The organism is Pseudomonas sp. EZ-C24 (assembly GCF_014525325.1).
Classification (GTDB): Bacteria; Pseudomonadota; Gammaproteobacteria; order Pseudomonadales; family Pseudomonadaceae; genus Aquipseudomonas; species Aquipseudomonas shirazensis.
On sequence record NZ_JACDIU010000014.1, the window covers coordinates 739,830 to 1,106,615 of the forward strand.

Here is a 366,786-nt window from a genome sequence, read left to right on the forward strand (position 1 = left end):
ACGGGCTGAAATCCTCAGGCCATTCAACCGAAGCGTCCTCGATGGGCATTTTATCCAGATCGGTCGCCAGTTGGACACGGATCTCCCAGACCCCGCCGTGTGTATTGAAGTGCTCGGCAACAGCCGCACGCAGGCCGTCAGGGTTGTCGTCCAGATCTACCTTCAGATCGGTCAATGCCGTCAACTCGGGCGAAACAGGCACTATGGCAAGCTTGGCATAATAAGGACCGTACAGCACCGGCACCACAGTGGTGAAGGTCTCACCGAGGACATGAGTCTGCGGATGGCCGCCGAGGCTCTTTAGTGTGCCGCTCTCCCCGCCCATGGCCTCGACCACCGACTCGACGCCGCGCAAAACCGCTGAAAGCGCTTTCTTCATGCCTGGCGCTCGGTCAGTAGTCTTGGCCAGAAGTTTCAGCGTCTTGAGAAACGCCTTTGGGTCAGCCGCAGTGAAAGCCTTGGCGTTCTGCATCACGAAATCCTGAGTCACCTCGCCCTCACTACCAGGCAAACGAGGTCCATCAACGCCGACAATCTTCAGCGCCAACCCCCTGGGAGTGGACACCTTGTCGTCGAGGATATCGCCGGGGTTGGTCGAGAACCGCAGATAGGCAGAATAACTGCCAGCGCGAGCGAATGCGCCTTGAGCCAAGGCAGGCGGTAAGTCGCCAATTACGACCACACGCCCGCGCAGCAAGCCATGGGCCTTGGCGTGGACACTGCGGTTGGCGTGGCCCTCATCGGCGAAGGTTTTTTCCATGATGTCGTGAAGCGTCTGCGCCAGTTCCTTGCTGGTCTGCGCCTCGTCATCGGGGATCTGCTCGAACGAGGGCTGGAACATGAGCGGCGCAGTGGCGACAGTTACTTTGGATTGATCACTCATCACAATTCTCCGGCCAAGCTCACGGCTGAAACTTGGCATCTTCATAGAGCCAAAAGTTTACTTGCCCAGATCAGCCTTCAACCGCTGCCCAGCATAGGCCTGCGCCTCGGCGGCTTTTTTCACCACTGCAGCGGTGCCGAAAAACTCGTGTGTCACGCCATCGGCGTATCTCTGGTAGGAAGGCGTATTCGTACTGGACTGAGCTGCAGCCAGCAAAAGCTTGTTCTGCATGGTGACCTCCAAGGTTGAGGCGAAAATGTTCGCCTCTACTAACCTCAGGGCCATAAGCGGGAATGACGTTCAATTATCCGACGTTGACTCAGACGAATGGATGCTGCTCGATCTACTGCCCAAGCGACTGATTTGCAGACCACTGCGGCTCCGCACTTTGGCGAGTCAGCTGGCCGTAGCGCTGCGGTTGATGCCAAGCCAGCTGCGCATGCACCTTGGCAGTGGCCTCCAGGACCTTCTGCGTCCAGTTGTCATCCTGCGGAGAGACGACCACGACGCGGAAACCGTGATCGATACCCTCAGCCCGAACTCCGTCAGAATCATCCACATGCAGATCGATGTCGAACAGGCCCGGATGCTTGGACGGTGGCCGTGACAGCCCATGCTCGGCCATCATATGCAAATGCCGGTCATTGTTGACCACGCCGTCGACGCGGATGCCATACAGCAACAGCCAGCGCTTGATATAGGCCGGGGTGCGGCCAGACGAGGTATAGATCCACACGCTGCAATTCTGCCGGCGCAGATCGCGAATCAGCTCACGAGTACCAGCGCGCAGCGGTTCACCCAGCCAGTCATGCATGAACCCTGGCAGCTTGCTGCTCTCGGCTGGGCAATTGTGGTGGTGGCAGGCCAAGGTGTCGTCGATATCAAACGAAATACGAACCTGTGGGCGGCCGAGCAGGCGCGTTGCCGCTTGCCAGCCACGAGCGATGCCGGCCTGGCACTGTTGCAGCACTGGCGAGCGGCTCATCGGTGAGTCCCCTGATAACGGCGCGCAGGCGGCGTGTTGAGGAAGAACACCGTAGCGGCCGGTGCTTTGGCCTCGAGGAAGGCGGCGTACTTCTTTTTGATCTTGGGCAATTCGTACAAGGCTTTGACACCGTGTTTGGCGGAGTTGCGGATGACCGAGGACGGGTTGAAATAACCCTCGGCGTTGTCCAGCGTCAGCACAAACGGCGGCAGCCCTTCGCGCATCAACAGGTAACTGACCAGGAGCGAGCCCGTACGGTTGTTACCTTCGATAAACAGTTGCGGCTTGCTGAGGATGCGCACATACACACCGGCTGCGCGCTTCCACACCGAATCGCTGTGGTACGAGCAGTACCAGTTGTACAAATCCTTGATGCCGCCTTCGACGTTGTTGAAGAAGTGTTCTTCAGTTGCGGCCAGGTGCTGAGCGAACTCCACCCGCCGTGCCGGGTCACTGCCACAAAGCACGGTGGCGTTGATCTCGAGCATCAGGTTCAGCTGCTGCAGGTCGAACAGGTCGATGCCGCGGGCAACATAATCGTCTACCAGGGCATAGCCTTCCAGCACATTCTGCAGCACCTCGTCGGTGAACGGATCGCGCTGCTCGGTGAAGTGCTGGCTGAGCTCGCCGAAGCGGCTCTGCACCTCCCGCAGTGCGCGCTCTATAGCGCGTAGATCAAGACGACGTGTTGCAGACATTGGCAATCCCGAGAAACAATTTAACAAAGGCGACAGCGCTGAGACTGGCTCGAATCAACTGAACTTGCCGCTGATGTAGTCATTGGTCAACTGCTCACGCGGGCTTTCGAAGATCTGCGTGGTCGGCCCCATCTCGACCAGATAACCAGTGCGTGTGCCTTGGGAAATGTCCACCGAGAAGAACGCCGTGGTATCAGCCACACGGATCGCCTGCTGCATGTTATGGGTCACCAGGGCAATGGTGTAGTCCTTCTTCAGCTCGACCATCAACTCTTCCACCCGGCGGGTTGCAATCGGGTCCAGCGCCGAGCACGGTTCATCCAGCAGCAGCACTTCGGGCTCGGTGGCAATGGCACGGGCAATGCACAGCCGTTGTTGCTGGCCACCGGACAGCGACAGGCCGCTGGCCTTTAGCTTGTCCTTGACCTCGTCCCACAGCGCAGCGCCCTGCAGCGCGTGCTTGACGCGATCGCCGAGGTCACCCTTGTAACGATTCAAACGCAGACCGAAGGCAACGTTGTCGAAGATGCTCATCGAGAACGGGTTGGGCTGCTGGAACACCATGCCGATGTAACGGCGCACTACCACCGGGTCGACGCCTTTGCCATAGACGTCCTGGCCAAGGAAGTGCACGTGGCCTTCGAAGCGGAAGCCTTTGACCAGGTCATTCATGCGGTTGAGGCTACGCAGCACAGTACTCTTGCCGCAGCCGGACGGGCCGATGAAGCCTGTGATCTTGTTCTTCTCGATCGGCACGTGGCTGTCGCGCACAGCGAGGAAGTTGCCGTAGAAAATCTTGTCCAGTTTGCAGTCCATTACCACGGGTGCCTGGCTGACAAACGGAGCGGCTTTTCGCGCAGTGGATACGTTCAATTCAGTTGCTCCTGAGTTCAGTACTTGGGCTTGCCGAAGATACGGCTGACGACATTGACTACCAGCACGATCATCACCAATACCAACGAGGCGGCCCATGCCAGTTCGAGCTGATTGTCGAAGGGCATGCCGGAGAAGTTGTAGATAAGTACGGCAAGCGATGCCGTCGGGTTCATCACGGCCAGGCTGCCGTCATGGTAGATCCAGTAGTTGCTGAACAGCGCCGTGAACAGCAGCGGTGCGGTCTCGCCGGCAGCGCGGGCAACCGCCAGCATGACGCCGGTGAGGATCGCCGGCAGGCCGGTGGGCAGGACGATCTTCCAGACCACCTGGGCGCGGGTGCAGCCCATGCCGTAGGCGGCGTCTTTCATGATCTTGGGCACCATCTTCATGGCTTCTTCAGCGGTCAGCACCACGATCGGCAGCATCAGTACCGCCAGTGCCACGCCACCGGCAGGCGCCGAGTAGGTGCCAGTGGTCATGACCACCAGCGCATAGGCAAATACCCCAGCCAGGATCGACGGCAGGCCGGTGAGCATCCGCGCAGCAAAGCGCGAGGCGTTGGCCAACTTGCTCTCAGGGCCAAGCTCGGCGAGAAACACAGCGGCGATGATGCCCACTGGCACTGCGATGGCTGCGGCGATGCCGACCATGACAAAGGTACCGGCCATGGCGTTACCGAAACCACCGCCCATTTCAAAACCGGTGGGTGGCAGCTCGGTGAACACTTCAAGATTCAGGCGAGCACCGCCACGCATGATCAGCATGTACAGCACGGAAATCAGCGGCACGCTGGCCAGAAACGCTGTGCACCAGACCAGCGTGGTCAGGCTCAAGCTGCGCAGGGCGCGCCCTTCGAACCGGCGTTGCAGACTTGGCACTGCAGCTGTTGGCGACGAGAGGTCAGTCATTATTTGTTACCCCGTTGCGCGTAGAGCATGATCATCGAGCCGAGCACGTTCACCAGCAGGGTGATGAACATCAGCACCAGTGCGGCGTACATCAGCACCTCGACCTCGTTCGGCCCGGCTTCCGGGAAGTTCAGCGCGAGCAAGGCGGCCAGGGTGTTGGCCGGGGCGAACAGCGACAGGGTGATGGTGTTGGCGTTGCCCACCAACATCGCCAAAGCCATGGTTTCACCCAGGGCGCGGCCCAGACCAAGCACCAGCGAGCCAAAGATGCCGGTTGCAGCGGCTGGCACCATCACCTTGAGGATGGCCTCCCAGTGGGTGGTACCCATGCCGTAGGCGGCCTGCTTGGTTTTCATCGGCACGCTGGTCAGGGCGTCCTGGGACACAGCGGCAATGGTCGGCAGAATCATGATGGCCAGTACCAGCGCCGCGGGCAGCAAGCCTGGGCCGCTCAGGGACGAGCCGAAAAAGGGGATCCAGCCCAGTTCGCTGTTCAGCCACGCGGTCAACGGACGGATCGCCGGGATCACCACGTAGATGCCCCACAGGCCGTAAACGACGCTGGGGATCGCGGCGAGCAGCTCGACGATGGTACGAAACACCGCTGCAAGCTTTGCAGGGAGGAAGTCCTGGGTCAGGAAAATGGCCATGCTGACGCCGAAAAAGCCTGCGATCAGCAAGGCGATCAGGGCGCTGTAAAGCGTGCCCCAAATAGCGGGAAGAATGCCGTACTTGCCTTGGTTGACATCCCAGACGGTGCCGAACAGCACGTCGAAACCGTGCTTCTCCATGCCGGGCAGTGCCTTGCGGCCGACTTCGAAAACCAGCGCAACCACCAGCGCCAGGATCAGCACCACGCCGATGCGGGCGAGCGCACGGAAGGCGCGGTCAACCAGAAAGTCCTTGGTGGACGGTGGCCGGCACGCTGAGTCGGGGTTATCCGGTATGGCAAAAGGTGTGTTCATTGGCGAGTTCCGGGACAGGGAGCAAACGCTGCGGGCTGAACGCTCAGTCCGCAGCGACCTGGCAGTGTTACTGGATGTTTGCGGAAGCTTTGCGTACTTGCTCTACAACCGACGGCGGCAGCGGGATGTAGCCCATCGAGTCAGCAATCTCCTGACCCTTGGTCAGGCTGTACTCGACCATTTCACGCATCGCCTTGGCCTTGGCCGGGTTGCCGTTGTCCTTGCGGAACAGCATCCAGGTGTAGGAAGTGATCGGGTACGACTTGGCACCGTCCGGATCCGGCAGCCAAGCGACCAGGCTTTCCGGCATTTTCACCGCAGCCAACGCTTCGGCACCGCTCTCGGCGTTTGGCACGACGTATTTGCCGGCTTTGTTTTCCAGCTGGGCGAAGTCGACCTTGGCCAGTTTGGCGAAGCCGTATTCGATGTAGCCAATGGCGCCTGGGGTCTGGCGAACAGTAGCGGTTACACCGTCGTTTTTCGGCGACTTGATGAACTTGTCAGTGGCTGGCCAGTTGACGGTGTTGCCTTCACCCAGTGCTTCTTTGAACGCAGGGTTGATTGCCGACAGGTGTTTGGTGAACACCGCGGTGGTACCGCTGGAGTCAGCACGAACAACTACGGTGATCGGCGTGGCAGGCAGCTTCAGATCCGGGTTGGCGGCAACGATCTGTGGGTCGTTCCACTGGGTGACCTTGCCGAGGAAGATGTTCGAATACACTTCACGCGACAGTTTCAGCCCCTTGGGATTGCCTGGCAGGTTGTAGGCCAGAACGATTTCGCCGGCGGTCATTGGCAGCATTTGTACGCCTTCGCCGACCTTGGCGATGTCTTCGTCTTTCATCGCCGAGTCACTGGCGGCGAAGTCGACGGTCTTGTTCAGGAAGTCCTGAACCCCTGCCCCGCTCCCCTTGGATTGGTAGTCAACGGTGACGCCAGCAGTGTTCTTGCTGAAATCCTTGAACCAGGTCAGGTAGATCGGTGCTGGGAAACTGGCGCCGGAACCGGTCAGGCGCACGTTTTCTGCGGCGAAGGTTGCCGAAGTGGCGCTAAGAGATACCGCAACGGCAAGTGCAGCAGACTTCATCAGGCGTATCATGGAAAAGCGCTCCGTGTGATGGCCCGCACACATTGCAGCACTCTTGTTACAGCTTTGTGACGGTTGAGTGGCATACGAAGTGTTTATCGCTGAAACAGGCGTTTCAGAGGTGCTGGGGTAGGCCGAGACTCGCGCCATCACGCAGACCTGTGTAGGAGCGGCCTTGTGTGGCGAAAGGCCCGCAGAGCGGGCCCGGAGATTTCGGCGGCGAAGCTGAGATCTGGGGCCGCTGCGCAGCCCTTTCGCGACACAAGGCCGCTCCTACAGGCGCTGTGGGTCTGGAACCTATTGCTCATTACACCAGTCATTCTGCTCAAGTGAGGTGTGATCTGACGGGTGTCGATAACGCTTCATCCCCACACCCCCCCTGCGAGACTCAAACCTTGGACAACCTCCGGCAAACCGACTCTCATGATCGTGCGCTCGACTGGCTGAACTTCTTTCTGGCTGATGTTCGCGATGGCCTGGGGCCGTATCTGGCGATCTATCTGCTCGCGGTGCATCAATGGCAGCCGGCAAGCATCGGCCTGGTCATGACCATCGCCGGGGTCACCGCGCTGCTGGCGCAGACACCGGCGGGTGCATTGATCGACCGCACGCCCGCCAAGCGCGCCGTGGTGGCGATTGCGGCACTGCTGGTTACCGGGAGCTGTTTGCTGCTGCCGCTGATCTCATCGTTCGGGCTGGTGGCCTTGACCCAGACCATCAGCGCGATCGCAGGCTCCGTGTTCGCCCCGGCAATTGCCGCCATTACCCTGGGTATCACCGGCCCGAAGGCTTTCACCCGACGCGTGGGGCGCAACGAAACCTTCAACCATGCCGGCAACGCCTGCTCGGCGTTGCTCGCCGGCGCCCTGGCCTACCTCTATGGACCAGTCGTGGTGTTCTACCTGATGGCCGCGCTGACGATCGCCAGCATTATCGCCGTCAAACGGGTGCCAGCAGCGGCCATCGACCACCAACTGGCCCGTGGCCTGTCCCACACGCCAACCGGCGACACTCAGCCAGCCGGACTGAGCCTGCTGCTGCACAACCGCACACTGCTGCTGTTCGCCGTGTGCTGCGCGCTTTTCCACCTGGCCAACGCAGCAATGCTGCCGCTGGTAAGCCAGAAGCTGGCCCAGGTGGACCTGCGCCTGGCCACACCGCTGACCTCGGCCTGCATTGTCGCGGCGCAACTGGTGATGGTGCCGATGGCACTGCTGGTTGGCGCCAAGGCCGAGCAGTGGGGGCGCAAGCCGTTTCTGCTGGTGGGATTCTTGATCCTGCCTCTACGAGGCGCGCTGTACGTGCTCTCGGACAATCCCTTCTGGCTGGTCGGCGTGCAGCTGCTCGACGGCATCGGCGCAGGGATCTTCGGCGCGCTGTTCCCGATCGTGGTCAAGGACCTGACCGAGGGTACCGGGCGCTTCAATGTAAGCCTCGGCGCATTGACCGCGGTGTTCAGCCTCGGCGCTGCACTAAGCCCGGGCATCGCTGGTTTGGTGGTACAGTCGGCCGGTTATGACGCAGCCTTCCTGACCCTGGCTGGCATCGCCGCTGCGGCGTTCGTGCTGGTACTGGTCGCGCTGCCGGAAACCTCCTCCCGCTCGGCCGAAGCGCCGACGGTCGTCCCTACTGTGGCAGGAAGCTGAATCCACCATGCCTGTTGTTGATACTGCGCTGATCATCTGGTTGGTGGCGGCCCTCGCCACCTGTGGCGTCATCCTGCGTCCCTGGCGTATCCCCGAATACGTCTGGGCCATGGGCGGCGCGCTGCTGCTCACCGTGCTCGGCCTGATTGCGCCACAAAAAGCCTTGGCTGCGATGGCCGAAGGGGGTGATGTATACCTGTTTCTGATCGGCATGATGGTGCTGGCCGAACTGGCGCGTCAGGAAGGCTTGTTCGATTGGCTGGCGCGCTATGCCGTAAGCCACGCCCGCGGCTCCGGGCAGCGCTTGTTCGACCTGGTGTTTCTGGTCGGCACCCTAGTCACCGTATTCCTCTCCAACGATGCCACCGCCGTGGTGTTGACCCCGGCGGTGTATGCGGCGTGCAAGGCGGCCAAGGCCGAGCCCCTGCCCTACCTGTTCATCTGCGCATTCATCGCCAACGCCGCGAGCTTCGTTCTGCCGATTTCCAACCCGGCCAACCTGGTGGTCTTCGGCAGCCAGATGCCGCCGTTGCTGGAGTGGCTGAGGCAGTTCAGCCTGCCGTCGCTGGCAGCGATCAGCCTGACCTACATAGTGCTGCGCCTGACCCAGCGTAAACAGATCATGCAGCCACTGGCCCTGACCGTTGACTCGCAGCCGCTGACTCCCGGGGCCAAGCTGTGCGCGCTGGGCATTGTCCTGACCGGGGCACTGCTGCTGACCGCCTCGGCGCTGGACACTGCGCTGGGCCTGCCAACCTTCTGCGCTGGCCTGACCACCACCGCCTTGATTCACCTGAGCCAGCGCCGCAGCCCGATGCCGGTGCTGCGCCATGTCGCGTGGGGCGTACTACCTTTGGTGGCCGGGTTGTTCGTGCTGGTCGAAGCCGTGGCCCAGACCGGCGTCATCGATCATCTGGCGCATGCCCTGGCGGCACTCGCCGAACAGTCGCCAGCGCAAGCCAGCTGGGCTGCCGGGGTCGCTGTGGCGATTGCCAGTAACCTGATGAACAACCTGCCCAGCGGGCTGATCGCAGGCTCGATGGGGCACATGGTGCAGTTGCCTGGGCAAACCACGGCGGCGCTGCTGATTGGCGTCGACCTGGGCCCCAACCTGTCGATCACCGGTTCGCTGGCGACCCTGCTGTGGCTGGTAGCCATCCGCCGTGAGGGGGAGAATGTCAGCGCCTGGCGCTTCCTGCGGCTGGGCTTGCTGGTCATGCCGCCGGCATTGGCGGCTGCGCTGTGGGCAGTGACGTTTTGAGCGGGCGCTGGCGAAAGCCGCAGCGCCCAGCACGAGGATAATTCATGCTTTACGTTGTCATGCTCGGCGGGCGCCATCCGCGCGCCAGCATCGAAGTTCACGATGTAGTCTTTGCCCAGGGCGACTCGCTCGAGCAGCTCTACCCTGAGCTACGCAATGCCTGGTTCGGCAGCCTGAAAGGGCTGCACATCGACTCCTGGCTGGAAGTGCACGGCATCGACAATTACCGCGTCGAGTTCAGCCAGGCAGCGCCGCAACCCGGCGCACTGCGCTTGTTCTTCCTCAATCTGGGCGGTTACGAGCGGCAGGTATTCGGCGAAGCGCACCGTTATCTGCTGGTGGCTGCCAGGGACAAAGCCGAGGCCAAGCAGTTGGGTAAACGGCGCATGGCCGCTGGCTGGTTGAAGCCGCATACCGACGCAATACTCGACGTTGATGATTGCCTGCCGATCGACCTGTTGGCTGGGCGCTATGTGCATCTGGTCGAGGGCGAGCATCAGGGCATTCGCCAGCGCAGCGACTACATCCTTATCTAAGCCACCCGCTCAGGGCCGGCGGCGCAGATAGCTTTCCAGCGGGTCTTTGCTCAACCCTTCCTGCGCCTGCGCGACCGAGGCGATAAACAGCGAGAACAGCTCGGACTGCTTGCCGATGTCGAGCTTGGCGTACAAGTGTTTGCGATGGGTCTTGACCGTGTCCTCGCTGATACCCAGTCGCTTTGCCAATGAGCGTATCGAGTGCCCACGCAGCATGTACTGCGCGACCAGGCATTCGCGCTCGGTCAGCAACGACGAGCCAAACTTCACCAACGCTGCATTGATCTGCCGCCCCAGCGCACTCTCGAAACGCCCGCCAAGCATGTGCGCATCCAGGTCGCCCCAATGCCGACGCACCACCGCCAACACCCACGGTGCGATGCGCTTGAGTTCGGCAACTTGCTGCCTGCTCAATCGCGAGGTGCTGGCCAGCGCAACGGCGATGGTCAGCTTCGGCCCGAGTGGCACCAGGTAATTGATCTCTTCCTCCAGCCGCGCATGCTGATAGAACGACAGGAAGTACTCACTGCGTTTGAAGTGGTCCGGCGCGACATCGCTGAGGCGATAGCAGCCGGGCGCAATGCCCTCCAGGCTCGCGCGGTAGAACGGGCACAGCAGATAGAAGCCTTCCAGATACTTGCGCACGTTGCCCTCAGGCATCCACGGCCCCTCATCGTCGCGCTCGAACAGCGTCGACGGCAGGCCTTCATGGGGAAACAGAAACACCGTGATGGCATTGGCCGGCGCCAGCAGGTTCAACGCCGAATACAGCGACTCGACAAAGGCCGAGGTGCCGATGCAATCGGTCACCTGTGCCATGTGCTGAAACCACTGTTCGGATCCAAGCCGGTCTGTACTCATCACGGGCGTCTCGTGTGCGCCTTGGGCCAGCGCTTAACGCAGCTGGAACCAGGTGGTTTTCAGGTGGGTGTACTTGTCGAATGAATGCAGCGACAGGTCACGGCCAAAGCCGGACTGCTTGCCGCCACCGAACGGCACGCTGACATCCAGCGCGTCCATGGTGTTGACCGACACCGTACCAGCCTTCAGCGCCTTGGCAACCCGGTGCGCGCGGTTGAGGTCGTCGCTCCACACCGAGGCCGCCAGGCCGTAGACACTGTCATTGGCCAGCGCTACCGCCTGCGCCTCATCGTCAAAGGCGGTGACGGCCAGCACCGGGCCGAAAATCTCTTCACGGACCAGCTTGCTGCCCGGTTTTACCTCGGTAAATACAGTGGGCTGGATAAAGTTGGATGAGCCATTGAACGTCAGTTGCTCGCCTCCGCAACGCAACTGCGCGCCCTCCTCCTGCGCTTGCCCGATAGCACGCATGATCCGCGCGGTTTGCTCGCTGTCGACAATGGCCCCGGCGGCACTCGCCGGGTTGAGCGGATCACCCGGCAGCCACGCCTGCGCCTTGGCCATCACCCGCTCGACGAACTCGTCGTGGATAGCTCGCTGCACGTACAACCGTGAATTGGCCGAGCACACTTCGCCTTGATTGAAGAAGATCCCGAACGCAGCTTTTTCAGCTGCCAGATCGAGATTCTGGCAGTCGGCAAACACCAGATTCGGGCTTTTGCCACCGCACTCCAGCCAAACCTGCTTGAGGTTGGACTGGGCCGAGTACTGCATGAAGTACTTGCCCACCTGAGTCGAGCCGGTGAACACCAGGCAATCGACATCCGGGTGCAGCCCCAAGGCTTTGCCGGCTCTCTCGCCGAGGCCCGGGACAACGTTGAGTACCCCTTCTGGAATGCCCGCTTCCAAAGCCAACTGGCCCAGGCGCAAGGCGGAAAACGGCGACTGCTCGGCAGGCTTCAACACCACGCTGTTCCCGGCAGCCAGTGCCGGCGCGAGCTTCCAGGCCGCCATGTCCAGGGGGAAGTTCCACGGCACCACCGCAGCGATCACGCCCAGTGGCTCGCGGGTGATGGTGGCCAGCGTGTTGGCAGCCGTCGGCGCGACCTGATCGTAGAGTTTGTCCAGCGCCTCGCCATACCAGGCAAACACCCCGGCTGCGCCCGGCACATCAATGTTGTAGGCGTCCATCACCGGCTTGCCCATGTTCAGCGAGTCGAGCAAGGCCAACTCCTCACGGTGCACCAGCAGCAGCTCGGCCAGTTTCAGCAGGATCTTCTTGCGCTCACCTGGCGCCATGCGTGCCCACGGCCCCTGGTCGAAGGCCTGGCGCGCAGAACGCACTGCCAGGTCCACTTCACGCTCACCGCAGGCTGCAACCTGCGCCAACACCTGATTGGTTGCGGGGTTGATAGCGGTAAAAGTCGCACCTGTAGACGACTGCACCGCCCGGCCGCCGATGAGCGCGGTGTCGATGAAGGTTTGGCGCTGGGCCTGCTGTTGCCAGTGGTTGAGGTCGAACACGCTGCACTCCTCTTGCGACCGTTTGCCGGTCCGTTGTTATTGACTGGAGACAATCGTGCGCCACTCGCGGCGGCAGGCAAATTCGCAAAAATGTGGTCCGGACCCATGAAAAAGCTCTGCAGCCACACCTGTTCGCAGCTCACCCCAAAGGGTGATTTCGGTGGTTTTCGAGGTGTGGGAGCATTTCCGGGACTTCAGTTGCATCCGCCCTGCGCGACTCCCAAAAAAGAGAACAAACGTCATGAACGCACCCTTCATCCCGCAACGAAACACCCAGGACTATCAAAAGGCCGACGCGGCCCACCACATCCATGCGTTTCTCGATCAAAAGGCCCTCAACGCCGAAGGGCCGCGGGTGATGGTCCGCGGCGAGCGTTTGAATTTGTGGGACAACGACGGCAACCGTTATCTGGATGGCATGTCCGGCTTGTGGTGCACGCAACTGGGCTACGGCCGCAAGGACCTGACCAGCGCCGCTGCCGCGCAGATGGATCAGTTGGCGTACTACAACATGTTCTTCCACACCACTCACCCGGCGGTAATCGAGCTGTCCGAACTGCTCTTCAGCCTGCTGCCGGGCCATTACAGCCACGCGATCTACACCAACTCCGGCTCCGAGGCCAACGAGGTGCTGATCCGCACCGTGCGCCGTTACTGGCAGGTGCTGGGCAAGCCGCAGAAGAAGGTCATGATCGGCCGCTGGAACGGTTACCACGGCTCGACCCTGGCCGCCACCGCACTGGGCGGGATGAAGTTCATGCATGAGATGGGCGGGATGATCCCCGACATCGCCCACATCGACGAGCCGTACTGGTTCGCCAACGGCGGCGAGCTGACCCCCGCCGAATTCGGCCGACGCTGCGCGCTGCAGCTTGAAGAAAAGATCCTCGAACTGGGTGCGGACAACGTCGCTGGTTTCATCGCCGAGCCGTTCCAGGGCGCCGGCGGCATGATCTTTCCGCCTGAAAGCTACTGGCCCGAGATCCAGCGCATCTGCCGCCAGTACGACGTGCTGCTGTGCGCCGATGAGGTGATCGGCGGCTTTGGCCGTACCGGCGAATGGTTCGCCCACCAGCACTTCGGCTTCGAGCCCGACACCATGTCCATCGCCAAGGGCCTGACCAGCGGCTATATCCCCATGGGCGGGCTGGTGTTGAGCAAGCGCATCGCCGAGGCGCTGGTCGAGCGCGGCGGTGTATTTGCCCACGGCCTGACTTACTCCGGCCACCCCGTTGCGGCGGCAGTGGCGGTGGCCAACCTCAAGGCCTTGCGTGACGAAGGCATCGTGCGCCAGGTCAAGGACGACACCGGTCCTTATCTGCAGCAACTCCTGCACGAGGCGTTTGCTGATCACCCGCTTATTGGCGAGATTCAGGGCACCGGTCTGCTGGCGGCGTTGCAGTTCGCCGAGGACAAACCAACCCGCAAACGCTTCGCCAATGAAAACGACCTGGCCTGGCAGTGCCGCACCTATGGCTTTGAGGAAGGCGTGATCATCCGCTCGACGCTGGGCCGCATGATCATGGCCCCGGCGCTGATCGCCAGCCGCAGCGAGCTTGATGAGCTGGTCGAAAAAACCCGCCTGGCCGTCGACCGCACCGCGCGCAGCATCGGCCGCCTCTGACCCGAGCGCAACGCCCAGCCCGATCAGGCTGGGCGCCTGGCGTGCAGCGCGCCCGCATCAGCGCTGCGCCCCCTTCTCGACACGGCTTCATTAACGGTAGCGAGTACACCTCGGCTACTGCAGCGTCCTGTATTCGCCTTCCAGGAGTTCGCAATGACTATAACAACAAGCTCAGCCGACACTCACTGTGCGCAAGCCCCGGCGTCTCGCCGCTTTCGCCAATCCATGGGCCTGCCCGCGCTGGTGCTGTTCGGCCTGGCCTACATGGTCCCGCTGGCCGTGTTCACCACCTATGGCCTGGTCACCCAGATGACCAAAGGGCACTTGCCCACGGCCTATCTGCTGACCCTCGGCGCGATGCTGCTGACCGCCTACAGCTACGGCCGCATGGTCCAGGCCCATCCCTATTCTGGCTCGGTGTACAGCTACACCCGTAAAGCCTTCGGCAGCTACTTCGGCTTCATCGCCGGCTGGACCTTGCTGCTCGACTACATCTTCCTGCCGCTGCTCAGCTACCTGCTGATCGGCATCTACATGTCCGAGTACTTCCCGGCGGTGCCGGCCTGGGTCTGGGTGCTCGGCTCGATCAGCCTGGTGACCTTTCTCAACCTGATCGGCATCGAGTCGATCACTCGGGTCAACTGGATTCTGGTGGTGATGCAGTTGGTGTTCATCGTGGTCTTCGTGGCGCTGTCGGTCAGCAGCCTGAGTGGCCAGGGCGAGCCAGTGTCGCTGCTCAAGCCGTTCTACCACGACGGTTTCAGTGTGCCGCTGGTGATGACCGGCGCGGCCGTGCTGTGCCTGTCATTCCTCGGCTTCGATGCGGTTTCAACCATGGCTGAGGAAACCAGCAACCCGCAGTACCGCATCCCGCTGGCGATCATGGTGGTGTCGCTGGTCGGCGGCCTGCTGTTCTTGCTGGTGTCGTATTTTGCCCAGCAAGTGTTCCCCGACTGGGCCAGCTTTGCCGACCCCGACTCTGCCTCGGTGGATGTCATGCGCCGGGTCGGCGGCGAGCTGCTGGTCAGCGCCTTCACTGCCACCTATGTCGCCGGCTGCTTTGCCTCGGCGATGGTGTCCCAGGCCAGCGTGTCGCGGGTGCTGTTTGCCATGGGCCGCGATGGCGCGCTGCCGCGGGTGTTCGGCCGGTTGCGGACGAAAAAGCGGGTGCCGGCCAGCGCTATCATGCTGGTCAGTGTGATGTCTCTGCTGGCACTGGTGCTGACCTTGGACACGGTGGCCAACATGATCAGCTTCGGCGCGCTGTTTGCCTTCTCGGCGGTGAACCTGGCGGTGGTCAAGCACTACCTGGTCGACCAGCAACAGCGCGGACCGCGCAATTACCTGCTGTTCGGGGTCATTCCGGCATTGGGTTTTCTCAGTACCTTGTGGCTGTGGAGCAGCCTGTCGAGCATGTCATTCGCGATCGGCTTGAGCTGGATGGGGTTGGGCTTGCTGTGCCTGCTTGGGCTGACTCGGGCGTTCCAGGTCAAGCTGCCGGAGTTGCAGCTGGCTGAGTGACCAACGAACAGCGCGGCAGCGCTGTCCAGGTCGGCCTACGGCAAAGCCGTCAGCGAGTGACCGCAGCCTTGCTCCCCACGGCGCGCCCCCCGGTGGTGTTGAACCCATTGAGCAGCGCATGCGCAGCAAGACCAATCAGCAAGCCCCAGAACGCACCGCCAATACCCAGCAAGGTAATGTTGGCGGCAGCGGCCAGAAAGGTGATCAACGCCGCTTCGCGGGTTTTCGCATCGGCGGTAGCGCTGGCCAGGCTGGCGCCGATGGTGCCCAGCAAGGCCAGCCCGGCCAGGGTGGCGATGAAGCTTGCCGGCAAGGCCATGAACAGCGCCGCCAGGGTCGCCCCGAACACCCCTACCAACACATACAGCAAGCCAGCGGCGATGCCGGCGATCCAGCGCTTGGACGGCTGTTCGTGGGCTTCCTTGCCGGTGCAGATGGCCGCGGTGATCGCTGCCAGGTTGAACGCATGCGAGCCGAACGGCGCCATCAACAGCGAACCCAGCCCGGTCACCGTCACGATGGGACTGGCGCTGGTGTCGTAGCCATCGTTGCGCAACACCAGCATGCCCGGCATGTACTGCCCGGTCAGGGTGATCAAAAACAGCGGCAAAGCCACACTCAGCAGCGCATTGAGCGAGAACTGCGGCACGGTGAACACCGGCTCGGTCAGTTGCCAGTGCAGGCCGGACAGGTCAAGCCGGCCCTGCACCAGCAAAAAGCTCAACCCCAGCAGCAGAATGCCGGCCACCGCATAGCGCGCAGTGAAGCGCTTGAGCAGCAGGTAGCAGGCAATCAGCAGCCCGGCCAGCAGCGGATCGATGCTGACGCTGCTGAACGCACCAATGCCAAACTGCAGCAGAATCCCGGCCAGCAGCCCTGCTGCTACCCCGGGTGGAATCAGTGCAATGACCTTGTCGAACCAGCCGGAACAGCCCAGCAGCACGAAGGCCGTGGCACAGACCATGTAGGCGCCTACCGCTTCGGCATAAGGCGTAGTTGCCAGCGCGACGACCAGAAACGCCGCAGCCGGCGTCGACCAGGCGGTGATGATCGGTGCGCGATAGCGCCAGCTCAGGTACATCCCGGTAACGCCCACGCCAATGGACACCGACCAGACCCACGAGGCCGTCAGCTCAGGGCTCAGGCCGGCCACCTTGGCCGCCTGGAACACTAGGATGAAGGTGCCGCCATAGTTGACGATGACCGATACCAGACCGGCAATGATCGGGTGCAGCAGGTCGCTCGGGCGCAGTGACGAGCGAGAGGCATTGAGTGACATGGTGAACAGCTCCAGGCAGTGGCGAGGCGCAGAGTCTACGGATAGACTGGCCTGCCGCTTCAGGCCAATTCATGCAGTCAGGGCAGACCACATGGCAAAAACGTTCGAACTTGAAACCCTGCAGATGCGCTTGGCCGACAGCGAATTTGCCAGCCTCGATCTGCACCAGCGAATCCAGCGTTCACTGCGTGCACTGATTCTCGAAGGCTCGCTGAGTGCCGGCCTGAAGCTGCCCGCCACGCGAGTGCTGGCGCGCTCGCTCGGCGTGGCCCGCGACACCGTCGAGAACGCCTATGTGCAGTTGCAGCGCGATGGCTACATCAACCGCCGCGGCGGCGCCGGCAGCTACGTCGCGCAAACCCTGGGCAGCGAGTTGCATGGCGCCGCTCGCCGGCGCATGCAACAACGCGACGCACGCCGTGCTCAAGCCGCCACGCAAGCGGCCGGGCTGAGCCAGCGCGGCCAGCAGATCCTCGCCAGCGGCGGCATCCATGACCAGCAGGCGATCAAGGCCTTCGCTACAGGCCTGCCGGAAACCCGCAGCTTCCCCACTGAGACCTGGGAGCGCCTGCAACGCCAGGTCATGAAGGACTACCGCGGCAACGTCTTGCTGCATGGTGACCCGCAGGGTGCCGAGCCGCTGCGCAAGGCCATCGCCACGTACCTCAACCTCGAGCGCGGCGCCAACTGCAAGCCCGAGCAAATTCTGGTGCTGAGCAGTACCCGCCAAGCGTTGTTCCTGTGCGCGCAGTTGCTGGTAGACGCGGGCAAACCCATCCTGCTGGAAAACCCCGGCTATTTTGGCGCGAAAAAAGCTTTCGAAGCGGCCGAGGCCAAGGTCGTGCCGATCGACGTCGATGAACAAGGCGTGCGCATCGACCTGCTGCGTGCCGATCGCAGCGCTGCCAATTGCCTGTACGTGACGCCGTCGCATCAATACCCCACCGGCGCCACCCTGCCGCTGGCGCGCCGGCTGGAGCTGCTCGGCTGGGCGGCCGAGCACGGCAAATGGATCATCGAGGACGACTACGACAGCGAGTTTCACTACGACGGGCTGCCCACCGCCTGCATGCAGGGGCTGGACCGCTACCAGCGCACGATCTACCTCGGCACCTTCAGCAAGACCCTGTTCCCCGGCCTGCGCATGGGCTACATGATCCTGCCCGAACAACTGGTGCAGCCGTTTGCCTGCGCCCGCAGCATCATCGACGGGCATACCCCGCAGATCCTGCAACTGACCCTGGCGCGCTTCATGGAAGACGGCCATTACAACGCCCACGTGCGCGCCATGCGCAAACTCTACAGCCGGCGCCGCCTGTACATGCTGGATGCCATTGCCAGGCACCTGCCAGGCATTGCCACCGCCCTGCACCCGCAAGGCGGACTGCAGATTCCCTGCCTGCTCGATGCGGGCTGGAGCGAGCAGGACACCATCCGCGTAGCCGCCAGCGCCGGCGTGCAGTTGCCTGGCCTGAGCCGGCTCTACGCGGGCGAGCACAAGCAGCAAGGCTGGCTGCTGGGCTACTCGTCCCTGACCGAGCATGAAATCGAGACGGCCATGTCGCGTTTGGCCATGGCGTTGAAGTCAGGTGGCTGACCCAGTGCGCTGTCGCCACCTGGGCGCAAGTCCGATACGGGGTGATGAACCTGCTGCAAGAGGCCTCGATCAGACGAGCACGCCATGCAGTAGCAGTGCAGTAAGCCGTGCCCTGATGAGTCACATGAATGAATATTCATGCAAGGCTGCGGCTCAGTGCTGCCGGGGCTGACGGGCCATCCGGGCAGGCTCGCCGGGGGCGGCTTGCTTGAGCAGCAGCGGGTGCTTGCGTAGCATCGCCGACCCGGTGACCTCTCCACCCCGAAGAACGCGCATGCCCCAACCCATCCCCCTCAAGGATCACGAACAGGAAAAGCAGCTGGTCAACCGCCGCCTGTTGGTCTGCGCCGTGCTGACCTGCAGCCTCGTTGCGGTGCTGATCGCTCGCCTGTACGTGCTGCAGGTGCTGCAGCACGACCAGCAGAGCGCCGTTTCCGAAAACAACCGCGTGCACGTGCTGCCGATCGCGCCTGAGCGCGGCCTGATCTACGACCGCAACGGCGTCGTGCTGGCCGACAACAAGCCCAGCTTCAACCTGACCATGACCCGCGAGCGCGCTGGCGATTCAGCCAAGGTGCTCGACAGCCTGACGCAGATCCTCGGCCTGGCCGACGACGACCGTCAGCAGTTCAACAAGGATCTGCGCCGTGGGCGTAAACCGTTCGAACCGGTGACCTTGATGGTGGGCCTGAGCGAAGAACAGATCGCCCTGATCGCCGTCAATCAGTTCCGCCTGCCGGGGCTTGATGTAGAGCCGCAGTTTATCCGTGAGTACCCGCTCAATGAGCACTTTGCGCACTCGGTGGGCTATGTCGGCCGGATCAACGAGAAGGAAGCCAAGACCCTCGACAGCACCGAGTACCGCGGTACCCAGTCGATCGGCAAGACTGGCGTCGAGCGCTTCTACGAGGATCAGTTGCACGGTCATGTCGGCTACGAAGAGGTCGAGACCAACGCCCAGGGCCGGGTCATGCGCGTGCTCCGCCATCAGGACCCGATCCCGGGCAAGGACATCATCCTCAGCCTTGACGTGCAGCTGCAGCAGGCCGCCGAAAAAGCCCTGGGCGATCGCCGTGGCTCGGTGGTGGCGCTCGACCCCGCCACCGGCGATGTGCTGGCGATGGTCAGCAACCCAAGCTTTGATCCCAACCTGTTCGTCAAAGGCATCAGCTTCAAGCAATACGCCGCGCTGCGCGATTCGATCGACCGGCCGCTGTTCAACCGGGTGCTGCGCGGTTTGTATGCGCCGGGTTCGACGATCAAGCCGGAGGTGGCCATCGCCGGCCTCGACAGCGGCGTAATGACGCCCGCCAACCGGGTGTTCGACCCCGGCTACTACGAGCTGCCCAACTACGACCACAAGTACCGCAACTGGAACCGCAGCGGCGATGGCTGGGTAGACATGTACACCGCGATCATGCGCTCCAACGACACCTACTTCTATGACCTCGCGCACAAGCTGGGCATCGACCGCCTGCATGACTACATGGCCGAGTTCGGCCTCGGCCAGAAGGTCTCGTTGGACATGTTCGAGGAAGCCGCCGGGCTGATGCCGTCGCAGCAATGGAAGCGCGCTACTCGCCGTCAGGCGTGGTTCCCCGGTGAAACGCTGATCCTGGGGATTGGCCAGGGCTACATGCAGGTCACCCCGTTGCAGCTGGCCCAAGCCACCAGCCTGCTCGCCAGCAAAGGCGTGTGGCACCGCCCGCACCTGGCCCGGAGCATTGGTGGCGAGCCGCCGCGGGATCCGCACCCGATGCCGGATATCGTCCTGCACGACAAGCGCGCGTGGGACCAGGTCAGCCAGGGCATGCAGATGGTCATGCACGATCCGCGCGGCATCGCCCGCGCCTCGGCGGCTGGCGCCCAGTACCGAATTGCCGGCAAGAGCGGTACCGCGCAGGTAGTGGCGATTCGTCAGGGCGAGCGCTACGACCGCAACAAGACCCTGGAGCGGCACCGCGACAATGCCTTGTTCGTCGGTTTCGCCCCTGCCGAGCATCCCTCGATTGTGGTGGCGGTGATGATCGAAAACGGCGAAGCCGGCGGCCGCGTCGCCGGTCCGGTGGTGCGCGAGGTGATGGATGCCTGGCTGCTGGACAGCCAGGGCCATCTGAAGCCCGAATATGCCGGTGGCGAGCACGCTTCGCCGCATTCCTGACTCGCTGCGCAGACGGCCACGCACTCAGAAGACCTGTAAAGGAATAAGAGTATTCTTTCTTATTCCTTTTTAAATAAACCCAGTTCTTCTATAACTGTCTGCACTGTACAGCCGCCAACAGCTGGCCAACTGTCTGCAGCGCAGCACCCCATCAACAGCAAGCCCCAACAGCCTCGACGATTGCTCAAGCAAAGTCCCCCGCTCAATTGACCTGGAGACTCGCCCATGAGCAACCCGCTCGACAACGCTGCCCTGGCCGGCGGTATTGCCCACCCCGCTCGCTCCTCGGCCCTTGGCATTGCCCGCGAGCTGGCTGAGCAGTTTGCTCAAACCGCAGTCGAGCGCGACGAACGCGGCGGCACGCCCAAGCGCGAGCGTGACGCCCTGCGCAGCAGTGGCCTGCTCGCGCTGACCATTCCCACCGCCTATGGCGGCCAAGGCGCCAACTGGCGCGAAACGCTCGAAGTGGTGCGCGAATTCGCCCGGGTCGATAGCTCGATTGCCCATGTTTTCGGTTTTCATCACTTGATGCTGGCCACCGTGCGCCTGTTCTCGCGGCCCGAGCAATGGCAACCATGGTTCGAGCAGACGGCGCGCAAGCATTGGTTCTGGGGCAACGCTCTCAACCCTCTGGACACCCGCACCGTGGTCAAGCACTTCGACGGCTGGTGCGAGTTCTCCGGGCAAAAGAGCTTCTGCTCCGGCGCCAGCGATTCCGAGATGCTGATCGCCTCGGCCGTGGACGAACGTGCCGGCGGCAAGCTATTGATCGCGGCCATCCCCAGCGCCCGCACCGGCATCAGCCTGCACAACGACTGGAACAACATTGGCCAACGCCAGACCGACAGCGGCAGCGCCACCTTCGAACGGGTGCGGGTCGAGCAGGACGAACTGCTGCTCGATCCAGGCCCGCTGAGCACGCCATTCGCCGCCTTGCGCCCGCTGATCGCTCAGTTGCACTTCGCCAACCTGTTCCTCGGCATCGCCGAAGGCGCCTTTGCCGAAGCCCGCCAGTACAGCCTCAAGGAAAGCCGCCCCTGGTTTCGCTCCAGCGCGGCACAGGTCAGCGAAGACCCTTATGTGCTGCGCCATTACGGCGAGTTCTGGGTGGGCCTGGAAAGCGTGCGTTTGCTGATCGAACGCGCCGCCGACCAGCTCGATGCTGCCTGGCAGCAGGAGCATGCGTTGACTGCAGAGCAACGCGGCGACCTCGCCCTGGCCATCGGCACGGCCAAGGTCGCGGCAACCCGCCACGGCCTGGATATCTGCAACCGCCTGTTCGAAGTCACCGGTGCCCGCGCCACCCATGCCTCACTGCGCTTCGACCGGCATTGGCGCAACCTGCGCACGCAAACCCTGCACGACCCCGTGGACTACCGCATCCACGAGCTCGGCGAGTGGGCCCTCAACGGCAAGCGCCCTGTCCCGTCCTTCTATTCCTAAAGGCACGCCCATGCAATTGCTCACCCTCCCCCCGTCACCGTCACTGGCCACCTCGATCCGGGCGACCGCGCAGGTCTTCGAAGACCCCCGTTCGCAGGCGCTGCTGGCCCACTTGCAACAGGTTGCGCCAAGTGAGGCCAGCGTGCTGATCATCGGCGAGACCGGCACGGGCAAGGAGCTGGTGGCGCGCCATATCCACGACCTCAGCGGGCGCCGCAACGGGCCGTTCATCGCGGTCAACTGCGGGGCGTTTTCCGAGTCGCTGGTCGAGGCCGAGTTGTTCGGCCACGAGAAAGGCGCCTTTACCGGCGCGCTCGCCGCCAAGGCCGGCTGGTTCGAGGAAGCCAACGGCGGCACGCTGTTTCTCGACGAGATAGGCGACCTGCCCTTGCCGATTCAGGTCAAGCTGCTGCGCGTGTTGCAGGAGCGCGAGGTGGTCAGGCTAGGCTCGCGCAAGAGCATCCCGATCAATGTGCGGGTGCTGGCAGCGACCAACGTGCAGCTGGAAAAAGCCATCAATGCCGGGCATTTTCGCGAAGACCTGTACTACCGCCTGAGCGTAGTGACGCTGTCGCTGCACCCGCTACGTGATCGCCCCGGCGATATCATGCCGCTGGTGCGCCATTTCATCCGCCGCTACAGCGAGCGCTTGGGTTATGGCCCGGTCGAGCTCAGCCCACGCGCGCAGGCCAAGCTGGTCGAATACAGCTGGCCGGGCAATATTCGCGAGCTGGAAAACGTCATCCATCACAGCCTGCTGACCTGCGGCAACGGTGAAATCCAGGCGCAGGATCTGCGCATGTCCAACCTGCGCCTGGAGCGCCAGGAGGATGCCGCCGCCAGCCATGGTGGTTCGGCAGAAGAGCTGCTGGAGCAGGCGTTCAGCCGGCTGTTTGAGGAGCACTCCGGTGAGTTGTTCGAGAAAGTCGAGAACGCCCTGCTGCGTTCGGCGTATCACTTCTGTCACTACAACCAGGTGCATACCGCGCAGTTGCTGGGGCTGTCGCGCAATGTCACGCGCACCCGCTTGATCGCGATTGGCGAACTGGTGGTGAACAAGCGCCGCAATCAGGAGGAAAGCGTGCATAGCCGTGTGGTGGGTTTGTCCATCTGACCTGCAGCCCGGCTCGCCAGGCTGCAGCCAGGGTCAGTCTGGGCTGACCCGCCCGAGTGAACGACAGACCTTGGCCAGCAGCTCGCCAATCTGGAACGGCTTGATCAGCATATCCATGCCCGAGCCGAGAAACGCCTGCCGATCCAGCGCGGTTTCGGCGTAGCCGGTCATGAACAGCACTGGTAAGCCTGGCCGATAAACCCGGGCCATATCAGCCAGCTCGCGACCGCTGATGCCTGGCAGACCGACATCGGTGAGCAGCAGTTCGATACTGCTGTCGTTGCGCAGATGGTCCAGCGCCTGCTCGATGGTTTCCGCCAAGGTATAGCGGTAGCCGGCGTCAGCCATCACCTCAGCTACCGACAGGCGCACCGAAGCCATGTCCTCGACGATCAGCACATGCTCACCTGCGCCTCTTTGATCAACGTGCGCAACCAGTGCTTCACTGACCGCCTCGCGATTGCTCGCAGGCAGCAGCAAGGTCACTTCTGTGCCCTGTCCCTGCACGCTGCGCAACGCGACATGCCCACCAGACTGACGAGCGAAGCCGTAGATGGTCGACAGACCAAGGCCGGTGCCCTGCCCCAAAGGTTTGGTGGTGAAGAATGGGTCGAAGACCTTCTCCAGCAGGTCCGGGGCGATACCACTGCCGTCATCGCGCACCGTCACGGCGATGTAAGCGCCATCCTGAAGATTGGGGTCGGCGCGGGCCACGACTGCTGAAGTAGTGACCCAGATATGCCCGCCTTTGATCAACGCATCGCGGGCGTTGATCACCAGGTTGAGCACGGCGCTTTCCAGTTGCACCGGGTCGACCAGCGCGGTCGCCGGGCACTCGCTCAGTTGCAACTGCAGATCGATGCGTTCACCGATGGTGCGGGTCAGCAGCTCTTGCAGCGAACGTATGCGCTCGTTGACGTCGACCGGGTGGGTATCCAGCGGCTGCTGCCGAGCGAAGGCCAGCAGACGATGAGTCAGCGAGGCCGCGCTCATCGCCGAGCTCAGTGCGGCATCGGCATAATGGGGGACTTTCTCGAGGCGGTTCTCGCCGACGCGTTTACGGATCAACTCCAGGCTGGTGATGATCCCGGTGAGCAGGTTGTTGAAGTCGTGGGCGATACCGCCAGTCAGGCTGCCCAAGGCGTCCATTTTCTGCAACTGCAGCAGCTGCGCCTCGGTGCGCGCGCGCTGGGCCATCTCGCGGGCCAGCTGAATGTTGGCATCGTCGAGCTTGGCCAGGTGCGAGCGCTCGCGATGGCGATGCTCGGTAACGTCTTCGACAAATACCAGGCACAGGCCCGGCGTGCGGTACGGCGACAACTGCCAGTCGGTGTCGCGCAACTGGCCTTTCACCGTCATGCCCAAGGTACCGCGCCAGCGCTCGCCGTCTGCCAGGTGCTGACGCAAGGCAGCCAGGGCCAGCTCCTGGCCCGGGGTGAAGCATTCCAGCAGCACTTCAGGCTGCTGATTATCCTGAATCAGCTGAGCGAATGCATGGTTGCACTCATGCACTTTGAACTGGGCATCCAGCACCGCGATCGGCGCCGACACGTTGCTGAAGATCTCGCGAAAACGCGCCTCGCTGTCACGCAGTGCACGCTCGGTGTCACGCACCCGCAGCAAGGTGCGCAGAGTCGCCTGCAGCACATCCGGGTCGACCGGGTGCACCAGGTAGGCATCGGCTCCGGCCTCAAGACCGGTAATGATGTCGCCGGTCAGGATCGACGCAGCCGAGACATGGATCACCGGCAGCAGCGCTGTCTCGGGATCGGCGCGCAACAGGCGTACGACATCGAAACCGCTCATGTCCGGCAGGTTCACATCCAGGATCAGCGCATCGATCTGTTCATTGCGGATCATCTCCAGGCCGTCGCCGCCAGTGCCTGCCTCGAGTACCTGATAGCCGTGCAGGGCCAGCCGCCGACGCAGCGCGTAGCGCGTGGTGGCGTTGTCGTCGACGATCAGCAGGCGGATCTCAGAGCTCATCGGCGCTCTCCTGGGCGATGGCAAGCGGGATGATTACAAAGAACGTCGAGCCGACCCCGGGTTCACTTTCTACGCCCACTTCTCCGCCCAACAGCGCAGCGAAGCGTTTACACAAGGACAGGCCCAAGCCAGTCCCGCGCAGGCGTTTCTGCAAAGGCGAGTCGACCTGGGCGAAATCTTCGAACAGGGCGCCGAGCAGTTCCGGGGCAATACCGATACCCGAATCACTGACGGCAAAGCGGACGCGGTCATTACCGTGCAGACGGGCCGACACGCGGATCTCGCCACGCAAGGTGAATTTCAGGGCGTTGGCAATGAAGTTGCGCAGGATCTGCGCCAGCTTCTTGTCATCGGTATACAGCTGCGGCAAGCCTTGCGGCTCCTCGAAGATCAGGTCGACCGCGCCCATGTCGACGATCGGCCGGAACATCCCGCGCAAGGCGGCGAACAGGTCGAGCATATCGAACCAGGCTGGCGAGATATTGATCCGCCCGGCCTCGATCTTGGCCAGGTCGAGCAAGTCGTCGACCATGTCGCTGAGCTCGCGGGTTGCCGAGCTGATAAATCCCACCTGCAACTGCTGTTCCTTGCTCAGCGGCCCGTCGATTTCGTCAGCGAGCAGGCTGGTGATGCTCAGGATCGAGCCCAGCGGCGTGCGGAATTCGTGGCTCATGTAGGCCAGGAAGCGGCTCTTGAGGTCGGATGCCTGGCGCAATTGCTCAGCCTGCACGTCCAGCTCGGCATACAGTGCGAGCACGCCCTGATTGGTCTCTTCAAGCTCATCGCGCAACGCTTCGTTGTCGGCTTGCAAGCGGCTGATGAGGGCGGCCTGCTCGGCCGAACCGGGAATCTGTTCAGGCATAAGCAGCCTCCAGGTCAATGACCAATACGGTGACATCATCACGACCGCGGCAAAAATCCCGGTGCAGAACCCCAGCGATGATCGCCGGGTGGCGCGGGGCCAGGCCCGGATAGGCTTGCAGGTTCCAACGCGATTGCAGCCCGTCGCTGTACATGATCAACAGATTTCCCTGTACCTGAGCGTAGTTAAACACCTGACCCTTGCGGTATTGACCGCCGACGATGCCGGGATACGAGGTCAGCCCGCGCGGACGTTCGCCGCCTACCAGCGTCGCACCGATGTTGCCGATACCGATAAAGGCCAGGTTGTCCGCTGCAGCGTCATACTGGGCAATCGCCGCCGCGCCGCCGCGGGTGCCGCCCATGGCGTTGTGCATTTCGGCGAGTAACTGTTCGGGCTCGCTGAATGGGGTTCGAGCAAATTCCGTAGCGCCCGCCATGGCGGCAGAGGCAGCCTCGCTGCCATGACCGAGGCCATCGACCACCAGGGCACTCAGGCGCTGCTGATCGCGGGCGACATACCAGGTGTCGCCACAGGCTGGATCGTTATGCAATGAATGCTGACTGACGCCGATGCGTACGTCGGCGCCTTTGACATCGCGACGATGCAAACGCGCCAGCACTGCCGCGCCGCGCTCGTCCGCATACACGTCGAACACCTGCGCCTGGCGGCTGACCGCGCCAAGGCCGATGCCTTGGGTACCGGCTGTGGAATACCTGTCCGTCAGGCAGGCATGCACGTCAAAGCCAGGGCCTCGGTCGATGGCCAAGATCTCGAGTGCATGTGCCGCGCCATGCGGCAAAACCCGCAGGTGCAGTTCGCCGCGTTCGGCATGCTTGAGCACATTGCTGGCAAGCTCAGTGGCAACCAGCGCCGCACGGCCTGCGTCGGCCTGATCAAAACCGTGGTCTTCGGCAAGCTTTTGCACGGTACGCCGGGCATGACCCACCTGGCTGCTGTCATCGAGCGTCAACACCTGGGTCAGGCTGGCGGCAAAAGTCATGTCCATCGAGTTATGGTCACCCGAGTGCCTTGCCCTGGGGCAGTATCCAACTCGAACTCGTCGACCAATCGGCGCGCCCCCGTCAGGCCCAGGCCCATGCCGTTGCCAGAGGTCCAGCCATCGGTCAGGGCCAGCTTGGTATCGGGGATACCCGGACCTTCGTCACGAAACACCAGACGCAGACCCACCCGGCCAAGGCCGTCGATGATCTCCCAGTCCATGTCGCCGCCACCGCCATACACCACGGTGTTACGCGCCAGCTCGCTGACGGCGGTGACCATCTTGGTCAGGTCGACCAGGCGCATGCCGCATTCGCTGGCCAGCTTGCGCGCCAGTTGACGCGCAAGCACCACATCCTGCTCGATGCGTACCGGATGACTGCCGCTATCGCGGACGTTCATGACTGGCCTACCCGCTGGCGCAGCAGGTGCATGCCGCGATCAACGTTCAGTGCCGTACTGACACCGGGCAAAGTCAGCCCCAGTTCAACCAGGGTGATGGCCACCGCAGGCTGCATGCCCACCAGCACCGTCTCGGCATCAAGAATGCGCGACAGGCCGGAAATGGTGGCGATCATGCGGCCGATGAACGAATCGACCATGTCCAGCGCCGAGATGTCGATCAGCACGCCGCGGGCGTTGGTCTGGTCGATGCGGCTGGTCAGGTCATCCTGCAGGCGCAGCGCCAGTTCGTCATGCATGTCTACCTGGATGGTCACCAGTAAAAACTGGCCCATCTGCAGGATCGGGATACGCTCCATCGTTTACGCCCGCTCGCCGATGTCGGTGCCCAGGCGCTTGAGCGCGAGTTTCAGTGCATCGGCCAGGTTTGACTTGGTGGTCAGGGTGCCCAGGTCCAGGCCCAGGTGCACGATGGTCTGGGCGATCTGCGGGCGCACGCCACTGATGATGCAATCAGCGCCCATCAGGCGGATTGCGGTGACGGTCTTGAGCAGGTGCTGAGCAACCAGGGTGTCCACGGTCGGCACGCCGGTGATGTCGATGATGGCGATTTCCGAACCGGTATCGACAATGCGCTGCAGCAGCGACTCCATGACGGTCTGGCTGCGGTGCGAGTCGAGTGTGCCGATCAATGGCAGCGCGAGCACGCCTTCCCATAGTTTGACTACTGGAGTGGACAGCTCGAGCAGCTCTTCCTGCTGGCGCTTGATCACTCCTTCACGGGTCTTTTGATAGGTGCGGATGGTGTGCAGGCCAAACGCATCGAACAGCTCGGAAATTTGCCACAGCTGTTCGGCGAGCTCGGCTGGCTGATCGCGGTACTGGGTTTGCAGCAGCGCAAACAGCGGGCCTTTCAGCGAAAAGATGAACGAGGCAGTCTGATGCGACTCCTGGCCGAGCTGGGCACGGCTGGCGGAGAGTTTGTCGAGGAAGCGGCGGGTTTCTTCCCAGCCCGCAGCCGCTGGGTTGTCACTGCCCTCATGGCGCAAGCCATCTACGATCAGTTGCAGAAACTCACGGGTTTGCTGACGCAGGTCGTGCTCTTTGACGTTACGCGAAGCGCCGCTGGCTTCAAGCGCTGTCTGCCAATCATTGAGCAACTTTGGCTGATTGCCGACGATCGCTTCCAGGGTGCTGCCTTGCAGTGCTGCCATATGCGGTTAACTCCGAAAACTTGCTGAGATGCCATCGATCATTCACTTCGCATTGAATGACATCCGCGGATATGAATAGTTGAGAAAAACTGCAATAAATCGCTCGCATGCCCGCTGCGCTGCAGCTAACTCTAGGCCATGTTTGCCATTCATGGGCCAGCACGCCATGCCGACAAGGCACTTGCCCTGAACGACACCGCCGTGGCATAGATCTATAGGTGAGCTTTTTAACAGAAACCGCGCATTCTAGGAGAGTTCTTTGTGAGCGACTCACAGTACGTACCGCCCAAGGTCTGGCGCAACGAGCCCGCCAAGGCCGGCAAGTTCTCCAGCACCAACCGTCCGGTGGCAGGCGCCACCCACGAGCAGGCCTTGCCACAGGGCAAACAGCCGCTGCAGTTGTACTCGCTGGCGACGCCCAACGGCGTCAAGGTGACCATTCTCCTTGAAGAATTATTGGCACTCGGCCATAGCGGCGCCGAGTACGACGCCTGGCTGATCCGTATTGGCGAGGGCGAGCAATTTTCCAGCGGTTTTGTGGCGGTCAACCCCAACTCGAAGATCCCGGCACTGCTTGACTGCAGCCAACAGCCACCGGTGCGGGTGTTTGAATCGGGCTCGATCCTGCTGTATCTGGCAGAGAAGTTCGGTGCGCTGCTGCCGAGCGCCCCAGCCGCACGAACCGAGACACTCAACTGGCTGTTCTGGCAGATGGGCGCAGCACCCTACTTGGGCGGCGGCTTCGGCCACTTCTATGTGTATGCGCCGGAGAAGATCGAGTACGCCATCAACCGCTTCACCATGGAAGCCAAGCGCCAGCTGGATGTCCTTGAGCGGCGCCTGGCCGAAAGCCCTTATCTGGGCGGTGACGAGTACAGTATCGCCGACATCGCCGTATGGCCCTGGTACGGCCAGTTGGTGCGCGGCAACCTGTATGACGCGGCGCAGTTCCTCGCCGTCGAGGAATACCCCAACGTGCAACGCTGGGCCGAAGCAATTGCCCAGCGCCCGGCAGTACAACGCGGCACGCGGGTCAACCGCACCTGGGGCGATGAGGCCACGCAGGTTGCACAGCGTCACTCTGCGCAAGACCTGGATTAACCAGTAACCCGTGCCGGGGCTGCGCCCCGGCCAGTTACGTTGAGGACGAAGCTGCTTCGCCCTCGACCTCTTCCTTGCGGCTGGCATAACGCTGGGCCAGCACTGCACAGACCATCAATTGAATTTGATGGAACAGCATCAACGGCAGGATCATCGCGCCGATCCCGCTACCGACGAACAGCACCTGCGCCATGGGCACACCGGTAGCCAGGCTTTTCTTCGAGCCAGCAAACAAAATGGTGATACGGTCATCGACACTGAAGCCGAGCGCTCGGCCGAGCACCCGCACGCCCAACAGCACTACCGCCAGCAGTATCCCGCACACGGCGAACAGGCCGGCCAGATGTTGCGGCGACACGGTGTGCCAGAGCCCGGTGACAACCGCTTCACTGAACGCGGTGTAGACCACCAGCAGAATCGAGCCCTGATCGACGATCTTCAGCCAGCGCGCGTTGCGCTTGACCCAGTCGCCGATCCAGCGCCGGGCGATCTGGCCGGCCACGAATGGCACCAACAACTGCAGGGTGATTTTCAGCACCGCGTCCAGGCCCGAGCCGGTATTGCCGTCGGCACCCAGCAGCAGCATCACCAGCAGCGGGGTGAGGAAGATCCCCAACAGGCTCGAAGCCGCTGCGCTGCAGATCGCTGCCGGGACGTTGCCGCGCGCTAGCGAGGTAAAGGCGATTGCCGATTGCACCGTGGCCGGCAAGGCACACAAATAGAGCACGCCCAGGTACAGCTCGTTGCCTACCAACGGCACGAACAGCGGCTTGAACGCCAGCCCCAGCAGCGGAAACAGGACGAAGGTGCAGGAGAACACCAGCAGGTGCAGACGCCAGTGGCCAGCACCCTTGATGATTGCCTCGCGCGACAGCTTGGCCCCATGCAGGAAGAACAGCAGGCCGATAGCCAGGTTGGTCAACCAGCCGAACACCACTGCACCCTGGCCCGAGCACGGCAGCAGCGTAGCGATCAGCACCACGCCGAGCAGGGCCAGGGTGAAGTTGTCGAACAGCATGCGGAGGTACTTCATTACTCATTCCTTGTTGTCATCGTGCAGCGCACGACGATAAGGTCTGCGGCTTATCTGCGCTAACGCTGGAACGCCCGCCAATGTCGCGCAACGGACACCGCATACGCTGAAGACAGGAATCCCATGCTCACTTCCCGCACACTTCTCACCCTGCTTGGCCTCACCTGCTCGCTGGCCAGTACGCACAGCCTTGCTGATGATCTGCAATCTCGGGTCGATGCCGTGGTCAAGCCGTTGATGGAAAAATACGCGATCCCAGGCATGGCAGTTGCTGTGTTCGCCGATGGCCGAGAACATATCTTTACCTATGGCGAAGCTAACAAGGTCGACCACCAGCCGGTAAGCCGCGAGACCCTGTTTGAAGTCGGGTCGTTGAGCAAGACTTACACAGCGACACTGGTGGCGCTGGCCAGTGCCGAGGGTAAAGTCGATCTGACCGCGCCAGCCAGCCGCTATCAACCTGCGCTGAGCAACACGGCCTTGGGCCAGGCCACCCTGCTGGAGCTGGGCGCGTATAGCGCCGACTGCCTGCCATTACAGTTCCCGGATGACGTCGAGAGCGACGCCCAGGCGTTGGTGTTCCTCCAGCAATGGCAACGCAAGGCTGCGCCAGGCACGCAGCGCTGCTATTCCAACCCCAGCCTCGGCTTGTTTGGCGACCTGGCAGCGCGCGCGCAGAAGCTGCCCTTCGCGAAGTTGATGGAAGAGTCGCTGCTGCCAAAGCTTGGCCTCAACCACACCTACCTGCAGGTGCCTGCCAGCGCACAAAGCCAGTACGCCCAGGGTTATGACGCGCAGCAGCGGCCAGTACGGGTCACGCCCGGCGCCTTCGCTGATGAGGCCTACGGCATCAAGACGACGATCGTCGACGCGCTGCGCTATGTGCGCGTGCAGGTACAGCCCGAGCAATTGACTGCACCACTCAAGCAAGCCATCGCCCTCACCCACCAAGGTTACTTTCAGGTGGGCCGCATGACTCAGGGCCTTGGTTGGGAGCGCTACCCTCATCCCGTGACTCTGCCCACACTACTCGCGGGCAACGGTGCCGGTATGGTCCGCGAGCCGCAGGCTGTAACCCGCTTGAGCCCGGCCAGCCCCGCCGACGCTAGCGCTTGGTACAACAAGACAGGGTCAACCAGTGGCTTCGGTGCCTACGTTGCATTTATCCCCAGCAAAGGCCTGGGTATCGCCCTGCTGGCCAACCGCAATTACCCCAATGAAGCCCGTGTCGAAGCGGCCTACCAGATCCTTTCCGGGCAGTGACTGATGGATTGTCGGACATTATGTAGTGAGGAAAGATATTCACTACAAAACTGTTGACGCCGTTGATCGGCGTTGGGCATGATTAAGCCGTCTCCCTGATCGGGAGCGGTGGCAAGGGTATTCCAGACGGCTTGCGCGGTAACGCAAGTCGTTCGTGGAGAGGGAACTGTCCAAAAGGCAGCATGTGAAAAGCCCCTGTTGCAATGCTGCGGTAGCAGCCTTGGTAGCGCGCTACATCTGTAGAGCGCCAAGTGTGAAATCACTAAACGACGGGTAATAGGGGCTTTATGATGAACATGAATTTGAACGACAAACCGACTGTTGACCAATTGGCCGAGCTGTTCGCTGCACGCAAGGACAGCCTTGATGATCACCTGCTGTGGATCAGCCAGACTGGCGAGGTTCGCCTTGATCGTCTGCCGCCGAACAGCCTTGAAGACGAGTTTGCAGCGCACCTGCCCAGCACCTGCGCCAGCTTCAGGGTCTACCGCCGCGGCCAGGGCTTTGTTGGCAAGAAGGCTGCAGCCGACACCGAGTTCGTTGGCCGCGTGCTGGAAACGCTGCAACAGGAATGGCCTGCCGCCCGTGAGCGGCAAGCAGCCAAGGTGATCGAGCCACTGAACTGAGCGGCCTCACTATGGTGTTGAGCCCGGCCTGCAAAGGCCGGGCTTTTTCATGCGCGTAGCCGCTGCGGCTGCGGCGCAGCGTCAAGGCTCATGGCCCGCGCCCGATTGACACCCCACACCAGCGCCCGCGTAGTCGTCTCGCCGGGCCGTGTCGGATAGTACTCTTCCAGCAATGCTGTGCCGTTGTCGCTGTACATGCCGATGAACATCTGCGTGGCGCCAAGCCGTGACAGGCGGACCTGCACGTCAATGGTAATACCGTCGCTGAGTTGTTCTTCATGGCTGCGGCTGGGCAGCGGTGACTGGGCCCAATGCCGGTAGGCTTCTTCCCTGATGCGCATTGCAGTCAATCCTCCTTTTGTGAAAGTGCAGCGCAAGCAGACCACAGCATTGTTACATCTGCGAGTGCAACTCACTGTTAACTTGCGCAGAATCAACAAAGCTCATCATAAGCGTGCCGTTGGGCGTAAATCCTGTAGGCCTTCCTGGCTTGGGACCGCTGCACGGTGCCAATGACACTGTTTTACTTGCGCGCCGGAATCCGCGGGGTGAAACGCCCTTTCTTGCAGCGCTGCAACGCCACCGGCTGCATCTGCTCGGAGTCATCCAGGGTCATATGGGCAAAACCCAGGCGAAACGCCGCTTGCCCGCAGCGCACCTGATTGTTGATCGGAAACACGTCATTAAGGTCTTCGACAAAAGCTTCGCTCATCGCCCAACTCCCTGCACAGTTAACCGCGCCGGCAAGCCCCTCGCTTGCCCGATAAAGCCCGGCTGTTGAACTGAGACTAGCCGGTCATTCTCGGACTGCTCGGGCGAAAAGCCCATAACTGACCAGTGGCACTTGGCCTTATCTGAGCCTGACTGCAGTGCCCGTGGCGAACACCACCACCATGCCACCCTGCACCGAGGGCATGCTGATTTCGAAGTCCACGCCGACCACTGCATCGGCATTCATCTGCCGCGCGCGGGCGATCAACTCAGCGGTAGCCTGCTCGCGGGCTTGCTTCAATGCACTTTCAAGGGTCTGCGAACGCCCCCCGAAGAAATCCCGAAAGCGGGCAAAGAAATCGCGGACGAAGTTGATCCCCTGCACCGATTCGGCGCTGACCAAGCCCAGGTATTCACCAATCGGACGGCCATCGAGTTGGCTGGTGGTAGAGATGATCATGCACATACTCCTGCTGCTGCCCGGCCTGCATGGCCGGGGCAAAAGAAGCGATCTTAGCAAAGCGCCGCGCGCAGGCGCTGGCTCAGCCGACTGCCAAACACATTGATCAACAAGCCGACCATTACCAGCAGCGCGCCCCAGCCCTGAATAGCGCTGAGCCGCTCACCCAGCAACCACGCCGATGAGCTCAGGCCAATTACCGGCACTAACAATGAAAACGGCGCAACCTTGCCGGCTGGATGGCGCGACAGCAGCGTGCTCCACAGGGTGTAGCCAAGCATGGTTGCCGCATACGCCAGAAACAGCAGCGCGCCCACTGAACTCCAGCTGATATGGGTCAACGCCTGACTGATTCGCTCGGGACCCTCAAGCATCCACGACAAGGCCAGAAACGGCAGCGGCGGAATCAGCCCGCCCCACACCACCAGCGCCACCAGATTCACCGAGCCAAAGCGCCGCGTGATGATATTGCCCATGCCCCACATCGCACCGCCACATAGCGTCAGCAACAGCGCAATCAGCGGCACATGGCTGCTGTGCTCACTGCCGATCAATACAAGCCCGCCTGCCGCTACCAGCAAGCCAAGGACACTGGCCGGGCGCAAGCGCTCGCCGAGAAACAGCGCGGCAAAGCCCAGGGTGAAGAACGCCTGCGATTGCAGGATCAGCGACGCCAGCCCAGGCGGCATGCCGCTGTGCATGGCCTGGAACAAGAAGGCGAACTGGCCCAGGGAGATCGTCGCGCCATAGGCGATCAACCAGCGCCACGGCAGGTTCGGTCGCTTCACCAGCAGTACGGCCGGGAACGCCACCAGCAAGAAGCGCAAGGCGCCCAACAGCATCGGCGGCAAGCCATCGAGGCCTACCTTGATCACCACGAAATTGACTCCCCAGATGATGATCACCACCAGAGCGATCAACAGGTCCTTGAGCGGCATCATCAGGTCCTTATCCAAACTGTTATAGACATATTTCGTAACAGCATAAGGGTTTTTCGTCGCTCGTGACCCGCACAGTTGCAGGCCAGGGTTGCGCTACAGTCTGGCGGAGCACGGCTGAGCCAGCACCGTCATCTGCCAGTCATGCAACTGTCGTAATCTGCGGCGCATCACTGTGCCCCAGGTCTCCGGCATGCCGCGTCTGCTCTCACTCCTGCTGTTGTCGCTGCCACTGCTCTGCCTGGCTGAGCCGGTGCAACTGCGCATTCAGGGCTCCAACACGATCGGCACTGCGCTTGGGCCTGCGCTGGTTCAGGGGATGCTGCGCAGCAAGGGCGCGACGGCGATCGAGCATTGCGCAGGGGCTGTGCCCAACGAGATCGCCATTACGGCGCAGGGTCGCGATGGCGAACTCCTCAGCGTGCTGATCGCAGCTCACGGCAGCAGTACCGGTTTCGCTGCACTGGGCAGTGGCGCGGCAGACCTGGTTGCCTCCTCGCGACCGATCAGTGACGTCGAGGTAGATCAGTTGCAGGCGTTCGGCGACTTGCGCAGCGGCCGTTCCGAGCAGGTCATCGGCCTCGACGGTGTCGCCGTGATCGTCCATCCAGACAATCCACTGACCAGCCTCACCACAGCGCAGCTGGCCCAGGTGTTTGCCGGCCAGGTAACCCGCTGGGAGCAACTGGGCGTAGCGGGCGGTGCTATCCGACTGTATGCGCGTGATGACCGCTCCGGCACCTTCGAGACCTTCAAGGCATTGGTCCTCGACCCTGTACGTAGCGCACTGAGTGGCGGGGCCCGGCGCTTCGAGTCCAGCGACGCGCTGGTCGAGCAAGTCCAGAGCGACCGCCAAGCGATTGGCTTCAGCAGCCTTGCGGCCGTGCATGATGCCAAGGTCCTGGCCATTGCTGCCGGCGATGCGCCGGCCCTGCCGCCCAGCCGCGCGCTGGTTGCCAGTGAAGATTATCCGCTGTCGCGGCGCTTGTACTTCTACCTGCCGGCCAGTCCGCAGCCGCTGGCCCAGGCGCTGGCTGATTTTGCCCAAAGCCCGGCCGGCCAGGTCATCGTTGCTGAACAAGGCTTCGTCAATCAGCAAGTCAAAGCTTTGCCGATCCCTACCCAGACAGACATGCCGGCGCGCTACCGCAGCCTTGCTCTGGAAGGGCGTCGGCTGACGGTGAACTTTCGCTTCCAGGAAGGCAGTGCGAGCCTGGACAGCAAAGCGCTGCGCGACGTACACCGCGTCGCAGACTTCCTGCAGCAGGCCGGCCACGAGCAAACCAGGACGCTATTGGTCGGCTTCGGCGATCCCAAGGAAACACCGGGCAGGGCCGCCTTGCTCTCGCGCCTGCGGGCCATGGCAGTGCGCCGCGAACTGGCCCATGAAGGCGTGCAGAACATCGACGTGCTGGGTATGGGCGCCGAGCTGCCGGTAGCGGGCAACGAGCAAGAGCAAGGCCGCCACCGCAATCGCCGGGTCGAGGTGTGGGTGTATTGAGGAATGCAGATGGCCACGCAAAGAAATGTAACAGGCTGCCACTCGGCAGCTCCGGCATCTGGGTCTAGGCTCTAACCCATGTGATACCGGGCCCCTCTGACGGCTGCCACGCCGCCATGTCGGATCACTGTTGCCATGCAACGTCGACAATCAAGGAGGGGCTCATGACAGCTCTACAGACCTACCTCACTACTCCCGTACTCGGTACCAGCGCCTGGCTGTGGCTGGTTTTCGTCGTCATCGTGGTTGGGCTGCTGGTGCTTGACCTTGGCGTCCTGCACCGCAAAGAACGCGAAATCGAAATGCGTGAAAGCCTGCTGCTGTATTCAGGCTATTTCAGCGTGGGCGTACTGTTCGGCGCCTGGGTCTGGTTCGAATTGGGGGCGCAGTCGGCGCTGGAGTTCTACACCGGCTTCCTGGTCGAGCAATCGCTGTCGATGGACAACGTGTTCGTCATGGCGATGATCTTCAGCTATTTCGCCATCCCACGCCGCAACCAGCACCGCGTGTTGTTCTGGGGCATCCTCGGGGTGGTGGTGCTGCGCGCGATCATGATCGGCGTTGGCGCTGCGCTGGTGCAGAACTTTGCCTGGGTGCTCTACCTGTTCGGCGCGTTCCTGCTGTTTACCGGGGTGAAAATGGCTTTGTCCAAGGAGGATAGCCAACCGGACCTGGCCAACAACCCGGTGCTGAGGTTTGTACGCCGGCATATGCGCGTCACTGACGACGTGCACGGGGCAAAATTCTTTGTCCGGCTGACGCCGCCCGGTGAAAGCAAAGCGCTGCGTTACGCCACACCGCTGTTTCTGGCGCTGGTGTTGATCGAACTGGCCGACCTGGTGTTTGCCGTCGACAGCGTGCCGGCGATCTTTGCCATTACTCAAGACCCGTTCATTGTCTACACCTCGAACATCTTCGCCATCCTTGGCTTGCGCTCACTGTACTTCGCGCTGTCCGCCCTGATGCATCGGTTCGTCTATCTGAAGTACGCGCTGGCACTGGTGTTGATCTTCATCGGCTGCAAGATTTTCTATCACGGCCTGATCGGCAAGGTGCCGGCGCTGCTCTCGCTGGGGGTGACCTTTGCACTCTTGCTGGGCGGGGTCGTGCTGTCGTTGCTCAAGACCCGCAATGACGCGACAGCGGTTGGCCAGTCTGGTCATGGACCAGACCCCGTGGCTCATCACCGGCCAACACCACGCCCAACTCAGGAGGGAGCGATCACTGAAGATCCTGACTCGCTGAGGAACCGCTAGCCAAGTGCAGGTTCGGCACGCTGCCCAGGCGCGTCACCCTCAGCGGCCCATGCGCAGTAACTCCGCCGGCACGTACTTGCCGATTTCATATTTGCCGATGGCAGCCCGGTGCACCTCGTCCGGCCCGTCCGCCAGGCGCAGGGTGCGCTGCATGGCGTACATATAGGCCAGCGGGAAATCACCGCTAACCCCTGCCCCGCCATGGATCTGGATTGCCCGGTCGATCACTTTTAGCGCGACATTGGGCGCGACCACCTTGATCTGCGCGATCTCGCTGCGGGCGACCTTGTTGCCAACGGTGTCCATCATGTAGGCCGCCTTCAGCGTCAGCAGGCGGGCCATGTCGATCTCCATACGCGAGTCGGCGATCTTGTCGATGTTGCCACCAAGCCGCGCCAGGGGCCGGCCAAAAGCCGTGCGCTCGACCGAGCGCCGGCACATCAATTCCAGCGCGCGCTCGGCCATGCCCACCGAACGCATGCAGTGGTGAATCCGCCCCGGCCCCAGCCGCCCCTGGGCAATCTCGAAGCCGCGGCCTTCGCCCAGCAGGACGTTTTCATAGGGCACGCGTACATTGTCGAACAGCACTTCGGCGTGGCCATGGGGGGCGTCGTCGTAGCCGAACACCGGCAATGGCCGGACGATCTTCAGCCCGGGCGTGTCGGTGGGTACCAGAATCATCGAGTGCTGTTCATGGCGCTGGCCATCCGGGTTGGACAGGCCCATGAAGATCATGACCTTGCAGCGCGGGTCGCAGGCGCCGGAGGTCCACCACTTGCGCCCATTGATCAGCCACTGATCACCATCACGCACGGCCGTGGCCGCCATGTTGGTGGCGTCTGATGAGGCAACATCCGGCTCAGTCATGGCGAACGCCGAGCGAATCTCGCCGCGCAGCAGCGGCTCCAGCCACTGACGTTTCTGCGCCTCGCTGGCGTAGCGCACCAGCACTTCCATATTGCCGGTATCGGGCGCCGAGCAGTTGAACGGCTCCGGCCCCAGCAGCGAGCGGCCCATTATTTCCGCCAAAGGTGCGTATTCAAGGTTGCTCAGGCCGGCGCCGTATTCCGAGTCGGGCAGAAACAGGTTCCACAGGCCTTCGGCGCGAGCCTTGGCCTTGAGCTCTTCCATCACCGCCGTCGGCTGCCAGCGGTCACCCTCGGCAACCTGGCGGTCGAATACTGCTTCGGCAGGATAAACATGCTGGTCCATGAACGCAGTGACGCGCTCTCGCAGGGCCTGAACCTTGGGCGAATAGGCGAAATCCATCGGGCTTACCTTCACAGGATGAAGAACATGGGCCTGAGCCTAGAACAAGCGCGCCAATCCACCTAGCCTATTTTCAGCGTGTATAAACATTCATAACCGATATATGATCCAGCGATAACATCACGTCGAGCGGCGCCCAATGAATCTCAGCAAGGTTGACCTCAATCTGTTCATCGTCTTCGATGCGATCTACACCGAAGCTAACCTGACCCGCGCCGGGCAGATCGTCGGCATTACCCAGCCGGCGGTGTCCAACGCATTGTCGCGGCTGCGCGAGACCTTTAACGATCCGCTGTTCGTGCGCACCGCCCAAGGGATGGTGCCGACGCCGATGGCGCAGAACATCATCGGCCCGGTACGCAACGCGCTGGCGCTGCTGCGGGTTTCGGTGCAGGAAAGCCGCATATTCAATCCGCAGCAGGCCAATAAGACCTTCCGCATCAGCATGACCGACCTGACCGAAGCGGTAGTGCTGCCGCCGCTGTTCCAGCGTCTGCGCCGGCTGGCACCGGCGGTGATGATCGAAAGCTTCCTGTGCAAACGCCGCGAAACCACCAAGGAACTGGCCGCTGGCCGCCTCGATTTCGCCGTCGATGCGCCGCTCAACACTGACCCACAGGTGCGCCACGTCAAACTGATGCAGGACCGCTTCGTCTGCGCAATGCGTCAGGGCCACCCACTGGCCGAGGCCAAGCTGACGCTGGAGCAGTACCTGGGCATGAGCCACATCCATATCTCCAGCCGGCGTAATGGCCTGGGTTATGTCGACCTGGCGCTGGGCAAGATGGGCCTGCAACGCAAGGTTGCGCTGCGCTCGCAACACTACCTGATGGCCTCGCAGGTGTTGCAGCAGACTGACATGGTAATGACCGTGCCAGAGCGTTTCGCCCGCCGTCATCAACTACGCCACTTGCCACTGCCGGTTGACGTACCGCCGTTGGAAACTCACCTGTACTGGCATGAAAGCACCGATCAGGACCCAGCCAATCGCTGGATGCGCGAACAGATCATCGAGCTGTGTGAGCGGGTTGTGGTGGAAGAGGAAAAAATGTTTGATCCTGTTTGAGAGGCTTTAGGAGAATTTTCTCCTACCAGACCGGGATTAGCGGGAAAACAAGGGAAAAAGTTTTTGGCTGTAGACCGATAGCATGTCGCTAACGTTCGCCACCATCAGGCGACATGCCCGGATCAGTCCATCATGCCCAGCGCCCCACTGTACTTTGACTACGCCGCCACAACCCCCGTCGATGAGCGGGTTATTGAAACCATGCTCGCCTGCCTCGGCCACCACGCCAACTTCGGCAACCCTGCCTCCAGCGGTCACGCCTATGGTCAGGCGGCACGTGCCGTGGTCGAGCAGGCCCGCCGGCAGGTCGCCGAGCGGGTTGGCGCGCAGCCAGAGGAGCTGGTCTGGACCTCAGGCGCCACCGAGTCCAACAACCTCGCCCTGAAAGGAATCGCCGATGGCGTCGACAAGCCTGGGCACCTGCTTACCAGCGCGCTGGAACACAAGGCAGTGCTCGACACGGTGGCCGAGCTTGAGCGTCAAGGCTGGGCAGTGACCCGCCTGATGCCCGATCAGGCCGGGTTGATCAAGCCCGATGCGGTTCGCCAGGCGCTGCACGACGACACGCGGCTGGTGTCGCTGATGGCGGTCAACAACGAACTGGGCACCGTCACCGACTATGCCGCGATTGGCGAGATCGTTCGTGCCCATGGCGCGATACTGCACGTAGACGCTGCCCAGGCAGTCGGCAAGGTCGCGCTCGATCTGCGCGAGCAGGCCGTCGATCTGATGTCCTTCTCAGCGCACAAGGTCTACGGCCCCAAGGGCATCGGTGCACTGTATGTCGGCCCGCGAGCGCGGCCACTGATGCGTGCCCAGATGCATGGTGGCGGCCATGAAGGCGGCCTGCGCTCGGGCACCCTCGCGACCCACCAGATCGCCGGCATGGGCAGCGCCTTCGCCTTGGCAGGCGAACCTGCCGAGGCCGAGCAACAGCGCATCCATCAACTCAGCGAACGCCTGCTCAACGGCCTGCTGGCGCTGCCGGGTGTCGCACTCAATGGCTGCCCGCGGCAACGCATCGCCAACACCCTTAACCTGCGCATCGCCACCCCAGGCTTCAACAGCGCAGCGCTGGCCAGCGAGTTGGCGTTGTCGACGACTTCAGCCTGTAACTCCGCCAGCAATGCTGCGTCACATGTGCTGCTGGCGCTGGGCCTTACCGATCAACAAGCTCGCAGCAGTGTGCGCATCAGCCTAGGCCGTTACACCACAGAGACTGATGTGGATGCTGCAATCAAGGTGTTTACCCGCGTGCTGGCGACCGCTGCGCCGACCTTCTGGTAACCACACGCGCCATGTTCAGGCGCGCGGCCTCGCGCCTGCCATCAACAGCAGCGTGGCCAATACGGCCAAGCCAGCCACCGCGCTGGCAACGTAGCCCAGCGCTGCAGTGCCGTACCATTGAATCACCAGCCCGCCCAGCGCAGCGCCGACCGCGATGCCACCGTTTGCAGCAGACACGTTCAATGTGCCGGCCAGGGCCTGAGCCTTGGCGCCGGCTTGCATGACGCGCACCTGACACACCGGGAACAACGCCGTGTAGGCAACGCCCCACAGCGCCAGGGCGATCAGCAGCAGCGCTGGATTGCCGACCACGGGAGCAACCGCGCCCATGCCAGTCGCGAGAATGACAAGCAACAGTACCGTCGCCCCGAGCGGGCTACGGTCAACGATGCGCCCGGCCAGGCTGTTGCCAAGCATGCCGACCACACCAAAGCCCATCAGCCACCAACCGACCTGAGCCGCAGGCACGCCCGCCACCTGTTCGAGGATTTCTGCCAGGTAGGTGTAGGCGGTGAACATCGCGGTAAACACCAGCACCGACAACAGCACATGGGCAATAAAGCGCCGGTCACGCAAGATCACTGTCTGCCGTTCGCCTTGCGCCCGCTGCGGCGCGGGCGGCAACTTCGGCAACCAGGCCCACATCAGCAGCGCGACCAGCAGGCACAACCCGGCCAGCAGCCAGAAGCTGCCACGCCAGCCGACCAGCCCGGCGGCGACGGTGCCCAGCGGAATGCCGAAGACAAACGCCGCAGTGATGCCCAGATAGACCTTGGCCACTGCCCAGCCCTCACGGCCGGGCCCTGCCAACTGCCCTGCACTCTCGCTGGCGGTACCCCAATACACCGGCAACGCCAGTGCGCCGACGACCCGTGCCAGCGCCAGTACCCAGACGTTTGGCGCCACTGCGGCGAGTGCGTTGGAGGCGGCAAACACCAGCACGATGGCAATGAACAGGGTCTTGCGCGGATAGGCTGACAACCAGGCGGTGAGAAACGGCCCGAACAGCATGACAGTCACCGCAAACAGGGTCACCAACTGGCCCGCTGCTGCAATCGACAGGCCCAAGTCGCGGGCCAGCCCCGGCAGCAAACCAAGGATGATGAATTCAGTGGTCAGCAGGGCAAAGCCGCCGACCGCGAACAACAGAATGGACAGCCCGGTGCGCTGCCCGGAGTCGGCGACTGCAGGAGCAGTCAGGGAAGAATTTTGCATCGTCTATCGCTCGGAAACTTTCAGCCGCGAAGCTTAATATGGAATTACACGCCTATTACGGGTAGATTTTCCGTAATTTACTGAACCATTTTCACCAATCAAGGCCCTCCTTCATGCCTGTCGCCGAGCATCTCAAGGACATCGACTTCTTCGTCAATGTCGCCAACGCAGGTAGCTTCATTGCCGCCGCCGAGCGCATGAATCTGACCAGTTCAGCCGTCAGCAAGGGTGTGGCGCGCCTGGAGAAACGCTTGCAGGTCAGGCTGTTCGAGCGCACTACCCGGCGCCTGCTGCTCAGCGACAGCGGCGCTGCATACTTGCGAACCTGCAGCCGAGTGCTGGCCGAGATCGCCGAAGCCGAGATGGCCCTGCATGATGAACTGAACGAGCCATGCGGGCCGCTGCGGGTCGATCTGCCCGCAAGCTTCGGCCGTCTGCATGCGCTGCCCGCCGTGCTCGACTTCGCCCGGCGCCATCCGCGCCTGCAGCCGCACATCACTTTGTCCGATCGCTTTGTCGACATGCTCGAGGACGCCATCGACGTCATCGTTCGCATTGGCGGGCCGCAGGTGTGGCCGGCTGGTGTCGAGCATCGCTATCTGGGCAGCCAGCGCACGGTGTTCTGCGCCGCCCCCAGCTACCTCGCCGAGCACGGTACGCCGCATGATGAGCGCGACTTGCAGGCACTTGGTTGCGTGCTGTACGCCTGCGCCGATGGCAGCACGCCGCCCCTGCATTTCGCCAGTGGCCGGCAAGGCGCGACGCAACTGAAAAGCATCAGCGGCCGCCTGGCCATCGGTGACGCCGAAGGCCAGGCGATAGCGATCATGGCCGGCCACGGCATCGCCCAGTTACCGACCTGGCTGGTTCAGCGCCAATTGGATGAGGGCAGCCTGGTCGAAGTGCTGCCAGAGTTCGCCAGCGAGGGCCTGCCGATTCACCTGGCCTGGCGCCGTAATCGGCGCCATTTGCCCAAGGTCAGCGCATTGGTCGAAGCGCTCAGCGCACAGCTGATAACGGTGCTGGACCCGCAGGTCAAAGGAAGGTGAATACACTCGATGCCGGCAAGCGCGACTTGCCCAGCCCAGCGTTGAAGTCGTCGGCACTGCGGTAGCCCAGACTGAGCAGCACCACACTGGTGAAGCCGCGCTCGCGCAGGCCAAGCTCGGCGTCCAATAGTTTGCTGTCGAAACCTTCGATCGGCGTGGCATCCAGTTCCAGCGCAGCAGCGCCCAACAGCGCAGTGCCGAGGGCAAGGTAGGTTTGTTTTTCCATCCAGTGCTGCAGGTCTTTCTGATCGAAGCGGTGCAGGTCGACATAGCTGCGCCGGGTCAGGTCCTGGCCAGCCTTGGCCTGCTCGGTGTGAAAACGGCCGTCACGGGCTTCCTGCTCCAGCAGGGCCTGCAGATGCGCTTCAGGCATTTCGGTGCGCGCGGCAAATACCAGCACATGCGAGGCATCGCGAATCTTTGCGGTGTTGTAGGCAAACGCTTCGGTGCTCTTGGCTATCCGCGCCTTGCCTTCAGCGCTGTCGGCAACGATGAAGTGCCAAGGCTGGGTATTGACCGAAGACGGGCTGTGCCGTAATTGCTCGAGCAAGGTATCGATGGTCGCTTGCGGGATTCTGCGGCTGGCGTCGTAGGCTTTGGTCGTGTAACGGCGCTTGGCCAGGGTAACGGTGTCCATCGAAAAGCTCCTGAGGTGTGCGGATTCGACGCGCATCTTAGCGCTGTTGCAGCCAATAGAAACCGCTGAAAATACAGCAACACTTTCATGCCAATGACGAAAATGCTGCGCAACCTGCTGCACATCCGTTCTAAACCTGACCAGCCCTTGTGGGTTAAGGTAGTGGGCCCACTCACCAGCAGCTGCCGCCCATGACCAACTGGATTGATCTGAGCCAGGACGCCGATACCGGCATCGAGTCGGTGCGCGCGCATTTCACCGGGCACGCCTACGACCCGCACTGGCATGACAGCTACCTGGTCGGCGCCACCGAGCAAGGCGTGCAGCAGTTCAACTGCCGCCGCGCCCGCCATGTGAGTACGCCCGGCCAGGTATTTCTGCTCGAACCTGGCGAGATCCACGATGGCCTGGCGCCGACTGCCGACGGCTTCACCTACTTCACCTTGTACCTGGAGCCAGACTGGCTGCAGGCCGAGCTGCCGAGCTTGTTCGAACAAGCGCCGGCCAATAGCCTGCCCAGTTTTGCCGACACCCAATGCAACGATGTGCGCTTGAGCGGGGCGATCATGCGCGCCTTCGACGCCGTGCACAGTCAGGACCTGCGCATCGTGCGCCAGACGGCCATGGACGACATGCTCGCCTGCCTGACCCAGCACCTGCACTGGCGCAAGCGGCTCAATCCCGACCCACGCCTGCCGTTGACTGCGCAGCGCGCGCGGGACTACCTGCACGCGCATATCGATCAGGATATCGGCCTGGTCGAGCTGGCCCAGGCCTGCGGTGTCGATCGTTTTCGTCTGAGTCGCGCGTTCAAGGCGGCCTTCGGCCTGGCCCCGCACGCCTACCTGATTCAGCTGCGCCTGGCTCGGGCGCGGCGCCTGCTGGCCTTGGGCGAGAGCCCCGCTGCAGTGGCCACGGCGCTTGGCTTTGCCGACCAGAGCCACCTCGGCCGCTGGTTCCGCCGGGCCTATCGCCTGACCCCAGCAGCCTACCAGCGACGCTGCTCAAAGCTTCCAGACTGAGCCGGCGGCGGCAGCGACCATGGTGCTCCATCCCTCTGGAGTTACCGTTGATGCTGCAGTCCCTGTTGCCCTTTACCTTGTTTGCGCTGGTCACCAGCATCAGCCCCGGGCCGACCAACGTGCTGATCCTCGCCCATAGCGCCCGCGCCGGGCTGCGTGCCAGCGTGGCGCCGATTGTGGCGGCCTCCACGGCTGCGGCGGCGATCGTCTGGGCGGTTGGCCTGGGCCTGGGCGAAGTGCTGCTGCGCTATCCGCTGGCGCAGCAAGTGATGAGCTGGCTCGGCGTGATCTGGCTGACGTGGCTGGGCTGGCAGTTGCTGCGCAGTGCCGGCGAGCCGATCCAGAGTGCCGAACAACAGCCCTTCGGCGCGCTCAGTGCCGCGTCGCTGCAACTGATCAACCCCAAGGTCTGGTTGCTGGCCGTGGCGGTAATCGGCGTGTATGCAGCGCCGGGCCAGCCGGTCTGGCAGCTGGCGCTGGTGCTGCTGCTGGTGGCCCTGCCGAGCATGACCAGTTGGGCCCTGCTCGGTGCTGGTAGCGCCCGCTGGTTGCAGTCGCCGCAGCGCCTGCGCCGGTTCAATCAGCTGCTGGCGTGCTTGCTGATTGCCTCGGCGTGGTCGGCCCTGCTGCTGTAGCGGCCGATGTAGAGGCCGACTCAGCCGAGCGCAGGCGCCTCGCGCAAGCGCTTGAGGCTGACCAGCGCCAGGATCAGGCCGAGCACAGCCACCGAACCACCAGCCAGGCCAATGTAAGCCACGCCCAACTGGCCGCTGACGATGCTGCCAAGCAACGCGCCGCCGCCGATCCCGATGTTGTAGATGCCAGAGAACAACGCCATGGCCACATCGGTGGCGTCCGAGGCCAGCTTGAGGGTCTTGGACTGCAACGCCAGACTGAAGCTAAGGATCGCCACCCCCCAGAACATGCTCAATACGGCGAATACAGTGAAGTTGCCCGAGAGTGGCCAGAGCAGCAGCAGGCAAGCGGCCAGGCACCCCATCGAACCGAGCAGGAACAGCTGCGGGAAACGCTCGCTGTAGCGGCTGAACAGCACCGAACCAATCACCCCGGCACCGCCAAACAGCAGCAACAACAAGGTGGTGCGATCGCCGCCGATCTGCGCGACATGCAAGGCAAATGGTTCGATATAGCTGTAGGCGGTGAACTGTGCGGTGATCAGCAAGGTCACCAGCAGGTAGGTAATCACCAAGGCCGGCCGCTTGAACAACACCGGCAAGCTGCGCAGCGAGCCGGAGTTCTGGCTCGGCAGCAACGGCAGCGACTTCATCAGGCAGAGCATGGTCACCAGCGCCACGCCGGCGATGCTCAGGAACGTCACCCTCCAGCCCAGCGCCTCGCCCACCACCCGGCCAAGCGGAATGCCCAGGACCATCGCCAGGGTGGTACCGGTCGCTAGCAGGCCCAATGCCTTGGCCTGCTTGCCCGCTGGCGCCACCCGTACGGCCAGCGAAGCGGTAATTGCCCAGAACACCGCATGCGACAAGGCAATGCCGATACGGCTGAGCACCAGCATGGTGAAACTTTGCGCGAGCCAAGACAGCAAGTGGCTGACGATGAACACCAGAAACACCCACAGCAGCAAGCGGCGCCGCTCGATATTGCGCGTCAGCAACATCATCGGCAGCGACGCCAGCGCGACTATCCAGGCATAGATGGTCAACATCAGGCCGACCTGAGCAGTGCTCATGTCGAAACTGCGGCCGATGTCACTGAGCAGCGCCACCGGTACGAACTCGGTGGTATTGAAGATAAACGCAGCCAGGGCCAACGCAATGACGCTGAGCCAGCTGCCGCCGCCCACCGGTGCGGGCATGGATGTAGGGATCGGACCATTCATGGATGGGAATTACAGCTCCTGAAAAAAGACGACAAGCGCGCAACCCAGCCCGCTGCGAAAGCATGCGGCAGGTGCGGATAGATATGTATCAAGGATGGCGGCCATGGTACGCGCCAAGCCAAGGCCTCACAACCGCAGTGCGGGCGGAGTAACATGTGCACTCTAGAGACAGACCGCGGAACAAGGAGTCCGATCCGTTCATGGACAAGCAGCACGCCCAGCAACAATGGCAGCAGGCCGTAATCGCCTATGCCAAGGCCATCAACCACTACGTCGCGCAAGGCCGCACGCAGGGCTGGGACAACCTCGAGGAGCCGGTCGCGCCTGCCACCGAGCACCTGCTGCCGGCCTGGCAGGCGGCGCTGCAGGCGATCAATCAGCCCTATGTCGATGAGCAGCAACGCCGCGCATTTCGCAGCGACTGGCCGCCCGCCCACCTGCCGCTGGTACCGCTGCTGGAGCAGCACGGCCAAGGCATCGCCAGCGTGCTCATGCTCGATGACGGCAGCCTGCTGGCACGGATTGGCATGCCTCACGAAAAAGGCCAGGTGGTACGCATCGATGGGCGCACGGTGACCCCGGTGATCGGCGTCGAGCACTTTGGCCGCTGCCCGCAGCGGCGTTATTTCGCCCTGGCCAACGCCGAGGGTATCCGCGTCACTGACGGCTGGGGTGGCCCGCAGGTGGCGCGGATGGCCTGGCCCCATGGCCTTGAAGGTTTGCCCAGAGGCTATCCGTTCGAACCGTTCGATTTACCGCCCACACCGAGCGCGCTGATCCCCTTCCCGGATGGGCAGCGGGTATTGCTGGTCAGCAGCGAAGGGATATTTGTGCTCACCGGCGAACGGGCGACTCGCCTGTTGCCGCAGCAGCAGACGATTCTCGATGATCTGGCAGAAGGGATCGACCCCGACGATATCGCCCTGGGCCTGTCGATGGAGCATGGCGCAGTCTCGCCCGATGGCCGCCTGCTCGCCATCGGCGAACAAGGCGTGCGCCATCTGGTGCTGGATGATCAACTGCAGGTGGTCGCCGAAGTCGGCCCCGTCGGTGAATACCCACACTTTGCCTTGTTCAATCAGCGCGGCGACCATTTGATCCTGAATGCCTGCCATTTCTACAACGGCAACACCCTGGGTGTGCGCACGGCTGACCTGCCGGGGCTCGATACCGACTACTACAGCGAAGACCCGCGCACGCCGCTGGTCGAGGATGGCGCGCGGATCTACGCTGGCGTAGCCCGCGCCGGCGAGTACATCGTGGGTGATGCGCACGGCTATCTGCGGGCATTTGGCGAAGACGGTCAGGAGCACTGGCAGCACTACCTGGGCTCGACCTTGTGCGCCATGGACATCAGCGCAGATGGCAAAACCCTGGTCGCCGCCAGCTATGCCGGCATCATCTCGCTGATCGCCCTCGACAGCGGCCGCCCTGACTGGCAGATCGGCACTGGCGAGCACGGCGAGCTACGCCGCTGGCTGTTCTGGAAGGGCCTGGACAAGCCACTGGCCTGGTGAGCCAGTCAGGCTTTCAGCGTGGCCATGTCGATGACGAAGCGGTATTTCACATCGCCAGCGATCACTCGCTCGAAGGCTTCGTTGATGCTGCGGATATCGAGCATCTCGATGTCACAGGTGATGCCATGCTCGGCGCTGAAGTCGAGCATTTCCTGGGTTTCAGCGATGCCACCGATCAACGAACCGGCCAGTACGCGACGCTTGAGCACCAGGTTGGCTGCATGCAGTGGTGGCTCGACCGGCTCGATCAGGCCGACCAGGATGTGCACGCCATCAAAGGTCAGGGTGTCGAGGTAGGGGTTGAGGTCGTGCTGCACTGGGATAGTGTCGAGCAGGAAGTCGAAACGCCCGGCGGCGGCGCGCATCTGCTCGGCATCGCTGGACACGATGACGTGATCGGCACCCTGGCGGCGAGCTTCTTCAGCCTTGGCTGCGGAGCGGGTGAACAAGGTCACTTCAGCGCCCAGTGCCTTGGCGAACTTGATGCCCATGTGGCCCAGGCCACCCATGCCGAGAATGCCGACCTTGTGGCCAGGGCCGACGCCGTGGTGCTTGAGCGGCGAGTAGGTGGTGATGCCGGCGCACAGCAGCGGCGCGGCGCTGGCCAGGTCCAGCCCTTGCGGCATGCGCAGGACGAAATGCTCGCTGACGACGATGCTGTTGGAGTAGCCGCCCATGGTGTTGCTGCCATCGACCCGGTCCGGGGTCGCGTAGGTCATGGTCGGGCCGGCCAGGCAGTACTGCTCGAGGTCCTTGGCGCAGGCCTGGCACTCGCGGCACGAGTCGACCATGCAGCCAACCCCGACCAGGTCGCCGACTTTGTGCTTGCTGACGTTGGCACCGACCGCCGTCACCCGGCCGACGATTTCGTGGCCCGGCATCAGCGGGTACACAGCGATGCCCCACTCGTTGCGCGCCTGGTGAATGTCGGAGTGGCAGACGCCGCAATAAAGGATCTCGATGGCGACGTCATCGGCACGCGGGCTGCGACGCTCGAAGCTCATCGGCAGCAGCGGGCTGGTCGGGGTTTGGGCGGCATAACCGATTGCGGTATACATGGCGAAGACCTCTCAAGTGAAACGATTCAATGCCAGCCATTCTCCTGCCAGATGGCGAGCGAGACCACCGTGAATTCTCCGGCATGCTTGCCTGATTCTCCGAAACCGCCACATCCGATATGGCGCCAGGCTATAAATCTGCGAGAATGCCAGTGTCTGATTCTCTGCCCAGGCCCTTTATGCAGCTTACCCGCCACGTCGACGCCAACGCCCCGCTCTGCGACCTGATTCGCCGCCTGGCAACGCGCCCGGGGTTTGTCCCCACCCATCTGCCGCAGGTGCAGGTGCTCAGCTGGGATCACTACGTCGCCAGCAGCCCGCAGATCTATGAACCGAGCCTGATGATCCTCGCCCAGGGCAGCAAACTGGCAAGGCTGGGGCCGCGTACCCTGGAGTACGGCGCCGGTCATTACCTGGTGCAGGCGCTGTCGGTGCCGTTCATGTGCGAGACCTTCGCGACTGCCGAAGCGCCACTGCTGGGCGTGGCCGTGGACATCGACCGCAGCGTACTCAGCGAACTGGTGCAGAGCATGCAGCTGGCGCCAGATGCCCGTGTGCAGGCGCAAACCCCGCAGTCGATGACCTCGGCGGCACTCGATGCGGCCATGCGCGATAGCGTCGAGCGCCTGCTGCAGTGCCTGCAGGACCCGCTGGATGCCCAGGTGCTGGGCATCCAGCGGGTGCGCGAAGTGCTCTACACCGCTTTGCGTGGGCCGCAAGCCGGTGTGCTGAGGGCCTTGGTCGAGCAGCAAGGGCACTTTGCCCGAGTAGCTGCCTCGCTTGCTTATCTGCGCGAGCATTACGCCGAGCCGCTCAGCGTCGAAGCCTTGGCCAGCTGCGCCAACATGAGCGTGTCGACCTTCCATGAGCACTTCAAGCGCTGCACCGACATGGCGCCAATGCAGTACCTCAAGCGCCTGCGCCTGCTCAAGGCGCAGCAGATGCTGATCGGCGAAGGCCTGGGCGTGGCACAGGCGGCGCACCGGGTCGGTTATCAGAGCACCTCGCAGTTCAGCCGCGAGTACAAGCGCCAGTTCGCCCAGAGCCCGGGAGATGAGCAGCCTTATCAACGCTTTGCTCCGGGCAGCCTGAACGATCTGTCCGCTTCGGTCTGAGCAGCTCAGCCAGGCAGCGCGCTGCAAAGCGTTACTGACGCAGGACCATGTCGACAATCGTCGCCTGCAACTCCTGCCTGGCCTGCTCTGGTTCAAGCGCGCCGGTTGCTGCAGCCTGCGACAAGGCATCCGCCGCTCCCACCAGCACGCGCAACCCTGCCGCAGCAATATCGCCACTCGGCGCGAACGGCGCCAGCGCGAGCCTGCATTTGTCCAGAAACGGCGCTTCGCACTGGTTTTTCAGCGCTTCCATCTCGGGCGAACCGGTCAAGGCTGCACTGACGCCGGGAATCTCCCGCCCCTGGCTGATCACGCAATCGATATACGCCGCGGCAATCACCCGTGCGCGATCCGCCAGCGTCGGTTCACAGCTCGCCAGCAATGCATCCAGCATCGTCGACTGACGCGCGTCGTATTCCTGATAGAGCGCAACCAATAAGCCGTTTCGCGATACGAAATGGTCGTAGACCACTGGCTTGGTCACACCGGACTGCTGTGCCAGCCGGCCGAGGCTGAGCGCATCGGTGCCCTCCAGCCTGACTATTTCCCGAGCCACTTCCAGCAATTGGCTCCGGCGCTGCTCCCGCGACAGGCGCTTGCGCGACTGCGGATTTTGCTCACTTGACATCACAACCTACCAAAAGTAACTTACCTGCGGTAACTTACCGAAAGTATATAGCGACACCTGGCGTCTCGCAGCCCTTTGTGGAGAAACTTCATGCACGCACTGATCGTCATCGGCCACCATGATCCTGAGTCCCTTACCCATGCGCTTGCCGCCCAGATCGCGGAGGGCCTTGCCGACGCAGGCCACAGCAGCAGCCTTGCTGACCTGGCCACTGAGAGATTCGACCCGCGCTTTGGCCTTGCTGACCACGCCGTACATCGGCGCCTGGCGACAGCCCCGGCTGATGTCCTGCGCGAACAGGCGCGGATCGAACGCGCCGATGCTCTGGTGCTGGTCTACCCCGTTTATTGGTGGTCGATGCCAGCTTTGCTCAAGGGCTGGGTCGAGCGGGTATTCAGCAACGGCTGGGCCTTCGACTATTTGCCAGACGGCCGTTTGATCAAAAAGCTCAACGGCCTCCCGGTACAGCTGGTTGGCCTGGCTGGCGCCGACGCGGGCACGTTCGTTCGGCATGGTTACGGCCATGCCATGGCGACTCAGATCGAGCATGGAATCTTTGATTACTGCGGTGCTCGGGTGCTTGGCTCGGCGCTTCTGGATGACAGCGAGAGCGGCCAGAGCCTTGCCCATCTGGCGAGCGCGCGCTCGATCGGGCAGAAGCTGTTCGACAAGGTTGCGATAAGCGCCTGACCTCTCTGCCCGCTGATACGGCAGTGAGACGCCAGCACACTGCCATTGCGGGAATTCTCCCGATCCAGCTACCATTGAGAACGATTCACACTCACGATCGGATATCAACCGTTGGACAGCACCTCGACCCGCAAGCTGGGCTTCTTTTTCAGCGATCACCACCGCTGGCTGCTCCAACACATCCACAAGCGCCTGCGTAACCGCGCCGATGCTGAAGACACGGCTGCCGAAGCGTTTTGCCAGATGCTCGGTGCGCGGGTTGATCCAGACAGTATCCTGCAGCCGCGGGCCTACCTGTCGACGATTGCCCGTCGACTGATTTTCGATCGTCACCGCCGCCGTCAACTTGAGCAGGCTTATCTGGAACGCCTGAGCCATCTGCCGGAGCAGGTGGCGCCGTCAGTTGAAGAACAATTGCTGCTGATCGAGGCGCTGGTGACTATCGACCAGGCGCTCGATGGCCTCCCCGCGATCGTCAAGAGCACATTCCTTTACAGTCAGCTCGACGGCATGAGCTACGTCGACATCGCGGCCAAATTGCAGCTGTCCGAACGCACTGTCAGCCGCTACATGAAGCAGGCGCTGCGCCAGTGCTACCTGAGCGAGCTGCAGCCATGAGTGCGCGCAGCCTGGACAACGTGACCGAGCAAGCCATCGACTGGATGGTCGAGCTCAATGCCGCTAGCCCGGACCCAGCGCTGCTGCGCCGGGTCGACCAGTGGCTGGCGCAAGACCCGCGCCATCAACACGCCTGGGATCTGTTACAGCAACGCCTGGGTCGGCCGTGCGCAGCGCTGAGAGCACTGGATCAGCGCGTGCCCGGGCAAGCCAGTGAGGCCCGCCAACTGCTGCTGCAACCGACGCGCACACGCCGCGAGGTGCTGCGCAGTCTCGCTGGGCTTGGGTTGCTGGGTGGCGGCCTGTGGGCCGGCTGGCGCAGCGACGCGGCGCAGGACTGGATGGCTGATCTGCACACCGCTAGCGGCCAACGCCTCACCTTCACCCTCGAAGACGGCAGCCGTCTCAGCATGAACAGCGCCAGCGCGGTGGACCTGCGCTTTGATCGCGAGCAACGGCTGGTGGTGCTGCGTCACGGCGAGCTGTTGATCGACGTTGCCAAAGACCCACTGCGGCCGCTGCGGGTGCGCGCCGCGCAAGGTCAGATCCAGGCCCTGGGCACGCGTTTTCTGGTCGGCCAGGAACCAGCCACAACACGGGTTACCGTGCTGCAGCACAGCGTGCGCGCCAGCCTGCCGAATGGACAGGAGCAAGTCCTGCAGCAAGGTCAGGCCGCGCTGCTTGGCGCTGACGGCATTCAGCTACTCAGTGGTGAGCAGCTGCAGCGCGCCGCCTGGGTCGACGGCAAGCTGGAGGTCCTGGATGAGCCACTGCACGCCGTGGTCGAGGCGCTGCGCCCTTACCAGCGTGGTTACATTCGCCTGGCCCCGGCAGTGCGCGGCCTGCGCGTGCAGGGTGTGTTCCCGCTGGACCAGCCGCAACAGGCCTTGGCCGCCCTCGCCGAAGCTTTGCCTATAAAGGTCGAGTACTACGCACCGTGGCTGACCCTGATCGGCCCAGTGCCGGCTTAGTGAGAATATTTTTAAAAATCATTCGCAGCCGTGTCCGGTTTTCATTTCTCGTCGCACCTATCTCCTGACAGCCACTTTTCAACGGGAGAACACCGTGCACAACACCTGGCCCCGCGCCCTGCCCCTGGTCCTCGCTCTGAGCAGCTTGAGTGCCCTGGCTCAGGCGCAGACCCTGACCTTCAACCTGCCGGCCGCAAGCCTGGCCGCCACCCTCAACCGCATCGCCAGCCAGAGCGGCAGCATTATCGCGCTGGAGCCAGACCTGGTGCGCGGCAAGCAGGCGCCAGCAGTGGTCGGCCAGATGAGCGCCGAACAGGCCATGCAGACCGCCCTGAGCGGCAGCGGCATGCAACTGCGGGTGACTGGCAGCGGCCATTTCAGCGTGGCCCCGGCCAGTGTCGGCGGCGACGCGCTGGAGCTGGGCGCGACCAGCATCAATGACAACTACCTCGACGCCACCAGCGAAGGCAGCGGCTCCTATGCCGCGCGCGCAGTCACCTTGGGCAAAGGTACCCATACCCTGCGAGAGATTCCTCAGTCGGTCACGGTGATCACCCGTAAGCAGTTGGACGACCAGGGCATCACCGACCTCAAGGACGCGCTCAATCACACCACCGGCATCGTCGGCGCGCAGGGTATCGGCCCGGGCATGGTAGTGACTTCGCGCGGTTTCCAGATCGATGACTGGCAGTACGACGGCGTACCGATCCAGCGCAACAGCTACTCGCTGGGCAACTGGGCGACCCAGGATCTGGTGTTCTTCGATCGCGTTGAAGTGCTGCGCGGCTCCTCTGGGTTGCTGCAAGGCACCGGCAGCCCGGGTGGTGCGATCAACCTAGTGCGCAAGCGCGGCCAGGCGGCGCCGACCGTGGCCATCACCGGCAAGGCCGGCTCCTGGGACCACTATGGCCTGCAACTGGATGCCGGCGGGCCGTTGACCAGCGATGGCAAGGTGCGCGGGCGGATGGTGCTGGATGAAGACCAGAGCGACAGCTTCATCGACTATCAATGGAGCAAAACCCACTCGCTGTATGGCGCGCTGGACATCGACCTGAACGACGCCACCACGGTTGGCGCAGGTATCAGCTACAGCCGTGAACAGTCTCGGCCGATGCTGCGCGGTATCCCGCGTTACGCCAGCGGCAAGCCGGTCGATCTACCCCGCTCGACCTTCACCGGCGCACGCTGGAGCCGCGCCGAAACCGATGTCACCACCTACTACCTGGACCTCGAGCACCGCTTCAACGACGACTGGACATTCAAGACTGCCGCCGTGCGCATGGACGAGACCAACACCTCTACCCATCAGCGCGTGCAGACGTCCGGCGAAGGCCTGGAGGCCAACGGCGATGGCGTCAGCTACGCCGACTGGATCACTGACTTCCACTCCAACAAGCTGGGGCTGGATATGAACGTGGTCGGCCACTTCGATACCGGCTCGGTGGCGCACGAAATCACCGTCGGCGGCAACTACGCCAAGCTGACCTCGGATGACGCCTACTGGCGCAAATTCAACGCCGGCAGCGGCAACATCTTCGACATCGATCATGACCGCCCGGAACCGAGCCGCGACAGCCTGCTGGCCGGTCCTTTTGGTCGCCATAACCAAGCCAGCTACGACGTTCGGCAAAAGGGCCTGTACGGCGTCTGGCGCGTCAAGCCGGTTCAGGACCTGACGCTGATTGCAGGTACCCGCGTCAGCTGGTTCGACTACAGCTGGGACTCGATCGACTTCAACAACCCGACCGACCCGGGCACGCGCTACCCCACCAGCCGTATGACCGAGTCCGGTGAGGTCACCCCGTATGCCGGCTTCATCTATGACCTCACCGAGCAATGGTCGTGGTACGCCAGCTATACCGACGTGTTCGTGCCGCAGACCGAACGTGCCCTGGGCAATGCCCCACTCAAGCCGATCGTTGGCAGCAACTACGAGACCGGCCTCAAAGGCGAGTTGCTCGATGGCCGGGTCAACACCTCGCTGGCGATCTTCCGTTATGACCAGGAAAACCGCGCGGTTACCGATATCGCATCGGGCCAGGAATGTGATGGCTGGTACTGCTCGATGGCCTCCGGCAAGGTCCGCAGTCAGGGGGTCGAAGCCGAGATCAGCGGCGAGCTGGTCAGCGGCCTGCAGCTGTTCGCCGGCTACACCTACAACACCACCACGTTTCTTGATGACCCGGAAAACGAAGGCCGCACTTTCAGCCAGTGGACGCCCAAGCACATGTTGCGCACCTGGGCCGATTACCAGCTGCCAGTCGACGGCCAGCGCTGGAGCACTGGCATGGGCTTCACCAGCCAGAGCCACACCCTGGGTTACGAGCGCAGCTACGAGGTGCCCGGCTACACGGTATGGAGCGCGCGGGTGGCGTATCAGCTGAGCCCAGAAGTGAATCTTGCGCTGAACGCCAACAACCTGTTCGACAAGAAATACTGGGTCGCCGGCTTCAACCAGCTCAACGGCAGCAACAACTATGGCGAGCCGCGCAATCTGATGTTCTCGGTCAAGTACACGCCGCAGTTCTGAAGCGCTTCTCAGACCTGCAGCGGCCACTGCGCCAATGGCCAATAGCGGCCCTTGCGTGACTCGTACAAGGTGAATTGCCGCGCACTGAGGTAAAAATCAGCCGCCACGCTGGCCTCCGGCACCTGCCCCTGAAAGTCACGCGCCAGGGTCAGGTGCGCGCGGTACTCACGGCTGCTGCGGGCGATGCCCAGGCCCAGCGCGGCCTGTTCCAGGGCGTACACCAACTGGCGCAGGGCGGGCGGCGCATCACTTGCCTGCAACACCAGCGCTTGCGCCCGTGGCCACACCTGCAATTGATCGAGCAGCACGCGTAACGGCGCGACCGGCCGTTTGATCTGGTCGACCGCAGCGCACAGAGCGGGTAACTGCGCACTGTCGACATCCCCGAGAAACAGCAGGGTCAGATGGAAGTTGTCGGCGGGCACTGGCTTGCCGCTGCGCAACTCAAGTTCACGGCGCCACTGAGCGACGCTGCGGCGCTGGTCATCACTGACTGGCAGGGCAAAAAACAGTCGCTTGAACGGGCTGCCGCTGGGGCGCGTTTCCTTGGCCATGTTCGCTCCGGATTAATGAACGGATTAGTCGAGTGTAACCGGCCTCGCGGATCGGAGATGAGCCGAAAATCCTAGCGGAAACGTTTGCGCGACACCTAGGCAATGCCACCAAAGTACCGTCGATCAAATGTAACAATAAGTACAAAGTCGTACGCGGTTTGTTTATGCTGGCGCGCTCTAGCCATGGCTCATGGCCATTCTCTACAAGTGTTTGTCGATGAAAATTGCTTTCGTACTAATCTTCGTCCTCTCGATTGCCTATGTGCATCTGCGTGGCCGCGTGCGCCACAAACTGACGCGCCAGCTGGGCGATCATTCGAGTTTCCTCGCGCCGATCAACAGCTTCCTCTACCTGTTTTCCAGGCTGCCGGCCAAACCCTACCTGCCGGTCGATGCCTTCCCTGAGCTGCAACCACTCAAGGACAACTGGCAGGAAATCCGCGCTGAAGCCCAGCAACTGCTGCACGTTGGCGAAATCAAAAAGTCCGACAACCATGACGACGTCGGCTTCAATTCGTTCTTCAAGACCGGCTGGAAGCGCTTCTACCTGAAGTGGTATGGCGAGACCCACCCGTCGGCGATGACCCTGTGCCCGCGCACTACCGAGCTGCTGCAAGGCATCGGTACGGTCAAGGCGGCCATGTTCGCCACCCTGCCCCCAGGCGCCAAGCTGGTTCGCCACCGTGACCCGTATGCCGGCTCCTATCGTTATCACCTGGGCCTGGACACGCCGAACGACGATGGCTGCTATATCGATGTCGACGGCGAAAAATACTCGTGGCGCGACGGCGAGGCGGTGATTTTCGACGAAACCTACATCCACTACGCCGCCAACACCACCGAGCACAACCGCATCATCCTCTTTTGCGATGTCGAGAGGCCGCTCAAGTACCGCTGGGCTAGCGCCTTCAACCGCTGGTTCAGCCGCAAGGTGATGGCCGCGGCTGCAGCGCCCAACAACGCCAATGACAAGACTGGCGCGATCAACCGCCTGTTCACCCGCATCTACAAAATCCGCGAGCGTGGCAAGGCGTTGAAAAAACGCAACCGCATGCGCTATTACCTGGAAAAGTGGCTGGTGGTAGCGGCGCTGGTGCTGGTGTTCATCTACATCTGAGGCAGCCTGGCAAGGCGCCGTCATGCCGGCGGCGCTGAATGCTTGCTACCTAAGTGCAACACGCTTTCGACTATTATCCCGCTCGCCAACGCTCTCCACTCGACTAGCCTGAAAGCTCCTGCCGCAACCCTACAAGGTGAAGACAATGAGCATGATGGACTGGGACGCCTACCGTAAGCAGCTGATGGCTGGCATCGGCGACCTCAAGCAACTCTCACCGGACACCGTCTCGGGCTACATGACCGCCAGCGGCGCCGGGGCCAAGACCAACCACCTGGATGCCAAGACCCGCGAATTGATCTCGCTGGCGGTTGCCGTCACCACCCGCTGCGACGGCTGCATTGCCGTGCACTCCAAGGAAGCCCTCAAGCAGGGCGCGACCCGCGAGCAGATCGCCGAGGCGCTCGGTGTCGCCGTGGCAATGAACGCTGGAGCAGCGCTGGTCTATTCGACCCGAGCTCTGGATGCGCTGGGCAAAGCCGACGAGTAAGCCTGTCGGCGTCGCCGCACTTGCGCGGCGGCGCCTGCACCACCAGACTTGCCGGCTCAGCCCGTGCAGGTACCGCCATGATCCACATTCGCCCCATGACCGCCGCCGACTTCGAGGCTTTCTGGCCCACCTTGCAAAGCATCGTCCAGGCCCGCGAAACCTACGCCTTCGACCCGCAGATCAGCTTCGAGCAGGCGCGCCAGCTGTGGCTGGAGGCACCGCTGCATACGCTGGTGGCGGAGCAGGACGGCGAGCTGCTTGGCTCGTATTACCTCAAAGCCAATGCCGCCGGACCCGGCGCCCATGTGGGTAATTGTGGTTACATGGTATGCCCGGCTGCACGCGGGCGTGGCGTGGCCAGGCTGATGTGCGAGCACTCGCAGAAGCTTGCCCGTCAGGAAGGGTTTCTGGCGTTGCAGTTCAATTCGGTGGTGGCGAGTAACGAGGTTGCCGTAGCGCTGTGGCGCAAGCTTGGCTTCGATGAAGTCGGCCGCCTGCCCAAGGCCTACAGGCATGCCCGGCTGGGGCTGGTGGATTGCCTGGTGATGTACAAATGGCTGGCGGATGAGCCGGTGGTGGAGAAACCTGCGCTGCTGATCGGGCGCAAGAACATTGAAGCGCGGGTGTCGCGGCGGCGTGGCAAGTAGCCGCGGATCTGCGTAGAAAACGGGGACCGCTATGCGGCCCCCTGCTAACGCGCTGAATCAGAACGCCAGACCTACCTTCACGCCGAACTCATCACGCTTGAGCTTGGTATTGTCGGCTGCATCCGACTCTTCATCGAGTTTGTACTCGGTGCGGGTGTAGTAGACGCTGCCGTAAATGGGCATACCGCCCTGCTGGTTCATCAGCAGGCTGACTTCGGCATAAGGGTTGGTGCGGTCTTTCATATCGACGGTGTCGCTGCCGAAATCGTCGACCTTGAGCTTGGCGCGGCCGTCGAGGGTGCGGCGGGCACCGACTTCCACGCGCAGCGTCGAAGCATCGAACTGGTGGTTGTAGCCGACGGCAGCCTTGGCGAACGGCGACTTGTAGGTCAGCTCGGTATCCAGGTCGTTGAGCTCTGGTTCGAAGCGCGACCAGTCATAACCACCGCCCACGGTGAAGTCGAGGAAGTTGCGCGCGTCCATCGCAGCACGCCAGCCCAGGTCCAGATCAACCTTGGCCTCCTTGAGCTTGTTGTCGCTCTTCTTGCCATACTTGGCGTCCGCGCCAATCTGGTAGATGAAACCGGATTCGGCGGTCATCTTGTTGCCATAGTTGGCGAACAGGCCACCTTGACCGAGGTGATCGGTCTCCGATTCAGAACCGCCTTCGAACTTGAATTTGTCGTAGCTGCCGAGCAGGCCGAAAGTGAACAGCGGATCGGTACTTGGCGCAGCGCTGGCAGCAAGCGGGGCAGCGATCAGGGCCAGCAGGCAAGAATGACGCAACAGGTTACGGGTGGACATTGGTAAAGGTCTCCATGACGTGGGTGTTTCTGTGACAATCGAGCGGTTCGATGCACACCAAATGTGAAAAGTTCGAAAAAGAATCAGTAAAAACTCGCAAACCTCTAATGCGTCACAAATTTTTCTTAGCGCCAAGGTTTGACTAAGGCCACTTTCGATGCTCAGATGCGCGCCAGTTTCAGGTGTCCTGCGCCGCCGTGCGCAGGGTGAAACGGGAAGCCGGTGCGTCATCTGCATGACTAGTCCGGCGCTGCCCCCGCAACGGTAAGCGAGTGAAACCTTCGACACACCACTGTGCCCGTGCACGGGAAGGTGAAGGTTTCCAGCCCTCGCAAGCCCGGAGACCGGCCTGCAACTTTCAGTTGGCAAACCCGCGGTGGGCGGGCGCAGGCCGGTTTGCGCGTGCGCCCAGCGTTCGTGCCCGCTTGTCTTTGCGTTGTTTCCACCGGGATCCTTACTTCCTGCACCAGTGGAACGACATGTCCCGTACCAATACCTTTACTCTTCTGGCGGCCTGCATTGCCGCCGCTTCGCCAGCCGTGGCCGCAGAGCCGACGAGCAAGGTCGTCGCCCTGCCCTCTATCGCGATCAGCGAACGCCGCGACGCAAGCGCCGACCTCACCAGCAGCAGCGAGACCGGCTCGCGCCTCGGCCTGACTGCCTTCGAAACACCAGCCAGTGTCAGCAGCCTTAGCGCCGAACAGATCCAGCAGCGCAGCAACCTCACCGTGCAGGATGCGGTCACCCGCACCCCCGGTATCACCTCCATCGGCACCCCAGGCGATGGCGGCACTGGCCTCAGCGCACGCGGCTTCAACGGCCATGGTTCGGTGATGACCCTGTTCGACGGCGCGCGCCTGTACACCGGTGCCGGCACCCAGACTTTCCCGGTCGACCCATGGCTGGTCGAACGTATCGAAGTGCTGCGCGGTCCGGCGTCGGTGTTATACGGCGAAGGCGCCACCGGCGCGGTGGTCAACGTCATCCCGAAAAAGCCCGTGCAAGGCGAGATCCACAACCAGCTGCGCCTGGGCTACGGCTCATGGGACCGCCAGCAACTGGGCCTGGACAGCGGCGGCAGCCTGAGCGAGCGCCTCAGCTACCGTGCCACCATCAACAAGCAGCAAGGCAATGGCCATATCGACCGCGGCGACTCACGCAACCTGGCCCTGAGCCTGGCACTGCGCTTCGATGCCAACGAAGACCTGAGTTTCACCCTCGCCCACGAACGCGGCGACGCCGAGCCGATGAACTACTTCGGCACACCGCTGATTGCCGGGCACTACCGTGACAGCCTGCGCGACAAGAACTACAACGTGCGTGACGCCGAATTGCGCTACCACGATGAATGGACCCGCCTGAGCAGCGAGTGGGCTATCAGCGACAACGTCAGCGCCAGCAACCAGCTCTATTACATCAAGAGCCGTCGCCACTGGCGCAACGCCGAAAACTACAACTGGGACGCAGACGTCGGCCAACTGCTGCGCAATGGCTTTCTCGAGATCAAGCACAACCAGGAGCAGATCGGTGATCGCCAGAGCTTCACCTTCCAGCACAGCCTGTTTGGCCTGGCCAGCACGACCGTGGTGGGCGCCGAATACAACAAGATCCGCTTCCGCCTGACCAACAACTGGCCCTACAACGATATCGGCAACGACTACATTGACCCGTGGCAGCCCGCGCCCGGCCATTTCGTCAGCGCCACGCCGCTGCAACCGCGCTCGTTCAGTACCACCCACAGCGCAGCGCTGTTCGCCGAAAACCGCACGCAGCTGACCGAGCAGCTGTCGCTGGTGACCGGTATTCGCCGTGATCAGAACCACATCGAGCGCGACAACCTGATCGACGCTAGCCGCACCGACCGCAGCCTCAGCGGCGGCAACTGGCGCGCCGGGCTGGTCTATGCGCTGACCCCGGACCTGTCGCTGTACGGCCAGTACTCGACCAGTGAAGACGGTGTGGAAAACCTGGTCAGCCTCAGCCCGGCACAGATGAACTTCGACCTGACCGAAGCGCGCCAGACCGAACTTGGCGTCAAGCAGCGCTTTCTTGATGGCCGTGGCGAGTGGACCTTGGCCGCTTATCACATCGTCAAGAAAAAGCTGCTGGTCGACGACCCTGTCAGCCATCAACCGCAACAGGCCGGCCAGCAGACCTCCGATGGCCTGGAAGCGACCCTCGAATTGGCCTTGGCCAACCAGTGGCAGCTGTCGGCCAACGCCGCGCTGCTACGGGCCAAGTACGACGACTTCAATGAAAGCGTGGCAGGCGTTGCCACCGACCGCAGCGGCAAACGCCCGGCCAATGTGCCGCGACGCAGTGCCAACCTGTGGCTGAGCAAAGGCTTTGGCCAGGACGTCGATGCCGGCGTCGGCCTGCGTTATGTCGACACGCGTTACGCCGACACCGGCAATAGCCAGAGCATCCCCAGCTACACCGTGGTCGATGCCAACCTGGGCTGGCAAGTGCTGCCTGACGTGCGCCTGGGCCTGCAGTTGAACAACCTGCTAAACCGCAACTACGTGACGGCCGCCTACAGCGGCGAGCAGTGGCTGCTGGGCGCACCACGCTCGTATTTCGCCACGCTGGACTACAGCTTCTAAACACGATTCACCCTGGCTGGCCGCGCTGCAACGGGCTAGCCAGGGCCTTCATGGGCACTACGCTCACCGACAAAAGACTTTCAACAGGAAAACCAATCGTTATAAGATAACGTTACACGAAACCTCACCAGCGAATTTTCATGACAACCGCCCTGACTTCTCCCACCCTCGTCAGCCAACGCCTGCAGAGCATCGATGCCCTGCGCGGGCTGGTCATTCTGTTCATGCTGCTCGATCACGTACGCGAGACCTTCTTCATGCATCATCAGGTGGTTGACCCGATGACCATCGAAAGCACCGAAACTTCGCTGTTTTTCAGCCGCACCCTGGCGCATCTGTGCGCCCCGGTGTTCGTCCTGCTGACCGGTCTTTCGGCCTGGCTGTATGGCGAGAAGTATCAAGGCCGCGGCGCCACCTCGGCGTTCCTGTTCAAGCGCGGGCTGTTTCTGGTGGTGCTGGAATTCACCCTGGTCAACTTCGCCTGGACCTTCCAGTTGCCCCCGACGGTGATCTACATGCAGGTGATCTGGGCGATCGGCGTAAGCATGATCGCGCTGTCGCTGCTGGTCTGGCTGCCACGCCCGGCGCTGATCGCGCTCAGTGCGCTGATCATCGCCGGGCATAACCTGCTCGACGGCGTGCACTTTGCGCCCGGCTCGGTCATGCATGTGCCGTGGGCGATCCTGCATGACCGCGGCTGGCTGGAGGTATCCGACAGCCTGCGCATGCGCACTTCCTACCCAGTGCTGCCGTGGATTGGCGTGATTGCCCTTGGCTACGCCCTCGGCCCCTGGTTCGCCCGCAGCAGCGTCGCCAGCGTGCGCCAACGGCGCTTGCTGCTGGCGGGTGTAGCGGCCCTGCTCGGCTTCGTCGGCCTGCGCCTGCTCAATGGCTACGGCGAAGCGCCGTGGAGCAGCTACCCGAGCCTGATGCAGACCGTGATGAGCTTTTGCAACATCACCAAATACCCACCGTCGCTGCTGTTCCTGGCGCTGACGCTGGGCGCCGGGCTGCTGTTGCTGCGCGGTTTCGAACGCGCCGGCCAGGCGCGCTGGATCAGTGTGTTGGCGGTGTTCGGCGCGGCGCCGATGTTTTTCTACCTGCTGCACCTGTATGTGCTCAAGCTGCTATACCTGGCCTGTGTCGCGCTGTTCGGGCTCAATCAGGGTGGTTATTTCGGCTTCGACAGCATCGGCTTCATCTGGCTGACTGCAGGCTTGCTGGCGGCGGCGTTATACCTGCCGGTGCGCCAGTTTTCCCAACTCAAGGCGCGCCGCCGCGACATCAGCTGGCTCAAGTATCTCTGAAAAGCGTTTTCCCCCGGCGGCGTGATGGTCTACCATGCCGCCCGCCGGTTTCCATCACGGAACTAACAGGGAATCCCAGGCCTGCCCTTGAATGCAGGCGAAACGGAACTGCCCCCGCAACTGTAAGTGCCGAGCCTGCTCCATCGATGCCACTGGGTTGCTGACCCGGGAAGGCTGGAGCCAGGCCATGACGCACCAGTCAGGAGACCTGCCGGCAAACATTTACCAACCGGCGGGGTGTCCGGGCTGGCCATCTCCACCCTTCCGAGGGTGCTGCCTATTGCCGTGCGCAATGGGCAAGGCGATGCCTGTCCGTGGGTTCATTCCCCGCATTGTTCGATAGGAGATCGCCCACCCATGCTGCCCCGTTTCGTGACCCTGCTGGCAGGCCTGAGCCTGTCTGGCCTGGCCCAGGCCGCCGCCACCCACTATCCGCTGACCATCGACAACTGCGGCGCGGTGCAGACCTTTGCCCAGGCGCCGCAGCGCGCAGTGACCATCGGCCAGGCCGGTACCGAAATGCTCTATGCACTGGGCCTGGGCGACAAGCTGGTGGGCACCTCGCTGTGGTTCAACAACGTGCTGCCCGAGTTCAAGGCGCAGAACGACCAGGTCGAGCGCCTCGCTGACAACGACCCAAGCTTTGAAGCAGTGGTCGGCAAGCGCCCGCAACTGGTAGCTGCGCAGTTCGAATGGATGATCGGCGCACAGGGTGTGGTCGGCACCCGTGAGCAGTTCAACGAGCTGAACGTGCCGACCTATGTGCTGCCGTCCGATTGCGAAGGCAAGGACAACCTGGTCGGTGCCGACGGCACCCGGCTGCAGCCGTTCCAGATCGCCAGCATCTACAAAAGCGTCAGCCAACTGGCCGAGATCTTCGACGTGCAGGCGCGTGGCGAAGCGCTCAACAATGAGCTCAAGCAGAGCCTGGACACTGCCCGCAAACAACTGGCCGGCCACGACCTGTCGCAGACCTCCGCCCTGTTCTGGTTCTCCAGTGCCGACCTCGACATCGACCCCTATGTCGCCGGTCGCCAGGGCGTGGCCGACTTCATGCTGCAGACCCTGGGCGTGCGCAACGTGGTCGAGTCCAGCGAAGAGTGGCCAACGGTTGGCTGGGAAACCCTGGCCAAGGCCAACCCGACCTGGCTGATCATCGCCCGCATGGACCGCCGCCGCTTCCCTGCCGATGACTACCAGAAGAAGCTCGAATTCCTCCGTAGTGACCCCGTCACCAAACACATGGACGCCGTTCACGAGGGCCGCATCATCGTCCTCGATGCCGACGCGATGCAGGCCGGTATTCGCTTGTTCCGTGGCCTGGAGACGCTGTCCAACGCGTTTGCTTCGGGGAAAGCCGAGCAACCATGATGCGTCTGCTGCCCTACTGCGCCGCTGCCCTGCTCGCCTTGCTGGGGGCGATGCTTGCCGGTATCGCCATTGGTGAAACGCCAGTGGCGCCCAGCGTGGTCTTGCAGGTCCTGGCCAACCACCTGTGGGACGCCGGTTACCCAGTCGACCCGATCGACGCGGGCATCGTCTGGAACTATCGCCTGACCCGCACTCTGGTGGCTGCCGCATGCGGCGCCGGGCTGGCGACCTGCGGGGTGATCCTGCAGGCGCTGCTGCGCAATCCGCTGGCCGAGCCGTATCTGCTTGGGTTGTCGGCGGGTGCTTCGACGGGTGCGGTCGCGGTAGCCCTGCTCGGGCTTGGTGGCGCTGCGCTGTCGATGTCGGGCGGCGCGTTCATTGGTGCACTGGCAGCGTTCGGCCTGGTCCTGTTGCTGTCGCGGGCCAGCGGTGCTGGCGGCGGCAATGCCCAGGTGATTCTGGCTGGGATCGCTGGCTCGCAGTTGTTCAGCGCGCTTACGGCATTCTTGATCACCAAGTCGGCGACTGCCGAACAGGCGCGCGGGATTCTGTTCTGGCTGCTGGGTAACCTCAGCGGCGTGCGTTGGCCGTCGGTGTGGCTGGCGGTGCCGGTGGCGCTGCTGGGTTTGGCGGTATGCCTGTGGCATCGGCGCACCCTCGACGCCTTTACCTTCGGCGCCGACTCGGCGGCCTCGCTGGGTATTCCGGTGCGCCGCAGCCAACTGCTGCTGATCAGCTGCGCGGCGCTGGTTACGGCAGTGATGGTATCGATTGTCGGCGCCATCGGTTTTGTCGGCCTGGTCATTCCACACGCACTGCGCCTGCTGCTCGGCACCGGGCACAGCCGCCTGCTGCCGGCCAGTGCCCTGGGAGGTGCGCTGTTCCTGATCAGCGCCGATATCCTCTCGCGGACCTTGATTCCTGGGCAGGTGATTCCGGTCGGCGTGGTCACTGCGCTGATTGGCGCGCCGCTGTTCGCCTTGATTCTGGTAAGCCGCCGGGGGCGCGCATGACCAACCTCAACAGCGTGAATCTCGCGCCGCTCAGTTGCCGAGGCCTTGGCCTGCGTCTGGGTGGCAACGATGTGCTCGAAGCGGTCGAGCTTGAGGTGATCGCCGGGGAAACCCTCGGCGTGGTTGGCCCAAATGGCTCCGGCAAATCGACCCTGCTCAAACTGCTTGCCGGCCTGCTCAAACCGAGCAGTGGTGAAGTGCAACTGCTCGGCCAGCCACTGGCGCGCATGCCCCGGCGGCAGATCGCCCAGGCTTTGGCTCTGGTCGAGCAGCAAGCCGACACCAGCGATGCCATCAGCGTGTATGACGCCGTGGCCCTGGGCCGCACACCATGGCTGTCGGCGCTGGCGCCGTACTCCCCCGAGGATCGGCGCATCGTCGAGCAGGCCCTTACCGATCTTGACGCCCTGCACTTGCGCCAGCGCCTCTGGCACAGCCTGTCCGGCGGCGAGCGGCAGCGCGTGCACATCGCCCGCGCCCTGGCCCAGCGGCCAGGCGTATTGCTGCTCGATGAGCCAACCAACCACCTCGATATCCAGCACCAACTGAGCCTGCTGCAACAGGTCCAGGCACTGCCGGTGACGACCTTGGTGGCTTTACATGATTTGAACCAGGCGCTGACCTGCGACCGCCTCGCGGTGCTCGATCAAGGCCGCTTGGTAGCCCTCGGCAAGCCGCATGACGTGCTGACCCCAGAGCGCCTGCTGCGCACCTTCGGCGTGCACGCTCACTACCTCACCGATCCTTATGACGGCGCCCGCATACTGCGTTTCCGCGCCCCTTGAACACGGATGTTCCCACTATGTTTTCGCGCCCTCTCGCCTTGCTGCTGTGCAGCGCCCTGCTCGCCCCGCCGGCTCACGCCGAAATCCATGAAGTAAAGATGCTCAACCGCGGCAGCGACGGCGCCATGGTCTATGAACCGGACCACCTGCACATCGCTCCCGGCGACAGCGTGCGCTTTGTGCCGAGCATGAGCGGGCACAATGCCGCGACCCTGGCCGAGCTGCTGCCAGCCGGCGCCGAAGCCTTCAAGAGCAAGCTCAATCAGCCCCACGAGCAGCAGTTCAGCGTACCGGGGTTGTATGCAATTCAGTGCATTCCGCACTTGGCGATGGGCATGGTCATGTTGATCCAGGTTGGCGAACCGGCGGTCGATATGCCGGCCCTGCCGGCGACCTTGCCAGCCCGGGCCAAGGCCCGTCTGCAAGTACAGCTGGAGAAACTGGGAACAGGTCAGTGAGCCATTTCAAGCGCGCTGCTGCTCTGCTCCCGCTGATCACTGTCTCCCCTCTGGCAGCCGCCGAGTCTGCCCAGGCAAAGGCCAACGGGCTGATTGAAGACAGCAGCTGGAGCCTGCTCAACCGCAGCGTATTCGACCAGCGCGATTATCGTCACGGCGCCAGCAACAGCGGCGCGCGCAACGCCTACAAACCGCGTAGCGAGCGTAGCGGCAAAGCCGAAGAATGGGGCTATGGCCTGATGGGCACCTTGCAGTCAGGTTTCACCCAGGGCCTGATCGGGGTTGGCGTCGATGCCCACGCTTACCTCGGCGTGCAACTCGACAGCGGCGGCGGCCGCGCAGGCAAGGCGCGCTTGCTCAGCGTGGACAATCAAGGCCACCCGAAAACCGAGTACAGCCGCGCTGGCGCCGCACTTAAACTGCGAATGGCCGACACGGTGCTGAGCTACGGTGAACAACGGGTAAAAACGCCGGTATTCAACGCCTCCGACAGCCGCCTGCTGCCAGAGACTGCAACCGGCTGGTTGTTGACCAGCAACGAAGTTGACATCTTGAAACTGGTTGCCGGGCACTTCACCGAGAGCGCCGACCGTAACGCCAGCAGCCACAACCAAGGCCTGGTGGTGAACTACTCGAATGCCCTCAAGGGCGACAGCTTCGACCTCGCCGGCATGGTCTGGAACCCGAGCGACTCCGTCAGCGCCAGCCTGTACACCTCGCGCTATGAAGACACCTGGAACCAGCACTACTTGGGCAGCACCCTCAGCCACGCGCTGAGCGACCAACGCAGCGTCAGCCTCGACCTCAACCTGTACCGCACCCGCGACACCGGCAAGGCCTTGTCCGGGCAGATCGACAACACCACCTGGAGCCTGGTCTCGCGCTACAACCACGGGCCACACGGTTTCAGTCTCGGCTGGCAGCAAGTGCACGGCGACACCCCGTTCGACTACGTCAGCCGCGGCGCCATTTTCATCAGCAACGCGGTGCAGCTGTCCGACTTCAACGCCCCCAATGAGAAGTCCTGGCAGGCGCGCTACGACCTGAACATGGGCGCCTACGGCGTGCCTGGGTTGAACCTGACGGCGCTGTATGTACGCGGTTTCGACATCGACGGCAGTCGTGTCGATCCACGCGGCGGTTATGCCTATCTCGGTTATGGCCGCGGCGGCAAACATTGGGAACGCGACCTGGAAGCGCGCTATGTAGTACAGAGCGGCAAGGCCAAAGGCACGGTGTTCTCTCTGCGGCATGACGTGCATCGTGGGAACACGGCGCAAGCTGAGCTGGATGCGGATCAGATTCGGGTAGCGGTGGAGTATCCGCTTACGGGTGGGTTTTGAGGCAGGCAGAGCGAAGCTGATCAGAACGAGAAACTCTGACTGCGTCTGCGCTTATCTACCTCAGTCGGTTCGCCAAACGGTCCCGGCAACCTGCCGGCGGCGACGCCTTAGCTCAACCCCCACAGTGCCTTCTCACCCACTACACCAGCAGCAACTGCATATGCGTCGTTTGCCATACAGGGTCCTGTTCAATATCGGTGACGACAAACCCTTGCCGCTCCCAGAAGCGAATCGCTCCTGGCAGAAACGGATGCGTATGCAGATACAAACATTCGATTCCAGCAGCCTTGGCCCGCAACCGTAGCTCTGCAAACAGCGCTGCGGCCAGACCACAGCGGCGGTACTCGGGCAAAACGAACAGCCGCACCACTTCCACCACAGTGAAGTCGTGATAATTCAGCTGGCTGAAGCGGTGGTCGTAAGGCAGGTAGCCGATGGCTGCGACCAGCCGGCCGTTGTCGCGCGCGGTCAAGAAACAGCCGCCACCTTGCAGGTAGGTATCGCTGAACCGGGCAAGGTCAGCCGGCAGCGGTGCGTCAGCCAGCAGCGGAAACAGCTCCCGCCGCGAGTCGTTGACGAACGCGACCACCTCGTCGATGGCATCGGCGGCTACCGAAGTGATGATCCAGTCTGTCATTGCGCTCAGGCCTTGAAGCGAGGTGAAAGCCAACTTCTACCCGATCGCCAGCCCGTGCGCAATTGCACGGGCGCGCTCAAGCTGACTGGCGAAACGGCAGGCGCTGCGGATCAGTCCGCAACGTCGCGGCAAAACTGTTCTTGAGGGGGTATTCAGCTGCAGCTGGGCAGCCGCTGTCAAAAACGATGTGTTTACCTTCCGGACATCTGTGCAGGCCGTTTCCCACGCAGCGCAACTGCCACGCAGGCCCTGGAAAAACGGTAAACTTGCCACCCCACTGTGCCCAAGGGCTGCTCGATGAATCGCTTGCTCAACCTGCTGCTGCCCGTGCTCTTGCTCGGTGCCCTCGCTGCCTGCGACCAGCAGCCCAGCCGCGAACAACAGATCCTCGCCAAGCTGCCCTTGCAAGCCGCCTACGAGCACAACATCGGCAGGATGGCCTCACTGCTGGCCATGACCCACCCGCAGGTCCCCGAAGAGCAGATCAAGCAGGTACTGCGCAAGCACCTCACCGTCGAGGACCAGCGCAACGACCTGTTCAAGCTGTACAGCACAGCCAACTTCAGCGATGCCGAATTCGAGACCATCGTCGAGGCAACGCAGAATCCCGAGAAAGCCAAGGCACTCGGCGACACCGAGCAGGGCAAACGCCTCAGCGAGAAGCTCACCGGTCTGATGCGCGCCAGCGCCCAGGACAAAGCGGTACAGGCCCTCGCCGCGCAACGTATGCAGCAGGTCGAGGACGATCTGCAAGCGCTGCCTTGAACAGCCCGGTTTAGCTGTAGCTGTAATCACGCGAAACGCATAAGGTATTTCGCAGTAACCCGTCAGTGAGGTCAGGATTGCCACACGCCAAGAAAGGACTGCGCCTGGATCTGCGCACACTCATCCTCGTACTCTCGGCGCTGACTGCAGTGACCATGCTGCTGACCAGCTATTTCGCCAGTTACCGGGTACAACGCCAACTGCTGATCGACCATTCACTGGAAGCCAACCGGGTCTACGCGGCAAAACTTGCAGCAATCACCGATACGTTTCTGGGCAACGCGCTGCAGCAACTGGGCTTCAGTGCCGGGGTGCAGGCGCACAACCTGAACGATGCGCCCTCGCTGCTGGCCGAGACCGAGCGGGTGCTGCAGCAGAGCATCGCCTTCAACTCGACCTTTCTGGTCGACGCCCAGGGGTTTCTGCGCGCCGTTTCGCCCGCGCCACTGCGCCACCTGATCGGCACCCATGTGCAGACGCCAGGCTCGCAAGAGGCCCTGCGCGAACGCCGCCCGCTGGTATCAACACCCTTTCTGTCGGCAGCCAATAACCTGGTGGTGGTGCTGTCACAGCCGATCTTCGATGGGCAAGGCAAATACCTGGGCTATGTCGGCGGCAGCGTGTACCTGCGTGAACGCAACTTCCTCAACAGCATGCTCGGCGAGCACTACTACAAGGATGGCTCGTACCTGTACGTGGTCGACCGTAACCGGCGTCTGCTCTATCACCCAGACCCGGAGCGGGTCGGGACAGTGGTCGAGGGTAATTCCCTGATCGATCAGCTCCCCGCCCTGTCTGAGGGCACTCGGCAGATCCACAACAGTGCCGGCGTGGAGATGCTCGCCGGTTTTGCCACAGTGCCAAGCACGGGCTGGGGCGTTATCGCGCAGCAGCCGCTGAGCCAGACAGTAGCGCCAATGCGTCAGCTGATTCTGAATGTGGTGCTACTGTCGGCGCCGTTGGCATTGCTTGGTTTTCTCGCCCTGTGGTGGTTTGCCCTGGCCATCACCCGGCCGCTGTGGCAACTGGCGGCGGGCGCGCTGGCGCTGGACCGCCCTGGCACGGCCGAACATCTGCACAAGGTGCGTGCTTGGTACTTCGAAGCGGCCGAGTTGAAGCGCGCTTTGCTGTTTGGCCTCAATCTGCTGCAGGAGCGCATCGGCCGGCTCAACCGGGACGCGCAAACCGACCCCTTGACCGGGCTCGGTAACCGCCGCAGCCTCGAATACAACCTGTCGCTGCTCAAGGCCGAGGAGCGTAACTTCGCCGCTGTCGTGCTCGACATCGATCACTTCAAACGGATCAACGACACTTACGGCCATGCAGTGGGTGATCAGGCCCTGCGCCAGTTGGCCGAGCTGATGCGCAGCTGTTGCCGTGAAGTCGACGTGCTCTGCCGCACCGGTGGCGAGGAGTTCATCATGATCCTGCCTGGCGCCAGCCTGGAGATCGCCATCGTGGTTGCCCAGCGGTTGCGCATTTGCGTGCAGGACACACCGCTCGCTGCGGTCGGTGCGATCACCGTGTCGCTGGGCGTAGCCCATTGGCAGGCCAACTCTGGCAGCCTGCCGGCCGAGGTGCTCAGCGAGGCCGACGCTGCGTTGTATGTGGCCAAGCAGAACGGGCGCAATCAGGTCCAAGTCGCGCGCAGTGGCGAGGCGGCGCACAGCTGAACTGAGCGTTTGCCGCGGCGCTGATGTCCAAGCTGCAGCCCCATCGACCCGGAGATGACCATGCCCCGTCTGGGCTTTGCCTGTATGTACCGCCACCCGCATCGCAGCCTGGCGATCAAGGAACTGGAGGCCATCGAAAAGGCCTTCAATCCGCGCACCACGACCTTGCGCTGGCTCAACAGCGCCAGCGTCGAAGCCGCTGCGGCAAAGCTGCTGGAGCTGGTCGAACACAATCTCGATGCCCAGTTGCGCCTGCTGGCGTACGTGGCGGAGCTGCCGCCAACCCTGCGCATGGTGCGCTTGAGCAGCGACCTGCTGCCGCTCTACAGCCACCCGCAAGTGGCGGAGTTCTACCGTAACCCGAACGTTCAGGCTGACCTGCAGACACGCCTCGGCGCGATTGGCGCGTTTGCCCGCAGCGCGGATATTCGCCTGTCGTTTCATCCCGGCCAGTACTGCGTACTCGGCTCGGACCGCCCCGACGTAGTCGAAAACAGCCTGGCCGAGTTCGAGTACCACGCCGACATGATCCGCATGATGGGCTACGGCCAGCGCTTTCAGGACTTCAAGTGCAACGTGCACATTGCCGGGCGTCTGGGTGCCGCTGGCGTGCGTGCCGTCTGGCCGCGCCTGTCGCAGGAAGCGCGCAATGTCATCACCTTCGAGAACGATGAAAAGACCTACGGCGTCGACGATTGCCTGGGCCTGGCCGACCTTGCGCCGGTGGTGCTGGATATCCATCACTGCTGGATTCACGAGAACGACTACATCGCCCATGACGACCCACGGCTTGCGCCGATCATCGCCAGCTGGCGCGGCGTGCGCCCGGTGATGCACTACTCGCAGCCGCCCGAGCGCCTGCAGGAACTGGGCTTTACCGCGCAGCAGAAGCTGGAGATTCCAGCCTTGCTGGAGCAGGTCAACAAGCGTGATCTGTACCAGCACAGCGAGCGCATGTGGAACGACTGGACCAACTGTTACGCGCTGGGCTTCACGGGCGACTTCGACATCATGTTCGAGGCCAAGCACAAGAACCTCGCCACCCTCGACTTCTATCAGCGCTACGTTGATGGCGCTGCCGCCGCCATTTGATAGGAACACCGTCCGTCAGTCCCGGGGCACCCTCATCGACGAGGCAAGGCCCAATGCATGTACTCACATGAACGGGAGATACACCATGAAGCGGATGCATGCACTTTGTCTCGCAGTCTGCCTGGGCGCCACCGCGCCACTGGCCATGGCCGCGACCAACATGAATGACAACGACGCGCCAAGCACCCAGACCGGCGGCGCTACCGGCGTTGGCCCGGGCACCATGAACAGCGACGGCACGGGCACCGGCACCATGCAGCGTGACGGCACTGGCAGTGGCACCATGAACGGCAGCGGTACCGGGGGCAGCGGCATGGGCGGCAGCACCACTGACAGCGATGACAACCAAGGCGGCACCGGCGGCAGTGGCATGGGCGGCTCAGGCAGCGGCACTGGCTCGGGCAGTTCCGGTAGCGGCGGCGCAGGCGGCGGTGGCGGCGGTGGCGGCGGCTAATCCACTGGCCGTTGCACGTTAAACGCCGGCATGTTCGAGTTGCGATTCGAGCGTGCCGGCTTCGCTCAGGATGCGGGTTTCAAGCACCGGGCAAAATGTAACAACCCTTGTCTTAATACTGTCATGTTTACTTCATAGGATTGTCTCTGAACTGCCATCTATGGCCCCACGGCTTATTTCAGGGATGAACCGCAGCATGCGTCGAGTCGTATTCAATCAAAAAGGTGGCGTGGGCAAATCGAGCATCGCCTGCAATCTCGCCGCCGCCAGTGCTGCAGAGGGTTACCGCACGCTGCTGGTCGATCTTGATCCCCAGGCCAATGCCACCTACTACCTGACCGGTTTGAGCAACGATCAGATCCCCCCCGGCATTGCCGACTTCTTCAGGCAGACCCTCAGTACCAGCCCTGAAGGCAAGAAGAATCGTGTGGCCATCAGCGAGACACGCTACGCCAACCTGCATCTGGTCACTGCCAGCCCAGAGCTGGCCGATTTGCAGACCCGTCTGGAAAGCAAATTCAAGATCAACAAGCTGCGCAAGCTGCTGGTCGCGCTGTCGGAAGATTACGAGCGGATCTATATCGACACCCCGCCTGCGCTGAACTTCTATACCTTCAGCGCCCTGCTTGCCGCCGAGCGCCTGCTGATTCCGTTCGACTGCGACAGCTTCTCGCGCCAGGCACTGCTCAACGTCATGGCCGAAGTTGCAGAGCTGCGCCACGACCACAATGCAGAACTTACCGTCGAGGGCGTGGTGGTCAATCAGTACGCCGGGCGCACCGCACTGCACCAGACCCTGGTCGAGCAACTGCGCGGTGAAGGCTTGCCGATTCTGCCGGTGTACCTGAGCGCCTCGATCAAGATGCGCGAGTCGCACCAGGCGGCCGTGCCGCTGGTCCATCTGGCACCCACGCACAAATTGGCCCGCGAGTTCGTCGACCTGCTCGATGTATTGGAACGCGCCGCCTGACACCCAGGTGCGACAATCCACCACAGGCAGTCAGCACTCAGGCGATGCTGAGCTGATGGTAGATTCACCGCCATGAAAATCCCCCGCCAGAGCCGCGCGCTGACTGCCTGGGCGCTGTATGCCAGCGTCCTCTTCAGCCTATTGATCTGCGGTTTGCACCACGGCCAGATGAGCGGCCTGCAACTGTCCGGGCTCAACGGTGGCTTCTGTTCGCTGTCCAGCGAGCACGGGCCGGCGGTCGACCTTGGCGACTCCAGCGGTGATCAGCACATGGCGCAGCTGGACTGCCCGGTGTGCTCATCGTTTGTTCAAGCGGTGGCACCGAGCAGCACCGGCTGGTGGTTCGAGCGCCAACGCGGCAGCGCGCCGTCGCCGATGGTCCAGCGCAGCTGGGCCCAACCGCCGCCACGCTATGTGCGCCCTGCCCTCAACCCACGCGCCTCCCCTGCCATCCACGCAGCGCCAGCAACCTTCGTCTGAGCCGCCCGGGCCACTTGCCCGCAGGTGTGTGCTCAGCCATGACTTTTGCGTGGAAACCACAACAACATGATCCGCCAGACTTCCCTGGTGCTCCTGGCGAGCACCTGCAGTATCGCCTGGGCCGACCACTCGGCCATCGAACTCACCGCCACCAGCATCGACGCCAGCCGCGCAGCACCCTCGGGCGTGCAACTGGACGAGCCGATCCGTACCGGCTCCAAGCTCGGCCTGACCGCGCGGCAAACGCCCGCCTCGGTCAGTGTTTCCGACCGCAGCGTGATCGAACAACGCGGGGCCAAGGACACCCAGGACGTGATCAACGCCATGACCGGTGTCAACGCCTCGGCCAACCCCGGCTACGGCGGCTTTGTCAGCTACCGCGGCTTCACCCAGAACCAGGTCACCCAGCTCTTCAACGGCATCAACCTCGGCTATAGCAGCGCTACTCGCCCGGTGGACGCCTGGGTCATTGATCGCGTCGAACTGATCGGTGGGCCGTCGTCGTTCCTGCATGGTGCCGGTGCAGTTGGCGGCTCGATCAACTACATCAGCAAGCTGGCAAGCCGCGATCAGCAGACCATCGATGGCCGCCTGCGCTATGGCAGCTTCGACGATTCGGAAATCGCCTTCGGTATCAATCAGGCGCTGGCCAGCAACCCGGCCGAGGCCCACCACTTCGTGCGCCTGGATTTCAGCCGCGGCCACAGTAACGGATACATCGACCGCAATGAGCGCGATACCGACAGCCTGGCGTTGTCCTTGCTCAGTGAGCTGACCCCCGACCTCACCCACACGCTGGCCATCGAGTACCAGCAGGACAAGGAAGTCAGCCCCTACTGGGGCGCGCCGATCCTGCCGGGGCGCAGCACCATGAAGATCGACAACAGCCGCCGCTTCGAGAACTACAACGTCGCCGACGGCCGCTATGAACAGCGCGTGCGCTGGTTGCGCTCGATGCTCGACTACCAGATCAGCGACGCCACCAGCGTGCACAACACCCTGTACCACTACGACGCCCAACGCGATTACCGCAACCTTGAGCGGTACAGCTACAACGCCGCGGGCAATGTCCAGCGCGGCAGCCCATACCTGCAGCGCCATGAGCAAACGGTACTGGGCGACCGTATCGAACTGCGCCACGCCAACAGCCTGCTTGGCCTGTCGAGCCAGTGGGCGATGGGCGTGGATTACTCGCGCATGCGCCAGGACCTCTACCCCACTGCGGGCAGCTGGAGCGACGTGGTCGACCCAGACCATTTCGACCCTGGCAGTTTCGGTGACATCCCGGGGGTCAATACCGGCCTGACACGCCAGCGCCATCACCAGATCGACAATCGCGCAGTGTTCGCTGAAAACCGCCTGCAGTTGACCGATCGCCTGGCCTTGCTCACAGGCCTGCGCTACGACTACCTGGAAATGCAGGTGGACAACTACGGCACGGTTTCGCCCACCAGCCCAGCCTACTTTGAACGCCGTTGGGAACCGCTCAGCGGGCGGGTCGGCTTGACCTATGAACTGACACCTAGCGCCAACGTGTACCTGCAGTACAGCACCGCTGCCGACCTGCCGGCCGGGTCGTTGGCCGCCGCCACCTATTCCAACGTCGGCCTGTTCGATCTGTCCAAGGGCGAGCAGTGGGAAGCCGGCAGCAAGTTCGACTTTCTCGAAGGTCGCGGCGCGGCAACCGTTGCGCTGTATCAGATCGTGCGCAAGGACTTTGCCGTGCGCGATTCGAGCAACCCCAACCTGACGGTGCAAGCCGGTCAGCAGACCTCACGCGGGATCGAACTGGCTGGGCGTTTTCAAGTCACGCCAACGCTGCTGGCCGAAGCCAACTATGCCTATGTCGATGCGCAGTACGATGAGTTCAACGAGGCCGCCAATGGCGTCTCGGTATCGCGTAAAGGCAACGCGCCGGTCAACGTGCCGGCCAATGTCGGCAACCTGTGGCTGACCTACAGCTTCGATACGGTTTGGTCGATGGGCGTTGACGGACGTTATGTCGGCTCGGTCTACGCCGACAACGCCAACACGTTGAAGGCGCCGGCCTATACCCTGTTCGGTGCATTCGCGCGCTATCAGGTCGACCGCAACACCGCACTGACCGCACGGGTGCGCAACCTCACCGACGAGGTCTACGCCAAGCAGGCATACGGCCTGCAGTACTACATGGGCGCGCCGCGTACGCTCGAGTTGGCCATGGACGTGCGTTTCTGATGGCGCCTCAACGTCGTGCCGAGACCAGCAACATCATTGGCCGTTCAAGCTCTTCAGCCAGCGCCGGCCAGGCCTCGATCTGCTCTGGGCTCGGTGCAAACTCCTCAATCCGGGCAACCTGGAAACCCGCCTCGATCAAGCTGTTGAGCGTGCTGGCCAGGGTGCGGTGATACTTCAACACATCTTTGGCAAACCAGTCACTGCGCCGCTCGCCTTCAACTGCGTAGCGGCTCACCGGCCAACTCAGGCTGCCGTTCTCGGCGTGCTGCCAGTGCGCGCCGGCAGCGGCCATGTAGATCGGGTGTTCACAACTGAACACCAACTGGCCGCCCGGTACCAGTGCCTGGTACAGCGTTGCGATCAGGCGCGGCAAGTCTTCGATGTAGTGGAAGGTGAGCGCACTGTAGGCCAGATCGAACGTTGCTGCTGGCAGCGTGAGGCTCTCCAGATCAGCGATGCGGTACTCGATCGCCGGATCATGGGTATCGTGCCGGGCACGCGCGAGCATGTTCTGCGACAGGTCCAGCCCTAGCACCGAGGCCGCGCCTTGCTCGCGCATCCAGCGCGACGCCCAACCAAAGCCGCAACCCAGATCGACCACCCGTTTGCCGGCGAGTACAGGCAACATGGCGCGCAAGCTGGGCCACTCGGGAGCGCCAGCGAGCCCCTGAGTCTGACGTGGCAACTGGCTGTAACCGGCGAAAAATGCAGGGGTGTCGTAGATATTCTGGGCCATGACAGGGTCAGTGAGTGGCACAAGCACGAACTCTAACCTGAGATCGCAGAGCACGGCCACTAGCTGCTCAGTTGGTCGAGCAGCTCAGGACGCTTGCGCCACCGCACCAATGAAGTTCGCCAGCTCAGCGGTTTGCGGCGCGGCGAACACCTCCTGCGGATTGCCCACTTCATGCACCTTGCCCTGGTGCATGAACACCAGCTTGTCGCCCACTTCCCGGGCAAAGCGCATCTCGTGAGTGACCATGATCAGGGTCATGCCCTCCTTGGCCAGCTGGCGTACCACCCCCAGCACCTCGGTCACCAGTTCCGGGTCCAATGCCGAAGTGATCTCGTCACACAGCAGCACTTTCGGCGACATCGCCAGCGCACGGGCGATGGCCACCCGCTGTTGCTGGCCGCCGGAGAGTTGATCCGGGTAGGCATTGAATTTCTCGCCCAGGCCGACCCGCGCCAGCATCTGCTCAGCCAGTTGCCGCGCTTCGCCCTTGCTGGTCTTCTTCACCACCTGCGGCGCCAGCATCACGTTCTCGCCGACGCTCAGGTGCGGGAACAGGTTGAACTGCTGAAACACCATGCCCACCTTCTGGCGCAGGCTGCGCAGGTCGGCGCGGGCAGCGTCGAGGTACTCGCCGTCGACTTCGATGACGCCGTCACTGATCGACTCCAGGCCGTTGAGGGTGCGCAACAAGGTGCTCTTGCCCGAACCGCTGCGGCCAATGATCGCGACCACTTCGCCCTCTTCGATGCTCAGGTCAACGCCCTTGAGCACGTGGTTGTCGCCGTAATACTTGTGCAGCGCAGACACTCTAAGCAGGGGCATGCAGCCTCCTTTCCAGATAACGGGCGCTCAATGAGAGCGGGTAGCAGAGGATGAAGTAGCCCACGGCGACCAGGCCGTAGGTCAGGAACGGCTCGAAGGTGGCGTTGGCGAGCATGCCGCCGGTCTTGGTCAGTTCGGTGAAGCCGATGATCGACGTGACCGCCGTACCCTTGACCACCTGCACCGAGAAGCCCACCGTCGGCGCGATGGCGATGCGCATGGCCTGCGGCAGGATCACATAGCGCAGTTGTTCGAGCCGGCTCAGCGCCAGGCTGCCGGACGCTTCCCACTGGCCACGGCCGATCGACTCGACACAACCGCGCCAGATCTCGGCAAGGAACGCGCTGGTAAACAGCGTCAGGGCAATTGCTGCTGCCATCCACGCCGAAACGTCGATGCCGAACAGCGCGATGCCGAAGAACACCATGAACAGCTGCATCAGCAATGGCGTGCCCTGGAACAACTCGATATAGCCCCGGGCCAGGCCGCGCAGATAAGGGTTTTCCGAGATCCGTGCGAGCAGCAACAGCAAGCCGGCAACGCCGCCGCAGACAAACGCCACCAGCGACAGCAACAAGGTCCATTGCAAGCCGGTCAGCAGGTTGCGGACGATATCCCACAAGGTGAAGTCCATCAGCGTCTCCCCATCAGCCAGCGCTGGCCGAGCCAGGCCAGCAACTGCCGCACGCCGATAGCCATGAGCAGGTACAGCACGGTGGTCAGCAGATAAGTCTCGAACGCGCGGAAATTACGCGATTGAATGAAGTTGGCCGCGAACGACAACTCCTCGGTGGCGATCTGCGAACACACCGCCGAACCGAGCATGACGATCACGATCTGGCTGCTCAGCGCCGGCCAGACCTTGGCCAGTGCCGGCTGCAGAATCACATGTCGAAACGCCTCGAAGCGGCTCATGGCCAACGCTGCAGCCGCTTCCAGCTGGCCCTTGGGGATGGCCATGATGCCGGCGCGGATGATCTCGGTGGAGTACGCGCCGAGGTTGATTACCATCGCCAGCACTGCCGCTTCCCATTCACTCAGGCGCACGCCAAGCGCCGGCAAGCCAAAGAAGATGAAAAACAGCTGGACCAGGAACGGCGTGTTGCGGATCAGCTCCACATACACCCCGAACACCGCGGAAAACGGCTGCAGACGCCAGGCCCGGACCACCGCGCCGAGCACGCCGATGGCCAGCCCCAGCACGGTGCCGACCACCGTCAGTTGCAGGGTGAACAGCGCGCCCTTGAGGAGCAGGTCAGCCTGGGCCAGCACCGGGGCGAAATCAAATTGATAGGCCATCGAACAGCAACTCCAGGCGCGGCTTAAAGGTCAGCCGGAAGCGGCTGCTTCAGCCATTTTTCCGCATTGCGATTGAGGCTGCCGTCAGCCTTGGCTGCATCCAGCGTGGCGTTGACCTTGTCCAGCAGTGCCGGCTCCTGCTTGGCCAGGCCGACATACACCGGCGAGTCCTTGAGCTTGACCTTGAGTACCGGCACCTTGGCCGGGTTCTTCTCGGCGATCACCGCCATGACCACGCTGCCACTGGCGATCAGCTCGACCTGCCCAGCCAGGTAGGCGGCGATGGTCGAGTTGTTGTCTTCAAAGCGCTTGATGGTTGCGCCCTTGGGGGCCACTGCCGACAGCTCCATGTCTTCGATCGAGCCGCGGGTGACGCTGATGGTCTTGCCAGCAATGGCATCGATGCTGTCGATCTTGGTCTCGGCCGGGCCGAACACAGCCAGGTAGAACGGTGCGTAGGGTTTCGAGAAGTCGATCACCGCCGCCCGCTCCGGATTTTTGCCCAGGCTTGAGATCACCAGGTCAACCTTGCCGGTGGTGAGGAACGGGATACGGTTGGTGCTGTTGACCGGCGTCAGCGCCAGCTTGACCCCAAGCTTGTCGGCCAGCAGCTGCGCGGTGTCGATGTCCAGGCCGCGCGGTTTGAGGTCAGGGCCGACCGAACCGAATGGCGGGAAGTCTTGCGGCACAGCGACTTTCAATACACCACGGGCGGTGATGTCGGCCAGCGCATCGGCTTGGGCCTGAACTGCGCCAAGGGCACCGCCGCAGAACAGGGTAGCCAGAAACAGGGTACGGAACTTGGTCATGCACGAGCCTCGCAGGGTCAGAGTGGGCAACTGGACAGGCAGTTACACAGGACAAGTGCACGGGCCATGCCAGAAAGCTCGCGAAACCCCGCAAAAGCAGGCCAGCCCGTCTGCGCCACGGTCTTACTGGTCTGAACAGTTGCCTGCAGACTGAGGTAAGCACGCCGCGCTGCGCCCTGCATTTGTGCAAAGCCCGTTCACCCTGCGCCAGCACGGAGCAAGGCTTGCCAGCGCCGCGCATTGCCCGTAAAAGGGTCGAACCCTGCCCTCTGACCGGTCTGAACTGCATGCTCGATACCCTCCCCCGCGCCGTCCCGGAAATCGCCTTGCAGGCAATCCGCAAACTGATCGATGACGGTGGTTATCTGCCCGGTGATGCCCTGCCCTCGCAGCGCGACCTGGCCGAGCAACTGGGGGTCAGCCGGGCCTCGTTGCGCGAAGCATTATCGACCCTCAGCGCGTTGGGCCTGGTCAGCGTGCAGCCCGGCAAGGGCGTGTTCGTGCTGGCACCGGTGCCGGCCACCCCGGTGGGCTTCAGTTGGCCGTACGCCGAGCAGGTGTCTGCCGCCGACACCTTCCAACTGCGCTATGCACTGGAAGGCTTTGCCGCCGGGCAGGCGGCGCTGAACCTGACGGCCGACGATCTCGACCGGCTTGCCGCCAATGTCGAGGCCATGCGCCAGGAGTTACGTGCGGGTAACTTCGAAGCGGCAGCGCGGCTGGACTTTGCCTTCCACCAGGCGCTGCTGCAGGCCGCCGGCAACCGCGCCATGCTGCATGTGATCACCGCCAGCCAAGACATCTTTCTGGAAAGCCAGAAGCTGCCGTTCATACGCCCGGAGCGGGCCATGGAAACCTGGCAGGAGCACAGCAAGATCCTCCGCGCCCTGGCCCGACGCTCGCAACTGGGCGCGCAGCGGGCCATGCAGGAGCATATCCGCAACGCGGCTTCGCGTACCGGCGTGGTGTTCCCGGTCTAGCCCTGCGCAACCGCTTGCCTGCTGGTTGAAACAGATAGCTCAGTGTCGCCCCCGAATATGCGCGCGGCGCAACCTGCCGATCTACTGATAGCCATAACAACGATGCTGCGGCCCGACTGCGGCACTTTCAATCAGGCTGCCATGGCAAATCGGAGCGTCTCCGCATGTCCACTTCCCATGAGGTATCACCGGCCACCTTGCGCCGGGTCATCGCGGCCTCGGCCGTTGGCAATTTCGTCGAGTGGTTCGACTTCGCCGTCTACGGCTTCCTTGCCACACTGATCGCCAGCCAGTTCTTCGCCAGCTCCGATCCCGGCGCCGGCCTGCTGAAAACCTTTGCCGTATTCGCCGTGGCCTTTGCCTTGCGGCCATTGGGCGGCATCGTGTTTGGTGCTTTGGGAGATCGGCTCGGGCGCAAACGCGTGTTGTCGATGACCATTCTGCTGATGGCGGGCTCGACCACCCTCATCGGCCTGCTGCCCACCTACGCCAGCATCGGTATCGCCGCGCCGCTGTTGCTGACCCTGGCGCGCTGCCTGCAAGGCTTTTCCGCTGGTGGCGAGTACGCCGGTGCATGCGCTTATCTGATGGAACACGCACCGCAAAACAGACGCGCGTTCTATGGCAGCTTCGTGCCGGTGTCGACCTTCTCGGCGTTTGCCTGCGCGGCAGTGATCGCCTACGCCCTCGAGGCAAACCTGAGCAGTGACGCGATGAACACCTGGGGCTGGCGGGTGCCGTTTCTGATCGCGGCGCCATTGGGCCTGGTCGGTCTGTACCTGCGCTGGCGCATGGAGGAAACCCCGGCGTTCCGCGCGGCCATCGCCGAAGGCAAGGTGCACAGCCATTCGCCGCTCAAGCAGACCCTGCGCAATCACGGCCGGGCGATCCGCAACCTCGGCGCGTTCATTTCGCTGACGGCGCTGTCGTTCTATATGTTCACCACCTACTTTGCCACCTACCTGCAACTGGTCGGCAACCTGACCCGCGCGCAGTCGTTGCTGGTGACCACTGTGGCACTGCTGTTCGCCGCTGCCGGCTGCCCACTGGCCGGGTTGCTTTCGGACCGCATTGGCCGACGCAAGACCATTGGTTTTACCTGCCTGTGGGTGATGGTTGCGGTGTTCCCGGCCTACTGGCTGGCGAGCTCGGGGTCGATGTCCGGCGCCTTGCTCGGCGTGATCCTGCTGGCGGTCGGTGCGCTGATGAGTGGCGTAGTCACTGCCGCGCTGCTGTCGGAAAGCTTCCCTACCCGCACCCGCTACACCGCTTCGGCGATCACCTACAACGTTGCCTACACGCTGTTCGGCGGCACCGCGCCGCTGGTTGCGACCTGGCTGATTGGCCAGACCGGCAGCAGCCTGGCACCTGCGTTTTATCTGGTGGTGATCGCCTTGCTGGCGTTGATCGGTGGCCTGGCGCTGCCGGAGACTGCGCGGGTTTCACTGCATGACGAGGTGCCGACAGGGCAGCCTAATCCCGCCGTTTAAGCTATGTGTGCGGGGTCGTTGAGGCCCCGTGGCACAGTTAGTTGCGGTAGTCGCCACCGTGCACGGCCCAAAGGTAGGCTTTGTCTGCCTCAAGCCTCAGGTCACGCCACTCTTGCCACGTCACCAAGCCCAGCCGGTCCATTTCGTCAGCCTGATAGAGCAGCCGCTCGTGGTAGGTGTTGGGGCAGTCCATGCGCTGCTGGCGGTCCTCAAGCAGGTGATACCACCCCGACAGTGCCGAGATCCGCTGTTCATCCTGTGGCTGCAAGGAGGCATCGAAGACATTCATTGGCAGTTACCCGGCGCTGGTTTCCCGGTTGAGTCAGCCCAGCGCCGAGGGGTTCCTGCGAACTTGCCCATGGCCTGCTCAGCGGTTAGAGGCTGCGGGTAATGCCGCCATCGACGCGGATGTTCTGCCCAGTAATGTAGGCGGCGCCTTCACTGGCCAGAAATGCCACGGTGGCGGCGATTTCTTCGCTGGTGCCATAACGCTTGAGCGGTACGCTGTCGCGGCGTTGCTCGGTGCTGGGCAAGCTGTCGATCCAGCCGGGCAAGACGTTGTTGATGCGCACGTTATCGCCGGCATATTCGTCGGCAAAAATCTTGGTGAACGCGGCCAGCCCTGCCCGGAACACCGCTGAAGTCGGGAACAGGGAGCTAGGTTCAAAAGCCCAGGCGGTAGAAATATTGATGATCACGCCACCTTGCTGGCGCTGCATGATCGGGGTAACCAGGCGACTGGGACGGATGACATTGAGCAGGTACGTGTCCATGCCAAGCTGCCAGTCCTGATCGCTCAGCTCCAGAATCGGCGCCCGTGGGCCGTGGCCTGCGCTGTTGACCAGCACATCGACGCGGCCCCATTTGGTCATGACCGCATCGACCAGTGCTTGCAGATCGGCAGGGGACTGATTGCTGCCGGTCAGGCCGATACCGCCTAGTTCAGCGGCAAGGGCCTCGCCTTTGCCGGAAGAGGACAGGATCGCGACGTGAAAGCCGTCGGCGGCTAGTCGGCGGGCGGCGGCGGCGCCCATGCCGCTGCCGCCGGCGGTGATAATGGCTACTTTGTCTGCTGACATGATTGCTCCTGAGTACACATTGATGACGCTTAAAGGCTACACCCGAGAGCAGGCTCGTCAGCAGTCATGAATAATCACGAGAGCCAGTAGAAAAACTTCTGGGTAGATCCGGATTTGAAACTCACCCGCACGGCCATTGGCCGATGCGGTCCTACTCATCAAGGTGTTATTTCCAGCAGATCAGGGCCGTCTTCCATGCCACCACGCAGCACATCCCCAGAGCACGCCTTCACCGGCTTCGTCAGCGTGCGCGGCGCCCGCGAACACAACTTGCAGAACGTCGACGTCGACATCCCTCGCGACGCGCTGGTGGTGTTTACCGGTGTGTCCGGCTCAGGCAAATCCTCGCTGGCGTTTTCCACCGTGTATGCCGAAGCGCAGCGGCGTTATTTCGAATCAGTGGCGCCTTACGCACGGCGCCTGATCGATCAGGTCGGCGTACCCGATGTCGACGCCATTGAAGGCTTGCCGCCAGCGGTAGCCCTGCAGCAGCAACGCGGCAGCCCCAGTGCGCGCTCCTCGGTGGGCAGCGTGACCACCTTGTCGAGTTCGATCCGCATGCTCTACTCGCGCGCCGGCAGTTACCCCGACGGGCAACCAATGCTGTACGCCGAGGACTTCTCGCCGAATACGCCGCAGGGCGCTTGCCCGGAGTGCCATGGCCTGGGCCGCGTCTATGAAGTCACCGAGGCGAGCATGGTGCCCGATCCTTCTCTGACTATCCGCGAGCGTGCGGTGGCGGCCTGGCCGTTGGCCTGGGGCGGGCAGAATCAGCGCGATATCCTCGTCACCCTCGGCTACGACATCGACAAGCCATGGCGCGATCTACCGCAAGAACAGCGTGACTGGATCCTGTTCACCGAGGAAACCCCGACTGTGCCGGTGTACGCCGGGCTGACTCCCGAGCAGACCCGCACAGCGCTCAAACGCAAGCTGGAGCCGAGTTATCAAGGCACATTCAGTGGCGCCAAGCGCTATGTGCTGCACACCTTCATGCACTCGCAAAGCGCGCAGATGCGCAAGCGCGTCAGCCAGTACATGCGCCCGAGTGCATGCCCGCTGTGCGCCGGCAAACGCCTCAAGCGCGAAGCCCTGACCGTCACCTTCGCCGGCCTGGACATTGCCGAGCTCTCGCAGCTGCCGTTGCAGGACCTGGCCGTGGTATTGCGCACGGTGGCCAATCCCGACTACCTGACCAACGCAGAGCAAAGCGGCGCTACCCTCTCCCATCAGCAAACCCGCGAGGCCCGCCAGCAACGCGCAGCCAAGGGCGAGCCGGCGCACAGCGGCGGCCCGGACGTGCGCCACACGCCCAATCTGTCGCTGGAGAAACGCCTGGCCGCGCAACGCATTGCCGCCGAACTGCTGGAACGGATCAACACCTTGATCGACCTTGGCCTGGGTTATCTGGCACTCGAGCGCAGCACGCCCACGCTGTCGTCCGGCGAGCTGCAGCGGCTGCGCCTGGCCACTCAGCTCAACTCGCAACTGTTCGGCGTGATCTATGTGCTCGACGAACCCTCGGCCGGCTTGCACCCGGCCGATAGCGAGGCGCTGTACGCGGCCCTGCAACGGCTGAAAAGCAGCGGCAATTCAGTGTTTGTGGTCGAGCACGACCTGGACACCATGCGCCGCGCCGACTGGCTGATCGATGTGGGCCCAGCCGCCGGCGAGCACGGCGGGCAGATTCTCTACAGCGGCCCGCCAGTGGGCCTGGCCGAGATCGAGCAGTCGTGTACCCGCGCGTATCTGTTCGCCGAGGCCGGGCCGCAACATCAGCAACCAAGGGCCCCCCAGGGTTGGCTGACACTGGAGGGCGTAACCCGCAACAACCTGCAGGACCTCAGTGCGCAGTTCCCGCTGGGCTGCTTCACGGCGGTTACCGGGATCTCCGGCTCGGGCAAGTCCAGCCTGGTCAGCCAGGCGCTGCTGGAACTGGTCAGCGCTCACCTGGGCCAGCCGGAGCAAGCCGCAGAGCCTGACGAACAGAGCCTGGAAGACGAGCCTGAGCAGGCCAGCAGCGGCCGCATAGTCGCCGGCCTGGAGGCGATCAAGCGGCTGGTCAAGGTCGACCAGAAGCCGATCGGGCGTACCCCGCGCTCCAACCTGGCCACCTACACCGGGCTGTTCGATCACGTCCGCAAGCTGTTTGCCGCCACCGAACAGGCCAAGGCGCAGGGCTTCGACGCCGGACGTTTCTCGTTCAACGTTGCCAAGGGCCGTTGTGAAACCTGCGAAGGCGAAGGTTTTGTCAGCGTCGAGTTGCTGTTCATGCCCAGCGTCTACGCGCCCTGCCCGACCTGCCACGGCGCCCGCTACAACCCGGCAACGCTGGCAGTGACCTGGCAGGACATGAGCATTGCCGATGTGCTCGGCATGACCGTCGAACAAGCGCTGCAGGTGTTTGCCGAACAGCCGCCCGTGCGGCGCAGCTTGCAGGTGCTGGCCGATATTGGCCTCGGTTATCTGCGCCTTGGCCAACCGGCCACCGAGCTGTCCGGTGGCGAAGCGCAACGGATCAAGCTGGCCACCGAGCTGCAACGCAGCGCGCGCGGCGCCACCCTGTATGTGCTGGATGAGCCCACCAACGGCCTGCACCCGCAGGACGTCGACCGCCTGCTGCTGCAACTGAACCGGCTGGTCGACGGCGGGCACACGGTGGTGGTGGTCGAGCATGACATGCGTGTGGTGGCGCAAAGCGACTGGGTCATCGACATCGGCCCTGGCGCCGGCACTGCGGGTGGCCAGGTCGTCGCCAGCGGCGCGCCCGCCGATGTCGCCCGCTGCAAGCAAAGCCGGACGGCGCCATTTCTGCAAAGTGTACTGCGCTCAACTACCCAGTAGCGTTTGCAGTTCAAGGGCATCGCCCAAGGCTGCATCGCCTGCCGTGTTGTCAAAAATGCACCAGGTCGCCGAGCCGGACTCGGCGCGGGCCAGCAACTGCGGCCCCAGCGCCTGCAGCCAGGTGCTGGGGTAATCGCTGAAATAGGCACGCGGTGAGCCATGCAGGCGCCAGTACGCAAGGCCTGGCCAGCCACGCGGCTGCGCGTCCAGGGCAAAGCGCGCCGGGTCTGCGCCCACCAGTGCCACCTGCAACTGCTCCATCAGCGCTCCGGCCTCGGCCCAGCTGGGGTGGCGCGCTTCCAATGCCACAGGCCCTGGATACACCTCGCGCACATCAGCCATGAAACGCTCCACTAGCAGCGGCTCGAAAGCCAACGACGGCGGCAGTTGCACCAGCACGCAACCCAGCGCTGACCCGAGCGCCGTGCACTGCGCAAAGAACTCAGCCAAAGCTTGCGCGCAATCGACCAGACGCCGTTCATGGCTGATGGCACGCGGCAGCTTGACCGAGAAGCGAAACCCCGGCGGCACCGCACCTGCCCAGCGCGCATACGTGGCTGGGCGATGCGGTCGATAGAACGAACTGTTGATCTCTACCGCCGTGAGCTGGCGGGCGTAGCGCTGCAGATGGCTGCCCTCGCCTGCCAGCTGTGCAGCGTAAGTACGTGAGATGCTCCAGCCGGCACAACCCAGATAAATCATCAGCCTCTCCCTGCTTGACTTGCCCGTCAGCCAGTGGAGTTGCAGAACGGGGTCGAGGTTCAGCCGGCATCACCCGTTGTCAGCGGATTACCTCCAGGAAAAAGTTGCCGAATAAGCCAGCACTTCTATATTCACTTAACCCTGCCTCATGCGATGGCGACCATGGCCAGCACCGCCCAGCTGATCATTTGCGAGCACTGCGACTGCGTTTATCAGCAGGTTGTGCTCGGCAAACATCAAAAGTCCTTGTGCGTGCGCTGCGCCGGCGTGCTGGAGCGCTACAACGGCCTGACGGTGGAACAACGCCTGGCGCTGACCATCACCGCAGCCATGCTGTGGCTGTTCGCCAACTTCTACCCGATCATGACCATCAGCCTGCAGGGCCTGAAAAACAGCGCCACCTTGTGGGATTCAGTACTGGCGCTGAGCCAGGGACCCATCACCTTCATTGCCATGGTCGCAGCCATCGCCATCATCATCGCGCCGGCGTTTCAGTTGATGCTGCTGATCTGGGTACTGGCCTTTGCCCTCAGCCAGCGCCGCGCGCCGGCGTTCAAACTGTGCATGCGCTGGCTGGAAACCCTGCGCCCGTGGAGCATGCTCGAAGTCTGCCTGCTCGGCGCCATGGTCGCGGTTTTCAAGCTGGCCGGGATGCTGGCGGTGCTGCCCGGTATCGGCCTGTTCGCCCTCGCCGCGCTGAGCCTGCTGCTGATCCGCATCGCTGGTCGCGATATCCGCGAACTGTGGGCGCTGCCATGAACCGCACTGCCAGCAATCGCCCACCGACGGCCGCCGAGCTCAACCTGTGCCTGTGTCACAGCTGCGGCCTGGCCTGCGACATGCGCGACGAGCCACTTAGTTGCCCGCGCTGCGACGCACCACTGCACCGGCGCAAGGTCAACTCGCTGGCCCGCACCTGGGCGTTCATGCTGGCCGCGCTGGTGTTCTACATCCCGGCCAACCTGCTGCCGGTGATGAACACGACCATGCTCGGCGACGGTGCCGACAGCACCATCATGAGCGGCGTGCTGGAGTTCTGGGCGCACGGCGCGTGGGACATCGCGCTGATCATCTTCATCGCCAGCATCGCGGTGCCGGGGGTCAAGTTCGTCGCGCTGTCGCTGCTGCTGATCACCGTCCAACGGCGCAGCCGGTGGGCGTGCCGCGAGCGTTCGCAGTTGTACCGGTTTGTCGAGTTGATCGGCTACTGGTCGATGCTCGACGTGCTGGTAGTGGCGCTGGTTGCAGCGCTGGTCAAGTTCCAGGCGCTGGGCGATATCGAGCCGCGCGTCGGGATTCTGTTCTTTGGCCTGGTGGTGGTGTTCACCATGCTCGCGGCGATGAGCTTTGACCCGCGTCTGATCTGGCAAGCAGGACCTGAGGAGGCCACGGATGAAGTCGCCCGCCACTGAAGCACCCGCAGAACCGGGACCGCCACCGATCAAGACGCGCCGTTTCAGCGTGTCACTGGTGTGGCTGGTCCCGCTGGTGGCGGTACTGGTCGGCCTGTCGTTGGTGATTCACAGCAAACTGCAGGAAGGCCCGACCATCACCCTCAACTTCAAGACCGGCAGTGGCCTGGTGGCGAACAAGACCGAGGTCAAATACCGCAGCGTGGTCATCGGTCACGTTTCGGCGGTGGCCCTGAGCGATGATCAACGCAGCGTCAACGCCACCGTCCAGCTGGACAAGCAAGCCGAGGGCTTCACCCGCGAAGACTCGCAGTTCTGGGTGGTACGCCCGCGCATTGGCGCCGGCGGCGTGTCCGGTATCGATACGCTGCTGTCGGGTGACTATATCGGCGCCGACATCGGCCAGGCCGAGGGCCGCGCCAAGCGCTTCAAGGGCCTGGAAAACCCGCCGCCGATCACCTACGGCGAACCCGGCAAGCGCTTCACCCTGCACACCCAGGACCTCGGCTCGCTGGATATTGGCTCGCCGGTGTACTACCGCAAGATCCCGGTCGGCCAGGTAGTCGCCTACGCGCTGGATGCCGACGGCAAAGGCGTCAATATCGAAGTGTTCATCCACGCCCCCAACGACGCCTATGTCACCGACAACACGCGCTTCTGGAACGCCAGCGGCATCGACGTCAACGTCGGCGCCAACGGCGTGGCGATCAAGACTGAATCGCTGTCGACCCTGCTGGTTGGCGGCATCGCCTTCCGCGCACCAGAGTACAGCCCCAACGATAGCGCCGCCGCCGAAGACCGCACCTATGAGCTGTTCGATGATCAGCAAACCGCGCTGGCCCCGCCGAGCGGCAAAGCCCAGTACCTGACATTGCGTTTCGACCAGGCCATGCGCGGCCTCAAAGTGGGCGCGCCGGTGGAGTTTCTCGGTATCGAGATCGGCCGAGTGGTCTCGGTCAATCTGGACTTTGATGAAGTGCAACGCAGCTTCCCGATCAACGTCGGGATCGTGGTGTATGCGCAGCGATTGGGCCAGGCGCACAAGAAAATGCTCAAAGCGCTCAAGCATGATCCGGATGACATGACCGCCACCGCCCAGGTGTTCAGTTCGTTCGTTGCCAACGGCCTGCGCGCGCAGGCACGCAATGGCAACCTGCTGACCGGTCAGCTATACATCGCCCTGGACTTCTTCCCCAAGGCGCCCAAGGTCGCCTTCGACCTGAACGCCAGGCCAATTGCGATCCCGACCCTGCCCGGCAGCCTGGAAATCCTCCAGGAGCAACTCCAGGCGATGCTGGAAAAAATCAACAAGTTGCCGGTCGAGCGCATCGCCGGCAACCTTGATGGCAACCTGGTCGAGCTGCGCAAAGGCCTGATGCAGTTCAACAGCCGCACCCTGCCGGGGGTGCAGAGCACCCTGGCGGATGTCAGCAAGACCTTGCAGTCGGCCAGCGCCACGCTCGCCGAAGACTCACCGCAGCGTGAGAAGCTCAGCGAGACCCTCGACGAACTCGGCCGAATGTCGCGCTCGTTGCGCGATCTGTCCGATTACCTGGGGCGTAACCCAGAGGCGTTGATCCGTGGTCGACCAAGCAATGCGCCACCAATCGACCTGCAAGGCCCGCCGCGCAACTGACCCGGAGCGATAGCCATGACTTCACCCTGCACGCTCATGCTGCTCGTCACGCTGGCGCTGATGGCAGCGTGTCGCAGCGAGCCGATCCAGTTTCACACGCTGATGCCAACCCAGGTCAGCCGCTCCCCGGCCGGCAGCGAGATCGCCATCGAAAGCGTCAGTGTGCCCGCGCAGGTCGACCGCGCCCAGATCGTGATTCGCCAAGGCGCCAGCGGGCTGGCCATTCTGGAAACGCAATGGTGGGGCGCCAGCCTGGCCGATGAGCTGCGCAGCGCCTTGGCCGAGCAACTAAGCAGTGGCGTGCCTGGCCAGCAACGCTCGGTAAGAATCATTGTGCAGCGCTTTGATTCCGTGCCCGGCCAATACGCGCTGCTGGATACCAAGTGGCGCCTGCGGGTCGCCGCAGGCGCCAGCCTGGATTGTCGCAGTGTGGTGCAAAGCCCGGCCGGCGCATCAATCGATGCAGTAGTTACGGCCCATCAACGTAACCTGATGCGGCTGGCCTCGCTGATCAACCAGACCGCGCGCAATCCGCAAGCAGGCTGCGCAGCCAGCCCAAGCCTAGGCCCGGGCGTCTGACTACTCGGTAGGCGATTCGGTATTCACATAGGTCGGCACTTCGGCGAGGGCCAACGCGCGACGCTGCTCACGCTGCGGCAGGCGCCTGGCCGGCAGCGGCTCGAGCATCTGCGCCTGCCCGGTGATCAACGCCCGCTCGATCGCCATGATCACGCGGACATCGCGCCATCCCTCCTCCGCGTCTGGCTCCGGCGCCTGATCGTTGAGGATGCAATCAGAAAAGTACGCCGTCTCGCCAGCAAACTGATCCACCACTGGATGCACATGCACGCGGGTGGTGTCGTCGAGGGTTGCGCGGTAGCTGATCGCGACATCTTCACCATAGCCATAGCAAGGCGAGGCTTCGATTTCGCCCCCGCTACCAAGCAACTGGAAACGCTCCGAGTCGGGTAGGCAGTAGCTGACGGTAAATTGCGCCAGGCGCTCGTCAGGAAAACGCAGCGACACGCTGACAGTGTCCCAGGTGTCGATCCGACTGCCTGGAGAATGGCTGCCCTGCGCACTGACCTCGATCGGCTCGGCATTGAACAGCTGGCGCACCATGTTCAGCGGGTATGGGCCCATGTCAGCTACCGGGCCTGCGGCAAAGCCGCTGTGGGCACGGTGATTGCTCGGCTTGACGGTCTGGGTGAAGATCGAGGTGAACAACCGTGGTTGGCCAAACTCGCCGCTATTCACACGCTCGATCATCTCCAGCGTGCCTGGCTCACAATGCAAACGGTAGGCGACCATCAATTTAGTGCCTGTGCGTTGCGCCACATCGCGGATGGCCACGCAGTCGTCATCGCTGGCCGCCATGGGCTTTTCCAACAGCACATGAATGCCGGCTTCCAGCGCCGGGATGACGAACTCGCGATGGCGGTAGTTGGGCGTGGCAATGTAAACCGCATCTATTTCACCTGAGGCGAGCAGTGCTGCGTAATCGGTGTAGGCCCACGCCTTGAGCTGATAGCGGCTGGCCAGCTGACGGGCCTTCTCAGGGTCGCCAGTCACCAGTGCAGCGAGCGCCGAATTGTCGGTCTGGCCGACCCCAGGCATGAATGCACCCTGTGAGATCGAACCGCCGCCAACCACTGCGTAGCGGATTTTGCCATCTGAACTGGGCATTGCTGTCTCCTTGCGGGAATTATTCACTAGCTAGGAAGTGGGCAAGCAAGCCGGGGCGCGAGTTCGATTTTTTTCTTTGTGGTTCTCACCAGGCGCGTACAAGTGATGCAACGCAATCAGCTTGTGCTGTAGTCGTATTTTGTTACCTGCAGGCCAGTGATTTTGTCTGGACTCCCCCCGGCGACCTCTCTAGGCTACGGCCTCCGTCAAGATAGGGTCCCACCTGTGAAGCAGTCCTCCGGCACATTAAAGTCCGCCCTCTGGGGCTTGCTGCTGGCTACCAGCCTGTGCGCGCACGCCGACCGCGAGGCACCAACGCTGGTTTATTCGTGGCCGGTCAATGCGGGCCCGCTCGACCCGCGCGGCTACGCACCCGACCAGATGTACGCACAGGCCATGGTCTACGAGCCGCTGGTGCGCTACACCGCAGCCGGCACGGTCGAACCCTGGCTGGCCAGTAGCTGGCACGTCAGCGACGACGGCAAGACTTACACCTTCACCCTGCGCGACGGCGTGCGCTTCAGTGACGGCACGCCGTTCGATGCGGCTGCCGCCAAGGCCAATCTGGATGCGGTGCTGGCCAACAGCAAACGCCATCGCTGGCTGGAGTTGGTCACTACGCTGGAGCGGGTCGAAGCGCCGGACCGGCGGACCCTGCAACTGTTCCTCAAACACCCCTACTACCCGACCCTGATGGAACTGGCCCAGGTACGCCCACTGCGCTTCGGTGCGCCGCTGGCCAAACCTGGCGAGCCAGTCGGCACCGGTCCTTGGCAGCGGGTCGAGAGCCGCCTGGGCGAATTTGATCGGTTCACCCGCAACCCGTATTACTGGGGCGCGCAACCCGCCTACGGCGAGGTGCTGGTCAAAGTCATCCCCGACCCCAACAGCCGCGCGCTGGCTCTGCAGACGGGGCAGATCGACCTGATCCAGGGCGCTGCCGGCGAGATCACCGCCAGTACTTTTGTGCGTCTGCGCGATCAGGGCTTTGCCAGTGCACTGTCAGCACCGTTGGCGACTCGCAGCCTGGCGATCAATACTGGCAGAGGCGCAACCCGCGACCTGGCGGTGCGCAGGGCGATCAACCATGGTCTGAACAAACAGGCGATCATCGACAATATTCTGTATGGCCTGGAGCCCCGCGCCGACACACTGTTCGCGCCCAACCTGCCTTATGCCGACCTCGGCCTTGCGCCGTACGCCTACGACCCTGCCCTCGCCGCCCGCGAACTGGATGCTGCAGGCTGGCAACTGGTGCCCGGGGCAAGCGTGCGCAGCAAGGGTGGCGAGCCACTGGCAGTCGAACTGGTGTTCCTCGGCACCAGCGCCCTGCAAAAGAGTCTCGCCGAAGTGTTCCAGGGCGAGTTGGCCAAGCTTGGCATGCAGATTACCCTGCGCGCTGTTGAGGAAGGTGCGCTGGTGAGCCGCCAGCGCGAAGGCGACTTCGGCATGATCTTCGCTGACACCTGGGGCGCGCCCTACGATCCACACTCGTTCGTCAGCTCGATGCGCTACCCCGGCCATGCCGACTACATGGCCCAACGTGGCTTGGCGATCAAGGACCAACTCGACCAGCGCATCACCAAGGTACTCGCCAGCACCGACCCACAGCAACGCGCCGAGCAGTACCGTTTCATCCTCACCACCCTGCACGAGCAGGCGGTGTATGTGCCGATCTCCTACCTGACTGCGATCAGCCTGCGCCGCGACGTGGTCGACCACGTGCAGTTCGGCAGCACCCTGTTCGATGTGCCGTTCGAAGCCATGACTCCCAGCCAGGAACATTGACCGATGCTGCGCTATATCCTGTTGCGCCTACTGTTGCTGTTACCGGTCATGCTGGCCGTGTCGTTGCTGGTATTTGTCTTGCTGCATCTGGGCAGTACCGACCCTGCGCTGGACTACCTGCGCCTGTCGCATATCCCGCCCACCGACGCGGCAGTCGCTGAAGTGCGCCAGGCGCTGGGGCTGGATCTGCCCCTGTACCAGCAATACTGGATCTGGCTGTGCAAGGCGCTGCAGCTGGATTTCGGTATCTCTTACCTGACCGGTCGGCCGGTGCTTGACGATCTGCTCTATTACCTGCCGGCGACTTTGCAATTGGGCGGCCTGGCCCTGGCCTGCACCCTGCTCTTCGCAGTGCCGCTGGGCCTGCTGGCGGCACGTTGGCAGGGGCGCTGGCCAGATCACGCAGTGCGCGCGGTGACCTTCATCGGCGTGTCGATGCCCAACTTCTGGCTGGCGTTTTTGCTGATTGCGCTGTTCTCGCTGTGGCTGGGCTGGCTGCCGGCGCTGGGCCGCGGCAGCCCCGGCCAGCTGGTGATGCCAGTACTGGCGATCGCGCTGATGTCGATGTCGATCAACGCCCGCCTGCTGCGTGCAAGCCTGCTTGAAGCCAGCGGCCAACGGCATGTCACCTACGCCCGTGCCCGGGGTTTGCCCGAGCGGCGGGTGTGGCGCGGGCACATCCTGCGCAATGCCTGGCTGCCACTGGTGACCGCGACCGGCATGCACGTTGGCGAACTGATCGGCGGTGCGCTGGTGATCGAAACCATTTTTGCCTGGCCCGGGGTCGGCCGCTTTGCCGTATCGGCGGTGCTCAACCGTGATTTCCCGGTGATGCAGTGCTTCACCCTGCTGCTGACCGGCCTGCTGATGCTGTGCAACCTGCTGGTGGATATCTGCTATGCCTGGCTTGATCCGCGCAGCCGCCTGCAGGGGGTCGACGCATGAGCGCCTTTGCCGCGGTGCCGCACAAACCGTTGCGACTTCGCTGGAGCCTTGCGGCAGGCGCGCTGCTGGTCAGCTTGCTGGTGCTGCTGGCAGTGTTCGGCCAGTGGCTGGCACCACATGATCCGGACTTGATCGACGTCGGCCAACGCCTGCAACCGGCCAGCATGAGTCACTGGCTGGGCACCGACCACCTCGGCCGCGACCTGCTCTCGCGGCTGATTGTCGGCACCCGCTTGTCGCTGGGCAGCGTGCTGTTGACGCTGTCCCTGGTGTTGGCACTAGGTCTGCTGGTCGGCGGCGTCGCGGGGTTTGTCGGCGGCAAGCTGGACCTGCTGCTGATGCGTCTTTGCGACATGTTCATGACCTTCCCCACGCTGGTGCTGGCGTTTTTTTTCGTCACCCTGCTCGGCACCGGCTTGACCAATGTCATCGTCGCCATCGCCCTCTCCCACTGGGCCTGGTACGCGCGGATGGTGCGCGGCCTGGTCATCGCCCAGCGTGGCCGCGAGTACCTACTGGCAGCACGGCTGGCCGGCGCTTCGCGCTGGAGCCGGCTGCGCCAGCATGTAGTGCCCAACATCGCCGGGCCGCTGCTGGTGCTCGCCACTATGGATATCGGCCATATGATGCTACACGTCTCCGGGCTGTCGTTTCTCGGCCTTGGGGTGACGCCGCCAACTGCCGAGTGGGGGGTGATGATCAACGACGCCAAGGAGTTCATCTGGACCCATCCACAACTGCTGTTGTGGCCGGGGCTTATGATCTTTTTCTCGGTGATGGCCTTCAACCTGCTCGGCGACGCCCTGCGCGACCGCCTCGACCCTGCTCAGGAGCGCCACTAGATGCCCACCCCCACCCTCGAGTTGCGCACCCTCAGCGTTGCCAGCCGGAACACGCTGCTGGTCGATCAACTCAGTCTGCAGCTGCACCGGGGCAAGGTCTGCGCGCTGGTTGGCAGCAGCGGTTCGGGCAAGTCGCTGAGCTGTCTGGGCATGCTTGATCTGCTGCCGCAGGGCCTGCTGCGTAGCGGTGGCGAGCTGTTGCTAGACGGCGTTTCGCTGGCACCTGCGCAGGTGCGCGGGCACGTTGCGAGCCTGGTTCTGCAAAACCCGCGCAGCGCATTCAACCCAGTGCGGAGCATGGCCAGTCATGCTCAGGAAACGCTCAAGCTGCGTGGCGTGCATGGCGCCGATGCCCGTCAGCAAATGATCGAATGCCTTGCCGCAGTTGGCTTGGGCGATCACCAGCGGGTGCTCGAATCGTTCGCCTTCCAGCTCAGTGGCGGCATGCTTCAGCGCATGATGATCGCCTTGGCCTTGATGGCGCAGACCCCTTATCTGCTGGCCGATGAGCCGACCAGCGACCTCGATGCACTGAGCCAGGCACGCTTCCTCGAACTGTTGATGGAGCTGGTTGAAGGACACGGGCTAGGCGTGCTGCTGGTGACTCACGACATGGGCGTGGTCGCACGCTGCGCCGACCACGTGCTGGTGATGGACGCCGGGCGCATCGTCGAACGGCAAGACACCCAAGGTCTGTTCGACGCACCCGCGAGCGCCAGCGCCCGTACACTGCTAGACGCGCACCATCTGCTGACCGGGGGTCATCCATGAGCCTGCTGCGAGTACAGCAAGTTGAACACGGTTATCGCAGTGGCGGGCTGCTCGGCAGAGGTAAGTGGCTGCAGGTGCTGGAAGGCATCGATGTACAGTTCGAGGCCGGCCAGACCACCGGCCTGCTCGGTAGCAGCGGCAGCGGCAAAAGCACTCTCGCCCGCCTGCTGCTCGGCCTTGAGCGGCCCAGCCAGGGCCAGGTCAGCTTCGCCGGGCGGGACGTCAGCCGCTTGCGTGGCGAGGCGGCGCGCGATTTTCAGCGCGCCGTCCAATTGGTGTTTCAGGACGCGCCGAGCGCGTTCAATCCACAGCGCTCGATTGGCTGGAGCATCGCTGAGCCCCTGCGTCATCTGAGCACGATCAGCCAAGCAGCCCAACGCCAGCGCGTGTTGCAGTTGCTGGAGCAACTGGGCCTGTCGGCCGAACACGCCGAGCGTTTGCCGCAACAACTCAGTGGCGGTCAATTGCAGCGGGCCAATATCGCTCGAGCTCTGGCGATTTCACCCCAGCTGGTGGTGCTCGATGAAGCCCTGTCCAATCTCGACCGGGTGTTGCAGGTGCAACTGTTGCAGCGGCTTGAGCAACTGCGCCGCGACACCGGCACCGCGTTCGTGCTGATCAGCCACGACCTGAGCCTGGTGCGCTACTTCTGCCAGCGTGTAATGGTGCTTGCGGATGGCCGCATCGTCGAGGATCGATCCGTCGATCAGGAGCTCAGTTTTCAGCACTCAGCAGGCCAGCAGTTGCAGGCAGCGATGCTGCCAAGCCGTCCTGAGCGTGCGCGTAGCGAGTTTGATCTCGCGTGAAAAAATATTTTCAACAGCCTGCATCCAAACCCGTTCCTGGCGGGTAGTACTGTCAGCAGCCCATCGCTGCCACTCGGTTACTCACCAGGAGATACACCATGAATGGCAAACGTCCTCTCAGCCTGATCAGCGCTTCCCTGGCCATCGGCGGCCTGTCCCTGTTCATGCAGACCGCCCAGGCGCAAATGGGCCTGCCGGATGCAGTCAAGGTGCCGGACGGCAACAAAGTGATGATGGAAACCGTCGGCGTAGGCGAGATCACCTACGAGTGCCGCGACAAGGTAGATGCCGCCGGCCAGACCGAGTGGTTCTTCGTCGGCCCCAAAGCCGTGCTCAATGACCGCAAGGGCAAAGCAGTCGGCGACTACTTTGGCCCACCTGCAACCTGGCAGGCCAAGGATGGTTCGAAAGTCACCGGCACCCAGGTCGCCGTCTCCCCAGCCAGCAAAGGCGACATCCCCTACCAACTGGTCAAGGCCAACCCCGCCGACGGCAAAGGCGCGATGCAGGGCGTGAGTTACATTCAGCGCACCGCGACCAAAGGCGGCGTAGCTCCCGCCAGCGCATGCACTGCCGCCAACAAGGGTGAGAAACAGGTTGTCAAATATCAGGCCGACTACATCTTCTGGTCTGCCAAGTGATCGACGTGCACGGCAAGTGCTGACTACAAAAGTCGTCTAAGCTCTGCGACAAACCCCGGCCAGCCGGCTGGGGTCCGCACCCCTTGCCAATGGCTGAACAGAATTTGTCCTTGCCTGAAACCGCGTTTGATTATCAACGTTGCCTGCTGGCCTGCGCTGCAGGCGATCGTAGAGCCCTGCGCGAGCTGTATCAGCAGGAAAGCGCGCGTTTGCTCGGGGTCGCCCTGCGCATCGCACGCGAACCGGCGGTCGCTGAAGACATCGTCCATGACGCCTTCGTGCGCATCTGGACGCATGCCGCAAGCTTCGACCCAGACAGAGGTTCGGCACGTGGCTGGATCTACAGCGTCACCCGGCATCTGGCATTAAACTTCGTGCGTGATGGCGCCCGCCAGGTGCCTCTGGATGAGCAACACGACGAGGCGCTGCAAGCCTCTGCGCAGTGGCAGCCAGTGGACTTTACCGCGCAGGCGCATTCGGCGCGGATTTACCACTGCCTGGAGCAGTTGGAGCCGGCGCGGCGCGACTGCATCCTGCACGCCTACGTCGACGGCTGCACCCATGCAGAAATCGCCCAGCGCATGAGCACGCCGCTGGGCACGGTCAAGGCCTGGATCAAACGCAGCCTGGCAGCATTGCGGGAGTGCATGGGATGAACAACGACCAGAGCAACGCCGATGAGCTGGAGCAACTGGCCGGTGAATACGTACTGGGCACGCTCGACGCCGAGCAACGTGACGCCGTGCAACAACGCCTGGCCTATGACGGTGCCTTGCGCGCCGCTATCGATGCTTGGGAGCAACGCCTGCTGGAGTTGACTGCCCTCGCCCCGGCGCAACAACCCTCGAGGCAACTGTGGCAGCGCATTGGCCGCAGCCTGGACAACCTCGCTCCACGTGAAGCAGCCCCCGAACGCAGCGTGAACACCTCCTGGTGGAACCTGCTGCCGCTGTGGCGTGGCCTGGCAGGTGCTGGCCTGGCGGCATGTCTGGTGATGGCCGTGGCGCTGTCGAGCCAGACTGTCACGCCGCCGCAGACCTCCTATCTGGTCGTGCTGGTCGCCCCGCAAGACCGCGCCCCGGGCTGGGTGATTCAGGCCAGCAGTCCGCGTGAGGTCGAGCTGATTCCACTCGGCCAAGTCACTGTGCCGGCCGACAAAACCCTGCAGTTCTGGACCAAGGGTGATGACTGGCAAGGGCCGGTCTCGCTAGGTCTGGTCCAGCCAGGGGAGAAGATTTCGGTGCCGCTGGACAAACTGCCGCCGCTTGAAGCGAACCAGTTGTTCGAACTGACACTGGAGAATGCCGGCGGATCGAAGACTGGCAAGCCGACTGGGCCGATTCAGTTTATTGGCCGGGCGGTAAAAGTCATCTGATTGTCGGCATGGAGCCTGTGGCTTCGAGGTTGAGCACGCATGAGCTATGTGGACAAAGCTGTCCAAAAGCCCTCATGCTCACGGCTTCAAGTTCACGACCGAGCAAGGAAGCCATCATGACTGTTCGCGGTAACGACCGGCAGATCGACAACATCGAATTCAATGTCAGCGACATTGCCCGCAGCAAAGCGTTTTACGCCAAGGCATTCGACTGGACCTTCGTCGATTACGGCCCGACCTACACCGAATTCAGTGACGGTCGCCTGAGCGGCGGTTTCACTACCGGCGAACCGGTACGCCCCGGCGGCCCGCTGGTGATTCTGTACGCCGACGATCTGGATGCGACTCAGCAGCGGCTGCTGGCTGCTGGCGCGCAGATCAGCCGGCAGACCTTCTCATTCCCCGGCGGCAGCCGCTTCCACTTCATCGACCCGGACGGCTACGAGCTGGCGGTGTGGACTGCAACAAGCACTGCTTGATCGGCCCGTTCAGTTGTCACCGAAAAAACTGCGCCCGCGTTCCTTGAGCAATTCGACCATCGCGGCCACGGCCGGTGGCAGATAGCCCTCGGCGCGAATCGACACCGCCACAGTGCGGTGCATGGTGGTTTCATCCAGGGTCACCGCACGCAAGCGCGACATACCGTGGCCGTGCTCAAGGGTTTCCCTCGCTACAAAGCTCAGCAGCCGGGTGCGCTCGATCAGGCGGGGCAGCATCGAGATGCTGTTGGCTTCGATCTGCACCTGTGGCATCGGCAAATGGCGAGTGGCAAACACGTTGTCGATCCAGCGCCTGGAACTGACCGTGATCGCCGGCAGCACCCAGCGGTATTGGCAAAGGCTGTGCAAGGTGATCGGCGCGGCAAACAGTGGATGGTCGGCACTGGCTACCACCACGGCCTCATCCTGCAGGATCGGGTAACTGCTGACGTGCGGATCATCGACGATCAGCGGGCAGATGATGGCATCCAACCGCCCCGAGCGCAGCGACTCCTTGAGCAGATCGTCCTGGCCGATGGACAGCTGCAAGGTCAGCTCGGGCGCGCGCTGCAACAGCGACTCGGTCAGCCGCGGCAACAAGTACTCAGCCATGCTCGCCGCGCAACCGAGGCGGATGTTGCCAATCAGACCACCGGCAAAATCGCGGACCTCGCGCTCGGTTTCGGCGATGTTCAGCTGCAATTGCCGACCTCGTTCAAGCAGCAACTCGCCTACGTCGGTCAGCTTGATACGCCGGCCATCGCGCTTGAACAGCCGCGTGCCAAGTGATTCTTCCAGCCGCTGGATACTTTTGCTCAAGGCGGGCTGGCTGCGGTTGAGCCGTTCGGCAGCCCGGCCAAGATGACCAAGCTCAGCGATGGTGGCGAAGTAAGTCAGGTCGCGAAGGTCCATGATTCATGAATTTCAGTTATAGGTTCATCGAAATTAGAAAATAGACTTGATCGATTGCGCCGTCGATAATTTTCTCCAGTAAGCGCCGTTACCGGGTCGAGGAGAATCACCACGTGCAGTTGTTCCTATCAAATCCCCTGCTGATCCTGCGTTGGCTGGCCCTGATCGGTTGTGCTGCCGCCAGCGGCCAACTACTGCATGCGTTGGCAGTGCCTGCAGGATTGTTTCTCGGGCCGATGCTGACCGCGATCGCCTTTGGCGTCAGTGGCACCGGGCTGCGCCTGCACAAACAGGTGTTTCGCTTTGGCCAGGGCTGCGTCGGCCTGATGGTTGCCCACTCGATGAGCTGGACGGTACTGGCGGCCTTGGCGCAGTCGTGGCCGGTGATGCTGATAACCACGCTGCTCACTGTGCTGTTGAGCGCCATGGTAGGCCTGGCCACTGTACGTTACGGCGGTATCTCGGCCGCGACTGCAGCCTGGGGCACAGCCCCTGGCGCAGCTTCGGCGATGGTCTCGATGGCGGAAGCACACGGTGCCGATCCTCGGGTAGTGGCAACCATGCAATACGTGCGGGTCGTCTGCGTAGTAATGATCGGCGCGCTGGTCAGCCACTTGCTTGGCGCCGGCGATATCGCCAGCAAGGCGTTGGTACCAGCCGCCAGCACCCCTGCGGTACAGCTGAACCAACTGCTGCCATGCCTGGCAGTGATTGTGATCGGGATAACCCTGGCCGCCAAACTGCCTGCGGGCGCGCTGCTGGCACCGTTGTTGATCGGTAGTGCGCTGCAACTGAGTGGCCTGATGCAGATCACCCTGCCCGGCTGGTTGCTGGCCTTTGCCTATGGCGCCATCGGATGCTACGTAGGCCTGCGTTTCGATCGTGCCACGGTGCGTTATGTGGGGAGCCGCTTGCCGACCATGATCGCCGGAGCGACCGGCTTGATCGCGCTGTGCGCCGGCTGCGCCTGGTTGCTGGCATGGGTCACTGGACATGATTTTCTTTCGATGTACCTGGCAACCAGCCCAGGCGGGCTGGATGCCATGGCCATCATTGCGGTGGAAACCCACTCAGATGTCGGGCTGGTGCTGGCAATGCAGACCTTGCGCCTGTTTGCCGTGATCATTACCGGTGCCTTTTGCGCCAGACAGATCATCCGCCTGGCCAAGGCCTGAAACCCGCTTACCCCTGCTGCGCGTTTACCAGAGCGCAATGTCGTAGGTCAGGTACAGCCGATTGCTGTCACGACCGCGGGCGAAGTCAGCGCGATAGACGTAGTTACGTGCCTTGATGCCAAGCCCCTTGAAGGTGCCCGACTGGACCACGTAGGCCAGCTCGATGTCACGTTCCCACTCGCTCAGGCCAGCATCGCCGGAACGGCCATTGTCACCGCTCAGGTAGCGGGTCATGAAGGTCAGGCCTGGCACACCGGCTGCAGCAAAGTTGTAGGCGTAGCTGGCCATCCAGGTCTTTTCTTCTTCCTCGATGAACTTGCCGATGCCGACGTTGCTGAACGAGTACACGGTCGCACCGCTGATGTACGGCAGCCCGGCGTCGCCGTTGAGCACCTGGTAACCGGCACCTACGGTATGGCCGCTGCGGGCGTAGGCCAACTGGCCGCTGAGCATGTCGTTGTCGATCCGGCCGGCGTAGGCCGAACCGCTGTCATGGCTGCTGAAGTAGCGCAGGTCGCTGGTCAGCACGCCGCCACCGAGCTTGAGGTCGTGCTGGATACCGGCGAAGTCCTGGCGGTAGAAGTTTTCCAGTTCGCCATGGAAGTAGCTCAGGCGCAGTGTTTTGCTGGCGGCATAGTCAGCACCGGCGTAGCGGAAATCGCCGGTCTCGTCGCCGCGATAGCCGTCGACATAGAGCCCGGTGCTGTCGGACGAATCGCGCTGCTTGAAGCGGTCCAGCTGGCCGGCAGTCAGGGTCAGTCCATCGATATCGGTGCTGACCAGTTGAGTGCCCTGGTAGGTCTGCGGCAACAAGCGTGCATCGTTATGCACCAGCACCGGGGTCTTGGGCAGCAAGGTGCCGTGCTTGACCACGGTATTGGCCAGCTTGGCTTTGGCGGTTACACCCGCGCTGGCGAACTCGTCGGCCGCGCGGCCATCGTCATGCACGGGCAACAGGCCGGTGCCACTGCGGCCGCGACCGGAGTCGAGCTTGACCCCGACCAGCGCCATGGCATCGAGGCCAACACCGATGGTGCCCTGGGTGAAGCCTGACTGGTAATCCAGCAAAAAGCCCTGCGCCCATTCGGTGCGCTCGCTCTTGGCAGTGGCGGCAGCACGGGCAGTCATGCCCTGCTCGTCACGGAAGTTCTCGTTGAAGTAGACATTGCGCAGTTGCAGCTTGAGTTTGCTGTCTTCGATAAAACCGCCGGCGACGGCCGCAGGCAGGCAGCCGCAGAACAGGCCGCAGGCGGCCCCACGCAGAAGGAGTGATTGCATGTCAGAGGACTCTTTTATTGTTTTTTGAAGGGCTGCGCGGGCACCGAGCGGTGCCCGTCCAACAAGGTCAGGCGAAGAACGAAATGGCGCCGGTCAGGACTGCCAGGGCGGTGATTACCAGGGAGGTATACACCGCCCATTTAACCGTGGCTTTCTGGAAGTCGCCGATATCGCGGTCAACCATCCCCACCAGCAGCAGGGTCGAAGCCACCAGCGGGCTCATCAGGTGTACCGGCTGGCCAAGTACCGAGGCGCGAGCGATTTCCACCGGGTCGATGCCGTATGCAGCAGCGGCGTTGGCCAGGATCGGCACCACGCCGAAGTAGTAGGCATCGTTGGACAGGACGAAGGTCAGCGGCATGCTGGTGATCGCCACCACCAGCGGGAACCAGTGCCCCCAGGCATCCGGGATCCAGTCAACCAAAGTCTGCGCCAGCGCGTCGACCATCTTCGTGCCCGAGAAGATGCCCGCGAAGATACCGGCGGCAAACACCAGCAGGACCACGGTCATGGCATTGCCCGAGTGGGCGAGGATGCGCTCTTTCTGGATGTCCAGCTGCGGGTAGTTGATCATCAGCGCAGCAACGAAACCGATCATGAACAGGATCGCCGCGTGCATCACACCCAGCACCAGCGCAGTCATCACCGCGATAACCAGCACCAGGTTGACGTAGGCCAGGCGCGGACGCTTGTGCGGGGTGTCTTCCAGGATCGCCTTAATGTAGCAGTCGCCACCACCGGACTCGAGCTTGATGTTACCAATGCGCTTGCGCTCGCTACGGCCCAGCAGGAACGCGGTGAACACAACCCAGGCGGCGCCGCCGATCATGGTTGGCAGCATCGGGATGAAATAGTGGGTGGCGTCCAGGCCCAAGGCAGCGATGGCGCGAGTAGCCGGCCCGCCCCATGGGCTCATGCCGCTCATGATGCTCAGCGACAGCATCGAGATGGTCGCCAGAATCATCGGGTTCATGCCGATGCGCTTGTACAGCGGCAGCATTGCGGCGCAGGTGATCATGTAGGTGGTGGTGCCGTCACCATCCAGTGCGACCAGCAGCGACAGCAGCGCGGTGCCGATGGCAATTTTCAGCGGGTCGCCATTGACCCTTTTGAGGATCTTGCGGATCAGCGGATCGAACAAGCCCGCATCGATCATCAGGCCGAAGAAGAGAATGGCAAACAGCAACAAGGCTGCCGACGGCGCAACCATTTTCAGGCCGTCGAGCATCATCTTGCCGGTTTCCGGGGCGAAGCCGCCGATCACCGCAAATACGATAGGCACGACCGTCAAGGCCACGATTGGGGATAAGCGTTTGCTCATGATCAGGTAGGTGAACGTCACTACCATGACCAAACCGAGGAGTGCGAGCATGTCTGTATCTCTTGTTTTTATTGTAAATGTGCACGTCTGCCGGGCAGACGGCGCCTGACTCGCTCGATGCCCGGCAAGGCAGCGAGCGATTGTATGTCAATCGTTAAACAAAGCGTTTAAAGCGATCAGCCGGCGAGCCTGCGCACGGACGGCGCGTAGACGTAGCCGGAGAAGAGCCGCCGGGCAGTGCGTACCACCGAGGCTTGAATCGGCTTGCCTTCGGTGCGTTCCAGGGCAATATCGATGCTGCCGCTCGGGTGTTCCAGGCGCACCTGAGTAAGGCCATTGGCGCGCTCGCCGAGCATCTGCATGACCACCGTGCCTGGGCTGACGCAGGCCGTCGCCAGGCCTATGGCGCCGGTGATGGCCAATGCCCGATGGCAGTCGTGCGGCATGAAGTAACGCACCTGCAGGGTGCCGTCGAATTTAGCTGGCGAGATCAGCACGGGTTTGGGAATGACCATACCGCTGACATCGCCCAGGCCCATCGCCGCGCCGGCCTTGATCCGTAGCGCTTCGATCTTTTGCATCAACGCGCTGTTGCCCTCGAGCTCGGCCGGGCTTTCGCCGCCGGTAACGCCAAGCTTGCTGGCTTCGATGATCATCATCGGCATGGCCATGTCGATGCAGGTCAGCTCGACACCATCGATCACATCGCTGGCCTGACCGGTGGGGAACAGCTTGCCAGTCTTGCTACCAACGGCATCGAGGAAGGTCAACTGCACCGGCGCTGCGGTACCCGGCACGCCGTCGATCGCAGTGCGGCCCTCGTAGCGGACGATGCCGCCGGGGGTTTCCACCAGCGAGTTGACGAAGGTTCCGGTGTTCAAGTTGCGGATGCGCACCAGGGTCTTGCCTTCGGTGGCCTTGACCAGGCCCTCTTCGATGGCGAATGGGCCGACTGCGCAGAGCATGTTGCCGCAATTAGGTGCAGTATCGACGCGGCGCTGAGCGACCATGACCTGAACGAACAGGTAGTCGACATCGGCATCGGCATGTAGCGAGGGGCTGAGGATCGCCACTTTGCTGGTCTGCGGGCTGCCGCCGCCGATGCCGTCGATTTCCAGCTCATGGCCAGAGCCCATCAGGTTGATCAGCATTTCGTCACGCTCGACCACATTGGTCGGCAAGTCCCAGGCATGGAAAAACGGACCCTTGGAGGTACCGCCGCGCATCAGAACACAAGGAATTCGTTGCATGACTACTGACTCTTGTTGATCAATAGGGGGTATTGATGTGTTGGAAACAAGAGTGACAGGGACCGATAAATCAATCCAATGCAAAGATCGTAGCTATTATTGCGTGCAGCAAATGAATAAAGTCGTGGACTGCTGAAGAGAATCGTCATGGAATATGAGCTCCAGGATATAAGATCTTTCGTGAAAATCGCCGAACTGGGCAGCTTCCACGAAGCTGCTGATGTGCTCCATCTGTCTCAACCGGCACTGAGCCGGCGGATCAAGAAGCTAGAAGAAGGCCTGGGTACGCCGTTGCTCGAACGGACTACGCGCCGGGTCAGCCTGACCAGTGTCGGCCGCGACTTCCTGCCCAAGGCCAGACGCCTGCTGGATGACTTCGAGGACTCGATCCTGAGCATCCGCGAACTGGCCGAACGCCAGACCGGCCAGGTGACCCTGGCCTGCATCCCGACCGCAGCGTTCTACTTTTTGCCGTCGGTGATTCGCCTGTACAACGAGCAATATCCGAAGATCCGTATTCGCCTGCTCGATCTCAGCGCCAACGACGGGCTTGAGGCCGTACTGCGCGGTGAAGCCGACTTCGGCATCAACATGATGAGTGGCCAGCACCCGGACATTGAGTTCGTGCCGCTGGTCGAGGAGAAGTTCGTCCTCGCCTGCCGCCGTGACCATGAGCTGGCCAGCCGCGCTTCGGTGACCTGGACGCAGCTGGCCGACTATCGCCTGATCGGCGTAGGCCGCCTGAGCGGCAACCGGATGCTGCTCGACCATGCCTTGTCCGGCCTGAGCTGGCGTCCCAAGTGGTTCTATGAGGTGCAGCACTTGTCGACGTCGCTGGGCATGGTCGAGGCTGGCCTTGGCGTCTCCGCCATGCCCAGCCTGGCCATGCCGGCCGCCGACCACCCTACCCTGGTCAGCGTGCCGCTGAGCGAGCCAGAGGTGACCCGCACCCTCGGCCTGGTCTACCGGCGCGGCGCCTCGCTGTCGCCGGCTGCCGAGAAGTTCGTGGCCATTCTGCTGGAGAAATGGCCGAACAGCTGAGCCGTGCACGGCGACTGGCTTGCGCTGGTACTGAGCGGACGTCATTCGCCCCCCAGGCCGTGCGGATCGGGCTGGCGTTTTTCGATGGCAAACTTGAGCAACGCCGCGCTGCGGAAAATGCCGTGGGCGAACTTGCCGTAGGGCAAGGTCAGGAACAGCGCCATCACGCAGCCCAGGTGCACCGCGAGCAAGATTGCCATCGCTCCGGTGTCGCGCCAGCCGAGCAAGGCCAGGCCAGTCAGACTGACCAGCAGCAACAGCAGGATGAACGCGCGGTCCATCGGCCGCTGGCTGACATCGCCATGCGCTGGGTCGCGGCGCAGGTTGAGCACCAGCAGGCCGACAGGGCCGATGACCAGGCCCACACCGCCGACAGTACCCAGCACTACCGGCCAGCTGAGCAACGGATAAGGCGCCATTTCACCCAGCAGGTAGTGGTAACCGGTGGCGACCACCGTCGCCGCGAAACAGAGCATGAAACCGTAGAAGGTCAGGTGATGAAAACGCCGGCGCCACAAGGTGTAGCGGTCGCTCTCGTTGGTGCAGCCCTGGCCATGACCACCGTCCAGATACTTCAGTGTCAGCGCCGCAGTCGAGGCTTCCACCACCGCAGCATGCTTGCTTGCGGGCGGGCTGTCTGCCGGTGCGACCTCGCGCCAGAAGCGTCTGACGGCGATGCTCAACGCCAGCATGGCCGCGGCGAAGACCACGCCAAACATCAACGCCAGGGTGTTATGCGGGAACACCGCATAGAAATCCCCCGCCAGCCGCCCTGGTAGCAGCGTGCCATTGACCAGCAGCGCCAGCAGCAGGAACAGCGACAACCCGGCTGCCAGTGCACTGGCGAGCAGCGTGCCGTTATGCCGGTAGAGCCGGCCGAACGCGCTTGGCCAGGCGTAGTCCGAGTAAGTCTGGCCGCGCACGGTGGCCAGCGCCTTCGGCACATTTACGGCAAACTCATGCGGTGCGGCGTACTGGCAGGCATGCAAGCAGGCACCGCAGTTGTGACACAGGTTGGCCAGGTAGTGGATGTCGGCCTTGTTGAAGTCCAGCCGCCGGGTCATTGCCGGGAACACCGCGCAAAAGCCCTCGCAATAACGGCAGGCATTACAGATGCGCATCTGCCGGTCGACTTCGCTTTCGTCCACATTCAGCACGGCGATCAGTTCGCCGTGGCCCTTGCTGGGCTCGACCAGCCGCGGTTCAAGCAGTTGCGCAGTCATGGGTAATCTCGCTGGAAGGATGGTGATAGCCGAGCGCTGCCGCCGCCTGGGTGCCGGCAATCCGGCCGAAAGCGGTGCCGATGGACATGCCGACGCCGGCGGTGTAGCCCTTGCCCAAGACGTTGCCGGCCATCATTTCACCGGCAACGAACAGGTTCGGGCTGGGCTTGCCGGCAAAGTGCACGGCGGCGGTGTGATCGGTGCGCAGGCCCAGGTAGGTAAAGGTCACGCCGGGGCGCAACGGGTAGCCGTAGAAAGGTGGGGTATCCAGCGGGCGCGCCCAATGGCTCTTGACCGGTTGCACGCCTTGGGTATGGCAGTCATCAAGCCGAGTGTGGTCAAACGTGCCGACCTGGCAGGCTGCGTTGTAGGCCTGCACGGTGGCGACGAATTCGCCCTCGGGCAGGCCGAGCTGCTGCGCCAGCTCACCGAGGGTATTGGCCTTGGTGCCGGCAAACACCGGCGGCATGAAACGCCCGAGCGCCTTTTGGTCAATGATCGAAAAGCCCACCTGCCCTGGCTGCTGTGCGACCAGGCGGCCCCAGATGGCATAGCGCTTGGGCCAGAAGTCTTCACCCTCGTCGTAGAAGCGCTGGCCGTCACGGTTGACCACCACGCCAAGCGACACGCAGTCGATACGGGTGCAGATGCCGCCGTCATACAGCGGAGCACGCGCGTCGATGGCAACCATGTGCGCCTGGGTCGGATCGCCGATGGTGTCGGCGCCCTGCTCCATCAAGCCACGCAATAGCACGCCGGTGTTGAAGCGTGTGCCACGGATCAGGAAATTGTCTGCAGTCCACTCGCCACGTTCGTTCTGGCCCCAGGCCTCGCGTAGCCATTCACGATTGGACTCAAAGCCACCGGCGGCGAGCACACAGGCCCGCGCCTCGATACGTTCGGCGGGCAGGTCGCGACCATCGACGTGACGAGGGCCAATATGGGCGGCCACAAAACGATCACCGTCAAGTTCGATGTGGCTGACCGGTGCGTTGTAGCGAACACCTACGCCGAGCTGCTCGGCGCTGCGGAAATAGGCATTGACCAGCGCCTTGCCGCCACCCATGAAAAAGGCGTTGGTGCGCGCGGTATGCAGGGCACCGGACAACGACGGCTGAAAGTGCACGCCATGGCTGCGCATCCAGTCCCGGCAGGTCGCCGAAGCTCTGATAACCAGGCGCGCCAGCTTTTCATCGGTCATGCCGCCGGTGACCTTGAGCAGGTCCTGCCAGAACTCTTCTTCCGGGTAGCTCTCGACCAGCACATCCTGCGGCGCATCGTGCATGCACCTGAGGTTGCGCGTGTGCTGCGAGTTGCCACCGCGCCATTCGCGCGGTGCGGCTTCCAGCAACAGCACGCTGGCACCGGCCTCGCGCGCCATCAGCGCAGCGCACAGGGCTGCGTTGCCGCCCCCTATGACGAGCACATCAATCATATCGCCTCCTGTTCAGCGAGGAGACGGGCGTTCGGTTGCTCCTCGCGATGGCGGCGACTTTAGAGCGCTGCCCAGGACGGCGAAACGGGCTGTCGGCACAGGGGCCTGCAGTTTTGCTAAAGGGTCAGGTCGAGAGCATCCGTGCACCGGGCCACCGGCCTTGCTCGACCAGCTCACGCGCCACGTCGAACAGCACGATGCGCGTGGCCAGTGCCGCCGGTGACAGTTCGTCTTCGGCCAGGCTGACCATCACATTGCGTCGCTCGGCGTCGGCATCGCTGATCTCGAACACCTTCAGCCCCGCCTGCAGCGATCGCGCTACCGTGGCCCCTGGCTGGATGGTTGCGGCGTGGCCGGCACACACCGCGTCCATCAACAACGACAGGCCGTCGATCTCCATGACGATGTCAGGCTCATGCCCCACCCGCTCGAAGGCTGAACGCAGTGTAGTGCGCAAACCGTGCTGGGCGCTGGGCAACACCAGCGGCAGATCCTTGAGCTGTGCCAGGCTAAGGCTATCGCCCCACTCCGCCCGCACCAGCGCCGCTGGCACCAACGCAAACAAGCGCTCTTGCAGCAGCGGTCGCAGGCTCAAACGCGGCCCCACATCGGCCTGGAACAGTACTGCCAGGTCCAGATGGCGCGCGTTGAGCTGGTTGACCAGATAACCCGAAAGCATCTCGACCAGATGCAGGCGCACGTCTGGATAACGCTCGCGCATGCGCGCAATCAGCGGCAGGCCGAGGATCGACGCTGTTGTGGGCGCCAGGCCTACGCTGGCATAGCCGCTCATGCGCCCGCTCTGCGCGGCCAGCACAGCGTGCTCGGCCTGACGCAGTGTCAGCCGGGCATGGTGCTGGAACGCCAAACCGGCCGCAGTCGGCGTCACGCCGGTGCTGGTGCGGGTCAACAGCCGCGTGCACAGCTCACCTTCGAGCTTGGACAGCTGCTGGCTCAACGCCGAAGCGCCAACACCCAGCTCAAGGGCGGCGCGGCCGAGGCTGCCGTGTTCGAGTACACCCAGGTAGTAGCGTAATTGGCGCAGTTCCATGGAGACCTCGGGCGATGGTGGGCGGCTACCCTATACTCAAAGCTTTGCACAACTCAATGGCTGGCTCGACGGTGATGTTGCAACCTGCTGGGCCGCACATCGGCACTTTCCCAGCGCGCTGGGATCGAACGTTGCAGACAAACCATTCGACTGTTTCCAGGAGGTGCCTGATGATCCTACGCAACACTTTGCTGCTGTCATGCCTGGCCTTGGCGCTGGCCGGCTGCGCAAGCTCCAGCGACAACCAGAAACCGCCGGCAACCATGCAGGTCGACCTGCAGCGTTACCAAGGCACCTGGTATGAAGTCGCCCGCCTGCCGATGTTCTTCCAGCGCAACTGCGTGCAGTCAGAAGCGCGATATGGCCTGCGCGCCGACGGCCTGATCGACGTCACCAATCGATGCCGTGAAGAAGACGGCAAGTGGAACGAAGTCCACGGCACCGCCGAACCACAGGTGCCGGGCAAGACCGACAAGCTCTGGGTCAAGTTCGACAACTGGTTCAGCAAGCTTCTGCCCGGCTTGACCAAGGGCGAGTACTGGGTGCTGTACCACGATCAGGATTACCAGGTTGCACTGGTCGGCCACCCGAACCGCGAGTATCTGTGGCTGCTGTCGCGCACGCCGACCATCAGCAGTGAAACGCGTGAGAAATTGCTGACTACGGCGCGTGAGCAAGGGTATGACGTGAGTGAGTTGGTGTGGCGTAAGGCGGATTAGATGATATAGGTCGGAAGGGGCTAACGTGTCACGACACCTTCCGACCTATATACTTACAGTTCCAGCTTCTTTTCGACAACAATCATTCCGATTTAATTCACTCACTGATACCCTCAAGCTATAACATTGAAAAATGTGATTCCCCAGTTTCTTTCAGACTAAAAGACTTTCCACAGGGACACCCGACCTCAACTCACAGCAAATCACCGATAGAGGTACGCAGACCAGCCGCGACGGGTTCACCACAACGTTATAACTAAATGAAGTAGCGGCATCCACGCGAACCCTACACACATCAGCAGCCCTCCGACATTAAGACGAATACGCAAGCCCCTAGGGATAAGCCTCAAATCTTCATCAGTGATTTGACCGCGCCGTATATATAGACGACGACAGTGAAGCAACCAAGAAAAATTTATAACGAACCACCACCTATCATTAAACGCTCGAAATTTGCTCGGCATCACAATAATTAATCTCGGATTGGTAGAGACGATCTGTTGCAGACATTTGAAATCCCGACTCAGAATCACAAACACATACAAACCCATCCCTGCCCACATCAATACAAATGGGGTCACGAAGAGCCACAGCTTTAGGTCTAGCGACCATGATTCAGGGATATTCATCACTGCGTTGTTTCCTCATAGATAACCTCACCTCCCACCTCTCCAAGCGACCCACCATACTTACCACCGATTATTGCACCGGCGCCCACCATCACTAGGCTACAAAGAGGTGCATAAGGACCAGCGAAGCCACATACCGCTACAGCGGCTCCCTTGCCACCGGCTGCACCGAGAGATCCGCCAGAGAGTCCGCCTATAAAACTACCCGCCTCTGTAAACCGAATCCGCTTGCACTCCTCCGTCTCGCCCGCTCGACATACTTCCTCCACCTTCAAATAAGACGATGTACCTCCCAAGGCTGTGCCGATGTGTCCGCCATACTTGACGTACTTGGCCGCCTTCGCCACCTCATCCAAATGCGTGGCATACCCCGGAATCTGCCCCGGCCCGCCGGCCTTTGACCAGTGATGAACCAGACTCTTGGTAGAAATCTTCAAATCACGACGAAGACGCTCGTAAGGGCCAAGGTTCAATCGCTTGTTCAAAAACGCCGCCTTCAACTGTCCATCCAGTTGCCTGAGCAACTTCTGTCGACTAGCAAAAAACTCCGGGCTGTTCAGGTGGCCGAACTTGGCGAACTGCTGTTTGTGTAACTGGTCGACTTCGAGCAAGGTCGCCCGGACCTGCCTCAGGCCTTGCTCCAGTACATCCTTACCGACACCCATGGACTGGCTGGCGCCTGTCAGCAGCCCTGCAATTTCAGCCTGGTGCTCCATCATGAATTCGGCTTCGTCGTAGTCGAGCAGCGCCAGCGAGTCGCGGGCCTGCTGTGCGGCGGCCATCAGTTGAGCTTCTTCGCGGGTGCAGGCGTCGCCGTTGTCGGGGTCACCAATGACGAAAATCTCTCCGGCCTTGAAGCCTTGCTGGAACGTCGGGTTGAGCAGCTGCAGGCGCGAGATCGGCAAGGTGCTGTCCTGCCCGGCTAACTGCATCAGCACCTGCGGGAAGGACATGTTGCGCTGGACAATATGGAAGCCTGGCTCATTGATGTACGGCCGGCTATCAACGAAGTGCACAGGCTGACCAAAGCTCTGCGCGCTTGGGCCGACCACGCGCGAAGACCTTGTCTCCCGCCAGGGTGGAACAAAGTCAGGTGGCGCTACAACTCGGTTGGTACCGGGCGGGCAAGCGCACAGCACCAGCGAACCATCGACCGCCACTTCGCTGCCATCGGAGATAAAGCACGGCGCGCCTTCGGCAACAGTGCCTGGTTCGGCGCACAACGGGCAGGCCGTGGTCTTGTCGCCGACACGCAGGACCATGCGCCCATCACAGATGTAGCCATCACCCGTGGCGATGCACACCGCACCCGTTGTCGTATCATCGCCATCGACAGCTTGACCTTTACCGTCAATTATCACGCGCATCTGCAAACGCCCAGTGCTTGTTGAGCGAGGGAAACTAGCAGCTTCTGACCGGTATTTTTCCCCGCCAAAAGCGAACAGGATGCGCCCTACTACATTGAGCGAAAAGTCTTACGGCCGGAGACTTTTCCTAACAGCCAAAACGCTCAAACCTGCTTTGAGAGTCTTCATCAGTCAGCCAACGCAAGGCTAAAATAGCCCTCCGAACCCAAGAGGATCCTGCAATGGACCTGCAGTTTCTGGGCACCTCGTCTGGGGTACCCACCAAGGCCCGCAACGTCAGCGCGACAGCAGTCATCGAAGCGTCCGGCAAAAGCTGGTATCTGGTTGATTGCGGCGAAGGCACCCAGCATCAGTTACTGCACACATCACTGTCGATGCGTGATCTGCGCGGGATATTCATCACCCATGTCCACGGTGACCACTGCTACGGGCTGCCGGGATTGCTCGCCAGCGCGGGAATGTCCGGGCGCAGCGAACCGCTCGAACTGATCATGCCGCTGGCACTGCATGAGTGGCTGCGCCTGAGCCTGGCGGTGAGCCAGACCTATCTGCCCTTCGAGCTGCATCTGCTGGCGGTAGAAACGCTGCAGGACTGGCGCAGCGCGCAGGTTGCGGTGACTACAGTAGAGCTGTCGCACCGGGTGCCGAGCTATGGCTTTGTGTTCACCGAAATCAACCCGGAGCCGCGCCTGGACACCGAGCGCCTGCAAGCCGACGGCATCCCGCGCGGGCCGCTGTGGGGTGATCTGGCCCATGGCCGGCAGGTCGAACATGAAGGTCGTGTGCTCGACACGCTGACTTACCTGAAGGCATCCCGAGCGGCCCGGCGCATCGTCGTCTGCGGCGACAACGACTCACCCGCTCTGCTGGCCGAGGTTGCCAAAGGTGCCGATGTGCTAGTGCATGAAGCCACCTTCACCGAACCTGTGCTGCAACGCTCGCAATCGAACTTCGGCCACAGCACTGCGGCGGCTGTCGCGCAATTTGCCGAGGCTGCAGGTGTACCGAACCTGGTATTGACTCACTTCAGCGCCCGTTATCAGGACAACCCGCAGCGCAGCCCGTCCATCGATGATGTGCGCCAGGAGGCGCAGGCCCATTACAGCGGGCAACTGACGCTGGCTCGGGACCTGCAGCGTTATCACCTGGGCAAGGATGGCCTGCTCGCAGCGCTGTGAGTTGGCCGACAGTGCGCTTCTCCACAAAGATCAGTAACCGGTCATTTCCAGGTAACCCCTGCCCTGCCCGCTGCCGCCCTCGACCCGCACCGGCCCTTCCCAATACGGGAACCGGGTGTTCATCCAGGCCTGCTTGTACAGCGCTTCGACCTGGACATCGACGCCCTGCTCCGGCAGCCGCACGCGCCAGCGGGTCGGTACGGTTTTACCGTTTGCCTGCTTGCTCGAGGCCAGCACTTGCAGCTCGATCTGCGCTCCCTGGAGTGCCTGGATCTTGCCGTCGGCGCTGACCCAGGTGCCGGCTTTGTAGGCATCGCCGTGAGCTTCGCGCACCTGAAACAGCATTACCTTGGCGCCGCTGTCCAGGTGCAGGGAAAACCAGTCCCAGCCTGACTGCCCGGCCGCCAGCGGTTGGCTGCTCCATTCGCGATCGAGCCAGGCCTGACCGGTAACGGCCACGTGCTGGCCGTCACGCTCGACTTCGCCACTGACCTGATAGAACGGTTGGCTGTAGTAATAGGAAGCCTGGCCTTTGCCGGATTTTTCGCTGTAGCCCTTGGCCCCGTGCAGCACCAATGGCCGCTCACTGACCAAGTGCAGATCAAAGCGGAAATCCTCACCTGCGGCTTTCATCTGCAACTGGCCAATCCCATTGCCGCCCAGCAGCGACCAATCATCTATCCAGGCGCGAAATGGCTGCGCCTCAACCCCAGCCTGGCCGATACCACCGCGGGCGAGCACCTCACTGGACTGATGACCGCCCGGCCCCGTCAGCGCCGCGTGGCCCATCCACAGATTGGGGCTGTTCCAGTCGGCGGTTTCTGCGCCAGGGCGCAATGCCGAACGAAACAAGGTCCACTGCGCGCCCCACTGCCGCCCCTGGGCATCCTGCAAGTTGGCGGTGACGTACCACCACTCGATGCGGAAGCCGTCGTGGGCGCCATGATCACGCGGGAACTGCAGCTCATGGCCCGGCGTGACCTGCTGGAAGGCGCTGGCCTCCTGCCCCAAGCCGGCAAAACTGTTGGGCTCGGGTGCAGGCGCATCGCAGCCTGCAAGCAGCAGGCACAGCGCGGTCAGCCAGGGTTTAACGTTCATTGGCAAACTGCCTCAAGAGATCGCTGGGTTGCCTGCGCGCCAGTTGCCAGAGCGGCCAGACGCTGGCCAGAAAGCTGGTCAGCACGCCGAGCACTGTCAGTTGCAGCAGCTGACCGGGGAACACATAGAGCGGCAGACGCCAACCAAACGCCTGCACGTTGACCACGGCCACCAGGCACCAGGCCAGCAGCAAGCCAAGCGGAATCGCCAGCAACACGGTGCAACTGCTCAGCATCAGGGTCTGGCCGAGTGTCAGCCAGATCAACCGACGGCGTTCGACCCCCAGCGCCCACAACGGCGCCAACTGGCCCAGGCGGCTCTGGCCGAGGCTCAGCAGGCTGATGAACAACGCCACGCCAGCGATACCGAGGGTCAGGCTGTTGAGTGCGGCGGTAGCGGCAAAGGTGCGCTCGAACACCGCAGCAGACCATCGCTTGAGCGTGGTCTGCTCGACCATGCGGCTGTCATCGAGACTGAACTGTTGGCCCAGCGCCCGCTTTAGCGCCGGCAAATGCTCGCCAGCCAAGGTCAGGCCCAGATTGCTCAACGTCGCCTGCGGCCAGTGCTGGCGTAACCAGTCGGCGCTGATCAGCAGGTGCCCTTTGGGATTGCCATAATCGGCATAGATGCCCACTACCGGCATCGTTTGGGCTGATGGCTCGGGCAGTTGCAAGGCGTCGCCAAGACCCAGCTGCAGGCGCCTGGCCAACTGTTCGCTGAGCATGATCCCGCGCCCCTGCGCAAGCTGCTCCCAGGCACCGGCGGATTTTTCCAGCAGCGGCCAGTGATTGTTGTAGTACGGGTGATCGACGATGCCCTGGACCTGCGTCGGCCATTGCTGCAGCCGCCACTCGACGCGCCAGTTGGGCAGCACCGCGGTGACTTCGGGCTGGCGTGCCAGCCAGTCGCTGATCTGCACTGCCTGCGCAGTGTCGCGCGGGGTCAGGTACAGGTCTGCCGACAGGCGCTGATCGAGCCAGCCGGTAAAGGTGCGGCGAAAGCCCTCGGTCATGCTGCCCACACCGACGCTGGCGGCCAACGCCAGCAGCAAGGCCATCAGCGCCAGGCTCAGCGCCGGCAATTGCTGGCGGCTGTCGGCCACGAACCATTGCGGCAATGGCCGCCGGCACAAGCGCGCCAAACCGGCCAGGGCAAGCTCGAGCAAGGCCGGCAGCAATAGCGCCGCTGCCAGCAGCAATGCCGCGAGCAGGACAAAGGCGCTGCTCAGGTTATTGCCCCACTGCCAGCACCCCAGCGCTACCAAACCAAGCAACAAGGCGACCAGCGCCTGACGACGCAGCCACGGCCCTTGGGCCAGGCGCCAGGCCTGTGGCTGGGCAAGCGCCAGCAGCGGCAGGCGCGCAGCGCGCAGCACGCTGCTGACACCGGCCAACAACGCACCGAGCAGACTCACGCCGACGCCGGCCAACCACCACTGCGGCGACAGGCTCAGCTGCCCGGCGATCTGCGCTCCATACAAGCCGCGCACGCTGGCCGCGAAGTCAGGCAACAACAGGCTGGCCAGCAGATAACCACTGACCACCCCGGCGAGGCCGCCGAGCAACGCGAACGCACCCAGCTCCAGCGCCAGCCCGGTCAACAGCACCCGCAAGCTGACACCGCAGGCACGCAAGGTTCTGATCAAGCCGCGCCGTTGCTCGAGCGCCAGGCCAATGGCCGCATGGGCAATGAACAGGCCGACCACGAATGCCAGCAAGCCCAGCGCAGTCAGGTTGAGGTGAAAGCTGTCGGTCAGGCGCTGCAGATCACCGTCGTCGCCACCGGTTTGCAGCATAAGCTTGGCGGCGATGTCGGCAGGCAGCGCGGTGGGTTGTTTTTCGAGCAGCAGACGCGACAGTTGTCCTGGCGCGCCGAGCAGCGCCTGCGCGTGGCCGATATCGACCACGATCACCCCAGGCGCCAGGTCCGCTTGCAGGACCAACGGCGGCATCAGCTGACCATCGCGGGTGCGCGCGCGCTCACCCGGTTGCAGGTTCAACTGGCGTAGCGTGTCTGGACTGATCCAGGCTTGCCCAGGGCTGTCGATGAAGGCCGCAAGCTCGAACGCTTGCGCCTGTACCCCGGCCACGGCCATCTTCGCTGGCAGGCTCAGCGGTTCAATACCGATCAAGCGCACTGCCTGAGTCGCGCTTCCTGAAAGTTGCAGGCGGCCTTCCAGAACCGGCGTCACCTGCACGCCTCTAGTGCGCAGTTGCACATACAGCGCTTGCGCCAGATGCTCGCCCTGACGCGGCACCAGTTGCGTCTGGCTGGCGCCCGAAAGCACACCACTGGCACGGGCATAGTCGCTGCGGGCCTGGCTGTTGAGCGCCTGCACGCCGGTCCACAATGCCGTTGCCAGCCATAGCCCGGTAAAGATACTGAAGCACTGCAAGCGGTGCCGGCGCCAATGGCTGAGCAGCGCCTGCAAGGTGATCAGCAGGCTGGCCATCAATCCGGCTCCGGCTGAACACGTCCAGCCTTGAGGAAGCACCGATGTTCGAGCCGCGCCGCCAACTGCCGGCTGTGGGTCACCATCAACAGGCTGCTGCCCGCCTGGGCAACCAGCTCGAGCATCAGTTGCAGGACTTCTTCACTGCTTGCCTCATCGAGGCTGCCGGTGGGCTCGTCGGCCAGCACCAGCGCCGGCCGTCCCGCCAACGCACGACCAATCGCCACACGTTGCTGCTGGCCGCCCGACAGCTGCTCGGGGTAGCGCTGCAACAACTCGGTCAACCCAAGCCGCTCCGCCAGCTGCGCGGTCCAGGCAGGATCGTGGCGCCCGGCCAAGCGGGCTTGAAACGCCAGATTGGCGGCAACGTCGAGGCTGCTGATCAAGTTGTACTGCTGGAACACCAGGCCAATGCTGTCGCGCCGCCAGCGTGCCAGCGCCGTTTCGTCCCGCGTATCGAGGGGTACATCCTCGATCAGTATCCTGCCACTGTCAGCCCGATCAAGTCCGGCGAGCAGGTGCAGCAACGTGCTTTTGCCACTACCGGATTCGCCCATCAGCGCCAGGCTGCTGCCCCGCGCCAGTTGCAGGTCGACGCCCTGCAGTACAGGCAGAACGCCCTGGGCGGTATTGAATGACTTGCGCAGCTGCTCGACGACCAACATCGGTGGGGGCTTCCTCTCAGGGCACAACGGGCGTTAATCACTAACTCTTGGGCACAGCGTTGCAGCATTAGGTTGCATCGTTCTGCCCTTCAAGGGTAGGCGCAATCGGGGCTAAACTGAGGTACGAACATCATCAGGCTTACAGGAACCTCCATGGCCCGCACTGCGATACCTGGCTACCACCCATCGTGGTTGCTGCTGATCCTGCTCATCGGCAGCCTTGCATCGCTGACGGGATGCTCGAACAAATCCAGCGCTACGCGCTATGCCCAAGCAGGCGCGAACTGCTTCGCCAAGGCAGTGCCGACCGCTGGCGAGGGTGGCCTGGCATGGGGCAACACGTTGAGCGCGGCGCGCAAGAAATCCATGGACAGCTGCATGCGCTATGCGAGCCGTTCAGGCGGTACGCCGAAGACCTGTCAGGTGGTGATGGCCAAGTGCAAGTGATGGGTGGCGGCTACGAGCGGGCCCGCTAGTTCGAGCTATAAGGTTGGTTCACTCGGTTGGTCGTAAGACCGCCCGCCCGCAGCCACCATTGCGATTGTTCAGGCATTGCACCTGAACAATCGCGCAATCATGGTCGGCCAGTGGGCAGGCAGCAATCAGGCGAATCTTATTGCCAGGGGTTACTGCAGCCACGGCGGCGGTGGCGGCTCCTCGCTCTTGACCGGGCCACGCTCGGCTTCTTCACGACCGGCACGGCGACGTTCGTCATCCATCCGCGCCGCTTCGATCTCGCGCAGCACGCCGCCGACATCGGCGTCGTGGTCGTCATCCTCGAACTCGCCGGTCAGCGGGCTATCGGGCAACAATTCCCCGGCCTCGAACAGCGACCACATCTCGCGGGCGTAGCGGGTGTCCTTGAGCTCGGGAGCAAAGCGCCCGAAGTAACCGCTCATGTTCGCCACGTCACGATCGAGCATGCTGAAAGCATGGTTGTTGGCGGCAGCATCGACGGCCTGCGGCAAGTCGATGATCACCGGGCCATCCGGGCCGAGCAGGACGTTGAATTCGGACAAGTCACCGTGCACCAGCCCTGCACAAAGCATCAAGACGATCTGGCGGATCACGAACGCGTGGTATTCACGCGCCTGATCCGGCTCCAGGTGAACGTCGTTGAGGCGTGGCGCGGCGTTTCCGTCGGCATCGACCACCAGCTCCATCAACAGCACGCCGTCCTGGAAGTCGTAGGGCTTGGGCACTCGCACGCCGGCATGCGCGAGGCGGAACAAGGCGGCCACCTCGGCGTTCTGCCAGGCATCTTCGGCTTCCTTGCGACCGTACTTGGAACCCTTGGCCATGGCCCGCGCCTGGCGGCTGTTGCGCACCGTGCGCCCTTCCTGGTACTCGGCCGCCTGGCGGAAGCTACGTTTGTTGGCCTCCTTGTAGACCTTGGCACAACGCACCTGGTTACCGCAGCGCACCACATACACCGCTGCTTCCTTGCCACTCATCAAGGGCCGCAACACCTCGTCGACCAGACCGTCTTCGATCAGCGGCTCAATACGTTTTGGAGTCTTCATCAGGTTTAATTCAGGGTCCTGTTCTGCCAGACACATGGTTTGCCGGCCATCCTCTCACAGCCTGATCCGACTTGCTCGTTTCGAGCTAATCAATACGCGGATGTTGTTGTACCAAATGCGTGCGTTTGGCCTCAAGTTCAGCAATCTGCTCGTCGATATCCTCGATTTTTTGCTCAATGTTGTCGTGGTGTTCCTGCAGCAGTTCACGCGCTTCCTCGATGTCCGAGGCGGCGGGCGCAGCGCCGCGCAATGGCTGATTGGCAGTTTCTTTCATGGTGATACCGGTGATCAGACCGATCAGGGCAATGACCATCAGGTAGTAAGCCGGCATGTACAGGTTGTTGGTGCTTTCTACCAGCCAGGCGGCGATGGTCGGGGTCAGGCCGGCAATCAGCACAGAAATATTGAAGGCACTGGCCAGCGCGCTGTAGCGAATGTGCGTAGGAAACATCGCCGGCAGCGTCGAAGCCATCACCCCGATGAAGAAGTTGAGCAGCACCGCCAACATCAGCAAACCGGCGAAGATCAGCCCGAGCACACCGCTGGTGATCAGCATGAAGGCCGGGATGGCCAGTGCGAACAAGCCGATGCTGCCGCACAGGATGAACGGGCGGCGGCCGTATTTATCGCTGAGGAAGCCGATCAGAGGCTGCACGAAGAGCATGCCCACCATGATCGCGATGATGATCAGCACCCCGCGGTTCTCGCTGTAATGCAGGTTGTGCGACAAGTAGCTGGGCATGTAAGTCAGCAGCATGTAATAGGTGACGTTGGTGGCGATGACTACGCCTACGCAGGTCAGCAGGCTGCGCCAGTGCTTGGTAGCCACCTCCTTGAACGACACCTTCGGACCGCCAGCCAGGCCTTCGCGATCGCCCTGCTCGAGCTTGTCGACATGCTGCTGGAAGGCGGGGGTCTCTTCCAGCGCATGGCGCAGGTACAGGCCGATCATGCCCAGCGGCAGCGCCAGCAGAAACGGCACCCGCCAGCCCCACTCCTGGAACCTCTCTTCACCGATCATGGCCGAGATGAACACCACCAGGCCGGCGCCGGCAACAAAGCCTGCGATCGAGCCGAAGTCGAGCCAACTGCCGAGGAAGCCGCGCTTGCGGTCCGGGGCGTACTCAGCGACGAAGATCGAGGCACCGGTGTATTCACCCCCTACCGAGAAGCCCTGGGCCATCTTGCACAGCAGTAGCAGGATGGGCGCCCAGATACCAATCGCGGCATAGGACGGAATCAAGCCAATGGCGAAGGTGCTCAGGGACATGATCACAATGGTGGCGGCGAGAACCTTCTGCCTGCCGTATTTGTCGCCGAGGGCGCCGAAGAACAGCCCGCCCAGGGGCCGAATCAGGAACGGCACCGAGAACGTACCCAAGGCTGCGATCATCTGTACGCTGGGGTCAGCGCCGGGGAAAAAGACCTTGCCGAGCACATAGGCGACAAAGCCGTAGACGCCGAAGTCGAACCACTCCATGGCGTTGCCAAGCGCTGCGGCGGTGATCGCCTTGCGCATCTTGGCGTCGTCAACAATGGTGATGTCTTTCAAGCCGATCGGCTTGACGCTTTTTTTGCGTGATTTCATATCTGCCACTCTGTTACTGACGTGTCCATTACCGGTTGCCATTGTTTTAATGGCCAGGCTCTAAGGCATCAGATACAAAGGGTTACGAAAAAATTCACTGAGCGCCGACATTTTTCGCGCCAGCAAACAGGCCATCTGCGCTGAGGCTCCACGCAGATGGCCTGGTATTGGTGCTCAGCGCAGCGTTACTGACTGCGCGTTACCCGCCAAATGGTGTTGGCGAGGTCGTCGGCGATGATCAGCGCACCACGCGGATCCACCGTCACACCCACCGGGCGACCGCGGGTCTTGCCATCTTCACCACGGAAGCCGGTGGCAAAGTCGATCGGATCGCCGGCCGGCTTGCCATTGCTGAACGGCACGAAGATCACCTTGTAGCCCACCGGATTCGGTCGGTTCCAGCTACCGTGCTCGCCGACGAACGCGCCCTCGGCAAACTGCGCGCCCATGGCCGCCACCGAAAAATCAACGCCCAGAGCCGCAACGTGGGAGCCGAGGCTGTAATCCGGCTTGATCGCCGCAGCGACTTTCTCGGGGTTCTGCGGCTGCGCACGTGGGTCGACGTTCTGCCCCCAGTAGCTATAGGGCCAGCCGTAGAAGCCCCCCGCTTTGACTGAGGTCAGGTAGTCAGGCACCAGGTCAGGGCCAAGCTCATCGCGCTCGTTGACCACAGCCCACAGTTCACCGCTGGTGGGTTCGATGCTCAGCGCAGTCGGGTTACGCAGGCCAGTCGCATACGGCTTGTGCGCGCCGGTCTGGGCGTCGATCTGCCAGACCATGGCCCGATCTATTTCGACCTCCATGCCGCGCTCGGTGATATTGCTGTTGGAGCCGATGCCGACGTACAGGTAGCGCCCGTCGGGGCTGATCGTCAGCGCCTTGGTCCAGTGGTGGTTGATCTCGGCCGGCAGGTCGCTGACCTTACTGGGCGGGCCACTGGCCTTGGTCTGGCCATCCGCGTAGTCAAAGCGCACCAGCGCATCCTGATTGGCCACGTACACGCTGCCCTCGAAGTAGGCCAGGCCATAGGGTGCGTTGAGGCCTTCGGCGAACACCGTTTTCACTTCGTACTTGCCGTCACCATCAGCGTCACGCAGCAAGGTCAAGCGGTTACCGCCCTTGACCTGGGTATTGCCCTTGGCCTTGATAGAGCTGGCGATGACATCCTTGGGCTTGAGTTTGGCCGCACTGCCGCCGCGCCCTTCCGCTACCAGAATATCGCCGTTCGGCAGCACCAGCGTCTGCCGCGGGATCTTCAGGTCAGTGGCAATCGCAGTGACGTTGAAGCCCTGCGGTACGGTTGGCTTGAGATCGCCCCAGGCGGTCGGCTCGGCGATTTTCATGCTCGGCAACAGGCCGCGCTGCTGATCAGGCAATTTCGGGTTGGCGCCGTAGGTTTGCGTGGCGTCGCCCTCGCCACCGCAGGCGCTGAGCAGCAGCGCCATGCTCAAGGCTGTCAGTGCATGTACGCGGTTCATCGCACACCTCCGGAGCGCAGATTGGTCAGGCCGAGGCCGGTTGCGATGCACGCCAACGCACTGACGATGACCGACAACACCAGCCCCGACGGCATAACGGCCCAGGCATCCTTGGCATGCTCAAAGGCGTTCATCAGGCCCAGCAGCCAGGTAGCCAGCAGCAGCGCGAAGTACACCACTGGGCGCCCACCCTTGTGCTCGGCGCGGATCAGATTGACCAGGGCAAACAGCAATGCCAATCCGCAGAACAGCAAGCCACCGGCAATCAGCCAGGCAGCAAAGTTGGCCCATTGAATCTGGTAGCTTTGGTAATAGGCTATGTCACTGAGCAAGGCGCCGAGAAACAGCGGCACGGTACCGGCCAACAGAGTCGCGTGCAGCGCTCCTGGCCGGCAGCGATAGAGGGTTGAGTCGTTCACGGTGGCTCCTTTCATCGATCCAGAGGTCCCTCCCTGCACAGACTGCGCCTGGAGGCCTAATGGAAGATCGCTCGGCCAAAGCGATAGTTCAGCGCAATTGAAGACAGGGCTGTAATCTGGCGGCTACCCGTTTGCTGAGCGGCACCGGCTGAGGACTAGAGTTTTGGGCAAAGACGCTGACAACCCGTGCATATCCAAATGCCAGATCCGCGACGAAGTTTGCCTGGGCTGCGGGCGCAGCAAAGACGATATTCGCAAGTGGAAGAAGATGAAGAAGAGCGAGCGCATCGAGGCTGTGCAAAAGGCCAAGGCGCGCTTGAAGGCTATCAAGAAAGGCAAAAAATAAGGGGGCCGCAGAGCAGCCCCACGTGGTAACCGCTTAGCCCGCGAACTTGGCCCGCGCTGCGTGCAGCTTCTTGTAGCTGTCGACCAAGCGCAGGTGCCGATCGAGCCCCTCCAGCTTCATACTGGTCGGCGTCAAGCCATGGAAGCGCACGTTGCCCTCGACCGAGCCCACGACCGCATCCATCCGCGCATTGCCGAACATGCGGCGCAAGTTGACCTCGTAGTCGGCCAGTTCCAGTTCATCATCGAGCACCACTTCCAGCACCACGTTGAGCGCCTGATAGAACAGGCCGCGCTCCACGGTGTTGTCGTTGAACTGCAGGAACGCTTCTACCAGTTCCTTGGCTTCGTCGAAGCGCTTCAAGGCGAGCTTGATCAGCAGCTTCAATTCCAGAATGGTCAACTGGCCCCACACCGTGTTGTCGTCGAACTCGACACCGATCAAGGTGGTGATGTCGGTGTATTCGTCCACTTCGCAGTTATCCAGACGCTTGACCAGCGCCTTCAGGCTGCGGTCGTCCAGGCGGTGCAGGTTGAGGATGTCTTCGCGGAACAGCAGCGCCTTGTTGGTGTTATCCCAGATCAAGTCTTCAACCGGATAGATCTCGGAATAGTCCGGCACCAGGATACGGCAGGCCTTGGCGCCAAGGTGCTCGTACACGGCCATGTACACTTCCTTGCCCAGCGATTCGAGGATGCCGAACAGGGTTGCAGCCTCTTCCTCGTTGGAGTTTTCCCCTTCACCAGAGAAGTCCCACTCAACGAATTCGAAGTCGGCCTTGGCACTGAAGAAGCGCCATGAGACGACACCGCTGGAGTCGATGAAGTGCTCGACGAAGTTGTTCGGCTCGGTCACTGCGTGGCTCTCGAACGTCGGCTGCGGCAGGTCATTGAGACCTTCGAAGCTGCGTCCCTGAAGCAACTCGGTGAGGCTGCGCTCAAGCGCGACTTCCAGGCTTGGGTGCGCGCCGAACGAGGCGAACACGCCGCCAGTGCGCGGATTCATCAAGGTCACACACATGACCGGGAATTCGCCGCCCAGCGAGGCATCCTTGACCAGCACCGGAAAGCCCTGCTCTTCCAGCCCCTTGATCCCGGCGAGGATGCCCGGGTATTTGGCCAGCACGTCCTCAGGAACATCTGGCAGGGCCAGTTCACCCTCAAGAATTTCCCGTTTTACCGCACGTTCGAAAATCTCTGACAGGCACTGCACCTGCGCCTCGGCCAGAGTGTTGCCGGCGCTCATGCCGTTGCTCAGGTACAGGTTTTCGATCAGGTTGGAGGGGAAGTACACCACTTCACCGTCGGACTGACGAACGAACGGCAGCGAACAAATGCCGCGCTTCACATTGCCCGAGTTGGTGTCGTACAGGTGCGAGCCGCGCAGTTCGCCGTCGGGGTTGTAGATCTCGAGGCAGTACTCATCGAGGATCTCGGCAGGCAAGGCGTCCTTGCTGCCGGGTTTGAACCAGCGCTCGTCCGGGTAATGCACAAACTCGGCGTTGGCGATGTCTTCGCCCCAGAACTGATCGTTGTAGAAGAAGTTGCAGTTGAGGCGTTCGATGAACTCGCCCAGCGCCGAAGCCAGGGCTCCTTCCTTGGTGGCGCCCTTGCCGTTGGTAAAGCACATGGGCGAATGCGCATCGCGCACGTGCAATGACCAGACGTTGGGCACGATATTGCGCCACGAGGCGATTTCGATCTTCATCCCAAGGCCCGCGAGAATGCCCGACATGTTGGCAATGGTCTGCTCCAGTGGCAGGTCCTTGCCAGCGATGTACGTGCTTGCCTGCGGATCGCTGTCGAGCATCAACAAGGCTTGCGCATCAGCATCCAGGTTAGCCACCTGTTCGATGACGAACTCTGGGCCGGCCTGTACCACCTTCTTCACCGTGCAACGGTCGATCGAACGCAGGATGCCCTGGCGGTCCTTGTCGGAGATATCCGCCGGCAGTTCGACCTGGATCTTGAAGATCTGGTTGTAGCGGTTTTCCGGGTCGACGATATTGTTTTGCGACAGGCGAATGTTGTCGGTGGGAATGTTGCGCGTTTCGCAATACAACTTCACGAAGTAAGCCGCACACAATGCCGACGAAGCCAGGAAGTAGTCGAACGGACCCGGCGCCGAGCCATCGCCCTTGTAGCGAATGGGCTGATCGGCGACCACCGTGAAATCATCGAACTTGGCTTCAAGTCGGAGGTTGTCGAGAAAGTTAACCTTGATTTCCATGCGGGATTACCATGATAAAGCGAAACGAAATGGCCGCCATTATCCGGATTTTTGCCGCGCAAGTCTTTGCCGATCAGCGCGGCGTACAGGTTGCAGCCGCTGGCGTGCTTGCTTAGCGTCAAGGCCGCTCATAAAATGATAATGACTCCCAATTGCGCTTCGAGCCTTTTATGACCTCCAGCCATCGCCCGCTGAACCGTCAGGTGCAGTGCCTTTACCAGGAACATCAGCGTTGGCTGTTGAGCTGGCTGCGCCCCCGCGTCGACTGCCGTGAGCTTGCCGCAGACCTGGTGCAGGATGTGTTCATTCGGGTGCTCAGTGCCAAGGATGCACAGAATCAGCTTGAGGCAGTGCGCGAACCCAAGAGTTACCTGGCCACCATCGCCCGCCGCCTGATGATCGACCATTTTCGCCGGGCTCGACTCGAACGCGCCTGGCTGCAGGCCCTGGCCGAGCAACCCGAGGCGGTCAGCATCAGCGAAGAAACCCGCGCGATTTTGCTCGAAAGCCTGTGCGAACTGGATGCGATGCTCGCCGGTCTGGGCCCAAACGTGCGCCAGGCGTTTTTGCTGTCGCAACTCGACGGCATGAGCTACAAGCTGATTGCAGAGCAATTGCAGGTTTCGGTGGTGACGGTTACCCGCTATGTAGCCAAGGCCACCCAGCATTGCGTGCTGTTCAGCCTGGGCGCCGGACGCTGATGACCGTCCTCCACGCTCGACAACGCGCAGCCCTGGAACAAGCCGCAGGATGGTTTGGGCTTTTGCAATGCGAGGAAGCCTCGGTTGCAGACCAGGCTGGCTGGCAAGCATGGCTCGACCGCGATGAATACAATCGCTGGGCCTGGGCTCAGATCGAACAACTGCAACAACGTCTGCATGGCATGCCCACGAACGTTACCGGGCGAGCGCTGCGCCTAGCCGATCAGCCCGCGCTGGATAGCAGACGCGCCGTGCTCAAAGGTTTCGCCTTGATGATGGGTACCGGCGCGCTTGGCTACGCAGGTTATCGCCAAGGCCAACGCGCAGGCTGGATGGCTGACTACCACACACGCACCGGCGAGCGGCTCAATACGATGCTCGCCGACGGATCGCGCCTGCAACTGAACACCGCCAGTACCGTCGACGTGCTCTACAGCGCAACTCAACGCCGAATACAACTGCACAGAGGCGAGCTGCTGCTTACCAGCGCCGCCGACCCTGCTCGTCGGCCGCTGCAGGTGCAGACCGCACAGGGCAGCATTCAGGCGCTGGGCACGCGCTTCGCCGTCAGGGCCGACGGCGCGAGCACGCTGGTCAGCGTTTTTCAACATCAGGTGCGTGTCACCCCAAACGGCGCTGCGCCAGTGGTGCTCGATGCAGGCACCCAGTGCCGCTTCAACGCCAGCCAGCTTGGCGCGGTGCAACCGATCAATGCCGGTCAGGACGCCTGGAGCGAGGGCATGCTGGTGGCCAATGATCAGCGTCTGGATGCGTTTCTCGCTGAACTGAGCCGCTATCGCCCCGGCTGGTTACGCTGCGACCCCGTGGTCGCAGGTCTGCGCATCAGCGGCGCCTTCGCCATCGACGACAGCGACCAGACCTTGCGCGCACTGAGCACGACCCTGCCCGTGCGCGTAGTACAAACCACACGCTATTGGGTCACAGTGGTAGCGCTATAAAGCATCCTGGTTCGGTAATCGCCCATTTTCAACCAGCAAACGTGCTAGCCGATTGACGAATTAACCAGATAGTACAAATATCGGGGCAATCAAAAACAACAAAGTGATCTGCCATGACGCCCCGAATTCTCGTGCTCAACGGCCCCAATCTCAATCTGCTCGGCACCCGCGAACCTGAACAGTATGGCCGCGAGACGCTCGCCGACCTCGCCAACAGCTGCGCCGACAGCGCCCGCGATCTGGGCCTGGATATCGAATTCCGCCAGACCAACCACGAAGGCGAACTGATCGACTGGATCCACGCCGCCCGCGGTCGTTGCGCCGGCATCGTGATCAACCCTGGTGCGTGGACCCACACCTCGGTGGCCATCCGTGATGCGCTGGTCGCCAGCGAGCTGCCAGTGATCGAAGTACACCTGTCCAATGTGCACAAGCGTGAGCCGTTCCGGCATATCTCGTTCGTCTCGTCGATTGCCGTTGGGGTGATCTGCGGCCTGGGTAGCCATGGCTATCGCATGGCGCTGGCGCACTTTGGGCAGATGTTCGCGGAGCAAGCAGCATGAGCCAACCAAGCATTCTGGCCGGCCTGATTGGCCGCGGCATCCAGGCATCCCGCACCCCTGCCCTGCATGAGCACGAGGGCGACGCGCAATCGCTGCGTTACCTGTATCGGCTGATCGATGCCGACCAGCTGGGGTTGGAAGACAGCGCCCTGCCCGATCTGCTTGAGGCCGCGCAACGCACCGGCTTTACCGGCCTCAACATCACCTTCCCGTTCAAGCAGGCGATCCTGCCGTTGCTCGATGAGCTGTCTGATGAAGCGCGTGGCATTGGCGCGGTGAACACAGTGGTGTTCAAGGACGGCAAGCGCATTGGTCATAACACTGATTGCCTGGGCTTCGCCGAGGGTTTCCGACGCGGGCTGGGCGACGTCAGCAAGCGCTTGGTGGTGCAGATGGGCGCCGGTGGCGCCGGTGCTGCAGTGGCCCATGCCCTGCTCGCTGAAGGAGTCGAACAACTGGTGCTGTTCGAAGTCGATGTTGCGCGCGGGCAAGCCCTGGTCGACAACCTGAACCAGCGCTTCGGCGCAGGCCGAGCTGCCCTGGGCGGTGATCTCGCTGCCACCCTGGCCGATGCCGATGGCCTGGTCAACACCACACCGGTGGGCATGGCCAAGCTGCCAGGCACACCCTTGCCAGTGGAACTGCTGCACGCGCGGCTATGGGTTGCCGAGATCATCTACTTCCCGCTTGAGACAGCACTGCTGCGCCACGCCCGTGCGCTCGGCTGCCGCACCCTCGACGGTGGCAACATGGCGGTGTTTCAAGCGGTCAAGGCATTCGAGCTGATCAGCGGCAGAGTCGCAGACGCCAGCAGGATGCAGGCGCATTTCGCCAGCATGGATTGAAATGCCGGGCGACGGGCTGCCGAGGTTGCAGCCCGCTTGCCTCAGCTTTCATGGCAGCCACTGGTGGCATAGCTGCGGTATTCAACGCTCTGGCGCTGGCCGTGCGAATCGAGATACTCGATGCGCGAGTTGACTACCCCGCACGCATTGCTGCGGTCATCTTCTACCGACAGTACTTTCTTCACGTCCAGCCGATCGCCATAGCGATAGTGCATAGCGCTGCTGCTTTCCATCGATACGCTGTTGGCTTGCGCAGCGATGGTGGCGCTGCTGGCAACGGCGAACAAGGCTGCACTGGTAATAGTCTTGAAGTTCATGGCAACGCTCCGGGCTAGGTGGGGAAGACCACGCTTCCCGTTGAGTGCCATTTCACCCCCGACAGGTATCTGCCCTGTGTCGCCGAAGCGGCGTTATTGCGAGCCCGTGTATCTGCAGCACTGCGAGATACACTGCAATACAAAGCCGCGCAGGCAAGCGCCTTGGCGCTCGGTACACTGCGTCCATTCTCGCTGAGACGGACTTGACTGATGGATCACATCAACCACATCCTAATCGTCGACGACGATCGCGAAATCCGCGAGCTGGTCGGCAATTACCTTAAGAAGAACGGCCTGCGCACCAGCATTGTCGCCGACGGCCGGCAGATGCGCAGCTTTCTGGAGTCGAACACGGTAGATCTGATCGTCCTCGACATCATGATGCCCGGCGACGACGGCCTGCTGCTGTGCCGTGAGTTGCGCGCCGGTCGCCAGCGTACTACGCCGGTTCTGATGCTTACCGCGCGCAATGACGAGACCGATCGCATTGTCGGTCTGGAGATGGGCGCCGATGATTACCTGACCAAACCGTTTTCCGCCCGTGAGCTACTGGCGCGGATCAACGCAGTGCTGCGCCGCACCCGGATGCTGCCGCCGAATCTGACCATCAGTGAAAGCAGCCGATTATTGGCGTTCGGCCAGTGGCGGCTGGACACCAGCGCACGCCACCTGCTTGACCAGCAAGGCACGCTGGTGGCCCTGAGCGGCGCCGAGTACCGGCTGCTGCGGGTGTTCCTCGACCACCCGCAGCGGGTGCTCAGCCGCGAGCAGTTGCTCAACCTTACCCAGGGCCGTGAGGCGGATATCTTCGATCGCTCGATCGACCTGCTGGTCAGCCGCCTGCGTCAGCGTCTGGGCGACGATGCTCGTGAGCCGACCTGCATCAAAACCGTACGCAGCGAAGGTTACGTGTTCTCGCTGGCGGTTCAACTGCTCGAGCCAACACTATGAAATGGCCGCACACGCTGGCTTCGCGGCTGGCCTTGATCTTCTTCAGCGGGCTGGTGCTGGCCTACGGGCTGTCGTTCAGCCTGCAGGCCTATGAGCGCTTTGTCAGCAGCCGCTCGATGATGCTCACCAATCTCGAACAGGATGTAGCCACCTCGGTGGCAATTCTCGACCGCCTGCCCGCAGCAGAGCGCGCCGCCTGGCTGCCGCGGCTGGAGCGCAGCACCTACCGCTACCGGCTCGACAACGGCCAGAGCGGCCAGGCCATGCCCAGCGAGAACCCGCCGATGGCGGCCGAGTCGGTGGTCAAGGCAATTGGCAAGGACCATCACCTGACGTTCCTGGAGATCCCCGGTCAGGACGCGCACTTCCAGGTCCATCTGCGCCTGGCCGACGGCGCCCCGCTGACCATCGATGTAACGCCAGCCCTGGCACCGGTAGCCAGCTGGCTGCCGGTTGTGCTGCTGATACAACTGGTGCTGCTGCTGATCTGTACCTGGCTCGCCGTGCACTTGGCGATCGGCCCATTGACGAGGCTATCGCAGGCGGTGGACAACCTCGACCCCAACGCCCCCGGGCAGCAACTGGATGAAAGCGGCCCACGTGAGGTCAGGTATGCGGCAGTGGCCTTCAACGCCCTGCAAGCACGTATCGCTGCCTACCTGAAAGAGCGCATGCAAATCCTCGCGGCGATTTCCCATGATTTGCAGACGCCCATTACCCGCATGAAACTGCGCGTGGAAGTGATGGATGATGGGCAGGAAAAGGACAAATTATCGAGCGACCTGAGCGCCATGGAGCATCTGGTTCGCGAGGGCGTGGCCTATGCCCGCAGCATGGACGGCGGCACCGAAGCGCCGTGCCGCGTTGATGTTGACGCCTTCATCGACAGTATCGTCTTCGATTACCAGGACAGCGGAGCCCAGGTCGAGCGGCTGGGCCATACCGGCGGTACCGTGCAGACCCGGCCGCATGCCTTGCGCCGGGTGCTGGTCAACCTGCTCGATAATGCGCTGAAGTTTGCCGGGGCTGCGCAGCTGGATGTATCCCGGCATAACGACCTGACGATCATCCGCGTGCTCGATGACGGCCCGGGCATACCTCAGGAAGAGCTCGACGAAGTACTCAAGCCGTTTTACCGGGTTGAAGGTTCACGCAATCGTCAGACCGGTGGCACCGGCCTGGGATTGGCGATTGCCCAGCAACTGACGCTTGCGATGGGCGCCAGGCTGACGTTGAGCAACCGCTCGGGCGGCGGACTCTGCGCCCAAATCGAGGTGCCTTGAAGGCATAGCCGGGGCTTGCAATACACAGCGATACACAACGCTGTTTGGTCGACACATTGCCGATACCTCAGCGTCGCAGACTCTGCTCTCCCCTCTTCATGCAGCGGAGTCTGACCATGAACGCTATGAACCGCGCCTTCAGCAGTTTCGACAATTTCGCAGGCTGGACTGCCGACATACCGCTGCGCTTGTTCCTGGCCTGGGAGTTTTTTGAATCAGGCTGGGAAAAATTCAACGGCGGCAACTGGTTTGCCGACCTGCAAGCGAGTTTCCCGTTCCCTTTCAACCTGGTGCCTGCACAATTCAATTGGCAGCTGTCGATGTGGGTCGAGCTGGTCGCCCCACTGCTGCTGTTGCTGGGTCTGGGCACCCGGCTGGCCTCGGCGACACTGATTATCCTGACCGTGGTAGCCATTGCCGCAGTTCACTGGCCTGCCGACTGGTCGAGCCTGGCCGAGCTGGCCAAAGGTTATGCGATTACCGACCAAGGCTATGGCAACTTCAAACTACCGCTGATTTACCTGGTGGTCTTGCTGGCCCTGCTGCTGAGGGGCGCCGGCCGATTGAGCCTGGATCATTGGCTCTGGCAGCGACGCCCGATTACCACCAATACCGCGTGATAAATTTCCGCCCACGGCCCTCGTCATTTGTACAAATGAGCCAACCAAGCGAGTAAGCCATGGACCTGCAGAGCATTCTGGGCAATTTGTTCGCCAACGCCGCCAGCGTTGGCCTCAAGGGCGTGTTTCAGTTCGTCTTCGATGGCCATACTGCGTACTGGTACGAGGCCGGCGACCATGCCGAAAGCGGCAGCGGCCAGCACGGCTCGGCAGATGTCAGCATTGCCGTTGCCAGCGCAGATTTCATGGCGATCATGGCCGGGCAGGCCAATGTCGAAGAACTGTTCGCCAGCGGCCGCCTGATCATCGACGGCAACCTGGGCCTGGCTACTCTGCTGCCGCAGGCGATCGACATGGCGCTGCGCGGTAACCAGGCGCCTGCGGTCGAAGCCAATCGCCGCTATCCGCCAAGCGCCCGACCCAGCGATGCGCTGTCTGCAGCGCAGCCGCCGTTAACTCGAATCGAACGGCGGCCACGCTACGGCTTGGCCGTGGACGAGTTCCGCCAACACTACATGCTGCACGGCATTCCGCTGGTGATCAGCGACGCGCTGCACGACTGGCCGTTGTTCAGCAATGGTCATGAGGCCTCGCTCGAGCTGTTCGCCAACCTGCAAGGCATTACCCGCCACGGCGACTATGTCGAGAAAACCTTCTCCACCGAGCGCGACTTCCGCTCGACGTCCATGGCTGATTTTGTCTCCAGCCTGGACAACCCCATAGCGGTAAGCACTGACGGCAAGCCGCCCGCATACATGGGTAATAACATCCTGCCGGCACAACTGCTCGAACACATCCGCTACCCCGGCTATTTCGAAGCCGAGCAATTCATCCCGCCGCGCATCTGGATCGGCCCCAAAGGCACGCTGACGCCCCTGCATCGCGACGACAGCGACAACCTGTTCGCTCAGGTCTGGGGAGAAAAGTCGTTCATACTTGCCGCGCCCCATCACCGCGAGGCCCTGGGCTGCTGGGCGACATCGCCAGACGGGGGCCTGGAAGGCTGTGACGTTGATCCCAAAGCGCCCGATTACGCGCAATTCCCGCGTTGCCGCGAGGTGCGGTTCCTGGAAGTTGTGCTGCAGGCTGGCGACTTGCTGTTCCTCCCCGAAGGCTGGTTTCATCAAGTCGAGTCTCTGTCGACATCGTTGTCGGTGAATTTCTGGGTGGATTCAGGCCGCGGCTGGCCACGCTCGCCACTGCCTGAGGTGGTCGAAGCAGCGCCCTGCCCTACAGTACCCGCTTGATCAGCGGCTCCAGCCGACTGAAACGCAAGCGTTTGAGGAATTTGCGCACCTGCTGCGGATGCTCGCCCGGCTCGCCCAGCTCACTGGCCGAGCGCAGCGCCGGCGCATGGCGCCTGAGCGCTTGCAACTCTTTCTCGCGCGGCGCCAACCACTGGCCCAGCGGGTCATCGATGAGCAACCCGTTTTCAAGGTCGAGGTTGAAGCCGCGCGGGTTGAGATTGTTGCCGGTGAGCAGGCTGTAGCGCTGATCGATCCATACGCCTTTGGCGTGGAAGGTGTGGCCGGGGTCATTCCAGATGCGCAGGGTCAACTGACCCACGTCGATCGCCGCCTGGCGGCGTTTGGCAAAGGCGCGCAGGGTGTCTTCGTACAGGTACGGCAATACACCACTGGCGCTGAATGGCTCACCAGGCGCGACGTAAAAATCGTTGGCAGTACGGTCGCCGACAATGATTTCCAGCGCCACACCACGCGCCAGTGCCCGATCGATCTCGGCCATGACCAGGCGCGGCGGATTGAAATAGGGCGTACTGATGATGATCTGCTCGTCCGCTGCCGCGAGTAACGCGCAGATCGCACGGTTGAGCGGGTTGCCGCGGCCAATGCCGAGCAGCGGGATGACCCGCAGGCCGTGACTGGCCGGTTCAGCCGGCAATGGATAGGTCATGCGCCGCAAGCGTGCGCGCAAGCGACGGATAGCAGCGCGCATGGTGCGCGTGGCCGGCGGCGCGGGCTGGTCCAGGCGCGGCGTGGCAGCGCTGGCCAGCACCTCGTGGACCAGGCTGACCATGGCATCGGCAAGGCTTGGGCACTCGAACAGATGATAACGGTCGAGGCGATACCGATCGAAGCGATGCAGGTAAACGTTGTTGAGGCTGGCACCGGTGTAGATCACGCAATCATCGATGACGCTGCCTTTGAGGTGCAGCACGCCAAACAGCTCACGGGTTTGTACCGGTACGCCGTGGATGACGACGTCCAGACCGCGCTGTTCGCGCTGGGCCTGATACCAGGCGGCGTTGCCGGGCTGGCGGCCAGCGCCAAGCAAGCCACGACGCGCGCGGAACCAGTCAACCACGATGACAATCTGCAGTTCAGGCCGCGCCGCCTTGGCCTGGTAAAGCGCGTCCAGCACCTCTTGACCGGCTTCGTCTTCCTGCAGGTACAGCGCCACGATGACGATGCGCCGCTGCGCGCTGGCAATGCGTTCGAGCAACACCGTGCGATAAGCTGCAGCATCAGGCAGAGCGCTGATGGCTTGCGGGTCGATGGCAAAACCAAGCTGGGGAACAGGCATGGACGTGCGGATCAAGCGGATCACCTCCGGTCTCGAGTGAAATGCAAGGTTCACCCGTGCATTGCGTGGCGCCCATCATAGCAATAACGCCAGCACGCCCGACCATCGCGATCATTACAAAAAAAAGAAGGGATCAGATGTCGCCGCCGCCAGAGCAGCCCAGATTGCCTGGGGCTGCCCGGGGCGCCAACGGCTACTTCAGATCGAAACGGTCCAACTCCATCACCTTCACCCAGGCCGCGATGAAGTCCTTGGCAAACTTCTCACTGGCATCACTGCTGGCGTAAACCTCGCTCAATGCGCGTAACTGCGCATGGGAGCCGAACACCAGATCTACCCGGGTACCCGTCCACTTCGGCTGGCCAGTTTTGCGGTCACGGCCTTCGAACGCATTGTTGTCCGCACCGGTCGCCTTCCATTCAACGCTCATATCCAGCAAGTTGCGGAAGAAGTCATTGCTCAACTGCCCAGGTTTGTCGGTGAACACGCCATGCTTGCTCGCATCGTTGTTCGCGCCCAGCACACGCAGACCACCGATCAGCACGGTCAGCTCTGGCGCGGTCAAGGTCAGCAGTTGCGCCTTGTCCAGCAACAGCCGCTCTGCCTTGACGTTGTAACTGCCCTTGGCGAAGTTTCGGAAACCGTCAGCCAACGGTTCCAGCGCACCGAACGATTCGACATCGGTCTGCTCCTGCGAAGCGTCGACACGACCCGGGCGGAACGGCACAGTCAGGGCATGGCCGGCATCACGCGCCGCTTTTTCAACGGCAGCACTGCCAGCCAGCACAATCAAGTCGGCCATCGACATCTGCTGGCCGCCAGTGGCGAAACCGCTGCGAATGCCTTCCAGCACACCCAGCACTTTATCCAGCTGCTGCGGCTGATTGGCGGCCCAGAACTTCTGCGGCGCCAGGCGTATGCGCGCGCCGTTGGCACCGCCACGTTTGTCCGAGCCACGGAAGGTCGAGGCCGAAGCCCAGGCGGTATTGACCAGCTCGCCTACGCTCAGGCCCGAGGCGAGCACTTTGCTCTTGAGCGAGGCGATGTCTTGCTCGCTCAGTGCCGAGGGGGTGGCTTTGGGCAGAGGGTCTTGCCAGAGCAGCTCTTCCTGCGGCAGCTCCGGCCCCAAATAGCGCGCCAGCGGGCCCATGTCGCGATGGATCAGCTTGTACCAGGCGCGCGCAAAGGCATCCGCCAATTGCTCGGGGTGATCCTTGAAGCGACGCGCTATCGGCTCATAGATGGGGTCAAAGCGCAACGCCAGGTCGGAGGTCAGCATTGACGGCGCATGGCGCTTGCTTGGGTCGTGCGCGTCGGGGATCTGCCCTGCCCCATCACCGTTCTTTGGCTGCCACTGATGGGCGCCAGCAGGGCTTTTGCTCAGTTCCCAGTCGAAGCGGAACAGATTTTCCAGATACTCGTTGCTCCAGCGCGTCGGCGTCGAGGTCCAGGTCACTTCGAGGCCACTGGTGATGGTGTCGGGGCCTTTGCCGGTGCCAAACTTGTTGTGCCAACCCAGACCTTGCTGTTCCAGGCCGGCAGCCTCGGGCTCGGCGCCAACGTTGTCGGCCGGACCGGCGCCGTGGGTCTTGCCAAAGGCGTGCCCGCCAGCGATCAGGGCCACGGTTTCTTCATCATTCATGGCCATGCGGCCGAAAGTCTCGCGGATATCCTTGGCCGATGCGACTGGGTCCGGATTGCCTTCGGGGCCTTCCGGGTTGACGTAGATCAGGCCCATCTGCACCGCCGCGAGAGGATTCTCCAGGTTGCGCCCGGCATCGGTGCGGCTTTGTTCCTCACCATGCTTGGCGGGCTCGGCAACCAGGTCACCCTGGCCCGGCGCCTGGGCCTTGCCGTAGCGGGTGTCACCGCCCAGCCAGACCTTTTCCGAACCCCAGTAGACGTCTTGGTCAGGTTCCCACACATCGGCTCGGCCGCCGGAATAGCCAAAGGTCTTGAAGCCCATCGATTCGAGGGCGACGTTGCCGGTCAGTACGATCAAGTCAGCCCAGGAGATAGCCTTGCCGTATTTCTGCTTGATCGGCCACAGCAGACGCCTCGCCTTGTCCAGGCTGACGTTGTCTGGCCAGCTGTTGAGCGGCGCGAAGCGTTGTTGTCCGGAGCCTGCACCACCGCGCCCGTCGCCAATGCGATAGGTGCCGGCGCTATGCCAGGCCATGCGTACGAACAACGGCCCGTAATGGCCAAAGTCGGCTGGCCACCACTCCTGCGAATCGGTCATCAGCGCGGTCAGGTCCTGTTTGAGCGCTTGAAAATCAAGGCTGGCATAGGCTTTGGCGTAGTCAAAATCGGGGTCCATTGGATCGGACTTGTCTGAATGCTGGTGCAGAATGTTCAGGTTGAGTTGGTCAGGCCACCAGTCACGATTGCTGGTGCCACCACCTGCGGTTTGATGGAACGGGCATTTCGATTCGTTCGACATCTGCGGGTACCTTCGGGTCGGGTTCTGTCAGAGTTCCGGTCTAGGCCAGCTTGATCAGCCGAGCACATAGGCTCGGCCGTCTGCTCATCAGTTGGAGCGGTCAGGCCGCCACAAGCGTGCAAAGGGGTTGCCTGGATACGGCGTGTTGTGCAGCAGGCGCTGCGCAGCCGCAGGCTTGTCCCTTGACCAAGACTAGCTGAGCGCGGGCAGAGGTCTAATAGAGCAAGTATTACCCACCGATAGCGTGAATATGTCAGCACTCCGAAGCCAACGTGCGCGCCAGCAGATTACTTGCGCCGTTGCATCCACGCAGCGCCCAGACCACTGAGGCAGATGATCGCGATGCCCACCATGCTCAGGTGGTCTGGCACCTGGCCGAAGACCACAAAGCCCAACAGCCCGGCAAACACGATCTGGCAGTAGCTGAACGGCGCCAGCATGGCTGGTGCGGCAAAGCGGAAGGCCTGGGTCAGCAGCAGGTGCGCAGACATCCCGAAACCACCCAGCGCCAGCATCAGCAGCAGGTGGTCCCACTCGGGCATCTTCCAGAAAAACGGCACCAATGCCGTCATCACCAGGGTATTGCACAGCCCGGCAAAGAAGTTGCTGGTGGTCGGGCTGTCGTAGGCAGCTACTTTGCGGGTGAGTAGCTGATAAAAGCAGAAACCCAATGCAGAGCCGAACGGGAAAAGAATCGCCGGGGTGAACATTGAGCCGCCTGGGTGTACCACTACCAACACGCCAATGAAGCCCATTACTACCGCGACCCACTGGCCAGTGGTGACATGCTCTTTGAGCAGCGGTACCGACAATGCCGTCACCAACACCGGTGCGAGAAAGTTGACCGAAGTGGCCTCGGCCAATGGCAGATACTGCAAGCCCGCGGTAAACAGCAGGCTGGTACTCAGCAGGCTCAGTGCACGCAGCGTCTGCAACACAGGCTGGCGGGTACGCAGCACCGCCATGCCCGACTTGGGCAGAAAGATCCCAGCCATCAGCAATGTATGCACCAGATAGCGGACCCACACCACCATGATGATCGGGTACAGACCACCGAGGAACTTGGACAGCGCATCGTGGCTGGCAAACAGGAAAGTGGCGACCACTACCAGGGCGATGCCTCGCAGCGGCTGATTGACTCCGGACAGCGGTGTACTCGAACTCATGGCGTACTCAAATAGGGACTTGGCAGCTACTCCGCCAAGATCCGGCTGCCATCAAAGGCGGCCTGGATATGGGCGAATTCTAGAAGAGATGCGCGCAATTGCGATAGCCGGTAATGGATTGCCGTGTCTACCGGCCGGTTTAGCGTTCGCTGATCGAACACTTTTTCACAGCAGGTACGACAGCACCGATGCGCTAAAGCTCCCGGCGCAACAGGTATGTGTCCATGATCCAGCCCTTGCGTTGCCGCGCTTGTTCACGTGCGGCCACAATCTGCGCCTTCATCTGCAACAAAGGCCCGGCAAGCAGCAGCTCGTCCGCCGTGCCGAGATAGGCGCCCCAGTAAATATGCAGTTGTGGGTCGTCGATATCGGCGAACGCGCACTGGCCATCAAGCATGACCAGCACATTGTCGATCTGCTTCACTGCGCCGAGCTGCCGCCCGGGAAGTACGGTCAGCGGCTCGCCAATGCGGTTCAGCGGGATCTGATGACGAGCTGCCAGGGCCTGAATGCTGCTGATGCCGGGGATGACTTCGAGTTGCAGTTGTGTACCGTGCTGGCGTACCAACTGGAGAATCCGCAGCGTGCTGTCATACAGGCTTGGTTCGCCCCACAGCAAGAAAGCACCCACGTCGTCCGGGCCGAGTTCTTCATCGATCAATCTTGCGTAGAGCGCTGCGCGTTGCTGGTGCCAGTCCTGTACTGCCTCAATGTAATCGCTGGCCAATGCATCACGCTGCGGATCATCAACTTGCAGCACCCGGTAGTCGCCAGTGGGCAGGTAGCGCTCGAGAATTGCCCGGCGCATGCGCACCAGCTCATCAGAGCGGGCGCCCTTGTCGAGGACGAAGAATACCGTGGCCCGTTTGAGCGCATCGACTGCCTCGAACGTCACCTGCCGCGGATCACCAGGGCCGATGCCGATTAATAACAACTGCTTCATTAGCCACTCCCGCTCGGGTTTGCTGTGATTGCCAGACCCTGAGTGTCGGCTTGAGCCGACACTATGTCGAGCAGTTAAGGCTGTGGGTGAACAGCAAATAAATTAACGCACATAAAACTAGTAAAGTTCCCTGACTACTTGCAAAGTTTATGGTTTACCGTGACGCCGTCGGCAACTACACTCGAGACTAGTGAACAGCACTATCCCTGCGTGACCGACGTTAAATCTTCTTACAATGTTCGTCACGTTTTGACGCAGTCGTATTTAAGGAGTGATGAAAGTGTCCAGACTCGCAGAGTTTCGCGCTGCCGAAAAAGCGCTTCAGGAACAGATCGCCCAACTCGAGGCGCTCAAGCAGGATGCCGGTCTCAAACGCGAAATCGAGTTCGAGCAGAAACTGCTGGGCCTTATGAAAACTTACGAAAAGGGCCTGCGCGATATCGTCGACATCCTTGATCCAAAAGGCAGCAGCAAACCTGCCACCAAGGCGTCCGGGGCGACCCCAAAACAGCAGCGCCGCGCCCGCGTGGTGAAGGTTTACGAGAACCCGCACACCGGCGAGCTGATCGAAACCAAGGGCGGTAACCACCGCGGTTTGAAAGCCTGGAAAGAAGAACACGGCGCCAGCACTGTCGACGGCTGGTTGCGTCCATGAAACATGGACATACACTTCACACTTTTTTCACAGCTTGTGGGCCATGATCAATTCCAGCTAACGGATTAGCGACCCCATCTGCGCCCGCACACGCGGGCCTCTAATTTCAGCGCCCTGCCCTCGTGCAGGGCGCTTTCATTTTGCCTCCCCGCTCACGTCCCGTATCATGGACGGCCTGTCTTATCGCTGGTGCCTGCGGGCCCGGCCTCGTCTCTGGAGCCTTCATGAGCCTGAACGATCTCAACACCCTGCCTGGCGTTACCGCTCAAACCGACGCTGCCACTGCGCAATTCGTTTTCAACCACACCATGCTGCGCGTCAAGGACATCGAGAAGTCGCTGGACTTCTACACCCGCGTGCTCGGTTTCAAACTGGTGGACAAGCGCGACTTCGTCGAAGCCAAGTTCAGCCTGTACTTCCTGGCACTGGTTGACCCCGCGCAAATTCCGGCTGATGACGATGCTCGTCACCAGTGGATGAAGTCGATCCCGGGCGTGCTGGAGCTGACTCATAACCACGGCACTGAAAGTGATGCAGCGTTTGCCTATCACGATGGCAACACTGACCCACGCGGTTTTGGTCATATCTGCATTTCGGTGCCTGATGTAGTTGCAGCGTGCGAACGCTTTGAAGCTTTGCAGGTGCCGTTCCAGAAGCGCCTGAGCGACGGCCGCATGAATCATCTGGCCTTCATCAAAGACCCCGACGGTTACTGGGTCGAAGTGATTCAGCCGACGCCCTTGTAAGTACAGCTGACTAGGCGCTCCGCGCATAGGCGATTGCAGCATCGATCTGCGTTGCCGTGGGGCGCACGCCGGTATACAGCACAAACTGCTCCAGCGCTTGCAGGGCAATCACCTCAAGCCCTGTGATGACCGGTTTGCCGAGCGCTTCGGCGCGGCAGATCAGTGGCGTGCGCGCCGGCATCGCCACCACGTCGAATACCCGTTCTGCCACTGCAATCGCGGTTTCGGGGAACGCCAGTTGCTCCGCCTCAGGGCCGCCGGCCATACCAATCGGCGTGACGTTGATCAGCATCGGCGGCGCCAAGTCGCCCAGTTCTGCCTGCCAGCGATAACCCAGCATGTCGGCCAGTTGCCGCCCAGCTTGTTCATTGCGGGCAATAATCAGCCCTTCACGAAAGCCGGCGTCACTCAACGCACAGGCTACTGCCTTGGCCATCCCGCCGCTGCCACGCAGCGCGAACGCTGTAGCCGGGTCTACCTCATGTTTGGCCAGCAACTGCTGCACGGCCAGATAATCGGTGTTGTAAGCCTTCAAGTAGCCGTCGCTGTTGACCAGCGTATTAACCGACTCGATGGCAGCCGCAGACGCATCAACCTCGTCGACCAACGCCAGGCAAGCTTCCTTGAACGGCATCGATACACCGCAACCGCGAATCCCCAATGCTCGAATACCAGCCACCGCGGCGGGCAGATCATCTGTGGTCATGGCCTTGTAGTAGTAATCCAGGCCCAGCTGTTCATAGAGATGATTGTGAAAGCGCACGCCAAAGGTACCGGGACGGCCGGCCAGAGAGATGCACAACTGCGTGTTTCTGCTGGGAATGTGGCTCATCTACTGCTCCGTTTGCCTGAGCTGAATCGTTGCTCCAGCGTACCAGAGGGCATTGCTTACACAACCTTTACCCTTTCCCGGCGCTCAGTTGACAGTAACAACGGCCATAGTAGGAGCCATCGCGCAGCGTGGTCTCGACACTACTGTTGATAGAGCTGATGACCACTATTGAGGAAGTTGATTTCAAACGCCGTCAGCAGCTGGGTAAGGTTGGCGCACGTCTTACAGGAGGTCAGCATGGCCACTATCCAGATCATGTCGGTTGTTGGTAGCGCAGTTCCCACTCGCTTGCGTGAGCAGGGGCTGCTGGCCTGCTGGTATCTGATGCGCAATGGCGAGCCGGTGAGCGGCCCGCTGGCGTCCAAAGCCTGTGCAGTAGCGATGGCCGATCAGCTGCAGAGCGGCAGCTTGATGGCTTGAACGAATGTGTTGTGTGTTGCTCCTTGTGCCCTTGTTGCCCGCCATTTTTGGCGGGCTTTTTTTTGCGCGCTGGGGCACGCCTCAGGCTGGATCTGGATGCTCGCTGGAGACTGTGTTGTTGGTCTCTACGTCAGACATTTCTTCGTCCAGGCCGGCATCTTCATCTTCAGGCAGCGGAGGCATTGGGTCATGAGCCGTCTCGTTGTCGGTCGTACCGCCCACGCCCTGCTGAGAGATGTTGCCAGGTGCTTTTTCGTCGATATCCATAGCGCTACCCTCGTCAATGCACGGATGATCCGTGCCTTAGCGTGAGAGCCGCGGGATTGACGCAAGTGCCCGCGACGAGACCAACGGCGCTAACTCTCGAGAAGCAACTCTTGACAGTGGGTATTGGCTAAGCCGATCGTTTTTTCCCGGTGCTGATCAATTCGACGCTCCATCGTCATTAAAACGACGTTTGCGCCGAACCGCCTGCAGCAACAATACAGCGCTGGGAATCAACAGGCCGACCGCGGTCCAGCCAAACGCAGGCTGACCAGAAGCGCCTACGGCGGCGAAAACAACACCGATAACCAGCATGGACCCGCCTGCGGCGTAAAAAGGGGTAGTGCTGTGCTTGCTCATGATGATCCTCCTTGAAGTGCGGTATTTAATCATGAATCGACAAAGTGCCCATCGTCTTCAGCAACCATGAGCTACGAGGTAGCCCGTTCGCGCTACGCCCCACTCCCACAGCTTCACCGCAGATGGCCTTAAAACATGGATACAGGATTAAAATTCCTTCACCTTGCGCCCTTTAGTCATAAGGCATTCGACACGCTTTCGGCCATACTCCACAGATGTTTTTCGCGTTTCGGCACGTTTTGGGAAGTGAGGAAAGCCCGTATTTCCGGGCCTTCCAGCCCTCCTCGATACCCTACAACACACTCCAAAACGAGGCCAGTGGTACAAAAAGTGGTACGAGGCAGCTGTACGTCCATCCAGCGAAAACTGGTCATTCCCCTCCCCCGGCGTTCTGCCAACCTCCGCCACCTTTACATAGCTACACCGTCCGACACCACCACGACTGCGCATAAAGCACGCCGTCGACTTCCTCCACTCCGTTGATGTTGATGCCGAGCTGGGCCATGCCATTCACCTTGGCATCGTGCAGACGCGGGATGATGTCGGCGCCTGGCGAATGCGTGAACACCCACGCCTGCGTCGACATCCTGCCCAGCGGCGCGCTGTGGTGATCGCCGATGTGAATGTCTGCCTTCAGGGCCTGGATCTTCCCCAGCTGATCAGTCGGGATGGCCACGCCCAGCTTGCGCCGCCGGACGATCAGGAAATACATGACATACGCCCATGGCTGCGCAGGCTGTAGGTGACCACTCCCCAGACCGAGAACTCGTCTCCCTCCATGATGAACCGCGGCGCATACCGGGGATTCTCCGAGCGCAGCACGATCTGCTGGCCAACGTAGTCAAGCCGCTTGCAGACCGGCTCGCCGTTGACGGCCGCGATGACGATGTGTCCGGCCCGCGCATCGATCGCCTTGTCGACGATCACCACGTCCTTGTCGAAGATCCCGGCGCCCTCCATGCTGTCGCCGTCGATCCTCACCAGGTACACGCTGGGTCCACGGATCTGGAGAAGATCGTCGAGCGAGATGGCCTGCAGGTCGTCGGCTGCCGCGAAAGCACTCACGGAATGCATGGCTGGCCAGCCTCAAGGCCATAGAGACGGGCCGCCTCTGCCAGCTCGAGCATGTCCGCTAGCTGGTCGGCGTCAACCTCATTTCTGCGGTGAGCGGCCAATGCCATGACCTCGAGCACAGCCGCCCTTCCCTCGGGATCGTCAGTCAAGGCCGAGACATCATCGAGCTCAGCGACCCAAAGCGCAGGTAAGTGTTGTGACATGGCGGCACCCGATACTGTATATAAAAACAGTATCGTAAGGCCGGGGACCGCCACCGGCAATCACCGCCTGGCGGGCAAGGCTCAGTGCGCGGGCGACCCTCTGCCGCTCAAGGCGTTGAGCTGGTACTCGGTAACGAGCTGGACGTGAGCGTCGTAAATCTGCCGCAGGCGCTCAACCTCAAGGACTGGAGCGCCCAGGTCCTTCGCTTCGTGATAGAGTTTTAGCGCAGCCATGACCTGCAGGTACATCTCATGGTCAGGCATCAGGACTAGGTCTGTATCAGGGCTCAATGACTTATCCTTCGGTGAATGCCCAGTGACTTTAAGCCCCAGCTCAGAGTGCTGCCCTATGAAAGCGGCATGATCAGTATGTCCGCTCCGAAGTCCCGAGTGGTCTTTATACAAGGGTTCTTCAATGCGATAAGAATGTTATGGCTTCCAGCTTTGAACACCCATGGAGAAGAATACGCCCCTTTTTTAACAATTTCGTCCACTCTGTCAGAGCCTAGGTGCTTACGCACAAGGCCGCCTGCAACCGGCGAGCAAATTACCGAATTTCCAGCCTCCTCGATTGCCGCGCCACCTGCATAGGTGTGCACGGCGACTGGCAGAAGTGAGATGCTTTGCAACTGCACCCCAGAATCAACATCGACCGTTACAAGCCTGCTCAGCGCGCTTTTTCCATCAGTAGAAACTTGGCTGTAGGAAATTGCCACGACGCTGTCAGACATCCACCGCGCTTCATAAGGGACCGTATCGGCTTCGGCCGCGTCGCCGAGGTCGACGGGAATTTCAATTTTGGTCTGGAATGCATCATGACTGACAACCACTGTCAGCCCCTGATGACGCTTTTCGGCTGATGAGTAAATGGCGTAGGCCATGGCACATCTACCATCCTCAGATACGGTCAGCGCTGTTGAATAGGGAAACGTACCTGCGCCTTGTCCGGCGATTAGGGTCGGCTCACTCCAGCTGTCACCGCCATCCTTGGTCGTCCGCGCAACCACCCGGCGCCATTCGCCGGAAGAGAGCCTTCCGATCCGCTCCTGCTGCGTGTGCATCAGCACGATGCTTCCGTCCGGAAGGGTCGCTAGGGAGGCATATGTCGAACGTCCTGAGTCGATAATACGAGGCTCGGTCCACTCGGGGAATGATCCTGGGCTTGGGAGACGGGAGCACATCAACGGTGATGCATGATTGCTGAAGCAGGCGAGGACGCTCCCCTCATACTTTCCGCTTGGCACCCTAATTAAGGAAGGCGATCCATGATCGCTAGCGTCACCGAATTTGTGGATACGGGAGGTGCTGATGAGTAGCAACTGATCGTTGACCGTTGCAGCGCTCACCTCACCGTTCGAGGTCACATATCCGAATACAAAGCCGCCCGAAACTGTGGCAACTGCGGGCCGGTTATACCACAAGCTGTATGCTCCGCTGAGTAGAAGCGGACGGGGTGGCGTGAGTCTTCTTGCAAATGGAATCGAAGCGAATGCACCAACTATCCCTGCCGATACCAAAAAACTCCTGCGATTCATCACGATAACTCAAAGCCCTAAAAGAACGATTATGCCATTTTTGGACTTTGATATCGCACGGCCGCTCTCATGCTCCTCAGCAAGCTCAAATCAGCGCCTTTACAGCATTGTGGCTACTGGCACGAGGCCATGGCAGCCACGAGCATCCGCTCGTAGCCGGTTCTCTGCCGGCGCTCAGCCAGCAGAGCCCGCACCTTTACTTCTAAGCTGTCATCCTTGCGCAGGCCGGAGGCAGCCCACGGCGGCACGGCCACATCCGGCGCGCGGCACGGCACCTGCACCGGCACCTCGACGCGGACGTACTGGGTTTCTGCTTCATTCCGCCCCGCGCAGCCGGCCAGCACCAGCGCGCAAACAATCAGCAGCGCCCTCATAGGCCAAGCTCCTTGTCGATTATCGAAGTTGCGGCGGCACACTGGTCGCCGCCGGTCCGCTCCTGCTGCAGGCGGTTCGCCGCGGCGTAGTCGGTGTCGGCGCTGGCCTTGGCCACGCCCACGGCTTGCTCGGCGGCAGCCTGGCGGTCGGCGGCGGCAAGCATCAGGTCGCCAATTGCTTTCCCCTGCTCTGTAGCCAGCCCGGCCAGGTTGTCGCGCGCGGCGGTGCACTGTGCGGTCTTGTCCTGCTGATCATCCAGCAGCGGGCGGAAGTGGTGAGTAGTCGCCCAGGCGCCCACGGCCATGCCCAGCAGGATAAGCAGGCCGGCCCCGGCTAGGCGCAGCGCCCAGGAATTCATACCAGCACCCTCACGGCGATGTCATACAGCGCCTTTCGCTCAGCAGCGCCATGCGGCACTCGCCCAGGCTTTCCGGTATTGATGATGCTGCCGATGTCCTGGATGCGGCCGGCATCGGCCAGCTCGTTCAGCCCGTGCTTCGCCCACCACCACGCAGCGGACTGTGCTGCGTGATCGGCCTGCTCGAGCAACTCCGGCTGATCCTCCAGCGGCAGCCCCAGCGCAGCGCCGGCCGCCCGGTAGTTGTCGCGCCCGGTAAGCTGAATCAGGCCGCGCCCGCGGTATCGCCACCCATCGCCAGACGCCTCTGGACCATTCCCCATGCGGCCGCTGTAGACGCGGTTGGCGATCTTCTCCGGCTGCCGGGCGTATGCCGCCGCAGTCTGGGTGGTGAACCTGCTGGGCCAGGTGCGCACCAGCGCCTCGGCGCTGTAGTTCAGGTTCTCGACCAGCACGCGCAACTGGCCTGACTCGTGGCCGATCTGCGCGATGAAGGCGGCGGCACGCAGGCGGCTATCGATCTTCCAGCGAACCATGGCGCGGTTCAGCGCAGGCAAAAAAATGCCCGCTACGGTGCGGGCCTTTGGCAGAACCTGCAGCAGCTGCTGCTCGGTGATGGGCATGCGAGTTTCTCCAGGCAAAAAAAGCCCGCACTAGGCGGGCAACATATTCTTTACGGATGGCTTATATTCTTGATCTACATGCTTTCTCCGAAAACCCATTTGAACGATGGTGTTTCTGCCTTATAGATACGCTCTAGCCCTGAGTCACCGATATGATTTGTATCGACATATAAAACCCCCTCTTCACCGTAACTCCTACAAACCACGGCATCACAGAAGTTTTCTATTGGGTCGATCAGGCGGACATTCTGTTCACCAACAATCGACTCATTCAACCATTTCACCACGTCAGACCTATCCTTTTCAGCAGATAGCCTTGGAATTGAGCAGTGCTTATCTCGGTCTAACCGGTATCGATCAGATCGCATCACACACGTTGGAGCTAGAGATTTAAAAATAGGGACAGGTGCAATGACTAAAATCCTCTCCACACCCTTAGACTTTAGATAATCGTAGGTATCCTTTAACTTCCCTACGAATCCAGCCTGAGTGTCCGGAAAAGGTTCCGTAGATCCAGGCTCACTCAAAGAATACCGACCGCGGCCAGCGTAAATAGTCCAGCTGGAAAAAAGAATGGCATACTTTGGTTTTACCGTAACCCCAACCATCTTTAGTGCATTATCCCTGCCATTCTCACATCTACCCTGCATTGCTAAATCTGGATTGTTTACGTGGACGCCTAACATAGCTGCGCACCCACCAGATGACATGGTGGCAAGTACTGACTCATTCTCGTTAGCGTGTTTGGAAAGACCTCTGTATGCCGCATCAGCATGAGAATCTCCTATCAGGAGTCCCATTGTTTTGGCTTGAGCAGATTTTACGCATGCCGTTGGGTCTGCGATAAAATGCAGGTCGCAGATACCTGCACGTGTCGCAACCTTAGGTGTTTGAGCCTCAGTGAATCCCTTGGATACTGATGCAGCATAACCATTGGCCATGTACCATCCCGATATTCCCAAAGGGATACACAGAGAAACAGCCATCGCTGTTTGCGCCCAGCCTGCCCCCCTAGGCAGGCTCTTCCGCCAAGCCAAAACCCTCTTGTCCACCAGTTCATAGGTTGCCCATGCGAGAAGCAACGATACACCCACCATGGCCAGATCAAATGGGAGAATGCGCTCTCCGAAATTATACATCCTACCAAATGTAAGCAGCGGCCAATGCCACAAGTACCATGCGTATGAAATAAGCCCAATAGCCACAAGCGGCCTGAGTGCAAGCGCTCGCGCGACCATTATTCTTGGATTGGATACGCCGCACAGAATTATCAGGGCCGCACCAGCTACTGGGTAAATTGCCTTCCATGATGGGTACGGACTGGAGCCTGAGTATGTGAGTATAGAAAAACCAATAAGCCACAAGCCTAGAATAGCCGCAAGTTCACCTATGAGCCTAGGCGACCTCTGCATTAGCGGAATAAAGAATGCTATTACGCCTCCGGCAATAAACTCCCAAGCACGAAGAGGCATCAGGAAGAAAGCGTAATTTTTACCTGCACCACCGCCGCTAAGTGTAATGCTACCAAAAAGAGACATAGCAAATATGGCGACCAGCACAACTGAGCAAATCACCGCAGCGCTACGATCCGTTATCTTCCTCGAGGTTGAGAATAAGATACATATCAAGATCGGGGCGACAAGGTAGAACTGCTCTTCTACGGCTAGAGACCAGAGATGAAGCAGCGGCTTCGTATCGGCAAGACCATCAAAGTACCCCTGCTGGCCTAGAAAGTAATGATTGACTATCATTCCAGCAGAATAGATAGCTTGATTCCCATACTCTGTCAGCTCTTTCGGGAGCACCAGTATGAATGGCGCCGCGACTGAGCAAGCCAGCAAGACCAGTAGATATGGGGGCAGAATCCGCAAAGCGCGCCTTGCCCAGAACTCTCCAAAGGTGAATGTTCCAGCCTGGAGCGAGCTCAGAATGTGGGTAACGATCAAGAACCCCGAGATAACGAAGAAGATGTCCACGCCCACAAAGCCGCCGGAAACTCCTGGCACCCCAGCGTGGTAAGCCACAACAGCTAGAATCGATAGCGCCCTCAACCCATCGATGAAGGGCTTGTAGCCCAGTGCGCTGCTTAGCGCCGTCCCTGCCCGCATTTTTCTATCCCCTGGTCAAAAATTGGCGGAGTATACTGGCATTCCAGCCCTAGCTGAACCCACCAGAGCAGCATCCACAAAGAAGCAGGCCACGGTCGCTAAGCCCAGCAAGCAAAAAAAACAGAAGCGTGTAAAATGTGGCGACTGAACGGAAAAACAATCTCAAGGATAGATGGACAAATGCAAGCAAGTAGATTTAAACAGGCTATTGAAAAGTTTTACTCCTGCTCAATGCTGCTTATCATAATACTTCTCTCGCTGATAGCAGCGTTTTACAGAGAAATATAAATGGCACATTAAAGAAATATGCAGAATCTAATTTTATTTAAGTGCAACCATTATATGAAGAGACCTCTAGACTATAGCCAAGGTGACGGATCATGAGAGGCAATACCCGCACGGATGATTTTGGGACTTGCCAGAGGTCAACTCTTTACAGCAAATTCTCCACAATTTCTGTCGTAATGCTGCTACCGGCTTTTTTCCTGTATCAAGTATTAATTTCTTACGGCGTTATGCCTCCATTTGCCGGCGGGTACTTCACCGCAGCCTGCTTTGCTTTGCTTCCACTACTAACAATAACCTACTTTCTGTGCCACGGTAAGCGGGCGGTTATTCAAACACACGACTTTGTCTACTTTGCATTTTTAATATACTTCGCGACAATAGCTCTATCCCACAGAGCGCTTGGCGCAGAGAAATACTTGCTTGAGTGGCATCTAATATCTTCAATACAAATGGCATCAATGTATTTGGCATTTAAGGGGGCTTTCTCAACCCTCCATAAAAACAGAAATCTTCTAATTTTCTTATCAGCGACGTTGGCGGCAATTGTTATATGTCTTTCTAGCGACGGCGCATTTAACCCGCGCAGTGGCTCTGCCGAAAACGAGAGCATAGTATCTTACCAAGGGTTTGCTCTCTCGCTATTCTTAATGTCGTGCCTTTCCATATTTCTATCAGGCACAACATTGCTTCGACTATCTTTGTACGCCCTCTCCCTAGCTGCCCTATACCTGAATGGCGCCCGTAGCGAGTTCGCTGGCTTCTTGATATTTTCCACATGCTTTGAATTCTTCAGATCCAAAAGCAAACCTATTGGCATATTTATACTTGCGATTATTATCGTAGCCACTACATCGGTCTTCTTGTTTGGCGTCGTCGAGATCCCAAGCAATAGGGTCACAAATCTACTAAACCTAGAATCCGATAACTCATCCAACATCAGGAACGAGATCGCCATATCTGGAATCGAAAAGATACTGCAAAGCCCGCTAACAGGCAGCTACGGCGATTATGAGCAAGGGCTCTACATTCACAATATATTTTCTTCTTGGCAGGATCTAGGTCTGATTGGCTTTGTTTTCTTCTGTCTGCTGATAACAGTTCCAATAGCATCGCTTTTGAAAAGAGTGCTCTTGAGCAGAAATAGCAGTACAGCTGATTGCATGGTACTTTCTCTACTTATCTCTGCGTTCATCCTTCTTATTTTCGGAAAGTACTTTACATACCTTGTTGTTCCGGCGGTGCTGGGTCTCTACTCAGGGTTAGTCAGATCTCGTTCGCGAGTTGAATCTACAGCGCTAAGCGATGGGTCTGACAACCCCGAATTGAGAAGGCATTAGAAAGCGACCGGAGCAGGGATCCGCACCTTGGTCGTTGTGTTGGTGACACTGGGCGTCGCGTTGCCGGTGGTCGTTACTACGCCCAGTGTCAGGTTGTTCCAAGGCGCTGCGGGGAGACCGAGAAGGCGCAGGAACTGCAAACTTGATGCCGCTTGAACATCGAGCCCTTCAATTCTGACATTACGGTCTGTTGCCAGGCTGCCGGTATCCTCGATCTTAATCGGGAACTGTGCGAAGTTGGCCCCGGAGATCTTAAAGTTGTTGAAGTCCAAGGTCCCGCCCCTGATGCAGTTGGCCGTGGTCACCAGGTTAACAACTCCGAAGTTTGCAGCCGGAGACGCTTTCACGTAACAGCGGTTGCCAGCAAACGCATGGTCAGTACCCCTCAGTTCACTACCGAAGAAAAGATAACCATCGCGGCTGCTGATGATGTCGTTGTCTCGATAAGCGTTTTTGTCGCCGCCTACAGAGCCGCCGCCGTCAATATGGCAACTTTGGTACAGGCAGTACTCACTATTGCCGTGGAAGTCAGCCGCTAGGGCATTAGCACCGCGACTAGCAATCCTTGCTCCGATGATAGTGTTGTACCGGTTCACCACGGAGCCCGGGCCGGTTAGCCCACCCATCGCTACGCCGTGCCTGCTGCTGATGAACTCGCCACCATGGATACGCATTCCCTGGCTATTGATTAGCGCAAGGCCGTACTCGTTACCCATTGTTGTGTTCTCAAGCTCATAGGCCCGAAGCCCGAAGCTGTCAATGTCGATGCTACGGGTGTATTGAATCTGCGTAAGGTTGGCATTTCTCGCGGTAAGCCCGTATACGTTTGAACCTGCGACGTTCACGAACTCTACCCCGATGCCGCTCAGCAAAGATATCGGAGGGCCGATTACCTGAGTGCCGTTGAAGTCAAAGTCACCCCTCAGAGATTGGACTTTGTAAATCTTTACCGCCGATGCCGCGTAACCATCCGCCAGCGGCGCTGCCAGGTTTACGCTGGAGCCCGAAACTTGGCTAACCATGCAATATTCGCCGGCCTGGTAGAACGACCTGATTGCGTTCCAGCTACCCGCCGAATCGTTGTGAATGCACAGAATGTCACCTGGTCCTACACCGGCGGGCGCGGAAGAAAGAGGCAGCACCACGGCATGCTTAGCAACGTCAGAAGCAAGCGCTGGCAGAAGACTGAGACCCTGCCCGGCGATCCTCAAGGCTGTATTTCCGGTTGCAGAGAAGTCTGTGCCGCCGGAGAAATCCAGAGTACCGCCATCCATTGTGAGCGGGGTTTCAATCAATACCCCCTTAGATAAGGTGTAATTGTCCCGTGGGACGAAGAGCCTTTTGTTCTCGGCCTTCGCAGCACCGGCAGCAGCCTGCAGTGCATTGGCCTGCTCTAGAGGCGTGCGGCCGGACTTGAAGCCATACCAGGAAGCGTCGATGTGGTTCTTGATCATCAACTGCAGGCTTACGGCCGCTGCGGTAGTCTGCGAACCTGTACCGTCGACCATCTTCGCCGATGAATCAAGATCGGTAGCGACGGTCTCGATAGCGTCCTCAACGGTGCCGTAGCTGCCCGCGCCGACCATTGACCAGCCGGAAGTCGAAGCAAGCGCTTGGCGTAGTGCGGCGTCACCAACAGCCTGCAACTTCGGCGCATCGGTCGACCAGGTGCCAGTGAGAGTCAGCGGAAGATCAGCGATATTGGCTACCCGGTAGAGCTCCCCGTTGCGCTGAACAAGCTGCTTCTGCCGCTCTACGACTACACCAGCTGCATAGGCGAGGTAGATAGACTCGTAGCCTTGCGCGTCGAGGAAGTCGATCACCTGCTGCATCATGCCCCGCCAGGAGGTGAGCGGAACGCCAAGGCGATTTAAGTACTCGCCAAGAGGCCCCGTCACAAGTAGATCGATGATGCCGGCATTGTCATACAAGTCGCGAGGATCGCTGGATCCATCCGGTTCAACAGGGTTGCCAGTTTGGTATCGCATGTTTTCTCCGGGCATAAAAAAACCCGCTCAGTGGCGGGCATGCTCGTTAAGGGTCCGGTCAAGCCGGCGGGAAGTTGTCGTCGTCCAGGTACACGCGCTCGTCGTAGTTCACGGCGGTGACGTTGCAGCTCACGGTACCGCTCGGGTTAACCTCCTTGATCAGGGCCGGATAGCAGAACTTGGCTTTAGGCCCAAACTGGATAACAGGCGCGTCCATTGCGCTATCCAGCACCGGCACGAAGTCCAGCGCTGGGATGGTCAGGCGGTAGTCATCGATGCGAGTGGCCACGTAGGGCCCTGAGGCGCTGCCATCCCGCCGCCGCAGAGCAATCCAGTGCTCGCCGCCGGCGGACCAGTTGAGCGGCTCGGTCGAAACCAACATGTGCAGGCTGCCCAGCTTCGCGTAGCCCTTGAGCATCGCGCTCTGGCCATAGCCGGGCGTCGTGTCACCGAGTAGTGCGTAGTCGAGATAGCCACTGTTCAGCGCGTCCAGCTCCGTGGAGAAGCTGTAGCGCTTGCGTTGGTACACCTGCTGCCGGCGACGGCGCATGCCGATACGCCATGCGCGGGCACGACTGGTAACACCGTTCACGCTGATCTTCTCAGTACGTGTGCCTAGATCCCCGGGCAGTCGACATTCCACCGTCTCAATCTGCCACGTGTTTCCGTCCAGGTACTCCACATCGATACCATCGAAGTCGTCTGCCGTTGCATGCTCTGCGTCACGCTTCAGTGGTTTCGTTAGCACCTGCGGGTTGTCAGCGGGCAATACTCGTGGTCGAAGTCAGGCCCGCGCGGCTCATCCCTTACGGGACGAATCAGGCCGCGGTCAATGGTCAGCTCCGCAAACCCCGCCTGGAGCGCCTCAATCATGCAGGCCTTCACCGTGCTGGCGTCCTCGATCGTGCGGTCGAAGAAGTCGCCACGTGCAGTCCAGATCGCGTGCAGGCGGTCAAGCTCATCAAGATCAATGTCGGAGTTACCATCCTCGACCGAATAACCGACGCTGCGCGCGATATAGGCCAGCCACGCCGAGATATCACGGGTTGGCTCCTCAGGCGCCCAGGCGCCGTTTCGGCGTACGGGCAGGATGCGCGTGCACACCACAGACACCTGACTCTCCGATTGGGAAGCAATTCGGTTGCCGCCTTTCACCCTCAGCGCTATGACAGTGACGCCTTCATAGCGCGTGGGCGCTGTGAGGTTCGCTCGCAGGCCATACCACTGAACAGTGTTGGCGTCATTGGTGCTGGTAGATTTGGCACCGATGCGGCGCATCCTCACCTCTGGGCGCATCTGCGGGATATTCAGATACTCAGTGAAACCGAGCTGGTCCAGAGTGGCTTGTGTGTAGGTCTTCCTGAAGGAAGTCCAGGCGCCTGCAGTGCTGATGTCGCGGTACTGCATCTCGACGGTAACCGAGAAGTTACGAGGCAACCCGGAGTTCTCGCCGATGTGCGTCAAGCCCTGCGGAAAGAAGATATCCCAGGCAAGCCGGGTTGTCGTAGCACCATCGGGGCAGGCGGCGTACGGGCCAGACCAGTCCCCTTCTTGTGTTGATCCGTCCAGCTGCAGAAGCGCGACTGATGTGGTCAGAGCGTCGAAGCCTGGCCAGGTAGAGTCAGGCTCCCCAGCGGCGTTGATCCGCCCGACAGTGATGGACGAAGTGCTCGCCGCAACGATGCGATATCGAAGCCCGCGAACCCCAATGCTCATCTGCAGGCCGGTACCAGTTGTGAGGCCGGCAGCAGGCCCGCCAGCCTCCCAGTCCAGAGTCATCTCGTCCGGCGCTGAACCAACACCCGGCGTGTAACTCGCTACGGTGTAGTTGCCCTCGTTGGCTCCGACGATCTCAATGGGCATCCCCACATATGGGGCGATCTGATCAAGATTCCCGCGAATGATGTCGCGCGCAGCACCACCATCAATCACGTCGTAGCTGTAGCCAACTACGATTCGAACGATCATGCCTGCGGCCCAGCCGGCAGGGAACTGCCCTGCCCCTGTAGGGATTGTCACGGTGAATCCTGCGAACTGGTAGGACTGCGCAGTCGGCACGGGCGATACGGCGTAGGTGGCCTTCAGTTCAATGCCCGCAGTGCCTGTAGAGGTCGCCCCTACCTCAGGCGATGAATGCCACCATCGCGCGGCGTTTTCGGCGCTCAGGTCTGCTCCAGGCTGGTAGATCTGCAGTTGAGCATCCGCGCCAAGCGAGATCACTGGCGTATCTCCGATCAGCACGTTGCTCAGCGGGATGTCGTACTTGCCACGCCCAACCACCAAAAGCATTTCAATCCACTGGGAGCGAGGGTCGTCAAAATAGCGGTTCGGCGGCAGCGCGTAGTCAGGATAGGGCCTCTGCCGCCCAGCGATCTCGCGAATGATCGAATTGAGCTTTACCTGGTTGCCTTTGACGGTGGCCAGGCCGAGGTCGTTGCCGCGCTTGGTATTGCTCCGACTGTTGAGCGAAGGCATTTTCGGCATGAGTGCGCCGAGCACTGCCTTGGCGCCGAAGACAAGCGCAAAGGTGATCGAGAACGGGTCGGTGCCCTTCGGCTCTCGGTAGATCTGAACACTGTCTTCCGGACCGAATTCGATGGACCCCCACTGCGTCGGCAGGGCCCGCTCGCCGTTGACGAACACGCTCATCGGCAGAGCTGCCGGCTCGACCTCTGGCGGTAGGCCATCGGCATGTAACCAACCCAGCACTGTTTGCCGCGTGGTGACTGCGCGCACCTCGGCGGCCCCGTCTGCGAGCTTGTTCGGGTAGATTTCGATCATTGCCGGTCTCTGTAGTAAATGACGGTGTTGTGATCGCGCTGCCATTGAGAGAGCGACAGGCAGCGGGCGCCACGGGCGGGGTTGATCTCCAGCACCTTCAGCCTTCCGACCACGTCAACAACCAGCGCGACGTGAACACAGATATGCCCACGCATCACCGCGGCAATCGCGCCCTGCTCCGGCCGGCAAACTTCCATGTGCTCGGCCTCTGCCCGGTAAGCCCTGGTGAACTCCTTCGGTTCGGTGTTGCGCACTTGGCCCCAGCTCGGCAGTAGACGCTTACCCAGGTGCACATGCCGCGCATCCCTGACCAGCCCCCAGCAATCGAACATTTCAGGACCGCGAGCGCCGTCCTCATACCTGCATGACAGGTACTTGTTGATCCATTCCATAGGGCTGCCTTTACAGGTATTTGAGGGCTGGCACGAAGTTGGTGGTGTAGAAAACTCGCGGGAATCCGGTGCCTATGAGGTTGAAGAAACCGCACTGCAGGGTGGCTTGGTTTTGCTCGAAGGAATCGCTGTCCACCGACATGCGATAGGGCCTTTCGCAAGGCGCTGAGAGATCGCTGGCTAAGTACACGCGGTAGACGGCTGTCACCCTGGCATTGGCGTCGAGCGCATCGTCAGCAAGGTGGCGAACCCGGCCGGTAGTGTTGTCCACTCCAAAGGCCAAGGCCTGATTGCCCTTGTTGTTCTTGGCGGCCAGTGCGATGCCAATGTTGGCCGCTTCGAATGTCACCAGCCGGCCATCCTCGGTGCCGCAGATTCGATCCTTGAATCCGTTGCAGATGAGCACGGGCGCCGACCAGGCCGGGCAGGTGATCTCAAGCGTCCGCAAAAAGGCTTCCTTGCCTCCCGACGCAACCGCCTCCCGATAGATCTGCTCAAGAATGGCTGAGTCGGTCATGCTTCGGGCCACTCCCTGTTAACCGCCATGTCGATGATGTTCATCATGAACCAGAACTGCGGGAAGTCTTCCCAGCCAGGCTGGATCAGCGAAGGCTCGCGCAGCTCAAGGGTCGCCGAATACTCCCACCGACTCACCTGAACAAGCGCGGGGCCGGTTGGTTTGCCGATGAAGCGGCACTCAACGTCGATGAACCCCTCTGGCAGCAGTAGCCGAGTGGTAAACCACTCAACGCCCTGGTTGAGCGTCCTTGCGTACCAGCCCCGGAAAAACGCCATCTGGTTTCGGTCGCAGTTCCACTTCGCGCTCACATGATCAGGAACATCATCGAACAAGACGCGCTGCCGCGCCCTGCCCGACTCCATTGGCGTGCGAAGCATTGGGTCGACTGGGGTGTTGAGGGTGTATCCATCCTGCAGGGGCAAAGGCAGTTCTGCCGGGTACTGAATCATGAGCCAACCCCTTGCATTCCGAATTTAGAACCGATCGCCTGATACAGCTCACCGTCGCCCATAATGCTCGCGACGCAGATTTCTAGGATGTTCTGGCCGTCCTCGCTTTGCGTCTGCGTCACCTTCCCTGCATTCGCCTTATCTTCGATCAGGTTGACCGTGAGGCTCATGCCGCCTCCCTGAGCCTGCTGCTGTCCGGTGCTGGTAACGGCGTTCACGGCCAGCCCCTCGCCAGACATCGACACGCGCTCGCCAGAGTTGATTGCCTCCAGCAACTGGCGGTTGCGCTTGGTAGCCTGAGCATTGATGACGAATTCACCGTTGCTGAGCCGTGCCGGGATGCTGTCGGACGTCCCCGTACCGGATCCTGAAACATAGCCGCCGGTGCTGAAGCCCTTAATCAAAGCGAATGCCGCCAGAAGCGCGGTACCGCCGACAATGGCCGCGGCACCGAATGTGCCAACCGATGCCACCAGGGCAGCAGGAAGCCATGCCGCCATGGTCGTGCCGGCAGCAGCGACCTGCGCGGTGGTTGTGGTCGCGGTTGCCGCGAGACTGGAAGCCGTGGAGAACCCGTCCGCCGCAACCTTGGCCGTAGCCACAGCTGCCGCGCCAGTAGTCTCAGCTGCCGTCACCGCGCCAACCTGGGCGATCTGCTGAGCTGCCAGCGCTGCGGAGGTCTGGCCAAACGCAAGCTGCACTCCCTGATTGATCACCCACTGAGCAGCCATCTGCCCAAGGCTGTTGATCACGCCGCCGACAAGGCTCCTCGTCACTTGGGTCACCGACTCGCCGAAGGTCTGACCATCGAGCGTCATCTTCTCGAAGGCGCTCCCTACCCCCGACGTGATGGTACTGAATGCTCCCGTCAGCGCGGCCTGTGTCTGGCCTGCTACGTTCGTTGCTGTGACCTGGAAGTTCTGCAGCGCCGCCGTCCACCCGTTGATAGGGTTAAGCATGGCCTGATCCATCTGCGCCCAGCCAGCCGTCAGCGCGGCCTGCTGTTTCGGCAGGAACTCTTGAGTCAGCGAGATTTGCGCCTGCAGGTCCTGCCGCTGCTTCTCCGTCGTGGCGTTGGCCAGTTCGGTACGCAGCTGCAGGATACGGTCGTTGGTCTGCTGCTCGAGCTGCACGCGCTCCTGCATGCGTGCAGTCTGCTGGTCGCCCATGCCCACGCCTGCCGCTGCAACGCTGTACTCATTGCGCTGACCGGCCAGCTGCCGCTCAAGTTGCGCCCGGTACTGCTCGGCCTGGGTCAGGCCTTGGGCGCCCTTGATTGCTGCGGCGTAGTTTATTGAGGCCTGCGCCAGCGCCTTTCCGTACTCCTCCTGGCTGATTTTGCCTTTGCTCAAGGCCAGGTCCAGTTGCCCCTGCTCTTTGGTGAGCGTGCGCGCAGCCTGAGCTGCCGGGTCGTACTGGTTGTACAGGCGGGCGAAGGTGTTTTGAGCTTCAGCCACGCCGCGCTCATCTTGGCGAGGCGTCTTCGGCTTGGTTTTATCTGCATACTTGCTTTCGATAGCCGCCACGCGCTTGGCGATCTCTTCTTCGCTCCTGCCAGCCTTCAGCCCAAGCTCGCGCGCCTCGGCTATTTCATTCCGCTTCTTGGACTCCTTGTCCAAGTACTCCAACTGAGAGCTGGCCCATCGGGCAGCTGCTGCGATTCGCCCCTGATTGGCATTCGTCTCGTCCGCCTCAGCCTTGGCTGCAGATGCAGCGGCATCGCGGCGCTCACCCAGAGTTTTTATCTGGGAGCGAAGAGCCTGGTTCGAGTTGTCGCCAAAGCTGAACAGGTTAGACAGCGCACCTGTGAAGCCGCCCTCCTTCCTCGTGTCCAAGATGCGCTGCGCGATCTCGATCTGCTTGTTGTCATCAGGGAAAAGCTCTGCCTTGACCTTGGCGTAGGCGTTACTGATGGCCGTGCCGACATCGTCCCAGTCGCGCTCAAGCTCGGATAGAGAGTCCCTGTAGCGCTGAAGCCTGGTTTGCGCATTGGTGTTCAGTGACTCGCTCAGCGCATCCAGCGCTTCCTGTTTCCTACCCTGGCTTTCCAGCCCTGCAATGACTTCGTACTGGGCCGCAGTCACCAGTCCGTACTGCTCGCTGATTTTCTGCGCCGCCTTGGTGGCGCTGTCTCCGAGCCCGCCGAACGACTTCGCCACATCATCTGCAGCTTGCCCGGTAAACTTGGCAACAGCTGACGATGCCTGAGCCAAATTTCTGAACTGGGTTTCACTGGAGCGACCGGATGCAGCAAGGGCAATTACGGCAGCCTTTGCCTCGGACAGATCACCAGTCACTTGGGCGGCTGATTTGGCGACTTGCGCCAGTCCTTCTGTCGTCTGCCCAGAGTTAGCAGCGCCTGCGAACAGCGATTTGTTGAAGGCGCTGACCTCTTTCTCTGCGTCGTAGAAGACCAGAGCGAGAACTCCAGCCGCTGCTGCTGCAACCGTGAACGGGTTGACGAGCCCGATTATGTAGCCACCCAGAGCACGCGCGGCAGGACCAATGCCGCCGAACATGTCCTTGAGTTGACCACCCTGCTGAAGAAGCACCGTAAGCGGTGCCTGGCCAGCCTGAAGGCTTACAGCGATATCAGTAAACTGCGCCGGCACATTTCGCAGTGCAGCGCTGTAGGCCTTAGCTGACATACCGGCTTTGTTCATCGTGCCAGTTGTTTCGCCAAGAGCTTCGCGCATGGTATTGATGCGCCCGGTGTACTCGACGAACGTGTCGCTCTCGACGATGCCGGCCTTCTTCAGCTTGGCCAGCTTCTCCTGCATGTCATCCAGTCGGCCGAGCGCGGCTACCGTGGGGTTAATCTGACCGAGAAGCTGAGTCAGCTCTTTGCGCTGATCATCCAGGCTACTGCTCACGCCATCGGCTGATGCAGCGGCGGCGTCGCCCGCGCGCGTCATATCCTGCAGCGATCCGGTCAGGTCGTCCGCATTGCGCTTGGCGCCCCGCGAGTCGATCGTTACCGCCAGGCGGGATTCCTGCGCCATGTCATCCTCCGGCGTCAACGCCTCTTGGGTTTGTTTTTGGATTCAGCGGCGGCCTGGGCCTTCTCGTGCTGCTCATCCCAGTGCTTGCGGAACTGATCGTCGAGGGCGAAGACAGCAGCGTCGAACTCTTCGCGGCATATCGCTGAGGGGTAGCGGTCGAGGTATTCCGTGATCGCCAGCGGCGCTATGGGCGCGGGCGCGCCGACCATGCCGACGTACTGCCGGGACCTGCTGATGTAGCCGTAGGCTTCAAGGATCTCAGCGGTTACGCCGTCAATCTCGGGCTGCGGCGGCACTGGCGACACATCTTTTAGGCGGTCGCGCTTCCAGCGAGCCTTTTCGTTCGCCTCGCCGGCCCAGTCCCTACCCCACAGGTATGCCGCGACTACTTTTCGGCGGTGGCTTGGGCATTCGCTTCAACGCGGCGCGCGATATCTGTCGCAGTGCGCAGCGCCAGGAAGTAGACGCTGTTCATCTGCTTGATGAGCTGGATGCACAGCTCTGGCGTGTAGGGCGCCGGCTCGCCCGGGCTCTCTTCAATGTCTACGCCTTTCCAGTCCTTGATCAGGTGCTTGGCGGCCAGCTCGATGAACAGGTCGTCATCAGTTTCCAGCTCGACGTCAGGGATGGCGCCCAGGCTGAATTCGGCAGTGCCCACGCCTGCCTGCTGGTTGATCAGCGCCAGGTGGCGGTTGATCAGTGCTTGATGAGATTTGTAGAGCGGGCTTGCGATGGAACCGACCAGAATCTCGGCGCCAGGTGCGAACTCAACCCAGCGTTGACCGTTGATGTCCAGCTCTGGCTTCTTTGCGATGGTGAAGGCCATGGTATTCCTCTGCGGTAAAAGGCCCGGCGCACACCGCAGGGCGCGCCGGGCAAAGGGTTAAGCGGTGACGGTGACTGCGCAGGTGTCGGTCTTGGTGCCGTCTGCTGCGCTGGTCGCCGTGATGTTGGCCGTACCAACTGCCAGGGCGGTGACAAAGCCGGTAGCGCTCACGCTGGCAATGGACGGAGCCGAAGAGGCCCAGATGACCAACTGACTGGCACCTACCGGAGTTACCGCGGCCTCGAGGTCGGCAGTCTCGTCGACTTCCAAGCTGAGGGTGTCAGGGGTGACGGCAACGGCGGTGATAGCCACGGGGCCTGGAATGCGGGTGATGGTCGGTGGGATGCGCCGGCCGGTGTAGCTCAGTTCAACCTGGATGATGTCCGTGGCCCCGCCGTCCGGCCAGTCGCCGCTCACTTCCATCTCAGGCAGGAAGAAGGTGTACCCGCCATCGGCATTGTTCAGGGTGAACTCAAAGCTCAGTGCATCGCCGGTCTGCTGCGCCTTCCAGTACTCGTATGCGGTCTTCGACCAGCTCATGGTGATCGAGCCGGACGGGGTGAAGGTGGTCGGGATGATGTTGCCCGGGAACGGGTTGCCGTTGCCGATGCAGCGCTGGGTCTGGACGGCGTTGTCGAACTGCAGGTTGAAGCTGTCAACGCAGGCGTTGTCTTCGCCCAGCTGCACACCGTTGATCTTCAGGCCGGTGACGTCCTTGAACCCGTAGCGGCGCTGGTGCGCCTCGGCAATCGGGTTGAGGATGAACGAGGTGTTGTCGGCCTTGTCGGACCAGTCGATGGCCGCGAAGGTGGTGGTTACCGTGATTTCGTTGTCGTTTGGGACTTCGAAGTTCATGGTCGCGACCTGGGCGCCGCGGGCAATGGCCGCGATACCGACATCGCTGGCGTACGATCCGATGGAGAACGAAATGCGGTCGTTACCCATGGTCAGCACGTTGCCGGCCCAGTCCTTGCCGAAGCAGGAGGCCATGAATTCGTCCAGCGCTCCGTAGCGCAGCTTGGTTTCGATATCGCCACCAACATCCACGGTGGTCTGGGCTGTGCCCTGGGCCATTCGGTCGGCGCCGATCTCGTTGTTCTCTTCCGTGTTGTAGGTCGGCACCAGGCCGAAGCTGACACGGGTCAGCACGTTCCAATCGCCTGGCGGGGTGATGCCCGGCGTGACCTCGCGTTTCCAGGCGGTTGATACCTTGGCACCACTGGACATGGGGTGTTTCTCCTATCGATAGGCGTAAGAAAACCGCCATGTGGCGGTGCAGGTTTTGTGTTTGGTCAGGCTGGGATGGTGCGGACCACAATGATCGGCAGCGGGTCGTCGTCGGGCCTGAAGACCACTTCGTCTGGCTCGAGCAACGGCTCGGCGTACTCAACGATCGATCCGTCTTCCTGAATGGCCCTGGTGGTATGAGCAACGGCGCGGTCGACCACCTCGCCATTGAAGCGAACCTTCATGGTCTGACTCATCAGTAGGCCCTGTAGGGGATAGAAACGTTGACCTGGTACCAGCCGTGCCCGTCGTCGCCGATCGTGCTGGCTGATGCCGCGTAGCAGTCGAATGGCCCCGTCGGATCGCTGTAGAACTCGAAGTGCTGCACCAGCGTGTCGGCGGCCTTGGTAATAGCCAGGGTGCCTTTGTTGCTTGGCACGAACAGCTGAACGATGACAATGCCCGTGCGTCGAACGCTTGGGCCGTTGCCGACCTCTGGCGTACTGGATAGGCCAGGAACATCCGCAAGCCTGGCCCAGATTGACTTTCCTGCTGGACTGGATGGCCCCTGCGGGTTGTTCGGGTAGTCGATGGCATCGGCTGGAATCCCCGCCCACTGCTGCATGCGGCCGATGATGACGGCGCGGATCTGTTCGAAGGTCATGAATAGGCCTGCGTGACGCCATGGAAGCTGGCTTCGTAGATACCCTTCGGCGGCGCTTGCTTGGAATGGCCATCTTCAAGGGCCTGGGCATATGGAAGGTTGTTCTGGATAAACACCTGCGTGTACGGCTCAAGCCCGCTCATGGCAGACAGGCCGCGCTGGATCGTCTCGCCGCCGCTCTTGTCCAGGTTCTCGGTGGTCGTGTAGACCGGGGCGCCAACGCTCACGATGTTATTGCCTCGGAATCGCCCGGTATCGACCGGCGACCGGAGCACGATCTCGTTGAGCATGGCCAAGGCGATCACCCTGACGCGCTGAGTCAGCGCCTCTTCTACCACGCCAGCGAACAGGCTTGGCGGTGTGCTCCATCCCTGCTTGGCCATGGGTCACTTCCTCAGATGAATCTCGTAATGGGCCCCAGCTGGGTCAATTCCGGGGCTGACGATGCGGTACGTGACCGGCTCGCCGGTGATCAGATCTGGAGCGGTAATCTGGTGCCCCACGGCTGGCTTATCGGTGACTTCGCTGGCCAGGCAGATCAGCAGCACATCGCCCACCAAGATGTTCAGCCCGTCGATGCGTCGGCTGTCGTAGCTGTCGAGCACGCCGCGCCCTGTGTAGTTCACCGGCTGGGCCGTGGTGGTCTCGCTGACCGGATCCCAGACGCCGGGCCCCATGTAGGTGCCGGTGAACTCGGACACGGCATCAGCCAGGTCATCGTCGAAGGCCTCGGCCAGATCGGCCTGAATGTCGTCGCGTAGGCCCATGCCCTACCCCCTCGACACGCGGAAGGCGAATGGATTGCTGCGCCATGGCGTGAGCAGGGCCAGAGCCAGCTGCACGCACGCCGGCTGTGCGGCCGTGCTGGTCTTGTCGATCGAGCCGAAGGTCTTGCTGGTGGATACCGAGCCAGCCTTGACCGTTTTGGCCTCAAGCGATCCCTCGGTCTGCTGTTGGTACAGCTTGCCCTGGGATGCGCACTTGGCCAGCCTGGCGCCAGCCTCCTTCACGTCGTCGGGGATGTCATCCATGTCGATGCCAACCAGGTTGAGCGCGGTCAGGTAGGCGTTCGCCTCGAATACCGCTTCTTCCTTGTCGGCGTCGGGAGCCCAGGCAGCCCCGAGGATGCTATCCACGTCGGCCACGGTGATGTAGGTAGCCATCCGGCCTCCGCTGAAATGAGAGGGGCCAAGGCCCCGGGATTACTGCTGGCCGAGTTCGGCAACCTGCTTCTGCAGCGACTCTTTCGAGGCGTTGGCGCGGTAGGTAACGTTCGCAGCGTCCAGCTTGGCTTTAAGCTCGGCGACCTCATTGGCCTCTCGGGCTTCTTCGGTCTCGAGCTCACGCTTGGCTGCCTGGGCCAGCAGGTCATCCACTTGCTTCTGCAGCAATCTGGCTTTCTCGGCTTCGCCGTCGCGCTCGCGCTGCAAGCTGGCGATGCCGGCATTGACCGCTTCCAGCACCTGGAACAGACGGCCGGCTGTTTCGCCAAGCTCACCCTCTGGGCGCTCCAGGCTCTGCACTGCGAACGACTCGACGATCAAGCCAATAGCGGCCTGCTCAGCTGTCAGTTGATCGACCACGTCCTGGCTCAGTCCGCCAGGCTCGACAACCACGGCCACGGCTTTCAGCTCGGGCCGAATGGTCACCTCCGGGACGTCCTTGGCCTCGCCCTTGCGGCTGGTAGCAGCGTTGGCATCAACGATTACCAAGCCGGCTTCCTTAGCCAGTGCCTTCACGTTCTCCTGATACTGGTGGAACGGTCCCGCCAAGTACCAGATGTTGTTCTTGCTCATGCTCACGTCCTCAGCGGGCCAAGCCATCGGCCCAGCCCGCCATCAGGGTTACTTGGAGGCGTCACCGATCAGAGCAACACCAGCGGTGTGCTTGATGCTGGTGGCGGTCTTGTCCCAGTTCGTCCCAGTGCCCAGTTCGGCATCGGTCGGAGACTTACCGCCGGCGGTCACATCCCAGGTGTACCCCTTGAGGCCCAGGCCGAAGGTGTAGTCGGTCTGCAGAGTGGTCTCGATCCGCTCCTTGCCGTTGGTGGTCTGGACGTTGCTGATGATGTCGCGACCGTCGTGCACCAGAGCCGCACCCTGGACCAGAGACAGGATGATCTCCTTGTCCGGGGTCCCATCCTGCATCAGCGCCGGGGCATCGGTCACAACCGAGACCTTGCCCAGGATGTCGATCACACGGACGTTACCGGCCTGGAACAGTTGCTGCTGGTTGGCCAAGTTCTGACCCACCAGCTTGTGGTAGGTGGTGCCCTGCATCACCTGGGTGACCAGGTTCTGGCTCGCATCACCGAACTTCGCGTGAGCGTTGTTCAGGCCGGCGTAGGTGATGCCGGCGGTGGCCGACACGTCGTTGACGGCAGCGGCCTGGGCAGTGATCGCGGCGACCAGGGCGGCGATGGCGGTGTTCAGCTGGTCCTTCAGCAGGATCTCGGCGAACGCGCGGGACGCGACCTCGATGCCTTGAGCGGTCGGGCGCTCCAGCCAGGTCATCTGCGAAGGTTCGTAGCGGATCGGACCGAAGCCGCCAGCTACCTTCACCGAAGTGTTTTTCAGCTCGGTCAGGTCGGTGATCGGCGCGGCGCCGTTGGCGGCGTAGCGATCAACGCGGCGCTGGGCAGCGGCCAGGGTCTGGAAGAACGACTCCTGCAGGAAGTCGCCGGTGAAGCCGTCCGGGGACAGCACGATGGCGCCGCGGCTGGCGGCGTTGAACGCAACGAGCATCTGATCCAGCGTCTCGATGGTCGCCGGCATGATGTATTCGTTGAAAACCTGCATTTGCGACAGGGACATGGGTGTATTTCCTTATTTCAATGGAAGGTCTGGGAACCGGCTGGCCAGTGCCGCCGTGCGTTCCTCTTTGGTGCCGCCGATGTTGCCTCTTGCGGCCCCGCCGCCTTTTCCAGCACCCCCGGCCCCGCCGCCAGATGCCTTGCTGCCAGCGATCAGCGGACCAAAGGCCGGATCGTTGGTGAATTCTGCTTTCAGCTCGTCAAGCGTTGCCGCCGAGAGCTTGCCGGCGGCATCCAGCACGACAACGGTGGGTTTACCGTCGCGCTGCTCGACGCTCAGCCGGCGTTCGATGTGGGGAAGCAATGCCTTGGCGCTGCCTGGAACAGCCAGGGTGGTGGCGATCTCGGTAGCGGTGCGCCCTACGGTCAGATCCCGGATCTGGCCCAGCAGGGTGCTGTTGGTGCTTTCGAGCTGGCCGGTCAGTTCTGCCTCGCGGCGCGCGTACTTCTCGGACCAGGACTTTTCGAGCTCCTCGACGTTGCCCGACTTGCGGGCCGCCTCTTCGCGCTCGAGGCGAGCGGTTTCCTCGGCCTCCTTGCGCGCCTTCTCGGCCGCCTTCTTCTCCCCGAGCAGTTCGTCGACCTTGGCCTTCAGGCCGGTGACGTCTTCCTGCTGCGGAAGCCCATCGATGCCAAGGACAAACTTGCCGTCCTTCTCGACGTACAGGGATGCTACCGATTCATCGACGCCATCAAGGCTGTCCAGTTGGAATTTCAAGGTCATTGCTGTCTCCCAGAGACGTTGGGCAGGCCCTGCCTGCGGATACAAAAAGCCCCGGCTCAGCCAGGGCTTGGAAATTGCGCGCCACGAAATTGCGGTGTTGCGTTTTGTGGCGCGGGCTACTTCAGCTTTTCAAGCTGGAGCGCGCAGAGCTCTTTCAGGTGCGCCTCAAGGATCAGGCGACCCAGCCCTTCCACGCTTTCGAGCGATGAGGCGGCATTGGCAATGGCCGACTCCAATGGATCAACGGTGAAGGCCGGCAGCGGTTGAAGGCGTGCCGATTCAGGTTTCTCGTCCATGCTGGTCCTCTCAGGCCAAAGCAGTGATAGCGGTAGGATTAACATTGGAGGCGTCATAGTCCGGCCCTCTCAAAAGCCATCGGCTCACGCTCGCGCAGTTGCTTGAGGGTCAGGGTCCGGCCGTCGTCGTCGACGAACCGGTCGATGGTCAACTCGCCCTTGCTGAACAGCTTGTAGCGAGCCGGGCCGAGCACATCCTGCTGGAACGCTGCAGGCTGGCGTGCGAGCCATTCCCCGTAGGTGGTCTTGCTGCTGACCTGCTCGGCGCCATCGGGGCCTACCGCCGGGCGAGTCGAGCCAGGAATATCCCGGGCAAACTCATCCTTTAGGACTGGTATCTCGGCGGTCCGACAGTTCCAGTGGAATGGCGGTGACGGCGCGGTCATGGGCACCACTGTGCCGTCCAGGGCCCGGCAGAGCGGCGTGGTCCTGCCGTCCAGTGTGGCAACCCGGCGCTTTCCCTTGAGGATGTCGTCGTTGTCGGCCATTACCTGGGCCCGCGCCGAACTGGCGATGTGGTTGGTCATGGTCCTGACCAGCGATGCGGCCTGGTCCCGCTGCTGAACGCCGAGCGAGGTGAGCCGCCGGGTGATCTGGCCGTTCGTCTCACCCAGTGCCGACCCCATGCGAATCTCGCTGATGATCTCAGCGCTCTTCTTAGTGCTGTACTGGTCGAGCGCGCCGGCGATGCTGATGCGCTGGCGACCCTTGCCGACCTCCAGATCTAGCGGATCGGCCAGTGCAGCCGCGGCTACCTGCTCAATGCTCGACCTGTTCAGCTGGACGACCGTCTTCACGACCTTGCCCAGCAGCGTCATGTTGAACTCAGCCTCATAGCCGCCGAATTCGGCCAGGTCGAGAACGGCCTGCTGCTTCATCGCGCCGTAGACGCCCGCCAGTTCGCTCTGTAGCTCTTTGATCTGCTTCTCGTACCGTTGGGTGCCGTACCGGCTCAATCCTTCTGATACGCGCGATTTGGCGGTGCCAATGGCCTTGGTGATGAACTTGGCCAGGCGCTTGAGGCTTCCCCCGGCGTAGCGCTGCACGTGCACCTGGTGGCGAGTCGCTGCGTCGGACAGGTAGCCGTCACTGCTCATCGCCGCCATCTCCGGTGTCGTTGCCGGTCACCGGCGGCTGCTGAGCGATCTCTTCGTCGATCTTCTCGTCGCTGCGGTCTGCCTCGAGCACACCGCCCTGGCGCAGGTTGGTGCGCAGGTCCGACTTGGCGATCAGGCCCTGCTGCCAGAGCTGCACCTGGGCCAGGATGTCCTGAGCGGTCATCGTTTCGTCGAAGAACGATTGGTTGAGCCAGAAGACGGTACCGGCTTCGTCCGGGTCGCCCATCATGAATCGCTCAGCGTCCAGAATCGCCCGTTTCAGGGCCTCGGACACGTTGCCGGCGATGGTGCCCAGCACGCTGTTGTCCGAGCTGTAGCGGATACGAACCGCCTCAGCCGTCTCGGCGCCGCCCGCTTTCTGCACGATGCGTGCGCCGATCATCAGCATCTGCTCTTCCTTGTCCTTCAGCAGCGTGCGAGCCAGTTGGCTTTCGGTTGCCTGGACCAGGGTCGCAGTGCCGCTCTTGCCGAGGTTGTAGCCGCGGGTAGAGCCGATGTGCATGCCGTTCGGGTTCACCTTGGCGAACTCGTCGGCGCTGATATCAGTGGTGATGAACAGCGTGGGCTGGCTGCTGATGAAGCCGCTCTCCTCCACCGTGGCGCTGTTGCCGTAGTGGAGGATGTTCACGTCGGCCAGGTCTTCCAGCGGCGACTTGTCGATGCTGGCGTCGTTGTTCTGGGCGCCGTAGAAGCTGAACAGGATGTGGTCGAAGGGGCGGCCATTCTTGTCGAGCGGCGCGGCCTCGCTGTAGCTGTTGCCGTCTTCGGCGTAGACGCGCTGCACATAGCGACCATCAACCAGCAGTAAAACGCGGTATTGGGTGCTAGTTGTGCGCTCCAGGCTGTCCGGGCTGAACACCGACACGCACTCCAGCAGGCAGACATAGACCAGGCGCTTCACGCCATCGACCACCTGCTCGTCCCAGTCGATGATCGACTCGGCGCCGTAGTGGTGAATCAGCGCGCTGCGGCCCTGCATGTCAGCCATCGAGGACACGCCCTCAACCGCAGGGAAGTCCACGAGGAACCCGCCGCGACCGGCGTCCAGGCATTCGCCCACGGCGTCCTTGGACAGCTGCTCCAGGCTCGCGCCATCGCCGCTGGCGTTTTCTTTGAGGTACTCGACCCCGGCGGGAAGCTCCAGCTCGGCTGTCTTGCGGAAGACGGCTCCCAGCAGGCCGGTACGCGTGCGCCCGGTGATATTCAGGAACATCGCCCGCTTCTTGTACTGCTTGTACCGCGCCTGGTTCTCGGGAGACTTGTTCTCCGGGTCCGGCATCGGCAAATAGATATCGTGCTTGCGCACCTCGCGGGCGCCCGCCACGCAGCGCTTGACCAGCTGCCAGCCGGGCAAGGCCTCCGAGTACTCTGCCCGGGGAGTGAAGTTCGGCATGGGTGGCCTCAGAAAGTGAACGAGATCGGCACATGAGTGACCGGCCTGCTGATCGGGTAGTCGTGGTGGATGAAGTAGCCGCCAGCGTCGTTCGCGTGGTCGACGCCGGACTTCTTGTCAGGCTCGCCACTGGGGGCCCACACCTGCTGCTCCAGGCCGTCCGCATAGGTCGGGCAGCGCAGCGGGTTGACCAGGTAGCGGCGTTCGCCATTCGCGTTGCAGAACATGGCGTTCATGGCGTTGATGCGGTCTTTCACAGGCGGGTTGGCGTCGGGCGCGATCACGCTGAAGCCGGCCTGGCGCAAGATGGCGATGTCTGTCTCGCTGGCGTTCACCGACTTTCGCGACCCGCCAGAGGCGTCGGGATAGATCCTGATCTCGCAGGTCTTCTCGTAGTCGCGGCCGTTGTGCCGCCAGTACCGCTCCTTGATGCGCCGGATCATGTCCGGGGTGTCGAAGCCGTCGATCAGCTCGTCCACCGCTCTGGGCTTGCCGTCGGGCCGCTTGACGTGTGTGATGGCCGCCATCTTGCCGACGTTGAAGTCCATGCCGATGAACAGCGGCTCACCCGCCTCGACCGTGTCGAAGCAAGAGTTCAGCTTGCGGTCATATGCGTGGTAGATCGAGCCGGCATTCAGGTTGACGAACTGGCCATTCAGGTAGGCCAGGATCAGCTGGGCCGGATACGACTCCATCAGCGATGGGATGTAGTCCGGGGGCAGGTTCAGCTCGTTGTCGAACGTGCTCGCCTGAACCAGGCCGTACATGCCCTGCAATGCGGGCTTCTCGCGCAGCTGTTTCACGAACTGCTGATAGACGAACTTGAACCCCTCAGGGGTGGTGGTCACGTCTACGCCGTTCTTCAGCCCGGGCACGTTGTAGCGCATCCGGGCAATGATCTTGCGCCAGGCGTGCTCGGCCTTCAGCGCGGGCAGAACATCGAGCTCGTCGACCAGGGCGTGCCCGATCTTGAAGCCCACGATGGTCTGCGGCTTCTCCATCGAGCGGCAGATGGTCGTGCTGCGGTACTGGCCCCCGCTGTAGAACTCGACCTCCTTGTCGCTCTCCTTCGTCTTGACCTTCAGGCCCCAGTCGAATGCGACCTCCTCGATCGTCGGGAAGAAGATGTCGCGAATCTGCGGGTACGTCGGCGCGAAGTAGCCGGAATCGATCCGGGGCCACTCCCACACGTGCTTGCACAGCGCAGCGCAGCCTACCCAGGTCTTGCCCGAGCCGAAGCCGGCCACGAAGCCACGGAACTTGTTCTCCATCCGGAGGAAGTTGGCCTGCGGCACGTTAAGAGACGGCATCAGGCTTCCTCGCGTCCACCACGTCGACCTGCACCCGGGTCGGCGGCACGTTGTCGTGGGGGTTCTCGTTCTTGGTCTGGCGATTCACGTAGACGTCGCCGACTTCCTTGGCGGCCTGCTCAAGGATTTGGAGGGTCAGCCCGTAGTTGCGCATGCCTTCGACCTTTTCGGCCAGCCTGCCCAGCGTGCGGAGCCGGTAGGCCCGGTTCGCGATGGGGATCTCGGCTGTCTCTTCGCGGAATCGCGCTCGAGTGTCTTCGAATAGCGTCACCCAGCGCCTGGCCAGGGTCTTGCTGCAGCGCTTTGTAGGATCGTGCGTCTCCACCTGCTGGCGGGTCACATCGATGTTGAATTCACGCTTGACGGCCTCTGCCACCTGGGTGGGGGTATCGAAGCAGGCTAACGCCTGAACGATAAAGGCCTTCACCTCGTTGCTCAGGGCTGCCATAGGTTGGGATTCCGTCTAATGCCTGTCTAGCGTCAGGCCGACTTGAGCAGACAGGTTCCGCAGGCCCTCGAAATGTTGATCTTGGCCACCTCAGGCGGCCGGCTTGCAGCGTCAATCAGTTGCTGTACGTCAGGGCTTGCACCGTAGCGCCTCACCACGCCGACGAACTCCTCGACATCGTGACCCCGCATCTCAAGCTTGGGCAGACCGTCTTGGGTGAATGCCGGGGCACCGTACTTATCGAGCTTGTGCGCGATGTGGTAGAGCTCGTGTTCGACCAGGGCGCAGAACTCGGCCTCGGTGCACTGGGCGCAGTAGTCAGCGGCAAGGGTGATCAGGAACTCAGGCTCTTCGCCGAACCAGTCGCGCATCTGCTGCTCTTGGCGTGCCTTCTGCCAACCGCCCGCCCGGATCATCAGCTGCTCGGCTTGGCCTAGCACCGTCCTACCCTTCTTCGCGAATGCAGACGACGCCCACAGCACGCCTACATTCGCGTCGATGAGGTGAGCGTGCTCTTCGTTGTGGATACCACCGGTGGTGGCGAGGATCTCTGCCTGTATCCACTCCCATACATCAGGGGCAGGTTGCAGGGTGAGCCATAGCGACTCGAGCAGGTCGGCCGGTGGCATCGGTCTGCTCATAGCTACTCCCGCGCCACAAAACGGCGCATGTCGATTTCGTGGCGCGGTGGAATTATCCTATCCGCGAATGAATTACCCCACAGGGATCGGGATGACCAGACTTACCAAGATTCGTATTGCCCTCACGCTTGGTGCGCTCGCCGGAATCGCTCCAGTGACATTGATCTTCCTCTGGGGACTAATCTATTTGGTCATAGCCATCGTCTATATGGATAAGCTTGCCTTGCCAGTGACGATAATCGCCATCTCTGTACCGAGCCTATGGGGGTGCTGGAAAGCCTATGCAGCCGCAATGGCGAGCAAGCCCAGGCACCCACGTGACTGGCGAGTTATCGCGTCAGTCATTGTCGCCACTTTCTGGGCCTTCCCATGCAGCGCGGCAATGAGCTGGGATCTCACGATCCTATTCACATTTCTCATGCCGGGATTGACTGCAGCGATCATGCTCGCCGTGACCGAGTGCCGCGCTCGCAGGAATGGTCAGAACGGCGAGGTTACGGCGATACCCGATTGAGGGCCTCATCAGCCTTGTCGGCCGCCTTGGTAGCCGTGGTCGCTGCCTTGGTCGCCTTGTCGGCTGCCGTCCTGGTCTTTCGGGTCAGCTCATCCAGGCGTTGGTCACGCTGCAGCGTGGCCTCGTCGTAGGCGGCGCGGATCTCGGCCACCTGCTGGCGGTAGGAATCTGCCAGCGCCCACTGTCCGAGCTGGAAGCCGAAGAACACCCCGCCAGTGACCAGCAGCATCGCGATGAACCACACCTCTACCCGGCGCCACCAATGGCGAGCCATGAATTGGATTGCGCACTTGTCCATCAGGTAGTACCTCCCAGCTTGATGCGCAGACGGGCGATCTCGTCGCTTTGCAGCGTCACCCGCTCTGTGAGGTTGGCGACCTGACTGGTCAGGGCTTCGATCTTCCCTTCCATGCGGCCGACGGTTGCGGCCAGGTCATTGCGCTCTTTGGCGAACTGATCGGCACGGGCCTCGGCAAGCTTGCGGGCCTCACGTTCAGAGTCGAGCAGTTCGTTCAGGCGGCGCACGGTGCCAATGTCGGCGTTATCCATTGCGCGGTCAGCTGCATCCTTGGAGAGGAACTTGCGCAGCCAGAGGAATCCACCCAGCAATACGGTGCCCGTTCCGCCCAGCCAGGTAGCTGTGCCTGGGCCAAGATCGGTTGGGTCCATATTTGCTCCGCCCCGTACGGGACTCTTGAGGCCCTATTGCGGGCAATAAAAAACCCGGCACTGAGGCCGGGTTTCTGTGAGCCGCTAGGCTCGAATGGAAAGAGGAAGCGCACCAGCAGCAACGCAGCTACACCAGACGGCGGACAAACTGACAGAACTTGCCGAAACAACCATGTCCAAAATGCCTTTCATCATAAAGCTAACCTCCTTCGCAGACATTGCTGCTGCGATCAGCGAATCCATTTGAGGAACTGTAAGTACGCCTACAGCCAGAGCAAACAAAAACGCCATCCGGATAGCCGGCATAGCCACTGGAATCGAACCAGTCTTCCCCCGAAGGCTTTGGTCACTCCTAAACGCGCAGGAATGACAGGATGGGTGGATATTGGCTCATTGGCTCACTCGTCGTCAAGCGACATTTGCCACCAAAAGGCCTTCATGGTCGAGAATGTGCTGAGCTTCGGTCAAAGCCTCGTTCACGGCGCCCTCCAGCACCTTGCGGATGTCACGCCGCCAGCGCTCTTGAGTCTTGATCGGGTGAGGCTCGTTGCTCCAATTGTCCATGTCATACCACGCCTCAGGGAGCACTCTGGTGCTGCGCTTCCCATCTACACCAGGCAGTTTGGGCATGGCCCATGTCAGGATGGCGCAGTGGCGGAACCGCTCCGGTGCCGGCGAGCGATGTGTGCGGGTGATCTCCTCGATCGCCGCGTGCTTGCGGTCGACGTGTGTCGAGTACTTGGCCACCAGGTGCCGCCAGTGCTCCGGTGTGAGGTTTTTGTGCAGCCGGCTGAACACCATGCAGTCGACCAGGAATGCCGCCTCCTTGCCCACAATGGCGCCCTTCTGCTTCGCGGCCTGCACCTTCGGCTCGAAATCGCATCCCCCGGCGCTGTTGATCGTCTCAGCCGCCAGGGCGCGAACTACCGCTGATACCACGTTCTGATAATTCACAGGCCCTTCTCCTTTTTCAGGCGGTTCGAGATCAGCATCCCGCGAACGAGGCAGTAGGCCCCAATCAGGGCCATGACCAGCAGCAGGAGCTGGCCGGTGTCGGTTGGTGTCCAGTTCATGCTGCCCCCCATCGTGGCTCTATGCGGACGCGCACGGCGCCGCCCTTGGTCGTTTCCTTGCTCACCCTGATCTGGGTGGCGAACACGTTGTCGTCGATGCCCAGGGCATCAGCCAGGCCGTCACGGCCCGCTTTGAACATCGTCAGCAGGTTGTCGTCGTCACGCCGGCGCCGATCGGGCGGCACGAACTCGAGCATGAGCAGCGCCTCACCTTCTGGCGCGGTGATGCCCGCCTGCCTCGCCAGCAGGTGGCAGGCTGCCCGGTAGGACTTGGCCGCCCTGCTCTTCTTGGTCCAATGCACGCGGGCATTTGGGCTGCATGCGGCCGGCGGCCATGGCAGTGTCAACTCCATCATGCGAACACCTCGCGGAACCGCTGGAGTACCGTTTTCGGCTGAAGGTATGAGGTCCCCTCCAGCCAGCCCTTGCGGTAATCCTCCATGAATGGGTGACGCAGGTACTTGAAGCCATTGCAGTTTCGACCATCGCGTAAGCCTTCCTCGTAGGCTTGGCGCTTACGTTGTGCTGTCTTGCTCATGCGGCCCCCTTCACAGTCAGAATGCCAGCCCGAATCAGGGCCTCATGCGTCTCGGCGATCGCCCGGGGCATATCGGACCAGTCCACCTCGCCCTTGCCGCGCCCGTCGAGCACGTCGTGGCAGGCGCTGCAGGCGTATACCGCCACCGTGTCGAAGCCCTTCATGCCCATGCCCTTTTGCCCGCATGGCAGGTGGGCCAGCACAGTGGTATCCGGGTTGAAGTTGCAGGTGCCAGGGATGCGGACTGTGCAGTCCTGGCCGCGGGCACTGTCGCGGACCTTCTTCGATACGACCCTCATGCGGCCTTCTCCCTAAGCAGATCCCCAAACACCACCCCGCGAGCAGAGAAGTCCGCCACCACCCGCTCGGTGTACGCGATGCCCTGCGCGCGGTTGAACAGGCTGGTCACCGGCATACCGTCCGGCCCGAACAGCTTGCAGTCGCCCATCATGTCCAGCTTCTCCTCGTACGACAGGTGACGCATGACCCGGTACCAGGCCGACTGGAAGTCCTGATCCTCGTTCAGCAGGATCTGCACGCCGTGGTGCAGCTTGCAGTACTTGCGGGCGTCCGATGGGTCGCCGATCTGGGTCATCTCGGAGATGCGCTTGTAGAACGCGAACCACAATGCGTTCTGGTCCAGGGTGCGGTCCTTGCCCGGGCGCATGCTGACCACGACGAACTTCTTGTCGCGGTACAGGGTGGTGAGCATGGTCACGGCCTCGGAGAGCTTGGCCTGGCAGTCGACGCTGATCTTCTCAGCCATGGACTGCCCCCTTGGCCATGGCCGCATAGTCAGCGTCCTTTTCTGGCGAGTAAAACCCAGTGCCGACCACCTCCTCGTGCAGCTTGCGCATTTCACCCAGCGCGCACTCAAGCATCCGGGCATGACTGACGCCGCTATTCGCCCTGCCAAGAACCTTCTTGTCGTAATAGCCTGGGCAACCCAGCGCATGGTCGCTACGGATCGCCATGCTCATGAGCAGGCCATCAGACGGCTCAACGGGTACCAGGGCTTTCCCTTCGAGCTCTTTGTGCAGCGCCCCGTTCTCAGCCTTGAGCTGGTCGCGCTGTTGATTGCCGCTGATAAGCTGAGCAGTCAGGCAATCGCACTCACCGCGCCACTCGCCGGTGATGTCGTGCACGTCGCCAGTGTCGCCGCAAGTCCAGCAGGACGGTCCGTTCCGCCAGACTTCGAGCTCTTGCTCAAGCTCTCGCTCTTTTTTGCTCCGGCTGGAGGCCAGTCGCTCTACCTCGGCGAGCAGGGCCAGGACAGCCTGGGGCATGGCCATCTGGAGATAGTCCTGAACGGCTTTGACCTCAACAGGGTCAGCGCCAACGGCCATGGTAATGTTCACGTCGGTCGTCACTGCGTTCGCAGCCTCGGCCAGCGCCTTCAGCTTCGCTTTGTCGATGGTCATGGCTGCACCTCACACGCCGGCCAGATCAACTGCGCCTCACGCAGCGCCCCTGCTTGGTCCTGCGGCCCATCCATCAGCACCATCGAGAATGGGCTGAAGCCTGGCACTTGGATTGTCCATACGCGCTTCATGGGGCCACCTTCCAGTAGGTGCCATCAGCCACCATCAGGCCGCGGCGCTTGAGTCGCTGCAGAGATTTGCTAATCTCCGCCCTTTCCAGCTTCAGGGCAGTGGCGCAGTAATGCGCGCAAGCGCCTACTCGATTCCGGTAGTAATTCAGAACGGCCTTGTCGACTTGCTCACGGCCCGAGTCGCGCATCTTGTTGGTGTCCATCAGTGATTCTCCTGCATGGCTTTGCCGATCTCGGATAGGTAATCGGAGCAAAGCTGGCCGGTGTCTTTGTGCGCCAGGTTTCCTTGAGCGTTTGTCACGAATTCGCCTTTCGGCAGAAACTCACGCTTAAACTCTCCATGCCACTGCCGACTGCGCGGATCGCAAGCAGAGCACAGCATCCATGGTTTAGCGGGTACACCCCTCCACTTCGGATCGTCGGTTTCGCACATGCGTGACCAGAAATTGCACAAGGCCGTGTTCTCTCGGCAGCCACATTCGTAGCACTGGAATAGGCTCACACCCCCTCCCCAGCCGGCTGCCCGGCGCGCTTGATGTTCAACTTGGCCATCAGCTGCGCACGGCAGACTGCGGCGGTGGTTGGGATCTGCTGAATCTCCAGCAGGCGGGCCTGCTTCTGCTTGGCGTGCTCGTCTGCGAGCTCCAGCAGGCTTTTCTGGCTGTCGTGGCCGATGCCCGTGGCGATCTTGCCGTCGAGCGGTTCGCCTTCCTGAGCGCGGCGCAGGACGATCTGGTAGGCACGATCAAAGCGAGCCAGTAGTCCCTTGTCGTTCTGCTGGGCGGAGCGCAGGTCGAACAGACCCGTGGCCACGGCGGCGATCTTCACGCCCTCGTGGCTGTACACGCCCATCAGCGCCTCGATCCAAGCGTCGGCCGGCGCCGGCATGCCGAAGTCCTCAGGCGTCGGCTGGCACATGGCGATGAACTCGCCCACGCTCGGCGCAAAGGGCTTCTTGAGCTTGCGGCACTTCTCGATGCCGAACTCGATCTGCTCAAGCGTGCGAATACCCTCGGAGGCGAACTCCTTGATCCACTCCTCCTTGGCTGCGGCCAGGGCCTCGGTGGATGGCCACGCTTGGCGCCAGGCCGGGAAGATCCCGCGCAGGCGGCGGAACAGGTCGTTCACCACCTCGGCAGTCTCCAGCGACACGACCACGGGACCGCCGTGCAGCTCGGGCGGACGGTTGGCCATAGCGGCCATCAGTTGATTGGCTGATTTCATGGGCGCACCACCAGGTTCTCGGCCCATGCAGTGCTGTCGAAGTCAGGCTCACTGCTCTGGCGCGCTGGGAACTGCTTCACGTTCGAAGCGGCAGCGCGGTTGCGGTCGCTCAGCACCCACTTGACCAGCATCTGCACCCATTCGGCCTGGGTGTTCACCTGGCCGCGCGGTTCGTAGTGGGCCGTGAATGCTCGGCGCACTTCTTCGGTGAACAGGTCAAGCGCAACGCCGGAGTGCACCGCATAGGTTTTCAGGAGCTTCGTGGCCGGCTGCCAGTCGAGGGTCATCTCGCTGGGCATGCGAGGGTCGACAGCCTCCTGCGCAGAGAGAGGGTTTTGATCTTCTCTTCTCTTCTCTTCTCTGGTCCGCGTTTTGTCCGCACCGCTTGCGGACGGATTGCGGACAGGATCGGACTTTCGAGAGACCCTTTTGCGCTCGCTATCGTTGGCGCGGCGCTTTGCACTGGCCCCGTTGTGCTCGTCAAAGCGAGGCATTACAAGGCTTCCGTCGTCATCGATGGCAGCCCATTCAACATCAATCATGGCCTGGGTGAAGCCGGGCCAGCCGATCACCGCATCCATAGCATCTGCCGTGTACCCATGCAGTACGCCATCAGCAGAATGGGTGTCAAAGATGCTCCAAGCGACATGCAGTCCGCCGATCACCCGCAGTCTGTCCGCACGCAATGCGGACACAATGCGGAAAACTTTCGGATGCGTCTGAAGATCTACGCGCATCTTGATCCAGTCTCCGGCCATTACTTGGCTCCCACGCCGACCAGGTCGACGAGTTCTTCGAAACGATCGATGTACCAGTGCGGCTGCGTTTCTCGCGGGCACTGGGGGCTGGTGATGTTCTTGCCATAGCGCAGGCCCTTATCAGTCACGGACCAGAAGCACACGGGCTCGCGCTTGCTGTTCTGGCGGGTTCGGGCTTGCAAGAAGCCGAGCCCGGCCAGGGCGCGATTGAACGAGGGGGCGGACTTGTTTACGCCATGGCGCTTCAGCAGTGCAGTCACCGCCATGGTCGGCATTGAGCTGCCGCCCGTAGCATCGGGTGGCGAGTCGATCGCGTAGCTCGGCAGGAACTGCGGGTCGAGGCCGTTGTTCTCTGCAATTTTGGTGAGCATCGCCAGCTGGCTGGAGGGAGCAGGCTTGAGCAGGCGGGTGAAGCACTCCATGATCGCGATCTCTCCAATCACCTTCGTGCCGCTGGCTGTCACGGCCTGGCGCACTTCTGACTGACCTTCCAGCTCCCGCCAGCGGCGAATAACCTTCATGCGCAGTGCCGGGCTGTATCCGGTCAGGAGGCAATCGGTGTGTTCACGGTCGAGCAGATACTGCGACTGCTCACGGTTTCTGCCGTCGAGATAGATGTCCTCAAAACTGAGGGGATCAACCTTGAGGTCTTTGAGCATCGCAACGATGTCACGCTTGACGTTGTCATGGCGCTTACCCGTCAAGCTGGCAATCTCCTTGGAGGACATCGTGCGCGCCACGAAACCGTTGGCTGCATTTTGTGGCGCGGGCCTCTGGAGGCCCTGTACATCTGGTGGCTGTATATGCATAATCGACTCCAGTCATATGCAGTTGAAAAGGCCGGGCCGCGAACCCGGCTTTTTTGTGCCCGCAATTAGGGCTCATCAGGGCCTTATCAGGACCTGACGTGGAACGGCTTCACATTGCCTCTTGGGTTGCGAGGCTTCGTTCGGCTTGCCAGCTCTTTCCGGATCAGCTCTGCCGCGAGTTCTTCAGGGCTGACGCCCCTTCTCCTGGCTTCCTGCTCAAGCTGATTCGTCAATTCCTGGTCCAAGCCGATCTGTTCGATAGGCATCGGGCCTCCTGCGGGCCTTCAGGCCACGTTCTGATCGCCGGTATTCTCCGAGGACAGGGCGGCCAGCTGAGCCTCGAGCAGTTCCCGGCAAAGCACGGCTCGCTGAGTGCGGTGGAACTTGGCCAGCGCTTGAATCAGTTCAAACGTGTCCTCATCGACCCTGACCTTGATCTCGCGGTCATGCAGGTGATTGCGGTTGGCGTACATGCGGGGATTGCTCCTTGCTATTGGAAGTTGTTAGGCGGCTGCTCGAGCCGGGGGAAACGCGTCGTCCAGCGCGCAGGTGGCGCCAAGCTTGTTCAGCGCTTCAACGATCTGGCGCGCCTCCTGAAGCCCTGGATTTCTTAGGCCGGATTCGTAGTTGGCCAGCCTGGACTGGTTCCAGCCGAGCTGACGTCGAAGCGCTGCCTGGGTGACGCCAGCCCTTTCGCGAATCGTTCGGACTTGGTTCATACGGTTTTCCTCCATTGATGACCGAAGGATAAAACACGTATCGTGTTAATTGCAATCACAATAAGTGAAAGCCGGGTATTTCGTTTCGTGATGAAATCCGGCGCATGAATGAATCATTGAGCCAGCGCATTAAGCGCCTGAGAAAATCGACGGGTATGTCCCAAGCTCAACTGGCGGAGGCCTGTGGCTGGAAGTCGCAATCGCGTGTAGGCAACTACGAGGCGGGCACGCGTGAGCCGACCTTGGCTGATATCGCCTCCATAGCAGTAGCGCTAGGTGTCGACCAGTCCGAGCTTCTTCTGAATGCCCCCGCTGCTGATGCTGAGCCCGCGCCTGGGCGATCTACTGCTGACTTGGTCAAGCAGATGCTTGCTAAAAGCGGAAAAGGGATTCCAGAAGAAGCGAGGCAACGGCTTCTCGCAGCCGCTGAAGAGCCTGGACTTCACGTGGATTCGGGGGCTACCAGAGTATTGGCAGGCGACTTTCCTCGGCCCGGCCTAGTAGGTGATGAGGTGTGGATCGCTCACTACGACGTGCGTGGCGCGATGGGCGGCGGTGAGGTGACACACGACTTTCCGGAGATGCTGCAAGACGTGCGCGTCAGTCCCAAGCACCTTCGCGAGCTGGGCGTCGAATTCAAAGAGCACTACCACCTGAAGCTAGTCACCGGCTGGGGCCAGTCGATGGCGCCCACGATCAAGAGTCGCGACCCGCTCATCGTTGACGTGAGCATTCGCGAATTCGTAGGTGACGGGATCTACTACTTCTCTTGGGGCGGGCACGAGTACATCAAACGCTTGCAAATCGCTGACGAGGACTATTTCGAAATGATTTCAGACAACCCTCAGCACAAGGATCGGATGATCCGGCGGGATGAAACCTACATCCAAGCAAGGGTGTTACTGGTATGGAATGCGCATCTGGTTTAGGTTTTCTCTTAAAAAAGCGCAACCAGCAGCCATGCCGAGGCTGTGAGACGTCTAATTCTTATAGGTACTGATCAATGTCTGCTCTTAAAAGCGATCGGGAGCGTTTCTCAGTTCAGATGGATGATTTCATCCGATTTCTTGAAGAGAAAACAGCAAGCACAACATGTGCGGCGTGCGGCAAAAATGAATGGACGCTGTTTGGCCGGGCCGATACCGATGTCGCATTCCGAGCGATTACTCCCCTCCTCGACGGACCTGAGGAAGAAAGCACCAGCAGTTTCGTACTTTTTTGCAACAATTGCGGCTTTATTAGACATCACATGGCAAAAATTGTTCGAGATTGGGTGGATAGTAATCCCGCGCCAGAACAGCTAGATCTAGACGGTCTCAACGGTGATGTCAGTGAGTAGGTTTCATGCCCCCGATCAAGTGAGAGCAGGCTTTGAGCAGGCTAGGCCCATGTACGCAAGGCCGGCGAGTTCAAAGTTGATCGCTGCTGACAACAGTCCATCTGAGGTGCATACTCCCAGCATGAACGACATCACTCGCGAAGAACTGAACGCTAGGCTTGAAAACCAGCAGCTTAAGGTTGATGCTCGCCTTAAGGAATTCGAGGGCAAGGTTTCAGACGGGTTGACCCAGATGAACCATAGCCTGCAGCTGCTGGATAAGGATCTTGCCGGTGTGCGTGGGCTCAAGGGTACGATAATCCTCAACTCTATCCTTTCTGTCATTGCCATTGTCGGCATCGTGATTGCGGTAATGGGTTATGGCGTAGCCAATTTTGACTCCGGTCGAGACACATCAGCATCTATTCAAGAGATGAAACAGCAATCCATCGAAACCCGGCAGCTACTTGAGCAAATGAAGGCTCAACAATCTCAGAAATGATCAATCCTTAATGATTACAGCCCGCCTCGGCGGGCTTTTTCATGCCAGCGTGATAGCGCAGGGCCAGAGTGGTAGGATTGGTGGCTCAATCATCTGGGAGGGATGCCCATGCGGGGCTTTGGGATATTCGCGGCGGTAATCGGCATGATCGCCGTAATCGGCGCAATGGCGATGGATGTGTCTGTGTCCACGGGGATGGGCGGAAGGGTAAACAACATCGGGCTGATGGCACAGCAGCAGAACTATCTGATCGTAGGCGGCCTGATGGCCATGGCTGGCCTGATGATGATCATCTTCGGTGGTCGCAAGCAAATCACGCCACAGCAAATCAGCAGCCTTATGGAGTCCCGAGATTCTCGCCCCTGCCCTTACTGTGCAGAGCCAATCAAGCACGCCGCCATCAAGTGCAAGCACTGCCAGGCTGATGTCGCAGCAGTTGAACGCCATATGCCGGCTGAGGGCTGGACTGTGCGCGTGCCATGCCGACCTGGCGATGATTACGAATCAACGCGAGCTAGATTGAAGGCAGACGACCTGCCGGTCGACAAGTCGACAGACTCCATCATCATTATCGGCCCCTACGAACTGAAAGACGCTGCGGTTGACGTGCTGAGAATTCTCCACGAACGGCACTCGATCTTCGGCGAACTCTCTTACGACGACGGACGCTAGGCGTATTTCCAAAAACCTTAAGCCCGCCCATCGCGGGCTTTTTACTGCCTATCAAAAAGGCGTAGTCTCCTCCACTTCCTCCACGCTGTCCTGCTCAATGATGAAGTCGTCCCGCGCCTCAACGCTGCGTCGCTCCCAGCGAACGGTCACGCTGTCGTCATCATTGAAGGTCAGGTCCAGCTCGGGCGTTTCGACCAGCAGCCCCATCACCTCCTCCCACTCAGCCTCTCCGTCTGTGTGCAGCCGTTGGATTGTCACCCAGCGCTGTGTCTGCGCAATCGGATGATTGATCATCGACGATACCCGCAGGCTCAGCCGCTCTAGGCCGGTCATTTCCTCACGCTCTTGTCTTGCCGCCTTCTTTTGCTTGGACATAAGCATCTCTCCTTTACTGTATATCCATCCAGCAATTCCATCGAGCATACATCACGCCTTGTGAAACTTGAACCCGCTTCGTAGGGAAAAGACTCATCACGGCCTCAATAAAACAAATCACAAAACGTGTTGACTTTAAAAACACGATGCGTGATATTCACATCAACACGCAGCGCCTCACCCGGCCCTGCAGAGGCCCTCACGGCTCACCCGCTCTTTAGCGACACACCTTGCCGGATCACCACCGGCCCAGATTCAAAGGCAGCGATGAACCGGCCTCAACGGTTCAGAGGGGTGGCAACTGCCCCGGGCGTGCAGCGTAAAGCGCCAAGACCAGTTATCCAGCGGGAGGACAAGCCGAAAGGCCCGCGGCTGGAATGACAACGAGATTTGAGCCAGAGACCGACGCCAGTAGCGGGTCGCGGCGCCACAGATTTACTGATGCCGGTTCACTGAGCCGGCATTGGAAATCGAGGGTAAAATGCGAACTTGAAACCGAGGAGTTCCAGCAGTGAATAACAGCGATAAGCCGAGCAAGAAGGAAATACTGGACGCCCTGGAGAACTTCTACCGTGCCTATGAGCGAGACGCACAATTCGAATATGGCTCCCAGACCCCTTGGAAGCCAGAGGACTCGGGTGAAGCTGCTGTCATCGCAGCTCACGACATACTGAAGCGCGCAGGCCGGCTGTAGGCCTACGAATGCTTTCTCTAGCCCGCAAATCGCGGGCTTTTTTGTGCCTGACGATTCACTGAAGCACCTGGGCGACCGGGTGCTTTGGGAATCCACCGGAGGAATTAGGTATGGCTCAGTTCTACATCGAAAATCACCTCAGCAACGGAAAGCGCTTGGAATGGCTTGCCCTTCCCGACCAGGGCGAGCCTGTTGAGTCGGTCGTGCAGCAGGTCAAGCAGGCCGCGATAAACAAGTTTGGCGGCATCGTTTACTTCAATCGCTGGGAGCACGTCGTGGCCAGCAACGGCTATGTGACGGTGCAGATGTATGCGTGACCAGATTTCACTGGCTGGCCTTGGCGACGGGGCCAGACGGGAAATCAACCGCCTTGGAGGGCAAAAAGATGACTGGAGTATCCAAGCAAGGCTGCGTGCGTCACGCCCGCTATCAAAGCCGGGAGCTGGTTCGGGCTCGAAAGAGCGGCCAGTGGAGCCTGGCCCTTCATTGCCGAATCAGCCGGGACGACTGGATGAGTGAGGCTCGCGCCAAATGAACAACCGCAACCCGTCAGCCTGACGTTAACCGGCCCGATGCCCTGCTCCCCATCGCAGGCTGCATCGGAGGTGGCAATCCCGCTGAGCGGTTCGATTCCGCAAGCCGAGAGGCGATCAATGGCGCGGCCTGGATTGCCACCCCCGATACACCCCGCATCCCCTTCCCTTCAATTCGACCGCATCGGCAGGCGCCAGGCCACCTTTCACGGTGGGTTTGGTCGCCCGCGCCTGGCACCTGGCCAATGCGGTTGTCCACCGAGGCTCACAAATGACGACTCATACCCCTGGACCTTGGGAGGTCCTGAACGAAACCGAGGTTTTCACCGGCCTCGGGGCCGACAGTGGCGATGGCGTGAAAGCGCTCCCGTCTGACGGCTGGATGATCGCTGACTGCGGTGACTGCGTGACGTTCACTGAAATCGGACCCGCAGAACTGGGCCGAGATCTGCGGAAGGCCAATGCACGCCTGATCGCCGCTGCGCCCGATCTGCTGGAGGCCTTGGAAGGCGTCGAACGACTTTGCAGTCAATCTGGCTATATCGGTGTGAACGGACAGTATCTCAAGGTTGTACGGGCTGCTATCGCCAAGGCCCGGGTGAAGCCATGAGCGGCTGGATCAAGTGCAGCGACAGGCTACCTCAGCTGCTCAAGGGTGGCGGAAAGGCCTGGGTAATCGCCTACACGCCAGCACGAAAAGCACAGAGCGCCTTCAACGGCGCCCGCTTCCTCTACTGGAATGGCATCGACTGGCGTTACGGCGATGGCTCGCGCTTCGAGCACCGCGTAACGCACTGGCAGCCACACCTCAACCCACCCACCGAGTAACCCACCACCTGGAGGCGACCATGGGCGCACTTCGAGCAGCACAGTTTGAGTACGACAACCGCCTCCCGCCGGCGGTGAGTGATGAAAGCGAGGCTGAGCGTCTGTGGATCGACGACGGCATCGCTGAGCTGATGGCGCGGCGTGACGTGCTGTTCCAGCGCCGCCTCCGCCAGCAGCAGGGCGTGACGTTCGAGCGCTTCGCTCAGGCGGTTGATGGGTTCGCGATGGGCCAGCTTGGATTGTCGGGGATCAGCAGCTCGGTGCTTGGTCGTTTGGTGCTGGCGGCGCGCGGCAAGATCACCACCGACGCCGCTGCGGCCGCCGACGAACTCTTGGCAGTGCCCAACCCGGACACTGCCTTGCAGGAGATCGCCCGCCAGCTGCTGGCTCCATTCGCGAAAGAAGGAGTTCTGGCTCAGGCCGAGGAGGCGCAGTGAGAAGCCCTCATGTCCTGATCGACCAGCAACTGGATGCTATGACCCACCCCAGCACGCCTACCAGCTACTCGATGATCATCTCTCATCAGCTGACGGCAATGCTGAGCGACGGGCGCATCACCATCGAAGAGTTCAACCACTACTGCGGGCGCCTCAACAAGATTGTTGATGGGCGCAAGGAGGTCGCGTGACTACACCAATCGTGATGACGCTCATCGACGAGCAGATCGCCGAGTTGCCCGAGGCCCAGGCATTGCCCGACGGTCGTGTGCTGATGCTGTTCACCGGGCCGACCATGTTCGAAGCCAAGCGCGCTGCTGCTGAGGCATTCATCGAGAACCCCGAGGCCTGGAGCTGCCGCGCCTGCCTCTGCGGTGAATGGACTGTCGGGTATGAGGTTCGGGCATGAGCCACACCCACGATCCAGCTCCTAGCGATAGAGCACGGCAGTTCATCCGATGGTGCGCTGAGTATGTTCAGGATTGGCCGGAGCCCTACATCAGCTGCGCACGCTGGATTGGCACAAAGAACAAATGGTGGCGAAAAAATGTCACTTGGCGCGAACATCACAAATCACTCTCGCCGAACCTGTGGGTGGTATGCACAAAGCGCCAGTGGCTCGAAGCGAGGGCGAAGTTGTGACCCGCTACCAGCGAGCCCGACGCCTGGTGATATGGCGTGGCTCCTTCTCTGCCCTCTTCGCCTGCACCTTCTTCATGCTCGCCAGCGCACTGGCTGGCTCTATCACTTCCTGATCACACATCCGGCGCACGGCGGACCCCATTGGGGATAACCGTACCCCTTCGGGAGCGTAAGCGGCGAGAGCGCGCAACCATCCACCGCAGCCAGGGCCTGGAGCGTACCTCCGTGCCCGGGTGACCTGGCATTCCCCTATTCCAACTGACGGCGCCGGCCTGGCGCGAGGTGTATCCCAATGTCCGAATTAACCATCAACGTCGACGACTACCTGAGCGAGTCGGATAAGCGTCGGATCGTGACCGATGCCTTCAGCGCTGCCGCAGCCGCCCATGCTCAGAAGGACTTCGAGCGCATCATCAGCAACTCCGCCTACTACCTGGTTGGCGAGATCGTCGACCAGCACTTCGACGGCAACATGGTGGCCACCCTGAAAGGCAAGGCCATCAGCGTCATCAACAACCTGTCATCGACGACGGTGTTCAGCCCGCCGAACGCCTGGGATCGCGAGGCCAGCAAAGGCTGGCAGCAGATGCAGCAGGCGATTGAAGACCTCAAGCCAATGATCCACCAGCGCGTCAGCGACATCATCGCCGACTACGACCATAGCGCCCTGCGCGACCTGATCGAAACTCAGGTCGGCGAGGCCATTATCAAGAAGCTGACGGCATAAGCTGCTGGAGCCTGAAATGAACAACAACATGAGCATCTGGGAGAAGGTCCAAACGACCGACACCCGATTCACCAAGGACGCCAAGGTCGGCGGCCAGCAGATTACCAGCCTCAACGGCACCGCCATGATCATGAAGGCCACCGAGGTGTTCGGGCCGGCCGGCATCGGATTTGGCTGGAATGTCGTCGAGGAACGCTTCGACAAGGGCGCCGAGATGTTCAGCGGCGAGGGCGACAAGCGCGTCAGCCTGGGCCATGAGCTGAACCACACCGTCAAGATCACCTTCTGGTTCGCGCTGGACGGCAAGCGCGGAGAGATCGAGCAGTACGGATGTACTCAGTACCTCTACAAGTCGAAGTACGGAACAACGACCGACGGCGAGGCGCCGAAGAAGTCGCTGACCGACGCTATCAAGAAGGCCCTGTCGATGCTTGGCTTCAGCGCCGACGTGTTCCTGGGTATGTTCGACGACCAGAACTACGTCCAGCAGCTGCAGGCCGAGCAGGCGATCGAGCAAGCCGAGGACAAAGAAGCCGAGATCGAGCGCCAGAAGCAAGAGCGGCTCGACTACATCAGGAGCACGATCGAGACCATGCAAGGCGCTCAATCGGCTCAAGAGCTGAAGAAGATTCACGACCACGCAGTCCGCCGGCTGACCGCTCGCAAGGACGAAAGCGGGGTCCGCCGCATCGCTAAAGAGCTCGTCGACCTCTCGCCTAAATTCACGCAGGAGAACGCAGCATGACTCAGCTATACGCGCTCACTGGCCAAATGGCTGAACTCGCCGCCATGTGCGACACCGACGACGAGAGCCTGGTGCAGGCCATCCAAGACACGATGGCAGGAATCCAAGGCGAGTTCGAAGTGAAGGCCGACAACATCGTCATGCTTCGCCGGAACATCGAGGGTGATATCGGCGCCATCGAATCCGAGATTGACCGGCTATCTGAGCTCAAGCGCGTCAAGGCGAACAGCGTCGCGCAGATTACAGACTACCTTCGCCGCAACATGGATGCAGCGAATATCAAGACGATCAAGCGACCTCTGTTCACCATCACGCTTGCCGCCGGCAAGGAAAGAGTGGTCGTCGACAACGAAGAGGCGGTCCCCGATGACCTGACTTCGGTCAGCACCAAGATTGCGCCGGACAAAAACGCGATCGCCGCCAAGCTCAAGGCCGACCGCGAGCACAACGAGTCAGTCCGCAAGCGCATGGCCGCCGGCGAAGACTGCGAACATGAACTGATCCCTGACGCGCCCTGGGCCCACCTTGAGCGCGGCGAAAGCTCGATTCGAATCAAGTGAGGCAGCATGAACCCATCAATCGACTTGGAGGCAGCGAAAGCTGCCTTCTTCTCCTCTGGCGGCCAGCTTGTCGTGCTGGAGGGATTCACCTACCAACCTTTTCGGCAGCGCAAGCACCCTGAGCCGAAGCCAAAGCGATCCAGCCCACGGCATGAGAAAGCGCTGAGCAAGCAGAAGGCCGTGGCCAGGGAGCGCGCCGCCAAGGTCGCAGAGCTTGCGAAGACCATGAGCTGCGGCGAGGTGGCTGCGCTACTGGGTACGACCAAAGGCGCCATGTGGGGCATCGCCGCGAGGGAGGGCTTCAAGTTCTTCTCGCCACCGAAGAAGGTCAAGCCAGAGAAGGTAGTGGTTGACCAGGCCGCGGCCGACCGGCGAATCGCCGATCAGATAATCGCCCTTCGTGATACCGGCGCCTCCCGCTGCCGGGTCACTGCCCAGCTCGGGATCGGCGACCGCAAGCTGCAGCGGATCATCGCTGCGTTCGACATCGACTTCCCGCTCAAGCGGTAACGGGGGTAGCAGATGAGTGATAAAGGCGAGTACCCCAGCGTTTACTACGATGGCCGCCAGTGCCGCCGCAACGGCGCAAGCAAGCTGGCAAGCCCCTTCAACCCCACCACATTCCACGGCGCCTGGTTTCTTGCAGGCTGGAATGACATGGACCTCGAGATTGAGCAGAAAAATCCGAAGCGCGCTGCAAAGAACAAGGCGGCGTGAGCACCTGAGTATTCCCCCAAGTGGCCTGCAGGAGGTCGAGCATGGCAATCCCATTCGATGCATCGGCTCGAAAGCCGGTGCGCAAGCTGTACATCACCCGCAGCGGCGGCCAGTACCGGCCTGATGATGTGGCCGTGGCCTTTGCGCTGAGCCTGCGCTTCGACGACAGCGCGGACGCGATACGCAGCCTGGCACGGCGCCTGGTCGACAAGGTCTGCCTGGAGCACCAGCCGAACCTGAAACGCCTATCACGCGAGCCGGACGACGCCAAGGTGTTCGACGCCGCGCTAAAGATCATCAACCGGGTGTGCGACCTGCTCGACATCGGGCCGGGCACCCGCTTTGTGCGTAATGGAGGCGATGATGGCTCTGACGCCGAAGCAGCGTAACGAGAACGCTGAGAAGAAGCGCCTCAAGTTCGATGAGAAGGCGCTGAGACACCGAGTGCGGCCCGGCATTCACCAAGCCATGGAACGAATCAGCGAGCGCGCCAAGGGCATGCCGATCAATGAGGTGCTGCAAACGGCGATCCTCAAGATGGATGCCATGAGCGATGACGAACTCCTGAAGTTCTTGAAGATGCGCCACGAAATCCTACTCAGCGATGACGTGGTGCAGGCTTTCTACGACGCCAGCGTACGCAGCATCGCATCAGATCCGGATCAAGACGCTGACGACCAGATTCAACGCCCGGCCGCCTGACCCCACCTATTCCACCATGCCGCATCCGGCCACGGAGGGCGGCGCATGCATGGAGAAAGCCATGAACGTCGAGACATCGACCGTCACCAAGCTGCTTATCACCGAGGCGCCGAACCTCGACCCGATCAGCGTGTACCTCGAAGACCTCGCGCCCTGCAAAGGCAAGATCACCGTCAGCTGCTACGACAAGACATGGCACGCCTACTGGGGCAGCATGTGGGATGGCCTGAACATCGGCCAATTCTTCTGCAAGCTGCACGACGCCTACATCATCGGCTACTTCGACCGGGGGCTGAGCTCTCGCCGATTCAGCGCCGAGGCCCTAGCCGAAAAAGCGCGGAAGGTGATAGTGCAAATGCGGCGCGACCGGGATCTGGACGCAGAGGATGCCCGGAGTCTGATCGACGAAGCAGAGGACGTTCGACACACCAGCTCGCTCGACGAGTGCGGCGGCGCCCACCGCGAGTTCATGCACCGCGTATTCGGTGACGACTGGTGGAACCTGCCAGCTGACGCCATGGAGTGCAACCCTGACTGGGACTACCTCTGCCGCATCGTCGCAACAGTGCAGCAGGCTCTGGCCAAGCAGTTCTCGATCGCCGCCTAATCTTCCTGCGCTGCCCGCAAGCGCCTCAGGAGCCTTCGCTTTTCACCTGGCAAATGCCATTCGCCCGGTTCTTCCCGGTATACGAGACATCAGGCGAGCCGTCAGGGTTGATCGACAGTGAGATTGTCACCCCACTACCCTTGGCCTCGAAGTAGTTATCGTTGAACTTCTTCAGCTTTCCTTCTTTGCCATTGATGTAGATGGGGCCGCCCTTGTCGGCGTGCACCTCAATGTTCCCTGGGCACGTGGCGTTCACCAGCGGAATGCCAGCCTGAGCAGCGCCCGAGGCAGCCAGCACAGCACAAATCATTAGTCGCTTCATCTCACGATCCTTGAGTGGATTGGCCGAGAGGGAAGCAATAGTCCAATTCGGCGCTGCCCGCCAGCGCCTTCCCCTATTCAACGATAACGCCTCCCCGGCGAGGGCGGCGCCTGCACGCAAGGATAACGACGTGACCACAGCAATCGACCTGTTCGCCGGCCTCGGCGGATGGAGCACCGGCGCGCGCGCCGCAGGCGTCCAGGTCCTCTGGGCTGCAAACCACTGGCCAGAGGCCGTTCAATGGCACAGCGCCAATCACCCACATACCCAGCACGTCTGCCAGGACTTGCACCAGGCCCGATGGGAGCAGGTGCCAGCACACGATATTTTGCTGGCCTCGCCCTGCTGCCAGGGCCATGCCAAAGCGCGTGGCAAGAAGTCGGGCAACCCTGAGCACGACGCATCGCGATCGACGGCGTGGGCGCCGGTATCGGCCCTTGAATTCCATCGGCCACAAGCTGCGGTGATCGAGAACGTGCCGGAGTTCACCGACTGGGTTCTTTACCCGGCCTGGCTGCAAGCAGTGCAGGCCCTGGGGTATCAGGCCGCGCCACACATCGTGGACTGCGCAGACCTCGGCGTGCCACAGCACCGGGTGCGTCTGTTTATGGTTCTGACTCGCAGCAAGGCGCCGCTGATGCTGCAACTGCCGCAGGAGCGACACGTTGCGGCGACCAGCTTCCTCGACTTCGAGGCCGGGCGCTGGTCGCAGATCGAGAAGCCAGGCCGTGCCCAAGCCACGCTCGAACGGGTGCGCAACGGACGCCAGCGCTTCGGCGAACGGTTCATCATGCCCTACTACGGCAAGGGATCAAGCACCACCGGCCGCGATATCAACCGCCCGATAGGAACCATCACCACCCTGGACCGCTGGGCACTGGTCGACGGCGATCGCATGCGGATGCTGAGCGCCAGCGAGGCCCTGGCCGCGATGTCCTTCCCAGCTGACACCCTGCGGCCGGACAACCATCGGCTGACCATGCACATGGCCGGGAACGCGGTGCCGCCTCTGGCTGGCCAGCGAGTGATTGAAGCTCTGTTAGCAGCAGCTTGAGAGGCCCTAGCGGTACTGACTGTTGGAAGACATGCGCCAGTAAAGCTCCCAGAGCTGCTGGAAACACCGCTCGATTTCTGGATGGCTAACTGCGGTTGGCCTTTGAGGATCGTAGCACCCTGAGTACTCCAGAACACTTATGAACAGCTCTCGCGCCTCTTCATCTGGGAACTCATCAGGATTAAGTGGCATGAGCTCCTGATGAATGGCTTTCAAGCGCATGTGCTTTTCAACGCCGGTGGCCGCTATCTCCAATGCATCAGTCAGACGCTTAACCGTTTCGTGCGGATCCTTGGACATTCCGTACTCCTTTTCCTGAGTTGGCTGCAGCTGAAAAATAACTGCGCAGCGACTATAGCCGCGAGGTATCCCCATGCCCACAGAAAACGCGGAGGCCGCATGAAGCCCATCCCCCGCTCCTACTCCCGGCCCCGAGTCGGCATGCCCCAGTTCACGCTTTCAAACGTATGCGACGAGTGCGGCGGTAGTCGCGCCCACGGCAACCACAAGGCCTGCTCGAAGAAGCGACAGGCAAGGTATCAATCGGAGAATCGAGCATGAGCAATAACCAGATGGTCCTTGCGCCGCGTGAGCTGCTGGAGCGGCTAGACCTCGGAAAGAACACGGCGGTGGACATGGCTGCGCTGCCGGAGTTGCGCGAGCTACTCGCCAAGCCAGCCGAGCAGCACCAGGGAGTGCCGGTGGCGGTCGTGGATGAAGCCGACGATGGCCTGTTCGTCGAGTTGATCTATGGCGACAACGGCAACCCGCTGCGCCGTGGTGACAAGCTCTACACACGCCCGGCGCAGGGCGAGGTTGTTGGGTGGCAGTTCTATCAGCAAAGCAAGTGGTGGAACGGCGACGACAGGATAAAAGATCACCGCAAGAACACCGAAGCCGCTGGCATCCCTACTCGAGACGTTTACACCCACGCCGATCCTGCCGAGGTTGAGCGGCTGCGCACCGTCATTGAGCAGCAGAAGAACCTCATCGAGTCGCTGCGCGCAGAGCTGGTTGAGTCGCACAGCATCGACGCCAGCGCAGAGCCGTGCGCGACGAAGTGCAAGCACCCGGTCAAATGTGCACGCTTCGACAACGGCGAAATCGTCGACCACATCTGCCAAGACTGCCTTCAGGTGTTCAAGCCGAGCGCGCCGGTTGAGATCAATGAGCGGGCGGCGTTTGAGCGACGGTTCCCTGACTTCGACCATACCTTGTGCTCGCATGAAGACTGGAAGGATCAGTACGACGACCCCCAGCTCGGTGACATGTGGAACGGCTGGCAAGCCCGCGCCGCCCTGGAGCGCAAGCCGTGAAGATCCATTGGGCTGCCCACATCGATTACGACCAAGACGGCAACGATGACGAGCACTTCTCGGCGTGCGGCGTTGGCCGTGGCAGCCGCGATGGCGAAGAGTGGGAGTCGGCCAGGTTCAAGTCCGAGGTCACCTGCAAGACCTGCCTAAAGGTCATCGCCAAGCAAGAGAACATCCGTACTCCTCAGCTGTAACCCCTCTCCCCTCTATTCACTGCCGCGATATGGCGGCCAAGGAATCGTCATGCCTGAAGAAATCAAGCTGATCCAGCCGGCGCCGGTTGTGCGCGACGAATACGGAATGTTCCAACACCCTGACCTACCTGACTTCGAGGAGGGTGACAGCGACAATTGCAAGGCCTGGATTGCTGAGCAGGGTCTGGAGGTCGGGCGGGTTAGCCTGGAGTATGCCGACGAGGCCATTGCTGACCGGTATTTCGAAAGCCACGATCCGGACTGCAGCTACTGGGAGCCTGATCGCCCGGACGGCGAAGGTTGGTTCTGCCTGGCCATCCACGACACCGACGACGGCCCTGTCTGCTGGTGGGCTCGCCGGGTCGTGACACCATGAGCCAGGCAGAGGAGCGTGATCGAAACGCCCCCACCGAACCGCCTGCGATCCAGACCACTATCGCGCTGCAGCGCTGACCCTGGCAGTCGGTGCACCGTCCAAGGCTATCTGACGGGCTCGGCCTACTCCCCAGACAAGGGCCCTAGTCATCGACTCGTGGGGCCTTGAGTCGTATGCCTCTTCGTAGATGGGCATGCCAGAAGCCGCGTACACGCCAACAAACAACTGCGTATTACCGGTACGCGACAAGCGCACCTGGACGTCAATGACCGTCCCGTCATCGAGTATTTCATCGTGCATTCGATGGTGAAGGGTCGGATCAGCCCAAGTCCAAAATACATTCCCTCGAATCCTCATGTCGCCCTCCTTCGACTCGCTTTAATGGTTGTTCCCTCAGCAACTTTATCTAACAAACGACGACAGACAACCTTTAATGGCCGATATGCGGACTGCGTCTGACAACCGGCAACTTTTCTTATACCGAATAAATAACCTGTACAACTTATTGCCGCGATATGGCGGCCAAGGAATGCCTGTGTCCGAAGTAGACGAACGCGATCTCGAACTTCTCAAACTGGCCGCTAAGGCCGCACGCCTTGAGATTGAACCATGCACCTGCCGCGATCGAAAGTGGCCTTTCCGCCTGAGGGGTCAGTCGGGTGTGCGTGCTCACTGGAACCCGTTGATCAACGATGGCGACGCACTGCGGGTGGCCGTATTGATGGGCCGCGGTGATCGCCTGGGCATCCAGATCCACATCATCGAGCCATTCGACGGCGACACGGACGCGTACACCGTTGTGGATGCTGAGCGCTTTGGTGAGTTCGACATCTACCATGGCGATGATCCATTCCGGGCCACTCGCCGGGCAATCGTTGAGGCTGCCGCAGCGATCGGGAGCAGATCATGACCCGCCTCGCCCTCTGCCTCCTGCTGCTGGCCACCCTCGCCGGCTGCGAACCTATGACCCCCGAGCAAATCACACAGCGCCAACTGGACTACCCGTTCTCCGGCGCCCATATCGAGCACGACGACGCTCGCGGAGTTACGTGCTGGGTCTCCGATGACTCCCGCGCCGGGCTCTCCTGCTTGCCGGATTGGATGCTGCGCGGTCCAGACCAGGCCGGCAACGAGCGCCAGCTCTCCCCGCACGAAAAAGATTCAGGACCTACACCCGCACTGGCGCCTGGGCGCTGGATTGATGAGAGGTATGAGCTGTGAGTAAAGCCGACCGCAAAGACGTGCTCGACGAAATGACCAAGGAAGACTTGGTGGACTGGATCAGGTCGCAGCACTTTTTCTTCAAGCCCAAGAAGAGTGATGTTCTCTACCTGCGCTGGAATCGGCAATCGGCCGCCGTTATCGATGAGATGGAAAAGGAAAACCGCGCACTTGATCACCTCGACTTCAGCGAGCGTGATCGCCTGGCCAAGCAGTTCAACGCCTCGAAAGACCCGAATGAGCGCCTCCGGCTGATCGAGAAGATCGAGCCATATGACAAGGCCTTGAGAGACCATCTCAGCCGATCCGAGGCGATTAACCGCAAGCAGAAGCGAGTGGATGCTCTTTACGAGCAGATCGATGTGGAGCGTCGGAAGGAGCAGCGTGCATGACCGACCTGATCGAAGTGAAGACCGCCAGGCTGATAGGCGCGCCGCTGGACTGGGCGGTGGCCATGGCTGAGGACTTCAGCTCAGCCCCAGGCCGGCGCACGACAATCTGGCGCGCCGAAGAAGACCCAACCAGCGTCAGCATCCGTGGTGCCGCAGAAGGCTTCGGCTATCGCCCATCCGCCAACTGGGAGCAAGGCGGCCCGCTGATCGACAAGCACCGCGGCAGCACTCAGCACTCTCCGGGCCTGGCCGATGAGGCCTGCTACAGCGGCGGGCCGGCCGCTGCCGGGATCTGGCTCTACGGCCCCACCGCCCTGGTCGCGTTCTGCCGCGGCTTCGTCCACCACATGCTCGGCGATACCGTCCAGGTGCCGAAGGAACTAATTTCACAGCATTGAGAGGGTGGGGAATCAACGCGGGTAGCGCACATCCCAGTAAAAAGAGGCCACCCAATACAACAGCCCCCAAGCAGCCGCAGTAAATAAAAAGGCTACTGCCAACCCAAAAGTCCACATGTAGGGACGCTCCTCGCCCTCCATGCCAGCCAAAGTTTTAGAAAACTTTTGAACGACGAAGTACAGCACCCCAATTGCAACGAGTACACAAAAAATCGCAGACACGCTCTTGAATCCGACTTCAGCTACGCCGGCACCTTTAAATCCACCGAGATTGGACATCCCGGCCAACGACACACCAGTAAGCGTTGCAATCGAACTAGCGATGCTCAATGCCTCAGACCACTTCACACCCGCCTCCTATCAATATCAAAAAGCCAGTATCCCACATCTAGCGCCCCCTCTTACAACTCGAGCCCGCCTACATACGCGGGCGAGGATTCCCTATGTCCGCAATCAACCGATTCCATGAAGTGCCCAACGATGCGCTGGTGATGATCAGCGACAACTTGGTGCCTGGAGCCAAGCTGATCGGCGCAAAGGAAGAGCACCTGGCCGCCCTTGAACATGCCCGCGCGATTATCCAGCTGCACCGCGCCTGACCACCAACCTGCCGCCACCGGCGGCGTGGAGACCATCCCATGGAAACCGAACAAAGAGAGCCGATTGCCTGGGCGTCGGACAAGGTGCCCGAAGACCGAATGGCGGAGCTGGTAGGCACCACCAAGCGGGCATTGGAGGGCAAACGATGCCGCGGCGTTATCCCCGAAGGGGTCTGGAAAAAGGTCGACGGCAGGATTTTCTACAGCATCAGGAGATATGAAGCGTGGCTGGAAGGAGAATGGGGTTACCCACTGGAGTCGAGTTCATCGGCAACGCCGTCCGCATCCGTTTTATGGTCAACGGCGAACGGCGATCAGAAACGCTCGCATATCCCCAAACTGCCAAGGGGATCAAAGCGGCAGCCGATCTACGCGCTCAAGTAGTCAGCCTGGCCAAGCATGGCGTGCTGGACGAAAAGCGCTATGCCGAGCTGTTCCCGGGTTCAAGCTACAACGCGACAGTCAGCGAGATTTCATTCGGGGAGTACGCGCAAAGCTGGCTCAACAGCCTGGAGGTCGTGCACGACACGCGGGTGAATTACAAAGGGATTATGAACAACTACTGGATGCCGCATCTGGCGAGACTGCCTATCAAGGCAGTTACGCCGATGGTGCTGAGGGAGGTGGTCGCTAGGACCGAGTGGAAGAGTTCGACCGTCAAGCGCGCCGCGATCGCCCGGGTCAAGGCAATGTTTCGAGCGGCGGTTTACGACGAAGTGGTGGACAGGAACCCAGCTGCCGCGATCCAGCTGCCGCAGAAGACGCGCAAGCAAGTGGACCCGTTCACAGTCGAAGAAGCGGACGCACTCATCGAGTGGATGTACGCCAATTTCTCCAGGTGCAATCAAGTCTTCGCTGCTTTCTATGAGTTTGCGTTCTACACCGGGATGCGCACGGGCGAGATCATGGCCCTGAGGTGGGACGAGGTCGACATGGATAAAAAGACCGCCCACGTTTGCCGGATCGTGGTCGAGAACCAGGTGATGGAGCGGACCAAAACCAAATACACCCGCACGGTGATGCTCAACAGCAGGGCTCTGGCCGCGCTCACGAAGGCAAGGCAGATCGCCGATGACAGAGAAACGCAGACTCGCCGTGTGGCCACGGTTTCGCCCTTCGTCTTCCAGCCATCCGGTAGATCACCCTTCATGAAGGGGCCCGACACGCCCGGTGTCCACTTCAATGATGCGATCGCCGGGCGGCAGGTAAGGCCTCGGCCACAGTACAATTGCAGGCACACCTACGCCACCATGTGCCTCATGTCGGGCATGAACCCAGCATTTATTGCAGGGCAGCTTGGGCACTCTGTTCAGGTGCTGCTAACCACCTATGCGAAGTGGCTGAATTCGGCCAATGATTGGTCGGAACTCGCGAAGCTGGAAATGTGCGTAATTGGTACAGAATTGGTACAGGATTAAAATTCGTTCACGTTGCGCCCTTTAGTCATAAGGCATTCGACACGCTTTCGGCCATACTCCACAATGCAGCGGTTTTTTGGGGAAAACCCTGCAAAGCCAACGACATACCTCCTTTTAGTGAGCCTCAACGTGAAAACTTCTCTGTCCATCCTCAGCCTGCTGCTGTTGCTCACTGGAACTTCGACCCTCGCAACTACCGCTGCCGCTGCGCCGCCGCCGAGCCAGACTCAGCGCGATCCGGCCAAACTGCACCTGGCCTCGGGCAGCGCGCTTTTGATCGACCTCAACAGCAACAAGGAGCTGTACGCAAGCCATGCCGACCGGGTGGTGCCGATTGCCTCGGTGACCAAACTGATGACGGCCATGGTAGTGCTTGACGCGAAACTGCCTATGGACGAGCAGTTGACCATGACCATCGCCAACAACCCGGAAATGAAGGGTGTGTACTCGCGGGTCCGCCTGGGCAGCCAGCTCGATCGCCGCGAGACCTTGCTGATCACTTTGATGTCGTCGGAAAACCGCGCAGCCAACAGCCTCGCCAACCACTACCCAGGCGGCTATGGTGCCTTTATCAAGGCCATGAACGCCAAGGCGCGCAGCCTCGGCATGAGCCATACCCGCTATGTCGAGCCTACAGGCCTGTCGACGCTGAACGTGTCGACCGCACGCGACCTTGGCAAGCTGCTGTTGGCATCGCGCAAGTACCCGTTGTTGAGCGACTTGTCGACCACTCGCGAAAAGACCGTGGCGTTTCGCAAGCCTAACTACACGCTGGGCTTTCGCAACACCGACCATCTGGTCAACAAGAGCAACTGGGACATCAAGCTGACCAAGACCGGCTTTACCAATGAAGCAGGGCACTGCCTGGTGCTGCTGACCCGGATGGACAACCGCCCCGTGGCGATGGTGATTCTGGATGCCTTCGGCAAGTACACCCACTTCGCCGACGCCAGCCGCATGCGCCAGTGGCTGGAAACCGGTGCGGCCAAACCTGCACCGGCCGTGGCCATGCAGTACAAAGCGGAGCGACGCAAGGTCGTTGCCGACTGAGCCTGACGCTCCAGGGCGACGCCAGGCCAACCGCCGGGCGTCGTCTCAGGCCTGGGTATTGACCGTACCGCCGGCGCTGCTGTCACCGGTCTTGGTCAGGGCTTCGAGCAACTGCGCGGTCGCCGCCATGACCTGGCCAGTCAGCGTGCTGACGCTGGCTTGCTTGGCGGTAATCAAAGCGATCATGGCACCATCATCTGTGTCTTTAGCCATCATCTCGGCCAATTGCTTCTGCTCTTCGGCGAGCTGCTTTTGCAGTTGCTTGATCAGTTCGCGCAGTTGCTTGATGTGCGGCGGCTCGCTGCTGTCCGAGCCGCTATCTGCTTGTGCCGCCTTGGCGCCGCCAGCGACTTTTGAAAGGTCGACAGGCATGGCGCCGCCCTTCTCGACCTGCTCGACGTCATCACGCTGATTGGTTTTGCCGGCGACTTGCGCCGAAGCAGCGCCAGCGATCGAGATGCCTGTAACTGTAACCATGTTCCGTACCTGCCCTGAAGTGGTCCTTGCGTTGACCAGGCTATCGGCCGCGCGCAGCAGATCTTGAAGTGGGCAGCACCTGCGCTGCAGGCTGGCTAAATTCCCTCAAAGCTGGCTCGTTCCAAAATGTGTAGAAGGCGCAGGGGCCAAACTCCGGCGCGCCTGTTCATTCGAACTTCAGGGAACGCAGCCATGAGCCAGACCCCAGAAACAGTCAAAGATTTGATCGGCGTGGGTTTCGGCCCTTCCAACCTGGCCTTGGCCATCGCCCTCGAAGAACTCGCCCAGAGCCAGGGCCATGCCCTGGACGCCCTGTTCATCGACAAGCAGCAAGACTACCGCTGGCACGGCGATACGCTGGCCACTCAGAGCGAGTTGCAGATTTCCTTCCTCAAGGACCTGGTGTCGCTGCGCACCCCTACCAGCCCGTACAGCTTCGTCAACTACCTGCACCAGAAGCAGCGCCTGGCCGACTTCATCAACCTCGGCACCTTTTACCCGTGCCGGTTGGAGTACAACGACTACCTGCGCTGGGCCGCCGAGCATTTTGCCGACCAGGCCGTGTACGGCGAAGAAGTACTGCGCATCGAACCAGAACTGCACGCTGGCCGGGTCGAGCACCTGCGGCTGGTCTCGCGCGACGGTCAGGGCCGTGAGTACAGCCGGCGCACGCGTTCGGTAGTAATTGGTAGCGGCGGCACGCCGAAAATCCCGGAGAAATTCGCCGGGTTCAAGGACGACAAGCGCGTCTTCCACCACTCCCGCTACATCAGCGGCCTGGCCAAGCTACCCTGCGCCGAAGGCAAGCCGATGCGTATCGCGGTGATCGGTTCCGGGCAAAGTGCGGCCGAGGCCTTTATCGACCTCAACGACAGCTACCCGTCGGTCAAGGTCGACATGATCCTGCGTGCCACTGCGCTCAAGCCTGCCGATGACAGTCCCTTCGTCAACGAGATCTTTGCCCCCGACTACACCGACCTCGTCTACAACGAGCCTGCCGAACTGCGCAGCAAGCTGATCGGCGAGTACCACAACACCAACTATTCTGTGGTCGACCTCGACCTGATCGACCGCATCTACGGCATCCTCTACCGGCAGAAGGTCTCCCACCAGTATCGCCACAACGTACTGTGCCGGCGCAACGTGGATGCGGTCGTAGCCACTGCCGATGGCATCGAACTGACCCTGCGCGACCTCGCCACCGGCCAGCAACAGACTCACCGCTATGACGCGGTGATCCTCGCCACCGGCTACGAACGCCGCTCGCACCGAGAACTGCTGGCGCCGCTGCAGGGCTACCTGGACGACTTCAGTGCCGATCGCAACTATCGAGTCCTGGCCAGCCCGGACATGCACGCCTCGGTGTACCTGCAAGGCTTCTGCGAAACCACTCATGGCCTGAGCGATACGTTGCTGTCGGTGCTGCCCGCCCGTGCCGCGGAAATCGGCCAGGCGCTCTATCAGGACCTCGCCCAGCGCTGCGCCCGCCCGGCGGTAATGGCCGCCGCGAGCAACGCCTGAGGGTACAGGACGCCTTCTGAAATATCTGGTTGCATTTAAAAAGGCAGGATTTTCATTCTCATTCGTCTTTATTAATGCAGCCTTACACGGTTGAGCATGCGCTCGACCCTTATTTTCAGAAGATGACCGATGGCCCAACCTACGAAAAAGTCCAAGTCCAAGCTGTGGTTCCTCGTCCACAGCTGGCTCGCCCTGCCGATCTGGTTCTTTGTCCTGATCGTCTGCTTCACCGGCATGCTGGCCGTAGTCAGCCAGGAGATCGTCTGGCTGGCCAACTCTGACGTGCGCGCGAGCAAACCCAGCGACGGCGCCGAGCGGCTGAGCTTTCAGCAGATCATCGACGCCCTGCACAAGGCCGAGCCGGACATGGCCGTGCGCATGCTGGTGCAGCCTGAGGGTTCGCACTTTGCCCTCGCCGCCAGCGTCACCAACCCGGATGGCACCACGCCAACCCTGTACGTCAACCCGTACACCGGGGTGATCCAGGGCAAGGCGCCGGACTTCAACTTCGAAGCCTTCACCCGTGCCCTGCACGGCTGGTGGCTGGTGCCGTTCACCAATGGCTACAGCTGGGGCTGGTACCTGGTGTCGCTGCTCGGCCTGCCAATGCTGGCCTCGCTGGTGACCGGCCTGGTGGTGTACAAAAAATTCTGGCGCGGCTTTTTCAAGCCGGTGCGCAGCGGCCACGGCTCGCGGATCTTCTGGGGTGACGTACACCGGCTGGCGGGGGTCTGGTCGATCTGGTTCATCACGGTCATTTCGATTACCGGCATCTGGTTCCTGATCCAGGCCATTCTCGGTGACAACCATATAACCATCTCCAGCGAGCCGATCGTGCCGGTGATTGCCCGCGAAGACGTGCCGCTGACTGCCGACGGCAGCCCGGCACCGCGGATCGACCTGGATGCAGCGGCGCGCATCGCCACCGAGGCCATTCCCGGCCTTGAGATCACCTTCATCAGCCTGCCCAGCACGGCCTACAGCCATGTCGAAATGGGTGGCCGCGGCTGGTACCCGCTGATGTTCCAGACCGCATCGGTCAACCCCTACACCAGCAATGTCGACAGCAAGTTCCTGCTCGAAGACCGCTCCGCGCTGGAGTTCGTCACCGAGTCGATGCGTCCACTGCACACCGGCGACTTCGGCGGCCTGGCGATCAAGCTGATCTGGTTCTTCTTCGGCCTGGTATTGACCCTGATGGTACTCAGCGGGCTGTTGATCTGGACCAAGCGCACCGCCCAGGCCACCGCCGCAGCGCTCAAGCGCACCGATCGAGTCGCGCGCGCACAACCGGAACGCAGTGAAACTTCAGTGGAGGCGCAGCCATGAGCAAGGCGCAAGCAGTACCGGTGAGCCCGCTCAAGCAGTTCTGGCTGAAGTGGCGATTCCACATCAACATCCTGCTGATCCTGATCCCGCTGGGGTTCATGCCCAAGTACTTCGCCGACGCGGCCATGTTCCGCGGCGACAGTGGTTTGGGCGCCAATCAGGTCAGCGATATTCAGGTAGGCCCGTACACGCTCGACCTGGCCGAACTGCGCGACGAAGCGCCCAGGGCGGATGGCCCGGCGGGTCATTTCAAACTGTTCAACGCAGCCCTGTGCAAAGCCTGCACCACGGAGGTTAAAGCGGTCTACCTGCGTATCGGCAAGCCGCGCAGCCTGCGCGCTGCGGGGACGATTTTCTTCGGGGCACCCTACCGCATGATCACTTCGCTGCCGGTACCGCCGCGCACACGGTCTGACGCACAGGTCTGGATCACTATCGAAGGCTGGGACGGCAGCATGCACCAGGCATCCGTCCCCCTGGCCCAGGCCTCACCGGCAACCGTGGCCTGGCTCGAGAAACAAGGAGGCACCAAATGAAACACCTGACTCGCAGGCTGGCCCTGCCAATTCTGCTGCTCTGCGCGGGCCCTGCCCTGGCGCACAATCCGATGTGCGAGTGCGCACCGGTTGATGCCGAGCAGATCAAATGCACCGGTGGCTTCTCCGATGGCAGCGGCGCACCCGGCGTGACCCTGGACGTGATCGGCTACGACGAGCAGGTGCTGGTTGGCAGCAAGCTGGGAGACGACTCGACGCTGACCTTCAAGCGCCCCGACGGTGAATTCTACGTGCTGTTCGACGCCGGCCCCGGGCACATCGTTGAAATCGACCATGCCGATATAGGCGAGCCATGAGCCGCGCCCAGGTGATCCGCCCGGCCGGTGCCGGGCATGAGACGCTATATGTACTGCTGACAGCCCTGCTGATCCTGGCGCTGGCCGCCACAGTGGTAACGCTGCGCGGCGAGCGTGAGGATGAAGTCAGCATCGAGAGCCACCAGATCGACGCCCGGCGCGACCTGACGGCGGCCGAACAAGGGGTATTCACAGACCTGTTGGTGGCGTTCGACGAGATCCGCCAGTTGCGCGAAGAGACCGGTTCTATGCCTGAAGTGGCCAGCCTCGCCGAAGAAGGCCTGCCGCCGTTTGTCAGCGATGCCAGCAGCGTCAGCCGCGGTGGCCATCAATGGCAGTGGCTGGCTGCCGGCGCCTATCTGGGACGCAGCCAGGACAGCGCGGTCGCCGGCAGCTTCCTGCTGATCGTGCCCGCGCAGGCGGATGAACGGGCCGATGTCTGGCTGCGCCGCGACACCGCAGCCGTGGTTCCGGACGACCTGCAGCCGGTGGCCCTGATCGCCGCTGGCTGGCAGCAAGTGGTCAGCCATTACGACGCCGGGGTTACCCGTCAACACCGTCACTGAATCCAAGGACTCCTCCATGCTTCGCTCCGCCCTCGCCCGCCGCGCCCTCGCCCTGCTCATGGCCTGCGCCCTCCCGGCCCTGGCCCATGCCGAGGCCGGCAAGCCACTGCGCATCGGCATCACCCTGCATCCTTATTACAGCTACGTGAGCAACATCGTCGGCGACAAGGCCGAAGTGGTGCCGTTGATTCCTGCCGGTTTCAACCCGCACGCCTACGAGCCGCGCGCCGAAGACATCAAACGCATTGGCGGCCTGGATGTGATCGTGCTCAACGGCGTCGGCCATGATGACTTCGCCGAGCGCATGATCGCCGCCAGCGAAACCCCTGATGTCAAAACCATCGAGGCCAATGCCAACGTGCCGCTGCTGGCCGCGACCGGGATTGCCGCCCGTGGTGCAGGCAAGGTGGTCAACCCGCACACCTTCCTGTCGATCAGCACCACCATCGCCCAGGTCAACAATATCGCCCGCGAGCTGGGCAAGCTCGACCCGGACAACGCCAAGTTCTATACCCAAAACGCCCGTGCCTATGCCAAGCGCCTGCGCAAGCTGCGCGCCGACGCCCTGGCCAAGGTCACCGAAGCGCCCCACGCGGATTTTCGCGTAGCGACCATTCATGCCGCCTACGACTATCTGGTGCGCGACTTCGGCCTGGAGGTCACCGCCGTGGTCGAGCCAGCTCACGGCATCGAGCCAAGCCCAGCGCAGCTGAAAAAGACCATCGACCAGCTAAAGGCGCTCGACGTCAAAGTGATCTTCTCGGAGATGGACTTCCCTTCGGCCTACGTCGAAACCATCCAGCGTGAGTCTGGCGTGCGCATCTACCCGCTGACGCACATCTCCTACGGCGAATACACCAAGGAGAAGTACGAAGTCGAGATGCAGCGCAACCTCGATACCGTGGTCCGAGCGATTCAGGAGAACAACGCATGACTGCGCCGGCCAACCTCAGCGTGGTTATGGGCCCGCGGATCGAGTTCGCCGGCATCGACCTGACTCTCGGGCGGACTTCGATTCTGGAACAGGTCAGTTTCAGCGTGGTCGCCGGCAGCGTGCATGCCATCGTCGGCCCCAACGGCGGCGGCAAGAGCTCGCTGATCAAGACCCTGCTCGGGCAGATGCCGCATCAGGGCCAGCTTACCTTGCACTGGCCGGGCGAGCGCGAAGTGATCGGCTATGTGCCACAAGCGCTGGAGTTCGATCGTGGCCTACCTATGACTGTCGACGACTTCATGGCTGCCATGTGCCAGCGTCGACCGGCCTTTCTCGGCCTGTCGCGCCGGGTCCAACCTGCCATCGATGCAGCACTGGCCCGGGTGGGCATGCTCGACAAGCGCAAGCGGCGCATGGGCGCGCTGTCTGGTGGCGAGCGCCAGCGCGTGCTGCTGGCCCAAGGGCTGATCCCCGAGCCGCAACTGCTGGTGCTTGACGAACCCATGTCGGCCCTCGATGAAGCCGGTATCCAGGTGTTCGAGCAACTGCTGCACAGCTGGCGCCAGAGCGGCACCACCGTGCTGTGGATCGAGCATGACCTGGAAGCGGTGCTGCGCTTGGCCGACCGAGTGACCGGCCTCAGCCGCAAAGTACTGTTCGATGCGCCACCGGCCCAAGCCCTGACCCCCGAGCGGCTGCTTGGTCTGTTCTCCGTCCACCCTCGCAGCGAGAGCCTCGCCCGATGAGCTTTGAAGCCTTCCGCCAACTGATCCAGGAATGGGCCAGCGCTGGCTATCTGCCGGAGGCGCTGGCCTACGGCTTCGTCATCAACGCGCTGATTGCCGGGGTGATGATCGGGCCGGTGCTGGGTGGCCTCGGCACCCTGGTCGTGGTCAAACGCTTCGCCTTCTTCTCCGAAGCGGTCGGCCATGCCGCGCTGACCGGGGTTGCCATCGGCATCCTGCTCGGCGAGCCCTACACCGGGCCGTACGGCAGCCTGTTCGGCTACTGCCTGCTGTTCGGCATCCTGCTCAATTTCCTGCGCAACCGCACCGGGCTGTCGCCGGACACCTTGATCGGGGTGTTCCTGTCGGTGTCGCTGGCACTGGGCGCAAGCCTGCTGCTGATGCTCGCGGGCAAGATCAACGTGCACATCCTCGAAAACGTCTTGTTCGGCTCGGTGCTGACGGTCAGTGCTCAGGACCTGCTGGTGCTGGGCATCGTCGCAGTGCTGGTGCTGGCCCTGGCGTTGCCGCTGTACAACCGGATCATGCTGGCCAGTTTCAACCCGCAGCTGGCGGCGGTCCGCGGTGTAGCGGTGAAGACCCTGGACTATCTGTTCGTCGTGCTGGTGACGTTGGTAACCGTGGCTTCGGTCAAGGTCATCGGCGCGATTCTGGTCGGCGCCCTGCTGGTGATCCCGGCAGCGGCAGCACGCCTGGTCAGCCAGTCGCTGAAAGGCTTTTTCTTCATCTCGGTGCTGATCGCTACGGTGAGCACGCTGTGCGGCATTCTGCTGCCGATCGTCTTCGACCTGCCGGTGCCGTCTGGTGCGGCGATCATTCTGGTGGCCGGCGTCTGCTTCGCCCTTGCCGCCCTCGCCCGCGCTCTGGTACCACGCCTGCAAGGAAACCCGGCATGACTTCTACCCTCAAGCAACTGACTCTGGCCTTGGCCCTGGCGGGCCTGCCCGCGCTGACGCTGGCGGCCAAACCGGCAACGGTTACCGTGCTGACCAGCCTGCCGGTCACCCACAGCCTGGCCACCGCGCTGCTCGAAGGCACGTCGGTACAGCTCAACAGCGCGGCGCCGGCAAACCTGCCAGCGACCCGCCAGCCGTCGTACTTCAGTGGCCGCGGTGGCGCCAGCCTGGACAAGGCCGCGCAGACGGCCGACGCCGCCATTGGCCTGCGTTCGATCTGGCGCGATGACCCGCTCTACCCAATGGCCCGACGCAGCAACATCCGCATCGTCGAGATCGATGCCGCACGCCCGGTAGACGGCGCGCTGCCAGGCATTGCGGTACAGGGAGACAACGCGTTTGCCGGCTATCCATGGCTCAACCCCACCAACATGGGGCGCATGGCCGACGTCGTGGCCAACGATCTCGAGCGTTTGTCGCCGAACGACAAGGCCAGGATCCAGGCCAATCTGGCAGGCCTGAAACGGCAGATGCTGGAACTCAACGCCAGCAGCCAGACACGCCTGGCCGAGGCCGACAACCTCAGTGTGGTGAACCTGTCCGAGCGCCTCGGTTATCTGGTCAGCGGGCTCAATCTGGACGTGGTCGATCAGCCGCTACCGGCGGATGACAAGTGGGATGCCGCGGCGCTCAAGGCCTTGGCCGACACGCTCAAAGGGCAGGACGTGGCCTTGGTGGTTCACCATCGCCAACCCGCTGCCGAAGTCGCCGAGGTTATCAAGGCGGCCGGAGCAAAACTGGTCATAGTTGAAAGTGATCCACAAGACAGCGTTGCCGGGCTCAAAGCCAGTGTCGAACAGGTCATCGCCGCTCTGCTCGGCTAGACCTGGTTTCAGGGGCTGTCAACAGCCCCTGAAATGCTCATCCATCAGCGCTTCATACAGCGCTGATAACGCTCATCTACTCGACCAGCGAACCACGCCGTGGTCAGCTTGCGGGTGATCTTCGGGCTCTTCAGCTCGATCCCTGGCAACACCGCGCGCGGCAGCGACTTGCCGGCTTTGGCATCTGCCAGAGCAAATACCTCGCGATACAACTCGCTCTCCTCGAACGCAAGGCTGTCGCCCTCCTCCAGCTGGCTGCGTATTTGCGTGTTGCGCAAGCCCAGCTTCACCCCCAGCTTGCGTGCTGCCTGCTCGGTAGCGCCGGGCATGATCGAGCCCGGTGCAATCAGGTCACCATCGAGCGCCAGGCTGACGCCACTGGCGCGACTCAGCGCCGCCTGAAACGCCGCGTTACGGCTGGCGTACCAACCGGCATTGAAGTCGCCAAAACGGTACAGCTGGCGCGGGTAATGCGCCGGATACCCCAACAGGTGGGCGATGCCGAAGTACATGCCGCCGCGTCGGCTGAACACCTCCTGGCGAATGGTACCCTGATAGCTGTAGGGGTAATTGCTGGCATGACGCTGGGCAAAGTCGATACTGACTTGCATCGGCCCACCGGTGTGCACCGGGTTAAGCCCGCCGAGCAGCGTCTTGCCCAACGGCAAACGTTCGATGACCTCGTCGTACAGCGCGCTGAGCTGCTTCTCGCTGCGCACCGCCGCCAGCCGCTGCTGATACGACTTGCCGTTGCCGGAGGGCGTCAGCAACGCAGCGTCCACCAGCAGCTTGGGGATATGCAGCCGGCCGGCCCGGCGGTCGATCTCGGCGCGGGCGATGCGGCCCAGGTTGGGCACCTGCGGGTCGGCGGTAAAGGTTGATTCCTGCTCGGTCACGGCCAATACCGCGCACAGGTTGCTCTTGCTCGGATCAAGTTGCTGAGCTGTAAACGCCGTCTGGATGTCTTCGGCCCAGCCCTGACGGTCGTTGAGTTGGGCGGGCAGCAGCCGCAGCAGTTGCGCGCGAACCTTGGCCGGGTCTGCTTCGGGAGCACTCTCGCGCTGACCGGCACACCCTTGCAGCAGGGCCAGAATCACCACGCCGGCCCCGGCCAGACGGCGGTTCAGGGTTGGTCTCCGACCATGTAGGTTTTGCTGATATGGCGGAACTGCGGATGGGCAGCGCTGCCCATTAGCTCGAACACGACCATCTCGCGGGTGACGATCTGCGCACCGGCGGCACGCATGCGCGCCAGCGCTGCTGCTTTATTCGCCACGGTACGGCTGTCGCAGGCATCCTCGACGACAAAGACCTGCTTGCCCAAACCGAGCAGGCCAAGCACGGTTTGCAGTACGCACACGTGGGTCTCCATGCCGCACACGATCACCTGCTCGCGCTCGAGCAAGCTGGCCGGCAGACACTGCGCGGCCACGCAGGAAAAGTGCTGCTTGCTGACCACCTGCGCGGCCGGAGCCGCCGCCGTGAGCTCGGTCAGGGTTGACCCGAGGCCTTGCGGGTATTGTTCGGAGATTACCGTTGGCAGCTGCAGCTCGGCAGTTGCCGCGAGCAACCAGCGCGCTCGCGCCCGGGTACCGGCCGGGTCGCTCATGGCGCCAATCAGTTTTTCCTGGATATCAACGACCAGCAGCGTGGCCTTGAGCGGATCAATCAACATTGCCCATCCCTTGCGGAGGAAAACTCAAGCCTCTCGCAAGCAAGGGAGGACGTCAATCAGGCAGTCAGGCGCAGCGGCTCAAGGACCTCGCTCAGCACGCTCAGCACGCGGTCTTCGTGCTCATGAATGAAGAAGTGCCCACCCGGGAAGTGCTGCAGAGAAAACTCCCCAAGCGTTTCTCGGCTCCAGGCCTGCAACTGATCGGGACTGGCGCGATCCGTCTCGCCACCGAGCACCCGCAACGGGCAGCGCAGTAATGGCCGCTGACGATAGGCATAGCGGCCACACAGGAGAAAGTCAGCGCGCAGGATCGGCAAGGTCAGGCTCATCAGCTCCTGATTGTTCAACACCTCCTCAGGCGTACCTTGCAGACTGCGCAGCTCGGCGATCAACTCGGCGTCGCTGCGTGGCTCGCGCCAGCGGTTGCCGTCGTAGTCCTCGCGCCGAGTGGGCGCGGCGGTACCGCAGGCAAACAACGCCAACGGCGGCGGGCAACCCAGCGCCTGCAGCTCGTGGGCCAACTCAAACGCCAGCAGTGCGCCAAGGCTATGTCCAAGCAGCGCGTAAGGCGCGTTGGCTGCCAACCGTTGCTCAGCGGCCAGTTGCCTGGCCAGGCCCAGCAGGTCGGTGTGCAACGCCTCGCCCATGCGCGCACCGCGACCTGGCAACTCCACTGGACGCACCTGCAGCCAGGCAGGCAGCTTGCGCCGCCAGCGGCTATAGACCATTGCACTGGCGCCTGAGTAGGGAAGGCACAACAGGTTGACTACGCTCACCGGCAGACGCTCACTGCGCCGCCGCTGCTGCCATCTTCTGGCGCAGGCTCAGCGGTCGCATGTCGGTCCAGACCTCATCGATGTAGGCCAGGCATTCCTGCTTCAGGCCGCTTTTGCCCGCTGCGCGCCAGCCCGCCGGGATCGCTTTGTATTCAGGCCAGATCGAGTACTGCTCCTCATGGTTGAGCACCACCTGAAAAACGATATCGTCACGGTCGAAAACGGAAGTCATTGCCTGTCTCCTTGGAAGTTGCCCGCCCCAGCACGGTCGGCGCGGGGCGATGGTTGCGGCCGTCTCAACGGCACTGACTTCAAGAGAACGTAAAAGCCCCGGGCAAAATTAGTCACCCGTGGTCTTTGCAAGCGCCGCCAATGCTGTCATACATCCAGTTACATCTGCCCAGCGCTTCAAGGAGAACAACAATGCTCGGTGTGACCGACTACGGCGCCTTCGTCATCGCCTTTCTGATCCTGCTGGCCATCCCCGGTCCTGGCAACTTCGCGCTGATCACCGCTACCGGCAAGGCGGGCATCAAAGGTGGCCTGGCTGCCACGTGCGGGGTGATTCTCGGCGATCAGGTATTGATGTGGCTGGCGGTGGCTGGGGTTGCCACGCTGCTGGCGGCCTACCCCGCGGCGTTCCATGTGGTGCAGTGGGCCGGCGCGGCCTACCTCGCCTATCTGGGACTGCGCATGCTGCTCAGCAAGGCCGGCGGCGCACCGCGCGTCAGCCGCATGGACAGCGGCCATTACCTGCGCCAGACGATGATGATCACCCTGCTCAACCCCAAGGCGATCATGTTCTACATGGCGTTCTTTCCGCTGTTCATCGACCCGGTTCGGCACCAGGGCATGGTCACTTTCGCCTTCATGGCGGTAACCATCGCCGCGCTGACATTGCTTTACGGGCTGGTGGCCGTGCTGCTGACCCATCACCTGGCCGAACGCATGCGCGCCAGCCCCAAACTGTCGAATGTGCTCGAGCGCCTGGCGGGTGCTTGCCTGATTGGCTTCGGGATCAAACTGGCGGCGATGCGCTGACTCAGGCGTCGCGCAACAGGTCGTGCGCATCGAGCAGGCGGAAAGCAACTTCCGGGTTGCGCTCCAGCCCCCGGCGGATGGCTGCTGGGATGGCCTGGCGGGTCTTGCGGCACAGACCGGGCTGCTCGGCCAGTTCGATGAGGATACCGCGCATGGTGCGCACTTCGTTGAAACTGGGAGCAATGTGCACGCGGATGCCAAGCTGATCATGCATCAGCTGCTGCAAGCGGTGCAGATCTTCAAGGCCCTTGAGGTTTTCCAGGCGTTCGAGCAGACGTTTTTCTTCGTGGCGGGTCAGGCGCAGGATACGCTGCGCTGCAGGCGATGCGGCTTGCAAGTCATCGCGCCCGCAGTCGCAGGCACCGGGCGGGCAAGGTTGACGTATCGGCTGGCTGGCTGTCATGTACCTAGCATAGCCGTTGTCACCGAGCCGCAACCACCGCCGTTGCTCATCCGAGAGCGGGCAAATCGATACCCGTGCTCAGATCAGCCAGCAACCTGTCATTGCAACAGATCCTGGATCTTGTCACGCAGCGTATCCAGGTCGAACGGCTTGGCCAGGATCGGCGCCTTGCGCGCAATCGGGCTGCCGGATTCGAGGATCTCGGCTGGATAGCCGCTGATGAAAATCACCTTCAGATCAGGCCGCAGCTTGACCGCTGGCTCGGCGATCTGTACCCCGGAGATCCCACCCGGCAACCGGTAATCGGTGACGATCAGGTCCAGATGAGGCTTGCGCGCGAGAATCTCGAACGCCTGCTGGCCGTCTTCGGCAACCAGCACGTGGTAGCCCTCACCTGAAAGATAGTCGCGCAAGATCATCCGAATGGCCGGTTCATCCTCGACTACCAGTACAACATCTTGTGCATCTTCGCTCATGACAACGCCTTGGAATTCAGCAAGTTGGCCATCTGACCCCGGGCTTAAGCAGAGGTTGCCTGCGCCTGGTCGGTTTGTTGTGACAGCGCCGTCAGTGGCAGCAGCACGCTGAATGTCGCGCCTTGGCCTACCTCGCTGTCGATCTGGATCTGCCCACCATGGGCCCTGACAATCTGCTCGGAGATATACAGACCCAAGCCCAGGCCTCCGATGGCCTGCTCTGCTGCAACACGCTCGAACTGCTGGAAGATCCGCTGCTGGTTGGCGGCGCTGACGCCGATACCGTGGTCCTGCACCTGCACCCAGGCCATCCCGGCCTGCTCGAACACCCGTACCTGCACCGGTTGCCGTTGACCGTAACGCAATGCATTGGACAACAGGTTGGCTACCACTTGTTCAATCCGAAACTCATCCCACTCACCTTCAACTGTATCGCAGCATTGCAGCTCAATGTGGGTGTTGGAGGCCAGCGCCTGCGCTTCGAAGTTCTCCACCAGGCCGCTGACCAGCTGCGCCAGGTCGAACTGGCGCGGCCGCAGCGACAATTTACCGGTGCGGATGCGCGATACGTCGAGCATGTCCTCAATCAGCCTGATCAGGCTGTTGATCTGCCGCTCGTCGCGCTCGACCATGGCCTGTAGCTTGTCTTCGCTGAATGCAGCCAGGTTGCCTCGCGACAGGTGCATCTTGCGCAGCTGGGTTTCCAGAATCAGCCCGTTCAGCGGCGTGCGCACTTCATGGGACACGATCGACATGAAGTCGTCGCGCATGCGCACCGCGCGCTCCAGCTCGCCCCGCGCCACCTGTAACTGACCGAGCAACACTTCCTGCTCCTGACGGCTGCGCTCCAGGTCCTGCAGCTGGCGGTCGAGCACCTTGCGCTGGCGGTACAGATCGACAAACACCGACACTTTGCTCTTCACCGCCATGGTGTCGAGGGGTTTGTGCAAAAAGTCGACTGCGCCACTTTCGTAGCCCTTGAACGCGTAGTTCATCTCGCGCCCGGCGGCGCTGACGAAGACGATCGGGATGTGCTTGGTTTTTTCCGTGCCGCGCATCAACTCCGCCAGCTCGAAGCCGTTCATGCCGGGCATCTGCACGTCCAGAATGGCCAAGGCAAATTCGTGTTCAAGCAACAGCCCCAACGCGTCTTCGGCAGACTGCGCCTGGTGCACTTCGCGGTCTTCGCCATGGATCAGCGCGGCGAGGGCCAGCAGGTTCTCTGGCAGATCGTCGACGATCAGCAGTTTGGCGGTAATCTGGCTTAACATGCGCTGGTTTCCAGGCTGCCGAGCAATTGCCCGATGCCGCTCAAAGTAAGGATGTAGTCAGGGCTGTGCAGGGCCAATGCGGCCTCCGGCATCAGCGCGACTTGTGCGTCCTGGGGGTCCTGGACCACTGTCCGGCCTCCGCATTGTTTGATGTAGGCGAGCCCGCGCGCGCCGTCTTCATTGGCACCGGTCAGGAGCACACCAAGCAGCCGCTGGCGATAGGCATCGGCTGCCGAGGTAAACAGAAAATCAATCGCCGGGCGAGAGAAATGCACCGGCTCTTCCTGGCTCAGCGACAGGCTGAAATCCTGCTCGACCGACAAATGATAGGCCGGCCCGGCCACGTAGATAAGCCCAGGCTCGATCAACGCCTTGTCACGCGCCTCCCGCACGGGTCGCTGCACCTTGCGCTGCAACACTTCGGCAAGCTGGCTATGGCGGTCATCCGGCAGGTGCAGCACGCACAGCACCGGCACGGCGAAGCCCTGCGGCAGGCTGCCGAGTACGGTGAACAGGGCTGCGACGCCACCCGCCGAAGCGCCGATCACTACCGCATCGACGCCCGTCATGATTTACGGAAGATCCGTTCAGGTTTGACCAAGGGCTCGAACTGCTCGCTGTAAGCAGAAAAATCCACCGACTCCTTGCTGCCCAGCACCAGAAAGCCGCGGTGGCACAGCGACTCGTGGAACAGCCCAAAGGCGCGGTCCTGCAAACTCTTGTTGAAGTAGATCAGCACGTTGCGGCACGACACCAACTGGGTTTCCGAGAACACACTGTCGGTGGCCAGGCTGTGGTCGGCAAAGGTCACGTTGTCGCGCAGGCTGCTGTCCATGATCGCGTTGCCGTAGGCGCTGGTGTAGTACTCGCTGAAGTCCCGGCGGCCACCGGCCTTGCGGTAGTTTTCTTCATAGCCCTGCATGTTCTGCATCGAATAGATGCCCTGCTTGGCTTTCTCCAGCGAATTCGGGTTGATATCGGTGGCGTAGATGATGGTGCGCTCGAGCAGGCCTTCCTCGCGCAGGAGGATGGCCATCGAGTACACCTCTTCACCGGTGCTGCAACCAGCGATCCAGATCTTCAGCGACGGCCAGGTGCGCAACAACGGCACGACTTCTTCGCGCAGTGCAAGAAAATGCCCAGGGTCGCGAAACATCTCGCTGACCGGGATCGTCAGGTACTGCAGCAACTGCATGAACATGCCCGGGTCATGCAGCACCCGCTCCTGCAGCGCCGACACCGTACGGCAGTCGAACTGACGCAGCGCATGCAGGATGCGGCGCTTGATCGACGCCCCGGAGTAATCGCGGAAGTCGTAGCTGTACTTGAGATAGATCGCCTCGATCAGCAATCGGATCTCGATGTCGGTGTTGCGCTCGCTAGTCAAATTCGCTCCAGTTGCGGCAGCCAGACGCGGATCAGTGAGAACAGCCGGTCCAGATCAATCGGTTTGGCCAGATAATCATTGGCCCCAGCCTGCAGACAGCGCTGCTGGTCGTCTTTCATCGCCTTGGCGGTCACGGCAATGATCGGTAGTTTGCGCCAGCGCGCTTGCTGGCGAATCAAGCGAGTAGCCTCGTAGCCGTCCATTTCCGGCATCATCACGTCCATCAGCACCAGGTCGATGTCGTCGTGAAGCTCCAGCTGCTCCAGCGCTTCGCGTCCGTTGCGGCCGATCTCGACGATGGCGCCCTTGTGTTCCAGGGCGCTGGTCAGGGCGAAGATGTTGCGCACGTCGTCATCGACCAGAAGGATCTTGCGGCCCTCGAACACTTTGTCACGGCTGCGCGCCGTCTTCAGCATGCGCTGACGCTCGTTGGACAACTGCGCCTCGACCTTGTGCAGGAACAACGTCACTTCATCGAGCAGACGCTCCGGCGAGCGCGCGCCCTTGATGATGATCGAGCGCGAGTACTTGAGCAGCTCGGTTTCTTCTTCGCGGGTGAGGTTGCGCCCGGTATAGACGATGACCGGCGGGAACGCGCGAATATCTTCAGCCGTCATTCGCTTGAGCAGCTCGTTGCCGAGCATGTCGGGCAGCTTGAGGTCGATGATCATACAGTCATAGATGTTCTCGCGCAGCAGCTCGAGTGCATCCTGAGCCAACGCCACCGCCGTGATTTCGATGTCGTCGTCCCCGATCAGGCGGGCAATGCTCTCGCGCTGCAGGTCGTCGTCTTCAACCAGCAGGATGCGTTTGAGCTTCTGGGTCAGCTTGGCTTCGAGCAGGCCGAACACCTCTTTGAGCTCTTCGCGACTGGTCGGCTTGACCGCGTAACCGACCGCGCCCATGTGCATGGCCGCTTCGACACGGTCTTCGACCGAGATGATATGCACAGGAATATGGCGCGTGCTGGCCTGCTCCTTGAGCCTCTGCAGCACGGTCAGGCCGGAATGGTCAGGCAGGCGCATATCGAGCAGGACCGCATCTGGCAGGTACTGCGCCGCCAGCCGGAAGCCCTCGTCGGCGCTCTGCGCGGCCAGGCAGTTGTAACCCAGCTCATGGGCCAGGTCGAAGAGAATACGGGCGAAGTTCGGCTCGTCCTCGATCACCAGAATGCAGCGTTTGCTGAACGGCGCCAGCTCGCGGTCATCGGCAAACGCGTGGCGCGGCAGCGGTACTGCTGCTGGCACCTGCGGCGCAGCCGGCAACTGATCGACAGCTGGGCGCAGGGTCTGCACCTCGACCGGCTCATCCGACTCATAGCGCTCGGGCATGATCAGGCTGAACACGCTGCCTTGGCCGGGGCTGCTGTCGAGGCTGATCTGGCCACCGAGCAGATGGGCCAGGTCGCGCGAAATCGACAGGCCCAGCCCGGTGCCACCGTAACGGCGATTGCTGGTGCCGTCGACCTGATGGAAGGCGCCGAAAATCGCCTGCTGTTGATCCGGCGCAATGCCGATACCACTGTCGCGCACGGCAAACACCAGGCCGACGCCGGCCTGCTTGCTGATGGTCATGCTGACCTGACCACGCTCGGTGAACTTGATCGCATTCGAAAGCAGGTTCTTGAGGATCTGCTCCAGGCGCTGGCGGTCGGTGAACAGCGTCGCCGGCAGCGGGTGCTCGAGCACGACCTGGAAGTCCAGGCCTTTGTCTTTGGCCAGCGGCACGAACATGCTGCGCAGGCCTTCGACCAGGCGCTCGACCTGGGTCGTCTCGGGGCGCACTTCAAGCTTGCCCGCCTCGACCTTGGCGATGTCCAGAATGTCATTGATCAGGTTGAGCAGATCGTTGCCAGCCGAATAGATCGAATCGGCGAACTTGACCTGTTCGGCGGTGAGGTTACCCTCGTCGTTTTCGGCGAGCAGCTTGGCCAGGATCAGCGAGCTGTTCAGCGGCGTGCGCAGCTCGTGGGACATGTTGGCGAGGAATTCTGATTTGTACTTGCTCGAGCGCTGCAAGTCTTCGGCGCGGGCCTGCAGCTCTTGCTGGGCTTCATTGAGCTCGCTGTTCTTGCGATCGAGTGCCTCGGTGCGCTCGGACAAGCTCTCGTTGGTCTGCTCAAGCTCGGCCTGCTGCGTCTCAAGGTGCGCTTGCGATTCCTTCAGCACGCGGGACTGTTCTTCCAGCTCCTCATTGGCAGTCTTGAGCTCTTCCTGTTGCACCTGCAGTTCTTCGTTGAGCTGCTGGGTTTCGGCCAGCACCTCTTGCAGACGCTGACGGTAGCGGGCGCTCTCGATCGACATGCCGAGGTTTTCGGCAACGCGCTCGACGATCTCCTGGTCACGCTCGCTCAGCGGGCGCAGGAAGCCAAGTTCGACGACGCCATTGATCTGGCCATTGTCGCGAGTCGGCATCAACAGTGCGCTGCGCGGCAAGCCGCTGCCCAGACCCGAGCTGAGGCGGAAGTAATCTTCCGGCAGCTGATCGAGGCGCACCACGCGCGACTGGCGCACCGCTTCCGACACCAAGCCCTCGTCGACGCCCAGCGCCTGCGTACGCAGTTGCTCCTCGGCGCTCAGGCCGTAACTGGCGACACGGACCAGGCTGCCGTGCTCGTTACGCACATACAACGCGCCAACCACACTGCCCAGGTACGTCGCAAAAAACTGCAGGATGTTGTCGCCCAGCATCGGCAGGGTCAACTGCCCCAGCACTTGCTCGGCCAGCTGGGTCTGGCCATTACGCAGCCAGGCATTGTGTTCAAGGCGTTCATTGGCGCGCTGCTGCGCCTGCATGTTACCTACGTAGCTGTCCGACAACGCCAGCAAATCGCGGCGTCCCAGATACGCCAGCAGGCCGCTGAGCGCGACGATAAACAGTACGAAGGTGGTAATCGCGGTGACGGTAACCGTGTTGACGGTCTGGTTACGGACCTGGCGCAGTTGCTGTTCGTTGCCGATGAAGTCGTCAAACTCTTTGCGCACCTCGTCGGTGATACGCTTGCCGCGGCCGTTGGTGATCGCCTGCTGGAATCCGCCCTGAGTCCGGCGCAGGGTGATCATCTCCTGGCCAAAATCGTTCCAGGCATGTTGCAGCGCGCTCAGCCGATCAATCCGGTCGACCTGCGCCGGGTTGTCTGCCACCAGCTCGCGCAAGCTGTCCAGGCTTGCGAATATACGCGGCTTGGCCACCTCGTAAGGGTCCAGGAACCGCTCGTCACCGGTGATCAGAAACCCGCGCATGCCGGTTTCCATGTCGATCGAAAGTTTCAGCGTTTCGTTGGCATTGCCAATCACGCGGTCGGTGTGTTCGACCCATTGCATGGCCGAGAGCAGGTAGCTGATTACCGCGACAAACGCCACGGCGCCAAGCAGGCCCACGCCAAGTGGCAAGCCGACGTTGCGGCTTAACAGCTTGCGAAAGCTCTGCTGGTCCATAGAAGCTGCTTGAATCATCTGATAACGCCCGAGCGAATTAACCGTTGAATACCGAGGGTGCCGGCACCTGCAAGATGTTGCTGCAGTGTCCCACTGGCGGGTCTGACAGCGAAGTCTAACCAGCTTTGCCATTTATGGCAGGGGCATTTAGCCAGTATTTGAGAACGGAGTGCGCCAATCGTTCCATCTGATTGCAGTGAACGTTATATTGGGAACTTCTGGGCCTGATACGGGCACAGAGTAGAGACACTTATCTGGTACAGGACCGCGACATGCACCCCCTTCTAGTAGTCGAAGACGACGACATCGTACGTATGCTGATGGTCGAAGTGCTCGAGGATCTTGGCTATAAGGTGATCGAAGCAGCAGACGCCACCAGTGCCCTGGTTATCCTCAATGACTCTGCAACGCCGTTGGACCTGCTGATGACCGACGTCGGCTTGCCCGATATGAGCGGTCAGGATCTGGCGGGTAAAGCACGGGAAATTCGCCCGCTGCTACCCGTGCTGTTTGCCAGTGGTTATGCCGACAGCTTGAGCGTGCCGGAAGGCATGCACTCGATCGGCAAGCCGTTCAGTATCGACCAGTTGCGCGACAAGGTCGTGCAGATGATCGGGCCTGCAGACTCAACGCAGGCCTGACTCACAGCTAAAAGACAGCTGTCACAACTTGGTTGCAGCGGGCCGGGCGCCGTCGATTTGGCTCACTGTAATCAAGCGCTCGCTGGCCGGCACCGGCCGTCCATACAAGAATCCCTGGAAGTGCGAGCAACCCTCGGCGCGCAGCAGTTCCATCTGTTCGGGCGTCTCGACCCCTTCTGCAGTGGTCTTGATCATCAGGCTGCTGGACAGTTCAGTGATGGCGCGGATGATCGACATCGCTTCGCGACTGTCACACATGTCATTGACGAACGACTTGTCGATCTTGATTCGATCGAACGGGAACGAGCGCAGATACCCCAGCGATGAATAGCCGGTGCCGAAATCGTCCAGCGAGATCGACGCACCGAGCTCCTTCAGCGCCCGCAGGGTATTGACGTTCTCTTCGCTGTTACCCAATAGAACCGATTCAGTGATCTCCAGCTCCAGACGGTGAGCAGGTAAGCCCGAGTCCGCCAATGCCAAAGTCACGACGTGTAACAGGTTGCCGCTTTTGAACTGCACGGGCGAGAGGTTGACCGACACCACCTGATCGGTGCCCCAGGTGGCCGCCTCCTGGCAGGCAAGATTCAGCGCGCGGGCGCCTATCTCGTGAATCAGCCCGGTTTCTTCGGCGATCGGAATAAAGTCCATCGGCATGATCATGCCGCGAATGGGATGCTCCCAGCGCAGCAATGCTTCGTAACCCGTGACCGCATGGGTCTGCTGGTCGACCACCGGCTGGTAATGCAGTTGCAACTGGCCCAGATGCAAGGCAGTGCGCAGGTCGGTTTCAACCAGACGGCGCTGACGGGCGGCATTGTCGAGTTCGAGATGGAAGCACTCATAACGATTGCGGCCGTTGCGCTTGGCCTCGTACAAAGCCATGTCGGCGTAGCCCAGCAGTTGCTCGGCGTGTTCATGGTCATTCGGCGCAATGGCGATGCCGATACTGACGCCAACGCTGAACTGATGGCCTTCGATACGAAATACCGGGGCCATCGCCTCGATCAGGCGACGGGCGGTGACACAGGCGGCTTGCGGGCTGTCCATGCCGTTGAGGACGACAGCGAACTCATCCCCGCCAAGCCGCGCCAAGGTGTCCTGATCGCGCAGTTCACCGCGCAGGCGAGTGCCCAGCGCACGCAGCAGCTTGTCACCGAAGGCGTGGCCGAGGGAGTCGTTGATGTTCTTGAAGTTGTCCAGGTCCAGGCACAACGCGGCGGTGAGCTTGCCACTCTCCTCTGCGCGCAGCAGCGCCTGCTTCAGGCGTTCATGGAACAACGTGCGGTTAGGCAACCCGGTCAAGGCATCGTGGTGCGCCATATGATGGATCTGCGCATGCGCGGCCAGCTCTTCGGTCGCATCCTCAGCCACGAACAGCACATAATCCGGCTGGCCGTCGCGGTTTTCGCTGAGCGATGCTCGGCTGCGCAAGATTCGCGGGCCACAGGCCGTATTCACCCGAGTTTCCGAGGCGTAGCCCTTGCTACTGCGCGAACCACGCGTCAACTGCTGCTGGAGGTAATCGGCCGCCTCTGGCTGCAGGCAGTCCTCTGGCAACTGGCCGATCATGCTCGCACCCTGGCCGCCAAACAGACGTTCGGCCTGCTGATTGGCCAACAGGATGCGATGGCTGTCGAGATCCTGGACGATCAGGCTGGCCGGGATGTTGGCGATCACCGAGTCGAGAAAACGCGACAGGTCGGCCATTTCCTGACTATGCTGCTCGGCTAGCTCCTTGGCCTTGAGCAACTCCTGCTCGTAGCGATGGCGCTCGGACACGTCGCGGGTGATCTTGGCAAAACCGAGCAGTTGCCCGTCAGTATCGAGCACCGCATCGATGACCACATGCGCACGGAACGCGCTGCCGTCCTTGCGTAGTCGCCACCCCTGCTCTTCAAACCGTCCGGTGCTGCGGGCCAGTTCCAGATTGCGCTGCGGGATCCCGGCAGCGCGATCCTCATGGTCATAGAACAGCGAGTAGTGCTGCCCGACTATTTCCTCGGCGCTGTAGCCCTTGGCGCGTTGCGCCCCCGGATTCCAGTTGGCGACCACGCCTTCGGGCGTGAGCATGTAGATGGCGTAATCCACCACACTCTGAATCAACAGGCGATACATGACGTCGGGATTACTGACTAGCGACATGAGCTTCTCTGATGGGCAACACGCACAAGAAAAGGCCCGGCGGGAAGGCCGGGCCGGAGCAGACAATGGCATTATGCCGCGCAGGAGAGTTCTTTGTGAACTTGATAAGAGCCTAGCGGCCGCTTGTGCCCTGCCCTGCGATAGCAGCGACTGCGTCAACCTCTATCAGCATCCCATCAAGCGCCAGACGTGGCACCGGAATTAGCGTGCAGGTGGGCTTCATGTGCTCGCCCCAGGCCTGATCTGCCGCCTGCACCCATTGGCGCAGACGCTCTTCGCTGTGATCAACGATAAGCAAGGTGAGTTTGAATACATCGCCCAGACCGGCACCTTTTGAAGCCAGCGCCAGCTGCAGGTTGAGCAACGCCTGGGCCACCTGCTCAGCAAACAGTGCTGAAAGGTTACCCTGAGCGTTTTCGCCGCCCTGCCCGGCTACATACAGCAGGCAGCTGTCGGAGCGGACCTGAGCAACATGCGAATAAGCATTGGCGCTGGGGTCATAAAGGCTGTCGGGATTGGACAATTGGAAAACGGGGGACATGCGGTCGCTCCATCGAGTGAAAGAACGACCGAGTATCAAACCTCAGGTTAACCCGAGGTCAAGAGGATTATTTTTCTTCCAGCACATGACGGCCTTTGACCGCCCGCGGGCCGCGCCACATCCAGAACAACAGCCCAGGCACTGGCGCGTAGACGACAAAGACGATCCAGAGCATTTTTCGCTCCGCTCGCCGTTCACTGCCGATGATGTTCCAGATCGCCCAGATTTCCAGGGCGATGACCACAGCGGCGACGATGATCCAGATCGTTCCGATTTCCATAAGCGTCCTCCCGTGAGCATGTAATGCTTTGGTCCCGCAGAGGGCGCAAGGGTTCATTCCGATTCGGCCCGTCTCAGGGCTTCGTCACCTGATCCAGCGCACTTTGCAGCGCCTTGGCATCGCTGAACTGCTGTTGTGCTACCACGCGACTGTGGTCCAGTTGCAACCAGAGCACCTGGCCTTCCTGCCCAGGGTAACGGCTGGCGACTTCACCTTGACGATCAAGCATGACCCGGTAGCTGTAGTCACGCATGGCTGGAATGGCGAACAGCTTGCTGATTATAGACGGCATACGCTGGATATCCGCGACGAACACCGCATGCCGCGCCTCCAGATACCCCTTGGGCTGCTCAGCGATGGCCGCCTTGACCAGCTTGGCGCCGTCCATGTCACGGGCCACAAGCAGAATGCGCGTGTCGCCATCCAGAGTGTAGCTCTGGTCGTGCTGATCCTGCAGGGTCCAGGGCGCGAGTTGATCGCCAACTGCAACGGCATTGGCCACGAGCGGCAGGCAGGTAAGTAACAGGGCGGCGGCGAATTTCATCTGGATTACTCGGATTGACGGCCTGCCAGCATAGAGCATGTCGCCAATAACGACCTCAACTACCACCCCAGCGCCGCCTCTGTTGTCTTTGCCCGGTGCCCGCAGCACACTCACCGCGTCAGCCAGGAAGCGGAGCCGGCAGTGGCCACACCTCGTCAATTCAGCAAGAAGACCAGCACCAGCAACATGTTCCGGACCAAGTCCGCAGATGCCAGTGTGCACAAGCCCTACCAGGTCGATTTCGTCTTGCTCGAACACTTCTCGATGGCCAGTTTCACCGTGGCCATGGACGTACTGGTCACGGCCAACCTGCTGCGCGCCGACAGCTTCGGCTTCACCCCGTTGTCGCTGGATGGCGAACGCGTGCAAAGCGACCTGGGCCTTGAGCTGATCGCCACCGATCTGGATCCGGCAACCCTCAAGCAGGCTGATCTGTTGATCATCTGCGGCGGTTTGCGTACTCCACTCAAGTACCCGGCGCTGGATCGGCTACTGCAGGATTGCAACCATCATGGCCTGGCCTTGGGCGGGCTGTGGAACGGTGCGTGGTTTCTCGGGCGGGCCGGAGTTTTGAGTGACTATGGCTGCAGCGTTCACCCCGAACAGCGTGCCAGCTTGGCCGAGCGCAGCCCGCAAACGCGGATCACCCCGGCAAGCTTTACCCTTGACCGTGATCGGCTGACAGCAGCCAGCCCCAATGGCGCGATGGAATTGATGCTTGGGCTGGTACGGCGCTTGTACGGTGACGCCCTGGCCGAAGGCGTCGAGGAGATTCTATCGTTCTCCGGGGCGCGCTACCGCCAGGTCGGACCTGGCGCGAAAAAATCCATGAGCCTGCACCTGCGCACCATTGTCGAACTGATGGAAAACAACCTCGAAGAGACCCTCAGCCTGGACCAACTGGCCGCTTACAGTGACCGCTCGCGGCGCCAGATCGACCGCCTGTTCCAGGCGCAACTGGGCACCTCGCCGCGGCGCTACTACATGGAGCTGCGCATCACCAAGAGCCGCCGCCTGCTGCAGTACTCGGACCTGTCGGTGATGGAAGTCGCCGTCGCCTGCGGGTTTGTCTCGGTGTCGCACTTCAGCAAGTGCTATGCAGCCTACTTTGGCTATCCGCCGTCGCGCGAGCAACGCCTGGGCGAATAGCCCGTTCAGGCACGGATATAGCGCAGCACGACGTCGCCGATCATCTGTTTGTGGCGCTGCTTGACCTGGTCATCGGTCATGTCGATCTGGAAGATCTCGCTGAAGGTGTGCCGGTTGGAGACCCGGTAGAAGCAGAACGAGCTCATCAGCATATGCAGGTCGATGACTTCTATACCCTCGCGGAACACGCCCTCGGCAACGCCGCGCTCGAGCGTGTGACCCAGTGTCTCCAGCACCACGCTGCTCATCTCGCGAATGACCGGTGATTGCTTGACGTATTCGCCATAGTGGATGTTTTCAGTCGAGACGATACGTACGAAGTCGACGTTGTGGTCGTGGTGGTCGAAGGTGAACTCCACCAGCCGGCGGATGGCCTGCTCTGGCGGCAAGGTCTCCAGATCGAGGCCGCGCTCGGTCTTGCGAATGTCGCCATAGAGCTTGACCAGGCACTCGACGTAGAGCTGCTCCTTGCTGCCGAAGTAGTAATAGATCATGCGCTTGGAGGTGGCAGTGCGCTCGGCGATGGCATCGACACGGGCGCCGGCCAGGCCTTGCTGAACGAACTCGCCAATGGCGGCCTGGAGGATGTCCTCGCGGGTCTTCTCCGGGTTGTTCTTGCGCGATTTGCGCGCCCCTTCCAGGGCGGGCTCGCCGAGGCTGACTACGGAATCACTCATACCCACTCACAGGCTAATTATTGGAATTGGAGGGATTATCCGTGACTGCTGCGACGCAGGGAAGCACGCAGATGGTCGCATTGGTCAGGTTTTGTGCCAGGTGCGCCGGCCACTGGGCCGGCGCTTGCCTTACAACACAGGTTTGCGTGCTGCCCCGCTGCGGGCCTTGGCCATGGCCGCCAGGCGGACCGCGACGTTGGCTGCGCCGTAACCGGCATAACCACCCTTGCGCTGGATGATTTCGAAGAAGAAACGCTCTTCGAACGGCTCGGTATACACGTGGAACAGCTCGCCGCCTTGGGCGTCACGGTCGTACAGCACGTTGTAGTAGGCCAGCTCACTGAGGAACTCGTCGTCGAAATCAAACCGCGCAGCGAGGTCGTCGTAGTAGTTCAGGGGGATTTCCAGCAGCGGCACACCGGCGTTTTTTGCCCGCGCCACTTCACTGAAGATGTCGGCACAGTCAAAGGCGATGTGGTGGACGCCCGAGCCACGATAGCTGGACAACGCGTGGGCAATCGCAGTGTTGCGGTTCTCCGAGATATTCAGCGGCAAGCGCAGGGTGCCACACTGGCTGCGCAAGGCACGGCTCTTGACCAGGCCGTAGGGGTCGGGCAAGACCACCTCGTCGTCGGCCTCGAAGTCGAACAGGCTCTTGTAGAACAGCACCCAACTGTCCAGCGATTCGGCCGGCAGGGCCAGGGCCATGTGGTCGATACGTTGCAGGCCACCACTGGCGCCGCTGGCGGCATCCAGACGGAAATCGCTGTCGTAGATGGTATGCCCGGCACCGGCCTGCTCGACCAGGTAGATCAGGCTGCCATCCGGCGCACGCACGGCCGGGATCTCGCGCTCGTTGGGCCCGACCAGGCCACGGAATGGCTGGCCACGGTAGGCGGTGGCACGCTGCAAGGCAGCCTGGCCGTCCTTGACCCGCAGTGCGGTGGCGCACAACGAAGGGCCATGGGCTTCGAAGAAGTTATGCGCGAATGAATAGGGCTCAGCGTTGAGCACGATGTTGATATCGCCTTGGCGCAGCAGCCGGACACCCTTGCTGCGGTGTGCACCCGCCTCGACAAAGCCCAGGCGCTTGAGCCAACCACTCAGACGTGCCCCTACCGCTTCATCGACGGCAAACTCAAGGAACTCGACACCGTCGTAGGTACTGGCTGGCGCCGGGTCAAACAGTACCTCAGGCTCGATCGGCTGGGCCTCACGCTGCAATTGCAGGCGGGTTTTTTCTTCCAGGTACAACAGCGAACGCAGGCCATCGGCAGCGTTCTGCCGGGTAGGTGCAGCGCGGAAGCCATCGTTGAAGATTTCCAGCGACAACGGCCCACGGTAACCGGTCTGCAGAATCGGTGCGAGGAAACCGGCCAGGTCCATTTCGCCTTGCCCCGGGAAGCAGCGGAAGTGGCGGCTCCACTCCAGCACGTCCATGGCCAGGATCGGCGCATCGGCCATTTGCACGAAGAAAATCTTGTCGCCCGGAATCTGCCGGATTGCACTCGGGTCGCCCTTGAGCGACAGGGTGTGGAAGCTGTCGAGGATCACCCCCAGCGCCGGGTGATCGGCTTGGCGTACCAGGTTCCAGACCTGCTGGTAGGTATTGACGTGACGGCCCCAGGCCAAGGCTTCGTAGCCAATACGCAGGCCGCGGGCTCCAGCATGTTCGGCCAGCAGGCGCAGGTCGTCGACCAGGATCTGCTCATCGCTCAGCGCGTCCGCCTGTACGTTGCTGCACACCAGCACCAAATCCGTGCCCAGCTCCTGCATCAGGTCGAACTTGCGCTCGGCGCGGTCGAGGTTTTTCTGCAGACGGTCGCGGCGGCAGCCTTCGAAGTCACGAAATGGCTGGAACAGGGTGATGGCGATGCCCAGATCGGCGCACATCTGGCGGATCTCGCGCGGGCTGCCGGCGTAATAGAGCAGGTCATTTTCGAAAATCTCGACGCCGTCAAAGCCGGCTGCGGCGATGGCTTCGAGTTTTTCTGGCAGAGTGCCGCTCAAGGACACGGTGGCAATCGAACGCTGCATGCTGGAGTTCCTTGTTATTTGAGAAGCGTCAGCCAAAAAACCCTTGCAGGTGCTTGGCAGAATCGATTATTCGCGGGTAAAGTCCCGCCATCAATGACTTTTGTACGAAACAGTTAGTTTTTGTTCGATTACCGAACAAAAGCGAATTTGGCGAATTGATTCGGTGCTCGAGCCTGGGCAACCATGAATCCAGTTACAGACCATTCGAACTCCTCACTGCCCTGCGAACGTTCAGCGGACCCTGTACCGACAAGCCCAGCGTCACGACATAATAAGTTCAATAACAAGAACAACGGAGACAACAATGGCTCACTCCAGCTCTCAAGCCAAGAAAGCGACCGCCAGTGGGTGGATCGGCTCGGCCCTCGAGTACTACGATTTTTTCATCTACGCCCAAGCCGCAGCACTGATCTTCCCGCAGATCTTCTTCCCGTCGATGGACCCGAAAATGGCCATCATCGCCTCGCTGGCGACTTACGGTGTCGGTTACCTGGCCCGTCCGGTGGGTGCCGTTGTGCTCGGTCACTGGGGTGATACCCGCGGCCGCAAAAACGTTCTGCTGCTGTGCATGTTCCTCATGGGTATCTCGACCATGGCCGTTGGCCTGCTGCCGACCTACCATGACATTGGCATCATTGCCCCGATCATTCTTGTGCTGCTGCGCCTGGTTCAGGGCTTTGCGGTCGCCGGTGAGATCTCCGGTGCCAGCTCGATGATCATGGAGCATGCGCCGTTCGGACGCCGAGGTTACTTCGCCAGCTTCACCCTGCAAGGGGTTCAGGCAGGTCAGGTACTGGCTGCGGCGGTGTTCCTGCCACTGGCCTACTTCATGCCAAGCGAAGCCTTCAACGAGTGGGGCTGGCGCATTCCGTTCCTGCTCAGCGCATTCGTCCTGGTAGCCGGCTTCATCATCCGTAAGGAAGTCCACGAGACCCCGGCCTTCGTCAAGGAAGAGAAGCAGGACAAGATCGCCCGCTCGCCAGTCAAGGAAGCGTTCAAGTACAGCTGGAAACACATGGTCCTGGTTATGTTCATGGCCCTGATGAACGTCATTCCAGTCGTTGCCACCGTGTTCGGTGCAGCCTATGCGGTGCAGCCGGCTTACGGCATCGGCTTCGACAAGAGCGTGTACCTGTGGATCCCGGTAGTCGGCAACATCGTCGCAGTGCTGGTGATCCCGTTCGTTGGCAACCTGTCTGACAAGATCGGCCGTCGTCCAACCATGATTGCCGGCTGCATGGGCTCGGGCCTGCTGGCCTTCGCTTACCTGTATGCGATCAGCATTCAGAACGTGCCGCTGGCCTTCTGCGCATCGATCCTGATGTGGGGCATGGTCTACCAAGGTTACAACGCGGTATTCCCAAGCTTCTTCCCGGAGCTGTTCAATACTCGCTACCGCGTCTCGGCCATGGCTATCGCGCAGAACATCGGCACCATGTTCACTGCCATGCTGCCAGCGGTATTCGCCGCCATCGCGCCGCCAGGCTCGGAAAACATCTGGCTGGTGGTAGGTGGCTCGGCGTTCTTCATCACCTGCATCTGCGCCCTGGCTGCCTACGTGGCTCCCGAGACGCACCGTCTGGCGATGGAAGACCTCGGCAACCCGAATGCCAAACCGATGGACAAAGATACCTACGAAGCCACCCGCAAAGGCAGCCTCAACACTGCTGCAACTCAGTAAAAACTGCCTGGGGCTGCATGCAGCCCCAGCCGTTTCAAGCGCTGACCACCGCCTGCAAGTTGGCCCACAAGCGTTCGACATGCTCACGCTCGGTGGGCAGCGCCCCTACCGATACCCGCACCATCCACTGCCCTTCCAGCGTTGCCGGCGTGACGTACGCCAACCCCGAACCATTGAGTCGATCAGCCCAGGCCCGGGTATGCGCATCCAGCGCCGCACCTTCCAGCCCGTCCGGGCAGTGACGAATACACAACGTCTGCAACTGCACCGGCGCCAACACCTGCCAATCTTCTGCGGCCTCGACCTGAGCGGCCAGCCAGCGAGCGTTGTCCAGATCGCGGCGCAAGCGCTGCTGCAAGGCCTCCACCCCTTCGCTGCGCAGCATCAACCATAGCTTCAACGCACGGAAGCGCCGCCCCAGCGGAATGCCCCAGTCACGCAGGTTCTTCACCTCGCCGTCGACCGCCGACTGCAAGTAACTCGGGTTGGTGCTCATCACCCGAATCAGGTGCTGCGGGTCGCGCACGTAGTAAATCGAGCAATCGAAGGCCACCCCAAGCCACTTGTGCGCGTTGACCACGACCGAGTCGGCCAGCTCGATACCGTCCCACATCCAGCGACACTCAGGCAGGATCATCGCCGAGCCAGCCATGGCCGAGTCGACATGCAGCCATAGTTGGTGCGCCTGGCTGATAGCGCCGATCGCTGCCAGCGGGTCCAGCGCAGTGGTGGTCGTGGTACCGGTGGTGGCGACTACCGCGCACGGTTGATTACCCGCCGCCAGGTCTGCCTCGATGGCCGCCTGCAACGCCGCTGGCTGCATGGCGAATTGCTCGTCGGTGGCGATCAGGCGGATGTTCTCGCGACCGAACCCTGCCAGTAAAGCCGCTTTGTCCACCGAGCTGTGGGCGTGGGCGCTGGCATATACGATCAGCGGCTTGGGCTGGCCCTGCAAACCACCACGGGTCAGGGCAAAGTCACTGGCGCGCTCGCGGGCGCAGATCAACGCCACCAGGGTGCTGGTCGATGCAGTGTCCTGGATCACCCCGCTCCACTGCGTAGACAAACCCAGCAATTGTCGCAGCCAGTCGAGGGTGGTTTCTTCCAGCTCGCTCAGGGCCGGGCTGGATTGCCAGGACAAGCCGAGCACGCCCAGGCCGGTACTGAGAAAGTCGCCCAAAACTGACGACAGGGTGCCGTTGGAGGGGAAGTAGCCATAAAAGTCTGGGTGCTGCCAGTGCGACAGGCCGGGCATGACCAGCTTGTTGAAATCGTCGAGGATGGCTTCGAAGGGCTCGCCTTGATCCGGCGCAGCCACAGGCAAGGCGGCTTTCAAATAGCCGGGCTCGACCTGCGCCATGACCGGGCGCTCGGCGATGGTCTGGCGATAGTCGGCAATCAGGTCGATCAGTTGGTGGCCATGTTGGCGAAATTGTTCGGGGGTCACGCGCGGGCTCCTCGCGGGCTGAGAATGGGCTGCTGTTGCTGCAGCCCAGTCTAGGCGCACGGCCATCGCGCAATAACCCCGCCTGGTGCATAGGTGCTATGGCGAAGGCGCATGCCCGCCGTGCACACCGAACTGCGACTGACGCCACACTTCGTAGACTCGGTTGCGCAGCCAGCGGTGCTCGGCCGACGCCTGCAAGCGCTGATGCCAGACCACCCAGTAGCGCTGGCTGTGCTCGACAAAGGCTAACGGCCGCCAGGCCAGGCCGTGCAACCGGGCCAGCTGCCGAGCAATGTGCTCGGGCACCGTCACCAGCGCCTGGCTGTTGCCAACCACCTGTACGGTGGACGAAAAGAACGGCACCTCCAGGCTGATCCGGCGCTGCAGCCCCTGCGCCCGCAGGTGGCGATCAATGAAGCTGTCCTTGTCACCGCCGCCACTGATGCGCACATGCTTGAAGGCCAGATAATCATCCTGGCTCAAAAGCTCACGGGCGGTCAGTGGGTGATCAGCGCGCATCAGGCATACGGCGCGGTCTTCGCCGAGCAGGCGGCCATGAAGGTTGGCCGGCGACTCGTCGAACAGCGTCGTGGCCAGGTCAATCTCACCGCTGGCGAGCTGCGCGTACTGCCCTGCTTGCCAGGTACGAAAATCCAGCGACACCCCTGGTGCCTCAACTTCAAGCGCCGCCACCAGCAACGGCAACATATGCTCGGCAACGTAATCCGACGCGGCCAGACAAAAGCGCCGCTCGCACCTCGCTGGGTCGAACACAGCCGGCTCGCGCAGCGCCTGCAAGGCTTCGAGCACCTGGCGCAGCGGCTCGACCAGCGCCTCGGCATGCTCGCTGAGCACGTAACCACGGCCCTGACGGACCAGCAATGGATCATCGAACGCCTCGCGCAAGCTGGCCAACTGCCGGCTCAAAGCCGACTGGCTGACGCCCAGGCGCGCACCGGCATGGCTGAGGTTTTTCAGCTCAAGCAGGCAATCGAGGGTCCGAAGATGGGAGAGACTGAGCGAGGCGAAGACAGGATGCATGACGTACCACACAAAAGCAGCGTTGCGCCGCGAAAGGGCCGCAGTGCGGCCCCCGTGCACTGATCAGTCAGTCAGGCCGACGTAGACGTTCTGCACGTCGTCGTTGTCGTTGATCGCTTCGAGGAACGCTTCAACTTCGGCCAGAGCCTCGGCACTCAGGCTGGCAGCACTTACCGGGTTTTTCGGGGTGTAGCCGATTTTTGCCGAAATCACGGTAAAGCCCTGCGCTGGCAACGCCTTCTGTACAGCGTCGACGTCGGTCGTGTCGGTGATGAACAGGGTCGCGCCCTCCTCTTCACCTTCTTCGAAGTCCTGCGCGCCGGCTTCGATGGCAGCCATTTCCGGATCGGCGTCAGCGTTGTCCGGGGTGGCTTCGATCAGGCCAACATGGTTGAAGTCCCAGGCTACCGAACCGCTGGCGCCCAACTGGCCCTTGCGGAACAGCACGCGGATCTGGGCGACGGTGCGGTTGACGTTGTCGGTCAGGCACTCGACGATCAGCGGCACCTGATGCGGCGCGAAGCCTTCGTAGCTGACGGCGGTGTACTGCACCGCGTCGCCATCCAGGCCTGCGCCTTTGCGGATCGCCCGCTCGAGGGTCTCGCGGGTCATCGAGGCCTTTTTGGCCTGTTCTATCGCCAGACGCAGACGCGAGTTGGAGTCAGGGTCGGCGCCGGATTTGGCAGCGATCTGAATTTCCTTGGCCAGCTTGCCCATGATCTTGCCTTTGGCATTGGCTGCGGTTTCTCTGTGCTTGGCTTTCCACTGTGCGCCCATGTCGACTCTCTACGTTTCAGCGGGCCGGTTCAGGAAGCGACCGGCCAAAGTGGCAGCAGTTTATACGGCCCTCGGCAAAAAATCTCGCGCCTGCAGCGCCAGCCGGCACTGAGGCTTGATCAATATCAGCCTTTGTCGGCTTTGCCGGCGGCTGCGGCATACCTGGCCAGGCGCACGTCCAGCCGCCGTGGCCGCATGCCGCGGTCTTCTGCCCGCTCCTTGCGGCGGATCGCATCGCGCACCAGCAGCGAGCCCAGATAACGGATCGGCTCCGGCGGAAACTGCCCCAGTGGGCCTTTGACCAGCCCTGATCGGGTCCAGGGGTTGTCCAGCCCCAAGGCCAGTGACGAGAGAATCTGCCCGCCCATATGACACGGGCCGACGCCACTGCCTGAATAGCCGAAGCCGTAGAAGACATTGCCCTGCCCGTCCAACCGCCCGAAGAAGGGCAAGCCGGTTACCGAACGGTCCGACGGCCCGTTCCAGCTCGCCGCAATCGGCACCTCGGCCAGCGCCGGGAAGAAGTCGTCGAGCGTCTGACGCAGCAGCGGCTGGTACGGCGAAGGCTGGTCAAACACCGGCAGCATGCGCCCGCCGTAGGCAAAGGTATTGCCGCCCTTGCCGAGCATCAGCCGGCCGTCGCTGGTGTTGTGGTAGTAATGCACGAAGATGCGCGAGTCGAGCACGCTGATGCCGCTGTCCAGGCCGATTTCATCGAGCAGCTCAGGGCACGGCTCGGTGATCACCATATCGCTGGAGACGATTGCCACGCTGCGCTCGAACTGCGGAAACGCCCGCGCCATCCAGGCATTGAGGCCCAGCACCACTCGATCAGCACGGACCGTTGCATGAGCAGTGCGCACCTGTACCGGTGCGCCATGCTCAAGGCTGGTCATGGCCGTGCCTTCGTATATGCGCACCCCGCGCTGCAACGCAACGCGGCGCAAACCACGCACCAGCCGGCCCGGCTGCACTGTCGCGGCGGCCGGCGAGAACCAGCCTTCAAGATGGCGCGCAGAGCCCGCCCGCTGCTGCACCTGCTCAAGCGCCAGTCGCTCGAAAGAATTGATGCCCTGACGCGCCAAGGCGGCAATCACCGCATCGGTGCCGCCCAGTTGCGCGGCGTTGCTGGCGGTGTACAGGGTGCCATCCATGCGGTAGTCGCAATAGATGTCATTGGCTGCGCAATAGTCGCCGATGGCCGCAATACTGCGCTCCGATTCGCGCACCAGGCGCACCGCTTCGGCCGCGCCGAACAAGCGCTCGAGGGTGAAGTACTTGGCCGACCAGGACAACGCACAACCGCCGTTGCGGCCACTGGCCCCGGCGCCGCAGATATCGGCTTCGATCAGCACCACCTCCAGCTGCGGCGCCTGCTCCTTGATCATCAATGCCGTCCACAAGCCGGTGTAACCACCACCGACGATGCACACATCACAACGGATGTCGGCGCTCAGCGGCGGGCACAGTGCGTCCTGCTCCTGATCCAGGGCTTGTTGCAGCCAGAAGGGTCTCATCGCTTGGGCTTTCCTTTAACTGCGCAGTGGCTTGATTGCCATGCTGGTATTGGGGGCAACGTCGACCACCTGTTCGGCGGCGACCGGGCGGCTGTTCCAGTGCGGCAGCAGCACCAGTGCGGAGAACAGCGCGCAGCCAGCAAATACGATGAATACCGTGACGCTGTCGAAGTAGCCCGGCAGCAAGCCGCCCAGCACCGCGCCCACCGAGCCGCAACCGTTGACGAAGCCTGCGGCGGTGGCACCGGCCTTGGCGCTGCCAAAGTCAATTGCAGCGGCGCCGCTGATCATTGAATCGGGGCCGTACAAGGTCAGGCCCATGACAAACAGCAGGCCCACCACCAGGGCAATGCTGCCGCTGTTCATCGCTGCCATGAACAACGCCAGGGTCACCGTCAATAGCAGCAGGCTGATCACGCAGGCGGGCATGCGCCGGGCGCCGAACAGCTTGTCCGACGCCAGCCCGATGATGATCGGCCCGAGCAGCCCGGCCAGCTCGAATGCGGTGGGAATGATTGCAGCACCCACCTTGCCCACCGACGGCATCTGTTCAAACACGATCACCGGGCCCCAGAGCAAGATGGCGTAGCGCGCTGGCTTCAACAGAAAGTAAGCCAGGCCCAGTGTCAGCACCGTGCGATTACGCAGGATCTCGCGCAGCGGTTGCCATACGCTGCACAGGTTTGGCCCTGGGGCCATGCTCTGCGGCTCTGGCTCGACCGCCGGCAGGCCAACATCTTCAGGCTTGTTGCGTTGCAGAAAGAAGAACAACACCGCCACCAGCGCCACCACCACCGCACTGGAGAAAAACGCCGCGTGCCAGGTGCCGATCAAGGTATACGCCCACCAACCGGCAAACGGTGACGCCACCAGCCCGCCAAAGGCGTAGCACGAGCTCCACAGCCCCAGCACCCGGCCGCGCTGCGACGAAGGGAAGAAGCTGCCAAGGTTCTTGCACAACCCCGCCCAACCGGTCGACTGCGCCAGGCCCTGAATCAACATGCAGGTGGCAAAGATCGGGAAGGTTGCGTAGCTGCCCATCACCACCGCCGCCGCCGCTGAAATCAGCAACCCGCCGAGCACTACCACGCGCGGCCCGAAACGGTCGGCAAGCATGCCCCAGGTGAACTGGCCGACTGCGTAGGCAGCCAGATAGATGGCATCGAGGTTGGCCATCGCCGCCTTGTCGAGCATGAAGCTTGGGTCTTCGCCGATGCCCAGCTTGGCCACCGAGAAGGCCTTGCGGGTGAAATAGAAGCCAGCGTAGGCCAGCCAGGTAATGGCGAAAATCTGAATACGCCACCGTTTGATGGCAGCAAGGGTTTGGTTCATGGGAGTCTGACCTCTCGCTCAAGTGTGCCGGCAGAATGTGAAAAAACGCCTGTCTTGTTGTTGTGAGTCGCACTACATGACGGTGGCCATCGTCGGGTCAGATAACAGGGCCGGCTGACATGACCGCGCCGCTGCTATGGCCACCAGCGCGCTGCGTCTTGCTGCGCACTGGAGCTGTCGATCATAGAAACAGTTACTGACTGATAACAAAAATCGATTTATCGTATTTCACACATAAGCTCAGCTTGTAAGTGGAGGCGGTATGTCGGTGTCTCAGGCGCAACTCAAGGCGTTTCATGCGGTCGCTCAACACGGTAGCTTCACGCGCGCGGCGCAAAAGCTGTTTCTCACTCAGCCAGCCGTGTCCGACCAGGTGCGCAAGCTCGAAGAGCGCTTTGGCGTGCTGCTGTTTCATCGCAATAAACGCTCGGTGCAACTGACCGACCTCGGCGAGCGGCTGCTGGGCGTGACCCAGCGCCTGTTCGCCTGCGAAGCCGAAGCCGTCGAGTTGCTACAGGATTCGCGTGCATTGCATACCGGCAGCCTGGTGTTGGCGGTGGATGCGCCGGTGCATGTGTTGCCGCAGATTGCCCGCTTCTGCCAGCGTTACCCCGGCATTCAGGTCAAGATCGAGACTGGCAACACCGATGAATCACTGGCGCGCCTGTTCAGCTATCAGGCCGACCTCGCCCTGCTCGGCCGCGATGTCGATGACGAGCGCCTGTACTGCGTGCCAATGCGCCGCGACCCGATGGTGGCATTCGTGTCGCACAACCACCCCTGGGCCAGTCGCGCCTCGATCAGCCTGGCTGATCTGGACGACACGCCGCTGGTGCTGCGTGAACCAGGCTCGGTGACGCGGCAGACGCTGGAAGAGGAAATGCACCGGGCAGGGCTGCGCATCCGTGCGGCAATTCAGGTCGAAGGCCGCGAAGCTGCGCGCGAGGCGGTGGTAGTAGGGATTGGCGTTGGCGTGGTGTCGGCTGCCGAGTTTGGCGCCGACGCTCGGGTATGTGCGCTGCCGATCGTCGACTGCCAGCGGCATTTGACTGAAACACTGGTGTGCCTCAGCGAGCAACGTACCCGCCGGGTGGTGGCGACCTTTTTGCAGCTGGTCCAGGAAGGGCTTTGAGCCCTCCCTGCCCTACCTGAGCTGGCGCTCGTTTCGCAGTTAGCGAGTAGCAAGCACAAACAAGCGCGGGAACGGCAGCAGCAGCTTGCCATCGCTGGACGCTGGGTAGTCATGCTCCATCGCCTGCAGATACAACTGCAGGAAGTCCGCCTGTTCTGCTTCGTTCAGACGATCCAGGTAAGGTCGCAGTGCCGAGCCTTTGAACCATTCAACCACCGCCTGCGCACCGCCGGCCAAGGGGTGATGGTAAGTCGTGCGCCAGACGTCGACGCGGCTGCACAGCGGGCTGAGCAAGTCGTAGTAGAACCCTGCGGTATGCCGCGGCGGCAGCGAGAAGTCAGCGAACTTGTCGGCCCATGGCCCGCGCTTGGCGATCTCGCGAATCTGTCGGTGGGCCGGTTCGTCGATGTTGTCCGGAGTCTGCACCGCAAGGCTGGCGCCTTCGCTGAGCTGGCGGACCAGGTGCGGATACAGCGTGGCGTGCTCGGGGAGCCATTGCAGCGAAGCGTTGGCGAGGATCAAGTCCTGTGGTTCGGCTGCTTGCCAGGTCGCGATGTCGGCAATCTTGCAGCTCACCCTCGGCACACTCAAACGCGGTCGTTTATTGGCCTTGTCGATCATGTCCGGATCACTGTCGAGCGCTGTCACCTGAGCGTCCGGGCAGCGTTGCAACAACACTTCGGTGGAGTTGCCCGGCCCACAGCCAAGGTCGGTAGCGTGACGCACTGGACGCGGCGGCACCGCCGCCAGCAGATCACGCACGGGGCGGCTGCGTTCGTCTTCAAACAGCGAATATTGGTTGGCAGACCAGGCCATGGGCGGCTCCTGTAGGCGGCTGAGCGCCTAGCATAAGCCATGTCGAGGGGTTCGCGGTGAGACCCGCACAAACAAACGCGGCCGGCCCCTTGCGGGAACCGGCCGACATCATACAGCGCGTTGCTTAGTGCAGTTTTTTCGCCGAACGGATCTGATGCACAATACCCATCGCCACCACCACACAGGCAGCAATACCGGTCGAAACCACCAGAATCTGGTAGTCAGGCATGAACGCCATGGTCACCAGCGCAGCAACGATAAACGCAATCACCAGGTAGGTCAGCCAAGGGAACAGCCACATCTGCAGGCGGATCTCCTTGCCTTCGGCAATCAATTTGCGGCGCATACGCAGTTGGGAGAAGGCGATCACCAGGTACACCAGCAAAGCGATCATGCCCGTGGTGTTCATCAAGGTGTCGAGCACGTCCTTGGGCCGCAGCGTCTCGCTGAAGTTGATCAGCGCGCACACCACTGCCACCGCGCACGAACCGACGATCGCGAACACCGGTACGCCAGTGCCAGCGCGGGTGATCTTGAAGAACGACGGCGCGTCGCCACGCTGAGCCAGCGAGAACAGCATGCGCGAGGCAGTGTAATGGCCCGAGATCAGGCAGCTGCTCACCGAGGTCAACACGACGAAGTTCATCAGCAGCTCGGCATATGGCACGCCCAGCAGTTCCAGCGTACGGCGATAAGCGCCATAGCCCGACTCACCCAGGTGCGGGTCATTCCACGGCACCAGGCAGACGATCAGGAAGATCGAGCCGACATAGAACAGGCACACCCGCCAGACCACCGAGTTGGTCGCCTTGACGATCTGCCCGGCCGGGTCTTTCGACTCGGAGGCAGCGATGGTCACGATCTCCGCACCGAGGAAGGCGAACATCACCCCAAGCAACGCACCAATCACCGTGGTAAAGCCGTTCGGCATGAAGCCTTCGGCGGTCAGGTGAGTGATCCCGCGGACCTCACCGAACTGCCAGATATTCAACACCGCCGAGCCACACACGATCAGGAAGCAGACGATCGCAATCACCTTGATCAAGGCAAACCAGAACTCGAACTCGCCGTAGTGCTTGACGTTGAAGAAGTTGACCGTGATCAGCACCAGGGTCGTCGCCAGGACGAACACATTGGTGCTCACCCCCGGGAAGAAGCCGTGCAGGATCTTGCCCGCCACATACGCTTCCCAGGCCATCAGGATGACCCAGTACCACCAGTACAACCAACCGATGGTGAAGCCTGCCCAACGGCCAATGGCACGGTCGGCGTAGGTCGAGAACGAGCCGGTGTCTGGCGAAGACGTCGCCATTTCACCGAGCATGCGCATGATCAGCACCACCAGGATGCCGCCAGCCAGATAAGCCAGCACCGCAGCAGGGCCGGCGCTGTGAATGACACTGCCGGAGCCGACGAACAGTGCGCCGCCGATGACCCCGGCGATCGACATCATCGTCAGGTGGCGCGACTTGAGCGAAGCATTCAGCTTGCTCTCCGGCGCCCCTTTTTCGGATGCGGTAGTTGTAGATGTTGCGTCCATCAGTTGTGTCCCCGTGCTTCTTTTTATCTAAGGAATTGCGTGAAACCCCGATGGCAAGCGGTTTCACCTGTACATCGATACTGATGCGCGCAGGCGCTGTGCGAGGGCACGAGCAGGCCTTCCCTGGCGGCCTGTGGGTCGTGCGAGGCGGGCCTCGAACGAACTGAAACAAAAGGTGTCTGGCGATCTCAGACACCTAATGTAAAAATGTCGCGCTGATAGAGCCATGCACAGTGGCATGAAAGTCGCACTGCACTGTACAGGCCGCCCATGCAATACACCGCGCGACACCCGGCCGACGCCCCGCGTCTGCACACCTGAAGGCACACCCATGCTCGTACTACATCCAGACTCCGCCACCCCGCTGGTCAACCAGATCATCGACGGCTTGCGCGAGTTGATCGACAGCCAGGCGCTCAAACCCGGTGCCAAGGTCCCGTCGATCCGCGCCTTTGCCGCCACCTACTCGGTGAGCACCTTCACCGTGGTCGAAGCGTACGACCGTCTGGTTGCGCAAGGGCTGCTGGTCAGCCGCGGCAACACCGGCTTTTTCGTCAATCGCGCGGCCAGCGAGCAACTCGACAGACCGGCCCACGGCGCCGACAACAACCGGCCGTCGTTCAACGCCGAGTGGTACCTGCAGCAGATTTTCGAAACCCGTCAGTTGCCGTTCAAACCCGGCTGCGGCTGGCTGCCCAACGACTGGATGTACGAAGATGGCCTGCGCCGGGGCATGCGTCAGGTCGCCGGTAGCCCGTTGGAGCTGTCCGGCTATGGCGAGCCGATGGGCCTGCCGGAGCTGCGCACGCTGACCGCGCAGAACCTGCAGCAAGAGCTGTCGATCGTGGTCAACCCGGCGCAGCTGATGCTCACCCACGGCGCCAGCCAGGCGCTGGACCTGGCGGTACGCACGTTGGTGCGCCCCGGTGATGTGGTGCTGGTCGACGACCCAGGCTACCCCAACCTGATGAGCATCCTGCGTTTTCAGGGGGCTACCCTGATCGGCGTGCCGCGCACCCCGGCCGGCTACGACCTCGATCGCCTGGAGCAACTGCTCAGCGAACACCGCCCAAGTGTCTTCTTCACCCAGCCGCACCTGCACAGCCCGACCTGCTCGCGTACGCCGTTGCCGCAACTGCACCGCTTGCTGCAACTGGCCAGCCAGCACGGCTTCCGGCTGGTGGAAAACAACCTGTACGCCGATATGATCGCGGAGCCGCAGCCGTGCCTGGCCAGCCTCGATCACCTGCAGCAAGTCGTATACGTCGGCAGCTATTCAAAAAGCATTTCACCGAACGTGCGGGTTGGTTACCTGTTCGCCAACCCGGAACTGATGCAGCAGTTGCTGCGCCTGAAAATGCGCTCTGGGCTGACCACCTCCCAAGTGATGGAGCGGGTGGTCTACGCGGCGATCATCGATGGCCGCTGGCGCAAGCACCTCAAACGCCTGCGCCAGCGCCTGGCCGAAGCACACCAGGAAGTGGGCCGGCATTTGCACCGGCTGGGCTTCGAGCTGTTCACCGAATCGGACGAAGGCATGTACGTGTGGGCGCGCCACCGGGCCATCCCGGACAGCGCGGCCCTGCTGGATGACGCGCTGGAGCAAGGCATCATGCTCGGCCCCGGACAGTTGTTCATGGTCGACGCCCAGGCGACTGGGTGGATGCGCTTCAACGTCGCGTTCAGCACCGACCCGGCGATGTGGGAGCTGTTGGAGAAGATCCTGGTCAAGCAGGTGCGCCGCTCGGCTATCTAGTGCCAGCGACTGCAGGTGACGATACCCGCTGTGACAATCTGCCCACAGCGGGCAGTCACAAATGATAATGACTCGTAGTAATATTGCGCCCTGCCTCCCACATCACGCGCGATAGCCAATGCCAGCTGAACAACCCACGCCCGCGCCGCGAGTGCTGGTGGTCGATGACCACCGCAAGATCCGCGACCCGCTGGCGACCTACCTGCGCCGCCATGGTTTCGAGGTGCGCACCGCCGCCGACGCGGCCGGACTCTGGCAATTGCTCAAGCAGCAGGCGTTCGACGTGGCCGTACTCGATGTCATGCTGCCCGACGGCGATGGCTTCGAGCTGTGCCAGCAACTGCACCGGCGCTGCAACCTGCCGGTGATCCTGCTGACCGCCCGCGACACCACTGCAGATCGCATTCGCGGCCTCGACCTGGGCGCCGATGACTATCTGACCAAGCCGTTCGAGCCGCGTGAGCTGGTCGCGCGCCTGAACAGCGTGCTGCGCCGGCATCAGGCAACCCAGGCGCGACTCCACGCGGCGCCTGCAGCTACGCCCGCAGCACGCCGCTATCGCTTCGCCGGCTGGCACTTCTGCGCCAGCAGCGCCTCGCTCAGCCGCGAAGGTGCCGAGTCAGTTCAGTTGAGCACCGCCGAGGGCAAACTGCTGCAGGTGTTTCTGGCCCACCCGCATCGCAGCCTGACCCGGCAACGGCTGGTCGACCTGACGGCAGCGCACGACAGCGACATCAGCGAACGCGCCATCGACCGCCAGGTCAGTCGCCTGCGGCGCAAGCTCAGCCATGACGGGCAAACCGCCGAGCTGCTGCGCACCCTGTGGGGCAGCGGCTACTTGCTGGCCGCCGATGTCGAGCTTGAATAGCCTGCGCCGGCTGTGGCCGCAGCGCTTGCTGCACCAGTTACTGCTGCTGCTGTGCCTGGCACTGCTGGCCTCGCACTTGATCGGCATCGTTCTGCTGCACCGCCACGGCAGCCTGCTTCATCCGCTGTCCCGGGCAGCCAGCCTGGAGCGCCTGGCAACTGCGTTCAACCTGGCGCGCGACCTGCCCGCAGCGCAGGCCAACAGGATGCTGGCCAAGATGGCCAACCCGGAAACCAGCTTCTGGATCGCGGCAACCCCCGAGGTCAGTGCTTTCGCCGCTCGCTCTGAAGAACAGCGGCTTAGCCGCGACCTGCGCCAGCGCCTGCAGCTATCGCCGGAACACTCGCTGATCGTGCAACTGGAGCGGGTCAACGGCACCGACGCCCGCGCTTATCCGTTCAGTCCTGGCGGTTGGGCGCCACTACGCTTGCGCAGCAGCCTGGCGCTGGGCAACGGCCAGTATCTGAATGCCGAGCAGCACCCCAGCGGTGCTTATCAGTGGGGCACTGTACTGGCTTACAGTTTGCCAATGACCACCCTGCCGGTCTTGCTGGTGATGATGTTCGGCTTTGCCCGCGTGCTGCGCCCGATCAAGGCCCTGGCCAAAGCCACCGAGCGGGTCAGCCGTGGTGAGTGGATTGCGCCGCTGCCGTTAACCGGCCCGCACGAAGCACGCGAGCTGACCCATGCATTCAACACGATGCAGGCCAACCTGGCCCGGCATGTCGAAGGCCGCACCCGCTTGTTGGCAGCGATCAGCCATGACCTCAACACGCCGCTGACCGAATTGCGTTTGCAGGTTGAACTGCTTGACCCCGGCGCCACCCGCAACGACTTGCTGGAAAGCCTGGGCGAGCTGACGGCGATGGTCGGCGAAACCCTGGAGTTCGTGCGCGGCGATGCAGTGCAGGAGGCGACCTGTCAGTTGCGCCTGAACGACTTGCTTGACGAACTGGACCGACGTTATCGCCTGCTTGGGCAACCGTTGACCTGGGATGTGCAGCAACAGGCCTGGCTAAGCTGCCGACCTTTGGCGCTAAAACGTGCCCTGACCAACCTGATCGACAACGCCTTGAAGCATGGCGGTGCGACCCACGTGACGCTCAGCCAGGCTGACGGCCAGGTGCGCCTGGAGATCACCGATCAAGGTCCGGGGCTGCCTGAGCAGTGGTTGGAAAAAGTCTTTGAACCCTTTGTCCAGCTCGGCCGCGGTGGTGCCGACGCCCGCAGCGGTGGCGGACTCGGTCTGGGCTTGGCGATCGCCCGTGCCTGCATTCAGGCCCATGGCGGTGAACTGCTGTTGGAAAACCGCAAACCACGCGGGCTGTGCGCGCTGGTGCGGCTGCCGGTCGGCCAAGGCTGACACGCGCAAACGCAAACCGGGCCGATGTACGGCCCCGTTTGCTACTGCTCTGATCAGAAGTTGTAGGTCGCGCCCATCCACAGCGTGCGGCCATAGTTCACCGTGCCGTAGGTCTCGTCGTCCAGACGCTTGTCGGTGATGTTGTTCAGCGAGGCATTCACAGTCAGCGCATGGGTCAGGTCATACGAGCCGCCGATGTCGGCAGTGGTGTAGCCCGGCGCCGATTCGGCAGTGATGGTGTTGCCTGTTTCTTCGCCGTAGTAGCTGAGCGCGGCCCAGGCTTGGGCGCGGTCATTGACCCGCCATTCGCCGCGCAGGTTGGCTTTCTGTTTCGGCGTCAGGGCAAGCGGCGCACCTGCGTTGGCACCGGTCTTCTGCTCGGAGTCGGTGTAGGTGTAGTTGCCTTTGATCAGCAGGTCGGAGCGGATGTCCCATTGACCGGTCAGCTCGACGCCACGGATCACCGCCTTGTCGACATTGACCCGGTCCATGACGATGTAGCCGTTCCAGCGCCGGTCAGTGGTTACGGTCGAGAGCTTGTCCTGAAAGTCGTTGTAGAACAACGTCACGCCTGCCGACAGATCATTGCGGTTGGACCACAGCGCCGACACTTCGTAGTTGGTGCTGGTCTCGGGCTTGAGGTCAGGGTTGCCGAGCATGACGAACCGGTTGCGGCGCAGGTAGGCGTAGCCTTCAACCACGGCGCGCAGCTCAGGGGTCTTGAAGCCGCGGGCAACACCGCCTTTGAGCGTCCACTGATCCGTCGCGCGCCAGACCCCATACAGGCGTGGGCTGAAGTGGTTGCCGTATTCTTCGTGGTTGTCCATGCGCAGGCCGCCGGTCAAGGCGAAGGTGTCGGTGACCGACCATTCGTTTTCGGCAAACAGCGCTTTTTGCTGGACCGAGAACTCGTAATCAACCTTGTCACCCAAGCCCTGGTTCCAGTCGGTGACCTGGTTTTCCTGCCATTGCAGGCCAACCGTGCTGACGTTGTAGGTGGTCGGCACGACCAACTTGGCGTCGAGCACGCGGTTGCGGATTTCAGGCTTGCGCCCGTAGATGTCGGTCTGGTCTGGCGTGGCCTTGCCTTCGCGGCTGGTGGTTTCCTGATAGAGGGCGACGTCAGAGGTGGCCCAGCCCCAGCGACCCTGGTGCGACAGCGACCAGTGATCACGGTTGTTCTCTTGCTCGCGGGTGGCCCAGTTGGCACTGACGCCATCACCGTTTTTCAGGCGCGTAACGCCGGCTTCGAGAAGGATGTCGTGGTCGATCGTGGGCGTGAAGGCCAGGCGCGTGGTCAGGTCGCGGTGATCAGCCTTGCTGTGGCCGTTGGTCTGTTCCAGGTCAGCATCGGCCTGGCGGTCCAGGTAGCGGCCCCACACTTGCAGGCCAAGCAGGTCTTCCTTGAGCGGACCGCTCAAGTAGAAAGTGGTTTGCCCGGCGTCGCCCTCTGCGCTGTGCTGACGCGCCGAATAGTCATAACCGATCGAGCCGCCCCACTCGGGCGAGACCTTGCGGGTAATGACGTTGATCACCCCCCCGATAGCGTCCGAGCCATACAGCGACGACATCGGCCCGCGCACCACCTCAATCCGCTCGATGGCGGCTGCCGGCGGGACAAAGCTCTGCTCGTAACCGGCGTTGCCGTTGACCCGTGATTCACGGGCGCTCTGGCGTTTGCCATCGACCAGAATCAAGGTGTAGTCGCCCGGCATGCCGCGCATCGAGATGTCGCTTTCGTTGGCGCCGCCGTTGACGGTGACACCCTCGACATCACGCACTGCGTCACCGAGGTCGCGGTACGACTTGCGACGCAGGTCTTCGCCGTCGATCACGGTGATCGACGCGGGCGCGTCCTCAACCCGCTGCTCGAAGCCCGAGGCAGTCACAACCACATCTTCAAGGGTCAATGGGACGGGTTCTGGAGGGTTTGTCTGCGCGTGCGCGGCACCCGCCAGAAATACGGCCAACGTGGAGGAACGGCTGAAAATACGACGTGGTGCGCGCATGCAAGTGACCTTGTGAATTCCGCTGTAAAAGAGAATCCTAATCAGATGCATTGGCGCAAATGGGACAAAGTGTGACAGCCGCTGTCGACGACCGCGACGCCAAAGGCAGCGTCGAGGTACCACAGCTATGCCTGCAGGCACCTCAAGCACGCTGACCAGCCGATTATTCGGCAGCCTGCAATCCCATCTGCCAGAAGTCCGCCTCAAGCCGTGACGCCTGGGCGAAGATCGCCGCCAGCTCGGTGAAACGTGACTCGGTCATGCTCCGCGCGGCCAGCTCGTCCAGGTGCTTGCGGGCAGACGCCGCCACGTCTTGATAGGCCTCACCGGCATACTCGCCGATCCATTCGCGGTACGGATGCTGGTTCAGATCACCGATTGCGCCGGCCAGGCGCTGACCGATTTCGGCGTAGCCGATCACGCACGGTGCCAGCGCAACGTGCAGTTCAAGCAGGTCGCCGGCGGCGCCGCAGTCAAGCACATAGCGGGTATAGGCCACGGTCGCCTGATGCTCGGGGGCAGCTTGAATGTCGGCTTGCGACAAGCCCCAGCGGGCGCACAGGCGCAGGTGCAGTTCAGTCTCGTCAAGAATCGCCGCAAGCCCGGCCTGCGCGGCGCGGATGTCACTTGGCAGGCGACTCTTGTAGGCGGCCAGCGCCCAGGCGCGGGCGAACTGGATCAGGAACAGGTAGTCCTGCACCAGATACTCGCGAAACGCCGCCTGACTGAGGGTGCCCGTCTGCATCTGCTGCAGGAAGTCATGCTCGACGTAGCTCGCCCATTGCGGCGCAGCGGCGGCCTTGAGCCGATCAAAAATATCCATGTCAGGCCTCGCCATCGTATACGGCATCGAAGAAGGCCAGTTCCAGCGCGACTGTGCGCAGGTAGAAGTCGCGGCTGAGCTCGGCCTCCTTTGGCCCGACGCGGTCAAGTTCAGCTTGCAGGAACGCGACAAAATCCTCGAAGAACGGGTTGTCATGCAAGGTGATCCACTCAGCGTGGACGAAATGCTCGGGCAGTGGCTGCGGCGCCTTCTGCGCCCAGTCCAGGTACAACCCCTCGGCCACATTCAGCACCGCCAGCGCTGCCGCATAGGAGCGGCTTGCCGCCGCCTCGGCCATGATCGCCTTGAAGCCTGCGGTGGGCGCACTGTCGGCAGGCTCGTCGCGCTGCGCCGGGCTTACATTGAGGGCCTCGAATGCACGCAGGAAATAGGTGTTTTCGTCACTCGAGATCATCCCGGCAAAACGGCCCAGACGCAGGCGCGCTTCAAAGGTATCGGCTGTGGCGATCGCCGCACCGAGCAAGGTCAGAAAGCTGTCGAGGAAGCGATGGTCCTGAACCAGGTAGCGGACCATAACCGGATCCGCCAGGGAACCATCACATAGCTGTCGCACGAAGCGGTGGCCAACGGCAGCCGACCAGGTCGGTTCGCTCTGCTCGCGCAAATAATGGGTAAAACGTTCGCTCATGCTGCTGTCCTCTGGGAGGTGGCAGCGAGGCCAGGCGGGTGGTGCATGGTGCGGCCTCGCAGTGAGGCCGGCGCAAAGGCAGGTCGGCTGTCCCATCCCTTCGCCGGCATGATCCGGATCAGGTGCTAAGGGTCACCGCGCTGCATCTTGCCAGCGGTTTCTCAGCCCGTCTCCGGGCTCCCCTTGGTAGCGCTCAGGTATACCGCAGACGCAGGCCAGTTGTCACGGCACGTTGGCTGCACGCCCAGCAAAAGGTATGCTAGGCGAACATAGCCAATTGCCACCACCAGAGCCGTGCAGTAATCGCGCGCCAAGGAACCCGCTTTGCCCAGCAACCCCACGCGCCAGACCATCGCCCGCCAGTGGCAGTTGCTCAAACTGCTGCCTGACCGCCACCCGGGCATGAGTTCCAATCAGTTGCAGCAGGCCCTGCACCAGGTCGGCCATGGCACCAGCAAGCGCACGGTCGAGCGTGATTTGAACGAGCTGACCGAGCTGTTTCCGGTGCGCTGCAACAGCAAGGGCACCCCATATGGCTGGTACTGGCAGGCCGAGCTCAGCACCGAGCTGCTGCAGCCGCAGCCCAGCGATCGTTGCATGGCGCAACCGATCACCTTGCGGGCCTGGGTGACGCCGGGGCTGGCGCGGCAGTTGGCGGCGCAGCCGCTGTCGGACGACATGTTGCTGGAGCCGCTTGCCGAAGGCGACGCCAGGTTGGTGGCCACGGTTGCCTATGACCAGGCCCTTTTGAGCTGGCTGCTGGCGCATGCCGGCTCGATCAAGGTGAGTGCCCCGGACAGCGTGCGTGAGGCTCTGCTCGAAAGGCTGCATCAGGCACTGCTGTTGCACGAAAGCGGCTAAGTCAGCGCTGCGAGTCCGCGCGCAAGCATCCTGGATCTGCGATTAACGCCACACAAATCATTGGCGTCAGCACTAAACGTCACCGGAAACGGCGGCGAGTTAAGTCAACTTGATAGACTGACTTGTCATCGGGGTTGGGTTTCCAGCGCTGAGCAACACGGCGCATCGTTTTAGGGCTGCTCAGCAGCCCTAAAACTCACAGCCACAGCGTTACCACCTGCCCAAACCTCCTTGCCATAGGCTACTGTTCCCCCTTGCGCGTCGTTCAAGCCAAGGAATCCCTATGCCGCATCGCCTGTTACTGCCGCTATTGCTGCTGTGCCCGCTCGCCTCTGCCGCCGATGCACCGCAAAAAGACGCCACCAGCTTCACCCGCCAAAGCAATCAACAATGGTTGCAGCGCCTCCCCTTCAACGACCGCGCCGATTTCGACGCCGCTCAGCGCGGCTTGATCGAGCGCTTCGATGGCCGCATCGACAATGCCGACAGCCAACCGGTGTGGGACCTGCAGCGCTACGCCTTCATCAACGGTGAAGCCCCTGCCACCGTCAACCCAAGCCTGTGGCGCCAAGCCCAACTGAACGCCATCGCTGGCTTGTTCCAGGTCACCGAGGGCATCTATCAGGTACGTGGCCTGGACCTCGCCAACATGACCCTGGTCGAAGGCGACAGCGGCCTGATCGTGATCGACCCGCTGCATTCAGTAGAAACCGCCGGCGCTGCCATGGAGCTGTACTTCAAGCATCGCCCGCGCAAGCCTGTGCTGGCGGTGATCTACAGCAACCCGCAGGTGAGCAGCTATGGTGGCGTGCGCGGCGTCGTCGACCCCGCCGAGGTCAAGGCCGGCAGGGTTCAGGTGCTGGCACCGCGCGGTTTCTATGCGCAGGCCATCAGCGAGAACGTGCTGGCGGGCCCGGCGATGCAGCGCCGCGCCGAATACCTGTATGGCAACGCCCTGCCCCGCGGGCCTCGCGGCCAGGTCGATGCAGGCCTGGGCAAAGACATATCCAGCAACGCCACGATCAGCCTGATCGCCCCCACGCGGGAGATAAGCAAAGCGCTCGAGACCGTGCGCATCGATGGCATCGACATCGAATTCCAGCTCACCGCAGGCCAGGACGCGCCGGCACAGATGAACCTCTGGCTGCCGCGCTTCAAGGCGCTGGCCATGGGCGAGAACGTCGCCCACAGTCAACTGAGCCTGCTCGACCTGCGTGGCGCGCCGGTGCGCGATGCCAGAAGCTGGTCGCGCTACCTCGACCAGACCTTGGTGCGTTACGGTGAGCGGGCCGAGATCGTCCTCGGCCAGCATCACTGGCCAAGCTGGAGCGGCGCGGCAGTGCGCGAGTACCTTGCCGACCAGCGTGACCTGTACGCCTATATCGATGGCCAGACGCTACGCCTGATCAATCAGGGCCTGAGCCCAGACGCAATTGCCGCGCAACTCGCCACGCTGCCCCCGCGCCTGGCCAAGCGCTGGTACAGCCGCGATTATTACGGCTCGCTCAGCCTCAACGTGCGTGCGGTCTATCAACGCTACATGGGAAGCTACGACGGCAACCCCGCTACCCTCGACCCACTGCCACCGAGCGACACCGGCCGGCGCTATGTCGAAGCCATGGGCGGCGCCAACCAGGTGCTGAGCCTGGCGCGCAAGGCATTTGCTTCAGGTGATTACCGCTGGGTCGCCGAGCTGACTCGGCAATTGATCTACGCCCAGCCCGGTAACAGCGCAGCACGTCAGCTGCAGGCCGATGCGTTCGAGCAACTCGGCTACCAGAGCGAGAACGCTACCTGGCGCAATGCCTACCTGAGCGGCGCACAGGAGCTGCGCGACGGTGTTGCCGCAAGCCCAGCCCCCGGCAACGTCGATGACATGGTACGGGCCCTGGCAGCGCCACTGTTCTTCGATCTGCTCAGCGTGCGCCTCGATGCGCAAAAGGCAGCCGAGCAGGACCTGACCATCAACTGGCGCTTCACTGACCTGGGTGAAGATTATGCGCTGACCGTGCGCAACGGCGTGCTGACCCACCGCGACCGCACGCGCCACCGCCGTGCGGATGTCGAGGTGAGCATGAAAAAAGCCACACTCGATCGTATCGCCTTGAAGCAGACCGGCTTCGTCAAAGAGGTCACAGTGGGTGATATCAGCATCAGCGGCGAGCGGATCAAGTTCCTGCGCCTGATGTCCGGGCTGGAAGATCCGCAGGGGCGCTTCGAGCTGGTCGCGCCTTAAGCGCGGCGCTGGGCCGTAGCCTGCTGGCTGCGGCTCAGGCATGCGTAGCCAAGGCCCAATACACCGATCGCCAGTGCACCGAGCAAGGCCAGCAGCAGCTGGCTGTAGCTGGCAATGGTGGCTGGCAGGCCGACGAACTCGCGGTAAGCGAGAATCTGCGCCTCGCCGTCAGCGTGGCGAATGCTCAGGCCGCCCTGTCGGATCTGCGAGTAGTCCGAATCGAAGTACACCCATACCTTGCAGTCTTCGCGCCCGCCGATGGTGGCGATGTCGATCAGGTTGGTGGCCGCCTGTGGGATGATGTCGTTGCCGTCATCGTCGCGCACCTGCACCAGGCCCTTGGCCGGCAAGCGGATCTGAATGTTCTTCAGCGGGGCTTCGCGGGTGTTCTTCAGCTCTATCACCAAGCCGGTACGATGGTCGACCAGGCCTGCCTCGAACGGCTTGGCAAACAACGCCAGATACGGCGCCTGGGCCGCGTCCACCAGCTTGTCGACCTGCTGATTGCTCAACTGGCCCTGGCTGATATCGCTCATCTGCCCGTGCAAGCGCTCGTAGCGCAGCATGTCATTGGCCGTGCTGATGCGCTCGCTGAACTGGCTTGGGTAGGTCAGGTAGGAGTAGGTAAGCCGCGCTTCCAGGGCTGGGTCCTGCTTGAATGCCAGATACAGGCCGCCTGCACAGGCACCAGCGACCAGCAGGCCAACGAGGGCTTTACCGACTTTTTCCCAACTCACCTGGGCGTTTCCTTATTTCGCTGTAGGGGCGATGCAAAATCGCCGGCCAAGCGTGCCACTGATCGCGCTCAGGGGCAAATGCGAATTAGACCGATCGCCAGCCATCGCCCACGCAGATAAGCCTGCGCGGGCGATGGTCAGGATCAAGCCAGGCGCTGCACCTGGGCCGGGGTGCGGCGCATCAGCACCTTGCCATTGCGCACTGAAACCAGTGCGTAACCCTGGCTGCGGACCATCTCGTAATCATCCGGCGCCGACAGCACCAGCAGATTCGCTGGCCGTCCGACCTCCAGCCCATAGCGCTCGCCAAGATTGAGGGTGCGCGCGCTGTTGTCGGTGATCAGGTCGAGCGAGCGCTGCAGGTCTTCGTAGCCGAGCATGTGGCAGATGTGCAAACCGGCCTCGAGAATGCGCAGAATGTTGCCATTGCCCAGTGGGTACCACGGGTCGACGATCGAGTCCTGGCCAAAGCACACGTTCATCCCGGCGCGGTCGATTTCGGCGACGCGGGTCAGGCCACGGCGTTTGGGGTAGGTGTCGAACCGGCCCTGCAGGTGGATGCTCTCGGTCGGGCAGGAAACAAAGTTTATGCCCGACATTTTCAGCAAGCGGAACAGCTTCGAGCAGTAGGCGTTGTCATACGAACCCATTGCCGTAGTGTGGCTGGCGGTAACCCGCGCACCCATGCCGCGCATGCGTGCTTCCTCGGCCAGCACTTCGAGGAAGCGCGACTGCGGGTCGTCGGTCTCGTCACAATGTACATCGACCAGGCAACCGTTGCGCTCGGCCAGGTCCATCAGGAACTTGATCGACGACACGCCCTGATCACGGGTGTTCTCGAAGTGCGGGATACCGCCCACCACATCCGCGCCCATCGCCACCGCCTCGGTCATCAAGGCGCGACCATTGGCGTACGACTCGATGCCCTCCTGCGGAAACGCGACAATCTGCAGGTCGATCAGGTGGCGCACTTCTTCGCGGACTTCAATCATCGCCTTGAGTGCGGTCAGCTTGGGATCGGTGACGTCGACATGGGTACGCACATGCTGGATGCCGTGATCGACCAGCATGCCGATGGTCTTGCTGGCGCGGGTCTTGGTGTCTTCATGGGTATTGAGCTCTTTGCGCTCGGCCCAGCGCTCGATGCCCTCGAACAAGGTACCGCTCATGTTCCAGTTGGGCTCGCCAGCGGTGAGGGTGGCATCGAGGTGAATATGCGGCTCGATAAAGGGCGGCACCACCAGGTTGTGCTCGGCGTCGATATCACTGGCGTTATTCAGCGCCAGCGGCCCGCTCTGCGCCTGGATCGCAGCGATGCGCTCGCCTTCGAGTTCGATGCGAAACAGCCCGTCCTTGCCACGCAGGCGTGCATTGATGATGTTCATGTTTCTACTCCTTGCCCTGGGCTGCGGTCATGCGCCATATGAGCATAGCGACCGCAGCATTCATACGAAAAAGCGGATCATCGAGTGATTGTCCGCTCAGTTGTTCGATTCTGCCGATGCGTTGATTGATAGTGTTGCGGTGCAGGCCCAAACGCGCGGCGGCCTGCAAGGCGTTGCCGTTGGCGCCCAGCAGGGCATCGAGGGTGTGCAACAACGCATGGGGATGCTTGCGCCCGGTTTCGATCAGGCGACCGAGGGTTTGGCTGACGAAGCTGTCGATCAGGCCGCGGTCGCTGATCCCCTGCAACAGGCGCAGCACGCCCAACTCGCTGAAGTCGCACAGGCCGCTGGCCGGGCGCAGGTGCTGGGCGACGTCGAGCGCCTGACGGGCTTCGTTGAGTGCCTGGCGATAGTGCGCGCAGTCCTCGGCCAGGCAGGACATGCCCAGATATACCCCGGTGTCACCGGCAATAACCCGCAATTGCTGATGCAACTGCCCCAACCCACCGCGCAGGTTCGGCACGTCAGGCAGCAATAGCACGAACAGATCGCCCGGCAACTGTGCCGTGACAGCGCCCGGCTGGGTGCGACACCATGCTTGCAGGCAGTCTTCCAGCGCTTGCTGGCTGGCCTGCCAAAGGCGCTCGGCTTGCTCCGGAGCATGCTGTTCGAATACCTCATCGCCTGCCAGCCGCAGCGCCACCAGCCGCCGCGGCTCGTCCAGCGCCAGCTGCAAGTGCGCGGCGCGTTGCCGGGCGATGGCCAGGCTTGGATAATCGCCGGTCAGCAATTGCCCGATGATGTCATCCCGCGAGCGGCGCGCTTGTGCCATCTGCACCAGCGCCGTACCGATCAAATGGGTCACCACCACCATCTTCAGCGCGTAGGGCTGCTCGATCAAGCTCAGGCCCAGTTGCTCGGCGCGTTCGATCACCTTCGGTGGAATCTGCTGAATGAAGCTGCCACCAGTGAGGATCACCAGACCGGCGATGCCCACCGCGTCGCCATCCTCGACCAGGCTCAGCAGATTGGCCTCGCCGCGCGGGTGATTGATGCCCGTAACGAACACCAGTTCACCGCCCATCACCCATTCGGCAATACCCTCGTTCTCGGCCACGTAGGGCCAGCGCACCCGCCGCTGCAGGTTGCGTTGGCCAGCGCGCACGGTCATCTGTGCAAGCCCGGGCAGGCGCAGAATTTCTTCCAATGCCAGGCTCACGGCTCGACCTGCGCCAGCGCCCGCCGCCGACCGCTCAGCTCAAGCAGGACGATATAGCACAGCGCCGAAGCGCCAATTCCCACCAGCGGCGCGACCCACGGCGAGCTGTAGGCCAACAGCGCACCGACGGCGTAGGCAGTCAGCCCCTTGAGGTTGTAGCGTGGCAACTGAACCGAGGCCAGCGCCGGGTATTTGCCGCGGTGGCGGTACCAGAAATCAGCCATGATCACCCCGCCGACCGGCGGAATGATCGAACCCAGCAGCACCAGAAACGGGATCAGCAGCTCGTACATGCCGCCAATCGCCAAGAGGATGCCCAGCCCCGCCGCGACCAGAGTTGCCGTGCGCCGGCGTTCGCTGCGCAGGAGATGGCAGGCCGCCGCCGAGACGTTGTAGATGGTCGGCCCCTGGATGGTCCACAGGTTCAGGCAGAGCATGATCACTGCAGCGAACGACAAGCCCTGCAGGATCATCACCTCGACGATATCGGCCTGCTGATAGACCATCGCGCACCATGCTCCCGCCACCACCATCAAGCCATTGCCGAGCAGAAAACTGACCACACTGGCGGTCACCGCGACCCGCCCGCTGCGCGACAGGCGCGTCCAGTTGGTGGCTTGAGTCGCACCGCTGGCGAAGGTGCCAAAGACCATGGTCACCGCCGCTGAAAACGTCATCGCCTCGTGCGGCACCACCGCAGCCAGGCCAGCAAAACCACCGGCGTCGCCGGTAGCGATGTACATCGACACCAGCAACAGCACGAACATCAACGGCACCGACACCCGCGACAGCAGGTCCAGGCCCTTGAAGCCAATGATCGCGGTAATGCTGAAACCAAGACCGAACAGCACCATCAGCGGCACAGTGAAGCCCTCAGCCAGGCCCAGGATTTTCACCAGCACGATCGCCACCGTCGCGGTGCCCCAGGCGTACCAGCCCAGCTCGGCGAAACCCAGCAGGAAGTCCGATAGCCGGCTGCCCGCCTCGCCAAAGCAAAAGCGCCCCATCAATACCGTGTTGAGCCCGCTGCGCGAGGCGATGAACGCCAGGCTCGCGGCGTACAACGCCAGCAGTGAGTTGCCGATGGTGGCGATCCACAGCATGTCGACGAAATTGAACGCCATGCCCAGCTTGCCGCCGGCGAACATGGTGCCGGTGAAGAAGGTGAAACTGAACAAAACCATGGCGATCGGCAGCAGGCCCTTGCGGGCTGACTGCGGGGCTTCGGATAACGGGAATTCGCTGGGCGCGCTCATCGATGCTGCTCCGGGTAGTGGATGGAGCAGCTAGAGCAATATGCGGGCCGCTTCGAAGGGGCCGCTGGTCTCGCAAAAAGCGTGCGTCTGCCACAATGATCACTGTGCAGTCAGCACACTTTCTTCAACATGACGGCTTCAGGCGTGTGCTTTATGACTCATCCCAAGGCAACCCTGCACCATTCAGGCGCATTACTATGGGAAGTTGGGAAACGAGCGTTGTGCTGTCCAGCCATTACGAGATGATCTGGAATCAGCAGATCACCAGTGCCAGCAAGTTGGTGTCCGGGGACTGAGTGTTAGCCACGCTGGCGCCGCCCTGGGTAAATATTGTTTATCTACGATCGTCGATTGTCAGGCGATAGCGGCAACGGCAAGATGCCCGCCGAATTGCTCAAACAAGGAACGTCCCCGTGCAAACCTCAGCATCATCGCTGCCCTCAGCGGTAGCCCCTGCGCCGTCACGCTATAACGTCTTCAAGCGTCTTGGCATGCTGGCCCTGGCGCTCATCATCTACCTCGCCGCAAGCGTGCTGGTTGTCCTGCCCGACCCGTCCGCGCCCCTCACCAGCCAGAAGCTGATCAACTCGGTAGGCTATGCCGCGATCGGCCTGTTGGTGCTGCTGTGTTTGCAGTACCGCAAGCAAGGCATCAGGCAGGTGATCCTCGGCCAGCACTGGCGGCGCCCGTTGCTGTTCGGTCTGATCGCCATGGTCGGGACCTACACGCTGTGCGCGCTGCTGATGCACCTTTTGCAGATACCCCGCGAAAGCTTCATGGTGCACTTCTACGACGGCCTAGGCCCGGCGCAGATCGCCCTGCTCTGCCTGACCTTGGTGCTGTTCCCGCCGGTCACCGAAGAGCTGCTGTTCAGGCACTACGTGATGCGCGTGTTTCCGCTGGACAGTGGCCGCTTCTGGCAGTGGACCGCGATCGTGGTCAGCACGTTGGTGTTTGCTGCGCTGCACAACCAGTACGACAACCTGATCACCTTGGTAACGCTGGTTGCCGTCGGTTTGATCCTCGCCATCGCACGTATAGCCAGCGGCGGTTTGCTGGTGCCGGTGTTACTGCATGCCGCGGCGGAGGTGGTGGCGATTTCGATCAATTATCTGCAGATGGATTGACCGCCGGCTGATCGCGCCAGGAAGTCTGAACGTTGAACATATTCGCCGCCTTGACAGGAAACGGCTCTATGTAAATGGCGGCCAGTCCCACATGCTTGATGGACTGGCCGCCGAGGCGCGCTTTCACTCGGCACCAGGCGGAATGCCATCCTTGTTCTTGTCCTTGAGCCGAGCCTTTTCCTCTTCGGTGGAATGAGCCGGCACCTGGCTGTCTTTCTGGTCGTCTTTTGGATCGGTCATCGCAGTTTCCTCAGTGTGTGGTCGTTGGGCAGTCCACGTGCCGAGCAGTTCAGATTGAGCAGCCCAGCCAACTCAATCCATGGACAACGCCACGCCCTTCAGTGCTAACCTGCCGCTTCAAGTCGCCATCACCGGATCAGCCATGAGCTTAAACTGGCACTCAGGACCAATCACCCGCGCCACCCCATTGGACGCTCAGTACCGTAACACCCAGAAGGTCCGCCAATTCCTGATTGCCGAATGCGGCGAAGCCTTCAAATTCGACCGTACGTTCATGGCCTGGATCAAGAGCGGCGCGCCAGCAACCATGGGCGATGTCGCCGACGAGTGGTTGCGTACCCATGCCTGAAGCCAGCCGGCCATAAGGCTGACTGAGCACAACTGCAACATCTCGCCTTCTTCTATCGTGGCGACCATCGAAGCGCAGGGAAGCAAGACATGATGTTATGGAACGCACTACCGCTGACCATGCTGACATTAATCAGCATTCCTACACATGCAGCCGAGAACAACAACCCGTTCCAGGCTGCACTGATGATCACTTCCCTGGCACCCTGCATCATCGTTTCAGGCGCGCTCGCGGGCACTACAGCGATCCCAGATCTGTTCAAAACCGCGAAAAGCGATGCCCTCACCTTCATCGGTTCTGACGGCATCATCCGCGGCGCGCAATTTGAACAAGCATCACGCTATTATCGCTCGACACACAGCGAGCCGATGATGTCCGACATGCAGCTTGCCCAGGTGATCGCCACCTCACTGTGAGATCAAGCACGGCGCTCATTGCGCCTGCTGTAAGGTTACCGTGCTGCCGCCAAGCCCACCGCCGAGTGGGCTTTTTTACGTCTGAATGAAGCTCCGATCACGCCTTCGGCGAGCAAGAAGCATCAACGTGCTCAGTAAAGTATTTGTCAGTTTTGTGTAAACAAAATTGGGCAATTACTTTTAAATGGTTCTCATTTGCGATACCGTTCGACCCCGATTGCATTCTGCCTCTTGAATCCAACCGATCGACAAGGACTGTTCCACGATGCCACGCCCACCGTTCTGCCGTGCCCTGCTCACCCTGGCGCTGATCGCCGCAAGCCCTGTTCAGGCCGAAGAAACCCTCGAGCTAGAGCCGCTGCCTGCCACTGAACTGCAAGCTTCGTTCGTCACCGCTAGCGGCGGCGGCACTGATGTGCGCGATGCCCCGGCCAGCGTCAGTGTCATCACCCGCGAAGAGATCGAGCGCCAGCCGGTGTACGACCTCAACACCCTGCTGCGGCGTATCCCCGGTGTGACCGGCGGCTTTGGCCCGGTGGGCGAGCAGTCGAAGATCAAGCTGCGCGGCCTGGACGACAAGTACACGCTGATTCTGGTGGACGGCAAACGCATCGGCAGCTCCGCCGACACCAACTACCGCCGCGACCTGGGCCGCCAGGACATCAACTGGATCTCGCCGAACATGATCGAGCGGATAGAGATCGTGCGCGGGCCGATGTCGTCGCTGTACGGCTCGGACGCCATGGGCGGCGTCATCAACATCATCACCCGCAAGGTTTCCCGTGAGTGGAGCGGCTCGCTCAACGCCAACACAACCATCCCGGAAGACTCCGACCGCGGCCAGACCAACCAGACCAGCGTCAACCTGTCCGGCCCGATCACCGAATCGCTAGGCCTGCGCCTGGGCGCCAACCTCACCCGGCGGGCGGCCGACGAAGTCGAACCGCGGGTCGATACCCTCGGCGACTTCGTCTACAACGACGGCGCTGGCGGGGCCAAGGACCACAGCGTCAACGCCCTGCTCAACTGGCAAGTCAACGACAACCACCAGCTGTCATTCGAAGCCACCCAAGGCGTGGAGCGCTCCTGGTCGTCGAAAAAGACCTTCGGCGACTGGGACGAAACCATTGGTGAAGGCTTTGGTGCTGCGCGTCTGACCCGAGACAGCTTCATCATCTCGCACAACGCGGACTGGGGCTTTGGCACCTCGCGGATCGACGCCTACCTGAACAAATTCAAGAACGACATCAGCTGGGGCAAGGCCAGCTCCGAGGAAAAGATCGTCGAAGGCAGCCTCAACATCCCGTTCGATCTGCTGATCAACCAGCGCCTCACCGTTGGCGGGCAATGGAAGCGCGAGCAACTGACCAACACCGACACGCTGGGTACCGTCCCCGTCGATTATCAGGGCAAGCCAGTCAGCGGTGCGGACCTTGAGGGCGACTACTCGGCGCTCTTCATCGAAGACGAACTGTTCCTGCTCGACAACCTCTCGCTGACCTTGGGCAACCGCTTCGACCACAGTGACGAATATGGCAACCACAACAGCCCGCGCGCCTACCTTGTCTACCACCCGCACCCGGACTGGACAGTTCGCGGCGGCGTGTCGCGAGGTTTCCGTGCGCCAAGCCTGAAAGAAGGCAGCGCCGGTGCGGCAACCAACTCCGGCGGTCGCGGCTGCACGTCGCTGCGGCCGCTGGGGTACGTCACCGGCGAATGCTGGATGGCCGGCAATCCAAACCTGCGCCCGGAAATCAGCACCAACAAAGAAATCGGCGTGTCCTTTGACCACGACGGCTGGGAAGCAGGCCTCACCTACTTCCACACCGACTTCAAGGACAAGATCGAATACGCCCCGCTGGGCAACTTCCAGGGCCGTTGGTGGACCATGCTGGAAAACGCCGACAAGGCCCGCACCCGCGGCTGGGAAGGCAGTAGCAGAGTCCCCCTGTGGGAAAATGCCAGCTGGCGCACCAACGCCACCTACATGCTCGAAAGCCGCAACCTGTCGACCGGCCGCGACCTGATCAGCGCGCCTAAACTGTCGCTGTTCAGCGCCATCGACTGGCAGATCAGCGACCGCATCGGCACCGAGCTGTCGGCGCAGCATGTGGGCAAGCAGCGCGGTTTGGGCACTGACTTCGTCAAGTCGTACACCACCTACGACTTGAGCGCCAACTGGGCGGCGACCAACTGGCTGTCACTCAATGCCGGCGTGCAAAACCTGCTCGATGAAGACCCGCGGGATGAGTCGACCAGCTTTTACGTACCGGGTCGGGCGTACTTTGTCGGGATGACGACTTACTTCTGAAGCATGCCTGCTTTCAAACAGGTGGGTGGCAGCTATACGCGGGTTGACAGACCGAGGATGAGGGAACTCGGCGCACACGAGGTGCCCCACGTACAGCCGCCATAAGCGAGCACGTGATTCACTCATCAGTACAGCCTGTCAAAGCCGGTCGCAGCATTTGCGGCGACGGCATGAGGCTAGATGCGCTGAGGTTGGCCTGTAAGAGCTTAAAGGCGCTGGGAATATGTTTGGGAAATGAACTACAGGGAAGCGGAAAAATCTGCCTTTGGACATGATTTGACGCGGTCTGAAACAGGTTTTATTGTCCGATAATACGTTGTTTCCAAAAGCCTCTGAGGCACTGATGCTTCCTGACTCAGCATTCTATACAGCACGCGGAAGACGCATAGCTCGGCTGCGTGGCAAAGTTGGGCTGTGCATGGTCGCAGCACTCTCCTTCCTCGCCGGCATGACTGACGCAGTCGGGTTCACCGCAACAGGTGATTTCGTATCCTTCATGAGCGGCAATACCACTCGCCTTGCGGTTTCAATTGGTGAGCGGGACTACAGCTCCATCCTCACCATCAGCACTCTGATCGGCGCGTTCATCGCTGGCAATGCCATCGGCGTGATCGTCACGCGCCTGATCGACCGCCGCTCCTGGCCGTTGCTGCTTTGCGTAGGCACCCTGCTCTGCCTGGCAGGCTTGACCCCTATACCGCGGTTGTCACTGGTGTGCACTGTCATAGCCATGGGCATGATCAATGCCGTGGTCGAGGAAGTGAATGGTTTGCCGATCGGGCTGACTTACGTCACCGGCGCCCTGTCACGCTTCGGCCGCGGGCTTGGCCGGTGGTTGATGGGTGAGCGCAAGCCGGGCTGGCGGGTGCAGCTTGTGCCTTGGATGGGAATGCTGCTGGGAGCAGTTGCCGGCGCGCTGCTGCAGGGGTATCTCGGGATCACGGCTTTTGTAATCAACGGGCTTCTGGTGTTTGCACTCGCCGCGTCCTCGCTAGCCATCCCACGTCGCTGGCAGCGGAACTACATGCCCAGGTAGCTCCAGAGTTTCAACAAGACGATGTTTAACCCGCGGCCTCTACGCCCTATGGCGGGACACGCATCAGAACAGAATGCAGCCCATCACAATTTAGAATTGCTAGGGACACCTGACTCGTTTAATGCTTCCACTATTGAGGCTATAGGAGGAAGCCACATACAGCGTTACCACCTGAGCTCTCTCAGCGAGGAAGCCTTCGCACCTAAAGCCGCATGAAACGTTTGTCGTGAAACAAATGTTCTCATTCCTTACCTTGTAGAGATCACGCGGCCAAGAGCGGCAGTCGTCCTTGCCTCCGAGCGGACATGACATCTGTTCAATTTCGCCAGCAGCCACGATCTCAGAGCCGGGAAGCTGCCTCATGTCCCCGAAAGCAAAGACTTGAGCGCTTGCGAGGCTGATCAACAGCGAAGCGCAAAACCGGATGAAAGATATGCAGTGTCGTTTTTGACTTTGCTCATCAACTTTTGTCATGAAGCTCAGCCGGCCAAGCGCTCATGAACCACATGATTCCTGGAATCATCACGTAGACCCAATACGTGCTTGGGTAAATGCAGATACCGACAGCCCAGACGGCAAGCAACGTTCCGCCCGCTCGCCGACGTCGCCGCGGCGTCAACCACTCCTGAAACGCTTTATGCCTCTCCCGCCAGCCCATTACCACTCTCCTTGTTTGGTAAGCGGAAGGATATCATCCCCCAAGCGATAAGTGCCTCCCCCGCACAGGCGGCGCCTGCATGCCCGCCAAAAGGTGATGACCATGTACGCTTTGGGCCACATTAACCCAGAGGGCACTGCTGCTGTGCATGGTCGCAGCGCTCTCGCTCCTCGTTGCCGGTGCACTGCTGCAGGGGTATCTCGGTATCACCGCTTTTGTGATCAAAAGGCTGTAGGCCAGTCATCGCGGCATAACCACAGCGATGACTGGCTGCACCCAGCACTTGGCTGGCAGGCTGATTAGCCCACGGGCAACTCTCCCGTCACGATCGCGGTAACGATAAAGATGCCGAACAGCGGCAGCGACCATTTGAAGAACTCTTTCTGATATTGCCCGAAGGTCATCTCGGTCCGGTTCATCAGCAGGAACAACCAGGCTACCGTAGGGCTGGCATAACGCAGCGCCTGCCCCATGAACGAGGCAACACCAATTTCAGTAGGAGTGATGCCGAACTGGTAGGCAATCGGCGCTACTACCGGCAGGATGCCGAAATAATAGGCGTCCACTGGCAATGCGTAGCAGGCGATCGCCCCCAGGAAGGCGAACATCAGGGCGGTATGACTGCCCATTGATTCGGGGATCAGACCCGCGATGCTTTGCGCGACCGCAGCAGCCATGCCACTGCCGTTGAAGATGCCGAGAAAACAGCCTGCCGCCATGATGATCGACGCAACTGCGATGGCATCGCCACCGTTGGCAGTGATACGGTCACGTTGCTCGGTGGCGCTGTAGTTCACCGCCAGAGCGATGGCGGTGCCGAGCATGAATACGATTGCCCCACTCGCCCAGCCTGCCAGCAGGGTGACCAGCATGCCGATGGTCAGGGCCAGGTTGAACAGAAACAGTTTAGGCCGCTTGAACTCACGGTCGTTCTCCTCGATCACCGTGACCATTTCCTCAATCTGCTGCGGCGTGACGATGGCCCGCTCGCCCGGTATGAAACCTAGCCGAACGCGCTCCTTGCGCCCCATCAGATAGGCCATGAAAAACACATAAATGAATGACACGCCAAGGATCGGCAAAATTGCCACGAACAGCGTGTTCACCTCCACGTTGAGCACTGCGGCAGCACGCGCCAACGGCCCGCCCCAGGGCAGGCAGTTGCCAAGTCCGCAAGGGAGAATGATGAGCATGGCCAAGTTCGACAACTTCAAGCCCATTTGTCTGTAAAGCGGCAGGAAGGCGCTGGTGATGATCAATATGGTAGTGGTGCCATCACCATCGAGGGTTACCACGGAAGAAGTGAAAGCCGTGACCAGGATGATCTTCAATGGATCGCCATTGGCCTTGCGGATCAGGTATGTGCATAACGGATCGAACAGACCCACATTCATCATCAGGCTGAAGTAAAGAACTGCGAACAGGATCATCACCGTCGGGTTGACGGTCCCCAGCGACACCTTGCCTTCTGCGTTGACGGTGTAAAACAGGCCTTCCCTTACCCAGGTGACCAGCGTATCGAACGGCACACCGGAGGCCATGCACGCCAGCGCACCGACAATAAGCGAAACGACGATCAGCCCGGTGAAAGGGGAAAGCTTTTGCTTGATAACGAGGATCAGGAACGAAACGATCAACAAATAGCCGAGAGCGGTAAGCATTCGGGCATCTCCCAATTTTATTCTTATAGTGCGGAAACGGTGTATCAGTAGAGCCTCTTGGACTCCCTTGAATGCATCAGCGCCCGATCAGGAGTTCAGTCACCCAGGCCGGCGCGAGCTCTGGCAGCGGCTGACCGTTAGCCCTACGACGGGCGTAATCATCGATGACCTCGCGCCGCTTGGCCTCATAAGCATCCTTTTTCTCCGAAGCCTGCAAGACTTCGAGCAGGCGGCCACGAGGAACGACAGTGACACCGTCGTAATCGCCGAAGACCAAGTCGCCTGGAGTGACCTCTATCCCGGCACAGTGCACTGGTGCGTTGATCTTGCCGGGGCCCTGCTTGGCCGGGCTACGTTGCATGAATCCCTTGGCGTAGACCGGAATGTCCAGCTCAGCCAGCGGCACTTTGTCACGTACGCAGCCGTCGATCACCAGACCGCTGAGGCCAACTGCCTGGGCAGCGCCAGCCATCAGATCACCGATGTAGGCACGACCGCGATAGCCCTTGCCAGCCACCACCAGCACGTACCCTGGCCGGCCTTGGTAAATGGCAACATGGATAGGGAAATTGTCACCGTCTTCGGTATCCACCGTGTAGGCGGTGCCGAGCATGATCTTGCTTTCATCAAGCGGCATCAGATCGCTGTCCATGCAGCCATTACGTGCAATACCAAGGCTTTGCATGCCATCGCAAAGCTGGGCGGGGCTGAGTTTGCGAAAGCGCTCGAGGATGTCCTGCGGGATGGGTTCAGGCAGAGCAAAATACTGTTCAGTGTTCATGATCGACAATCCTCAAGAGTGGCGGGCGAGATGGGCAATGGCGTCGCGATAATTCATGTCGCTGCCACCCGGCCCTAGCAGGCTGGCCCAGTCGCTCAGAGCAAGCTTCTGTAGTTGACCGCGGGTGGCCGTGGACATGGTGGAATCGACGCCGGCCGCTTCGAGCGTCGCCACTACATCGTCGAGTTCAGCACCGCGGCGCTTCGCATGGATCAAGGTCCGAGCGGTGAAGGTATTGGCGAGTTGCTCTACCGTTTTGCCGTTCAGTGAGTCAGCCAAGGATTCGACCAAGGTATCAAGCACGCCGAAACGCTCGGCCGCCAGGAAGGATTCCAGAAACAGTTGCGGCAAGCCTTTCATCACCACGCTTTTGAGCATCTTGATGGCCGAAGCAGAGCCGGGCTCGGCGTCCAGCACAGTCAGCCGCATACCGTGCGGCGTGAAAGCCTGCTCAAACGCCTGGGCGGCGCTCCCGGCCAGCAGCATCGGGACACGGTGGGCGTTACCCGGTACGGTACCCATCACCGCGACGTCGCAGAAGTCAACGCCGGCAGCCCGCGCTAATCGATCGATAGCCTGTTTGACAGTGGGGGCTGCCGAGTTCATATCGATGTAGTGCTGCCCGCTCTGGAGCAGCGGCATGATCCGCTCGGCCAGTGCAAGGGCGCTGCTGGCGCTGGTCAAACATGCGATGAAGCGCGCTTCTCGGCAGGCCTCTTCCAGGGTGTCATACAGCGTCACCTGCGCCTGCTCGGCACGTTGTTGAATCAGCGGGCCAGCCTTTGGGTCGTCTCTATAGGCGTCATATGCGCCTATACGCATTCCCCCTTGCTGCCCCAGGCCGCTGGCCAGGTGGAACGCGGCTTCGCCGAAACCGATAAAGATCAGGTCCATGAACACATTGCCTCTTATTGGATTTATTTCCTTGAGGTAGAGCAAGTCATGTGCCACGCGCGGCGACGTCGGCTTCACATAAAATAAAATCTTTTAGTATCAATTAATTAGCGCATGCTCGATCACCTGACCTTTGCCAGGAGGCAACAGAGGGATAACCTGCTCATTGCAGTTAATTTCATTTCCTGAACAACAATGAAATATAAGGAAACCGCATGAAACACGAGGTCTACTTGGCTGAGCAGCGGATTCCTACAAACGGAATCGCCGTCATCACGCCGTCCACCACCATGACCCGGGTAATGAACAGCATCCTGCGAGCGCGCCAGCTTTCGCTGCCCGTTGTGGAGGCGGCCCAGACCGATGCGATCAAGACTGCTCGGCAGCTGATTGACGAAGGTGCTGAGGTGCTGATCAGTCGAGGCAAGACCGCAAGCATGCTTCGCGAACACTTTCGCGTGCCGGTCGTGGAGGTCAGGCATACCTTTTTCGATTGCATCAATGCTTACGAAAAGGCTTCACGCCTGTCATCGAAAATTGCTTTTTTGGCCACCTCAGAGGGCTACGCAAGAATCCTGGAAAAGTCCCGTCCATTCTTGCCCGATGCTTCAATCTGCTTTATCGACCCTCTGAGCAGCTTGCAAAACACCGACTCGGTACTCGACAACCTGCAGACGCAGGGTATCGAAGTAGCCATAGGTGGACTGTCACTCGAGGAACCGGTGAAATCGCGGGGCATGCACTATGTCATGTCCGATACCGACAGTGACGCAGCAGCAGAAGCGATCGACGAGGCCTTGCACCTTTTGCAGGTGCAGGAGGAAAGAAGACAGCAGCGACAGGAACTGCAACACCGATACGAGATGATCCAGTCAATTCTGGATTGCGTGTCTGAAGGCATCTTCAGCGTCGATGGTTCGGGCGTGGTAACCAGGATGAATAATGTCGCCCGAACCTACTTGAGTGCAGTCAGCTGCGGAGACGCCGTTACCCAACTACCGCTAAGCAATTACTTCACTCAGGCGCTCCGCCATGGCAAACCAGTGCGTGGCGCGTTGATCGACATAGGCCGACTTTCGCTGACACTGAGCATTGCCCCCATCGTGCTTGAGGGAGAGATAATCGGCGCCGTCGCCACCCTGCAAAACCAGACGGATATCAAAGCGATCGAGCAGAAGATGCGTCGCGCGTTGGCAGGCCGCCACCTGGCCGAAAGCAGCTTCGACGACATCATCGGCAACAGCGCCGCCTTGCTGAAAGCCAAGGCCCTGGCTGCGACCTTTGCAGGAGTGGACAGCACCCTGATGATTGAAGGTGAAACCGGCACCGGCAAAGAGTTGTTCGCGCAGAGTATCCACAATGCCTCACCACGCCGCAGCGGTCCCTTCGTGGCCATCAACTGTGCAGCCTTCGCGCCCAGCGTCCTGGAGAGCGAGTTATTCGGCTACGTGAAGGGCGCATTCACTGGAGCGGCGGCGGAGGGCCGGGCAGGAGTGTTCGAGCTCGCCCATACCGGCACTCTGTTTCTAGACGAAATCAGCGAAACCTCTACGGACATCCAGTTAAAGCTACTTCGAACTCTGCAGGAGCGGAAAGTGATCCGTTTGGGGGACGACAAGGTCACGCCGGTGGATATCCGCATTATCACCGCGAGCAACAAACCGCTGCCGGCGTTGATTGCCCAAGGGCTGTTCCGTGAGGACTTCTACTACCGGATCTGCGTGTTGAGGCTCAGGTTGCCTCCTCTGCGCGAGCGTCGAGAGGACATCCCTGCCCTAGCCCGCCACATTCTCAAAGGTAGCGCCAGCGACCTACTGAAAACGACGCCGAAGCTTATCGCCAGGCTTTGCGATCACCACTGGCCAGGTAATGTACGACAGCTAGGCAACATCGTCGAACGCCTTAGCGTGATGAGTAAGTGCAGCACGTTGCTTCCGGACTGGCTGGACGAGGCGCTTGACGATCTTTCGCCGGCAGCCATCAATCCTGCTGGTGAAAGTGTGTCAAAGCTGCCGAACGAGCGAGACATTTTATTCGCCGCACTGACCAATGCTGGCGGCAACCGAAGAATCGCAGCCGAGCACCTGGGCATCAGCACCACCACGCTGTGGCGCAGGATGAAGAAATTCCTCGATCAGGATCCAGGCTGCTTCGATGCAGCCCGATACTCCTGATGCTTCCTGCATTGGGAGCGAATTCGGCGGATCAATCTAAATCACCCGCAGGACGTTAACCTTGAACACACTCCTGTAGCCACTGACAAACGCAAGCCATTCGGCGTCCGTCCAGTTGGACCTGCGCTTGACCTGCCGCAAGTCATGACGGCTTGCGGTCATTGCGGTGAAGCGTTTACCGCTGCGGCTGTGGAGCTGGCCAGCATGGAGTCAGCCCTCCTCCACCAGTATCGCTGACCATCAGTCTTTGAAATGCAAAAAGCCCAGCGCGGTGCTGGGCTCTGTCGACTTAATCCAAAGGATCAGATGATCACTTAAGCCCCAATACGGAGATTATTCCCAGGGATGCTTTTGATATATGTAACGTTTTACAGTGGGTGAACCTGACAAATCCGGCGGCCCTTGCCTATTCACGCTCCGAAAGGGCGGATTCTGTACGTAACGGGCGCGATCCTCTGAACGATTTTTATCGGCTTGATCTTGTTGATCACCTTGATAGTTACCTTTATCAGCCGGCATGCTTACCAGCCTATCACTATCGATCCCATATCTATCTCTGGACATACGCACCTCTCAACGCTCAGAAATTCTGAGCTGAATCGAGTATGCGCCTATTCAAAATATGGAATTTTTCTATTAGACCGCCGGGCCAACTGAAAGCGGAAGGTATAGCCTGTCGCACATCCAGCGTGGATGAAAGGCCAGTATCGCGCCACTACAGCGCGGTCGTAGCGTTGTGCCTCCCAATGAGCCGCCCCGGTCCGTTGCCGGAAAGCCCATGGACTGGGGCAATTTAGGAGATAAGGAACACCTGCAAATCCCGGACAAACAATTTGCCCCTACATCATCGTTCACCACCCGTTACGATGAGCTCAAGGCCATTGGCTCTGGATACGCACTGATCCTGGAACTGGTGACCGGGAAGAAGCTGAGCAGTGCCTGATCCACAAGCTTGAGAAGCTGCGCAGCGAGGCAACATTTGCGCCCAGCTTGCCCTGGTTTCGCTTCAATCAGGATTCACGACCTGAAGCATACCTTCGGCATACGCCTGAAGGCAGCTGGCGTGACAGAGGAAGATCGGAAGTCGCTACTTGGCCACAAGAACGGGAGCGTGACCAGCCACTACTCCGGCGCTGAGCTGGGGCAGTTGATAGAGGCGGCAAACAAGGTTTCAGCAACGGACTCGCGTGGGCCGGTGCTGACAATTTTGAAAAGGAGGCAGGCTTGAAAATGGAGAAGTCACGCAAACGTCACGCAAATGAAAAAGGCCACTCCTTGCGGAAATGGCCTAAGTCATTGGGATTATTTGGTCGGGACGGAGTGATTCGAACACTCGACCCCTTGCACCCCATGCAAGTGCGCTACCGGGCTGCGCTACGCCCCGAACTGCTCTCAATACTGCTGAGAACGGTACAAAATCTACCCTAACCTTTTGATTAATGAAAGCTTTTTTTCGAAAAACTTTCCATTCGTCGGATCAGGTTATTTCTTCAACACCACCAGCACATCTTCCAACTCGACAATCATCTGCCGAATCATCTGCTTATACTGCGTCGTGTCGTCCTTGGCTTCATCACTGGACATGCGCAAGCGCGCACCGCCGATGGTGAAGCCTTGGTCGTACAGTAACGCGCGGATCTGGCGGATCATCAGTACGTCTTGGCGCTGATAATACCGGCGGTTGCCGCGGCGTTTGACGGGGTTGAGCTGGGGAAACTCCTGCTCCCAGTAGCGCAGCACGTGCGGTTTTACCGCACAGAGCTCGCTGACTTCACCAATGGTGAAGTAGCGTTTGCCCGGGATGGGGGGCAGCTCGTCGTTATGACTTGGTTCCAGCATAGGCCTCAACCCGGGCTTTCAATTTCTGCCCTGGACGAAAGGTGACGACGCGGCGTGCGGTGATCGGGATTTCTTCCCCGGTTTTGGGGTTGCGGCCCGGCCGTTGGCGTTTGTCGCGAAGGTCAAAGTTGCCGAATCCGGACAACTTGACCTGCTCGTTATCTTCAAGCGCGTGGCGGATCTCTTCGAAAAACAACTCGACGAGTTCCTTCGCCTCTCGCTTGTTAAGCCCAAGCTCCTCGTACAGCCTCTCGGCCATCTCAGCTTTCGTCAGAGCACCCATGCCGTTATTTCCTTAACGTGGTGTTCAACCTTTGTTCGAGCGAGGTGAGGATCAACTGCAGGGTGGCATTCACCTCATCGTCATTAAGAGTGCGCGATGGATGCTGCCAGGTCAAGCCGACCGCGAGGCTTTTTCTATCAGGATCAATGCCTTTACCCTGGTAGACGTCAAACAGCCTGAGGTCTGTGAGCCATTCGCCTGCATTGTCACGAATTGCTTCAAGGACGTCGCTGGCGGCCACATCACGGCCGGCAATCAGGGCCAGGTCGCGGCGGGTTTCAGGGAACTTGGACAGTTCGCTGAATTTCGGCAGGCAACCTTCGACCACTTCTTCCAGGATCAGCTCGAAGACGAACACCGGGCGATCCAGGTCGAGTGTCTTGGCCAGCTCTGGGTGCAGAGCACCGAGGTAGCCGACTTCCTTGCCGTCGCGTTCGATACGGGCGGTCTGGCCTGGGTGCAGGGCTGGGTGCTTGCCCGCGACGAACTTGAACTCACCGAGCGCGCCGGAGTAACCCAGCACCGCTTCAACGTCGGCTTTGACGTCGAAGAAGTCAATGCCATCGCGTGGGTTGGCCCAGCCTTCTGGCAAGCGGGTACCGGTGACGACGCCGGCGAGCATCGGCTGCTGCTTGAGGTCGCCGAGTTGGCCGACAAAGCGTTGGCCGCTCTCGAACAGGCGCACGCGGTCTTGCTGGCGGTTAAGGTTGTGCTGCAGCGCTTTGACCAGGCCGGGCCACAACGAGGCGCGCATGGCGGCCATGTCGTTGGAGATCGGGTTGGCCAGCAGCAGCGGCTCGACGCCAGGGCTGAACAGCTCGAACAGTTTCGGGTCGATGAAGCTGTAGGTGATTGCTTCCTGATAACCGCGAGCTACCAGCAGGCGGCGCAGGGTTGGCAGCTCACCGCGGGCTTCCGGCGCGCCTTTGGGGGCGAGACGGGCTTGCGGATAGCGCACTGGCAGGTGGTTGTAGCCATACAGACGGGCCAGTTCTTCGATCAGGTCGACTTCAAGACTGATATCGAAGCGGTGGCTTGGCACTTGTACCGTCCACTGCCCTGCCCCATCGGCGCTGGTGGTCAGCTCGAGGGCGTTGAGCAGTTGCTCGACCTGGGCTGGGTCCATGTCCATGCCGAGCATCTGGCTGATGCGTTCGGCGCGCAGAATGATCGGCGCAACTTTCGGCAGGTGCTGCTCGCTGACTGCTTCGACGATCGGGCCGGCTTCGCCGCCGACGATTTCCAGCAGCAGCGCGGTCGCGCGCTCCATGGCTTCGCGAGCCAATTGCGAGTCGACGCCGCGCTCGTAGCGGTGTGAGGCATCGGTGTGCAGACCATAGGAACGGGCCTTGCCAGCGACGGAAATCGGCTCGAAGAAGGCGCTCTCAAGGAACAGATCGCGGGTCTTCTCGGTATTCACGCCGCTGTGCTCGCCACCCATGACGCCGGCAATGGCCAGGGCCCGGGTGTGGTCGGCGATGACCAGGGTGTCGCTACGCAGGGCGACTTCCTGACCGTCGAGCAGGACCAGCTTCTCGCCTTCCTCGGCCATCCGCACGCGGATGCCACCGTTGATTTCGGCGAGGTCGAAGGCGTGCATCGGCTGGCCGAGCTCGAGCATCACGTAGTTGGTGATGTCGACTGCAGCGTCGATGCTGCGCACGTCGCTGCGGCGCAGGCGCTCTACCAGCCACAGCGGGCTTGGCTTGGCCAGGTCGACGTTGCGGATCACGCGGCCGAGGTAACGCGGGCACGCGGCCGGGGCCGAGACTTCAACCGAGCGCACTTCGTCGTGGCTGGCGGCAACGGCCGGCACGTCGATGCGGGTAACCGGCACGTCGTACAGGGCGCTGACATCGCGCGCCATACCGGCCACCGAGAGGCAGTCGCCACGGTTCGGGGTCAGGCCGATTTCGATGCTGGCGTCGTCGAGATTGAGGTATTCACGGATGTCCTGACCAACCGGCGCATCGGCGGCCAGTTCAAGCAGGCCGTCGTTTTCTTCGCTGATCTGCAACTCGGCAGCCGAGCACAGCATGCCGTTGGATTCAACGCCACGCAGTTTGGCCTTTTTGATCTTGAAGTCGCCTGGCAGCTCGGCTCCGATCATGGCGAAGGGGATCTTCAGGCCCGGGCGCACGTTAGGCGCGCCGCAGACGACTTGGAAGGTCTCCTGGCCGTTGCTGACCTGGCACACACGCAGCTTGTCGGCATCCGGGTGCTGCTCGGTGCTGAGCACTTCGCCGACGATGATACCGCTGAACTGGCCAGCCGCCGGCGTGACGCTGTCGACTTCGAGGCCGGCCATGGACAGACGAGCAACCAGCTCGTCGCGGGAGACTTGCGGGTTTACCCAACCGCGCAGCCACTGTTCACTGAATTTCATGCTGTTCTCCTGAATATGGTCGAGGTGTGGCCTAGCGGAATTGCGCCAGGAACCGCAGGTCGTTGTCGAAGAACAGACGCAAATCGTTGACGCCATAACGCAGCATGGCCAGACGCTCGGCGCCCATGCCGAAGGCAAAGCCCTGGAACTCTTCCGGGTCAATGCCAGACATGCGCAGCACGTTCGGATGGACCATGCCGCAGCCCATCACTTCCAGCCAGCCGGTCTGCTTGCACACGCGGCAGCCTTTGCCGGAACACATCACGCACTGAATGTCGACTTCAGCGGACGGTTCGGTGAAGGGGAAGAACGACGGACGGAAACGTACATCCAGCTGCTTCTCGAAGAACACCCGCAGGAATTCTTCGATGGTGCCCTTGAGGTCGGCGAAGTTGATGTCGCGATCGATCAACAAGCCTTCCACCTGGTGGAACATCGGCGAATGGGTGATATCCGAATCGCAGCGATAGACGCGGCCAGGGCAGACAATGCGAATCGGCGGCTGGGTCGATTCCATGGTACGTACCTGCACCGGCGAGGTGTGGGTGCGCAGCAGCATGTTGGCATTGAAGTAGAAGGTGTCGTGCATCGCCCGGGCCGGGTGGTGGCCGGGGATGTTGAGCGCCTCGAAGTTGTGATAGTCGTCTTCGACCTCAGGGCCTTCGGCGATGCCGTAGCCAATGTGGGTGAAGAACTGTTCGATGCGTTCGAGGGTACGGGTGATCGGGTGCAGGCCGCCAGTGGTCTGGCCACGGCCAGGCAGGGTCACGTCAATGCATTCGGCAGCCAGGCGAGCGCTGAGCTCGGCCTCTTCAAAGCCAGCCTTGCGCGCATTGAGCACTTCGGTGACGCGTTCCTTGGCGTCGTTGATCAGCGCTCCAACCTTGGGGCGCTCTTCGGCTGGCAGGTTGCCCAGGGTCTTCATCACCTGGGTCAGCTCGCCTTTCTTGCCGAGAAATTGAACCCGGATCTGTTCCAGGGCATTGATGTCTTCAGCGCGCTCCACAGCTTCCAGGGCTTGGGAGACCAGCGCGTCCAGGTTTTCCATGTACAGACTCCAGATACAAAAATAGGGGAAGAGCTTTGAAGGCTCTTCCCCTATCGATGACGTTCAACACCCGACGGCGCATGCGCCGCCGGATGATTGTCGTGGGTACTTAAGCCAGAACGGCTTTAGCTTTCTCGACAATCGCAGCAAACGCCGCTTTTTCGTTCACTGCCAGGTCAGCCAGAACTTTACGGTCGATTTCGATCGACGCTTTTTTCAGGCCAGCAATCAGGCGGCTGTAAGACAGACCGTTGACGCGAGCACCAGCGTTGATACGAGCGATCCACAGAGCGCGGAACTGACGTTTTTTCTGGCGACGGTCACGGTAGGCGTATTGACCAGCCTTGATGACAGCCTGCTTGGCAACACGGAATACGCGCGAACGTGCACCGTAGTAACCTTTAGCCAGTTTCAGAATTTTTTTGTGACGCTTACGAGCAATTACGCCGCGCTTTACACGAGCCATGAGTAACTTCCTCTATCTAGACCAGAATTAACGAACGCGCAGCATGCGCGCGACTTTTGCCACGTCAGACGGGTGCAGCATGCTGCTACCACGCAGTTGACGCTTACGCTTGGTCGACATTTTGGTCAGGATGTGGCTCTTGAAAGCGTGCTTGTGCTTGAAGCCGGTCGCCGTTTTCAGGAAACGCTTCGCTGCACCGCTCTTGGTTTTCATTTTTGGCATGTTCGTAACTCCGCATTGGGGTGGATAAACATAACCGCAAGGCCTGCCGTGCCCTGGTGGTTATTTCTTTTTCTTGGGGGCGATGACCATCAAAAGTTGGCGTCCTTCCATCTTCGGATGCTGTTCGACGGTCCCGTATTCGGCGAGATCAGCTTCGATCCGCTTCAGCAGTTCCATACCCAGCTCCTGGTGGGCCATCTCACGACCACGGAATCTCAGAGAGATCTTGGTCTTGTCCCCATCACTTAGGAAACGTACCAGGTTGCGTAGTTTTACCTGGTAATCCCCTTCCTCCGTCCCTGGACGAAACTTGATTTCTTTGATCTGGATGATCTTCTGGTTTTTCTTGGCTGCAGCCTGTTGCTTCTTCTTCTCGAACAGGCTTTTGCCGTAGTCCATGACTTTACAGACAGGAGGTACGGCGTCAGCAGAAATCTCTACCAGATCCAGCTTCGCTTCTTCAGCGATACGAAGCGCTTCTTCGATCGAGACGATGCCCAACTGTTCACCATCAGCACCAATTAACCGAACCTCGCGTGCAGAGATATTCTCGTTGATCGGGGCCTTCGGTGCAGCTCGTTTATCGTTTCTCATATCACGCTTAATAATCATTACTCCGATTCTTGGCGACCACGCCGGGAAACCGCATGCGCAAGGAACTCGGCGAATTGGGCGACGGGCATGGAGCCCAGGTCAGCGCCTTCGCGAGTACGCACAGCGACGGTTTGCGTTTCGACTTCACGGTCCCCTATAACCAAAAGGTACGGGACCTTGAGCAAAGTATGCTCGCGGATTTTAAAGCCGATCTTCTCATTTCTCAAGTCAGACTTGGCACGAAAACCGCTATCGGTCAGATTTTTTTCAACCTGAAGGGCAAAATCGGCCTGCTTGTCAGTGATGTTCATGATCACTGCCTGGGTTGGCGCCAGCCAAGCCGGGAATACGCCAGCATAGTGCTCGATCAGCATACCGATGAAGCGTTCGAACGAACCGAGAATGGCGCGGTGCAGCATTACCGGGCGCTTGCGCGCGTTATCTTCGGCAATGTAGCTGGCGTCCAGACGCTCAGGCAGGTTCGGATCGTACTGCAGGGTACCACACTGCCAGTTACGACCGAGGCAGTCACGCAGGGTGAACTCGATTTTCGGGCCGTAGAAGGCGCCCTCGCCTGGCTGATATTCCCACTCCAGGCCGGATTCGTTAAGCGCATCAGCCAGGGCGCCTTCGGCGCGATCCCACAGCTCGTCCGAACCGACACGCTTGGCCGGCCGGGTCGAAAGCTTCATGGCGACGTCGACGAAACCGAAGTCTTTATAGACATCGAGGGTCAGCTTGATAAAGTCGGCCGCTTCTTTCTTGACCTGATCTTCGGTGCAGAAGATGTGCGCATCATCCTGAACGAAACCACGCACACGCATGATGCCGTGCAACGCGCCAGATGGCTCGTTACGGTGGCATGCACCGAACTCGGCCAAACGCAGTGGCAGGTCGCGGTACGACTTCAGACCCTGATTGAACACCTGCACGTGGCACGGGCAGTTCATCGGCTTGACCGCGTAATCACGGCTTTCCGACGATGTGGTGAACATGTTTTCGGCGTAGTTGGACCAGTGACCGGAACGCTCCCAGAGGATTCGATCGACCACTTGCGGGGTCTTGATCTCAAGGTAACCGTTCTGACGCTGCACAGTACGCATGTACTGCTCGAGCACCTGATAAACAGTCCAGCCGTTCGGATGCCAGAAGACCATGCCCGGCGCTTCTTCCTGCAGGTGGAACAGGTCGAGTTGCTTGCCGATCTTGCGGTGATCGCGTTTCTCGGCTTCCTCGATGCGCTGAATGTAGGCAGCCAGCTGCTTCTTGTCAGCCCAGGCAGTGCCGTACACGCGCTGCAGCTGCTCGTTCTTGGCGTCGCCGCGCCAGTAGGCACCGGACAGCTTGGTCAGCTTGAACGATTTGAGGAAGCGGGTATTGGGCACGTGCGGACCGCGGCACATGTCGACGTATTCTTCGTGATGGTACAGACCCATGGTCTGCTCATCCGGCATGTCCTCAACAAGGCGCAGCTTGTAGTCTTCGCCACGGGCCTGGAACACGTCGATGACTTCGGCGCGCGGGGTGACCTTCTTGATGACGTCGTAGTCTTTCTCGATCAGCTGCTGCATGCGCTTTTCGATGGCAGCGAGGTCATCAGGGGTGAAGGGGCGCTCGTAGGCGATATCGTAATAGAAGCCGTCATCGATGACCGGGCCGATTACCATCTTGGCGGTCGGGTACAGCTGCTTGACTGCGTGGCCGACCAGGTGGGCGCACGAGTGACGGATGATTTCCAGCCCCTCTTCATCTTTGGGGGTGATGATCTGCAGGGTGGCGTCGTGTTCGATCAGGTCGCAGGCATCGACCAGCTTGCCGTCGACTTTACCGGCCAGGGTGGCCTTGGCCAGGCCGGCGCCAATCGAGGCGGCGACTTCGGCTACGGATACAGCGTGATCGAACGAACGTTGACTGCCATCGGGAAGAGTAATGGTGGGCATGGCGCCTCCTCTCCTAGTGGTGACCCCTACCAAAGGTCACGTGGGTTGGGATGAGCCAGTACAAGATCCGACCTGCCTTCCTTAATAGAGGAAGCCTGCCTCACAGTGGCAGAAGCCTTTCGGCTTGTCAGGGGCGAACCAGAGTGACTGGAAATAGAAAGATAGTTGCTGGCTGCCTCTGGGCAACTGCAAGCCGAGCATGCTAGCACGCAGGTTAGCGGCCAGGCACGAATATTTGGTAAATGCGTAAATCCGGTGAACTGTGAGTAAAAAAGCCTATCAGATTTGCTGATGCATCCGATTTTCATCAGACCTATATCAAGGGAGTGTCTGGTTATGCGACTTCAGTCTCTTCTGGCCCTGACCGCCGCGGGGGCACTGCTGCTGCCCATGGCGGCCCAAGCCGACTGGCCAGCCGGCAAGAAAGACGCCTACATGCAGCAATGCGTGCAGGTGGCCACCCAGCAAGGCATCAGCGCCAAGGACGCCGACACCCACTGCAAGTGTGGTGCCCAGGCAATCGAGAAGAATTTCAGCATGGCTGAGATCGAAGACCTCGACAGCAAGGACGGTGTTGACGCGAAATTGATGCAAAAGGCTCAAACTGTGGTAAAACAGGCGTGCACGACGAAAGGTTGACCGCCTAACAGCGGGCTTCCGAGCCTTTATTTGCGCTGTATCAGTTTTCTTCGCAGTTAAAAGGCGCGACACGCGCAGAATTAGACTATGATGTACCTGGCGCACGCAGCTTCGGCTACATCTGCACCGATAAAAAATTACGTTTCTGGAGATTCACCCCATGTCCAATCGCCAAACCGGCACCGTCAAGTGGTTCAACGATGAAAAAGGCTTCGGCTTCATCACTCCTCAAGGCGGCGGCGACGACCTGTTCGTACACTTCAAAGCCATCGAATCCGACGGCTTCAAGAGCCTGAAAGAAGGCCAGACTGTTTCCTTCGTTGCCGAAAAAGGCCAGAAGGGTATGCAGGCTGCACAGGTTCGTCCGGAGTAATTCGGATGCTGTAAAAAAACCCGCCCTCGTGGCGGGTTTTTTTATGCCTGAATTTTACAGATTGGTCGCCGCCGCCCATGGCGCCAGCGACCATTAAAGAGCAAATCAGCCGCAGTTGACGCGGACGACGTTACCCTGCTCGTCAACATTGAGGTTGAGTCGCTCGGAGCGGTACTCCAGGGTGACCATATCGTGCGGCTTGAGGATGCGGGCCATTTGCGAGCCGCTGGCTTTGCGCGCCTGCTCAAGCAGCTCGGGTGTGCCCGGTTTGCCTACGGTGAAGTCAGCGCCGCTGGCGTTACAGCGGCCATCGTTGCCAGTCGAGGCTGCCGGTGCGCTGCTGTCACCGCCCGGCGCGCTGCCAGTGCTGCAACCAGCCAGCGCAACAGCTACCAGTACGGTTGCCAGAGAAGCACGGGTACGGAACATGAATCCTCCTAATCATCATGGGAACTGCTGTATGCGACAGTAGTGCGCAATATTCGTTGCAAAACGCCCAAGTGTGCCTGACTCGCGCCCGCGAGGGGAAACAGCAATCGTCACCGGGTTTTGCACCGAATAAATAGTTTGTCGCGCACGGACTGTTATGCCTAAGTCGCAGGGCTCTTGACGCAAAGGCATGATTTACTGCAATAAGTGGAGTGCAGCATGCCTCCCTACGAACGCCAGGGCCCGGTGTTCGATCTATAGTCCGAACCAACGAGAAATTTCCAATGCGCAGCCTCAGCATCGATGCCGACATCCAGGTCCACTTACCCGCGGGCCATCGCTCGTACGCACCAGGCACCGCCGAGGAGCTAATGTTGATTGCCGTGGACCTGCTGGTACACGAACTCGGCAACGAAGGCTCCCGCAGCTTTATAGAGCAAGTGCTGGAGCGCTACGCGCCCCAGGCTGCAGCTATGGCAATCGAGCCAGCCGCTCGCTGAGCAGATCGAACAAGCCCTGGGCATCGCCCTCCTCTACCCACATGACGTTGGCGGGCTGCTTGAGCACGCCATACCAGTCGGCAACGGTCTGACCGAAGGTCGGGCCTTCGCGACTGTCGACACTCATGTGGATCTGCCGCCCGCTGAACATCTCTGGCTTGAGCAGATAAGCAATGACGCTCGCATCATGTACCGGCCCGCCGGGCATGCCGTAGAGCTGCATGTCATGCTGAATGTAGGCGTTGAGGATGTCCACGACCTGATTGCTGGCGCGGTTGTTGACCGCGCTCAGCTGCTTGAGCCGAGCATCGCTGGTCAGCAGCTTGTGGGTGACATCCAGAGGCAGATAGGTGAGCTTGACGCCACTGGCCAACACCACCTCAGCGGCATGCGGGTCCGCGTACAGATTGAATTCAGCGACTGGCGTGATGTTTCCGCCATTGAAGTGGGCGCCGCCCATGACCACGACTTCCTTGATGCCTTGGGCGATCCCTGGCTGCTGGATCAGCGCCAAGGCCAGGTTGGTCTGCGGCCCAAGCATGGCGATGGTGATGCTGTGTGGCTTGGCTGCGCTCAGGGTATCGACCAGATACTGCACCGCATTGCCCGCGGCCAAGCTTTGCTTTGGCTCATGCACCTGCACGCCGGTAATGCCCTCCTCGCCGTGAACCTCAGCGGCGTAGATGGGCGCGCGCACCAAAGGTCGCCCAGCACCGGCGTAGACCGGTATGTCTTCGCGCCCAGCCCACTCACGGGCCAGACGCGCGTTGCGGGCGGTTTTCTCCAGGCGCACGTTGCCGGCAACCGTGGTGATCGCGCGAATGTTCAGCTCTCCGGGTGATGCCATCGCCAAAAACAGCGCCACCAGGTCATCGGCACCAGGGTCGGTGTCGATGATCAACTCGCGCGGGGCGGCGTGCAGCGCCGAGGTTGTTACAGCAGCCATGAGGACGGCTCCTTGCAGCAGTTTCTTCAACATAAGGCACTCCTGCGCCAACAGTTTGCAAATTCAGGCCGCGCCACGGCGGATCGAAGCCAATAGGTCAAAACGTGACGCCAGCGACCAATGCGATATTGCTGAATGGCTTGCACTCCCCGGTGCGCACCATGACCTTGGCCTGACGACTCAGCAGCTTGAACTCACTGTGCGGCATCTGCTCGCGAACGCCGAGCAAGCCCAGCGCGCTGAGCTGCTGGATTTCAGCCAACGCCGGTGGCGCGACCTCGAACAGCTCGGCCGCCAAGACATGCCGTTCGACCTGCATTTCGCTCAGCACCACCCGCAGTACACTGGCAAAGTCCGGCAAGCCCGAGGTAATGGCCAGGTCGATCAATTCCACGCCAACCGGCACCGGCAAGCCGGCATCACCGATCACCACGATGTCGCCATGACCCAGACCGGCAATCGTGCGCGACAGAGCAATATTGAGCAGAGCGGTCTTTTTCATGGCTGCAGCTCCGCCAGATAGGGAATCGAGGGCTGCGCACCCGCACGAGTGACCGATATGGCGGCCGCGCGCTGACCGAGGGTGATCGCCTCAGCCTCACTCAGCCCACGCGCCAAGCCAGCGGCAAAGCCACCGATAAAGGTGTCACCGGCCGCAGTGGTGTCGAGCGCTTTGACCGGCGTTGCCGGATAGTGCTGGCAGCCTTGCGCGCTCACCACCAAAGCACCCTCGCTACCGAGGGTCATGATCACCTTGCCGACCCCGAACGCAAGCAACTGCTCGGCAGCGCGGCGGGCGCTGTCCTGATCGCTCACCGCAATGCCGGTCAAGGCCTGGGCCTCGCTTTCGTTGGGCGCGAGGTAGTCGATGTTGGTAAACCAGTCTGCCGGCAGCGGGCCGGTAGCGGGGGCAGGATTGAGAATCACCGTCTTGCCCAACTCACGGGCTCGGACCAAGGTCCAGGCAACCGTTGCCTGGGGCACTTCCAGTTGGCAGATGACGATATCAGCAGCCTGCAACAAGCTGTCAGCGCGCTGCACCGACTCGGCGCTGAGCAGGCCGTTGGCACCGGGGATCACCACGATTGCGTTCTGGCTGGCAGCGTCCACCACGATCAGCGCCACTCCGCTGGAAACACCCGCGCAGCTAGCCACTGCCTGACAATCAACGCCTTCGACCTGCAGCGCTTGTAGCAGCTGCGGGCCATAGGCGTCATCACCGACATTGCCGATCATGGCCACGCTGGCGCCGAGGCGCGCCACGGCCACCGCCTGGTTGGCGCCCTTGCCGCCGGGCACCGTGAAAAAACCGTCGCCGGTCAGCGTCTCGCCGGCTCGCGGCAAGCGCTCGGCGCGGGCCACCAGGTCCATGTTGAGGCTGCCGACCACTACTACCTTGGCATGCATGGGAAGTCCTTAGCGGTAATCATTGAACAGGTCCGGGCGTGGCCCGGTAGATTCGCGCATGATGATGCGCGGGGCGATGATGCGCTGCTCGGCCGGGGCGTCGTGCCGCGGCCTGGCGATGCGCGACAGCAGCAATTCGGCAGCACTTTCGCCGAGCTCGCGAATCGACTGGCCTACAGTGGTCAGCGGCGGGTATACGTAGCGACTGAGCTCGATGTCATCGAAACCGATCACCGACAGCTCGCCAGGCACGCTGATATTGCGCTCGGCGGCCGCGCGCAGGACGCCAAAGCCGATCATGTCGTTGCCGGCAAAAATCGCCGTGGGCCGCCGGCCGTCAAGCAACTGCGCCGCAGCAGCGTGGCCGCCTGGGCTGGTGAAATCACAGTGCAACACACGTGCTGCGCTGACCTCAGCCTGCGCCTCGGCCATAGCCCGATGAAAACCGGCCACGCGCAACTGGCTGACCCCGGTCTCGGCTGGCCCGCCAATACAGGCGATGTCGCGGTGGCCGAGCTCGAGCAGGTGACGGGTGGCGAGGTAAGCGCCTTGTTCGTGGTCGATCCGCACCAGGTCGGCATCTACGCCCTCCAGCGCGCGGTCGACGATGACCATCGGCGTGCGCACACAGGCCAGGCTCTGCAGCAAGTCACTGTCTTCACCGACTGACGCTACCACCAGGCCATCAATGCGCTTTTCCAGCAATACGCGCAGGTAGCTGCGCTGCTTTTGCGGATTGTCGTCGGAGTTGCACAGGATCACGCAGTAGCCATTACGCTCGCAGCCATCCTCGATGCCCCGGGCCAGCTCGGCAAAGTACGGGTTGACGCTGCTAGGCACCAACAGGCCGATAGTGGCGGTACTGCGCGCCTTGAGCGAGCGGGCTACGGCACTGGGCACGTAGTCGAGTTCGGCGATGGCCGCCTCGACCTTCAGGCGCACCTGTTCGCTGACCGGACGGGTCTTGTTCAGCACATGGGAAACGGTGGTGTAGGAAATCCCCGCCATTGCCGCGACATCTTTGATGGTTGCCATGGTTTCAGTTCCGCCGGCTCGCGCGCCGGCTGCGATAAGTGTCGAGCACCACGGCAATCACAATGACCGCCCCGGTGATAATGCGTTTGGTTGGTTCGGAAGCGCCGATCTGAGCCAGCCCGGCGGCCAGCACCGAAATGATCAGCACTCCGAAAAATGTACTGACCACTGAGCCGCGCCCGCCCATCAGGCTGGTACCGCCGATCACCACAGCGGCAATCACCTGCAGTTCAAGGCCAGCACCGGCGTTCGGGTCGGCGGCCTCCAGACGAGAAATCTGGAACAGCGCGGCGAGGCCGGCGAGCAGGCCCATCAGGGTGAACACCATGATCTTGTAGGGCCGCGGGTCGATCCCGGCCAGGCGTACAGCTTCTTCATTGGTACCAATGCCGATCAGGTAACGGCCGAACACTGTGCGTGTCAGTACAAGGTGGGCAACGACGATGACCAGCAAGGCGATGATGAAGGCTGGCGAGATGCCAAATGCTACTGGATTGGAAAACCAGGCGTAGGCATCGCCGATATAGGCCGTGCGCGAATCAGTGAACTGATAGGCCAGGCCACGGGCCATTTCCAGCACACCGAGCGAGACGATAAAGGATGGAATACGCCAGGCCACGGTAATGCAGCCAGTGACGCTGCCAGCCAGGGCGGCGACTGCCATGCCCAGCAGCGCAGCGGGCAACACGCTCCAGCCCCACCCCAGAATTGCCACGCTGACCGCCGAGGCTGCCAAGGCCAGCACCGAGCCCACCGACAGGTCGATGCCACCGATGATCAACACCAGCGTCATGCCTACTGCCAGCACCATCAGATCGGGGATCTGGTTGGCCAGGGTACTGAAGGTTGCGTACGACCAGAAATGGCTGCTCATAAACGAGAACAGCACAATCATTGCCAGCAATGCGCCGGCCAGTCCCAGGTAAGTACCCAGGCCCAGATAGGTGCCGCTGCGGCGAGCGGGAGTGTCGACGGGAGAGCTGTTCATGGGTCCATCCTGGGAGCTGCTTCATGCAGCAGAGCATCACGTTGTTGATAACCGGCGAAAGCCGCGGCAAGCAGTTGATCCTGGCTCCAGGCATCGCGCTCGAAGGTGTCGATCAGGCGCCCCGCAGAGAGCACACCGATGCGATCGCAGATCAGCATCAGTTCGCGCAGGTCACTTGAAACAACCACCAGCGCCTTACCCTGGCGCGCCAACTCAGCAAGCAGGCCATAGATGTCGAACTTGGCGCCAACGTCGATACCGCGGGTCGGCTCGTCGAACAGCAGTACCTGGCAGTCGCGCTCGAGCCAGCGGCCAATCACCACCTTTTGCTGATTGCCACCGGACAACTCACTGACAGCCTGCGCCGGGCTTGCGCTGCGAATGCGCATGGCGCTGATCTGGCGCTCGGCCAAGGCTGTTTCGGCAGCGCTGTTGATGACCCCAGCACGGGACACGGCGCCCAGGTTACCGAGGGCAATATTGGCGCTGATCGACTGCGTCAGCAGCAGCCCCTCACCTTTGCGATCCTCGGTAATCAATGCAATGCCAGCACGCACAGCGGCCTTGGGCGAGTCGACAGTGATCGGCTGCGGCGGCTGACCAAGGGCAACGCTGCCGCTGTCGGCGCGGTCGGCGCCGTAGATCAGCCGCAGCAGTTCGGTACGGCCGGCGCCGATCAGGCCGGAGATACCAAAGATCTCCCCTGCCCTCACCTCGAATGAAACCTCGCACACCTTGCCGGCACGGCTGAGCTTGTCGACCTTGAGCAGCGGCGCGCCGATCTGGCGCCTGCCCAGGTCGATATGCTCGCCCACGTCACGACCGACCATCAGGTTGACCAGCTCGGCACTGTTGTAACGTTGGATCGGCTCGGCGCACACCAGCTTGCCATCGCGCAGCACCGCGATGCGCTGGGCCACACGCTGCAGCTCTTCAAGGCGATGGGATATGTACACGATAGCCACGCCGCGCTGACGCAGGCGCTCGATCTGGACAAACAGCAGCTCGACCTCGCGGGCAGTGAGCATCGCCGTAGGCTCGTCGAAGATCAGCACCCGGCAATCACCAATCAGGTTGCGGGCGATCTCGACCATCTGTTGATGGCCAATACCCAACTCACCGACCAAGGTACCCGGGTCAATCGCGTCCAGGCCCACCTGCGCCATAGCGGCGACCGCCAACTGGCGCAGGCGCTTGTGATTGATCCAGCCGAGACGGCTGGGCAGGTTGTCGAGAAACAGGTTCTCGGCAACCGTCAGGGTGGGCAGCAGGTTCAGCTCCTGCATCACCATACGCACCCCAAGCCCCTCTGCCGCACTGCGGCTGGCAGGGCTGTAAGGTTGGCCGAGGTAGCTCATGTGCCCAACGGTGGGAATTTCCAGGCCGCTGATCAACTTCGATAGCGTGCTTTTGCCGGCGCCGTTCTCACCGGTCAGCGCCAGCACTTCGCCGGCGTACAGCTCCAGCTCGACGTCAGCCAGCACAGGCTGGGCGTAGCTCTTGCCCAGCCCGCTGACCGCGAGCACCGTTTGCGTGGCCGTTGCAGACATGGCCGGGTCTCCTGCCTGGATCACGGTTTGGTGATCAATTCAACCGGGGTTTGGATGACATTGTCGGCATCGACAGCGGTTTTTTCGCCCTTGATCATCTGCAGCGCAGCCTGGATGCCATATACGGCTTGCTTCTTGGCATCCTGATCGAGCGTGGCGAGCACGCGGCCATCTTTGAGCATCGGCTTGATGGCGTTGATGTTGTCATAGCCGACTACCTGAACCTGATCTTTCTTGCCTGCGGCACGCACAGCCGAGACAGCCCCAAGCGCCATGCTGTCGTTGCCGGCCAACAGCGCTTTGATCTCTGGATACTCATTGAGCATGGCCGCCGCCACCGCGTTGCCCTTGTCGATTTCCCAGTTGCCAGACTGCACCGAAACGACCTTGATCTGTGCCGCCTGCATGGCGTCCTGGAAACCAGCCGTGCGCTGTTGGGCGTTGGTAGTGGTGGAGACGCCTTCGATAATACCCACCTGATCACCTGGCTTGAGCTTTTGCTGGGCCAGATAGTCGCCGACCAGCCTGGCACCCTTGCGGTTGTCAGGGCCAACGAAGGGCACGCTGAGATTTTTGCTCTTGAGCACTTCGGGGTCGAGGCGGTTATCGATGTTGATGACGGTGATGCCGGCATCCATGGCTTTCTTGATCACCGGCACCAGCGCCTTGGAGTCAGCCGGCGCGATCACCAGCGCGTTGGCGCCAGTGGCGATCATCTGTTCGACGATGCGGATCTGGTTGCTGGTGTCGGACTCGTCCTTGATGCCGTTGGCTACCAGGTCGAAGTCGTTAGGGTGCTCTTTTTGGTAGGCCTTGGCGCCGTCTTCCATGGTGCGGAAAAACTCATTGGCCAACGACTTCATGACCAGAGCGACCTTGGGTTTTTCTTCAGCCTGACCTACCAGGGGCAGTGCGAGCGCCAACGAGGAGACGATAGCGAGGGACAGCAGACGACCGGGGAACGGCAGTTTCATGAGATGACTCCGAATCTTGTGTTTTTTATCGGATCGCAAACGTTTGCGTTAAGCCACTATGGAAACAAGCCCTGATTTTGTCAATTGCCTGAGACGCTGTTTTGGCAAACCGGGGCCAGCGGCAGGTTACGCGGATTGGCCACGGAAAACCGAACAACTTTACCTGTATCCGTTCGGTAAGCCGAATACATCCCATCGCTGGATTTGTCTCGGCATATGAGCGAACTCCCGCCGGGAGTGGCTCAACCCAGACTCGACGCTGCGTTGGTATGAAACCTGCCTGCTTAGCTGTGCGACATATAAATCTCACCAGGAAGATCGAGAGAACAATAACGATGAAAACCGCACTGAAGACATTTGCCCCGGGCGCCCTCGCCCTGCTGCTGATCCTGCCGACTGCAGTTTCTGCCAAAGAAGCCGAGCAGCAACAAAAGCTCGCCAATGTGGTGATTCTCGCCACCGGCGGCACCATTGCCGGCGCCGGCGCCAGCGCCGCCAACAGCGCTACCTATCAGGCCGCCAAGGTAGGCATCGACAAATTGATCGCCGGCGTACCCGAGCTGGCTCAACTGGCCAATGTGCGCGGCGAGCAGGTCATGCAGATCGCATCCGAAAGCATCAGCAACGACGACCTGCTCAAGCTGGGCAAACGCGTCGCCGAGCTGGCTGACAGCAACGACGTCGACGGCATCGTTATCACCCACGGCACCGACACCCTGGAAGAAACCGCCTACTTCCTCAACCTGGTAGAAAAGACCGACAAGCCAATCGTAGTGGTCGGTTCGATGCGCCCGGGCACCGCAATGTCGGCTGACGGCATGCTCAACCTTTACAACGCCGTAGCCGTCGCCAGCGACAAGCAATCGCGCGGCAAAGGCGTACTGGTGACCATGAACGACGAAATCCAATCTGGCCGTGATGTCAGCAAGTCGATCAACATCAAGACCGAAGCGTTCAAGAGCGCCTGGGGCCCGATGGGCATGGTCGTGGAAGGCAAATCGTACTGGTTCCGCCTGCCAGCCAAGCGTCACACCTCCAACTCCGAGTTCGACATCAAGCAAATCAGCAGCCTGCCTGCCGTAGACATCGCCTACGGCTACGGCAACGTTACCGACACCGCGTACAAGGCCCTTGCGCAAAACGGCGCCAAGGCGCTGATTCATGCCGGCACCGGCAACGGCTCGGTATCGTCACGTGTGGTACCGGCTCTGCAGGAGCTGCGTAAAAACGGCGTGCAGATCATTCGCTCTTCCCACGTCAACCAGGGCGGTTTCGTACTGCGCAACGCCGAGCAGCCGGATGACAAGAATGACTGGGTCGTCGCCCACGACCTGAACCCGCAAAAAGCACGGATTCTGGCGATGGTCGCAATGACCAAGACCCAAGACAGCAAAGAGCTGCAGCGGATCTTCTGGGAATATTGATCTGTTGATTGCCTGAGCCGAGCAACGCTTTGCTCAACGCTGTCGCGGGCTGTATGGCCCGCGACAGTCACTTGGGCCAAGGCTCACGAGGTTGTTGCGAAATTGCCTACAGTGAAATACTGTACGCACATACAGCACAACAAGGAACACCCCGATGGCCGCTGCCTCTCAAGCCACCCCCAGCCCATACCAACAACTGGGCGAGCGCATTCAGAAAATCATAAACAGCCCTACCGCCCAGCGCAGCAAGTCTGCGTTGATCTTTCGGCTGGAGCACGAGTTGCCGGATGACTGGGCAACGCTACTCGAAGAGATCGCTGAAAACGACAATGTCACCCTTGCCTACCGGGATGATGGCGGCGTGCAGATCTTCTGGACTGTACCCAAGGAAGACTGAGCAGGGACTCAAGCCTTGGCGGTAGCATCGCCCGCTTGCGGCCTGAGCAAGGCATTGACCTGCGAGGTCAGTGCCTCGAGGGCAAATGGCTTGGTCAGTATCGCCATGGTCGACTCCAGCGGCTGACGATCGAGCACTTCAGGCTGCGCATAGCCCGTCATCAGCAACACCGGCAGGTCAGGCCGCGATTGCCTGCCCGCCTCCGCCATCTGCCGCCCGTCAAGCCCGCCGGGTAAACCGATGTCGGTCACCAGCAGATCAATGCGGATGTCCGACCGCAGCAGTTGCAACCCTGCCAGGCTGTCCGCCGCCTCGATCACCACATAGCCGTAACTGCCCAGGGTTTCGCTGACAAACATGCGCACGGAGGACTCGTCATCGACCACCAAAACCGTTTCGCCAGCTGCGGCCGTGGGCTCGGCACACTCGCCAGGTTGCACCTGCGGGGCGTCCACCGCAGTGGTGTGGCCCGGCAACTGCAGCAGCACTCGCGTGCCTTTGCCCGGCTCTGACTCGATCCTCACCTGGCCACCGGATTGCTTGGCAAAGCCATAGATCATCGACAAGCCAAGCCCGGTACCGGCGCCAACCGGCTTGGTCGTGAAGAACGGCTCGAAGGCCTTGCCGAGCACTTCGGCGCTCATGCCGGTACCACTGTCCGCCACGCAAATGCTCAGGTAGTTGCCGGGGCTCAACTCTGGATCAAGCTCGGGCCCAGTCGTCAGCCGCTGGTCGCGAGTGCTTATCAGAATCCTGCCGCCACCCGGCATGGCATCGCGCGAATTGATACACAGATTGAGCAAGGCGTTTTCAACCTGCGCCGGGTCGACCAGACAAGCACTGGCCTGCGCAGCCAACTCCACCTTCAGGCTGATTGCCGGCCCGACCGTACGCCGGATCAGCTCCTCCATGCCGCCAATCAAGGCATGCACATCAGTCTCGACCGGCACCAGCGTCTGCCGACGGGAGAACGCGAGCAGGCGATGGGTAAGGGCAGCGGCGCGTTGGGCGGCACCATGAGCAACGCCCAGGTAACGCTCCAGATCGGCCGTGCGCCCCTGATTCAAACGCAGCCTGATCAAGTCGAGGCTACCGCTGATGCCGGCCAGGAGATTGTTGAAATCGTGAGCGATACCCCCGGTCAGTTGGCCCACAGCTTCCATCTTCTGTGCCTGACGCAGCGCAGCCTGAGCCGCCTCGCGCTCGGCAACGGCGACGCTGATGCGGACTTCCAACGTACGATTTAGCTCGAGCAAGGCGGATTCGGCGTTCTTTCGCGCGGTGACATCCATCGAGGAGCCGATCAAACCGATCACTTCACCGGCGTCGCTCAGCAACGGCGCCTTCACCGACAGCCATACGGCTACAGAACCGTCCGGCATGTCGACCCGCTCTTCAATCTGCTCAGCCTGACCGCTGTCCATGATGCGCTGGTCGTTCGCCATGACCTGGCGCGCCTGCGCTTCGTCTTCAAGAAATTCCAGGTCGGTCTTGCCGAGGTAAACCTCGGGAGGCTTGCCGATCAGCTGCGTAGTGCCGTGGTTGGCGACCAGCATCCGTCCCTGGCGGTCCTTGGCGTACACCACGCCAGGCACTGCCGCCGTGAACGTGCGCAACAAGGCGTTTGCGCGATCGCGCTCAGCTTCGGCAACACGCCGCCCCTCAATGTCCATCAGCACGCCTGGAAAGCGCACAGCCATGCCCTGCTCATCGAGCTCGGCGCGACCATTGGCCTCTACCCAGCGATAGCAGCCGTCGTCTTGGCGAACACGATATTCACAGCGAAAGCGCCCACCGCGAGCCATGGCCTGTTCGATGTCGCGGCCAACCCGTTCGCGGTCTTGCTCGTGGATGGAGGCGAACGCCTCGGAGATCGGAATGCCGCTGGTGCAGCGTTCTGCAGACAGCCCGAATGAGCGGGCGAAGCGCTCGTCAGCCGTCACGCAGTCGTTGCGAATGTCCCACAGCCAGGTACCAATAATCGCGCCAGCGTCGAGAGCCAGTTGCAGACGCTCCGAGGCATCAGTCGGGAAAACCTGGAGACGGTCGGGCCTGACCATCGCTTCGACCCGCACCGCAGGGCCTTCTCGATCCATTGCTACCTCTTGAGTTACCCAGCTTCAAGGTCGGGCATATTACCGACCAAGCGGGTAAATGCGCCAGATAAAGTAGACAGCGCAACCGAGGCCAGCGTTCAAGTCAAGGTTTGCAGATAGGCACTGGCATGTTGATAGCGGCTGAGCCGGGCAAGGTCAGCGGGACCTGGGCAGGCGATGCGACTAAGGTCGCTGTTATCGGCCAGATCAGCCAGCTTGACCTCTCGTGCCAGAGGGTCAGCGCCTGCCCGAATCACAAACGCCTCATAGCTCTCGCCAGGACGTCGACTCAGCGAGAGCAAGGCGGCGAGGATTTTCAGCGGGAAACCCTCAAGAGCGAGGTCTGATACCGTCAGGGACGTGTCTTCGAGTACATCGTGGAGTACAGCGACAATACGCTGCTCAGGTGTGGACACCCGCATCATAACCCGCAGCGGATGAAGAATGTAGGCCGCCCCACCCTTGTCGTACTGCCCCTCGTGGGCTTTGGCGGCTACAGCGATGGCCCGTTCCAATGTAGACATGCGACCCCTCCCTGTTCAGCGCCCGCTTAGCCAAGCATAGCCAACGATCGCGTTCAGGCACAGCCCGCCTGCCTCATCAGTCACTTATCAGCGCTGGGCGCCATGCTGGATCACCACAGAGTCAGTGCCTTGACGCGCCATCACATCGGCCTTGCGCGCCTGCGCCTCTTCTTTGGTCGCGAATGGACCCAGCAGCACCACCGGCTTACCATCACGGTACTCGACCGAAGAGGGAATACCCTTCTCTATGAGGCGCGCAGTCATGTCGCTCAGAGCCCCCATGTTCGGCCCCTGCACCACCTCGACATCCCAGCCCTCTGGCGCCGGCTGATCGGCCAGGGCTTCGGCGCGACGCTGCAGCTCGGCACCACCACAGATCTCGCGGATGCGCAGGTCGTCGCCGGTTTCGTCGACGATGATCTGGTACTGGCCATCCCGCTTGATTGCAACGTAGCTGCGGTAAGCCTCGAATTTGCCGTCAGCGTCCTTGCCACGGAATTGACCGCAGATCGAGCCATCGGTATCGAAGCGCACGTTGGCGAATTTGGCGGTCTTGGGATTACTCAGGTGTTCGGCCACCTGTTTGTGCACGCCATCCACTTCATTGTTGCAGCCCGCCAAGGCCAGCATTGCTGTTACCACCGCAAGTTTACGCACGCGTCTAACTCCAGAATCGAAGGCGCGGATTCTACCATGATGGCTGGCTAGCGCCGATGGGCAGGCTGCCGCAGGGTGTTTCAGGCGCGAAGCAAATGCAAAAAGGGCGACCCTTTCGGATCGCCCTCTTCAAGTTTGGTAGGCACAATTGGACTCGAACCAACGACCCCCACCATGTCAAGGTGGTGCTCTAACCAACTGAGCTATGTGCCTGTCGTGGGGCGCATTCTACGGAATCCAAAAACCCTGTCAACTGTTTTTTCCACGCTAAGCCACTGAATCATAAAAATATTTACTAATAGTCACGCGCCACCGCTGCGTAAAGGATTTTCACCGTACGACTAGCGGGTGTTTATTATTATTGATAGCATCGGTACATTCGTTAAAAATATAAAACACGAGGTCTCTCGAGCATGGCTAATACCCCCTACCCACAGTCCTACTACGCCGCCTCGGCCAACCCGGTGCCGCCACGTCCGGCGCTGCTGGGTGAGGTGGAAACCGACATCTGCGTAATCGGTGCGGGCTATACAGGCCTGTCCAGCGCACTGTTCCTGCTGGAGAACGGCTTCAAGGTTACCGTCGTCGAAGCTGCCAAGGTTGGCTTTGGTGCATCCGGCCGCAACGGTGGCCAGATCGTCAACAGCTACAGCCGTGACATCGACGTGATCGAACGCACTGTTGGCCCGCGCGAAGCAAAATTGCTGGGCGCGATGGCCTTCGAAGGCGGGCGTATCATCCGCGAGCGCGTAGCCAAGTACAACATCCAGTGCGACCTCAAGGACGGCGGCGTATTCGCGGCCATCACGCCCAAGCAGATGGCCCACCTGGAATCGCAAAAACGCCTGTGGGAACGCTATGGCCACACCCAACTGGAGCTGATGGACCAGAAGCGCATCCGTGAAGTGGTCGCGTGCGAAAGCTATATAGGCGGCATGCTCGACATGAGCGGCGGCCATATTCACCCGCTCAACCTGGCCTTGGGCGAAGCGGCTGCGGTCGAGTCGCTGGGCGGCGTGATCTATGAACAAACCCCAGCCATACGCATCGAGCGCGGCGCCAACCCTGTCGTGCACACCCCGCAGGGTAAGATCCGCGCCAAGTACATCATCGTTGCCGGCAACGCTTATCTGGGTAACCTGGTGCCGGAGCTGGCCTCGAAGTCGATGCCATGCGGGACTCAGGTGATCACCACCGAGCCACTCAGCGATGAGTTGGCACGTACCCTGCTACCGCAGGACTACTGCGTCGAGGACTGCAACTACCTACTCGACTACTACCGCCTGACCGGCGACAAGCGCCTGATCTTCGGCGGCGGCGTGGTCTACGGCGCACGCGACCCGGCCAACATCGAAGCGATCATCCGGCCGAAGATGCTCAAGGCATTCCCGCAGCTCAAGGACGTCAAGATCGACTACGCCTGGACCGGCAACTTCCTGCTGACGCTGTCGCGTCTGCCTCAGGTCGGCCGGATAGGCGACAACATCTACTACTCGCAAGGCTGCTCCGGCCACGGCGTGACCTACACCCACCTGGCGGGCAAGGTCCTGGCCGAAGCGCTGCGCGGCCAGGCCGAACGCTTTGACGCATTCGCCGGCCTGCCGCACTACCCGTTCCCGGGTGGCCAACTGCTGCGGGTACCATTCAGCGCTATGGGTGCGTGGTATTACAGCCTGCGCGATCGTCTGGGCTTCTGATCCATAGCGGATGAAGACGGCCGGCCATCAGCGCCGGCCGTTTGCGTTCAGGGCTGGCCGAGGCTGCTGACGGCTTGTCTGGCCGCCATTTCCTGCCCTGCCCGTGCCAGTTCATCGGCGCCTTGCAACCAGCGCTGGCGATCAACCTGTGCAGGCAGTTGCTGCGGTGGCTGTATCAACACTGCCCAACTACCCTGCTCCGCCCACGCCTTGGCAAAAGCGTCGAACGACATCATCTGCCGCCGCTGCATCCCTGCACGCAGCAGCACCCGCTGCTTGTAGCTGTCATAGCCGACCAGTACCGCATAGCGCGGCTCACTCCACCACGCCGAACCCTCTTGATAACGCAGCAGCACCGGGTTGCCCGCCGCCACCTGGGCGAGCAATGCATCCAGACGCTTGTCCAGCGGATACACCAGCATGCCGTAATCACGCGCCACAGGCGGGATCGATGTTTCCAGCGCTTCGGCTGCTTCAGGCAGCTTCAGCGGCTTGTCAAGCAAGCCCGGGGTGATCCGAATGCCTTGCTGCGAGAGCATGACCGCCAGCGCCATGGCGCCGCTGTGATTGGCGTTGCCGCGGAAGAACGGCACGCTGCTGATCTCGACCCGCTGCGGCAAGCCTTTTACATCCGCTGGAGGCGCGCCGGCGCAGCCAACCAGATTGGCCGCCAGCAGGCATGCAGCGAGCAGGCGCTGTGAAGGGTTGAGCAACGACTTGCGGGAAGCTTGCAACATGGACACTCACTTGTCTGAAGCCGGTCTGGCATCCGGCGATGGTCTCTGATCATAGGGCGGACGCGCGCGCAGGAATAGCCCGACGCAGGCTAGTAACAAATCGGACCAAGGGTTCGACCTAAGCTCAATTGAACGTCATGAGGGTAGCGCTAGACTAAGTAAGTATCTGGAAGGTAAGCCTGGGGCAAGCCCGAGAGAAGGAGGCACACATGAGCCTGACTATGGGAATTCTGCTGTTGGTAGGTATGTGGCTGAGTGTGGCCGCTGCCATGTTATGGGGCGTTCTGCGCATTGTCCGCAGGCATTCGCATCATCCACTGCCGGTTCAGGCCAAGGCCAAACCCTTGCCCGTGCAACGCGCCCGTCAGCCCGCTGCAGCGCACTGATATCGCATCAGTGCAAAACAAAAAACCGCGCAGCTTGAAAGCATACGCGGTCGCTTGATGAAACTGCCATTGCGAATGGGGCGCCAAGCGCCCCGCGCACCTTACTCCTGTGCAGCCTCACGCTTGAGGCGAGCGCGGCGAGCAAAGATGTTGAGCATCTCGATCGCAGTCGAGAACGCCATCGCTGCATATACATAACCTTTAGGCACATGGGCACCGAAACCTTCGGCGATCAGGGTCATGCCGATCATGATCAGGAAGCCCAAGGCCAGCATCACGACGGTCGGGTTGTCGTTGATGAAGTTGGCAAGCGGATCGGCGGCCACCATCATCACGATAACAGCTGCCACCACAGCGATGATCATGATCGGCAAGTGCTCGGTCATGCCAACTGCGGTGATGATGCTGTCGACCGAGAACACGATATCCAGCAGCAGAATCTGGAAGATCGCTGCGGCGAAGCCCAGGGTCACGGTGGATGAGACCGTGGCCTCATGCTTGGCACCGTGCGGATCGACACTCTCGTGGATCTCTTTGGTTGCCTTCCACAGCAGGAACAGGCCACCGGCGATCAGGATCATGTCCTTCCAGGAGAAGGCATTGCCGAAGATCTCGATTACCGGATCGGTCAACTGAACGATCCAGGCCACGGTGCTGAGCAGCGCCAGGCGCATGATCAACGCCATGCTGATACCAATCCGGCGCGCCTTGGAGCGGTACTCGACAGGCAGCTTGTTGGTCAGGATCGAGATGAAGATCAGGTTGTCGATACCGAGCACGACTTCCATTGCCACCAATGTGGCCAAAGCTACCCAGGCGGTCGGGCTTGCGGCGAGTTCCAGCAAATATTCCATGAATCAATCCTGTTTCTGGCTATGTTAGGGCTATGTTCGCAGCTGCGGGTCAGATGTCCTGGGTCTTGCCTTCGCCATCGGCGGGGTTGGCCGATTTCTCACCCTCGCCGCCAATGACGTCATTCAACGCTTGCTGAGCGGCTTCATTGGTCTTGTCGATGGCCTGCTTGGCAGACTGCGCCGCCTGATCGAGCACCTGCTGGGCAGATTTCTCAGCCTGATCGCACCCGGCCAGGCTGAACAGCGCCAGCGCAAGCACCAACGGGGTACCGATGGATTTCAGTTGTAGCATGGGATCCTCACTTGTCATGTCCGGGCAGCACGTAGCGCCTGATGAAAGGCATTCTAATGAAGCGGAAACATCCGGAAAATTCGTTTTTTTAGCGGCTATACTTCGTTTTTTACGAATCCGGAAACAACCATGCTCAATTACCGGCAGCTGCATTATTTTTGGGTAGTCGCACGCACCGGCAGTATTGCCCGCGCCAGTGAGCAGCTGAATCTGACGCCGCAAACCATCAGTGGGCAGATCAGCCTGTTCGAGCAGACCCATGGTCTGGAATTGTTCCAGCGCGTCGGGCGTCAGCTTGAGCTGACCGAGAGCGGCAGGCAGACGCTGGTCTACGCCGAACAGATGTTCCAGATCGGCAGCGAGCTCGAGACCATGCTGCGCGCCGGGCCGCAGGAGCAGATCCTGTTCCGCGTCGGCGTTGCCGATGTGGTCCCCAAGTCCATCGTTTATCGCTTGCTGGCGCCGACCATGGAGCTGGACGGCGCCCTGCGCATCAATTGCCGGGAGGACAAGCTCGAGCGGCTGCTGGCCGACCTGGCCATCCAGCGTCTGGACCTGGTGATTTCCGACAGCCCCATGCCCAGCCATCTGGATATCAAAGGCTACAGCCAGAAACTCGGCGAATGCGGCTTGAGCTTTTTTGCCACCCCAGCTCTGGCGGCAGAATACTCGGGTGCATTTCCGGCCTGTCTGAATGATGCTCCGTTGCTGATCCCAGGTCAGGAGACAGTGGTACGCAGCCGCTTACTGCGCTGGCTGTCCGAGCAGCAGGTGCAGCCGCGGATCGTCGGTGAGTTCGATGACAGTGCCTTGATGCAGGCCTTCGGTCAGTCCGGCAGCGGCATTTTCGTTGCGCCCAGCGTGATTGCCGATGAGGTGTGCCGCCAATATGCAGTGGTGCTGATCGGCCATACCGAGGCGGTCAACGAGTCGTTCTATGCGATCTCGGTAGAGCGCAAGGTCAAGCACCCGGGGATCGTCGCGATTACCGAGGGTGCGCGCAAAGAGTTGTTCCACTGGTAGGCAGCGGCCGGGAGCGCTGGTCTATGGTACAGTCGCGCCCGTCCAAATCCCTGAGATTCGCTGCACATGCTGCCTGTTCTTCGCCTGTTCACCCGCACCAGCCTGGTTACCCAGATCGTCATCGGCCTCATCGCCGGCATCGCCCTGGCCTTGCTCGCGCCTGCCGTGGCGCTGGACCTGGCGTTTCTCGGCAAGGTTTTCGTCAGTGCGCTCAAAGCGGTAGCGCCCGTGCTGGTGTTCGTGTTGGTGATGGCCTCGATCGCCAACCACAAGCACGGCCAGCAAACCCATATCCGGCCGATCCTGTGGCTGTACCTGCTGGGCACCTTTGGCGCAGCCGTGGTCGCCGTGATCGCCAGCATGCTGTTCCCCTCGACCCTGCTGCTCAGCGCCAGTGAGGCGTCGCTGAGCGCTCCGGGCGGTATCACCGAAGTGCTGCAGAACCTGCTGCTCAGCGCTGTCGATAATCCGGTAGCGGCGCTGCTCAATGCCAACTTCATCGGCGTACTGACCTGGGCCATCGGCCTGGGGATCGCCCTGCGCCATGCGAGCGAGGCCACCCGCACTGTAGTCGACGACCTGTCCAATGCGGTGACTTATATCGTGCGCGTGGTCATTCGTTTTGCGCCGCTGGGGATCTTCGGCCTGGTCGCAGCGACCCTGGCCCAGTCGGGGCTGAGCGCCCTGCTTGGCTACCTGCACCTGCTGGCGGTATTGATCGGCTGCATGCTGTTTGTCGCGCTGGTGATGAACCCGCTGATCGTGTTCTGGAAGATCCGCCGCAACCCCTACCCGCTGGTGCTGATGTGCCTGCGCGAGAGCGGCATCACGGCGTTCTTCACCCGCAGCTCGGCCGCCAACATCCCGGTCAACCTGGCACTGTCGGAAAAACTCGGCCTGCATGAAGATACTTACTCGGTCTCGATCCCGCTTGGCGCAACCATCAACATGGCCGGCGCGGCGATCACCATCACCGTGCTGACCCTGGCGGCCGTGCATACCTTGGGCATAAGTATCGATCTGCCCACTGCCGTGCTCCTCAGCGTAGTAGCTGCGGTGTGTGCCTGCGGCGCATCGGGCGTAGCCGGTGGTTCTCTGTTGCTGATCCCACTGGCGTGCAGCCTGTTCGGCATTCCCAGTGAAATCGCCATGCAGGTGGTCGCCGTCGGTTTCATCATCGGTGTGCTGCAGGACTCGGCTGAAACGGCGCTGAATTCTTCGACCGATGTGATCTTCACCGCCGCCGCCTGTAAGGCCCAGGAGCGACGCGCAGCCTGAGTGATAAGGCGGCGCCGCTGGCAATTGCTTAACGGCGCCGCTTTACCTAGGCTAGTGGCCTTTCCTCGCAACGAGACAGGGCCATGTCAGAACAACACAACCCCAGTGAAGGCCGCTTCAACAGCACCGAGATCCGCATCCTCGGATCGCTGATCGAAAAGCAGGCCACCAGCCCTGAAACCTACCCCCTGACCCTCAACGCACTGGTGGTTGCCTGTAACCAGAAAACCAGCCGCGAACCGGTGATGAACCTCTCTCAGGGCCAGGTTGGCCAGGCGCTGCGGGCGCTCGAAGGGCGTGGTTTTACCAAACTGCAGATGGGCAGTCGCGCCGACCGCTGGGAGCAACGCGTCGACAAGGCGCTGGAACTGGTGCCCGCGCAGCTGGTGCTGATGGGTTTGATGTTTTTGCGCGGGCCGCAGACGATCAACGAGTTGTTGACCCGCAGCAACCGCTTGCATGAGTTCGAGGATGACCAACAGGTCCAGCATCAGCTCGAGCGCTTGATTTCACGTGAGCTAGCGGTTCACCTGCCGCGTCAGGCTGGCCAGCGGGAAGACCGCTATACCCACGCGCTGGGTGATCCGGCAGAGATCGAGGCTATTCTTGCGGCGCGCCAGCAAGGCGGCGCTGAACGCAATTCGGCCCCTAGCATCGCTGAAGAACGTATCAGCGCGCTGGAGGCACGAATTGCAGCACTGGAAGAACGCCTGGCCCTGCTGGAAGGCTGAACCCAGCCAGCGCAGCAGGCGTCTACGTCAGGCCGGCGCCGAGCTGCGGATCAGGTGATCGAAGGCGGACAGCGAGGCCTTGGCACCCTCGCCCACCGCAATCACGATCTGCTTGTACGGCACGGTGGTGACGTCCCCGGCAGCGAACACACCAGGGATGTTGGTCTGGCCCTTGGCGTCGACGATGATCTCGCCACGCGGCGACAGCTCGACCGTGCCTTTGAGCCAATCGGTGTTGGGCAGCAGGCCGATCTGTACAAAGATCCCTTCCAGCGCGATGTCATGCAGCTCATCGCTGTTGCGGTCCTTGTAACGAAGGCCGTTGACCTTTTCGCCATCCCCCAACACTTCGGTGGTCAGCGCACTGGTGATCACCTTGACGTTGGCCAGGCTGTGCAGTTTGCGCTGCAACACCGCATCTGCACGCAGCTGGCTGTCGAACTCAATCAATGTCACCTGAGCGACGATACCGGCGAGGTCGATGGCCGCTTCCACACCTGAGTTGCCGCCACCGATCACCGCCACGCGCTTGCCCTTGAACAGCGGGCCATCGCAGTGCGGGCAGTAGGCAACACCGCGGGCGCGGTACTGCTGCTCGCCAGGCACGTTCATCTCGCGCCAGCGTGCACCGGTGGCAAGGATCACGGTCTTGGCCTTCAGCGAAGCGCCGCTGGCCAGCCGCACTTCGTGCAGGCCGCCACCAGCAGCCGGGATCAATGCCTCACCGCGCTGCAGGTTCATGATGTCGACGTCGTACTGTTTGACGTGCTCTTCCAGCGCCGAGGCCAGTTTTGGCCCTTCGGTTTCCTGCACTGAGATGAAGTTCTCGATCGCCATGGTGTCGAGCACCTGGCCGCCGAAACGCTCGGCGGCAACGCCGGTACGGATGCCCTTGCGCGCAGCATAGATTGCAGCTGCGGCGCCGGCCGGGCCACCGCCCACCACCAGCACATCGAAAGCGTCTTTGGCGTTGATCTTCTCGGCCTGGCGTGTGCCAGAGCTGGTGTCGATCTTGCCAAGAATCTCTTCCAGGCCCATGCGGCCCTGGCCAAACACTTCGCCATTGAGGTAGATGCTCGGCACGGCCATGACCTTGCGTGCTTCAACCTCGTCCTGGAACAGCGCGCCATCGATGGCCACGTGTTTCACATTCGGGTTGAGCACCGCCATCAGGTTCAACGCCTGGACTACGTCCGGGCAGTTCTGGCACGACAGCGAGAAGTAGGTTTCAAAAGTGAAGTCGCCTTGCAGCGCCTGGATCTGCTCGATCACTTCGGCACTGGCCTTGGACGGATGGCCGCCGACTTGCAGCAGTGCCAGCACCAGTGAGGTAAATTCGTGGCCCATGGGGATGCCGGCAAAGCGCAGGCTGATATCAGCACCCGGGCGGTTCAGCGAGAACGAGGGCCGGCGCGTGTCGCTGCCGTCCTTGTTCAAGGTAATCAGGTCCGACAGGCCGGCAATTTCCACCAGCAGGTCGTGCATTTCGCGGGACTTCGCACCGTCGTCGAGGGAGGCTACGATCTCGATCGGCTGGGTGACCCGCTCCAGGTAGGTTTTCAGTTGCGATTTAAGCGTGGCGTCCAACATACGGGCGATTCCTTGAGCAATCAGGGTAAACAAAAACGCCCAGGCAAAAGTGCCCGGGCGTTTGGCGGGGCGGTGATGACTTCAGCTATGGCGGCTGTTCACCGCCCGCGACTGGCGCACGATCTTAGATCTTGCCAACCAGGTCCAGCGATGGTGCCAGGGTGGCTTCGCCTTCTTTCCACTTGGCCGGGCAGACTTCGCCTGGGTGAGCGGCAACGTACTGGGCAGCTTTGACCTTGCGCAGCAGCTCGCTGGCGTCGCGGCCTACACCACCGTCGTTGATTTCGACGATCTTAATCTGGCCTTCTGGGTTGATCACGAAGGTACCGCGATCAGCCATGCCCGCTTCTTCGATCAGCACGTCGAAGTTGCGCGAGATGACGTGGGTCGGGTCACCGATCAGCGGGTACTTGATCTTGCCGATGGTTTCCGAAGTGTCATGCCAGGCTTTGTGGGTGAAGTGGGTGTCGGTCGACACACCGTAGATTTCCACGCCCAGCTTTTGGAACTCGGCGTAGTTGTCGGCCAGGTCGCCCAGTTCGGTCGGGCAGACGAAGGTGAAGTCAGCTGGGTAGAAGAACACGACAGCCCACTTGCCTTTCAGGTCGGCTTCGCTGACCTGAACGAATTCGCCGTTGTGGAAGGCAGTAGCGTTGAACGGTTTGACCTGGCTGTTGATGATAGGCATGAGAGAAGCTCCGTCATGGGATTAAGAAGTGGTTGACGGGGAGAATACTAACCACCTGAACCGGCGATGGCTCATTGGCAAAGCTCATGCTGCTGATTGGTTTTGGCTATAAGCAGCTCGTTCCGATAGATCCTTTCATTCATAGGAATGCAGCGCAGTGGCACGCGCCCTAGCCACTCCGGGCCGAACGCTCTGCGCAATCTGCACATACGCCGCACGCAGGCCTATCCGCACAAAGTCGTCCCCAGGTCGCACTCTGGCCAAGTTATGCCGAGTGGTGCCCAACTGCAGCAAGCCACCATCACTGCGCATCAGACGCACCACCAGGCCCGTAGCACTTGATTCGCCGGCAAGTTGCAGGTTGTCAGTTGCGCCACCACCGCTGGCATCTTCGAACTGCGCTAGCACCTGCACTGACCGTCGTTTTGTGCTCGGCTGGCAGCGCAACCTCAACTCGAGGTCGACCGCCGCCGACTGGCTGCCAAGGGCCCGGAAACCGCCCCAGGACTGGACGCTGAGGTCCACCTGAGTGTGCCGGCTTGACCCCTCCAGATGGCAGGTCGGCCCCTGACCCCACCAGCAGGATCAGCGCATTGCCGTGCGCATGGTTACAAACTCTTCGGCCGCTGTAGGGTGCACGCCAATAGTGTCGTCGAATTGCGCCTTGGTCGCGCCTGCCTTGAGCGCAATACCCAGGCCTTGAATGATCTCTCCCGCGTCTGGCCCGACCATGTGACAACCCAGCACCTTGTCGGTATCGGCGTCCACCACCAACTTCATCAGGGTCTTCTCCTGAATCTCGGTGAGGGTCAGCTTCATTGCTCGGAAGCGGCTTTCGAAAATTTGCACCTTGTGACCCGCCTCAATGGCCTGTTCCTCGGTCAGGCCAACCGTACCAATCGGCGGTTGACTGAACACCGCGGTGGGGATGTTCCGGTAATCCACCGGTCGGTACTGCTCCGGTTTGAACAGACGCCGCGCAACGGCCATGCCTTCAGCCAGCGCCACAGGGGTGAGCTGGACTCGACCGATGACATCACCAATTGCCAGAATAGAAGGCTCAGTGGTCTGGTACTGATCATCGACATGCACGAAGCCACGCTCGTCGAGTTCCACACCCGTGTGTTCCAGGCCAAGGTTGTCCAGCATCGGCCGGCGGCCTGTCGCGTAGAACACGCAGTCGGTGAGCAGCTCACGGCCATCTTTGAGGGTGGCCTTGAGGCTGCCATCTGCCTGCTGATCGATCCGTTGAATGTCGCTATTGAACTGCAGGTCAACGCCGCGCTTGTCCAATTCGTCCTTGAGATGAGTGCGCACCGAGCCGTCGAAGCCGCGCAGGAACAAGTCGCCGCGATAAAGCAGGCTGGTGGCGCTGCCAAGCCCTTGGAAAATTCCGGCAAACTCGACCGCGATGTAGCCGCCGCCGACAACCAGAATGCGCTTGGGCAGCTGCTTGAGGAAGAACGCCTCGTTGGATGTGATCGCCAGCTCTTTGCCAGGGATGTCCGGCACCTGCGGCCAACCGCCGGTAGCGATGAGGATATGCTTGGCTGAGTAGCGCTGACCGTCTATTTCGACTTCATTGGCGCCCGTCAGTCGCGCATGGCCTTCTAGCAAGGTCACCCCACTGTTGACCAGCAAGTTGCGGTAAATGCCATTGAGCCGCTCGATTTCGCGATTCTTGTTGGCAATCAGCGTGCCCCAGTCGAAGTGCCCCTCTTCCAGCGTCCAGCCGAAGCCGGCAGCCTGCTCCATTTCGTCAGCGACGTGGGCGGCATACACCATCAGCTTTTTCGGCACGCAGCCCACATTGACACAGGTACCGCCCAGGTAGCGGCTCTCGGCCACAGCGACCCTGGCGCCAAAACCCGCCGCGAATCGCGCGGCACGCACACCGCCGGAACCGGCACCAATCACGAACAGATCAAAATCGTAAGTCACAATCCAGACTCCACAAAAAAGCCACCCAAGAGGGTGGCTGTTTTTTATACGGGCTGCAAGCCTGCAGGCTTAGTAAGCCTTGCCAGCCTTGTAGAAGTTCTCGAAGCAGAAGTTGGTCGCCTCGATGTAGCCTTCGGCGCCACCGCAGTCAAAGCGCTTGCCCTTGAACTTGTAGGCGATCACACAGCCTTCCTGCGCCTGCTTCATCAGCGCGTCGGTGATCTGAATCTCGCCGCCTTTGCCTGGCTCGGTTTCACGGATCTTCTGGAAGATGTCCGGGGTCAGGATGTAGCGGCCGATGATGGCCAGGTTCGACGGGGCATCTTCCGGTGCTGGTTTCTCGACCATGCTGTTAACACGGTAGATGTCGTCGCGGATCATCTCGCCAGAGATAACGCCGTACTTGTTGGTTTCCTGCGGATCGACTTCCTGAATGGCAACGATCGAGCAGCGGAACTGGTTGTACAACTTGACCATCTGCTGCAGCACGCCGTCGCCGTCGAGGTTGACACACAGGTCGTCCGCCAGCACGACCGCAAACGGCTCGTCGCCGATCAGCGGTTGGCCGGTCAGGATGGCATGGCCCAGGCCTTTCATTTCGGTCTGACGGGTGTACGAGAACGAGCACTCGTCGAGCAGACGGCGAATACCGACCAGGTATTTTTCCTTGTCGGTACCTTTGATCTGGTTTTCCAGCTCATAGCTGATGTCGAAGTGGTCTTCAAGCGCGCGCTTGCCACGACCGGTCACGATGGAGATCTCGCTCAGGCCGGCATCCAGTGCCTCCTCGACGCCATACTGGATCAGTGGCTTGTTTACCACTGGCAGCATTTCCTTGGGCATGGCCTTGGTAGCTGGCAGGAAGCGGGTGCCATAGCCGGCTGCCGGGAACAAGCATTTCTTGATCATATACGTCCTTAACAAGGGCTTAGCGTACGAAATTCGGCGCAGTCTAATCAGGCGGCGCGCACCTTACAATGCCCAGCCTGAAGCGACCGCTGCCATGATAGAGATACCCCAGTGTAGTTAGTTCCAACGGATCGCAAATATTCAGCCTGTTGCCGGCAGGTTTGCCCCGCTGACAGCGGGCTCTGGTAACCCTGAACCCGCTTCGAAGCGCGTCATTTTCACGCCAGTGCATACGCAAAAAGACGCGCATCAGAAGTGTCTACCGCAAGCGTTACCGGGTTATCCCCTGCCCGATCAGCATGCCTTCGACCTTTTGCCCATACAGGTTGACGCCGTCATTGGCATGAAACTTCAATCGGGTTTTTTCGACTGAACCTTCCACCAGGCGCGGGTCCTGCGGCCGTTCGTGGCGATTGATCCATGCAGCGACATCCCATGCCTGCTGATCACTGAGGCTGCCGGGCTTGCCAAGTGGCATGTTGTACTTGATGAACGACGCCGCCGTATTGATCCGGTGCATGCCAGCGCCCCAGTTGTAGGAGTCCTTGCCCCATAGCGGTGGCATCACGTATTCACCTGCCACCTGCTGGCCTTCGCCTTGATCGCCGTGGCAGATCGCACATTGCTCGCGATACACCTGCTTGCCGCGTTTGAAGTCATACCCACCCTTGGGCTGAGGCACTTCGGGATAACCACGGCCAGGTGTCTCGACCGCGGTCGGCGCATTGGTCGACAGCCAGTATGAGTAAACGCTCAGTGCGGTCATCTGCGGGCTATCCGCCGCAGGCGGCTTGCCGTTCATGCTGAACTGGAAGCAGCCCTGGATGCGTTCGGCGAAGGTGTTGACCTTGTCATTTTTCTTGCGATATGCCGGGTACATCGGATAAGCGCCCCACAGCGGCGCAGAAAACGCCATACGGCCCTGATCAAGGTGGCAGTTGCTGCAGTTCATGCCGTTGCCCACAGCCTCGGGCATCAGCCGGCGGGTATCGACAAACAAGGCATGGCCCTCGCGGACCATCTGGCCAAAGGCGTTGTCCGGGATCTGGGTTTCAGCGGGCGGCGCGAACTGCACTGTGGCCTGCGTGCCGGGCACCTTGAGCTGGGATTGATCTTCCATGGCAATCGGCGTGGCAGCCTGGGCGCTACCCATGGCCAACAACAGGGTGGCAATGATCGGCTTCATGGCTTGACCTCCTGGGCCAGTGGATGGGCGAAGAACTCGGCAACTGCCGTGATCTCGGCATCGGTCATGGCCTTGGCCACGCCGACCATCAACTGATTGGGGTCATTGCTACGGCTGCCGTCGCGCCAGGCATTGAGCTGCGCCACCAGGTACGCCGCAGGCTGCCCCGCCAGTGGCGGGAAGTGCTCACCGACACCGCTGCCGCCTGGCCCGTGGCACTGCACACAACCCGGGATTTGCCGGTCCCAGTCGCCGTACAGGGCCAAGCGCGACACCGGGTCGGTGGCAATCTGCTGGCGACGCAGATCAGGTGCCGGGTCACTCGGCAGGCTGGCCAGGTACTCGCTGACGGCTTTGGCTTCCTGCGCGCTCAAGGCCTTGGCCAGCGGCTCCATCACCGGCTGCTTGCGGCTGCCACTGCGAAAGTCCTGCAGCTGCTTGTTCAGATACCCGGCCGACAAGCCGGCCAGCCGCGGAAACCCTGCAGCGGCGATGCCCTTGGCATCGGGGCCATGACAGCCCAGGCAGGCCATCGCAGCAGGGTTGGCCCCACCCTGGGTGAAGATTTTCTGGCCTTCGGCGGCATGCGCCGCGGGCCAGGCCAGGATCAGCGCAGTGCTGATCGCAAAACGACTCAACGGATTCATCACGGGACGCTCCATTTCCTTGTTATAAGCTTAGGCTTAAAAGGTATAAGCACAAAAATAGTAGGCTTATCCTCCGGCAGGCAACAACGCCTACCGGACAAGAACATGACAATTGGCCCGCTAAATGGCCGTTTAGCTGAGCTGGATCAAGATCCGGAGATGCATTTGGTCGTGGCTGCGCGCACATCACCCAAGCGCAGCGGGAAGTTGTTCAGCCGCTCGCGCAGCTTGATGCTGCTGCCGCTACCACGCTTGTCGATGTCAATCAACGCAGCAGGACCCGCACCCGCGGTCAGCTTCTGCGGCACTATCAGGCGCAGGCCGTCGCCGCGCTTTTCCTGCACCAGCGCGTCGCGGCTGCTCGCCAACTCGGCCTTGATGCAGTCGGCGTACACCTGAGGCGCCTTGCCAGACATCACATCCATGGTTTCTCGCGATTGCTCCAGCTCAGCGACACTTACACAGCCGCCCAGAGTCAAGGTCATCGCCGCCACCGCCCACTTCATTGGAATACCTCTGCCTGCTTTAAAGAATGTGTATGACAACAACCGGGCGGGTTTGCTCCCTGCTTTGGCGGATTTATCCCTACCCCGGCCATCAGGGGCGGGAGTGTACCGCTACATCGTGATATCTTGCGCATTTGCACGAATAAACTTTGCGGAGCATCACATGAAATTCGTACACCAGCGCGAGCACCTCAACGAGGACGACATTGTCGTGATCGAGTGCTCCCAGCGCTGCAACATTCGCCTGATGAACGACGCCAATTTCCGCAGTTTCAAGAATGGCGGGCGTCACACCTACCATGGCGGCGCGTTCGACCAGTTCCCGGCGAAGATCGTCGTGCCGAGCACCGGTTTTTGGAACATCACCCTCGACACGACCACGCCCCGGCCGATCTCGGTCACGCGCAAGCCAACCTTCACGCACAAGATCAAAATCGTGCGTCGCTCGTCGTCGCAACTGAGATAAGCCCGCCATGACCCAGAACATCAAGTACGTGATCAAATACAAGCTCGATGGCGAGCAACGCTTCGACTTCGCCGTGATGCCGGACAACTCCGAAGAGCAGGCGCGCCTGGCGCTGCAACAGATCCATGGCGATGACGTCGCCAAGATCAGCGACATCAAAGTCAGCAAGGCCCTGTAAACCTGGCCCTGGCTGGGCGCCGAGTTGAAACAGAGTTGACAGGAGTGCACATGAGCAACTGGCCAGACCGCCGTATCCTGGATCTGCTCGGCATCGATGTGCCGATCCTGCAAGCACCGATGGCCGGAGCCACCGGCTCACCCATGGCCATCGCTGTGGGCACGGCTGGTGGCCTGGCCGCTCTGCCCTGCGCCATGCTCAGCCTGGATCAGGTGCGCAGTGAAGTGGCAGCGTTCCGCGCCGCCTGCGCAGGGCCTTTGAACCTGAACTTCTTCTGCCATCAACCGCCGCCCGCTGATGCAGCCCGCGCACTGCGCTGGAAGCAGGCCCTACAGCCGTATTATCAGGAGCTGGGCGCTGATTTCGCCGCGCCGACGCCGGTATCCAACCGTGCGCCATTCGATGAGCACAGCTGCCAACTGGTTGAAGAACTGCGCCCGCAGGTGGTCAGCTTTCACTTCGGCCTGCCCACTGCCAGCCTGCTGCAGCGGGTCAAGGCCACCGGCGCCAAAGTGCTGTCGAGTGCGACCACGGTGCAGGAGGCGCTCTGGCTGGAACAGCACGGTTGCGATGCGATCATCGCCATGGGCTATGAAGCCGGCGGCCATCGCGGCATGTTCCTTAGCGATGACATCACCAGCCAGATCGGCACCTTCGCCTTGATCCCGCAAATTGTCGACGCAGTGCGACTGCCGGTGATCGGCGCCGGTGGCATTGCCGATCACCGCGGCCTGGTGGCCGCACTGGCTCTTGGCGCCTCGGCGGTGCAGATCGGCACTGCCTACCTGTTCTGCCCGGAGGCGAAGGTATCTGCAGCCCACCGCCAGGCGCTGGATACCGCCCCCGCCAGTGACACAGCGCTGACCAACCTGTTCACCGGGCGGCCCGCGCGTGGCATCAACAACCGCATCATGCGCGAACTTGGCCCGATGAGCGATCTGGCCCCCGCCTTCCCCCTGGCAGGCGGCGCGTTGATGCCGCTGCGGGCGATCAGCGATAGCGCGGGCAGCAGTGACTTCAGCAATCTGTGGGCCGGCCAGGCTTTGCGCCTTGGCCGACACCTGCCTGCGACAGAGCTGACCAGAGACATTGCCGAGCGCGCGCTGGAGCAATTAGGGCGCTGATTCGATCCCGCGATTATGGCCCTTCCCGTAGAGTCGACTCTCGCTATATAGTCCCGTATATAACGATAACCTGCTCTCGGAGAGTTGCCTCATGCGTATGCGTTTGCCCTACCTGGCTGCAACGGCGGCCACCCTGCTCGCCTGCACCAATGCCTGGGCCGATGAAGTTCAAGTTGCCGTCGCAGCCAATTTCACCGCGCCGATCCAGGCGATTGCCAAAGACTTCGAGAAGGACACCGGACACAAGCTTGTGGCCTCCTTCGGCGCGACGGGCCAGTTCTATGCGCAGATCAACAACGGCGCACCTTTTGAAGTATTCCTGGCGGCCGATGACAGCACTCCGGCCAAGCTTGAGCAAGAAAAGCAGACCGTTGAAGGCTCGCGCTTCACCTACGCCATCGGCACCTTGGCACTCTGGTCTGCCAAGCCAGGCTACGTCGACGCGCAAGGCGAAGTGCTGAAAAAAAATGACTACAAGCACCTGTCAATCGCCAACCCCAAGACCGCTCCCTACGGCCTGGCAGCGACTCAGGTGCTGGCCAAGCTGAACCTGACTGAAGCCACCAAAGGCAAGCTCGTCGAAGGCCAGAACATCACCCAGGCGTTCCAGTTCGTTTCCACCGGCAACGCTGAGCTGGGCTTTGTCGCCCTGTCGCAGATCTACAAAGATGGCAAAGTCGAAAACGGCTCGGCCTGGATCGTCCCGTCCAGCCTGCATGACCCGATCCGCCAGGATGCGGTAATCCTCAACAAGGGCAAGGACAACCCCGCTGCCAAGGCGTTTATCGACTACCTCAAAGGCCCCAAGGCCACAGCCGTGATCAAATCCTATGGTTATCAGATCTGATGCCGCTTGATGCTGCAGACTTCGGAGCGATCTGGCTGACCTTCAAACTGGCCAGCCTGACTACTCTGATTCTGCTCGTCATAGGTACACCGATTGCCTGGTGGCTGGCGCGGACCCGCTCGTGGTTGCGCGGCCCGGTCGGCGCGGTGGTCGCTCTGCCATTGGTGCTGCCGCCGACGGTGATCGGCTTTTACCTGCTGATCGCCCTCGGCCCGCACGGCTGGCTGGGCCAAGCCACTCAGGCACTGGGCCTGGGCAGTGTGGTATTCAGCTTCACCGGCCTGGTAATTGGTTCGGTGGTGTACTCCATGCCGTTTGTGGTGCAACCCCTGCAAAACGCCTTCAGCGCGATTGGATCAAGGCCTTTGGAAGTCGCCGCCACGCTGCGTGCAAGCCCTTGGGACACTTTCATTCATGTCGTGCTGCCGCTGGCTCGGCCTGGGTTCGTCACCGCCAGCATCCTTGGCTTTGCCCACACCGTTGGCGAGTTCGGTGTGGTGTTGATGATCGGCGGCAATATCCCTGACAAGACCCGCGTGGTGTCGGTGCAGATCTTTGACCATGTCGAGTCGATGGCCTACGCACAAGCACACTGGCTGGCCGCAGCCATGCTGGTGTTCTCGTTCCTGGTGTTGCTCCTGCTGTACGCGGGGCGCCGTGGCAAGCCCGGCTGGAGTTGAGATGAGTGCTTCAATACTGGCGCGGCTGACCCTGGCGCGCGACGATTTCACCCTGGATGTCGACCTGCAACTGCCAGGTTCAGGCATCAGCGCCTTGTTCGGCCATTCCGGGTCGGGCAAGACATCGTGCCTGCGTTGCCTGGCGGGTCTGGAGCGTGCGTCGAGCGCCTACATCGAGGTCAACGGTGAAGTGTGGGAAGACAGTGCCAGCGGGTTTTTCCTCCCGCCACATCGGCGCCCGATCGGCTATGTATTCCAGGAAGCCAGCCTGTTTCCCCACCTGTCAGTGCGCGCCAACCTGGAGTTCGGCTGGCGGCGGGTGCCAGCGGCACAGCGCAAGGTCAGCCTTGAACAGGCGTGTGCACTACTGGGCATCGGTCATTTGCTTGAGCGCCGTCCAGCCACCTTGTCTGGCGGCGAAGCGCAGCGGGTCGGCATCGCTCGCGCCCTGCTCAGCAGCCCGCGCTTGCTGCTGCTGGACGAGCCCCTGGCAGCGTTGGATGGACCACGCAAACGCGAGATTCTGCCGTATCTGGAGCACCTGCATGAAGAGCTGCAGATTCCACTGGTCTACGTCAGCCATGCCCAGGATGAAGTGGCGCGACTAGCCGACTACCTGGTGTTGCTGGCGCAGGGCAAGGTGCTTGCAAGCGGCCCCATCAGCGAGACACTGGCGCGGCTGGACCTGCCGTTGGCTCAGGGCGACGATGCCGGCGTGGTGCTGGAAGGGCTGGTGGTCGGCCATGATCCGCACTATCAATTGTTCGACCTGCGCTTGCCCGGCAATGATGCCCAACCGCTGCGTATCGCCCATCCTTCGCTGCAAGTTGGCAGCACGCACCGGCTGAAGATTCAGGCCCGCGATGTCAGCCTGGCCTTGGCGGCAGACAGCCAGTCGAGCATTCTCAACCGCTTGCCCGTGCGCGTGCGTGAGCTGCGCGCCGCCGATAACCCGGCCCATCTACTGGTCAGTCTGGATGCGGCCGGCACCACGCTGTTGGCGCGCGTCACCCGTTACTCCGCCGACCAGCTCGGCGTGCACCCGGGCCAGGCGCTATGGGCGCAAATCAAATCGGTCGCTGTTTTACTCTGAGCATCCACGCCAACGGCGTTGTCCATTGAGCAGACACTTGGTCGCTGGATGCCGCCCCATGCTCGATTGCCCGCTGCCCCGTTCCCTGCACTATGTCGACGACAGCCAGCCTGGCCTGAGCCGACGCCGATGGCGTGATCGCTTTATCTACCTGGACGCGGACGGTGAACGGGTGCGCGATGAGGCGACGCTTGCGCGCATCGCGGCGCTGGTCATCCCACCGGCCTACACCGACGTGTGGATCTGCGCCGACCCGCAGGGCCATCTGCAAGCCACCGGCCGCGACGCTCGCGGACGCAAACAATATCGCTATCACGCGCAATGGCGCGAAGTGCGCGATGAGCATAAATACGGACGCATGCTGGCCTTTGCTCAGGTGCTGCCCAAATTGCGCAAGCAGCTCGACGCCCACCTGCGCAGCCCAGGGCTGGGCCGGGAAAAGGTCATGGCGCTGGTGGTCAGCCTGCTCGACTCGACCCTGATCCGCGTCGGCAATCGCCAGTACATGCGCGACAACAACTCCTATGGATTGACCACCCTCAACTCCGATCATGTCGAGGTCAAGGGCAGTACCATTCGCTTCCAGTTCAGGGGCAAGCGCGGCGTGGAGCACAACGTTACCTTGCGCGACCGGCGGCTGGCCGGCTTGGTCAAACGCTGCATGGAGCTGCCTGGGCAGACGTTATTCCAGTATCTGGATGACAACGGTGAGCGGCACAGCATCGGCTCGAGCGATATCAACCTGTTTCTGCAACAGCTGACCGGCGCTGACTTTACCGCCAAGGACTACCGCACCTGGGCCGGCAGCAGCCTGGCCCTGCATCTGTTACGGCCATTGGCCTGGGAGCCGGAAACCGAAGCCAAGCGCCAGGTCACAGCGATTGTGCGTCAGGTTGCCGCACGCTTGGGCAACACGCCGGCAGTGTGCCGGCGCTGCTACATCCACCCGGCAGTGCTTGAGCACTTCCAGCTGGGGCGCCTCGGTGCTCTGCCGCGAGCCCGCATTCGCCAGGGGCTTGAGCCCGAAGAAGTGACCTTGATGCACTTTTTGCGGGCGCTGCAGGAGTCCGATTGAGCGGGTCTATATGCACTATCAAGCAGAGAAATTTCCAATCTGCGCGTAAGCCCCCTATTCTTGCCCCCGAGCACCTCCGCCGGGGCACTTCAACCCGCAAAACCGGCACCTGCAGCTAGAGACATGAAACAGATTTTATTTACGGGGGAATTACTATCCTCCGAAAGCGTCTTTAATGAGAAGGAAGAGGGACACGCTCCCGCCGCAGCGGTAACTGACCGCACGGTTTTCGTTATTACCCAAGGAGAACTACATGCTGATACTCACCCGCAAGGTCGGCGAAAGCATCGTCATCGACGATAATATCAAAGTGACCATTCTGGGCGTCAAAGGGATGCAAGTGAGGATCGGCATCGATGCGCCAAAAGATGTTCAGGTTCATCGCGAGGAGATTTTCAAACGCATCCAGGCAGGCAGCCCCGCACCGGAAAAGCCCCACGACGAGCAACACTGAAACCTGCATCGCTTGAAGCCGCACGGATGCGCTTGACCGATCGGCCCGCCGATGCGGGATCTTGCCAGGCCCTCAGCCGCCCAGCAGCTCCCGCACTTTGGCTACCATTTCATTGGCATGAAATGGTTTCTGAAATACTGCACCGAACAAATTGCAATCTGCTTGCGCGGCTTGCGCGCCGCTCATCAAGATCAGCGGTAAATGTGCCAGCGCAGGATCCTCTCGAATCGCCTTGGCCAATTCCTGGCCATTCTTCTTCGGCATCATGTAATCGGTAATCACCAGATCAATAGGCTTCTGGCGTAGCAGATCCAACGCCTTTTCGCCATTGTTGGCCTTTTCCACCAGAAAACCCTCGTCCTCCAGGGCATAACCCAGGATCTCGGCAATCAGGTATTCGTCATCGACGATCAAAATGGTCTTCATCGCTGGACTGTCAGCCGCCCTCCGACTGAGTAGGCGTGCCGCTAAGCACTGCGCTGGCACCTTCGAAAGCCTTGCGCACAACCACCCCATTCGGTCCCATGCACAGCTCATGGAGCGCAGGGTCGTAGTCACTGTCGCGCACCTTGAGCAGTGACAGCATGCGCCGCAGCCGGCTATCGAGTTCGACGAAGCGGGTCAGGATCAGGTTATCGACGATGCTCGACAGGTCGGGTGACGGCGCACTGACTTCGGCACCAAACAGATCACGCATTTCCCAGGTCATCAACATCGTCACATCGCGGGCACGCAGCTCGCCGATCAGGGCGCGGAAGAAGCCATTGATGCGTGCCGGATCGAATGCCAGCCGGCTGAATGCACCGAGGCTGTCGATCACCACGCGCTTGGCACCGAGGCTATCAACCTGTTTCAGCAAGCGCGCACCGACCTGATCGAGCAGGCCCTCGGTGGTTGGCTGCCAGCTCAACAGCAAAGCCCCTGAGCGCTCCAGCTCAGCGAAGTCGTAACCAAAGGCACTGGCCTTCTGGCGCAATCGGGTAGGCGATTCGTAGAAGCCAAAATGCACCGCCGGCTGCACAGGTGACGCAGCCGCTACGAATGCCAGGCCCAGAGAGGTTTTGCCGATCCCCGAAGGCCCCATTACCAATGTGGTCGAGCCGATACTGACGCCACCGCCAAGCATGTCGTCCAGCGCTTGCGAGCCGGTGCTGATAGATTCCATTGTCTCCGAGCCAGGGTGGCTGGGATGGCTGTAGAGCGCCTCCAGACGCGGGAACACCGTCAGCCCGGCGCTATCGATCTGGCACTCGTGCAAGCCAGACAACGCAGCGCTGCCGCGGGTCTTGCGCAGCTGAATAGTACGCACGGCACGGCTGCCAACCAACGTCTCGCCAAGGTCGATGACGCCATCGACCATGGTGTGCTCTGGGCTGCCCTCCTGCAGACGCGAACTGGTCAACAGCAGCACAGTGCAGCCCGCGAAGGCGGCATGCCCTTGCAGCTCGGAGATGAATTTTTTGGTGTCGAGCGTGGTTTCGGCACGTATGCGGGCATTGAGCAGGCCATCGACGATCAGCAGGCTGGCCTGCTGCCGGCCAATTTCCTGACGCATCAGCCGCACCACGGCATCCAGGCCCTCCTGTTCGAGGGTGTCGAACGCGCTGACAAACTGGATCTGATCGCCTACCAGCGCCGGGTCGAAGAACTCCAGCGTCGACAGGCACTGGAACAACCGCTCATGGGATTCGCTAAGCAAAGTGGCCACCAGCACCCGCCCGCCATTGCGCACGTGGCCAAACGCCAACTGGTTGGCGAGAATGGTCTTGCCGGCCCCAGGCGGGCCTTGAACGACGTAGGACGCGCCAGCGACCAGGCCGCCACGCAGTAAAGCATCCAGCCCTTCGATACCTGTCTCGACTCGCTTGAGTACTTCAACCATGGCCGCTGCCTGTCGGGTTCGCGTTAAGGGGGGCTCAGCACCGCCGGCAGGTACAGGCACATACTGGTGCCCTCCCCGACCTTGCTGGACACACAGATGGCACCATTGCTCTGCTTGGCAAACCCATACACCTGGCTAAGACCCAGCCCGGTGCCCTTGCCAAACGGCTTGGTGGTGAAAAACGGCTCGAAGATACGCGGCAGCACATGCGCCTCGATACCCACGCCGGAGTCTTGCACATTAAACCGCACGAACGGCCCGTGCAGGCCCTCGACCTCACCTGCCAGTTGCACGCAATCGACCTCGAAGCGAATCCGCCCCGCACCTTCGATCGCATCGCGCGCATTGAACAGCAGATTGAGCAGAACCATCTGCAATTGGCCAGGGTCGGCCTGGATCAACGGCAGCTCTGCCGCCAGCTGCTGCTCGAATTCGATGCTGCCGGGTAGCGCGTGCTCGATCAAACCACGGGTCGAGTCAATCAGCGCGAGCGGAGCAATGCTCGCCGAACTCAACTGGCGATGGCGGGCAAAACTGAGCAGTTGCTGAGTCAGTTGAGTGCCGCGCTGCCCTGCATCGATGATGTGTTCCAGCAGGCGCTGAACCCGCTGCGGATCCTGGCTGTTGCTGGCCATCCGCGCCGAGCTGAGGATAATCGTCAGCAGGTTGTTAAAGTCATGCGCCAGCCCGCCGGTCAACTGCCCCAGGGCTTCGAGCTTTTGCGCCTGGAACAACTGCGCGCGTACCGCGTCGAGCTGCAGCGCAGACTCGCGCCGGTCGGTGATATCGCGCGTAACCTTGGCCAAGCCGATGATCTGGCCCTGCTCATCACGCACCACGTCCAACGCGGCCAAGGCCCAGAATTGCGTGCCGTCCTGACGCACGCGCCAGCCTTCATCCTGGGCGACGCCATTGTCCAAGGCCTTGCGCAGGATCTGCTCAGGGCGATTCTGGGCACAATCTTCCGGCGTAAAAAACACGGAGAAATGCTGGCCGATGATCTCGGCGGCCTTGTAGCCCTTGATACGCTCTGCACCCGCATTCCACGACACTACGTGGCCAGAGGGATCAAGCATATAGATAGCGTAATCAACCACCGACAGAACGAGCTGCTCATAGCGGTTGGCGGTCATTTCGGATTGGTCCGGGTGGTCGGTTGAAACCATGAAAACTCCACAGGCACCACAGGCTGAGGCATAAACATAATGTTGAGTCTACTCGCCCTTTACAGGCTAAGCGAAGCTCTTGACGAGTAGCCAGCTGACGGAGCCGCTTGGGACTGGTGATTTCGCTCGCAGTGAGCAGCATGGTCGCCTGAAAAGTCGCGAACAGTGGCTTAATGACACTATCGTGTCGATTGTCTGGACTGCAGGCTTCATCGATCAACCAGAAATTCCTGCATGGAGGGTGTTTTGTTGACGCATCTATAACGATGGGTTATAAAGCGCGCTTGATTGCAGAGCACCTGTTTAACAACGTGCCGGTCGCACAGACCCTTTCAAGCGTGCGAGTGTGGTGGAATTGGTATACACAGCAGACTTAAAATCTGCCGGCGTGAGCCTTGCGGGTTCGAGTCCCGCCACTCGCACCACTTATTGCGTAAAGGGCGCCCCATGGGGCGCCTTTTGTTTGCGCGCAAGAATTGCTCGCAACTCCTGCTACAGTGAAATCATCCAACTTCACTGGTACCCCGCCATGCGCTATACCCTGTTCGCTGGTCAACGCGATGCCATCATCCTGCTCGCCCGCATCCTGCTGATGATCCTGTTCGTGCTCTCGGGCTGGAGCAAGCTGACCGGCTTTGAAGGCACGGTCAGCTACTTCACCTCGATAGGTGCACCTGTGCCGACACTGGCAGCAGCCATCGCAGTGATCATGGAGTTCTTCGTTGCAATCGTGCTGATTCTCGGGTTCTACACGCGACCATTGGCGATGCTGTTCGCGCTGTTCGTGGTCGGCACCGCGTTGATCGGCCACCCGTTCTGGGACATGGTCGAGCCTGCGCGCAGCGCCAACATGACGCAGTTCTTCAAGAACATGAGCATTGTCGGTGGTCTGCTGCTGCTCGCCGTGACGGGCGCTGGCAGGTTCTCGCTGGATCGGCGCTGAGTGCGTGCCCTCGGCTTGATCTGCGTGCTGGCGTGAGTCAGTCGTCTACGTCATCGTGCCAGGCAGGATGGTCGTATTCGTCGTCGCTGTCATCGAGCGTGCTTTCGTCATCCTCGACCTCATCCAGTAAACCCTGGGCATCGGCCTCGGGCGCAAAGTCTTCATAGAGGAATTCGTGATCAAGCAGGTGATCGTGTTCGGGTTCGTGGAGGTCGTGTTCGTCGCTCATGCCAGGCTCCTTGAATAGCTCGCCTGTATAAAGCGATCATCGGTGCAGGTCAACGGCTGAACTGTTAATCCCGACTTAACCAGGGCATTGCACCCTGCCTGAGCTCCCTTCAAGAATCCTTGCCTGCCTTACGGCGGGCTTTTTTTTGCCTGCAGATTACCTGAATGATCTTGCTACATCGTCTTCACGTTTTACTGACAAGCCCGGTCAGATACTACACAGGCTCCGTACGATCTTTAGACCCGCCCACCGTTGGCGGGTTTTCTTTGCCTGTGATTCGGCAATCGCGCAACTCGGCATCCAGCCAGCGCAGCGCAAACGCGCACGCGCCGAAGGACACCTGTTACAGCAGACTCACGGCGTCTTGGCAGCCTGAGCCTTGGTCCAGTGCACCTTGGGCGCGGCAGGGTTGAAACCGCTGACGCCTCTTGGCACTTCCTTGATCTCGCCGCCCTTGGACAAGAACTGCTCAATTTGCTCATTCAAGCGCAGTTGAGCGTGATGGGTCGCAGACTGGGACATGCTGATACCTCACTGATGAGCCACCCAGAGAGAGGACTCGCCCGCCACTATACACCGCAAAGCACGTAAGCAGGACTTTAAAGCCAGATAAAGAGAGATCCCTGCCAAATTTGCGCAGATATCAGCAAGATTACCAAGCATAAAACCTCGCGCTCTTGCCTCGGTTGTGGTGGCCTCGAATATGAGTGAAGCTTGGCAAAACTCACGGAGAGAGGATGTACCCATGCCGTTTTCAGCGGACGAACGCGCAGCCCTGCTGGCGCTCAAGGGCGTAGGCCCGACGGTTATCAGCAGGCTTGAGCAGATGGGCATCGAGTCACTGCAGATGTTGGGCGATTCGAGCGTCGACGACATTCTGGCGCAGGCTTCGGCAGCGCTGGGGTCAACTTGCTGGAAGAACAGCCCACAGGCGCGAGCGGCGATAACGGCGGCAGTGATGCTTGGCAAGCAGTCGAGCGTTAGCCTGTCACTGCGCTAGCGCGCTCATCTATCAAACCCACAGCATATGGACTGCCAAACCTGCACCGGCGCAAGCGAATAGAACCTGGATCACTGTTAGCTTGAAGCAGAACAGGGCAATAGCGACAGCAACCGAGACTACCGCTGCAGGCCGGTCAAATGCACCGCTAAATCGAAATCTGCCCGGCGGGCCCACCAAAACTGATGAAGCCTAGCTTGAGCCAGAACAGGAACGCCTGGTAAAGGCCGACCGGCCGCACAACCGGCTTGGATGGGGGCTGCTTGTTCACCGCGCTGGCGCTCTCAACCACCTTGAGCTTGCTCGTCAGCCAAGGCGGTCAGTTGCGAAAGTCGAAACTGGCTCAAAAAAGCCGGACAATATCGGAATCAACTTATCAACTGGAATTCAATTCCTTTTTCTATATCATAGCCTCTGACTCAATCGAGTGGCTCGGTCGCAGCAATGGGCTGGTACGTTCGCGAGCCATACCCTGCTGCTTCGCTTAGGTGCGGGATACGCAGCCTGGGACAGCCCCCTAGGAGAGAATAGATGTCACAGTTGTTGATACCCAGCCCAACTGGCAAGACCCGGATTTTTGCGGTTATCGGTGATCCAGTGAAGCAGGTCAAGGCTCCAGAGCTTCTCAACAGAGTGTTCGCTGATGAAGCTGTAGACGCAGTGATGATCGCGGTGCATGCCAGGCCTGAGCAACTCGCGACCGTGATACGTGGCCTCCAGGCGATGGATAATTTTTCCGGCATGCTGATCACCATTCCGCACAAGTTTGCTGCTCGAGATTTCGCGGAGTCGGTGAGCGTTGCCGTGCAGGTTTCTGGCAGCACCAATGCAATGCGCCGCAACGAACAGGGCGGGTGGGAAGCGGATAACTTCGATGGCGCGGGATTTACCTTGAGCCTTCAGCGCAAAGGGTATGACCTGATCGGGAAACGCGTCGTACTGGCCGGTGGTGGGGGTGCGGGTAGTTCGATCGCTGTCGCATTATTGCAAGCAGAGGTGGGCCGATTGTATCTACAGGAACCGGATGCCCTGAAAGCCGATGCACTGCTCGCCAGACTAAGCCAGCACTGGCCTGGCCGATGCGAGCTTGCTCAGCCACACCACCTTGAGGTGGCCGATATCGCTATCAACGCAACGCCGCTAGGCCTCTCGGAGGATGATCCACTTCCGCTAGAGCTTGCCGCCGTGCCTGCCGGGGCCTTGGTTGCAGATATCATCATGCAACCTGCAGAGACTCGTCTGTTACGAACTGCAAAGGCCGCCGGGCACCCCGTGCACGCTGGTAGCCACATGCTCAGTGAGCAATTAGGCTGCTACAGACAGTTCTTCAGGATCTGAGCCAAAAAACCGGATGAATCGGCAATTCAACGTGGATAACATTTGTCCGGAGGTGGCTGCCACTATCCATGGGCCGCTGATCTATCGCAAACCTAAGGAAACAACATGAGCAATGCGCTTGAACGCGGCCTGCATGCCATCGAGTTGCTCGCCGGCAAAAGCTCCGGGCTGGCACTTCAACAAGTAGCGGAAGCCTTGGACATTCCGCCGAGCGCGACCCACCGCATGCTCAATTGCCTTGTCGAACAGGGTTTCGTGCGCCAGGAGCATCAGCACGGCAATTACGTGCTTGCCCTGAAGCTGGTCTCACTGGCGCTCAAGCATCTGTCCAAGAGCGACATGGTCGACCTAGCCCGGCCGATACTCGAGCGCCTGGCGCAAGCGTCCGGCGAGCTTGTGCGCTTGAGCATTGTAGATGGCGATAACCTGATCTGGATCTCCAAGGCCCAGGGCAGCCGCTCCGGTCTGCGCTACGATCCCGATGCGGGTGCCGAGGCCAAGCTCTGCTGCACGGCGTCTGGCCTGGCCTGGTTGAGCTGCCTCAGCAACGAGCGCGCGCTGGAGTTGGTCTACCGGCAAGGCCTGGCTAAACCGGGCGAATATGGCCCCAATGCGGCCACCACCATCGAACACCTGCTCGACAACCTGAAGATCGCCCGTGAGCAGGGCTATGCCAGCGTCGACGAGAGCTTTGAAATTGGCGCCGCCTCGATGGCTGCAGCAATTCGCGATTCGCAGCAGCAGGTCGTCGGCGTGATCAGTATCGCCGGCCCCAGCGTCCGCCTCCCTGCCGAGCGCATGCAAGCGCTGAAGCCAGCGTTGCTGGACGCCGTAGAAGAGATCACCGCGATCAACCTGGACAGCCTCCCAAAGCTGTCGCTGATGACCTCCCACATCAGCGAACACACCGCCTGATCGGCACCTCGCTTGACCGCGGCCTGGCTTACTGACCTGGCCGCCGCTCCCTAGCAATTGCTCGACAGCAGGCCGTTCACAGGCCGTGGATTGCCAGCGCCCAAAAACGAATTGGAATCCAATATGAATATGGAATGGATTTCCAATTATGATAATATCGGCTTACCGACCCTGGTAATGCCTTGGCGCCAACCTGCCAGCCCATCACCGGAAAAGGCATTTTCATAAAAACAAAAAGCAGGAGTTATCCATGGCGAACCCTCCAGATGTAGATGTGAGCACCTTCATGGATGCTCGAAAGATGAGCACCCGACAGTGGCTGGTGCTGTTCCTCGGTTTCATGGTGCTGGTGTTTGACGGCTTCGACACCACCGCGATCGGCTTCATTGCCCCGGCGCTGGTCGACGACTGGGGCGTGCTGCGCCAGGACCTCGGCCCGGTAATGATGAGCGGGCTGCTCGGGCTGGCATTCGGTTCGTTGACTGCCGGGCCATTGGCCGACCGCTTCGGCCGCAGGCCAGTCATCATCGGCTCGGTGCTGTTGTTCGGTTTCTGGAGCCTGGCCTCCGCCTGGTCGACCGGGATCACCAGCCTGACGATACTGCGCTTTCTGACCGGGGTTGGGCTGGGTGCCTCGATGCCCAATACGGCGACCCTGATCTCGGAATACGCCCCCAAGCGCTACCGCTCTCACATGGTCTCGTTCATCTACTGCGGCTTTGCTTTTGGTGCGGCGCTGGGTGGTTTGGGCAGTGAGTGGCTGATCGAAAACTTCGGCTGGCGGTCAGTGTTGGTGGCCGGCGGCGTGCTGCCGATTGCGTTCGCCCTTCTGCTGCTCTTGAGCCTTCCGGAGTCCATCCGCTTCCTGGCGCAGAACAGTGCCTTGAAGGACCGCCTGATCAAGGAAATCAACAAGGTTGCTCCGGGCCTGGCCAACGCCCAGACGCGTTTCCATAGCAGCGAAGCGGCGATCAAGGCGACAGGCAAGGTCAGTGCCCTCTTCGCGCCCGGTTTCACCCTGGGCACCTGCATGATCTGGGTCACTCTGTTCATGGGTCTGCTGACCATGTACCTGCTGTCGAGCTGGCTGCCGCTGCTCAGCCGCGATGCTGGTCTGAGCATGGGTCAGGCGGCGCTGCTGGGCTCGTTGCTGCAGATCGGCGGCATGCTGGGCAACTTCACCGTCGGCATGAAGATGGACCGCTGGGAACACCACAAGGTGGTCGGCGCCACGGTGTTCTGCGGCGGGGCGTGCGCAGTGCTGATCGCCTTGCAGCAGCCGACCATGCAGGTGCTCTGCCCGTTGATACTGCTACTGGGCTACTTTCTGAACGGCGTAAACGTCGGCGGCTACGCGCTGGCCGCCTCCTTCTACCCCACTCAGATCCGCGCCACCGGCGTTTGCTGGGCCACTGGCATTGGCCGGCTGGGCGCGATCAGCGGCGCCGGGATCGGTGCACTGATGCTGGCCTCGCAATGGAATTTCAGCCAGGTCTTCCTGTTCCTAGCCATCCCTTCCCTGATCGGGGTTACAGCGCTGTGGATCAAAAGTCGCAAGCGCGACGCGTCGGCAATCCCCGCTGCCATCAACTGAAGCCAACTGTAGGTAGACATGCCATGCAAGCCAGCTATTCCATTGCACAACTGACCGCGCTCGCGTTAACCCCGCCGGAAATGATCGAACTGGCTGCACGCACCGGCTATGACCAGGCTGGCGTGCGTTTGCTGCCGGTGGCGCCAGGGGCAGTCGCCTATTCCTTGATGGACGACAAACCGATGTTGCGCGAAACCCTCGCGCGCATCGACGACACCGGGGTCAAAGTCTTTGATCTGGAATTGATCCGCCTCGACGGGCAATTCGACGTGCAGCGTTATCTGCCGTTCCTCGAAGTCGGCGCGCAGCTCGGCGCCAAGGCCGTACTGGTGGCAGGCGACGACCCGGAACCCAACCGGCTGATCGAACACTATGCGCGGCTATGCGACGCCATGCAGCCCTTCGGCCTGTCGGCAGACCTGGAGTTCATGCCGTGGACGGCTGTCCGCGACCTGGCCAGTGCACTGCACATCGTTGAACAGGCCGACCGCGCCAACGGCGGCATCCTGGTCGACGCGCTGCATTTCGACCGTTCCGACAGTCGCTTCGAGGACTTGCAACGTATCCCCGCGCAATGGCTGAACTACGCGCAGATATGCGACGGCCCAGCGCTGCGACCGAACACCCGTGACGGCCTGATTCAAGCAGCGCGTGGCGAGCGTCTATTGCCGGGCGAGGGCGATATCGACCTGGCGAGGATCTGGCGCAGCCTCCCGGCTACGGTCCCGGTCAGCGTTGAAATCCCCCATGACCGCAGGGTTGCGCAAGTGGGCGTCGAAGCCTGGGCACGACAGGCGCTGGCCGCTGCCAAGGCAATTATCGAACCGCTCTGATCCGTTTGAGCACACCACAGCAGGCAACTGCTGAATGCTGCCGACACTTCACCTGCACAAGGGCGGGCTGCCAAACCGCCCATGAATTACCACGCCATGAAGGAGCAACCATAATGAGCACCATCGCCCCCCTCCCCTGGGACCAGGAAGTCGACCTGCTGGTATTCGGCGCAGGCGCTGCAGGCATGACCAGCGCATTGATGGCCAGCCACCACGGGCTGGACGTGCTGCTGTGTGAAAAGACCGCCGTGGTGGGCGGCATCAGCGCGACCTCAGGCGGCACCACCTGGGTACCCGGCACCCACCAAAGCCAACGCGCAGGTGTACCGGACAGCGCGGCAGAGGCCGCGACCTTCCTCAAGGCGGTGGTTGGCGAACGCGGCGGTGAAGCGTTGCGCGAAGCTTTCCTTGCCAGCGGGCCACAAGCGATTGATGAACTCGAGCGCATCAGCGAGGTTAAATTCGTTGCAGCCGCCGCTCATCCCGATTACGTCAGCGGCCCCGGTGCAGCGTTCGGTGGCCGCGCCCTGGCGCCCCTCGCGTTCGATGGCAGGCTGCTGGGCAAAGACTTCGCCCGCGTGCGCCCACCTCGGCGCGAGTTCATGGGTCTGGGCGGCATGATGGTGCCACGCGCCGATCTGGATGCGCTGCTTTCGCCCTTCGCTTCGATGCACCACCTGACTCGCACCCTGAGCACAGTCGGCCGCTATTGCATCGACCGCCTGAGCTACCCACGCGGCACCAATCTGGTGATGGGCAACGCCCTGGTCGCCAGGCTGTTCTACAGCTTGCGCCAGCGCAAGGTGGCACTGCGCTTTGAAACCCCTTTGCACGAACTCATTGTGGAAAACGGTCACGTAATGGGCGCCGTGGTGCTGCACAACGGCGAGGCCATGCGCATCCGCGCGCGTCGTGGCGTGGTGCTGGCTACCGGGGGCCTGACGCGCCATCCAACCCTACGCAAACAGCTGTTCCCGAGCGCTGCCCAAGCCCTTTCACTGTCGCCCCTGACCCACACCGGCGACGGCATCGATCGCGCGCTGAAGGCCAATGCCCAGCTCGACGACGGCCACGACAGTCCAGGCCTGTGGATGCCCTGCTCGATCCGCACCGCGAAGGACGGCTACCAGGCCATATGGCCACACATCCTGCTCGACCGCGCCAAGCCTGGATTGATCGCCGTGAATGCCCAAGGCACGCGCTTCGTCAACGAGTCGGACTCCTACCACGACTTCGTCATGGGCATGCTTAACGACGGCAGCGCCACTGCTCACCTGATCTGTGACCAGACCTTCCTGCAACGCTACGGCCTGGGCCTGGTCATGCCGCTGCGCAGCGCCATCAATATTGCCAGGTTCGTCAAAGCCGGCTACTTGATCAAAAGCAGCACCCTGGACGAACTTGCCAGCAAGCTCAAGGTTGATGCCGAGGGGCTGGCAAACACCGTCAGAACCTACAACGCCGCCGCTGCAAACGGTGACGACCCTGCATTCAACCGCGGTAGCAGCCACATGAACCGTCACAATGGCGACCCGCAGCAACTGCCCAACCCCTGCGTGCGCCCCCTAGGCGATGGGCCCTACTATGCCGTCACAGTGCAACCGGCCGATCTCGCCTGCAGCGCAGGCTTGAGTGGTAACGCCGATGGCCAGGTGCTGGACATGCAAGGCCAGGTGATCGAGGGGCTATACGCTTGCGGCAATGACCTTGCTTCAATCTTTCGCGGCACCTACCCAGGCCCAGGCACCACGCTGGGACCTGCGATCGTATTCGGCTGGCGAGTGGCGCGGCATGCTGCGCGAGTTGCTGATCGCCAGTGTTGAAGCTAGCGACCAGTGAGCGCCTGCTTCGGGTTCAGGCTGTGTGAAAAAGTGCCATCCGCCAACACCAGGCTAGCCAAGCCATCCACTCAGCATCGCGGCGCCCAACGCGACTAACGCGGTATTGAGGCAGACCAGCATGAAGCCGAACCTTATCAGTTCGCCTTCCTCCTTGGCCTGGGTTTTGGCAAGCCCCAGAATCAGCATGACAACCGATAGCGAGCCCAGCGCCGCATGCCCTGCCGAGCTGTTCTGGACGGCAGCCAGCAGTAGGCGGGAGGACTCGGGCAACATCGCGATGGCCGGCATGAAGATCGCATTGCCGCCTACATTCGACCCGGTCATGTAGCCAGACAACGCGCCAAACAGGGCAACCAACGACGTCGCGGCGGTGGGCGACAGCCCAGCCAGCAGTTGCATCAACCCCGCAAGGAAGCCGGCCTTAACCATCATCTGCGACATCGCGAGAAAGAAGAAAATAGTCAGCAATGGCCGCTTCGCCCGAGCCAACAGCGCAGCAGGCAAGTTAACGTCGTGTGCGGTCCGGGATTGTATGTTGCGCGCGTGAGCGCCTAGCACGATCAGCACCATGACCAACGCCAGACCTGGTGAGGCGAGTGGCTTCCAGTTGACCTGGGCGCCCTGTACAACCCAGTGCTCCTGCCAGGAGGTGATCGCCCACAGCATCTTCAAGCCGACAATGCAGACAATCAGCACCAGATACGGCCATGCCTGACGCGGCCATTGCACCGGACCGCGCTCGCTGTCGTTGCGGCGCAGGCGCCACAGCCCAACAGAGAGTATCGCTGCTGCCGTCACCAGGCCCGCAGCAACGCCCGCTACTTCCGGCCCCAGCCACCGACTTGCACTGTAAAGAACGCCCACAAACAGCAGCCAGAAAACGCCCAACGCCCCCCATCCCCGCGAGTCACGAACGCCTGCAAGATAGAGCGCGAGTGCACTGAGGGCGAAGAAAACCGGGGCGCTGGTCAATGCCGAGGTCGATGCCAGCATGGATGCGTCCAGGTGAACCAACGAAGCACCAATGACAGATGCCAGGCCCAGCGTTCCCCAAGGCATGATGGCCATGCCGGCCAGTGCGATCCGTAACGCGACCCGACGCTCGAAGAGACTTAGCAGCAGGGGCACTGTTGCGATCAACGACACGCCGAAACCAGTCATCGCTTCGAGCAACGGTGCCAACCCAAGGACAATTAACACGACTTGATCGCCGCGCCCAAGCCCCAGTGACCGCACCCATTGGCTCAGCGCCAGATTGACGCCCATGCGCTCGATAAAAATCACGAAGAGCAGACCTGGGACGATCACGAAAGCGGTACTTGCAAACAGCACGGCGGTATCTTGAGCGGCGGCCACCATACTGCTCAGACGCCATGCGTCTGCCGCGCCGGCGAGCCAGAGCACAATGACTAACAGAGTGCCTGCAACGGCGGCGTGAACGGGCGGCCGGCGCAATACCACGAGCATGGCTGTAACCAACAGGACCGGGGAAAGATGGAACAGTGCGAGCATGCCAACAATATCCTGTGTGTGTTCCCGAATAGGCTGCGTACGCAGACTGCTGGCAAGATAATATTGCTCTTACCTAGATAAAGGGCCGCAGTTTTCTGGTAGTTTTCGAGAAAATTTCTCACGGATTTACAATGGCGAAAAACGACGCTGCACCTGAATCGTTGGACAAATTTGACCGTGCCATCCTGGACCTGGTCCAACGTGACAACACCATGCCACTGCGGCTTATGGCCGAGCAGGTCAATCTTTCCACGGCCGCCGTTCAGCGCCGCATCAAACGAATGGAAGACGGGGGAGTCATCACGGGCAACGTAGCCATCGTCGATCCCACCGCCGTAGGCCGGCCGATCACGATCATCGTGGAAGTGATGGCTGAGCGCACCAGCATCGAGGCGCTGGAGGCGATGAAGGCACACTTCGCGGTGCCCGAAGTTCAGCAGTGTTACTACGTCACCGGCGAAGTGGATTTCGTTCTGGTACTCACCGTTGCCAGCATGAAGGAATACCAGACTCTGGCGCGGCGACTGTTTGCTGAAAACTCCAACGTTACCTGGTTCAAGACAATCGTCGCGCTGGACCGTGTGAAAGTCGGACTTGATGTACCAAGCATGGCCGGGTAGAGGCTCATGCAAAAGCCTCTGGTGGCTCGCGCCATGGCAGCAAACTTGCGGCCCAGGTCGCCAGCTCAACAAAAGCCACGACTGCTGCGCACTAGTCGGCAATAGCCCCTGAACGAATTTGGAGTTAGCATCACACCCTTAGTCGGCTTAACAGCCTGTTTTTCAGATCAGGGTCGCATCGTGGAAAAGCTCAAACGCCTCCAAAGTGGAATAGAAGGACTGGACGCTCTGCTCAAGGGCGGGCTGGTCGCAGGTGCCTCGTACATTATCCAAGGGCGCCCAGGTTCCGGCAAAACGATCCTGGCCAACCAACTTGGATTCCATCATGCGAACAATGGCGGCCGCGTTTTGGTTGCCACGCTGCTGGCCGAGTCACATGACCGTCTTTTTCAGTTTCTTTCCACACTGAGCTTTTTCGACTCATCCAGGATTGGCGAAGAAATTCAGTTCGTCAGCGCATTTGACACGCTGGAAAACGAAGGTCTGGATGAGGTAGTGAAGCTGCTGCGTCGCGAGATCAGCCGTCGCAAAGCCACCGTACTGGTCGTCGATGGCCTGCTCAATGCGCGCTCCAAAGCCGACTCACACATCGACACCAAAAAGTTCATCTCAGAGCTGCAGGGCCACGCTGCTTTTGCCGGTTGCACCGTGCTGTTTCTCACCAGTTCACGGCTGGACGACGGTAGCCCTGAGCACACCATGGTCGATGGCGTCATTGAAATAGGCGAAGAGCTGTTCGGCACCCGCTCGGTACGGCGCATTCAACTGCGTAAAACGCGCGGCAGTGCTGCGCTGGCAGGCCTTCACGAGTGTGAGATTACCGACAACGGGCTGGTGGTTTATCCTCGTCTGGAAAGCCTGTACAGCCACCCGTCCGCACCCGACAGTGCTGACATGACGCGCATTGGCAGTGGGATTGCCTCACTGGACACGATACTGGGAGGCGGCCTTTACAGTTCCAGCGTGTCTTTGGTCATGGGCCCTTCCGGCATCGGAAAAACAACGCTGGGTCTGAAGTTCTTGGCGGAGTCGACGGTGGACAGCCCAGGGCTGCATTTTGGCTTCTACGAAAGCCCGCAACGGCTACGGCTCAAGGGCGACTCACTGGGCATCGACATCAAAGGCATGGAAGACAGCGGCGCCCTGACCATCGCCTGGCAGCCAACAACCGAAGGTCTGCTGGACGGGCTCGGTGCTCGACTGCTGAGCATTGTCGAAGACAAAGGTATCAAGCGCGTGTTCGTCGACAGCCTTAGCGGCATGACCCGAGTCGCGACCAATCCGGCAAGGATTACTGACTTCCTCAGCGCGCTGATGAACGAGCTGCGCGCCCGAGGTGTCACGGTACTGGCAACGTGGGAAATGCGCGATCTGCTGGGCTCCGAGGTCAGCGCGCCCAACTCCGACCTGTCGAGCATCGTCGACAACCTGATGCTGATGCGCTTCGCCGAGAATGACTTTGAACTAAAGCGAACGCTGTCCGTTCTTAAAGTCCGAGACAGCGCTTATGATCCCTCCCGATTCGAGGTCGTCATCCAAGCCCAGGATGTTTTACTCAAAAAGGCTTCAAGACATGAACCATCAGTCCCAACTGAGTGATGTCCTGGTTCTATCTCTTAGGTTTTTGAGTGGATTAAAATAAAGTGACTACCATCTTGGTCGTCGACGACGAATATTTAATTGCTGACATTCTCAGCTTCGCGCTGGAGGATGAGGGGTTTTCCGTGGTAACGGCCAGCAATGGCCGAAAAGGACTCGATGCTCTGGACAGAGTCAAGCCTGCCTTGATCATCACCGACTTCATGATGCCGGCCATGGACGGCCTGGAATTCGCTACCGCCGTGCGAGCCCTGCCATCGCTACATCAAGTACCGATTATTCTGATAAGCGGCGCCCAGGCACATATCGGTATGCAGCGACCGGATTTATTTGACGCGGTATTGCCTAAGCCCTTCAATATCGACGCAATTATCGCCGAGGTCAGAAAACTGCTGCATTCAGCGTAGCCGTGCCCGCGCGGCTCACTGACTGCACCGGCTACAGCCGAGTCATCGCCCGAGCCCGCTCGGTTGCGCAGCTGCCTCATCGGTGATTTCTGCCTGTTCGGCACCCACCAATAAACATTGGACTTCAGCTGCTTCACTCCATACTTTTCCGGCCCACAAAGAAAAACCCCGCAGACGTTAATCTGCGGGGCTTTCAAATATGGAGGCCGAGGTCGGAATCGAACCGGCGTAGACGGATTTGCAATCCGGAGCATAACCACTTTGCTACTCGGCCTCAAAGGTTGGATCTAGCGGCTTGCGCCCTGCTATCTCCTTGAAACTTCAGCGCTTTTTCAAGCTTGCTGCGCTTCAATGGACGCCATTATGTCTGCATTCGCTTGGCCTTGCAACCCCAATCTCAGAAAAAATCTTCAAGGGGTTCAAGGTGTTAGCGTAAGCGGCCGAGTTTGCTCCACAGCCCCACCAAGGTGTTCTCAACCGCGCCGCTGGCGGCCACACCAATGCGCTCCTGCAAGCTTTTGCGTTCGGCAAACCGCAGGTGGTAAAGGTTGGCTTCACGGGCGCGGTCACTGAGGTATTCGTCGCTGGTGCGCAGCTCATCAACCAGCTGCATGTTCAGCGCCGCAACACCCAGCCAGACCTCGCCGGTGGCCACCTCGTCCATATGCAGCTGCGGGCGATAACGACCAACAAAGTCCTTGAACAGCTGATGGGTGACGTCGAGGTCTTCCTGGAACTTCTCGCGGCCCTTCTCGGTGTTCTCGCCGAATACGGTCAGCGTGCGTTTGTACTCACCGGCGGTCAGCACTTCAAAATCGATGTCGTGCTTTTTGAGCAGGCGATTGACGTTTGGCAACTGAGCGACCACGCCGATCGAGCCAAGGATGGCAAACGGTGCGCTGACGATCTTGTCGCCGATGCAGGCCATCATGTAACCGCCGCTGGCAGCTACCTTGTCGATGCACACGGTGAGTGGGATACCGGCCTGACGGATGCGCGCCAGTTGCGACGAGGCCAGGCCATAACTGTGCACCAGCCCACCGCCGCTCTCGAGCCGCAGCACGACTTCATCACGCGGGGTGGCGAGGGTCAGCAGCGCGGTAATTTCATTACGCAGACTTTCGGTGGCAGAGGCTTTGATGTCGCCATCGAAATCAAGAACGAAGACCCGCGCCTTGTCCTCGCCCTTGGCTTTCTTCTGCTGCTTGTCGGCCTTGGCCTGCTGCTTGCGCAGGGCCTTGAGTTGAGCCTTGTCGAACAGGCCCGCCTCGAGCCGCTCACGCAGCGCCTTGTAGAAGTCGTTGAGACGGGTGACCTGCAACTGCCCCCCGGGCTTGCCGCGGCCTTTGCCGCGCAGGCCGGCAATAGCCGAAAGCACCACCAGAAAAGCAATCACCAGGGTGGCGGTTTTGGCGAGAAAGCTTGCGTATTCTGCAAGAAACTCCACGTTGACTCCTTTATAAATCAGCACCTGCACGGTGCGAAACTGCTGCCAGCATACCGGGGCGTACCGGGCACTGCCAGCAGGCGAAAACGCTGGCAACATCTTTCAAACAAGCTTTTCAAACGCTTGTATGTTTTTTCGTTGACAGCCACTCTGGCGCATCCTAACCTCCCAGCAACTTCACTCGGCCGGATATCGATGTGGGCAACCTCTACCTGATCCGACATGGCCAAGCCTCGTTTGGTGCCGCCGACTACGACGTACTGTCGCCGGTCGGCGTGCGTCAGAGCCAGGCTTTGGGCAGCCATCTGGCCAACCTCGGCTTGCGCCTGGATCGTTGCATCGCCGGCGACCTGCGCCGGCAACAGGACACCGCCCTGCTCGCGCTCGAAACCATGAGCACCCTGGGCTGCGCGGTGCCGGCGCTGGAGACCGATGCCGGCTTCAATGAATTCGACGCCGATGGGGTGATCCGCACACTGCTGCCGGCGCTGCTGCCAGAGGAGCCGCAGGCACTGCATGTGCTCAGCAACGCAGCGCAAAACCGCAGCGAGTTTCAGCGCCTGTTTGCCTTGATGGTGCAGCGCTGGCACGACGGCCAGCATCCGGCCGATGGGCTGGAGAGCTGGGAGGCTTTTACCGGCCGCCTGCGCAGTGCCCTGCAGCGGGTGTTGGACGCCGCCGACAGCGGCGACAACGTGGCTGTTTTCACCTCGGGCGGCAGCATCGCCGCCCTGCTCCACCTGATTACCGGCATCACCCCCAGCCAGGCGTTTGCGCTGAACTGGCAGATTATCAACACGTCGTTCAGCCAGCTGAAGTTTCGCGGCCATGACGTGGCACTGGCTTCCTTCAACTGTCAGGCCCATGTGCAGCTGTTGAAGGCGCCGGAGCTCATCACCTATAGGTGAGCCCGGCCTGTTGTGTCCCTGCGGACGCGAATTTCACTTAACAAGGAATACACCATGAGCGATGTAGCTAAAGCCGTCGAAGCGATGAAAGCCAAGTTCAATCCCGCTGCTGCTGAAGGCCTGGACCTGGTGTTCGGCTTCAACATCACCGACGAAGACAAGCAGTACGCGCTGGTCGTCAAAGACGGCACCTGCGACATCCAGGAAGGTGAAAACCCAGACGCCAACTGCACCCTGGTGCTGGACAGCGAGACCCTCAAAGGCATCGTCAGCGGCGAAACCGATGGCATGCAAGCGTTCATGGGCGGCAAGCTGCGCGTTGAAGGCGACATGATGCTGTCGATGAAGCTCAGCGAGCTGTTCCCTGCCTGAGTGGCAACGACGACTGTCTGAAAGAAACCGAAGCCGGCACCGGCTTCGGTTTTTTTTTGCGTGCTACGGCGCTCATCGCCCAATGTAGGTAACGCGCATCAAGCGTACTGATCAAGCGCCAACACGCCTGCCTATATGGCGACTAGCACGCTTGTTCCATTACAGCAGGCCGATTAGATTAGCCAATAATCCTCGATACCGAGAATAAGGATCACGCATGACGCTGACTGACCAGTCCACCCAGGTACGCCCCGGCGAAGAACTCGATGCCAGCGTCATCGATCCCTATCTCAAAGCTCATCTGCCTGGCCTGGAAGGCATGCCGCTGATCAGTCAGTTCCCAGGCGGCGCCTCCAATCTGACCTACCTGGTCAGCTACCCACAGCGTGAGTTCGTGTTGCGGCGTCCGCCCTTTGGCGCCAAAGCCAAGTCAGCGCACGACATGGCTCGTGAGTTTCGTATCCTCAATCAGCTCAACAGCGGTTTTCCTTACTGCCCCAAGGCGTACCTGCACTGCACCGACGAAAGCCTGATCGGCAGCGAGTTCTACCTGATGGACCGGGTCGAAGGGATCATCCTGCGCTCGGACATCCCGCTGGAGCTGGGCCTCGATGCCCAGCGCACCGAAGCCCTGTGCAAAAGCTTCATCGACCGTTTGGTGCAATTGCATCAAGTGGATTACCGCGCCTGCGGCCTGGCTGACCTGGGCAAACCCGAGGGTTACGTGCAGCGCCAGATCGAGGGCTGGATCAGCCGCTATGAGCAGGCCGCCACCCCGGATGCACCGCGCTGGCAGCAGGTCATGGACTGGCTGCGGGCAAAGATGCCAGCCGACCACCCGCGCTCAGCCATCGTGCACAACGACTACCGCTTCGACAACGTCATCCTCGACGCAGCCAACCCGATGCAGATCATCGGCGTTCTGGACTGGGAGATGACCACCCTCGGTGACCCGTTGATGGACCTGGGCAACAGCCTGGCTTACTGGATCGAGGCCGACGACCCCGCCCCCATGCAACTGATGCGGCGCCAGCCAAGCAACGCTCCGGGCATGCTCAGCCGGGCGCAGTTCGTTGCCTACTACGCCGAGCGCGCCGGCATCCGCATCGACAACTTCGACTTCTACTATTGTTATGGACTGTTCCGCCTCGCAGGGATCGTCCAGCAGATCTATTACCGCTTCCACCACGGCCAGACGCAGGACAAACGCTTCGCGCAGTTCATTCACATGAACCGCCTGCTTGAGCAGATGGCGCTGCAAGTGATCGGCAAGTCCGCACTTTGACCACACACAACAAGGAACACAGCATGGCCAAGACGCAACTGTTCGACCTCGACGGCAAGATTGCCTTCGTTTCCGGCGCCAGCCGCGGCATCGGCGAAGCCATCGCACACCTGCTGGCAGAGCAAGGCGCGCATGTGATTGTCTCCAGCCGCAAGCTCGACGGCTGTCAGCAGGTCGCCGACGCAATCATCGCAGCCGGCGGCAAAGCAACTGCAGTGGCCTGCCATATCGGTGAGCTGGAACAGATCCAACAGGTGTTTGCCGGCATTCGCGAGCAGTTCGGCAGGCTCGACATCCTGGTCAACAACGCGGCCACCAACCCGCAGTTCTGCAACGTGCTGGACACCGACCCGGGCGCCTTTCAGAAAACCGTTGACGTCAACATTCGCGGTTACTTCTTCATGTCGGTAGAGGCCGGCAAGCTGATGCGTGAGCACGGTGGTGGCAGCATCATCAACGTGGCCTCGATCAACGGCGTGTCCCCGGGGCTGTTCCAGGGCATCTACTCGGTGACCAAGGCCGCGGTGATCAACATGACCAAGGTGTTCGCCAAGGAGTGCGCGCAGTTCGGCATCCGCTGCAACGCCTTGCTGCCAGGCCTGACCGATACCAAGTTCGCCTCGGCACTGGTCAAGAATGACGCCATCCTCAACGTCGCCCTGCAGCAGATACCGCTCAAGCGTGTGGCGGCGCCCAGCGAGATGGCCGGCGCAGTGTTGTACCTGGCGAGCGACGCCTCGAGCTACACCACCGGCACCCTGCTCAATGTCGACGGTGGTTTCCTGTCCTGAGCCGGCCGGTTACAGGCAGGTCGCCGCAGCAGCCCGGCGGCGCAGTGCGGTGGTGTCGGCTTTTTGCGCGTAATAGTCGACGCGTGTGCCACCGTCTTGCGGGTAGATGTCGGCAAACGACTCTGCCTCACGGGTATATACCGTCAAGCCGCCACTCTTGCGCGCCTGCATGTAACCACTGGCGTCGACCCCAAAGACAGCCTCATCCTGCCAACTGAACTGGATGCATTGGGCAACCAGTTCCGCAGCCTTTTGCGATTTCAGCTGTGCAGTCGGCGCAGTGCCGCGCGCGGCATCCATGGTCGACGAGGCACACCCCAGCAGCATCAATGCTGCGGCCATCGGCACAATTGCACGCATGTTTCATCCTCGTAGGCAAAAAAGAACGCGACTCTAGCATTTGCGTGCCTGCACAAGTGAATTCTCGACGCTCAGCTGTTGTCGCATTAACACACCTATTGCATTTGGAGACTGTGCATGAAAATGCGCCCACTGCTGTCCGCCCTGCTGTTCACCGCCACCCTGCCTTGCCTGCCATTGGCTGCCACTGCAGCCGAAAGCAACGTCGAGAGCGTCAAGGCGCCGGAGTCTCACGACCGCGAACTGAAGGTCGGTGACAAGGCCCCGGATCAATACAAACGCGATGATGCCGCCGTGGTTGACTGGAAAGCCAACGGCCTGCCAGCGCCGGAAAAAGAAAGCCACTGGGTAAAAATGGGCAATCGCTTCGTGCTGGTGCAGATCACCAACGGCGTCGTGCTGGCCATTCACTCGAAGTGATCTAGCAGGGGCCTGGCACTGCTGCCATGTGCACAGTATTGCGCCCATCCGCCTTGGCTTGATACAGCGCCGCATCCGCTCGCCCGAGCAGCGCTGCCGCACTGTCATCAGGCCCGGGCACTGCGCACCACAGGCCGACGCTGAAGCGCAGCTCGATAGTGTCGTCAGCGAACTGCGCCGGGCTTTGTGCGATGGCCTGGCGCAAGCCCTGCAGTGCCGCCATCGCGCCCTCACGCTCGGTATGTGGCAACAGCAGCAGGAATTCCTCCCCGCCATAACGTCCCAGGCTGTCAGCCGCACGCAGGCGCCGTTGTAGCTGGCGAACGCAGTGGCACAGCACCTCATCCCCAGCCAGGTGGCCATACAGATCGTTGATCCGTTTGAAGTGATCGATATCGATCATCGCCACGGCCAGGTGACTGCCCTCATCACGTGCGCGCTCCAGCTCTTGGTCGAAACGCTGGAGGATGGCCCGCCGGTTGTAAGTGCCGGTCAGCACATCGTGCAGCGCCATGTGCTGCAAGCGCGACTCGCTGCGCTCTTTGGCCATCAGCACTAGGCCGAGCGAATACATCATCACCGTTACCGTGCCGATCGCCACCGATACCGTCTGCTTGAGGTTGCTGATGTCGTAGCGCATCTCGGCTGCGTCCCCAGCCAGCACCGCGATAACCCGCATACCCAGGCCTACCAGGCTTATAGAAGCGCCGATCACCAACAGCAGATGCGCCCGACCGGGACGTTCGGCATGACGCCGCGCCCAATGCAGCAACAGCCCGCACTGAACCATGAGCACTACTGTGGCCAGCAGCATGCGCGGCTCGAGCGTCTGCAGCAGAAGCAGCAGCCCGCCTAACATGCATAACGGAATGATGAAAATAACTCGCCACGGTACTTTCAGTTCACGCACCCGAAACAAGCTTGCCGAGTAGAACGCCAACGCCAGCGACAGCAGGCTGTTGCCCAAGGCATAGCTGACCCACAGCGGGGCCTGGGCATACAGCGTGTAGCAGATGTATGCGAGGGCGTGCGCGAGCAGGCCGCAGCCGGTCAGTAGCAGGTTGTCACGGCGATTGTATTGACCCACCAGCAACAGACAGAACGCCATGATGGTGGCGACCAGCGCGACGGCGGCGAACAGTGTAGGGGTATGGGCGATCATGTTGGTTAACCAGGCAGCGGGTGGCCGTCTCACTGCGGCCTGCCAACCAGTCTAGGGCGCCCCACGCAAACCGACCATGACCGAACGGGACAGATCAGCAGCCATCGAGCCCGAGCGTTCCATCGAGTAACAAAAACTCCATTGTCGAAGAAACCAAATCGATCGAACCCGGTCCTAGTGAGTACCCCGTAATCCTTTACGGATCAATGACCTGACTTAGCCACTTGTTTCGAGGTTCACCATTATGCGTCTGACTCTGCCTTCTCTCGCCTTGGGTCTGTTGCTGAGCCAAAGCGCTTTTGCCGGTGACGGCACTGCAGCTATCGGCGGCGGCCTCGGCGGCGTGCTCGGTAATGTGGTCGGTCAGCAGATGGGCGGCCGCACCGGCGCGGCTATCGGTGCGGGCCTGGGCGGCGCAGCCGGCAGCGCCGTCGGCGCGCGCAAAGGCAATCGCACCGAGGCAGCGCTGGGTGGCGGCCTGGGTTCGGCAGGTGGCTCGCTGGTCGGTGGCGCCCTCGGCGGCTCGACCGGCTCGACCGTCGGCGCTGGCCTGGGCGGCGCAGCAGGTGGCGCCGTGGGTAACCACATGGGCGACAACGGCGGCAGCAAGAAGAAGCACAAGCGCCGCCATCGCCACTGATTGCAATCTCAGAACGCCGGGGCTACGTTGTAGCCCCGGCAATCGCAAGCCGCCCCACCCTCACAACGCTTAGGCTGCTCCCGCACTGCACCAATGCAGCGCGTCAAAAACCTGCATCACATCAACACCCCCATCACGCCAAACTGCCACACTGACTGCTAATGTCTTGTGTGCCCCCTGCGTGAAGGATCACTTCCTCGTCATGAACCCTGAGCTACTCATGGTGCTCGGCCTGCTGGCCGTGGTTATCCTGTTATTCATCCTCAACCGCCCACGCATGGACGTGGTTGCGTTGCTGGTCATCGTATTTCTGCCGCTGTCCGGCATCCTCACTGTAGAGCAAGCCCTGGCCGGCTTCAGCGATCCTAACGTGGTCCTTATCGCGGCGCTGTTCGTCATCGGCGAAGGCCTGGTACGCACCGGCATTGCCTACCGCATCGGTGAATGGATGAGCGCCCGCGCAGGCAACAGCGAAGCGCGTCTGCTGGTCTTGCTGATGGTTTCGGTAGCCGGCCTGGGTTCGGTGATGAGCTCGACTGGAGTCGTCGCTATCTTTATCCCGGTGGTGCTAAGCATTGCCGCGCGGCTTGGCCTGGCACCCAGCCGACTGATGATGCCGTTGAGCTTTGCCGGTTTGATCAGCGGCATGCTCAGCCTGGTTGCCACGCCGCCCAACGTGGTTGTACACAGCGAGCTGGTGCGTCATGGCGAGCAGGGCTTCGGCTTTTTCAGTTTCACCCCGTTCGGCCTGGTAGTGCTGGTGCTGGGCATCGGCTACATGCTGCTGACCCGACGCTGGCTCAACGGCGAAGTACGCAAGGATGGCCGCACCGAAAGCCGCCGCACCTTGCTCGACCTGGTGCTCGACTACAAGCTCAATGGCCGCGAACGGCGCTTGCGCATTCGCCCTGACTCACCGCTGGTGGGGCATACCCTGGGTGAACTGGAATTACGCACCCGCCACGGCGCCAACGTGATCGGTATCGAGCGCCAGCACAAGTTCACCACCCGGGTGATCAGCGCCGACTCCAACAGCGTTTTGCAACAGGGCGATGTGCTGCTGCTCGATCTGTTCGCCAACCGCGATGATCTGCGCAGTCTGTGCCAATCGATGCGCCTTGAGCCGCTGCACTTCAAGGCGGCCTACTTCATCGATCAGTCGCAGGAACTGGGCATGGCCGAAGTGTCGCTGCCACCTGGCTCGCAGCTGATCGGCAAAAGCATTCTTGAGCTGACCTTCCGCAGCCGCTACGACCTCAACGTAGTCGGTCTGCGCCGCGAACAGGCCGCCATCGACGAGCAACTGGTGGAAGAAAAACTGCGCCAAGGCGATACCTTGCTGGTGGTCGGTCCCTGGAAAGCCGTGCGTCAGCTGCAAAGCCAGCCCAAGGATTTTCTGGTGCTGAGCCTGCCTGCCGAGATCGATCAGGTGGCGCCGGCACGAAGCCGCGCGCCATACGCCTTGATCAGCCTGGCGGTGATGGTTGGCTTGATGGTCAGCGGGCTGGTCCCCAACGTCATCGCCGCGCTGATCGGCTGCCTGCTGATGGGCGCCGGGCGCTGCATCGACATGAACAGCGCCTACCGCGCGATCCACTGGCAGAGCCTGGTGCTGATCGTCGGCATGTTGCCATTTGCCTTGGCCCTGCAGCAGACCGGCGGCATCGATCTGGCGGTCGGCGGCCTGGTCAGCCTGCTCGGCAATGCCGGGCCCAGCGCCATTCTTGCCTGCCTGTTCGCCGTGACTGCGATTATCGGCCTGTTCATCTCCAACACCGCAACCGCAGTGCTGATGGCGCCAGTGGCGATCAGCACCGCCCATCAACTGGGCATGTCGCCCTACCCGTTCGCCATGACTGTTGCACTGGCAGCCTCGGCGGCGTTCATGACGCCGGTGTCTTCACCGGTCAACACCTTGGTCCTGGGGCCTGGCCAATACCGCTTTGCTGACTTCGTCAAAGTGGGGGTGCCGTTCACCTTGCTGGTGATGCTGGTAACTGTGGTGATGGTGCCGTGGTTCTTTGGGCTCTAGTGAGGCAATTTGACAGCAGGCGGGCTGGCGAAACACACTGACACTAATTACCCAGGTGCCTGCAGTCGTTGTCCTGGATCCGTCTATGCCAGCCGGTAGAACCCATGGTGTTTCCAGTACGCTCGCAGCTCTTGCCTTATTTTGTCCTGTTCAGCCTGACCCTGGTCATTACCCTTGGCGGCGTTCTCGCCCGCCCGATCGAGTCGTTGTCGCTGTTCTGGCCGGTCAACGCAGTGCTGGCAGGCGTCCTGCTGCGCTATCCCCGTCAGGCGACTCCACTTGGCTTCGCCCTGGTGTGGCTGGCCATGGTGGCTGCCGACCTGGCCTGCGGGAGTAATTGGCAACCGGCGCTGTGGTTCAACCTGTGCAATCTGAGCGTGATCGTTACGGTTTGGCTGCTGCTGGTCCGCTTGCCGCGCCAGCATCGGCGTATGCGCAGCCCTCAGGGCGTGCTTTGCGTGTTTGCCGCGTGCGCCGCTGGCGCCATGGTGGCGGCAAGCATGGCCTGCCTGATGTCGGCACCGTGGTTTCAGGAGTCGATGCGCGCGACCTGGCAGGCCTGGTTCAGCGAACAGTTTTCCACCTGCATATTGATCGTGCCGGCCTTGTTGACCGCGCCCTCGCGGGGCGTATTGCTGCACGGCGGCGGCAAGCCGATTCGCCTGGCACCGCTACTCGTGCTGGTGGGTTCGTTGGCACTGAGCATCGTATTTGGCGGCCCTGGCGCGATTGCGTTCCCGATCGCCGCCTTGCTCTGGTGTGCCTGGACCTACTCACCCTTCCTTGTGTCACTACTGGCGCTGATGGCGGGCAGCAGCTTGATCGTCGCCGTGGCGCAAAACCTCATGCACTTCAGCGTGCCGCAGAGCGTGCCGGGAGTGACCACGCTGATGTCGGCACGGCTGGGCATCACCATGCTGGTACTGGGCCCTCTGGTAGTGGCCTGCGTGAGCAATGCCAACCGGAGTCTACTGGCGCGGCTTGAGCATCAGGCGACCATCGATCATCTGACCGGCGCCCTCACCCGCAGCGCTTTCACGCGTTTGGCCAATGCCCTGCTCGACAGCCGCCAGCAGCTTGATCAGGCCATGCCGCTGACCTTGATGATGCTCGATATCGATCACTTCAAAAGCATCAATGACCGCCATGGCCACGGTGTCGGCGACCAAGTGCTGCGCACCTTCGCCCACGCCCTGCAAGAGCAGCTGCGCGATGGCGAGCTGTTTGCCCGGTTGGGTGGCGAAGAGTTTGTCGTGGTCTTGCCCGGGCTTGCGCCCGAGCATGCCCAGTTCACTGCCGAACGCCTGCGCCGGGCAGTGCAGGACCTACACCTGAACCACGCCGACCCGCGCCTGCAGATGACCGTCAGCATCGGTCTGGCAGGTTGTGCCGAGGGCGGCCCATCGCCTGCGCTGGACGCGCTGCTGATATGCGCCGACAAGGCGCTGTATCGCGCCAAGGCACGTGGCCGCAATTGCGTCGAGCTCGCCGAACAGGCGCTACAGCAGACCGTCTGAATCCAGGCCGATAATCGCTGCTCAAATTCTGCTCAATCTAACGCAGGCCGCTAACCACCTTACCTGCAGCGATTTATCCACAGACCTACCCACGTTTTCTGTGGACAGTTTTCCCAAGCCAAAGAACGACTTATCGCACATACGACAACGCCGAGTCGGCTTGTAGGCCACTCGGCTATGGGTAGTTGCACAAGGGTGAACGCCGCAGCTCTGGCCCGCCTGGGGAAGCAGCGGGCCGGCAGCGGGGTATCGCCGGTCAAGGCGGCGGAATGGTGCCCAAAAGGCCGATACAGATTGTCAGCAGCAGAAAACCACCGAGGAACAGCGCAAGCTTGCCCATTGGAACCTCTACAGTGTGAACACGAATTGGTGTAGCTGGCCCGGGGCGGACCATCGCGGCACAAGCAGCTTGGCGTGCAACGGTCAGTCGACTGGGCTTGTGAGGTATTTTCCGCCTTAGGCTGATACGGTTACAGATGCAGGTTCGCGGAAAAAAAGCAGATCAGATGAGACCGGCAGCTGGCCGCGGGTACCTTTTCAAAGCGTCACTCCAGCAGTTGCAGCTTCTCGAGAGGCAGCCAGCCCAACTCACCATTGCCAGCACGGCGGCACCACAACCAGCCGTTCATGGGCAGCAGGGCGAGCACTTGCTGCCCCGGATCAACATCCAGCTCATGCGCCGAGTAGTGCTCCAGCGCCCTGCCCTGGGCGACGCCAACCCGCTCGATGAGCTGCGCCGGGACCCAGCCAGGCTCCTGCCCGGCGCAGGTACAGAGGTACCAGTCCAGCCAGCTCTCGTTACCTTCGTAACGCTGGCCGATCTCGAGCAGATCGCCCTTGGCGACCCGGATAGGTCGCGGGTATCCGGATCGATGAGCTTGGATAACAACGTACTTCACTTGCCTCTCCCTGGCTGAGTGTGCGTCGGGCCAACGTTGGCGCGCCGGAAATCATATAACTGCCTTACAACGCCATGACCATCTCGTGCCAGCTCATGCCACCGTGATCGGAGGGTGATGGCTGCACATAGCGATAGCCGAGTTTTTCGTACAGGGCGACGTGGCGTTGCTTGCACATCAGATGGATCGTCGCCTTGCCCCGCGCGCGCATCTGCTCGACGAAGTGCGCCATCAGCAGCCCGGCAAAGCCGCGCCCCTGCAGCGCCGGGTCTACCACCACCGACATGATCACCACATTGGCAGCGCGCGGATCATGCCCGACCAGCTCCTTGAAGGCCTCATCGGACATCACCACCTGCTCGGCGCAACCGCTGTTGATGAAACCAGCAATCTCGCCATCCAGTTCCAGAATCAGAAAGCCCTCTGGATACTGCTCGATGCGCATGGCTATCTTTTCCCGAGTGGCCGCCTCATCGCCCTCGTAGGCGCTGGTTTCGATCTGGTAGCAGCGCTCCACATCCTGCAAGCTGGCCTGGCGCAAGGTTGGCGTGGTCATCAAACTGTCCCCCATTTCGGTAAAGCCCGCCATGCTAGCGCAACTGCCGGCGAACTTGTTGCTCGCGGGACAGACTGACGCCAGAATCAGCCGATCAGCCCACACGCGCCGCAGGAAGCCGCCCCCATGAGCACCGCCAAGCGACGCACCGCGCCCAGCGTGATCAATCATCTGGTTGCCTTTGAGGCCGCTGCCCGGCTGGGCAGCTTTCGCGCGGCAGGCGAGGCGTTGAGCGTCACCCAAGGCGCAGTCGCCCAGCAGGTACGCACGCTGGAAGAGAAGCTCGGCATGGCCCTGTTCGAACGCCTGCCACGCGGCCTGTGCACGACGCCCCAGGGCCGCGAGTACCTGCTGCGAGTGCAGCAGGCATTGCACATCATCGAAGACGCCACCACCGAGCTCCTCGCTCAAGCTGCCCCGGGCGATCCCCACCAGGTGGTGCTCAGCACCACGCCAGCCTTTGCCAGCCGCTGGTTGATCCCACGACTGGGCCGGCTGGCGGCAGCACATCCGCAGATCGCGCTGATGATCGATGCCTCCGACAGTACCCGGCCACTGACCGGCAAAGGCGCGGTGGACATGGCCGTGCGTTGGGGCACTGCCCCTTTCGCGGGCTGTCACGCGCGTCACCTGCTGGCGGGCCAGGCTCTGCCCGTGTGCGCGCCGTCACTACGTAACGCGGGTGACTGGCAGGTACCTAGCGATCTGGCCAGTGCACCGCTGGTTTCCGACAGCCACAACAACTGGAAGCGCTGGTTCGATCACTACGGCCAGCCAGGCACCCGGTTTACCGGCCCAGTATTCTCGCAAACCATTCTGGCGATAGAGGCTGCCGAGCAAGGCATGGGCATCGCTTTGGTGCCAGCACTGCTGGTAGCCAACGCCCTGCAGGCTGGCACGCTGGTACTGGCCTTGGCGGGCCATGAGTTACCCACCAGTGCGGGCTTCTACATACTTACGGGGGAAGCTGCGGCCGTTGGTTCGGCAGCCGCGCTGGTCACCCAATGGCTAGAGCAGGAGGCCGCCGAGCCGGGTCAATTGCAACAGGTCATTTCACGCGAGCCGCGCAGCTAGGCGGATACAGGTGCAGTAACAAATTATTTCAGAGCGCAGACAAAAACTTTGGAAACACTGCACCGCTTGGCCTGTGAGTGCATTGAATACAAACGCTTCGAAATATCGGCACACACCCATCGTAGGACGGCTCTGATCTGCTTGTAGGATTAAGCCTACAGCAGTGCAATACCTGTACGAAAACGCAGTTCCGGCTCTCAGAATGAGCTGATACGGTCGGCTCATTCCTACAACGGCAGGGACGCCATGAGCCAGAGAATCGAGATGGAAAACTACGACCAGTCCGCCCTAGCACTGCAGAAAAACCTACTCACCCTGCGTCAGCAGCGCGATCGTCAGCGCGCAGTCGGCAACCACACCGAAGCTGATCATCTGGACAAGCTGATTACCGGCATCGAGCAGACCTTCGCCCAGTTGCAGGACACGTTTAAGCCGACGACCCTGCAATGATCTGAGCCGCCTCAGGCGTCGAATTTCTGCCGCACGACCCAGCTCAATGCCCAGCCGGCGAATGCGTAGAACGCGTCCAGATAAACCAGGCCTTTGTAATTGGGCAGCAGCCCACCCTGTGCCAGCAGTTCGGCCATGTCCGGCGTCGGCGGGCTCAGCAGGTAGTAGGCGTTGGGCAACAATGCCAACGCCAGCAGGATCAGATACGTCACGCCTTTGAACAATGACTCTCGCTCGGGCGATTGTGCGGCCAGGCGCATCCCGAAAAAGGCGACCACGCCCGCTACTGGCAAGACCCACAGATGGGATGGCATGCTGAAGAAGATCTCTGCAGCCAGACTGCGTGATTCCACGGTTGAAGCTCCTTGTCAAAATGGGCAGGGCTTTTGCGGCGGCTGCATGACCGCCAAAAGGCCGGGATTGTTACAAGCGCGCAGACCAATTGCAAAGTCCGTACTGACTGAACGCGACCGCTCTCCCCCCTTCGACGAAAATTACTACGACGGCTTGGGCACCTTTGCCTCAGGTTCCTGCGGCGAACCCCGCAATGCGGTGGTCAATGCCAAGTGGCGCTTCTGACAGTGACGCGGGAATCAAGACAGCCAACTGCAGAACGTCGAGGTGTTCTGGTAAAGTGCCGCCGCCCAATATTTGTATTCGGGCTCTAGTCCATGGAGTAGTAACGTGAAGTCATTCAGCAAAGTCATCGCTTCTGCAGTACTGGGTCTCGCTCTGGCAGGTTGCACCGGCACCGCCATGAAAACTCAGCAGTACGACAGCAGCCAGTACACCGTTGTTGGCCACAGCGAAGCCAGTGCCACCGGCCTGATGCTGTTCGGCTTGATCCCGATTCGCCAGAACAGCCGCTTCGTACGCGCGCAAGATTACGCCATCAAGGCCAAGGGCGGCGATGCGATGATCAACACCCAGGTACAAGAGCGCTGGTTCTGGGCATGGGTTCTGAATGGCTACACCACCACCGTTTCCGGTGATGTGATCAAGCTGAAGACTGCTCAGTAAGTAGCGTCTTGCTTGATAAAGCCCGGTTCGCCGGGCTTTTTTATGTGTGCCAGCACGCGATCAGGCTTTACCTCCGTGACGCCTGGCCGTTACAGTCGATGCCTGGGCGTGTGCTGCGCCTGCGGTCCGCGCGAAGGGGTTTCCCAGGCATGCGTTGTACATTGCCCATTCCAGCTCCCGGCTTGTCGGCGGACCGAGCCCTGTAAGGAGTTGGCATGCCCGCCATTAATGCTTCCCGCCATCATGGTCTTGTTGACCTGCCCGCGCTGCGCAAACGCGCAAAGCAGTTGCTCAAAGCCCTCAAGAACAACCAAGCCGAAGATACCCGCGTGCAGTTGCGCGCAATCGGCGTGCCTGGCCCTGAGTACAAGCTCGCCGACACTCAGTGGCTGGTAGCGCGTGAAACGGGTTTCTCCAGTTGGCCAAAGTTGATCGCACATGCCGACAGCGTCGCCTTCGCCGCACGTCATCCGGACTTTGCTGCGACCAACGAGGCCACCGTTCAGCACTGGCGCTGCGGCAACGATATCGAGCACAACCTGCGCGTCGCTGGCTTCACGGGCACATTTCATATGTTCGATGATCCGATGGTCATGGGCCCTGTTCCGGCCCTGCCTGACGACGATTACTGGCAAGTGCGTGCAGCGTTCATTCAGCAGACATTCGGCTTATCGCCACGTGATGCCCAGCAACGCCAAGCCTCACAACGCCAGGCCCTCGCGCAACTCGGCCACGATAGTGAATTGGTGCTGTGGTGCGAGGGCGACGCCTATGATCAGTTGTTTCTGATTCGGCTCCTGGCGAGTTTGGCTACGGTGCCGCGCAGGCTGGAACTGATCGAGATCAACCGCGTGCCGGGCGTTGAGCGTTTCATTGGGCTGGGCCAGCTGGCGCCGGATGTGCTTGCATGGCTCTGGCCACAACGGCGAGTACTGGCTGCAGATGCGTTGGCGCTGGCACGGGAGGCATGGGCGGCCTATACCTCAGCCGACCCTGGCAACTGGGCGCGGATGGCAGGCCAGGTGCATCCGGCATTGCCGCTGCTCGGGCCCGCGTTGGCCAGGCAACTCCAGGAACTCCCGGGCGCCTCGGATGGCTTGAGTCTGACCCAGCGTCTGACCCTACGGATACTGGCAGATCACGGAGCGTTGCCTGCCGGCAAAGTGTTCGCTCATTTGAGCAAGGACTATGAACCTCTGCCCTTTCTGGGGGATTTGATGTTCGCTACGCTGTTGCGCCCGCTCATCGATGCGCCGCAGCCACTGGTGCAGGAACAGCCAGGCAGTGAGTGGCAGCACGGTCTTGTTCGAATCACCGACCTGGGTGAGCGCATATTACGAGGCACCGTGAATTGGCTCGACTGTGCCCCAGCCGAGCGCTGGGTTGGCGGCGTGCAGATCGTTGCTGAGCAAAAGCCATGGGTCGTCAGTGAACACGGGGACGTCTGGCGGCGTTGATTCAGTGATCAACGCGCTCCTTTTACCGTAGCCCTAAAGTGCCACTAGCACACTTGTGCTAATCGACCCCGCACCCACCTGGCGCTATATTCGCCAGCAACCCCAATGCTTCCCGCCAGCACGGCGAATTCGCCGTGCAAGGGATCGTTGCGCAAAAAAAAAACCAAAACATCCCCAAGGAAGAAGCGCCATGAAACTGCACGCTCCAGTCACCCGCCTCGCCCTGCTCGGCGCCCTGATGATCGGCGTTGCCGGTTGCAGCCATATGAAACCCACCGAAGACCATCTCAAAACGCTCTCGGAAACCAATATCGGCGAGACGGTCAAGCGCGTTTCCAATGTGCGCAGTGACTCCATGACCACGTATTACATCGCCAGCACCGCGTCCGGTGACTACAACTGCTCCGTGCCCAGCGGTGCCAGTGGCGGAATGTTCGCCGTGGCCAGCTTCGGCATGATGAAACCCGCCGCCTACTGCCAGCCCAAAGGCGCCCGCGGTAATGGGTTGACCCCGTTCAACCAGTAAGCGGCCCCTGACTGAGCTCGCGCAGAGCGCCCCGTAGTTCAGCGGGGCGCACTGGCTTGGACAGAATGGCGATCTGCCGATCGTGCAGGGCTGCCTGGATCCGCTCGAGATCATGCCCGGTCAGAATCAGCGCTGGCACCGCCACGCCGCGCCGCGCGCGCAGGTGGTCGATGCATTCGATACCGGTGGCGTGGTTGCCCAGGTCATAGTCGGCGACGATGATGTCGCAATCGCTGACCAGATCATGCCCGCTCGACTCCGCCTGCACCTTGCAGCCCCAGCGCTCCAGCAATGCCTGGGTGGCGAGCAGCACGTTGTGGTCATCTTCCACCAGGCACACTTTCAAACCGGTCAACAGCCCCGCCTGACGTGGATCGTCGCGCACAACGAGTTGCTCCGGCGCGGTCGCCAGCGGCAAGCCGCTGAGGCTGACCGAAGTGCCACGGCCCACCCGCGAGCGCAGCATCACGTCCATGCCCATCAACAGCCCCAGGCGCTTGACGATAGACAAGCCCAGACCGACCCCTTCAACGTCTTTATCGCGCAGCTGGCGAACGCGATAGAACTCCTCGAACACCCGCGACAGATGCTCCTCGGCAATCCCCTGCCCTTGGTCGTGGATCTCCACCACCAGCCCGCCGTGGCGCCGGCGCACGCCGACCAGTACAGGGCGCTGGCGGCCGTACTTCAAGCAGTTGGAGAGCACGTTCTGCACCATGGTCGCCAACAGTGCCGGGTCGACCCGCACCCAGTGTTTGCATGGCCGCAGGCGCAATTCGACCCCGGCCCAACGGGCGGCTTCGGCATTCTGGCAGAGTAACTCGGCGAGCAACTCGCCCAGGTGAACGTCCTGGTACTTGGGCAGCAAGCGGCCGTTGTCCAGGGTGTAGAGATCGAGAATGGAGCGGAACAATTGCGAGACGTTCAGCAGCGACCGGTCGATGTTGTCCACCAGCCGCCGCTCCTCTTCGCCCAGGCGCGCCTCACGCAGGCAGGCGGTGAACAGGCCGATGGAGTGAATGGGTTGGCGCAGATCATGGCTGGCCTGGGCCAGAAAGCGCGACTTTTCCAGGTTGGCGGCGATGGCCTCTTCGGAGGCCTTGCGCGTGCGCTCCAGCAGCAGGTGGGCGTAGACCGGAATCACCGTACTGGTGATCATCAGCATCAGCATCATGAACGGCTGCGCCTGCCACAACGGATTCAGCCCGTACACGACCAGCAGCGCCAGCAAGCCAAGGACGGTGGCAATCGCCAGATAGCGCGAACCATAGCGCATGCCGTTGCCCAGGTTGACCCAGACCATCACCGCATACAACGGCAATGCCGCCTCGCCGCCGATCACCAGGCCGAACGAGGTGCCGGTATAGTCGTGAATCATCCCGAAAACCCGCCGCGCCGGGTAATGCCCGGGCCAGCGCGCGATGACCTGACGAAGTACGATCGAGGCCAGCAGGAACACCACGATATAGAGCATCACCGGCACGTAGTGCGCCACCGACTGCCCTGGCAAGAAGCCCAGCACACCGATGTACACCATGGCGCAAAGGGCTACCACAATACGCAGGTTGGCTTGATCGAGTTCAGCATCTTTCATGAACTTCACGGGCAACGTCCTTGTACGGTCATCGTCATGCTGGCACGCCGAGCAAGCAGGCCCTGAGCAGAGTGTTAAAGTACCACGCAGGCGCAACACCTGACCCCCAGGGAGGGGCACTCCATGACATGCCGCATCATCATCGCTGACGACCACCCCATGTTTCGCGAGGGGATGCTGCGCACGGTGCAACGCTTGCTGCCTGAGGCTCAGGTAGAGCAGGCTGGCGATCTGGACACAGTGCTGAACATGCTCGGACGCGACAGCGACGTAGACACGCTGATCCTCGACCTGCGCTTCCCCGGCCTGACCTGCATCAGCCAACTGGGTGAGCTGCGCAAGCAGCTGCGGCGTACCACATTGATCGTGGTATCGATGGTCGATGACCCGCTGTTGATCGAACAGGTGATGGCGATGGGAGCCGATGGCTTCATCGGCAAGAACATCGCGCCCGAAGAGATCGGCCAGGCGCTGCTCGCCATCCGCGATGGCGAGGTGCTGGTCAAGTTCGCACCCTCAGGGCTATTACCTCTGGACACCAACACCCTGACTACGCGCCAGCAGGAAGTGTTGCGGCTGATCGCTCAAGGCAAGACCAACAAGGAAATCGCCAAGGCCCTGGATATTTCGCCGTTTACCGTGCGCATCCATGTATCCGGATTGCTGCGAACCCTCAACGTGCCATCGCGGGCAGCGGCAGCCGTCAAATACAGCGCATCCTTGTAAGTCAGCGCTGCCGGGACACTGTTATACGCCGCCCGGTGAATCCAGCACCATCCTCACCTTACGGCCAAGTTCCTGCGGTAAGTACGGTTTGGATATCACTTCAAATTCAGAACCGCCAATGTCAGTTCGCTCGATCGAGCTCTCTGCATAGCCAGTGGTCAGCAGCACCTTCATCGACGGATGCTGCAACTGCACCTTGCGCGCCAGCGTCACGCCATTGATGCCACCCGGCATGATCAGGTCAGTGAACAGCAGGTCGAAGTGCAGCCCCTTCTCCAGCATCATCAACGCATCCTTGGCATCATTGGCCACCTGGGTCTCATAGCCCTGTTCTTCGAGGATCACCTGGGCCAGCTCGGCAACATCGGCGCGGTCTTCCACGATCAGGATGCGCTCATCACCGGTTTTGGACTTGAGCAGGCTCGCGCGCTCCAAGGGGTGCAGCTCGCTGGCATCGGCGGGGAAGTAAAAGCGCACGGTAGTCCCTACGCCCTCTTCCGAGTAGATCTTGACAGTGCCACCGGACTGCTTGGCAAAGCCATACACCATCGACAGCCCAAGGCCGGTGCCCTTGCCCTCGTCCTTGGTGGTGAAGAACGGGTCCATCGCTCGACCGCGCACGGCCTCGGGCATGCCCTCACCGTTGTCGGTGACCGAGACACAGACGTAATGTCCCGCATGCAGCCCTTCATAAGACGCTCGCGCATCTTCGGTCACGATGACGTTCTTGGTTTCAATATTGAGTGCCTGGCGCTCATCTCCAGCCATGGCATCGCGCGCATTGATGATGACGTTGAGCAAGGCGATCTGCGCCTGAGCCGGATCGATACGGCAGTTGTGCAATTCGCCATCCAGGCTGAGCGATACAGAGACACCATCGCCCAACGTCTGGTTGATCAACACCTGTGCGTCAGTGACGATCTGATTGATATTGATCACCCGCCCCTGCAGCGATTGCTTGCGCGAGAAGGCCAGCAATTGCTTGGTCAACGTATTGGCCCTTTCCACCGCCTGGGTGGCATGGGTCAGGCCCCTGACGATCCTGGCCAGATCGGGCTGCTCCTTCTCGGCAGCCGACTTGGCCAACGAGACATAACCACCGATGACTTGCAGCAGGTTGTTGAAATCGTGGGCTATGCCGCCGGTCAGTTGCCCCAATGCCTCCATCTTCTGCGACTGGCGCAATGCATCTTCCACATCTCGACGCCGGCTGACGTCCAGCTGGGATGCGAAAAAGTATTTGAGCTCACCGCTGTCGTTATAGATCGGCGAGATGAATAGCGCATTCCAGAACGAACTGCCGTCCTTACGGTAGTTCAGCACCTCGGTGGAAAAGTCATAACGCTGAGCGACGGCCTGGCGAATCGCAGCGATCACGTCCTGATCCGTATCCTTGCCCTGCAGGAACCGACAGTTGTGGCCGATCAACTCATCTTCGCCATAACCAGTCATTTCCTGAAAGGCCTGGTTGGCAAAGATGATGGGATTGTCCGGCTGGTTGGGGTCCGTGACGATCATCGGCATGCGAGTGCTTTCGACCGCGGCGAAGAAAATGTCCTTCGGATGGCCCATGACTTCAGCAGTGAATCGATTGTCTACTCTAATCCCACTGGTCGGCACTGCGGAGTCCTCTGCAAAGGTGCGCTGGGGTCTGCAGATAGTCGAGACCCAAAGATGACGGGGGATGCAGAGCAGCGCGCCCAGATCCAAGCCCTTGCGCTTGGATCATTGGGCAGCAGCAAAGGTTCGCAGATTTTTCGATTCAGCTCGCGGTCACCAATCGTAAGTCATTTCCACAGATGCAACCCGCTCCTGCCCGTAGTAGCAGCCAAACGCATAGTTGCAGTCCGAAATGAACTCGCGGTCAAACACGTTCTGCACGTTCAGGCTGGTACGCAAACCGCGCAGGCCGGCATCCAGCCCGCCCAGGTCGTAGCTGATGGTGGCGTCATAAACCACATAGGCGGGCACGTCGAACGAGTTGGCCGAGTCCCCTGGCTTGCGTCCGGTGTAGCGAGCGCCGGCACCGAAGGTCAGGCCAGCGAGCGTTGCCTGAGTGAAGTGATAATCGACCCACAACGAGGCCGACACCGGCGCCGTTGCCTCACTGCGGTTGCCCTCATCGCCGTAGGTGCTTTTGGTATAGAACGCGTCGATGTAGGTGGCGGCGGCCATCACATCAACATTGTCGAGGCTGGACTTGGCTTCCAGTTCGATACCCCGGGCGCGCACTTCACCACTTTGCGTCGAGTATTGCGGGTACTGGGTGTCGCCCGTCAGCACGTTCTTCTGTTTGACCTGAAACACCGACGCGGTAATCAGCGTCTTGTCGAAGGGCTGGTACTTCACCCCCACTTCGTACTGCTCACCCTCGGTTGGCGTAAAGGCTTTGCCACCGCGCTCGGGGGCGGCGGTGCCCAGGGTCGGCAGGAACGACTCGGAGTAGCTGACATAGGGCGCCAGGCCGAACTCGGTGACATACGTCAGACCGACTCGTCCGGTGAACTTGTTGTCCCGCTGCGACGCTACGGTGTGGGCGAGCAGGTCCTTGTTGTCGATTTCCGCCCAGTCCTGGCGACCGCCAATGGTCAGGACCCATTGGTCGAAGCGGATCTGGTCCTGCAGGTACACGCCGGTCTGGCGTAGGGTGTTGTCCCATTGGGTGTCGAGCACCGGGGTTACGCTGGAGCTGTCGTAGTTGTTCTTGCCATACAGATCGACCGGCAACACGTTGTAGGCGTTATAGCCATCGTACTTGCGAGTGAAGTGACGATAATCGACGCCGGTCAGCACGGTGTGCTCAAGCGCACCGGTGTTGAAGGTGTATTCCAGGTTGTTATCGATGGTGTAGGCAATGTTGTGCTGGCGCCAGTCGAGTTTGACTCGATTGGCCCGGGTCTGATCAACCACCCCGGCCGCATCGGTGACGAAGCTGCGCAGATAAAAGCCCTTGTACTGGTCACGCACGTCGGTGTAGCGCGCGGTGGAGCGGTAAGTCAGGTCGTCACTCAGGTTGTGGCTGAAGTCATAGCCAAAAATATACTGGTCACGCTTGTAGTCGTTGTATCGCGAATCACCGGAAAAGAACTCCCGCTTGATCTTCTGCCCGGTCGGGCCACGGTCCAGTGAGCCGACCCGTGGCAACGATTGATAGTCGGCCTGGCCATCGTCGCGCTGGATCTGCGCCAATAGGGTTAACGAGGTGTCTTCAGTGGGTGTCCAGGTCAAGCTCGGCGCCAGCAACATTCGCTCGGAGTGGGTATGCGCGACCTGCTCATTGCCTTTCTTGGCAACGCCGACAAGGCGATAGCTGAATTCCTTTTGCTCGTCGAGCGGGCCGCTGGTATCGATTGCACCGTTGACCCGGTTGTAGCTACCCGCGCCGAGCTTGATCTGGCTGCGCTGTTCGCTGGTGGGGCGTTTGGACACCAGGTTGATCAGGCCGCCCGGCTGGTTCTGCCCGAACAACACCGATGACGGCCCTTTGAGCACTTCGATGCGCTCCAGGGTATAGGGGTCGATCTGCGGCGCACCGCCGAGGCTACCGGCATAAGGTATGTAGGCACCGTCGAAATACAGCGGCGTCGGGGCGAAGCCGCGGCTGGTGATCTCGTCGGCGATCACGTTGCGATCGGTGAAGCCGCCGGTGGTCAAGCCCGGCGTGTAGCGCAGGGCCTGGGTCAGGTTGCGCGCGCCCTGCACGGCGACCTGATCGGCCGTCACCACGTTGATCGCCTGGGGGATTTCCAGAATCGGCGTATCGGTCTTGGTCGCGGTAGCGCTGCGCGTGGCGACATAGCCGTCGACCGGTCCGTAGGCCGACTCGATGGCCTCGCCGGAAATATTGGTAGCGCCCAGTTGCATGGCGGCGCCCTGCTCACGCAGCAACAGCGAGTAGCTGCCGCTGGCCAAACGAACCGCTTGCAAGCGGGTACCGGCCAGCAGCTTCTGCAGCCCGGCATCAGTGCTGTAGCGGCCGCGCAAGCCGCTGGTCTGCTGCCCGGCAGCGTGGGCCGGATCGAACGAGACCGTCACGCCGGCAGCGGCCGCGAACTGAGTGAGCGCCGACCCCAGTGCGCCGGCGGGGATATCAAAGCTGCTTTCAATGTTGGTCTGAGCCGACGCCGGCGGGGCCATCAGCGCGGTGCCGACTGGCAGAGACAGCGCCATTCCCAGCAGCGCGGCGTGCACCGCACGGTTCAGGGGTTTGACTGCAGGTTTGCTGAAGATTTCGCGCGATTGAGGGTTGCGGGGGATCATGCGGTTTCCTTGCGCCCGGTGGCAGTAGATGACGGCGTCTGTGTGCGCCTCTACCTTCCAAGTCGAACGAGAATAAAAATCAACAACCCCTGCGCTGGATTATTTTTACAACGGTTTCAAGCCGGCTCGACGCGCGTCCAATAACGGCTGAACCGACGCAGGCGCACGGGTAAGGTCGACGTCAGATTGTCGAGGATGACGTCGCTGTCACCGAGGTGGAAGGCACCTGAAATCCGCAGCTGAGCCACCGCCGACGCACAGCCCAGATGGCCCCGGCGATAGCGTTGTAATTCGCTAATGAAGTCGCCCAGGGACCAGTCCTCGATAACCAGCATGTTGCGCGTCCAGGCATCCAGCTGCGACGGGGACTGCTGCAGCGTACCGGCCTCGGTGCTGACGAAATCCAGTTGTTGACCGGCATTGACGCGTACCGCCGAACCTATGGCGCTTGCGCAGCGCACTTCAACCGCATGCTCCTGCACACTGACCCGAGTACGTTGCGCGTCGTAGCGCACCACGAAGCGAGTACCCAGGGCGCGGATGCTGCCCGAAGGGGTATGCACGATGAAGGGGCGCGCCTGCGCGTCCGGCGCCGTCTCGATCTGGATTTCACCGCTGAGCAGTTGTATTTCACGCACGCTCGCGCTGTAGTGAATGTCCACCGCAGTGGCGGTATTGAGCATCAGCAAGCTGCCGTCATCCAGGCGCAGCCGACGCCGCTCGCCGGTAACGGTACGCTGGTCGGCCATCAAGGTTGGCAGTGGCGTTGTGCTCCAGGCTAGCGTGCCAGCCCCGCCTGCGGCCAGCAAAAGCGAAAGGACCTTGAGCACCTCGCGACGTTTGGCCCGGGCACTGCTCAGCGTTGGCCGGCCTATGCCTGGTGTGACCTGGGCGAGCTTGTCCTGCAGTCGAGCCAGTCGCTCCCACGCCTGAACATGCCGCGGATCACGCTCCAGCCAACGCAGATGCGCTTCACGCAAGGCAGCATCGGGCGTTTCGGTGCGCAAGTCGACGTACCAGCGCGCGGCGGCCTCGAGTGTTGCGTGGTCAAGGGCTTGCTCACGCACGTTCGTCATCTGCCAGCAGCAGGCAATGAGTCAGGGCGCGCACTGCGTGTTTCTTGACCGTGTTCACCGAGATGTTCAGGCGTCGGCCGATCTCGACATAGCTCAGCCCATCGAGCTGGGCCAGCAGAAAAATCTCGCGCGTGCGCCCACCCAGGCCGTCCAGCATGCGGTCGATTTCCATCAGAGTTTCGATGATCAGCGCGCGGGTTTCAGGCGAAATATCCAGCGGCTCGGGGCTGAGCGCGAGGGTTTCCAGGTAGGCCTGCTCCAGGTAGCGACGGCGGAACATGTCGATCATCAAACTGCGCGCGATGGTGCTCAGATAGGCGCGAGGCTCACGCAATTCGGTTGCCTTGCGCTGGGTGATTACCCGGATGAACGTGTCCTGGGCGAGGTCCGCAGCGTTGTCGACACAGCCGAGGCGCTGGCGCAACCAGCCGCAGAGCCACTGGTGATGGGCCTCGTAGAGTGACTGCACGGCGTTTTGCTGGGAGTAGTCGACAGAAGACATGAGAAGCGGCCTGGCGCAGGATCTGATAATGACTCTCATTTTGGCCAAGGGGTGTGGGGATGGCAATAGCCCGCTGCAGCGAGCGCATGTTTGGACCGCGGCGATCCTCTGCGTATCCGTCGGCACCGCAACTGTGAAACCTGTTCTGTGAACATAACCTCATCACGCGGTCAGTATGTATTCGGCAGCGCGGCTCTTTTCATGCCCTCGCCTCCACCATGACTGAGGATCACCATCATGATCACCCTGCATCACTTGAACGAATCGCGCTCCATTCGAACGCTATGGCTGCTGGAAGAGATGGGCGTGCCCTACCAAACGGAGTTCTATAGCCGTGATCGAGCAACCCATTTCGCCCCTGAGTCGCTGAAGGCCATTCATTCACTCGGCAAGTCGCCGGTGATCGAGCTCAACGGTAAGGTGGTTGCGGAGTCAGGTGCGATTACCGAGATTCTGATCGAACGTTACGCCCCGCACCTGGCGCCGGCGAGAGACAGCGATGAGTACGTCGAGTACCTACAATGGCTGCACTTCTCTGAAAGCTCCGCCATGCTGCCGCCGCTGCTTCAGGTGTTCATGCAGCGCGAGACGGCCGAGCTGGTTTTCCTGCCGAGCTATGCCCAGGCCGAGGGCAAGAAGATCTTCGCTTATGTGGATGACCAGCTGGAGAACAAAGACTACCTGGTGGGCGGCAAACTGAGCGGCGCTGACTTCATGATGTACTTTGTGGCCGAGCTTATTCAGCGCTTTGACCGCAAGGGTGAATACCCGAACATCGGGAAGTATCTGCTCAATCTGAAAACGCTTGAGAGCTGGAAGAAGGCGCAGGCGATCGAGGCTAGCCACTACGGATAAAACGGTCCGTAGTATCAGCTGAGGTCGGTCCGAGGCTGTCGCCTTGAAGCGCATCCCTTTCAAGGTGTTCTGAAATTGCACATGCTTCAAGATCGCTGGGGCCGCTGCGCGCCCCAGCGAGCACAAGCGAGAGAAAAATCCAGAAAAATGCAGAGACCTTGAAAGGGATGGCCTTGAAGCGGGCATGTAGAAGCCTGACAACTTCGAGACCAGCAGCGCTCGTCAGCTTAGCGACTCCTTGGGTAGGCCGCTTTGGCAACAAGAACGACAGAGACGTCGTACATGATGTCGCCCCCTCTTGTTGTCTTGTAAATATTACAGAGCATTCTGCCCTCGCCCTTAGGTGGAATCACTCTGATAGCATCTGGACCTGTGGTTCTTTCCAGGCTCAACGGCGCGGCTGTCAACTCTCCCGCGTAAATCTCGGCAACCACGATATTTTTGGGTGTCGTCTTCTGCGACCGTTGCCTGACTCCCTGCCCCAGCCCCCTGAGCCTTCCGGCAATCAAACGAACGCACATGTCATCCAACTGCGTCTTGAGGGGTCTGGCGTCCCTGCTGGATGGCCATCGGACAAAATCACTCTTGACGCTCGTGACATCCTTTTTCAGCAAATTCTCACCCGCAGACGGTATGCCAGAAGCATCCGCAGCGAAAATATAGCTAACCGTCGAGGGATAAGCAGATGCCAGCCGGCGCGGATCATTCTGGGCAAGGTGCTGTTTGATATAAGCCTGCGTATACCACCGCGCTTCAATCTTTACTCTCTTCTTGTCGGTAGCCGCGTGGGCGCTATTGGCAAAGACCAATGAAAGCACTGCGATGGCAATCAAGCTGAAATTCACGAGAGATCCTTTCTGTTTGTTGTGATGTGACGCGGCCGTTGGTTCAATCCTGCTATAGCAAAAGCTTCAGTGGCCTTGTTCCCGCCAGCAGTACTAGAAATCCACCTTGCCCCGACCTGACTTGATGGTGCTGCGCTTGGCTTTACCTTCGAGGCGGCGGGTCTTCGAGCCTAGGGTCGGTTTGGTCGGGCGGCGTTTCTTCTCGGTCCTGCCGGCAGCAATGATCAGCTCGGCAAGCCGCGCCAAGGCGTCGGTGCGGTTCTGCTCCTGGGTGCGGTACTGCTGGCCCTTGATGATCAACACGCCGTCGCTGGTGATACGGCTGTCACGCAGCGCCAACAGCCGCTCCTTGTAAAAGTCGGGCAGCGACGAGGCGCGGATATCGAAGCGCAGGTGCACAGCGCTGGACACCTTGTTGACGTTCTGGCCACCGGCGCCCTGAGCGCGGATGTAGGTCAGTTCGATATCGGTATCCGGCAGATGCACAGTGTTGGAGATGGTCAGCATGAGATGGCCTTTGTGGTTGCGCGCATTATCACAGGGTTGGCGGCTCGCCCATAGCAGCACAGCAAACTCCCTGAAACACTGCCGAAGTCGCCCTCCCCAACGGAACGCGTTATAGATGATAACCCAAGCTATAGATAACAAAAACATAGGTTATTTGAAGCTTTATAACGCGTGTTTTACCCTTGGCGGTATGACCAAAGCCCCCGAAATGCTCAAAGATCGAATTCACCAACGCCGCACAGCCCTGGGCTTGAGCCAGCAGCAGCTCGCCGAAAGATCAGGGGTGAGCCAGGTCACTATTCAGCACTTGGAGAGCGGCCGAAACGCGACGTCGAAGAAGTTGCTGGAGATCGCGAGGGCGCTCGGCGTAACTGCGGAGTGGCTGGGCTCGGGGCAAGAGGCTCCACCGGCAAGGAGTAACGTGCAGGCGACGCACGTTCTGCCAGAGTCATACCAGTATCCGGTAATCAGCTGGGTTGCTGCAGGCGCCTGGGCCGAAGCGGTAGAACCCTTCCCGCCTGGCTACTCGGACAGGTATGAAATGTCCGATTACGACTCGAAGGGCACTGCCTTCTGGCTTGAGGTCAAAGGTGACTCCATGACCTCCCCAGTAGGCACCAGCATCACTGAAGGCATGCTTATCCTGGTAGACCCGGAGGCTGAAGCGATTTCCGGAAAGCTGGTCATCGCCAAACTTTCCGACAGCAACGAGGCCACCTTCAAGAAGCTGGTAGAGGATGGAGGCCGCCGCTTCTTGAAGCCACTGAATCCTGCATACCCAGTAGAGCAGTGCATGGAGGGCTGTCGCATTGTCGGTGTGGTAGTGCGCGCCATGATCAAGCTTTAAGCGCTTACCCTCCCAAGGCCCAGCCATCGAGCTGGGCTTTTTTTCGCCTAGCGTATTTCGCCGCGCCCAGTTCTCAAGCATTGAGAACCTTCGGCACGCAGGGGTCCCGCACGTAGCGGGATTCCATGACGGAAATTATAACTTGTGTTATTGACATAAGGGAAACCTGAATTATCATCAATCAATAACACAAGTTATTTTTGGCTTCGCTAGCCATGACGCTCCGCCCAACCTGACGTGTCCACCTTGATGCACCCAGGCCATTACATGTCTACAACGCGGCCTGGATTCCTACCATGAACAAGGAGATCACCATGCACGCATTTGGCAACATCACCGCAAACGGCAAGGTCTATCTTTACCCAGCCGAGCTGCCCAGAGACCTGCTCTGGGTCGACCAGAACGGCCACACCAACTACTGGTGCTCGGTCCAGGCTGGCACCAGCGGCAGTTCAAAGAACCCACGCACCGAGGGCCGGCAAACGCTGCCAGGCACCGCTGTGTCTTTCAACTGGCTCCCGGGCAGCGCCAGGCACTCCATGTCCGGCCGGGTGCGGGTCGAGCAGGCGCCTTCCAGCGGCAAGGTCATCATCGGCCAGATCCACGCAGTCAATGCGCTCAACCCTTTTCTGATGGTGATCTGGTGGAATGGGTATGTGCGCATCGAGATTCGCGATGTGCCGCTCGGCGTCACCCGCACGCTGCTCAAGAAACAGATGCCGCTGGGCCAAGTGTTCGATTACTGCATCCAGGTCGACGAACGCAGTCAGCTAACTGCCACGCTCGACGAGCTCAGCGCCAGCGCGCCGGTGAATTCGAAGTGGAGCAAGTACCCGTTCTACTTCAAGGCAGGTGCTTATGTGATCGATAACAAAGGCGATGCAAGCGAGGGCGGATGGGTGGTTTACGAGGCGCTCGACGTGATCGACGGAGTGCTGCCCGCTTGATCACAGGGCTGGGTTTGCATGCCCCAAAAACGTAAAAGGCCCTGACAAGTCAGGGCTCTCAACAATCAGAGGCATCATACCCAACAATCCGCGCCACAGTGGTCGCCTGTCATGGTGGCCATTATTGTGCCACTATCTTCACTTCATTTAACCGTCATTCAATCGTTGTACTAGGATAGCCACCACCTCCCGAATGCAGCCCAGGATGCGGGCCAACAGCCAGACGGGAATCGAACCACCGGACCTCATGGACGACACGATGAATTCGCACCTGCTCTATCCACAAATCGGCAGAGTCATTGCCAGCACCGGCAGCCGTCAGTTCCCGCGCATGCTGCATGACCTGATCCAGGCCCACCTGACCATCGATGCCACGCATATACGCCTGCTGCCCTTGGCCCCGTCCGACCCGGACCCCAACGCGCCCGTGATCAACGAGACTGTGTTTTCCCCGGACGAGCAGCCCGGCAGGGCCTTCAGCGACCCTTCACGCCAGCACCTGATTCGCCGCAAAGGCGACGCACGCTACGAAATCAATGTGCTGCGCGCTGACTCCACCTACGGCTTCTCGGCCTTTGAACGCAACCGCCTGGACGACATCTCGCCACTGCTGCTGCCGATGCTGGAAAAGCACATCGATGCCCTGCAACCCGCACCCGAGCGCGCTACCCAGGAAACCCTCGAACAACGCTTTCTCGACCGCCTGGCGCAAACGGGGCTGAACCTGTCTCAACGGGAACGCCACGTGTGCCTTGGCCTGCTGGCCGGGTATACCGCCCCGGAGCAGGCCGAGCGGCTTGGGTTGAAGGTGAATACGGTCGAAAGCTATTTACGCCGCGCAGCGATCAAACTGGGCATCAGCGGTAGGCATTCTTTGATGCGCTGGATGTACACGGCGGTTTGATTTCGCCCTCGCTGTACCGGCTTCTTCGCGGGCAAGCACGCGAAGAAGCCGGTACAGGACACCTCAATCCCGTGCCAACGCCTCGATCGGGTCAAGCCGGGCCGCATTGCGCGCGGGCACGAACCCGAACACCACCCCAATCAACGTCGAACAGGCAAATGCCATCACGATCGATGCCGGTGAGAACACCATCTCCCACTGTTTGACGAACAATTCGAACAGGTAGCCGATCCCGTACGACAAGCCGATGCCTACCAGCCCGCCAAACAGGCAGACCATCACCGCCTCCACCAGAAACTGCTGGCGTATGTCCGATTGCCGTGCCCCCACCGCCATGCGAATGCCGATCTCGCGGGTGCGCTCGGTCACCGAGACCAGCATGATATTCATCACCCCGATGCCGCCCACCACCAGCGAAATGACCGCGATCAGCGACAGCAGCAGGGTCAGCGAGCGGCTGGTCTTTTGCACGGTCTGCATGATGCTGTCGAGGTTATTGGTGAAAAAGTCCTTGGTGCCATGGCGTTGCAGCATCAGCTTGGTCACCTCCGCCTCGACCCGCTTGCTCGGCACCCCGTCCTTGATACGCACGCTGATACTGTCCAGGTGGCGTTGGCCAAGCACGCGGCCAGCAGCCGTCTCGTAAGGCACCCAGATATTCAGCTGGTTACTGGCGACGAACAGGTTCTTGTTCTCGGCGGTGACGCCGATCACCGTGCACGGCAGATTCCCCACCAGAATCACCTGCCCCAGCGGGTCAACGGTGGGGCCGAACAGGCGCTTGCGGGTGTTGTGATCGATCACCACCACCTGGGCCTGGCGCCGAGCGTCCTCGGCACTGAACACAATACCGGCGGCCAGAGGGATGTTGCGCACCTGGAAATAGTGTTCGCTGACGCCATTGAGCTGCACGTCGACATCCAGGTTGCGGTAGCGCACCAAGGTGCTCTGGCCAATCACCGGTGTGGCGCTGTCGACGTAGTAGAGTGCGTTGAGCGCGGTGGCGTCGGCCGGCACCAGGGTTTGGATGGTATTGGCCCGGCTGTCGCCGAAGTTGCTACCCGAATAGATATCGATGGTATTGCTGCCAATCGCCTGAATGTCCTTGAGCACGTAGCCCTTGGCCCCTTCACCAATGGCCGAGATAGACACCACTGAGGTGATGCCGATGACGATCCCGAGCATGGTCAACAAGGTGCGCATGCGGTGCGAGATCAGTGCGATCCAGGCCATCTTGAAGGCCTCACGAAACATCCCCAGGCTGGCGATCAGACGCCGTGCAGGCGGGGCGGCCGCTGCCGGCTCGGCTACCGCGGCGGGCATGGCTGCGGTGCCCGTGCTACGGTCGCTGACGATCTGCCCATCGCTGACCTCGATGACCCGCTCGGCATGCGCAGCAACCTTGGGGTCGTGAGTCACCAGGATCACCGTGTGCCCCGCTGCGTGCAGTTCCAGCAGGATGTTCATCACCTCTTTGCCACTGGCTGTGTCCAGCGCACCGGTCGGCTCATCAGCAAGGATCACCTGGCCACCGTTCATCAGCGCCCGGCAGATACTCACCCGCTGCTGCTGGCCGCCGGACAACTGGCTGGGGCGGTGCTGCAAATGCCCGGCAAGGCCAAGGCGGGTGAGCAGCTCGCGTGCCCGGTGGTGACGCTGCCCATGTGGGGTGCCGGCATACACCGCAGGAATCTCGACGTTGTGCAGGGCATCCAGGTGCGGCAGCAGGTGGTAGCGTTGAAAGATGAAGCCAAAATGGTCGCGGCGCAGCGCCGCCAGGGCATCGTCATCCAGCGTGCGCGTCTCTTGCCCGCTGACCTCGTAGCTGCCGCTGCTGGCGTTGTCCAGGCAGCCGAGGATATTCATCAGGGTCGACTTGCCGGAACCGGAGGCGCCGATGATCGCCACCAGCTCGCCACTGTGGATCTGCAGGTCGATACCCCTGAGCGCCAGGAACTCGCGGTCGCCGGCGAGAAAACTGCGGCTGACACCCTGTAGACGTAACAACGGCTCGCCGTTGCCGCAGGCAACGGCCCTGTGCGCACTCAGCTCGACATTCATATTCATGCTCACGCCCCTGCTTCGCCAGACACCGGTTCGCCGATCACCACACGGTCACCTTCGGCCAGGCCATCCTTGATCTGCACTTTGACGTTGTTGTTGATCCCTGCCTGCACGTTGCGCACGTGGGCGAAGCCCGTGGCATCGAGCACTCGCACCGGGAAGCTGCCGTCGCCATTGCGCGCGCCCAAGGCTGCCACTGGCACAGTGAGTACGCCTTCGGCCGTGTCGAGCACAATGTGCACTTGGGCGGTCATCGAAATGCGCAGGCGGTGCTCGGGGTTCGCTACCTCGAACAGCGCGTTGTAGAACACCGCGCCATTGGGGTTGGAGGCACTGCCATCGCTGTTGTCGGTGCTTTGCGCATAGTTCTGCGGGGCAGGTTCGGTGCCGCGCAGCTTGGCGTAGTAACGCTTGTCCTCACCGAGGATGGTGAAATACACCGGTTGGCCTGGGCTGATGTGGATCACATCGGCCTCCGACACCTGGGCCTTCACAGTCATGGTGTCGAGGTCGGCCAGCTTGAGCAGCACCGGCGCCAACTGGTTGGCGATCACGGTCTGCCCTTCTTGCGTGACGATGCCCACCACATGGCCGTTGATGGGTGCATTGATACGGGTGTAGCCCAGGTTGACCTTGGCCGTGTCGATTTCGACCCGGGCACTCTGGATCTGCGCATCCAGAGAACGCACGGCGGCCTGCTGCACTTCGTACTCCGACTCGGCGTTCTCGAAGTCCTGGCGCGACACCGACTCGTCGACCTGCAGTTCACGATAGCGCTCATAGACCCGCCTGGCCTGCTTGAGCTGGGCCAGGCTCGAGCGGCGCTCGGCCTGCAACTTATCCTCGTCGACCTCAGCCTGGCGCAAGGTATTGCGCAGCACCAGCGGGTCGATTTCGGCCAGCCACTGGCCCTCGCTGACCTTGTCACCCAGCTTGACCTTCAACGAGCGCAACTGGCCCGACACCTGGGCACCGACATCCACCTGCTTGACGCCCTGCAACGTGCCAGTGGCCAACACGGCGTTCTCGATGTCGCCACGTTCGACCGTGGCGGTAATGTACTGCGGCGGCTTGGCCGGGGCCTGGACGGCATACAAGGTGACGCCTGCGACCAGGGCCGCGGCGATGCCGAGGCTGAATTTGCGCAATCTGGACTTTTCCATGAACACTCACTATTTCTCGGGTTTCGCTTCACCCGGCCCCCGCGGGGCCGGGAAGGCCCATCTTTAAGGGGTAACCTTGCCGTGGTGCAGCGCCTGCCCGTCGTGCCACCAAGCCGCCAGGCTGAACACATCCGGCACCTTGAGGATGCTGAAGTGGTCGCCAGGCCCCTGCCACAGCGCAAGTCTGGGCATCAGCTGCTGCCAACCGGCCTGCATGGCGGCATGCTCGCGGGCGTTGCCCAAGGCATCCAGGCCCGGGTCATCGACCAGAACCAGGCCCGCCGGCCCGTGGTAGGTCAACGTTGGCCGGTAGGCCGTGCGCAACGCCGTAGCAAAAGTGCGGACGGTGCCGTCCAGTGCACCTGGCTGCGACCGTGCCGGCAGCAGTCCGACCCGCACCATGGCCGCGTGCAGCTGGCTCAACTGCTGGTCATCGCTGGCCGCGGCAAAGGCGCCTGGGTCAATACCCAGGGCTTTGCCAGTGGACAGCTGCAACGCCTCGATCAGCCGCTGCAACGCTTCGCCCAGGGTGTAGGGCCGACCACAGGTGCCGCCCTCGCCCGGCGCTTCGCTGTCGATCAGTGTCAATGAACGCACCTGCCGGCCCTTGGCCTCGAACCTGGCAGCCATGGCATGCGCCACCCAGCCGCCAAACGAATGGCCGACCAGGTTCAGCGGCCCTTGCGGATAAAGCGCCTCGATGGCCTGCACATGGCAATCGGCAGCGGCTTCTACCGAGGTGTGCGGCACCGAACAGCCGTCCAGCCCCCGTGCCTGCAGGCCATACAGCGGCCAGTCCGGGCCCAGGGCCTCGGCCAGGCCAATGAAGCTGGTGACGCTGTCGCCAGCCCCCGGCACGCAGAACAACGGTGCATGGCCATGCTGACCGGTCTGGATCGCCACCAATGGTTGATAAGCCGCTGCCTTGGTGCTGTTCGTGCCAGCCACGGCACCCAGTAGCTGGCCAAGCGCCTGACCGAGCGTGGCCACGTGGGGCGCCTGCATCATGCTGCGGTGGTCCCCCGGCACGCTCTGGATGACCAGGGCCTGGGACGGCAGCGTCTCGCCCCAGCCCAGGGTCGACTCGCTGTCACTGCCCTGATCGGCGCGCAGCAGGTGCACCGGCACGCTCAACGGTGAAGGGCGGTAATGCGCCAGCGCATGGCCGTGCGCCAGTTCACGGCTGAAGTAGTGCAGCAGTTGCGCGTCGCTCATGCTCGCCCACAGCCCATAGAGCAACTGGTACTCGCGGCAGCTGGCGAGCAGCGTGGCAAAATCGGCCTGAGTGGCCTCCAGTTGCTGCAAGCGTGCCAGCTTGTCGGCGCCTGCCGGGCCTTGCGTGCGCCAGAACGTGCTGCAGTTCAACAGCAACTGGCGCTCAAGTGCACGAGGCCCCTGCCAGCGCGCCTTGCCCTGATCGGCCAGGCGCGGCACATAGGTGTCGATCAAGCCGAGGAATTCGACCTTCTCGTCCACACCCAGCAATTGGTTAGCCATCTCGAAGGCCAATACGCCACCGAACGACCAGCCTGCAAGGCGATAAGGCCCCTGCGGCTGCACCCTGCGCATCTGCTCGATCTGATAGCGGGCCAGGCACTCGAGGGTCTGTGGCTGCGGTTGATCGGCCGGGATGCCGGGCAGCCCATAGAGGGCGAAATCACCAGGCAGGTGCTGGCCCAGCACCGGGAAGTAGAAATCCAGCCCGGTGAATTCGTGAACCAGGAACAGCGGCGTCTGGCTGCCCCCTGCACGCACCCGGATCACCCCGCGGTGCGCGGCGTCAGGGTTGCCGAGTGTGGCCGCCAGCAACGCCACGCTGGGGTGCTGGAACACATCGTTGATGGCAACCTGCAGGCCCGCCTTGGTCATCTTGTCGACCAGCCGTATTGCCGCCAGAGAATGGCCGCCGAGCTCGAAGAAGTTATCGTGCCGCCCTACCCGCTCCACGCCCAGCAACTCGGACCAGATCGTTGCCAACAGGGTTTCGGTTTCGCCTTGTGGCGCTTGGTACACGCGGTTGTGCAGGGCCTCGGTGTCCGGTAATGGCAAAGCCTTGCGGTCGAGCTTGCCGTTGGGGCTCAGCGGCAGTGCCTGCAGGTGGACGAACAACGCCGGCACCATGAAGGTCGGCAGGCGCCCGAGCAATGCCGAGCGCAGCGCCTCCAGCGGGAACGACTCGCCCGTGTAGTAAGCGAGCAACTGCTGTTCGTGAGCGATCACCACGGCCTCCTTGACGCCCTCTATCCGCGTCATGCAGGCCTGGATTTCCCCCAGTTCGATACGCAAGCCGTGGATTTTGACCTGGTCATCGTTGCGGCCCAGGTATTCGATGTTGCCATCGGCCAGGTGCCGCGCCAGGTCGCCGGTGCGGTACAGCCGTGCATCCGGGCGGGTGCTGAACGGGTCGTCGAGGAAGCGTTCAGCGGTCAGTTCGGCGCGGTTCAGGTAGCCTCGGGCGACTTGCACGCCGCCGATGAACAACTCGCCGGCCACGCCTTGCGGGACCGGCTGGCCCAGCGGATCGAGTACATACAGCGTGGTGTTGGCGATCGGTTTGCCGATGGGGGTGTTGTCCGGTGCCGTCACGCAGTGCCAAGCGCTCACGTCCACAGCAGCTTCGGTCGGGCCGTACAGGTTATGTAGCTCGACCGTCGGCAGTTGCGTGTGGAAGCGTCGCACCAGGCTGCCCGGCAAGGCTTCGCCACTGCACAGAACGCGCTTCAACGAAGCCGCCGAAGCGTCACCGTGCGCCAGGAACACATCCAGCATCGAGGGCACGAAGTGCAACGTCGTGACCTTTTCGCTGCGGATCACCTGACGCAAGTACTCCGGATCGCGATGGCCGCCGGAACGCGCCATGACCAGGCGAGCGCCGGTTTGCAGCGGCCACAGGAACTCCCATACCGAGACGTCGAAGCTGAACGGGGTCTTCTGCAAGACCACGTCGTCAGCACCGAGGTTGTAGGCGTCCTGCATCCACAGCAGGCGGTTGACCACGCCGGCGTGCTCGTTCATCACGCCCTTCGGCAAGCCGGTGGAACCTGAGGTGTAGATCACGTAGGCCAGGTGACGCGGGGTCAAGCCGGTGACAACCGGATTGCTGGACGGCTGGGCGTTCCAGGTCGGCTGATCCAGGTCGATAACCTGGGCCGAATCCGGTACGTGCCGTGTAGCGCTATGCACCAGCACCGCAACAGGCGCGCTGTCGCTGAGCATATGCCGCACGCGCTCAGCTGGGTAATCCGGGTCAACCGGCACATACGCGCCGCCAGCCTTGAGGATGGCCAGCAGGCCAACCACCATCGACAGCCCACGTTCAACGCAGATCGCCACCCGATCATCAGGTTTGACCCCCAGATCGATCAGGTGATGCGCTAATTGGTTGGCCTGCTCATTCAGCGCGCGATAGCTCAACTCCCCTTCTTCGGCCTTGACCGCGACCGCATCCGGCGTACGCAATACCTGCGCCTCGACCATCCCGTGCAGGGTCTGCTCGAGGTCATAATCCACCGCCGTATCGTTGAAGCCCTGCAGCAATCGCTTGCGCTCATCGGCATCCGGCAACCCGACATGGCCCGGAATAGCCTGATCGCTCTCCACGAAGGCCCACAGCAGTTGTTCGAAATACCCCGCATAACGCGCGATGGTCGCCCGCTCGAAAAGGGCGGTGGCAAACACGATACCGCCGGCAAAACCTTCGGCGCGCTCACCCATGCTCAGGCTCAGGTCGAACTTGGCAATACACGCGGCCCCACTCACTGCGCTCAGCGACAGGTCGGCCAATTGCAACGCCTGCCGCTCCGGGCTGGCGTCCCAGTCCAGGGTGGCCTGGTACAGCGGCGTATGCGCAAGGCTACGGCGCGGGCGCAGCAACTCGACCACCTGTTCGAACGGCAAGTCCTGATGCGCCTGCCCGCCCAGCACCACGGCTTTTACCCGGGCCAGCAGCGTGGCCACATCCGGCGCCCCCGAGGTGTCCACGCGCAACGCCATGGCATTGACGAACATGCCAACCAGGCCATCCACTTCGGCCTGTCTGCGGTTGGCTACGGGCGAGCCGATCACCACTTCATCCTGGCCGGCAAGTCGGCTCAACAACGCCGACCAGGCAGCCATGAACAGCATGTACGGGGTGACGCCATGGCGCCGGCACACGGCTTTGAGCTCGGCACTCAGGCGCGGGGCCAGGCTCAGCGCCACGCTATCACCGGCATACTGCTGACGCTCCGGCCGTGGGTAATCCCACGGCAAGCTGAGCAGCGCCGGTGCCCCGTCCAGCTGGCCGAGCCAGTAATCGGCCTGCTGGCGCAGCGCATCGCCGCTAAGCCAGCGCCGCTGCCACAGGGCATAGTCAATGTACTGCACGGGCAAGGCCGGCAAGGGGTCGTCGCCACCGCAGCTGAAGGCTTGGTACAACTCGCCTAGCTCGCGTACCAAGACGCCCAGCGACCAACCGTCAGCCACCAGGTGATGCAAGGTCAGCAGTAGCAGGTGGTGGTCATCGGCCAGTTGCAGCAGGCGCCCACGCACCGGCAGTTCGCGGCCAAGCGCGAAGGATTGGCTCGCCTCCTGGCGGATCAACGCCGCAATAGCGGCTTCATCCAGGCCCTGGCAAAGGTCCCGGCCAAACTGGAAGCCTTCGCTGCCGGTTGCCAGCACCACCTGCGGCTCACCTTCCTGTTCGACAAAATGGCTGCGCAAGCTTTCATGGCGCTCGACCAGGCGTCTTAAAGCACGCTCCAGTGCCGCACTGTCCAAACGGCCCTCCAGGCGCAGGGCCAGGGGAATGTGGTAGGCCGCGCTGGCTTCCTCCATCTGCGCCAGAAACCACAGTCGCTGCTGGGCGAAGGAAAGCGGCAAAGTACCGTCTCGCGGGCCCGGCTGGATGGCCGGCAAGGTATCGCCGTCACGCGTAAGGCATGCGGCCACCGCTGCCAGGCTGTCATCGGCAAACAGGTCGTTCAAGCCCAGCTCCAGCCCCAGGCGTTGGCGAACCTGGGCCAGCATGCGCATTGCCAGCAGTGAATGGCCGCCCAATTCGAAGAAGCGGTCGTGACGCCCGACGCGTTCCAGCTCCAGCAGTTCGCTCCACAACGTGGCCAGCGCCTGCTCACGTTCGCCTTCCGGTGCTTCGTACGCTGTCACCGCCAGGTCCTGGGGCGCCGGCGCCGGCAAGGCTTGGCGATCAACCTTGCCATTGTTGTTCAGCGGCATTCGCACCAATGCGACAAACGCGGTAGGCACCATGTAATCCGGCAAGCGCCCACGCAGGAAGGCACGCAGGTCAGCGGCCTGCAATGAGGCCTCGAGCCGGGTAAACCAGGCCACCAGCCGCAGTGGCCCCTGCTCGTTCGGCACAGCCATCACCACAACTTCACCGACACTCGGTGCCAGTGCCAACTGCTGCTCGATCTCGCCCAGTTCGATCCGATAACCGCGAATCTTGACCTGGTCGTCATTGCGCCCCAGGCACTCTAGCTGGCCGTCGGCCTGCCAGCGTACCAGGTCGCCGCTGCGGTACAGCCGGGCGCCCGGCTGCGGGCTGAACGGGTCATCGATAAACCGCTGCGCCGTCAGTTCTGGTTGGTTCAGGTAACCGAGGGCCACGCCGTCGCCGCCGATGTACAGTTCACCGACCACGCCTTGCGGCACGGGCTGTTGCCAGGCGTCCAGCACATACAGCTGGGTATTGCCGATAGGCCGGCCAATCGGCACTTGGGCTGCATCGGGCGCCAGCTCACGCACGTGGCAGGTGGCCGCGAGCGTGGTGGTTTCGGTAGGCCCGTAGGCATTGATCAGGCGCAGCGCAGGTGCCTTGTGCAGCAGCGTGCGGAAGGCTGCGGGTTCGGCACGCTCACCGCCGCTGATCAGCACGCGAAGCGCCGCCAGGGCCTCGGGGATCAACTGCACGTACTGGTTGAACAACGCCGTGGTCAGGAACAGAACGGTAATGCCCTGCTCCGCCAGCGCCTTCGCGAAAAGCGCCGGGTCGACCAGCGTGCGGTGGTCGATCAGCCGCAACTGCCCGCCATTGAGCAACGCACCCCACACCTCCAGGGTGCTGGCATCGAACGCCGGGTTGGAGGCGAAAGCGATGCGGTCGCTGGCCAGCAACCCGGCATACCGCTCGTTCAGCACCAGACTCGCAACACCCCGGTGCGCCACGCACACGCCCTTGGGTTTGCCTGTGGTGCCAGAGGTGTACATCACATAGGCCGCGCGGCCAGCGTCCTGGGCCAACCCAGGGTTGTGGCCAGGCTGGTCATCGAGGACCAGTTGATCGAGGTCGACCCGCCGCACTGCATACTCAACCGCTGTGCCAGCAAGCGTCAGCAGCGCGGCGGCCTGGCAATCCTCGACCATGAAGGCCTGGCGCTCGGTCGGGGCATGAATGTCGAGCGGCACACAGACCGCGCCACACTTGAGCACGGCCAGTTGCGCCACCAGCAGGTGCAGGGTGCGCGGCAGCAGCATGGCCACATAGGCACCCGGTGCCACACCTGCGCCCATCAGGTAATGGGCCAGACGGTTGGCGCGTTGGTTCAGTTCGCCATAGCACAGTGCCTGGTCGCCCTGCACTGCAGCTACCGCCAAGGGATGGCGCGCCACGCGCTGCTCGAACAACTGCTCCACCGTCAAGTCACGGGGGTAATCGCGCTGCGTGGCATTGAAACGGTGCAGCAGGGTCTGGCGCTCGCTGTCGCCCAGCAACGGCACTTGTGCCAACGGCTGTTGATCATCGCCGACCATGGCCCAGAGCAGGGTCTCGAAGTAGCCCACATAGCGCCGCACAGTCGCCTCGTCGAACAGCGAGGTGGCGTAGTCCAGGCTGCCGGCCAGCGTGTCGCCAAATTCGCCGAGGTTCAGCGTCAGGTCGAACTTGGCGACCTGACCCGCCTGAACCACGGCCTCCAACTGCAGGCCCGGCAGCTGCAACGCGCCACCTTCGATCGCCTGCCAATTGAGCGTGGCCTGGAACAAAGGGGTATGGCCGAGGCTGCGCACTGGGCGGACGATTTCCACCACCTGTTCGAACGGCAGGTCCTGGTGCGCCTGTGCCTCCAGCACGCGCGTACGCACCTGCTCCAGCAGCGCTTGCGCCGTCGGTGCGGCAGCCGTGTCGATGCGCACCGCCAGGGTATTGACGAACAAGCCCAGCAGCGGCTCCAGCTCGGCACAGCCGCGGCCCGCCACAGGGCACCCGATGACGATTTCGCCCTGGCCGGACAGCCGCGTCAACACGGCGGCCCAAGCGCTGAGCACGGCCATGTACAGGGTTACCCCGTGACGCTGGGCCAGGCTGCGCAGACCAGCCGCCAGGCGTGGCTGCAACTGCAGGGGCAGGCTTGCACCGGCAAAGTCCTGGCGTTCGGGGCGTGGGCGATCACTGGGCAGCTTGAGCAGGCTGGGCGCGCCGTCCAGGGCCTGGCGCCAGTAATCGGCCTGGCGCTGCAACTGGGCGCCGGCCAACCAGCGGCGCTGCCATACGGCATAGTCACCGTACTGGATGTCCAGGGCCGGCAGCGGATCGTCCTGGCCCTGGCAGCAGGCCGTATACAGCGCGCTCAGTTCACGGGTCAGCACGCCCAGTGACCAGCCGTCGGCAACGATGTGGTGCACGGTCAGGGCCAGCACATGATGTTCTGCGCCTAGACGCAGCAAACGCGCTCGCAACAGCGGTCCGTGGGCCAGGTCGAAAGGCGCAAGGGCCGCTTCATCCAAACGGGCGGGCAGCGCGTCGACGCTCAGCTCTTCACGCTGGAACCAATCGGCACCCGCCGTGGCGGCCAGCACCACCTCGGCACTGTCATCGCGGGGTACGAAGCGGCTGCGCAAGGTCTCATGGCGCTCGATGATGGCGAGCAAGGCTGCTTCCAGCGCATCGGCATCCAGTGCCCCGCGCAGGCCCAGGGCCAGCGGCACATTATAGGCCTGGTTACCGCCTTCCATCTGCGCCAGGAACCACAGCCGTTGTTGGGCGAACGACATCGGCAGCGGCGCATCGCGCGGCACCGGGCGTATCGCTGGCAACTCACTGCGCCCGGCATGGGCCAATACCTCGGCCACGGCGGCGAGCTCGGGGTTGGCGAACAGGTCGCCCAGGCTCAGTTCGACACCCAGGCGCAGGCGCACCTGGGAGACCATGCGCATCGCCAGCAGGGAATGCCCACCCAGGCTGAAGAAATGGTCGCGTCGGCCGACCCGCTCAACCTGCAGCAGCTCGGCCCATAGCGTGGCCAGCGCATGCTCCAACGCGCCTTCGGGAGCCTCGTAGCCCAGCTCGAACTGCGCAGAGCGTTCTGGCCGTGGTAATGCGCGGCGGTCGAGTTTGCCGTTTGCGGTCAGCGGCAACGCCGGCAGCTGCACATACGCTACCGGCACCATGTATTCCGGCAGGTGCGCCTGTAATTGGCTGCGCAGGCCTTCTGGGGGGAGCGGCTCGACGCCTGCCAGGGCGGTGAAGTAAGCCACCAGACGCGGCTGGCCGGGCTGGTCCTCGCGGGCCAGGACAACAGCTTCATCGATGCCGACCAGGGCGTTCAGCCGGCTTTCGATCTCGCCCAGTTCGATGCGCACGCCGCGGATCTTGACCTGGTCGTCGTTGCGCCCCAGAAAGTCCAGAGTGCCATCCGCCAGCCAGCGCACCAGGTCACCGGTGCGGTACATACGCCCACGGGCGACGAAGGGGTCGTCAAGAAAGCGTTCGGCGGTGAGCGCCGGACGGTTCAGGTAGCCTCGGGCAACCCCGGCGCCACCAATGTACAACTCGCCTGGTACACCCAGCGCGACAGGCTGCAGGTGTGGGTCGAGTACGTACAGGCGGGCGTTATCGACCGGCCGACCGATGTGCAGCGCCGCACCCGCTTCCAGCACGCCGGAACTCGCTACCACCGTGGTTTCGGTCGGGCCGTAGTTGTTGACCACGGCAAAGCGCTGGGTCCGGTTGAACTGGCGCAGGCGGTCACCGCCGATCAACAGGGTGCGCAGGGTCGGGTGTTCGAGTTGATGGTTGAAGGCGTACTCGGCCACCGGCGTCGGCAAGAAGCTCACGTCCAGGGGCTGTGCCTGCCACCAGGCAAGCATGGCATTCAGGTCATCGTTGCCCTCCGACGCTGGCGCCAGGTGCAACGTGGCCCCGGCGCACAACGCCGGCCAGACTTCCCAGGCCATGGCGTCGAAACCAAAACCGGCCAGGCTCGAAGTGTGCCGGCCATGGCACAGGTCGAACGTGCGGCAGTGCCAATCGACCAGGTTGTTGACGGTCTGGTGCTCGACCATCACGCCCTTGGGCTCGCCGGTGGAACCGGAGGTGTAGATCACATAGGCCAGGTGGTTCGCACTCAGCCCCGGCACGAACGGGTCGCTATCGCACACAGGCCAGTCCGGCTGGTCGAGCAGCACCACCGGCACCGCGACAGGCCCCAGGCGCTCACGCAGGGCCTGTTGCGTCAGCACCACTACCGGGCGGCTGTCGTTCAACAGGTACTGCACGCGCTCATCCGGGTGGGCGGGGTCCACCGGTACGTAACCGGCGCCGGCCTTGAGCACCGCCAACAAGCCAACCAGCGTTTGCAGGCTACGCCGCGCCAGCACCGCGACGCGGTCGTCAGGCCGCACCCCCAGGTTGATCAGGTGCTGGGCCAGGGCATTGGCCTGGCGGTTGAGCTCGGCGTAGCTCAAGCTCGCGCCGTCACTGGTGGCGGCGATAGTGTCAGGGTGCAGTTCGGCGCGTTGGGCAATGCGCTGGTGCAGGGTCAGTTGCCGCTCATAGGGGGCCGGATAATCGTTGAACACTTGCAGCAGTTCGTCGCGCTCGCTGTCGGGGAGCATGGCCAGCGCCATGACCGATGACTGCGGCGCCTGCAGCAGGCTTTCGAGAGTCTGTTGCAGGTAGGCGCAAACGCGCTGCGCCGGCACTTCAGCGCTGGCCAGCAGGGTCAGGCGAAACGCTTCGCCCAAGTCGTCGACGCTGAGCGTCAAGGGATAGTTGGTAGCCTCGGCAGACTCGACGATGTCAATGCCGGCCAGGGCTGCGCGGCATGGCTGGGTGCTGTCCACTGCGCTGTGGCGGTAATTGAGCAAGGCATTGAACAGCGGCGCCGGCGCCGACACACCGCTGCAACGCTGGGCCAGGGCCAGTGGCGCGTGTTCATGGCGCATCAATGCGCTCAGCCGTTGGTGGGTGGCGCGGATCGCCGTCGGCAAGTCAACGCTGCTCAAGTCCACGCGGACCGGCAGGGTGTTGATGAAAATCCCCAGCGCCCGGTCGGTGGCTTCGGCGCCCTGCAAGCGCCCCATCAGCACTGTGCCGAACACCACCTGCTCGCGCCCCGTCAGCCCGCCCAGCACGCGGCCCCAGGCCAAGTGGAACAGGCTGGCGACACTCACCCCCAGGCTACGCGCCTGGCTGCGTAGCTGCTGGCACAGCGCTAGTGGCAGGTCGAGCGCGTGCTCGTTGTGCACCTCGCCCACGCCTTGCACATCCTGGATGCCGTAGGCCAGGGTCGACGCGTCGATACCCTCCAGCATGTCGCGGAAAAACGCCTCGTGTTCGGCCTCGCTGATACCCAGCACGGCTTGTGCCACATAATTGCGAAACGGCACCGGGGTGCCCAGCCGATCACCCTCACCGGCCAGAAACGCGATCAGCTCGTGACGCACCACCTCCAGGGCACTGTGGTCCATGGCGATATGGTGGAACTGCAGGGTGGCGGTCAGTGCGCCATCGGCCTGCTCGGCCTCACGCAGCAGGCGGATCAGCGGTGCCTGGGTCAGGTCGAGCCTGCCGCGCGTGGGGTCGTTGTCAGGTAGCGTCGCCACCTGCAGTTCGGCGCGGCGCCAGACTACCTGCACCGGCGTTTCCAGCCCTTCCCAGTGCACCGAGGTGCGCAGGATGTCATGGCGTGCAATCACGCCGCGCAGTGCATCGGCAAACGCCTGCAAGCGGGCCTCGCTGGCAAACACGAAACGCGCCTGCATTACGTAGGGGTCGCTGTCGGTGGCACTGGCATGGTGGAACAGTATGCCCTGCTGCAGCGGCGCCAGTGGGTAGATGTCTTGCACGTTTGTCGCACCGCCGGGGATGCAGGCGACGATGCGGTCAAGGGTGCTCTGGTCGAGGTCGATCAGGTTGAGGTGCTGCGGCGTAATGCGCGTGCAGCCTGGCTCGATGAGGTTGGGCGGCACTTGTACCGCGCCCTGTTTCACGGCCACGTACTCGCCGCGCTCGATCATAGCCACCAGCGTCGGCTTGTGTTCACGCAGTTGCGCCACCAACGCGGGGTCGCTCAGGGCCTGGCGGTTGCCTTGGACGGCCAATTGGCCGTCCTTCAGCGCCAGTTGTACGTTTTTGGCCGTCAGTGTTGCCAGTAATTGGTTGATGCTCACAGGACGATCTCCATTCTGTCTGTGATGGCTGCGTAGCCCGCCAAGGTCGGTTGGTCGAACAGGGCGCGCACGTCGGCTTCCAGGCCTTGCTCACGCAGGCGGGAGGTCAGGGTCACCGCCAGCAGCGAATGGCCGCCCAGCTCGAAGAAGTTGTCATGCCGCCCTACCCGCTCCACGCCCAGCAGCTCGGCCCAGATCGCGGCCAGCAGGGTTTCGGTTTCGCCTTCTGGGGCTTCGTACACGCGGCTTTGCAGGGCTTCGGTATCCGGGAGTGGCAAAGCCTTGCGGTCGAGTTTGCCGTTGGGGCTCAGCGGCAGTGCCTCCAGGTGCAGGAACAGCGCGGGCACCATGAACTCCGGCAGGTGGGCCAGCAATGCCGTGCGCAGAACGTCTGCGCCCTGCTGCTCACCGGTGTAATACGCAACCAAACGCTGATCGCGAGCCACCACCACGGCTTCCTTCACGCCGTCGATGGCCGTCAGGCCGGCCTGGATTTCACCCAGCTCGATGCGCAAGCCACGGAGCTTCACCTGATCATCGTTGCGGCCCAGGTATTCGATGTTGCCATCGGCCAGGTGCCGAGCCAGGTCGCCGGTACGGTACAGGCGTGCATCTGGGCGGATGCTGAACGGGTCGTCGAGGAAGCGTTCAGCAGTGAGTTCGGCGCGGTTCAGGTAGCCACGGGCGACTTGCACGCCGCCGATGAACAGCTCGCCGGTCACGCCTTGCGGGACCGGCTGGCCCAGCGGATCGAGTACATACAGCGTGGTGTTGGCGATCGGTTTGCCGATTGGCGTGTTGTCCGGTGCCGTCACGCAGTGCCAGGCACTGACGTCTACCGCCGCTTCGGTCGGGCCGTACAAGTTATGCAACTCGACCGTCGGCAGTTGCGTGTGGAAGCGTCGCACCAGGCTGCCCGGCAAC

At 61.5% G+C, this 366,786-nt stretch carries 385 protein-coding genes, 4 tRNA genes, 2 pseudogenes and 3 riboswitches (1 of these 394 cut by a window edge); of the genes and pseudogenes, 180 read left to right on the forward strand and 211 right to left on the reverse strand.

Features of this window, described 5'->3' with window-relative positions:
* The 8 genes from IDM28_RS12475 to pstS form a co-directional block, all read right to left on the reverse strand.
* Positions 1–883, reverse strand: partial view of a catalase family protein gene (locus tag IDM28_RS12475; protein ID WP_188036094.1) — the 5' portion only. It extends 215 nt beyond the left edge of the window; the window shows 883 of its 1,098 coding nt (coding positions 1–883); its start codon is at positions 881–883; its stop codon lies off the left edge, out of view.
* A 57-nt stretch (positions 884–940) separates the two neighbouring features.
* On the reverse strand, positions 941–1,114 hold the full coding sequence (locus tag IDM28_RS12480) for a hypothetical protein (protein ID WP_188036387.1): 174 nt from the start codon (positions 1,112–1,114) through the stop codon (positions 941–943).
* Positions 1,115–1,226: 112 nt separating this feature from the next.
* Positions 1,227–1,868 (reverse strand): hypothetical protein, encoded by a 642-nt coding sequence (locus tag IDM28_RS12485; protein WP_188036095.1) that lies wholly within the window; start codon positions 1,866–1,868, stop codon positions 1,227–1,229.
* Positions 1,865–2,566 (reverse strand): hypothetical protein, encoded by a 702-nt coding sequence (locus IDM28_RS12490; RefSeq protein WP_101319849.1) that lies wholly within the window; start codon positions 2,564–2,566, stop codon positions 1,865–1,867. Before IDM28_RS12490 ends, IDM28_RS12485 begins: the two co-directional genes overlap by 4 nt.
* A gap of 54 nt (positions 2,567–2,620) precedes the next feature.
* A complete protein-coding gene (pstB, locus tag IDM28_RS12495) occupies positions 2,621–3,382 on the reverse strand; it encodes a phosphate ABC transporter ATP-binding protein PstB (protein ID WP_217862385.1) in 762 nt (253 codons plus the stop codon).
* 74 nt (positions 3,383–3,456) lie between these two features.
* Entirely contained in the window at positions 3,457–4,350 is an 894-nt protein-coding gene (gene pstA / locus IDM28_RS12500; protein WP_101319853.1) for a phosphate ABC transporter permease PstA, read from the reverse strand.
* Positions 4,350–5,315, reverse strand: coding sequence for a phosphate ABC transporter permease subunit PstC (pstC, locus tag IDM28_RS12505; protein WP_101319855.1), 966 nt, complete (start codon positions 5,313–5,315; stop codon positions 4,350–4,352). The genes pstA and pstC overlap by 1 nt, the downstream gene beginning before the upstream one ends.
* Before the next feature lie 67 nt (positions 5,316–5,382).
* Positions 5,383–6,414, reverse strand: coding sequence for a phosphate ABC transporter substrate-binding protein PstS (gene pstS, locus IDM28_RS12510; RefSeq protein WP_150569102.1), 1,032 nt, complete (start codon positions 6,412–6,414; stop codon positions 5,383–5,385).
* A gap of 383 nt (positions 6,415–6,797) precedes the next feature.
* On the opposite strand from pstS, the gene IDM28_RS12515 reads away from it, so the two are divergent.
* Genes IDM28_RS12515 through IDM28_RS12525 form a run of 3 tightly spaced genes read left to right on the forward strand, consistent with a single transcriptional unit; the run spans position 6,798 to position 9,845 of the window.
* Positions 6,798–8,048 carry an MFS transporter gene (locus tag IDM28_RS12515; protein ID WP_188036096.1) on the forward strand — a complete coding sequence of 417 codons (1,251 nt, stop codon included), beginning with the start codon at positions 6,798–6,800 and terminating at the stop codon, positions 8,046–8,048.
* Positions 8,049–8,055: 7 nt separating this feature from the next.
* On the forward strand, positions 8,056–9,309 hold the full coding sequence (locus IDM28_RS12520; protein ID WP_188036097.1) for an arsenic transporter: 1,254 nt from the start codon (positions 8,056–8,058) through the stop codon (positions 9,307–9,309).
* A gap of 44 nt (positions 9,310–9,353) precedes the next feature.
* Positions 9,354–9,845: a DUF1543 domain-containing protein gene (locus IDM28_RS12525; RefSeq protein WP_101319863.1), complete on the forward strand. Its 492-nt coding sequence runs from the start codon at positions 9,354–9,356 to the stop codon at positions 9,843–9,845.
* A 9-nt stretch (positions 9,846–9,854) separates the two neighbouring features.
* On the opposite strand, the gene IDM28_RS12530 is transcribed toward IDM28_RS12525, so the two are convergent.
* Complete coding sequence (locus IDM28_RS12530; RefSeq protein ID WP_188036098.1) at positions 9,855–10,706, reverse strand: response regulator transcription factor; 852 nt, start codon at positions 10,704–10,706, stop codon at positions 9,855–9,857.
* A 33-nt stretch (positions 10,707–10,739) separates the two neighbouring features.
* Positions 10,740–12,230, reverse strand: a complete 1,491-nt coding sequence (locus tag IDM28_RS12535; RefSeq protein ID WP_188036099.1) for an aldehyde dehydrogenase — start codon at positions 12,228–12,230, stop codon at positions 10,740–10,742.
* Positions 12,231–12,471: 241 nt separating this feature from the next.
* On the opposite strand from IDM28_RS12535, the gene IDM28_RS12540 reads away from it, so the two are divergent.
* Both IDM28_RS12540 and IDM28_RS12545 read left to right on the forward strand, forming a co-directional pair.
* The gene (locus IDM28_RS12540; protein ID WP_188036100.1) at positions 12,472–13,854 is read left to right on the forward strand and encodes an aspartate aminotransferase family protein; all 1,383 of its coding nucleotides are present in this window, start codon (positions 12,472–12,474) and stop codon (positions 13,852–13,854) included.
* Between the two features lie 153 nt (positions 13,855–14,007).
* Positions 14,008–15,375, forward strand: coding sequence for an APC family permease (locus IDM28_RS12545; protein WP_188036101.1), 1,368 nt, complete (start codon positions 14,008–14,010; stop codon positions 15,373–15,375).
* Positions 15,376–15,424: 49 nt separating this feature from the next.
* Here the strand turns inward: IDM28_RS12545 and IDM28_RS12550 are convergent, their stop codons facing one another.
* The gene (locus IDM28_RS12550) at positions 15,425–16,654 is read right to left on the reverse strand and encodes a benzoate/H(+) symporter BenE family transporter (RefSeq protein ID WP_188036102.1); all 1,230 of its coding nucleotides are present in this window, start codon (positions 16,652–16,654) and stop codon (positions 15,425–15,427) included.
* A gap of 91 nt (positions 16,655–16,745) precedes the next feature.
* On the opposite strand from IDM28_RS12550, the gene IDM28_RS12555 reads away from it, so the two are divergent.
* The 4 genes from IDM28_RS12555 (at position 16,746) to IDM28_RS12570 (ending at position 22,969) form a co-directional block, all read left to right on the forward strand.
* Positions 16,746–18,251 (forward strand): PLP-dependent aminotransferase family protein, encoded by a 1,506-nt coding sequence (locus IDM28_RS12555; RefSeq protein WP_188036103.1) that lies wholly within the window; start codon positions 16,746–16,748, stop codon positions 18,249–18,251.
* 274 nt (positions 18,252–18,525) lie between these two features.
* The gene (gene mrdA, locus IDM28_RS12560) at positions 18,526–20,412 is read left to right on the forward strand and encodes a penicillin-binding protein 2 (RefSeq protein ID WP_150572411.1); all 1,887 of its coding nucleotides are present in this window, start codon (positions 18,526–18,528) and stop codon (positions 20,410–20,412) included.
* A gap of 225 nt (positions 20,413–20,637) precedes the next feature.
* Positions 20,638–21,855: an acyl-CoA dehydrogenase family protein gene (locus IDM28_RS12565; protein ID WP_188036104.1), complete on the forward strand. Its 1,218-nt coding sequence runs from the start codon at positions 20,638–20,640 to the stop codon at positions 21,853–21,855.
* Positions 21,856–21,865: 10 nt separating this feature from the next.
* Entirely contained in the window at positions 21,866–22,969 is a 1,104-nt protein-coding gene (locus tag IDM28_RS12570) for a sigma-54 interaction domain-containing protein (protein ID WP_101319906.1), read from the forward strand.
* Positions 22,970–23,002: 33 nt separating this feature from the next.
* Here IDM28_RS12570 and IDM28_RS12575 read toward each other — a convergent pair whose 3' ends face one another.
* The 6 genes from IDM28_RS12575 to IDM28_RS12600 are packed head-to-tail and all read right to left on the reverse strand — an operon-like array spanning position 23,003 to position 28,435.
* Positions 23,003–24,955 (reverse strand): response regulator, encoded by a 1,953-nt coding sequence (locus IDM28_RS12575; protein ID WP_188036105.1) that lies wholly within the window; start codon positions 24,953–24,955, stop codon positions 23,003–23,005.
* Positions 24,945–25,817, reverse strand: a complete 873-nt coding sequence (locus IDM28_RS12580) for a sensor histidine kinase (RefSeq protein WP_101319910.1) — start codon at positions 25,815–25,817, stop codon at positions 24,945–24,947. Before IDM28_RS12580 ends, IDM28_RS12575 begins: the two co-directional genes overlap by 11 nt.
* Positions 25,810–26,826, reverse strand: coding sequence for an ATP-binding protein (locus tag IDM28_RS12585; protein ID WP_409035074.1), 1,017 nt, complete (start codon positions 26,824–26,826; stop codon positions 25,810–25,812). Before IDM28_RS12585 ends, IDM28_RS12580 begins: the two co-directional genes overlap by 8 nt.
* On the reverse strand, positions 26,817–27,221 hold the full coding sequence (locus tag IDM28_RS12590; protein ID WP_188036106.1) for an anti-sigma regulatory factor: 405 nt from the start codon (positions 27,219–27,221) through the stop codon (positions 26,817–26,819). The genes IDM28_RS12585 and IDM28_RS12590 overlap by 10 nt, the downstream gene beginning before the upstream one ends.
* Complete coding sequence (locus IDM28_RS12595) at positions 27,218–27,580, reverse strand: STAS domain-containing protein (protein ID WP_101319914.1); 363 nt, start codon at positions 27,578–27,580, stop codon at positions 27,218–27,220. The genes IDM28_RS12590 and IDM28_RS12595 overlap by 4 nt, the downstream gene beginning before the upstream one ends.
* A 3-nt stretch (positions 27,581–27,583) precedes the next feature.
* Complete coding sequence (locus tag IDM28_RS12600; RefSeq protein ID WP_188036107.1) at positions 27,584–28,435, reverse strand: STAS domain-containing protein; 852 nt, start codon at positions 28,433–28,435, stop codon at positions 27,584–27,586.
* A 261-nt stretch (positions 28,436–28,696) separates the two neighbouring features.
* Between IDM28_RS12600 and yghU the strand changes: the two genes are divergently transcribed.
* Positions 28,697–29,536, forward strand: coding sequence for a glutathione-dependent disulfide-bond oxidoreductase (yghU, locus tag IDM28_RS12605; protein ID WP_101319918.1), 840 nt, complete (start codon positions 28,697–28,699; stop codon positions 29,534–29,536).
* A gap of 34 nt (positions 29,537–29,570) precedes the next feature.
* Here yghU and IDM28_RS12610 read toward each other — a convergent pair whose 3' ends face one another.
* Complete coding sequence (locus tag IDM28_RS12610; RefSeq protein ID WP_188036108.1) at positions 29,571–30,569, reverse strand: bile acid:sodium symporter family protein; 999 nt, start codon at positions 30,567–30,569, stop codon at positions 29,571–29,573.
* 123 nt (positions 30,570–30,692) lie between these two features.
* On the opposite strand from IDM28_RS12610, the gene ampC reads away from it, so the two are divergent.
* Together ampC and IDM28_RS12620 are read left to right on the forward strand one after the other, a co-directional pair.
* On the forward strand, positions 30,693–31,832 hold the full coding sequence (gene ampC / locus IDM28_RS12615) for a class C beta-lactamase (RefSeq protein WP_188036109.1): 1,140 nt from the start codon (positions 30,693–30,695) through the stop codon (positions 31,830–31,832).
* A gap of 296 nt (positions 31,833–32,128) precedes the next feature.
* Positions 32,129–32,458: a hypothetical protein gene (locus IDM28_RS12620; RefSeq protein ID WP_101319924.1), complete on the forward strand. Its 330-nt coding sequence runs from the start codon at positions 32,129–32,131 to the stop codon at positions 32,456–32,458.
* A 47-nt stretch (positions 32,459–32,505) separates the two neighbouring features.
* Here the strand turns inward: IDM28_RS12620 and IDM28_RS12625 are convergent, their stop codons facing one another.
* The 4 genes from IDM28_RS12625 to IDM28_RS12640 form a co-directional block, all read right to left on the reverse strand.
* On the reverse strand, positions 32,506–32,799 hold the full coding sequence (locus IDM28_RS12625) for a hypothetical protein (RefSeq protein WP_150569077.1): 294 nt from the start codon (positions 32,797–32,799) through the stop codon (positions 32,506–32,508).
* A gap of 182 nt (positions 32,800–32,981) precedes the next feature.
* On the reverse strand, positions 32,982–33,170 hold the full coding sequence (locus IDM28_RS12630; RefSeq protein ID WP_101319928.1) for a hypothetical protein: 189 nt from the start codon (positions 33,168–33,170) through the stop codon (positions 32,982–32,984).
* A gap of 138 nt (positions 33,171–33,308) precedes the next feature.
* Positions 33,309–33,629 (reverse strand): YbjQ family protein, encoded by a 321-nt coding sequence (locus tag IDM28_RS12635; protein ID WP_101319930.1) that lies wholly within the window; start codon positions 33,627–33,629, stop codon positions 33,309–33,311.
* Positions 33,630–33,682: 53 nt separating this feature from the next.
* Positions 33,683–34,567, reverse strand: a complete 885-nt coding sequence (locus IDM28_RS12640; protein WP_101319933.1) for an EamA family transporter — start codon at positions 34,565–34,567, stop codon at positions 33,683–33,685.
* A 193-nt stretch (positions 34,568–34,760) separates the two neighbouring features.
* On the opposite strand from IDM28_RS12640, the gene IDM28_RS12645 reads away from it, so the two are divergent.
* Both IDM28_RS12645 and IDM28_RS12650 read left to right on the forward strand, forming a co-directional pair.
* The gene (locus IDM28_RS12645; RefSeq protein WP_188036110.1) at positions 34,761–36,068 is read left to right on the forward strand and encodes a substrate-binding domain-containing protein; all 1,308 of its coding nucleotides are present in this window, start codon (positions 34,761–34,763) and stop codon (positions 36,066–36,068) included.
* A gap of 164 nt (positions 36,069–36,232) precedes the next feature.
* Positions 36,233–37,324: a TerC family protein gene (locus tag IDM28_RS12650; protein WP_262500080.1), complete on the forward strand. Its 1,092-nt coding sequence runs from the start codon at positions 36,233–36,235 to the stop codon at positions 37,322–37,324.
* A gap of 39 nt (positions 37,325–37,363) precedes the next feature.
* On the opposite strand, the gene IDM28_RS12655 is transcribed toward IDM28_RS12650, so the two are convergent.
* Positions 37,364–38,593 (reverse strand): acyl-CoA dehydrogenase, encoded by a 1,230-nt coding sequence (locus tag IDM28_RS12655; protein ID WP_188036111.1) that lies wholly within the window; start codon positions 38,591–38,593, stop codon positions 37,364–37,366.
* Between the two features lie 139 nt (positions 38,594–38,732).
* On the opposite strand from IDM28_RS12655, the gene IDM28_RS12660 reads away from it, so the two are divergent.
* Both IDM28_RS12660 and IDM28_RS12665 read left to right on the forward strand, forming a co-directional pair.
* Positions 38,733–39,659 carry a LysR family transcriptional regulator gene (locus tag IDM28_RS12660; protein ID WP_181107476.1) on the forward strand — a complete coding sequence of 309 codons (927 nt, stop codon included), beginning with the start codon at positions 38,733–38,735 and terminating at the stop codon, positions 39,657–39,659.
* 132 nt (positions 39,660–39,791) lie between these two features.
* A complete protein-coding gene (locus IDM28_RS12665) occupies positions 39,792–40,946 on the forward strand; it encodes a cysteine desulfurase family protein (protein WP_188036112.1) in 1,155 nt (384 codons plus the stop codon).
* A 15-nt stretch (positions 40,947–40,961) separates the two neighbouring features.
* On the opposite strand, the gene IDM28_RS12670 is transcribed toward IDM28_RS12665, so the two are convergent.
* A complete protein-coding gene (locus tag IDM28_RS12670; protein WP_101319945.1) occupies positions 40,962–42,161 on the reverse strand; it encodes an MFS transporter in 1,200 nt (399 codons plus the stop codon).
* A 113-nt stretch (positions 42,162–42,274) separates the two neighbouring features.
* On the opposite strand from IDM28_RS12670, the gene IDM28_RS12675 reads away from it, so the two are divergent.
* The gene (locus tag IDM28_RS12675; RefSeq protein ID WP_188036113.1) at positions 42,275–43,210 is read left to right on the forward strand and encodes a LysR family transcriptional regulator; all 936 of its coding nucleotides are present in this window, start codon (positions 42,275–42,277) and stop codon (positions 43,208–43,210) included.
* Here IDM28_RS12675 and nfsB read toward each other — a convergent pair.
* Positions 43,197–43,847 carry an oxygen-insensitive NAD(P)H nitroreductase gene (nfsB, locus tag IDM28_RS12680; protein ID WP_101319950.1) on the reverse strand — a complete coding sequence of 217 codons (651 nt, stop codon included), beginning with the start codon at positions 43,845–43,847 and terminating at the stop codon, positions 43,197–43,199. The two genes, IDM28_RS12675 and nfsB, sit on opposite strands and share 14 nt — an antisense overlap.
* 191 nt (positions 43,848–44,038) lie before the next feature.
* On the opposite strand from nfsB, the gene IDM28_RS12685 reads away from it, so the two are divergent.
* A complete protein-coding gene (locus IDM28_RS12685) occupies positions 44,039–44,869 on the forward strand; it encodes an AraC family transcriptional regulator (RefSeq protein WP_101319953.1) in 831 nt (276 codons plus the stop codon).
* A 50-nt stretch (positions 44,870–44,919) separates the two neighbouring features.
* Complete coding sequence (locus tag IDM28_RS12690; protein ID WP_150569074.1) at positions 44,920–45,504, forward strand: LysE family translocator; 585 nt, start codon at positions 44,920–44,922, stop codon at positions 45,502–45,504.
* Between the two features lie 20 nt (positions 45,505–45,524).
* Here the strand turns inward: IDM28_RS12690 and IDM28_RS12695 are convergent, their stop codons facing one another.
* On the reverse strand, positions 45,525–46,727 hold the full coding sequence (locus IDM28_RS12695) for a sugar transporter (RefSeq protein ID WP_101319957.1): 1,203 nt from the start codon (positions 46,725–46,727) through the stop codon (positions 45,525–45,527).
* Positions 46,728–46,927: 200 nt separating this feature from the next.
* Here IDM28_RS12695 and IDM28_RS12700 point away from each other — a divergent pair, with 200 nt between their 5' ends.
* Entirely contained in the window at positions 46,928–48,244 is a 1,317-nt protein-coding gene (locus IDM28_RS12700; protein ID WP_188036114.1) for a hypothetical protein, read from the forward strand.
* Positions 48,245–48,249: 5 nt separating this feature from the next.
* On the opposite strand, the gene IDM28_RS12705 is transcribed toward IDM28_RS12700, so the two are convergent.
* Positions 48,250–49,302 (reverse strand): NAD(P)-dependent alcohol dehydrogenase, encoded by a 1,053-nt coding sequence (locus tag IDM28_RS12705; protein WP_101319963.1) that lies wholly within the window; start codon positions 49,300–49,302, stop codon positions 48,250–48,252.
* A 179-nt stretch (positions 49,303–49,481) separates the two neighbouring features.
* Between IDM28_RS12705 and IDM28_RS12710 the strand changes: the two genes are divergently transcribed.
* Positions 49,482–50,417 (forward strand): AraC family transcriptional regulator, encoded by a 936-nt coding sequence (locus IDM28_RS12710; RefSeq protein WP_188036115.1) that lies wholly within the window; start codon positions 49,482–49,484, stop codon positions 50,415–50,417.
* A 31-nt stretch (positions 50,418–50,448) separates the two neighbouring features.
* Here IDM28_RS12710 and IDM28_RS12715 read toward each other — a convergent pair whose 3' ends face one another.
* Positions 50,449–51,045 (reverse strand): TetR/AcrR family transcriptional regulator, encoded by a 597-nt coding sequence (locus tag IDM28_RS12715; RefSeq protein ID WP_101319968.1) that lies wholly within the window; start codon positions 51,043–51,045, stop codon positions 50,449–50,451.
* A 90-nt stretch (positions 51,046–51,135) separates the two neighbouring features.
* Between IDM28_RS12715 and IDM28_RS12720 the strand changes: the two genes are divergently transcribed.
* The 4 genes from IDM28_RS12720 to IDM28_RS12735 all read left to right on the forward strand — a co-directional run bounded on the left by IDM28_RS12720 (position 51,136) and on the right by IDM28_RS12735 (position 55,854).
* Entirely contained in the window at positions 51,136–51,735 is a 600-nt protein-coding gene (locus IDM28_RS12720; protein ID WP_181089231.1) for an NAD(P)H-dependent oxidoreductase, read from the forward strand.
* 111 nt (positions 51,736–51,846) lie between these two features.
* Positions 51,847–52,353: a sigma-70 family RNA polymerase sigma factor gene (locus tag IDM28_RS12725; RefSeq protein ID WP_150569071.1), complete on the forward strand. Its 507-nt coding sequence runs from the start codon at positions 51,847–51,849 to the stop codon at positions 52,351–52,353.
* Complete coding sequence (locus IDM28_RS12730) at positions 52,350–53,324, forward strand: FecR family protein (RefSeq protein WP_150572430.1); 975 nt, start codon at positions 52,350–52,352, stop codon at positions 53,322–53,324. The genes IDM28_RS12725 and IDM28_RS12730 overlap by 4 nt, the downstream gene beginning before the upstream one ends.
* 94 nt (positions 53,325–53,418) lie before the next feature.
* A complete protein-coding gene (locus tag IDM28_RS12735; RefSeq protein WP_188036116.1) occupies positions 53,419–55,854 on the forward strand; it encodes a TonB-dependent siderophore receptor in 2,436 nt (811 codons plus the stop codon).
* An 8-nt stretch (positions 55,855–55,862) separates the two neighbouring features.
* Here IDM28_RS12735 and thpR read toward each other — a convergent pair whose 3' ends face one another.
* Entirely contained in the window at positions 55,863–56,408 is a 546-nt protein-coding gene (gene thpR, locus IDM28_RS12740; RefSeq protein ID WP_188036117.1) for an RNA 2',3'-cyclic phosphodiesterase, read from the reverse strand.
* Positions 56,409–56,625: 217 nt separating this feature from the next.
* Between thpR and lpxO the strand changes: the two genes are divergently transcribed.
* From lpxO to IDM28_RS12755, 3 genes are all read left to right on the forward strand, one after another.
* Positions 56,626–57,525, forward strand: a complete 900-nt coding sequence (gene lpxO, locus IDM28_RS12745) for a lipid A hydroxylase LpxO (protein WP_188036118.1) — start codon at positions 56,626–56,628, stop codon at positions 57,523–57,525.
* 145 nt (positions 57,526–57,670) lie between these two features.
* Positions 57,671–58,015, forward strand: a complete 345-nt coding sequence (locus IDM28_RS12750) for a carboxymuconolactone decarboxylase family protein (RefSeq protein WP_150572434.1) — start codon at positions 57,671–57,673, stop codon at positions 58,013–58,015.
* Positions 58,016–58,092: 77 nt separating this feature from the next.
* On the forward strand, positions 58,093–58,662 hold the full coding sequence (locus IDM28_RS12755; RefSeq protein ID WP_188036119.1) for a GNAT family N-acetyltransferase: 570 nt from the start codon (positions 58,093–58,095) through the stop codon (positions 58,660–58,662).
* Between the two features lie 57 nt (positions 58,663–58,719).
* Here IDM28_RS12755 and IDM28_RS12760 read toward each other — a convergent pair whose 3' ends face one another.
* Positions 58,720–59,466, reverse strand: a complete 747-nt coding sequence (locus IDM28_RS12760) for an outer membrane beta-barrel protein (protein ID WP_101319980.1) — start codon at positions 59,464–59,466, stop codon at positions 58,720–58,722.
* A gap of 163 nt (positions 59,467–59,629) precedes the next feature.
* Positions 59,630–59,834, forward strand: a riboswitch (cobalamin riboswitch).
* 111 nt (positions 59,835–59,945) lie between these two features.
* Between IDM28_RS12760 and IDM28_RS12765 the strand changes: the two genes are divergently transcribed.
* The 7 genes from IDM28_RS12765 to IDM28_RS12795 all read left to right on the forward strand — a co-directional run bounded on the left by IDM28_RS12765 (position 59,946) and on the right by IDM28_RS12795 (position 68,346).
* Positions 59,946–62,069 (forward strand): TonB-dependent receptor, encoded by a 2,124-nt coding sequence (locus tag IDM28_RS12765; protein WP_188036120.1) that lies wholly within the window; start codon positions 59,946–59,948, stop codon positions 62,067–62,069.
* A 140-nt stretch (positions 62,070–62,209) separates the two neighbouring features.
* Complete coding sequence (locus tag IDM28_RS12770; protein WP_188036121.1) at positions 62,210–63,376, forward strand: DUF1624 domain-containing protein; 1,167 nt, start codon at positions 62,210–62,212, stop codon at positions 63,374–63,376.
* Between the two features lie 28 nt (positions 63,377–63,404).
* Positions 63,405–63,607: riboswitch (cobalamin riboswitch) on the forward strand.
* 126 nt (positions 63,608–63,733) lie between these two features.
* A complete protein-coding gene (locus IDM28_RS12775) occupies positions 63,734–64,747 on the forward strand; it encodes an ABC transporter substrate-binding protein (protein ID WP_188036122.1) in 1,014 nt (337 codons plus the stop codon).
* Positions 64,744–65,760 (forward strand): FecCD family ABC transporter permease, encoded by a 1,017-nt coding sequence (locus tag IDM28_RS12780; protein WP_188036123.1) that lies wholly within the window; start codon positions 64,744–64,746, stop codon positions 65,758–65,760. Before IDM28_RS12775 ends, IDM28_RS12780 begins: the two co-directional genes overlap by 4 nt.
* On the forward strand, positions 65,757–66,545 hold the full coding sequence (locus tag IDM28_RS12785) for an ABC transporter ATP-binding protein (protein WP_181089244.1): 789 nt from the start codon (positions 65,757–65,759) through the stop codon (positions 66,543–66,545). Before IDM28_RS12780 ends, IDM28_RS12785 begins: the two co-directional genes overlap by 4 nt.
* Positions 66,546–66,562: 17 nt before the next feature.
* Positions 66,563–67,003: a pseudoazurin gene (locus IDM28_RS12790; RefSeq protein WP_188036124.1), complete on the forward strand. Its 441-nt coding sequence runs from the start codon at positions 66,563–66,565 to the stop codon at positions 67,001–67,003.
* Positions 67,000–68,346: an OprD family porin gene (locus IDM28_RS12795; protein WP_316937004.1), complete on the forward strand. Its 1,347-nt coding sequence runs from the start codon at positions 67,000–67,002 to the stop codon at positions 68,344–68,346. The genes IDM28_RS12790 and IDM28_RS12795 overlap by 4 nt, the downstream gene beginning before the upstream one ends.
* Positions 68,347–68,485: 139 nt before the next feature.
* Here the strand turns inward: IDM28_RS12795 and IDM28_RS12800 are convergent, their stop codons facing one another.
* Complete coding sequence (locus IDM28_RS12800) at positions 68,486–68,983, reverse strand: GNAT family N-acetyltransferase (RefSeq protein ID WP_150569060.1); 498 nt, start codon at positions 68,981–68,983, stop codon at positions 68,486–68,488.
* A gap of 297 nt (positions 68,984–69,280) precedes the next feature.
* Here IDM28_RS12800 and IDM28_RS12805 point away from each other — a divergent pair, with 297 nt between their 5' ends.
* From IDM28_RS12805 to IDM28_RS12835, 7 genes are all read left to right on the forward strand, one after another.
* On the forward strand, positions 69,281–69,748 hold the full coding sequence (locus IDM28_RS12805) for a hypothetical protein (protein ID WP_101323038.1): 468 nt from the start codon (positions 69,281–69,283) through the stop codon (positions 69,746–69,748).
* A 77-nt stretch (positions 69,749–69,825) separates the two neighbouring features.
* Positions 69,826–71,421: a sensor domain-containing diguanylate cyclase gene (locus tag IDM28_RS12810; RefSeq protein WP_150572444.1), complete on the forward strand. Its 1,596-nt coding sequence runs from the start codon at positions 69,826–69,828 to the stop codon at positions 71,419–71,421.
* Positions 71,422–71,481: 60 nt separating this feature from the next.
* Positions 71,482–72,513: a UV damage endonuclease UvsE gene (locus tag IDM28_RS12815; protein WP_188036376.1), complete on the forward strand. Its 1,032-nt coding sequence runs from the start codon at positions 71,482–71,484 to the stop codon at positions 72,511–72,513.
* A gap of 85 nt (positions 72,514–72,598) precedes the next feature.
* Positions 72,599–72,967 carry a hypothetical protein gene (locus IDM28_RS12820; protein WP_188036125.1) on the forward strand — a complete coding sequence of 123 codons (369 nt, stop codon included), beginning with the start codon at positions 72,599–72,601 and terminating at the stop codon, positions 72,965–72,967.
* Between the two features lie 196 nt (positions 72,968–73,163).
* A complete protein-coding gene (locus tag IDM28_RS12825) occupies positions 73,164–73,937 on the forward strand; it encodes a ParA family protein (RefSeq protein ID WP_101323039.1) in 774 nt (257 codons plus the stop codon).
* 72 nt (positions 73,938–74,009) lie between these two features.
* Entirely contained in the window at positions 74,010–74,417 is a 408-nt protein-coding gene (locus tag IDM28_RS12830) for a DUF2946 family protein (RefSeq protein ID WP_101320004.1), read from the forward strand.
* Positions 74,418–74,483: 66 nt separating this feature from the next.
* On the forward strand, positions 74,484–76,634 hold the full coding sequence (locus IDM28_RS12835) for a TonB-dependent receptor (protein WP_101320006.1): 2,151 nt from the start codon (positions 74,484–74,486) through the stop codon (positions 76,632–76,634).
* A gap of 7 nt (positions 76,635–76,641) precedes the next feature.
* Here IDM28_RS12835 and IDM28_RS12840 read toward each other — a convergent pair whose 3' ends face one another.
* From IDM28_RS12840 to IDM28_RS12860, 5 genes are all read right to left on the reverse strand, one after another.
* Positions 76,642–77,370 (reverse strand): class I SAM-dependent methyltransferase, encoded by a 729-nt coding sequence (locus IDM28_RS12840; RefSeq protein ID WP_188036126.1) that lies wholly within the window; start codon positions 77,368–77,370, stop codon positions 76,642–76,644.
* 84 nt (positions 77,371–77,454) lie between these two features.
* Positions 77,455–78,192, reverse strand: coding sequence for an amino acid ABC transporter ATP-binding protein (locus tag IDM28_RS12845; protein WP_181107426.1), 738 nt, complete (start codon positions 78,190–78,192; stop codon positions 77,455–77,457).
* Positions 78,179–78,829 (reverse strand): amino acid ABC transporter permease, encoded by a 651-nt coding sequence (locus IDM28_RS12850; protein WP_181107562.1) that lies wholly within the window; start codon positions 78,827–78,829, stop codon positions 78,179–78,181. The genes IDM28_RS12845 and IDM28_RS12850 overlap by 14 nt, the downstream gene beginning before the upstream one ends.
* Complete coding sequence (locus tag IDM28_RS12855) at positions 78,826–79,491, reverse strand: amino acid ABC transporter permease (protein WP_150569053.1); 666 nt, start codon at positions 79,489–79,491, stop codon at positions 78,826–78,828. Before IDM28_RS12855 ends, IDM28_RS12850 begins: the two co-directional genes overlap by 4 nt.
* Before the next feature lie 23 nt (positions 79,492–79,514).
* On the reverse strand, positions 79,515–80,300 hold the full coding sequence (locus IDM28_RS12860; RefSeq protein ID WP_150569052.1) for a transporter substrate-binding domain-containing protein: 786 nt from the start codon (positions 80,298–80,300) through the stop codon (positions 79,515–79,517).
* A gap of 287 nt (positions 80,301–80,587) precedes the next feature.
* On the opposite strand from IDM28_RS12860, the gene IDM28_RS12865 reads away from it, so the two are divergent.
* Together IDM28_RS12865 and IDM28_RS12870 are read left to right on the forward strand one after the other, a co-directional pair.
* The gene (locus tag IDM28_RS12865; RefSeq protein WP_101323040.1) at positions 80,588–81,280 is read left to right on the forward strand and encodes a FadR/GntR family transcriptional regulator; all 693 of its coding nucleotides are present in this window, start codon (positions 80,588–80,590) and stop codon (positions 81,278–81,280) included.
* 164 nt (positions 81,281–81,444) lie between these two features.
* The gene (locus tag IDM28_RS12870; RefSeq protein ID WP_188036127.1) at positions 81,445–82,770 is read left to right on the forward strand and encodes an MFS transporter; all 1,326 of its coding nucleotides are present in this window, start codon (positions 81,445–81,447) and stop codon (positions 82,768–82,770) included.
* A 37-nt stretch (positions 82,771–82,807) separates the two neighbouring features.
* On the opposite strand, the gene IDM28_RS12875 is transcribed toward IDM28_RS12870, so the two are convergent.
* Together IDM28_RS12875 and IDM28_RS12880 are read right to left on the reverse strand one after the other, a co-directional pair.
* Complete coding sequence (locus IDM28_RS12875; RefSeq protein ID WP_101320022.1) at positions 82,808–83,059, reverse strand: hypothetical protein; 252 nt, start codon at positions 83,057–83,059, stop codon at positions 82,808–82,810.
* Between the two features lie 85 nt (positions 83,060–83,144).
* Entirely contained in the window at positions 83,145–83,849 is a 705-nt protein-coding gene (locus IDM28_RS12880) for an SDR family oxidoreductase (protein WP_188036128.1), read from the reverse strand.
* A 195-nt stretch (positions 83,850–84,044) separates the two neighbouring features.
* On the opposite strand from IDM28_RS12880, the gene IDM28_RS12885 reads away from it, so the two are divergent.
* On the forward strand, positions 84,045–86,693 hold the full coding sequence (locus tag IDM28_RS12885) for an excinuclease ABC subunit UvrA (RefSeq protein ID WP_188036129.1): 2,649 nt from the start codon (positions 84,045–84,047) through the stop codon (positions 86,691–86,693).
* Here IDM28_RS12885 and IDM28_RS12890 read toward each other — a convergent pair.
* Positions 86,679–87,395, reverse strand: a complete 717-nt coding sequence (locus IDM28_RS12890) for a DUF72 domain-containing protein (protein ID WP_188036130.1) — start codon at positions 87,393–87,395, stop codon at positions 86,679–86,681. The genes IDM28_RS12885 and IDM28_RS12890 overlap by 15 nt on opposite strands.
* 162 nt (positions 87,396–87,557) lie before the next feature.
* Between IDM28_RS12890 and IDM28_RS12895 the strand changes: the two genes are divergently transcribed.
* The 4 genes from IDM28_RS12895 to IDM28_RS12910 are packed head-to-tail and all read left to right on the forward strand — an operon-like array spanning position 87,558 to position 91,022.
* Positions 87,558–88,154: a paraquat-inducible protein A gene (locus IDM28_RS12895; RefSeq protein WP_101320028.1), complete on the forward strand. Its 597-nt coding sequence runs from the start codon at positions 87,558–87,560 to the stop codon at positions 88,152–88,154.
* Entirely contained in the window at positions 88,151–88,807 is a 657-nt protein-coding gene (locus IDM28_RS12900) for a paraquat-inducible protein A (RefSeq protein WP_181107412.1), read from the forward strand. The genes IDM28_RS12895 and IDM28_RS12900 overlap by 4 nt, the downstream gene beginning before the upstream one ends.
* Positions 88,788–90,443: an intermembrane transport protein PqiB gene (locus IDM28_RS12905; protein ID WP_188036131.1), complete on the forward strand. Its 1,656-nt coding sequence runs from the start codon at positions 88,788–88,790 to the stop codon at positions 90,441–90,443. The genes IDM28_RS12900 and IDM28_RS12905 overlap by 20 nt, the downstream gene beginning before the upstream one ends.
* Positions 90,444–90,458: 15 nt before the next feature.
* Positions 90,459–91,022 (forward strand): membrane integrity-associated transporter subunit PqiC, encoded by a 564-nt coding sequence (locus tag IDM28_RS12910; RefSeq protein ID WP_188036132.1) that lies wholly within the window; start codon positions 90,459–90,461, stop codon positions 91,020–91,022.
* Here the strand turns inward: IDM28_RS12910 and IDM28_RS12915 are convergent, their stop codons facing one another.
* Positions 91,023–92,129 (reverse strand): Gfo/Idh/MocA family protein, encoded by a 1,107-nt coding sequence (locus IDM28_RS12915; protein WP_188036133.1) that lies wholly within the window; start codon positions 92,127–92,129, stop codon positions 91,023–91,025.
* Positions 92,130–92,354: 225 nt separating this feature from the next.
* On the opposite strand from IDM28_RS12915, the gene nikA reads away from it, so the two are divergent.
* The 9 genes from nikA to IDM28_RS12960 all read left to right on the forward strand — a co-directional run bounded on the left by nikA (position 92,355) and on the right by IDM28_RS12960 (position 99,776).
* Positions 92,355–93,917: a nickel ABC transporter substrate-binding protein gene (gene nikA, locus IDM28_RS12920; RefSeq protein ID WP_150569045.1), complete on the forward strand. Its 1,563-nt coding sequence runs from the start codon at positions 92,355–92,357 to the stop codon at positions 93,915–93,917.
* Between the two features lie 3 nt (positions 93,918–93,920).
* Positions 93,921–94,862: a nickel ABC transporter permease subunit NikB gene (gene nikB / locus IDM28_RS12925; protein ID WP_188036134.1), complete on the forward strand. Its 942-nt coding sequence runs from the start codon at positions 93,921–93,923 to the stop codon at positions 94,860–94,862.
* Positions 94,859–95,704: a nickel ABC transporter permease subunit NikC gene (gene nikC / locus IDM28_RS12930; RefSeq protein ID WP_150569044.1), complete on the forward strand. Its 846-nt coding sequence runs from the start codon at positions 94,859–94,861 to the stop codon at positions 95,702–95,704. The genes nikB and nikC overlap by 4 nt, the downstream gene beginning before the upstream one ends.
* Positions 95,705–96,475: an ATP-binding cassette domain-containing protein gene (locus IDM28_RS12935; protein ID WP_150569043.1), complete on the forward strand. Its 771-nt coding sequence runs from the start codon at positions 95,705–95,707 to the stop codon at positions 96,473–96,475. It abuts the gene before it with no gap.
* The gene (gene nikE / locus IDM28_RS12940; RefSeq protein WP_150569042.1) at positions 96,472–97,281 is read left to right on the forward strand and encodes a nickel import ATP-binding protein NikE; all 810 of its coding nucleotides are present in this window, start codon (positions 96,472–96,474) and stop codon (positions 97,279–97,281) included. The genes IDM28_RS12935 and nikE overlap by 4 nt, the downstream gene beginning before the upstream one ends.
* Positions 97,282–97,379: 98 nt before the next feature.
* Positions 97,380–97,922, forward strand: a complete 543-nt coding sequence (locus IDM28_RS12945; RefSeq protein WP_188036135.1) for a DUF3455 domain-containing protein — start codon at positions 97,380–97,382, stop codon at positions 97,920–97,922.
* 89 nt (positions 97,923–98,011) lie between these two features.
* A complete protein-coding gene (locus tag IDM28_RS12950) occupies positions 98,012–98,578 on the forward strand; it encodes a sigma-70 family RNA polymerase sigma factor (protein WP_101320050.1) in 567 nt (188 codons plus the stop codon).
* Entirely contained in the window at positions 98,575–99,297 is a 723-nt protein-coding gene (locus IDM28_RS12955) for an anti-sigma factor domain-containing protein (protein ID WP_188036136.1), read from the forward strand. The genes IDM28_RS12950 and IDM28_RS12955 overlap by 4 nt, the downstream gene beginning before the upstream one ends.
* Before the next feature lie 116 nt (positions 99,298–99,413).
* A complete protein-coding gene (locus tag IDM28_RS12960) occupies positions 99,414–99,776 on the forward strand; it encodes a VOC family protein (RefSeq protein ID WP_188036137.1) in 363 nt (120 codons plus the stop codon).
* A 9-nt stretch (positions 99,777–99,785) separates the two neighbouring features.
* Here IDM28_RS12960 and IDM28_RS12965 read toward each other — a convergent pair whose 3' ends face one another.
* Positions 99,786–100,688, reverse strand: a complete 903-nt coding sequence (locus tag IDM28_RS12965) for a LysR family transcriptional regulator (RefSeq protein WP_101320056.1) — start codon at positions 100,686–100,688, stop codon at positions 99,786–99,788.
* Positions 100,689–100,801: 113 nt separating this feature from the next.
* Here IDM28_RS12965 and IDM28_RS12970 point away from each other — a divergent pair, with 113 nt between their 5' ends.
* A complete protein-coding gene (locus tag IDM28_RS12970; RefSeq protein ID WP_150569040.1) occupies positions 100,802–101,863 on the forward strand; it encodes an AbrB family transcriptional regulator in 1,062 nt (353 codons plus the stop codon).
* Between the two features lie 24 nt (positions 101,864–101,887).
* Here IDM28_RS12970 and IDM28_RS12975 read toward each other — a convergent pair whose 3' ends face one another.
* The 3 genes from IDM28_RS12975 to IDM28_RS12985 form a co-directional block, all read right to left on the reverse strand.
* Positions 101,888–103,141, reverse strand: coding sequence for an OprD family porin (locus IDM28_RS12975; protein WP_188036138.1), 1,254 nt, complete (start codon positions 103,139–103,141; stop codon positions 101,888–101,890).
* A gap of 67 nt (positions 103,142–103,208) precedes the next feature.
* Complete coding sequence (locus IDM28_RS12980) at positions 103,209–104,513, reverse strand: CitMHS family transporter (protein WP_150572467.1); 1,305 nt, start codon at positions 104,511–104,513, stop codon at positions 103,209–103,211.
* A gap of 125 nt (positions 104,514–104,638) precedes the next feature.
* Entirely contained in the window at positions 104,639–105,712 is a 1,074-nt protein-coding gene (locus tag IDM28_RS12985; RefSeq protein WP_101320064.1) for a 4-oxalomesaconate tautomerase, read from the reverse strand.
* Between the two features lie 147 nt (positions 105,713–105,859).
* Here IDM28_RS12985 and IDM28_RS12990 point away from each other — a divergent pair, with 147 nt between their 5' ends.
* Positions 105,860–106,753, forward strand: coding sequence for a LysR family transcriptional regulator (locus IDM28_RS12990; protein ID WP_101320065.1), 894 nt, complete (start codon positions 105,860–105,862; stop codon positions 106,751–106,753).
* A gap of 41 nt (positions 106,754–106,794) precedes the next feature.
* On the opposite strand, the gene tcuB is transcribed toward IDM28_RS12990, so the two are convergent.
* From tcuB to IDM28_RS13005, 3 genes are all read right to left on the reverse strand, one after another.
* The gene (gene tcuB / locus IDM28_RS12995; RefSeq protein WP_188036139.1) at positions 106,795–107,976 is read right to left on the reverse strand and encodes a tricarballylate utilization 4Fe-4S protein TcuB; all 1,182 of its coding nucleotides are present in this window, start codon (positions 107,974–107,976) and stop codon (positions 106,795–106,797) included.
* Positions 107,957–109,411 carry an FAD-dependent tricarballylate dehydrogenase TcuA gene (tcuA, locus tag IDM28_RS13000; protein WP_188036140.1) on the reverse strand — a complete coding sequence of 485 codons (1,455 nt, stop codon included), beginning with the start codon at positions 109,409–109,411 and terminating at the stop codon, positions 107,957–107,959. Before tcuA ends, tcuB begins: the two co-directional genes overlap by 20 nt.
* A 124-nt stretch (positions 109,412–109,535) precedes the next feature.
* Positions 109,536–110,462, reverse strand: a complete 927-nt coding sequence (locus IDM28_RS13005) for a LysR family transcriptional regulator (RefSeq protein WP_101320071.1) — start codon at positions 110,460–110,462, stop codon at positions 109,536–109,538.
* A gap of 170 nt (positions 110,463–110,632) precedes the next feature.
* Between IDM28_RS13005 and IDM28_RS13010 the strand changes: the two genes are divergently transcribed.
* A complete protein-coding gene (locus tag IDM28_RS13010) occupies positions 110,633–111,181 on the forward strand; it encodes a lipocalin family protein (protein WP_101320073.1) in 549 nt (182 codons plus the stop codon).
* A gap of 628 nt (positions 111,182–111,809) precedes the next feature.
* On the opposite strand, the gene IDM28_RS13015 is transcribed toward IDM28_RS13010, so the two are convergent.
* Entirely contained in the window at positions 111,810–113,177 is a 1,368-nt protein-coding gene (locus IDM28_RS13015) for a PAAR domain-containing protein (protein ID WP_188036141.1), read from the reverse strand.
* 221 nt (positions 113,178–113,398) lie between these two features.
* On the opposite strand from IDM28_RS13015, the gene IDM28_RS13020 reads away from it, so the two are divergent.
* Complete coding sequence (locus IDM28_RS13020; RefSeq protein WP_150569033.1) at positions 113,399–114,355, forward strand: ribonuclease Z; 957 nt, start codon at positions 113,399–113,401, stop codon at positions 114,353–114,355.
* A 30-nt stretch (positions 114,356–114,385) separates the two neighbouring features.
* On the opposite strand, the gene IDM28_RS13025 is transcribed toward IDM28_RS13020, so the two are convergent.
* The 3 genes from IDM28_RS13025 to IDM28_RS13035 are packed head-to-tail and all read right to left on the reverse strand — an operon-like array spanning position 114,386 to position 118,570.
* Entirely contained in the window at positions 114,386–115,453 is a 1,068-nt protein-coding gene (locus IDM28_RS13025; protein WP_188036142.1) for a lipocalin-like domain-containing protein, read from the reverse strand.
* Positions 115,443–117,905 (reverse strand): ABC transporter permease, encoded by a 2,463-nt coding sequence (locus IDM28_RS13030; RefSeq protein WP_188036143.1) that lies wholly within the window; start codon positions 117,903–117,905, stop codon positions 115,443–115,445. The genes IDM28_RS13025 and IDM28_RS13030 overlap by 11 nt, the downstream gene beginning before the upstream one ends.
* Complete coding sequence (locus IDM28_RS13035) at positions 117,905–118,570, reverse strand: ABC transporter ATP-binding protein (protein ID WP_188036144.1); 666 nt, start codon at positions 118,568–118,570, stop codon at positions 117,905–117,907. The genes IDM28_RS13030 and IDM28_RS13035 overlap by 1 nt, the downstream gene beginning before the upstream one ends.
* Positions 118,571–118,723: 153 nt before the next feature.
* On the opposite strand from IDM28_RS13035, the gene IDM28_RS13040 reads away from it, so the two are divergent.
* Positions 118,724–119,017 (forward strand): hypothetical protein, encoded by a 294-nt coding sequence (locus tag IDM28_RS13040; protein WP_101320085.1) that lies wholly within the window; start codon positions 118,724–118,726, stop codon positions 119,015–119,017.
* 179 nt (positions 119,018–119,196) lie between these two features.
* Here the strand turns inward: IDM28_RS13040 and IDM28_RS13045 are convergent, their stop codons facing one another.
* The 4 genes from IDM28_RS13045 to IDM28_RS13060 all read right to left on the reverse strand — a co-directional run bounded on the left by IDM28_RS13045 (position 119,197) and on the right by IDM28_RS13060 (position 123,593).
* On the reverse strand, positions 119,197–120,093 hold the full coding sequence (locus IDM28_RS13045; RefSeq protein WP_150571859.1) for a PA4780 family RIO1-like protein kinase: 897 nt from the start codon (positions 120,091–120,093) through the stop codon (positions 119,197–119,199).
* Between the two features lie 85 nt (positions 120,094–120,178).
* Complete coding sequence (gene proP, locus IDM28_RS13050) at positions 120,179–121,681, reverse strand: glycine betaine/L-proline transporter ProP (protein WP_101320088.1); 1,503 nt, start codon at positions 121,679–121,681, stop codon at positions 120,179–120,181.
* 185 nt (positions 121,682–121,866) lie between these two features.
* Positions 121,867–123,159 carry a PQQ-dependent sugar dehydrogenase gene (locus IDM28_RS13055; RefSeq protein WP_188036145.1) on the reverse strand — a complete coding sequence of 431 codons (1,293 nt, stop codon included), beginning with the start codon at positions 123,157–123,159 and terminating at the stop codon, positions 121,867–121,869.
* Positions 123,156–123,593, reverse strand: a complete 438-nt coding sequence (locus tag IDM28_RS13060) for a DUF2231 domain-containing protein (protein WP_188036146.1) — start codon at positions 123,591–123,593, stop codon at positions 123,156–123,158. Before IDM28_RS13060 ends, IDM28_RS13055 begins: the two co-directional genes overlap by 4 nt.
* A gap of 148 nt (positions 123,594–123,741) precedes the next feature.
* Between IDM28_RS13060 and IDM28_RS13065 the strand changes: the two genes are divergently transcribed.
* The gene (locus IDM28_RS13065; protein ID WP_101320094.1) at positions 123,742–123,924 is read left to right on the forward strand and encodes a DUF1289 domain-containing protein; all 183 of its coding nucleotides are present in this window, start codon (positions 123,742–123,744) and stop codon (positions 123,922–123,924) included.
* A gap of 33 nt (positions 123,925–123,957) precedes the next feature.
* Here IDM28_RS13065 and IDM28_RS13070 read toward each other — a convergent pair whose 3' ends face one another.
* Entirely contained in the window at positions 123,958–126,153 is a 2,196-nt protein-coding gene (locus IDM28_RS13070) for an OsmC domain/YcaO domain-containing protein (protein WP_101320096.1), read from the reverse strand.
* A gap of 170 nt (positions 126,154–126,323) precedes the next feature.
* Here IDM28_RS13070 and IDM28_RS13075 point away from each other — a divergent pair, with 170 nt between their 5' ends.
* The 4 genes from IDM28_RS13075 (at position 126,324) to IDM28_RS13090 (ending at position 129,221) form a co-directional block, all read left to right on the forward strand.
* Entirely contained in the window at positions 126,324–126,854 is a 531-nt protein-coding gene (locus tag IDM28_RS13075; protein ID WP_188036147.1) for a sigma-70 family RNA polymerase sigma factor, read from the forward strand.
* A complete protein-coding gene (locus IDM28_RS13080; RefSeq protein ID WP_188036148.1) occupies positions 126,854–127,813 on the forward strand; it encodes a FecR domain-containing protein in 960 nt (319 codons plus the stop codon). The genes IDM28_RS13075 and IDM28_RS13080 overlap by 1 nt, the downstream gene beginning before the upstream one ends.
* Positions 127,814–127,926: 113 nt before the next feature.
* Positions 127,927–128,376: a type II 3-dehydroquinate dehydratase gene (aroQ, locus tag IDM28_RS13085; protein WP_150569023.1), complete on the forward strand. Its 450-nt coding sequence runs from the start codon at positions 127,927–127,929 to the stop codon at positions 128,374–128,376.
* On the forward strand, positions 128,373–129,221 hold the full coding sequence (locus tag IDM28_RS13090) for a shikimate dehydrogenase (protein ID WP_150571855.1): 849 nt from the start codon (positions 128,373–128,375) through the stop codon (positions 129,219–129,221). The genes aroQ and IDM28_RS13090 overlap by 4 nt, the downstream gene beginning before the upstream one ends.
* A gap of 41 nt (positions 129,222–129,262) precedes the next feature.
* Here the strand turns inward: IDM28_RS13090 and IDM28_RS13095 are convergent, their stop codons facing one another.
* Positions 129,263–129,538 carry a DUF2790 domain-containing protein gene (locus IDM28_RS13095; protein ID WP_188036149.1) on the reverse strand — a complete coding sequence of 92 codons (276 nt, stop codon included), beginning with the start codon at positions 129,536–129,538 and terminating at the stop codon, positions 129,263–129,265.
* A gap of 210 nt (positions 129,539–129,748) precedes the next feature.
* Between IDM28_RS13095 and IDM28_RS13100 the strand changes: the two genes are divergently transcribed.
* From IDM28_RS13100 to IDM28_RS13115, 4 genes are all read left to right on the forward strand, one after another.
* Positions 129,749–130,489 carry a response regulator gene (locus IDM28_RS13100; protein WP_188036150.1) on the forward strand — a complete coding sequence of 247 codons (741 nt, stop codon included), beginning with the start codon at positions 129,749–129,751 and terminating at the stop codon, positions 130,487–130,489.
* Positions 130,486–131,772: a sensor histidine kinase gene (locus IDM28_RS13105; protein WP_188036151.1), complete on the forward strand. Its 1,287-nt coding sequence runs from the start codon at positions 130,486–130,488 to the stop codon at positions 131,770–131,772. The genes IDM28_RS13100 and IDM28_RS13105 overlap by 4 nt, the downstream gene beginning before the upstream one ends.
* Before the next feature lie 116 nt (positions 131,773–131,888).
* Complete coding sequence (locus tag IDM28_RS13110; protein WP_188036152.1) at positions 131,889–132,392, forward strand: DoxX family protein; 504 nt, start codon at positions 131,889–131,891, stop codon at positions 132,390–132,392.
* Positions 132,393–132,451: 59 nt separating this feature from the next.
* Positions 132,452–133,639, forward strand: a complete 1,188-nt coding sequence (locus IDM28_RS13115) for a cupin-like domain-containing protein (protein ID WP_188036153.1) — start codon at positions 132,452–132,454, stop codon at positions 133,637–133,639.
* Here the strand turns inward: IDM28_RS13115 and pssA are convergent.
* The 4 genes from pssA to cobF form a co-directional block, all read right to left on the reverse strand.
* Positions 133,623–134,936: a CDP-diacylglycerol--serine O-phosphatidyltransferase gene (pssA, locus tag IDM28_RS13120; RefSeq protein WP_188036154.1), complete on the reverse strand. Its 1,314-nt coding sequence runs from the start codon at positions 134,934–134,936 to the stop codon at positions 133,623–133,625. The two genes, IDM28_RS13115 and pssA, sit on opposite strands and share 17 nt — an antisense overlap.
* 193 nt (positions 134,937–135,129) lie before the next feature.
* Positions 135,130–137,379, reverse strand: coding sequence for a catalase/peroxidase HPI (katG, locus tag IDM28_RS13125; RefSeq protein WP_188036155.1), 2,250 nt, complete (start codon positions 137,377–137,379; stop codon positions 135,130–135,132).
* A 287-nt stretch (positions 137,380–137,666) separates the two neighbouring features.
* Positions 137,667–138,545: a DMT family transporter gene (locus IDM28_RS13130; RefSeq protein WP_188036156.1), complete on the reverse strand. Its 879-nt coding sequence runs from the start codon at positions 138,543–138,545 to the stop codon at positions 137,667–137,669.
* A gap of 193 nt (positions 138,546–138,738) precedes the next feature.
* Entirely contained in the window at positions 138,739–139,488 is a 750-nt protein-coding gene (cobF, locus tag IDM28_RS13135) for a precorrin-6A synthase (deacetylating) (RefSeq protein WP_101320120.1), read from the reverse strand.
* A gap of 280 nt (positions 139,489–139,768) precedes the next feature.
* Here cobF and IDM28_RS13140 point away from each other — a divergent pair, with 280 nt between their 5' ends.
* Together IDM28_RS13140 and gloA are read left to right on the forward strand one after the other, a co-directional pair.
* On the forward strand, positions 139,769–140,143 hold the full coding sequence (locus IDM28_RS13140) for a histone-like nucleoid-structuring protein, MvaT/MvaU family (RefSeq protein ID WP_188036157.1): 375 nt from the start codon (positions 139,769–139,771) through the stop codon (positions 140,141–140,143).
* Between the two features lie 224 nt (positions 140,144–140,367).
* Positions 140,368–140,889 (forward strand): lactoylglutathione lyase, encoded by a 522-nt coding sequence (gene gloA / locus IDM28_RS13145; protein WP_101320122.1) that lies wholly within the window; start codon positions 140,368–140,370, stop codon positions 140,887–140,889.
* A gap of 10 nt (positions 140,890–140,899) precedes the next feature.
* Here the strand turns inward: gloA and IDM28_RS13150 are convergent, their stop codons facing one another.
* Positions 140,900–141,721 carry a shikimate 5-dehydrogenase gene (locus IDM28_RS13150; protein WP_181087268.1) on the reverse strand — a complete coding sequence of 274 codons (822 nt, stop codon included), beginning with the start codon at positions 141,719–141,721 and terminating at the stop codon, positions 140,900–140,902.
* Between the two features lie 237 nt (positions 141,722–141,958).
* On the opposite strand from IDM28_RS13150, the gene IDM28_RS13155 reads away from it, so the two are divergent.
* Complete coding sequence (locus IDM28_RS13155; RefSeq protein WP_101320126.1) at positions 141,959–142,141, forward strand: hypothetical protein; 183 nt, start codon at positions 141,959–141,961, stop codon at positions 142,139–142,141.
* An 81-nt stretch (positions 142,142–142,222) separates the two neighbouring features.
* Here IDM28_RS13155 and IDM28_RS13160 read toward each other — a convergent pair whose 3' ends face one another.
* The 11 genes from IDM28_RS13160 to IDM28_RS13210 all read right to left on the reverse strand — a co-directional run bounded on the left by IDM28_RS13160 (position 142,223) and on the right by IDM28_RS13210 (position 149,041).
* Positions 142,223–142,408 carry a hypothetical protein gene (locus IDM28_RS13160; protein WP_101320128.1) on the reverse strand — a complete coding sequence of 62 codons (186 nt, stop codon included), beginning with the start codon at positions 142,406–142,408 and terminating at the stop codon, positions 142,223–142,225.
* Between the two features lie 156 nt (positions 142,409–142,564).
* Positions 142,565–142,765, reverse strand: a complete 201-nt coding sequence (locus IDM28_RS13165) for a hypothetical protein (RefSeq protein ID WP_150569012.1) — start codon at positions 142,763–142,765, stop codon at positions 142,565–142,567.
* A gap of 418 nt (positions 142,766–143,183) precedes the next feature.
* Positions 143,184–143,477 carry a hypothetical protein gene (locus IDM28_RS13170; RefSeq protein ID WP_188036158.1) on the reverse strand — a complete coding sequence of 98 codons (294 nt, stop codon included), beginning with the start codon at positions 143,475–143,477 and terminating at the stop codon, positions 143,184–143,186.
* Positions 143,465–143,839 carry a LexA family protein gene (locus IDM28_RS13175; RefSeq protein WP_188036159.1) on the reverse strand — a complete coding sequence of 125 codons (375 nt, stop codon included), beginning with the start codon at positions 143,837–143,839 and terminating at the stop codon, positions 143,465–143,467. Before IDM28_RS13175 ends, IDM28_RS13170 begins: the two co-directional genes overlap by 13 nt.
* Positions 143,827–144,042: a hypothetical protein gene (locus IDM28_RS13180; protein ID WP_188036160.1), complete on the reverse strand. Its 216-nt coding sequence runs from the start codon at positions 144,040–144,042 to the stop codon at positions 143,827–143,829. The genes IDM28_RS13175 and IDM28_RS13180 overlap by 13 nt, the downstream gene beginning before the upstream one ends.
* A gap of 81 nt (positions 144,043–144,123) precedes the next feature.
* Complete coding sequence (locus IDM28_RS13185; protein WP_188036161.1) at positions 144,124–144,306, reverse strand: hypothetical protein; 183 nt, start codon at positions 144,304–144,306, stop codon at positions 144,124–144,126.
* Positions 144,307–144,389: 83 nt separating this feature from the next.
* Positions 144,390–145,109 carry a hypothetical protein gene (locus IDM28_RS13190; protein WP_188036162.1) on the reverse strand — a complete coding sequence of 240 codons (720 nt, stop codon included), beginning with the start codon at positions 145,107–145,109 and terminating at the stop codon, positions 144,390–144,392.
* Between the two features lie 581 nt (positions 145,110–145,690).
* A complete protein-coding gene (locus IDM28_RS13195) occupies positions 145,691–145,951 on the reverse strand; it encodes a hypothetical protein (protein WP_188036163.1) in 261 nt (86 codons plus the stop codon).
* Positions 145,948–146,310, reverse strand: a complete 363-nt coding sequence (locus IDM28_RS13200) for a hypothetical protein (RefSeq protein ID WP_188036164.1) — start codon at positions 146,308–146,310, stop codon at positions 145,948–145,950. Before IDM28_RS13200 ends, IDM28_RS13195 begins: the two co-directional genes overlap by 4 nt.
* On the reverse strand, positions 146,307–146,933 hold the full coding sequence (locus IDM28_RS13205) for a glycoside hydrolase family 19 protein (protein ID WP_188036165.1): 627 nt from the start codon (positions 146,931–146,933) through the stop codon (positions 146,307–146,309). Before IDM28_RS13205 ends, IDM28_RS13200 begins: the two co-directional genes overlap by 4 nt.
* Positions 146,934–147,007: 74 nt before the next feature.
* Complete coding sequence (locus tag IDM28_RS13210; RefSeq protein WP_188036166.1) at positions 147,008–149,041, reverse strand: acyltransferase family protein; 2,034 nt, start codon at positions 149,039–149,041, stop codon at positions 147,008–147,010.
* Between the two features lie 380 nt (positions 149,042–149,421).
* Between IDM28_RS13210 and IDM28_RS13215 the strand changes: the two genes are divergently transcribed.
* Positions 149,422–150,666 (forward strand): O-antigen ligase family protein, encoded by a 1,245-nt coding sequence (locus IDM28_RS13215; protein WP_188036167.1) that lies wholly within the window; start codon positions 149,422–149,424, stop codon positions 150,664–150,666.
* On the opposite strand, the gene IDM28_RS13220 is transcribed toward IDM28_RS13215, so the two are convergent.
* The 24 genes from IDM28_RS13220 to IDM28_RS13335 all read right to left on the reverse strand — a co-directional run bounded on the left by IDM28_RS13220 (position 150,663) and on the right by IDM28_RS13335 (position 171,257).
* Positions 150,663–152,654, reverse strand: coding sequence for a hypothetical protein (locus IDM28_RS13220; protein ID WP_188036168.1), 1,992 nt, complete (start codon positions 152,652–152,654; stop codon positions 150,663–150,665). The genes IDM28_RS13215 and IDM28_RS13220 overlap by 4 nt on opposite strands.
* A 58-nt stretch (positions 152,655–152,712) precedes the next feature.
* Positions 152,713–153,402: a host specificity factor TipJ family phage tail protein gene (locus IDM28_RS13225; protein WP_316937009.1), complete on the reverse strand. Its 690-nt coding sequence runs from the start codon at positions 153,400–153,402 to the stop codon at positions 152,713–152,715.
* On the reverse strand, positions 153,396–155,435 hold the full coding sequence (locus tag IDM28_RS13230; protein ID WP_188036170.1) for a host specificity factor TipJ family phage tail protein: 2,040 nt from the start codon (positions 155,433–155,435) through the stop codon (positions 153,396–153,398). Before IDM28_RS13230 ends, IDM28_RS13225 begins: the two co-directional genes overlap by 7 nt.
* A complete protein-coding gene (locus tag IDM28_RS13235) occupies positions 155,432–155,827 on the reverse strand; it encodes a hypothetical protein (protein ID WP_188036171.1) in 396 nt (131 codons plus the stop codon). The genes IDM28_RS13230 and IDM28_RS13235 overlap by 4 nt, the downstream gene beginning before the upstream one ends.
* Positions 155,828–155,837: 10 nt before the next feature.
* Positions 155,838–156,344: a DUF1833 family protein gene (locus tag IDM28_RS13240; protein WP_188036172.1), complete on the reverse strand. Its 507-nt coding sequence runs from the start codon at positions 156,342–156,344 to the stop codon at positions 155,838–155,840.
* Complete coding sequence (locus IDM28_RS13245; RefSeq protein ID WP_188036173.1) at positions 156,341–156,796, reverse strand: transposase; 456 nt, start codon at positions 156,794–156,796, stop codon at positions 156,341–156,343. The genes IDM28_RS13240 and IDM28_RS13245 overlap by 4 nt, the downstream gene beginning before the upstream one ends.
* Positions 156,793–159,798 carry a phage tail length tape measure family protein gene (locus tag IDM28_RS13250; RefSeq protein WP_262500086.1) on the reverse strand — a complete coding sequence of 1,002 codons (3,006 nt, stop codon included), beginning with the start codon at positions 159,796–159,798 and terminating at the stop codon, positions 156,793–156,795. The genes IDM28_RS13245 and IDM28_RS13250 overlap by 4 nt, the downstream gene beginning before the upstream one ends.
* A 14-nt stretch (positions 159,799–159,812) precedes the next feature.
* On the reverse strand, positions 159,813–160,094 hold the full coding sequence (locus IDM28_RS13255; protein WP_316937005.1) for a hypothetical protein: 282 nt from the start codon (positions 160,092–160,094) through the stop codon (positions 159,813–159,815).
* An 89-nt stretch (positions 160,095–160,183) separates the two neighbouring features.
* Positions 160,184–160,624, reverse strand: a complete 441-nt coding sequence (locus IDM28_RS13260) for a hypothetical protein (RefSeq protein ID WP_188036174.1) — start codon at positions 160,622–160,624, stop codon at positions 160,184–160,186.
* A 57-nt stretch (positions 160,625–160,681) separates the two neighbouring features.
* Positions 160,682–161,851 (reverse strand): phage tail tube protein, encoded by a 1,170-nt coding sequence (locus tag IDM28_RS13265; RefSeq protein ID WP_188036175.1) that lies wholly within the window; start codon positions 161,849–161,851, stop codon positions 160,682–160,684.
* Positions 161,852–161,916: 65 nt separating this feature from the next.
* The gene (locus IDM28_RS13270) at positions 161,917–162,108 is read right to left on the reverse strand and encodes a hypothetical protein (protein WP_188036176.1); all 192 of its coding nucleotides are present in this window, start codon (positions 162,106–162,108) and stop codon (positions 161,917–161,919) included.
* Positions 162,108–162,515, reverse strand: coding sequence for a phage tail terminator-like protein (locus IDM28_RS13275; RefSeq protein ID WP_188036177.1), 408 nt, complete (start codon positions 162,513–162,515; stop codon positions 162,108–162,110). The genes IDM28_RS13270 and IDM28_RS13275 overlap by 1 nt, the downstream gene beginning before the upstream one ends.
* On the reverse strand, positions 162,512–162,898 hold the full coding sequence (locus tag IDM28_RS13280) for an HK97 gp10 family phage protein (RefSeq protein ID WP_188036178.1): 387 nt from the start codon (positions 162,896–162,898) through the stop codon (positions 162,512–162,514). The genes IDM28_RS13275 and IDM28_RS13280 overlap by 4 nt, the downstream gene beginning before the upstream one ends.
* Before the next feature lie 3 nt (positions 162,899–162,901).
* Positions 162,902–163,282, reverse strand: coding sequence for a glutamate 5-kinase (locus IDM28_RS13285; RefSeq protein WP_188036179.1), 381 nt, complete (start codon positions 163,280–163,282; stop codon positions 162,902–162,904).
* Positions 163,283–163,285: 3 nt separating this feature from the next.
* Complete coding sequence (locus tag IDM28_RS13290; RefSeq protein ID WP_188036180.1) at positions 163,286–163,678, reverse strand: protein singed; 393 nt, start codon at positions 163,676–163,678, stop codon at positions 163,286–163,288.
* Between the two features lie 39 nt (positions 163,679–163,717).
* Positions 163,718–164,311 (reverse strand): hypothetical protein, encoded by a 594-nt coding sequence (locus IDM28_RS13295; RefSeq protein ID WP_188036181.1) that lies wholly within the window; start codon positions 164,309–164,311, stop codon positions 163,718–163,720.
* A 48-nt stretch (positions 164,312–164,359) separates the two neighbouring features.
* On the reverse strand, positions 164,360–165,328 hold the full coding sequence (locus IDM28_RS13300; RefSeq protein ID WP_188036182.1) for a major capsid protein: 969 nt from the start codon (positions 165,326–165,328) through the stop codon (positions 164,360–164,362).
* A 12-nt stretch (positions 165,329–165,340) separates the two neighbouring features.
* On the reverse strand, positions 165,341–166,051 hold the full coding sequence (locus IDM28_RS13305) for a hypothetical protein (protein ID WP_188036183.1): 711 nt from the start codon (positions 166,049–166,051) through the stop codon (positions 165,341–165,343).
* Between the two features lie 116 nt (positions 166,052–166,167).
* Positions 166,168–166,347, reverse strand: coding sequence for a hypothetical protein (locus tag IDM28_RS13310; RefSeq protein WP_188036184.1), 180 nt, complete (start codon positions 166,345–166,347; stop codon positions 166,168–166,170).
* A gap of 53 nt (positions 166,348–166,400) precedes the next feature.
* Entirely contained in the window at positions 166,401–167,444 is a 1,044-nt protein-coding gene (locus IDM28_RS13315) for a minor capsid protein (protein ID WP_188036185.1), read from the reverse strand.
* On the reverse strand, positions 167,434–168,858 hold the full coding sequence (locus IDM28_RS13320) for a DUF4055 domain-containing protein (RefSeq protein ID WP_188036186.1): 1,425 nt from the start codon (positions 168,856–168,858) through the stop codon (positions 167,434–167,436). Before IDM28_RS13320 ends, IDM28_RS13315 begins: the two co-directional genes overlap by 11 nt.
* An 8-nt stretch (positions 168,859–168,866) precedes the next feature.
* Positions 168,867–170,168 (reverse strand): terminase large subunit domain-containing protein, encoded by a 1,302-nt coding sequence (locus IDM28_RS13325; RefSeq protein WP_188036187.1) that lies wholly within the window; start codon positions 170,166–170,168, stop codon positions 168,867–168,869.
* Positions 170,155–170,616 (reverse strand): DUF2280 domain-containing protein, encoded by a 462-nt coding sequence (locus tag IDM28_RS13330; RefSeq protein WP_188036188.1) that lies wholly within the window; start codon positions 170,614–170,616, stop codon positions 170,155–170,157. The genes IDM28_RS13325 and IDM28_RS13330 overlap by 14 nt, the downstream gene beginning before the upstream one ends.
* A 32-nt stretch (positions 170,617–170,648) precedes the next feature.
* Complete coding sequence (locus tag IDM28_RS13335) at positions 170,649–171,257, reverse strand: putative metallopeptidase (protein ID WP_188036189.1); 609 nt, start codon at positions 171,255–171,257, stop codon at positions 170,649–170,651.
* A 91-nt stretch (positions 171,258–171,348) separates the two neighbouring features.
* Between IDM28_RS13335 and IDM28_RS13340 the strand changes: the two genes are divergently transcribed.
* The gene (locus IDM28_RS13340) at positions 171,349–171,771 is read left to right on the forward strand and encodes a hypothetical protein (protein ID WP_188036190.1); all 423 of its coding nucleotides are present in this window, start codon (positions 171,349–171,351) and stop codon (positions 171,769–171,771) included.
* Here IDM28_RS13340 and IDM28_RS13345 read toward each other — a convergent pair.
* The 17 genes from IDM28_RS13345 to IDM28_RS13415 all read right to left on the reverse strand — a co-directional run bounded on the left by IDM28_RS13345 (position 171,752) and on the right by IDM28_RS13415 (position 179,113).
* Positions 171,752–172,069: a hypothetical protein gene (locus IDM28_RS13345; RefSeq protein WP_188036191.1), complete on the reverse strand. Its 318-nt coding sequence runs from the start codon at positions 172,067–172,069 to the stop codon at positions 171,752–171,754. The two genes, IDM28_RS13340 and IDM28_RS13345, sit on opposite strands and share 20 nt — an antisense overlap.
* Positions 172,069–172,440, reverse strand: a complete 372-nt coding sequence (locus tag IDM28_RS13350; protein WP_054915223.1) for a hypothetical protein — start codon at positions 172,438–172,440, stop codon at positions 172,069–172,071. Before IDM28_RS13350 ends, IDM28_RS13345 begins: the two co-directional genes overlap by 1 nt.
* Positions 172,441–172,848: 408 nt before the next feature.
* A complete protein-coding gene (locus IDM28_RS13355) occupies positions 172,849–173,394 on the reverse strand; it encodes a hypothetical protein (RefSeq protein WP_188036192.1) in 546 nt (181 codons plus the stop codon).
* Positions 173,391–173,513: a hypothetical protein gene (locus IDM28_RS23885; protein WP_262500089.1), complete on the reverse strand. Its 123-nt coding sequence runs from the start codon at positions 173,511–173,513 to the stop codon at positions 173,391–173,393. Before IDM28_RS23885 ends, IDM28_RS13355 begins: the two co-directional genes overlap by 4 nt.
* Positions 173,510–173,869, reverse strand: coding sequence for an endodeoxyribonuclease RusA (locus IDM28_RS13360; protein ID WP_188036193.1), 360 nt, complete (start codon positions 173,867–173,869; stop codon positions 173,510–173,512). Before IDM28_RS13360 ends, IDM28_RS23885 begins: the two co-directional genes overlap by 4 nt.
* Complete coding sequence (locus IDM28_RS13365) at positions 173,866–174,051, reverse strand: hypothetical protein (protein WP_188036194.1); 186 nt, start codon at positions 174,049–174,051, stop codon at positions 173,866–173,868. The genes IDM28_RS13360 and IDM28_RS13365 overlap by 4 nt, the downstream gene beginning before the upstream one ends.
* Positions 174,048–174,350 carry a nuclease domain-containing protein gene (locus IDM28_RS13370; protein WP_188036195.1) on the reverse strand — a complete coding sequence of 101 codons (303 nt, stop codon included), beginning with the start codon at positions 174,348–174,350 and terminating at the stop codon, positions 174,048–174,050. Before IDM28_RS13370 ends, IDM28_RS13365 begins: the two co-directional genes overlap by 4 nt.
* Positions 174,347–174,817, reverse strand: coding sequence for a hypothetical protein (locus tag IDM28_RS13375; RefSeq protein WP_188036196.1), 471 nt, complete (start codon positions 174,815–174,817; stop codon positions 174,347–174,349). Before IDM28_RS13375 ends, IDM28_RS13370 begins: the two co-directional genes overlap by 4 nt.
* Positions 174,810–175,472, reverse strand: coding sequence for a hypothetical protein (locus IDM28_RS13380; RefSeq protein ID WP_188036197.1), 663 nt, complete (start codon positions 175,470–175,472; stop codon positions 174,810–174,812). The genes IDM28_RS13375 and IDM28_RS13380 overlap by 8 nt, the downstream gene beginning before the upstream one ends.
* Positions 175,469–175,603: a hypothetical protein gene (locus IDM28_RS23890; protein WP_262500090.1), complete on the reverse strand. Its 135-nt coding sequence runs from the start codon at positions 175,601–175,603 to the stop codon at positions 175,469–175,471. Before IDM28_RS23890 ends, IDM28_RS13380 begins: the two co-directional genes overlap by 4 nt.
* Positions 175,600–175,806: a hypothetical protein gene (locus tag IDM28_RS13385; protein ID WP_188036198.1), complete on the reverse strand. Its 207-nt coding sequence runs from the start codon at positions 175,804–175,806 to the stop codon at positions 175,600–175,602. The genes IDM28_RS23890 and IDM28_RS13385 overlap by 4 nt, the downstream gene beginning before the upstream one ends.
* A 295-nt stretch (positions 175,807–176,101) precedes the next feature.
* Positions 176,102–176,827: a replication protein P gene (locus tag IDM28_RS13390; protein WP_188036199.1), complete on the reverse strand. Its 726-nt coding sequence runs from the start codon at positions 176,825–176,827 to the stop codon at positions 176,102–176,104.
* Positions 176,824–177,585: a DnaT-like ssDNA-binding domain-containing protein gene (locus IDM28_RS13395; protein WP_188036200.1), complete on the reverse strand. Its 762-nt coding sequence runs from the start codon at positions 177,583–177,585 to the stop codon at positions 176,824–176,826. The genes IDM28_RS13390 and IDM28_RS13395 overlap by 4 nt, the downstream gene beginning before the upstream one ends.
* Positions 177,585–178,313 carry a Rha family transcriptional regulator gene (locus IDM28_RS13400; RefSeq protein WP_188036201.1) on the reverse strand — a complete coding sequence of 243 codons (729 nt, stop codon included), beginning with the start codon at positions 178,311–178,313 and terminating at the stop codon, positions 177,585–177,587. Before IDM28_RS13400 ends, IDM28_RS13395 begins: the two co-directional genes overlap by 1 nt.
* Before the next feature lie 167 nt (positions 178,314–178,480).
* A complete protein-coding gene (locus IDM28_RS13405) occupies positions 178,481–178,660 on the reverse strand; it encodes a CopG family transcriptional regulator (RefSeq protein WP_188036202.1) in 180 nt (59 codons plus the stop codon).
* A gap of 18 nt (positions 178,661–178,678) precedes the next feature.
* Positions 178,679–178,867, reverse strand: coding sequence for a hypothetical protein (locus tag IDM28_RS13410; RefSeq protein ID WP_188036203.1), 189 nt, complete (start codon positions 178,865–178,867; stop codon positions 178,679–178,681).
* Between the two features lie 30 nt (positions 178,868–178,897).
* Complete coding sequence (locus IDM28_RS13415; RefSeq protein WP_188036204.1) at positions 178,898–179,113, reverse strand: helix-turn-helix transcriptional regulator; 216 nt, start codon at positions 179,111–179,113, stop codon at positions 178,898–178,900.
* Between the two features lie 104 nt (positions 179,114–179,217).
* Here IDM28_RS13415 and IDM28_RS13420 point away from each other — a divergent pair, with 104 nt between their 5' ends.
* From IDM28_RS13420 to IDM28_RS13435, 4 genes are all read left to right on the forward strand, one after another.
* Positions 179,218–180,042: an XRE family transcriptional regulator gene (locus IDM28_RS13420; protein WP_188036205.1), complete on the forward strand. Its 825-nt coding sequence runs from the start codon at positions 179,218–179,220 to the stop codon at positions 180,040–180,042.
* A 74-nt stretch (positions 180,043–180,116) separates the two neighbouring features.
* Entirely contained in the window at positions 180,117–180,452 is a 336-nt protein-coding gene (locus tag IDM28_RS13425; RefSeq protein ID WP_188036206.1) for a hypothetical protein, read from the forward strand.
* Positions 180,453–180,573: 121 nt separating this feature from the next.
* A complete protein-coding gene (locus IDM28_RS13430) occupies positions 180,574–180,933 on the forward strand; it encodes a hypothetical protein (protein ID WP_188036207.1) in 360 nt (119 codons plus the stop codon).
* Between the two features lie 144 nt (positions 180,934–181,077).
* On the forward strand, positions 181,078–181,605 hold the full coding sequence (locus tag IDM28_RS13435) for a hypothetical protein (RefSeq protein WP_188036208.1): 528 nt from the start codon (positions 181,078–181,080) through the stop codon (positions 181,603–181,605).
* A gap of 51 nt (positions 181,606–181,656) precedes the next feature.
* Here the strand turns inward: IDM28_RS13435 and IDM28_RS13440 are convergent, their stop codons facing one another.
* Entirely contained in the window at positions 181,657–181,980 is a 324-nt protein-coding gene (locus IDM28_RS13440; protein ID WP_188036209.1) for a DUF1654 domain-containing protein, read from the reverse strand.
* 804 nt (positions 181,981–182,784) lie between these two features.
* Between IDM28_RS13440 and IDM28_RS13445 the strand changes: the two genes are divergently transcribed.
* The 14 genes from IDM28_RS13445 to IDM28_RS13510 all read left to right on the forward strand — a co-directional run bounded on the left by IDM28_RS13445 (position 182,785) and on the right by IDM28_RS13510 (position 189,172).
* Complete coding sequence (locus tag IDM28_RS13445) at positions 182,785–182,991, forward strand: hypothetical protein (RefSeq protein WP_188036210.1); 207 nt, start codon at positions 182,785–182,787, stop codon at positions 182,989–182,991.
* 487 nt (positions 182,992–183,478) lie between these two features.
* Positions 183,479–183,817, forward strand: coding sequence for a hypothetical protein (locus IDM28_RS13450; RefSeq protein ID WP_188036211.1), 339 nt, complete (start codon positions 183,479–183,481; stop codon positions 183,815–183,817).
* Positions 183,814–184,035, forward strand: a complete 222-nt coding sequence (locus tag IDM28_RS13455) for a DUF551 domain-containing protein (RefSeq protein WP_188036212.1) — start codon at positions 183,814–183,816, stop codon at positions 184,033–184,035. Before IDM28_RS13450 ends, IDM28_RS13455 begins: the two co-directional genes overlap by 4 nt.
* 20 nt (positions 184,036–184,055) lie before the next feature.
* A complete protein-coding gene (locus tag IDM28_RS13460) occupies positions 184,056–184,472 on the forward strand; it encodes a hypothetical protein (protein ID WP_188036213.1) in 417 nt (138 codons plus the stop codon).
* Positions 184,469–184,663, forward strand: coding sequence for a hypothetical protein (locus tag IDM28_RS13465; protein WP_188036214.1), 195 nt, complete (start codon positions 184,469–184,471; stop codon positions 184,661–184,663). The genes IDM28_RS13460 and IDM28_RS13465 overlap by 4 nt, the downstream gene beginning before the upstream one ends.
* On the forward strand, positions 184,660–184,881 hold the full coding sequence (locus tag IDM28_RS13470; RefSeq protein ID WP_188036215.1) for a hypothetical protein: 222 nt from the start codon (positions 184,660–184,662) through the stop codon (positions 184,879–184,881). The genes IDM28_RS13465 and IDM28_RS13470 overlap by 4 nt, the downstream gene beginning before the upstream one ends.
* Positions 184,882–185,406: 525 nt before the next feature.
* Positions 185,407–185,841, forward strand: a complete 435-nt coding sequence (locus IDM28_RS13475) for a hypothetical protein (protein WP_188036216.1) — start codon at positions 185,407–185,409, stop codon at positions 185,839–185,841.
* 16 nt (positions 185,842–185,857) lie between these two features.
* Entirely contained in the window at positions 185,858–186,586 is a 729-nt protein-coding gene (locus IDM28_RS13480; RefSeq protein ID WP_188036217.1) for a hypothetical protein, read from the forward strand.
* Positions 186,583–187,146: a siphovirus Gp157 family protein gene (locus tag IDM28_RS13485; protein WP_188036218.1), complete on the forward strand. Its 564-nt coding sequence runs from the start codon at positions 186,583–186,585 to the stop codon at positions 187,144–187,146. The genes IDM28_RS13480 and IDM28_RS13485 overlap by 4 nt, the downstream gene beginning before the upstream one ends.
* A 6-nt stretch (positions 187,147–187,152) precedes the next feature.
* Positions 187,153–187,656 carry a hypothetical protein gene (locus tag IDM28_RS13490; protein WP_188036219.1) on the forward strand — a complete coding sequence of 168 codons (504 nt, stop codon included), beginning with the start codon at positions 187,153–187,155 and terminating at the stop codon, positions 187,654–187,656.
* Positions 187,657–187,668: 12 nt separating this feature from the next.
* On the forward strand, positions 187,669–187,863 hold the full coding sequence (locus IDM28_RS13495; RefSeq protein ID WP_188036220.1) for a hypothetical protein: 195 nt from the start codon (positions 187,669–187,671) through the stop codon (positions 187,861–187,863).
* Between the two features lie 41 nt (positions 187,864–187,904).
* Positions 187,905–188,252, forward strand: coding sequence for a hypothetical protein (locus IDM28_RS13500; protein WP_188036221.1), 348 nt, complete (start codon positions 187,905–187,907; stop codon positions 188,250–188,252).
* Entirely contained in the window at positions 188,227–188,565 is a 339-nt protein-coding gene (locus IDM28_RS13505) for a hypothetical protein (RefSeq protein ID WP_188036222.1), read from the forward strand. The genes IDM28_RS13500 and IDM28_RS13505 overlap by 26 nt, the downstream gene beginning before the upstream one ends.
* A gap of 61 nt (positions 188,566–188,626) precedes the next feature.
* Positions 188,627–189,172: a hypothetical protein gene (locus tag IDM28_RS13510; RefSeq protein ID WP_188036223.1), complete on the forward strand. Its 546-nt coding sequence runs from the start codon at positions 188,627–188,629 to the stop codon at positions 189,170–189,172.
* Positions 189,173–189,197: 25 nt separating this feature from the next.
* Here the strand turns inward: IDM28_RS13510 and IDM28_RS13515 are convergent, their stop codons facing one another.
* The gene (locus tag IDM28_RS13515; RefSeq protein WP_188036035.1) at positions 189,198–189,494 is read right to left on the reverse strand and encodes a hypothetical protein; all 297 of its coding nucleotides are present in this window, start codon (positions 189,492–189,494) and stop codon (positions 189,198–189,200) included.
* Positions 189,495–189,624: 130 nt separating this feature from the next.
* On the opposite strand from IDM28_RS13515, the gene IDM28_RS13520 reads away from it, so the two are divergent.
* Positions 189,625–190,548, forward strand: a complete 924-nt coding sequence (locus tag IDM28_RS13520) for a DNA cytosine methyltransferase (RefSeq protein WP_188036224.1) — start codon at positions 189,625–189,627, stop codon at positions 190,546–190,548.
* Between the two features lie 6 nt (positions 190,549–190,554).
* On the opposite strand, the gene IDM28_RS13525 is transcribed toward IDM28_RS13520, so the two are convergent.
* Positions 190,555–190,848: a hypothetical protein gene (locus tag IDM28_RS13525; protein WP_188036225.1), complete on the reverse strand. Its 294-nt coding sequence runs from the start codon at positions 190,846–190,848 to the stop codon at positions 190,555–190,557.
* Between the two features lie 257 nt (positions 190,849–191,105).
* Between IDM28_RS13525 and IDM28_RS13530 the strand changes: the two genes are divergently transcribed.
* The 3 genes from IDM28_RS13530 to IDM28_RS13540 are packed head-to-tail and all read left to right on the forward strand — an operon-like array spanning position 191,106 to position 192,434.
* Positions 191,106–191,864, forward strand: a complete 759-nt coding sequence (locus IDM28_RS13530) for a hypothetical protein (RefSeq protein ID WP_188036226.1) — start codon at positions 191,106–191,108, stop codon at positions 191,862–191,864.
* Positions 191,861–192,058 (forward strand): hypothetical protein, encoded by a 198-nt coding sequence (locus tag IDM28_RS13535; RefSeq protein ID WP_188036227.1) that lies wholly within the window; start codon positions 191,861–191,863, stop codon positions 192,056–192,058. Before IDM28_RS13530 ends, IDM28_RS13535 begins: the two co-directional genes overlap by 4 nt.
* A gap of 49 nt (positions 192,059–192,107) precedes the next feature.
* A complete protein-coding gene (locus IDM28_RS13540; RefSeq protein WP_188036228.1) occupies positions 192,108–192,434 on the forward strand; it encodes a hypothetical protein in 327 nt (108 codons plus the stop codon).
* 57 nt (positions 192,435–192,491) lie between these two features.
* Here the strand turns inward: IDM28_RS13540 and IDM28_RS23895 are convergent, their stop codons facing one another.
* Together IDM28_RS23895 and IDM28_RS13545 are read right to left on the reverse strand one after the other, a co-directional pair.
* Complete coding sequence (locus IDM28_RS23895; protein WP_262500093.1) at positions 192,492–192,791, reverse strand: hypothetical protein; 300 nt, start codon at positions 192,789–192,791, stop codon at positions 192,492–192,494.
* 145 nt (positions 192,792–192,936) lie between these two features.
* A complete protein-coding gene (locus IDM28_RS13545) occupies positions 192,937–193,272 on the reverse strand; it encodes a hypothetical protein (RefSeq protein WP_188036229.1) in 336 nt (111 codons plus the stop codon).
* 68 nt (positions 193,273–193,340) lie between these two features.
* Between IDM28_RS13545 and IDM28_RS13550 the strand changes: the two genes are divergently transcribed.
* Genes IDM28_RS13550 through IDM28_RS13560 form a run of 3 tightly spaced genes read left to right on the forward strand, consistent with a single transcriptional unit; the run spans position 193,341 to position 194,445 of the window.
* Positions 193,341–193,655 (forward strand): hypothetical protein, encoded by a 315-nt coding sequence (locus tag IDM28_RS13550; RefSeq protein WP_188036230.1) that lies wholly within the window; start codon positions 193,341–193,343, stop codon positions 193,653–193,655.
* Positions 193,652–194,047 (forward strand): hypothetical protein, encoded by a 396-nt coding sequence (locus IDM28_RS13555; RefSeq protein ID WP_188036231.1) that lies wholly within the window; start codon positions 193,652–193,654, stop codon positions 194,045–194,047. The genes IDM28_RS13550 and IDM28_RS13555 overlap by 4 nt, the downstream gene beginning before the upstream one ends.
* Positions 194,044–194,445 carry a phage protein NinX family protein gene (locus IDM28_RS13560; RefSeq protein WP_188036232.1) on the forward strand — a complete coding sequence of 134 codons (402 nt, stop codon included), beginning with the start codon at positions 194,044–194,046 and terminating at the stop codon, positions 194,443–194,445. Before IDM28_RS13555 ends, IDM28_RS13560 begins: the two co-directional genes overlap by 4 nt.
* A 12-nt stretch (positions 194,446–194,457) precedes the next feature.
* Here IDM28_RS13560 and IDM28_RS13565 read toward each other — a convergent pair whose 3' ends face one another.
* The gene (locus tag IDM28_RS13565) at positions 194,458–194,793 is read right to left on the reverse strand and encodes a hypothetical protein (protein WP_188036233.1); all 336 of its coding nucleotides are present in this window, start codon (positions 194,791–194,793) and stop codon (positions 194,458–194,460) included.
* A 95-nt stretch (positions 194,794–194,888) separates the two neighbouring features.
* Here IDM28_RS13565 and IDM28_RS13570 point away from each other — a divergent pair, with 95 nt between their 5' ends.
* From IDM28_RS13570 to pbpG, 3 genes are all read left to right on the forward strand, one after another.
* Positions 194,889–195,044 carry a hypothetical protein gene (locus IDM28_RS13570; protein WP_188036388.1) on the forward strand — a complete coding sequence of 52 codons (156 nt, stop codon included), beginning with the start codon at positions 194,889–194,891 and terminating at the stop codon, positions 195,042–195,044.
* Positions 195,045–195,283: 239 nt separating this feature from the next.
* Positions 195,284–196,462 carry a tyrosine-type recombinase/integrase gene (locus IDM28_RS13575; protein WP_223175919.1) on the forward strand — a complete coding sequence of 393 codons (1,179 nt, stop codon included), beginning with the start codon at positions 195,284–195,286 and terminating at the stop codon, positions 196,460–196,462.
* 129 nt (positions 196,463–196,591) lie between these two features.
* Complete coding sequence (gene pbpG, locus IDM28_RS13580; RefSeq protein WP_224785493.1) at positions 196,592–197,512, forward strand: D-alanyl-D-alanine endopeptidase; 921 nt, start codon at positions 196,592–196,594, stop codon at positions 197,510–197,512.
* 45 nt (positions 197,513–197,557) lie between these two features.
* Here the strand turns inward: pbpG and IDM28_RS13585 are convergent, their stop codons facing one another.
* On the reverse strand, positions 197,558–197,989 hold the full coding sequence (locus IDM28_RS13585; RefSeq protein ID WP_150568948.1) for a hypothetical protein: 432 nt from the start codon (positions 197,987–197,989) through the stop codon (positions 197,558–197,560).
* A gap of 192 nt (positions 197,990–198,181) precedes the next feature.
* On the opposite strand from IDM28_RS13585, the gene IDM28_RS13590 reads away from it, so the two are divergent.
* From IDM28_RS13590 to IDM28_RS13630, 9 genes are all read left to right on the forward strand, one after another.
* On the forward strand, positions 198,182–199,510 hold the full coding sequence (locus tag IDM28_RS13590; RefSeq protein ID WP_101320271.1) for a lysine N(6)-hydroxylase/L-ornithine N(5)-oxygenase family protein: 1,329 nt from the start codon (positions 198,182–198,184) through the stop codon (positions 199,508–199,510).
* Positions 199,511–199,639: 129 nt separating this feature from the next.
* Positions 199,640–200,839: a PepSY-associated TM helix domain-containing protein gene (locus tag IDM28_RS13595; protein WP_101320273.1), complete on the forward strand. Its 1,200-nt coding sequence runs from the start codon at positions 199,640–199,642 to the stop codon at positions 200,837–200,839.
* Complete coding sequence (locus IDM28_RS13600; RefSeq protein ID WP_101320276.1) at positions 200,836–201,375, forward strand: thiamine pyrophosphate-binding protein; 540 nt, start codon at positions 200,836–200,838, stop codon at positions 201,373–201,375. Before IDM28_RS13595 ends, IDM28_RS13600 begins: the two co-directional genes overlap by 4 nt.
* Positions 201,372–201,692 (forward strand): hypothetical protein, encoded by a 321-nt coding sequence (locus IDM28_RS13605; RefSeq protein WP_188036235.1) that lies wholly within the window; start codon positions 201,372–201,374, stop codon positions 201,690–201,692. Before IDM28_RS13600 ends, IDM28_RS13605 begins: the two co-directional genes overlap by 4 nt.
* Positions 201,689–202,258 carry a DUF6162 family protein gene (locus IDM28_RS13610; protein WP_101320281.1) on the forward strand — a complete coding sequence of 190 codons (570 nt, stop codon included), beginning with the start codon at positions 201,689–201,691 and terminating at the stop codon, positions 202,256–202,258. The genes IDM28_RS13605 and IDM28_RS13610 overlap by 4 nt, the downstream gene beginning before the upstream one ends.
* 16 nt (positions 202,259–202,274) lie before the next feature.
* On the forward strand, positions 202,275–203,192 hold the full coding sequence (locus IDM28_RS13615; RefSeq protein WP_188036236.1) for a metal ABC transporter substrate-binding protein: 918 nt from the start codon (positions 202,275–202,277) through the stop codon (positions 203,190–203,192).
* Complete coding sequence (locus tag IDM28_RS13620) at positions 203,189–203,938, forward strand: metal ABC transporter ATP-binding protein (protein WP_188036237.1); 750 nt, start codon at positions 203,189–203,191, stop codon at positions 203,936–203,938. The genes IDM28_RS13615 and IDM28_RS13620 overlap by 4 nt, the downstream gene beginning before the upstream one ends.
* Entirely contained in the window at positions 203,935–204,834 is a 900-nt protein-coding gene (locus tag IDM28_RS13625) for a metal ABC transporter permease (protein WP_101320288.1), read from the forward strand. Before IDM28_RS13620 ends, IDM28_RS13625 begins: the two co-directional genes overlap by 4 nt.
* Complete coding sequence (locus tag IDM28_RS13630; protein ID WP_101320290.1) at positions 204,831–205,718, forward strand: metal ABC transporter solute-binding protein, Zn/Mn family; 888 nt, start codon at positions 204,831–204,833, stop codon at positions 205,716–205,718. Before IDM28_RS13625 ends, IDM28_RS13630 begins: the two co-directional genes overlap by 4 nt.
* Positions 205,719–205,762: 44 nt before the next feature.
* Here the strand turns inward: IDM28_RS13630 and IDM28_RS13635 are convergent, their stop codons facing one another.
* Genes IDM28_RS13635 through IDM28_RS13650 form a run of 4 tightly spaced genes read right to left on the reverse strand, consistent with a single transcriptional unit; the run spans position 205,763 to position 208,401 of the window.
* Complete coding sequence (locus IDM28_RS13635; RefSeq protein ID WP_305777705.1) at positions 205,763–206,818, reverse strand: DUF1615 domain-containing protein; 1,056 nt, start codon at positions 206,816–206,818, stop codon at positions 205,763–205,765.
* Between the two features lie 23 nt (positions 206,819–206,841).
* Positions 206,842–207,393 carry an isochorismatase family protein gene (locus IDM28_RS13640; protein WP_188036238.1) on the reverse strand — a complete coding sequence of 184 codons (552 nt, stop codon included), beginning with the start codon at positions 207,391–207,393 and terminating at the stop codon, positions 206,842–206,844.
* 56 nt (positions 207,394–207,449) lie between these two features.
* Positions 207,450–208,169, reverse strand: a complete 720-nt coding sequence (locus tag IDM28_RS13645) for a thioesterase II family protein (RefSeq protein ID WP_188036239.1) — start codon at positions 208,167–208,169, stop codon at positions 207,450–207,452.
* A 10-nt stretch (positions 208,170–208,179) separates the two neighbouring features.
* Entirely contained in the window at positions 208,180–208,401 is a 222-nt protein-coding gene (locus IDM28_RS13650; RefSeq protein WP_101320296.1) for an MbtH family protein, read from the reverse strand.
* Between the two features lie 191 nt (positions 208,402–208,592).
* Here IDM28_RS13650 and IDM28_RS13655 point away from each other — a divergent pair, with 191 nt between their 5' ends.
* The gene (locus tag IDM28_RS13655; protein WP_103437747.1) at positions 208,593–209,210 is read left to right on the forward strand and encodes a LysE family transporter; all 618 of its coding nucleotides are present in this window, start codon (positions 208,593–208,595) and stop codon (positions 209,208–209,210) included.
* Position 209,211: 1 nt separating this feature from the next.
* On the opposite strand, the gene IDM28_RS13660 is transcribed toward IDM28_RS13655, so the two are convergent.
* From IDM28_RS13660 to IDM28_RS13685, 6 genes are all read right to left on the reverse strand, one after another.
* Positions 209,212–209,613, reverse strand: a complete 402-nt coding sequence (locus IDM28_RS13660; protein ID WP_101320300.1) for a hypothetical protein — start codon at positions 209,611–209,613, stop codon at positions 209,212–209,214.
* Positions 209,614–209,711: 98 nt separating this feature from the next.
* Entirely contained in the window at positions 209,712–210,089 is a 378-nt protein-coding gene (locus IDM28_RS13665; RefSeq protein ID WP_101320302.1) for a response regulator, read from the reverse strand.
* 44 nt (positions 210,090–210,133) lie between these two features.
* Positions 210,134–211,360, reverse strand: a complete 1,227-nt coding sequence (locus tag IDM28_RS13670) for a hybrid sensor histidine kinase/response regulator (RefSeq protein ID WP_101320304.1) — start codon at positions 211,358–211,360, stop codon at positions 210,134–210,136.
* A complete protein-coding gene (locus tag IDM28_RS13675) occupies positions 211,354–211,929 on the reverse strand; it encodes a chemotaxis protein CheB (protein WP_150568939.1) in 576 nt (191 codons plus the stop codon). The genes IDM28_RS13670 and IDM28_RS13675 overlap by 7 nt, the downstream gene beginning before the upstream one ends.
* Entirely contained in the window at positions 211,926–212,747 is an 822-nt protein-coding gene (locus IDM28_RS13680) for a CheR family methyltransferase (protein WP_101320309.1), read from the reverse strand. The genes IDM28_RS13675 and IDM28_RS13680 overlap by 4 nt, the downstream gene beginning before the upstream one ends.
* Positions 212,744–216,202, reverse strand: a complete 3,459-nt coding sequence (locus tag IDM28_RS13685) for a response regulator (RefSeq protein WP_150571777.1) — start codon at positions 216,200–216,202, stop codon at positions 212,744–212,746. Before IDM28_RS13685 ends, IDM28_RS13680 begins: the two co-directional genes overlap by 4 nt.
* Before the next feature lie 254 nt (positions 216,203–216,456).
* Here IDM28_RS13685 and IDM28_RS13690 point away from each other — a divergent pair, with 254 nt between their 5' ends.
* Positions 216,457–216,825: a response regulator gene (locus IDM28_RS13690; protein ID WP_181106665.1), complete on the forward strand. Its 369-nt coding sequence runs from the start codon at positions 216,457–216,459 to the stop codon at positions 216,823–216,825.
* 21 nt (positions 216,826–216,846) lie between these two features.
* Here IDM28_RS13690 and IDM28_RS13695 read toward each other — a convergent pair whose 3' ends face one another.
* The 4 genes from IDM28_RS13695 to IDM28_RS13710 all read right to left on the reverse strand — a co-directional run bounded on the left by IDM28_RS13695 (position 216,847) and on the right by IDM28_RS13710 (position 220,335).
* The gene (locus IDM28_RS13695; protein ID WP_188036240.1) at positions 216,847–218,970 is read right to left on the reverse strand and encodes an EAL domain-containing protein; all 2,124 of its coding nucleotides are present in this window, start codon (positions 218,968–218,970) and stop codon (positions 216,847–216,849) included.
* 112 nt (positions 218,971–219,082) lie between these two features.
* A complete protein-coding gene (locus IDM28_RS13700; protein WP_188036241.1) occupies positions 219,083–219,511 on the reverse strand; it encodes a RidA family protein in 429 nt (142 codons plus the stop codon).
* Positions 219,512–219,578: 67 nt separating this feature from the next.
* Positions 219,579–219,791 (reverse strand): PLDc N-terminal domain-containing protein, encoded by a 213-nt coding sequence (locus IDM28_RS13705; protein ID WP_101320321.1) that lies wholly within the window; start codon positions 219,789–219,791, stop codon positions 219,579–219,581.
* Positions 219,792–219,864: 73 nt separating this feature from the next.
* Positions 219,865–220,335, reverse strand: a complete 471-nt coding sequence (locus tag IDM28_RS13710; RefSeq protein WP_101320323.1) for an FAD/FMN-containing dehydrogenase — start codon at positions 220,333–220,335, stop codon at positions 219,865–219,867.
* 141 nt (positions 220,336–220,476) lie between these two features.
* Here IDM28_RS13710 and IDM28_RS13715 point away from each other — a divergent pair, with 141 nt between their 5' ends.
* A complete protein-coding gene (locus tag IDM28_RS13715; RefSeq protein ID WP_101320326.1) occupies positions 220,477–221,484 on the forward strand; it encodes a GlxA family transcriptional regulator in 1,008 nt (335 codons plus the stop codon).
* A gap of 5 nt (positions 221,485–221,489) precedes the next feature.
* Here the strand turns inward: IDM28_RS13715 and IDM28_RS13720 are convergent, their stop codons facing one another.
* Both IDM28_RS13720 and quiC read right to left on the reverse strand, forming a co-directional pair.
* Complete coding sequence (locus tag IDM28_RS13720) at positions 221,490–222,161, reverse strand: TetR/AcrR family transcriptional regulator (RefSeq protein WP_150568934.1); 672 nt, start codon at positions 222,159–222,161, stop codon at positions 221,490–221,492.
* A gap of 129 nt (positions 222,162–222,290) precedes the next feature.
* On the reverse strand, positions 222,291–224,198 hold the full coding sequence (quiC, locus tag IDM28_RS13725) for a 3-dehydroshikimate dehydratase QuiC (protein WP_101320331.1): 1,908 nt from the start codon (positions 224,196–224,198) through the stop codon (positions 222,291–222,293).
* A gap of 304 nt (positions 224,199–224,502) precedes the next feature.
* Between quiC and IDM28_RS13730 the strand changes: the two genes are divergently transcribed.
* Positions 224,503–225,879 carry an MFS transporter gene (locus IDM28_RS13730; protein ID WP_150568932.1) on the forward strand — a complete coding sequence of 459 codons (1,377 nt, stop codon included), beginning with the start codon at positions 224,503–224,505 and terminating at the stop codon, positions 225,877–225,879.
* A 34-nt stretch (positions 225,880–225,913) separates the two neighbouring features.
* On the opposite strand, the gene IDM28_RS13735 is transcribed toward IDM28_RS13730, so the two are convergent.
* The 5 genes from IDM28_RS13735 to IDM28_RS13755 form a co-directional block, all read right to left on the reverse strand.
* Positions 225,914–227,326, reverse strand: a complete 1,413-nt coding sequence (locus IDM28_RS13735; protein ID WP_188036242.1) for a DOPA decarboxylase — start codon at positions 227,324–227,326, stop codon at positions 225,914–225,916.
* A 96-nt stretch (positions 227,327–227,422) separates the two neighbouring features.
* On the reverse strand, positions 227,423–228,367 hold the full coding sequence (locus tag IDM28_RS13740; protein ID WP_188036243.1) for a LysR family transcriptional regulator: 945 nt from the start codon (positions 228,365–228,367) through the stop codon (positions 227,423–227,425).
* 63 nt (positions 228,368–228,430) lie between these two features.
* Positions 228,431–229,144: a YebC/PmpR family DNA-binding transcriptional regulator gene (locus IDM28_RS13745; protein WP_101320340.1), complete on the reverse strand. Its 714-nt coding sequence runs from the start codon at positions 229,142–229,144 to the stop codon at positions 228,431–228,433.
* Between the two features lie 125 nt (positions 229,145–229,269).
* Complete coding sequence (locus tag IDM28_RS13750) at positions 229,270–230,661, reverse strand: FAD-dependent oxidoreductase (RefSeq protein WP_101320342.1); 1,392 nt, start codon at positions 230,659–230,661, stop codon at positions 229,270–229,272.
* 15 nt (positions 230,662–230,676) lie between these two features.
* Complete coding sequence (locus tag IDM28_RS13755) at positions 230,677–231,993, reverse strand: MFS transporter (RefSeq protein WP_101320344.1); 1,317 nt, start codon at positions 231,991–231,993, stop codon at positions 230,677–230,679.
* Positions 231,994–232,255: 262 nt separating this feature from the next.
* On the opposite strand from IDM28_RS13755, the gene IDM28_RS13760 reads away from it, so the two are divergent.
* The gene (locus IDM28_RS13760; protein ID WP_103437764.1) at positions 232,256–233,125 is read left to right on the forward strand and encodes a LysR substrate-binding domain-containing protein; all 870 of its coding nucleotides are present in this window, start codon (positions 232,256–232,258) and stop codon (positions 233,123–233,125) included.
* A gap of 39 nt (positions 233,126–233,164) precedes the next feature.
* Here the strand turns inward: IDM28_RS13760 and tam are convergent, their stop codons facing one another.
* Entirely contained in the window at positions 233,165–233,941 is a 777-nt protein-coding gene (tam, locus tag IDM28_RS13765; RefSeq protein WP_101320349.1) for a trans-aconitate 2-methyltransferase, read from the reverse strand.
* Between the two features lie 124 nt (positions 233,942–234,065).
* The gene (locus IDM28_RS13770; protein ID WP_101320351.1) at positions 234,066–235,481 is read right to left on the reverse strand and encodes an amino acid permease; all 1,416 of its coding nucleotides are present in this window, start codon (positions 235,479–235,481) and stop codon (positions 234,066–234,068) included.
* A gap of 331 nt (positions 235,482–235,812) precedes the next feature.
* On the opposite strand from IDM28_RS13770, the gene IDM28_RS13775 reads away from it, so the two are divergent.
* The 3 genes from IDM28_RS13775 to IDM28_RS13785 all read left to right on the forward strand — a co-directional run bounded on the left by IDM28_RS13775 (position 235,813) and on the right by IDM28_RS13785 (position 239,468).
* Positions 235,813–237,237, forward strand: a complete 1,425-nt coding sequence (locus IDM28_RS13775) for a PLP-dependent aminotransferase family protein (RefSeq protein WP_150568928.1) — start codon at positions 235,813–235,815, stop codon at positions 237,235–237,237.
* A gap of 118 nt (positions 237,238–237,355) precedes the next feature.
* The gene (locus tag IDM28_RS13780; RefSeq protein WP_188036244.1) at positions 237,356–238,105 is read left to right on the forward strand and encodes a response regulator transcription factor; all 750 of its coding nucleotides are present in this window, start codon (positions 237,356–237,358) and stop codon (positions 238,103–238,105) included.
* A 25-nt stretch (positions 238,106–238,130) separates the two neighbouring features.
* Positions 238,131–239,468, forward strand: coding sequence for an ATP-binding protein (locus tag IDM28_RS13785; RefSeq protein WP_188036379.1), 1,338 nt, complete (start codon positions 238,131–238,133; stop codon positions 239,466–239,468).
* Between the two features lie 53 nt (positions 239,469–239,521).
* On the opposite strand, the gene IDM28_RS13790 is transcribed toward IDM28_RS13785, so the two are convergent.
* The 3 genes from IDM28_RS13790 to IDM28_RS13800 form a co-directional block, all read right to left on the reverse strand.
* Complete coding sequence (locus IDM28_RS13790; protein ID WP_150568926.1) at positions 239,522–241,477, reverse strand: TonB-dependent receptor domain-containing protein; 1,956 nt, start codon at positions 241,475–241,477, stop codon at positions 239,522–239,524.
* Positions 241,478–241,640: 163 nt separating this feature from the next.
* On the reverse strand, positions 241,641–242,300 hold the full coding sequence (gene tenA / locus IDM28_RS13795) for a thiaminase II (RefSeq protein ID WP_101320359.1): 660 nt from the start codon (positions 242,298–242,300) through the stop codon (positions 241,641–241,643).
* Position 242,301: 1 nt separating this feature from the next.
* Positions 242,302–242,949, reverse strand: coding sequence for a TenA family protein (locus IDM28_RS13800; protein WP_188036245.1), 648 nt, complete (start codon positions 242,947–242,949; stop codon positions 242,302–242,304).
* Between the two features lie 78 nt (positions 242,950–243,027).
* Positions 243,028–243,143: riboswitch (TPP riboswitch) on the reverse strand.
* A gap of 130 nt (positions 243,144–243,273) precedes the next feature.
* Between IDM28_RS13800 and IDM28_RS13805 the strand changes: the two genes are divergently transcribed.
* Positions 243,274–243,810 carry a WYL domain-containing protein gene (locus IDM28_RS13805; RefSeq protein ID WP_188036246.1) on the forward strand — a complete coding sequence of 179 codons (537 nt, stop codon included), beginning with the start codon at positions 243,274–243,276 and terminating at the stop codon, positions 243,808–243,810.
* Between the two features lie 283 nt (positions 243,811–244,093).
* Entirely contained in the window at positions 244,094–246,046 is a 1,953-nt protein-coding gene (locus IDM28_RS13810) for an alkyl/aryl-sulfatase (RefSeq protein ID WP_188036247.1), read from the forward strand.
* Here IDM28_RS13810 and IDM28_RS13815 read toward each other — a convergent pair.
* The 4 genes from IDM28_RS13815 to codB all read right to left on the reverse strand — a co-directional run bounded on the left by IDM28_RS13815 (position 246,043) and on the right by codB (position 250,643).
* Entirely contained in the window at positions 246,043–246,783 is a 741-nt protein-coding gene (locus IDM28_RS13815; RefSeq protein ID WP_101320368.1) for a hypothetical protein, read from the reverse strand. The two genes, IDM28_RS13810 and IDM28_RS13815, sit on opposite strands and share 4 nt — an antisense overlap.
* A 143-nt stretch (positions 246,784–246,926) precedes the next feature.
* Positions 246,927–248,168, reverse strand: coding sequence for a cytosine deaminase (gene codA / locus IDM28_RS13820; RefSeq protein WP_150568922.1), 1,242 nt, complete (start codon positions 248,166–248,168; stop codon positions 246,927–246,929).
* A gap of 4 nt (positions 248,169–248,172) precedes the next feature.
* Positions 248,173–249,387, reverse strand: a complete 1,215-nt coding sequence (locus IDM28_RS13825; RefSeq protein WP_188036248.1) for a PucR family transcriptional regulator — start codon at positions 249,385–249,387, stop codon at positions 248,173–248,175.
* Positions 249,384–250,643, reverse strand: coding sequence for a cytosine permease (gene codB / locus IDM28_RS13830; RefSeq protein WP_101320374.1), 1,260 nt, complete (start codon positions 250,641–250,643; stop codon positions 249,384–249,386). The genes IDM28_RS13825 and codB overlap by 4 nt, the downstream gene beginning before the upstream one ends.
* A gap of 413 nt (positions 250,644–251,056) precedes the next feature.
* On the opposite strand from codB, the gene IDM28_RS24045 reads away from it, so the two are divergent.
* From IDM28_RS24045 to IDM28_RS13855, 5 genes are all read left to right on the forward strand, one after another.
* A complete protein-coding gene (locus IDM28_RS24045) occupies positions 251,057–251,770 on the forward strand; it encodes a CPBP family intramembrane glutamic endopeptidase (RefSeq protein WP_188036249.1) in 714 nt (237 codons plus the stop codon).
* A gap of 382 nt (positions 251,771–252,152) precedes the next feature.
* The gene (locus tag IDM28_RS13840; RefSeq protein WP_101320380.1) at positions 252,153–252,359 is read left to right on the forward strand and encodes a DUF6434 domain-containing protein; all 207 of its coding nucleotides are present in this window, start codon (positions 252,153–252,155) and stop codon (positions 252,357–252,359) included.
* A gap of 89 nt (positions 252,360–252,448) precedes the next feature.
* Positions 252,449–252,775, forward strand: coding sequence for a DUF2388 domain-containing protein (locus tag IDM28_RS13845; RefSeq protein ID WP_150571764.1), 327 nt, complete (start codon positions 252,449–252,451; stop codon positions 252,773–252,775).
* Between the two features lie 265 nt (positions 252,776–253,040).
* Positions 253,041–255,086, forward strand: coding sequence for a TonB-dependent receptor domain-containing protein (locus IDM28_RS13850; RefSeq protein WP_188036250.1), 2,046 nt, complete (start codon positions 253,041–253,043; stop codon positions 255,084–255,086).
* Positions 255,087–255,429: 343 nt separating this feature from the next.
* Entirely contained in the window at positions 255,430–256,122 is a 693-nt protein-coding gene (locus tag IDM28_RS13855; protein WP_188036380.1) for a YoaK family protein, read from the forward strand.
* Between the two features lie 957 nt (positions 256,123–257,079).
* On the opposite strand, the gene IDM28_RS13860 is transcribed toward IDM28_RS13855, so the two are convergent.
* The 3 genes from IDM28_RS13860 to IDM28_RS13870 all read right to left on the reverse strand — a co-directional run bounded on the left by IDM28_RS13860 (position 257,080) and on the right by IDM28_RS13870 (position 260,161).
* Positions 257,080–258,441: a CitMHS family transporter gene (locus IDM28_RS13860; protein WP_150571761.1), complete on the reverse strand. Its 1,362-nt coding sequence runs from the start codon at positions 258,439–258,441 to the stop codon at positions 257,080–257,082.
* 76 nt (positions 258,442–258,517) lie between these two features.
* Positions 258,518–259,222: an RraA family protein gene (locus tag IDM28_RS13865; protein ID WP_101320390.1), complete on the reverse strand. Its 705-nt coding sequence runs from the start codon at positions 259,220–259,222 to the stop codon at positions 258,518–258,520.
* 12 nt (positions 259,223–259,234) lie between these two features.
* Entirely contained in the window at positions 259,235–260,161 is a 927-nt protein-coding gene (locus IDM28_RS13870) for a DUF1932 domain-containing protein (protein ID WP_223175920.1), read from the reverse strand.
* A gap of 170 nt (positions 260,162–260,331) precedes the next feature.
* Between IDM28_RS13870 and IDM28_RS13875 the strand changes: the two genes are divergently transcribed.
* The 3 genes and pseudogenes from IDM28_RS13875 to IDM28_RS13885 form a co-directional block, all read left to right on the forward strand.
* Positions 260,332–262,290 carry a sigma 54-interacting transcriptional regulator gene (locus IDM28_RS13875; RefSeq protein ID WP_188036251.1) on the forward strand — a complete coding sequence of 653 codons (1,959 nt, stop codon included), beginning with the start codon at positions 260,332–260,334 and terminating at the stop codon, positions 262,288–262,290.
* A gap of 778 nt (positions 262,291–263,068) precedes the next feature.
* Positions 263,069–263,233 carry a hypothetical protein gene (locus IDM28_RS13880; RefSeq protein ID WP_188036252.1) on the forward strand — a complete coding sequence of 55 codons (165 nt, stop codon included), beginning with the start codon at positions 263,069–263,071 and terminating at the stop codon, positions 263,231–263,233.
* A gap of 30 nt (positions 263,234–263,263) precedes the next feature.
* Positions 263,264–263,518, forward strand: a pseudogene (locus IDM28_RS13885) (site-specific integrase); the annotation flags it as partial.
* Between the two features lie 79 nt (positions 263,519–263,597).
* On the opposite strand, the gene IDM28_RS13890 reads toward IDM28_RS13885, so the two are convergent.
* The 9 genes from IDM28_RS13890 to thrS all read right to left on the reverse strand — a co-directional run bounded on the left by IDM28_RS13890 (position 263,598) and on the right by thrS (position 271,068).
* Positions 263,598–263,674, reverse strand: a tRNA-Pro gene (locus IDM28_RS13890).
* Positions 263,675–263,772: 98 nt separating this feature from the next.
* Positions 263,773–264,129 carry a MerR family transcriptional regulator gene (locus tag IDM28_RS13895; protein WP_101320614.1) on the reverse strand — a complete coding sequence of 119 codons (357 nt, stop codon included), beginning with the start codon at positions 264,127–264,129 and terminating at the stop codon, positions 263,773–263,775.
* Entirely contained in the window at positions 264,110–264,412 is a 303-nt protein-coding gene (gene ihfA, locus IDM28_RS13900) for an integration host factor subunit alpha (RefSeq protein ID WP_002553164.1), read from the reverse strand. Before ihfA ends, IDM28_RS13895 begins: the two co-directional genes overlap by 20 nt.
* 4 nt (positions 264,413–264,416) lie before the next feature.
* Positions 264,417–266,798 carry a phenylalanine--tRNA ligase subunit beta gene (gene pheT, locus IDM28_RS13905; RefSeq protein WP_181106747.1) on the reverse strand — a complete coding sequence of 794 codons (2,382 nt, stop codon included), beginning with the start codon at positions 266,796–266,798 and terminating at the stop codon, positions 264,417–264,419.
* A gap of 31 nt (positions 266,799–266,829) precedes the next feature.
* Complete coding sequence (gene pheS / locus IDM28_RS13910) at positions 266,830–267,846, reverse strand: phenylalanine--tRNA ligase subunit alpha (RefSeq protein WP_101320618.1); 1,017 nt, start codon at positions 267,844–267,846, stop codon at positions 266,830–266,832.
* Positions 267,847–267,955: 109 nt separating this feature from the next.
* A complete protein-coding gene (gene rplT / locus IDM28_RS13915; RefSeq protein ID WP_043860801.1) occupies positions 267,956–268,312 on the reverse strand; it encodes a 50S ribosomal protein L20 in 357 nt (118 codons plus the stop codon).
* A gap of 27 nt (positions 268,313–268,339) precedes the next feature.
* Complete coding sequence (rpmI, locus tag IDM28_RS13920; RefSeq protein ID WP_028696462.1) at positions 268,340–268,534, reverse strand: 50S ribosomal protein L35; 195 nt, start codon at positions 268,532–268,534, stop codon at positions 268,340–268,342.
* Between the two features lie 60 nt (positions 268,535–268,594).
* Positions 268,595–269,146, reverse strand: coding sequence for a translation initiation factor IF-3 (gene infC / locus IDM28_RS13925; protein WP_178080772.1), 552 nt, complete (start codon positions 269,144–269,146; stop codon positions 268,595–268,597).
* Positions 269,146–271,068: a threonine--tRNA ligase gene (gene thrS / locus IDM28_RS13930; RefSeq protein ID WP_188036253.1), complete on the reverse strand. Its 1,923-nt coding sequence runs from the start codon at positions 271,066–271,068 to the stop codon at positions 269,146–269,148. Before thrS ends, infC begins: the two co-directional genes overlap by 1 nt.
* A 336-nt stretch (positions 271,069–271,404) precedes the next feature.
* Here thrS and IDM28_RS13935 point away from each other — a divergent pair, with 336 nt between their 5' ends.
* Positions 271,405–271,707, forward strand: coding sequence for a hypothetical protein (locus tag IDM28_RS13935; protein ID WP_188036382.1), 303 nt, complete (start codon positions 271,405–271,407; stop codon positions 271,705–271,707).
* Between the two features lie 160 nt (positions 271,708–271,867).
* Positions 271,868–272,080, forward strand: coding sequence for a cold-shock protein (locus IDM28_RS13940; protein ID WP_003179963.1), 213 nt, complete (start codon positions 271,868–271,870; stop codon positions 272,078–272,080).
* A gap of 105 nt (positions 272,081–272,185) precedes the next feature.
* Here the strand turns inward: IDM28_RS13940 and IDM28_RS13945 are convergent, their stop codons facing one another.
* The gene (locus IDM28_RS13945; RefSeq protein ID WP_188036254.1) at positions 272,186–272,509 is read right to left on the reverse strand and encodes an I78 family peptidase inhibitor; all 324 of its coding nucleotides are present in this window, start codon (positions 272,507–272,509) and stop codon (positions 272,186–272,188) included.
* Between the two features lie 284 nt (positions 272,510–272,793).
* Between IDM28_RS13945 and IDM28_RS13950 the strand changes: the two genes are divergently transcribed.
* Complete coding sequence (locus tag IDM28_RS13950; RefSeq protein WP_101320626.1) at positions 272,794–273,009, forward strand: hypothetical protein; 216 nt, start codon at positions 272,794–272,796, stop codon at positions 273,007–273,009.
* Here the strand turns inward: IDM28_RS13950 and IDM28_RS13955 are convergent.
* The 7 genes from IDM28_RS13955 to IDM28_RS13985 form a co-directional block, all read right to left on the reverse strand.
* Positions 272,981–273,988, reverse strand: coding sequence for a nucleoside hydrolase (locus IDM28_RS13955; protein WP_188036255.1), 1,008 nt, complete (start codon positions 273,986–273,988; stop codon positions 272,981–272,983). The two genes, IDM28_RS13950 and IDM28_RS13955, sit on opposite strands and share 29 nt — an antisense overlap.
* A 64-nt stretch (positions 273,989–274,052) precedes the next feature.
* Positions 274,053–274,457, reverse strand: a complete 405-nt coding sequence (rbsD, locus tag IDM28_RS13960; protein ID WP_188036256.1) for a D-ribose pyranase — start codon at positions 274,455–274,457, stop codon at positions 274,053–274,055.
* Entirely contained in the window at positions 274,454–275,362 is a 909-nt protein-coding gene (rbsK, locus tag IDM28_RS13965; protein WP_150568850.1) for a ribokinase, read from the reverse strand. Before rbsK ends, rbsD begins: the two co-directional genes overlap by 4 nt.
* Before the next feature lie 9 nt (positions 275,363–275,371).
* Positions 275,372–276,397 carry a LacI family DNA-binding transcriptional regulator gene (locus IDM28_RS13970; RefSeq protein WP_101320634.1) on the reverse strand — a complete coding sequence of 342 codons (1,026 nt, stop codon included), beginning with the start codon at positions 276,395–276,397 and terminating at the stop codon, positions 275,372–275,374.
* A 4-nt stretch (positions 276,398–276,401) separates the two neighbouring features.
* Positions 276,402–277,385: an ABC transporter permease gene (locus IDM28_RS13975; protein ID WP_150568848.1), complete on the reverse strand. Its 984-nt coding sequence runs from the start codon at positions 277,383–277,385 to the stop codon at positions 276,402–276,404.
* Positions 277,382–278,935 carry a sugar ABC transporter ATP-binding protein gene (locus IDM28_RS13980; RefSeq protein ID WP_188036257.1) on the reverse strand — a complete coding sequence of 518 codons (1,554 nt, stop codon included), beginning with the start codon at positions 278,933–278,935 and terminating at the stop codon, positions 277,382–277,384. The genes IDM28_RS13975 and IDM28_RS13980 overlap by 4 nt, the downstream gene beginning before the upstream one ends.
* A gap of 20 nt (positions 278,936–278,955) precedes the next feature.
* A complete protein-coding gene (locus tag IDM28_RS13985) occupies positions 278,956–279,909 on the reverse strand; it encodes a sugar ABC transporter substrate-binding protein (RefSeq protein ID WP_188036258.1) in 954 nt (317 codons plus the stop codon).
* Positions 279,910–280,244: 335 nt separating this feature from the next.
* On the opposite strand from IDM28_RS13985, the gene IDM28_RS13990 reads away from it, so the two are divergent.
* Positions 280,245–281,333, forward strand: coding sequence for an asparaginase (locus tag IDM28_RS13990; protein ID WP_101320642.1), 1,089 nt, complete (start codon positions 280,245–280,247; stop codon positions 281,331–281,333).
* Positions 281,334–281,487: 154 nt separating this feature from the next.
* Positions 281,488–281,730: a DUF1654 domain-containing protein gene (locus IDM28_RS13995; protein WP_101320644.1), complete on the forward strand. Its 243-nt coding sequence runs from the start codon at positions 281,488–281,490 to the stop codon at positions 281,728–281,730.
* Positions 281,731–281,738: 8 nt separating this feature from the next.
* Here the strand turns inward: IDM28_RS13995 and IDM28_RS14000 are convergent, their stop codons facing one another.
* From IDM28_RS14000 to IDM28_RS14015, 4 genes are all read right to left on the reverse strand, one after another.
* Positions 281,739–283,790, reverse strand: a complete 2,052-nt coding sequence (locus tag IDM28_RS14000) for a PAS domain-containing sensor histidine kinase (protein ID WP_262500142.1) — start codon at positions 283,788–283,790, stop codon at positions 281,739–281,741.
* Between the two features lie 134 nt (positions 283,791–283,924).
* On the reverse strand, positions 283,925–284,350 hold the full coding sequence (locus IDM28_RS14005) for a GTP pyrophosphokinase (protein ID WP_101320648.1): 426 nt from the start codon (positions 284,348–284,350) through the stop codon (positions 283,925–283,927).
* A gap of 87 nt (positions 284,351–284,437) precedes the next feature.
* Positions 284,438–285,007, reverse strand: a complete 570-nt coding sequence (locus tag IDM28_RS14010) for an SPOR domain-containing protein (protein WP_101320650.1) — start codon at positions 285,005–285,007, stop codon at positions 284,438–284,440.
* 136 nt (positions 285,008–285,143) lie between these two features.
* Positions 285,144–285,220 (reverse strand) — tRNA-Val (locus IDM28_RS14015).
* Between the two features lie 200 nt (positions 285,221–285,420).
* On the opposite strand from IDM28_RS14015, the gene IDM28_RS14020 reads away from it, so the two are divergent.
* Positions 285,421–286,704: an NAD(P)/FAD-dependent oxidoreductase gene (locus tag IDM28_RS14020; protein WP_101320652.1), complete on the forward strand. Its 1,284-nt coding sequence runs from the start codon at positions 285,421–285,423 to the stop codon at positions 286,702–286,704.
* Between the two features lie 47 nt (positions 286,705–286,751).
* Here IDM28_RS14020 and IDM28_RS14025 read toward each other — a convergent pair whose 3' ends face one another.
* Complete coding sequence (locus IDM28_RS14025; protein WP_150568844.1) at positions 286,752–287,441, reverse strand: peptidase C39 family protein; 690 nt, start codon at positions 287,439–287,441, stop codon at positions 286,752–286,754.
* A gap of 209 nt (positions 287,442–287,650) precedes the next feature.
* On the opposite strand from IDM28_RS14025, the gene IDM28_RS14030 reads away from it, so the two are divergent.
* Positions 287,651–287,827: a hypothetical protein gene (locus IDM28_RS14030; RefSeq protein ID WP_178080773.1), complete on the forward strand. Its 177-nt coding sequence runs from the start codon at positions 287,651–287,653 to the stop codon at positions 287,825–287,827.
* A 101-nt stretch (positions 287,828–287,928) separates the two neighbouring features.
* On the opposite strand, the gene IDM28_RS14035 is transcribed toward IDM28_RS14030, so the two are convergent.
* Complete coding sequence (locus IDM28_RS14035; protein ID WP_101320657.1) at positions 287,929–288,681, reverse strand: TerC family protein; 753 nt, start codon at positions 288,679–288,681, stop codon at positions 287,929–287,931.
* A 49-nt stretch (positions 288,682–288,730) separates the two neighbouring features.
* Positions 288,731–288,973 carry a hypothetical protein gene (locus IDM28_RS14040; RefSeq protein WP_188036260.1) on the reverse strand — a complete coding sequence of 81 codons (243 nt, stop codon included), beginning with the start codon at positions 288,971–288,973 and terminating at the stop codon, positions 288,731–288,733.
* A gap of 129 nt (positions 288,974–289,102) precedes the next feature.
* Between IDM28_RS14040 and nhaR the strand changes: the two genes are divergently transcribed.
* The 3 genes from nhaR (at position 289,103) to IDM28_RS14055 (ending at position 292,005) form a co-directional block, all read left to right on the forward strand.
* A complete protein-coding gene (gene nhaR / locus IDM28_RS14045; protein ID WP_101320661.1) occupies positions 289,103–289,996 on the forward strand; it encodes a transcriptional activator NhaR in 894 nt (297 codons plus the stop codon).
* A 66-nt stretch (positions 289,997–290,062) separates the two neighbouring features.
* Complete coding sequence (gene sstT / locus IDM28_RS14050) at positions 290,063–291,274, forward strand: serine/threonine transporter SstT (protein WP_188036261.1); 1,212 nt, start codon at positions 290,063–290,065, stop codon at positions 291,272–291,274.
* 83 nt (positions 291,275–291,357) lie between these two features.
* Complete coding sequence (locus tag IDM28_RS14055; protein ID WP_101320665.1) at positions 291,358–292,005, forward strand: YceH family protein; 648 nt, start codon at positions 291,358–291,360, stop codon at positions 292,003–292,005.
* 27 nt (positions 292,006–292,032) lie between these two features.
* Here the strand turns inward: IDM28_RS14055 and ahpF are convergent, their stop codons facing one another.
* The 8 genes from ahpF to IDM28_RS14095 all read right to left on the reverse strand — a co-directional run bounded on the left by ahpF (position 292,033) and on the right by IDM28_RS14095 (position 299,472).
* Positions 292,033–293,595, reverse strand: a complete 1,563-nt coding sequence (gene ahpF / locus IDM28_RS14060; RefSeq protein ID WP_101320667.1) for an alkyl hydroperoxide reductase subunit F — start codon at positions 293,593–293,595, stop codon at positions 292,033–292,035.
* A 124-nt stretch (positions 293,596–293,719) separates the two neighbouring features.
* Complete coding sequence (gene ahpC, locus IDM28_RS14065; protein WP_101320669.1) at positions 293,720–294,283, reverse strand: alkyl hydroperoxide reductase subunit C; 564 nt, start codon at positions 294,281–294,283, stop codon at positions 293,720–293,722.
* Between the two features lie 135 nt (positions 294,284–294,418).
* On the reverse strand, positions 294,419–294,835 hold the full coding sequence (locus tag IDM28_RS24240) for a fimbrial protein (protein ID WP_410524673.1): 417 nt from the start codon (positions 294,833–294,835) through the stop codon (positions 294,419–294,421).
* Between the two features lie 33 nt (positions 294,836–294,868).
* On the reverse strand, positions 294,869–296,224 hold the full coding sequence (gene gorA / locus IDM28_RS14075; protein WP_188036263.1) for a glutathione-disulfide reductase: 1,356 nt from the start codon (positions 296,222–296,224) through the stop codon (positions 294,869–294,871).
* Positions 296,225–296,293: 69 nt separating this feature from the next.
* Positions 296,294–297,133 carry a UTP--glucose-1-phosphate uridylyltransferase GalU gene (galU, locus tag IDM28_RS14080; protein ID WP_101320675.1) on the reverse strand — a complete coding sequence of 280 codons (840 nt, stop codon included), beginning with the start codon at positions 297,131–297,133 and terminating at the stop codon, positions 296,294–296,296.
* 271 nt (positions 297,134–297,404) lie between these two features.
* Positions 297,405–298,319 (reverse strand): c-type cytochrome, encoded by a 915-nt coding sequence (locus tag IDM28_RS14085; protein WP_150571748.1) that lies wholly within the window; start codon positions 298,317–298,319, stop codon positions 297,405–297,407.
* Entirely contained in the window at positions 298,316–298,966 is a 651-nt protein-coding gene (locus IDM28_RS14090) for a c-type cytochrome (protein WP_101320679.1), read from the reverse strand. Before IDM28_RS14090 ends, IDM28_RS14085 begins: the two co-directional genes overlap by 4 nt.
* Before the next feature lie 146 nt (positions 298,967–299,112).
* Positions 299,113–299,472 carry a hypothetical protein gene (locus IDM28_RS14095; protein ID WP_101320681.1) on the reverse strand — a complete coding sequence of 120 codons (360 nt, stop codon included), beginning with the start codon at positions 299,470–299,472 and terminating at the stop codon, positions 299,113–299,115.
* A 163-nt stretch (positions 299,473–299,635) separates the two neighbouring features.
* Between IDM28_RS14095 and IDM28_RS14100 the strand changes: the two genes are divergently transcribed.
* From IDM28_RS14100 to csrA, 8 genes are all read left to right on the forward strand, one after another.
* Entirely contained in the window at positions 299,636–299,938 is a 303-nt protein-coding gene (locus IDM28_RS14100; RefSeq protein WP_101320683.1) for a DUF1883 domain-containing protein, read from the forward strand.
* A 7-nt stretch (positions 299,939–299,945) separates the two neighbouring features.
* The gene (locus IDM28_RS14105) at positions 299,946–300,116 is read left to right on the forward strand and encodes a hypothetical protein (protein ID WP_178080774.1); all 171 of its coding nucleotides are present in this window, start codon (positions 299,946–299,948) and stop codon (positions 300,114–300,116) included.
* 50 nt (positions 300,117–300,166) lie between these two features.
* Positions 300,167–301,240, forward strand: a complete 1,074-nt coding sequence (locus IDM28_RS14110; RefSeq protein ID WP_101320685.1) for an NAD(P)H-dependent flavin oxidoreductase — start codon at positions 300,167–300,169, stop codon at positions 301,238–301,240.
* A gap of 91 nt (positions 301,241–301,331) precedes the next feature.
* Positions 301,332–302,087, forward strand: coding sequence for a molybdate ABC transporter substrate-binding protein (modA, locus tag IDM28_RS14115; RefSeq protein ID WP_188036264.1), 756 nt, complete (start codon positions 301,332–301,334; stop codon positions 302,085–302,087).
* Positions 302,087–302,767: a molybdate ABC transporter permease subunit gene (gene modB / locus IDM28_RS14120; RefSeq protein WP_101320689.1), complete on the forward strand. Its 681-nt coding sequence runs from the start codon at positions 302,087–302,089 to the stop codon at positions 302,765–302,767. The genes modA and modB overlap by 1 nt, the downstream gene beginning before the upstream one ends.
* Before the next feature lies 1 nt (position 302,768).
* The gene (gene modC, locus IDM28_RS14125) at positions 302,769–303,860 is read left to right on the forward strand and encodes a molybdenum ABC transporter ATP-binding protein (protein WP_188036265.1); all 1,092 of its coding nucleotides are present in this window, start codon (positions 302,769–302,771) and stop codon (positions 303,858–303,860) included.
* Between the two features lie 58 nt (positions 303,861–303,918).
* The gene (locus IDM28_RS14130) at positions 303,919–304,935 is read left to right on the forward strand and encodes a DNA topoisomerase IB (protein WP_188036266.1); all 1,017 of its coding nucleotides are present in this window, start codon (positions 303,919–303,921) and stop codon (positions 304,933–304,935) included.
* Positions 304,936–305,188: 253 nt separating this feature from the next.
* Complete coding sequence (csrA, locus tag IDM28_RS14135) at positions 305,189–305,389, forward strand: carbon storage regulator CsrA (protein WP_101320695.1); 201 nt, start codon at positions 305,189–305,191, stop codon at positions 305,387–305,389.
* A 72-nt stretch (positions 305,390–305,461) separates the two neighbouring features.
* Here the strand turns inward: csrA and IDM28_RS14140 are convergent, their stop codons facing one another.
* Genes IDM28_RS14140 through IDM28_RS14150 form a run of 3 tightly spaced genes read right to left on the reverse strand, consistent with a single transcriptional unit; the run spans position 305,462 to position 308,437 of the window.
* Positions 305,462–305,815: a response regulator gene (locus IDM28_RS14140; RefSeq protein ID WP_101320697.1), complete on the reverse strand. Its 354-nt coding sequence runs from the start codon at positions 305,813–305,815 to the stop codon at positions 305,462–305,464.
* Positions 305,816–305,825: 10 nt separating this feature from the next.
* On the reverse strand, positions 305,826–307,271 hold the full coding sequence (locus IDM28_RS14145) for an ATPase domain-containing protein (protein WP_188036267.1): 1,446 nt from the start codon (positions 307,269–307,271) through the stop codon (positions 305,826–305,828).
* A 23-nt stretch (positions 307,272–307,294) separates the two neighbouring features.
* The gene (locus IDM28_RS14150; protein WP_188036268.1) at positions 307,295–308,437 is read right to left on the reverse strand and encodes a two-component system sensor histidine kinase NtrB; all 1,143 of its coding nucleotides are present in this window, start codon (positions 308,435–308,437) and stop codon (positions 307,295–307,297) included.
* Between the two features lie 340 nt (positions 308,438–308,777).
* Between IDM28_RS14150 and IDM28_RS14155 the strand changes: the two genes are divergently transcribed.
* A tRNA-Leu gene (locus IDM28_RS14155) sits at positions 308,778–308,862 on the forward strand.
* Positions 308,863–308,966: 104 nt separating this feature from the next.
* On the forward strand, positions 308,967–309,380 hold the full coding sequence (locus IDM28_RS14160) for a DoxX family protein (protein WP_150568830.1): 414 nt from the start codon (positions 308,967–308,969) through the stop codon (positions 309,378–309,380).
* Between the two features lie 37 nt (positions 309,381–309,417).
* Here the strand turns inward: IDM28_RS14160 and IDM28_RS14165 are convergent, their stop codons facing one another.
* Both IDM28_RS14165 and IDM28_RS14170 read right to left on the reverse strand, forming a co-directional pair.
* On the reverse strand, positions 309,418–309,609 hold the full coding sequence (locus tag IDM28_RS14165) for a hypothetical protein (protein ID WP_101320705.1): 192 nt from the start codon (positions 309,607–309,609) through the stop codon (positions 309,418–309,420).
* Between the two features lie 354 nt (positions 309,610–309,963).
* Complete coding sequence (locus IDM28_RS14170) at positions 309,964–310,131, reverse strand: hypothetical protein (protein WP_178080775.1); 168 nt, start codon at positions 310,129–310,131, stop codon at positions 309,964–309,966.
* A 223-nt stretch (positions 310,132–310,354) separates the two neighbouring features.
* Between IDM28_RS14170 and IDM28_RS14175 the strand changes: the two genes are divergently transcribed.
* Positions 310,355–310,609 carry a Pathogenicity locus gene (locus tag IDM28_RS14175; protein ID WP_101320707.1) on the forward strand — a complete coding sequence of 85 codons (255 nt, stop codon included), beginning with the start codon at positions 310,355–310,357 and terminating at the stop codon, positions 310,607–310,609.
* A gap of 151 nt (positions 310,610–310,760) precedes the next feature.
* Here the strand turns inward: IDM28_RS14175 and IDM28_RS24050 are convergent.
* Positions 310,761–310,901: pseudogene (locus tag IDM28_RS24050) on the reverse strand (chromate transporter); the annotation flags it as partial.
* 239 nt (positions 310,902–311,140) lie between these two features.
* Here IDM28_RS24050 and IDM28_RS14180 point away from each other — a divergent pair.
* The 5 genes from IDM28_RS14180 to IDM28_RS14200 all read left to right on the forward strand — a co-directional run bounded on the left by IDM28_RS14180 (position 311,141) and on the right by IDM28_RS14200 (position 317,112).
* Positions 311,141–311,947 carry a shikimate dehydrogenase family protein gene (locus IDM28_RS14180; RefSeq protein WP_188036269.1) on the forward strand — a complete coding sequence of 269 codons (807 nt, stop codon included), beginning with the start codon at positions 311,141–311,143 and terminating at the stop codon, positions 311,945–311,947.
* 105 nt (positions 311,948–312,052) lie between these two features.
* Positions 312,053–312,862, forward strand: coding sequence for an IclR family transcriptional regulator (locus IDM28_RS14185; protein ID WP_188036270.1), 810 nt, complete (start codon positions 312,053–312,055; stop codon positions 312,860–312,862).
* A 250-nt stretch (positions 312,863–313,112) separates the two neighbouring features.
* Positions 313,113–314,456, forward strand: coding sequence for an MFS transporter (locus tag IDM28_RS14190; RefSeq protein ID WP_101320714.1), 1,344 nt, complete (start codon positions 313,113–313,115; stop codon positions 314,454–314,456).
* A gap of 23 nt (positions 314,457–314,479) precedes the next feature.
* Positions 314,480–315,289, forward strand: a complete 810-nt coding sequence (locus IDM28_RS14195) for a sugar phosphate isomerase/epimerase family protein (protein WP_101320716.1) — start codon at positions 314,480–314,482, stop codon at positions 315,287–315,289.
* A gap of 113 nt (positions 315,290–315,402) precedes the next feature.
* Positions 315,403–317,112, forward strand: a complete 1,710-nt coding sequence (locus tag IDM28_RS14200) for an FAD-dependent oxidoreductase (protein WP_188036271.1) — start codon at positions 315,403–315,405, stop codon at positions 317,110–317,112.
* A 69-nt stretch (positions 317,113–317,181) separates the two neighbouring features.
* Here the strand turns inward: IDM28_RS14200 and IDM28_RS14205 are convergent, their stop codons facing one another.
* Positions 317,182–318,642, reverse strand: coding sequence for an L-lactate permease (locus IDM28_RS14205; RefSeq protein WP_188036272.1), 1,461 nt, complete (start codon positions 318,640–318,642; stop codon positions 317,182–317,184).
* Positions 318,643–318,773: 131 nt separating this feature from the next.
* On the opposite strand from IDM28_RS14205, the gene IDM28_RS14210 reads away from it, so the two are divergent.
* From IDM28_RS14210 to IDM28_RS14220, 3 genes are all read left to right on the forward strand, one after another.
* The gene (locus IDM28_RS14210; RefSeq protein WP_150571736.1) at positions 318,774–319,262 is read left to right on the forward strand and encodes an Lrp/AsnC family transcriptional regulator; all 489 of its coding nucleotides are present in this window, start codon (positions 318,774–318,776) and stop codon (positions 319,260–319,262) included.
* Between the two features lie 180 nt (positions 319,263–319,442).
* On the forward strand, positions 319,443–320,861 hold the full coding sequence (locus IDM28_RS14215; RefSeq protein ID WP_101320725.1) for an ATPase domain-containing protein: 1,419 nt from the start codon (positions 319,443–319,445) through the stop codon (positions 320,859–320,861).
* 44 nt (positions 320,862–320,905) lie between these two features.
* Positions 320,906–321,268: a response regulator gene (locus IDM28_RS14220; RefSeq protein ID WP_101320727.1), complete on the forward strand. Its 363-nt coding sequence runs from the start codon at positions 320,906–320,908 to the stop codon at positions 321,266–321,268.
* A 200-nt stretch (positions 321,269–321,468) separates the two neighbouring features.
* Here IDM28_RS14220 and IDM28_RS14225 read toward each other — a convergent pair.
* Both IDM28_RS14225 and sohB read right to left on the reverse strand, forming a co-directional pair.
* Positions 321,469–321,542, reverse strand: a tRNA-Cys gene (locus IDM28_RS14225).
* A 153-nt stretch (positions 321,543–321,695) separates the two neighbouring features.
* Positions 321,696–322,715 carry a protease SohB gene (gene sohB / locus IDM28_RS14230; RefSeq protein WP_101323058.1) on the reverse strand — a complete coding sequence of 340 codons (1,020 nt, stop codon included), beginning with the start codon at positions 322,713–322,715 and terminating at the stop codon, positions 321,696–321,698.
* Positions 322,716–322,912: 197 nt separating this feature from the next.
* On the opposite strand from sohB, the gene IDM28_RS14235 reads away from it, so the two are divergent.
* The 4 genes from IDM28_RS14235 to IDM28_RS14250 all read left to right on the forward strand — a co-directional run bounded on the left by IDM28_RS14235 (position 322,913) and on the right by IDM28_RS14250 (position 326,071).
* Positions 322,913–323,623, forward strand: a complete 711-nt coding sequence (locus IDM28_RS14235; protein WP_150571734.1) for a histidine phosphatase family protein — start codon at positions 322,913–322,915, stop codon at positions 323,621–323,623.
* 54 nt (positions 323,624–323,677) lie between these two features.
* Positions 323,678–323,995: an SCP2 sterol-binding domain-containing protein gene (locus IDM28_RS14240; RefSeq protein ID WP_101320731.1), complete on the forward strand. Its 318-nt coding sequence runs from the start codon at positions 323,678–323,680 to the stop codon at positions 323,993–323,995.
* 217 nt (positions 323,996–324,212) lie between these two features.
* On the forward strand, positions 324,213–325,280 hold the full coding sequence (locus IDM28_RS14245; RefSeq protein WP_150568822.1) for a phosphotransferase family protein: 1,068 nt from the start codon (positions 324,213–324,215) through the stop codon (positions 325,278–325,280).
* A 23-nt stretch (positions 325,281–325,303) separates the two neighbouring features.
* A complete protein-coding gene (locus IDM28_RS14250; protein WP_103437838.1) occupies positions 325,304–326,071 on the forward strand; it encodes an SDR family oxidoreductase in 768 nt (255 codons plus the stop codon).
* A 9-nt stretch (positions 326,072–326,080) separates the two neighbouring features.
* Here the strand turns inward: IDM28_RS14250 and IDM28_RS14255 are convergent, their stop codons facing one another.
* Positions 326,081–326,431 carry a hypothetical protein gene (locus tag IDM28_RS14255; RefSeq protein ID WP_188036273.1) on the reverse strand — a complete coding sequence of 117 codons (351 nt, stop codon included), beginning with the start codon at positions 326,429–326,431 and terminating at the stop codon, positions 326,081–326,083.
* Positions 326,432–326,548: 117 nt separating this feature from the next.
* Here IDM28_RS14255 and IDM28_RS14260 point away from each other — a divergent pair, with 117 nt between their 5' ends.
* Positions 326,549–326,851, forward strand: a complete 303-nt coding sequence (locus IDM28_RS14260) for an RcnB family protein (protein WP_101320739.1) — start codon at positions 326,549–326,551, stop codon at positions 326,849–326,851.
* A 1-nt stretch (position 326,852) separates the two neighbouring features.
* Here IDM28_RS14260 and IDM28_RS14265 read toward each other — a convergent pair whose 3' ends face one another.
* Positions 326,853–328,013 (reverse strand): GGDEF domain-containing protein, encoded by a 1,161-nt coding sequence (locus tag IDM28_RS14265; protein ID WP_150568819.1) that lies wholly within the window; start codon positions 328,011–328,013, stop codon positions 326,853–326,855.
* Positions 328,014–328,257: 244 nt separating this feature from the next.
* Here IDM28_RS14265 and IDM28_RS14270 point away from each other — a divergent pair, with 244 nt between their 5' ends.
* The 3 genes from IDM28_RS14270 (at position 328,258) to IDM28_RS14280 (ending at position 332,202) form a co-directional block, all read left to right on the forward strand.
* Entirely contained in the window at positions 328,258–328,653 is a 396-nt protein-coding gene (locus tag IDM28_RS14270) for a bacteriocin (protein WP_101320743.1), read from the forward strand.
* 202 nt (positions 328,654–328,855) lie between these two features.
* Positions 328,856–330,685, forward strand: a complete 1,830-nt coding sequence (locus IDM28_RS14275; protein ID WP_150569957.1) for an SLC13 family permease — start codon at positions 328,856–328,858, stop codon at positions 330,683–330,685.
* A gap of 104 nt (positions 330,686–330,789) precedes the next feature.
* Entirely contained in the window at positions 330,790–332,202 is a 1,413-nt protein-coding gene (locus tag IDM28_RS14280; protein ID WP_188036274.1) for a GGDEF domain-containing protein, read from the forward strand.
* Between the two features lie 545 nt (positions 332,203–332,747).
* On the opposite strand, the gene IDM28_RS14285 is transcribed toward IDM28_RS14280, so the two are convergent.
* A complete protein-coding gene (locus IDM28_RS14285; protein ID WP_150572296.1) occupies positions 332,748–333,101 on the reverse strand; it encodes an SH3 domain-containing protein in 354 nt (117 codons plus the stop codon).
* Between the two features lie 64 nt (positions 333,102–333,165).
* Entirely contained in the window at positions 333,166–333,657 is a 492-nt protein-coding gene (locus IDM28_RS14290; RefSeq protein WP_150569954.1) for a GNAT family N-acetyltransferase, read from the reverse strand.
* Between the two features lie 126 nt (positions 333,658–333,783).
* Here IDM28_RS14290 and IDM28_RS14295 point away from each other — a divergent pair, with 126 nt between their 5' ends.
* Together IDM28_RS14295 and IDM28_RS14300 are read left to right on the forward strand one after the other, a co-directional pair.
* The gene (locus IDM28_RS14295) at positions 333,784–334,731 is read left to right on the forward strand and encodes a LysR substrate-binding domain-containing protein (RefSeq protein WP_188036275.1); all 948 of its coding nucleotides are present in this window, start codon (positions 333,784–333,786) and stop codon (positions 334,729–334,731) included.
* 246 nt (positions 334,732–334,977) lie between these two features.
* Positions 334,978–335,181 (forward strand): hypothetical protein, encoded by a 204-nt coding sequence (locus IDM28_RS14300; protein WP_224785525.1) that lies wholly within the window; start codon positions 334,978–334,980, stop codon positions 335,179–335,181.
* Positions 335,182–335,192: 11 nt separating this feature from the next.
* Here the strand turns inward: IDM28_RS14300 and IDM28_RS14305 are convergent, their stop codons facing one another.
* Entirely contained in the window at positions 335,193–335,507 is a 315-nt protein-coding gene (locus IDM28_RS14305; protein WP_101323060.1) for a hypothetical protein, read from the reverse strand.
* Here IDM28_RS14305 and IDM28_RS23750 point away from each other — a divergent pair.
* From IDM28_RS23750 to IDM28_RS14320, 4 genes are all read left to right on the forward strand, one after another.
* Positions 335,494–335,760: a hypothetical protein gene (locus IDM28_RS23750; protein ID WP_178080735.1), complete on the forward strand. Its 267-nt coding sequence runs from the start codon at positions 335,494–335,496 to the stop codon at positions 335,758–335,760. The two genes, IDM28_RS14305 and IDM28_RS23750, sit on opposite strands and share 14 nt — an antisense overlap.
* Positions 335,761–335,865: 105 nt before the next feature.
* A complete protein-coding gene (locus IDM28_RS14310; RefSeq protein WP_188036276.1) occupies positions 335,866–336,201 on the forward strand; it encodes a hypothetical protein in 336 nt (111 codons plus the stop codon).
* Between the two features lie 215 nt (positions 336,202–336,416).
* The gene (locus tag IDM28_RS14315) at positions 336,417–337,658 is read left to right on the forward strand and encodes a DUF1835 domain-containing protein (protein WP_188036277.1); all 1,242 of its coding nucleotides are present in this window, start codon (positions 336,417–336,419) and stop codon (positions 337,656–337,658) included.
* Between the two features lie 190 nt (positions 337,659–337,848).
* Complete coding sequence (locus tag IDM28_RS14320; protein ID WP_101320759.1) at positions 337,849–338,184, forward strand: hypothetical protein; 336 nt, start codon at positions 337,849–337,851, stop codon at positions 338,182–338,184.
* Here the strand turns inward: IDM28_RS14320 and IDM28_RS14325 are convergent.
* Positions 338,174–339,778: a hybrid sensor histidine kinase/response regulator gene (locus IDM28_RS14325; RefSeq protein ID WP_188036383.1), complete on the reverse strand. Its 1,605-nt coding sequence runs from the start codon at positions 339,776–339,778 to the stop codon at positions 338,174–338,176. The two genes, IDM28_RS14320 and IDM28_RS14325, sit on opposite strands and share 11 nt — an antisense overlap.
* Positions 339,779–339,901: 123 nt before the next feature.
* Between IDM28_RS14325 and IDM28_RS14330 the strand changes: the two genes are divergently transcribed.
* Positions 339,902–340,504, forward strand: a complete 603-nt coding sequence (locus IDM28_RS14330) for a LuxR C-terminal-related transcriptional regulator (protein ID WP_188036278.1) — start codon at positions 339,902–339,904, stop codon at positions 340,502–340,504.
* 21 nt (positions 340,505–340,525) lie between these two features.
* Here IDM28_RS14330 and IDM28_RS14335 read toward each other — a convergent pair whose 3' ends face one another.
* The 4 genes from IDM28_RS14335 to IDM28_RS14350 all read right to left on the reverse strand — a co-directional run bounded on the left by IDM28_RS14335 (position 340,526) and on the right by IDM28_RS14350 (position 346,342).
* The gene (locus IDM28_RS14335) at positions 340,526–342,124 is read right to left on the reverse strand and encodes a histidine kinase famiy protein (protein WP_188036279.1); all 1,599 of its coding nucleotides are present in this window, start codon (positions 342,122–342,124) and stop codon (positions 340,526–340,528) included.
* Positions 342,125–342,277: 153 nt separating this feature from the next.
* The gene (locus IDM28_RS14340) at positions 342,278–344,764 is read right to left on the reverse strand and encodes a TonB-dependent siderophore receptor (protein WP_188036280.1); all 2,487 of its coding nucleotides are present in this window, start codon (positions 344,762–344,764) and stop codon (positions 342,278–342,280) included.
* 116 nt (positions 344,765–344,880) lie between these two features.
* A complete protein-coding gene (locus tag IDM28_RS14345; RefSeq protein WP_188036281.1) occupies positions 344,881–345,840 on the reverse strand; it encodes a FecR domain-containing protein in 960 nt (319 codons plus the stop codon).
* The gene (locus IDM28_RS14350) at positions 345,824–346,342 is read right to left on the reverse strand and encodes a sigma-70 family RNA polymerase sigma factor (protein WP_188036282.1); all 519 of its coding nucleotides are present in this window, start codon (positions 346,340–346,342) and stop codon (positions 345,824–345,826) included. Before IDM28_RS14350 ends, IDM28_RS14345 begins: the two co-directional genes overlap by 17 nt.
* A gap of 237 nt (positions 346,343–346,579) precedes the next feature.
* On the opposite strand from IDM28_RS14350, the gene IDM28_RS14355 reads away from it, so the two are divergent.
* Complete coding sequence (locus tag IDM28_RS14355; RefSeq protein WP_188036283.1) at positions 346,580–347,197, forward strand: glutathione S-transferase family protein; 618 nt, start codon at positions 346,580–346,582, stop codon at positions 347,195–347,197.
* A gap of 227 nt (positions 347,198–347,424) precedes the next feature.
* Here the strand turns inward: IDM28_RS14355 and IDM28_RS14360 are convergent, their stop codons facing one another.
* Together IDM28_RS14360 and arfB are read right to left on the reverse strand one after the other, a co-directional pair.
* Complete coding sequence (locus IDM28_RS14360) at positions 347,425–348,042, reverse strand: hypothetical protein (protein ID WP_150572306.1); 618 nt, start codon at positions 348,040–348,042, stop codon at positions 347,425–347,427.
* A 93-nt stretch (positions 348,043–348,135) separates the two neighbouring features.
* Positions 348,136–348,549, reverse strand: a complete 414-nt coding sequence (arfB, locus tag IDM28_RS14365) for an alternative ribosome rescue aminoacyl-tRNA hydrolase ArfB (protein WP_188036284.1) — start codon at positions 348,547–348,549, stop codon at positions 348,136–348,138.
* Between the two features lie 115 nt (positions 348,550–348,664).
* Between arfB and IDM28_RS14370 the strand changes: the two genes are divergently transcribed.
* The 3 genes from IDM28_RS14370 to IDM28_RS14380 all read left to right on the forward strand — a co-directional run bounded on the left by IDM28_RS14370 (position 348,665) and on the right by IDM28_RS14380 (position 351,247).
* Complete coding sequence (locus IDM28_RS14370; protein WP_371918879.1) at positions 348,665–349,396, forward strand: LexA family protein; 732 nt, start codon at positions 348,665–348,667, stop codon at positions 349,394–349,396.
* 296 nt (positions 349,397–349,692) lie between these two features.
* A complete protein-coding gene (locus IDM28_RS14375; RefSeq protein ID WP_150572307.1) occupies positions 349,693–350,343 on the forward strand; it encodes a polysaccharide lyase family 7 protein in 651 nt (216 codons plus the stop codon).
* Positions 350,344–350,602: 259 nt separating this feature from the next.
* Positions 350,603–351,247, forward strand: a complete 645-nt coding sequence (locus tag IDM28_RS14380; protein ID WP_188036285.1) for a helix-turn-helix transcriptional regulator — start codon at positions 350,603–350,605, stop codon at positions 351,245–351,247.
* A 63-nt stretch (positions 351,248–351,310) separates the two neighbouring features.
* Here IDM28_RS14380 and IDM28_RS14385 read toward each other — a convergent pair whose 3' ends face one another.
* From IDM28_RS14385 to IDM28_RS23755, 4 genes are all read right to left on the reverse strand, one after another.
* Complete coding sequence (locus IDM28_RS14385; RefSeq protein ID WP_401183245.1) at positions 351,311–353,314, reverse strand: MacB family efflux pump subunit; 2,004 nt, start codon at positions 353,312–353,314, stop codon at positions 351,311–351,313.
* A gap of 2 nt (positions 353,315–353,316) precedes the next feature.
* Positions 353,317–354,474 (reverse strand): macrolide transporter subunit MacA, encoded by a 1,158-nt coding sequence (gene macA, locus IDM28_RS14390; protein WP_188036286.1) that lies wholly within the window; start codon positions 354,472–354,474, stop codon positions 353,317–353,319.
* Between the two features lie 63 nt (positions 354,475–354,537).
* Positions 354,538–365,862 (reverse strand): non-ribosomal peptide synthetase, encoded by an 11,325-nt coding sequence (locus tag IDM28_RS14395; protein ID WP_188036287.1) that lies wholly within the window; start codon positions 365,860–365,862, stop codon positions 354,538–354,540.
* On the reverse strand, positions 365,859–366,786 hold a 928-nt coding region (locus IDM28_RS23755), incomplete at its 5' end, for an AMP-binding protein (RefSeq protein ID WP_223175923.1). The genes IDM28_RS14395 and IDM28_RS23755, both read right to left, overlap by 4 nt.

Bases quoted from the DNA above. Each gene is read 5' to 3' on its own strand.
- nikC (WP_150569044.1), top strand. From the start codon at position 94,859: ATGAGCGCCTTTGCCGCGGTGCCGCACAAACCGTTGCGACTTCGCTGG.
- IDM28_RS13045 (WP_150571859.1), bottom strand. From the start codon at position 120,093: ATGAAGACTCCAAAACGTATTGAGCCGCTGATCGAAGACGGTCTGGTC.
- ampC (WP_188036109.1), top strand. From the start codon at position 30,693: ATGCTCACTTCCCGCACACTTCTCACCCTGCTTGGCCTCACCTGCTCG.
- IDM28_RS13460 (WP_188036213.1), top strand. From the start codon at position 184,056: ATGGGCGCACTTCGAGCAGCACAGTTTGAGTACGACAACCGCCTCCCG.
- IDM28_RS14265 (WP_150568819.1), bottom strand. From the start codon at position 328,013: ATGATCGCCCATACCCCTACACTGTTCGCCGCCGTCGCGCTGGTCGCC.
- IDM28_RS12660 (WP_181107476.1), top strand. From the start codon at position 38,733: ATGAATCTCAGCAAGGTTGACCTCAATCTGTTCATCGTCTTCGATGCG.
- IDM28_RS14270 (WP_101320743.1), top strand. From the start codon at position 328,258: ATGCGTCTGACTCTGCCTTCTCTCGCCTTGGGTCTGTTGCTGAGCCAA.
- IDM28_RS13660 (WP_101320300.1), bottom strand. From the start codon at position 209,613: ATGACAGCCAGCCAGCCGATACGTCAACCTTGCCCGCCCGGTGCCTGC.
- IDM28_RS12600 (WP_188036107.1), bottom strand. From the start codon at position 28,435: ATGGCAGCACTGCAAGGCAGCACCCTGGAAGCGATCGTCGGCAATCAG.
- nhaR (WP_101320661.1), top strand. From the start codon at position 289,103: ATGCTCAATTACCGGCAGCTGCATTATTTTTGGGTAGTCGCACGCACC.
- IDM28_RS13955 (WP_188036255.1), bottom strand. From the start codon at position 273,988: ATGTTGAAGAAACTGCTGCAAGGAGCCGTCCTCATGGCTGCTGTAACA.
- aroQ (WP_150569023.1), top strand. From the start codon at position 127,927: ATGACGCCCCGAATTCTCGTGCTCAACGGCCCCAATCTCAATCTGCTC.
- IDM28_RS14255 (WP_188036273.1), bottom strand. From the start codon at position 326,431: ATGCGTGCAATTGTGCCGATGGCCGCAGCATTGATGCTGCTGGGGTGT.
- IDM28_RS14005 (WP_101320648.1), bottom strand. From the start codon at position 284,350: ATGTCTACATTGGAACGGGCCATCGCTGTAGCCGCCAAAGCCCACGAG.
- IDM28_RS14260 (WP_101320739.1), top strand. From the start codon at position 326,549: ATGAAAATGCGCCCACTGCTGTCCGCCCTGCTGTTCACCGCCACCCTG.
- gloA (WP_101320122.1), top strand. From the start codon at position 140,368: ATGAGCCTGAACGATCTCAACACCCTGCCTGGCGTTACCGCTCAAACC.
- IDM28_RS13280 (WP_188036178.1), bottom strand. From the start codon at position 162,898: ATGGCCAAGCAGGGATGGAGCACACCGCCAAGCCTGTTCGCTGGCGTG.
- IDM28_RS12625 (WP_150569077.1), bottom strand. From the start codon at position 32,799: ATGCGCATCAGGGAAGAAGCCTACCGGCATTGGGCCCAGTCACCGCTG.
- IDM28_RS12775 (WP_188036122.1), top strand. From the start codon at position 63,734: ATGCTGCCCCGTTTCGTGACCCTGCTGGCAGGCCTGAGCCTGTCTGGC.
- IDM28_RS14150 (WP_188036268.1), bottom strand. From the start codon at position 308,437: ATGGTTTCAACCGACCACCCGGACCAATCCGAAATGACCGCCAACCGC.
- IDM28_RS12520 (WP_188036097.1), top strand. From the start codon at position 8,056: ATGCCTGTTGTTGATACTGCGCTGATCATCTGGTTGGTGGCGGCCCTC.
- IDM28_RS13060 (WP_188036146.1), bottom strand. From the start codon at position 123,593: ATGAAAGGAGCCACCGTGAACGACTCAACCCTCTATCGCTGCCGGCCA.
- IDM28_RS13770 (WP_101320351.1), bottom strand. From the start codon at position 235,481: ATGGACGCAACATCTACAACTACCGCATCCGAAAAAGGGGCGCCGGAG.
- IDM28_RS23750 (WP_178080735.1), top strand. From the start codon at position 335,494: ATGCTGAAGAAGATCTCTGCAGCCAGACTGCGTGATTCCACGGTTGAA.
- IDM28_RS14160 (WP_150568830.1), top strand. From the start codon at position 308,967: ATGCGCTATACCCTGTTCGCTGGTCAACGCGATGCCATCATCCTGCTC.
- IDM28_RS12870 (WP_188036127.1), top strand. From the start codon at position 81,445: ATGTCCACTTCCCATGAGGTATCACCGGCCACCTTGCGCCGGGTCATC.
- IDM28_RS14140 (WP_101320697.1), bottom strand. From the start codon at position 305,815: ATGAAGACCATTTTGATCGTCGATGACGAATACCTGATTGCCGAGATC.
- IDM28_RS13330 (WP_188036188.1), bottom strand. From the start codon at position 170,616: ATGGCAGCCCTGAGCAACGAGGTGAAGGCCTTTATCGTTCAGGCGTTA.
- IDM28_RS14295 (WP_188036275.1), top strand. From the start codon at position 333,784: ATGAGCACCGCCAAGCGACGCACCGCGCCCAGCGTGATCAATCATCTG.
- IDM28_RS13575 (WP_223175919.1), top strand. From the start codon at position 195,284: ATGGGGTTACCCACTGGAGTCGAGTTCATCGGCAACGCCGTCCGCATC.
- IDM28_RS13275 (WP_188036177.1), bottom strand. From the start codon at position 162,515: ATGACCTTCGAACAGATCCGCGCCGTCATCATCGGCCGCATGCAGCAG.
- IDM28_RS13685 (WP_150571777.1), bottom strand. From the start codon at position 216,202: ATGATTCAAGCAGCTTCTATGGACCAGCAGAGCTTTCGCAAGCTGTTA.
- codB (WP_101320374.1), bottom strand. From the start codon at position 250,643: ATGAGCGCGCCCAGCGAATTCCCGTTATCCGAAGCCCCGCAGTCAGCC.
- IDM28_RS12700 (WP_188036114.1), top strand. From the start codon at position 46,928: ATGGACAAGCAGCACGCCCAGCAACAATGGCAGCAGGCCGTAATCGCC.
- ahpC (WP_101320669.1), bottom strand. From the start codon at position 294,283: ATGCCTATCATCAACAGCCAGGTCAAACCGTTCAACGCTACTGCCTTC.
- IDM28_RS13390 (WP_188036199.1), bottom strand. From the start codon at position 176,827: ATGAAATCAGCCAATCAACTGATGGCCGCTATGGCCAACCGTCCGCCC.
- IDM28_RS14195 (WP_101320716.1), top strand. From the start codon at position 314,480: ATGCAAGCCAGCTATTCCATTGCACAACTGACCGCGCTCGCGTTAACC.
- IDM28_RS13990 (WP_101320642.1), top strand. From the start codon at position 280,245: ATGAAAACCGCACTGAAGACATTTGCCCCGGGCGCCCTCGCCCTGCTG.
- IDM28_RS13950 (WP_101320626.1), top strand. From the start codon at position 272,794: ATGCGCAGCCTCAGCATCGATGCCGACATCCAGGTCCACTTACCCGCG.
- IDM28_RS13350 (WP_054915223.1), bottom strand. From the start codon at position 172,440: ATGGACCCAACCGATCTTGGCCCAGGCACAGCTACCTGGCTGGGCGGA.
- IDM28_RS13400 (WP_188036201.1), bottom strand. From the start codon at position 178,313: ATGTCCTCCAAGGAGATTGCCAGCTTGACGGGTAAGCGCCATGACAAC.
- sstT (WP_188036261.1), top strand. From the start codon at position 290,063: ATGCTGCCTGTTCTTCGCCTGTTCACCCGCACCAGCCTGGTTACCCAG.
- IDM28_RS12555 (WP_188036103.1), top strand. From the start codon at position 16,746: ATGGCAAAAACGTTCGAACTTGAAACCCTGCAGATGCGCTTGGCCGAC.
- IDM28_RS14315 (WP_188036277.1), top strand. From the start codon at position 336,417: ATGCCCGCCATTAATGCTTCCCGCCATCATGGTCTTGTTGACCTGCCC.
- IDM28_RS13970 (WP_101320634.1), bottom strand. From the start codon at position 276,397: ATGGCAACCATCAAAGATGTCGCGGCAATGGCGGGGATTTCCTACACC.
- IDM28_RS13325 (WP_188036187.1), bottom strand. From the start codon at position 170,168: ATGCCGTCTCTTAACGTGCCGCAGGCCAACTTCCTCCGGATGGAGAAC.
- IDM28_RS12620 (WP_101319924.1), top strand. From the start codon at position 32,129: ATGAATTTGAACGACAAACCGACTGTTGACCAATTGGCCGAGCTGTTC.
- IDM28_RS12570 (WP_101319906.1), top strand. From the start codon at position 21,866: ATGCAATTGCTCACCCTCCCCCCGTCACCGTCACTGGCCACCTCGATC.
- IDM28_RS13515 (WP_188036035.1), bottom strand. From the start codon at position 189,494: ATGAAGCGACTAATGATTTGTGCTGTGCTGGCTGCCTCGGGCGCTGCT.
- IDM28_RS12480 (WP_188036387.1), bottom strand. From the start codon at position 1,114: ATGCAGAACAAGCTTTTGCTGGCTGCAGCTCAGTCCAGTACGAATACG.
- IDM28_RS13375 (WP_188036196.1), bottom strand. From the start codon at position 174,817: ATGGCTGAGAAGATCAGCGTCGACTGCCAGGCCAAGCTCTCCGAGGCC.
- IDM28_RS14190 (WP_101320714.1), top strand. From the start codon at position 313,113: ATGGCGAACCCTCCAGATGTAGATGTGAGCACCTTCATGGATGCTCGA.
- IDM28_RS13035 (WP_188036144.1), bottom strand. From the start codon at position 118,570: ATGTTGGTCGTCGAGCAGCTGCGCAAGTCATTCAATACCGCCCAGGGC.
- IDM28_RS12690 (WP_150569074.1), top strand. From the start codon at position 44,920: ATGCTGCAGTCCCTGTTGCCCTTTACCTTGTTTGCGCTGGTCACCAGC.
- IDM28_RS12645 (WP_188036110.1), top strand. From the start codon at position 34,761: ATGCCGCGTCTGCTCTCACTCCTGCTGTTGTCGCTGCCACTGCTCTGC.
- IDM28_RS14320 (WP_101320759.1), top strand. From the start codon at position 337,849: ATGAAACTGCACGCTCCAGTCACCCGCCTCGCCCTGCTCGGCGCCCTG.
- thpR (WP_188036117.1), bottom strand. From the start codon at position 56,408: ATGGCCAAGGAAACGCGCCCCAGCGGCAGCCCGTTCAAGCGACTGTTT.
- IDM28_RS14240 (WP_101320731.1), top strand. From the start codon at position 323,678: ATGAGCGATGTAGCTAAAGCCGTCGAAGCGATGAAAGCCAAGTTCAAT.
- IDM28_RS13260 (WP_188036174.1), bottom strand. From the start codon at position 160,624: ATGGCCTTCACCATCGCAAAGAAGCCAGAGCTGGACATCAACGGTCAA.
- IDM28_RS13650 (WP_101320296.1), bottom strand. From the start codon at position 208,401: ATGACTTCCGTTTTCGACCGTGACGATATCGTTTTTCAGGTGGTGCTC.
- IDM28_RS13025 (WP_188036142.1), bottom strand. From the start codon at position 115,453: ATGAACGTTAAACCCTGGCTGACCGCGCTGTGCCTGCTGCTTGCAGGC.
- IDM28_RS13205 (WP_188036165.1), bottom strand. From the start codon at position 146,933: ATGCCCATCACCGAGCAGCAGCTGCTGCAGGTTCTGCCAAAGGCCCGC.
- IDM28_RS14340 (WP_188036280.1), bottom strand. From the start codon at position 344,764: ATGATCCCCCGCAACCCTCAATCGCGCGAAATCTTCAGCAAACCTGCA.
- IDM28_RS14175 (WP_101320707.1), top strand. From the start codon at position 310,355: ATGCCGTTTTCAGCGGACGAACGCGCAGCCCTGCTGGCGCTCAAGGGC.
- csrA (WP_101320695.1), top strand. From the start codon at position 305,189: ATGCTGATACTCACCCGCAAGGTCGGCGAAAGCATCGTCATCGACGAT.
- IDM28_RS13760 (WP_103437764.1), top strand. From the start codon at position 232,256: ATGTCGGTGTCTCAGGCGCAACTCAAGGCGTTTCATGCGGTCGCTCAA.
- IDM28_RS13570 (WP_188036388.1), top strand. From the start codon at position 194,889: ATGTCCGCAATCAACCGATTCCATGAAGTGCCCAACGATGCGCTGGTG.
- IDM28_RS13335 (WP_188036189.1), bottom strand. From the start codon at position 171,257: ATGAGCAGACCGATGCCACCGGCCGACCTGCTCGAGTCGCTATGGCTC.
- IDM28_RS14055 (WP_101320665.1), top strand. From the start codon at position 291,358: ATGTCAGAACAACACAACCCCAGTGAAGGCCGCTTCAACAGCACCGAG.
- IDM28_RS12895 (WP_101320028.1), top strand. From the start codon at position 87,558: ATGGCCAGCACCGCCCAGCTGATCATTTGCGAGCACTGCGACTGCGTT.
- IDM28_RS23895 (WP_262500093.1), bottom strand. From the start codon at position 192,791: ATGAGGATTCGAGGGAATGTATTTTGGACTTGGGCTGATCCGACCCTT.
- IDM28_RS14110 (WP_101320685.1), top strand. From the start codon at position 300,167: ATGAGCAACTGGCCAGACCGCCGTATCCTGGATCTGCTCGGCATCGAT.
- IDM28_RS12785 (WP_181089244.1), top strand. From the start codon at position 65,757: ATGACCAACCTCAACAGCGTGAATCTCGCGCCGCTCAGTTGCCGAGGC.
- IDM28_RS12670 (WP_101319945.1), bottom strand. From the start codon at position 42,161: ATGCAAAATTCTTCCCTGACTGCTCCTGCAGTCGCCGACTCCGGGCAG.
- IDM28_RS13485 (WP_188036218.1), top strand. From the start codon at position 186,583: ATGACTCAGCTATACGCGCTCACTGGCCAAATGGCTGAACTCGCCGCC.
- IDM28_RS13090 (WP_150571855.1), top strand. From the start codon at position 128,373: ATGAGCCAACCAAGCATTCTGGCCGGCCTGATTGGCCGCGGCATCCAG.
- IDM28_RS12990 (WP_101320065.1), top strand. From the start codon at position 105,860: ATGGAATATGAGCTCCAGGATATAAGATCTTTCGTGAAAATCGCCGAA.
- IDM28_RS12750 (WP_150572434.1), top strand. From the start codon at position 57,671: ATGAGCATGATGGACTGGGACGCCTACCGTAAGCAGCTGATGGCTGGC.
- IDM28_RS13370 (WP_188036195.1), bottom strand. From the start codon at position 174,350: ATGAGGGTCGTATCGAAGAAGGTCCGCGACAGTGCCCGCGGCCAGGAC.
- IDM28_RS13985 (WP_188036258.1), bottom strand. From the start codon at position 279,909: ATGAAACTGCCGTTCCCCGGTCGTCTGCTGTCCCTCGCTATCGTCTCC.
- tcuB (WP_188036139.1), bottom strand. From the start codon at position 107,976: ATGACTGCGCAACTGCTTGAACCGCGGCTGGTCGAGCCCAGCAAGGGC.
- IDM28_RS12590 (WP_188036106.1), bottom strand. From the start codon at position 27,221: ATGAACGTCCGCGATAGCGGCAGTCATCCGGTACGCATCGAGCAGGAT.
- IDM28_RS13265 (WP_188036175.1), bottom strand. From the start codon at position 161,851: ATGTCCAGTGGTGCCAAGGTATCAACCGCCTGGAAACGCGAGGTCACG.
- IDM28_RS12905 (WP_188036131.1), top strand. From the start codon at position 88,788: ATGAAGTCGCCCGCCACTGAAGCACCCGCAGAACCGGGACCGCCACCG.
- IDM28_RS13395 (WP_188036200.1), bottom strand. From the start codon at position 177,585: ATGGCCGGAGACTGGATCAAGATGCGCGTAGATCTTCAGACGCATCCG.
- IDM28_RS13755 (WP_101320344.1), bottom strand. From the start codon at position 231,993: ATGAACCAAACCCTTGCTGCCATCAAACGGTGGCGTATTCAGATTTTC.
- infC (WP_178080772.1), bottom strand. From the start codon at position 269,146: ATGATTATTAAGCGTGATATGAGAAACGATAAACGAGCTGCACCGAAG.
- IDM28_RS12665 (WP_188036112.1), top strand. From the start codon at position 39,792: ATGCCCAGCGCCCCACTGTACTTTGACTACGCCGCCACAACCCCCGTC.
- IDM28_RS14095 (WP_101320681.1), bottom strand. From the start codon at position 299,472: ATGAAGTGGGCGGTGGCGGCGATGACCTTGACTCTGGGCGGCTGTGTA.
- codA (WP_150568922.1), bottom strand. From the start codon at position 248,168: ATGAACATCATCAATGCACGCCTGCGTGGCAAGGACGGGCTGTTTCGC.
- IDM28_RS13310 (WP_188036184.1), bottom strand. From the start codon at position 166,347: ATGGACGAGAAACCTGAATCGGCACGCCTTCAACCGCTGCCGGCCTTC.
- IDM28_RS12545 (WP_188036101.1), top strand. From the start codon at position 14,008: ATGACTATAACAACAAGCTCAGCCGACACTCACTGTGCGCAAGCCCCG.
- pstS (WP_150569102.1), bottom strand. From the start codon at position 6,414: ATGATACGCCTGATGAAGTCTGCTGCACTTGCCGTTGCGGTATCTCTT.
- IDM28_RS12875 (WP_101320022.1), bottom strand. From the start codon at position 83,059: ATGAATGTCTTCGATGCCTCCTTGCAGCCACAGGATGAACAGCGGATC.
- IDM28_RS13640 (WP_188036238.1), bottom strand. From the start codon at position 207,393: ATGTTGATTGATCCGCTCAAGGCCACGCTGCTGGTCGTTGATATCCAG.
- IDM28_RS13105 (WP_188036151.1), top strand. From the start codon at position 130,486: ATGAAATGGCCGCACACGCTGGCTTCGCGGCTGGCCTTGATCTTCTTC.
- IDM28_RS13750 (WP_101320342.1), bottom strand. From the start codon at position 230,661: ATGAGACCCTTCTGGCTGCAACAAGCCCTGGATCAGGAGCAGGACGCA.
- IDM28_RS12935 (WP_150569043.1), top strand. From the start codon at position 95,705: ATGCCCACCCCCACCCTCGAGTTGCGCACCCTCAGCGTTGCCAGCCGG.
- IDM28_RS13545 (WP_188036229.1), bottom strand. From the start codon at position 193,272: ATGGTAGATGTCGAACTCACCAAAGCGCTCAGCATCCACAACGGTGTA.
- IDM28_RS12835 (WP_101320006.1), top strand. From the start codon at position 74,484: ATGATCCGCCAGACTTCCCTGGTGCTCCTGGCGAGCACCTGCAGTATC.
- IDM28_RS13295 (WP_188036181.1), bottom strand. From the start codon at position 164,311: ATGAGCAAGAACAACATCTGGTACTTGGCGGGACCGTTCCACCAGTAT.
- IDM28_RS13550 (WP_188036230.1), top strand. From the start codon at position 193,341: ATGACCCGCCTCGCCCTCTGCCTCCTGCTGCTGGCCACCCTCGCCGGC.
- IDM28_RS12610 (WP_188036108.1), bottom strand. From the start codon at position 30,569: ATGAAGTACCTCCGCATGCTGTTCGACAACTTCACCCTGGCCCTGCTC.
- IDM28_RS13040 (WP_101320085.1), top strand. From the start codon at position 118,724: ATGGCCCGCACTGCGATACCTGGCTACCACCCATCGTGGTTGCTGCTG.
- IDM28_RS13445 (WP_188036210.1), top strand. From the start codon at position 182,785: ATGGCTCAGTTCTACATCGAAAATCACCTCAGCAACGGAAAGCGCTTG.
- IDM28_RS12685 (WP_101319953.1), top strand. From the start codon at position 44,039: ATGACCAACTGGATTGATCTGAGCCAGGACGCCGATACCGGCATCGAG.
- IDM28_RS12565 (WP_188036104.1), top strand. From the start codon at position 20,638: ATGAGCAACCCGCTCGACAACGCTGCCCTGGCCGGCGGTATTGCCCAC.
- IDM28_RS13530 (WP_188036226.1), top strand. From the start codon at position 191,106: ATGAGCAATAACCAGATGGTCCTTGCGCCGCGTGAGCTGCTGGAGCGG.
- pheT (WP_181106747.1), bottom strand. From the start codon at position 266,798: ATGAAATTCAGTGAACAGTGGCTGCGCGGTTGGGTAAACCCGCAAGTC.
- IDM28_RS13290 (WP_188036180.1), bottom strand. From the start codon at position 163,678: ATGGCTACCTACATCACCGTGGCCGACGTGGATAGCATCCTCGGGGCT.
- IDM28_RS12635 (WP_101319930.1), bottom strand. From the start codon at position 33,629: ATGATCATCTCTACCACCAGCCAACTCGATGGCCGTCCGATTGGTGAA.
- IDM28_RS12955 (WP_188036136.1), top strand. From the start codon at position 98,575: ATGAACAACGACCAGAGCAACGCCGATGAGCTGGAGCAACTGGCCGGT.
- IDM28_RS13230 (WP_188036170.1), bottom strand. From the start codon at position 155,435: ATGATCGAAATCTACCCGAACAAGCTCGCAGACGGGGCCGCCGAGGTG.
- IDM28_RS12800 (WP_150569060.1), bottom strand. From the start codon at position 68,983: ATGACAGACTGGATCATCACTTCGGTAGCCGCCGATGCCATCGACGAG.
- IDM28_RS13655 (WP_103437747.1), top strand. From the start codon at position 208,593: ATGCTCGGTGTGACCGACTACGGCGCCTTCGTCATCGCCTTTCTGATC.
- IDM28_RS14025 (WP_150568844.1), bottom strand. From the start codon at position 287,441: ATGTTGCAAGCTTCCCGCAAGTCGTTGCTCAACCCTTCACAGCGCCTG.
- IDM28_RS13220 (WP_188036168.1), bottom strand. From the start codon at position 152,654: ATGCGATACCAAACTGGCAACCCTGTTGAACCGGATGGATCCAGCGAT.
- arfB (WP_188036284.1), bottom strand. From the start codon at position 348,549: ATGCTGACCATCTCCAACACTGTGCATCTGCCGGATACCGATATCGAA.
- IDM28_RS12985 (WP_101320064.1), bottom strand. From the start codon at position 105,712: ATGCAACGAATTCCTTGTGTTCTGATGCGCGGCGGTACCTCCAAGGGT.
- IDM28_RS14105 (WP_178080774.1), top strand. From the start codon at position 299,946: ATGACCCAGAACATCAAGTACGTGATCAAATACAAGCTCGATGGCGAG.
- IDM28_RS13745 (WP_101320340.1), bottom strand. From the start codon at position 229,144: ATGGGCGCACAGTGGAAAGCCAAGCACAGAGAAACCGCAGCCAATGCC.
- IDM28_RS13185 (WP_188036161.1), bottom strand. From the start codon at position 144,306: ATGCCTGACCATGAGATGTACCTGCAGGTCATGGCTGCGCTAAAACTC.
- IDM28_RS13250 (WP_262500086.1), bottom strand. From the start codon at position 159,798: ATGGCGCAGGAATCCCGCCTGGCGGTAACGATCGACTCGCGGGGCGCC.
- IDM28_RS12960 (WP_188036137.1), top strand. From the start codon at position 99,414: ATGACTGTTCGCGGTAACGACCGGCAGATCGACAACATCGAATTCAAT.
- IDM28_RS13340 (WP_188036190.1), top strand. From the start codon at position 171,349: ATGACCAGACTTACCAAGATTCGTATTGCCCTCACGCTTGGTGCGCTC.
- IDM28_RS12820 (WP_188036125.1), top strand. From the start codon at position 72,599: ATGAAGCGGATGCATGCACTTTGTCTCGCAGTCTGCCTGGGCGCCACC.
- IDM28_RS13160 (WP_101320128.1), bottom strand. From the start codon at position 142,408: ATGGATATCGACGAAAAAGCACCTGGCAACATCTCTCAGCAGGGCGTG.
- IDM28_RS14100 (WP_101320683.1), top strand. From the start codon at position 299,636: ATGAAATTCGTACACCAGCGCGAGCACCTCAACGAGGACGACATTGTC.
- IDM28_RS14000 (WP_262500142.1), bottom strand. From the start codon at position 283,790: ATGGTCAGGCCCGACCGTCTCCAGGTTTTCCCGACTGATGCCTCGGAG.
- IDM28_RS14185 (WP_188036270.1), top strand. From the start codon at position 312,053: ATGAGCAATGCGCTTGAACGCGGCCTGCATGCCATCGAGTTGCTCGCC.
- IDM28_RS13585 (WP_150568948.1), bottom strand. From the start codon at position 197,989: ATGGTTACAGTTACAGGCATCTCGATCGCTGGCGCTGCTTCGGCGCAA.
- IDM28_RS12525 (WP_101319863.1), top strand. From the start codon at position 9,354: ATGCTTTACGTTGTCATGCTCGGCGGGCGCCATCCGCGCGCCAGCATC.
- IDM28_RS12845 (WP_181107426.1), bottom strand. From the start codon at position 78,192: ATGCCCCTGCTTAGAGTGTCTGCGCTGCACAAGTATTACGGCGACAAC.
- nfsB (WP_101319950.1), bottom strand. From the start codon at position 43,847: ATGGACACCGTTACCCTGGCCAAGCGCCGTTACACGACCAAAGCCTAC.
- IDM28_RS13300 (WP_188036182.1), bottom strand. From the start codon at position 165,328: ATGTCCCTGTCGCAAATGCAGGTTTTCAACGAATACATCATGCCGGCG.
- IDM28_RS12865 (WP_101323040.1), top strand. From the start codon at position 80,588: ATGCTCGATACCCTCCCCCGCGCCGTCCCGGAAATCGCCTTGCAGGCA.
- IDM28_RS13625 (WP_101320288.1), top strand. From the start codon at position 203,935: ATGAGCTTTGAAGCCTTCCGCCAACTGATCCAGGAATGGGCCAGCGCT.
- cobF (WP_101320120.1), bottom strand. From the start codon at position 139,488: ATGAAGCAGTTGTTATTAATCGGCATCGGCCCTGGTGATCCGCGGCAG.
- IDM28_RS13245 (WP_188036173.1), bottom strand. From the start codon at position 156,796: ATGATTCAGTACCCGGCAGAACTGCCTTTGCCCCTGCAGGATGGATAC.
- tcuA (WP_188036140.1), bottom strand. From the start codon at position 109,411: ATGATTGATGTGCTCGTCATAGGGGGCGGCAACGCAGCCCTGTGCGCT.
- quiC (WP_101320331.1), bottom strand. From the start codon at position 224,198: ATGCAGCGTTCGATTGCCACCGTGTCCTTGAGCGGCACTCTGCCAGAA.
- rpmI (WP_028696462.1), bottom strand. From the start codon at position 268,534: ATGCCAAAAATGAAAACCAAGAGCGGTGCAGCGAAGCGTTTCCTGAAA.
- IDM28_RS14375 (WP_150572307.1), top strand. From the start codon at position 349,693: ATGAACAAGGAGATCACCATGCACGCATTTGGCAACATCACCGCAAAC.
- IDM28_RS13850 (WP_188036250.1), top strand. From the start codon at position 253,041: ATGCCACGCCCACCGTTCTGCCGTGCCCTGCTCACCCTGGCGCTGATC.
- pssA (WP_188036154.1), bottom strand. From the start codon at position 134,936: ATGCCTGTTCCCCAGCTTGGTTTTGCCATCGACCCGCAAGCCATCAGC.
- IDM28_RS12755 (WP_188036119.1), top strand. From the start codon at position 58,093: ATGATCCACATTCGCCCCATGACCGCCGCCGACTTCGAGGCTTTCTGG.
- IDM28_RS23890 (WP_262500090.1), bottom strand. From the start codon at position 175,603: ATGAAGCGCGTATGGACAATCCAAGTGCCAGGCTTCAGCCCATTCTCG.
- IDM28_RS12890 (WP_188036130.1), bottom strand. From the start codon at position 87,395: ATGATTTATCTGGGTTGTGCCGGCTGGAGCATCTCACGTACTTACGCT.
- IDM28_RS13940 (WP_003179963.1), top strand. From the start codon at position 271,868: ATGTCCAATCGCCAAACCGGCACCGTCAAGTGGTTCAACGATGAAAAA.
- IDM28_RS13700 (WP_188036241.1), bottom strand. From the start codon at position 219,511: ATGTCCCCCGTTTTCCAATTGTCCAATCCCGACAGCCTTTATGACCCC.
- IDM28_RS13100 (WP_188036150.1), top strand. From the start codon at position 129,749: ATGGATCACATCAACCACATCCTAATCGTCGACGACGATCGCGAAATC.
- IDM28_RS13005 (WP_101320071.1), bottom strand. From the start codon at position 110,462: ATGGAACTGCGCCAATTACGCTACTACCTGGGTGTACTCGAACACGGC.
- IDM28_RS13450 (WP_188036211.1), top strand. From the start codon at position 183,479: ATGACGACTCATACCCCTGGACCTTGGGAGGTCCTGAACGAAACCGAG.
- IDM28_RS13775 (WP_150568928.1), top strand. From the start codon at position 235,813: ATGCTCGTACTACATCCAGACTCCGCCACCCCGCTGGTCAACCAGATC.
- IDM28_RS13475 (WP_188036216.1), top strand. From the start codon at position 185,407: ATGTCCGAATTAACCATCAACGTCGACGACTACCTGAGCGAGTCGGAT.
- IDM28_RS13405 (WP_188036202.1), bottom strand. From the start codon at position 178,660: ATGCCTATCGAACAGATCGGCTTGGACCAGGAATTGACGAATCAGCTT.
- IDM28_RS13895 (WP_101320614.1), bottom strand. From the start codon at position 264,129: ATGCTGGAACCAAGTCATAACGACGAGCTGCCCCCCATCCCGGGCAAA.
- IDM28_RS12575 (WP_188036105.1), bottom strand. From the start codon at position 24,955: ATGAGCTCTGAGATCCGCCTGCTGATCGTCGACGACAACGCCACCACG.
- IDM28_RS13595 (WP_101320273.1), top strand. From the start codon at position 199,640: ATGGCCCAACCTACGAAAAAGTCCAAGTCCAAGCTGTGGTTCCTCGTC.
- IDM28_RS13610 (WP_101320281.1), top strand. From the start codon at position 201,689: ATGAGCCGCGCCCAGGTGATCCGCCCGGCCGGTGCCGGGCATGAGACG.
- IDM28_RS12705 (WP_101319963.1), bottom strand. From the start codon at position 49,302: ATGTATACCGCAATCGGTTATGCCGCCCAAACCCCGACCAGCCCGCTG.
- IDM28_RS23885 (WP_262500089.1), bottom strand. From the start codon at position 173,513: ATGAACTGGACACCAACCGACACCGGCCAGCTCCTGCTGCTGGTCATG.
- IDM28_RS14170 (WP_178080775.1), bottom strand. From the start codon at position 310,131: ATGTCCCAGTCTGCGACCCATCACGCTCAACTGCGCTTGAATGAGCAA.
- IDM28_RS12805 (WP_101323038.1), top strand. From the start codon at position 69,281: ATGAATCGCTTGCTCAACCTGCTGCTGCCCGTGCTCTTGCTCGGTGCC.
- IDM28_RS13590 (WP_101320271.1), top strand. From the start codon at position 198,182: ATGAGCCAGACCCCAGAAACAGTCAAAGATTTGATCGGCGTGGGTTTC.
- IDM28_RS13055 (WP_188036145.1), bottom strand. From the start codon at position 123,159: ATGAACCGCGTACATGCACTGACAGCCTTGAGCATGGCGCTGCTGCTC.
- IDM28_RS12630 (WP_101319928.1), bottom strand. From the start codon at position 33,170: ATGAGCGAAGCTTTTGTCGAAGACCTTAATGACGTGTTTCCGATCAAC.
- IDM28_RS13560 (WP_188036232.1), top strand. From the start codon at position 194,044: ATGACCGACCTGATCGAAGTGAAGACCGCCAGGCTGATAGGCGCGCCG.
- IDM28_RS14290 (WP_150569954.1), bottom strand. From the start codon at position 333,657: ATGACCACGCCAACCTTGCGCCAGGCCAGCTTGCAGGATGTGGAGCGC.
- IDM28_RS14370 (WP_371918879.1), top strand. From the start codon at position 348,665: ATGATAACCCAAGCTATAGATAACAAAAACATAGGTTATTTGAAGCTT.
- IDM28_RS14165 (WP_101320705.1), bottom strand. From the start codon at position 309,609: ATGAGCGACGAACACGACCTCCACGAACCCGAACACGATCACCTGCTT.
- IDM28_RS13365 (WP_188036194.1), bottom strand. From the start codon at position 174,051: ATGAGCAAGACAGCACAACGTAAGCGCCAAGCCTACGAGGAAGGCTTA.
- mrdA (WP_150572411.1), top strand. From the start codon at position 18,526: ATGCCCCAACCCATCCCCCTCAAGGATCACGAACAGGAAAAGCAGCTG.
- IDM28_RS13115 (WP_188036153.1), top strand. From the start codon at position 132,452: ATGGACCTGCAGAGCATTCTGGGCAATTTGTTCGCCAACGCCGCCAGC.
- IDM28_RS13110 (WP_188036152.1), top strand. From the start codon at position 131,889: ATGAACGCTATGAACCGCGCCTTCAGCAGTTTCGACAATTTCGCAGGC.
- IDM28_RS13525 (WP_188036225.1), bottom strand. From the start codon at position 190,848: ATGTCCAAGGATCCGCACGAAACGGTTAAGCGTCTGACTGATGCATTG.
- IDM28_RS13415 (WP_188036204.1), bottom strand. From the start codon at position 179,113: ATGAACCAAGTCCGAACGATTCGCGAAAGGGCTGGCGTCACCCAGGCA.
- IDM28_RS12830 (WP_101320004.1), top strand. From the start codon at position 74,010: ATGAAAATCCCCCGCCAGAGCCGCGCGCTGACTGCCTGGGCGCTGTAT.
- IDM28_RS12720 (WP_181089231.1), top strand. From the start codon at position 51,136: ATGCACGCACTGATCGTCATCGGCCACCATGATCCTGAGTCCCTTACC.
- IDM28_RS12760 (WP_101319980.1), bottom strand. From the start codon at position 59,466: ATGTCCACCCGTAACCTGTTGCGTCATTCTTGCCTGCTGGCCCTGATC.
- IDM28_RS13345 (WP_188036191.1), bottom strand. From the start codon at position 172,069: ATGGACAAGTGCGCAATCCAATTCATGGCTCGCCATTGGTGGCGCCGG.
- IDM28_RS13215 (WP_188036167.1), top strand. From the start codon at position 149,422: ATGAGAGGCAATACCCGCACGGATGATTTTGGGACTTGCCAGAGGTCA.
- IDM28_RS13605 (WP_188036235.1), top strand. From the start codon at position 201,372: ATGAAACACCTGACTCGCAGGCTGGCCCTGCCAATTCTGCTGCTCTGC.
- IDM28_RS13505 (WP_188036222.1), top strand. From the start codon at position 188,227: ATGGCTCTGACGCCGAAGCAGCGTAACGAGAACGCTGAGAAGAAGCGC.
- IDM28_RS13385 (WP_188036198.1), bottom strand. From the start codon at position 175,806: ATGGACACCAACAAGATGCGCGACTCGGGCCGTGAGCAAGTCGACAAG.
- IDM28_RS12945 (WP_188036135.1), top strand. From the start codon at position 97,380: ATGAATGGCAAACGTCCTCTCAGCCTGATCAGCGCTTCCCTGGCCATC.
- IDM28_RS13200 (WP_188036164.1), bottom strand. From the start codon at position 146,310: ATGAATTCCTGGGCGCTGCGCCTAGCCGGGGCCGGCCTGCTTATCCTG.
- IDM28_RS13130 (WP_188036156.1), bottom strand. From the start codon at position 138,545: ATGAGTTCGAGTACACCGCTGTCCGGAGTCAATCAGCCGCTGCGAGGC.
- IDM28_RS12915 (WP_188036133.1), bottom strand. From the start codon at position 92,129: ATGCCCAGTTCAGATGGCAAAATCCGCTACGCAGTGGTTGGCGGCGGT.
- tenA (WP_101320359.1), bottom strand. From the start codon at position 242,300: ATGGATATTTTTGATCGGCTCAAGGCCGCCGCTGCGCCGCAATGGGCG.
- IDM28_RS13865 (WP_101320390.1), bottom strand. From the start codon at position 259,222: ATGAACACTGAACAGTATTTTGCTCTGCCTGAACCCATCCCGCAGGAC.
- IDM28_RS12860 (WP_150569052.1), bottom strand. From the start codon at position 80,300: ATGACCAAGTTCCGTACCCTGTTTCTGGCTACCCTGTTCTGCGGCGGT.
- IDM28_RS14385 (WP_401183245.1), bottom strand. From the start codon at position 353,314: ATGAATATGAATGTCGAGCTGAGTGCGCACAGGGCCGTTGCCTGCGGC.
- IDM28_RS13075 (WP_188036147.1), top strand. From the start codon at position 126,324: ATGACCTCCAGCCATCGCCCGCTGAACCGTCAGGTGCAGTGCCTTTAC.
- IDM28_RS12965 (WP_101320056.1), bottom strand. From the start codon at position 100,688: ATGGACCTTCGCGACCTGACTTACTTCGCCACCATCGCTGAGCTTGGT.
- IDM28_RS14130 (WP_188036266.1), top strand. From the start codon at position 303,919: ATGCTCGATTGCCCGCTGCCCCGTTCCCTGCACTATGTCGACGACAGC.
- IDM28_RS13845 (WP_150571764.1), top strand. From the start codon at position 252,449: ATGATGTTATGGAACGCACTACCGCTGACCATGCTGACATTAATCAGC.
- rbsK (WP_150568850.1), bottom strand. From the start codon at position 275,362: ATGCATGCCAAGGTAGTAGTGGTCGGCAGCCTCAACATGGACCTGGTG.
- IDM28_RS13880 (WP_188036252.1), top strand. From the start codon at position 263,069: ATGGACTGGGGCAATTTAGGAGATAAGGAACACCTGCAAATCCCGGAC.
- IDM28_RS14040 (WP_188036260.1), bottom strand. From the start codon at position 288,973: ATGCTACAACTGAAATCCATCGGTACCCCGTTGGTGCTTGCGCTGGCG.
- IDM28_RS12885 (WP_188036129.1), top strand. From the start codon at position 84,045: ATGCCACCACGCAGCACATCCCCAGAGCACGCCTTCACCGGCTTCGTC.
- IDM28_RS14275 (WP_150569957.1), top strand. From the start codon at position 328,856: ATGAACCCTGAGCTACTCATGGTGCTCGGCCTGCTGGCCGTGGTTATC.
- IDM28_RS14205 (WP_188036272.1), bottom strand. From the start codon at position 318,642: ATGCTCGCACTGTTCCATCTTTCCCCGGTCCTGTTGGTTACAGCCATG.
- IDM28_RS12730 (WP_150572430.1), top strand. From the start codon at position 52,350: ATGAGTGCGCGCAGCCTGGACAACGTGACCGAGCAAGCCATCGACTGG.
- IDM28_RS14090 (WP_101320679.1), bottom strand. From the start codon at position 298,966: ATGAATCCGTTGAGTCGTTTTGCGATCAGCACTGCGCTGATCCTGGCC.
- macA (WP_188036286.1), bottom strand. From the start codon at position 354,474: ATGGAAAAGTCCAGATTGCGCAAATTCAGCCTCGGCATCGCCGCGGCC.
- IDM28_RS14145 (WP_188036267.1), bottom strand. From the start codon at position 307,271: ATGGTTGAAGTACTCAAGCGAGTCGAGACAGGTATCGAAGGGCTGGAT.
- IDM28_RS13490 (WP_188036219.1), top strand. From the start codon at position 187,153: ATGAACCCATCAATCGACTTGGAGGCAGCGAAAGCTGCCTTCTTCTCC.
- IDM28_RS13430 (WP_188036207.1), top strand. From the start codon at position 180,574: ATGAACGACATCACTCGCGAAGAACTGAACGCTAGGCTTGAAAACCAG.
- IDM28_RS13875 (WP_188036251.1), top strand. From the start codon at position 260,332: ATGAAACACGAGGTCTACTTGGCTGAGCAGCGGATTCCTACAAACGGA.
- IDM28_RS13740 (WP_188036243.1), bottom strand. From the start codon at position 228,367: ATGCATCCTGTCTTCGCCTCGCTCAGTCTCTCCCATCTTCGGACCCTC.
- katG (WP_188036155.1), bottom strand. From the start codon at position 137,379: ATGTCGAACGAATCGAAATGCCCGTTCCATCAAACCGCAGGTGGTGGC.
- IDM28_RS12975 (WP_188036138.1), bottom strand. From the start codon at position 103,141: ATGCAATCACTCCTTCTGCGTGGGGCCGCCTGCGGCCTGTTCTGCGGC.
- nikE (WP_150569042.1), top strand. From the start codon at position 96,472: ATGAGCCTGCTGCGAGTACAGCAAGTTGAACACGGTTATCGCAGTGGC.
- IDM28_RS12910 (WP_188036132.1), top strand. From the start codon at position 90,459: ATGACTTCACCCTGCACGCTCATGCTGCTCGTCACGCTGGCGCTGATG.
- IDM28_RS13710 (WP_101320323.1), bottom strand. From the start codon at position 220,335: ATGAAATTCGCCGCCGCCCTGTTACTTACCTGCCTGCCGCTCGTGGCC.
- IDM28_RS14180 (WP_188036269.1), top strand. From the start codon at position 311,141: ATGTCACAGTTGTTGATACCCAGCCCAACTGGCAAGACCCGGATTTTT.
- IDM28_RS13165 (WP_150569012.1), bottom strand. From the start codon at position 142,765: ATGAGCAAGCACAGCACTACCCCTTTTTACGCCGCAGGCGGGTCCATG.
- IDM28_RS13435 (WP_188036208.1), top strand. From the start codon at position 181,078: ATGATCGCCGTAATCGGCGCAATGGCGATGGATGTGTCTGTGTCCACG.
- IDM28_RS13235 (WP_188036171.1), bottom strand. From the start codon at position 155,827: ATGGAATGGATCAACAAGTACCTGTCATGCAGGTATGAGGACGGCGCT.
- IDM28_RS12765 (WP_188036120.1), top strand. From the start codon at position 59,946: ATGTCCCGTACCAATACCTTTACTCTTCTGGCGGCCTGCATTGCCGCC.
- IDM28_RS13240 (WP_188036172.1), bottom strand. From the start codon at position 156,344: ATGACCGACTCAGCCATTCTTGAGCAGATCTATCGGGAGGCGGTTGCG.
- IDM28_RS13790 (WP_150568926.1), bottom strand. From the start codon at position 241,477: ATGCGCGCACCACGTCGTATTTTCAGCCGTTCCTCCACGTTGGCCGTA.
- IDM28_RS13195 (WP_188036163.1), bottom strand. From the start codon at position 145,951: ATGAGGGCGCTGCTGATTGTTTGCGCGCTGGTGCTGGCCGGCTGCGCG.
- IDM28_RS14210 (WP_150571736.1), top strand. From the start codon at position 318,774: ATGGCGAAAAACGACGCTGCACCTGAATCGTTGGACAAATTTGACCGT.
- IDM28_RS14085 (WP_150571748.1), bottom strand. From the start codon at position 298,319: ATGAAGCCGATCATTGCCACCCTGTTGTTGGCCATGGGTAGCGCCCAG.
- IDM28_RS14020 (WP_101320652.1), top strand. From the start codon at position 285,421: ATGGCTAATACCCCCTACCCACAGTCCTACTACGCCGCCTCGGCCAAC.
- IDM28_RS13675 (WP_150568939.1), bottom strand. From the start codon at position 211,929: ATGACGGGCGTCGATGCGGTAGTGATCGGCGCTTCGGCGGGTGGCGTC.
- IDM28_RS13720 (WP_150568934.1), bottom strand. From the start codon at position 222,161: ATGAGTGATTCCGTAGTCAGCCTCGGCGAGCCCGCCCTGGAAGGGGCG.
- IDM28_RS13270 (WP_188036176.1), bottom strand. From the start codon at position 162,108: ATGAGTCAGACCATGAAGGTTCGCTTCAATGGCGAGGTGGTCGACCGC.
- IDM28_RS13810 (WP_188036247.1), top strand. From the start codon at position 244,094: ATGCCGCATCGCCTGTTACTGCCGCTATTGCTGCTGTGCCCGCTCGCC.
- IDM28_RS13360 (WP_188036193.1), bottom strand. From the start codon at position 173,869: ATGATGGAGTTGACACTGCCATGGCCGCCGGCCGCATGCAGCCCAAAT.
- IDM28_RS13175 (WP_188036159.1), bottom strand. From the start codon at position 143,839: ATGCATTCCGTGAGTGCTTTCGCGGCAGCCGACGACCTGCAGGCCATC.
- IDM28_RS13730 (WP_150568932.1), top strand. From the start codon at position 224,503: ATGGCTCACTCCAGCTCTCAAGCCAAGAAAGCGACCGCCAGTGGGTGG.
- IDM28_RS13935 (WP_188036382.1), top strand. From the start codon at position 271,405: ATGCGACTTCAGTCTCTTCTGGCCCTGACCGCCGCGGGGGCACTGCTG.
- IDM28_RS13015 (WP_188036141.1), bottom strand. From the start codon at position 113,177: ATGCGCGTGATAATTGACGGTAAAGGTCAAGCTGTCGATGGCGATGAT.
- IDM28_RS13600 (WP_101320276.1), top strand. From the start codon at position 200,836: ATGAGCAAGGCGCAAGCAGTACCGGTGAGCCCGCTCAAGCAGTTCTGG.
- pstB (WP_217862385.1), bottom strand. From the start codon at position 3,382: ATGGACTGCAAACTGGACAAGATTTTCTACGGCAACTTCCTCGCTGTG.
- IDM28_RS13500 (WP_188036221.1), top strand. From the start codon at position 187,905: ATGGCAATCCCATTCGATGCATCGGCTCGAAAGCCGGTGCGCAAGCTG.
- IDM28_RS12540 (WP_188036100.1), top strand. From the start codon at position 12,472: ATGAACGCACCCTTCATCCCGCAACGAAACACCCAGGACTATCAAAAG.
- pstC (WP_101319855.1), bottom strand. From the start codon at position 5,315: ATGAACACACCTTTTGCCATACCGGATAACCCCGACTCAGCGTGCCGG.
- IDM28_RS13855 (WP_188036380.1), top strand. From the start codon at position 255,430: ATGCTTCCTGACTCAGCATTCTATACAGCACGCGGAAGACGCATAGCT.
- IDM28_RS12485 (WP_188036095.1), bottom strand. From the start codon at position 1,868: ATGAGCCGCTCGCCAGTGCTGCAACAGTGCCAGGCCGGCATCGCTCGT.
- IDM28_RS12650 (WP_262500080.1), top strand. From the start codon at position 36,233: ATGACAGCTCTACAGACCTACCTCACTACTCCCGTACTCGGTACCAGC.
- IDM28_RS14380 (WP_188036285.1), top strand. From the start codon at position 350,603: ATGAATTCGCACCTGCTCTATCCACAAATCGGCAGAGTCATTGCCAGC.
- ihfA (WP_002553164.1), bottom strand. From the start codon at position 264,412: ATGGGTGCTCTGACGAAAGCTGAGATGGCCGAGAGGCTGTACGAGGAG.
- IDM28_RS12640 (WP_101319933.1), bottom strand. From the start codon at position 34,567: ATGCCGCTCAAGGACCTGTTGATCGCTCTGGTGGTGATCATCATCTGG.
- IDM28_RS13615 (WP_188036236.1), top strand. From the start codon at position 202,275: ATGCTTCGCTCCGCCCTCGCCCGCCGCGCCCTCGCCCTGCTCATGGCC.
- IDM28_RS13010 (WP_101320073.1), top strand. From the start codon at position 110,633: ATGATCCTACGCAACACTTTGCTGCTGTCATGCCTGGCCTTGGCGCTG.
- IDM28_RS13540 (WP_188036228.1), top strand. From the start codon at position 192,108: ATGCCTGAAGAAATCAAGCTGATCCAGCCGGCGCCGGTTGTGCGCGAC.
- IDM28_RS12780 (WP_188036123.1), top strand. From the start codon at position 64,744: ATGATGCGTCTGCTGCCCTACTGCGCCGCTGCCCTGCTCGCCTTGCTG.
- IDM28_RS13305 (WP_188036183.1), bottom strand. From the start codon at position 166,051: ATGACCTTGAAATTCCAACTGGACAGCCTTGATGGCGTCGATGAATCG.
- tam (WP_101320349.1), bottom strand. From the start codon at position 233,941: ATGGCCTGGTCTGCCAACCAATATTCGCTGTTTGAAGACGAACGCAGC.
- IDM28_RS13155 (WP_101320126.1), top strand. From the start codon at position 141,959: ATGGCCACTATCCAGATCATGTCGGTTGTTGGTAGCGCAGTTCCCACT.
- IDM28_RS13410 (WP_188036203.1), bottom strand. From the start codon at position 178,867: ATGTACGCCAACCGCAATCACCTGCATGACCGCGAGATCAAGGTCAGG.
- IDM28_RS13495 (WP_188036220.1), top strand. From the start codon at position 187,669: ATGAGTGATAAAGGCGAGTACCCCAGCGTTTACTACGATGGCCGCCAG.
- pheS (WP_101320618.1), bottom strand. From the start codon at position 267,846: ATGGAAAACCTGGACGCGCTGGTCTCCCAAGCCCTGGAAGCTGTGGAG.
- IDM28_RS13150 (WP_181087268.1), bottom strand. From the start codon at position 141,721: ATGAGCCACATTCCCAGCAGAAACACGCAGTTGTGCATCTCTCTGGCC.
- IDM28_RS12580 (WP_101319910.1), bottom strand. From the start codon at position 25,817: ATGCCTGAACAGATTCCCGGTTCGGCCGAGCAGGCCGCCCTCATCAGC.
- IDM28_RS14030 (WP_178080773.1), top strand. From the start codon at position 287,651: ATGAGCCTGACTATGGGAATTCTGCTGTTGGTAGGTATGTGGCTGAGT.
- IDM28_RS13945 (WP_188036254.1), bottom strand. From the start codon at position 272,509: ATGTTCCGTACCCGTGCTTCTCTGGCAACCGTACTGGTAGCTGTTGCG.
- IDM28_RS13705 (WP_101320321.1), bottom strand. From the start codon at position 219,791: ATGGAAATCGGAACGATCTGGATCATCGTCGCCGCTGTGGTCATCGCC.
- IDM28_RS13860 (WP_150571761.1), bottom strand. From the start codon at position 258,441: ATGCTTACCGCTCTCGGCTATTTGTTGATCGTTTCGTTCCTGATCCTC.
- IDM28_RS14035 (WP_101320657.1), bottom strand. From the start codon at position 288,681: ATGGAATATTTGCTGGAACTCGCCGCAAGCCCGACCGCCTGGGTAGCT.
- IDM28_RS13780 (WP_188036244.1), top strand. From the start codon at position 237,356: ATGCCAGCTGAACAACCCACGCCCGCGCCGCGAGTGCTGGTGGTCGAT.
- IDM28_RS12675 (WP_188036113.1), top strand. From the start codon at position 42,275: ATGCCTGTCGCCGAGCATCTCAAGGACATCGACTTCTTCGTCAATGTC.
- IDM28_RS14300 (WP_224785525.1), top strand. From the start codon at position 334,978: ATGAGCCAGAGAATCGAGATGGAAAACTACGACCAGTCCGCCCTAGCA.
- IDM28_RS13440 (WP_188036209.1), bottom strand. From the start codon at position 181,980: ATGTCCAAGCAAAAGAAGGCGGCAAGACAAGAGCGTGAGGAAATGACC.
- galU (WP_101320675.1), bottom strand. From the start codon at position 297,133: ATGATCAAGAAATGCTTGTTCCCGGCAGCCGGCTATGGCACCCGCTTC.
- pstA (WP_101319853.1), bottom strand. From the start codon at position 4,350: ATGACTGACCTCTCGTCGCCAACAGCTGCAGTGCCAAGTCTGCAACGC.
- IDM28_RS12950 (WP_101320050.1), top strand. From the start codon at position 98,012: ATGGCTGAACAGAATTTGTCCTTGCCTGAAACCGCGTTTGATTATCAA.
- IDM28_RS13170 (WP_188036158.1), bottom strand. From the start codon at position 143,477: ATGTATTTCCTGATCGTCCGGCGGCGCAAGCTGGGCGTGGCCATCCCG.
- modC (WP_188036265.1), top strand. From the start codon at position 302,769: ATGAGTGCTTCAATACTGGCGCGGCTGACCCTGGCGCGCGACGATTTC.
- rbsD (WP_188036256.1), bottom strand. From the start codon at position 274,457: ATGAAAAAGACCGCTCTGCTCAATATTGCTCTGTCGCGCACGATTGCC.
- thrS (WP_188036253.1), bottom strand. From the start codon at position 271,068: ATGCCCACCATTACTCTTCCCGATGGCAGTCAACGTTCGTTCGATCAC.
- IDM28_RS13840 (WP_101320380.1), top strand. From the start codon at position 252,153: ATGAGCTTAAACTGGCACTCAGGACCAATCACCCGCGCCACCCCATTG.
- IDM28_RS12825 (WP_101323039.1), top strand. From the start codon at position 73,164: ATGCGTCGAGTCGTATTCAATCAAAAAGGTGGCGTGGGCAAATCGAGC.
- IDM28_RS13455 (WP_188036212.1), top strand. From the start codon at position 183,814: ATGAGCGGCTGGATCAAGTGCAGCGACAGGCTACCTCAGCTGCTCAAG.
- IDM28_RS12855 (WP_150569053.1), bottom strand. From the start codon at position 79,491: ATGGCCTATCAATTTGATTTCGCCCCGGTGCTGGCCCAGGCTGACCTG.
- IDM28_RS12595 (WP_101319914.1), bottom strand. From the start codon at position 27,580: ATGGAGCGTATCCCGATCCTGCAGATGGGCCAGTTTTTACTGGTGACC.
- IDM28_RS14345 (WP_188036281.1), bottom strand. From the start codon at position 345,840: ATGACGAACGTGCGTGAGCAAGCCCTTGACCACGCAACACTCGAGGCC.
- nikB (WP_188036134.1), top strand. From the start codon at position 93,921: ATGCTGCGCTATATCCTGTTGCGCCTACTGTTGCTGTTACCGGTCATG.
- IDM28_RS13695 (WP_188036240.1), bottom strand. From the start codon at position 218,970: ATGTCGCTAGTCAGTAATCCCGACGTCATGTATCGCCTGTTGATTCAG.
- IDM28_RS13690 (WP_181106665.1), top strand. From the start codon at position 216,457: ATGCACCCCCTTCTAGTAGTCGAAGACGACGACATCGTACGTATGCTG.
- IDM28_RS12880 (WP_188036128.1), bottom strand. From the start codon at position 83,849: ATGTCAGCAGACAAAGTAGCCATTATCACCGCCGGCGGCAGCGGCATG.
- IDM28_RS12770 (WP_188036121.1), top strand. From the start codon at position 62,210: ATGACAACCGCCCTGACTTCTCCCACCCTCGTCAGCCAACGCCTGCAG.
- IDM28_RS13995 (WP_101320644.1), top strand. From the start codon at position 281,488: ATGGCCGCTGCCTCTCAAGCCACCCCCAGCCCATACCAACAACTGGGC.
- IDM28_RS12490 (WP_101319849.1), bottom strand. From the start codon at position 2,566: ATGTCTGCAACACGTCGTCTTGATCTACGCGCTATAGAGCGCGCACTG.
- IDM28_RS13975 (WP_150568848.1), bottom strand. From the start codon at position 277,385: ATGAACAGCTCTCCCGTCGACACTCCCGCTCGCCGCAGCGGCACCTAT.
- IDM28_RS12980 (WP_150572467.1), bottom strand. From the start codon at position 104,513: ATGCTCGCACTCCTCGGTTTGGTCATGGTAGTGACGTTCACCTACCTG.
- IDM28_RS14200 (WP_188036271.1), top strand. From the start codon at position 315,403: ATGAGCACCATCGCCCCCCTCCCCTGGGACCAGGAAGTCGACCTGCTG.
- proP (WP_101320088.1), bottom strand. From the start codon at position 121,681: ATGAAATCACGCAAAAAAAGCGTCAAGCCGATCGGCTTGAAAGACATC.
- IDM28_RS13620 (WP_188036237.1), top strand. From the start codon at position 203,189: ATGACTGCGCCGGCCAACCTCAGCGTGGTTATGGGCCCGCGGATCGAG.
- IDM28_RS13080 (WP_188036148.1), top strand. From the start codon at position 126,854: ATGACCGTCCTCCACGCTCGACAACGCGCAGCCCTGGAACAAGCCGCA.
- IDM28_RS13425 (WP_188036206.1), top strand. From the start codon at position 180,117: ATGTCTGCTCTTAAAAGCGATCGGGAGCGTTTCTCAGTTCAGATGGAT.
- IDM28_RS12695 (WP_101319957.1), bottom strand. From the start codon at position 46,727: ATGAATGGTCCGATCCCTACATCCATGCCCGCACCGGTGGGCGGCGGC.
- IDM28_RS12840 (WP_188036126.1), bottom strand. From the start codon at position 77,370: ATGGCCCAGAATATCTACGACACCCCTGCATTTTTCGCCGGTTACAGC.
- IDM28_RS13510 (WP_188036223.1), top strand. From the start codon at position 188,627: ATGAACGTCGAGACATCGACCGTCACCAAGCTGCTTATCACCGAGGCG.
- modB (WP_101320689.1), top strand. From the start codon at position 302,087: ATGCCGCTTGATGCTGCAGACTTCGGAGCGATCTGGCTGACCTTCAAA.
- IDM28_RS12715 (WP_101319968.1), bottom strand. From the start codon at position 51,045: ATGTCAAGTGAGCAAAATCCGCAGTCGCGCAAGCGCCTGTCGCGGGAG.
- IDM28_RS14355 (WP_188036283.1), top strand. From the start codon at position 346,580: ATGATCACCCTGCATCACTTGAACGAATCGCGCTCCATTCGAACGCTA.
- IDM28_RS13420 (WP_188036205.1), top strand. From the start codon at position 179,218: ATGAATGAATCATTGAGCCAGCGCATTAAGCGCCTGAGAAAATCGACG.
- IDM28_RS14280 (WP_188036274.1), top strand. From the start codon at position 330,790: ATGGTGTTTCCAGTACGCTCGCAGCTCTTGCCTTATTTTGTCCTGTTC.
- IDM28_RS13800 (WP_188036245.1), bottom strand. From the start codon at position 242,949: ATGAGCGAACGTTTTACCCATTATTTGCGCGAGCAGAGCGAACCGACC.
- IDM28_RS13630 (WP_101320290.1), top strand. From the start codon at position 204,831: ATGACTTCTACCCTCAAGCAACTGACTCTGGCCTTGGCCCTGGCGGGC.
- IDM28_RS12585 (WP_409035074.1), bottom strand. From the start codon at position 26,826: ATGGACATGACTTTTGCCGCCAGCCTGACCCAGGTGTTGACGCTCGAT.
- IDM28_RS13070 (WP_101320096.1), bottom strand. From the start codon at position 126,153: ATGGAAATCAAGGTTAACTTTCTCGACAACCTCCGACTTGAAGCCAAG.
- IDM28_RS12790 (WP_188036124.1), top strand. From the start codon at position 66,563: ATGTTTTCGCGCCCTCTCGCCTTGCTGCTGTGCAGCGCCCTGCTCGCC.
- IDM28_RS13320 (WP_188036186.1), bottom strand. From the start codon at position 168,858: ATGCCGAACTTCACTCCCCGGGCAGAGTACTCGGAGGCCTTGCCCGGC.
- IDM28_RS12655 (WP_188036111.1), bottom strand. From the start codon at position 38,593: ATGGATTTCGCCTATTCGCCCAAGGTTCAGGCCCTGCGAGAGCGCGTC.
- IDM28_RS13020 (WP_150569033.1), top strand. From the start codon at position 113,399: ATGGACCTGCAGTTTCTGGGCACCTCGTCTGGGGTACCCACCAAGGCC.
- IDM28_RS14325 (WP_188036383.1), bottom strand. From the start codon at position 339,778: ATGAAAGATGCTGAACTCGATCAAGCCAACCTGCGTATTGTGGTAGCC.
- IDM28_RS13480 (WP_188036217.1), top strand. From the start codon at position 185,858: ATGAACAACAACATGAGCATCTGGGAGAAGGTCCAAACGACCGACACC.
- lpxO (WP_188036118.1), top strand. From the start codon at position 56,626: ATGAAAATTGCTTTCGTACTAATCTTCGTCCTCTCGATTGCCTATGTG.
- modA (WP_188036264.1), top strand. From the start codon at position 301,332: ATGCGTATGCGTTTGCCCTACCTGGCTGCAACGGCGGCCACCCTGCTC.
- IDM28_RS12815 (WP_188036376.1), top strand. From the start codon at position 71,482: ATGCCCCGTCTGGGCTTTGCCTGTATGTACCGCCACCCGCATCGCAGC.
- IDM28_RS12900 (WP_181107412.1), top strand. From the start codon at position 88,151: ATGAACCGCACTGCCAGCAATCGCCCACCGACGGCCGCCGAGCTCAAC.
- rplT (WP_043860801.1), bottom strand. From the start codon at position 268,312: ATGGCTCGTGTAAAGCGCGGCGTAATTGCTCGTAAGCGTCACAAAAAA.
- IDM28_RS13030 (WP_188036143.1), bottom strand. From the start codon at position 117,905: ATGGCCAGCCTGCTGATCACCTTGCAGGCGCTGCTCAGCCATTGGCGC.
- IDM28_RS13980 (WP_188036257.1), bottom strand. From the start codon at position 278,935: ATGTCTGCAACGGCCACGCAAACGGTGCTCGCGGTCAGCGGGCTGGGC.
- IDM28_RS12710 (WP_188036115.1), top strand. From the start codon at position 49,482: ATGCAGCTTACCCGCCACGTCGACGCCAACGCCCCGCTCTGCGACCTG.
- IDM28_RS12550 (WP_188036102.1), bottom strand. From the start codon at position 16,654: ATGTCACTCAATGCCTCTCGCTCGTCACTGCGCCCGAGCGACCTGCTG.
- IDM28_RS13180 (WP_188036160.1), bottom strand. From the start codon at position 144,042: ATGTCACAACACTTACCTGCGCTTTGGGTCGCTGAGCTCGATGATGTC.
- IDM28_RS13670 (WP_101320304.1), bottom strand. From the start codon at position 211,360: ATGTTAAGCCAGATTACCGCCAAACTGCTGATCGTCGACGATCTGCCA.
- IDM28_RS14330 (WP_188036278.1), top strand. From the start codon at position 339,902: ATGACATGCCGCATCATCATCGCTGACGACCACCCCATGTTTCGCGAG.
- IDM28_RS13315 (WP_188036185.1), bottom strand. From the start codon at position 167,444: ATGAGCAGTGACGGCTACCTGTCCGACGCAGCGACTCGCCACCAGGTG.
- IDM28_RS14245 (WP_150568822.1), top strand. From the start codon at position 324,213: ATGACGCTGACTGACCAGTCCACCCAGGTACGCCCCGGCGAAGAACTC.
- IDM28_RS14250 (WP_103437838.1), top strand. From the start codon at position 325,304: ATGGCCAAGACGCAACTGTTCGACCTCGACGGCAAGATTGCCTTCGTT.
- IDM28_RS13665 (WP_101320302.1), bottom strand. From the start codon at position 210,089: ATGAGCGAAGATGCACAAGATGTTGTACTGGTAGTCGAGGATGAACCG.
- IDM28_RS13380 (WP_188036197.1), bottom strand. From the start codon at position 175,472: ATGACCATCGACAAAGCGAAGCTGAAGGCGCTGGCCGAGGCTGCGAAC.
- IDM28_RS14350 (WP_188036282.1), bottom strand. From the start codon at position 346,342: ATGTCTTCTGTCGACTACTCCCAGCAAAACGCCGTGCAGTCACTCTAC.
- IDM28_RS13095 (WP_188036149.1), bottom strand. From the start codon at position 129,538: ATGAACTTCAAGACTATTACCAGTGCAGCCTTGTTCGCCGTTGCCAGC.
- ahpF (WP_101320667.1), bottom strand. From the start codon at position 293,595: ATGTTGGACGCCACGCTTAAATCGCAACTGAAAACCTACCTGGAGCGG.
- IDM28_RS12530 (WP_188036098.1), bottom strand. From the start codon at position 10,706: ATGAGTACAGACCGGCTTGGATCCGAACAGTGGTTTCAGCACATGGCA.
- IDM28_RS13210 (WP_188036166.1), bottom strand. From the start codon at position 149,041: ATGCGGGCAGGGACGGCGCTAAGCAGCGCACTGGGCTACAAGCCCTTC.
- IDM28_RS13285 (WP_188036179.1), bottom strand. From the start codon at position 163,282: ATGGGCCTACGCGACGACATTCAGGCCGATCTGGCCGAGGCCTTCGAC.